The organism is Haladaptatus sp. CMSO5, assembly GCF_036689885.1.
Lineage (GTDB): Archaea > Halobacteriota > Halobacteria > Halobacteriales > Halococcaceae > QDMS2.
Map to the genome: position 1 here is coordinate 664631 of NZ_JBAHVW010000001.1, position 442919 is coordinate 1107549.

At 61.3% G+C, this 442919-nt stretch carries 459 protein-coding genes, 11 tRNA genes and 1 other RNA gene (2 of these 471 running past the window's edge); 222 read left to right on the top strand and 249 right to left on the bottom strand.

Features of this window, described 5'->3' with window-relative positions; all coding sequences use genetic code 11:
• The 6 genes in view from V5N12_RS03540 to V5N12_RS03565 are tightly spaced (at most 55 nt apart) and all read left to right on the top strand, a layout consistent with a single transcriptional unit that may run on beyond the window.
• Nucleotides 1–281 carry the 3' portion of an ABC transporter ATP-binding protein gene (locus tag V5N12_RS03540; RefSeq protein WP_332897774.1) on the top strand. The gene continues 430 nt to the left of window position 1, outside the view, so the window shows 281 of its 711 coding nt (coding positions 431–711); its start codon lies off the left edge, out of view; it ends in the stop codon at nucleotides 279–281.
• 2 nt (nucleotides 282–283) lie between these two features.
• Nucleotides 284–1012 (top strand): ABC transporter ATP-binding protein, encoded by a 729-nt coding sequence (locus V5N12_RS03545; protein ID WP_332897775.1) that lies wholly within the window; start codon nucleotides 284–286, stop codon nucleotides 1010–1012.
• A 2-nt stretch (nucleotides 1013–1014) separates the two neighbouring features.
• Nucleotides 1015–2166 carry an NAD(P)/FAD-dependent oxidoreductase gene (locus V5N12_RS03550; RefSeq protein ID WP_332897776.1) on the top strand — a complete coding sequence of 384 codons (1152 nt, stop codon included), beginning with the start codon at nucleotides 1015–1017 and terminating at the stop codon, nucleotides 2164–2166.
• 2 nt (nucleotides 2167–2168) lie between these two features.
• Nucleotides 2169–4172, top strand: a complete 2004-nt coding sequence (locus V5N12_RS03555; protein WP_332897777.1) for a hydantoinase/oxoprolinase family protein — start codon at nucleotides 2169–2171, stop codon at nucleotides 4170–4172.
• Nucleotides 4165–5913, top strand: coding sequence for a hydantoinase B/oxoprolinase family protein (locus V5N12_RS03560; RefSeq protein ID WP_332897778.1), 1749 nt, complete (start codon nucleotides 4165–4167; stop codon nucleotides 5911–5913). The genes V5N12_RS03555 and V5N12_RS03560 overlap by 8 nt, the downstream gene beginning before the upstream one ends.
• Nucleotides 5914–5968: 55 nt before the next feature.
• Entirely contained in the window at nucleotides 5969–6754 is a 786-nt protein-coding gene (locus V5N12_RS03565; protein ID WP_332897779.1) for an SDR family NAD(P)-dependent oxidoreductase, read from the top strand.
• Nucleotide 6755: 1 nt separating this feature from the next.
• On the opposite strand, the gene V5N12_RS03570 is transcribed toward V5N12_RS03565, so the two are convergent.
• A complete protein-coding gene (locus tag V5N12_RS03570) occupies nucleotides 6756–8102 on the bottom strand; it encodes an ABC transporter substrate-binding protein (protein WP_332897780.1) in 1347 nt (448 codons plus the stop codon).
• 90 nt (nucleotides 8103–8192) lie between these two features.
• Nucleotides 8193–9500: an ArgE/DapE family deacylase gene (locus V5N12_RS03575; protein WP_332897781.1), complete on the bottom strand. Its 1308-nt coding sequence runs from the start codon at nucleotides 9498–9500 to the stop codon at nucleotides 8193–8195.
• A gap of 147 nt (nucleotides 9501–9647) precedes the next feature.
• On the opposite strand from V5N12_RS03575, the gene V5N12_RS03580 reads away from it, so the two are divergent.
• The gene (locus tag V5N12_RS03580) at nucleotides 9648–10481 is read left to right on the top strand and encodes a polysaccharide deacetylase family protein (protein ID WP_332897782.1); all 834 of its coding nucleotides are present in this window, start codon (nucleotides 9648–9650) and stop codon (nucleotides 10479–10481) included.
• 12 nt (nucleotides 10482–10493) lie between these two features.
• Here the strand turns inward: V5N12_RS03580 and V5N12_RS03585 are convergent, their stop codons facing one another.
• From V5N12_RS03585 to V5N12_RS03600, 4 genes are all read right to left on the bottom strand, one after another.
• Entirely contained in the window at nucleotides 10494–11855 is a 1362-nt protein-coding gene (locus tag V5N12_RS03585) for an aspartate aminotransferase family protein (RefSeq protein WP_332897783.1), read from the bottom strand.
• 160 nt (nucleotides 11856–12015) lie between these two features.
• Nucleotides 12016–12480: a universal stress protein gene (locus V5N12_RS03590; RefSeq protein WP_332897784.1), complete on the bottom strand. Its 465-nt coding sequence runs from the start codon at nucleotides 12478–12480 to the stop codon at nucleotides 12016–12018.
• 96 nt (nucleotides 12481–12576) lie between these two features.
• The gene (locus tag V5N12_RS03595) at nucleotides 12577–13812 is read right to left on the bottom strand and encodes an MBL fold metallo-hydrolase (RefSeq protein ID WP_332897785.1); all 1236 of its coding nucleotides are present in this window, start codon (nucleotides 13810–13812) and stop codon (nucleotides 12577–12579) included.
• A 41-nt stretch (nucleotides 13813–13853) separates the two neighbouring features.
• Nucleotides 13854–14138 (bottom strand): hypothetical protein, encoded by a 285-nt coding sequence (locus V5N12_RS03600; RefSeq protein WP_442904950.1) that lies wholly within the window; start codon nucleotides 14136–14138, stop codon nucleotides 13854–13856.
• 236 nt (nucleotides 14139–14374) lie between these two features.
• Here V5N12_RS03600 and V5N12_RS03605 point away from each other — a divergent pair, with 236 nt between their 5' ends.
• Together V5N12_RS03605 and V5N12_RS03610 are read left to right on the top strand one after the other, a co-directional pair.
• Nucleotides 14375–14776: a 30S ribosomal protein S6e gene (locus tag V5N12_RS03605; protein ID WP_332897787.1), complete on the top strand. Its 402-nt coding sequence runs from the start codon at nucleotides 14375–14377 to the stop codon at nucleotides 14774–14776.
• Nucleotides 14777–14881: 105 nt separating this feature from the next.
• Nucleotides 14882–15325 carry a DUF7112 family protein gene (locus tag V5N12_RS03610; RefSeq protein ID WP_332897788.1) on the top strand — a complete coding sequence of 148 codons (444 nt, stop codon included), beginning with the start codon at nucleotides 14882–14884 and terminating at the stop codon, nucleotides 15323–15325.
• On the opposite strand, the gene V5N12_RS03615 is transcribed toward V5N12_RS03610, so the two are convergent.
• From V5N12_RS03615 to V5N12_RS03650, 8 genes are all read right to left on the bottom strand, one after another.
• The gene (locus tag V5N12_RS03615; protein WP_332897789.1) at nucleotides 15322–15795 is read right to left on the bottom strand and encodes a PadR family transcriptional regulator; all 474 of its coding nucleotides are present in this window, start codon (nucleotides 15793–15795) and stop codon (nucleotides 15322–15324) included. The two genes, V5N12_RS03610 and V5N12_RS03615, sit on opposite strands and share 4 nt — an antisense overlap.
• Before the next feature lie 148 nt (nucleotides 15796–15943).
• Nucleotides 15944–16372 (bottom strand): FlaD/FlaE family flagellar protein, encoded by a 429-nt coding sequence (locus V5N12_RS03620; protein ID WP_332897790.1) that lies wholly within the window; start codon nucleotides 16370–16372, stop codon nucleotides 15944–15946.
• A gap of 74 nt (nucleotides 16373–16446) precedes the next feature.
• Entirely contained in the window at nucleotides 16447–18174 is a 1728-nt protein-coding gene (flaJ, locus tag V5N12_RS03625; RefSeq protein WP_332897791.1) for an archaellar assembly protein FlaJ, read from the bottom strand.
• Between the two features lies 1 nt (nucleotide 18175).
• Nucleotides 18176–19837: a type II/IV secretion system ATPase subunit gene (locus V5N12_RS03630; RefSeq protein WP_332897792.1), complete on the bottom strand. Its 1662-nt coding sequence runs from the start codon at nucleotides 19835–19837 to the stop codon at nucleotides 18176–18178.
• On the bottom strand, nucleotides 19837–20577 hold the full coding sequence (locus tag V5N12_RS03635; RefSeq protein ID WP_332897793.1) for an ATPase domain-containing protein: 741 nt from the start codon (nucleotides 20575–20577) through the stop codon (nucleotides 19837–19839). The genes V5N12_RS03630 and V5N12_RS03635 overlap by 1 nt, the downstream gene beginning before the upstream one ends.
• Nucleotides 20574–21026 carry a flagellar protein G gene (locus tag V5N12_RS03640; RefSeq protein WP_332897794.1) on the bottom strand — a complete coding sequence of 151 codons (453 nt, stop codon included), beginning with the start codon at nucleotides 21024–21026 and terminating at the stop codon, nucleotides 20574–20576. The genes V5N12_RS03635 and V5N12_RS03640 overlap by 4 nt, the downstream gene beginning before the upstream one ends.
• A 2-nt stretch (nucleotides 21027–21028) precedes the next feature.
• A complete protein-coding gene (locus tag V5N12_RS03645; protein ID WP_332897795.1) occupies nucleotides 21029–21460 on the bottom strand; it encodes a hypothetical protein in 432 nt (143 codons plus the stop codon).
• Between the two features lie 5 nt (nucleotides 21461–21465).
• Nucleotides 21466–22422 (bottom strand): FlaD/FlaE family flagellar protein, encoded by a 957-nt coding sequence (locus V5N12_RS03650; RefSeq protein WP_332897796.1) that lies wholly within the window; start codon nucleotides 22420–22422, stop codon nucleotides 21466–21468.
• A gap of 353 nt (nucleotides 22423–22775) precedes the next feature.
• On the opposite strand from V5N12_RS03650, the gene V5N12_RS03655 reads away from it, so the two are divergent.
• The 5 genes from V5N12_RS03655 (at nucleotide 22776) to V5N12_RS03675 (ending at nucleotide 26628) form a co-directional block, all read left to right on the top strand.
• On the top strand, nucleotides 22776–23372 hold the full coding sequence (locus V5N12_RS03655; RefSeq protein WP_332897797.1) for an archaellin/type IV pilin N-terminal domain-containing protein: 597 nt from the start codon (nucleotides 22776–22778) through the stop codon (nucleotides 23370–23372).
• 76 nt (nucleotides 23373–23448) lie between these two features.
• Nucleotides 23449–23967, top strand: a complete 519-nt coding sequence (locus V5N12_RS03660) for a hypothetical protein (protein WP_332897798.1) — start codon at nucleotides 23449–23451, stop codon at nucleotides 23965–23967.
• A complete protein-coding gene (locus tag V5N12_RS03665) occupies nucleotides 23964–25799 on the top strand; it encodes a hypothetical protein (protein ID WP_332897799.1) in 1836 nt (611 codons plus the stop codon). Before V5N12_RS03660 ends, V5N12_RS03665 begins: the two co-directional genes overlap by 4 nt.
• Entirely contained in the window at nucleotides 25796–26140 is a 345-nt protein-coding gene (locus V5N12_RS03670) for a hypothetical protein (RefSeq protein WP_332897800.1), read from the top strand. Before V5N12_RS03665 ends, V5N12_RS03670 begins: the two co-directional genes overlap by 4 nt.
• Before the next feature lie 38 nt (nucleotides 26141–26178).
• Nucleotides 26179–26628: a DUF5807 family protein gene (locus V5N12_RS03675; RefSeq protein WP_332897801.1), complete on the top strand. Its 450-nt coding sequence runs from the start codon at nucleotides 26179–26181 to the stop codon at nucleotides 26626–26628.
• 129 nt (nucleotides 26629–26757) lie between these two features.
• Here V5N12_RS03675 and V5N12_RS03680 read toward each other — a convergent pair whose 3' ends face one another.
• Together V5N12_RS03680 and V5N12_RS03685 are read right to left on the bottom strand one after the other, a co-directional pair.
• The gene (locus tag V5N12_RS03680; protein ID WP_332897802.1) at nucleotides 26758–27858 is read right to left on the bottom strand and encodes a DHH family phosphoesterase; all 1101 of its coding nucleotides are present in this window, start codon (nucleotides 27856–27858) and stop codon (nucleotides 26758–26760) included.
• A 59-nt stretch (nucleotides 27859–27917) separates the two neighbouring features.
• Nucleotides 27918–28355: a universal stress protein gene (locus tag V5N12_RS03685; protein WP_332897803.1), complete on the bottom strand. Its 438-nt coding sequence runs from the start codon at nucleotides 28353–28355 to the stop codon at nucleotides 27918–27920.
• Between the two features lie 85 nt (nucleotides 28356–28440).
• On the opposite strand from V5N12_RS03685, the gene V5N12_RS03690 reads away from it, so the two are divergent.
• Nucleotides 28441–28890, top strand: a complete 450-nt coding sequence (locus V5N12_RS03690) for a universal stress protein (RefSeq protein ID WP_332897804.1) — start codon at nucleotides 28441–28443, stop codon at nucleotides 28888–28890.
• Here V5N12_RS03690 and V5N12_RS03695 read toward each other — a convergent pair.
• Both V5N12_RS03695 and V5N12_RS03700 read right to left on the bottom strand, forming a co-directional pair.
• A complete protein-coding gene (locus tag V5N12_RS03695; protein ID WP_332897805.1) occupies nucleotides 28882–29403 on the bottom strand; it encodes a GNAT family N-acetyltransferase in 522 nt (173 codons plus the stop codon). The genes V5N12_RS03690 and V5N12_RS03695 overlap by 9 nt on opposite strands.
• Nucleotides 29400–29768, bottom strand: a complete 369-nt coding sequence (locus tag V5N12_RS03700; protein WP_332897806.1) for a universal stress protein — start codon at nucleotides 29766–29768, stop codon at nucleotides 29400–29402. The genes V5N12_RS03695 and V5N12_RS03700 overlap by 4 nt, the downstream gene beginning before the upstream one ends.
• 80 nt (nucleotides 29769–29848) lie before the next feature.
• On the opposite strand from V5N12_RS03700, the gene V5N12_RS03705 reads away from it, so the two are divergent.
• Nucleotides 29849–30529 carry a DUF5806 family protein gene (locus V5N12_RS03705; protein WP_332897807.1) on the top strand — a complete coding sequence of 227 codons (681 nt, stop codon included), beginning with the start codon at nucleotides 29849–29851 and terminating at the stop codon, nucleotides 30527–30529.
• Between the two features lie 65 nt (nucleotides 30530–30594).
• Here V5N12_RS03705 and V5N12_RS03710 read toward each other — a convergent pair whose 3' ends face one another.
• Nucleotides 30595–31044: a hypothetical protein gene (locus V5N12_RS03710; RefSeq protein WP_332897808.1), complete on the bottom strand. Its 450-nt coding sequence runs from the start codon at nucleotides 31042–31044 to the stop codon at nucleotides 30595–30597.
• Nucleotides 31045–31162: 118 nt separating this feature from the next.
• Entirely contained in the window at nucleotides 31163–31645 is a 483-nt protein-coding gene (locus V5N12_RS03715) for a DUF7529 family protein (protein ID WP_332897809.1), read from the bottom strand.
• 110 nt (nucleotides 31646–31755) lie between these two features.
• Between V5N12_RS03715 and V5N12_RS03720 the strand changes: the two genes are divergently transcribed.
• The 5 genes from V5N12_RS03720 (at nucleotide 31756) to V5N12_RS03740 (ending at nucleotide 38305) form a co-directional block, all read left to right on the top strand.
• A complete protein-coding gene (locus tag V5N12_RS03720) occupies nucleotides 31756–34215 on the top strand; it encodes an ABC transporter ATP-binding protein (RefSeq protein WP_332897810.1) in 2460 nt (819 codons plus the stop codon).
• A 95-nt stretch (nucleotides 34216–34310) separates the two neighbouring features.
• Nucleotides 34311–35993 (top strand): ABC transporter substrate-binding protein, encoded by a 1683-nt coding sequence (locus tag V5N12_RS03725; protein WP_332897811.1) that lies wholly within the window; start codon nucleotides 34311–34313, stop codon nucleotides 35991–35993.
• 40 nt (nucleotides 35994–36033) lie between these two features.
• Entirely contained in the window at nucleotides 36034–37050 is a 1017-nt protein-coding gene (locus V5N12_RS03730; protein ID WP_332897812.1) for an ABC transporter permease, read from the top strand.
• On the top strand, nucleotides 37047–37961 hold the full coding sequence (locus tag V5N12_RS03735) for an ABC transporter permease (protein WP_332897813.1): 915 nt from the start codon (nucleotides 37047–37049) through the stop codon (nucleotides 37959–37961). The genes V5N12_RS03730 and V5N12_RS03735 overlap by 4 nt, the downstream gene beginning before the upstream one ends.
• Nucleotides 37961–38305: a DUF7268 family protein gene (locus V5N12_RS03740; protein WP_332897814.1), complete on the top strand. Its 345-nt coding sequence runs from the start codon at nucleotides 37961–37963 to the stop codon at nucleotides 38303–38305. Before V5N12_RS03735 ends, V5N12_RS03740 begins: the two co-directional genes overlap by 1 nt.
• Here V5N12_RS03740 and V5N12_RS03745 read toward each other — a convergent pair.
• The 3 genes from V5N12_RS03745 to V5N12_RS03755 are packed head-to-tail and all read right to left on the bottom strand — an operon-like array spanning nucleotide 38302 to nucleotide 40723.
• Complete coding sequence (locus V5N12_RS03745; protein ID WP_332897815.1) at nucleotides 38302–38721, bottom strand: PPOX class F420-dependent oxidoreductase; 420 nt, start codon at nucleotides 38719–38721, stop codon at nucleotides 38302–38304. The genes V5N12_RS03740 and V5N12_RS03745 overlap by 4 nt on opposite strands.
• A gap of 36 nt (nucleotides 38722–38757) precedes the next feature.
• Nucleotides 38758–40014 (bottom strand): dihydroorotase, encoded by a 1257-nt coding sequence (locus V5N12_RS03750; RefSeq protein ID WP_332897816.1) that lies wholly within the window; start codon nucleotides 40012–40014, stop codon nucleotides 38758–38760.
• A 25-nt stretch (nucleotides 40015–40039) separates the two neighbouring features.
• Nucleotides 40040–40723, bottom strand: coding sequence for a lipoate--protein ligase family protein (locus tag V5N12_RS03755; RefSeq protein ID WP_332897817.1), 684 nt, complete (start codon nucleotides 40721–40723; stop codon nucleotides 40040–40042).
• 54 nt (nucleotides 40724–40777) lie between these two features.
• Between V5N12_RS03755 and V5N12_RS03760 the strand changes: the two genes are divergently transcribed.
• Nucleotides 40778–41596 carry a hypothetical protein gene (locus V5N12_RS03760; protein WP_332897818.1) on the top strand — a complete coding sequence of 273 codons (819 nt, stop codon included), beginning with the start codon at nucleotides 40778–40780 and terminating at the stop codon, nucleotides 41594–41596.
• On the opposite strand, the gene V5N12_RS03765 is transcribed toward V5N12_RS03760, so the two are convergent.
• A complete protein-coding gene (locus tag V5N12_RS03765; protein ID WP_332897819.1) occupies nucleotides 41577–41999 on the bottom strand; it encodes a hypothetical protein in 423 nt (140 codons plus the stop codon). The genes V5N12_RS03760 and V5N12_RS03765 overlap by 20 nt on opposite strands.
• Before the next feature lie 187 nt (nucleotides 42000–42186).
• On the opposite strand from V5N12_RS03765, the gene V5N12_RS03770 reads away from it, so the two are divergent.
• Nucleotides 42187–42636 (top strand): PaaI family thioesterase, encoded by a 450-nt coding sequence (locus V5N12_RS03770; protein ID WP_332897820.1) that lies wholly within the window; start codon nucleotides 42187–42189, stop codon nucleotides 42634–42636.
• Here the strand turns inward: V5N12_RS03770 and V5N12_RS03775 are convergent.
• Nucleotides 42627–43205: a cysteine hydrolase family protein gene (locus V5N12_RS03775; protein WP_332897821.1), complete on the bottom strand. Its 579-nt coding sequence runs from the start codon at nucleotides 43203–43205 to the stop codon at nucleotides 42627–42629. The two genes, V5N12_RS03770 and V5N12_RS03775, sit on opposite strands and share 10 nt — an antisense overlap.
• An 89-nt stretch (nucleotides 43206–43294) precedes the next feature.
• On the opposite strand from V5N12_RS03775, the gene V5N12_RS03780 reads away from it, so the two are divergent.
• From V5N12_RS03780 to V5N12_RS03790, 3 genes are read left to right on the top strand one after another with little or no spacing between them, the layout of a single operon-like run.
• Entirely contained in the window at nucleotides 43295–44806 is a 1512-nt protein-coding gene (locus V5N12_RS03780; protein WP_332897822.1) for an Hvo_1808 family surface protein, read from the top strand.
• Complete coding sequence (locus V5N12_RS03785; RefSeq protein WP_332897823.1) at nucleotides 44806–46110, top strand: Hvo_1808 family surface protein; 1305 nt, start codon at nucleotides 44806–44808, stop codon at nucleotides 46108–46110. Before V5N12_RS03780 ends, V5N12_RS03785 begins: the two co-directional genes overlap by 1 nt.
• A 31-nt stretch (nucleotides 46111–46141) precedes the next feature.
• The gene (locus V5N12_RS03790) at nucleotides 46142–47287 is read left to right on the top strand and encodes a nicotinate phosphoribosyltransferase (protein WP_332897824.1); all 1146 of its coding nucleotides are present in this window, start codon (nucleotides 46142–46144) and stop codon (nucleotides 47285–47287) included.
• On the opposite strand, the gene V5N12_RS03795 is transcribed toward V5N12_RS03790, so the two are convergent.
• Nucleotides 47284–47892 (bottom strand): TIGR00296 family protein, encoded by a 609-nt coding sequence (locus V5N12_RS03795; protein ID WP_332897825.1) that lies wholly within the window; start codon nucleotides 47890–47892, stop codon nucleotides 47284–47286. The two genes, V5N12_RS03790 and V5N12_RS03795, sit on opposite strands and share 4 nt — an antisense overlap.
• 129 nt (nucleotides 47893–48021) lie before the next feature.
• Here V5N12_RS03795 and rnpB point away from each other — a divergent pair.
• Both rnpB and V5N12_RS03805 read left to right on the top strand, forming a co-directional pair.
• An RNA gene (gene rnpB / locus V5N12_RS03800) (RNase P RNA component) lies at nucleotides 48022–48338 on the top strand.
• Between the two features lie 68 nt (nucleotides 48339–48406).
• A complete protein-coding gene (locus V5N12_RS03805; RefSeq protein ID WP_332897826.1) occupies nucleotides 48407–49483 on the top strand; it encodes a matrixin family metalloprotease in 1077 nt (358 codons plus the stop codon).
• Nucleotides 49484–49501: 18 nt separating this feature from the next.
• Here V5N12_RS03805 and V5N12_RS03810 read toward each other — a convergent pair whose 3' ends face one another.
• From V5N12_RS03810 to V5N12_RS03820, 3 genes are all read right to left on the bottom strand, one after another.
• Nucleotides 49502–50599 (bottom strand): aminopeptidase, encoded by a 1098-nt coding sequence (locus tag V5N12_RS03810; protein WP_332897827.1) that lies wholly within the window; start codon nucleotides 50597–50599, stop codon nucleotides 49502–49504.
• A gap of 69 nt (nucleotides 50600–50668) precedes the next feature.
• Nucleotides 50669–51184: a hypothetical protein gene (locus V5N12_RS03815; protein WP_332897828.1), complete on the bottom strand. Its 516-nt coding sequence runs from the start codon at nucleotides 51182–51184 to the stop codon at nucleotides 50669–50671.
• Between the two features lie 113 nt (nucleotides 51185–51297).
• Nucleotides 51298–53916 carry a valine--tRNA ligase gene (locus tag V5N12_RS03820; protein WP_332897829.1) on the bottom strand — a complete coding sequence of 873 codons (2619 nt, stop codon included), beginning with the start codon at nucleotides 53914–53916 and terminating at the stop codon, nucleotides 51298–51300.
• A 211-nt stretch (nucleotides 53917–54127) separates the two neighbouring features.
• Between V5N12_RS03820 and gnd the strand changes: the two genes are divergently transcribed.
• The 9 genes from gnd to V5N12_RS03865 all read left to right on the top strand — a co-directional run bounded on the left by gnd (nucleotide 54128) and on the right by V5N12_RS03865 (nucleotide 61040).
• Nucleotides 54128–55027: a phosphogluconate dehydrogenase (NAD(+)-dependent, decarboxylating) gene (gene gnd / locus V5N12_RS03825; protein ID WP_332897830.1), complete on the top strand. Its 900-nt coding sequence runs from the start codon at nucleotides 54128–54130 to the stop codon at nucleotides 55025–55027.
• Between the two features lie 224 nt (nucleotides 55028–55251).
• A complete protein-coding gene (locus V5N12_RS03830; protein WP_332897831.1) occupies nucleotides 55252–55440 on the top strand; it encodes a hypothetical protein in 189 nt (62 codons plus the stop codon).
• Between the two features lie 170 nt (nucleotides 55441–55610).
• Complete coding sequence (locus tag V5N12_RS03835; RefSeq protein WP_442904951.1) at nucleotides 55611–56624, top strand: thiamine pyrophosphate-dependent dehydrogenase E1 component subunit alpha; 1014 nt, start codon at nucleotides 55611–55613, stop codon at nucleotides 56622–56624.
• Complete coding sequence (locus V5N12_RS03840) at nucleotides 56624–57637, top strand: alpha-ketoacid dehydrogenase subunit beta (RefSeq protein ID WP_332897833.1); 1014 nt, start codon at nucleotides 56624–56626, stop codon at nucleotides 57635–57637. The genes V5N12_RS03835 and V5N12_RS03840 overlap by 1 nt, the downstream gene beginning before the upstream one ends.
• The gene (locus V5N12_RS03845) at nucleotides 57634–57891 is read left to right on the top strand and encodes a lipoyl domain-containing protein (RefSeq protein WP_332897834.1); all 258 of its coding nucleotides are present in this window, start codon (nucleotides 57634–57636) and stop codon (nucleotides 57889–57891) included. The genes V5N12_RS03840 and V5N12_RS03845 overlap by 4 nt, the downstream gene beginning before the upstream one ends.
• 83 nt (nucleotides 57892–57974) lie before the next feature.
• Nucleotides 57975–58556, top strand: coding sequence for a 2Fe-2S iron-sulfur cluster-binding protein (locus tag V5N12_RS03850; RefSeq protein WP_332897835.1), 582 nt, complete (start codon nucleotides 57975–57977; stop codon nucleotides 58554–58556).
• 101 nt (nucleotides 58557–58657) lie between these two features.
• A complete protein-coding gene (locus V5N12_RS03855) occupies nucleotides 58658–60025 on the top strand; it encodes an MATE family efflux transporter (protein WP_442904952.1) in 1368 nt (455 codons plus the stop codon).
• A 41-nt stretch (nucleotides 60026–60066) separates the two neighbouring features.
• Nucleotides 60067–60139 (top strand) — tRNA-Arg (locus V5N12_RS03860).
• 499 nt (nucleotides 60140–60638) lie between these two features.
• Nucleotides 60639–61040, top strand: coding sequence for a universal stress protein (locus tag V5N12_RS03865; protein ID WP_332897837.1), 402 nt, complete (start codon nucleotides 60639–60641; stop codon nucleotides 61038–61040).
• A 2-nt stretch (nucleotides 61041–61042) separates the two neighbouring features.
• On the opposite strand, the gene V5N12_RS03870 is transcribed toward V5N12_RS03865, so the two are convergent.
• From V5N12_RS03870 to V5N12_RS03945, 16 genes are all read right to left on the bottom strand, one after another.
• Complete coding sequence (locus V5N12_RS03870; protein WP_332897838.1) at nucleotides 61043–61717, bottom strand: thioredoxin family protein; 675 nt, start codon at nucleotides 61715–61717, stop codon at nucleotides 61043–61045.
• A gap of 3 nt (nucleotides 61718–61720) precedes the next feature.
• Nucleotides 61721–62464, bottom strand: a complete 744-nt coding sequence (locus V5N12_RS03875) for an ABC transporter ATP-binding protein (protein ID WP_332897839.1) — start codon at nucleotides 62462–62464, stop codon at nucleotides 61721–61723.
• Complete coding sequence (locus tag V5N12_RS03880; RefSeq protein ID WP_332897840.1) at nucleotides 62461–63219, bottom strand: ABC transporter ATP-binding protein; 759 nt, start codon at nucleotides 63217–63219, stop codon at nucleotides 62461–62463. The genes V5N12_RS03875 and V5N12_RS03880 overlap by 4 nt, the downstream gene beginning before the upstream one ends.
• A complete protein-coding gene (locus V5N12_RS03885; protein WP_332897841.1) occupies nucleotides 63219–64400 on the bottom strand; it encodes a branched-chain amino acid ABC transporter permease in 1182 nt (393 codons plus the stop codon). The genes V5N12_RS03880 and V5N12_RS03885 overlap by 1 nt, the downstream gene beginning before the upstream one ends.
• Nucleotides 64397–65365: a branched-chain amino acid ABC transporter permease gene (locus tag V5N12_RS03890; protein ID WP_332897842.1), complete on the bottom strand. Its 969-nt coding sequence runs from the start codon at nucleotides 65363–65365 to the stop codon at nucleotides 64397–64399. The genes V5N12_RS03885 and V5N12_RS03890 overlap by 4 nt, the downstream gene beginning before the upstream one ends.
• Nucleotides 65366–65493: 128 nt before the next feature.
• Nucleotides 65494–66900 carry an ABC transporter substrate-binding protein gene (locus V5N12_RS03895; protein ID WP_332897843.1) on the bottom strand — a complete coding sequence of 469 codons (1407 nt, stop codon included), beginning with the start codon at nucleotides 66898–66900 and terminating at the stop codon, nucleotides 65494–65496.
• Between the two features lie 255 nt (nucleotides 66901–67155).
• Entirely contained in the window at nucleotides 67156–67767 is a 612-nt protein-coding gene (locus V5N12_RS03900; RefSeq protein ID WP_332897844.1) for a VOC family protein, read from the bottom strand.
• A gap of 23 nt (nucleotides 67768–67790) precedes the next feature.
• Nucleotides 67791–68534, bottom strand: a complete 744-nt coding sequence (locus V5N12_RS03905) for a pirin family protein (RefSeq protein WP_332897845.1) — start codon at nucleotides 68532–68534, stop codon at nucleotides 67791–67793.
• Between the two features lie 80 nt (nucleotides 68535–68614).
• Complete coding sequence (locus tag V5N12_RS03910; RefSeq protein WP_332897846.1) at nucleotides 68615–68950, bottom strand: hypothetical protein; 336 nt, start codon at nucleotides 68948–68950, stop codon at nucleotides 68615–68617.
• A 40-nt stretch (nucleotides 68951–68990) separates the two neighbouring features.
• Nucleotides 68991–69233, bottom strand: coding sequence for a gas vesicle protein GvpM (gvpM, locus tag V5N12_RS03915; protein ID WP_332897847.1), 243 nt, complete (start codon nucleotides 69231–69233; stop codon nucleotides 68991–68993).
• Nucleotides 69230–70009, bottom strand: coding sequence for a gas vesicle protein GvpL (gene gvpL / locus V5N12_RS03920; RefSeq protein ID WP_332897848.1), 780 nt, complete (start codon nucleotides 70007–70009; stop codon nucleotides 69230–69232). Before gvpL ends, gvpM begins: the two co-directional genes overlap by 4 nt.
• A complete protein-coding gene (locus V5N12_RS03925; RefSeq protein WP_332897849.1) occupies nucleotides 70006–70311 on the bottom strand; it encodes a gas vesicle protein K in 306 nt (101 codons plus the stop codon). The genes gvpL and V5N12_RS03925 overlap by 4 nt, the downstream gene beginning before the upstream one ends.
• Nucleotides 70298–70600 (bottom strand): gas vesicle protein GvpJ, encoded by a 303-nt coding sequence (gene gvpJ / locus V5N12_RS03930; protein WP_442904953.1) that lies wholly within the window; start codon nucleotides 70598–70600, stop codon nucleotides 70298–70300. The genes V5N12_RS03925 and gvpJ overlap by 14 nt, the downstream gene beginning before the upstream one ends.
• Nucleotides 70593–71336, bottom strand: coding sequence for a hypothetical protein (locus V5N12_RS03935; RefSeq protein ID WP_332897850.1), 744 nt, complete (start codon nucleotides 71334–71336; stop codon nucleotides 70593–70595). The genes gvpJ and V5N12_RS03935 overlap by 8 nt, the downstream gene beginning before the upstream one ends.
• On the bottom strand, nucleotides 71336–71587 hold the full coding sequence (gene gvpG, locus V5N12_RS03940; RefSeq protein ID WP_332897851.1) for a gas vesicle protein GvpG: 252 nt from the start codon (nucleotides 71585–71587) through the stop codon (nucleotides 71336–71338). Before gvpG ends, V5N12_RS03935 begins: the two co-directional genes overlap by 1 nt.
• Nucleotides 71571–72212: a GvpL/GvpF family gas vesicle protein gene (locus V5N12_RS03945; protein WP_332897852.1), complete on the bottom strand. Its 642-nt coding sequence runs from the start codon at nucleotides 72210–72212 to the stop codon at nucleotides 71571–71573. Before V5N12_RS03945 ends, gvpG begins: the two co-directional genes overlap by 17 nt.
• Before the next feature lie 151 nt (nucleotides 72213–72363).
• On the opposite strand from V5N12_RS03945, the gene gvpA reads away from it, so the two are divergent.
• Together gvpA and gvpO are read left to right on the top strand one after the other, a co-directional pair.
• On the top strand, nucleotides 72364–72618 hold the full coding sequence (gene gvpA / locus V5N12_RS03950) for a gas vesicle protein GvpA (protein WP_332897853.1): 255 nt from the start codon (nucleotides 72364–72366) through the stop codon (nucleotides 72616–72618).
• Complete coding sequence (gene gvpO, locus V5N12_RS03955) at nucleotides 72619–73038, top strand: gas vesicle protein GvpO, halophile-type (RefSeq protein WP_332897854.1); 420 nt, start codon at nucleotides 72619–72621, stop codon at nucleotides 73036–73038.
• A 21-nt stretch (nucleotides 73039–73059) separates the two neighbouring features.
• Here the strand turns inward: gvpO and V5N12_RS03960 are convergent, their stop codons facing one another.
• A complete protein-coding gene (locus tag V5N12_RS03960) occupies nucleotides 73060–74313 on the bottom strand; it encodes a hypothetical protein (RefSeq protein WP_332900069.1) in 1254 nt (417 codons plus the stop codon).
• Nucleotides 74314–74390: 77 nt separating this feature from the next.
• Here V5N12_RS03960 and V5N12_RS03965 point away from each other — a divergent pair, with 77 nt between their 5' ends.
• Entirely contained in the window at nucleotides 74391–74708 is a 318-nt protein-coding gene (locus tag V5N12_RS03965) for a CHY zinc finger protein (RefSeq protein WP_332897855.1), read from the top strand.
• Nucleotides 74709–74759: 51 nt separating this feature from the next.
• A complete protein-coding gene (locus tag V5N12_RS03970; protein ID WP_332897856.1) occupies nucleotides 74760–75728 on the top strand; it encodes an LLM class flavin-dependent oxidoreductase in 969 nt (322 codons plus the stop codon).
• Here the strand turns inward: V5N12_RS03970 and V5N12_RS03975 are convergent.
• Complete coding sequence (locus V5N12_RS03975; protein WP_332897857.1) at nucleotides 75699–77393, bottom strand: winged helix-turn-helix transcriptional regulator; 1695 nt, start codon at nucleotides 77391–77393, stop codon at nucleotides 75699–75701. The two genes, V5N12_RS03970 and V5N12_RS03975, sit on opposite strands and share 30 nt — an antisense overlap.
• 101 nt (nucleotides 77394–77494) lie before the next feature.
• On the bottom strand, nucleotides 77495–79714 hold the full coding sequence (locus tag V5N12_RS03980; protein WP_332897858.1) for a S8 family serine peptidase: 2220 nt from the start codon (nucleotides 79712–79714) through the stop codon (nucleotides 77495–77497).
• 129 nt (nucleotides 79715–79843) lie between these two features.
• On the opposite strand from V5N12_RS03980, the gene V5N12_RS03985 reads away from it, so the two are divergent.
• Nucleotides 79844–80002: a hypothetical protein gene (locus V5N12_RS03985; RefSeq protein WP_332897859.1), complete on the top strand. Its 159-nt coding sequence runs from the start codon at nucleotides 79844–79846 to the stop codon at nucleotides 80000–80002.
• Here V5N12_RS03985 and V5N12_RS03990 read toward each other — a convergent pair whose 3' ends face one another.
• Entirely contained in the window at nucleotides 80003–81436 is a 1434-nt protein-coding gene (locus V5N12_RS03990) for a S8 family peptidase (RefSeq protein ID WP_332897860.1), read from the bottom strand.
• Between the two features lie 80 nt (nucleotides 81437–81516).
• Entirely contained in the window at nucleotides 81517–82017 is a 501-nt protein-coding gene (locus V5N12_RS03995; protein WP_442904924.1) for a deoxyuridine 5'-triphosphate nucleotidohydrolase, read from the bottom strand.
• Nucleotides 82018–82172: 155 nt separating this feature from the next.
• Here V5N12_RS03995 and V5N12_RS04000 point away from each other — a divergent pair, with 155 nt between their 5' ends.
• The 9 genes from V5N12_RS04000 (at nucleotide 82173) to V5N12_RS04040 (ending at nucleotide 88979) form a co-directional block, all read left to right on the top strand.
• Nucleotides 82173–83114: an oxidoreductase gene (locus V5N12_RS04000; RefSeq protein WP_332897862.1), complete on the top strand. Its 942-nt coding sequence runs from the start codon at nucleotides 82173–82175 to the stop codon at nucleotides 83112–83114.
• A gap of 53 nt (nucleotides 83115–83167) precedes the next feature.
• Nucleotides 83168–83788: a TetR/AcrR family transcriptional regulator gene (locus tag V5N12_RS04005; protein ID WP_332897863.1), complete on the top strand. Its 621-nt coding sequence runs from the start codon at nucleotides 83168–83170 to the stop codon at nucleotides 83786–83788.
• 139 nt (nucleotides 83789–83927) lie between these two features.
• Nucleotides 83928–85895 (top strand): aconitate hydratase, encoded by a 1968-nt coding sequence (locus tag V5N12_RS04010; protein ID WP_332897864.1) that lies wholly within the window; start codon nucleotides 83928–83930, stop codon nucleotides 85893–85895.
• A gap of 143 nt (nucleotides 85896–86038) precedes the next feature.
• Complete coding sequence (rimI, locus tag V5N12_RS04015; RefSeq protein WP_332897865.1) at nucleotides 86039–86509, top strand: ribosomal protein S18-alanine N-acetyltransferase; 471 nt, start codon at nucleotides 86039–86041, stop codon at nucleotides 86507–86509.
• 39 nt (nucleotides 86510–86548) lie between these two features.
• Entirely contained in the window at nucleotides 86549–86959 is a 411-nt protein-coding gene (locus tag V5N12_RS04020) for a DUF5810 domain-containing protein (protein WP_332897866.1), read from the top strand.
• A 25-nt stretch (nucleotides 86960–86984) separates the two neighbouring features.
• Nucleotides 86985–87407: a DUF5809 family protein gene (locus V5N12_RS04025; RefSeq protein WP_332897867.1), complete on the top strand. Its 423-nt coding sequence runs from the start codon at nucleotides 86985–86987 to the stop codon at nucleotides 87405–87407.
• Between the two features lie 36 nt (nucleotides 87408–87443).
• Nucleotides 87444–87824: a hypothetical protein gene (locus tag V5N12_RS04030; RefSeq protein WP_332897868.1), complete on the top strand. Its 381-nt coding sequence runs from the start codon at nucleotides 87444–87446 to the stop codon at nucleotides 87822–87824.
• Entirely contained in the window at nucleotides 87821–88363 is a 543-nt protein-coding gene (locus V5N12_RS04035) for an NUDIX hydrolase (RefSeq protein WP_332897869.1), read from the top strand. Before V5N12_RS04030 ends, V5N12_RS04035 begins: the two co-directional genes overlap by 4 nt.
• A 241-nt stretch (nucleotides 88364–88604) precedes the next feature.
• Nucleotides 88605–88979 carry a rhodanese-like domain-containing protein gene (locus tag V5N12_RS04040; protein ID WP_332897870.1) on the top strand — a complete coding sequence of 125 codons (375 nt, stop codon included), beginning with the start codon at nucleotides 88605–88607 and terminating at the stop codon, nucleotides 88977–88979.
• A 73-nt stretch (nucleotides 88980–89052) separates the two neighbouring features.
• Here the strand turns inward: V5N12_RS04040 and yciH are convergent, their stop codons facing one another.
• The 5 genes from yciH to V5N12_RS04065 form a co-directional block, all read right to left on the bottom strand.
• A complete protein-coding gene (gene yciH, locus V5N12_RS04045) occupies nucleotides 89053–89346 on the bottom strand; it encodes a stress response translation initiation inhibitor YciH (RefSeq protein WP_276245642.1) in 294 nt (97 codons plus the stop codon).
• 70 nt (nucleotides 89347–89416) lie between these two features.
• A complete protein-coding gene (locus tag V5N12_RS04050) occupies nucleotides 89417–91639 on the bottom strand; it encodes a transglutaminase TgpA family protein (protein WP_332897871.1) in 2223 nt (740 codons plus the stop codon).
• Complete coding sequence (locus tag V5N12_RS04055; RefSeq protein ID WP_332897872.1) at nucleotides 91636–92643, bottom strand: DUF58 domain-containing protein; 1008 nt, start codon at nucleotides 92641–92643, stop codon at nucleotides 91636–91638. Before V5N12_RS04055 ends, V5N12_RS04050 begins: the two co-directional genes overlap by 4 nt.
• Nucleotides 92640–93617 carry an AAA family ATPase gene (locus V5N12_RS04060; protein WP_332897873.1) on the bottom strand — a complete coding sequence of 326 codons (978 nt, stop codon included), beginning with the start codon at nucleotides 93615–93617 and terminating at the stop codon, nucleotides 92640–92642. The genes V5N12_RS04055 and V5N12_RS04060 overlap by 4 nt, the downstream gene beginning before the upstream one ends.
• A 152-nt stretch (nucleotides 93618–93769) precedes the next feature.
• A complete protein-coding gene (locus tag V5N12_RS04065; RefSeq protein ID WP_332897874.1) occupies nucleotides 93770–93988 on the bottom strand; it encodes a DUF7573 domain-containing protein in 219 nt (72 codons plus the stop codon).
• 84 nt (nucleotides 93989–94072) lie between these two features.
• On the opposite strand from V5N12_RS04065, the gene V5N12_RS04070 reads away from it, so the two are divergent.
• Complete coding sequence (locus V5N12_RS04070) at nucleotides 94073–94291, top strand: hypothetical protein (RefSeq protein WP_332897875.1); 219 nt, start codon at nucleotides 94073–94075, stop codon at nucleotides 94289–94291.
• Here V5N12_RS04070 and V5N12_RS04075 read toward each other — a convergent pair.
• The 3 genes from V5N12_RS04075 to V5N12_RS04085 are packed head-to-tail and all read right to left on the bottom strand — an operon-like array spanning nucleotide 94260 to nucleotide 96513.
• Nucleotides 94260–95225: a 5,10-methylenetetrahydromethanopterin reductase gene (locus tag V5N12_RS04075; protein ID WP_332897876.1), complete on the bottom strand. Its 966-nt coding sequence runs from the start codon at nucleotides 95223–95225 to the stop codon at nucleotides 94260–94262. The two genes, V5N12_RS04070 and V5N12_RS04075, sit on opposite strands and share 32 nt — an antisense overlap.
• Nucleotides 95212–95967 (bottom strand): coenzyme F420-0:L-glutamate ligase, encoded by a 756-nt coding sequence (locus V5N12_RS04080; protein WP_332897877.1) that lies wholly within the window; start codon nucleotides 95965–95967, stop codon nucleotides 95212–95214. The genes V5N12_RS04075 and V5N12_RS04080 overlap by 14 nt, the downstream gene beginning before the upstream one ends.
• A gap of 48 nt (nucleotides 95968–96015) precedes the next feature.
• Nucleotides 96016–96513 carry a metallophosphoesterase family protein gene (locus V5N12_RS04085; RefSeq protein WP_332897878.1) on the bottom strand — a complete coding sequence of 166 codons (498 nt, stop codon included), beginning with the start codon at nucleotides 96511–96513 and terminating at the stop codon, nucleotides 96016–96018.
• A 53-nt stretch (nucleotides 96514–96566) separates the two neighbouring features.
• On the opposite strand from V5N12_RS04085, the gene V5N12_RS04090 reads away from it, so the two are divergent.
• Entirely contained in the window at nucleotides 96567–97409 is an 843-nt protein-coding gene (locus V5N12_RS04090) for a translation initiation factor eIF-2B (protein WP_332897879.1), read from the top strand.
• Between the two features lie 143 nt (nucleotides 97410–97552).
• Here the strand turns inward: V5N12_RS04090 and engB are convergent, their stop codons facing one another.
• Nucleotides 97553–98179, bottom strand: a complete 627-nt coding sequence (engB, locus tag V5N12_RS04095) for a GTP-binding protein EngB (RefSeq protein WP_332897880.1) — start codon at nucleotides 98177–98179, stop codon at nucleotides 97553–97555.
• A 68-nt stretch (nucleotides 98180–98247) separates the two neighbouring features.
• Between engB and V5N12_RS04100 the strand changes: the two genes are divergently transcribed.
• Nucleotides 98248–99540, top strand: a complete 1293-nt coding sequence (locus V5N12_RS04100; RefSeq protein WP_332897881.1) for a TIGR00341 family protein — start codon at nucleotides 98248–98250, stop codon at nucleotides 99538–99540.
• A 37-nt stretch (nucleotides 99541–99577) separates the two neighbouring features.
• Nucleotides 99578–100288, top strand: a complete 711-nt coding sequence (locus tag V5N12_RS04105; RefSeq protein WP_332897882.1) for an SIMPL domain-containing protein — start codon at nucleotides 99578–99580, stop codon at nucleotides 100286–100288.
• Here V5N12_RS04105 and V5N12_RS04110 read toward each other — a convergent pair.
• The 5 genes from V5N12_RS04110 to V5N12_RS04130 form a co-directional block, all read right to left on the bottom strand.
• Entirely contained in the window at nucleotides 100285–101241 is a 957-nt protein-coding gene (locus V5N12_RS04110) for an NOG1 family protein (protein WP_332897883.1), read from the bottom strand. The two genes, V5N12_RS04105 and V5N12_RS04110, sit on opposite strands and share 4 nt — an antisense overlap.
• 189 nt (nucleotides 101242–101430) lie before the next feature.
• Nucleotides 101431–101718, bottom strand: a complete 288-nt coding sequence (gene hisE / locus V5N12_RS04115; RefSeq protein ID WP_332897884.1) for a phosphoribosyl-ATP diphosphatase — start codon at nucleotides 101716–101718, stop codon at nucleotides 101431–101433.
• Complete coding sequence (locus V5N12_RS04120) at nucleotides 101715–102161, bottom strand: bifunctional nuclease family protein (RefSeq protein ID WP_332897885.1); 447 nt, start codon at nucleotides 102159–102161, stop codon at nucleotides 101715–101717. The genes hisE and V5N12_RS04120 overlap by 4 nt, the downstream gene beginning before the upstream one ends.
• Before the next feature lie 34 nt (nucleotides 102162–102195).
• On the bottom strand, nucleotides 102196–102783 hold the full coding sequence (gene pdxT, locus V5N12_RS04125; RefSeq protein ID WP_332897886.1) for a pyridoxal 5'-phosphate synthase glutaminase subunit PdxT: 588 nt from the start codon (nucleotides 102781–102783) through the stop codon (nucleotides 102196–102198).
• Between the two features lie 43 nt (nucleotides 102784–102826).
• Nucleotides 102827–102985, bottom strand: coding sequence for a preprotein translocase subunit Sec61beta (locus V5N12_RS04130; RefSeq protein WP_332897887.1), 159 nt, complete (start codon nucleotides 102983–102985; stop codon nucleotides 102827–102829).
• A 115-nt stretch (nucleotides 102986–103100) separates the two neighbouring features.
• Between V5N12_RS04130 and trxA the strand changes: the two genes are divergently transcribed.
• Nucleotides 103101–103367: a thioredoxin gene (trxA, locus tag V5N12_RS04135; RefSeq protein ID WP_332897888.1), complete on the top strand. Its 267-nt coding sequence runs from the start codon at nucleotides 103101–103103 to the stop codon at nucleotides 103365–103367.
• Between the two features lie 31 nt (nucleotides 103368–103398).
• Here the strand turns inward: trxA and npdG are convergent, their stop codons facing one another.
• From npdG to V5N12_RS04155, 4 genes are read right to left on the bottom strand one after another with little or no spacing between them, the layout of a single operon-like run.
• Nucleotides 103399–104067 (bottom strand): NADPH-dependent F420 reductase, encoded by a 669-nt coding sequence (npdG, locus tag V5N12_RS04140; RefSeq protein ID WP_332897889.1) that lies wholly within the window; start codon nucleotides 104065–104067, stop codon nucleotides 103399–103401.
• 51 nt (nucleotides 104068–104118) lie between these two features.
• A complete protein-coding gene (locus tag V5N12_RS04145; protein ID WP_332897890.1) occupies nucleotides 104119–104316 on the bottom strand; it encodes a DUF7534 family protein in 198 nt (65 codons plus the stop codon).
• A gap of 25 nt (nucleotides 104317–104341) precedes the next feature.
• Nucleotides 104342–105208 carry a TIGR01548 family HAD-type hydrolase gene (locus tag V5N12_RS04150; protein WP_332897891.1) on the bottom strand — a complete coding sequence of 289 codons (867 nt, stop codon included), beginning with the start codon at nucleotides 105206–105208 and terminating at the stop codon, nucleotides 104342–104344.
• Between the two features lie 18 nt (nucleotides 105209–105226).
• The gene (locus V5N12_RS04155; RefSeq protein ID WP_332897892.1) at nucleotides 105227–105634 is read right to left on the bottom strand and encodes a UPF0146 family protein; all 408 of its coding nucleotides are present in this window, start codon (nucleotides 105632–105634) and stop codon (nucleotides 105227–105229) included.
• Nucleotides 105635–105673: 39 nt separating this feature from the next.
• Between V5N12_RS04155 and V5N12_RS04160 the strand changes: the two genes are divergently transcribed.
• Both V5N12_RS04160 and V5N12_RS04165 read left to right on the top strand, forming a co-directional pair.
• On the top strand, nucleotides 105674–106195 hold the full coding sequence (locus V5N12_RS04160; RefSeq protein WP_332897893.1) for an archaemetzincin family Zn-dependent metalloprotease: 522 nt from the start codon (nucleotides 105674–105676) through the stop codon (nucleotides 106193–106195).
• Nucleotides 106196–106250: 55 nt separating this feature from the next.
• Nucleotides 106251–106559, top strand: a complete 309-nt coding sequence (locus V5N12_RS04165) for a hypothetical protein (RefSeq protein ID WP_332897894.1) — start codon at nucleotides 106251–106253, stop codon at nucleotides 106557–106559.
• On the opposite strand, the gene V5N12_RS04170 is transcribed toward V5N12_RS04165, so the two are convergent.
• Both V5N12_RS04170 and V5N12_RS04175 read right to left on the bottom strand, forming a co-directional pair.
• Nucleotides 106547–108361 (bottom strand): ribosome biogenesis/translation initiation ATPase RLI, encoded by a 1815-nt coding sequence (locus V5N12_RS04170; RefSeq protein ID WP_332897895.1) that lies wholly within the window; start codon nucleotides 108359–108361, stop codon nucleotides 106547–106549. The genes V5N12_RS04165 and V5N12_RS04170 overlap by 13 nt on opposite strands.
• A gap of 2 nt (nucleotides 108362–108363) precedes the next feature.
• Nucleotides 108364–108663: an EMC6-like membrane protein gene (locus V5N12_RS04175; RefSeq protein ID WP_332897896.1), complete on the bottom strand. Its 300-nt coding sequence runs from the start codon at nucleotides 108661–108663 to the stop codon at nucleotides 108364–108366.
• A gap of 88 nt (nucleotides 108664–108751) precedes the next feature.
• Here V5N12_RS04175 and V5N12_RS04180 point away from each other — a divergent pair, with 88 nt between their 5' ends.
• Nucleotides 108752–109030 (top strand): MarR family transcriptional regulator, encoded by a 279-nt coding sequence (locus V5N12_RS04180; RefSeq protein WP_332897897.1) that lies wholly within the window; start codon nucleotides 108752–108754, stop codon nucleotides 109028–109030.
• Between the two features lie 105 nt (nucleotides 109031–109135).
• On the opposite strand, the gene V5N12_RS04185 is transcribed toward V5N12_RS04180, so the two are convergent.
• Nucleotides 109136–109570 (bottom strand): ester cyclase, encoded by a 435-nt coding sequence (locus V5N12_RS04185; RefSeq protein ID WP_332897898.1) that lies wholly within the window; start codon nucleotides 109568–109570, stop codon nucleotides 109136–109138.
• Between the two features lie 210 nt (nucleotides 109571–109780).
• The gene (locus tag V5N12_RS04190) at nucleotides 109781–111637 is read right to left on the bottom strand and encodes a PINc/VapC family ATPase (protein WP_332897899.1); all 1857 of its coding nucleotides are present in this window, start codon (nucleotides 111635–111637) and stop codon (nucleotides 109781–109783) included.
• A gap of 105 nt (nucleotides 111638–111742) precedes the next feature.
• Here V5N12_RS04190 and V5N12_RS04195 point away from each other — a divergent pair, with 105 nt between their 5' ends.
• From V5N12_RS04195 to V5N12_RS04210, 5 genes are all read left to right on the top strand, one after another.
• Nucleotides 111743–112810: a M20 family metallopeptidase gene (locus tag V5N12_RS04195; RefSeq protein WP_332897900.1), complete on the top strand. Its 1068-nt coding sequence runs from the start codon at nucleotides 111743–111745 to the stop codon at nucleotides 112808–112810.
• A 48-nt stretch (nucleotides 112811–112858) separates the two neighbouring features.
• Complete coding sequence (locus tag V5N12_RS04200; protein ID WP_332897901.1) at nucleotides 112859–114358, top strand: carboxypeptidase M32; 1500 nt, start codon at nucleotides 112859–112861, stop codon at nucleotides 114356–114358.
• A 125-nt stretch (nucleotides 114359–114483) separates the two neighbouring features.
• Nucleotides 114484–114663, top strand: a complete 180-nt coding sequence (locus V5N12_RS04205; RefSeq protein ID WP_332897902.1) for an HVO_0416 family zinc finger protein — start codon at nucleotides 114484–114486, stop codon at nucleotides 114661–114663.
• 99 nt (nucleotides 114664–114762) lie between these two features.
• Nucleotides 114763–114921 (top strand): DUF7563 family protein, encoded by a 159-nt coding sequence (locus V5N12_RS17130; RefSeq protein WP_442904954.1) that lies wholly within the window; start codon nucleotides 114763–114765, stop codon nucleotides 114919–114921.
• A 73-nt stretch (nucleotides 114922–114994) separates the two neighbouring features.
• Nucleotides 114995–116830 (top strand): ATP-dependent helicase, encoded by a 1836-nt coding sequence (locus tag V5N12_RS04210; protein ID WP_332897903.1) that lies wholly within the window; start codon nucleotides 114995–114997, stop codon nucleotides 116828–116830.
• Here V5N12_RS04210 and V5N12_RS04215 read toward each other — a convergent pair whose 3' ends face one another.
• Nucleotides 116831–117070 carry a DUF7533 family protein gene (locus V5N12_RS04215; protein ID WP_332897904.1) on the bottom strand — a complete coding sequence of 80 codons (240 nt, stop codon included), beginning with the start codon at nucleotides 117068–117070 and terminating at the stop codon, nucleotides 116831–116833.
• An 83-nt stretch (nucleotides 117071–117153) separates the two neighbouring features.
• Here V5N12_RS04215 and V5N12_RS04220 point away from each other — a divergent pair, with 83 nt between their 5' ends.
• Nucleotides 117154–117729: a riboflavin synthase gene (locus V5N12_RS04220; protein ID WP_332897905.1), complete on the top strand. Its 576-nt coding sequence runs from the start codon at nucleotides 117154–117156 to the stop codon at nucleotides 117727–117729.
• On the opposite strand, the gene V5N12_RS04225 is transcribed toward V5N12_RS04220, so the two are convergent.
• On the bottom strand, nucleotides 117726–118760 hold the full coding sequence (locus tag V5N12_RS04225) for a PrsW family intramembrane metalloprotease (RefSeq protein WP_332897906.1): 1035 nt from the start codon (nucleotides 118758–118760) through the stop codon (nucleotides 117726–117728). The two genes, V5N12_RS04220 and V5N12_RS04225, sit on opposite strands and share 4 nt — an antisense overlap.
• Nucleotides 118761–118875: 115 nt before the next feature.
• On the opposite strand from V5N12_RS04225, the gene V5N12_RS04230 reads away from it, so the two are divergent.
• Genes V5N12_RS04230 through V5N12_RS04240 form a run of 3 tightly spaced genes read left to right on the top strand, consistent with a single transcriptional unit; the run spans nucleotide 118876 to nucleotide 120824 of the window.
• Nucleotides 118876–119028: a hypothetical protein gene (locus V5N12_RS04230; protein WP_332897907.1), complete on the top strand. Its 153-nt coding sequence runs from the start codon at nucleotides 118876–118878 to the stop codon at nucleotides 119026–119028.
• 45 nt (nucleotides 119029–119073) lie between these two features.
• A complete protein-coding gene (locus V5N12_RS04235; protein WP_332897908.1) occupies nucleotides 119074–119448 on the top strand; it encodes a DUF7532 family protein in 375 nt (124 codons plus the stop codon).
• Entirely contained in the window at nucleotides 119445–120824 is a 1380-nt protein-coding gene (locus V5N12_RS04240) for a DUF402 domain-containing protein (protein ID WP_332897909.1), read from the top strand. The genes V5N12_RS04235 and V5N12_RS04240 overlap by 4 nt, the downstream gene beginning before the upstream one ends.
• Nucleotides 120825–120829: 5 nt before the next feature.
• Here the strand turns inward: V5N12_RS04240 and V5N12_RS04245 are convergent, their stop codons facing one another.
• The 3 genes from V5N12_RS04245 to V5N12_RS04255 are packed head-to-tail and all read right to left on the bottom strand — an operon-like array spanning nucleotide 120830 to nucleotide 123553.
• The gene (locus tag V5N12_RS04245) at nucleotides 120830–122314 is read right to left on the bottom strand and encodes an LVIVD repeat-containing protein (RefSeq protein WP_332897910.1); all 1485 of its coding nucleotides are present in this window, start codon (nucleotides 122312–122314) and stop codon (nucleotides 120830–120832) included.
• A gap of 53 nt (nucleotides 122315–122367) precedes the next feature.
• Nucleotides 122368–123048: a TIGR00266 family protein gene (locus tag V5N12_RS04250; RefSeq protein WP_332897911.1), complete on the bottom strand. Its 681-nt coding sequence runs from the start codon at nucleotides 123046–123048 to the stop codon at nucleotides 122368–122370.
• A gap of 55 nt (nucleotides 123049–123103) precedes the next feature.
• Nucleotides 123104–123553: a universal stress protein gene (locus V5N12_RS04255; RefSeq protein WP_332897912.1), complete on the bottom strand. Its 450-nt coding sequence runs from the start codon at nucleotides 123551–123553 to the stop codon at nucleotides 123104–123106.
• A gap of 135 nt (nucleotides 123554–123688) precedes the next feature.
• Between V5N12_RS04255 and uvrA the strand changes: the two genes are divergently transcribed.
• From uvrA to V5N12_RS04270, 3 genes are all read left to right on the top strand, one after another.
• Nucleotides 123689–126637 carry an excinuclease ABC subunit UvrA gene (gene uvrA / locus V5N12_RS04260; RefSeq protein WP_332897913.1) on the top strand — a complete coding sequence of 983 codons (2949 nt, stop codon included), beginning with the start codon at nucleotides 123689–123691 and terminating at the stop codon, nucleotides 126635–126637.
• A 42-nt stretch (nucleotides 126638–126679) separates the two neighbouring features.
• On the top strand, nucleotides 126680–127678 hold the full coding sequence (locus V5N12_RS04265; protein ID WP_332897914.1) for a WD40/YVTN/BNR-like repeat-containing protein: 999 nt from the start codon (nucleotides 126680–126682) through the stop codon (nucleotides 127676–127678).
• 169 nt (nucleotides 127679–127847) lie between these two features.
• A complete protein-coding gene (locus V5N12_RS04270) occupies nucleotides 127848–128939 on the top strand; it encodes a geranylgeranyl reductase family protein (protein WP_332897915.1) in 1092 nt (363 codons plus the stop codon).
• Here the strand turns inward: V5N12_RS04270 and ygfZ are convergent, their stop codons facing one another.
• Both ygfZ and V5N12_RS04280 read right to left on the bottom strand, forming a co-directional pair.
• Nucleotides 128940–130016 carry a CAF17-like 4Fe-4S cluster assembly/insertion protein YgfZ gene (gene ygfZ, locus V5N12_RS04275; protein WP_332897916.1) on the bottom strand — a complete coding sequence of 359 codons (1077 nt, stop codon included), beginning with the start codon at nucleotides 130014–130016 and terminating at the stop codon, nucleotides 128940–128942. It abuts the gene before it with no gap.
• A 39-nt stretch (nucleotides 130017–130055) separates the two neighbouring features.
• Nucleotides 130056–130352 carry a DUF6432 family protein gene (locus V5N12_RS04280; RefSeq protein WP_332897917.1) on the bottom strand — a complete coding sequence of 99 codons (297 nt, stop codon included), beginning with the start codon at nucleotides 130350–130352 and terminating at the stop codon, nucleotides 130056–130058.
• 158 nt (nucleotides 130353–130510) lie between these two features.
• Here V5N12_RS04280 and V5N12_RS04285 point away from each other — a divergent pair, with 158 nt between their 5' ends.
• Both V5N12_RS04285 and V5N12_RS04290 read left to right on the top strand, forming a co-directional pair.
• A complete protein-coding gene (locus tag V5N12_RS04285; protein ID WP_332897918.1) occupies nucleotides 130511–131245 on the top strand; it encodes a DUF7093 family protein in 735 nt (244 codons plus the stop codon).
• A 25-nt stretch (nucleotides 131246–131270) separates the two neighbouring features.
• Complete coding sequence (locus V5N12_RS04290) at nucleotides 131271–131654, top strand: DUF5611 family protein (protein ID WP_332897919.1); 384 nt, start codon at nucleotides 131271–131273, stop codon at nucleotides 131652–131654.
• Nucleotides 131655–131858: 204 nt separating this feature from the next.
• On the opposite strand, the gene V5N12_RS04295 is transcribed toward V5N12_RS04290, so the two are convergent.
• Nucleotides 131859–132218, bottom strand: a complete 360-nt coding sequence (locus V5N12_RS04295; protein WP_332897920.1) for a cell division protein SepF — start codon at nucleotides 132216–132218, stop codon at nucleotides 131859–131861.
• A gap of 135 nt (nucleotides 132219–132353) precedes the next feature.
• Here V5N12_RS04295 and V5N12_RS04300 point away from each other — a divergent pair, with 135 nt between their 5' ends.
• Entirely contained in the window at nucleotides 132354–133529 is a 1176-nt protein-coding gene (locus V5N12_RS04300; protein WP_332897921.1) for a S8 family peptidase, read from the top strand.
• 15 nt (nucleotides 133530–133544) lie between these two features.
• On the opposite strand, the gene V5N12_RS04305 is transcribed toward V5N12_RS04300, so the two are convergent.
• Entirely contained in the window at nucleotides 133545–134024 is a 480-nt protein-coding gene (locus V5N12_RS04305; protein ID WP_332897922.1) for an RNA-binding protein, read from the bottom strand.
• 92 nt (nucleotides 134025–134116) lie between these two features.
• On the opposite strand from V5N12_RS04305, the gene V5N12_RS04310 reads away from it, so the two are divergent.
• The 3 genes from V5N12_RS04310 (at nucleotide 134117) to V5N12_RS04320 (ending at nucleotide 137493) form a co-directional block, all read left to right on the top strand.
• Entirely contained in the window at nucleotides 134117–134413 is a 297-nt protein-coding gene (locus tag V5N12_RS04310) for a DUF7562 family protein (RefSeq protein WP_332897923.1), read from the top strand.
• A gap of 57 nt (nucleotides 134414–134470) precedes the next feature.
• Entirely contained in the window at nucleotides 134471–135781 is a 1311-nt protein-coding gene (locus tag V5N12_RS04315; protein ID WP_332897924.1) for a ribonuclease R family protein, read from the top strand.
• A 71-nt stretch (nucleotides 135782–135852) separates the two neighbouring features.
• The gene (locus V5N12_RS04320; protein ID WP_332897925.1) at nucleotides 135853–137493 is read left to right on the top strand and encodes an AMP-binding protein; all 1641 of its coding nucleotides are present in this window, start codon (nucleotides 135853–135855) and stop codon (nucleotides 137491–137493) included.
• Here V5N12_RS04320 and V5N12_RS04325 read toward each other — a convergent pair whose 3' ends face one another.
• From V5N12_RS04325 to V5N12_RS04395, 15 genes are all read right to left on the bottom strand, one after another.
• On the bottom strand, nucleotides 137494–138228 hold the full coding sequence (locus V5N12_RS04325) for an ABC transporter ATP-binding protein (protein WP_332897926.1): 735 nt from the start codon (nucleotides 138226–138228) through the stop codon (nucleotides 137494–137496).
• Nucleotides 138225–138974: an ABC transporter ATP-binding protein gene (locus tag V5N12_RS04330; RefSeq protein WP_332897927.1), complete on the bottom strand. Its 750-nt coding sequence runs from the start codon at nucleotides 138972–138974 to the stop codon at nucleotides 138225–138227. The genes V5N12_RS04325 and V5N12_RS04330 overlap by 4 nt, the downstream gene beginning before the upstream one ends.
• A 1-nt stretch (nucleotide 138975) precedes the next feature.
• Nucleotides 138976–140139, bottom strand: coding sequence for a branched-chain amino acid ABC transporter permease (locus tag V5N12_RS04335; RefSeq protein ID WP_332897928.1), 1164 nt, complete (start codon nucleotides 140137–140139; stop codon nucleotides 138976–138978).
• Nucleotides 140132–141073: a branched-chain amino acid ABC transporter permease gene (locus tag V5N12_RS04340; RefSeq protein WP_332897929.1), complete on the bottom strand. Its 942-nt coding sequence runs from the start codon at nucleotides 141071–141073 to the stop codon at nucleotides 140132–140134. The genes V5N12_RS04335 and V5N12_RS04340 overlap by 8 nt, the downstream gene beginning before the upstream one ends.
• 51 nt (nucleotides 141074–141124) lie before the next feature.
• Nucleotides 141125–142408: an ABC transporter substrate-binding protein gene (locus V5N12_RS04345; protein ID WP_442904955.1), complete on the bottom strand. Its 1284-nt coding sequence runs from the start codon at nucleotides 142406–142408 to the stop codon at nucleotides 141125–141127.
• 179 nt (nucleotides 142409–142587) lie between these two features.
• The gene (locus V5N12_RS04350) at nucleotides 142588–143289 is read right to left on the bottom strand and encodes a helix-turn-helix domain-containing protein (protein WP_332897931.1); all 702 of its coding nucleotides are present in this window, start codon (nucleotides 143287–143289) and stop codon (nucleotides 142588–142590) included.
• A gap of 167 nt (nucleotides 143290–143456) precedes the next feature.
• On the bottom strand, nucleotides 143457–143897 hold the full coding sequence (locus V5N12_RS04355; protein ID WP_332897932.1) for a PTS fructose transporter subunit IIB: 441 nt from the start codon (nucleotides 143895–143897) through the stop codon (nucleotides 143457–143459).
• Nucleotides 143894–145576 (bottom strand): phosphoenolpyruvate--protein phosphotransferase, encoded by a 1683-nt coding sequence (gene ptsP, locus V5N12_RS04360; protein WP_332897933.1) that lies wholly within the window; start codon nucleotides 145574–145576, stop codon nucleotides 143894–143896. Before ptsP ends, V5N12_RS04355 begins: the two co-directional genes overlap by 4 nt.
• Before the next feature lie 4 nt (nucleotides 145577–145580).
• Nucleotides 145581–145847 carry an HPr family phosphocarrier protein gene (locus V5N12_RS04365; RefSeq protein WP_332897934.1) on the bottom strand — a complete coding sequence of 89 codons (267 nt, stop codon included), beginning with the start codon at nucleotides 145845–145847 and terminating at the stop codon, nucleotides 145581–145583.
• Nucleotides 145847–146311 (bottom strand): PTS sugar transporter subunit IIA, encoded by a 465-nt coding sequence (locus tag V5N12_RS04370; RefSeq protein WP_332897935.1) that lies wholly within the window; start codon nucleotides 146309–146311, stop codon nucleotides 145847–145849. The genes V5N12_RS04365 and V5N12_RS04370 overlap by 1 nt, the downstream gene beginning before the upstream one ends.
• Before the next feature lie 34 nt (nucleotides 146312–146345).
• Nucleotides 146346–147470: a PTS fructose transporter subunit IIC gene (locus V5N12_RS04375; RefSeq protein ID WP_332897936.1), complete on the bottom strand. Its 1125-nt coding sequence runs from the start codon at nucleotides 147468–147470 to the stop codon at nucleotides 146346–146348.
• Between the two features lie 137 nt (nucleotides 147471–147607).
• Complete coding sequence (gene pfkB, locus V5N12_RS04380; protein WP_332897937.1) at nucleotides 147608–148519, bottom strand: 1-phosphofructokinase; 912 nt, start codon at nucleotides 148517–148519, stop codon at nucleotides 147608–147610.
• A complete protein-coding gene (gene glpR / locus V5N12_RS04385; protein WP_332897938.1) occupies nucleotides 148516–149277 on the bottom strand; it encodes an HTH-type transcriptional regulator GlpR in 762 nt (253 codons plus the stop codon). Before glpR ends, pfkB begins: the two co-directional genes overlap by 4 nt.
• 103 nt (nucleotides 149278–149380) lie before the next feature.
• On the bottom strand, nucleotides 149381–150214 hold the full coding sequence (locus tag V5N12_RS04390; protein WP_332897939.1) for a hypothetical protein: 834 nt from the start codon (nucleotides 150212–150214) through the stop codon (nucleotides 149381–149383).
• Between the two features lie 96 nt (nucleotides 150215–150310).
• On the bottom strand, nucleotides 150311–151138 hold the full coding sequence (locus V5N12_RS04395) for a hypothetical protein (protein ID WP_332897940.1): 828 nt from the start codon (nucleotides 151136–151138) through the stop codon (nucleotides 150311–150313).
• 193 nt (nucleotides 151139–151331) lie between these two features.
• Here V5N12_RS04395 and V5N12_RS04400 point away from each other — a divergent pair, with 193 nt between their 5' ends.
• Entirely contained in the window at nucleotides 151332–151727 is a 396-nt protein-coding gene (locus V5N12_RS04400) for a hypothetical protein (protein ID WP_332897941.1), read from the top strand.
• 353 nt (nucleotides 151728–152080) lie between these two features.
• On the opposite strand, the gene V5N12_RS04405 is transcribed toward V5N12_RS04400, so the two are convergent.
• The 6 genes from V5N12_RS04405 to V5N12_RS04430 all read right to left on the bottom strand — a co-directional run bounded on the left by V5N12_RS04405 (nucleotide 152081) and on the right by V5N12_RS04430 (nucleotide 157995).
• Nucleotides 152081–152152, bottom strand: a tRNA-Ala gene (locus tag V5N12_RS04405).
• A gap of 138 nt (nucleotides 152153–152290) precedes the next feature.
• The gene (gene rpsJ / locus V5N12_RS04410; protein ID WP_332897942.1) at nucleotides 152291–152599 is read right to left on the bottom strand and encodes a 30S ribosomal protein S10; all 309 of its coding nucleotides are present in this window, start codon (nucleotides 152597–152599) and stop codon (nucleotides 152291–152293) included.
• Nucleotides 152600–152605: 6 nt separating this feature from the next.
• On the bottom strand, nucleotides 152606–153874 hold the full coding sequence (gene tuf / locus V5N12_RS04415) for a translation elongation factor EF-1 subunit alpha (RefSeq protein WP_332897943.1): 1269 nt from the start codon (nucleotides 153872–153874) through the stop codon (nucleotides 152606–152608).
• A gap of 130 nt (nucleotides 153875–154004) precedes the next feature.
• Nucleotides 154005–154952 carry a homoserine dehydrogenase gene (locus V5N12_RS04420; protein WP_332897944.1) on the bottom strand — a complete coding sequence of 316 codons (948 nt, stop codon included), beginning with the start codon at nucleotides 154950–154952 and terminating at the stop codon, nucleotides 154005–154007.
• Nucleotides 154949–155497, bottom strand: coding sequence for an amino acid-binding protein (locus V5N12_RS04425; protein WP_332897945.1), 549 nt, complete (start codon nucleotides 155495–155497; stop codon nucleotides 154949–154951). Before V5N12_RS04425 ends, V5N12_RS04420 begins: the two co-directional genes overlap by 4 nt.
• Before the next feature lie 311 nt (nucleotides 155498–155808).
• Nucleotides 155809–157995, bottom strand: a complete 2187-nt coding sequence (locus V5N12_RS04430) for an elongation factor EF-2 (RefSeq protein WP_332897946.1) — start codon at nucleotides 157993–157995, stop codon at nucleotides 155809–155811.
• A 263-nt stretch (nucleotides 157996–158258) separates the two neighbouring features.
• Between V5N12_RS04430 and V5N12_RS04435 the strand changes: the two genes are divergently transcribed.
• On the top strand, nucleotides 158259–159020 hold the full coding sequence (locus V5N12_RS04435) for a DUF5781 family protein (RefSeq protein WP_332897947.1): 762 nt from the start codon (nucleotides 158259–158261) through the stop codon (nucleotides 159018–159020).
• Between the two features lie 2 nt (nucleotides 159021–159022).
• On the opposite strand, the gene V5N12_RS04440 is transcribed toward V5N12_RS04435, so the two are convergent.
• Genes V5N12_RS04440 through V5N12_RS04450 form a run of 3 tightly spaced genes read right to left on the bottom strand, consistent with a single transcriptional unit; the run spans nucleotide 159023 to nucleotide 161545 of the window.
• The gene (locus V5N12_RS04440) at nucleotides 159023–160486 is read right to left on the bottom strand and encodes a hypothetical protein (RefSeq protein ID WP_332897948.1); all 1464 of its coding nucleotides are present in this window, start codon (nucleotides 160484–160486) and stop codon (nucleotides 159023–159025) included.
• Nucleotides 160479–160916, bottom strand: a complete 438-nt coding sequence (locus V5N12_RS04445; RefSeq protein WP_332897949.1) for a DUF6114 domain-containing protein — start codon at nucleotides 160914–160916, stop codon at nucleotides 160479–160481. The genes V5N12_RS04440 and V5N12_RS04445 overlap by 8 nt, the downstream gene beginning before the upstream one ends.
• 5 nt (nucleotides 160917–160921) lie before the next feature.
• A complete protein-coding gene (locus V5N12_RS04450) occupies nucleotides 160922–161545 on the bottom strand; it encodes a DUF6230 family protein (RefSeq protein ID WP_332897950.1) in 624 nt (207 codons plus the stop codon).
• Between the two features lie 342 nt (nucleotides 161546–161887).
• On the opposite strand from V5N12_RS04450, the gene V5N12_RS04455 reads away from it, so the two are divergent.
• Nucleotides 161888–162415, top strand: coding sequence for a hypothetical protein (locus V5N12_RS04455; protein ID WP_332897951.1), 528 nt, complete (start codon nucleotides 161888–161890; stop codon nucleotides 162413–162415).
• A 6-nt stretch (nucleotides 162416–162421) separates the two neighbouring features.
• Here V5N12_RS04455 and V5N12_RS04460 read toward each other — a convergent pair whose 3' ends face one another.
• From V5N12_RS04460 to V5N12_RS04470, 3 genes are all read right to left on the bottom strand, one after another.
• Nucleotides 162422–162898, bottom strand: coding sequence for a hypothetical protein (locus V5N12_RS04460; protein WP_332897952.1), 477 nt, complete (start codon nucleotides 162896–162898; stop codon nucleotides 162422–162424).
• A gap of 111 nt (nucleotides 162899–163009) precedes the next feature.
• Nucleotides 163010–163624: a 30S ribosomal protein S7 gene (locus tag V5N12_RS04465; RefSeq protein WP_332897953.1), complete on the bottom strand. Its 615-nt coding sequence runs from the start codon at nucleotides 163622–163624 to the stop codon at nucleotides 163010–163012.
• Nucleotides 163621–164049 (bottom strand): 30S ribosomal protein S12, encoded by a 429-nt coding sequence (locus tag V5N12_RS04470; protein ID WP_276245555.1) that lies wholly within the window; start codon nucleotides 164047–164049, stop codon nucleotides 163621–163623. Before V5N12_RS04470 ends, V5N12_RS04465 begins: the two co-directional genes overlap by 4 nt.
• A gap of 143 nt (nucleotides 164050–164192) precedes the next feature.
• Between V5N12_RS04470 and V5N12_RS04475 the strand changes: the two genes are divergently transcribed.
• Nucleotides 164193–164447 carry a hypothetical protein gene (locus tag V5N12_RS04475; protein WP_332897954.1) on the top strand — a complete coding sequence of 85 codons (255 nt, stop codon included), beginning with the start codon at nucleotides 164193–164195 and terminating at the stop codon, nucleotides 164445–164447.
• A gap of 94 nt (nucleotides 164448–164541) precedes the next feature.
• Here the strand turns inward: V5N12_RS04475 and V5N12_RS04480 are convergent, their stop codons facing one another.
• Genes V5N12_RS04480 through V5N12_RS04505 form a run of 6 tightly spaced genes read right to left on the bottom strand, consistent with a single transcriptional unit; the run spans nucleotide 164542 to nucleotide 172691 of the window.
• Nucleotides 164542–164967, bottom strand: a complete 426-nt coding sequence (locus V5N12_RS04480; RefSeq protein ID WP_332897955.1) for a NusA-like transcription termination signal-binding factor — start codon at nucleotides 164965–164967, stop codon at nucleotides 164542–164544.
• Nucleotides 164967–166151, bottom strand: a complete 1185-nt coding sequence (rpoA2, locus tag V5N12_RS04485) for a DNA-directed RNA polymerase subunit A'' (RefSeq protein ID WP_332897956.1) — start codon at nucleotides 166149–166151, stop codon at nucleotides 164967–164969. Before rpoA2 ends, V5N12_RS04480 begins: the two co-directional genes overlap by 1 nt.
• Entirely contained in the window at nucleotides 166144–169080 is a 2937-nt protein-coding gene (locus V5N12_RS04490; protein ID WP_332897957.1) for a DNA-directed RNA polymerase subunit A', read from the bottom strand. The genes rpoA2 and V5N12_RS04490 overlap by 8 nt, the downstream gene beginning before the upstream one ends.
• Nucleotides 169077–170903, bottom strand: coding sequence for a DNA-directed RNA polymerase subunit B (rpoB, locus tag V5N12_RS04495; protein WP_332897958.1), 1827 nt, complete (start codon nucleotides 170901–170903; stop codon nucleotides 169077–169079). The genes V5N12_RS04490 and rpoB overlap by 4 nt, the downstream gene beginning before the upstream one ends.
• A gap of 1 nt (nucleotide 170904) precedes the next feature.
• Nucleotides 170905–172464 carry a DNA-directed RNA polymerase subunit B'' gene (locus V5N12_RS04500; protein WP_332897959.1) on the bottom strand — a complete coding sequence of 520 codons (1560 nt, stop codon included), beginning with the start codon at nucleotides 172462–172464 and terminating at the stop codon, nucleotides 170905–170907.
• The gene (locus V5N12_RS04505; protein WP_332897960.1) at nucleotides 172464–172691 is read right to left on the bottom strand and encodes a DNA-directed RNA polymerase subunit H; all 228 of its coding nucleotides are present in this window, start codon (nucleotides 172689–172691) and stop codon (nucleotides 172464–172466) included. Before V5N12_RS04505 ends, V5N12_RS04500 begins: the two co-directional genes overlap by 1 nt.
• 208 nt (nucleotides 172692–172899) lie before the next feature.
• Here V5N12_RS04505 and V5N12_RS04510 point away from each other — a divergent pair.
• Nucleotides 172900–172972, top strand: a tRNA-Asp gene (locus V5N12_RS04510).
• A gap of 438 nt (nucleotides 172973–173410) precedes the next feature.
• Nucleotides 173411–173483, top strand: a tRNA-Asp gene (locus V5N12_RS04515).
• Nucleotides 173484–173900: 417 nt separating this feature from the next.
• On the opposite strand, the gene V5N12_RS04520 is transcribed toward V5N12_RS04515, so the two are convergent.
• The gene (locus tag V5N12_RS04520) at nucleotides 173901–174929 is read right to left on the bottom strand and encodes an ATP-binding protein (RefSeq protein WP_332897961.1); all 1029 of its coding nucleotides are present in this window, start codon (nucleotides 174927–174929) and stop codon (nucleotides 173901–173903) included.
• 75 nt (nucleotides 174930–175004) lie between these two features.
• On the opposite strand from V5N12_RS04520, the gene V5N12_RS04525 reads away from it, so the two are divergent.
• Nucleotides 175005–175454, top strand: coding sequence for a DUF7382 domain-containing protein (locus V5N12_RS04525; protein ID WP_332897962.1), 450 nt, complete (start codon nucleotides 175005–175007; stop codon nucleotides 175452–175454).
• Nucleotides 175455–175456: 2 nt separating this feature from the next.
• Here V5N12_RS04525 and V5N12_RS04530 read toward each other — a convergent pair whose 3' ends face one another.
• Nucleotides 175457–176188, bottom strand: coding sequence for a protein-L-isoaspartate O-methyltransferase family protein (locus V5N12_RS04530; protein WP_332897963.1), 732 nt, complete (start codon nucleotides 176186–176188; stop codon nucleotides 175457–175459).
• 22 nt (nucleotides 176189–176210) lie between these two features.
• On the bottom strand, nucleotides 176211–177149 hold the full coding sequence (locus V5N12_RS04535) for a class I SAM-dependent methyltransferase (RefSeq protein WP_332897964.1): 939 nt from the start codon (nucleotides 177147–177149) through the stop codon (nucleotides 176211–176213).
• Nucleotides 177150–177465: 316 nt separating this feature from the next.
• Between V5N12_RS04535 and katG the strand changes: the two genes are divergently transcribed.
• On the top strand, nucleotides 177466–179604 hold the full coding sequence (katG, locus tag V5N12_RS04540; RefSeq protein ID WP_332900070.1) for a catalase/peroxidase HPI: 2139 nt from the start codon (nucleotides 177466–177468) through the stop codon (nucleotides 179602–179604).
• 82 nt (nucleotides 179605–179686) lie between these two features.
• Here katG and V5N12_RS04545 read toward each other — a convergent pair whose 3' ends face one another.
• The gene (locus tag V5N12_RS04545) at nucleotides 179687–180340 is read right to left on the bottom strand and encodes an HVO_0476 family zinc finger protein (RefSeq protein WP_332897965.1); all 654 of its coding nucleotides are present in this window, start codon (nucleotides 180338–180340) and stop codon (nucleotides 179687–179689) included.
• 54 nt (nucleotides 180341–180394) lie between these two features.
• On the bottom strand, nucleotides 180395–181369 hold the full coding sequence (locus V5N12_RS04550) for an aminopeptidase (RefSeq protein ID WP_332897966.1): 975 nt from the start codon (nucleotides 181367–181369) through the stop codon (nucleotides 180395–180397).
• Between the two features lie 114 nt (nucleotides 181370–181483).
• On the opposite strand from V5N12_RS04550, the gene V5N12_RS04555 reads away from it, so the two are divergent.
• Both V5N12_RS04555 and V5N12_RS04560 read left to right on the top strand, forming a co-directional pair.
• Complete coding sequence (locus V5N12_RS04555) at nucleotides 181484–182497, top strand: type II glyceraldehyde-3-phosphate dehydrogenase (RefSeq protein WP_332897967.1); 1014 nt, start codon at nucleotides 181484–181486, stop codon at nucleotides 182495–182497.
• 42 nt (nucleotides 182498–182539) lie between these two features.
• On the top strand, nucleotides 182540–182920 hold the full coding sequence (locus tag V5N12_RS04560) for an Hsp20/alpha crystallin family protein (protein WP_332897968.1): 381 nt from the start codon (nucleotides 182540–182542) through the stop codon (nucleotides 182918–182920).
• On the opposite strand, the gene V5N12_RS04565 is transcribed toward V5N12_RS04560, so the two are convergent.
• Together V5N12_RS04565 and V5N12_RS04570 are read right to left on the bottom strand one after the other, a co-directional pair.
• Nucleotides 182917–183777 (bottom strand): ATP-grasp domain-containing protein, encoded by an 861-nt coding sequence (locus tag V5N12_RS04565; protein ID WP_332897969.1) that lies wholly within the window; start codon nucleotides 183775–183777, stop codon nucleotides 182917–182919. The genes V5N12_RS04560 and V5N12_RS04565 overlap by 4 nt on opposite strands.
• Before the next feature lie 44 nt (nucleotides 183778–183821).
• A complete protein-coding gene (locus V5N12_RS04570; protein ID WP_332897970.1) occupies nucleotides 183822–184352 on the bottom strand; it encodes a 50S ribosomal protein L16 in 531 nt (176 codons plus the stop codon).
• A gap of 141 nt (nucleotides 184353–184493) precedes the next feature.
• Between V5N12_RS04570 and V5N12_RS04575 the strand changes: the two genes are divergently transcribed.
• Both V5N12_RS04575 and V5N12_RS04580 read left to right on the top strand, forming a co-directional pair.
• Nucleotides 184494–185480, top strand: a complete 987-nt coding sequence (locus V5N12_RS04575; protein WP_332897971.1) for a glutathione S-transferase family protein — start codon at nucleotides 184494–184496, stop codon at nucleotides 185478–185480.
• Between the two features lie 71 nt (nucleotides 185481–185551).
• Nucleotides 185552–185740 (top strand): hypothetical protein, encoded by a 189-nt coding sequence (locus tag V5N12_RS04580; RefSeq protein ID WP_332897972.1) that lies wholly within the window; start codon nucleotides 185552–185554, stop codon nucleotides 185738–185740.
• A 290-nt stretch (nucleotides 185741–186030) separates the two neighbouring features.
• Here the strand turns inward: V5N12_RS04580 and V5N12_RS04585 are convergent, their stop codons facing one another.
• The gene (locus V5N12_RS04585) at nucleotides 186031–186456 is read right to left on the bottom strand and encodes an Hsp20/alpha crystallin family protein (protein ID WP_332897973.1); all 426 of its coding nucleotides are present in this window, start codon (nucleotides 186454–186456) and stop codon (nucleotides 186031–186033) included.
• A 163-nt stretch (nucleotides 186457–186619) separates the two neighbouring features.
• Here V5N12_RS04585 and V5N12_RS04590 point away from each other — a divergent pair, with 163 nt between their 5' ends.
• Entirely contained in the window at nucleotides 186620–187054 is a 435-nt protein-coding gene (locus V5N12_RS04590; protein ID WP_332897974.1) for a universal stress protein, read from the top strand.
• A gap of 180 nt (nucleotides 187055–187234) precedes the next feature.
• Complete coding sequence (locus tag V5N12_RS04595) at nucleotides 187235–187639, top strand: carboxymuconolactone decarboxylase family protein (protein ID WP_332897975.1); 405 nt, start codon at nucleotides 187235–187237, stop codon at nucleotides 187637–187639.
• 19 nt (nucleotides 187640–187658) lie between these two features.
• On the opposite strand, the gene V5N12_RS04600 is transcribed toward V5N12_RS04595, so the two are convergent.
• The 3 genes from V5N12_RS04600 to V5N12_RS04610 all read right to left on the bottom strand — a co-directional run bounded on the left by V5N12_RS04600 (nucleotide 187659) and on the right by V5N12_RS04610 (nucleotide 188609).
• The gene (locus tag V5N12_RS04600; RefSeq protein WP_332897976.1) at nucleotides 187659–188066 is read right to left on the bottom strand and encodes a nuclear transport factor 2 family protein; all 408 of its coding nucleotides are present in this window, start codon (nucleotides 188064–188066) and stop codon (nucleotides 187659–187661) included.
• Between the two features lie 151 nt (nucleotides 188067–188217).
• Complete coding sequence (locus tag V5N12_RS04605) at nucleotides 188218–188412, bottom strand: cold-shock protein (RefSeq protein WP_332897977.1); 195 nt, start codon at nucleotides 188410–188412, stop codon at nucleotides 188218–188220.
• Between the two features lie 2 nt (nucleotides 188413–188414).
• Nucleotides 188415–188609, bottom strand: coding sequence for a cold-shock protein (locus tag V5N12_RS04610; protein ID WP_332897978.1), 195 nt, complete (start codon nucleotides 188607–188609; stop codon nucleotides 188415–188417).
• 346 nt (nucleotides 188610–188955) lie between these two features.
• Here V5N12_RS04610 and V5N12_RS04615 point away from each other — a divergent pair, with 346 nt between their 5' ends.
• Complete coding sequence (locus V5N12_RS04615) at nucleotides 188956–190476, top strand: aldehyde dehydrogenase family protein (protein WP_332897979.1); 1521 nt, start codon at nucleotides 188956–188958, stop codon at nucleotides 190474–190476.
• A gap of 46 nt (nucleotides 190477–190522) precedes the next feature.
• Here V5N12_RS04615 and V5N12_RS04620 read toward each other — a convergent pair whose 3' ends face one another.
• Nucleotides 190523–190648 (bottom strand): hypothetical protein, encoded by a 126-nt coding sequence (locus V5N12_RS04620; protein ID WP_332897980.1) that lies wholly within the window; start codon nucleotides 190646–190648, stop codon nucleotides 190523–190525.
• Nucleotides 190649–190842: 194 nt separating this feature from the next.
• Here V5N12_RS04620 and V5N12_RS04625 point away from each other — a divergent pair, with 194 nt between their 5' ends.
• Entirely contained in the window at nucleotides 190843–192138 is a 1296-nt protein-coding gene (locus V5N12_RS04625) for a low temperature requirement protein A (protein WP_332897981.1), read from the top strand.
• Between the two features lie 313 nt (nucleotides 192139–192451).
• Here the strand turns inward: V5N12_RS04625 and V5N12_RS04630 are convergent.
• From V5N12_RS04630 to V5N12_RS04645, 4 genes are all read right to left on the bottom strand, one after another.
• Nucleotides 192452–192525: transfer RNA gene (locus V5N12_RS04630), tRNA-Phe, on the bottom strand.
• Between the two features lie 239 nt (nucleotides 192526–192764).
• A complete protein-coding gene (locus V5N12_RS04635; RefSeq protein WP_332897982.1) occupies nucleotides 192765–194936 on the bottom strand; it encodes an outer membrane protein assembly factor BamB family protein in 2172 nt (723 codons plus the stop codon).
• 74 nt (nucleotides 194937–195010) lie between these two features.
• Nucleotides 195011–196279, bottom strand: a complete 1269-nt coding sequence (locus V5N12_RS04640; protein ID WP_332897983.1) for a right-handed parallel beta-helix repeat-containing protein — start codon at nucleotides 196277–196279, stop codon at nucleotides 195011–195013.
• 859 nt (nucleotides 196280–197138) lie between these two features.
• Nucleotides 197139–197212, bottom strand: a tRNA-Val gene (locus tag V5N12_RS04645).
• 84 nt (nucleotides 197213–197296) lie between these two features.
• Here V5N12_RS04645 and V5N12_RS04650 point away from each other — a divergent pair.
• From V5N12_RS04650 to V5N12_RS04660, 3 genes are read left to right on the top strand one after another with little or no spacing between them, the layout of a single operon-like run.
• Nucleotides 197297–197809: a DUF192 domain-containing protein gene (locus V5N12_RS04650; RefSeq protein WP_332897984.1), complete on the top strand. Its 513-nt coding sequence runs from the start codon at nucleotides 197297–197299 to the stop codon at nucleotides 197807–197809.
• A gap of 42 nt (nucleotides 197810–197851) precedes the next feature.
• Nucleotides 197852–199765 (top strand): ABC transporter ATP-binding protein, encoded by a 1914-nt coding sequence (locus V5N12_RS04655; protein WP_332897985.1) that lies wholly within the window; start codon nucleotides 197852–197854, stop codon nucleotides 199763–199765.
• 33 nt (nucleotides 199766–199798) lie between these two features.
• Nucleotides 199799–200524: a creatininase family protein gene (locus tag V5N12_RS04660; protein ID WP_332897986.1), complete on the top strand. Its 726-nt coding sequence runs from the start codon at nucleotides 199799–199801 to the stop codon at nucleotides 200522–200524.
• Here V5N12_RS04660 and V5N12_RS04665 read toward each other — a convergent pair whose 3' ends face one another.
• Together V5N12_RS04665 and V5N12_RS04670 are read right to left on the bottom strand one after the other, a co-directional pair.
• The gene (locus tag V5N12_RS04665; protein ID WP_332897987.1) at nucleotides 200525–200959 is read right to left on the bottom strand and encodes a DUF5790 family protein; all 435 of its coding nucleotides are present in this window, start codon (nucleotides 200957–200959) and stop codon (nucleotides 200525–200527) included.
• A 76-nt stretch (nucleotides 200960–201035) separates the two neighbouring features.
• Nucleotides 201036–201371, bottom strand: a complete 336-nt coding sequence (locus V5N12_RS04670; protein WP_332897988.1) for a dihydroneopterin aldolase family protein — start codon at nucleotides 201369–201371, stop codon at nucleotides 201036–201038.
• A 97-nt stretch (nucleotides 201372–201468) separates the two neighbouring features.
• On the opposite strand from V5N12_RS04670, the gene V5N12_RS04675 reads away from it, so the two are divergent.
• Together V5N12_RS04675 and azf are read left to right on the top strand one after the other, a co-directional pair.
• Nucleotides 201469–202077, top strand: coding sequence for a translation initiation factor IF-2 subunit beta (locus V5N12_RS04675; RefSeq protein WP_332897989.1), 609 nt, complete (start codon nucleotides 201469–201471; stop codon nucleotides 202075–202077).
• A 61-nt stretch (nucleotides 202078–202138) separates the two neighbouring features.
• Nucleotides 202139–202885 carry an NAD-dependent glucose-6-phosphate dehydrogenase Azf gene (gene azf, locus V5N12_RS04680; protein WP_332897990.1) on the top strand — a complete coding sequence of 249 codons (747 nt, stop codon included), beginning with the start codon at nucleotides 202139–202141 and terminating at the stop codon, nucleotides 202883–202885.
• On the opposite strand, the gene V5N12_RS04685 is transcribed toward azf, so the two are convergent.
• Nucleotides 202882–203496, bottom strand: coding sequence for a DUF309 domain-containing protein (locus V5N12_RS04685; protein WP_332897991.1), 615 nt, complete (start codon nucleotides 203494–203496; stop codon nucleotides 202882–202884). The two genes, azf and V5N12_RS04685, sit on opposite strands and share 4 nt — an antisense overlap.
• Nucleotides 203497–203530: 34 nt before the next feature.
• Entirely contained in the window at nucleotides 203531–204013 is a 483-nt protein-coding gene (locus V5N12_RS04690; RefSeq protein ID WP_332897992.1) for an HTH domain-containing protein, read from the bottom strand.
• Between the two features lie 231 nt (nucleotides 204014–204244).
• Here V5N12_RS04690 and V5N12_RS04695 point away from each other — a divergent pair, with 231 nt between their 5' ends.
• The gene (locus V5N12_RS04695) at nucleotides 204245–204634 is read left to right on the top strand and encodes a hypothetical protein (protein ID WP_332897993.1); all 390 of its coding nucleotides are present in this window, start codon (nucleotides 204245–204247) and stop codon (nucleotides 204632–204634) included.
• A 119-nt stretch (nucleotides 204635–204753) separates the two neighbouring features.
• On the opposite strand, the gene V5N12_RS04700 is transcribed toward V5N12_RS04695, so the two are convergent.
• Nucleotides 204754–204826: transfer RNA gene (locus tag V5N12_RS04700), tRNA-Arg, on the bottom strand.
• Nucleotides 204827–204992: 166 nt separating this feature from the next.
• On the opposite strand from V5N12_RS04700, the gene V5N12_RS04705 reads away from it, so the two are divergent.
• From V5N12_RS04705 to V5N12_RS04720, 4 genes are all read left to right on the top strand, one after another.
• The gene (locus V5N12_RS04705) at nucleotides 204993–205484 is read left to right on the top strand and encodes a twin-arginine translocation signal domain-containing protein (RefSeq protein ID WP_332897994.1); all 492 of its coding nucleotides are present in this window, start codon (nucleotides 204993–204995) and stop codon (nucleotides 205482–205484) included.
• A 133-nt stretch (nucleotides 205485–205617) separates the two neighbouring features.
• Nucleotides 205618–207009, top strand: a complete 1392-nt coding sequence (locus V5N12_RS04710; RefSeq protein ID WP_332897995.1) for a single-stranded DNA binding protein — start codon at nucleotides 205618–205620, stop codon at nucleotides 207007–207009.
• Between the two features lie 66 nt (nucleotides 207010–207075).
• Nucleotides 207076–207507 (top strand): histone family protein, encoded by a 432-nt coding sequence (locus V5N12_RS04715; RefSeq protein WP_332897996.1) that lies wholly within the window; start codon nucleotides 207076–207078, stop codon nucleotides 207505–207507.
• Complete coding sequence (locus tag V5N12_RS04720) at nucleotides 207504–208517, top strand: histone deacetylase family protein (protein WP_332897997.1); 1014 nt, start codon at nucleotides 207504–207506, stop codon at nucleotides 208515–208517. Before V5N12_RS04715 ends, V5N12_RS04720 begins: the two co-directional genes overlap by 4 nt.
• On the opposite strand, the gene cca is transcribed toward V5N12_RS04720, so the two are convergent.
• Nucleotides 208496–209857: a CCA tRNA nucleotidyltransferase gene (cca, locus tag V5N12_RS04725; protein ID WP_332897998.1), complete on the bottom strand. Its 1362-nt coding sequence runs from the start codon at nucleotides 209855–209857 to the stop codon at nucleotides 208496–208498. The two genes, V5N12_RS04720 and cca, sit on opposite strands and share 22 nt — an antisense overlap.
• Nucleotides 209858–209956: 99 nt before the next feature.
• On the opposite strand from cca, the gene V5N12_RS04730 reads away from it, so the two are divergent.
• A tRNA-Asn gene (locus V5N12_RS04730) sits at nucleotides 209957–210059 on the top strand.
• Nucleotides 210060–210348: 289 nt separating this feature from the next.
• A tRNA-Ile gene (locus V5N12_RS04735) sits at nucleotides 210349–210423 on the top strand.
• A gap of 289 nt (nucleotides 210424–210712) precedes the next feature.
• Here the strand turns inward: V5N12_RS04735 and V5N12_RS04740 are convergent.
• Together V5N12_RS04740 and V5N12_RS04745 are read right to left on the bottom strand one after the other, a co-directional pair.
• Nucleotides 210713–211666, bottom strand: a complete 954-nt coding sequence (locus V5N12_RS04740) for a 3-hydroxyacyl-CoA dehydrogenase family protein (protein ID WP_332897999.1) — start codon at nucleotides 211664–211666, stop codon at nucleotides 210713–210715.
• Between the two features lie 113 nt (nucleotides 211667–211779).
• Nucleotides 211780–212154: a VOC family protein gene (locus V5N12_RS04745; protein ID WP_332898000.1), complete on the bottom strand. Its 375-nt coding sequence runs from the start codon at nucleotides 212152–212154 to the stop codon at nucleotides 211780–211782.
• A 188-nt stretch (nucleotides 212155–212342) separates the two neighbouring features.
• Between V5N12_RS04745 and V5N12_RS04750 the strand changes: the two genes are divergently transcribed.
• Complete coding sequence (locus V5N12_RS04750) at nucleotides 212343–212819, top strand: dihydrofolate reductase (RefSeq protein WP_332898001.1); 477 nt, start codon at nucleotides 212343–212345, stop codon at nucleotides 212817–212819.
• Nucleotides 212820–212868: 49 nt separating this feature from the next.
• Here the strand turns inward: V5N12_RS04750 and V5N12_RS04755 are convergent, their stop codons facing one another.
• Both V5N12_RS04755 and V5N12_RS04760 read right to left on the bottom strand, forming a co-directional pair.
• Nucleotides 212869–213753, bottom strand: a complete 885-nt coding sequence (locus V5N12_RS04755) for an ABC transporter substrate-binding protein (RefSeq protein WP_332898002.1) — start codon at nucleotides 213751–213753, stop codon at nucleotides 212869–212871.
• A complete protein-coding gene (locus V5N12_RS04760; protein WP_332898003.1) occupies nucleotides 213750–214868 on the bottom strand; it encodes a PGF-CTERM-anchored ABC transporter substrate-binding protein in 1119 nt (372 codons plus the stop codon). The genes V5N12_RS04755 and V5N12_RS04760 overlap by 4 nt, the downstream gene beginning before the upstream one ends.
• Nucleotides 214869–214990: 122 nt before the next feature.
• Between V5N12_RS04760 and V5N12_RS04765 the strand changes: the two genes are divergently transcribed.
• Nucleotides 214991–216328, top strand: a complete 1338-nt coding sequence (locus V5N12_RS04765) for a cobyrinic acid a,c-diamide synthase (protein WP_332898004.1) — start codon at nucleotides 214991–214993, stop codon at nucleotides 216326–216328.
• Here the strand turns inward: V5N12_RS04765 and V5N12_RS04770 are convergent.
• The gene (locus V5N12_RS04770; protein WP_332898005.1) at nucleotides 216313–216966 is read right to left on the bottom strand and encodes a type 1 glutamine amidotransferase; all 654 of its coding nucleotides are present in this window, start codon (nucleotides 216964–216966) and stop codon (nucleotides 216313–216315) included. The genes V5N12_RS04765 and V5N12_RS04770 overlap by 16 nt on opposite strands.
• A 77-nt stretch (nucleotides 216967–217043) precedes the next feature.
• On the opposite strand from V5N12_RS04770, the gene ubaA reads away from it, so the two are divergent.
• Nucleotides 217044–217865: an SAMP-activating enzyme E1 gene (gene ubaA / locus V5N12_RS04775; protein WP_332898006.1), complete on the top strand. Its 822-nt coding sequence runs from the start codon at nucleotides 217044–217046 to the stop codon at nucleotides 217863–217865.
• Here ubaA and V5N12_RS04780 read toward each other — a convergent pair.
• A complete protein-coding gene (locus V5N12_RS04780; protein ID WP_332898007.1) occupies nucleotides 217848–218261 on the bottom strand; it encodes a desampylase in 414 nt (137 codons plus the stop codon). The genes ubaA and V5N12_RS04780 overlap by 18 nt on opposite strands.
• A complete protein-coding gene (locus V5N12_RS04785; protein WP_332898008.1) occupies nucleotides 218258–219178 on the bottom strand; it encodes an ABC transporter substrate-binding protein in 921 nt (306 codons plus the stop codon). The genes V5N12_RS04780 and V5N12_RS04785 overlap by 4 nt, the downstream gene beginning before the upstream one ends.
• 78 nt (nucleotides 219179–219256) lie before the next feature.
• Here V5N12_RS04785 and V5N12_RS04790 point away from each other — a divergent pair, with 78 nt between their 5' ends.
• Nucleotides 219257–219835, top strand: coding sequence for a DUF6663 family protein (locus tag V5N12_RS04790; RefSeq protein WP_332898009.1), 579 nt, complete (start codon nucleotides 219257–219259; stop codon nucleotides 219833–219835).
• 42 nt (nucleotides 219836–219877) lie between these two features.
• The gene (locus V5N12_RS04795; protein ID WP_332898010.1) at nucleotides 219878–220186 is read left to right on the top strand and encodes a hypothetical protein; all 309 of its coding nucleotides are present in this window, start codon (nucleotides 219878–219880) and stop codon (nucleotides 220184–220186) included.
• Between the two features lie 21 nt (nucleotides 220187–220207).
• Here the strand turns inward: V5N12_RS04795 and V5N12_RS04800 are convergent, their stop codons facing one another.
• A complete protein-coding gene (locus V5N12_RS04800) occupies nucleotides 220208–221140 on the bottom strand; it encodes a DMT family transporter (protein ID WP_332898011.1) in 933 nt (310 codons plus the stop codon).
• 187 nt (nucleotides 221141–221327) lie between these two features.
• Here V5N12_RS04800 and V5N12_RS04805 point away from each other — a divergent pair, with 187 nt between their 5' ends.
• The 4 genes from V5N12_RS04805 to V5N12_RS04820 all read left to right on the top strand — a co-directional run bounded on the left by V5N12_RS04805 (nucleotide 221328) and on the right by V5N12_RS04820 (nucleotide 223668).
• The gene (locus V5N12_RS04805; protein WP_332898012.1) at nucleotides 221328–221813 is read left to right on the top strand and encodes an Lrp/AsnC family transcriptional regulator; all 486 of its coding nucleotides are present in this window, start codon (nucleotides 221328–221330) and stop codon (nucleotides 221811–221813) included.
• A gap of 34 nt (nucleotides 221814–221847) precedes the next feature.
• Complete coding sequence (locus tag V5N12_RS04810) at nucleotides 221848–222180, top strand: hypothetical protein (protein WP_332898013.1); 333 nt, start codon at nucleotides 221848–221850, stop codon at nucleotides 222178–222180.
• A 2-nt stretch (nucleotides 222181–222182) separates the two neighbouring features.
• Nucleotides 222183–222596: a hypothetical protein gene (locus tag V5N12_RS04815; protein ID WP_332898014.1), complete on the top strand. Its 414-nt coding sequence runs from the start codon at nucleotides 222183–222185 to the stop codon at nucleotides 222594–222596.
• A gap of 295 nt (nucleotides 222597–222891) precedes the next feature.
• Nucleotides 222892–223668 (top strand): helix-turn-helix transcriptional regulator, encoded by a 777-nt coding sequence (locus V5N12_RS04820; protein WP_332898015.1) that lies wholly within the window; start codon nucleotides 222892–222894, stop codon nucleotides 223666–223668.
• Here V5N12_RS04820 and bcp read toward each other — a convergent pair.
• The 6 genes from bcp to mutL all read right to left on the bottom strand — a co-directional run bounded on the left by bcp (nucleotide 223665) and on the right by mutL (nucleotide 230443).
• Nucleotides 223665–224120, bottom strand: coding sequence for a thioredoxin-dependent thiol peroxidase (gene bcp, locus V5N12_RS04825; RefSeq protein ID WP_332898016.1), 456 nt, complete (start codon nucleotides 224118–224120; stop codon nucleotides 223665–223667). The genes V5N12_RS04820 and bcp overlap by 4 nt on opposite strands.
• 24 nt (nucleotides 224121–224144) lie before the next feature.
• Nucleotides 224145–225413 (bottom strand): MFS transporter, encoded by a 1269-nt coding sequence (locus V5N12_RS04830; protein WP_332898017.1) that lies wholly within the window; start codon nucleotides 225411–225413, stop codon nucleotides 224145–224147.
• 39 nt (nucleotides 225414–225452) lie between these two features.
• Entirely contained in the window at nucleotides 225453–225590 is a 138-nt protein-coding gene (locus V5N12_RS04835) for a hypothetical protein (RefSeq protein WP_332898018.1), read from the bottom strand.
• A gap of 47 nt (nucleotides 225591–225637) precedes the next feature.
• Complete coding sequence (locus V5N12_RS04840) at nucleotides 225638–226846, bottom strand: hypothetical protein (RefSeq protein ID WP_332898019.1); 1209 nt, start codon at nucleotides 226844–226846, stop codon at nucleotides 225638–225640.
• A gap of 156 nt (nucleotides 226847–227002) precedes the next feature.
• Nucleotides 227003–228385 (bottom strand): dihydrolipoyl dehydrogenase family protein, encoded by a 1383-nt coding sequence (locus V5N12_RS04845; protein WP_332898020.1) that lies wholly within the window; start codon nucleotides 228383–228385, stop codon nucleotides 227003–227005.
• A gap of 42 nt (nucleotides 228386–228427) precedes the next feature.
• Nucleotides 228428–230443, bottom strand: a complete 2016-nt coding sequence (mutL, locus tag V5N12_RS04850; RefSeq protein WP_332898021.1) for a DNA mismatch repair endonuclease MutL — start codon at nucleotides 230441–230443, stop codon at nucleotides 228428–228430.
• A gap of 160 nt (nucleotides 230444–230603) precedes the next feature.
• Here mutL and V5N12_RS04855 point away from each other — a divergent pair, with 160 nt between their 5' ends.
• Together V5N12_RS04855 and V5N12_RS04860 are read left to right on the top strand one after the other, a co-directional pair.
• Entirely contained in the window at nucleotides 230604–230825 is a 222-nt protein-coding gene (locus tag V5N12_RS04855) for a hypothetical protein (protein WP_332898022.1), read from the top strand.
• A gap of 44 nt (nucleotides 230826–230869) precedes the next feature.
• The gene (locus V5N12_RS04860) at nucleotides 230870–231475 is read left to right on the top strand and encodes a TetR/AcrR family transcriptional regulator (protein ID WP_332898023.1); all 606 of its coding nucleotides are present in this window, start codon (nucleotides 230870–230872) and stop codon (nucleotides 231473–231475) included.
• Nucleotides 231476–231660: 185 nt separating this feature from the next.
• Here the strand turns inward: V5N12_RS04860 and V5N12_RS04865 are convergent, their stop codons facing one another.
• Entirely contained in the window at nucleotides 231661–233157 is a 1497-nt protein-coding gene (locus tag V5N12_RS04865) for an outer membrane protein assembly factor BamB family protein (RefSeq protein ID WP_332898024.1), read from the bottom strand.
• A gap of 240 nt (nucleotides 233158–233397) precedes the next feature.
• Here V5N12_RS04865 and V5N12_RS04870 point away from each other — a divergent pair, with 240 nt between their 5' ends.
• Nucleotides 233398–234705, top strand: a complete 1308-nt coding sequence (locus V5N12_RS04870; RefSeq protein ID WP_332898025.1) for a sodium-dependent transporter — start codon at nucleotides 233398–233400, stop codon at nucleotides 234703–234705.
• A 3-nt stretch (nucleotides 234706–234708) separates the two neighbouring features.
• Here V5N12_RS04870 and V5N12_RS04875 read toward each other — a convergent pair whose 3' ends face one another.
• The 5 genes from V5N12_RS04875 to glpA all read right to left on the bottom strand — a co-directional run bounded on the left by V5N12_RS04875 (nucleotide 234709) and on the right by glpA (nucleotide 241299).
• Nucleotides 234709–236118, bottom strand: a complete 1410-nt coding sequence (locus tag V5N12_RS04875; protein ID WP_332898026.1) for an FAD-binding oxidoreductase — start codon at nucleotides 236116–236118, stop codon at nucleotides 234709–234711.
• A 106-nt stretch (nucleotides 236119–236224) separates the two neighbouring features.
• Complete coding sequence (locus tag V5N12_RS04880) at nucleotides 236225–237079, bottom strand: hypothetical protein (RefSeq protein ID WP_332898027.1); 855 nt, start codon at nucleotides 237077–237079, stop codon at nucleotides 236225–236227.
• 67 nt (nucleotides 237080–237146) lie between these two features.
• Complete coding sequence (locus V5N12_RS04885) at nucleotides 237147–238415, bottom strand: anaerobic glycerol-3-phosphate dehydrogenase subunit C (RefSeq protein WP_332898028.1); 1269 nt, start codon at nucleotides 238413–238415, stop codon at nucleotides 237147–237149.
• Nucleotides 238412–239653 (bottom strand): glycerol-3-phosphate dehydrogenase subunit GlpB, encoded by a 1242-nt coding sequence (gene glpB, locus V5N12_RS04890; protein WP_332898029.1) that lies wholly within the window; start codon nucleotides 239651–239653, stop codon nucleotides 238412–238414. The genes V5N12_RS04885 and glpB overlap by 4 nt, the downstream gene beginning before the upstream one ends.
• Complete coding sequence (gene glpA / locus V5N12_RS04895; RefSeq protein ID WP_332898030.1) at nucleotides 239650–241299, bottom strand: anaerobic glycerol-3-phosphate dehydrogenase subunit GlpA; 1650 nt, start codon at nucleotides 241297–241299, stop codon at nucleotides 239650–239652. Before glpA ends, glpB begins: the two co-directional genes overlap by 4 nt.
• Nucleotides 241300–241508: 209 nt before the next feature.
• Here glpA and glpK point away from each other — a divergent pair, with 209 nt between their 5' ends.
• Both glpK and V5N12_RS04905 read left to right on the top strand, forming a co-directional pair.
• A complete protein-coding gene (gene glpK, locus V5N12_RS04900) occupies nucleotides 241509–243050 on the top strand; it encodes a glycerol kinase GlpK (protein WP_332898031.1) in 1542 nt (513 codons plus the stop codon).
• Entirely contained in the window at nucleotides 243051–244154 is a 1104-nt protein-coding gene (locus V5N12_RS04905) for a hypothetical protein (RefSeq protein WP_332898032.1), read from the top strand.
• A gap of 16 nt (nucleotides 244155–244170) precedes the next feature.
• Here the strand turns inward: V5N12_RS04905 and V5N12_RS04910 are convergent, their stop codons facing one another.
• Together V5N12_RS04910 and V5N12_RS04915 are read right to left on the bottom strand one after the other, a co-directional pair.
• Complete coding sequence (locus V5N12_RS04910) at nucleotides 244171–245682, bottom strand: class I adenylate-forming enzyme family protein (RefSeq protein WP_332898033.1); 1512 nt, start codon at nucleotides 245680–245682, stop codon at nucleotides 244171–244173.
• Between the two features lie 155 nt (nucleotides 245683–245837).
• Entirely contained in the window at nucleotides 245838–246614 is a 777-nt protein-coding gene (locus tag V5N12_RS04915) for an IclR family transcriptional regulator (RefSeq protein ID WP_332898034.1), read from the bottom strand.
• A gap of 359 nt (nucleotides 246615–246973) precedes the next feature.
• On the opposite strand from V5N12_RS04915, the gene V5N12_RS04920 reads away from it, so the two are divergent.
• Both V5N12_RS04920 and V5N12_RS04925 read left to right on the top strand, forming a co-directional pair.
• On the top strand, nucleotides 246974–248077 hold the full coding sequence (locus V5N12_RS04920) for a hypothetical protein (RefSeq protein WP_332898035.1): 1104 nt from the start codon (nucleotides 246974–246976) through the stop codon (nucleotides 248075–248077).
• On the top strand, nucleotides 248077–249831 hold the full coding sequence (locus V5N12_RS04925; protein WP_332898036.1) for a GMC family oxidoreductase N-terminal domain-containing protein: 1755 nt from the start codon (nucleotides 248077–248079) through the stop codon (nucleotides 249829–249831). Before V5N12_RS04920 ends, V5N12_RS04925 begins: the two co-directional genes overlap by 1 nt.
• An 84-nt stretch (nucleotides 249832–249915) precedes the next feature.
• Here the strand turns inward: V5N12_RS04925 and mutS (V5N12_RS04930) are convergent, their stop codons facing one another.
• Nucleotides 249916–252537: a DNA mismatch repair protein MutS gene (mutS, locus tag V5N12_RS04930; protein WP_332898037.1), complete on the bottom strand. Its 2622-nt coding sequence runs from the start codon at nucleotides 252535–252537 to the stop codon at nucleotides 249916–249918.
• Between the two features lie 356 nt (nucleotides 252538–252893).
• Between mutS (V5N12_RS04930) and V5N12_RS04935 the strand changes: the two genes are divergently transcribed.
• Complete coding sequence (locus V5N12_RS04935; protein WP_332898038.1) at nucleotides 252894–253316, top strand: arsenate-mycothiol transferase ArsC; 423 nt, start codon at nucleotides 252894–252896, stop codon at nucleotides 253314–253316.
• Here the strand turns inward: V5N12_RS04935 and thiD are convergent.
• The 3 genes from thiD to V5N12_RS04950 are packed head-to-tail and all read right to left on the bottom strand — an operon-like array spanning nucleotide 253313 to nucleotide 256755.
• Nucleotides 253313–254671 carry a bifunctional hydroxymethylpyrimidine kinase/phosphomethylpyrimidine kinase gene (gene thiD, locus V5N12_RS04940; RefSeq protein ID WP_332898039.1) on the bottom strand — a complete coding sequence of 453 codons (1359 nt, stop codon included), beginning with the start codon at nucleotides 254669–254671 and terminating at the stop codon, nucleotides 253313–253315. The two genes, V5N12_RS04935 and thiD, sit on opposite strands and share 4 nt — an antisense overlap.
• Complete coding sequence (locus V5N12_RS04945; protein ID WP_332898040.1) at nucleotides 254668–255696, bottom strand: AIR synthase family protein; 1029 nt, start codon at nucleotides 255694–255696, stop codon at nucleotides 254668–254670. Before V5N12_RS04945 ends, thiD begins: the two co-directional genes overlap by 4 nt.
• A gap of 48 nt (nucleotides 255697–255744) precedes the next feature.
• The gene (locus V5N12_RS04950; protein ID WP_332898041.1) at nucleotides 255745–256755 is read right to left on the bottom strand and encodes an AIR synthase family protein; all 1011 of its coding nucleotides are present in this window, start codon (nucleotides 256753–256755) and stop codon (nucleotides 255745–255747) included.
• A 140-nt stretch (nucleotides 256756–256895) separates the two neighbouring features.
• Between V5N12_RS04950 and V5N12_RS04955 the strand changes: the two genes are divergently transcribed.
• From V5N12_RS04955 to mutS (V5N12_RS04985), 7 genes are all read left to right on the top strand, one after another.
• Complete coding sequence (locus tag V5N12_RS04955) at nucleotides 256896–257885, top strand: bile acid:sodium symporter family protein (protein ID WP_332898042.1); 990 nt, start codon at nucleotides 256896–256898, stop codon at nucleotides 257883–257885.
• Between the two features lie 151 nt (nucleotides 257886–258036).
• Nucleotides 258037–258411 carry an SHOCT domain-containing protein gene (locus tag V5N12_RS04960; protein WP_332898043.1) on the top strand — a complete coding sequence of 125 codons (375 nt, stop codon included), beginning with the start codon at nucleotides 258037–258039 and terminating at the stop codon, nucleotides 258409–258411.
• Between the two features lie 106 nt (nucleotides 258412–258517).
• Nucleotides 258518–259843, top strand: a complete 1326-nt coding sequence (locus V5N12_RS04965; protein WP_332898044.1) for a permease — start codon at nucleotides 258518–258520, stop codon at nucleotides 259841–259843.
• A gap of 78 nt (nucleotides 259844–259921) precedes the next feature.
• Complete coding sequence (locus tag V5N12_RS04970) at nucleotides 259922–260548, top strand: DsbA family oxidoreductase (RefSeq protein ID WP_332898045.1); 627 nt, start codon at nucleotides 259922–259924, stop codon at nucleotides 260546–260548.
• Between the two features lie 42 nt (nucleotides 260549–260590).
• Nucleotides 260591–261214 carry an SOUL family heme-binding protein gene (locus V5N12_RS04975; protein ID WP_332898046.1) on the top strand — a complete coding sequence of 208 codons (624 nt, stop codon included), beginning with the start codon at nucleotides 260591–260593 and terminating at the stop codon, nucleotides 261212–261214.
• Between the two features lie 96 nt (nucleotides 261215–261310).
• Nucleotides 261311–262411: a M24 family metallopeptidase gene (locus V5N12_RS04980; protein ID WP_332898047.1), complete on the top strand. Its 1101-nt coding sequence runs from the start codon at nucleotides 261311–261313 to the stop codon at nucleotides 262409–262411.
• A 40-nt stretch (nucleotides 262412–262451) separates the two neighbouring features.
• Complete coding sequence (mutS, locus tag V5N12_RS04985; RefSeq protein ID WP_332898048.1) at nucleotides 262452–264995, top strand: DNA mismatch repair protein MutS; 2544 nt, start codon at nucleotides 262452–262454, stop codon at nucleotides 264993–264995.
• Here the strand turns inward: mutS (V5N12_RS04985) and nucS are convergent, their stop codons facing one another.
• The 5 genes from nucS to V5N12_RS05010 form a co-directional block, all read right to left on the bottom strand.
• The gene (gene nucS, locus V5N12_RS04990; RefSeq protein ID WP_332898049.1) at nucleotides 264996–265733 is read right to left on the bottom strand and encodes an endonuclease NucS; all 738 of its coding nucleotides are present in this window, start codon (nucleotides 265731–265733) and stop codon (nucleotides 264996–264998) included. It lies immediately after the preceding gene.
• A gap of 44 nt (nucleotides 265734–265777) precedes the next feature.
• Nucleotides 265778–266284, bottom strand: a complete 507-nt coding sequence (locus tag V5N12_RS04995; RefSeq protein ID WP_332898050.1) for a DUF6735 family protein — start codon at nucleotides 266282–266284, stop codon at nucleotides 265778–265780.
• Between the two features lie 102 nt (nucleotides 266285–266386).
• Nucleotides 266387–266731, bottom strand: a complete 345-nt coding sequence (locus V5N12_RS05000; protein ID WP_332898051.1) for a thioredoxin family protein — start codon at nucleotides 266729–266731, stop codon at nucleotides 266387–266389.
• Nucleotides 266732–266789: 58 nt separating this feature from the next.
• On the bottom strand, nucleotides 266790–267149 hold the full coding sequence (locus V5N12_RS05005; RefSeq protein WP_332898052.1) for a winged helix-turn-helix transcriptional regulator: 360 nt from the start codon (nucleotides 267147–267149) through the stop codon (nucleotides 266790–266792).
• A 101-nt stretch (nucleotides 267150–267250) separates the two neighbouring features.
• On the bottom strand, nucleotides 267251–268219 hold the full coding sequence (locus tag V5N12_RS05010) for a transcription initiation factor IIB (protein WP_332898053.1): 969 nt from the start codon (nucleotides 268217–268219) through the stop codon (nucleotides 267251–267253).
• 241 nt (nucleotides 268220–268460) lie between these two features.
• On the opposite strand from V5N12_RS05010, the gene V5N12_RS05015 reads away from it, so the two are divergent.
• From V5N12_RS05015 to V5N12_RS05045, 7 genes are all read left to right on the top strand, one after another.
• Complete coding sequence (locus V5N12_RS05015; protein WP_332898054.1) at nucleotides 268461–269180, top strand: helix-turn-helix domain-containing protein; 720 nt, start codon at nucleotides 268461–268463, stop codon at nucleotides 269178–269180.
• A gap of 48 nt (nucleotides 269181–269228) precedes the next feature.
• The gene (locus tag V5N12_RS05020; protein ID WP_332898055.1) at nucleotides 269229–269687 is read left to right on the top strand and encodes a pyridoxamine 5'-phosphate oxidase family protein; all 459 of its coding nucleotides are present in this window, start codon (nucleotides 269229–269231) and stop codon (nucleotides 269685–269687) included.
• 35 nt (nucleotides 269688–269722) lie between these two features.
• Entirely contained in the window at nucleotides 269723–270988 is a 1266-nt protein-coding gene (gene kynU / locus V5N12_RS05025) for a kynureninase (RefSeq protein ID WP_332898056.1), read from the top strand.
• Between the two features lie 104 nt (nucleotides 270989–271092).
• Nucleotides 271093–272400, top strand: a complete 1308-nt coding sequence (locus V5N12_RS05030) for an APC family permease (RefSeq protein WP_332898057.1) — start codon at nucleotides 271093–271095, stop codon at nucleotides 272398–272400.
• 2 nt (nucleotides 272401–272402) lie between these two features.
• A complete protein-coding gene (locus V5N12_RS05035; protein ID WP_332898058.1) occupies nucleotides 272403–273977 on the top strand; it encodes an ABC transporter substrate-binding protein in 1575 nt (524 codons plus the stop codon).
• An 88-nt stretch (nucleotides 273978–274065) separates the two neighbouring features.
• Nucleotides 274066–275040, top strand: coding sequence for a ring-cleaving dioxygenase (locus tag V5N12_RS05040; RefSeq protein ID WP_332898059.1), 975 nt, complete (start codon nucleotides 274066–274068; stop codon nucleotides 275038–275040).
• On the top strand, nucleotides 275037–275687 hold the full coding sequence (locus tag V5N12_RS05045) for an alpha/beta hydrolase (protein ID WP_332898060.1): 651 nt from the start codon (nucleotides 275037–275039) through the stop codon (nucleotides 275685–275687). Before V5N12_RS05040 ends, V5N12_RS05045 begins: the two co-directional genes overlap by 4 nt.
• Here the strand turns inward: V5N12_RS05045 and V5N12_RS05050 are convergent, their stop codons facing one another.
• From V5N12_RS05050 to V5N12_RS05075, 6 genes are all read right to left on the bottom strand, one after another.
• Entirely contained in the window at nucleotides 275688–276548 is an 861-nt protein-coding gene (locus V5N12_RS05050) for an ABC transporter ATP-binding protein (protein WP_332898061.1), read from the bottom strand.
• The gene (locus V5N12_RS05055; protein WP_332898062.1) at nucleotides 276548–277708 is read right to left on the bottom strand and encodes a FecCD family ABC transporter permease; all 1161 of its coding nucleotides are present in this window, start codon (nucleotides 277706–277708) and stop codon (nucleotides 276548–276550) included. Before V5N12_RS05055 ends, V5N12_RS05050 begins: the two co-directional genes overlap by 1 nt.
• 197 nt (nucleotides 277709–277905) lie before the next feature.
• The gene (locus tag V5N12_RS05060) at nucleotides 277906–278454 is read right to left on the bottom strand and encodes a metal-dependent hydrolase (RefSeq protein ID WP_332898063.1); all 549 of its coding nucleotides are present in this window, start codon (nucleotides 278452–278454) and stop codon (nucleotides 277906–277908) included.
• A gap of 60 nt (nucleotides 278455–278514) precedes the next feature.
• Nucleotides 278515–279669, bottom strand: coding sequence for a M20 family metallopeptidase (locus V5N12_RS05065; RefSeq protein ID WP_332898064.1), 1155 nt, complete (start codon nucleotides 279667–279669; stop codon nucleotides 278515–278517).
• Nucleotides 279662–280177 carry an Lrp/AsnC family transcriptional regulator gene (locus tag V5N12_RS05070; protein WP_332898065.1) on the bottom strand — a complete coding sequence of 172 codons (516 nt, stop codon included), beginning with the start codon at nucleotides 280175–280177 and terminating at the stop codon, nucleotides 279662–279664. Before V5N12_RS05070 ends, V5N12_RS05065 begins: the two co-directional genes overlap by 8 nt.
• Entirely contained in the window at nucleotides 280177–281511 is a 1335-nt protein-coding gene (locus tag V5N12_RS05075) for an aminotransferase family protein (protein WP_332898066.1), read from the bottom strand. Before V5N12_RS05075 ends, V5N12_RS05070 begins: the two co-directional genes overlap by 1 nt.
• A 171-nt stretch (nucleotides 281512–281682) precedes the next feature.
• Between V5N12_RS05075 and V5N12_RS05080 the strand changes: the two genes are divergently transcribed.
• Entirely contained in the window at nucleotides 281683–283161 is a 1479-nt protein-coding gene (locus V5N12_RS05080) for a CoA-acylating methylmalonate-semialdehyde dehydrogenase (RefSeq protein ID WP_332898067.1), read from the top strand.
• Between the two features lie 421 nt (nucleotides 283162–283582).
• Here V5N12_RS05080 and V5N12_RS05085 read toward each other — a convergent pair whose 3' ends face one another.
• Nucleotides 283583–284230 (bottom strand): RNA ligase partner protein, encoded by a 648-nt coding sequence (locus V5N12_RS05085; RefSeq protein WP_332900071.1) that lies wholly within the window; start codon nucleotides 284228–284230, stop codon nucleotides 283583–283585.
• A gap of 91 nt (nucleotides 284231–284321) precedes the next feature.
• On the opposite strand from V5N12_RS05085, the gene V5N12_RS05090 reads away from it, so the two are divergent.
• Complete coding sequence (locus tag V5N12_RS05090) at nucleotides 284322–285416, top strand: MBL fold metallo-hydrolase (RefSeq protein WP_332898068.1); 1095 nt, start codon at nucleotides 284322–284324, stop codon at nucleotides 285414–285416.
• Nucleotides 285417–286682, top strand: a complete 1266-nt coding sequence (locus V5N12_RS05095) for an MFS transporter (RefSeq protein ID WP_332898069.1) — start codon at nucleotides 285417–285419, stop codon at nucleotides 286680–286682.
• A 25-nt stretch (nucleotides 286683–286707) separates the two neighbouring features.
• Here V5N12_RS05095 and V5N12_RS05100 read toward each other — a convergent pair whose 3' ends face one another.
• Nucleotides 286708–287295, bottom strand: a complete 588-nt coding sequence (locus V5N12_RS05100; protein ID WP_332898070.1) for a 50S ribosomal protein L15e — start codon at nucleotides 287293–287295, stop codon at nucleotides 286708–286710.
• Nucleotides 287296–287657: 362 nt separating this feature from the next.
• Here V5N12_RS05100 and V5N12_RS05105 point away from each other — a divergent pair, with 362 nt between their 5' ends.
• A complete protein-coding gene (locus tag V5N12_RS05105) occupies nucleotides 287658–287846 on the top strand; it encodes a DUF1328 family protein (RefSeq protein ID WP_332898071.1) in 189 nt (62 codons plus the stop codon).
• A gap of 366 nt (nucleotides 287847–288212) precedes the next feature.
• Here V5N12_RS05105 and V5N12_RS05110 read toward each other — a convergent pair whose 3' ends face one another.
• Nucleotides 288213–289121, bottom strand: a complete 909-nt coding sequence (locus V5N12_RS05110; RefSeq protein WP_332898072.1) for a serine/threonine-protein kinase RIO2 — start codon at nucleotides 289119–289121, stop codon at nucleotides 288213–288215.
• Between the two features lie 313 nt (nucleotides 289122–289434).
• Here V5N12_RS05110 and V5N12_RS05115 point away from each other — a divergent pair, with 313 nt between their 5' ends.
• A complete protein-coding gene (locus tag V5N12_RS05115; RefSeq protein WP_332898073.1) occupies nucleotides 289435–290250 on the top strand; it encodes a lipoate--protein ligase family protein in 816 nt (271 codons plus the stop codon).
• Between the two features lie 23 nt (nucleotides 290251–290273).
• On the opposite strand, the gene V5N12_RS05120 is transcribed toward V5N12_RS05115, so the two are convergent.
• A complete protein-coding gene (locus V5N12_RS05120) occupies nucleotides 290274–290807 on the bottom strand; it encodes a peroxiredoxin (RefSeq protein ID WP_332898074.1) in 534 nt (177 codons plus the stop codon).
• Nucleotides 290808–290893: 86 nt separating this feature from the next.
• Between V5N12_RS05120 and V5N12_RS05125 the strand changes: the two genes are divergently transcribed.
• Both V5N12_RS05125 and V5N12_RS05130 read left to right on the top strand, forming a co-directional pair.
• Complete coding sequence (locus V5N12_RS05125; RefSeq protein WP_442904925.1) at nucleotides 290894–291760, top strand: deoxyribonuclease IV; 867 nt, start codon at nucleotides 290894–290896, stop codon at nucleotides 291758–291760.
• Nucleotides 291761–292546, top strand: a complete 786-nt coding sequence (locus V5N12_RS05130; RefSeq protein WP_332898075.1) for a class I SAM-dependent methyltransferase — start codon at nucleotides 291761–291763, stop codon at nucleotides 292544–292546.
• Nucleotide 292547: 1 nt separating this feature from the next.
• On the opposite strand, the gene V5N12_RS05135 is transcribed toward V5N12_RS05130, so the two are convergent.
• Nucleotides 292548–293162: a plastocyanin/azurin family copper-binding protein gene (locus V5N12_RS05135; RefSeq protein ID WP_332898076.1), complete on the bottom strand. Its 615-nt coding sequence runs from the start codon at nucleotides 293160–293162 to the stop codon at nucleotides 292548–292550.
• Nucleotides 293163–293205: 43 nt separating this feature from the next.
• Entirely contained in the window at nucleotides 293206–293856 is a 651-nt protein-coding gene (locus V5N12_RS05140; protein WP_332898077.1) for a DUF7095 family protein, read from the bottom strand.
• A gap of 83 nt (nucleotides 293857–293939) precedes the next feature.
• On the opposite strand from V5N12_RS05140, the gene V5N12_RS05145 reads away from it, so the two are divergent.
• The 3 genes from V5N12_RS05145 (at nucleotide 293940) to ncsA (ending at nucleotide 299372) form a co-directional block, all read left to right on the top strand.
• A complete protein-coding gene (locus V5N12_RS05145; RefSeq protein WP_332898078.1) occupies nucleotides 293940–296321 on the top strand; it encodes a GAF domain-containing protein in 2382 nt (793 codons plus the stop codon).
• A gap of 108 nt (nucleotides 296322–296429) precedes the next feature.
• Nucleotides 296430–298343 (top strand): ATP-binding protein, encoded by a 1914-nt coding sequence (locus tag V5N12_RS05150; protein WP_332898079.1) that lies wholly within the window; start codon nucleotides 296430–296432, stop codon nucleotides 298341–298343.
• Nucleotides 298344–298394: 51 nt separating this feature from the next.
• Entirely contained in the window at nucleotides 298395–299372 is a 978-nt protein-coding gene (ncsA, locus tag V5N12_RS05155) for a tRNA 2-thiolation protein NcsA (RefSeq protein ID WP_332898080.1), read from the top strand.
• On the opposite strand, the gene V5N12_RS05160 is transcribed toward ncsA, so the two are convergent.
• Nucleotides 299373–300290 carry an NAD-dependent epimerase/dehydratase family protein gene (locus V5N12_RS05160; RefSeq protein ID WP_332898081.1) on the bottom strand — a complete coding sequence of 306 codons (918 nt, stop codon included), beginning with the start codon at nucleotides 300288–300290 and terminating at the stop codon, nucleotides 299373–299375.
• A gap of 207 nt (nucleotides 300291–300497) precedes the next feature.
• On the opposite strand from V5N12_RS05160, the gene V5N12_RS05165 reads away from it, so the two are divergent.
• The 9 genes from V5N12_RS05165 to V5N12_RS05205 all read left to right on the top strand — a co-directional run bounded on the left by V5N12_RS05165 (nucleotide 300498) and on the right by V5N12_RS05205 (nucleotide 313478).
• Complete coding sequence (locus V5N12_RS05165) at nucleotides 300498–301262, top strand: helix-turn-helix transcriptional regulator (protein WP_442904956.1); 765 nt, start codon at nucleotides 300498–300500, stop codon at nucleotides 301260–301262.
• A gap of 286 nt (nucleotides 301263–301548) precedes the next feature.
• The gene (locus V5N12_RS05170) at nucleotides 301549–302349 is read left to right on the top strand and encodes a hypothetical protein (protein WP_332898083.1); all 801 of its coding nucleotides are present in this window, start codon (nucleotides 301549–301551) and stop codon (nucleotides 302347–302349) included.
• A 3-nt stretch (nucleotides 302350–302352) separates the two neighbouring features.
• The gene (locus tag V5N12_RS05175) at nucleotides 302353–303633 is read left to right on the top strand and encodes a hypothetical protein (protein ID WP_332898084.1); all 1281 of its coding nucleotides are present in this window, start codon (nucleotides 302353–302355) and stop codon (nucleotides 303631–303633) included.
• A complete protein-coding gene (locus V5N12_RS05180) occupies nucleotides 303630–305546 on the top strand; it encodes a glycosyltransferase (RefSeq protein WP_332898085.1) in 1917 nt (638 codons plus the stop codon). The genes V5N12_RS05175 and V5N12_RS05180 overlap by 4 nt, the downstream gene beginning before the upstream one ends.
• Nucleotides 305543–305761 carry a hypothetical protein gene (locus V5N12_RS05185; protein ID WP_332898086.1) on the top strand — a complete coding sequence of 73 codons (219 nt, stop codon included), beginning with the start codon at nucleotides 305543–305545 and terminating at the stop codon, nucleotides 305759–305761. The genes V5N12_RS05180 and V5N12_RS05185 overlap by 4 nt, the downstream gene beginning before the upstream one ends.
• Complete coding sequence (locus tag V5N12_RS05190; RefSeq protein WP_332898087.1) at nucleotides 305758–307170, top strand: sulfatase-like hydrolase/transferase; 1413 nt, start codon at nucleotides 305758–305760, stop codon at nucleotides 307168–307170. Before V5N12_RS05185 ends, V5N12_RS05190 begins: the two co-directional genes overlap by 4 nt.
• Nucleotides 307171–307350: 180 nt before the next feature.
• Nucleotides 307351–308847 (top strand): alkaline phosphatase family protein, encoded by a 1497-nt coding sequence (locus tag V5N12_RS05195; protein ID WP_332898088.1) that lies wholly within the window; start codon nucleotides 307351–307353, stop codon nucleotides 308845–308847.
• Nucleotides 308848–311637: a hypothetical protein gene (locus V5N12_RS05200; RefSeq protein WP_332898089.1), complete on the top strand. Its 2790-nt coding sequence runs from the start codon at nucleotides 308848–308850 to the stop codon at nucleotides 311635–311637.
• Complete coding sequence (locus V5N12_RS05205) at nucleotides 311634–313478, top strand: alpha-(1->3)-arabinofuranosyltransferase domain-containing protein (protein WP_332898090.1); 1845 nt, start codon at nucleotides 311634–311636, stop codon at nucleotides 313476–313478. The genes V5N12_RS05200 and V5N12_RS05205 overlap by 4 nt, the downstream gene beginning before the upstream one ends.
• Before the next feature lie 73 nt (nucleotides 313479–313551).
• Here V5N12_RS05205 and ftsZ read toward each other — a convergent pair whose 3' ends face one another.
• The 3 genes from ftsZ to V5N12_RS05220 form a co-directional block, all read right to left on the bottom strand.
• The gene (gene ftsZ / locus V5N12_RS05210; RefSeq protein ID WP_332898091.1) at nucleotides 313552–314724 is read right to left on the bottom strand and encodes a cell division protein FtsZ; all 1173 of its coding nucleotides are present in this window, start codon (nucleotides 314722–314724) and stop codon (nucleotides 313552–313554) included.
• A gap of 2 nt (nucleotides 314725–314726) precedes the next feature.
• The gene (locus V5N12_RS05215) at nucleotides 314727–314906 is read right to left on the bottom strand and encodes a ribbon-helix-helix domain-containing protein (RefSeq protein ID WP_332898092.1); all 180 of its coding nucleotides are present in this window, start codon (nucleotides 314904–314906) and stop codon (nucleotides 314727–314729) included.
• A gap of 206 nt (nucleotides 314907–315112) precedes the next feature.
• The gene (locus V5N12_RS05220) at nucleotides 315113–315634 is read right to left on the bottom strand and encodes a double zinc ribbon domain-containing protein (protein WP_332898093.1); all 522 of its coding nucleotides are present in this window, start codon (nucleotides 315632–315634) and stop codon (nucleotides 315113–315115) included.
• Between the two features lie 139 nt (nucleotides 315635–315773).
• Between V5N12_RS05220 and V5N12_RS05225 the strand changes: the two genes are divergently transcribed.
• Nucleotides 315774–315847 (top strand) — tRNA-Tyr (locus V5N12_RS05225).
• A gap of 260 nt (nucleotides 315848–316107) precedes the next feature.
• On the opposite strand, the gene V5N12_RS05230 is transcribed toward V5N12_RS05225, so the two are convergent.
• The 4 genes from V5N12_RS05230 to V5N12_RS05245 form a co-directional block, all read right to left on the bottom strand.
• Nucleotides 316108–317427 (bottom strand): S8 family peptidase, encoded by a 1320-nt coding sequence (locus tag V5N12_RS05230; protein WP_332898094.1) that lies wholly within the window; start codon nucleotides 317425–317427, stop codon nucleotides 316108–316110.
• A gap of 132 nt (nucleotides 317428–317559) precedes the next feature.
• Entirely contained in the window at nucleotides 317560–317853 is a 294-nt protein-coding gene (locus V5N12_RS05235; RefSeq protein WP_332898095.1) for a PadR family transcriptional regulator, read from the bottom strand.
• Nucleotides 317854–317968: 115 nt separating this feature from the next.
• Entirely contained in the window at nucleotides 317969–319387 is a 1419-nt protein-coding gene (locus V5N12_RS05240; protein WP_332898096.1) for a sensor histidine kinase, read from the bottom strand.
• Entirely contained in the window at nucleotides 319380–320882 is a 1503-nt protein-coding gene (locus V5N12_RS05245) for an ATPase domain-containing protein (RefSeq protein ID WP_332898097.1), read from the bottom strand. Before V5N12_RS05245 ends, V5N12_RS05240 begins: the two co-directional genes overlap by 8 nt.
• A 433-nt stretch (nucleotides 320883–321315) precedes the next feature.
• Between V5N12_RS05245 and V5N12_RS05250 the strand changes: the two genes are divergently transcribed.
• From V5N12_RS05250 to V5N12_RS05275, 6 genes are all read left to right on the top strand, one after another.
• Nucleotides 321316–321777, top strand: coding sequence for a hypothetical protein (locus V5N12_RS05250; RefSeq protein ID WP_332898098.1), 462 nt, complete (start codon nucleotides 321316–321318; stop codon nucleotides 321775–321777).
• 91 nt (nucleotides 321778–321868) lie between these two features.
• Nucleotides 321869–322642, top strand: a complete 774-nt coding sequence (locus V5N12_RS05255) for a nucleotide-binding protein (RefSeq protein ID WP_332898099.1) — start codon at nucleotides 321869–321871, stop codon at nucleotides 322640–322642.
• Entirely contained in the window at nucleotides 322639–323187 is a 549-nt protein-coding gene (locus V5N12_RS05260) for a hypothetical protein (protein ID WP_332898100.1), read from the top strand. Before V5N12_RS05255 ends, V5N12_RS05260 begins: the two co-directional genes overlap by 4 nt.
• 284 nt (nucleotides 323188–323471) lie before the next feature.
• Nucleotides 323472–324476 carry a lipid II:glycine glycyltransferase FemX gene (locus V5N12_RS05265; protein WP_332898101.1) on the top strand — a complete coding sequence of 335 codons (1005 nt, stop codon included), beginning with the start codon at nucleotides 323472–323474 and terminating at the stop codon, nucleotides 324474–324476.
• 65 nt (nucleotides 324477–324541) lie between these two features.
• The gene (locus tag V5N12_RS05270) at nucleotides 324542–325462 is read left to right on the top strand and encodes a DUF7260 family protein (RefSeq protein WP_332898102.1); all 921 of its coding nucleotides are present in this window, start codon (nucleotides 324542–324544) and stop codon (nucleotides 325460–325462) included.
• A gap of 496 nt (nucleotides 325463–325958) precedes the next feature.
• Nucleotides 325959–327287, top strand: coding sequence for a cytochrome P450 (locus tag V5N12_RS05275; RefSeq protein WP_332898103.1), 1329 nt, complete (start codon nucleotides 325959–325961; stop codon nucleotides 327285–327287).
• On the opposite strand, the gene V5N12_RS05280 is transcribed toward V5N12_RS05275, so the two are convergent.
• Nucleotides 327288–327515 carry a helix-turn-helix domain-containing protein gene (locus tag V5N12_RS05280; protein WP_332898104.1) on the bottom strand — a complete coding sequence of 76 codons (228 nt, stop codon included), beginning with the start codon at nucleotides 327513–327515 and terminating at the stop codon, nucleotides 327288–327290.
• Between the two features lie 148 nt (nucleotides 327516–327663).
• On the opposite strand from V5N12_RS05280, the gene V5N12_RS05285 reads away from it, so the two are divergent.
• The 6 genes from V5N12_RS05285 to V5N12_RS05310 all read left to right on the top strand — a co-directional run bounded on the left by V5N12_RS05285 (nucleotide 327664) and on the right by V5N12_RS05310 (nucleotide 330786).
• The gene (locus tag V5N12_RS05285) at nucleotides 327664–328242 is read left to right on the top strand and encodes a DUF7139 domain-containing protein (protein WP_332898105.1); all 579 of its coding nucleotides are present in this window, start codon (nucleotides 327664–327666) and stop codon (nucleotides 328240–328242) included.
• A gap of 54 nt (nucleotides 328243–328296) precedes the next feature.
• Entirely contained in the window at nucleotides 328297–328839 is a 543-nt protein-coding gene (locus tag V5N12_RS05290; RefSeq protein ID WP_332898106.1) for a metal-dependent hydrolase, read from the top strand.
• A 48-nt stretch (nucleotides 328840–328887) separates the two neighbouring features.
• Nucleotides 328888–329490, top strand: coding sequence for a protein sorting system archaetidylserine decarboxylase (locus tag V5N12_RS05295; RefSeq protein ID WP_332898107.1), 603 nt, complete (start codon nucleotides 328888–328890; stop codon nucleotides 329488–329490).
• 19 nt (nucleotides 329491–329509) lie between these two features.
• Nucleotides 329510–329797 (top strand): winged helix-turn-helix domain-containing protein, encoded by a 288-nt coding sequence (locus tag V5N12_RS05300; protein WP_332898108.1) that lies wholly within the window; start codon nucleotides 329510–329512, stop codon nucleotides 329795–329797.
• A gap of 54 nt (nucleotides 329798–329851) precedes the next feature.
• A complete protein-coding gene (locus V5N12_RS05305; RefSeq protein WP_332898109.1) occupies nucleotides 329852–330154 on the top strand; it encodes a hypothetical protein in 303 nt (100 codons plus the stop codon).
• 65 nt (nucleotides 330155–330219) lie between these two features.
• Nucleotides 330220–330786 (top strand): COG4315 family predicted lipoprotein, encoded by a 567-nt coding sequence (locus V5N12_RS05310; RefSeq protein ID WP_332898110.1) that lies wholly within the window; start codon nucleotides 330220–330222, stop codon nucleotides 330784–330786.
• Between the two features lie 28 nt (nucleotides 330787–330814).
• Here the strand turns inward: V5N12_RS05310 and V5N12_RS05315 are convergent, their stop codons facing one another.
• The 5 genes from V5N12_RS05315 to V5N12_RS05335 form a co-directional block, all read right to left on the bottom strand.
• On the bottom strand, nucleotides 330815–330964 hold the full coding sequence (locus V5N12_RS05315) for a hypothetical protein (RefSeq protein ID WP_332898111.1): 150 nt from the start codon (nucleotides 330962–330964) through the stop codon (nucleotides 330815–330817).
• Between the two features lie 35 nt (nucleotides 330965–330999).
• On the bottom strand, nucleotides 331000–331329 hold the full coding sequence (locus V5N12_RS05320; protein WP_332898112.1) for a HalOD1 output domain-containing protein: 330 nt from the start codon (nucleotides 331327–331329) through the stop codon (nucleotides 331000–331002).
• 103 nt (nucleotides 331330–331432) lie between these two features.
• Nucleotides 331433–334666 (bottom strand): PAS domain S-box protein, encoded by a 3234-nt coding sequence (locus tag V5N12_RS05325; protein ID WP_332898113.1) that lies wholly within the window; start codon nucleotides 334664–334666, stop codon nucleotides 331433–331435.
• Nucleotides 334667–334823: 157 nt separating this feature from the next.
• Entirely contained in the window at nucleotides 334824–335546 is a 723-nt protein-coding gene (locus V5N12_RS05330; protein WP_332898114.1) for a hypothetical protein, read from the bottom strand.
• A 200-nt stretch (nucleotides 335547–335746) separates the two neighbouring features.
• A complete protein-coding gene (locus V5N12_RS05335) occupies nucleotides 335747–336040 on the bottom strand; it encodes a hypothetical protein (protein WP_332898115.1) in 294 nt (97 codons plus the stop codon).
• Between the two features lie 397 nt (nucleotides 336041–336437).
• Between V5N12_RS05335 and V5N12_RS05340 the strand changes: the two genes are divergently transcribed.
• A complete protein-coding gene (locus V5N12_RS05340) occupies nucleotides 336438–336980 on the top strand; it encodes a low temperature requirement protein A (RefSeq protein ID WP_332898116.1) in 543 nt (180 codons plus the stop codon).
• Between the two features lie 36 nt (nucleotides 336981–337016).
• Here the strand turns inward: V5N12_RS05340 and V5N12_RS05345 are convergent, their stop codons facing one another.
• Nucleotides 337017–338396 carry a M28 family metallopeptidase gene (locus V5N12_RS05345; protein WP_332898117.1) on the bottom strand — a complete coding sequence of 460 codons (1380 nt, stop codon included), beginning with the start codon at nucleotides 338394–338396 and terminating at the stop codon, nucleotides 337017–337019.
• Between the two features lie 194 nt (nucleotides 338397–338590).
• On the opposite strand from V5N12_RS05345, the gene V5N12_RS05350 reads away from it, so the two are divergent.
• From V5N12_RS05350 to V5N12_RS05375, 6 genes are all read left to right on the top strand, one after another.
• On the top strand, nucleotides 338591–340210 hold the full coding sequence (locus tag V5N12_RS05350) for an ABC transporter substrate-binding protein (protein ID WP_332898118.1): 1620 nt from the start codon (nucleotides 338591–338593) through the stop codon (nucleotides 340208–340210).
• A gap of 52 nt (nucleotides 340211–340262) precedes the next feature.
• Complete coding sequence (locus V5N12_RS05355; RefSeq protein WP_332898119.1) at nucleotides 340263–341240, top strand: ABC transporter permease; 978 nt, start codon at nucleotides 340263–340265, stop codon at nucleotides 341238–341240.
• Between the two features lies 1 nt (nucleotide 341241).
• Nucleotides 341242–342219 carry an ABC transporter permease gene (locus V5N12_RS05360; protein WP_332898120.1) on the top strand — a complete coding sequence of 326 codons (978 nt, stop codon included), beginning with the start codon at nucleotides 341242–341244 and terminating at the stop codon, nucleotides 342217–342219.
• The gene (locus V5N12_RS05365; protein ID WP_332898121.1) at nucleotides 342216–343253 is read left to right on the top strand and encodes an ABC transporter ATP-binding protein; all 1038 of its coding nucleotides are present in this window, start codon (nucleotides 342216–342218) and stop codon (nucleotides 343251–343253) included. The genes V5N12_RS05360 and V5N12_RS05365 overlap by 4 nt, the downstream gene beginning before the upstream one ends.
• Nucleotide 343254: 1 nt before the next feature.
• Nucleotides 343255–344346 (top strand): ABC transporter ATP-binding protein, encoded by a 1092-nt coding sequence (locus tag V5N12_RS05370; protein ID WP_332898122.1) that lies wholly within the window; start codon nucleotides 343255–343257, stop codon nucleotides 344344–344346.
• A gap of 67 nt (nucleotides 344347–344413) precedes the next feature.
• A complete protein-coding gene (locus V5N12_RS05375) occupies nucleotides 344414–344947 on the top strand; it encodes a GNAT family N-acetyltransferase (protein ID WP_332898123.1) in 534 nt (177 codons plus the stop codon).
• A gap of 453 nt (nucleotides 344948–345400) precedes the next feature.
• Here the strand turns inward: V5N12_RS05375 and V5N12_RS05380 are convergent, their stop codons facing one another.
• On the bottom strand, nucleotides 345401–346858 hold the full coding sequence (locus tag V5N12_RS05380; protein WP_332898124.1) for a metallopeptidase TldD-related protein: 1458 nt from the start codon (nucleotides 346856–346858) through the stop codon (nucleotides 345401–345403).
• 47 nt (nucleotides 346859–346905) lie between these two features.
• Complete coding sequence (locus tag V5N12_RS05385; RefSeq protein ID WP_332898125.1) at nucleotides 346906–347148, bottom strand: hypothetical protein; 243 nt, start codon at nucleotides 347146–347148, stop codon at nucleotides 346906–346908.
• A 118-nt stretch (nucleotides 347149–347266) separates the two neighbouring features.
• Between V5N12_RS05385 and V5N12_RS05390 the strand changes: the two genes are divergently transcribed.
• Entirely contained in the window at nucleotides 347267–347836 is a 570-nt protein-coding gene (locus tag V5N12_RS05390) for a hypothetical protein (RefSeq protein WP_332898126.1), read from the top strand.
• Between the two features lie 111 nt (nucleotides 347837–347947).
• Here the strand turns inward: V5N12_RS05390 and V5N12_RS05395 are convergent, their stop codons facing one another.
• The 5 genes from V5N12_RS05395 to V5N12_RS05415 form a co-directional block, all read right to left on the bottom strand.
• Nucleotides 347948–348223, bottom strand: a complete 276-nt coding sequence (locus V5N12_RS05395) for a DUF7410 domain-containing protein (protein ID WP_332898127.1) — start codon at nucleotides 348221–348223, stop codon at nucleotides 347948–347950.
• Nucleotides 348220–349575, bottom strand: coding sequence for a hypothetical protein (locus V5N12_RS05400; RefSeq protein WP_332898128.1), 1356 nt, complete (start codon nucleotides 349573–349575; stop codon nucleotides 348220–348222). Before V5N12_RS05400 ends, V5N12_RS05395 begins: the two co-directional genes overlap by 4 nt.
• Nucleotides 349576–349697: 122 nt before the next feature.
• Complete coding sequence (locus V5N12_RS05405) at nucleotides 349698–350033, bottom strand: hypothetical protein (protein WP_332898129.1); 336 nt, start codon at nucleotides 350031–350033, stop codon at nucleotides 349698–349700.
• A gap of 137 nt (nucleotides 350034–350170) precedes the next feature.
• Nucleotides 350171–352924 (bottom strand): GAF domain-containing protein, encoded by a 2754-nt coding sequence (locus V5N12_RS05410; protein WP_332898130.1) that lies wholly within the window; start codon nucleotides 352922–352924, stop codon nucleotides 350171–350173.
• A 530-nt stretch (nucleotides 352925–353454) separates the two neighbouring features.
• Nucleotides 353455–355119, bottom strand: a complete 1665-nt coding sequence (locus tag V5N12_RS05415) for a multicopper oxidase family protein (protein WP_332898131.1) — start codon at nucleotides 355117–355119, stop codon at nucleotides 353455–353457.
• A gap of 277 nt (nucleotides 355120–355396) precedes the next feature.
• On the opposite strand from V5N12_RS05415, the gene V5N12_RS05420 reads away from it, so the two are divergent.
• From V5N12_RS05420 to V5N12_RS05435, 4 genes are all read left to right on the top strand, one after another.
• A complete protein-coding gene (locus V5N12_RS05420) occupies nucleotides 355397–355669 on the top strand; it encodes a DUF2614 family zinc ribbon-containing protein (RefSeq protein WP_332898132.1) in 273 nt (90 codons plus the stop codon).
• Between the two features lie 682 nt (nucleotides 355670–356351).
• A complete protein-coding gene (locus tag V5N12_RS05425) occupies nucleotides 356352–357908 on the top strand; it encodes a right-handed parallel beta-helix repeat-containing protein (RefSeq protein ID WP_332898133.1) in 1557 nt (518 codons plus the stop codon).
• A gap of 455 nt (nucleotides 357909–358363) precedes the next feature.
• Nucleotides 358364–359212, top strand: coding sequence for a hypothetical protein (locus tag V5N12_RS05430; RefSeq protein WP_332898134.1), 849 nt, complete (start codon nucleotides 358364–358366; stop codon nucleotides 359210–359212).
• Nucleotides 359209–360387: an inorganic phosphate transporter gene (locus V5N12_RS05435; protein ID WP_332898135.1), complete on the top strand. Its 1179-nt coding sequence runs from the start codon at nucleotides 359209–359211 to the stop codon at nucleotides 360385–360387. Before V5N12_RS05430 ends, V5N12_RS05435 begins: the two co-directional genes overlap by 4 nt.
• A gap of 236 nt (nucleotides 360388–360623) precedes the next feature.
• Here the strand turns inward: V5N12_RS05435 and V5N12_RS05440 are convergent, their stop codons facing one another.
• The gene (locus tag V5N12_RS05440) at nucleotides 360624–362090 is read right to left on the bottom strand and encodes a sensor histidine kinase (RefSeq protein ID WP_332898136.1); all 1467 of its coding nucleotides are present in this window, start codon (nucleotides 362088–362090) and stop codon (nucleotides 360624–360626) included.
• Nucleotides 362091–362242: 152 nt separating this feature from the next.
• Here V5N12_RS05440 and V5N12_RS05445 point away from each other — a divergent pair, with 152 nt between their 5' ends.
• The gene (locus V5N12_RS05445) at nucleotides 362243–362800 is read left to right on the top strand and encodes a sensor histidine kinase (RefSeq protein ID WP_332898137.1); all 558 of its coding nucleotides are present in this window, start codon (nucleotides 362243–362245) and stop codon (nucleotides 362798–362800) included.
• 72 nt (nucleotides 362801–362872) lie between these two features.
• Here V5N12_RS05445 and V5N12_RS05450 read toward each other — a convergent pair whose 3' ends face one another.
• From V5N12_RS05450 to V5N12_RS05485, 8 genes are all read right to left on the bottom strand, one after another.
• The gene (locus V5N12_RS05450; protein ID WP_332898138.1) at nucleotides 362873–363379 is read right to left on the bottom strand and encodes a DUF7261 family protein; all 507 of its coding nucleotides are present in this window, start codon (nucleotides 363377–363379) and stop codon (nucleotides 362873–362875) included.
• Nucleotides 363376–363789: a DUF7262 family protein gene (locus tag V5N12_RS05455; protein WP_332898139.1), complete on the bottom strand. Its 414-nt coding sequence runs from the start codon at nucleotides 363787–363789 to the stop codon at nucleotides 363376–363378. Before V5N12_RS05455 ends, V5N12_RS05450 begins: the two co-directional genes overlap by 4 nt.
• Entirely contained in the window at nucleotides 363782–364459 is a 678-nt protein-coding gene (locus V5N12_RS05460) for a DUF7263 family protein (protein WP_332898140.1), read from the bottom strand. The genes V5N12_RS05455 and V5N12_RS05460 overlap by 8 nt, the downstream gene beginning before the upstream one ends.
• The gene (locus V5N12_RS05465; RefSeq protein WP_332898141.1) at nucleotides 364456–364905 is read right to left on the bottom strand and encodes a DUF7266 family protein; all 450 of its coding nucleotides are present in this window, start codon (nucleotides 364903–364905) and stop codon (nucleotides 364456–364458) included. The genes V5N12_RS05460 and V5N12_RS05465 overlap by 4 nt, the downstream gene beginning before the upstream one ends.
• A complete protein-coding gene (locus V5N12_RS05470) occupies nucleotides 364898–365623 on the bottom strand; it encodes a DUF7289 family protein (RefSeq protein WP_332898142.1) in 726 nt (241 codons plus the stop codon). Before V5N12_RS05470 ends, V5N12_RS05465 begins: the two co-directional genes overlap by 8 nt.
• Complete coding sequence (locus V5N12_RS05475) at nucleotides 365620–367536, bottom strand: type II secretion system F family protein (RefSeq protein WP_332898143.1); 1917 nt, start codon at nucleotides 367534–367536, stop codon at nucleotides 365620–365622. The genes V5N12_RS05470 and V5N12_RS05475 overlap by 4 nt, the downstream gene beginning before the upstream one ends.
• A complete protein-coding gene (locus V5N12_RS05480) occupies nucleotides 367520–369742 on the bottom strand; it encodes a type II/IV secretion system ATPase subunit (protein WP_332898144.1) in 2223 nt (740 codons plus the stop codon). The genes V5N12_RS05475 and V5N12_RS05480 overlap by 17 nt, the downstream gene beginning before the upstream one ends.
• A gap of 168 nt (nucleotides 369743–369910) precedes the next feature.
• Nucleotides 369911–371305: an APC family permease gene (locus tag V5N12_RS05485; protein WP_332898145.1), complete on the bottom strand. Its 1395-nt coding sequence runs from the start codon at nucleotides 371303–371305 to the stop codon at nucleotides 369911–369913.
• A 188-nt stretch (nucleotides 371306–371493) separates the two neighbouring features.
• Between V5N12_RS05485 and V5N12_RS05490 the strand changes: the two genes are divergently transcribed.
• From V5N12_RS05490 to V5N12_RS05505, 4 genes are all read left to right on the top strand, one after another.
• Nucleotides 371494–372480: an ornithine cyclodeaminase family protein gene (locus V5N12_RS05490; RefSeq protein WP_332898146.1), complete on the top strand. Its 987-nt coding sequence runs from the start codon at nucleotides 371494–371496 to the stop codon at nucleotides 372478–372480.
• Between the two features lie 122 nt (nucleotides 372481–372602).
• Nucleotides 372603–373169 carry a peroxiredoxin gene (locus V5N12_RS05495; protein WP_332898147.1) on the top strand — a complete coding sequence of 189 codons (567 nt, stop codon included), beginning with the start codon at nucleotides 372603–372605 and terminating at the stop codon, nucleotides 373167–373169.
• A 57-nt stretch (nucleotides 373170–373226) separates the two neighbouring features.
• On the top strand, nucleotides 373227–373706 hold the full coding sequence (locus tag V5N12_RS05500; RefSeq protein ID WP_332898148.1) for an MOSC domain-containing protein: 480 nt from the start codon (nucleotides 373227–373229) through the stop codon (nucleotides 373704–373706).
• Between the two features lie 15 nt (nucleotides 373707–373721).
• Complete coding sequence (locus tag V5N12_RS05505; RefSeq protein ID WP_332898149.1) at nucleotides 373722–374030, top strand: hypothetical protein; 309 nt, start codon at nucleotides 373722–373724, stop codon at nucleotides 374028–374030.
• Nucleotides 374031–374109: 79 nt separating this feature from the next.
• Here the strand turns inward: V5N12_RS05505 and V5N12_RS05510 are convergent, their stop codons facing one another.
• The 5 genes from V5N12_RS05510 to V5N12_RS05530 form a co-directional block, all read right to left on the bottom strand.
• Nucleotides 374110–374541: a hypothetical protein gene (locus V5N12_RS05510; RefSeq protein ID WP_332898150.1), complete on the bottom strand. Its 432-nt coding sequence runs from the start codon at nucleotides 374539–374541 to the stop codon at nucleotides 374110–374112.
• A 5-nt stretch (nucleotides 374542–374546) separates the two neighbouring features.
• Nucleotides 374547–375371: a hypothetical protein gene (locus tag V5N12_RS05515; protein ID WP_332898151.1), complete on the bottom strand. Its 825-nt coding sequence runs from the start codon at nucleotides 375369–375371 to the stop codon at nucleotides 374547–374549.
• 139 nt (nucleotides 375372–375510) lie between these two features.
• Nucleotides 375511–376623, bottom strand: a complete 1113-nt coding sequence (locus V5N12_RS05520; protein ID WP_332898152.1) for a winged helix DNA-binding domain-containing protein — start codon at nucleotides 376621–376623, stop codon at nucleotides 375511–375513.
• 44 nt (nucleotides 376624–376667) lie between these two features.
• Entirely contained in the window at nucleotides 376668–377072 is a 405-nt protein-coding gene (locus V5N12_RS05525) for a hypothetical protein (RefSeq protein ID WP_332898153.1), read from the bottom strand.
• A 64-nt stretch (nucleotides 377073–377136) separates the two neighbouring features.
• The gene (locus V5N12_RS05530) at nucleotides 377137–377709 is read right to left on the bottom strand and encodes a pyridoxamine 5'-phosphate oxidase family protein (RefSeq protein ID WP_332898154.1); all 573 of its coding nucleotides are present in this window, start codon (nucleotides 377707–377709) and stop codon (nucleotides 377137–377139) included.
• A gap of 188 nt (nucleotides 377710–377897) precedes the next feature.
• Between V5N12_RS05530 and V5N12_RS05535 the strand changes: the two genes are divergently transcribed.
• Nucleotides 377898–378197, top strand: a complete 300-nt coding sequence (locus V5N12_RS05535) for an antibiotic biosynthesis monooxygenase (protein WP_332898155.1) — start codon at nucleotides 377898–377900, stop codon at nucleotides 378195–378197.
• Between the two features lie 324 nt (nucleotides 378198–378521).
• On the opposite strand, the gene V5N12_RS05540 is transcribed toward V5N12_RS05535, so the two are convergent.
• Nucleotides 378522–379160, bottom strand: a complete 639-nt coding sequence (locus V5N12_RS05540; RefSeq protein WP_332898156.1) for a cysteine hydrolase family protein — start codon at nucleotides 379158–379160, stop codon at nucleotides 378522–378524.
• 761 nt (nucleotides 379161–379921) lie between these two features.
• On the opposite strand from V5N12_RS05540, the gene V5N12_RS05545 reads away from it, so the two are divergent.
• The 4 genes from V5N12_RS05545 (at nucleotide 379922) to V5N12_RS05560 (ending at nucleotide 383821) form a co-directional block, all read left to right on the top strand.
• On the top strand, nucleotides 379922–380845 hold the full coding sequence (locus V5N12_RS05545; RefSeq protein ID WP_332898157.1) for a glycoside hydrolase: 924 nt from the start codon (nucleotides 379922–379924) through the stop codon (nucleotides 380843–380845).
• Between the two features lie 3 nt (nucleotides 380846–380848).
• On the top strand, nucleotides 380849–381331 hold the full coding sequence (locus tag V5N12_RS05550) for a NosD domain-containing protein (RefSeq protein ID WP_332898158.1): 483 nt from the start codon (nucleotides 380849–380851) through the stop codon (nucleotides 381329–381331).
• Nucleotides 381332–381471: 140 nt separating this feature from the next.
• Nucleotides 381472–382446 (top strand): D-2-hydroxyacid dehydrogenase, encoded by a 975-nt coding sequence (locus V5N12_RS05555; RefSeq protein ID WP_332898159.1) that lies wholly within the window; start codon nucleotides 381472–381474, stop codon nucleotides 382444–382446.
• A 169-nt stretch (nucleotides 382447–382615) separates the two neighbouring features.
• Nucleotides 382616–383821: a glycosyltransferase gene (locus tag V5N12_RS05560; RefSeq protein WP_332898160.1), complete on the top strand. Its 1206-nt coding sequence runs from the start codon at nucleotides 382616–382618 to the stop codon at nucleotides 383819–383821.
• Between the two features lie 43 nt (nucleotides 383822–383864).
• Here V5N12_RS05560 and V5N12_RS05565 read toward each other — a convergent pair whose 3' ends face one another.
• Entirely contained in the window at nucleotides 383865–385016 is a 1152-nt protein-coding gene (locus tag V5N12_RS05565) for a HAMP domain-containing sensor histidine kinase (RefSeq protein WP_332898161.1), read from the bottom strand.
• 132 nt (nucleotides 385017–385148) lie between these two features.
• Between V5N12_RS05565 and yqeC the strand changes: the two genes are divergently transcribed.
• Nucleotides 385149–385877 (top strand): selenium cofactor biosynthesis protein YqeC, encoded by a 729-nt coding sequence (gene yqeC / locus V5N12_RS05570; protein ID WP_332898162.1) that lies wholly within the window; start codon nucleotides 385149–385151, stop codon nucleotides 385875–385877.
• 9 nt (nucleotides 385878–385886) lie between these two features.
• Here the strand turns inward: yqeC and mobA are convergent, their stop codons facing one another.
• From mobA to V5N12_RS05590, 4 genes are all read right to left on the bottom strand, one after another.
• Entirely contained in the window at nucleotides 385887–386498 is a 612-nt protein-coding gene (gene mobA / locus V5N12_RS05575; protein ID WP_332898163.1) for a molybdenum cofactor guanylyltransferase, read from the bottom strand.
• Between the two features lie 3 nt (nucleotides 386499–386501).
• Entirely contained in the window at nucleotides 386502–389714 is a 3213-nt protein-coding gene (gene fdhF, locus V5N12_RS05580; protein WP_332898164.1) for a formate dehydrogenase subunit alpha, read from the bottom strand.
• Between the two features lies 1 nt (nucleotide 389715).
• Nucleotides 389716–391263, bottom strand: a complete 1548-nt coding sequence (locus V5N12_RS05585) for an NADH-ubiquinone oxidoreductase-F iron-sulfur binding region domain-containing protein (protein ID WP_332898165.1) — start codon at nucleotides 391261–391263, stop codon at nucleotides 389716–389718.
• Nucleotides 391264–391337: 74 nt separating this feature from the next.
• Nucleotides 391338–392465 carry a HAMP domain-containing sensor histidine kinase gene (locus V5N12_RS05590; RefSeq protein ID WP_332898166.1) on the bottom strand — a complete coding sequence of 376 codons (1128 nt, stop codon included), beginning with the start codon at nucleotides 392463–392465 and terminating at the stop codon, nucleotides 391338–391340.
• Between the two features lie 258 nt (nucleotides 392466–392723).
• Here V5N12_RS05590 and V5N12_RS05595 point away from each other — a divergent pair, with 258 nt between their 5' ends.
• The 14 genes from V5N12_RS05595 to V5N12_RS05660 all read left to right on the top strand — a co-directional run bounded on the left by V5N12_RS05595 (nucleotide 392724) and on the right by V5N12_RS05660 (nucleotide 404244).
• Nucleotides 392724–393362, top strand: coding sequence for an HAD family hydrolase (locus tag V5N12_RS05595; RefSeq protein WP_332898167.1), 639 nt, complete (start codon nucleotides 392724–392726; stop codon nucleotides 393360–393362).
• Nucleotides 393362–394258 carry an adenosylcobinamide-phosphate synthase CbiB gene (cbiB, locus tag V5N12_RS05600; RefSeq protein WP_332898168.1) on the top strand — a complete coding sequence of 299 codons (897 nt, stop codon included), beginning with the start codon at nucleotides 393362–393364 and terminating at the stop codon, nucleotides 394256–394258. The genes V5N12_RS05595 and cbiB overlap by 1 nt, the downstream gene beginning before the upstream one ends.
• The gene (gene cobS, locus V5N12_RS05605) at nucleotides 394249–394992 is read left to right on the top strand and encodes an adenosylcobinamide-GDP ribazoletransferase (protein ID WP_332898169.1); all 744 of its coding nucleotides are present in this window, start codon (nucleotides 394249–394251) and stop codon (nucleotides 394990–394992) included. The genes cbiB and cobS overlap by 10 nt, the downstream gene beginning before the upstream one ends.
• A complete protein-coding gene (locus tag V5N12_RS05610) occupies nucleotides 394977–395531 on the top strand; it encodes an NTP transferase domain-containing protein (RefSeq protein ID WP_442904926.1) in 555 nt (184 codons plus the stop codon). Before cobS ends, V5N12_RS05610 begins: the two co-directional genes overlap by 16 nt.
• Complete coding sequence (gene cobT / locus V5N12_RS05615) at nucleotides 395528–396526, top strand: nicotinate mononucleotide-dependent phosphoribosyltransferase CobT (RefSeq protein WP_332898170.1); 999 nt, start codon at nucleotides 395528–395530, stop codon at nucleotides 396524–396526. The genes V5N12_RS05610 and cobT overlap by 4 nt, the downstream gene beginning before the upstream one ends.
• On the top strand, nucleotides 396516–397526 hold the full coding sequence (locus V5N12_RS05620; protein WP_332898171.1) for a threonine-phosphate decarboxylase: 1011 nt from the start codon (nucleotides 396516–396518) through the stop codon (nucleotides 397524–397526). Before cobT ends, V5N12_RS05620 begins: the two co-directional genes overlap by 11 nt.
• A complete protein-coding gene (locus tag V5N12_RS05625; RefSeq protein WP_332898172.1) occupies nucleotides 397519–398229 on the top strand; it encodes an adenosylcobinamide amidohydrolase in 711 nt (236 codons plus the stop codon). Before V5N12_RS05620 ends, V5N12_RS05625 begins: the two co-directional genes overlap by 8 nt.
• Nucleotides 398226–398927 carry a cob(I)yrinic acid a,c-diamide adenosyltransferase gene (locus tag V5N12_RS05630; protein WP_332898173.1) on the top strand — a complete coding sequence of 234 codons (702 nt, stop codon included), beginning with the start codon at nucleotides 398226–398228 and terminating at the stop codon, nucleotides 398925–398927. The genes V5N12_RS05625 and V5N12_RS05630 overlap by 4 nt, the downstream gene beginning before the upstream one ends.
• Nucleotides 398924–400420 carry a cobyric acid synthase gene (locus V5N12_RS05635; RefSeq protein WP_332898174.1) on the top strand — a complete coding sequence of 499 codons (1497 nt, stop codon included), beginning with the start codon at nucleotides 398924–398926 and terminating at the stop codon, nucleotides 400418–400420. Before V5N12_RS05630 ends, V5N12_RS05635 begins: the two co-directional genes overlap by 4 nt.
• A 51-nt stretch (nucleotides 400421–400471) precedes the next feature.
• Nucleotides 400472–400879 (top strand): hypothetical protein, encoded by a 408-nt coding sequence (locus V5N12_RS05640; RefSeq protein WP_332898175.1) that lies wholly within the window; start codon nucleotides 400472–400474, stop codon nucleotides 400877–400879.
• Nucleotides 400880–400940: 61 nt separating this feature from the next.
• Nucleotides 400941–401858, top strand: a complete 918-nt coding sequence (locus tag V5N12_RS05645; RefSeq protein ID WP_332898176.1) for a DUF4129 domain-containing protein — start codon at nucleotides 400941–400943, stop codon at nucleotides 401856–401858.
• The gene (locus V5N12_RS05650) at nucleotides 401855–402430 is read left to right on the top strand and encodes a DUF7269 family protein (protein WP_332898177.1); all 576 of its coding nucleotides are present in this window, start codon (nucleotides 401855–401857) and stop codon (nucleotides 402428–402430) included. The genes V5N12_RS05645 and V5N12_RS05650 overlap by 4 nt, the downstream gene beginning before the upstream one ends.
• Complete coding sequence (locus V5N12_RS05655; protein ID WP_332898178.1) at nucleotides 402431–403750, top strand: DUF58 domain-containing protein; 1320 nt, start codon at nucleotides 402431–402433, stop codon at nucleotides 403748–403750.
• A complete protein-coding gene (locus V5N12_RS05660) occupies nucleotides 403747–404244 on the top strand; it encodes a DUF7519 family protein (protein WP_332898179.1) in 498 nt (165 codons plus the stop codon). Before V5N12_RS05655 ends, V5N12_RS05660 begins: the two co-directional genes overlap by 4 nt.
• A 12-nt stretch (nucleotides 404245–404256) precedes the next feature.
• Here V5N12_RS05660 and V5N12_RS05665 read toward each other — a convergent pair whose 3' ends face one another.
• A complete protein-coding gene (locus V5N12_RS05665) occupies nucleotides 404257–405207 on the bottom strand; it encodes an AAA family ATPase (protein ID WP_332898180.1) in 951 nt (316 codons plus the stop codon).
• Nucleotides 405208–405312: 105 nt separating this feature from the next.
• Between V5N12_RS05665 and V5N12_RS05670 the strand changes: the two genes are divergently transcribed.
• Nucleotides 405313–405396, top strand: a tRNA-Ser gene (locus V5N12_RS05670).
• 46 nt (nucleotides 405397–405442) lie between these two features.
• Here V5N12_RS05670 and V5N12_RS05675 read toward each other — a convergent pair.
• Nucleotides 405443–406189, bottom strand: coding sequence for a PHP domain-containing protein (locus V5N12_RS05675; RefSeq protein WP_332898181.1), 747 nt, complete (start codon nucleotides 406187–406189; stop codon nucleotides 405443–405445).
• A 153-nt stretch (nucleotides 406190–406342) separates the two neighbouring features.
• Between V5N12_RS05675 and V5N12_RS05680 the strand changes: the two genes are divergently transcribed.
• Entirely contained in the window at nucleotides 406343–407275 is a 933-nt protein-coding gene (locus V5N12_RS05680; protein ID WP_332898182.1) for a DMT family transporter, read from the top strand.
• A gap of 86 nt (nucleotides 407276–407361) precedes the next feature.
• Complete coding sequence (locus V5N12_RS05685) at nucleotides 407362–407799, top strand: ester cyclase (protein ID WP_332898183.1); 438 nt, start codon at nucleotides 407362–407364, stop codon at nucleotides 407797–407799.
• A gap of 15 nt (nucleotides 407800–407814) precedes the next feature.
• Here the strand turns inward: V5N12_RS05685 and V5N12_RS05690 are convergent, their stop codons facing one another.
• Entirely contained in the window at nucleotides 407815–408024 is a 210-nt protein-coding gene (locus V5N12_RS05690) for a hypothetical protein (protein WP_332898184.1), read from the bottom strand.
• A gap of 152 nt (nucleotides 408025–408176) precedes the next feature.
• Here V5N12_RS05690 and V5N12_RS05695 point away from each other — a divergent pair, with 152 nt between their 5' ends.
• Nucleotides 408177–410519 carry a heavy metal translocating P-type ATPase gene (locus V5N12_RS05695; RefSeq protein WP_332898185.1) on the top strand — a complete coding sequence of 781 codons (2343 nt, stop codon included), beginning with the start codon at nucleotides 408177–408179 and terminating at the stop codon, nucleotides 410517–410519.
• Nucleotides 410520–410533: 14 nt separating this feature from the next.
• Here the strand turns inward: V5N12_RS05695 and V5N12_RS05700 are convergent, their stop codons facing one another.
• Nucleotides 410534–410761 carry a hypothetical protein gene (locus V5N12_RS05700; protein ID WP_332898186.1) on the bottom strand — a complete coding sequence of 76 codons (228 nt, stop codon included), beginning with the start codon at nucleotides 410759–410761 and terminating at the stop codon, nucleotides 410534–410536.
• 115 nt (nucleotides 410762–410876) lie between these two features.
• On the opposite strand from V5N12_RS05700, the gene V5N12_RS05705 reads away from it, so the two are divergent.
• From V5N12_RS05705 to V5N12_RS05720, 4 genes are all read left to right on the top strand, one after another.
• Nucleotides 410877–412319: an amidase gene (locus V5N12_RS05705; RefSeq protein WP_332898187.1), complete on the top strand. Its 1443-nt coding sequence runs from the start codon at nucleotides 410877–410879 to the stop codon at nucleotides 412317–412319.
• Between the two features lie 183 nt (nucleotides 412320–412502).
• Nucleotides 412503–413570 carry a metal ABC transporter substrate-binding protein gene (locus tag V5N12_RS05710; protein ID WP_332898188.1) on the top strand — a complete coding sequence of 356 codons (1068 nt, stop codon included), beginning with the start codon at nucleotides 412503–412505 and terminating at the stop codon, nucleotides 413568–413570.
• Nucleotides 413567–414310 (top strand): metal ABC transporter ATP-binding protein, encoded by a 744-nt coding sequence (locus V5N12_RS05715; RefSeq protein ID WP_332898189.1) that lies wholly within the window; start codon nucleotides 413567–413569, stop codon nucleotides 414308–414310. Before V5N12_RS05710 ends, V5N12_RS05715 begins: the two co-directional genes overlap by 4 nt.
• On the top strand, nucleotides 414307–415326 hold the full coding sequence (locus V5N12_RS05720) for a metal ABC transporter permease (protein ID WP_332898190.1): 1020 nt from the start codon (nucleotides 414307–414309) through the stop codon (nucleotides 415324–415326). The genes V5N12_RS05715 and V5N12_RS05720 overlap by 4 nt, the downstream gene beginning before the upstream one ends.
• 3 nt (nucleotides 415327–415329) lie before the next feature.
• On the opposite strand, the gene V5N12_RS05725 is transcribed toward V5N12_RS05720, so the two are convergent.
• From V5N12_RS05725 to V5N12_RS05755, 7 genes are all read right to left on the bottom strand, one after another.
• Complete coding sequence (locus V5N12_RS05725; RefSeq protein ID WP_332898191.1) at nucleotides 415330–416466, bottom strand: ABC transporter permease; 1137 nt, start codon at nucleotides 416464–416466, stop codon at nucleotides 415330–415332.
• Nucleotides 416459–417160 carry an ABC transporter ATP-binding protein gene (locus tag V5N12_RS05730; RefSeq protein ID WP_332898192.1) on the bottom strand — a complete coding sequence of 234 codons (702 nt, stop codon included), beginning with the start codon at nucleotides 417158–417160 and terminating at the stop codon, nucleotides 416459–416461. The genes V5N12_RS05725 and V5N12_RS05730 overlap by 8 nt, the downstream gene beginning before the upstream one ends.
• Complete coding sequence (locus V5N12_RS05735) at nucleotides 417147–418631, bottom strand: hypothetical protein (protein ID WP_332898193.1); 1485 nt, start codon at nucleotides 418629–418631, stop codon at nucleotides 417147–417149. The genes V5N12_RS05730 and V5N12_RS05735 overlap by 14 nt, the downstream gene beginning before the upstream one ends.
• Nucleotides 418628–419257 carry a Yip1 family protein gene (locus tag V5N12_RS05740; protein ID WP_332898194.1) on the bottom strand — a complete coding sequence of 210 codons (630 nt, stop codon included), beginning with the start codon at nucleotides 419255–419257 and terminating at the stop codon, nucleotides 418628–418630. Before V5N12_RS05740 ends, V5N12_RS05735 begins: the two co-directional genes overlap by 4 nt.
• 94 nt (nucleotides 419258–419351) lie before the next feature.
• Nucleotides 419352–419786, bottom strand: coding sequence for an acyl-CoA thioesterase (locus tag V5N12_RS05745; RefSeq protein ID WP_332898195.1), 435 nt, complete (start codon nucleotides 419784–419786; stop codon nucleotides 419352–419354).
• Nucleotides 419787–419827: 41 nt separating this feature from the next.
• Entirely contained in the window at nucleotides 419828–421366 is a 1539-nt protein-coding gene (locus tag V5N12_RS05750) for a (R)-citramalate synthase (RefSeq protein ID WP_332898196.1), read from the bottom strand.
• A gap of 71 nt (nucleotides 421367–421437) precedes the next feature.
• Nucleotides 421438–421785 carry a DUF192 domain-containing protein gene (locus V5N12_RS05755; protein WP_332898197.1) on the bottom strand — a complete coding sequence of 116 codons (348 nt, stop codon included), beginning with the start codon at nucleotides 421783–421785 and terminating at the stop codon, nucleotides 421438–421440.
• A 74-nt stretch (nucleotides 421786–421859) separates the two neighbouring features.
• On the opposite strand from V5N12_RS05755, the gene V5N12_RS05760 reads away from it, so the two are divergent.
• Entirely contained in the window at nucleotides 421860–422381 is a 522-nt protein-coding gene (locus tag V5N12_RS05760) for a DUF7097 family protein (RefSeq protein ID WP_332898198.1), read from the top strand.
• On the opposite strand, the gene V5N12_RS05765 is transcribed toward V5N12_RS05760, so the two are convergent.
• Nucleotides 422382–423665 carry a hypothetical protein gene (locus tag V5N12_RS05765; protein WP_332898199.1) on the bottom strand — a complete coding sequence of 428 codons (1284 nt, stop codon included), beginning with the start codon at nucleotides 423663–423665 and terminating at the stop codon, nucleotides 422382–422384. It abuts the gene before it with no gap.
• 195 nt (nucleotides 423666–423860) lie between these two features.
• Nucleotides 423861–425066 (bottom strand): outer membrane protein assembly factor BamB family protein, encoded by a 1206-nt coding sequence (locus V5N12_RS05770; protein WP_332898200.1) that lies wholly within the window; start codon nucleotides 425064–425066, stop codon nucleotides 423861–423863.
• Nucleotides 425067–425247: 181 nt separating this feature from the next.
• Here V5N12_RS05770 and V5N12_RS05775 point away from each other — a divergent pair, with 181 nt between their 5' ends.
• Together V5N12_RS05775 and V5N12_RS05780 are read left to right on the top strand one after the other, a co-directional pair.
• The gene (locus V5N12_RS05775) at nucleotides 425248–425796 is read left to right on the top strand and encodes a GMP synthase subunit A (RefSeq protein ID WP_332898201.1); all 549 of its coding nucleotides are present in this window, start codon (nucleotides 425248–425250) and stop codon (nucleotides 425794–425796) included.
• A gap of 35 nt (nucleotides 425797–425831) precedes the next feature.
• The gene (locus V5N12_RS05780) at nucleotides 425832–427688 is read left to right on the top strand and encodes a DUF2070 family protein (RefSeq protein ID WP_332898202.1); all 1857 of its coding nucleotides are present in this window, start codon (nucleotides 425832–425834) and stop codon (nucleotides 427686–427688) included.
• A gap of 2 nt (nucleotides 427689–427690) precedes the next feature.
• Here the strand turns inward: V5N12_RS05780 and V5N12_RS05785 are convergent, their stop codons facing one another.
• On the bottom strand, nucleotides 427691–429766 hold the full coding sequence (locus V5N12_RS05785) for a histidine kinase N-terminal 7TM domain-containing protein (protein ID WP_332898203.1): 2076 nt from the start codon (nucleotides 429764–429766) through the stop codon (nucleotides 427691–427693).
• A gap of 122 nt (nucleotides 429767–429888) precedes the next feature.
• Between V5N12_RS05785 and V5N12_RS05790 the strand changes: the two genes are divergently transcribed.
• Nucleotides 429889–430407 (top strand): response regulator transcription factor, encoded by a 519-nt coding sequence (locus V5N12_RS05790; protein ID WP_332898204.1) that lies wholly within the window; start codon nucleotides 429889–429891, stop codon nucleotides 430405–430407.
• Between the two features lie 56 nt (nucleotides 430408–430463).
• Here V5N12_RS05790 and V5N12_RS05795 read toward each other — a convergent pair whose 3' ends face one another.
• The 5 genes from V5N12_RS05795 to V5N12_RS05815 all read right to left on the bottom strand — a co-directional run bounded on the left by V5N12_RS05795 (nucleotide 430464) and on the right by V5N12_RS05815 (nucleotide 431881).
• Nucleotides 430464–430703, bottom strand: a complete 240-nt coding sequence (locus tag V5N12_RS05795) for a DUF3194 domain-containing protein (protein ID WP_332898205.1) — start codon at nucleotides 430701–430703, stop codon at nucleotides 430464–430466.
• Entirely contained in the window at nucleotides 430704–431081 is a 378-nt protein-coding gene (locus V5N12_RS05800; RefSeq protein WP_332898206.1) for a prefoldin subunit beta, read from the bottom strand.
• Between the two features lie 39 nt (nucleotides 431082–431120).
• The gene (locus V5N12_RS05805; RefSeq protein WP_332898207.1) at nucleotides 431121–431375 is read right to left on the bottom strand and encodes a KEOPS complex subunit Pcc1; all 255 of its coding nucleotides are present in this window, start codon (nucleotides 431373–431375) and stop codon (nucleotides 431121–431123) included.
• Nucleotides 431376–431450: 75 nt separating this feature from the next.
• The gene (locus tag V5N12_RS05810) at nucleotides 431451–431585 is read right to left on the bottom strand and encodes a DNA-directed RNA polymerase subunit P (RefSeq protein ID WP_332898208.1); all 135 of its coding nucleotides are present in this window, start codon (nucleotides 431583–431585) and stop codon (nucleotides 431451–431453) included.
• Between the two features lie 11 nt (nucleotides 431586–431596).
• Nucleotides 431597–431881, bottom strand: a complete 285-nt coding sequence (locus tag V5N12_RS05815) for a 50S ribosomal protein L37ae (RefSeq protein ID WP_332898209.1) — start codon at nucleotides 431879–431881, stop codon at nucleotides 431597–431599.
• A gap of 217 nt (nucleotides 431882–432098) precedes the next feature.
• Here V5N12_RS05815 and V5N12_RS05820 point away from each other — a divergent pair, with 217 nt between their 5' ends.
• Complete coding sequence (locus V5N12_RS05820) at nucleotides 432099–433319, top strand: MFS transporter (RefSeq protein ID WP_332898210.1); 1221 nt, start codon at nucleotides 432099–432101, stop codon at nucleotides 433317–433319.
• Here V5N12_RS05820 and V5N12_RS05825 read toward each other — a convergent pair whose 3' ends face one another.
• From V5N12_RS05825 to pth2, 3 genes are all read right to left on the bottom strand, one after another.
• The gene (locus V5N12_RS05825; RefSeq protein ID WP_332898211.1) at nucleotides 433320–434039 is read right to left on the bottom strand and encodes a DUF2103 domain-containing protein; all 720 of its coding nucleotides are present in this window, start codon (nucleotides 434037–434039) and stop codon (nucleotides 433320–433322) included.
• Nucleotides 434040–434078: 39 nt separating this feature from the next.
• Nucleotides 434079–435398, bottom strand: coding sequence for a tRNA pseudouridine(13) synthase TruD (truD, locus tag V5N12_RS05830; RefSeq protein ID WP_332898212.1), 1320 nt, complete (start codon nucleotides 435396–435398; stop codon nucleotides 434079–434081).
• A 97-nt stretch (nucleotides 435399–435495) separates the two neighbouring features.
• Complete coding sequence (gene pth2 / locus V5N12_RS05835; RefSeq protein ID WP_332898213.1) at nucleotides 435496–435834, bottom strand: peptidyl-tRNA hydrolase Pth2; 339 nt, start codon at nucleotides 435832–435834, stop codon at nucleotides 435496–435498.
• An 85-nt stretch (nucleotides 435835–435919) separates the two neighbouring features.
• On the opposite strand from pth2, the gene V5N12_RS05840 reads away from it, so the two are divergent.
• The 4 genes from V5N12_RS05840 to V5N12_RS05855 all read left to right on the top strand — a co-directional run bounded on the left by V5N12_RS05840 (nucleotide 435920) and on the right by V5N12_RS05855 (nucleotide 438763).
• Nucleotides 435920–436552, top strand: coding sequence for a Yip1 family protein (locus V5N12_RS05840; RefSeq protein ID WP_332898214.1), 633 nt, complete (start codon nucleotides 435920–435922; stop codon nucleotides 436550–436552).
• 62 nt (nucleotides 436553–436614) lie between these two features.
• Nucleotides 436615–437202 (top strand): dCTP deaminase, encoded by a 588-nt coding sequence (gene dcd / locus V5N12_RS05845; protein WP_332898215.1) that lies wholly within the window; start codon nucleotides 436615–436617, stop codon nucleotides 437200–437202.
• Entirely contained in the window at nucleotides 437199–438095 is an 897-nt protein-coding gene (locus V5N12_RS05850; protein ID WP_332898216.1) for a thiamine-phosphate synthase family protein, read from the top strand. The genes dcd and V5N12_RS05850 overlap by 4 nt, the downstream gene beginning before the upstream one ends.
• Complete coding sequence (locus V5N12_RS05855) at nucleotides 438092–438763, top strand: class I SAM-dependent methyltransferase (protein WP_332898217.1); 672 nt, start codon at nucleotides 438092–438094, stop codon at nucleotides 438761–438763. Before V5N12_RS05850 ends, V5N12_RS05855 begins: the two co-directional genes overlap by 4 nt.
• 61 nt (nucleotides 438764–438824) lie before the next feature.
• Here the strand turns inward: V5N12_RS05855 and V5N12_RS17135 are convergent, their stop codons facing one another.
• From V5N12_RS17135 to V5N12_RS05885, 6 genes are all read right to left on the bottom strand, one after another.
• Nucleotides 438825–439046 (bottom strand): glutamate-cysteine ligase family protein, encoded by a 222-nt coding sequence (locus V5N12_RS17135; protein ID WP_442904957.1) that lies wholly within the window; start codon nucleotides 439044–439046, stop codon nucleotides 438825–438827.
• A gap of 31 nt (nucleotides 439047–439077) precedes the next feature.
• Nucleotides 439078–440004: a sulfide-dependent adenosine diphosphate thiazole synthase gene (locus V5N12_RS05865; protein ID WP_332898219.1), complete on the bottom strand. Its 927-nt coding sequence runs from the start codon at nucleotides 440002–440004 to the stop codon at nucleotides 439078–439080.
• A gap of 360 nt (nucleotides 440005–440364) precedes the next feature.
• Nucleotides 440365–441117, bottom strand: coding sequence for a 4-phosphopantoate--beta-alanine ligase (locus V5N12_RS05870; RefSeq protein ID WP_332898220.1), 753 nt, complete (start codon nucleotides 441115–441117; stop codon nucleotides 440365–440367).
• 36 nt (nucleotides 441118–441153) lie between these two features.
• A complete protein-coding gene (locus tag V5N12_RS05875; RefSeq protein WP_332898221.1) occupies nucleotides 441154–441987 on the bottom strand; it encodes a pantoate kinase in 834 nt (277 codons plus the stop codon).
• Between the two features lie 72 nt (nucleotides 441988–442059).
• On the bottom strand, nucleotides 442060–442635 hold the full coding sequence (locus V5N12_RS05880; RefSeq protein WP_332898222.1) for a pyridoxamine 5'-phosphate oxidase family protein: 576 nt from the start codon (nucleotides 442633–442635) through the stop codon (nucleotides 442060–442062).
• Between the two features lie 48 nt (nucleotides 442636–442683).
• Nucleotides 442684–442919, bottom strand: partial view of an MFS transporter gene (locus tag V5N12_RS05885; RefSeq protein WP_332898223.1) — the 3' end only. Its footprint extends 970 nt past the window's final position; 236 of the gene's 1206 nt are visible here — the last part of the coding sequence; the start codon falls outside the window, past its right edge — the gene reads right to left on this strand; its stop codon occupies nucleotides 442684–442686.

Genomic DNA, 442919 nt, shown 5'->3' on the forward strand with positions numbered 1-442919 from the left:
TCGAAATCGCGCGGGTGTTGATGCTCGACCCAGACCTCATCTTGCTCGACGAGCCAAGCGCCGGGGTGAATCCGGCACTCATGGACGACATCTTAGACCACATCGCCAAACTCAACGAGAACGGGCGAACCATCCTCATCATCGAACACGACATGTCCATCGTCGCCGAACTCTGTGACCGCGTCATCGTCATGAACAACGGACAGAACATCGCGAGCGGCACGTTCGAAGAAGTACAGCAAAACGACCTTGTGAGAGAAGCCTACCTCGGAGGACAATAACAATGAGCGAACAGTCTGCACTCATTCTCGACGGCGTCGATGCTGGCTACGGCGAGAATCAGGTGCTTCACGACCTGTCGATGGACGTCAAAGTCGGCCGGGTAAACTGCATCATCGGGCCGAACGGGAGCGGGAAATCGACCTCGCTCAAGGCGATGAACGGGCTCGTCTCCATCTGGGACGGCACCTTAGAAATTCTCGGCGAAGACATGACCGACGCCACGCCGCGAGAAATCGTCGAACGGGGCATCGTCACCGTCCCACAGGGCGGCAACGTGTTCCCGGAGATGACCGTCAAAGAGAACCTTCGGATGGGTGCGTATCTCGAATCCGACAGCGACGTGCTTGCAGAACGGTACGAACACGTCTACGAGACGTTCCCCGTCCTCCGCGAGCGCGCGAGCCAACACGCCGGGTCGATGAGCGGCGGCCAGCAGGCGATGTTGGCACTCGGCCGCGCGCTGATGGCCGACCCGAAATTCCTCTTGCTCGACGAACCGAGTGCTGGGCTTGCGCCGAACCTCATTGACGATGTGTTCGAGCATCTCGCACGCCTCAAGGATGCGGGCATCGACATGATCATCGTCGAACAGAACGTCCGGAAGGTGCTCAACATCGCCGAGTACATCTACATCTTAGACCAGGGTTCGGTGTCCTTCGAGGGCCGGAAAGACGAGCTCACCGACGAAGATGAATTAGTCGAGATGTACCTCGGGCGTCGGTCAACCTGACCATGCCCACCTCAATTTCGTGTGACGTCGTGGTCATCGGTGCCGGCGCGGTGGGGACGAGCGTGGCAAGGGGGGTCGCAGAACGCGGCGGCGACGCGATGCTTCTCGAAGCGGCCTCGATTGGCAACGGGAGCACCGCGAAAGCCGCGGGCATGTTCCGCAGCCAGTTTTCCACCCCAGAGACGGCACACCTCGCCGTCCGAAGCGTGCCGGTTTTCGAAGCCCTCGAACGCGAAATCGGAATTGGCCTCCACCAGCCGGGCTACCTGCTGCTCGGCAGCGACGACTACCGCGAGAAACTCGAACAGGCCGCCGACAACGCCGAGCGATTCGACACGCCCGTCACGCGCTACGAGGGGCAGGAATGCAGAAACCGCCTCCCGACGCTGTGCGACGACGCGGTTTCCTTTGGCACTGAAGTCACGACCGACGGCTACGCAGACCCGTACCTGTTTGCGACCGCGCAGGCGCAGGCTGCTCGTGAGGCGGGTGCGACGATTCACACGAACACGCCGGTAACTGACTTCTTGATTTCCGACGGCAGTATCGAGGCGGTCACGGCGGGCGACCTCTGTATTCGGCCACAGACCGTCGTGAACGCGGCGGGCGTCTGGGCACCGCGAATCTGCTCGTTGGCGGGCGTCTCGCTTCCAATCTCACCGATTCGGACGTTCGCGGTCACGTCGCCGGTTAGCCTCGACGACTCCCCGATGGTACTCTCGCTCGACCACAACGTCTACTACCGCGAGGAGCCGGGCGGCGGGTCGCTCATCGGCGGCCCAATCTCGGGCCAAACTGCAGACCCGGATGCGTACGATGGCAGCGTCAGTCTCGACATTCTTCTCGAACTCGGTGAACGCGTCGCGCGCGTCGATTCGCGCTTTGTGGACATGGAAATCGAACGCTCGTGGGCGGGCCTGAAAGCGGCCACACCCGATGGCATGCCGATTATCGGTGCGCACACGGCGGTTCCAAATCTCATCACGGCGGCCGGGTTCAACGGCCACGGCTTCATGCTCTCTCCGGGCGTCGGCGAGGCAGTCTCTGCGCTCGCACTCGGTGAGTCGCCGTTCGTCTCCCTCTCTCCATTCTCCCCGGCACGGTTTGCAGACCGCGACTCGCAGAACCAGCACACTCGAATCGGACTCTCATAATTATGACCGAAGACACACGAATCGGCGTCGATATCGGTGGCACGTTCACCGACTTCATCAGCATTGACGAACAGAGCGGGACGGTGCGCGTCGTAAAGACGCCCTCTGTCCCAGAAACGCCGGAGAAATCCGTCGGCAACGCGCTCCGCGAGAGCGGAGTCGAATCAGCGAGTCGGCTCTCACACGGCACGACCGTCGTCACGAACGCCATCCTCGAACGGGCTGGCGCGGAGACGGGGCTCGTCACCACCGCACCGTTCGCGGACATTCTGGAACTCGACCGACAAGACCGCGACGACATCTACGACCTGTCGTACGAACGAAAACAGCCGCTCGTCCCCCGGTATCGGTGCTTTGGGGTCGAAGAGCGCATCGGCCCCAACGGCGAGGTCGTCACGGAACTCGACGAGGCTGCCGTACAGGAGATTGCGACGGTGCTCTCAGCGGCGAACATCGAGTCGGTCGCCGTCTCGTTTCTCCACTCCTATGTGAACGACGAACACGAACGGCGCGCAAAGGAACTGCTCGACGCCGAACTCGACGTTCCGGTGACGACCTCCAGTGAAGTACTCCCCGAGTTTCGCGAGTACGAGCGGGCGAACACGACGGTGTTGAACGCCTACGCGCGCCCGGTCGCAGAGACGTACCTCGACCGGTTGACGAGCGAAATCGACGCCCACAGTGACGTCGATGAAATCGTCGTCATGCGCTCTGACGGCGGCGTTGTGCCTACGAGTGAAGCCGCACGGTTACCGGTCTACCTCGGCGTCTCCGGGCCTGCGGCGGGCGTGACTGCGGCTACCGCGCTCGCCCAGCAGGCCGGGTTCTCCGACATCTTCACTTTCGACATGGGCGGGACGAGCGCGGACACCAGCCTCGTCAGAAACGGGACGCCGGAAATCACGAAGGAGGGAACCATCGGCGAGCAGGCCGCCTCGATTCCAATGTACGACATTCGGACCATCGGCGCAGGCGGCGGCAGCATCGCGTGGGTGGACGACGGCGGCCTGCTCAAAGTCGGCCCGCGGTCTGCGGGGGCAGACCCCGGGCCTGCGTGCTACGGCCACGGCGGCACGGAACCGACCGTCACCGACGCGAACGTCGTCCTTGGTCTCATCAACCCGGACGCCAACTTCGGCGGCTCTATCGACCTCTCGAAACAGGCGGCAGAAGACGCCCTCGCCCCGCTCGCGGACGAACTCGACTGCAGCGTGCGTGAGGCGGCACAGGCCGTCTACGATATCGTGAACATGAACATGGTCGAGAGTGCGCGGGTGTTGAGCGTCCAGCAGGGCATCGACCCGCGCGAGTTCTCCTTTGTCGCCTTCGGCGGGGCAGGCCCGCTCCACGCGGCCGCGGTTGCCCGCGAACTCGGGGCAAGCCGGGTTGTCATCCCGCCGCGCCCCGGCATCCTCTCTGCGGTTGGACTGGTGTACTCCGACGTGCGGCGCACCGCCAGCAAGACGAACATCAGCCGACTCGCGGACACGCCCGCGACGACGCTCGAACAGCAGTTCGCCGCCCTCGAAACCGCTGCGCGCAGTGGGATTACCGTCCCCGAATCGGCGACGGTGACGCGCCACACCGACCTGCGCTTTGCGGGCCAAGCCCACGAGATTAGCGTCGAGACGCCAACCGAGTTGACCGACACAGCCCTCGACGCGCTCGCAGACCGCTTCCGGGAACGCCACGACGAACGCTACGGCTTCGTGATGGAGAGCGACATCGAGGTGGTGACTTGCCGCGTCGCGGTGACCGTCCCCGGCGAGAAGCCAACCATCCAGTGGGACATTGACGACGCCGCAGAACCCGAAACCCGCGAAGTGTACCTTGATGGCGACCACCACACGGCGACAGTACTGGAGCGCCAAACCCTCCCGCCGGGGTACGAAACGACCGGCCCGGCAATCGTGGAGATGGAAGTCAGCACGGCCGTTGTCCTCCCCGACCAAACCCTTCGCATCGACGACCACTACAACATGATTCTGGAGGACGCAGATGAGTAACATCGACCCGGCAACCTTAGAAATCGTCAGAAACTCGCTGCACAGCGCGGCCGAGGAGATGGGCGAGACCCTGCTTCGCACCGCCTACTCGTCGGTGATTCGAGAGGCGAGAGACTGCTCAACCGCACTGTTCGGCCCCGATGGCGACCTCATCGCGCAGGCAGAGCACATCCCGATGCACCTGGGGTCGATGCCCTACGCGCTCGCCCAGAACTTCGAGGTGGCAGCGTCGCTCAGCGAAGACGAGATTCTAGTGTTCAACGACCCGTACCACGGCGGCCAGCACATCGTGGATATCATTGCCTTCCACCCGGTGTTCGTTGGCGGCGAGCGCATCGGCTTTGCGGGCAGTATCGCTCACCACATCGACATGGGTGGACAGGGCGCAGCCAGCCTCGGAACGGGCGTTTCGACCACTTACGGCGAGGGCTTCCGGTTCCCACCGCTCGTTCTCGATACGACGAGCCGCGAGTTCGACAACTTCATCCGAACGCTCGCCACGAACGTCCGGGCGAGCGAGTACGTCATCGGTGACTTCAACGCCCAACTCTCGGCGAACCGGCGCGGCGTCGAGCGCCTGTCGGGTATCGCCACGAAGTACGGCGTCGAGACGTACAACGAGGTACTCTCAGAACTCGACAGCTACGCAGAGCGGTTCATGCGAACTCGCATCGCCGCACTCGAAGACCGCACCGCGACGGGAAGCGAGACGGTCGAAATTGAAGCACCCGGTGACGACCCCGTGGACACCACGGTTCGCGTCGAAGTCACCGTCGAGGGCGACGAGCTGACCGTCGATTTCACCGGGACGGCCGACCAGTTCCCCGGCTACATCAACTCGCCCATCGCCTCGACGCACTCTGCTGCGTACTTCGCGGTGTTGGCGTCGCTCGGCGGTGCAGAACTCCCCATCAGCGCCGGCGTGTATCGGCCAATTTCCATCGAAGCGCCGTCGGGGACGTTAGTGAATCCGACCGAACCGGCGGCGACGCGCGCCCGAATGAAGACGTGCTGTCGCATCTACGACGCCGTGCTCCGGGCGCTCGCCGACCTCTCTCCGGAACACGTCCCGGCGAGCGCGTTCAACAGCACAACGCCCATCGTGTTCGCCAAACAGTTCGCAGACCACACCGAGGTGTTCATGGACCTGCCCGGCGGTGGCTGGGGAGCCTACCCCGGAGGCGACGGCGCATCCGCGACGACGAACCCGCTGCAAAACGAGATGAACATCCCCATCGAAGCCATCGAACAGGACCACGAGTGGCTTCGCGTCGCGGACTACAGCCTCGTACCCGACAGCGGCGGCATTGGCGAGTATCGCGGCGGGCTCGGCGTTCGCCGCGCTTTCGAAATCGCCTCCGGTCCCGCGAGCGGCACGGGCTACGCTGGCCGCCTCGAAAACGGCGCGTGGGGAGTAAACGGCGGCGGCACTGGGATGACCGGCGACACGTCTGTCACGCGATCTGACGGCGAGCAATCGCCGCTCGGCACCGTGTGGGATACGCCCCTCGACACCGGCGACGTCGTCTCGGTTACGATGGGTGGCGGTGGTGGCTACGGCCCACACGAAAATCGCGCCGTCGCGCGCGTCGCAGAAGACGTTGCGAGCGGCTTCGTCTCGTTCGAGCAGGCGATTGCCTCCTACGATGTCGAATCCGAGGTACTCACCGACGCACTTGCCGACCTGCTCGGTGACGGGTTCGAGGCGTACGCCGCCTACCACGGCTGGCAGACGGCCTGAACGGGCCGATCGCCGCGTTTCGAATTATTATACTTCTTCAGCCCCATCGTTTCGCATGACAGTCTCGATTCCCTCGCTCGCAGACGGCCTCTCGTTTGCAGACGACCACGTCCTCGTGACCGGCGCGGCCACCGGCCTTGGTCGCCACATCGCGCTCACGTTCGCAGCGGCGGGTGCGACGGTTTCCGTCCTCGACATTACAGAAACCCCCCGCGACGAATCGCAGTCGGTCGTTGCAGAAATAGAAGAACGGGGCGGAACTGCAGCCTTCTTCCAGACAGACCTCACCGACGAAACCGCGGTGCGAGAGAGCATCCATGCGGCACTCGACCGGTTCGGCCCTCTCGACGTTTTGGTGAACAACGCGGGAGTGAACCACCTCGGGAGCGCAGATGAAGTTTCTGTTGATGAGTGGGACGAAGTTCTCGCGGTGAATCTTCGCGGTGCGTTTCTCACCGCTCGCTATGCGCTGCCGTCGCTACTCGAAACCGGGGGGAGCATCGTGAACATCGCCTCTACGGCGGGCTTACACGGCTCGCCGGGCTACGCCGCCTACGGGCCATCAAAAGCGGGGCTGGTGAATCTGACGCGCCAGCTCGCGGTCGATTTCTCGCCCGAGGGCGTGCGCGTGAACGCCGTTGCGCCGGGTATCATCGACGCGGGCATGGCAGCCCAAGAACTCGACGACCCCGAGACGGTTGCCTACAAGAAAGAACAGACGTTGGTACCGCGCTTTGGCACGCCACAGGACGTGTCGAACGCGGTGGTGTTCCTTGCGAGCGATGCCGCGTCGTTCGTGACGGGTGAAACGCTCGTCGTTGACGGTGGGTGGTGCGCCTAGGTTACTCGTACAGCGAGTTGTCGATTTCCGTGTCAGAGAGTTCGAACGGCCAGACGACGTTGTTTTGCTGGTCGACGATTTGCGACGCCAACGCTGGCACCGTATCCTTGCCCCAGAGTGCTTGGTGGAACGGCCCGTCTTCGGTCCAGTCGAACATCCCGGCAGACCCGGTGTGTGGGTCTAAGTCGATGACCGCCTGCTCCCACGTCTCAACCGAGAGCTCTGCTTTGCCGCCGATTTCCGCCATCACCTTCTCGACGATTTTGAGGTTGTCGTACGACAGCGACCCCGAGGAACCGGGCACGGCGGTGCCGTACTCGGACTGCCACGCGTCTGCCAGCCCAATCTCTTTGGTGAGTTTCGGGATTGTGCCGATGTTCGTCATCCAGAGCACGCCGTTTGCGGCGTCCCCGGCGAGGTTGATGGTTTCGGGGTTCGACGGCACGAACGTGTGCATGAAGTGGGTCTGGTCGAAGCCGGTCTGTCTGAACTGCTTGATGAGGTTCGCCCCCGCAGACGGCGCGGTCTGGACTGCCCAGACGATGTCCGGGTCGTTCGAGCGAATCCGGGTCAGCAGCGACGTGAAGTTCGTCTCATCGACTGCCACTTCGTCTTTCGAGACGATGTTCCAGCCACCCTCCTCTAAGTAGGACGCGGTGGCGTCCATCACGGACGTCCCGTAGGAGGTAGTCTCGCCAATCATCGCGATGCGCTTGTTCTCGTACGGGAAGTAACCGTCACCTGCCTCCTGCATCCCGTCTAAGAACTGCTGCCAGCCGAGGCCGTAGGCTTCGGATGGCGGACTCATCTTGAACACGTTGCGCATGTCCTGGCTTTCCATCTTCTCGTTGATGGCCGCGCTCACCGAGTTCGAAATCATCTGCGGGACGCCTTTCGCTGCGGTGACTTCGACCACCGCGAGGCTCACGTCACTGTGGAAGCCACCGGCAATCATATCGACTTCCTCTTCGTCGATGAGGAACTCGACCGCGCTGCGGCCTTTCGCTGGCTCGGACTCAGAGTCACCGAAGTAGAGTTCCATCTGCGTGTCAGAATCGCTCGCGTTAATCTCCTTTGCCGCGAGTTGTGCGCCCTTTTTCAGCGCGTCACCGATGTTCGAGGCTGGCCCGGAGAACGGCCCGTACACACCGATTTTGAGCGCGTCGCCGCTGGAGCCACCGCCGCCACCGCTGGTGGTCGTCTCTTCGCCGCCAGAACCGCTGGTGGTCGTCGTTCCGTCTGCGCCTTCGTTGTCGCCGAGACAGCCAGCAACCATCGACACGGTCGCTGCGCCTCCAAGCGTTTTCAGGAACCGACGACGCTGCGAGGAGTAGTCTTCCTTTGTCATGGTGTTACATAACATGAACAGATGATAAAACAATTCCGATGACTGATTGTCGGATACTGCCCAATAATACGGGACTAATAAAAACGTAATTTAGTTGTCTGTGGTGGTAGTTCCACACCAATCGAGCGCCGTGAGCGCGAGTGCCTGGGCCGTTTCGACGAGCGAGTCGAGTTCCACGTACTCGTCTGCGCCGTGGATGTTCTCACCCGTGGGACCGAGCGTCACGGCCGGGATGTCGTAGTAGAGGTTGTAAAAGCGCTCGTCGAGTCCGGCGTCGCCGCCGATGAACTCGCCGGTGCGTCCGGTGACGCTCTCTGCGTTCTGTTTTGCGAATTTGACGATTTCCTCGTCCGTCGACGTTTCGTGTGGGTCTGCGCTCCAGCCGAACCACTCGATGGTGGGTTCGTGTGCAGACAGCCAGTCGTCGCCCGCGACGGCAGCTTCGACTGCCGCTTCGACCTGTGCGCGAACCTCCTCGCGGGTTTCGCCCGGCGGCCACCCGATGCGACACTCGATGACGGCTTCGCCGGGCACCGTCGAGGGCCAATCGCCGGCTTCGATGACGCCGACGTTGAGGTTGGTGACGTTCCCGGCGGCGTCCGGGTCGCGGTTGGTAATGGGCGCGTATTCGATTCTGGCTTTGCGCTCTTTGTCGAGGTCATCGAGCGCTTGGTAGATTTTACACGCCTTCCCGATGGCGTTTACGCCCTTGTAGCCGCGCGCGGCGTGTGCCGACTTCCCGGGTACCGTGACGCGGAAGTACATCACGCCCGCGCTGGCGATGCCGACGTTCGGAATCATCCATGGCTCCGGGATGATGGCCGCATCCGGCTGATAGCCCCGCTCTAACGCAGAGAGCAGGCCGCCAACGCCGCCGTCTTCTTCTTCGATGGTCGTCTGGAGGATGAGGTCGCCCGCGAGGTCGATGTCGAGTTCCGAAAGCGCCTGATACGCGAAGATGAAGGATGCGACGCCACCTTTCATGTCAGCGGTTCCGCGCCCGTACATACGCCCGTCTTCGATTTCTGCGCCCCACGGCTCGTAGCTCCACGCCGAGGTCGGATTTGGCGACACCACGTCGACGTGCCCGCTGAACGCGAGCGACGGCCCATCGCCCGAGCCTTCGACGACGGCGGCGACGTTCGGTCGGCCATCGTACCCGTACTTTGCGAACGATGTCGTTTCGAAGAAGCCCGGATGTCCGCGGAGTTCTTCTACATCTGGCTCCCACACGTCAGGCGAAAGCCCGAGTGATTCGAACTTCTCGATGACGACCTCTTGGACGGGGCCTTCGTTCCCAGTGACCGACTCCTGTTGGACGAGATCCGAAAGCAGGGCGAACAGTTGGTCGCTGTTTTCCTCGATATACTCACACACTTGTGTTCTAGTTGTTGTCATGCCACACTGGCCTCGTGTTCCCATTTTCACAGAGTACCCTAACTGTATGCCTCCCTGTGGTATTGGCCGAAATTCTTGACGACTCAACGCCGCATCGATGGCTGGCACCCATTAATATTTTACCACGCTCGCTGAATCTTCTTGTGAATGTCTATCACGGACGCGAACTGGGGGGAGAATCGAGCAGCGGCGATGTTCAGTTTCGACCTTGACGCAGAAGAGCTCTGGCGGACGAAAATCGAAGCCGACCCCGCGTACGACAAACCACCGATAAAGACCCGCGGCGAGTTCGGTCCGAACGTCGCGGTGCCGCGCATCCTCGAACTGTTCGAGCGCTACGACCGCACATGTACCTTCTTCGTCCCCGGGAAAGTCGTCGAATCGTACCCCGAAACCATCCAAGCGATTCACGAAGCGGGCCACGAGCTGGGCCACCACGGCTACACCCACACGAACCCCGCGAACATGACCCCAGACGAGGAAGAAGAAGAACTGAAACGCGGCCTCGATGCGTTCGATGACGTCATCGGTGAGACGCCCGTCGGCTACCGAAGCCCCGCCGCAGACCTGAGCAACAACTCGCTTTCGCTGCTCGCAGACAACGGCTTCACCTACGAAAGTAGTCTCATCGACACCGATATTCCCTACTTCCACGACTTAGACGGCGAGCGCGAACTCATCGAAATCCCGTTCGAGTGGAGCTTAGATGACTGGCCGTTTTTCGGGTTCAACATGTATCCGCCGCTTCCCTACCAGAGCGGTATCTCACCCACGCAACCCGTCTTCGACACCTGGCAACGCGAGTTCGACGGCCTCCACAAACGCGGGCGCTGTTTCGTCCTGACGATGCACCCCCAAATCATCGGCCGCGCGGGGCGCATCGACATGCTCGAAGAACTCCTCCAGCACACCATCGCCACGGGCGATACGTGGGTGACCAGTGGCGAAACCATCGCAGCCCACTGGCGGGAAACCCACTGATAACCCTTCGAGTTAGCAGGTTTCAGCGATTGCTTCGACGACGACGTCCATCCCGACTTCGACCTGCTCAGGCGTCACGACGAGCGGTGGGATGAGCCGCAACACGCTGCCGTAGCGACCGGCGCTCCAGACGAGCACGCCGCGCTCGTAGCAGTATTGCTGGATTTCTTTGACCACGTCTTTGTCCGGTTTGCCGTCGCTGTCGACGAACTCAACGCCGGTGAACAGCCCGCGGCCGCGCACCTCGATGATGTTGTCCGTCTCGTCTGCGGCCGCTTGCAGGCGCTCGCGCATGTAGCCACCCATCTCTCGGGCGTGCGCGAGAAGGTCGTGCTCTTCGATGTAGTCGATGGCGCGAATGCCGCCGACCATCGCAGGCACGTTGCCACGGTAGGTGCCGACGTGGCCGCCCGGCCCCCACGTATCGAGGTCTTCGTGGTACATCGTCGCGGAGAGTGGCAGGCCAATGCCGCCTATCGCCTTCGCCATTGGCATGATGTCCGGCGTGAGGTCCTCCCAGTCGCTTGCGAACCACTCGCCGGTTCGCCCGAATCCGGTCTGGATTTCGTCAACGATGAGCGGCACGTCGTTGGCCGCGGCGAGTTCCTTTAGGCGGGGGAGAAAGCCCGCCGGTGGCGTCACGACGCCGCCTTCGCCCTGAATCGGTTCGACCCAAATGCCGGCCGGGTTCGCCAGCCCGCTGTAGGGGTCTTCGAGGAGTTCGCGGACGTTTGCCAACGCCGCCTCTGCGGCTTCTTCCGGCGACTGCTCTTGTCGCGTGGCGTAGGGGTAGGGGACGTGGGTCACGTCACCGAGCAGTGGGGTGTAGTCCTCTTTGTACTTCTTGCCCGCCGTGAGGCTCAGCGCACCCGCACTCCCGCCGTGATACGAGCCACGGAAGGCGATGAGTCCGGAACCGCCCGTGTTGTGCTTTGCGAGTTTGATGGTCGCCTCGATGGCGTCACTGCCCGTTGGCCCACCGAACACCACACGGTTGTTGTCGGGGAGCGCGCCGGGCGCGATGTCGTTCAGTCGCTCGATGAGTTCGAGGCGTGCCTCGGTCGGGAAGTCGACCGTGTGGACGACTTTCTCCAGCTGTTCTTGGACGCCTTCGAGGACGTACGGATTCGAGTGGCCGACGTTCAACACGCCAATTCCGGCGAAGAAGTCGAGAAACGTGTTGCCGTCTGCATCTCGCACCGTCGCGCCCTTCGCCTCCTCGATGGCGATGGGGACGCGCTTTGGATACGCGACGGCGTTGCTGTCGATTTTCGACTGCTTCTCGATGAGTCGCTTCGACGCTGGGCCGGGGACGTTCGTGGTGACGTCCGGTGCGTCGTCGAAGTGGATGTCGTGAATTCCTGGGCTGGCCATGCGCTGCATTCCTCAACTGCGGACAAAAAGTTTACCAAATAATCGAAAAACGCGCGAACCTTCGAACCTTGTCCAATAAAACTGAGTGTCGAAGAACGGTGCTGTGGGTGTGTGAACCCGAATTTCTCCCGTCATAAAATACGTGTTCGGTGTCCTGTGGTCACTCGTCGTTGTTCGAAGGGTCGACGATGACCACGGGGCGCGTCGTGTTTCTGAGGATGGTCTGGACGACGCTCCCGAACAGGACGCTCTCGACCGCGCTGCGCTTTCTGCCCGACAGCACGATGGCGTCTGCGTTAATCTTGTCTGCAAGCGCGAGAATCCCGTCCCGCGGTGGATACGGATGGTCCACGTCTCTGATTTCGGCTTCGATGTTGTGCTCGGTGAGCCACTCGTGGGCGGCCTGTACCGCGCCGACGCGCTGGGCGCTCTGGAGTTGCCTCGACGCTTCGAGTTCTGTCCCGTGTAACACGTGGGTGAGCGTCACCATCACCGCCTCCGTTGCGTTCGGGAGCGAGTTCACGTAGTGTGCCTGTGAGAGCGCACTCTGTTCGTCTGTGTCAATCGACAGGAGGACCCGATACTTCGAGTCCCCAAAGATGGGTGAATCGACTTCTGTTGCCACTGTTGTTCCCCAACCCTCTATAGATGCGAGACGAGCGCATAATCGTTGGTAGCGCTTGGCATGATTTTCCAGTTTGCCAGTGCGTCCGGGAGTTGGTCACTCGACGTGAACCGTCTCGTCAAGCGCAGGCGCACTCGCGTCGAATCCCTCTCCCTCTAGCTCCGCTGCAAACGCCTCACACCGGTCGCCGTGATTGAGCAAGACGGGCGTGTCTGTGTAGCTGGCGAGGAACTCTTTGAGCCCCTCTCGGTCGGCGTGGGCGGAGAAGTCGTACGCCTCCACTTGGGCGCTCACGGGCATCACCTGTCGGTTGATTTCTGCCCGCCCGTACTCCAGCAGTTCACGACCGGGCGTCCCCTCGACCTGATAGCCCGTAAAGGTGAGTTTGTTCACCGGATTCGTCCGAATTTCGGGGACGTAGGTCATCGCCGGGCCGCCGGTGAGCATTCCGCTCGTGGTCACGATGACCGTGTTCTTCCGGGCGATGCGCTTTCGCTGGCCGTTTTTCCCGGTCACGAATCGGGCGTTCGATTTCGCCCGCTTGAGTGCGTCTTCATCCCGGACGTACGTGGGATAGTTGCGCAGCATCTGCGTGATGTACTTGCCCATCCCATCGACGTAGCAGTCGATGCCGTGGGCCGCACAGACGTGGAGGAGTTCCTGGGTGCGGCCAATCGCAAAGGCGGGAACGATGACGGTGCCGCCCTCTCTGACCGTGGTTTGCACGCTCTCTGCGAAGCGGCGTTCGACCTCCTCGCGCGGGTCGTGGTCAACGTCCGAGTAGGTCGATTCACAGAGCACCACGTCAGCCTCGGGCCGGTCAGTTGTCCCCGAGAGCAGACGGGTGTCGTCGGTGTGAAAGTCGCCGGTGTAGAGCAGTTTAGTCTCGCCGTCATCTACGAGGACGTGGGCGCTGCCGGGGATGTGTCCGGCGTTGTAGAACGTGATTTCGTGCCCGGCGGCCTCGAACGTCTCGCCGTAGCCGTGTTCTTTCGAGACTTGCGTCATCCGGCCGACTTCGACTTCGGTGAACGGACAGTCGTAGGTTCCGCCGTGGAGTTTGAGCGTGTCTCGACAGAGCGTCAGGGCGAGTTCGCGGGTCGGCGGCGTCCAGTGAATCGGCGGTCGTTCGGTACCCGACAGCAGCGTCGGCAACGCACCGATGTGGTCTAAGTGACCGTGTGAGACGACGACGGCTTCGGGCGAAACGTCGGAGACGGGGTAGGCTGGCGGGTTGCCGGGGGCCATCCCGTAGTCTAAGAGGAGGCGGTCGTTTACGAGGATGGCACTCCGGCCAACCTCTCGCGCCCCACCAAGAAAGCGTAGCTTCATCTGGCAGACGTTACTGGCGCTGTTCGTTTGCCTCCATCGGTTCAGATGTCGCCAAACAGCGTCGGGAGAATCCGGAACTCAGCGTACCCGCCATAGGCCGTCTCAAGTGCGCCAAGCCACCAGTTCCAGCGCTGGGAGAGCGAACTGTGTTTCGGGGCGTCGCGCAGGTTCGCAACGATGTCCTCGACCGTCAGTTCGTGGCCGCGGTCGCGGGCGATCTTCCCCGAATCGGCTAGGTCACACGCCTGACGGACGACGACGCGCAGCTCGTCTGCATTCGGGTCAAACTCCGCCGTGAGTGCCCGTTCGAGCCGCTTTGAGTCCATGATGGCTGTGTGTTCGTTCCGGACGCACTTGACGCTTCGGTGATTCATACTGACAATTCGGCTGTTTTCGACCGGCTCCGGTCTTCTCCCGGTGTTCTGTCGATATGCGCTCGGGCATATCGGGTGACGTTGACAGGGGGCACAATCTCAGAACACGTACCCGGCTGGTCGCCCCACCAACCGGGGGAAAACGAGGTTTCGATGTGCTTTTCAAGCGCGACCATATTTACACACGCATGGCAGACTTTCAGGTCGTCGTCGCTGACCCCGAGTCCGGCGAGACCTTTCAGCGCGACATCGAGGGACAGGATGCGAACCGATTCATGGGCAAGTCCATCGGCGACGAGGTAGACGGCAACGCCGTTGGCCTCTCCGGTTACACGCTCGCAATCACCGGCGGCTCCGACAACACCGGCCGCGCGATGCGCCCAGACGTCTCCGGCCCGAACGTCAAGGCCGTCCTCCTCACCGGTGGCACGGGCTACAAACCGGAGCGCGACGGCGAGCGCCGCCGCATCACGGTCCGCGGCCGCGAAATCAGCGACGAAACGCGCCAAATCAACGCCAAAATCACCGCCCGCGGTGACGAGTCAATCGAAGACCTCCTCGGTGAGGGCGACGGCGAAGACGAAGAATAACGCTGATTTTTGGCGGTTTAGTTTTCCGCACCTCGCTTCGAGAGTGACACGGCTTTTCGCTCACAAAGCGCAGTACCTTTCCGGTCCGCGTTCGTGGTCTCACCAATGGCTGACAAGATTTCGAGTGACAACCCTTCGGTGACGGAGGTTCGCGCTCGCCTCACTCGCCGCGGTCGAACCGACCGTCCGTCGATTTCCATCCCCGAAGCGTACCACGACGCCTTCCCCGTCGGCGAGGTCGTCCGGCTCGTCCTCGACGGCACGCAGTATCACGCACGAATCGAATCACCCCTTGGCAGCGACGGTCCGGAGATCCACGGCGCGTTCGACAACGCTCGCCTCGCACGCGCCGCCGGTGAGGGAGAGAACCACCTCGACGCGTGGGTCAAATCCTCCGGGCGCTCGTTCGACAGCTCTGTCCTCGTCGATATCGTCGAAGAGGGATTCCTCTACGGTATCAGAAAACCAGGCGAACGAGCCGTGTACACGGCGGTTGAGTCCCCGAACTCGAGCCTCACCGATATTGCGCGGTCGCTCGACGAAACTTAGATGTGCTGGAGCGAGCCGTAGAGAAAGAGCCCAACCGCGAGGTGCTGGCGCATGGCGTCTTCGATGCGCTCGCGGGCCACGCCATCGTTTTCGATGGTGTACTCTTTTGTCCGCACGAGTTTGTGCATCTCAAGGACGTTCTCGGCTTCGAGCTCGTGCAACGCCGGATACACCGTCCCCGGGCTGAGGTGGGCGTTGAACAGCTTCGAGAGGTCGCCCATGAGTTCTTTGCCGTGGGTTGCCCCCCGGAAGCCAATGAGCAAGAGCAAAATCTCTGCTAAGTTGTCCTTGACAATCGATTCCTCGAACACGAACTCGTTTGTAGCGAGTTCGGCCGCGATTGTCGACAGAACTGACGTGTCAGTATCGAATAATAGCTCGACAGACGGAGTCTCTTCGGGACTCTCTCTTGAGAGTGATAGTTCTTCTACGAGTAAATTCAGGGGGTTTGCGTTCTTTGACGTGCGCATTTGTGGGCTCCTACACAATAAGACAAATTTCGGGTTATTCTAAACAGCCTGAATTGCCTATACACTGATAACACTACGATATATGATAAACATTTTGTAATTATACTAATATAATAATTCGAAACGAGGAGGTTCTGCGTGTGCCGGTTCAGCTGTCGATTGCGATGTTGGTCGCGGTCTGTTCGTAGTCGTAGGCGCGTTCGACGCGCCGTTCTGCGAGCCGGGCAAGCATCAGGTGTTCTTCTAAATCCGCCCCGTTGATGTCTGCGATGTACTGCAGTGACTGGGCGTGTGCGCCAAACGGCGTCCCGCTCAGGCCGTCGAGCGGCGGGTCGAGCGTCGCGGGTTCGTCGTACTTCTTCGAGTGAATCTCGGTGAGCGAGAGACCTTTCAGGTACTCGACCATGCGCACGCGCACGGCCGACGAAATCCAGCCGATCTCCTCGTAGTAGCGAAGCGAGTTGAGCGCGCCGCCCGTGCCGAACGTCTCACCGAGGTAGCGGGCCCACGAGAGCGTCGTTGCGACCTGCTCAGGTGCGATTCCCAACGTTGTCAGGTATGGTTTTGGTGCTCTCATGGCGACCTCTGTCTAGTCGTCTGTTCGCGTACGTTCCATATTAAAGCGGAGTTCATATCGAGTTCTGAGTCGTCTCAAATGGTGATGAGTGCGCCCACCGCCTCGCGCGTGAGCACGCCCGTGACGGCGGCGACCCACGACAGCATCACGAAGTGGACGTAGGAGTTCATGAGGTGCCCGCGGTCGATGACCCGAATCATGACCGCAGACAACAGGCAGTTCAGCAACAACACGAGCAACAAGAGGTACTCGATGAGTGGGAGGTTGTACACCTCTGAGTTGAGCAGGAAGCTCATCATGGAGCTGTCTAAGTTCATCGACTCGCTGATTTGGATGAGCAGTTCAACGACTTCGATGCCGACGAAGAAGGCAAACGCACTCGACGCGGTGAGTCCGTAGACGACGCCGATGAACGTCGAGGTTGCCTGTCCGCGTTTGTCACGCAGCTTCGCCACCTCGCTCAGATTCCGGCTGATGACCTGCCCGAGCTGGTTCGGGTCGCCACCCATCGACCGCCCGAGAACGTACATGTCACCGAACTTCTGGATGAGGTAGGAGCCGTTTTCTGCGGCGAACAGCCGCCACGACCGCGTGTCGTCGATGCGCATCGAGAGTCGCTTGTAGAGCGCGTCGATGCTCGCGGTGAGCGAGCCGAAGTCCTTCTTCCGGAGCGTCGCGAGCACGTTCGCCGTCGAGGTCTGCTTCACGCTTTCGACAGCCCCGAGCGCGCGAATAAAGCGCGGAAACTCCTCGTCACGCTCTTTGATGCGGTTTTCTTCGGCGCGAATCGCGAGCCCCGGAATCAACAGCGGGGTAAACGGCAGCGCCATGAAAATCGGGAGTGGCAACACGTCCGGGGCGTACGGCGTCCGCCCGGTGAGGATGGCGTAGGTGACGCCAATCGCCACCAGACTGCCAATCGCGCCGACGGCAAGGGCGATACGGAACCGCATATCGAGCGGGTGGCCCTCGCTGTCCGAACGGAACCAGATGGGGTCGTACGGCGACACGGTGTGAAGCGTGAAGACGAAGCCCGTCTGGACGACGACGAACAGCGCCGCGACCCCTCCCACCGCGAACGCTGGGTTGATGCCGATGAGTAGCGGGATGACGATGGCGAACACGAGGATGAACGTTGACGAGAGCATGAGCGAGAGGTACAGCTCTTTGAGCACGTCGATTTTCGTGAGGTCGCTCTCATAGCGCGTGACGAACTGCTGGATGATGCTGTCCTGTTCGTTGATGAGGAACTCGTCCATCGCCTGCCCCGCGCCGACGGTGTAGGCCAGCCGCTCGAAGAAGTTCGAAAGCAACGGACTCGCCACCTTCTTCGCGCGAATCCGACAGGCGTCTTCCAAACTCTGGTTGAACGTGTCGACGAGCGCGACGAGGTGCCCCATCTCGACGGCGAGCGACTTGTACTCGTCTTCGTCCGCGAGCGTGCGGAAAATCTCGACGCGGTCGATGTTCGTCATCGACAGCACGGTGATGTGCGTGACGAACAGGTGATAGCGCTCTCTGACCTCCTTTTTCTGGCGGTCTTGGACGACCTTCGGGTAGGCCACGGCGATGGTGAACGAAAACACTCCAAGGCCAGCAATCGGCAACCCGATTTCGAGCGGCACCGGCAGGTAAGCCAGCCCAACGACGCTCCCGACGGCGAACACGAACGTCGGCAACAACACACCCCACGCATACTGGGCGAGGCCAATGCCCATCCCGCGGTAGGCGTCGAGCATCGAGGTGACGAAGTTTCGAACGTGTTCGGTCGAAATCCGAGCGCCACCGCTTTCTGTCGACATTTCAGGTCAACCCCGCGATGTCGATGGAGAGGCCTTCGACGCCGTCGCGCTGGAAGGACTCGATTGCTTCGTTGCCCGCGTGGTATTCGAGGATGCCGTCTGCGATGAGTCGGCGTATCACCTCCGCGCGCCGGTCGAGTTCGTCGTAGATGTCCCGCGAGTCGCGGTAGCCAAGCAGCGGCGCAATCTGTTCTTCTAAGACGTAGGAGTTGTTGCGCCCTTGGAACGAGATTTCGTCTTCGATGGGGTCCCAGTTGAACGCCTCGCGGGTGACGACGCCGCCTTCGTACTCGGAGTAGCCTTCGATTTCTTGGACGCTCGTCACCCGGCGCAGGATTTTATCGCCCGACTTCACCCGATTTTGGAACAGCGCCACGTCACAGTTGTCCATGAACGTCTCCGGGATGTTGATGGGGTTCGACGTAAAGCGCTGAATCATCGAGACGATGTCCGAGGCATGGAACGTGAGAATCACGGGGTGGCCCGTCTGAGCCGCCTGAAACGCCATCTGCGCCTCTTTCCCGCGCACCTCCCCGACGATGATGTAGTCGGGGCGAGAACGCAGCGCGGCCGCCACGAGGTCGAACAGGTCAACGCCCGTCCCGCCGCCGTGGTCGTCACGCGTGAGCAGTTGCTGCCACGTCATGTGCGGCGGCATCACTTCTGCGGTGTCCTCTGCTGAGTATATCTTCGAGTCTCGGGGGATGAACGAGAGCATCGCGTTCAGCGTCGTCGTCTTCCCCGACGCCGTCTCCCCGACGACGAACACGCTCTTTTCGTTTTCCATACAGAGCCAGAGGTATGCGCCGAGTTCGGGCGTGAGCGTCCCCCAGTCGATGAGTTGGAAGATAGAGAGGGGCACTTCCTTCCCCTGCCGGATGGTGAGCGACGGCCCCTTGATGGACACGTCGTCTGAGTAGATGATGTTGATACGCGACCCGTCCGGCAGCGTCGAGTCGATGATGGGATGGGCGTCGCTGATGGGGTTGTTCATCCGCTCGCCCATGTTGCGAATCCAGTTTTCGAACTGGTCTGGCGACCCGAAATCGACGGAGGTTTCGAGCATCCCGTAGAGGCCGTGGTCGACGTAACAGCCGTGGGGACCGATGACGTGGATGTCCTCGTTCGCTGGGTCTTGCATGACCGGGTTGAGCGGCCCGAGACCGACGATGTCGCGCTGGAGGATATAGCGCAGGCGGCGGTATTCGGCTGCACTCACGGTAAACGAGCCGAACAAACTCCCGCGCAGGCGGTCTGCTGGCCCCTGAGTCTCGGTCACGCGAACCGCCTCATCGAGCAGTGAGTCGAGGTGGTCTCTGAAGGCGTCAGTCCCCGCGGGGGCGGGTCTCGTCGCACTCAGGTCGAGGACGCGCTGGCGAACGCTCTCGTAGAGCGGCCACTCGTGGTCGTGAAGCGTTGGTTCGACGACGTAGTATTTCGTGTCGATGCCCACGTCGCCGTAGATGTGACAGAACAGGTCGTCGGTGAGTTGATAGCAGATGTTTGGCCGCCGCGACTTGTATTCCTTGGTCGGCTCTGCAACCAGCGAGGGGTACTCGTTGGTGCGCTCTTTGAACAGCGAGAGGTGGGAGTCGAGATGTGGGTTTTTCGCGGCAAGTTGCTTCAACTCAGCCGACAGCCGCGAGGTGCCGAAATCCGCCATCAGGCCACCGTCCTGCTTTCGATGACGATGCCTCTGCCCTGTTGGACGGCGAAGCCAATCGCGTCATCAACCGGGAGGTCCATCTCAGAAAATCGTCGGACGACGACCTGCCGGCGGATGTTCGGGCCGACGACTTTGAGTTCGATTTGGAAGAACACGTCTGCGGCGTCACGAAGCGGTCGGAGCGCCCGCTCGGTCACGACCTCGTGGTTCACCGCAACGATGATGGTCTTGCCCCGGGCGGTCTGCTCTCTGAAAAACGAGACAACCTTCTGCATCAGGTGGTCTTCGTCCGCGGCCTCGGTCACCGACCCGAACGTCGGGTCGTTGCGCAAGAAGGCGTCGAAGCCGTCGATGACGGCCACGTCACCCTTCCAGATGACGTTTGGCGAACACAGCCGCGAGAGGAGTTCGCGTCGCCCGCGAATCTCGCCTGCTTCTTCGACGTGCGTATCGATGTCTGCGTGTAAGTACAGGAGCTGCTCTCTGAGCAGCAGGTCTGAAACGTTGTATGAAAGTGAGTGCATCTGCGCGAGAAAGGACTTCACCGTGAGTTCGGTCGAGACGAGCGACACGCTCGCGCCTTCGCTCGCCATCCCGTAGGCGAACCGCTGGCTGAGGATGCTCTTGCCTGCGCCATCGACGCCTTCGATGAGGACGATGCTCCCCTCGGTGAAGCCGCCGCCGAACGAGCCGTTGACGCGGTCGCGCCGTTCTAAGCCGAGCGAGTGGCGGGTCACGTGTAGAACTCCATCGTCTCGCGGTCGCCGTCTACGATGACGACGACGCGGTGTTCGCCCGACCCGAGCGTCCGGTCGATTTCGAGTTCGACGACTCGTCCACGCCGCCATTCGGTGTCGTCGAGGACGGTGAGGGTGAGGTCTGCGTTCGAGACGTACTGGCCGTCTACGAGCACGTCGATGTCTTTCGGCGCTGCAGACAGTGTCCGCTCGCCCGTGTTTTTGACGAGCACCGACACGGTGTCCGTGCCGCTGTCGTAGATGGCGTTACTGCCCGGGTCTGAGATGATGTCCACTTCGGTGTCGATTCGGTCTGCGACGTTCGCGCCGTGTGCGTCGATGGACTCTGCAATCCCCGAGACGTTCGTCACGAGGGTGCCCGACACGCCAACCGCGACGGTCACGGCGGCGATGAACAAGATGAGGTTGGAGACGGAGACGCTCGCCATGCTCAGACCTCCTCGACGGCGGCGACGCCGTACTCGGTAACGACCTTCACCCGCGACGGCTGGGGCACGACGCCGGTCACCGTGATGGTGAGCGTCTCACCCGATACCCAGACCGTCCGGTTCGCGTCACCGCCGACGCTCGTGGTTCTGGAAGCCTGATACGCTCCGTCTACGAGGAGGTCGGTCTGGGTGACTGAAAGCGTCGTACTCCCCGTGTTTTCGACGGTGACGGTGAGTTCGTTCAGTGTTGCGTTGTAGGTTGTTTGGGTCACGGTGATGGCTGTGTTGCGCTGGTCGAGTGCGCGGTCGTCGTGTGCGTCTCGTGCGTCGAACACGCGTTCGTCTGCGTGTTCCATCGCCGGATAGAGGGTTCCCACCGCGACGAGCAGACCGATGAAAATGACGGCCGTCGCGCCGCTCGTGGCGAACCCCATCCGACTTATTCCTCCGTGTGAAGCGGGCCGTCCATCTCGCTCAGTGCGTTGAGTTTAAGGATGTAGGTGTAGCTGTCAGCGTGGTCGCTCGCCGTGAGGTCGCCCGGCCGGTTCGGGTCGATGTGCACGTCTAAGTCTGGCCCGCCGAGGACGGTTTCGAGATAGTCGCCCACTTCCGGGGAAATCCAGTCAACGGCCTCGTAGTACGAGAGCGCTTTGAGCGCACCCGCCGGACCGGCGGCGTTGACGAGTTCGGAGAGCCACTCGAAGATGAGCAAGTCTGCGGCGTAGCTCTCTGCAATCGAGGTGAGACACACCGTCTGTGTCTGCTTGTCGTTCTGATTCGCGTGCCCGCGAGCGGCCGTCCCATTGGATTTGGTTTTCGCGGCGTTTCGCTCTGCCGGATGAATCGAGGAGAGGTTCTCGGCCGGGTCGGGTTCGGGCGCAGCCTCTTCTACCGGGTCGACAACGAGATCATCGGCAGGCTCTTCGTCCGCTGCTGACTCGTCGGCGTATGCCGCTTCGAGGTCGGAAAACGACACGACATCGTTGTCTGCGGGCTGTGCGGTGGGGTCAGGGGACGGTTCTGGGTTTTCGTCGGCCGCTGCAGGCTGGTCGATGACGCCGAATTTGAAGCCCGCCCCGTCCGAGTCGGTAAAGGGGTTCACGTCTGCGGTCAGTTGGTCGTAGACGCCCAGTAGTCGCCGGACGGTGTCGTTCATCTCGGCGACCTCGTCTCTGACGTCGTTTTGGGCACTTTCAATGCCGCGAATCGAGGAGTTCGTCCGCTCGATGTCGCCTTCGAGCTCGTCGATACGGTGTTCTAAATCGGTGACGGTGAGTTGGTCTTCTTCGAAAACCGGCTCCTCGGGTTCGACGGGTCCTGTCTCCTCGCTCACAGGCTCACCGTCCTCCTGCTCGCGCCCGCCGAAAATACTGTCAATGAAATCTTGAATCGCCATAGTAGTCTTCCTTGGGTGGCGTCGGCAACGTCGGAGCCGCCGGAGTGCCACCGCCGACCAGTTGCCGTGGTCACGCATGTACTGACTCAATCTTGTATAAAAGACCTGTACACCACCTCAGCGCCCGTATCGAATCTCGATACGCGCCTCGAAACCGTGCCGACTTTATTAGGGATATGCCGCATTCTTGCTCTCGTGGGAGTGACCCACGAAACAATGTCACTCGGCGATTCGTTCCGTCGGCCGCCACCTCTCCGCTGATGTCAGTGAGGGATGGTACCTACCGCTGTGGGCCGGTCTCTGGCTACGCAGGGGCTGCGGGTGAGTCGCGATGCACAAGGAGAAATCAAATCATGCAACTGTTCAATAAATCCGATGATAACGACCGCGGCCAGGTCGGTATCGGGACACTCATCATCTTCATCGCGATGGTACTCGTCGCAGCCGTCGCCGCTGGTGTGCTCATCAACACCGCCGGCCTGCTTCAGAGCCGCGCAGAAGACACGGGTGCAGACGCACAAGCACAAGTTTCCAACCAAATCAACGTCATCAGCGCGACCGGGGTCGTTGACACCACCGACGCTGAGGTTGACACCGTCACGCTCCTCGTGAAGAAATCACCCGGCTCTGACCCAGTTGACCTCAGTGCTGCAACGATTCAGTACGTGAGTGATACGAGCGACGCGACGCTCACGTTCGAGACCGGTACCGCTGCTGGCGCCGATAACTTCGAAATACTCTACGCGAACGATACTGACGCGTCCGTCACCGTCCTCGACGCAAGCAGCGACCGTCTCAAAATCGTTCTTGACACCACCGCAATCGAAGGTAGCGGCCTCGGTGAGGGCGAACACGCAACGCTCCGCATCGTCGACCAGTCTGGCGCAACCACCACCTACGGTGTGAACGTGCCTGACACTCTCGGCTCGAAGAACTACGTCCTGGTCTAATCCGGACTGTTCTTTCTTTTCACTTTCATACACGCGTCCACCCAGTCAACACTCACTTCACACAAACACACTACACATGGTCTCTGCACGCGCATTTCAATGGCTTTCAATCGGGACGATTCTCATCGTCCTCCTCGCGTCAGGGCCGTTCGTTCCTGCTGTGTCGCTCACCCAACCCAGTGACACACCAACCGACTTCTACGGCGTGTTTATCGGTGGTGGTGTCTCGGCCGAACGCCAATTGTTCGTCCACGTCACCGCGCTCAACGCCTCCGAGCTGTCGCTCACGGAAACGGACGACGGCTACGAAGTGACGGTTCCCGAGGCCGCCGTCGTCGTTGACCCGGTTGGCAAGCAGGCGAACCTCACCTACCACCTCTCGATTCCTGCCCTCAATCACACGTCATCCGTGAACCAGACGGTTCAATCGGGTGACCAGCAGTTGGTGACCTTTTCAGCGCGAATCGAGTCAGGTGACACAGCCCTCGACGCTGGAACCTACGACGCTACCGTCTGGGTCGAAGTCACCCACCGCGGCCAGACGTTTACGGCGAGAGAAGAGACGGTGACGCTCCGCGTGGATGATTCTGCATGAACGTCCGCGAACTCGGACGGCGTGTCTTCGCAGACCGGCTCGGGTTTACACTGTTTCTCGCCTCATTGGCCCTCTACGGGCTCATCTGGCGGGTGGACATCTTCATCGTCGATACGTTCACCATCGTGAACACGCTCGCGGCCGTGGTGGATGGCCAGCTCCACATCTCGAACCCCGCGTTCGGCCCGGCGCTCGCGGACACGCCGGGCATGGTCATCGTCGATGGCTATCTGTACGGCCGAAACTACGGCCAGGTCATCCTCTCGCTGCCCGCCTACGGACTGCTCACCGCCCTCTCCCTCGTCACCGACCTCCGGGTGGCGGTCGTCGGTGGCTGGTCGTTGCTGGTGCTCGCGGTGTTCCAGCAAGTTGGTCACCTCACCGACCGCCGTCGGCAGTTCGTGCTTGCCGGGTCGGTCGTCGCCGTCGTGCTGTTTTTCGTGAACCTCATCGGTGCGACCAAACTGCCCACGGAACTCATCCCGCTATTGGCGCTGCAGGTGACGTCGATGGTGGCCGCGGCGCTCGTGCCCGTGGTCTGCTACCGGTTTGCATCGCTGTTCACCACCCCACGCACCGCGAGCACCGTTGGCGTCGCCGCCATCGTGCTCGTCCCGATTGCGTTCTGGGCACCGATTCCAAAGCGCCACGCGTTCACCGCGCTGTTGGCACTCACGACGCTCTGGCTGTTCGCAGCAAGCCGCATGGCGAGTAATTCACTCCACGCGCGCCACCTTCGGGCGCTGTCGTACGTCCCGGTCGGACTGACGGCGTGGATTCACGCGCCCGAGGCGCTCGTCCTCTGTGTGATTCTCGTCCCCTTTGACTTCCTCACCGCCCGCTCGAACACGCGCGAGGACGTGCTGGTCGTCGCTTGCGCATTCGCTCTGTCGCTCGTGCCGTTTTTCCTCACGAACCTCGCCATCTCGGGCAATCCCGTCGCCCCGCCGCGACTGTTGCCGGGCTACACCGAAGGCGACACTGTCGTCTCGTTCACGCAGAATGCGTCGAACGGCGGCCAGCACGCCGCAGGCGGAGCACCCGACAGCGCTCCCGCTGCCGGCGGGCTTCTCGTGAAACTTCTTCACCCAGCAGTGGTGTTCTTGAACCTCGTCGTCCGCGGGGTGACCACGGTGTTCGACCCAACGCGGCTCTATCACGTGTTCATTCGGAGCGGGACCATCCCAACCGTGGACTACTCACAGACCGGGCAAGAGACGGTCGAGATGACGATTCTCGAAGCCGCACCGATTCTCGCGGCGCTGGCTGGCGCGCCAGTTGCGCTTGCTCGGTCAAACCGCTCGTTGGCTCGCTTGCGAGAGCCATTCGTCCAGACGGCACTGTTCGGCTGTGCCTACATCGGCCTGTTTACGATGCTCTACCTGCCACGCCTCCCGCTACATTCGACGATTACGGTTCGGTACCTCGCGCCAATCGTGCCGGTGTTGTTCATCTTCGTCGCGGCCGTTCCCGCGGTGAGGCGGGTGCTCGCCGCACACCGCGTCGAGGTTCTCGCCGTCGCAGCCGGATTCGCACTCGCAACGTGCGTGTTCGTCGTGTTCGCCTTCGCCGGTGGTGTCTCACCGGGAACGGCGGTCCAGACCCATGCCCTCTTGAACCTCGGTGTCGCGTTCCTCCTCGGCGGCTGGTCGGTTCTCGCAACCGCACGCGGCGGCTACGAGCGAACCGGTGTGGTGGTGCTCGGGCTCGCGATCGGCGCGATGGCCGCCCTGCTCGTGCTCTCCGGGCTCGACTTCTTCGGCGTTGAACGCCACTTTGCCCTCCCGCTTTCCCAGACGCTCTCTGACCTGCTCCCAACCACGAAACCATGACGAACGACGACGATACCACAGACCCGCTCGACCCAGACGACCTCAAACTCCCCGAGTCACACGCGAAATCGCTCGGTGACAATCGGTACGTCATCACGGCTGATAGCGACACGCCGATTTCAGTCGAGGAGGTCTCGGTGCCCGACGAACCGAGCAAGGCCTACGAGTTCGCTCTCTCGCTCACCGTTTGCGGCGAGCGCTCAGAGGCGACGATTTCGACCAACAATCTGGGCGAAGCCTTCGAGGAACTCTTGTTCACCGTGACCGACGCGGTCGCGCCCGACCTCCCGCCGGACGAGGCGCTTCGCATTCTCCTCGCGGCGACGAACTTCGAGCGCTAAGCCACACCGTTTTTATTTACTGCGCCGATAGCACGGCCATGAGCGAAACTGCGCGTGCGGAGTTCCTTGCTGGTGAGCGTACCGACGACGTGTTGATTTTCTTCGCCGCCCACGCCCTCTCGAATCCGGAGGCGCTTGCAGACCACGGCGAACTGCGAGACGAAGGCGTCGTGATGGTGCTCCCCGGCGAACAAGGCCGAGCGATGTACGAGAAAGCGACCGGCGTTGACCCAATGACGTTTGCCCAGCGGGCGATGGGCACCGAAGGTGACATCGGCGGCGACCTGCTCTCTGCGACCTGCCCGCGAAAGTGGGACGACGAGTCGGACGATGACCACCAGATTCGCAACATCTTCGCGTTCGCAGAGGAGCAAAACGAGGAGGTCGGCGGCCTGTACGCGGAAGGGAACGTCATTCACGCCTACGCCCACTGTACCTGCGGGGCGGCCTACTCAGACCGCTGGGTCGTTGGCGACCGCGACGCCTGAAACGCCGTCGCTCGCGGCGACGTAAGGGGGGTGGGGGTAGGGGCACAGAGAACAAATCGACAAGTGGCCCCTGTGGCTGTTATTGCAGTATTATGATATAAACGTTCGCCCTCTTTCGAGGCGTGAGTGCTATTCGTCGTCGCTGTCTGTGTCGTCTTCCGCAGACTCCTCGACTGCGAGTCGCTCGAACGCAGAGAGGATGGCCTGTTTAGTCACCGCACCTTGGGTCGTCCAGTGGTGTGCGTAATCGAGCATATCGTTGTAGATGTCAGGTTTACAGCCTGCGGCTTTCGGGTGGCCGCCGCCGTTTACCTGTTCGGCAACTTCGTGACACCGCTTGAACGTCTCAGTGCCACGAATCGACGCACTGCCTGCGGGTTTGACGATGACGGCGGCGTCAGACCCCTGTTCGCGGAGGGCCTCTGCGACCTCGTTTTGCGAACACCGGCCGTAGGTGACGCCGACCGTCCACTCACCGATTTCGTGGAAGTTGGCACGCGAAATCGCCTGTTCGATGAGTGCCTCTTTTTCGACACGCATCTCGGCTAAGAACTCCGCTGCTTCTTCCGGAAGGTCTGCACCGTGTTCTTGGATGAGTTCAGCGTACTCCGCTGGTTCGCTCCAGTAGGCGAGGTCTGCGAGGTCATCGCTGCGTGGGTCTTCGCGCAGCCAGAGGTCGTGGTCGCGCGTGACCGCGGCGAGGTCGACTAAGTAGTCGGGGAACTCGAAGTCGATAGAGCGAAGCGCCACGTCCGCGGTACACTCCTCTTCTGAGTTGCCAATAACGAGTTCGACGCCCGTCTCGCGGACTGCCTCGGCCACTTCATCGTTCCACTGGTGGTGGTCGTACCACGTCACGTCTGCGTGGTCTACGAGCAGGTGCAGCTCTTCGTCAACGTACTTGAACTTGTCCGGACAGAGGTCACAGATGAAGACGCTCGCACCGGGTTCTGCGTACGCTGCGACGCGCTCCATAGCGTCCTCTAAGTCGTAGGGGCTAGCGCCGACGAGCGCGGCCTCGCCGAAGGCGGCGCGGATGAGCGCCACACACGCGAGTCCGTCTGCGTCCGGGTCTGCGATGACGACGGTCGAGGCACCGTCTACGGCTTCCGCGACTTCCTGGTCTTCGAGTTCGTCTTCGAACGAATCGGGGGTGAAAAAGCCCGTCCCCGGGAGTACGGATTTTCGAGACAACGAGAGGTGTTCGTCGTCGATGAGATAATCGTCCATACGCACCCGTTGGGCTGGCAAGAAAAGAACGCCTCGGTTGGCGAGACGAGGGATTTCGGTTACTGGCTGGCTTCGCCTTCGAGCTGTCGAACCGTGAGAACGGGCACCGAACACCGGCGAACCACCGTCTCCGCGACGCTTCCCAAGAGGAAGCGGTGCTCGCCGTGACGGCCGCGGGTGCCGGTTGCGACGACGTCGATGTCGTTGTCGCGGGCGTACTCGCAGATGACGTTCGCCGGGCGGCCGGTTTCGATGGCGGTGACGACCTCGCCAGCAGCGCCCGCTTTCACCGCCGCAAGCGCCTCGTCTGCGGCGTCTTCGAGCGCGTCGCGGAACTCCGCACGGATGCTGTCGGGGGCGGTATCAATCTCGCTGTCATCGATGACGTAGAGAGCGTGGACCGTGGCATCGAAGCGGTTTGCGAGGTCGAGCGCAACCGTCACGGCTCGCTCGACGCTAGCTGAACCATCGGTTGCGATGACCACGGAGTCAATCATACGCTCTCGTTTTGCGCGATGATGTATAAATTCTGCCTGTCGCGCCCTCGGAGCCTTTTTTAGGTGGGGCGACCCAGGTTGGCACATGGCTGCGCCCGTTTCAGTTGACACGGTGCTCGCTCCCGTCGACGGCAGCGAAGCCTCGATGCAGGCTGCCGAATACGCGCTTGCGATTGCCGAACGTTACGGCGCATCGGTTCACCTCCTCAGTATCGTGAGCGAAGACTCCGTCCGTGCGATGGCGACCGGCGAACTCGAACCTGACACCGTCGCAGACCGCATGGAGACATTCGTCAAATCACTCGAATCCATCCGCCCGGAATCCGTCTCGGTTGGGCACTCTGCGGCCGCTGGCTTCTCGCTGCACCGCAAAACCCAGCACCCCGGAAGCGTCATCTTGGACGTGGCAGACGACGTGGACGCAGACTTCCTCGTCATCCCCCGCGAACCGCTTACGGGGCGACCTGACGAAGTGCTCTCGAAAGCCGCAGAATACGTGTTGCTCTACGCGAGCCAGCCCGTGCTCTCAGTTTAGTCGAATCGCCATTTCGAGTTCGAAGCTCTCGGTGCCGCTCGTCTCGAAGCCGACTTTGTGATACAGACCAATCGCAGCGGCGTTCCATCGCTCGACGGTGAGCCACACCTTTTTGACGCCTCGTGTGGCACCAAGCCCGAGCAGTGCGGTCAGCAGCTTCGAGCCAATCCCTGCGCCCTGATACGCGTGGAGGACGAAGATGGCGAGTTCGTACGACTCGCCGTCGTCGGGGACGAGCGTGGCGTGCCCGATGACATCGCCGTCGTGGCGGACGACCACGTTGTGCCCTTTCGGGACGATGTTTTCGAGCCACTTGCGGACGCTCTGTTCGCCAACCGGCGGGATGCCCTGTGCGCGGTCTGCGGGGTCAAACTCGACGTACATCGCCACGAGTTCTTCTATCGCACCGTCGTACGCTTCGACGACAAGTTCGCGGCCTTCCGTATCGGTGAACGAAAGCGGCGGTTCCTCGAAGGGGCCTGTCACCTCGTCGGGGTAGACGTCGTGGCTCATCGGATGAGCGTCACCGACGTTCGGGAGTTGAGCAGGACGAACTCAGAGACGCTCCCCAAGTTGATTTTCCCCATCGGACTGCGCTGGCCGCCGCCCAAGACGACACGGTCGAACTCACCGCTGTCTGCCAGTTCGACCAGCTTACTTCCGGGGTGTCCAGAGAGGTGTTCGATGCTCGCTTCGACGCCGTTTGCTTCGAGAACCTCGCGCACGCGTCGCTCGATGGCGTCTTTGGTGCGGTCTGATTCGGGGTTATCGAGGATGGCGATGGTGAGCGTATCACCCGTCGCTTTCGTCCGCTCGACGACTTCTGAGAGCGCGTAAAGTGAGTCGTCGGTTCCGCCGATACCCAACAGCACGTTCATAAGCGGGCAAACGAGTGCTGGTGGCAAAGTCGTTATCCCTCCGTCGATACGGTTTTGGGGCCGGCGAAACAGGGTGGCATATGGCAGGTGACCCGCCCGCTCCGGACAACGCTGTGGAGCAGGCAGACGAGGACACGGACAGCGACTCCCCCGAGACACACGCCGCTTCGGACGCCACGGAATCCGAACCGGCACCTCCGGAATCGAACACCCCACCCGAGTCAGAACCCGACCGCGACATCCCCGAGGACGTGCGCGAGTACGCCCGCTTCTCGAAGATGGACGGGGCGGCCTACGACCGCGTCAACCAGTTCCTGCGCGACCGCACGTACGTGACCGCCCGCGAGTGGGCCATCGCGCGCCTCTGCTCTGACTTCCGAACCGAAACCGGCGTCGAGATGACGAAAATCGGGCGCAACCTCCCCGAACTCGTCCCCTTCATGACCGACACCTACTCGCCACAGGCGGTCAACCAGGCGCGTTCGAGTTTCGAGAGCAAGGTGCGAAAAGCGGGTGCGACCTTCCTCTACGGCGCGATGTGTGATTTCTTCACCGCAGAGGAACTCGACGACGTGATGTACGAGGCGACGGAAATCGCCAAATTCCTCCTCGAAGTCGAGGGCGTCGATTTGACCGTGGACGAAGAACTCGCCGCAGAAGAGCGCATCTCGACGGTGATGCGCGAGGTGCGACAGGCGAGTCAAGAGTTACGCTACGAAGAAGTCGAGTGCCCCGAGTGCGGGTGCATTCACGAACCCTGAAATTGTTGGCTCTGAGCTGATTTTTCGCTTCACAGCACTTGGTCGTGTGGCTGAATACGAGACAACTACCGCTCACCAACCGACGGACCGTGCACTCTGCGTTCGAGCCGATGCCCACCGACCCCAATCAGGAACCCAAGTCCACCAAGGGCGACGGCAAATCCGAGCGGCAACACAGCAAGAACGTACGTCATTGAGTCCCCACTATCCATGAATCCGGTACGGACAAATCCACTCAATACCAGTCCTAACAGCAGTATGTATGAGATGGCGATGCTCGTAATGAAGCCATCATTTCGGTAGGCGTGGGTCGCGCTCACACCGATACCGACGAGCACGATGAGTCCTTGACGATACTGGAAGGAGAGCAATTGGTCGAATTGATTTCCCGTGAGGGACTGTGAGAGGCCCAATAGTCCAAGGAAGGCGAGGCCAGCAGCGAACACGAAGCGGTCGGCAGTCTGGCGATTTCGACCGAAGAGTATCGCCCACGTCCCGAACCGGTCTTGTCCCATACTCGTTCTTGTCACGCTATCAACAAAACCGTTTGCGTCAGTAGGCACGCAGTGCTCCAATTTCAGCTTCTACGTACTCTCTCGTCAGAAATGAATGAATCGTCAGAACCCGGCCGTTCTATTCTCGCTGTGGCAACAGCATCCCCGCCTGCTCGTGGGTGAAGGTGATGATGCGGTCGGTCGAAAGTCGGCGGACGTGGGTGTAGACGACGCCCTCCTCGCGGGCGCGCGAAATCATGTCTCCACCCGTTCGCACGTCGTAGTACGACGGGATGCAGATGGCGCGTTTTGCGGCTTCGTCGCGAATCACTAACAAGAGGTAGATGATGTCGTCGTTGCCTGCGCGAAACACCTCGTAGGACTCGAACGCGGCGGCCTCGTTGTCCATCCACGCAGCAATCGCTTCGAACTCAGAGGAGGGAACGATGAGGTCGATACCGTAGCGCACGTCGTCTGCGATGGCGACGCTGTCGCCCGGATGTACCTCTATGACTTCCCAGCCATTCTCGCGGTACTCCTCTGCGGTCGCCTCCATGTCCGCGAGCACGGCGTCCCACTGGCCGGTGACGCGGCCGAGCGGATTGTGGGCTTCCTCAGACATACCCGTACAAGTCCCTCCACGGGTCAAAAGAGTTCGGCTGTGCGGGTGCGTTGCGTGGGTGGCATTTGCATTCGGTACTGGTTTATATTGAGATTTCAAAATTTGCCTCAATGACCGACCTGCTCTCCATATCGGGGCTCCGCACGCAGTTCAACACGGAGCGAGGTGCGGTGAAAGCAGTCGACGGAATCGACCTGACCGTCCGCGAAGGCGAGACAGTTGGCCTCGTGGGCGAATCGGGTTCGGGAAAAAGTGTGACCGCGCTTTCGACCATGAACCTGGTCGACGACCCCGGCCACATCGCCGGTGGCTCGGTGGAGTTCCACGCCCCGGAGGTCGCAGCCGACCTCGCAGAGAAATACGACAACGCTCACGAGTTCGTCGACGTAGACGAGGGCGTCATCGACCTCACCAACACGCCGGAGTCCGCAATGCGCGAGATTCGCGGTGGGGCGATGAGCATGATTTTCCAAGACCCGATGACGTCGCTGAACCCGGCGCTCACCGTGGGCGAGCAGGTCGCAGAGAGTCTGCGCCTCCACCAGTACGGCGGCCGAAAGAAAGACTCGTGGCTGAACGCCGTCCGCGAAGTCCTCCCAAAACTCGGTGCTGACATGAGCGAGGAACTGTTGCAGGACACCATCGACATCCTCTCTGCGGTCGGGATTCCAGAGCCGGAAGCCCGCATCGATAGCTATCCTCACGAGTTCTCCGGCGGGATGCGCCAGCGAGTCCTCATCGCCATCGCTCTCGCCTGCCAGCCACAGTTGCTCATTGCAGACGAGCCAACGACGGCACTCGACGTGACGATTCAAGCCCAGATTTTAGACCTCATCAACGACCTCCAAGACGACCTCGGGATGTCCGTCCTGTTCATCACCCACGACCTCGGTGTGGTTGCAGAGACGTGTGACCGCGTCGCGGTGATGTACGCCGGGGAAATCGTCGAAGAAGGGCCCGTCGAGGAGATTTTCGACAACCCAAGTCATCCGTACACCTACGCGTTGCTCGAATCCATCCCGCGCGAGGACGCAGACCGCCTCACCCCAATTGAAGGGAACGTGCCGGGTCTCATCGACATGCCCGAGGGCTGCCACTTCGCAGACCGCTGTCCGTGGGTGACAGAAGACTGTACTGCAGGCGAGATTCCGTACCTCCAACACGGTCCCGATGACGTAGACCACCGCGCGAAGTGTATCTTCGAGTCGTTCGACAAAGACGAGTACGGCGCAGACAGCGAGGGCGTTTCGGCCACCGAGAGTTCGGTGGACTACGACGGCGAGCGCATCCTCGAAGTCCGTGACCTGAAAAAGCATTTCTCGAAGGCAGACGGCATGCTCGACGAACTGCTCACGCGCGAATCGGCGAGCGTGAAAGCCGTCGATGGCGTCGACTTAGACATCTACGAGGGCGAAACCCTTGGCCTCGTCGGGGAATCGGGCTGTGGGAAATCGACCACTGGTCGCACCATCCTCCGCCTGCTCGACCCGACCGAGGGCACCGTCGTGTTCCAAGGCGAGGACATAAACGACCTCTCGAAGACGGAGTTGCGCGAGATGCGCCGCGACATGCAGATGATTTTCCAAGACCCGATGTCGAGTCTCGACCCGCGCATGAGCGTCGGGCAAATCATCAAAGAGCCACTCGCTATCCACGACTTAGCGAATGGCCACCGCCGCGAGCGCGTCGAGGAACTGATGGAGGCCGTCGGCTTAGACCCGGCCCAGTACGACCGCTACCCCCACGAGATTTCCGGCGGGCAGCGCCAGCGTGTCGGCATCGCCCGTGCGCTGGCGGTTGACCCAGATTTCATCGTCTGTGACGAGCCGGTCTCCGCGCTCGACGTGTCCGTCCAAGCGCAGATTCTGAACCTCTTAGAAGACCTCCAAGAGGAGTTCGGCCTGACGTTCCTGTTCATCGCCCACGACCTCTCGGTGGTGCGCCACCTCTGTGACCGCGTCGCGGTGATGTATCTCGGTGAAGTCGTCGAAATCGCGGAGACGAGCGCGCTGTTCGACGAACCGCGCCACCCCTACACCCAAGCGTTACTGTCTGCGATTCCGGAACCTGACCCACACGCAGAGACCGACCGCATCCTGCTCGAAGGCGACGTGCCAAGCCCAATCAACCCGCCCTCTGGCTGTCACTTCCGGACGCGCTGTCCACAGGTCATCCCGCCAGAGGGCCTCGACATCGAACAGGCCGCCTACCGCGAAGTGATGGACTACCGCGAGCGCGTCGAGAACGAAAACCTCGCGCTCGATGCCATCTGGGAGCGTGCAGAATCGCGTCCCGAGACGGGCGCAGTCGCCACTGACGGCGGCTACCCGGCCCCGCTCTCTGCGTTCATCACCGCGCTCTACGACCGCGAGTTCGACCACGACCTTGCGGGCGAGCCACGCGAGGTCGTAGAAGAGTCGATGCGCCACCTCGCAGACGGCAACTGGGAGCAAGCAGCAGCCGACCTTCGGGACACGTTCGCAAGTCCGTGTGAACAGTCTCGTCCATTGTTGCAGGATACTGCACATCCAGCCGCCTGTCATTTATACGACCAGCCGTCTGAAAAGTAGCGTCTCGACCGCGTTGTGTGGCGTTTTCTCGACGTTATTGTTCTCACGAAATGTATCCGATACTATTATCAATGATGTATGTTGGACTATGACTCATGTCTTCTGAAGACAACCTGAAGCGTCGGAGCTTTCTCAAAGCAGCTGGTGGTGCAGCAGTCGCTGCATCCATGGCTGGTTGTATCGCAGGCAACGATGAGGGCGACGGCGACGGAGACGGCGACGGTGACGGCTCGGGCAGTGGCTCGGGCGGCACGCTGCTGTACTCCCGTGGTTCCCACTCTGGGACGCTCGACCCACAGAACACGACCTCCGGTGAGGACGTGAAGGTCACGAACCAGATGTACGACCAGCTCGTGATGTTCGAGCCCGGCAAAACCACTCTCATGGCTGGTCTTGCGACCGAATGGGATCTCTCTGGCACGACGGCCACGCTCACCCTCCGCGAGGGCGTCAAGTTCCACAACGGCGAGGAGTTCACCGCCTCCGACTTCAAGGCGACCTACCGCCGCTTCGTTGACGAGGAGTACGAACACTTCCCCGGCGCTGACTACGCTTCCGCCTACGGGCCGTTCACGCTCGGCAACTGGATTGACAGCGTCAACGCAGAGGAAGACTACAAACTCGTCATCGAACTCAAAGAGGAGTACGCACCGTTCCTGCGCAACCTCGCGATGTTCGCCTCCTCCGTCCACTCGGAAAAAGCCATCAAAGAGAAGGGCACCGACCTCTCCTCTGACCCTGTCGGCACGGGGCCGTTCGAACTCGACGCGCTCGAAGACAGCACGGAGTCCGTCCGTCTCACAGCCTTCGAGGACTACTGGGGCGAGGGACCGAAGGTTGACGAAGCGGTCTTCCTCACGACCGGCCAGAACACCGCTCGCGCGCAGTCGCTCGACGCAGGCGAGACGCACATCGTAGATGGCCTCGGCAGCGAGGCCGCGAAGGTCGTCGAAGACTCCTCCAATGCCAAACTCGAACAGTTCGAGGGCATCAACGTCGGCTACATGGCGTTCAACATGGCAAAGCGCGAGGAGTTCCGCAACAAACAGGTTCGCCAAGCTATCTCCTACGCCATCGACACGAAGGCCATCGTGGACAACATCTACGAAGGCTTCGCAAAGCAGGCGAGCCAGCCTATCCCATCGAACGTCCTCGGCTACAACGAAGACCTTGACCCGTATCCGTACGACAAGGAGAAAGCACAGTCGCTGCTCTCCGAAGCCGGCTACGGCGACGGCTTCAGCTTCGAACTCGCGACGTTCAAGAACCCACGCGGGTACAACCCATCGCCAATCCAGACTGCAGAGAAGGTTCGCTCTGACCTCGGTGCCATCGGCATCGACGTCACTATCAACCAGCAGTCGTTCGACCCGTTCCTCGACTACACAGCAGAGGGCAAACACGACGCGTGTTTCCTCGGCTGGTACACCGACAACGGCGACCCGGACAACTTCTTCTACGCTCTGCTCCACCCCGGCGTCGAATCGCCAGACGGCCAGGACTACGTCGCCTTCGACACCGAGGGCTTCAACACCCTGAACGTCGCAGGCTGGGCGAACAGCGAGTACATGACGCTCGTCGAAGAGGCACAGGCCACCTACGACGAGGGCACGCGCACTGAGAAGTACAACCAGGCCGCCCAGATTGCCCACGACGAGGCTCCATGGGTGTTCTTAGACCACGCACAAGAACTCCGTGGCGTCGCCAACAACGTCTCCGGGTACGTCCCATCCGCCATCGGTGGGCCACACCTGAAGGACGTTACCCTCTCCCAATAGAATCGGGCAATTTTTGATTAGACTCTGTTTTTTGTGAAGTATGGTCTCAAAGCGGTTCATTGCAAAGCGCTTGCTGTTGCTGATTCCGGTGCTGTTTGGAGTCGCAACGCTCGTCTTTGCAATCCTCCAACTCGCCCCGGGTAACCCAGCCCGCGTTATCGCGGGCCAACGGGCCACAGAGGAAGCAGTCAGGCAGATTGAGAATCAACTCGGTTTAAATGACCCCATCTACATCCAGTACGGGCGTTTCCTCGTCGATGCAGCCCAGTTCCAGTTCGGCAACTCCTTCGTTATCGACAAAGACGCGACCGTCCAGCAGCTCCTCCAGACGCGTATTCCGGTCACGCTCGAACTCGCCCTGTACGGCCAGCTCATCGGCATCTTCCTTGGGATTCCCCTTGGCGTGCTTTCGGCGGTCAAACAGGACTCGCTGACCGACCACCTGACGCGCATCGGCGCGCTCACGGGCATTAGCGTCCCCATCTTCTGGAGTGGGCCGCTGCTCATCTTGCTGCTCGCCCAGATATTCGATATCTTCCCGACCGGGCGGCGCATCGCGCCGATTTACTCGACGCCAGACCCCATCACGGGCCTGCTCACGGTGGACACGCTGTTGTACGGCCAGTACGATGCATTCTTCTCTGCGGTGCACCACCTCATCCTCCCGGCGTGTGTCATCGGCATTTACTCGATGGCGCTGCTCTCGCGGATGATGCGCTCGTCGATGCTCGAAGTCGTCCGTCAGGACTACATCCGCACCGCCCGCGCGAAGGGGCAGGGAATTAAAATCACGCTGATGAAACACGGCTTCAAGAACGCCCTCATCCCAGTCATCACGGTCATCGGGATTCAGTTCGGGACGCTGCTCGGCGGCGCGGTGCTCACCGAGACGGTGTTCTCGCTGAACGGCATCGGCACGTTGCTCGTCGATGCCATCGAGGTGGGTGACTACCCCGTCGTCCAGGGGACGGTGCTCACCTTCGCGTTCCTGTTCACGCTCGTGAACCTCGGCGTTGACGTCACCTACTCCTACCTCGACCCACGGATCGAACAATGAGCACGGAAACCAAAACCACCAAGCGGAACGACCGCGGCTTCCTCGACCGACTGCAAGCCTCGCCGTTCCTCTCTGAACTCTTGTCGAATCGCCTCGCCGTCGCCGGGCTCGTAATCATCTTCTCGCTGTTGGTGATCGCGGTGTACGCGCGGCTGTTCATCGACATCGGGCAAATCGTCCCCTCCCAACTCGGGACGAACCCGAACCGCGCTCCACCGTCGAGCGAGTTCTGGTTCGGCACGGACGGCCAAGCCCGCGACATCTTCACGCGCACGCTGTACGGCGCATGGCTGGCGATGAAGTACGGGACGATTACGGTCGGCCTCTCGACGATTTCGGGCATCACGCTCGGCATCATGGCCGCCTACTACTCGGACATGACCGACAACGTCATCATGCGGACGATGGACGTGCTGCTCGCGTTCCCGTCGCTCCTGCTCGCGCTCGCGCTTGTCGCCATCTTCGGTGCAGGCCTCTGGAAGGTCGTCATCGCGCTCACGCTCGTCTATACGCCGCGGTTCGCTCGCGTCGTCCGTGGGGCGGCCCTCAAGGTGCTCGAAGACGAGTACGTGGACGCCACCGTCGCGCTTGGGGCGCGCGACCCACGCGTGCTGTTCCGCCACATCCTGCCGAACACGCTCGCGCCCATCACCGTCCAGAGTACGCTCAACTTCGGCCTCGCCATCATCGACATCGCGGCGCTGTCGTTCCTCGGCTTCGGGGCCGCGCCCGGGACGCCGTCGTGGGGGCTGATGCTCTCGAACGGTGTCACCAACGGCCTTCTTTCAGGTATTTGGTGGTGGTCGTTCTTCCCCGGGCTGTTCCTCGCCATCACCGTCCTCGGGTTCAACCTCCTCGGTGACGGCATGCGCGACGCACTCGACCCACGGATGCGCGACGCCATCGACTAATGGACGTTGGCGCGTGGCTCCGCCCACGCATTCGACTTCTCGGCGGCGCGGGCGTCGTTGGCCTCGTCGTCGGCGTTGTCGCCACCGTCGCCTACGCGCTGTATCAGGGTGACGCCACCTTTGCGACCAGTCAGGTGTTCGCACTCGGCGCGCTCGCCCTTGGCTTTGCGACGCTCGGCTGGACTGGCTCGGTGTTCATGGGGCAAGCCATCGAGACGATGCAGACGTACCTCAGCGATGAAAGCGACTGGACAGAACAAGACTCCCGGCGCGCGATGGCGCGCATCGCCGGGTTCGGAGCGGGCATGATGGTGGGTTCGGTGCTCGCCTCGTTCGCGCTCTAACGGCGCTGGCGCGTCGGCGAGGCGCGCCCCACCACGGCGTCGGGGCGAATCTTCAGCACCGTCCGCGACGCCTCCGACGCACCTTCGCGCGGCGACTTTTTCTTTCCCGTGTAACGCTCTGCGAGTCGGTTGAGCTGTTCTTGCCCGACGTCTTCGGTCATCTCGACCACCTCGCCGCGGATGTGGAGGTACCGATACGGATTCTCGGGGTCGCTGATGGCGAGTGAGACGTGTGGGTCGCGTTCGACGTTGCGGTGCTTTCGGTTACCTGTCACCGTGTTCACGTAGAGAAAACCGTCGGCGTATTCGACCCACATCGGGACGACGTGGGGGCTGCCGTCGGGGAGGACGGAGGCGAACTGCGCGAAGGCACGGCCCTCGAACAGGTCGTGGAACTCTGGGGGAATCTCGGCCATTCCCCTAGCTACGAGCCGGGAAACCAAAACTCTCGCTCAGCGAACGTTCTGCCCGACTGTCTCACCGAACGCACCATCCTCGAACACCATTTCGCCGCGAACCATCGTCCACTCGGGGAACACGCCGCGCATGCCCTCGAACGGCGTCCAGTCGCACTTCGAGTGCAGGTCTTCACCGCGAATTGTGCGGCTGCTGTCCGGGTCTACGAGCACTACGTCGGCGTCCATGCCGACGGCAACGCGACCTTTTTTCGGCAGGTCGAACACGGCAGCGGGGTTCGACGCCGTAAGCTGGCGGACGCGCTCGTAGGTTAGGTTGCCTTTGCGCGCCTCTTCGAGCAGTAGCGGGAGGGCCGTTTCGACGCCGGGGACGCCGCTCGGGGCGTCCCAGATGCTCGCGTCTTTCTCTTCGCGCGTGTGTGGCGCGTGGTCGGTCGCAATCATGTCCACTGTCCCGTCGGCAACGCGCTTGTAGACGGCCGCACGGCGCTGTTCGCTGCGCAGTGGCGGGTTCATCCGCCCGAACGTGCCGAGTTCTTCTGAGTCGGCCCGCGAGAGCAGCAGGTGGTGGGGCGACACCTCGCAGGTCATGCCGTAATCTGCGGCGATGTCGATGCCCTCGGGCGTGCTCGTGTGGGCGATGTGGAGCTGTGCGCCCACTTCCTCGCCCACCCGGCAGGCGAGTTCGACGGCTTCCGCTTCGGCCTCTGCGGTGCGGAAGGCGCTCCACGCGTCGGCGTCGTCGCGGTCTTTCGCGGATTCGTCGAACAGCGTCGCGTCCTCTGCGTGGACGGTGACGGCGACGCCCTTCTTGGTGGCGGCTTTCACGGCGTCCTCGAACAACCCAGGGGCGATGCCCATGTTCCCGGTCGAGTCTGCGAGGAACACCTCACCGAGCGCGAACAGCGGCCGCGAGAGGAGGCTCTTTCGGCTCCAGTTTTCGGTCACGCCGCCGTTGATTCCCCAGTCTACGTACGACTCCTCTGCGAAGGTGACCTTCTCGTCGAACGCTTCACCGGAAACGGTCGGCGGCGAGGTATTCGGCTGGTCAACGACGGTGGTCACGCCGCCCGCTGCGGCTGACTGACTCCCCGTCTCCCACGTCTCTTTGTGGTCGTAGCCCGGCTGGCGAAAGTGGACGTGGGCGTCGATCATCCCCGGTAACAGAAGTTTGCCGCTCGCGTCTACGTCTGCATCGCCCGCGAGGGTGCGGCCGAGTTCAGTGATGGTCCCGTCTGCGATGCGCACGTCGCGGCGGCGGCCGTCCGCGAGCGTCGCGTTAGTAATGAGCATGGAAGCACCTGCGCCACGGAGTACCCTAAACGTCCCGAACCGAGACGACTTCGTGGTCGCCCGACCCGGCGAGCGCGCCTTCGAGCGCGTCGATGACTTTTTGGGAATCCGCCGGGCCGCCCGCCTTCTCGACGCTTCCCACCGAATGTGGGTCAAAGGGCACTCCGAGGGCGTCGTAGACGGGGTCGAGGACGGCCGCAATCTCCGCGTGGTCGGTGACGATGCAGATGCCCGCGACGAGCGCCGCGCCGCGACGGACGCGCTGGGCGATGCCGACGAGTTTCCCGTCGGCTTGCAGCGAGTGTGCGCCCGGGCAGAATGAGTTCGGTGGTTCGCCAGTTGTGGCATGGACCGAGAGGCGCGCGAGCGCCGTCTGTACGTCCGCCGTGAGGGTGTCGTAGCGGTCGCTGAGGCCGCTTCGCATATCTGAAATGGGCACAGCCCGCCCGAAGGCGACCGTCGTCCCGGTGTAGGCGACCGCGCGGCCGCCGACGTTGCGTTCGATTGGCGGGAAGCCGTGGGCGTTCGCCGCCTGTTTCGCTTGCTCGTAGCCCGGCGAACCCGCATCGCGTCGCCCGAAGGCGACCTGTCGGTGGGGCGTCCAGACGCGGACGGCTGGCTCTCCGGTGTCGGCTACCCAGTCGAGCAGCCGGCGACTGGCCTCCCGGTCTGTGGCCACGGTGGCTGCCCGGCCACGAATGACGCGCATGTAAAAATAGAGTTCCCGACGGGACTAAACACCCTCCCTTGCTACTGGCAGGCGATGGTCACGCTCGACTCGTCGGTGCTCGCTCGATACCCACGCTTTTCGCTCTACAACTCGCCGTACACGGCCCACGACCACGGCTGTGCCATCGACCTCTACCCCGAGACGAACGACGCGCCTTCACCGGTCGCAGGCGAAGTGCTCGACACGCGTGCCGTGCGCGCCCCACCAAAGCCCTACGCGCCGGAACACGACTACCTCATCCTCGTGGACACTGGCGAGTACGTCGCCCGATTGTTGCACGTCGAACCCGCCGTCGAAGCGGGAGACGTGGTCGATGTCGGTGACTCCTTGGGCGAAATGGTGCGCGCCGGATTCTTCGCACCGTGGGTGTCGAACCACATCCACCTCGGCTTTCGCCCACATGAGGCGAACCACTCCCGCGCGGCCGGGTCTGTCGAACTCACCCTCGGCTGTGAGGTGCGCCCCCTTTCGTGGGACGGGACGGGCACGGTGGTCGAAACCGGCGAAACGTGGCTTCGCCTCGATGAACCCGCACACCCGGCTCCGGGCGAGTGGTTCGCAGGCATCGAGGGCGCACCGGGTGTCGTGCTCGACGGCGGACTCCCCCACTACGACGGCGGGGGCGCACTCGGCAATCGCGGCGAGCAAGGAGTCACACTTGCGGGCGAACGCGTCGGCGTCGCCACCGACCGCGACGTGACGTGGGACGACATTGAACTCCGCGCAAACAACGTTCCGCTCACGGGGCTGTCACTGTACTGTTCACAGGACACCTTCGGCGCAAAACTCGTCTTACCGGGTCACGACTTTTCGGTTGGCGACGACGTGACGCTCAGTGTTGTTCGACAGTGACGGACTCTTCGAGCGTCAGGACGGCTACCCCATGGTTGGTGTTTACGTAGTAGCCGTCGCGTTCGTCTTCTTCGTCACCTTCGGTGTACGGAAGAAGCGAGAAGACGTGTTTGACGGCCTGAATCGACTCCTGTTTGGTGAGTACAAGCTTCGGCGTTTGCTTCGAGAGAAACGCCTCTTTGAGGATGTACTGAATTGGGTGACAGTCCTTAATTGGGTCTGCCCAAGCATTGCTGACAATCGCGTCTGGTGGCACGCGCGTCACCACGTTGGCAACGAGACACGGGCCGTCTGGTACGTGTTCTTCCATAGATTCGGTCTCTTGGTCTCTCAGATGGACGATGCCTGCCATCGAGCGAATGGCGTCCTCGAACACCGCCAATGCGATGACTAGCAGCGTCACGACAATTTCCCCGCCGACCCCCCACTCGAATATTCCTATCAACCCCAATCCCCCACACTGGCCCCAGCAGTGTATCTACAAACATCTTCGCGCGCTGAGCATATAAATATTCAAGATAGTTCGAAATTACTGATTGTCGGCACGACAAGCCAGTGCATAGAAGGCCGTTGCCCGTTAGCACCTGCATATGAGCGACCAGCAAATCCCCGACGGGACGGCCAAGACGATTCAACACGTCATCGACGAACAACACGGCTACCTCGCGTGGCTCGGCATGCGCGTCGACGCCGTCTCCTACGGGGAGATTTCGCTCACCATCCCCTTCGACGACAAGTTCACGAACCCAACGGAGCCACCCACAATTCACGGCGGCGTCGCGGCCTCGCTCATCGACACCGCGGGCGGCCTCGCCCTGCGAACGACGCTCGCAAATCCGCTCGAAGACACGCTTGCGACGGTCAACCTGAACGTGAACTATCTCCGTCGCGCCTCCGCCGACCTCACCGCGCACGCGGAAGTCGTCCGCACTGGCTCCTCGGTTGGCTGGGCGGACATCACGGTCGAAAGCGAGACGCCCGAGGGAGAGACCAAAGAAGTGGCGACCGGGCAGGCGGCGTTCCGGCTGTTTCAGTCCTGAGCGAAGGCCACGTCGGCCCGTGAAAGGACGTCACCGAACAGCCACGCCGCGTGGTCGAGGGCGTACTGTTTGTGCCCTTCCTCGATTGCGCCCACCGCCTCACGGATGATGATCGGGCGGAAATCACGCAGTGCCGCGCTCGACGCGGTGTGAAGGACGCACACGTTCGCAAGCGTCCCACAGATGAGCAGGTCGGTGATGCCATGGGCCGAGAGAAAGCCCTCCAATTCGGTCTGGTAGAAGGCGTCGTAAGTGTGTTTTTCGACGATGTGGTCCTCTTCGCGCACGTCGAGGCTATCGACGAGTTCCGTCTCCCACGTCCCCTCAACGACGTGTTCGCCCCACCGCTCGAACTCGTCGTAGTAGTGCGCATCCTCGAACTGTGCTGGCGGATGGACGTCCCGTGTGTAGACGATGGTCGCACCCGCTGTCCGCGCCCGTGCGACGAGGGCGGTCACGTCGTCTACGACGGCCTCACTGCCGGGGGCGTAGAGGCTCCCCTCGGGATGACAGAAGCCGTTTTGCATGTCCACGACGACGACCGCCGTGGTGGCTGGGTCGAGTTCCATGCTAGACATCTCCCGCCGCCGGGCAAAAATCCTGCTCGCAGCGTGAACTCGCCGGGTGCTTTTTCACTGCCACCCGCTATTGTAGAGGTATGCGAGCACTCGCCACCGTCCTGGTCGCACTCCTCCTCGTCCTCTCTGGGTGTAGCGGCGTGCTCTCCGGAGAGACCACCGATGCGACGACAACGACGCCAGCGGACACGCAAACTGCGTCGCCGAGTCCGACGACAACGACGCAGGCAGCGACACAGACGCCGACCACGACGCCCCGCCCCGACCCCGAGAGTGACGTACTCGGCTGGGAGAACGGCTACTGGCACGACGACGTGCTCTCGGTGACGACCGACGACGGCCTGAACGAGACGGAACTCGACGCCATCGTCGCCCGCGCGATGGCGCGGGTCGAAAACGTGCGCGAACTCGAATTCAACGAGACCGTCCCCGTCGAAATCATCACGCGCGCCGAGTACCAGAACCAGAGCCAAGAGGAGTACTCAGACGACTTTCGCGCCTTCGACAACGCGAAGTTCGAAGCGATGTTCTTCGTCGGCGAAGACAGAGACGCCTTAGACGTCCAGAACACGAATCGCGGCTCGAACGTCCTCGGCTACTACAGCCCGAAAGAGGACGCCATCGTCATCGTCGCCAACTCAGATACGCCGTCGCTCGATGCAGAAGGCACGCTCTCACACGAACTCGTCCACGCCCTCCAAGACCAACACTACAACATCTCCTCTATCTCGCGGCCAACCCGCGAACTCTACAACGCGCGAAACGGCCTTATCGAAGGGGAAGCAAACTACGTCCAGCGGCTCTATCTCGAACGCTGTGGCGGCGAGTGGGAGTGTCTCGAAGCGCCCGAATCGAGCGGCGGTGGCGGCGTCCCTGACGACTTCCACTGGGGTATCTACTTCCTCAACTTCTTCCCGTACAGCGACGGTCCCGGCTTTGTCGGCCAGATGTACCGCACGCAGGGGTGGGACGGCGTGAACGACCTCTACGCGAACCTGCCCAACAGCGCAGAACAGGTCATCTACCCGCAGAAATACGGCGAAGACGAGCCGACCGATGTGACCCTCGAAGACACGAACGCCGGTGACTGGGAGCGCGTCATCCCCGAGTCGCCAAACCCAGACCAAGAGCGCCCGGCCTACGCGAGCCTCGGGCAGTCTGCACTCTCTTCGATGTTCGCCTACACGTTCACCGATTCGTACAACCAGTCGCGCGTGGTGCAGCCCCAAGAGTTCATCAACTACGAGGACAACGGGCGGGTCAACAGCTCTGACCCGTTCAACTACGACCTGCGCTACACCCGCGGCTGGGACGGCGACCGGATGCACGTGTACAAAAACGCTGACGGCGAGACGGCCTACGTCTGGAAACTCGTCTGGGACTCCCCTGAAGACGCAGCGCAGTTCGTCACGGGCTACGAGCGGCTCCTCCAACACTGGGGTGCACACCGCGTGAGCGAGAACGTCTGGGTCGTCCCCGAGGGAGAACCGTTCGCAGACGCCTTCTACGTCTCCGTCGAGGGCGACACGGTGACCATCGTGAACGCGCCGACGACCGACGACCTCCCCGACGTGTCTGAGACCGCCGCCTGATGGCGCGTACTCGCTCGCTCGTTGCCCTCGCCTTTCTCGTCGTGCTTTCTGGCTGTGTCGGCGGCCTTCTCGGCCCGCAAGACGACCCCGACGACGACACGCTTGGCTGGGAAAACGGCTATTGGCACGACGACCCGCTTTCTATCGACGAGAGCGACGGCCTGAACGAAACCGAGCGCGAGGCCGTCATCGCCCGAACGATGGCTCGCGTCGAGGTCATCCGTGGGCTGGAGTTCAAAGAGTCTGTCTCGGTGACGCTCATCAGCCGCGAGGAGTACCGCGCTCGGCGCGGGAACGACGACGGCGAACCAACCGACTACGACCGCTGGAACGAACAGGTCTGGGAGGGGCTGTTTCTTGTCTCCGAAGACGCCACCGTTTCGGACGCCTTTGGCGGCGTCTACGGCAGCGCGGTACAGGGCTACTACAGCGGGGGCGGCGAAATCACGCTTGTGAGCGACTCTGCGACGCCGATGGTCGACCGGACGACGCTCTCACACGAACTCGTCCACGCCCTCCAAGACCAGCACTTTGGCTTTCCCGGCGGGCGGACCACCCAAGACGGCGAACTCGCCGCAGACGGCCTCACCGAAGGCGACGCGAACTACGTCGAACAGCTCTACGAATCGCGCTGTCAGGCCGAGTGGGACTGCATAGCCCGCCCCGACCGGGGCACGAGCAGTGCGCCAGACGACTTCAATCGCGGCGTCTTCTCGGTCATCTACCAGCCGTATGCAGAAGGGCCGACGTTCGTCGAGTCGCTGCGCGACCGCGGCGGCTGGGAGGCCGTAAACGCCGCCTACGACGACGTTCCCGAGAGCACAGAACAGGTCATCCACCCCGAAGACTACCCGGACGACCGCCCGGTCGAACTTGACGTGCCAGACCGGTCGTCGGGCGGCTGGGAGCGGTTTTCCCTCGACACCAACGCGGACACGGTTGGCGAAGCATCCATCTACGCCATGCTCTGGGCGAACGGCGTGGTCACCGACCAGTCGCCGTACGCCTACGCCTTCCCTGCCTCGACCGGGTGGGCGGGTGACAGCCTCGTTCCGTACCACAACGGCGACACGTACGGCTACGTCTGGGTGACCGAGTGGGAGTCCGAGGAAGACGCCCGCGAGTTCTACGATGCCTACCGGCAGGTGCTCGAACGAAACGGCGCGGACCCTCGTGGCGATGGCGTCTATCGCATCCCCGAGGGCGAACCGTTCGCAGACGCCTTCCGGGTGACCCGGTCGGGGACGCGCGTCAAAATCGTGAACGCGCCCACCGTCCGAGAACTCGCCAACATAGACGGGTAGCTTTTTCGCGCTTGGCCGGGAAACGCCGACTATGTCCGATGCGTTCGATATCGTGTCCACCGAAGCCATCCGTGCCGGGCGCGCCACGGATGTCTACTTCGAGCGGACCGAAACCACTCTCGACCACGCGGGGAAGAACCCGACGGTCGTCGCGGAAGTAACGGCCAATCAATTTCCCACGGGCGAGTTCAAGCTCTTTGCCGGCGTCAAAGACGCCGCCCACCTCTTAGAAGGCCTTCCCGTTGATGTCGATGCCCTCTCTGAGGGCAACCTGTTCGATGCGGGGCCGGTGCTCCAGATCACGGGCAAGTACCGCGACTTCGCGCGCTACGAGACGGCGTTGCTCGGCTTTCTCTCACACGCGACAGGGATTGCGACGAAGGCGCTCTCCGCCCGCCACGCCGCCCCCGACACGACCATGCTCAGCTTCGGCGCGCGCCACGTCCACCCCTCGATGGCCGCGGTCGTCGAACGCTCTGCGCTCCTCGCGGGCTTCGACGGCTTCTCGCACGCTGCCGCAGGCGACCTGCTCGGGCGTGAAGCCGGCGGCACGATGCCCCACGCCCTGCTCATCTGCTACGGCCGGGGCGAACAGGAAGCCGCGTGGCGCGCCTTCTACGAGGCGACTGGACAGGGCGTCGCGCTCTGTGATACCTACGGCGACGAGGTCGAGGAGGCGCTTCGCGCCGCCGCGGAACTCGGAGAGGACTTAGAGAGCATCCGCATCGACACGACGCGCTCGCGGCGCGGCGACTTCGCACACATCATCAAAGAGGTGCGCTGGGAACTCGACGTGCGCGGCTACGACCACATCGATATCTTCGTCTCCGGCGGCCTCCAGCCCGCAGACCTCTACGACCTGAAAGACCTCGTCGATGGTTTTGGTGTCGGCGGCTACGTCTCGAACGCAGACCCGCTCGACTTCGCGCTCGACATTGTCGAAGTCGAAGGCGAACCCGCCTCAAAACGCGGGAAGCTCTCGGGGAAAAAGCAGGTGTATCGCACCCGCGACGGTGGCCACGACGTCGGCCTTGCGAGTCGCCCCGGCCCCACCGACGGGAGACCGTTGCTCGAACCGCTCATCCGCGAGGGTGAACTCGTCCGTGAGTTTGACTTGACTGACGCGGCAAAACGCGCCGCGACGGACGCGACGAAGGTTGGCTTCGGCGAGAATTAGAAGGTCAGTTCTTTTATCGACCCGTTCGGGGTTCGCTCCTCGAACACCTGACTGTGAAACAGCAACACGTCCACATCGTCTTTCTCCCACGCCGTCGGCGAGAGCCCGGCTTTTCGGCACGTCCGGTCTAAGTACTCGAATTCGCTCCAGCCGTTTTCAACCGGGACGGTCGGGTAGAGCCAGCCCGATTGGCGGCCCTTTTGGACGGCGAGGCCGTGGGTGCCGACTTCTAAGTCTGCGGCAGGGTCGTCGGTCGGAATCACGTCGGTGACGATGCAGACCGAAAACGCGGTGCTCGAAAGCTCTGCGGCTTCGAGTTCGGAGCCACACGAGTCGGTGCTCGCCGCCTGAATCGCAGCTTCGATGATGGTGTGGCCCACGCGCTCTGTGCTCTGGACGGTTCCAGCACAGCCGCGGAGTCGCCCCCGTCCCTGCGTCGCTTGCAGGCGGATGAAAACTCCGGCTCGGTTGTAGAAGGCATCGCGCATACTCCCGGGCTGTTTTCGCTGGCCGTTGTTGACGAACAGGTCTACCGCCTCGCGTGCGAGGTCGACAGCCCCGCGGCCGTCGTCGTATGAAAAGAGCGCAGTTTGAGCCTCGGACATACCACCTGTAACGAGAACAATAGTAATCAACGCTTTCATTCAGACAATCTGGAACCCGAACTATCCCATCGCCTCCTGTCTCCCCGCCAATCGAACGCCTTAATTGTGGTACGCGGCCTACCATCTGCCGGCAGAGGGAGCCCGGTTCCCGTGGCGCAAGCCAACGAGGAAAGTCCCCCCACTGTCTGGGCAGGTGACCAGGCGCAAGTCTGGAGCGGGAGACCGCTGGCTCTGGAACAGAAACGAGACCCCTCCACCGGACCGATGAGGTGCGCGACCCCAACCGCAAGGACGGGAAGCTAACCCACCGAGGGTCGATGGTGGAGAACGGATGGAACGGCGAAACCTCACCGGTGCAAGTCCCATCGGCTAAGGTAGCCCGGACGACGATGTGGACGCTCAGCCGAATACCGGGTTGAACAGAAGGGGGCTTACTCCCCTCAGCCACTTTCATCACAGCGAGCGACTGCTCCCACCACAAGCATGATAGGTGGGGCGAGCCGATATGTGCGTAATGAACGGGCGCGTCCTCCTGCTTTCGTTCCTCATCGTCCTCGCGGGCTGTGCGGCCCCCATAGACCCGGGTTTTGCTGACACCGCCACTCCGACCACGCAGTCTACCGGCCAGACCACCGCCGCACAGGCCACCCAAACCCAGACACCGACGCCGCAAGCCACGCCGACGGCCGTTGTCGCACAGGACAATCCGTGGCAAGAACAGACGTTGACCGTTGCCCTTTCGATTCCCGAAGGCGACTCGCGCGACTACGAACCGCTCGTCGAAGCGGCGCTTGCCTACTGGGAGGTAAACAGCGAGCGCTACGCGGGCTATCCACTCTCGTTCGACCTCGAACCGAACGCCGAAAACCCGGACATCATCATCGAGTTCGTCCCGCACGTAGAAACCTGCGGCGACAAACGCGAGGTCGCGGGCTGTGCACCGTACATCACCGACGCCCGGCAGGTGCGCCGCCCCGAAACGATTCAGGTGCTCTCTGGGCTCTCTGACAAATCCACAACCCACGTCCTCAAACACGAGTTCGGCCACGCGATGGGCCTCGACCACTCAGACGAACCCCAGTCGATTATGGACGGGCAGGCGAGTCTGACGACGCTGCCACAGACGAACGCCACCGAACGCCCGCTCCCGTGGGACCACGCAGAACTCTCGGTGTACGTTGACTACGGCGTGGTTCCGGAGGGCGAACGCGCCGAAGCCCGCGCTCAGGTTCAACACGCCCTCGATTACTACGCAGGCGGGGCGGACAACTACGTTCCCGAGAACGTCTCGTTTGTCACGGTGGATTCGGCGTCCGAAGCCGACATCGTGATTCGCTTTACCGACCGTTCGCCGTGTGGTGTTGACCCCGGTTCGTGTGGCGCAGTCCGCGGCCAAGACCCGGACGGTGACGGCGCACTTGAAACCTACACGCACCTCGAAATCACGCTCACGCACATCGACCGCGACGCCACCGGCTGGCACGTTGGCTGGTGGCTCGGCTACGGCTTCGGGTTCGAAGAAGAATCTGAGTACCCAGACCCCTTCCGCGGAGCGTCGTATTCAGACCGTCGCGGCGAGTGGTGGGAATAACCGTCTTCACGCATTGACTTACCCTTCGAACCCGTCTTCCCACCTGAACACGCCGTTTCGCTGGACAACTTCGCCGTCAACTTCGATGCGCGAGTCCTCGCTCATGTCCGTAATCATGTCCACGTGGACGGCGCTTTTGTTGCCTTCTTCGCCCTCGGGGATGTTCGAGTCGTAGGCCCGACCCACGGCGAGGTGGACGGTGTCGCCCATCTTCTCGTCGAACAGAATCGAGTCGGTGAAGCGGTCGATGCCGCGGTTCATCCCAATTCCCAACTCGCCGAGTCGGCGTGCGCCCTCGTCCGTATTCAGAATTTCTTCTAAGACTTCTTCGTTCTGTCCGGCGCTGAACTCCACCACTTCGCCGTCCTCGAAGGTGAGGTGCACGTCGCGGACGCGCTTGCCGTTCAGCGTCATCGGCACGTCGAAGTAGACGGTTCCTTCGGTGTCGTAGGGTGCGGTGAACACCTCACCGGAGGGCAGGTTGTGCGAGTCGTAGGCGACTGAGGCCCCGGAGTTGACGGCGATGCGACCCTCGATAGACATGGTGAGGTCGGTGTCCGCTTTGACGAGTCGGACTTCGCTTCCCGCATCGAGAAGCTCCTTCATTTGCGCCATCTCGTCTGCGAGCGATTCCCAGTCGCGGAGCACGGCGTTATAGACGAAATCTTGGTACTCTGCGTAGGACATCCCGGCTTGCTGGGCGAGCGACCGGGTCGGGTGCACGGTCGATACCCAGTCGGTGTCCATCCGGGCTTCACGGGCGGCGTTGGTCGCCCGGTTGTACGCCTGTCGCACGTCGCTATCTACGTCCGCGAGTTCGGTGGTGTTGAACCCGCCGCCGAGAAAGAGGACGCTGTCTGCGTTCTCGTAGGCGGCGAGTTCCGGTCCGCGCACCTCCTCGAAGTCGCCGTCATGGTTTTTGAGGTAGCCACGGAGCATCTCGCCAGAACCGTAGGTGACGAACATGGTCGCGCCGACGTTCCCCAGTTCCTCTGCGACGGCGACGCCGAGGTCGTGGGCGTCTTCGCCGACGTTGACAACGACGGTGTCGCCGCGTTCGATTCGTGCACTCCAGTTTACGAGGGTTCGGGCGTGTTCGCGCACTCGCTCGTCCATGGAGGCGCTACACGAGGTGTGGCAAAAACAGGTGCGGTTGGGCGATATTTCTCTGGCGGCCAAAGACTGCTACGCCACGTACTCCTGAAACTCGATGTGGTCGGCTCCGATGGTGACTTCTAATCCGCGACTGTCACCACCATCCCCTCTCCAGCTATACGCGTCAGACGGGCCATCCTCGACCGAGAGGGAGACGCGAACCGCGTTATCGAATGCCGCAAGGTTCTCATAGGTTCGTCCGCCGTTACGCTCCAGTTCGAATGTGTCGGTGAACACCGGCTCTTCATCCGGCCCCGGGGTTCTCGTTTCCGTGAGCGTCTCGTAGGGGTCTTCTTTTTCCACAAATGGGCGTTCCCACAGTTCGATTGTCACCGTAATCTGCGACCCCGTCTGATTTGAAATCTGGAGGTCTGTCACGTCCCACTGGCCTGTTGTCGTTTGCTCCGGCGTTTCGTCCGTCGTGGATGCCGTCGTTGGCGTCTGCGTGCTGTCATCAGTATCCGTGGGAGTTGAAGCGCTACAACCCGCGAACCCAACCAGTGAGACGGAGAGCAAAGTAAGAACCTGTCTGCGAGAACGAGTCATGTGACTGCCATTTCAGGGTGGGATGATGAGCTTTCTGGTGAGAGGGGGAACAAATGGGATGAAATCGTTCGACAGCTTCTGCGACTGGTTCGACAAAAATAGCTGAGAATCAGCTAGGGGAACAGCAAGAGCGTCGCGCCCTCGATTTCGAGGACTTCGACCTCTTCGCCCGTCGCAGCCTGCTGTTCTTCTTTGATGTCGAAGGCGTCTGCGTCGAGGGTGATGGTTTCGCCATCGACCTCTAACTCGACTTCGCCCGTGCGCTTTTCTTTCTTCAACGCGGCGGGGTCTGCGGCTTCGAGGGCGGCAATGACCGCGCCTGCCTTGCCGCGGAACTTCGGCCCGATGACGCTGTGGTCTGGGTCAACGCCGACCGGGACGAGGTCGACGTTCGGCACGCCCTGTTCGATGTAGACCGGGGCGTTGACGGTGCCGGACAGGTCGTAGGTGTCAATCGAGAGGTCGTCCTCGGGGTAGAGTTCGATACGGTCGAGTTCGGCGTTGAGCGCCATGCCTTCCTCGGATTTCCACGCGCGGATGGTGGAGGCGGCGTTTGCGACGAGGTCGCCGCGCGCCTCTGCTTCCTCGTCTTCGAACGAGAGGACGGGCCACGCGGCTTTGTGAACCGTGTCCTCGCCACCGGGGAGGTGGCTGTAGGCCTCTGCGGCGAAGAACGGCGCGAACGGTGCGAGCATCACGAGCGAGGCACTGAGCGCCGTATAGAGGGCGTGGCGGGCGGCGTTTCGCTCGCCGGGACGACCCTCGTAGAGGCGGCCCTTGATGAGTTCCAGATAGTCGTCTGCGAGGTCGTGCCAGATGAACTCGCGCACTTTGCGGAGTGCGGCGTCGAAGCGGTAGGCGTCCATGTCTTCGCCCACTTCTGTGGCCGTGCGCGCGAGTTTCGAGAGAATCCATTTGTCCGCGTCGCGGTAGGCCGGGTCTTGAATCTCGGGCGTCTCCTCGTCCAAGTGCTGGAGTGCAAAGCGCGTGATGTTCCACACCTTCGTCTGGAAGCGCGTCGCGCTCGTGACCTCCTTCCACTGGAACTGGATGTCAGAGCCGGGCTGGCCGCCGAGGGCGATGGCTTGGCGGAAGGCGTCCGCGGAGTGTTCTTCTACAACCTCCTCTGGCTGGACGAAGTTGTTGCGCGATTTGGACATTTTGTGACCATCTTCACCGAACACCATGCCGTTGATGAGTGCCTCTTCCCACGGAATCTCGTCGGTGAGCGCCGCAGTGCGGAGGATGGTGTAAAAGGCCCACGTCCGGATGATGTCGTGGCCCTGCTCGCGCAGTTGGACAGGCGAGAACTCATTCTCTGGCCAGCCTGCGACGTGCATCGCGGAGATGGACGAGTCCATCCACGTGTCCATCACGTCGGTCTCGCCGCGCCAGTTGTCGCTGCCACACTCTGGACAGTCCCCGATAGACGGGCCGGCGTCGGTCGGGTCGACCGGCAGGTCGTCGGTGGTTGCGACGTGGACGTGGTCGCAGTCGTCACAGAACCAGACCGGAATCGGCGTGGCGAACACGCGCTGGCGGGAGATAACCCAGTCCCACTCCATGCCCTCCGCCCAGTCTTCGAGGCGGGTGTACATGTGCTCTGGAATCCACTCGATCTCCTGGGCTTTTTCCATGATTTCGTCCGTGTCGACGCGGATGAACCACTGCTCTTTGCTCAGGATTTCGATTGGCGTATCACAGCGCCAGCACGCGCCGACCGACTGCTCGGTCGGCTGGGTGTCGTTGAGGTACCCCTCCTCGTCCAATTTCTCGGCGACGGCTTCTTTCGCCTCTGCAATCGTGAGGCCGGCAAACTCGCCTGCGAGGTCGTTCAGGTGGCCGTCTTCGGTGAACACCGCACGCAGGTCTAAGCCGTGTTCTGCCCACCAGCGAACGTCCTGTTTGTCCCCGAACGTACAGATCATGACCGCGCCGGTTCCGAAGTCGCCGTCCACGTCGTCGTCTGCGAGGAGTTCGACTTCCTGGCCGAACAGCGGCACCTCGAAGGTGTCGCCGATGCGGTCTGCGTAGCGTTCGTCGTCTGGGTTCACGGCCATGCCGACACACGCCGCGAGCAGTTCCGGGCGCGTGGTGGCGATTTCGATGTCGTCGTTTTCGACGCCGGGGAAGGTGATGTAGTAGAGATTCCCTTGGCGGTCGATGTTCTCGACTTCGGCGTCTGCGATGGCCGTCTCACAGCGCGGACACCAGTTGACGGGGTGTTCGTCGCGGTAGACGAGGTCTTTTTCGGCCATTTCGACGAACGAGCGCTGGGTCTTCCCCCAGTAGGAGGGGTCCATGGTGCGGAACTCGTGGTTCCAGTCCTGGCTGAATCCGAGGGTCTGCATCGTCTCGTACATCGCGTCGATTTGCGCCTCGGTGTGTTCGATACACATCTGGCGGAACTCGTCGCGGGGCACGTCCGTCCGGTGGATGTTGTTATTCTCCTCGACTTTGACTTCCGTCGGGAGACCGTGGCAGTCCCAGCCCTGTGGGAACAGCACGTCGTCGCCTTTGAGGCGGTGGTACCGGGCGGCGAAGTCCATGTAACACCAGCCGAGGGCGTTGCCGATGTGGAAGTCACCGGTCGGGTACGGCGGGGGCGTGTCGATGATGTAGTCGGGGCGCTCTTCGTCGCCCTCGTAGGCGTACACGTCGGAGCCTTCCCACGCGTCGCGCCATTTTCGCTCTATCGTGTCGGGGTCGTAGGTCTCTTGCATATCTGTCATGGTTTGAAAGCAGCGAGTCTGAGCAGGGGCAAACCCGATACTGACGGGTCGCCGTCGGCTAAGGAATCGTGCGCGAGCATTCGCGCTAGTAGCGTACTACCGACGACATCACGCTCATACCCCGAGAGATTGCCCGTATTTTGATAAAGGTTCCCGTATCTCCCCCACGGCGAACCACAACCCCTTACTTTGCGTCCACGGAGGGTGCAATATGCAACTCGGCGTCATCGGACTCGGCAGAATGGGGCAAATCGTCGTCTCTCGCGTGCTCGCAGCGGGCCACGACGTGGTCGCCTTCGACCTTGACGAAGAGGCCGTCGCCACGGCCGCGGAAGCCGGCGCACAGCCTGCGGCCACGCTCGACGACTTCCTCGCACAACTCGGCGACCAAAAGCGCATCTGGCTCATGGTGCCCGCGGGCGACGCGGTGGACGCCACGCTCGCAGAACTCAACCCGTCGCTCACCGACGACGACATCGTCGTAGACGGCGGGAACTCCTTTTTCAAGGAATCGACGCGCCGCGCCGAGGAGTGTCCTGCTGCGTACCTCGACTGTGGCACCTCCGGTGGCCCCGCGGGCGCAGAACTCGGCTTCTCGCTCATGATTGGCGGCCCCGAGTGGGCCTACGACGAACTGACGCCGGTGTTTGACGCCGTCGCAACCGGCCCCGCAGGCCACGACCGTATGGGGCCTGCAGGCTCCGGCCACTACGTGAAGATGGTGCACAACGGCGTCGAGTACGTGCTCATGCAGGCCTACGGCGAGGGCTTCGACCTGCTCGCAAACGGCCGCTACGACCTCGATTTAGAGGCTGTCGCCCGGACGTGGAACAATGGCGCGGTCATCCGGTCGTGGCTCCTTGAACTCTGTGAGGAAGCCTTCGCAGAGGAGGGCAACGACTTGGGCGACGTCGCAGACTACGTCGCGGGTGGTTCGACGGGGACGTGGACGGTACAGGAAGCCTTAGAACAGGAAGTTCCCGTCCCGCTCATCTACCAGTCGCTCGCAGAGCGCTTCGAGAGCCGCACCGAGGAGCGTTTCGCGCGGCGGCTGGCCAACCGGCTTCGCTACGGCTTTGGTCGTCACGAGGTCGCGCGCAAGAACGACTAAAATCCGGCGGCTTTCGTGACAGATTCTAGAGTGAAATCTGGAAAAATGCCCACAAATTCTCTCGCGATTTTCTGAACGTCCGCATTGCTAGCGTTTCGATTTTCGAACAACGCGACGTGTTTCATGACATGGGTAGACATACCATCAATATCTGGGAATATAATCATTTTTTGCGTTATTCGCCGGTTTCGCTACGTTAAGTACCCCCTACTGCTGAACAGCAAATGATGCAGGCCAACCAAGACGGGATCCCCCGTGCGGTGGACCTGGAGTACGAGAACAGCACGCTAGACGTCGCATACCGCGGCGAGTACGTAGAACTGACCGTAGACAAACTCCGGGTGCTCGGAAACACAGAGTGGATTCGAATCGACCGCGACCACTTCGTAGAAGACCTCCGGTCTATGTGCTAATCCCCACCGTACACACGCAACTCCCCTACCCCAATCCCCCCGTACCCCCAATTTTCTGGACGTTCACACCCCTGAGTCAGTACTGTCTACAGACGTGAACGTTTAATTTCCCTCTCGGCAAATGTTGTGTGTGAGGGGAACTCATGCCAAACGTTACCGAATTACAGCAAATGTACGACAACATGGTAACTGCGCGTTACTATGAAGAGCGCCTTCAGAAGGAGTATCTGGAGGGGAAACAACCGGCGTTCGACATCTCCGCCGGGCCGATTCCAGGGGAGTTGCATCTCGCGGCCGGTCACGAGGCCTCGGGTGCGGGGGTCTGTCAACACCTGCGCGATGACGACACGGTAACCGGCCCACACCGGCCCCACCACATCGCCATCGCCAAAGGCGTCGACTTAAAGAAGATGACGGCGGAGATTTTTGGCCGCGAAACCGGCCTCTGTCGGGGTAAAGGCGGGCACATGCACCTGTTCGACCCGAGCGTCAACTTCGCCTGCAGTGGCATTATTGCGCAAGGCTGTCCGACCGCCGTCGGCGCGGCGATGGCCGCGAAAAAGCGCGGGCTCGATTCCGTGGCCGTCGCGTTCCTCGGTGAGGGAGCCATCGACCAAGGCGGCTTCTTCGAATCGCTGAATCTCGCGCAGGTCCAGCAACTCCCGGTCGTCTTCGTCATCGAGGACAACGACTGGGCCATCAGCATGCCCAAAGACCGCGTTACGGACGTCAAAGACGGTTCGATGCGCGCGAAGGGCCACGGCATGCCCGGCGAGCGCGTTGACTCGAACGACGCGATTGCGGTGTACGAAGCCGCGAAAAAGGCCGTCAGCCGCGCCCGCAACGGAAACGGCCCAACCTTGCTTGAGGTACAGGTACACCGCCACATGGGTCACTTCATGGGCGACGCCGAAGCCTACCGGCCCGACGACGAATTGGAGCGCATCAAGAAACTCGACCCGATTCCGCGCCTCGAACAAGACCTGTTGAACGAGGGCGTCGACCAATCGGAACTCGACGAGATTCGCACGAAGGCCCACGAGCGCGTCGACGAGGCAATCGCGTGGGCGAAAGAACAACCGGAACCGGAGCCACACGAGGCGCTCGAAGACGTGTTCCACAACCCACCGGAGGAGTGGGTCGAGGCGGCGAACATGGCCGCCGCACAGGAGGGTGATGACTAATGACCCAACAAGTCGCAGAACGCGAACTGACGATGAGCCGCGCGATGGTCGAGGCCATCAAACAGGAGATGGAGGCCAACGAAGAAGTGTTCGTCATGGGCGAAGACATCGCCGACTACGGTGGTATCTTCAGCTCCACGACGGGCCTGCTCGATGAGTTCGGCCGTGACCGCGTGATGGACGTACCCATCAGCGAAACGGCGTTCATCGGCGCGGCCGTCGGCGCGGCCCAAGCCGGGATGCGCCCGATTGCCGAACTCATGTTCGTCGATTTCTTCGGCGTCGCGATGGACCAAATCTACAACCAGATGGCGAAGAACACGTACATGAGCGGCGGCGCGGTGAGCGTCCCGATGGTGCTCATGACCGCCGTTGGCGGGACGTACTCTGACGCTGGCCAGCACTCTCAGACGCTGTACGGCACCTTCGCCCACCTGCCGGGCATGAAGGTCGTCGTGCCCTCGAATGCGTACGACGCGAAGGGGCTGATGCACAGCGCGATTCGGGACGACGACCCGGTCGTATTCATGTTCCACAAGCGGCTCATGGGCCTCGGCTGGATGCCGTCGCCCGAGGGGCCGAAGAACAACGTCCCAGAAGAGCCGTACACGATTCCGTTCGGGCAAGCCGACATCAAGCGCGAGGGAGCAGACGCGACCGTCGTCACCCTCGGACTCCACGTCCACCGCGCGTGTGAGGCCGCCCGCGAACTCGCAGACGAGGGTATCGAGACGGAGATTATTGACCTCCGGACGCTCGTGCCGTTCGACACCAAGACGGTGGTGGACTCGGTGCGCAAGACGGGACGGCTCATCGTCGTGGACGAAGATTACCGCTCCTTTGGCCTCACCGGCGAAGTCGTCGCCCGGGTCGCAGAACACGCCTTAGACGACTTAGAGGAGGTTCGCAGACTCGCCATCCCGGACGTGCCAATTCCGTACGCCCGGCCGCTCGAAACCGCTCTCAACCCGAGCGCGAAGCAAATCGCAGACGCCATCCGCGACACCCAATGAGCGACGCTGCGGTCCTCGTCGATTCGGCGGCGGTGTGGCCAGCGGACGCGATGGACGTAGACGAAGGCGTCGTCTCGAACTGGTTCGTCCGTGAGGGCGCGACCGTCGAAGCGGGTGACACCATCTGCGAGATTCAAATCGAGAAGGTGAGCGTCGACGTACCCGCGCCCCAGTCGGGAACCCTCGCAGAGCGCCTCGTCGGTGAGAACGAGGAGTTCCGCCGGGGGGATTCGCTCGCGCGCATCGAACCGTAATCGACCTCCGAATTCCAATTTTTGCCCCCGAATCGTCCGCCCTAATCAAAATGCTGTTAAACTAGGCTTCCGTACCGCCGACCATGGTTGAAGTACTGGGTGTCGCGCTCGGGGTGCTGTTAACGCTCGTCGCGGTGGCCTTGCACTATTCGACGGGAACGGCCAAGTCGCTTCCAGAGGACATCACCGACCAAGTCCTCGAACGGCGCGCCGCGTCCGTCGCAGAAACGGATTTCCCCGAACCGATGAACCGCTCGATTGGTGGCGGCGGCGCCGTCGGCGCAGTCGCTGGGGGCGAAGCGGGCGGCGAACTCGAAGAAGGCGGCGAGGCCGCTGGCTCGTCGAGCCCGGCCGACATCCCTGAAGACGAAGTCGAGTACTTCGAAATCGAGTTCGCAAAAGAAGGGAAAACGATTGAAGTCGCAAACAACGAGACAATCCTCGACGCGGGCGAAGACGAAGGCTGGGACCTCCCCTACGCCTGCCGTCAGGGCCAGTGTATCTCCTGTGCGGGCAAGGTCGCCTCCGGCGAGAACGCAGAGGACTTCGTTGTCCACGACAACCAGCAGATGCTGGGCGAAGAGGAACTCGGCAAGGGCTACATGCTGACCTGTGTTGCCTACCCGAAGAAGCCGTTCACGCTCGAAACCGGCGAGACGCCATAGCGGCCGAACCAGAGCGCTGATATCTTTCCTTCAATTGGATAACAATAGTGAGTAGTGGCCAAACCCAGAGTTCGATAACTGAGGGGGGACTGGCCCGACCGATGTTTCGCTTGGCGTTGCCAATCGTCATCACGCAGCTCCTCCAGGTCGCCTACAACATCGCCGACACCATCTGGCTCGGCCGCCTTTCGGCCGCCGCCGTCGGCGCAATGAGCCTCGCGTTTCCGCTCATCTTCCTCCTGCTTTCGGTCGGTGGCGGGTTCACCGTCGCCGGGAGCACGCTCGTCGCCCAGTACACCGGCGCAAAGAGCGAAGGCTCTGCAGGGAAAGTCGCGGGCCAGACGATGTCGTTCGTCACCCTGCTCGCCATCGTCCTTGGCGCGCTCGGCTTTTTCGCCACCAAGCCGATGCTCGGCCTCCTCCCGAGCGACCCTGAGACGGCTCTCGAAGTCGTCCCGCTCGCCGCAGCCTATATGCGCGTGTTCTTCCTCGGAACGCCGTTTCTGTTCGGCTTTTTCGTCTTCTCCGCGCTGATGCGCGGCTACGGCAACACCCGCACGCCCATGCGCATCATGGCCATCAGCGTCGCGCTCAACGTCGTGTTAGACCCCATCTTCATCTTCGGCTGGATTGGCTTCCCCGCCCTCGGAATCGAAGGCGCGGCCCTCGCCACGCTCGTCTCCAGAGCCATCGCCACCGGCCTCGGCTTCTACGTGCTGTTCATGACGACTTCGGGCCCGGACGTGCGTCTTTCTGACCTCAACCCTGACCTCGACATCATCCGCAAAATCGTCTCCATCGGCGTCCCGAGCGCGCTCGAACAGTCCGCGAGCGCACTGGCGATGATTACGCTCACCGCCATGGTCGTGACGTTCGCCCCGCCCGTCGTCGCCGCCTACGGCCTCGGCAACCGTCTCATCTCGCTCGTGTTCCTCCCCGCAATGGGTCTCGGACGGGCGACCAACACGATGGTCGGCCAGAACCTCGGCGCAAAGCAAACCGCCCGCGCAGAGCGCGCCGTCAAACTCGCCGTCGTCGTCGGTGCAGGCGTCATGCTCGGCGTTGCCGTCATCGCCGCACTGTTCCCCGAACCCATCGTCGGCGTGTTCCTCGACACCGGTACGGCCGACGCCGCAGCAACCATCCGTCTCGGCAGCGAGTACCTCCGGATTCGCTCGGTGGAGTTCGCCTTCATCGGCGTCCTCCAAGTCCTCCTCGGAGCCTACCGCGGCGCGGGCAACACGAAGACGGCGCTCGTCTTTTCCATGCTCGCCCTCTGGATTGGCCGCGTCCCGACGGTGTACTACCTCGCCTTTGTCGAAGGCATGGGCCCGACCGGCATCTGGTGGGGGATGGCCCTCGGCAACATCGTCGGCGCAATCGCCGCCGCCGCATGGTTCACCCGCGGGACGTGGAAACAGTCGGTCATCGACCAGCCCGGCCCGGCCATGGCCGACGGCGAAGACTGACTCACAACGGTTTTACCTTCTTGTACGGAACTCAACTGTGTGGGCCCGTAGCTCAGTGGACAGAGTCCTTGGTTCCGGACCAAGATGTCGCGGGTTCAAATCCCGTCGGGTCCGTTCGACTTCACTTCGTGAAGTCTCACTTCCCCGACGACCGTCGCAAAACCTACGGTTTTGCTCGGTCCCGTCGGGTCCGTTTTTGTGACGAACCTCCCTGCGAGCACCGCGTAGCGTGTGCTCGCAACTCCGTGAGGAACAAAGCGGTCAAGAGGGATTTGAAGTAGGGAGTGAAGCGAACGAAGTGAGCGGAATGACCGGGGTTCAAATCTCGATTCGCCGCCGGCGAATCGAAGTGTGCAACCGCTGCGCGGTTGCAAACTCCCATCGGGTCCGCTCGATTTTGCGGAGCAAAATCTCGCTCCCACGACGTACCTTGCAAAACCTCCTGTTTTGCTCGGTCCCGTCAGGTCCGTTTTTGAATCTTATACGACGCGCGGAGTGATGCGGCCGAATCCAAACACGTCAAAAAGGAAGCTGCATTCCCCGATTGCCCGCGTGTACAGACGATGTGCTCGTGTGGCACAACTACTAAGCCCCATCACGAATTCGTGTTAGTATGTACCATGTGGTAATTGGTGTCGATGACGATGCCGCACACGCGCTCGCATGTGTCGAAGAAGTCGGGAAGTTGCCAGGCAAGGCTGCAGAGAAGGAAGTCACCCTTGTCCACAGTTTCGTTGACAACCCGAGCGGAGCGTCAGCGACGCAGCTGCATTCGATTCGAGAGGCGGGAGAGTGGCTCGAAGCGCAGGATATCGAATACACTGTCAACGAAGCGTCGGGCGACCCGGCCACCGTTATCATCGAGTTCGCAAACGACGAGGACGCAGACCTCATCCTCATCGGCGGGCGCAAACGCTCTCCGGCGGGGAAGGCGCTGTTCGGGAGCGTCACGCAGTCGGTCATTTTGAATGCTGGACGACCGGTCATGGTGACGGGTGTTCCGAAAAACGAGTAACGCTAGTAGATGCGGTCGAGGAGGTGTCCGATTTCGGCGGCCGACTGTCGTCCAGACGTGTTTTCGACCAGTTCCCCAGCAGCGAAACAGAGCACCGTCGGTGCCGAATCGACAGCAAACGTCCGACAGAAACTGTCGGTGGCCTCGCCGTCAACACCCGCGACGGCGACGCCATCGGGAATGCGCTCGAGGATATCGTCTAGGTCTGCTTTCATCGCATCACACGGGTCACAGAACCGTCGCCAGACGGTAATCACCGCGTCGGGGTTCGTTTCGAGGAACGACTCATACGAGCTATCATCGAGTTCCGTGAGTTCGTCTGGAACCGGCGATGACGGCGTGATTTCGACGAGTAGCTCGGCCATGACCGCGAGCAGTTGCTGACCTACCGGCACCTCAAGAAACGACTGGGCAGCGAGGTAAGCGACCACGTCAGCGCGGGTGATGTCGAGGTCGTCGATTCGTTGCTCAACGACGTCCTCGTCGATACCGAACAGCTCTGCGACGGTGGTGTGGAACTCCTCGGTGGAGACCGCTCCGTACACGTCGTGGTACAGCGCCAACACCTTCTCGAACGGTTCGGTCGTGGTTAGCGTGCCGTCCGGCGCTTCGTCCACTGCACCGGCAGCGATGAGCGTGTCGAGCGCCGTTTCGAGGTCCGGCTGGGTTGCCGCCATCGGTCACACCCCGAGGTAGCGTTCGCGTGTCTCGGTGTCGTCGCGCAGTTCGTCGGCCGTGCCGTCGAACACGATGCCTCCCTGGTCGATAACGTAGGCGCGGTCTGCCAGCTTGATGGCCGCGGCAGCGTTTTGCTCGACGAGGAGGATGGTTGTCCCCTCGTCACTGATGCGTTTGACCGCGTTCTCTACGTCCTCTATAATCTTCGGCGCGAGCCCCTCGTAGGGTTCGTCGAGGAGCATCAAATCGGTGTTCTGTTTCAGCGCACGAGCAATCGCGAGCATCTGCTGTTCGCCGCCCGAGAGCGTTCCAGCCCGCTGGCTTTTGCGCTCGTCCAATCGGGGGAACTGGGCGTACACCTCCTCTGTGCTCATTCCCGTATGACCGAACGACATCGACCGGCCGAAGGTGTTCGACCTGTTGTTGACGACCTCTGCAAGGTGAAGATTCTCCGCGACCGTGAGGTTCGGGAAGATGCGGCGCTCTTCGGGGACGAGCGAGATACCTTGCACCGAGACGTCTTCCGTGGCAGTGCCGGTGATGTCGTTTCCTTTGAAGCGGATATGGCCCGCACGGACCGCAGGCGGTGTCGCTCCGGCGATACACCGAAGCGTCGTCGTTTTTCCAGCACCGTTGCGGCCGAGCAGGGTACAGATTTCGCCTTCCTCTACGTTCATCGAGAGGTCACGGATAATGTGGCTCTCTCCGTAGTACGCGTTTATCGACTCAAGTTCTAAGAGACTCATAGCTCGACTCCTCCGAGGTAGGCTTCTTGGACGTCTTCGTTGCCCCGAATCTCGTCGGGTGTTCCTTCTGCGATGATTCCCCCGCGACTGAGCACGACGATGCGGTCTGAGATGCTAAAGACGATCTCCATGTCGTGTTCGACGAGGACGAACGTGAGGCCGTGGTCGCGTTTGACCTGTTCGATGAGTTCGACCGTCGCTTTCGTCTCCTCGGGGGACATCCCCGCGGTGGGTTCGTCCATCAAGAGCAGGTCTGGCCCACTCGCGAGTGCGATACCAATCTCCAGTCGCCGTTTGTCACCGTACGGCAGGTCGGCTGCAATGGTCTGTGAGCGCTCCCGTAACCCGACTGATTCGAGGGTGTCGTGGGCGAGGTCGCGGACGTCGGTGAGGCTGTCGCGGTGGGTCAGGAACCCGAAGCCAAACGCGCCGCGCTCTGCGGCCAGTGCCGCAATCTCCGCGTTCTCTTGGACCGTGAGGTCGGGGAAGATAGCGGCGGTCTGGAACGACTTCGAGACGCCCCGCTGGACCACCTCGTGAGGCTTGAGGCCGAGGATGGACTCTCCTTTGAAACGGATGTCGCCACTCGTCGGCTCAAGACGTCGCGTGATGAGATTGATAAGCGTCGACTTCCCGGCCCCGTTTGGGCCGATGATGGAGACGCGCTCGTCTTGTTCGACGGTCAGGTTCACGTCGTCGGTGGCGACGAGTCCGCCGAACTCCTTGACGAGGTTCTCGGTCTCTAACAGCGCCATCAGTTCGCACCTCCGAGCCGCTCGGTGACGAACACGACGAGCCGTCTCAGTTGCTGGGCGATGAATCGACGGATGGACCCGAGGATTCCCCAGAGACCGTCAGGGGCGAGCCAGACGACCACGACGAACACGGTTCCGAGCAAGAGGTGCCAGTAGAATCCGAAATCCTCGATGAGCACGATGCTCGTTCCCGGGAGCGTCAGTGCCTGGAGCGTGCTGACGATGTTCTCGATGTAGAGATATACACCGACACCGAGAATAGGGCCGAACATCGACCCTGCACCGCCAAGGACGGTCATGATGACGATTTCACCCGACTGCGTCCAGAACAGCGATTCGAGCGGGACGTACGCCCCGTGAATCGCGAACAGACTCCCCGCGACGCCAGCGAACGCTCCAGAGATGATGAACGCCATCAGTTTGTATCGCCAGACGTTGAGGCCAACGAACTCGGCGCGCGATTCGTTCTCACGAATCGCCCGAAACACCATCCCATATGGCGAGTTCAGGATGCGGAATGCGATGGCGACGGCGGCGACGAAGAACACGCCAACGAAGGCGTAGAATCCCGTTCCCAAGAGCGTTCCCGCGATGGATGGCAGGTCGGCTTCGAGATTGACCACTCCGAGGAGGCTGTCGACGTGAACGCCGGTCAGTCCGTTCTCACCGTTGGTCAGGAATGCCAGCGGGGAGGCGGCCATGTAGTAGAACATCTGTGCGAACGCGAGCGTCAGAATCGAGAAGTAAATTCCACCGCGCCGAAGCGAGAGGAAGCCAAGCACCCACGCGAGGACGACCGCGAAGGCAGTCCCGGTGAGCACCATCACGAGTGGATCTGCGATGACGTTCTTGGCGATGATGCCAGCGGCGTACGCTGCCCCACCCCAGAAGGCCGCGTGGCCAAACGAGAGCAGGCCGGTGTAGCCAAGCAGGAGGTCAAAGCCGATGGCGAAGATGCCCCAGATGAGGATGAGTGTCGCGAGGTCCTGATAGCCTTGCAGGAAGTCTGCGACGACCGGTGCACGGGCGAACAGCCACGGGAATAAGGCCACGAAGATGGCAGTCAGTGCGACTACGGTTCCCTCCTGTCCGCGAAGGTGTTCCCAGCGGGCGATAACGCTACTTCCGAAGACGGTTCCGCCGTCACTGCTTGCGCTCCGGTTTGTTTCTTTTTGGCTCACGGAGCCACCTCCTCGTCACCGAGGATTCCCTGTGGGCGAACGAGCAGGACGATGGCCGCGATTGCATACAGTCCGACCTGCGACCACGCCGGTGCCAGCGACACCAGTGCGGCCGTGGTGAGGCCGAAGACGATGCCACCAACGACGGCACCGGCGATGCTCCCAACGCCGCCGATGACGACGGTGAGAAACGCCGGCACCAAAATGTTCGTCCCGATGGTTGGGTTGACGACGTTCAGGGGGCCGCCAACGACACCCGCGACGCCGGCGAGTGCGGCACCGATGCCGAACACGACGATGTAGGGTCGCGTAATCTTGATGCCGAGGAGTCGGACCATCTCCGCGTCGCGCGTCCCGGCGCGGACGACGAGGCCGAAGTCAGTGTACTCGACCATGAGGTAGACAAGTGCCACGAGAATGGCGGTGATTCCGATGACCCACAGCCGCCACTGTGGGAAGTTACCCACGATAGGCAGGGCGACTGGGCCAGAGACGGGAATCCCGGCGAAGGAACCGAACTCGAGGATTCGCTCTGGTTGGGTAAACGGGAGGCTGTTACTGCCAAAGAGGGTTCGGAACAGTTCTTGGACGACGATTGCGAGCCCAAATGTGACGAGAATCTGGTCCGTGTCAGGGCGGTCGTAGAACGACCGCGCGAGGTAGCGCTCCATCGCCAACCCGACGACGAAGACGACGAGTGGGACCAGTAACAGCGCGGCTAAGAATCCCCAACCCAGTCCAAACGTAGAAAATCCCCACTCCTGTAGTTTGCCGCTCGAAAGGGGGACACTGAGGGCGACAAAGAGTCCTGCGTACGTCCCGACGAGATAGAGGGCACCGTGGGCGAAGTTGACAAACTTGAGCGTCCCTAGGATGATGGAAAGACCAACGGCGAGAAGGACGTAGATGGCTCCCTGCTGAAGCCCGTTGAGGAGGATGACGATGATGTCTGACAGGACACTCATACCCTCGGACTCCGATTTCTGTTGTTCGAATCGAATTCTTTCATGTGTGTGGTAAATGTACTCATGCACTCGGCGGTGGACATCTGGAATTTTACTTTCATTAAGATAACGGTAGTTGCAGGACGGCCTTATTCGTACGAACCGAGCTCACACTCGGCGGCCGGACCTGCATCACAGGCATACCCGAGGTCGTCACGACTCGTGATGTTGACAATTTCGAAGTATTTGCCTGACTGCTGGTCTGCGGCTGGAAGCCCTTTCACGACTGGGACGTCACGCTGGGACTGGTGGTCGCACCCACGCATGGTCTCTGCTCCCATCCCGATGTTGTCGTATTCGTAATCCTCCAATTGCTTGATGACCTCTGGCGGGTAGAAGGTGCCTGCCCGCTCGACGGCCGCAGCGTACTGGAGCGTCTGGGCGTACGCAAGCTGTGCGGGCCCGGACGGCGTCCGGTCGTACTCTGCGTTGAACGCTTCGGTGAACTCCTTCGATGGGGTATTGTCGATTTGTGAGTCCCACGCGACTGTTCCGTAGACGCCTTCGATTGCGCCACCTGCTGCCTCGGCCATCGGGCGGTTGTACAGCGGAACGAGAATCTCCATATTCTCGTCAATACCCGCGTCGATAGCCTGCTGGACGGAGTTTGCGCCATCAAGCCCGTAGTGGTTGAGGATGAGGACGTCCGCACCGGAGTTCTGTGCTTCTGAGAGGTACGTCGAGTAGTCTGTGGTACCCAGTGGCGTCGCAACCGATTCGGTCTGTTCCCAGCCTGCGATTTCGGTCATGAACTTGTTCATCGAGGCTTGCTGGGTCTGCCCCCAACTATAGTCGGCGTATAGCTGATAGAAGGAGAGGTCGCTTCCGTATGCCTCCTTTACCACGGGTGCCAGTGCCTGCCCGGTCATGTACGCGTTGAACATCTCACGGAATGAGTAGCGCACACAATCTTTTCCGGTGGTGTCGTTCGAGTGGGTCAGACACGCCATGAACATGACCTTCTCGTTCTGACATAGCCCTTGGACGGCGATTGCCACCGCGGAGGACGACCCGCCCGAGATCATGACCGCGTTGTCACGCTGAATCATCCCGGACGCGGACTGTCGTGCTTGGTCTGCGTCGGTAGCCGTATCACCGTCTACGTGGTCGATGGTGTACCCGAGAACGCCGTCGCCCGAGAGGTCGTCGAACTGGGAATCGACCCATCCACCTCCCTCGTTCAGGTGCTTTACCGCGAGTTTGTACGCTCGCAGTTCGTCTTCACCCTCAGAGGCGTACGGCCCGGACTGTGGGACGTTGAACCCGAAAATTGCCGTGTCTCCTTCGATGGGGAAGTTCCCGAGTGGGGGGTAGTCTCCGCCATCGCCGCCACTGCCACCGTCTCCACCACTGCCGCCATCGCCGCCATCACCGCCGTCTCCACCATCACTACCGCCGCCCGTACAACCAGCGAGCCCAACTAATCCCGCAGTGCCAACTGCACCGGTCGCCTTCAACAAATCTCGTCGATTGAGTGGTTTGTTATCTCGTGCCATATTGTACCCGTGGAGACATCATTAATAATCGTTTTGTATCTCCCATCTTATTTGATGTTAACACCTATAATATGTGTGTGGTATCCTTAATATGATAATATTTACCAATAGTTATATTCTATTGGAATATAATGGTATAATATCATTCTTGGGTGTGTCGCGACAAAATATGGCGTTTCTCTCCCACCCGACTGAACGTTGCTATCCTTTGTCGTCTGCCACCGACCTCCAGTAACACGACGGATCTTTTCGCGACTAGACCCCTGTCCCAGTCGGCGCATCGGGCAACTCGTGCGCCGTCGCGTCCAGCCCCAACTCCTCTAACGCCGCCTTCATGTGCCTATCCTCTGCAAAGTCAGAGCCGTCAGCCTCCCGAAGCGCCTGCGTTTTTGCCAGCACCTCCCCGCGGCGGTCGTCGGGGATGTCGTACTTGTCGGTCGAGAGTTCGATGACGAGGCCGTTGTTGTCGTGGGTGTAGAGCGAGAAGAAGATGCCGCGGTCGAAGATGTTGTAGCTACGGCCGTCGTCATCGATGGCCTCGATCATCTCCTCGAAGCGGTCGGGTGCGATGCGGAAACAGAGGTGGTGCACCGAGCCAACGGCCCCGCGCTGGCCGTACGGGTTCGACTCGCGGTCGTCGCTCACGAAGAACGTGATGATGCGGCCGTCGCCCGTGTCGAAAAACAGGTGTGTTTGGGAGGGGTCGTCAAGATTCGGCTGGCGGAGCACGAGTGGCATGCCAAGCAGGTCGCGGTAGAACGCGACCGTATCCTCCTCGTTGCTCCCCCAGATGGTCATGTGGTCGGTACCGGTGGTGTGAATTGGGCTGTCTGGCAGGTCGTCGGTGACGGGTATCTCGTTGCTCATGGTGTTGGTTGTATCGGGTACTCTCAATCGACGAACGGGCCGCGTTGGCGGATGGATTCGCCGTGTGGCTTTCCTGAAATGGCCGCGACGCGGAGGTCGCCATCGCTCGAAAGCGTCGTCGTGCCACCGTCTCGACGCACGTACTCGCCCGCGGCGAAGTCGTGGCCGTCTACGCGTCCGGCTCCGGAGATGGCGTAGCACACGCCGCACCAGCCGTCGGGGACGCGCCAATTCCACTCCGCTGAAATCGTCACGTCGCGGTACTGGACGTCGGTTTCGAGGGTAATCGGTGACCCCGCGCCGACGACGGTCGTGACAGTTGCGCCCTCCAGTTCCTCAACTGGCAACTCGGCGGCCGTCGCGTCCTGATACGACGGGTCGAGTCCCTTCTTCTCGCGCGGGAGGTTCACCCAGAGTTGCAGGCCGTTGCACGCCGCACCGTCTGCGGGCAGCTCCGAGTGCTGGATGCCACTCCCGGTCGTAATTCGAATCACGTCGCCTTCGCGGGCGGTGTGTGACTCGCCAAGGGAATCGTCGTGACGCATCCCGCCCGCGAGCATGTAAGAGACGATTTCGAACCCGCGGTGTGGGTGGGTCGAAAATCCCTGCGTTGGCTCGATGTAAAACCGCTCGAACACGACGAACGGGTCTGCGTGCTGGAGCCGGGCCGTTGGCATGACGCGGTTGCCGCGCATGCCGCCCGGATGCGTAATGTCCGTCGCCGGGTGGGGCGCCGTCTGCGGCGCGAGTGGGTCGTTCGAGGTCATGGCCTATCCTCGTGTCGTGATGACACGATTCGCCTATTCCTACACGAGACAGGCTCTTAAGGCCGGTAGTAACACCGAAGTCAGTAGGTGTCGTCGCCGTCAGCCCCGACGCAAATGGGGTCGTCACCCGCGTGTTCGAGGACGACGTCGTGGCGGGTGTGGCGGACGTGCGTCTCTGCCCATCGACGCGCCGGACTTTCAGACAAGAAGTGCTCGCCGTCTGGACACTGCTGGCAATCGGCTATCCACGGCGTCACTTCGTCGGGGAAGTGGCCGGTGTGGCGCATGTGGTCTAAGGCGAACTGCTCGAACGACTGGTTGCCCACCCCGAGGTCGTCGAGTTCGTACGAAAGGCTCCACTCGCGGTCACACCGCGAGCAGGTAATCGTCGGCGTGTCGTCTACGTGCTCGGTCACGACGCGAGATACGGGGCGCGACCACTTCTAAGTGAACTTCTCACTCAATGGCGCGTTCTGCATCGACTGTGTCCCCACCAACGCGAATCCGCTCGTCCCAGTCCTCAAACATGCCGTAGTCAGTCATCGCTTTCATCCCCGCGAGCGCCGCAGAGAGTTTGATGCCGACGAGCGGCACGTCAGCCACCGAGAGCACGACATCTGCCTGCACGACGGCTCCTTCGCGGAGAATCACGTCGACAAAATCCACGAGCGCGTCTTCTTCGCCTTTGCTCGGCTTCATTCGAGAACGCCCTCTGCGACGTGGGTGTACGGCGGCCACGGCCCAGTGTATCTGACTTCAACGCCCTCCTCTGTGGCCACCTCGTCCAGTTCGTCGCCTATCCCTTCCGCACCCGACTCGGTGGCGAGCGCGGAGATTCGCGCGACGACTTCGCCGTCCTCTCTCCCTCCGCCCAGTTGCACCGACTGCTCACCGAGCGCTTTGACGGCTTTCGCGTGTGGCTCCACCCGCGATTCGAGCGCGTCCTGCTCGGCCGCCTTTCGTTCGCGGGCGAGTTCGGACACGCGTTGTTCGTACTGCTTTTCGACGAGAAATCGCTTTCCGGGCGGGGCATCTTCGAGGATTGCTTCGAGTTCGTTGAGGCGGTAGTCGGTCTCGTCTTCGGCCGGGCGGTCGTCGGCCCAGATGACTTCGACGCGATACTCCCAGTGACCGGCGAGGCGGTCGAGTTGGGTCGCAAGTTCGTCGCGCGACTCACGAAGCCACGCTCGCACTGCATCGTCACCACCCTCGAACACGGTGTTGAAGCGAAACGGCAGCGGCGTCCCGAACGCCTCGCCAATCTCGTCTACGATGGCGAGGTGGTCGACGAGCAACCGCTGAACATCAGCCTTCTCGGTCGATTCGAACGCCGTGTCTTGTGGCTGGACGAGCGCGCCGAGGTCACCGTCACAGACGAGGTACGCGTCGGTTCCGTCGAGGCCGACCGTCCGGTAGCTCTCGGGGCCGTCTGCGAGCGAGACCACACAGAACACATAGCGGCGCTCGTCACTCATCTCGTTCCACCCAGTCCGACGGCGTCGTCTGGCAGTTCGAGGGCGTGCTCGATGAGGCCGTTCAGGTCACCGCGCAACCGGGTCACGTCGTCCTCGATTCCTTCGTCGCGTTTGAACCGCTCCAACTCGGCTTCGAGCGTGGCAAGCCGTCTCCCGAGGCGTTCGATTTCCTCATCTGAGAGCGTTTCAGACTCCATCCGGCGGATAGCTTCGCGCTCCATCACTTCGAGCAACACGTCCGCGACGGCGGCGACGAGCGTGACGAGGCCGTTGTCCGAACCGTCCACCTCAATCGTCGTCATCCGCACCTCCTTCGGCGGTCATTTCCGTCGCGTCGATGGGTTCTGAGTCGAGTGGGGCTCGCCCGGAGGCTTCCGCTACCCGTTCCATGTCCGTGCCGCTCGGGAATTCGAGGCCGTACTGGGCGGCCGTCTCGAAGGAGGCGATGGCTGCGCGGATGCGAATGTCGAGTAGTTCCGTGTCGCCGACTGACACCGCGATGTCGGCGTTGATGACGACACCCTTGTCGAGCAGCAGTTCGACCATGTCCGCGAGGTCGCCTTGCTGGCGTGAGGGCCGGGCGCTATCCATCATCTTCCTCCTCGAAGCGACTCCCGTAGATGCGCGGACGGTTCGGCGCGGTGGAGTACTTCGTTTCTTCGGGAACCGTCGAGCCGCGAAGCCCCGGCACCGACTCGGAGTTCCGAGACGGCACCGTCGATACGGCAGTTGGACTCCGCGATGACGGCTGGCGCGAATCCGGCGTCGTCCGCTCTTTGTTCGTGTCGTGAAGTTCTTTCAGCCGCGCTCTCGCTTTCAATAACTCGTCGCGGAACTCGTCGACGGCCTCGCTCGCCTTCTTCTGGACCGCAAGTTGGCTGAACTGGTCTAAATCTTCGGGCTCGTCTACGGCTTCGTCGCTCACATCGGGCGTCTCCACGTCCCGTTCGTCGTCGCCTTTGAGCGCCGCGACCATTCGGCGGGCGTGTCGCCACGCACCGCGCATGTCCATCGCGTTTTTCGCCGCCTCGGCATCGACGGCCTCCGGCACGTCGTCTATGTCGAGCACGTCCGCCACGTCGCGTTCGGTAATCACGTCGTTCAGGTCGGCATCGTCGAGGGCGTCCGGTACCTCGGAGATGGTGATGGCCTGTGCCAATTGGGTCACGTTGATTTCATCAACCATCGAGGTTGCTTCGTCTCCTGCTTCTTGGAGGCGTTCTACCTCCTCGGGTGCGTGGTCTGAAACCGTGTCTGTGACCGTCTCTGCGACGTCTTCTGCGGTCTCTTTTGCCGTGTCGAGTGTGTCACCAAGGTCTGTGTCCATTATCGTTTCACCTCCACCCGCCCGCCGAGGCGTTCGTGGGCGCGTTTTGCCCGCTCCAGTTCGGCTTCGAGTTCTGCTTTTCTCGCTTCGTACGCCGCTTGCGAGAGGTCGCCGAGTTCGTAGAGCAACCGCGCTTCTTTGAGCTGGTCGCGGATGGCGTCGGTGTCGTACAGCTCGGTGAGCGCGACGGTGTGGATGGCGTTGAGGATGGAGACCAGCGGACGAACCAGGAGGTCATCGACCAGTAACATTGCTCCGTTCCCCGCTGATTTCGATGTCTACGAAGTTGTACGGTGCCCACGGCCCCGTGTACTGCACCCGCAGGTTGGTGTACTCGGCTTCGAGTTCCTCAACCACGGCGTCGAAGGCGTCGCGGTTCTCGCGGGCGACGAGATACGATTTGTTCAACACGAGGAGGTCGCTGAAGTGGTCGCCGTCTGCGGCCTGTTCTGCCACGGCGGCAAGCCGCGGGGCCACGTCATCGTGGACGGCCTCGGTGTCCACGTCTGCGTCCTGTTTTGCCACGAGTTTCACTCCGAGTTCCACCTTCCCCTCGGTGTCGCGCAGCGCCTTGGTGAAGGCTCTGCGCCCGCCACGCAGGATGTTCTTCACCCCGCGTGCGGAGTCGAACACCATTCCAAACCGCATCGGAACGACCGTCGTGCCGTCTAGCTGCATTACGGCCTGCAACACGTCGTCGTGTGCCCGAGCGTTCTCGTCGGTTTCGTCCGGCTCTTCGGTGTCGATGTCGGAGACGACCGCTGAGAACGGTGGATAGTCGACCGTGTAGATATCGGTCGCCCCCTCTACCCCGGCAACGGCCACGTCTACCGTCGTCTTTTCGACGACGCCGTAGACGTAGTAATTGCTCGTCATCGTCTCTGTGCCCGCCGCTGGTCGGTATGACGGTTCATTGTTCTCATAGCCATTTGCCACACCGCCTTCTAATTGTGACGGCCAAACAGTCTGGAAATTTTACCCGTCGGCCTCAACGAATAAAGGGGTCCACGAGAGACGGACACAGGCAATGGCAGGTTCCCAACCAGACACCTCCAGTCTCGCAGACGTACTCGACCGCATCCTCGACAAGGGCGTCGTCATCGACGTGTTCGCCCGCCTCTCGGTCGTCGGGATCGAACTGCTCACCGTCGAAGCACGCGTCGTTGCCGCCTCCGTGGACACGTTCCTCAAGTACGCAGCCGAGATGAGCAGGCTAGAGCAAGTAACCCAATCCGGTGACCTGGAGGACATCCAGGAGTTCGAACTCACGGCAACGAACTAAATGAGCACCGACGTAGACCAATGTCGCGCGCTCACCGAAGACGGCGCGCGTTGTGACCGGGAGGCGACCGACGGGTCGTTTTGCTACCAGCACGACGAAGACGACCCGACCATCGACGAGGACGCCGACGCACCCGCAGACTCATCGCTCGATGGCGACCTGTCCATCCTCGACGTTCGCACGCGCGTCGCGGAGACGGCAACCGACCTCATTGGTCACGACTTAGACGGCGTCTCTGAGGTCATGGCCACTGGCGACGACGGGTGGCGAGCGGTCGTCGAAGTCGTCGAACGCCACTCGGTTCCGGACACCCAGGACATCCTCGGCCAGTACGAGGTGCTCCTCAGCGAGCGCGGCGAGATAGAAGGCTACAGCCGCCTCGGGCGGTTCCGGCGGTCTGACACTGCCGTCCAGAGCTGAAACACCCTCGCCGTATTTCGCTCACACCGGCGTTCTGAGCGCCCAGCTATCAGTTTCCGGGTCGAGGCGATTTGGTTCTTTTCCCCGTTCTGCGAGCAGGCCAACGTGATAGAGCATCGCCTTCAACTGGAACACGGTTGGCGAGTGATACACGTTGCCGTCCGTGAGTGCCTCCCTCACTAACTCACCGTCCTCGTTGAGCACGGCAGACCGAGCCGAAGCCGTTCCCCGAATGAACAACTCAACTGTGAACGTTGGGTGTTGTTCGTAGAGCGTCGTCACGAGGTCGATGAGCGTTGGCTCGGGCGTGTTCCATTCGTGGAGCTGCTGGAGTTCCGTCACAAGCAGTTGGGTCGCCGGGTAGGCAAACACGACGCGCCGGGCGAGTTGCCCCCAGCGCGGGGCGTCGGTGTAAAAGCGCGACTGGGTTCCTTTCCAGTGTTCGAACCGTTCGAGGGCCGCTTCCACGCTGCCGCAGGTCTCCTGTGCAAATCGCACCACTTCGTGACCGAGTGGTGTCAGGGTCTCTCGACCGAGGTCGTCGTCTACAAGGCCAAGAAATAGGGCTCCCCGTCGGGCACTGTTCGTCTCACGGACGACGTACCGCGAGAGCGTTTGCTCGACCTCGTTTTGGTTCTCCCCGAGCGCAAACGCAAGCGCATAGCCGAGGTAGTTTTTCGGGTGATTCAACCCGAAGGACTTGTCGTCGACGCCCTGTGAGCTTGCCTGAAATCGGATTGCGTCCGTCGCTTCAGAGCCACGATGACCCACGAGTCGTGGGACGACAGTTGGCTCGACTGCGCCGTCCAGGGAGACGCTGAGGATGCCGACGTTCAACTCGCGTGCGAGCGTCGCATCAGTTTGCGTGATGGCGTCTGCCGGTGCGGCCAGATACGCCGCGTTCGCCTCCCCGAGGCGGTTGTACGCCTGCACGATGCCGCGCTCTGTGTCCACTAGTCCGTTGCTTGTGTGGCCTTTTGCCTCGATGGCGACGAGCGGCGGGTCGTCACCGAAGCGCTCGACAGCGAGCAGTTCGGGTTCGAGCGTTCTGACGCCGACTAAGTCCGGGTAGCCACTGCCAATCTTGACGTGGTTGAACGGCGCGAGTTCTTCGACGATGTCTGCTCGAATGCGCTCGTCTGTGAGCCACGTTCCCGTCGAAAACTGTGTGTCCGTGACCACATACACTTGCGAATCCTCAGACTTTGGAAACAGCCGTCGCTTCGTGTGTGCGAGCACGTAGGGTTCAGAGAGCGACCCCGAAGCGCTAGCGATACCCTCACTTCACCGACCACTGATAAGAACCTTGAGCTGGCAGAACGTTCAACCCGATACCACCCCAACCCCCGCCAATGCCCGAGGTTCGAGGCGTCGGCGTCGACTCAGAGACGCGTTGTGCCCACTACGACACAGCCCGCGACGTGGTCGCGCTCAAATTCGCCTGCTGTGAGACCTACTATCCGTGTTTCCAGTGTCACGAAGCTGTCGCCAACCACGACGCCGTCGTCTGGCCGCACGACCGATTCGACGAGCCTGCGGTGCTGTGTGGCGTGTGTGATACAGAACTCTCGGTTACGGCGTATCTCGACGCCGACGACGCGTGTCCCGCATGTGGAGCCGAGTTCAATCCGGGATGCCGGTCGCACTACGACCGATATTTCGAGCAGTGACCTCGCCAATGGCGGGGGTAGCTACTTGTTCGCACACTCACTTGTGAAGGCATGAAACTCGGGAGTATGCTGCCAACCCACTGCACCGGCGAGTATCGCGTCCCGGCGGAGACGATTCGCTGGTGGGCGCGCGAAGCGACCGGCGCGGGCTTTCACGGGCTCTGGGTGCTCGACCACGTCGTCAAACCAGACACCTACCACACGAGCCTGCTCGACCCACTGATTGCGCTGTCACACGCCGCCGCAGTCGCGCCGGAAATCAATCTCGGCACGTCCATCCTCATCGCACCGCTTCGGCACACCGCGAACATCGCCTCACAGGCCCTCTCGATTCAGCACCTCACGGAGGGGCAGGTCACGCTCGGGCTTGGAGCCGGATACGTGCCAAAGGAGTTCGAAGTGACGGGGGTTCCGCGCACCGAACGCGGCCCGCGCGTGAGCGAAGCCGTGTCCGTGTTGAACCGGCTGTTCGAGGGCGAAGCCTCCTTCTCCGGGCGCTTTCACGAGTTCGAGAATGTGCGCATCGACCCAGTGCTCGACACCCCGCCAAAGCTCCTCGCTGGTGGCTCGTCGATTGTTGACGAAGACGGCAACCGTCGCATTCCACGCCCCATTCTCGACCGGATTCTCGACTGCGGCGGCTGGCTCGCCCGGCCAACGCAGCCTGAGAAACTCGAAGCCGAGTGGGAGATCATCTCCGAGTACGCCCGCGAACAGGATGTCGACCCCGACTCCCTGCGCCGGGTGATGCTCCAGTACATCCACGTCGTGGACACCGACGACCGCGAAGAAGCCCACCGCGAACAGAAACCCGCGTTCGAAGACTATCTCGCGGGCGACCGGGATTTCGACTACGCAAAACGCTACTGCCTGACTGGCACGCCCGCGGACATCCACGCCGACCTCGATGCGGTCGAAGCCATGGGCTTTGACGAAGTCATTCTCGGACAGGTCGTCCACACGCCAGCCGACCTCGAACAGCAGTTCGACTTACTGGTCGAGACCTTCCTCGACGCCTGAGCCGTCGGCCATGATGCGCGCGGAGGGTGCTGGCTCTGGTTCGGGGTGCAGGGCGGCGTACGCCTCGGGCGAGAGCCGGGTGACGACCGCTCGGCCCTCGCGTTCGCGCACCACGATGTCGTCGGCTTCGAGCCGCTGGAGGTGGTGGGTCACCGTACTCGGGTCGCGGCCAAGGTCGGCGGCGAGCGCGGACACCGAAGACGGGCCGAGCCGCGAGAGCGCGTCTAAGACGGCCGCCGTCGCCTCGTCGTTGAGCGCCGCGGCGAGTTCGTGACTCTCAGTGTGGGCGGCATAGAACCGGCGCTTGCCCCGAATTTTCACCCCCGAAATCAGCTTCTCGTCTTCGAGCACCCGGAGGTGGTGGCGGGCCGTCGAAAGCGGCACGTCGGCGCGGTCGGCAACCGCAGAGAGGTAGATGCCGGGCGACTCGCTGATGGCCGAATAGACGGCGTCGCGCCCCTCATGTTCGAGCGGGTCTGAGTCGTCAAAGCGGCTGTAGCGAAACGGCGCGATGATGCGCGTTATGCGTTCGATGCCCGCAGACAGCCTGCTGGTGATGGCAGAGGGTGACGCCTGCGTTGCAACGTGGCTGAAACTCGACCAGTCGATGGCGGGACCGTAGCGCACCGCGCCCGCGGTGACGAGCGCGCCAACGCCGAGCGCGATGCCGGGTTCCTCAGGTACCGGCTCCGGCAGCGAACCCGTCGAAAACGGCGGGAGGAGCGCCGTGGCGTTGTCGTCCGAGGGGGTCTCCGCCGCACTCTGTTTGCTTTGCCGCTCGCTGTCGGCTGTGGAACCGGCCACCGCCTCGGCGTTGGCATCCCCGCTCGAATCTGCCTTCTGGGTTGCCGTGGTGTTGCTCGTCTGGGCTTCGTCTGCGTCTGTTTCCTGCGTCTCGCTCACGGTCTGCTCTGTCGTGGTTTCGACCACCCCGTCGGTCGTCTCCGCCGTCTCCGCAACAACCGCCTCGGTCGTCGTGGTCGTATCGGTGGCGAGCGTTTCGGTGACCGTGTTCGTCGGGTTACTTGCGACGGTGTCCGTCGTGACCGCCGTTTCCGTGACCGTCGTTTCAGTGGTCGCGGTCAGGTCGGTGGTCGCTGTCGTCTCCACCGAGACGGTTGCGGTGGTGGTCGACTCGACGGTTTCCACAACCGTGTCGGCTGCGTCAGTCGAACCGTCGGTGAGGGTGTCTGTGGTCGCGGATAACTCGCTCGTCGCGTCTCCCGTGTCAACGCTCTCGGTGGTCGTTCCGTCGCTCACGTCTTCGACGACATTGGTCGCCGTGTCCTCGACGGTCGATTCGACGCCATCGACGGTTTCGGTCGGTGTGGGCGTCGGAGCCGACACCTCGTCGGTTACCGTGTCCGTCGAAGTGGTCGAGGAAGTCGTCGTCTCGGTGGTCGAATCAGTCGAATCGAGCGTCGTCGAAAGCGTTGCTGTCGAGGTCAGCGTTTCCGTGTTTGCATCAAGCGTCGTGGTCGGTGTGTCAGTCAGCGTCTCCGTGCTGGTGTCGAGCGTCGTATTGGTGGTGTCGGTCGTGTTCGTTGTCCCGGAAAGTGGGTCGTCGGGGAGCGCGGTGACGGCCATCGGTGAGAGAACGAGCGCGACCGCTACCACAATCGTTCCAAGCACCCACACGCGTACACGGTCGTCAGTCACTGTCATGCCGAGGCATACCTTCCCACTCCGTCGATACGCTGGATTTCAGATACATTCGCATATAGGTTTTGGCCCGGTTCGCTGCGAGAAAAAGAATCGCGGACTGCTCAGTTCGTATCGACGCCGCCGACGGTGTTGCTGTCCGTGCCGGTCAGCGTCACCGTGCGCACCTCGTCGAACGTCGCGGTGGCCGCTGCGGGGCCGAACTCGTAGCTGCCCGTCGAGTCAGGGGCTTCGAGGAAGTACGTCCGAGTGACTGGGTCGTCGCCGTCTTCGACCGTGCCCACGGGTTCGGTGAACTCGACGTAGCGCGTGCCGTCTTCGGTGTACACCTCGGCGTCGTCGCCGCCGACGAGCGTCCAGTCGAACGGAATCGTATCCCGGACGAACGCAGATCCGGTCGAGCTCTCGACGGTAATCGTCACCTGATTCGTCTGCCCGGCGGTGAACACGGAGCCGTCGTCGGCCCTCGAGCCAGTTGCCTCAAACACCGTGTCAGTGGCCGTGCCGTCGAGGCTGGTGAGGTCTACGTCGTTGAACTTCGCCGGGTGTGGCTTGTTCTCCTCTGCGAGCGTGACCGCGCCGACGGCATCCACGAACCCGGCACCGATGTTCGCCGGATTGTAGCCACCGCGCACGTCCTTCGCGCTGGCTTCCATGATGAGCAACACGTCGAGGGGGTCTGGGTACGCACCGTGGGTCTGGTTGTAGGCGTCCACGACGAGCGTGGCGACCCCGGCGGTGACGGGACAGGACATACTCGTTCCCGAGATTTTTCCGTACCAGATTTCTGCGTCCTGTTCGTTCGGGTCGCTCGTGCTCGCGTAGGCTTGGAGTGGGTCGTCCGGTGACAGCGTGCTCATGACGAGGTTGCCGTTCGCGCCGACGCCGTTGCGGTAGATGCCGAACGGGCCTTCCGGCTGTTGGCCCGCAGGCGGGGCTTCGCGCGCGGTGAGGTCGATGGTCCACGAGGCAGTGAGGTTCGCGTACGGGACGATTTCGAAGTAGTACGTCTCGCCGCCGGTCACGGCTCCCGCGACGTGTTCGGGGTTGTCGAGGCTCGCACCACTTGCGACGACGGGGCCGTCTTTTGCGCCTTGGTGGAGGTAGATGTCTAAATCTTGGCCCGGCGGCGTCCACGACACGTCGGCTTCGACGTAGCCCGCCTTCTCGGGGGCCGTCCACTCCTGATACGCCGAGTCACCGACGCCCGCGTCGCTCGAACCGGGGCCGACGGTTCCGGTAAAGGAGGTCTCTGAGAGCACCGGCTGGTCTGCGAGGTTCGCGTCGAAGTAGTCGGTCAGATTCGACAGCGCGAGTTCGCGGTCGTACTGTGCGCCCTCGCCGCCGCCGTCGTAGTCGGCGAATCGGCCGCGGGAGGAGAAGTCGGTGACCGTCTTGTCGTCGAACGTCGCGGCCACGCTGAGGACGTGTGGGGCTTTCGAATAGTTATTGAGCGTGTCCTCGCCGGGGCCGTCGTTGCCCGCAGAGAAAATGGGGAGGATGCCGCGCTGGAACGCTTCCCACGTCGCGACGTTGAGTGCGTCGCTCGGCACGAAGTCGTCGGGACTCGAAGTACCATACGAGTTCGAGACGATTTGCACGTCGGTTTTCCCTTGTTCCACCCGCGAGAGCAGGTGGTCGTAGGCTCCTACGGCTTGGACGATGAGGAGGGTCGCCCCCGCCGAGTAGACGGTGAGTTTCGCGTCGGGTGCCATCCCGCGGTACTTGCCGTCGCTCGCAGTGCCGTCGCCAGCCACAGAGCCGCTGGTGTGGGTGCCGTGGCCGTTGTCGTCGGTGTCTGCGGGACCGGCATCGACCCACATCGTGCCCGCATCGAGCGGGTCGGTGTAGCGCCAGTTGTGCTGGAGGTTCGTTTGGTGGTCGGGGTGGTCGCCGTCGATGCCCGAGTCGATGACCACCGAATGGGCGGTTTCGCCCGTGTAAAACAGGTTCTCTTGGACGATGTCCGCGCCCGTCGCCTCCCGCGAATCGTCGTTGTGGTAGTCGAGTTGTGTGTTCGCTTGGATGTATTTCACGGCGGGAATCTCCGCGAGCGTCGCAATCTGGTCGCCCGTGAGCTTCGTATAGGCAATCGGCAACACTTCGAAGGCGTAGTGGCCCGCTGGGAGGTCGAACTGGGTGATGAGGTCGACGTTCGCGGGGTCGTCGAACACGACCAGCACTTCCTGTAATTCGGTGCTGTCGGTGTCGAGACTGGTGTCGATGGTTGGAGTCTGTGCAAAGCCGCTCCCCGTGAACGGGACGAGAGTGGCTGCGCCCGCCGCGCCTGTTGCTTTTAGGAGTGTGCGTCTGCTGAAGCGCATGGCACTAGGCAACAATTGTCTATAAAATACTCTTCTGGCCAAATCGTCCAAACGTTTGAAGTTCGGGCGTTCAGACCTGTTTGCTAACAATTAACACACTACTTTCTCCTCAGCGCGCGTATCTCTCGTATGGCCTACGAGTACAGTTGCCCGGAGCCAGACTGTGGCTTCCGCGTCCGGGCCGGAAGCGAGTACGAGACGTTCGAACACGCAGAACTGCACGCAGAGGAAAAGCACCTCGTGTGGCACTCCGGAGGCGTCCTCCGAGAGACCACGAAACTCATCTAATTATTCGCTCACGATGCTGACCTCGCTGAAAGTAGCGAAGTCGCCGTTTGCCGCCCGCGAGACGGCGGCTTCCGCATCGACAAAGCCTGCGCCGATGTTCGCCGGGGTGTACGTTTCTCGGGCTTCCGTGGCGGTTGCCTCAATGGTGTTCAACACGCCGAGTGGTTCCGGGTACGACCCCGTCGCGTCGTAGTAGGCGTCTACCATGAGCGTGGCAATCCCGGCGGTGACGGGACACGACATGCTCGTCCCGCTGAGCGGGCCGTAGTAGAGGTCGTTCCCGTCACCTGTCGCGTTGAGTGGGTCGAGGGGCGAAAGCGTGCTCACGACGGCGTTGCCGGGTGCGCCGACGCCGTTGCGATAGAGGCCGACCGGGCCGCTCACGGACTCGCCTGCGTGATACGCACTCAAGTTCTCGAAGGCGGTCTGGCGGTCGTAGTTCGTCTCGCCTGAGTACGAGGAGGCGCGACCGCGCGAGGAGAAGTCGGTGACCGCCTTCTGGTCGTCGGTGGCGGCGACGCTGAGGACGTGGGGGGCTTTCGCGTAGTCGTTGAGCGTGTTGGTCGCCGGGCCGGAGTTCCCCGCTGAAAAGACGGGGAGAATTCCGGCTTGGAACGCTTCCCACGTCGCCACGTTGAGCGCGGCATCGGGGTCGTAGTCGTCTGCGCTCGCGCTCCCATACGAGTTCGAGACGATTTGGGCGTCGGTGTTCCCGGCGAGGCGCTCAGAGATGAGGTGGTCCAGCGCGGACACAGCGTGAATGATGAGGAGCGTGAGGCCCGCCGAATAGACGGTGAGGTCGGCGTTCGGGGCCATCCCCCGGTTCTCGGCGGTGTTCGTCCCGTCGCCCGCAATCGACCCGCTGGTGTGGGTGCCGTGGCCGTTGTCATCGGTGTCGATGTTGCCAACGTCCGTCCAGAAGGTGGTCTCGCTCGACCCGAGCGGGTTGAGGTAGCGATAGTTGTGCTGGAGGTTCACTTGGTGGTCAGGATGCAGCCCCGAAATTCCCGAGTCGATGACGGCGGTGTGGACTTTTTCACCGGTGTAGCCGAGGTCAGACTGAACGGTCGAAACGCCGGTCACCTCGCGGGCGTCTGCGTTGTGGTAATCGAGTTCTTTGTTGGCTTCGACCCGCCGGACGGCGTCCCACGACGCGACTTCCTCAATTTGCGACCCGGTCAGGCGGGTGTAGCCGATTGGGAGGACGTTCAGGCCCACGAAGCCGTCTACGAGGTTGAGTCCGGAGAGCAACGAGATGTCGTCGGTGGAGTCGAAGACGATGAGCACTTCCTGTGGGTCTTCGCTTGTGAGATTGAGAACGTCGTCAACGAGTGGCAACGACGCACCTGCGCTTCCACTTGCGAGCGCCGTGCCGACGCTTGCCGCGCCGATGCCTTTGAGAAACGTCCGTCGTGGCGTGTTCTGACGTGCCATAGCAACTGCACGAGAATACCACATTAAAATCTATTGCTGACTGCATTAAATTATCAAAATATCGAGTGACAATACCTCGGTTAGTCGAGGTTTTCGCCCTGATACGACCCCTCGTAAACGCCCTCGTGATCGGCTTCTGCGAGCACCAGTTGGGCGATGCGCGCGCCGTGTTCGATTTCGATGTCGTGGTGGACTTGGAGCAGGCCTTCGCCTTTGCCTTCGTAGCCCGCGTCCCAGACCGCGGTGTTCAGCATACACGAGTTGCGAAGCAGCGACGAGCGCGGGTAGATGAACCCGACGTGTTCTTCGGGGATGGAGACGATTTCGGCATAGCGGACGATGTAACCGCCGGGTGGCAGGTAGTACGCCCCGTTCGGGTCGGGCTCTTCGGGTGGCACTTCGACCACTTGTTCGCCCGCCATGCGCTGGCGGTCGCCAACTTCCTTGCCGTCCGTGCCGATTCGGCCGGGTTCGCGCTGTTCGAACACGGCTTCGAGGGTGAGGTCGATGCCGTTCGGTTGGATTTGTTCGTCGGTGACCGGGGTAACGTTGTCTGCAACGAACTGCCCGCTTCGGAACATACCTATGGGAGTTTGGCCCGAGAGCAAAGGTCTGCCGAAGCACGAACCTCCCATACAGCCATCATTTTACCGATATGCTTATCTCCTCGAACCCCATCCCAGTATTTGATTGAACGTTCAAACAACTCTGTTGGGCGCTCACTTGGAAACACACAATGGCAACTACAAACTGGACGGCGGCAGACATCCCCGACTGCACCGGCAAGACAGTCATCGTGACCGGCGCGAACAGCGGCATTGGCTACGGGGCGACGAAACAACTCGCGGAAAAGGGCGCACACGTCGTGATGGCGTGTCGGAGCGCAGACCGTGCCGACGCCGCCCGACGCAAACTCGAATCCGAGGTGGAGAACGCCTCGCTCGACACGATGGAACTTGACCTCGCAAGCCTCGACTCGGTCGCACAGTTCGCCGCCGCGTTCACCGACCGCTACAGCGACCTTGACGTGCTCGTGAACAACGCGGGCGTGATGGTGCCGCCATTCTCGAAGACCGAGGAAGGCTTCGAACTCCAGTTCGGCGTGAACTTCATCGGCCACTTCGCGCTCACCGGGCAGTTGCTCCCGATGCTCCTCTCTACACCCGATTCGCGGGTCGTGACGCTGTCGAGCCTCGCCCACCGCCGAGCCAGCATCGACTTCGACAACTTCCGCGGCGAGAAGTCCTACAGCCAGTGGCGCGAATACGGTCAAAGCAAGCTTGCAGACCTCATGTTCGCCCTCGAACTCCAGCGCCAACTCGACGCACACGACGCGGACACTATCTCGCTCGCCGCCCACCCCGGCTTTACGCGAACGAACCTCCAGCGCCACAGCTCGCTCACGGACTTCGGCATCGGCTTTTTCAGCATGGACCAAGACCAAGGCGCGCTGCCAACCCTCTACGCGGCGACCGCGCCCGATGCACAGGCGGGCGGCTACTACGGCCCCGACGGCTGGTTCGAAATCCGTGGCTCCCCGGAACCCGCGAAAATCTCCACAGCCGCCCGTGACGAACAGGTCGCAAAACGGCTCTGGGAATACGCAGCGGAGGCGACTGGCGTCACGTTCTTCGAGGAAGGCGACAGCGAACACGACGAAGAAACCGTCGAGGCCTGACCCATTCTCGAAGTATTGAGGGTCACGCGCGTCGAAGTTCCGGTGAGAACTCTATGACCCATCCCGGCGTGCGAGCGGACTCAGGCTCCACGAAACACCGAATCATCGCGGCGGCGTTCGACGCGCTCGCCACCCACGGCTACGCCGACCTCTCGATAAAGGCCATTGGCGACGAACTCGGCCAGAGCCCCTCGCTCATCTACTACCACTTCGACGACAAAGACGACCTCCTGTTGGCGTTGCTCGATTTCCACCTCGCTCAGTTCACCGCAGAGTACATAGACGGTGCTGGCGCAGACCCCGAGACGAACCTCCGTGCGTTCGTCGATAAACTCCTCCCGGAGACGGTCTCAGCGGACAAACGAACCTTCCTGCGCGTGTACGCAGAGCTTCGCGCACAGGCGGCTCAAAGCGAGGCCTACCGCGAGAAGTTCACGGAACTCGACTCGCTGCTCGTCGCAACGGTTTCAGACTTCATCGAGGCCGGTATCGAGGCGGGCCAGTTCGCAGACGTAGACGTGCCCGTCGCCGCAGAACACCTCGTGGGCCTGCTGCTCTATGCGATGCAGACGCGCGCGACGACCACGCGCACGGCGACTATCTCCTCGATTCGTGCCGCGCTCGATTCGGTTCTCGACGACCTCCGCAGCGAGGCTGTGCGACCGCCTAGTTGATATGTCACCAAGTGTCTATCAGTTCGCGTGAAAATGGCAATTCTTTCGAGAAAATTGCCGGCGGAAGCGGTGTTTATGATGGTTTTCCATGGCTAATTTCACGGGATTTATAACACTGTAGCCTGCATTTTTAGCTGATATGGGACAGACGCTTACGGAAAAAATTCTTGCTGACCACCTTGTCGAAGGGGAACTTGCGACAGGTGAAGAGATTGGTATCGAAATCGACCAAGTGCTCACACAGGACACGACGGGGACCCTCGTCTGGCTCCAGTTCGAAGCGCTCGAAATCGACGAAGTCCAGACGGAACTCGCCGCCCAGTACTGTGACCACCAGACCTACCAGTTCGACTTTAAGAACTCTGACGACCACCGCTTCCTCCGGTCTGCAGCAGGCACGTTCGGGGCCTACTTCTCCCGTCCCGGCAACGGCATCTGCCACAACGTCCACAAGGAGAACTTCGCCGCACCCGGCAAGACGCTCCTCGGATCTGACTCCCACACGCCAACGCCCGGTGGCCTCGGCCAGCTCGCCATCGGTGCCGGTGGCCTCGACATCGCCGTCGCCATGGGTGGCGGCCCCTACTACGTCGAGATGCCGGAAGTCGTGAACGTTCGTCTCGAAGGCGAACTCCCAGAATGGTCGACCGCAAAAGACGTCATCCTCGAGATGCTCCGTCGGCTCTCCGTCAAAGGCGGCGTCGGCAAAATCTTCGAGTACACCGGCCCCGGTGTCGAGACGCTCACCGTCCCCGAGCGCACGACCATCACCAACATGGGTACGGAACTCGGCGCGACGTCCTCCATCTTCCCAACCGACGAGGCGACGAAGGACTTCCTCTCTCGGGTCGGCCGCGAAGACGACTACGTCGACCTCCAGCCCGACGAGGATGCGGAGTACGACGACGAAATCGTCATCGACCTCTCCGACCTCGAACCGCTCATCGCGTGCCCATCCATGCCTGACAAGGTCGTTCCCGTCCGCGAAGTCGCCGGCACGCAGGTCGACCAGGTCATGGTTGGCTCCTGTACAAACGGTGGCTACACGGACATCCTCCCGGCCGCGAAGATGGTCGAAGGCCGCGAAGTCAACAAGAAAACGGAGTTCATCGTCGCACCCGGCTCCAAGCAGTCTGCAGAACTCCTCGCCCGTGAGGGCTGGGTCGCAGAGATGATGGCCGCCGGTGTCAACTTCTCCGAGGCAACCTGTGGTGCGTGTATCGGTATCGGTCACGTCCCAGCCTCCAACTCCGTCTCCCTGCGGACGTTCAACCGCAACTTCGAGGGTCGCTCCGGTATCGAAGACGACAACGTCTACCTCTGCTCGCCAGAGGTCGCCGCCGCCGCCGGTATCACAGGCGAAATCGTCGACCCACGCGACCTCGCAGAGGAACTTGGCGACCTCGACGCACCGGGTGCCGTGATGCCAGACAAATACAACGGCTCGAAAGCGGACATCATCACGCCGGACGAACCCGTCGACGACAGCCTCATCAAGGGGCCAAACATCGGCGACGTGCCGCTGAAAGACCCACTCGACGCCCATCTCGAAGGCTCCGCGCTCCTCAAGATGGAGGACAACATCACGACCGACCACATCATTCCAGCGACGCAGGACATCCTGATGTACCGGTCGAACATCCCAAAGCTCTCTGAGTTCACGCTCTCGCGCGTCGACCAGAGCTTCGCCCAGCGCTCGCTCGACTCCGACGGCGGCTTCCTCGTCGCCGGCGAGAACTACGGGCAGGGCTCCTCCCGCGAACACGCCGCGCTGTGTCCGATGTTCCTCGGCATCCAGGGCGTCTTCGCCCAGTCGTTCGCCCGCATCCACAAAGCGAACCTGTTCAACTTCGGTCTCATCCCACTCGTCATCGACGAGGAGACCTACGACAAGCTCGAACAGGGCGACGACATGGAAATCGTCGACGACGTCGCAGAAGGCGTCCGCAACGGCAAGGAGACGTTCACGGTTCGCGTCAACGACGACTGGGAGTTCACCGCAGAACTCGAAGCGTCCGAGCGCGAGCGTGAAATCCTCGCAGACGGTGGCAAACTGCCACACACGAAGATGCAGACCGAAGGCGGCGCAGCACCCGCAGACGACTAATCTCTCTTCCCTTCTCTTTCGTTTTCACCGGCCCCGAGCGACGACTCTCGGTCACTGACTCGCCCCACGCCAGCGGGAGGGAGCCACCGGCAGAAAATGTTCGCCCAAATGTGATATATAGCGTTCCGTGCGTATTTCTCTCTGTGACAACGACGGCCGACGATGTCGGGCAGGCAGTCGAAATTCGGGAAGCAACGCGCACAGATTTGCTCTCAATTTTCCGCATCGAACGCCAGTCGTTCCCCCAGCCGTGGCCGTATCAGGCGTTCGAGTTTTTCGTTGGCGAACCGGGCTTTCTCGTCGCCGAAACCGACGACATCGTGGGCTACGTCGTGGCCGACGCGGTGGCGAACCATGGGCGGCCGATTGGCCACATCAAGGACTTTGCCGTCTCGCCCGCCCACCGCGGTGAGGGGATTGGCAGTTTATTGCTCGAACGCGCGCTGTTCGTCCTCGCCACCCACGGCGTGCGCTCGGTGAAACTCGAAGTCAGGGACTCGAACGCGGGCGCACAGGCGCTCTACAAACGCTTTGGCTTCGCCCCACACCACCGCGTTCCCGGCTACTACGAAGACGGCGAGGATGCGCTCATCTTCCTCAAAACAGACGAGTGAGGCGATTGCCTTTTTTCGACGGCTCACATTCCCCCCATCATGGGATATGTCTGCCCGGTCTGTGAGGCACCGCAGATGGACGGCAAGCATCTTGCGAACCACCTCGCCTTCACCGCCATCCTCGGCAACGCCGAGCACGAAGCGTGGTTGGACGAACACGCCCCCGGCTGGTCTGCGGAGGGGCAGAAAGAACTCGCCGCGCGCGTCACCGAGTTCGCAGAAGAACGCGAGTACCCGCAGGTGTTCGAGGATACGACGGGTCACGACCACGAACACGACCACGACGACGTGCGCCCGGGCGACCTCTTCGATGACGAGCCAAACCATGCACACCACACGGAAGCGCCCGACCAGTCGCCCGAGTTAGACGCGAAAACGCAGGCGGCGATGGAGGAGGCAAAGCGGATGGCAGAAGAACATCGCGCGAAAGACGAAGACGAAAACGCGTAACTGCGTCCCGCCACATACACAGACCATGCACGAAGACGGCCTTTTCTCGCCCGAGACTATAGAGGACGCCCGCGAGCAGTTCGAACAGGTCGGCCCCGCCGCCCAACTCACGGTCAAAGAGACGGCGAAAGCGATGGCGTTCGACCGCGAGGAGTACCACGAACGCGTCACCGACGACGTGGTCACGACCGCACGAAACGCGCTGTTCTCCTCACTGCTCAAAGTCACCGTCGGCACCCGCGAAGAGTTCGACGACTGGTGTGCTGCCCACGACGAGTACGACGTCGTCGAAGCCGGAAGCGACAGCGTAGACCACGTCGTCTGGCACGTCGCCCCGTTTGCGAACACGGTCGTGGCCGCCACCTTCCAGAACGAGGAGGCGGCCGCCGTGGCAACCCTGCGTCGCCAAGCGTTCGGCCGCATCTACCGCGAGACGCTCTCACTCTAGCGAGGCGCTTTTTCCCGTTCGCTCCCAACCCTCGGTATGCGCCCGGTCACCCGCAACGCGCTCCTCGCCATCGGTGTGTTTCTCATCCTCTTGCTCGCGCTCGGTGCGGTGCCGAGTCTGCTCAATAGCGGCGACCCCTACTACCTGACCGCGACGCCCACAGACGGCGACCACGAGGCGGTAAACGGGTCGTTCCTGCCGAGTAATCGCTATCCCTACACCACTGTGGCGCTCGCATCCGGGCAGTCTGAACCCTACTGGAAGGGGCCGATTGGCCTGAAAGAGGCGTTTACCCACTCACCTTTTGACGAACGGTCGGCGCTTGGCCAGCGCAACCCCGCCGCCGTGGACGGCGACGCAGTGTACGTCTCTCACAACGGCACACTTTATCGGATAACGGTTGTACAGGACGTATGACCGAGTCGCGCGACCACGACTGGCCCGTTCTCGAATCGAAAGCCGAGTACGAAACCGGCTGGTACACCGGCGGCTACGACCTCGTCACCCAACCGGACGGCTCCGAGAAGAAGTACTACTGGGCGGAACTACCCGACGCCGTCGTCGTGGTGGCCGTCGCAGACGACGAGATTATTCTCGTAGACCAGTACCGGCCCGCCATTGGCGAGCAGTGTCTCGAACTCCCCGCAGGCATCGTCGAGCAAGGCGAATCCTACACCCAAGCCGGGGCGCGCGAACTGCAAGAAGAAACGGGCTTCGCCGCAGACAGCCTCGCCCTCATAGAAGAGTTCTGGTGCTCAACTGGCGTGTTGCGCCACCGCCGCGGAATCGTGTTCGCAGAGGGCCTCCGCCCCGTCGAGCGCAAACTCGACGGCAACGAGTTCATCACCGTCACGTCGGTTCCCGTTGATGAGGCGTTGGAACTTGCTCGAAAAGAACCCGCAAACGACGCCACGATTGAAGGCATTCTACTGGCGAAAGAAGAAGGCCTCATCTAAGTCCAACTACGTGTTTCGCTGACTCAGACGACCAATCACTACGGGTGGGACTGAAAGGGGCTGCGCTCTGACCGAGCGAGACGATGTAAGCACCGCAGCGAAGAGAGGAGCGCAGCGAGTCGCAGCCGGTCAGAGCGCAGGGGCTTTCGAGGTCATGGCACTGCCATCCTCGACACGCGAAACGTTCTAATCCCTATTCTAACCCAGATGCTTATCCTCACCCACCCAATAACACAGCTATATGACCGACCGCAGGGACGACGAAATCGCGCCGGACGAGGTCAAAGCGCTGCTCGATGAGGGCGCAGACGTGCGTATCATCGACATTCGTTCGCCCGGGGCGTTCGCCCGGGGCCACATCCCCGGCAGCGAGAACATCCCGTTTCACAGCCTCGTAACCAAGATTCCGACGCTCACAGACGCAGACCACATCGTGACCGTCTGCCCGCACGGCGTCTCCAGTTTACAGGCGGTGCGGCTCATCTCGTCGTACGAAGGCACGTCTCACGCCCGCGTCGAGAGCCTCGCTGGCGGGCTGGATGCGTGGGAGTACGACTTTGCAACCGGCGGGCTCGAAGCAGAGCAGTCCAACGAAGGCCCGGGCGCACCGTTTTAGCACCGCTGGCGCTCTGTTTTCGTAGAAAGTAAGTGTGTGGCCCGAAGGCCGAAGGTGACGATTCAGTTGAAGGTCAGGCGACGTTGAAGCCCTTATCGCGCAGGAAGTCCTCTACGCGGCCCGTGTGGTTCCCCTGGAGTTCGATGGAGCCGTCTTCGACGGTGCCACCGCAGGCGAACTTCGATTTCAGGTCAGACGAGAGACTATCCATGTCCACGTCCTTTGGATCGAGACCTTCAATGATCGTTACCTCCTTCCCATAGCGACGCTCGTCGATGCGGATGTTAATCTGCTGTGATTCCCGAGCTACGTCCTCACAGACGCAGAGTTCCTCGGGCAATCCACACGTCGAGCACACTTCCGACATTACGACCCGAGATACGAAAGGGACCTACTAAACGCTGTCGGGTGTTGTGTTTTTAGAAATTCGTGAGACGCTACCGACCCAGCCGCCGCACCAACGGGGTTGCGTCCCGGACTTTATCGGTCACGAGCGAGAGCGCTTCGTCTGCCTCCTCGCGGGTCACGCGACCGGCGTACGTCGCTCGCTCGTAGATTGCGCCGACTCGCCGCGCATCGCCGTCTGCGTCCACTCTCGCCAGATACTGCCGGGGCGTCTCGCCCGGTCGACGCGGTCCGTGATGACGCGAGAGCAGGTATTCGAGGCGGGCGAACGCGCGTGTGGCATCCTCTTTTGGCGTGCCAGACTGTGGCCAGCGCAGCCAGAGGGCGCGATAGGCGCGCTTCGACGCTCCCGTGCGGTGGGCACCCGCGGCCATCCCGACGAGCGCGACCAGCCCAACGGCGGTCTGTTCGCGGCTCGGAATCGGGATGCCACCACCCCCATCTTCAGGCGCGGCTCCATCGGGACCGGGTGGTGGCGTACTCGTGTTCGAGGTGCCCTGTGAGCCGGGGTCGCCGCCGAGAATCTCGGAGAGGCGGTCGTCGTCGGGGCCGGAGACGGTGTTGTTCGAACTCGTGTTCGTGCTCGTGTCCGGCGTCTCGGTGGTGGTCGTCGCGTCGGTTTCGTTCGTATCGACGTTCTCCTCACCGGCCGCTCGCGCTTGGGTCAGGCGTTGGGTTTCTACGTTTTCGCGCGGGCCTGCGGGCGTCGGGTCGAACTGCACCCAGCCGGTCTCGGGGAAGTACACTTCCACCCACGCGTGGGCGTCTAAGCCGCGGACGACCCACTTGTCGTCTGCGACCTGTTCGCCGGGCGTGTAACCAACCGCGAGGCGCGCCGGGATGCCTTGGGTGCGGAGCATCGTCACCATCGTCGTCGCGTAGTAGGTGCAGTAGCCGCGGTCCATCTCGAAGAGGAACGAGTCTGCGATGTCGCCATCCGGCCGTTCGACGTCTAAGGAGTACGCTTTGTTCGATTCGAGATATACCTCAATGACGCGCGCGGTGTCGTAGGGGTTCTCGGCGTTGGCCGTGATTTGCGAGGTGAACTCACCCACGCGGTCGGGCGTCGATTCGGGGAGTTGGAGATAGCGGTCTTCGATGTATTCTGGGTAGTCCGCCCCTGCCGAACGCAGTTGGTCGGGGTGGGTCTGGGGCACCCGGCTCAACACGGTGTAGCGGTCGCCTTCGCGGAGTGAGCCAAGCGGCTGGATACCCTCGTGTTGGGTCACCCGCGTCCGGTCTGATTGCGTCCCGCGGACGCTCACCGGTTTCCACGCCGAGGGCATCGTGTCCATCCGACTGGTCTCTATCTCGAACGTCTGGACGAGTCGCCGCGAATCACCCTCCGGCGCGGCGAGCGAACTCGTATACAGCGTGCTTTCGCCGGTTCGCACCCAGCCGCCGCCGGTGTAGCGGTCGTAGCTCCCAACTTTCCAGTACTGTGAGCGGTCTGCGGTCACGCTAAAGCGCACCTCCGGTGAGAGGCTGATGCTCCCGAGGACGGCGACCTCCTCGTCTGCGGTGAGCAGGTTCGATTCGATGGTGTCGCCGCCTGAGTGGCCCGGGAACAGCGGGTTCGACGCGCCGCCGGGCACGACGCTGATGGTGAGCGAGAGCACGACCATCGTCGCGAGCACGACGGTCAACAGGTCTGCCTGTCCGAGCCTCGCGCCAAAGCGTTCGAGTTCGCCAAACCCGACGAGTGCGGCGGCGGCGGTCACGCCCATCGCGGTGAGCAGCATGTCGGCGTCGCCCGTGAGGACGAACAAGCCGAGGGGAATCGCGCCGACGAGCGCACCGAGGGCGTAGCGTCGCTGCATGACGAAATACCACGAGAGGAACACCGGCCCGGGTGCAATCGCCATCGCCCAGACGCTGGCTTTCGTCACCCGAAGAATCGACAGGCCGGTCATGAGCGCGGTCACGTCGCTCAGGACGCGCTCGGTCTGGAGGAGCAGGGCAAAGCCGTCGGGAATCGACTGGAGGTAGACCCACATGCCGCCGCCGAGCATGATGGCGGCGAGCAGGAGGGCAACCCACGAGGAGAGATAGCGCGCGAGTAGCGTGCTCACGAGGAGCGTCCCGGCGACGAGTACGAGGAGGTCGGTAGAGCCACCGACGATGGTCGTCACCTCGTACAGCACGTTCACGTAGGAGATGGTCAGGATGGCGGCGGCGACGAGCGAGAGGACGCGAAGCGGGTCGCGCAGGCCGAAGTCGGTGCGGTCGACAAAGGAGGGGGTTTCAGTACTCATGACTCAGGGCTCCCGCCGTCTGCGGCCACCGCAGCCCGGCGAGTCAGGTCGCTAAAGGTCAGTTCACGGTCGCGCAGTGAGAGGGTCGTCGGGCCGTCGCCCGTCGCAGAAACGAGCACATCAGCAGCCTCACGGCGGGCGGTTGCGACCCCGCCGGCGGGCGTCTGGGCGAACAGCGTGAGGACACGGTTTCGTTGGCTATCACCGCGGGCGCGGGTGACGTGGCCACCGGGAGCGGTCACGTCGCAGGAAAGTCCCGAATCGAGGACGTAGGCCGCGACGCTCGCGGCGGCACAGGCCATCTCGTCTGCGCGCCCGGCGTCGCCCTCTGCGACGATGGAGAGGCCGTCTTCTTCTGCCTCACCGATGAACTCCGCGACGAGCAGGTCGCCATCGCGTTTCGCGCTCGTCTTCCAGTGGATGTCGCGCAGCGGGTCGCCGGGGACGTACTCGCGCAGGCTGTCGAACTCTTGGCGCGAGATGACGGCTGCCTCGTCAAAGAGCAGATTCAGCGTGTGGCGTGCGTCGTCTGAGAGGTCTTCGAGTCGCGGATAGACGAGCGTCCGCGTGATGAGCGGGTACGAGAAGGTGCGCTCGAACAGGCCGAACATGTCTCGCACCGAAACGGTGACCGGGCCGAGTTCGTGTTCGCCCCGCCGGTCGTACTCGATGTCGTAGGTGATGGTGCCGGGGACGGAAGCCTCGAAGTGTGTCTTCGTCGCAGACAGCCCGTCGCCAACGGCGTCGGTGATGCTCGCGCTCGCGGTGTTCGTGCCTTCGACGGTGAGCGAGACCGTTCGTGTCTCGCCCGGGAAGCCGGGCGCTGGCTGGCTTCGTTTCACGTCCGGCTTCGAGAGGCGCGTACTCTGGATGGCTCCCGCGACGAGCGCGATGGCAGCGGGAACGACGATGGCGTTCAGCGCTCGCCCGCCGAACTGATACGACATGGCGAGTGCGAGTGCAATGGCGACCACCACCACGATGCCCCGGCGGGTGATGCTCATGGAACCGAAACGGCTTCGAGCGCGTCCTCGATGAGTTCGCGCTTGGTCACGCCAGCCGTGTCCGCGCCGAGTTGGATGCGGTGGGCGAGCACCGACACGGCCTCCTGTTGGACGTCGTCGGGGATGACGTAGTCGCGGCCGTCGATGACCGCACGGGCTTGGGCGGCGCGCAGCAGCGAGATGGAGCCGCGCGGACTCACGCCGAGGACGGCGTTTTCGCGGGTGTAGCCCGCAATCTGGGTGACGTAGCGGCGAATCGGCTCCTCAATGGACACCTGTGAGACAGTTTCGCGGGCCGATTGGAGGGCTGCTGCGCTCGCAACCGGCTGGAGTTCCTCGATTGGGTGATGGCCAACCACGCGCAGGAGCATCTCGCTCTCTGCGTCCTCGTCGGGGTAGCCGAGGTGGAGTTTCTTCATGAAGCGGTCGACTTCGGCCATCGGGAGTTCGTAGGTGCGATTTCGCTCGACGGAGTTCTGGGTCGCGATGATGGTGAAGGGCAGCGGGACACGGTGGGTGTCGCCATCGACCGTCACCTGTTCTTCTTCCATCGCCTCTAACAGCGAACTCTGGGTTTTCGGCGGTGCACGGTTGATTTCGTCGCCGAGGACGAAGTTTGCAAAAATCGGGCCGGGGCGAAACTCGAACTCCCGGGTTTGCTGGTTGAAGACGTTGACGCCGGTTACGTCAGAGGGGAGCAAATCGGGAGTGAACTGGACGCGCTTAAACGAGCAATCGACCGAGCGGGCAACGGCGCGCGAGAGCATCGTCTTCCCGACGCCGGGAACGTCCTCTAAGAGGATGTGCCCGCGTGCTAAGATGGCGGTGACGATTTGCTCGACGGTGCCGTGATTTCCGACGATTACCTGTTCTACGTTCTCGATAATGTCCTCTGCGAGTGCGCCCGCGTCGTCGATGGACAACGCAGTAGTTGCCGCACTCGGTTCGGCGCTAGTGATGTCGGCGTCTGTCATGGGAGGGGTAGTCACGCTCTACAATGAGGTTGTCTGACACTCCGGAGGCTGGTTACAAATGCTTTCTGTCATATACCCAACGAGAGTGTGCACCTCTTCGCCCGTTATAGAGCCCCAGAATATCTAACGTTACTGGGCACTCAACCCGTCAACTACCACGATTTACACGATTCACAGACTAACTCGTCGCCGTCGCGCCACCGGCGCTCGACGACTTCTCCGCACGCCTCGCAGGCGGCACCAGCCGGCGACCACGCGTAGGTCGAAGTGGCGGGCGCAATCTCGTTCGCACTCGGTTCCGGGGCCGCGTCCGCCTCTTCTTCTGCCGCCTCGCCCCCGGCGAACGCATCGAGCGTCGAATCCTCGCTCATACCTACTCTCTCGGCGCGACGGACTTATACCGTCTGCCGTGTCGGACAGTAGCAATCAAATACCCGCAGTACAATCCCACGACTATGGCAAACATCGCTTTGGAACTCCTGAACAACGCCGTCGAACTCACGATGCGCTTTACTGACGTCGCCCTGAGCGACCCACTCTCTGCGCTCTTGCTCACGATGGGCGCGCTCCTTACGGGCGTCTCGATGCTCGCTCTGCTCTACCTCGGCCTCGGTGCGGTGGGCGACGCGATGGTCGGTGACGTCACTCAAGGACCGCCCCAGCAAGGGCAATAGCCGTCTCGATATCTGGGCCAAGCGGCGACCCCATCACGATGCTATCGACGTGCGCGAGGACGCCGTCCACCTTTTCCGCCACTTCGTCGGGCGTCCCCGCGATACAGAAGGCGTCTATCATGTCGTCGGTGACCGCACCGAACGCCGCGGTGAATTTGCCGGCGCCAATCTGTTCACCAATCTGTGCCGCTGCGTCGGGGTCGATGCCGTGGCGTTCCAACACCGGCGGTGCGGCCCCGCCCGCGATGAACGCGACCGGCGGTCGGGCAGCCTCGCGCGCCGTCTCTCCGTCTTCTGCGATGCTCACGCTCGCGTAGGCCGCAGCATCGAACGCGCCACGGTCGGCCGGGCGCATTGCCAATCCGTCCTCAATCTTCCCGGCAGCCCACTCGACATCGGCCGGGTGTGAGGCGTTTATCAGCACACCGTCTGCGTGTTTCGCGCTCATTTTGAGCATGTGTGGCCCCTGTGCGCCAATGTAAACGGGAATCTCGCCCGCGTCGTAGTTGAGGCCCGCATCGGTCGCCGTAAACGTCCCATCGTGGGTGACGCGCTCGCCCGCCCACAGCCGTTGGGCGACTTTCATCGTTTCGAGCACCCGCCGGAGGGGCCGGTCGCGGTCGTAGCCCAAATTCGTGAGCGTCGAGCGATCGCCCGCGCCCAGCCCGAACACCGCGCGGCCGTCCGTCGATTCGTCGAGCGTCGCCATCCGCGAGGCGAGCGCGACGGGGTGGGTTTCGTAGGGATTGACGACGCCAGGGCCGACGCGCAGGTCGGTCGTCGCCTGTCCGATGCGGTCGAGTGCGATGAACGGGTCGCGGTTGTTGTAGTGGGCGGAGACGAATCCGGTGTCGAACCCAGCCGCTTCCGCCAACGTTCCGTACTCCGCAAGCTCCGAAACGGGGTGTTCCGGGGTTAGCTCAATTCCGTTCATACGACCACCCTCTGAGTGCTTGGCGGACGAAATCCGTCTCGACAGACCGATACAGGTTCTCGCTGCCGCCGTGGTCACCGAACTCCCAGTCGCGGACGATGGTCACGGGCGTTCCACCGTCGCCTTCGCCCGAGACGAGGTTCGCCGCGCCCGCCAGTTCGTCGACGACACACTGGACGGTGACGCCGAGTTCGCGGCCGTCTCTGTCGCTCTCGCCGCGCCAGTCGCGGCTTGCGGGCATGCCCGCCCACCCAATCGCCACCGCGCGTTGGCCGTGGCGAAACGGTCGCCCGCAGGTGTCGGTCACGACGACGGGGACGCCGAGTTTGTCGTGAATCCGCTCGGCGCTCTCGCTCGGGCGTTTCGGCAGGAGAAGCAGCTCTGCGTCGGGGACGTTTGAGCGGTCGATACCCGCGTTCACGCCGACGTGGCCAAAGCGGGTTTCCGTAAGTAAGAAGGGCGCGTCCATCACGATGTCCGTCGATTCTTCGAGCACGGCTTGGGCGAAGCGCGGGTCTTTTTCCTCGCCGGTAATCGCTTCGAGAGTCGCCGCAATTTCGCGGGCACGGGGACCGGCCGGGAACTCAGCAAGATTGGCCTGTCTGCCCTCCGCCTTCGAAATGATGGTGCTCGCAATCACCACGACGTCGTCGGGGTCGAGCGAGACGCGTTCTGCGATGAGCGCGGCGATGTCGTCGCCCGGACGCACCTCGGGGAGGTCGGGCACCGAGAACAGTTCCATAGGTGTTGGTCGCTGTCGTCACCTAAAAAGCGACCCGATAGGTGCAAGCTACCCGTCGATGCGCGAGACGGAGATGGCGTCGCCGTCGACATCCACAACGAGCATGGTCGTGGTGAGCGCGGGGGCTGCGCCAGTTGCACTGCCCGGATTCAACAGACGTACGCCGTCTACCACTTCGTCGAGCACCTGATGGGTGTGCCCGGAGACGCCGATTGTCGTCCCCGCCGCGTGGTCAGCGACAATACCAGCCACTCGCTCTTTGTAGGTGTCGAGGTCGCCGGTGCCGTGGGTGACGACGAAGCGAACCTCGCCCACGTCGAGGGTGGCAACCTCCGGCAAGTCGAGGTCGTCTGCGTCCATGTTTCCGAGACACGCCGTGAACGATTCGCCGGCAATCTCTTTGACGCGCTCGAAGGCGTCAACCGAGTCGAAATCGCCCGCGTGAATGGTGTACTCGGCTGATTTGATTTCGGCTACCACCCACTCGGGGATGGTCTCTTTTCGGGAGGGAATGTGCGTGTCTGCGATGAGTGCCACGCGTGGCATACGCGGAGATTCACCGCCCGCCCTTCTAAATGTTCGCCGGACGAAGGAGGTGTATGGACCGAGACCTGTCGGTCGAAACCATCCGCGACGACCGCGATCACGGCTCGGCACAGCTCTCGCTGTGGGCACTCGACGTCCTCCACGAGGGCGCGAAAGCGGCTGACGACTGGGAGGAAGTGGCCGCCCTCGCCCGCGACCTCGTCGCCGCCCGGCCGAGCATGGTGGTCATCGAAAACCGCATCAACCGCGTGCTGCACGCCGCCGCCCACACGTCAGAGGCGGTGGCCGCCGAGGCTCGCGCCGTTCGAACGCGCGCAGAACACGCAGACAATGCGGCAGCAACCGAACTTGACTGCCTTTCTGGGAAAACCGTGTTCACGCTATCGCGCTCCGGGACGGTGCTCACCGCCCTCAACCACGCGACGCCTGCCCACGTCATCGTCGCCGTCTCGAACCCCGGCGGCGAAGGCGTCCGGGTCGCAGAGAGGCTTGCCTCGGCGACCAAAACGACGCTCGTCTCGGATGCGGGTATCGCCCAAGCACTCGCGGACTTCGACGTGGCGTGTGTCGTCGTCGGCGCGGACACGATTCTCGCAGATGGCAGCGTCGTGAACAAGGTCGGAACGCGCGTCGCGGCGAGCGCCGCCAACACGCTCGGAATCCCCTTCTACGCCGTCTGCTCGCTCGACAAGGTGAGTCCGCGAGACGGCTACGACCCCGAGCCACGAGACGCGGACGAACTGTACGACGGCGACGCAACCCTCGGCGTGTCAAATCCTACCTTCGACCGCACGCCACCCGACCTCGTGACGGGGATTGCGACCGAGGCGGGACTGTTCGACACGGGTGACGTGGCGACCGTGTCTACGGAACTGCGCGGACTCGCTGATTGGTAAGCGTCAAATCCCTCCATCCGATACGTCTCACTGGGCGGCGGTGACGACAGTTACCCCCTCTGAGCCCCTTGTGACGACGCTCACATTCTGAGCCGCCCACTCTCAACCGTTGTGAGCGGCGCGTACCCACAGGCGCGTCGAACTTACGACGTAAAGAATTTGAGTAGGTCGTCGCGCTTGTTCGCGTGGGCGTGCTCTCGAAGCGCCTCGTTCAACGTGTCGATGTTGCCGCGTTTGGCGGTAATCGGGCAGATAACGTCTTGCCACTGCTTCCACGGCGGGGCGAGGCCGAGCCGGTCTGCGAGGTCGTTCAGGCGCTCGTCTTTGTCGTCCACCTTGTCCATCTTGTTGACGGCGACGACGACGGGAATCCCGAGTTCTCTGAGGAAGTAGAACATCTCCACGTCGTGGGGAATCGTCTCGTCTGTGGTGTGGCGGTCGATGATGTCGATGACACTCTTTCCGTCCACGACGAGGACGCCGAGCATGATGTTGTCCGCGTTTTCCTCGATATAGTGAACGATGTTGGTCTTGATCTCCTCGCGGTGGTCTTCATCCACGCCGGACATGAATCCGAAGCCGGGGAGGTCGGTTATCATGAAACTCTCCGGTGCCCAGTCGAAGTGGTTCGGTTGCCGGGTCACGCCCGGTTTCTTGCCCGTATTGAACTTCTTGTGGCCGGTGAGTAGGCGCATAAGCGTCGATTTCCCGACGTTTGACCGCCCGACGAGGACGATTTCGGTGTCGCGGTCGGGGCGATTTTGGAACATACGTGCTCTTTTCGCTCAGGCTTGAAAACCACCGCGGGTTATTTTTCACCCGCCCCCGTCGATTCGGTGTGCGACTCGTACAGGTCACCATCCCGGCGGGCAAACGTGAGGCGATTCTCGATACCTTGGACGACGAAGGTATCGACTACGTCCTCACCGACGAGACGAGCGGCCGGGAGTTCACCGGTGTTGTGTCGTTTCCCCTCCCAACGAACGCAGTTGAACACGTCCTCTCTCGCCTCCGTGAAGTCGGCGTTGAAGAGCACGCCTACACCGTCGTCATTGACGCAGAAACCGTCATCTCACGGCGTTTTGAGGCGCTCAAAGAAAAGTACGACGAGAGCGAGGCGGGCAACGAACGAATCGCCCGCGAAGAGTTGGTCGCAACCGCGACAGACCTCGCGCCCTCGATGGTCATCTACGTCACCATGACGGTGGTGAGCGCGGTCATCGCCACCGCCGGACTCTTGCTCGACTCACCAGCGGTCGTGGTCGGGTCGATGGTCATTGCACCACTCATCGGTCCGGCGATGGCTTCGAGTGTGGGGACGGTTATCGACGACAGCGACCTGTTCCTTCGCGGCGTGAAGTTGCAGTTCATCGGCTTTGCGTTCGCCATCTCATCGGCGGCGGTGTTTGCCTTTCTCATCAAGACGATTCACCTGATTCCACCGGGTATCGACCCGACCGAAATCGGGCAGGTCAGCGAACGCCTGTCGCCCGATTTCCTCTCGCTCGTCGTCGCCCTCGGTGCCGGTATCGCGGGCGCGTTCAGCCTCTCGTCTGGCGTCTCCGCCTCGCTCGTCGGGGTGATGATTGCCGTGGCACTCGTCCCGCCCGCCGCCACTGTCGGCATCGGCATCGCGTGGGGGCTTCCGATGGTCGTTCTCGGCTCTGGTATCCTCGCGCTCGTCAACGCACTCTCGATCAATCTCGCCGCAATCTCCACGCTCTGGTACACCGGCTATCGCCCAGACCGCTGGTTCAAACTCGATGCGGCCCGCACCACGACCATAAAGCGAATTGGCGTCCTTTTCGGTGCGATTCTCATCCTCTCTGTGTTCCTTGGCGGCGTGACCTACGCGTCGTACACGAGCGCAACTGCAGAAGAGGACATCCAGAACCAAATCGAACAGACGCTTTCAGCACCCGGCTACGAGCAGGTGACGCTGCTCGACGTGCAGGTGGAGTTCACGGATAACATCATCACACAGCGCCCATCTGATATCATCGTGTCTGTCGGTGTCCCGCCGGATACCGAAAAGCCACCGCTCGCCACGACGTTGCACGCAGCAATCGCGGAGAATCTTGGTTACGACGTTACCGTACAGGTGCAGTTCGTCGAACTCCAAGCCAGCTGAGCGCTCGCTATTTTTCCTTGTCTGACGTAGGAGGTGTATGGGGTACCGATTCATTACGCGCACCCTCGCACTCGCTGCGTTTGTGGTGCTCGCAGGGTGTTTGGGGACGATTGATTCACCGGGCGCTGATTCTGCCACCGGACAGCGAACGATTCAGATTTCGGCTGTGGGCGAAGCCACTGGCGAACCAGACCAGGCAGTCGTAACGCTCGGCGTCAGCGCGGTCGCTGCATCCGCAGACGACGCTCGAACGCAGGTTGCTGCGAACGTCTCTACGATGCGAACCGCGCTCCGCGACGCGGGCGTAGCTGACGACCAACTCCAGACAGCCTCGTTTTTTATCGGTGAAGAACGGCTAACCGACGAAACCGACTCGCGGATGTTCCGCGCCACGCACCTGTTCCGGCTCACGCTCACGGACACCGAGTCGGTTGGCGCAATTATCGACACGGCCATCGAGAACGGGGCGACGAACGTCCAAAGTGTCCAGTTTACGCTCTCGACCGACCGGTCGCGCGAACTGCGAGCTGTGGCGCTCGAAGACGCTATGGCGAATGCACGTAACCAGGCGGACACGCTCGCCGCGGCCGCGTCACTCTCGATTAGCGGGGTTCAGTCGGTAGAAACGGGGGAACTTTCGGTCGGGCCGGTGTTCCGAGATGTCGCCGCAAGCGCGGAGACGACCATCGAACCCGGGCCAGTGACCGTCACGGCGCAGGTAACGGTGGTGTACAACGCGACTGCCTAGCGGATGGTGAACTCGTGTTCGTAGCCGATGGCTTCGACAGCCGCGTCGAGCGTTTCCTCGACGCCTTCGTTTTCGGTGACGCTCATGTAGCAGTCGGCTTCGACCTCGTCTGAGCGGTCGATTTTGTTGGCGACGGTGAGCACCGGCTGTTGGTCGAACTGCGCAACGAGCGCATCGCGCAGGGCGAGTTGGTCTGCGAGCGGGTAGCCACACGAGGCGCTCGCGTCAACGAAGACGAGCACCACGTCGGCGAGGTGCTCGAGCGCGCTCACGGCTTGGGCCTCGATGTCGTTGCGTTCGTCTGCGGGGCGGTCGAGCAGACCGGGGGTGTCCACAATCTGATAGCGGATGCGGTCGCGCTCGATGTGCCCGACGTGGACTTGCGTCGTCGTGAACGGGTAGGTGGCCGTTGCGTTGCGAGCGTTGGTCACGGCGTTTACGAACGACGATTTGCCGACGTTTGGGTAGCCTGCGACGACGATTGTCGGCTCCTCGGGACGGATGTCCGGCAGTTTGCGGAGGATGTCGCGGGCTTCGTTGAGCCGTTTTAAGTCGTCGTCAACCTCTTCGGTCACGTCTGCGAGACGGGCGAACGCCTGTTTTCTCACCTTGCGCGCGGTGTCAACATCGCCGCTCACGCGGCGCTGGTACTCCTTTCTGATGTCGCCGCACTTGCGTCCGGCCCACATCACTTCGGAGAGGCTCTTTCTGAGTTCGTCTACGTCTACGAGCGCGTCTGCAAGCTCGTAGTAGAAGGGGTCGACGTCATTGAAGTCGGGCCACGACGTGCCGACGTTCTGGAGATTGTCAGAGAGAATGTTGGCGGCCGTCATCAGCATCGACTGCTGGGCGTCGAGGCCCTTCTTGGCACGACCCGCTCGCGCTGCCCGCGAGAAGGCCTTATCGATGAGTTCGTCCGACCGCGGCGTGGTCGGGAGGTCCTCGAAAATCATGTGCCTCGCTATGCGAGCCGAACATAAAAGCCCGTTCGTTGGCGTTTCCGAGCGTGTCTCCGTGTCATGGCGAACAGCCAGCCAGTGGTTTACGCGACGAGCGTGGCCGGACTCCCGCAGTTCTCGTCGCGGTTTACAGTCAGGACATACGGGCGGTGGCCGCGGCTTTGCTGATAAAAGTTCGCTCGCTCAGCGTCGGTCGGCTAGTTCCGCACGCAGGTCTTCGAGGTCCATGTCCTTCATCGAGAGGAGCACCAGCATGTGGTAGACGATATCCGCTGCTTCGTGGGCCAGTTCGTCGTGGTCGTCGTCTTTCGCCGCGAGGATGAGTTCGGTGACCTCCTCGCCCAGTTTTTCGAGGACGGCGTTTTCGCCCTTTTCGTGGGTGAACAGTGACGTGGTGTACGACCCTTCGGGAAGCTCTTCTTTGCGCGATTCGATGAGGTCGAACAGCTCGTCGATAACGTCGTCGCTCATAGTTGGCCAACCTCACGAATGTCTCTCAGTTCGTCGAAGTCTGCGAGCGGGCGGCGGCCGTCTTCGAACACGGCGTCTGAGATGTGGATGGGTGCGTTCGTGCGAGAGACGAGCGCGAGGGTGTCGCTCGGGCGGGCGTCGATGACGGCGGTGTCGCGCGGGGTGTTGAGATAGAGGTCTGCGATGTACGTCTCGTCTTCGAGTGTGCTGATTTCGACGTGGTCGATGTGGCCGCCGAGTTCCTGGACGAGGTCTAACATGAGGTCGTGGGTGAGCGGGCGGCCGATGTCGATTGCGTCCATCCCGCGGGCGATGCTCGCCGCTTCCTCGAAGCCGATGAAGATGGGGAGGATGTCGGTTTCGTCCTCCACGGCGAGTAAGACCACGGGCACGGGGCCGTCGGGCGTGTTGGCGACGCGGACGGCCTCGATACTGGCGTTCATACCCACACCCAAGCGGGGGCGAGTAAAAAGGGTGTCACTGCCGGTCGAAAAAGGCGAGTCCGTGAATGCGCGCGTCGGCGGTCAGTTCGGGGTGGAACGAAGTGGCGATGACGTTGCCGTCGCGGATGGCGACGGGGCGACCGTCCCACGCGGCGAGTATCTCGACCCCGTCGCCCACCTCGCTGATGAGCGGCGCGCGGATGAACACGGCCGGGAACGGTTCTTCGAGGCCGGTTACGTCGAGGGGCGCCTCGAAGCTGTCTTTCTGGCGGCCAAAGGCGTTGCGCTCGACGGTCACGTCGATGATATCGAGCGTTTTCACGCGCTCGTCGTGGGCATCTTTTGAGGCGACGATAAGCCCGGCGCAGGTGGCGAGAATCGGCTTTCCGGCCTCGTCGTGGGCCTTGATTTCCTCGTCGATGCCCTCTTTTTTGAGCAGCCGCGAGATGGCGGTCGACTCCCCGCCCGGGAGGAGTAGCAGATCACAGTTGGGGACGATGCCCGCTTTGCGGATTTCGACGGCGGTGACGCGCTCACCGAGCGACTGGGCGGCCTTTTCGATGGCCGCTGCATGTTCGCTGACGTCGCCCTGCACGGCGATGACGCCGGCTTTCAGACTCATAGCTCACGGTAGGAAAGACGCGGCGAAAAAGACCCGGTTTCGTTTACAGTGCGTTCAGCACCTGAATCATGATGCCGAAGAAGATGCCGAAGGCAACGACCGTCTTCGGGTCGATGCGGATGGCGTTGCGGTCTTCTGCGTCGAAATAGCGCACGAGACCGGCGCTTGACATGAGACCGCCGGAGTTCTGGCCTTTGCTCATACTCACCACAAAACGAGCGAGTGCCCTAAACGTTTCGACAGGCGGTTGTGAGCGGGGTTTGGCGATAGTGGAAACCCTTATGCGCGAGGCTGAGTAACCTCGGATAGACCTACCTATGACCGTCACGCTCAAGGATTTCTACGCAGACTGGTGTGGCCCGTGCAAGACCCAAGACCCAATCCTCGACGAGCTTGAAGAGGACTGGGGCGACGTTTCCTTCGAGAAGGTGAACGTAGACGAAGAACAGGACATCGCAAACGAGTATCAGGTTCGCTCGCTCCCGACGCTCATCATCGAAAACGACGGCGGCGTTGTCGAACGCTTCGTCGGTGTCACCCAGCGCGAAGACATCGAACAAGCCCTCGAAAAGGCGAGCGCATAAACGCCGACTTCTCTCCGACTTCACCGACTGTTTAGCGGAACGTAACGCCGAGGTCGTGCATCCCGTCGTTGTTCATGGCGACGTTGATGAGCAACGGCGTGATGGCTTCGACTTCCGACGCGTTTGCGAGGCCGCCCGCATCGACCGGCCGGAGTCCCTCGATCCCGTCTGAGAGCATCCGAACCGTCTCTTTTGCGTCCGGGTCGTCACCCACGAGCAGCGTGTCGATATCCAATTCAGCATCCAGATTGGCGAGCCGTGCGGCGGGCAGGTTGTGGAACGCGCCGACGACCGGCGTGCCCTCGGGGGCCGCACCGGCGGCCAACTGGGTCACGCTGCCAGCGCTCGGTGCGTTGTAGTGGAAGCCGTCGTCGTCGCGCTTCATCCCGACGGCGGGACTCACGAGGACGGTATTCTCGTCTAAGCCGTCTGCGACCGACTCGATGGTGTCGACGAGGTGGTACGCCGGAACCGCAAGCACGACCACGTCGGCGCGGTCTGCGGCCATCTGGTTGGTGAAGCCGGTGACCTTCACGTCGCGGCCGCGGCTGTCGAGTTCGGTCATGTACTCTTCTGCCTTCCCACGGGCGCGTTCGGGGTCGCGCGACCCGATGACGACCTCGTGGTTCGTGTCGTACGCCCAGCGCAGGGCGAGGCCTTCACCGATATCGCCGGTTCCGCCAAGGAGTGCAATTCGCATAGCTGACCCTCGGGTGTTGGGCGATTAAACGTTTGGAGAGCGGAGGGTGTTTCAGGAAAACTTCGCGCGAACCGTTGCAAAGCCGTCGCGGTAGACGAGCCAGTAGGCCGCAACAAGTGGAAGGCCAAACGCAAATGGCAGGAAGGGGAGTTGCGTGAGCGGGTCTGGCGGGAGGAGGAGTGCCATTGGCCCAACCGTGAAAAACGAGAGCACCCACGCGGTGAGAAAGAATTTGACGAAGCGATTCATGCTCTCACTTCGTGTTAGCCAAACATCAATTTTTGCGGAGTAGGTTCGGTAGCTCGTTGACCGATTCGAGCACGGCGCTTGCGCCCACGTCAGCGAATTTCTTGCGACCTGCGTCCCCGGTAAGCCCGCCCGTGAGGACGCCAATCCCGTAGTAGACGCGCGCGCCGTCGCCGCGGTCTGCATTCAGGGCGGTCTTCACGTCGTCTAAGGTGTCGCCGACGAATGCGACGTGGGCCGCCCGGGTTCGGTCGGCCAGTCGGATGAGGGCGCGTGGGTCTGGCTTGCCTGCTTCCCAGTCGTCCATCGTCCAGCGCAGGTTGTCGGGGATGTCAAGACCGACGCGCTCTAAGGCGATTTTCGCCTCGCCTTCGGGCCGGCCGGTGAGCACGGCCACGTCGAAGCGCTCGGTCAGGGCTTCGATGGTTTCGGGTTCGAGAAGCACCGGTTCGTCGTTGATGAACCCGCGCGTCTCCATCGTCGGCTCTGCGCCTTCGAGTTCTCGATAGCGGTCGCTTCCGAGATAGAGCTGTTGGAACACGTCGCGCAGACGCTCTGGCTCCCACTCGTCGAAGACGGCGTCGGGTTCATCGAGGATGACTCGCACGGCGTGTTTTGCCGCGCCGAGACCCCCACCTTCGCGGGCGATTGCGTCGGTGTATTCTTCGAGCGTCAAGTCGAGGCCTTCGTGGCGGGCGAGGATGTAGAGTGCCGCCGCGTAGGTGAGTTGCCAGTCGTTGTTGAACCCGCCTGCGTCCTTGAACAGTTGAATGCCTGCTTTCTCGATAGTGTCGCCGTACACCGTCTCGATGCTCTCTACGATGGCCCGTCGGTAGGAGTCGGCCACGTCAACGAGCACGCCGTCGATGTCGAGGACGACCGTGTCTACGCGCATATAACACACTTTGCCCGGTCAGTCATAACGGGTTCGTCCGCGTTCGAGCGCGCGAAAAAGGGTGTCCCCAGGAAGCATTTCAGGTTTCGCAGGGATGACTGCGGGGTCGGTGCCGAGGGTCGTGAAATAAAAGTCAGCGCCGACGCGCTTTGCGACCTCCGCGACCGCCCCTTGGAGGTCGGGTGGGCAGTTGAGCGCGTAGATGCACTCTGCGGTATCGTACACGCCGAGGCCGGGGTTGGTAATATCATCTCGTACGAACGTCACGCCGTCCGGCACTGGCACGTCATCGATATCTACCGCCGTCACATCCTTGCCGGAGGCGACGAGGCCCGCCGCAACGTCGGTGCGGCGGCCGATTCCCACCTCGACCAACCGGTCGTAGCGGGATAATCGGGAGACGAGTGCCTCGGTCGAGTTGTCCACGTCGGTGTGTTTATCATTGACGCAGACAAATGTGTTGCCATGCACGTCGACATCGTGCCGGTCGGCGAGGTGCCGGCGCTGGTCAAGCGTGAAGCCTCAGCCGGGCTCCGGTCTGTCTATGGCTGTGACGTCACGCTCCACGACGCTCTCGACATCCCCGAGAGCGCCTTCGACTCGAGCCGAAACCAGTACCGGGCCGAGGACTTTATCGAACTCGCCAGCCGCGTGGGGTCGGGGAACAAGAACATCGCCATCACCGCCCAAGACCTCTACTATCGTCGGCGTAACTACGTCTTTGGCCTCGCCTATCTCTCTGGCAACGGCAGCGTCATCTCGACGTACCGCCTCCAAACCTCCTCCGACGGCGGCTTCTCGAATCGCTCCTCAGAAGACGTGTTCGCAGACCGCGTCCGCAAGGAAGTCGTCCACGAAATCGGCCACACCCTCGGTCTCGAACACTGCGACAACAGCCGATGCGTCATGAACTTCTCGCCCACGGTGCGCGAGGTCGACGTGAAAGAACAGAACCTGTGTGGCACCTGCCAGCGGCAAGTTCTGTAGAACGAGATACATTTTCGAAACCACTATCACCCACTTCGGAGTGCCATCAGTCGCAATGGTTACACACAGTCCCCGCTCACGCGCACGGTGGGCCATCCGCGAGGGGGCCGTCATCGGCGGCATCCTCGGCTTCTGGTTCGTGATTTATCTCGTCTTGAACATCGTTACGTGGATAGTCGAACCCCTTGCGCTGACGCTCAACTTCGAACCACTGTTCAGACTCGCTCGTGAGTCACAACAGTTCTTCCTCCCACTCGTCCTCCAGGCCGCAACCGCGAACGTGGCGCTCTACACGCTGGTCAGGGGAGGCATCGTGGTAATCGACCACTGGCGAAAAACGAGTCTGCAGGTTCAGGGCGCGTAGTAGTACTCGCCCGCTTTCTTCTGTTCGCGGTCGAGTTGGCTGTCGAGTTTGTTGATGCGCGGACGACCCATGCGCTCGTCGCGCCGGAACGTGATATTGAGATTCGAGAGGAACTCGTTCATCCCCTCGCGCATTTCGAGTGGCGGCGCGGCGTGGCCGTGCATCGCCGGTTCACCGTCGAACACCATCAGGCGGTCTGCGAGCAGATCGATCATGTAGATGTCGTGGTCGATGACCATGACCGTCGCGTCGTGGTTCTCGGCGTAGCGACGAATCGCCGTCGTCGCGCGAACCCGCTGTTCGACGTCGAGGTGGGCGGACGGTTCGTCGAGCAGGTAGAGGTCTGCGTCCTCAGAGAGGCACGCGGCGATGGCGACGCGCTGGCGTTCCCCGCCCGAGAGGTCCGTAAGGTTCTGCTCCATGATGCGGTCGAGTTGGAGCGGTCCCGCAATTTCCGTCTGCCAGTACGACGAGCCGAAGTCGTCGGTGATAGAGGAGAGGAACACGTCGACGCGCATCGGCTGGTCGATTTCGATGTACTGCGGTTTGTATGAGATGTCCATCCGCCAGTCGAGTTCGCCCTCGTCTGGCTGGAGGTCGCCGGTTAGCAGCTGTGCGAGCGTGGATTTCCCAATCCCGTTTGGCCCGACGATGCCGAGCACTTCGCTCTTGTAGATGTTCCCGCCTTCGACTTCTAAGCTGAACTCGCCGTCGCCGTAGGATTTCTTCAGGTCGGGGTACGAGACGAGCAGGTCGCCTTTCGCCGTTTCCCGTGGCGCGTGTTCTTCGAACTTGATGGCGTTCGGGCGAATCCGCATGTTCTCGTTGTTGAGATACCCCTGCAGGTACTCGTTGATGCCGTTTCGCACGGATTTGTTGCTCGTGATGACACCGAACGCCCCGGGTTCACCGTAGGCGATGTGGAGGGTGTCTGCGAGCATGTCGAGAATCGCAAGGTCGTGTTCGACCACGAGCATCGAGCGGTTCTCTTCCTCGGCGAGTTCGCGGATGAGGCGCGCGGCGGTCATGCGCTGGCCGATGTCCAGATACGGCGTAATCTCGTCTAAGAAGTAGAAGTCGGCGTCGCGGGCAAGCGTCGCCGCAAGCGCGACGCGCTGGAGTTCTCCCCCAGAAATGGAGTCGATGTCCTGATCCATCACCGGGCGAATCGAGAGGCGGTCTACGAGTTCATCAAGGACGCCTCGTTCGTCGGTACGTTCGAGCAGTTCGCGCGTGTTCCCGTCGAACGTCTTTGGAATCTGGTCTACGTACTGCGGTTTGCGGGCAACCGTGAGGTCGCCTTCGCGCAGGTCTTCTAAGAAATCCTGTAGCTCGGTGCCGCGATACTCGTCGATGACGGCGTCCCAGCCGGGCGCATTGCCGAACTGGCCGAGGTTCGGTTCGAGTTCGCCGGAGAGAATCTTGACGGCGGTCGATTTACCAATCCCGTTCGGTCCGAGAATCCCGGTGACGCGGCCCTCTTCTGGAACCGGCAGGCCGTAGAGCGAGAAGGCGTTCTCGCCGTAGCGGTGGGTCGGTTCCTGGTTGAGCTCTTGGGGGAGGTTGATAATCTCGATTGCGTCAAACGGACACTTCGAGACGCAGATACCGCAGGTCTCACCGAGACATATCTCCTCTGAGATACGAATCTGGTCCGGTTTGCCCTGCAGCGTGTCCTCGCCGCGTTGGGTGATGCATTCTTTGCCCGTTCGATTTGGCGGGCAGTAGTTTGCACACTCGTAGTTACAGCGGTCGGGTGAACACCGGTCTAAGTCCACGACCGCGATGCTGTCATCCGCCATGTTTAGAAGACGTGGCCTTGCAACAGGAGCGTCCAAGAAACGAACCACAGCGAGAAGGTCATGAAGCCCACGTACAGGTAGTCCTTCGTCGAGAAGTCCTGTACGTCGATGCCGAGCAGGCGCAACAGCGGCAGCTGCACCAAGATTGCACCAACGAGGGCGAACACTGCCGTCGTGTCCTGTGGTCCGGTCGCGACCATCGCGGAAATGATAGCACCGGCCACCCCCGCGAGTGCCGAGACCGACGTGACCGTAACCCCACGCATATGGGCTTTACGGCGGTCGAGCGTTTCGGTTGCCATACAGCAGTGTTCGGCTATGGAGCGTAAAAAGGCGTTCGTTCGTGCGCCCTCAATCTTTATGCTTCCAGCGCCACAGTCATTTATAGTAATGGCTGAAACTACTGGGGAGGGGCTCTCTGACCTTCCACCGAGCGCGAAGCTGGTGTTTAAAGTGCTCGAATACAACGGGCCGCTGACGCAGAAAGGAATTGTCCAAGAGTCGATGCTCTCTGCGCGCACCGTCCGATACGCCCTCGAACGGCTCGAAGAAATCGGCGCAGTGAGCGAAGATGTGTATTTCGCAGACGCACGACAGAACCTCTACGAAATTCCGTCAGAACTTATCGCGGCAGATGGCGGTGCGGACCCGGCTGTCTGCGACGACTAACTCCACACCTACTTTCTTTGTGCTTCTGAACACTGAGCCGCGGCTGTATCTTGTGTTAGGAAAAAGGAACACTGTAACGGTGGTGTTTGAGCGCTTACAATCCGGTCATTCGGTCGGAAGGTCGACCACACCGAGTTGCTGCATCATGCCGAGTGTATCCGGCTGCACCCACCGTTCTGCAATTTTCCCGTCTTTGATACGGGTAAACACCATGTTCTGAACCTCGAACCGCTTGCCCGTCGGCTCGAGCCCCATGAACGCCCCTTCGTGGGTTCCACGGAGCGTCACGCGCATCGCCACCATGTCTCCTTCGGCGATGACTTCCTCGACCGTCGCCGAGAAATCAGCCCATGCAGTGCGCAATTCTTCGATTTGTTTCTTTACCGCATCGCGCCCTTCTACGTCTCCGAATGGGCTGTGATCGATAATGTCGGCTGCACAGTACTCGTCGATTAGTGCTACGTTTCCTTCCGTGGCGATCTCTTCGGGGAAGCGCCGCGCAATCTGTTTGTTCTTCTCAAGTCCAGCTATTGTTGCCATGACCAACCTCTCTGTGAGCTCGATTCGGCCGATATTTGCAGCCAGTTGTCTCGAGCTCACGTAGTATATTGGTCGCAAATCGTGTTAACCATTCGCTCGTTCGATCCGGTTCGCTAGCCGTCTTCAACCACCGAACCAACCGCTCTCGCGCGGCTCGAAACCACGCTTTCAAATTGAGCTCACCGCGAAAAAGGTTCTGCCGATAACAGGTTACGACGAGATGACCGAAATCTGTTGGCCGTGGTCGATGGCGCGCTCTAACTCTTCTGCGATTGCGCTGCCGCGCGACACCTGAATGTCGCCGCCTCTGGAGACGGTTGCAGTGAACAGGTACTCGCCGTCTGCTTGGACTTCGATGGTCTCTCCGGCCCGGTCCTTCCCGATGGGGATGACGACGTGGCGCGAGGAGATCTCAGGCGTGACAACGTCGCTGGTCTCTTTCGGGGTGCCTGCCTGGGTTCCCTTTCCGGACTCGTTGTGTTCTTCTGGGCGTTCGTCTAGCGTCCGCACGTCGATGCTCATGCCGAGGCGGTCTTCGACGTCTTGGATGCGACCGCCGCCTTTGCCGATGACGTAGGAGATGTCGCGGTCTTCGACGTACACGACGGCACTCGATTGGCTCTTAATTTCCACGTCAACGTGGCCGCGGGCGATGGAGCGAATCTCGCGTTCGATTTCCTTCTTTGCGAGTTTGTTAACGCCCTTGTCGCGGCTGCCACCCGCGCCGACGGGAACGGTGACGACCTGCCGGTTGAAGGTGTATATTTCGTACTCGGGCTGGCCCGTCTCGTAGTCACGAATCATGATGACGGGCCGGGCGAGGTCTTCTTCCATGAGGCCTTCCGGCACCTTGACTTCCGTCGTCACGTCGTACACTTTCGCCACCTGTCCGGCCTCGATGTAGATGACCGTGTCTGCAACCTGTGGGATGAGGCCGAGTTCGACGCGGCCAATTAGGCGTTGGAGGGCGTCGATGGCGCGGGTCGCGTGGACCACACCAATCATCCCAACCCCGGCGAGGCGCATGTCCGCGAATACCGAGAAGTCGCTCGTTTTGCGCACTTCGTCGTAGATGGTGTAGTCGGGGCGCACCATCAGCAAGGAGTCCGCAGTCTTCTCCATCGACCCGGCGAGTTCGGTGTACTGTGTGATTTCGGGGCCGACTTGCAGGTCACGCGGTTTCTCCATCGTTTTGACGGCGAAGCCGGTGTCGTTTAAGAACTCGGCGACGGCTTGGCCGAAGGTGGACTTCCCCGCCCCGGGAGCCCCGGCGATGAGCACGCCGCGCTGGTGTTCGAGCAGGCGCTCTTTGATGGTGTCTGCGGCGTCGTAGTCGTCCATCGTCGTCTTGACGATTGGCCGGACCGCCGTGATTTCGAGTGCGTCGGAAAACGGCGGGGACGCAATCGCAATCCGATAGTCGCGGAATTGGACGATGGTCATGCCCGGCTCTGAGAGTTCGACGAAGCCTTCTTCGTCGTCCTCTGCGCCGTGTTCGATTTCCGCCGCCATGTCACGGAGTTCGCCTTGCGTGAGCACATCGTCGCGGATTTTCTCGAAAGACATCTCGCCGACAGAGCCGCGTTTTGCCATCGGACGGACGCCCACTTTGAGGTGGACGGACATCGTCTGGTCGTCGAAGTACTCCTCGATTTCGAGGGTGCCGACCTGCCGGATGGTCGGCTCTAAGTAGATGACTTCGAGGCCTTTCGCCTTCGCAACCTTGCTCTGGACGACGTCGCTCGTGACGAACGTGGCGTCGTACTCGGCCGCGAGGTCACGAATCAGCGCGTCGATTTCACCCTGTTTGGCACGGCTTCGCTCGCCGGTACTCGGTCGTCGTCCGACGTACTTCATGGTCACCTCACCGGCGTCGGCTAACTCTGCAAGTTTTTGGAGTTCGCTGAGGCCTGCCCAGCCACTCTCGTGGCCGTCGTTGGCCCGCGACTCAAGTTCTGCAACGACAGCTTCCGGGACGTAGACGGTCGCGCCAGCGAACTCGCCGCTTTCGACTCGTTCGGACACGCGGTGGTCGATGACCACGCTCGTATCCGGTACGACATTCATACCAGAGGTACGCCCGCGAACCCTGATAAGACTGTTCAACAGGCGGTCTCGCGTGGACGCGCACAACCCCTGAGAGGTAAGGCCCTCGCCCGCAACTCTTTGCTCATGACCGTCGCAGCCCTTACCCGCGACCTCGTCTCGATTCCGAGCCACGACGACGAAACCGCCGCCGGAGATTTCATCGAAAACTGGCTCCGCGAAGAAACAGACGCCGCCGTCACGCGAGACGACACAGGCAACGTCATCGCCCGAAAAGGGTCGGGCGACCGCTCGCTCGCGCTCGTTGGTCACCACGACGTGGTCGCCCCCGACGCCTCCCAACTCAACGGCGACGAGTACGTTGTCGAAGAACGCGACGGCCGGCTCTACGGCCGAGGCACAGCAGACATGAAAGGAGCCGTCGCCGCCGCCATGGTGGCGTTCCGTGACGCCGACCCCTCCTGTGAACTCGTGTTCGCCTCGTTCGTTGGCGAAGAAGTCGGCGGCACCGGCGCACGCGCCGCCATCGACGACGGATTCGCCCCCGACTTTGCCATCGTCGGCGAAGGCTCAACCGGGTACTCTGCCGCGGGCGTCACGGACGTGGCGGTCGCCCACAAAGGCCGCCGTGGGAGTACGATTACAGCGGCGGGAAAAGCCGCCCACGCGAGCGAAGTGGAGTCGGGTGAGAACGCCATCTACCGCGCCTGCGACGCCGTGAACATCGTGCGCGACCTCGATTTCCCGACCGCGACCGTGCTCGGCCACGACATGACGGGGAGCGTCGCCGTCACCGAAATCGAGGGCGGCAGCGGCTGGAACGTCATCCCCGCGTCCTGTTCGGTGACCGTAGACGAGCGCACGGTTCCCGGCGGCTACGCGCCGCTCGAACAGGTCGAGGACGTGGAAGGCGTCTCGTGGGCCGTAGACCAGGACTTACCGCCGATGGCCTGCGACGACGCCGACTTCGCCGCTCTGGTGCTCCGGGCGGCCGAGGACACACAGAACGTCGGCCCAGAACAGGTCACGAAACCCCACGCTACCGACGCGGGCTGGCTCGCACAGGCCGGGACGACCTGCGTCATCTGTGGGGCGGCAGAACAGGGCGAGGCCCACACCAAAGACGAGAGCGTCTCCATCGCGACGCTCGAAACGTGTGAAGCAATCTACCGCGAGGTAGCCGAATCGGTCTGAGCCACCTCGTGTGAGAGGATTGATAGGCGGCGGCTTCCTTGTTCCAGTATGGCACCGGACACACCCGATGCGTACGACGCCCTTCTCTCGAAGTACCGCCGAATCTCCGGCCTGCAGGACGCGGGCCAACTGCTCTCGTGGGACCAGCAGGTCATGATGCCGCCGGGCGGCACCGGTGCGCGGTCGCGCCAACTCTCGGCGCTCTCTGCAACCAGCCACGAACTGCTCACCGCAGACGAGATTGGCGACCTGCTCGGTTCGGTCGAGGGGAACGTCTCAGGCGAGCAAGCCTCCGCAGTCCGCGAGATTCGCCGCCAGTACGACCGGGCGACACGCGTCCCGACCGAGTTGGTCGAACAGATTTCGATTGCCACCTCAGAGGCGCTGCCCGTCTGGGAGGAGGCAAAGGCCAACGACGACTTCGACGCCTTCGCGCCGACGCTCGAAAAGATGGTGGAGCTAAAGCGCGAGTACGCAGCCCACATCGACCCGGACGAAGATCCGTACGCCGTCCTCTTTGCTGACTATGAACCGTACCTCGAACTCGACACCGCAGACCGCGTCCTTTCGCGGCTCCGTGACAACCTCGTCCCGCTCATCGAAGCCGTCGGGGAAAGCGACGTAGAGCCACCGCGTCCGTTCGCCGGAACGTTCGACACGAGCACCCAAAACGAACTCTCCCGGGACGCGCTCTCGTTGCTTGGGTACGACTGGAATCGTGGCCGCCTCGACTCCTCCAGTCATCCGTTCTCGACGGGGACGCAGTTCGACTCGCGCATCACGACGCGCTTCAAAGAAGCCGACCCAATCGACGCGCTCACCGCGACCATCCACGAGTTCGGCCACGCAACCTACACGCTTGGCTTGCCACAGGACAAGTACGGCTCCCCACTTGGGGAGTCCCGCGACCTCACCGTCCACGAGTCCCAGTCGCGCCTCTGGGAGAACCACATCGGTCGCTCGCGGGCGTTCTGGGAGCGCTTCCTGCCGTCGTTCAAAGACCGCTTCCCGCAGGTTGGCGACGCGAGCGCGGACGACGCCTACCGCGCCGTCAACCGGGTTTACGATGACAACTACATCCGCGTCGAGGCGGATGAACTCACCTACCACATGCATATCGTACTCCGATACGAAATCGAGCAAGCGCTCATCCACGGCGACATCGAGGTCTCAGAGGTGCCACAGGTCTGGAACGACAAGATGGAAGAGTACCTCGGCATCCGCCCCGAGACGGACGCAGAAGGCTGTCTGCAGGACATCCACTGGAGTCACGGCAGCTTCGGCTACTTCCCGACCTACTCACTGGGTTCGGTGCTCTCCGCCCAACTCTTTGCGAGCGTCGAAGACGCCATCCCGGACGTGTACGACAAGGTGCGCGAGGGCTCGTTCGACGACCTTCACTCGTGGCTCACCACGAACGTCCACGCCCACGGCAAGCGCTACACCACGCCCGACCTCGTGGAGGAAGCGACTGGCGAGGAGTACACGGCCGACTACTTTATCGACTACGCCACCGAAAAGTACAGCGACCTGTACGACCTCGACTGAGCCACAAACTATTCGTTTTCCCGTTTTTCGCCCACAATAGTTACATCTGTCTGGTTATTCGGCTGCCATCTTCACACTGTCAAAGCCAGAAACACTAAGTACTGTCGTGGTATAGCATACCATGTATGGCCTCAGCACCGAACGACACTGTATTCGACGAGTTTCTCTCGCAACGTGGCCACGAAACTGCTGTTGTTGGATGGCAGCAGAACTATAACAAACTCCAGTGCCCAGAGTGTATGGGCCTCCACGATACAGGAGCAACGGAGTGTTCGGTATGCGGTTGGTCCCCGCGAACCGCGTAGACCTCGTCGCTGATTCATTTTTTGCACAGATGCGCCGTTGATACCGGCTATCAGGGATACTGATTTATTGTATTATTTCCATAACGATAAATGAGAAATATGCCTGAATGCCAGAACTGCGGCTCTTTCGTGACCGACGCCTACGTCCGCGTTTTTTCACCAACTGGAATCAGCGACCCTCGCGTCTGCCCGCGATGTACCGACAAAATCAGAGAGGGCGCGTCCGTTCGGGACGCCCGTTCGCCCCGAAATCCGTAGTCTGTGGGCTTCTACGCGGGCTTTTGGAGGCTAACCCAGAGGTTTATCCATCACCGTCTCTACCACATGGACAATGACTGACGCCGAACCCACGGTCACTCGTCTCTTTGGGGGGCCGGGGAGCGGGAAGACGACGGCACTTCTCGACGAAGTTGAGGACATCCTCGCACAGGAGGGTGTCGAAATCAACGACGTGCTCGTTGTCTCCTACACCCGCGCTGCAGCAGCAGAGATTCGAGAACGCCTCGCAGAGCGCCTCGATGTCACCCCGCGGTCGCTCCAGGGTAACGTCTCGACCATGCACGCAAAGGCCTACGAACTGCTCGACCTCTCGCGCAAGGACGTGGTGGGCGAGAAGGAAAAAAAGGAGTTCTGTGAGGAGTACGGCCTCGAATTCGAAGACGAATATTCGAGTTCCCGCCGCCGTACCGCCCGCTCGACCACGATTGGGAACAAAATCATCGCCACGAGCCAGTGGCTCCAGCGCACCCGCCGCGAGGTGGCAGACTGGTACGACGTTCCCTTCCAGTGGAACGTAGAGAAAGTCCGCCTCCCACCGGATATCGACCCGAACGCCCAAGAGGGGAACAAGTACACCCCGACGTGGCCGTCTGACGACAAGCGCATCGACATCCCCGAGGCCATCCGCGCGTGGCAGTCCTACAAGGGCAAGCACAACAAGGTCGGCTTCGCCGACATGCTCGAACGCGTCCACCAGCGGTCGCTGCTTCCGAGCGTTGACTACCTTGTCATCGACGAGTTCCAGGACATCACGACGCTCCAGTACGCGGTGTACGAGGAGTGGAAACAGCACATGAAACACGTCCTCATCGCGGGTGACGACGACCAGGTCGTCTACGCGTGGCAGGGCGCAGACCCGAAACTCTTGCTCGAAGAGGAGGGCGAAGACGTGATTCTCCCGAACTCCTACCGGCTGCCGTCGAAGATTCTGAACGTCGTCCAACACGAGATTCGCCACATCGAAGAGCGCCAGGAGAAGAAGCTTCGGCCGCGGAAGGAAGGCGGCATCGTCGAAGCGATGAGTTCGCCCTCCATGCTCGACCTCGTGCGCGAACTCCGGCGCACCATCGAAAAAGAGGAGGGTACCATCATGGTGCTGTTCCGGGCGCGCTATCAGATGTTCCAGTTCATGGACGAGTTCATTGACGAGGGGATTCCGTTTCGCGTTCTCACCGACCAGCGCATGTGGACCGACCGCCTCTATCAGTACGTCACCGCGGTCGAAGCCATCGACGCGGGCGAGAACGTAGATGGGTTGCAAGCGCGCCGACTCGCCAACATGCTCGCGGATTCGGCGTTCGGCACGAACGACCGCGATTCGCTGTTCGAGGCCATCGAGGACGCAAAAGAGGAACACGACGAAGACGACCTCACGAATCTCGAATTCGAGCCGGATTTCATCCGCGAATTCGCGCCGTTCGTTCCCGCGCCCGTGTCCGCCGCAGACATGCTCCGGAAAGTGACGTCCTTCCAGAAGCGCTCGCTCAAAGCCTACTTCGCGGGTGATTACCAGCACTTAGACCGCGAGAACGTTCGTGTGGGCACTATCCACTCCGCGAAAGGTCGTGAGGCAGACCACGTGTTCGTCGCCACCGACCTCACCGAGAAGGTCGTCGAACAGATGGCCGCGCTCCTCGAACAAGAGGGGCGCATCCCCGAGGGCATCGAGTTCACAAAGCGCACGAGTCCAATTCCGATTATGACCGACAACGAACGCCGTGTGTTCTACGTCGGGATGAGCCGTGCGCGCGAACGCCTCGTCATGATGGAAAATCTCGTAGACGGCGCGCCGACGCTCCCGATTGACGTGTTGCTCCACAACCGTCCGGTCGAAAAGCCGCTCGCAGAACTGCTCGAAGAAGCCACAGACCCGCTGTCTGCCGACTGATTACTCGTCGTCTTTCTCTTTGACCACTGCGCCTGCGACCTTCTCTGCGGCCATCCCCGGCAGGTCGCCAGGAGTCGTGATGTACTCCTCGATTGCAATCATCAGAATCGCGAGGCCGATGAAGCCGCCGCCAATGAGATGCTCTCCTCGCGTGAGCATATCGAGGCCGAGCAAGCCCACGGGGATGGCGAAGGCGAGTGCGATAGCCAACTGGATGGTTCCGAGGATGCCCTTTCCCATTGGAAGAGTGTTTCGCTCGCGCGTGCAAAAACGCCTCGGCTGAAGGCGGGGGATTCTTTCGCTTCCCCTCCCTATCTGCCCCTATGTTCACCGGAATCGTCGAAACGACGGGTGACGTACTCGCCGTCACCGACACCGACGGCGGCCGACGGCTGAAACTCGGCGCGCCCTTTACTGACCTCCACCACGGCCAATCCATTAGCGTCAACGGAGCCTGTCTCACCGTCGAAGAATTTGGCGACGGCTGGTTCTCCGTGTTCCTCCTCACAGAAACCGTCTCGCGCACCGCGTTTGATGCCATCGAAGAAGGCGACGTGGTCAACTTAGAGCGCGCCATGCCCGCAGACGGGCGCTTTGACGGCCACATCGTCCAAGGGCACGTCGATGGCACCGCCGAGATTCGCCGCATCGACCAGCTCGGCGACGACTGGGAGTTCGAAATTTCGCTGCCCGAAGACTCGGCCAAATACGTCGTCGAGAAGGGGTCGATTACCGTCGATGGCATCTCGCTCACGGTCGCCTCGCGTGAGGACGACTCGTTTACGGTTGCCATCATCCCGACGACCTACGACCTCACGAACCTCTCAGAGAAACAGGTCGGTGACCGCGTCCATCTCGAAGTGGACGTCATCGCGAAGTACGTAGAACAGTTGCTTTAGGCGTCGTATTCTGTTTTCTCGACTTTCATCTCGCCTGCGTCGGGCGTGTCGTGTAGGTCGCGGTAGGTGTGGCTGTACCGGCGGAGTTTTCGCAGGAGGATGTAGCCAAAGAACCCATCGTAGACGATGACGAAGCCGAGGAACACGACGAACGGCGAGACGCTCGGGATGAGCACGCTGATGAGGTCGGGGACGATGGTGACGAGCGTGTTGTAGGTTGCGTGGATGAGCGCGGCGATGAGCAGGCCTTTCACGACGATTGGCCCGCGATTTTCGGGGTTGAACTTGGCGAGGCCAAGGTAGTAGCCCGCGAATGCAGAGTAGATGACGTGGCCCGGCCCGGCGAGCGCGCGCACGGCGGTGATGTCGGAGCCTGCGCCCACGATGTTCCCGCTCGCGAGGAAGGCGGCGTTCAGATTCTGGGTGATGTACAGGGCGTTTTCGATGGTAGCGAAGCCGAGTCCGGCTATCGCGCCGTACACCGCGCCGTCAATGACCGCGTCGAAGCGCTCTGAGCGATAGGCATACAGTCGGATGGCGAGCCACTTTACAGTCTCTTCGACGGGGCCAACGACGAGGTAGAACATGAACACGAGGCCGAGCACGGGGATGGTGCCAAAGCCGGAGCCGATGGCTTGGACGCCGTTGCCGACGTAGGTGTTCAATATGCCCGCAAAGCCCGCGAACAACACGGCGAGGACGAACGTCGCAACCATGAGTTCGAGTGGCTCTTCGCTCGTCGCATCTTCGCGTCGCACGTACCATGCAAGCCCAAGGGCGGGGAGTGCAGAGAGCACGACGAGTGCGCCAACGGCTGGCTCGGTAATCGCACCAACACCACCGAGGGCGAACTGGGCGACGAAGATGATCAGTGCCATCAGAAAGACGATGGCACGAAGGGAGAACTTGAGCCCGCGGAAAATGGAGACTGCAACGCGGTCGAGCCGAGACCGCACCTCCCACGTCGCAACATCGTAGAGATCTTGTGACCCGTCGGCGCGCGCCTGAATCGGGTCGCGTCTATCCGTCATGCACCGATGTATGCCATCCCCGACCCTAATTGTTCTGCCTACTAGCCCTCCTTCAAACACCTAATACAGGTGTTAGGGGTAGTTTTATCACTGCCTTCGTGCCGAGTGTTGGGTCATGACACGGTACAGCACGAGCAGAGGCCTGCTCTACACGGCCCCACCGAAAACCGACCGACGGACCACAGCCGAAGAACACGCACCGACGACGGCCGAAGAGCGCCCGACCGTCACCGACGACACCCCGACGGCCGCCCCCGCAGACGACTGAGCACAGACCGCGCTATTTTCAATCCCGCCCACCCAACCGTGGAGCATGCACTTCGACCAGCGAACGCAGGCGGCGCTTCGTGACGCTGGCCTCTCGCTCGACGACCTGAAAGCGGTCTCTCGCAATATCGTCGAGACGACGCAGGCTGACGCAGATCGCCTCCGCGCCTTCTTCGAGGAACACGACACCGTCTACTCGGACATGGATCTCGCCCACAGCCGCGACGACTTTCCAGAACACACCGTGTCCTACTGCGACCTGTTCACCCACGGCGCGGACATCCGCGGCTACCTCCGCTTTGACTCGTGGGGCGTCCCCGTCGAAGGCGGGCGCATCCTTGGCGACGACGTGGTCGAACTGAATCTCGGCGCGACGGTGCACGACCGCGTCCGCTTTGCCACCTCGCGCGACGCGCTATGAACGTCCGCGTCCGCGGCATCTACACGACCGCCATCACCCACCTGCTCCACGAGGCGGGCCACGACGTGGTGCTCGCCTCAGAACCCATCCAGAACCGGTTTGACGAATCGTTCTCCCACGCCGAATACGACGCAACCGTCGAGACCACCGCCGACCGCCAAGGCGTTTCGGTAATCGGTACCGAGGACGCCGTTTTCGCCCTCACAGACCTGCTTTCGGTGGCTATCGACACGTTCTCGTGGGCAGACCCAGCCCCGAGGGGGGCCATCTGCAACGCCGTCGTGATGGAGACAAAAAAGAGCGGCGCAATCGTGGATGTGGGCGACCGTGACGCCTTTCTCCCGTACTCGAAGGTTGACGACCGCGTCGAAGAAGGCGACGCGCTCCGCGTACAGGTGCGCGACCCCGCCGCCCCGTGGAGCGACGACCGGCCGGTCGTTGACACCCGCATCAGAGTGATGGGCGGCCTCGTCACTCTCGTCCGAGGCAGCAAACCGTCCGGAACCCGCCCGATGGCCCTTGGCGACCTGCTCCCGACCGACCCACCCGAGGGCTGGTACGTAAGCTGGGGACGGGACGCAGACGACGCCAGCCTCGACGCCCTCGACGACGCGCTTTCGGGAGCGGTCGAGCAGGCAACGGCCATCGAGCAGGTGCTGTCGTCGGCACCCGCACCCGACGACGACGCTCCGCACCTGCACTACGCGGGCGACGCAACGCGCTGGGCTTGGTTCGGCCGCGACTCCCGGTTCGCGCTCGACGACCACCGCCGCGCCGTGACGACGACGATGCCCGGCCACCACCGGACGAAGGCCGCAGACCGTCGCGCGAGCGCCGCCGTGGACTTCGCAGAGGCAATCTGCGACCCGAGCGGGGGCTTTCCCTTCGCCGCCGTCACTCGGCAGTTCGGCCCGCTGACGGGCGACCGACTGGCGATTGGTCACGGCAAACCGGAGGGACGCCTCATCACGCTTGGGTCAGGAACAGTCACCGACCGAGACGTAGACAAACAGCGCATCACTCTGACCCGCGAAATGTCGCCCGGTGGCTCCTACGACGCCTTAGACGTGCCCCGGCGCGCCGGAGACGTGGCGGTCACGAAGTTCACCGAAGGCAAGTGGTGGTATCCCACGGTGTACAAGAGTCAGGACGGCGAGCGCCGGGGCACCTACGTCAACATCTGCACGCCGGTCGAACTGTTCCCCGACAGCGTTCGCTACGTGGACTTACACGTCGATGTCATCAAACACGCAGACGGAACGGTCGAGCGCGTCGATGACGACGAACTCGACGACGCCGTTTCCGCCGGACACATTTCACCCGAACTCGCAGAAAAAGCGCGACGCGTCGCGAGCGCCATCGAAAACGCGCTCTAATCAGACTACTCTTCTCGCCGCAGATAGCGCCACGCGCCCAGACCAACTCCGGTAATCGCTGCGGGCACGCCAAAGCCCGGACCGGAGGTGTCGGTTGTCGTCTCTTCTGTTGTGGTGGTCGATTGCGTCGTCGTGGTGGTCTGGGTCGTGGTTTGGGTGGTCGTCGTCTGCGTCGCAGTTTGCGTCGCCGTCGGGGTTTCCGTTTCCGTCAACGACGGCGGATTTGCTTGCTCGCCCGCCCGGTCGGGGAAGGTGTACAGGGCCGCGCCGTTGGCTGGGTTGGCCCCGCTTGCGCTCGGATTTTCGTGGCTGGTTGCGACGAAGAACTCACCAGAAACGGCGAGTTGTGCCGTCCAGAAACTCGTCTCGTCGGGTTCGCGCCACCACGCGAGTTCCTCGGGACTGGCCGGGTCTGCGATGTCGTGAATCTTCACGCCGCCTTGGTACCACGAGGTGTAGAGGCGGTCGCCCGTGATGTCGAAGTTGTGCGAGGTGGTCCACGTCCCTTGGAAGGTGGCGTCTGCGGATTCTGGCGGTTCTATCATGGCGAGCGACTCCGGCGCGGTTTTATCGGAAATGTCGAACAGTTCGATGCCACTCGGCCCGCCCGTATCGTCAGCGGCGTCTACGTCCCATGACTCGCCGCCGACGCCCATCACCGTCGCGTCGTCGTTGACCGTGACGTAGTGGTCGTTGCCCGGCGGCTCGAACACCATCTGTCTGAACTGGTCGTCGGTGAGTTGGGCGAGTTCGTCCGGGTCTGGCGTCCGCACGTTGCCGAGATACTCGGGGTTCGCCGGGTCAGAACAATCGACAATCCACGTCCCGGCATCCCAGAAGACGAGATACGCAATTGATTCTTTGACGTAGAGGTCGTGGAGCGTCCAGACGCTCGTGTTGATGTCGGCCCACCGCTCGTCGTGGTCTGCAATCGACCAGCGGCCGACTTCTTCCGGTTCGCCGCTCACGTCAACGATGACGAGTTCGTTTCTTCTCGTATCGATGTCTGCGTGTTCGTTGTCGCCGAGGTAGGCGGTGTCGCCTTCGAGGTAGACGTTGTGGTGGAAGAAGTTCGTCTCGTACACAGCGCGCTGGGTCGGATTTTCGGGGTCTGAGACGTCGTAGATGACGAGTGCGTTGATGTTCTGACTCGCCGTGGGGTTCGCCGGCCCGGCGACGAGGAGTGTGTCGCCGTCTATTTTCACGTCGTAGATACCACGAAGTGGCCCACCCTCAACGTCGCTCAGTAACCCCAGTTCTTCTGCGAGCACCGTGGGGTTTGCGGGGCTACTCACGTCCACGATGGCGAAGCCGTTGGTCAGGGCCACATAGGCGGTTTCGCCGTCGGCGCTCACGACGACTTCCTTTGCACGAGGGAGGTCGAGGCGCGCAATCGGTGCATAGCCGGATTCCTGTGCAGTGCCGATATTACTGAAAAGAGGGAGGGCGGCGCCTGCGGCTGCAGCCTGGAGGACCTGTCTGCGGCGCATGCCCCATGTAAACTCGTTACATATATGATGGTTTTGGTCAGGTTACTCGTGGCTCAGTTGCTGTTGTTGTTGGTGGGCAACTGCGGAATGAGCCACGAGAGGAACGCGTCTTCGCTCCGGGTCTGCATCCAGATGCGTCCGGGACCGGTGAACGTCACGACGAGGCCTTCGCCGCTCAGCAGCGTCGACTTGAGGCCGCCTACTTTGTTCACCGTGAAGTTCGCCGTCTCCTCGAAGGCGACGACGTGGCCGGTGTCAACGATGTATTTCTCGCCTGCGTCCAACTCGACTTCCTGAATCGCACCGTAGCTCGATAGGAACGTGTCACCCGTCCCGGTGAGCTTGAGCAAGAACAGGCCTTCACCGCCGAAGAACGTCCGCCCGCCGCCGAACTTCGTGTCTATGTCGATGCTCGGGTCTGCGGCGAGAAACGACCCCGACTGGACGTAGAGCGTTTCGTCTTCGATGTCGTGGTTCACCACGTCGCCGGGAAGCGGTGGAGCGAGCGTGACGTGCCCGGCGGTGTTCGCGGTAAACGTGTTCATGAAGAAACTCTCGCCGCCGAGGACCGAACGCTTCAGCGACCCGAGAATCCCCCCGTTCGCCGCGGTCTTGATTTCGACGCCGTCTGTGTAACTGACCATCGAACCCGCTTCGGTGACGATTGCCTCGCCTGCATTGAGGTGAACGGTCACGAGGGCGAACGACGGGCGGTGGTCGATTTCGTGGTGCATTACACCTACGTGTTAGTTCGCCTCCACTAAGGAGATTTGCCCCGTTTGGGTCGCGTCAGTCTCGCCGGACGTACGTCACTGGGCACGGGGCGGCAAAGAGCACTTCCTGTGCCGTAGAGCCGAACACGGCCTTGCCCGTCGGGGAACGCTTTCGCCCGCCGATGACGACGCGGTCTGCATTGACGTTCTCTGCGAGGGTGACGATTGCGTCACCATGGGTTCCGACTGTGCCTTCGATTTCGTACGATACCCCCGCATCATCAAAGTGTGCCGCGAGGTCTCGAATCGTCGTGTGCCGTCGGGCGACTTCACCGGGCTCTGCACGGGTTTGCGGGGTGTAGTCGAGTTGATCTAACACCGATTCGAACTCGTCTTCGGTGAACACGTGGCCGAGTACCACGGTCGCGCTGGTTGGCTTCGCCACCTCGATAACGGTCTGTGCAAGTTTGTTCACGCTGTTTGCGTCGCGGGGGCCAACCGCGAGTAACATGGTGTCAAGTGCCATGCTCGGCTGGTTGTTTCGTGACCGGCTAAAAGGTGCGGCCATCAATGAGCGACTGCTTTTCTACCCCGCTCGCGTGCCACCGTCTCACACCCTAACCGACAGCGTTTCACGCCTCCCGTCCATACGCAGGCGTAGATGAGCAAGGACTACATCGAGGTTCGGGGGGCCAACGAACACAACCTGAAAGACCTCGACGTTCGCGTGCCACGCGAGACGTTCACCGTCGTCACCGGACTGTCGGGGTCAGGCAAGTCGTCGCTCGCCTTCGACACCATTTACGCCGAGGGTCAACGGCGCTACATCGAGAGTCTGAGCGCCTACGCCCGCAACTTCCTCGGGCAGATGGACAAGCCGCAAGTCGAGAGCGTCGAAGGGCTGTCACCGGCCATCTCCATCGACCAAAAAAACGGGGCGAACAACCCCCGCTCGACGGTCGGAACGGTGACCGAACTCCACGACTACCTGCGCCTGCTGTACGCCCGCGTCGGGATTCCTCACTGTCCCGAGTGTGGCCGTGAGGTGGGTGAACAGAGCGCCCAGAACATGGTACGCCGGATTCTCGAACTGCCCGACGGAACGAAAGCGAAAATCGCCGCGCCGGTCGTCCGCGACCAGAAAGGCGCGTTCGCAGACCTGTTTTCGGACCTCGTGAGCGAAGGCTACTCGCGCGTCGAAGTCGACGGTGAGGAGTACGACCTCACCACAGAGAAGCCAACGCTCGACGAGAACTTTCGCCACACCGTAGACGTCATCGTAGACCGCGTAAAAATCGCAGAGAAGGCGCGCTCGCGCATCACCGACAGCGTCGAAACCGCCCTCCGCGAAGCCGACGGCATCATCAAAGTCATCCTACCGAACCCACCAGAGGGCGTCCGCCTCGGCTCCGAGACGCGTTCGACCGGGTCGCTCGGCGCGGATGCGGAGAAAGACGGTCGCCTCGTCGTCGAGTTCTCAGAAGACCTCGCGTGCACCCACTGCGGCATCGACCTGAGCGAAGTCGAAACGCGGAGTTTCTCCTTCAACAGCCCGTACGGGGCGTGTCCGGAGTGTTCCGGGCTTGGGGAGACGAAAGAAATCGACGAAGCGCTCGTGATTCAAGACGCGAGCCAGCCGTTGAAACACGTCTTCGAGCCGTGGAGCTACAACCGGAACTACTACCGCCGCCAGCTCGACTCGATGGGCGAGCACTACGACGTTTCGCTTGACACGCCATTTGAAGACCTCGATGAGGAAGTCCAGCAGGGCTTTCTCTACGGCACTCGCGAGGACGTGCTGTTCGAGTGGAAGACGAAAAATGGAATTCGCCGCAAGGAACAGCCGTTCGAGGGCGTCATCCCGAATCTCGAACGTCGTCACGTCGAAACCGACAGCAAGCGCGCTCGTGAGCACATCGAGAAGTTCATGTCCGTCACGACGTGCCCGGCGTGTAACGGCTCGCGCCTGAAACCCGAATCGCGCGCGGTGCTCGTCTCCGGTACGTCGCTGCCCGAGGTGAACCGGATGAGCATCGGTGATGCACTCTCCTACTTCGAAGGCCTCGAAGACACGTTCACCGACCGCGAGCGAACCATCGCCACGGAGATTCTCAAAGAGATTCGCGCCCGGCTCGGGTTCATGTGCGAAGTCGGCCTCGAATACCTCACGCTTGACCGCGAGGCGGCGACCCTCTCGGGCGGGGAGAGCCAGCGGATTCGTCTCGCCACGCAAATCGGCTCCGGCCTCGTCGGCGTGCTCTACGTGCTCGACGAACCGTCGATTGGCCTCCACCAGCGCGACAACGACCGCCTGCTCAACACGCTCTGTGAACTCCGCGACATCGGGAACACGCTCATAGTCGTCGAACACGACGAGGAGACGATGCGCCGGGCGGACAACATCATCGACATGGGGCCGGGTCCCGGAAAACGCGGCGGCGAAGTCGTTTTCCAAGGCACCTACGGCGAAATCCTCGACGCCGACACCATCACCGCGGAGTATCTCTCCGGCCGGAAAGCGATTCCAGTCCCAACAGAGCGACGCGAAGCGGCCGACTCTATTACCATTCGCGGCGCGCGCCAGCACAACCTCAAGAACCTCGACGTGGACATTCCGCTCGGCTGTTTCACCGCCGTCACGGGCGTCTCTGGCTCCGGGAAATCGACGCTGATGCACGAAATTCTCTACAAGAGCCTCGCGCGGACGATGAACAACAACACGAGCGTCGACCCCGGCGAGCACGACTCCATCGAGGGCCTCGACCAAATCGAGACGGTGCGCCTCATCGACCAGAGTCCGATTGGCCGCACCCCGCGGTCGAATCCGGCGACCTACACCGGGGTGTTCGACTACATCCGCGAACTGTTCGCAAAGACGAAACTCGCCCGCCAGCGCGGCTATGAGAAGGGCCGATTCTCGTTCAACGTGAAAGGTGGCCGGTGTGAGGAGTGTGGCGGACAGGGCACCGTCAAAATCGAGATGAACTTCCTCTCAGACGTGTACGTCCCGTGTGAGGAGTGTGAAGGCGACCGCTACAACGACGAGACCCTCGACGTGACCTACAAGGGCAAGACCATCGCCGACGTGCTCGATATGAGCATCGAGGAAGCACTCGAATTCTTCGAGGCGGACACGCGCATCAAGCGCCGTCTGCAACTGCTCTCCGACGTTGGCCTCGACTACATGCGCCTTGGCCAGCCCTCGACCACGCTCTCGGGCGGCGAAGCCCAGCGCGTCAAACTCGCCGAGGAACTCGGCAAGAAACAGACCGGCGAGACGCTCTATTTGTTGGACGAGCCAACGACTGGCCTCCACTCGGAAGACGAGCGCAAACTCATCGAGGTGCTCCAGCGACTCGTGGACAACGGGAACAGCGTGGTCGTCGTCGAACACGAACTCGACCTCGTCAAAAACGCAGACCACATCATTGACCTCGGGCCGGAAGGCGGCGAGAAAGGCGGCCAAATCGTCGCCCGGGGCACGCCAGAAGACGTCGCCCGCAACGACGACTCCCACACCGGTCGCTACCTCCGTGACCTGCTTCCGGACATCGAACTCGACGGCCCACGCGCAGACCGCGTGGCTCCGGCGATGACGACCGACGACTGACGGCGCTACATCTCTTTCTGCCGAGAGCGCGTATCTCTGAGTATGACCGCCATTTACGCACCACTCCGTGAGGTACTCGTCGTCGCCACCGGACAAGGAGAAGATTGGCAGACAACCGAACGACTCGACGGCCATTCGATCGAATGCGTGGCCGTCTCGCAGGCCGCACCCGACCGTGTGTTCGTCGGAACCTTCGACGCCGGAGTGCAGCGCAGTCTCGACGCTGGCGACACGTGGGAACAGGTTGGTGAGGACGTCATCGAGGGTGCCGTGATGTCGGCGCGGGTGAGTCCGCACGACCCTGACACGGTCTACGCCGGCACTGAACCAAGCGCCGTCTATCGTTCAACTGATGGGGGCGATTCGTGGACGGCGCTCTCGCCGCTCACCGACCTTCCCTCAGCAGACGAGTGGTACTTCCCACCGCGTCCAGACACCCACCACGTTCGGTGGATTGAGGTCGACCCGGCGGACCCAGATCGTCTCTACGTTGGTATCGAAGCGGGGGCGTTCGTCTACTCCGAAGACGGCGGCGAGTCGTGGCACGAACGACCCTCCGGCTCGCGCTATGACAACCACTCGCTGGCCGTCCACCCAGATGCGCCGGGCCGTGTCTATGCGGCGGCTGGCGACGGCTACGCCGAGTCACGAGACGGCGGGAAATCGTGGAACCACCTGCAGGACGGGTTGCGCCACCGCTACTGCTGGAGCGTTGCGCCCGACCCGGGCGACCCGGACACGGTGGTTCTCACCGCGGCGAGCGGGCCGTACTCGGCACATAATCCGTCGTCTGCTGAGTCTTTCATCTACCGACGCGAAGGAGATGGTGCGTGGGAGCGCTGCGGGGCAGACCTCGGAGAAGGAGACGGACTGGTTCGCGCCGAGCTGGCGACGGTGGGAAAGCCTGGCGTCGTCTATGCGTTCTCGAACCTCGGCATCTCGCGCTCGTCGGATGCCGGGAAGTCGTGGGACTCGCTCTCAGTTCCGTGGAGCGACCGCTACACCGGACTGACGCCACGCGGCTTTGCGGTCATCGAATAGGGGCACACAGCCAGCACAGCACGCTCACGAAGCCGACTGCTGGACACCCGCGGCGGCTTCGTGGCAGTTCTCACATGGCCCGTGCTGGCCGCGTGCTCATTGATAAATGCTCGCACGGGACGCCGAGAGGCCGGGAAGTATATACTGGCGGAAAAGTTAGGCGAAGGCAATGTACGAATTCGTCGTCGTCGGTGCTGGCCCTGCCGGGTCGCGGTTTGCCCGTCGTACCGCCGAGGCCGGACACGACGTGCTCGTCCTCGAACGCGGTGAGGTGGGTAAACCCCTCGCCTGTTCTGGCCACGTCAGCACCGACCTCTGGGAGTTTACGCCGCCGGGTGCGCGCGAGCAACTCCTGCAGAACGAAATCTCGGGCGCGCGATTCCACACGGGCGGTCCCGGAAGCGACGCCCACCTTTTCTACAAACACGAGGTCATCTCGAACGTCATCGACCGCGTCGGCCTTGACAAGATTCTCGCAGACACGGCCCGCAAGGCAGGTGCCGACCTGCGCGAGAATCACAGCGTCACGTCCGTCACCGAACGCCGCGACCGCGTTTCGGTTGTGGCACAAACGCCAGACGGTACGGAAACCTTCGAGGGAAAAATCGTCGTCGGGTGTGACGGTCCCGTCTCGCGGGTGCGCCGCGAGTGTAACCTCCCCGAACCCAAGGAGAAACTGCAGGGCGTCCTCGCTTTCTCCGAAGAAGATGACCCCGGCGAGTACGTTGACGTGCACTTGACTGCGCCGACCTTCTTTGCGTGGCGCATCCCCCGTGGTGAGGCGGGTGTCGAGTACGGACTCGCCGCGCCGCCCGGCTCGGAGCCGACCGCACGCGAACTGTTCGACGAGTTTGTCTCCGGCTACGACGTCGAAACCTCGCATTTCTGTGCGGGCATGATTCCCATTGGCCCCCCAAAGCGCGTGACCGGCCGCCGGAGTTTGCTGATTGGCGATGCGGCCGCCCAGACAAAACCGTTCACCGGTGGCGGAATTGTGTACGGGATGACCGCCGCAGACCACGCCACGGCGACGGTTGACCCCGACGACCCGAGCACGCTTGGCGACTACGAGCGGGCATGGCGCGATGATTTACGTACCGAAATTCGTCTCGGTGCGTGGATTCGCAAGGCGTACTCGCTGCCGAAACCCGTGCAGAATGCCGGACTCGGGACGCTCGCAGGCGAGATTGGCGTCCACATGGACAAACCCACCACGATTGCCTCGCGCGAGCAGTTGAAGGCGCTCCTGTCGAGAAAGTAGTTAGTCGAGATACGTCGGCAGTCGCCCGGATTTCTGGCTCCCTTCCACAAACGGAAGTTGTTCGATGGTTCCAGTCGTCTTTCCGACTTTGAGGTCGGATTCTGTCAGCCCGTATTCGACGTAGGCGAGCGCGAGCGGTTCGTCGCGCGAGGGGCTTTCGACGGCGCGAGTCACGGTTCCAACTTCTTCGCCATCGACGGAGACGGTAGCTCCCGCTTCGGGAAGTTCTTCACAGACAATGCCGACGAGTCGGCGGCTTGGCTGGCCGCGATTTTCGACCCGAGAGACGACCTCTTGGCCGACGAAACAGCCCTTCTCGAAGTTGAGCGCGTTTCTGATGCCGGCGACGTTCGGAATTTGCCCTTCCAATTCGGTTTCGAACAGCGGCGTCCCGGCTTCGAGGGTGAGCGAGTCCCACGTCTCGTAGCCAAAGGGACTGGCTGCCATGCCGAAGTACAAGAGCGCGTCGAGCACTTCTTCGGCTTGGTCTGCGGTGCAAACGACTTCGTAGCCCTCCTCCCCAGTCGGGGCGTCGGTTGCGATGACGGTGACGCCCGCCTCGCCCATCGACCCACGGTCGAACGAGAGTGGGCCTTCGGGCGCGCCGGGACCAGTCAGGACGCTTGCGATTTTTTCGGTGGCTTTCGGGCCGTGGACGCCGAACACTGCGAAGTCGTCGGTGGCGACGCTGATGTCCACGTCTTGGATGAACGTTTTGCCTTGCCAGTCGTCTGCGAGTGCTTGTGCGTGGTCAGGCGGCGTGAACAGCAAGAGGCGCTCGCCCGCGTTGTAGACGTACATGTCCAGCTCGACGCGGCCTTGCGGGTCGAGAAGCAGTGAATAGACGCCCTGTCCGTCGTCGGTCGGGACGGAGTTCGAGATGGCGTTGTCCACGAACTCGACGCGGTCGTCGCCTTCGACGAGGACGACGCCATAGCCCATCTCGATGACGCCAACGACGTTCCGGACGGCCTTGTGCGCCTGTGCGGGTCGCCCGTAGTGGCGGACGACGCGACGGCCGCCGCGCTCTGTGAACGTTGCGCCGTGGTCTTCGTGGAATCCCTCGACGACAGTCATGGCTGGTGGTATTTGCTGGCCGGGAATAAACCTCGCCCTCTACGGCGAGAACTTCCCGAGAATCCGGTCTATCAATGACGGTTCGTCTTCTGCCTCTCCCGGCTCTGGAACGACCTTGTCGTCTGGGAGGATGACGGTTCGTGCCCCTTCGTCGGTTACCTCGATGAGCCCGGCGTCTTTCAGGCTCGCCAGTGCGTCTTCGAGTTCGTCGATGGAAATGTCTGCGTGCGCCCGCAGTTCGAACACGGTCAGCCCCTCGCCCTTTCTATCGACCAAGGCGTCGAGCACCGCAACCTCCGTCGCGTCGCGGTTCCGATACTCACGCTTTGCCCTCATACGCCACTGTATGTCGGGATACATCTTACCCTTGTCCCCCACCTGTCAGCTTGCTTGTTGTTTCACCCCCCGAAACGGGGGGTCATTTCGCTCCCACGTGGCCGTCTGGAGTACAGGAAACAGTACTCTTATACTCGCACGTTGGGATGCAATTGCCAATGAGTCTCAAGTGTTCGCTCCTCGGCCACCGGTACGGCGAACTGGAAGTCGAACGGGAGCGAGAGGAGCGCGGGAGCGAAGTCGTGGTGACGGTGCGTGAAATCGAGGTGTGCGAGCGCTGTGGGGGCACGCAGGTGCGCTCTGAAGCCAAAGAGGTCACGACGATGGAGACGGCGCAACGAGCGCCAGAACCCGTCGAGGACGAACCTGTCTCCGATGATGCAGCCGCTGTCACAGAACACGACGAGGAACCCGCCGACTTCGAATCGACCGACGAGGCAGCCGACAAGGAGGCCGTCCCGTCAGACCCCGCAGACGAAGATGTCGAAATCATCGATGAGCACGAAGCCGCAGACGTGGGGCACGATTCGGCCCCGAACTTAGCGGAAGTCGAGCAGTACGAGGAACTGGACGACTTAGACCCCGAACAGGACGACGGCATCATCCTCACCGACGAGGAAGACGAGGTGGCACAGCGCAAACCCGGCGAGTGGCCAGACGAACCAGAGCACGTCGACCCGACGGACACGAGCTGGGTGCGAAACGGCGACGGCGACGATGCTGCAGCGGAGCTTGACGAGCCTGCTCCGGCCGCGCGGCCGGGCGATGGCCACTTCCACTGTCCGAAGTGCGACTTCGAGACCGAGGTGCGCGAATCGCCGCTTCGCGAAGGTGACATCTGTCCGTCGTGCAAGCAAGGGTATCTCGACCGGGTTGCGACGCGAAAAGAGTAAAACCTGGCTACGCAAACACCTGTTCATGAAGGAGTATAAGATGCGCCGTGGCGAGACGCTCGAAGAGCGAATCCCCGACATGAAAGCAACCGTCGAAGACTACTTTGGGACAATCACGGGGACAGAAGATTTCAAAGGAAGTGACCTCTTCGTCGTTGGCGAACCCAAGAACCCAGTGTTCACGCGCATCATTGCCGGTGCGGTCAAATACAGCGGCAAAAAGGACAAACTCGCCGTCCACTTCGAAGAGCGAGACGCAAAAGAGATTCTCGATAAAGGCCTGGCAGACCACGCCGCAGACGCCGTGAGCGCCAAAAACGACTTCCTCCTCGAAGCCACGGGTCGCGACGCAAAGAGCCGCCGAAAGTCGATGAAGCGCGAAGTCGAAGACGACTCGCCGGACTTCTAACCTCGCTTCGACGTCGGTTCAGATTTTTCGGACAGTCCGCAAATAATACCTAGATTTATCGTCGTATGGTACGTAGTAACATACTGGCCTTCCGTGAGTGCTACTATGGTGGGAGTCAATAGCACGGAGTGAGGCCGCACTGTCTGTCATGGTCTTTCATACTCTCGGGCCCTTTTTGCCCGCAGAGAGAAAAGTCGAGCGCGCTTAGCGGCCGCCGAGTTTCTGGCGGCTGATAGAGACGCCCGTTGGCGTGAGGATAAGCTGGTCGTCGTCTTTCTGGACGATGTCGCCACCGACTTCCTGGGCGACCTGCTGGAGTTCGTCGCTGATGCGTTGCATCGTTCGGTCCTCGGTCGCGTGGCGCGTGATGTCCGCGATGACGAGGTCGCCGTCATAGATGGCGTCTTTGATGGCGATAACGTCCTGTTGATTGCCGATCTTGGCGATGTGGACGCGCATCTTCGCATCGCCAGCTGCGGCCTCGAAGTCATCTATGTTGAGCTCTAGGTAGTCGTCGGTCTTTCGAGACCCACGCTCACCCAGCAGCTTGTTCATAAATCCCATAGAACACACACCGGTTGCTTCGAGTATAGGTGTTACGTCAGACGTGGTCTGCTTGACACCATGCGCTCGGTCACTGTACCATGTCAACAGGGGTCAAGACTTAAATACTGTGGCCGGGTCGTAAATATTGCATACATGAGTGATGTAAATTTAACGCGACGCACATTGCTGAAAACCTCTGCTGTTGGAGCAGTTGGCACACTTTTCGTTGGGAGTGCGGCCGCTGAAAAGCCGCCCCGCCGCATCGTCGGGACGAGCTCCCCCGGCGCAAGCGCAGAAGCGCGCGGGCAAGCCCACACCGTCCACCGCACGCTCGACTTTGGCGCACATGGGCAGGCAGTTGCCGGGCGCTTTTCAGACCAAGCCGTTGCGCAACTGCAAAAACACAGCGAGGTCCGCTACGTCGAAGACGACATTACGATGTACGCCATCGGCAAACCGGGCGACGGTGTCACCACACAGTCCCAGACCCAGCCGTGGGGCATCGACCGCGTAGACGCAGACGTCGCCCACGCAAACGGCTACACCGGTAGCGGCGCAGACCTCGCCATCATCGACACAGGCATCGACTCAGACCACCCCGACCTCGCCGCGAATATCGGGGCTGGCCAAGCGTTCACGAAGGCAAAAGGCAACTACGCCTACGACTGGGACGACGACAACGACCACGGCACCCACTGTGCCGGTATCGCCGCCGGTATCGACAACGCAGAAGGTGTCGTCGGCGTCGCCCCCGAGGCAACCCTCCACGCCGTGAAAGTCCTCGACAAGCGCGGCAGCGGCTACCTCTCTGACGTCGCCGCAGGCATCGAGTGGGTCGCAGACCAAGGCTACGACGTTGGCTCGATGAGCCTCGGCGCGAGCAGTGGCGCACAGACGCTCAAAGACGCCTGCCAGTACGCCGTCGATAACGGCGTCTTCCTCGTCGGCGCGGCCGGAAACAGCGGGCCGTGTACCAACTGCGTTGGCTACCCCGGCGCCTACTCGACAGTCATGGCCGTCTCCTCCACTGACTCCGCTGACAACCTCTCCGGGTTCTCCTCACAGGGGCCAGAAGTCGATATTGCCGCACCCGGGACGGACATCTACTCCTCGGTCGTCGGCGGGTACGACACCTTCTCCGGCACGTCGATGGCGACGCCGCACGTCGCGGGCGCGGCCGCCCAACTCATGGCGGGCGGGAGTTCGAACACGCAGACGCGCTCGTCGCTTGCGAGTGCGGCAGAAGATATTGGACTCGGTTCGAACGAGTCCGGCGCAGGCCTGCTCGACGTGGCCACAGCGCTCGGCCTCGACTCGTCGGATAACTAAAACGCAACTCCTCTTTTATGCGGTAAAGTTGTACAACTCGTCGCCGACGAAGTGGATGGATTTGACGACTTTGCCGGAGTCACCGACCATGTCCGAACCCGCGGTGAGCGCCGTCCCGATGGCGAGCACTTTGCCGTGGGTTTCCTCTGCGATGGCGACGACGTCGCCCTCTTCGATGGAGTCGTCGGCTTCGACGATGCCCGGGCGCATCACGTCTGCGCCGTCTGAGACGAACGAGACGGCTCCGGCATCGACCGTCACGACGTTTCGCTCTGGCGGGTAGTCGTTTGCGCCTCGAACCGTGAGAAACGGTGTGCCATCGAGGCGGCCAACCGTTGCCGCGCCGTCTACGAGGATGAGTTCGAAGTCCGAGTCTTTGAACTCGACGAGCTCGAAACTGTCCGCGTCGAGGTCAACACCGAGCCCGTCTGCGAGGGCTTCTGTCACGGCTTTTACCTCGTCACTGCGGAGGTGATGGCGAGATTTGACTTCCATATCGGAGACTGTCACTGCCGGACATTAAATCGTCCGTCCGCAGATTTGCGCCCGCAACAACAGCTAAATATTCCCGCGTCTAAGCCCCGCTCATGTGGGGTTCCCGGAAGTCCCGGGCCAGCACGGTTGTCACCTGTACCGCGTGTGGCAAGACTGTCCTTCGCAACGAAGCGCGTGAATACGACAAGTACGGCAACCGCTGGGATCGCGATGGCAAACAGTTCGAACACCTCTGTAAGAAATGCGACACAGACCTCTGTCACCAGCCACGCGGCGGCCTCGAAACTTTGCTCACGGAGTGTGGCGCGGGCGAAGTCTCACAAGATGAGTTCCTCGCGCGCTACACCCGGACCGTCAGAGACCGGTACGACTCGCTCGGTGAGCGCTGACCGCCGCCCTCTTTTCGGGTCGATACGTCTTTCTGTCCGACTTCCGTAGCCCCGGGTATGACTGACGACGCCCAGGCCTACGCCGGGACGGCCGAGGGACAAGGTCCCGTCGAAATCGACGAAGACCTCGCCCGACACCTCGCGAACAAACGCGAGGAACTCTTCGAGAAGTTCGAGATTCGCGATGCCTTCCCGCCGGAAGTCATGGCCGAAGCAGAAGAACGCACCACCGACGTCCAGGAGGAAATCCACGCCGAGGTGGACAACCGCGCAGACCTCCGGGACATGCCGACGTGGACCATCGACCCGGTGGACGCCCAGGACTTCGACGACGCCATCAGCATCGAAGAGGGAGAAGAGGAGTACACGCTGTGGGTACACATCGCGGACGTGACCCACTACGTCCACCCCGAGTCGAAGATGTGGGACGAGGCGGTCAAACGCGGGAATACGGTGTACCTGCCCGCCTACACCATCCACATGCTCCCGCCGATGCTCGCGGAGACGGTCTGTTCGCTCGTGCCCAACGAGGAGCGCCTCGCGCACACCGTCGAGATGCACATCAGCAAGGAGACACTCTCCTACGAGTCTATCGACATCTACAAATCCGTCATCGAATCCGACGAACGCCTGACCTACTCGCAGGCAGAAAAGCGCCTAGACGACGAAGACGCAGACCTCCACGACGAGATTTCGCTCGTCTTCGAACTCGCGAACCAACTCCACGAACAGCGCAAAGAAGACGGCTCACTCGTGCTCAACCCGAGCCGTGACCGCGCTCACACCATCATCGAGGAGTGCATGCTGAAGGCGAACAAGGCCGTCACTCACGAACTCATGTGGGGCCGTGGAGTCGAGGCGATGTACCGCGTCCACCCCCAGCCAACGCCCGACGAGTGGGACAAAGCCCTCCAAGAAATCCAAGACCTTGATGGCGTGAAAATCCCCGGCAGCACGTGGGACGACCCGCGCAAGGCCGTGAACGCGACCATCGAAAATGCCCCCGGCCGCCAGCTCAACAAGATTCAGTGGGCCGTGATGAAGGTGATGCCCCGGGCGAAGTACATGAACGACCCGTTCGGCGGCCACCACGCGCTCAACTTCGAGATTTACGGCCACTTCACGAGCCCCATCCGACGGCTCTCAGATCTCATCAACCACTGGATTGTCTACCAGAACGACGTCCCCGAAAATCTCATCGAACTCTGCGACCGCGCTTCCGACCGCCAGAAGGCCGCAGAAACCTGCGAACGCCAATACAAGCAGTTCCTCGAAGAAGTCGGCCTCGACCCCTACGCGGTCAACAGCCGCGGCCTCGTGGTCATCGAGGACGATGACGACGAAGCCGACGAGTCAATAGACGAGTAACCCAACCCGCTTTCTCGCGCTTTCATATGTGAACCTCCGGTTAGTAGGCGCTGCCAGCCGTAGTCTGCGCCATGGCTTGGCACGTCACGGTTCCAACGGAGAGCTACGACACCGCGCGCGACCAGTTCGAGTGGAATCTCCCCGACGACTACAATCTCGCTCACGACCTCGTGAGAAAACACGAAGATAGAGGCGCCCCAGCACTGTATCAGGCGTATCCTGACGGACGCCGTGAGACCTACTCGTTTGCCGACCTCGACCGGCTGTCGAACCAACTCGCCAACGGCCTCGAAGCCCGCGGCATCGAACGCGGTGACCGCGTCGCCGTCCTCGTCCCACAGAAACCGGAAAACCTGCTCACACACCTCGCCTGCTGGAAACTCGGCGCAGTTTCGCTTCCGCTCTCGAAACTGTTCGGCCCGGACGCCGTCGGCTACCGCCTTCGCGACAGCGAGGCGAAAGCCATCGTCGTAGACGAAAGCGTGCGCGATGTGGTCACAGAGATTGGTGACGACTGCCCCGACCTTGAACACGTCATCGAAGTCGATAGAGCAGCGGACAGCCCCGAAACCCCGTTTGAGGACGTGCTCGCTGGACAACCAGACACCTTCGAAATCGTCGAAACCGACGCCGAAACGCCCGCCATCATTATCTACACGAGCGGTTCGACCGGCCCGCCGAAGGGCGCACTCCACGGCCACGGCGTCTGGGTAGGCCACTGCCCGGCGTTCCAGATGTACTTCGAACTCGACTTAGACGACGCCGTCTGCTGGACGCCCGCCGACTGGGCGTGGATTGGCGCGCTCGGTGACCTCGTCTTTCCCGCGTGGCACTACGGCCGTCCCGTCGTTGGCTATCCGATGGGGAAGTTCGATGCAAAGACCGCGTTCTCGCTCATGGCGGAGTTCGGCGTCACCGATTCGTTCCTCCCGCCGACCGCCATCCGCATGCTGATGGATGTTGACTCGCCTGCAGAACAGTACGACCTCTCGCTTGCCGCCATCTGTTCGGGTGGCGAACCGCTCACGCCAGAAATTTTAGACTGGGCCGACGCGGAACTCGACGGCGTCGCGGTGAACGAACTCTACGGCCAAACTGAAGCAAATCTGCTCGTCACGAACTGCCGAAAGTGGTTCGACGCGCTCCCCGGAAGCATGGGTAAACCCGTCCCCGGCCACGACGTGGCCATCGTCGACCCCGACACGGGCGCAGAGTGTGCCACGGGCGACATCGGTGAAATAGCGGTGCGTCGAGAGGACGACCCGGTCGTGTTCAAAGAGTACTGGAACAACCCCGAGAAAACCGCGAAGGCACGCGTCGGCCCGTGGCACCTCACTGGCGACCTCGGCAAGCGCGACGACGCGGGCTACATCTGGTTCAAATCGCGAGACGATGACCTTATCATGACGAGTGGCTACCGCGTCGGGCCGGGCGAAGTCGAGAGCGCCATCTTGGAACATCCAGCCGTCGCACAGGTCGGTGTCGTCGGCGTCCCGGACGACCGCCGAGGCGAACTCATCAAAGCGTTCGTGCAGGTGACCGACGGGACTGAACCGAGCGACGCGCTCAAAACGGAGATTCAAACGCTCGTTAAACAGAATTTGGCGAAATACGAGTATCCACGCGAACTTGAGTTCGTTACCGAACTTCCGCAGACGACGACGGGGAAAATTCAGCGAAAAACGCTCCGTGAATCGGAGCTTCCGAACTGATTATTCCTGTCCGCTTCCCTGCATCAGTTCTTGAATCGCCGGTTTCTTTTTGAGTTCGTGTGGGTCGCCCGAACCGACCACCTCACCGCGTTCGATGACGACGATGCGGTCTACGATGTCGGGGACGTGCGTCACGTTTGACTCCGCGATGAGCACGGCAATGCCCTGTTCGTTGATGGCTTTGATGTGGGTTTTCAGGTTCTCGACCACAACTGGAGCAAGCCCTTCGAGCGGTTCGTCTAAGATGAGCAAGTCGGGCTTGAGCGCGAGGGCGCGACCAATCGCAGCCATCTTCGCCTGTCCACCAGAGAGGTTCTCGACGTTCGCGTTCGAGCGTTCTTCGAGTTCGGGCAGCACGTCGTACACTTCCTCGATGACGGCGTCTTCGTCGTCGATGCCCCGCGCTTTTCCGGCCGTCCAGATGGGGAGTCGAAGGTTCTCCTCTACGGTCATCCCGGTGAACAGTTTGCGGTCTTCTGGCTGGTAGCCAATCCCGCGTTTCGGGATGAGTTCGGCGCGAAGGTCGGTAAGCTCCTCGCCTGCAAACCGCACCGACCCGCTCTGGAGGTTGGTGAGGCCCATAATTCCCCGGAAGGTGGAGGTCTTGCCCGCACCGTTGCGGCCAACGAGGCCGACTGCCTCGCCTTTGTTCACCTCGAAGGAGACGTCGTGGGTCACCTGAAAGCCCTCGACTTCGGCGTTTACGTTTTTCACCGACAGCAGAGAGTCGCTCATTTCTCTACCCCCAACAACAGGCGGCGAAGTTCGTCGTCGGTTTCGAGAATCGACGGGTCGCCCTGTCCGTGGATGGCTCCCTGATGGAGTGCCACGACGCGGTCTGCATACCCCTTCACGATGTCCATGTCGTGTTCGATTGTCACCGTCGTCACGCCCGCTTCTTTGCTCACGCTGGCGATGGTCTCGATGACGTACTCCTTCTCGCTGGTCGAAACCCCGGCGGTGGGTTCGTCAAGCAGGAGGTAATCGGGTTCGAGGCCGAAGGACATGCACACGTCGAGCAGTTTTCGCGTGCCGTGGGGCAACTCTGCGGCAACGTGGGCTGCGTGCTCGTCTAAGCCGAACTTGGTGAGCAGGTCGTCGACTTTCCGTTCGACTTCGGCGTGTTCGTCGCGGAGGCTGAACATGCTCATCAACTTCTTCTCTTTCGAGAGCACCGCCGTCCGGACGTTTTCGCGGACGGTCATCTCGTCGAACACCTGCACGACCTGGAAACTGCGGACGAGTCCGGCGTGGACCCGGTCTTCGGGAGCCATCCCGGTGATGTCTTTCCCGTCCATGACGACGCTCCCTGAATCGGGCGAGAGCAGGCCAGTCAGGAGGTTCACGAGCGTGGTTTTCCCCGCGCCGTTCGGCCCGACGATGAACACGATTTCGCCGTCGTGCCGGCCGAATTCGACGGACACGTCGTTGGTCGCTACGAGACTGCCGAACTGCTTTCTCAAGGTTTTGGCTTCTAGCATCTCACTTCACCCCGAAGACGAGGACTTTGACGTTCTGCACCGACCGGCTTGCGGCGGTGACGAGCGATTCTGTGAACGACGAGAGCCACGACCCGATGACAGCCGGGTCGTCTTTGAAACTGCTCGCGGCGTTTCTGACGCGCCCGCCTTTCTTGAGCGACCCCACGATACCCTGTGGGAACCCGAAGACGAGCGCCAGCAACACGAGGCCGGTCAACGCGTCGAAGTAGTTGGTCAGGTCACGACCCATGTCCTGCAATAGCACGAGGACGATACCGCCGACGAGCGGCCCGAGCAGGGTTTGATACCCGCCGAGGATGGCCATGAACAGGATGTCCCCCGACCGGAGGAAGTAGAGCACCGGGCCGGGCCTGACGTGCTGTTGCACCATCGCGTAGAGCGCGCCGGCCATCCCGCCGTACACCGCGGAGACGACGAACGCGAGCCAGACGTACCGGCGGACGGGGATGCCGATGAACTGTGCGCGGGTGCGGTCTTGGCCAATCGCGTCGAGCGCTGCGCCGAACGGCGAGTTGATGAGTCGCCACATCACGAGCAGCGACACGACGACGAGGATGACGGTGAGGTAGTACACCAGCACCTCGTAGGCGTCCGGCGGGAGCGCCAACCCGAAGATGTCGGGACGCATGTTCGGCCCCGGGCGAACCGGAATACCGTCGCTCGATCCGAAGAACGCTTGCCCCTGAACGAGCGCGTAGAGCAACTGCCCAAAGGCGAGCGTTAGCAGCGAGAAGTACAGTCCCGTGTGGCGAAGCGAGAGGTAGCCAATCAGCATCGCCATCAGCGTTGCGAGCAACATACTCGCGATGAGCAGGAGGGCGAACTCGGTCACGTTCCACTTCGCGGCGAGTAGCGCCGTCGTGTAGGCTCCCGTCCCGAAGAAGGCGGCGTGCCCGAACGAGACGAGTTGGGTGTGGCGAACGAGCAGGTTGAGGCCAACCGCCGCAAGCCCGAACACGACCCCTTGATGCAACACGCTGAGTTGAATCGCGGGCGAGAGCCGCGCGATGTCCGGGAGTGCGAAGAGAAAGAGCAGGCCAACGAGTGCAAGCGCCGTCTGGCGCAACGTGAGTTCAAGCCCGCGCATCACTCTGACCTTGCGCTCGCCGTCGCGCGAGACGAGGCCGGGCAGTCGATTACGCATCCATCTCACCCCACGTGCCAAAGAGGCCGTCCGGCTTCACGAGCAGGATGATGGCCATGATGGCGAACGGCGCGGCGAGTTCGGCTGGCGGGTACTGCCACGTCGCCCACTTGCTCAGAATGCCGACGACGAGTGCGGCGACGAACGCCCCGCGCAGACTCCCGAGGCCGCCAATCACGATAACGACGAAGGAGAGGACGAGTGGGTTTGCGCCCATCTCCAGACTCGCGTTCGTCGGCGGAAGCGCCATCGCGCCAGCGAAGCCAGCGAAGAATGCACCGACGGCGAACACGAGCGTGAAGGTGCGGTCGGTGCTCACGCCAATTGCCGTCGCCATCTCGCGGTCGATGGCCGTCGCGCGGATGATGCGGCCGGTTTTCGTCCGGTTGAAGAAGTAAAACAGCCCGACGACGACGACAGCGCCCACCGCGATGATGACCAGATTGTACGTCGGGTAGTTGAGGCCGATGAGCGACGCGGCGGGAATGCCGTTGATGCCGCTGTAGACGCTCTGCAGCCGGACAGGGGTTGGTCCCCAGCCGAACTTGATGGCGTCTTTGATGATGAGCAACAGTGCGAACGTCAATACGAGTTGGTACACCTCGTTGCGGTCGTAAATCGGTCTCAAGAGAACTGACTCAATGGCTGCGCCAACGGGCACGAGGACGGCGGCAGTGAGCACCGCACCCCCGAGGACGACGGCGACGAACACGGCCTGTGACGCCGCGTCGGTCGGTGGCGGCACCAGCCCGACGACGTAGCCGAGGACGCTCGATGCGACGTAGGCTCCAAGCGCGTACAGTTCGCCGTGGGCGAGGTTCAACACGTCGAGGATGCCGAGGATGATGGTCAGTCCCGACGCGATGAGAAACAGGATGAACCCGTACTGGACGCCGTGGAGCGTGTGTGTGATGAAGTTTGTGAGGACACTCATAGGTCGCTGTTCGTGGTTTGCTGAATTTTCGTCATGAAAGCGGTACTCGGGTTACCAGCTCTCGATCCAGTCGATGGACTTCGTGCCCGGCGGTGGCGACACGTCCGGTGGACTGTACGAGTTGATGTCGTTCAAGACGGGTGCGTCAATGTCGCTCGACCAGCCCATCTCGCCGAAGTACGTCGTCGAGAGGCCCTGGTGGCGCTCGCTCATGACGTGATAGCCGGCGGGCGTGAAGAAGCCGTGGCCTTCGAGGGACATGGCAATCTGCTCTTGGCTTGGCCAGCCGCCGAGGAGGTTGACTGCTTTTTCGGTGGCCGTCGCCCACGACGCAACCGCGCCGTAGCCGCTCATGAAGTGGCCACTCGGGATGATGTCCCACTTGCTGCGGGCATCGTCGAGCATCTTCTGGCCGGGACTCCAGCGGGAGGGTTCTGGCTCGCCCCAGTAGTAGTTGCGCGACCCAGAGAACGCCTGTGCCTGCTCGACGATGTCCTGACTCAGGTCATTGACAGCGCTGTAGAGTACCGTCCCGACGAGTTGGGTGTTGTCGAACATGTTGTTCGCGGCGGCCTGATTCATCATGGTCACCACGTCGCCGCCCCACTGACTGGAGAACGTCACGTCCGGCTGCTGATTGTTGATTTCAGTGATGTGCGTGGACATGTCGTCTGCGAGCAGGTCGGGGAACCCTTCGTAGACGATTTCCACGTCGGTGAGCTTCTGCAGCGCCGTCGTGTACACTTTCCACTCATCTTTCCCGAAGGCGTAGTTCGGGTTGATGCCCGCGACGGTGTTCACGTTCTCTGCGCCGAGACGATTGACCGTCTCGCGGGCCGCAGATACGCACTCCATCACGTCGTAGTTCTGGAATCTGAACGAATAGGTGGGGTCTGGAACCGTTTCCTCGTACAGCGTCGTGACCGTTCCGTCGGTCGAGACGTTCACCACGCCTTGGGCTTCGACCTCCGGCGCAAGGGCGGCGTGCCCGCCCGAGGAAACCGGCCCGAAGGTGACTTCCTTGCCCTCGGAGACGAACTGCGTGTAGTTCTCGACGTAGGCGTCTGCTTCGTGTTTCACATCAAGTTGGATTTCCCGACCGGCAATCCCGCCCGCGGCGTTGATGCGTTCGACGGCGAGTTCCGCGCCGTACTGCGACTGGAGGCCAAGCACGGCCGCTGGCCCTTCGGTGAACGTCTGGAGTCCCGCCTGAATCGGCTCGTCTGGCACGTCGCTTACCTCACCCGAGGTGTCTTGATTTGTGCCTGCACCGATGAGCGAACTACACCCGGCGAGCGCCGCCGCGAGTGCCGTTCCGCCGACGGCCTTGAGCATGGCCCGTCGGTCCATTCCGTCGTCTGGAGAAGTTTTGTGAGTCATAGCTGTATCATAGTCGTGCGCCTGCAGGGAGGGGGTCTCGAACCACGTCACGGCCTCCCGTGCTGGCCACTGTCACGGACTACTGTTCCTCATAAACCGAAAAATAGCACCGGGTTAATATGTGAACGTGCGCCTCATTCGAGGTCGGCCATTGCCGTGATAACGTTTTCGAGTAGTTTCTGTTGACTCCGTCTGAGATTCTTCGAGACGGCGGTTTTCGAGATGTCGAACTCCGCGGCGAGAGTCGAGAGATTCGCGTCGCGCGGGCTGTTGAAGTAGCCTGCTTCAACCGCCGTCGAAAGCGTCTCACGTTCGACCGTCGAGAGATTGCGACAGCCTTCGAGCAACGAGATTGCCGGGCCAGCGTTTCTGAGCAGGTCGAACAGTTCACCGAGTTCGTAGGAGCGTCGTGAGTCGATGCCAAACTCGTTGTGGCGTTCGAGTTCCGCGAGAAAATCGTCCGCAAGACCGCCGTCATCGACGCCGACGTGCCACGTCTCAGAGCCGTCTTCGATGTGGAACGGGCCGGTGATGTAGGCGTCGTACTCGCGCACCGTCGCCATCGCTTGTGTCTCGCCAATCGTCGTTTTTACCTGCGCGCGGTCGCCTCGCTTCGAGAGCAGTTCGAGGGTGTGCATGTGGTCGTGGTCTGCGAGGGCGTGGAGACCGTCATCGAGCGTTGACCGGTCTGGTGCTTCGACCAACATTCGGGTTTCTAACTCCTGAGAGCGGTTGTCGAAATCCCACTGCATGGCGGTAAACGAGACTGGGTGGTCGTCGGTGGTGTCGATGAACGGGCAGTCGTACTGCGTCATATCGAGAGTGAGGTCAATCATGGCCCAAGCCTGTCTGTGCCTACTCACATGGTCATTCGGTATAAATTCCTGTCACAGATTCTGGACAGGTAATTGTCTTGATTGATTCCGCAAAAAACGGGTCGAATGCGCCCCTGGGTGGTGTCTCACTGGCCCACGAAAAATGCACGCAGCGCGGTAGCTTCGAGTTATGAGAACCGCTTTTTCACTTTGCCGAACAGACCGCCGTCGTCATCGTCGGTGTCGTCGGTCGTGTCGTCGACCGTGGACGCTTCCTCGGTCGGTGGCTCGGAATCGGTGTCCACCGTCTCCGCTGCGGACGCGTCACCGGCAATCGAGACGGCCTCCTCAATCATCGCACCCGCGTCGTTCACGGCGTCTTTGACCGTGCCGTTCACGAGCGGTTTCCCCTCGAACCGGTCGGTCTGGACCTTGGTGTCCGCGGCGACGATAACCGCGTCAGCCCCGGCGATGTCGTCTGCGGTGAGTTCGTTTTCCGTGCCCATGGCCCCGTTGACCTCGACTTTGATTTCGTGGCCCAGCTCGGGGGCGCTTTGTTCTAAGTTCTCGGCGGCCATCTGGCTGTGTGCGATTCCCGTCGGACAGGCGGTTACGGCGACGAATTTCATTGGTTGAGCAGTTGTGTGATGTCGGAGATAGTCGTTGCGGCCAGCGCGTCGCTGGCGAGTGTGGCGGCGTCTGCCTGCGAGGTCGCGGCGACGCCCGCTTTCACATCCGGGATGGTGATGGCGCTCATCGACAGCTCGTCTAAGCCGAGGCCGACGAGCAGTTTGAGCAGCGATGGGTCACCGGCCATCTCGCCGCACATCCCGACCCAGCAGTCGTGTTCGTGGCCCACCTGTACGATGCGGTGGATGGCGCGAAGCACGGCCGGGTGGCGTGGGTCGTGGAGGTAGGAAATGCGGTCGTTCTCGCGGGAGGTCGCCATCACGTACTGCGTGAGGTCGTTCGTCCCGATGCTGAAGAAGTCCACGCGCGTGGCGAGTTCTTCTGCCATGAACACCGCACTTGGCGTCTCTATCATGACGCCGAACTCGGGGCGCGCCCACTCGACGTCCGCTTCCTCAAGGTCGGCTGCAACCTCGTCTACGGCTTCGAGCGCCCGGTCGAGTTCGTCCACGGTCGAGACGAGCGGGAACATGACCGAGAGGCCGTCGCCATGTTCGCTCGCCGCCGCACGCATGAGCGCACGCAGTTGCGTGCGAAACAGGTCGGCATCAGAGTCGAGTGACCGCCGGATGCCACGCTCACCGAGGAACGGATTTTCTTCGGGCGCTTGATCGAGATACGGAATCGGTTTGTCCCCACCGATGTCGAGCGTCCGGACGACGACGCGGCCGTCGGGGAACGCAGACAGCGTCTCCGCGATTGCCTCGTACTGCTCGTCTTCGCTTGGGGGCGACCCGCGGTTGAGAAACAGGAACTCGGTGCGAAACAGGCCAATCCCGTCTGCGCCGTGTTCAACCGCGCTCTCGATTTCTGCAGGGGTCCCGACGTTTGCGGCGACTTCGATGGACACGCCGTCGGTGGTCTCGACGGCGTCCGTATGGATCTCAACGTCGCGGCCACTCGCGGCGTCGGCTCTCACGGCCTCGTCAGGGTCAACGATGACCTCGCCTGCGTTGCCGTCGATGACGACTTCCGTTCCTTCCTGAATATCTTCGATGCCCGCGCCCGCGCCGACGACCGCGGGAATGCCAAGCGAGCGAGCGAAGATGGCGGCGTGTGAGGTGCGCCCGCCTTCGACGGTGGCGAAGCCCGAGACCCGCGAGGGGTCGAGCTGGGCCGTGTCGCTCGGCGTGAGGCGCTCTGCGAGGAGAATCGTTCCCGCGGGGAGCGCAGAGAGGTCGATGCGCTCGCTCCCGGTGAGGATGCGCACCAGCCGGTTGCGAACGTCGCGCAGGTCGTCTGCGCGCTCTGCCATCATCCCGTCCATCGACTCGAATTGCGTGATGGGGTCTGCGAACGCTTCGCGGACGGCGGCGGTCGCAGCGAGGCCGTCGTCGATACCGTCCTCGACGCTGGCTTCGATTTGCGGGTCTGCGAGGAACTGGAGGTGGGCGTCGAACACGCCTGCTTCGTCCTCGCCGACCAGGTCGCGGGTTCGTTCGCGCTCTGCTTCGATTTCTTCACGAGCGGTCTCCTTTGCGTCCTCGAAGTTAGCACGCTCCTCTTCGGGCGTCCCGGCGTCGGTCGTCTCGGGGAGGCTCTCGTCTGGGCGATACCAGCGGACAGTTCCGACATCGGAAAGCGGCGTCGCGCCGGTTCCAGTGACGGTTCGAGACATCTGTTCAGGCACTGTCTTCGGGGGTTGTAAGGATTGCTTCGAGCGCGTCGAGGGCGGCTTCTGCGTCCGCGCCCTCGGCGGTGAGCACCACGTCGTCGCCGGAGGCAACGCCGAGGCTCGTCACCGCGAGCATGCTCTGGGCGTTGACCGCATCGCCGTCTGCGGGGGCAATCGTAATCTCCGAGTCGTACTCTCCCGCGGCCTCGACGAAGTTCGCGGCGGGGCGGGCGTGGAGGCCGTCTTCGGGGACGACGGTGACGGTGCGCTCCATTACGCCACCGCCTCCTTGAGCGTCTCGCGGACGGTCGCCTCTGTCTCTGCGTCATACAGCGACTGGCGAACGTCCTCGTGCATGAGCGCCCGGGAGAGCGAACTCAGAATCTGGAGGTGGTCGTCGCTGCCCTCGGCCGGGACGAGAATCATGAAGATGAGGTGGGCCGGTTCGTCGTCCATCGCGCCGAAGTCGATGCCCGCCTCAGAGCGGGTAAAGGCGACGAGAGGCTCGTCTACGGCGTCGGTTTTCGCGTGGGGGATGCCGATGCCCATGCCGACGCCGGTCGTCGTCTGTTCTTCGCGTTCGAGGAGGGCTGTGAGGGCTGCATCGCGGTCGGTTACGCGGCCGCCGGAGACCGCGAGGTCGAGGAGGTATTCGATGCATGCGCGCTTCTCTGTCGGGGCTCCGGAAAGCGAGATGTGCGTCTCCGGAAGCAGGGTGTCAATGGTTTCTGAGTGCATTGTTGATGAAAAGGTAGACGCGTTCTGTGTGTGCTCAATCGGACGACTGTGATGTAGTTCCTGTGGCAGACTCGCCAACAGTTGCCTTGAGGCCGGTTGCCATGCCCGCGGTCACGAGCGAGCCAAGCAGGACACAGCCGATGAACAGCAGGGGTTGGTTCGAGAGCGGGACGACGAAGATGCCGCCGTGTGGGGCGGGCATCGTCACGCCGAGGGACATCGAGGCACCACCGGCGACGGCGCTCCCGGCGACGAGGGCGGGAATCACCCGAAGTGGGTCTGCGGCAGCGTAGGGAATCGCGCCTTCGGTGATGAACGACAGGCCCATCAGGACGCCGTTTTTCGCGTTCTCTTTCATCTCGGTGGCGTACCTCTGTGGGGCGATGAAGTTCGAAATCGCCATGCCGAGCGGCGGCGTCATGCCAGCGATCATGACGGCGGCCATCGGGGCGTACACGCCCTCACTGATGAGACCGACCGAGAACAGGTAGGCCACCTTGTTGACGGGCCCACCCATGTCGAAGGCCATCATCCCGCCGAGGATGAGACCGATGAGGAGCGCTTGCCCGCCCTGTAAGCTCTTGAGGAACGCGGTGAGCGACTGGTTTGCGATGGCGACGGGTGCACCGATGCCGAAGAGGACGACCGGGGCGAGTACCGCCGTCGTGAGGACGGGGATGATGAGCACCGGCATCATCGGAGCAATCTCTTTCGGGACGTTCAGGTTCTTGAAGAAGCGTGCCACATAGCCGGTGAGCAGTCCGGCCACGAGCGCGCCGAGGTAGCCAGCACCGAGGCCACCGGCGTCTAAGCCGATGAACTTGCCTGCCTCGGTGACGACCGTGCCCTGCTGGAGCAGATATGAGAGCACAAACCCGGGGGCGAGTGCGGGGCGGTCTGCGATTGCGTACGCGATGTAGGCACCGAGCACCGGAACCATCAGGGTCAGCCCGGCCACGCCAATCTGGGCGAGGAACCAACCGAGTGAACCCGTGTTGTCGAACACAGTCTGTGTGTCGCCAACGGCGAACCCGAGGGCGAGGAAAATACCACCAATCGTGACGAACGGAATCATGAACGAGACCCCGGTCATCAGGTCTTCCTTCACAGAAGTGAGGTGTGTTCGGAGCGCCGTTTCTACTGAATCGCTAGATGACATGGTCTGCTCGAACGCTAGAGACTGTGTTCAAAAGATGTTTCGAATATGATTATTTATGTACATTCGATAATGGAATTTATTGACTGGTTCTCCCTTTTGATAAAATAATGCACGGAAGAAAGCCGCTTACTCGGCTCTTACTGTCGTGCAGAAACAGTCACGCGGCCTGCGTTGCGTTGCACGTTTGACAACACTGGAACCTGCGTGCCGGGGGTAGTGACCACTTCTGACGCGATGGCGACTCCCTCTTTGAGCGCTGCTTCGTCTCCCACCCCGCGCGCGAACGCCGACAGCATGCCCGCGAGGAACGCATCGCCCGCGCCGACGGTGTCTACGACGTCCACGTCAAGTGCGGCCGCGTGGAACACGCGTTCTGGGGTGACGAGCAGCGCGCCGTCGTCACCGAGCGATGCCGCCACGCGCTCGTAGCCCTGTTCGCGCAGGGCTTTCGCCGCCGCGACGCAGTCTTCGAGCGACTCCGTCTCCACCCCAGTCGCCGCAGTGAGTTCTTCTCGGTTCGGTTTACAGAGCGCGTACTCCGCAGACAGCTCGGTGAGCAGGTCCCCGCCGACGTCCACGACGGTCTCCCACGCGCCCGCTTGCGCGATGCGATCTATCGCGCTCGCATCGAGTCCCTGCGGCAGGCTGCCCGCGATAACGACCGTTTCAGGGTCGTGTTGCTGTGCGGTGTCGATGATTTGCTCTATGGCAGCCACACCGACGTGCGGGCCGTCTTGGTTCACCTTGAACTCGCCGTCTGGCGCGTGCAGGGTCGTATTCAGCCGTGTGAGTCCCGCAATCTCGACGAAGTCTGTTGAGACGCCGGTCTCTTCGAGTCGCGTCTCGATGAACTGGCCGAGAAAGCCGCCGACGAGACCGGTCGCACAGGTCTTGACGCCGCATTCGCCGAGGTATTTCGAGACGTTGATGCCCTTGCCACCGGCGTCGTACTGGGCGTCGTTTGTTCGCGCCACTTCGCCGTGGCGGAGGGGTTGGTCGAGCGTGAGCGTGTGGTCAACTGCGGGATTCAGGGTGACGGTCAGTATCATTGTGTCTGAAGAACGTCTACGTTTGCCGCGTCGAACGCTTCTTGGTGTACTGCACTGAGCGACTGGTTGGTGATGAACACGTCAATGTCCGCGAGCGTGGCGAACTCGATGAAACTGCGCTTGCCGAGTTTCGACCCGTCTGCGACGAGCACGACGCGCTCTGCGCGCGCTATCATGACCTCTTTGACGAGCGCTTCGTCCTCGTTTGGCGTGCTCAGGCCGCCCGATTTGTCGATAGCGTTCGTCCCGAGAAACAGCAGGTCGAAGTTCATGCGTTCCATGAAGCCCGTCGCACTCGGGCCGACAAGCGCGCGGGTTCGCCGCCGGAGCGTCCCGCCGGTGAGTTTCACCTCGTTTTCGTCGCTCATGAGTTCCATGGCGAGCAACGGCGAGTTCGTCACCGCGAGAAACGAGCCATCTTTCGGCGCGCGCTTTGCGACCTGCATCGTCGTCGTCCCGGCGTCGAAAAACACGACCTGTCCGGGGTGAATCTGACCCGTCGCAACCTCCGCGATGGCCGCCTTTTCCTCTAACCGCTGGACGTCGCGCTGGCCGTAGCTCTGTTCGCGCCCGACGGCGGTCACCGGAACCGCACCGCCGTGTGACCGCTCGATGAGTCCCTCCTCCTCGAGCTCGCGGAGGTCACGCCGAATCGTTGCCTTCGAAAACTCAAGGTTCGTTGCGAGTTCGTCGACGGCACAGCCATCGTGCGCGGTGACCAGTTCGACGATTTTTCGCTTTCGCTCGGCGGGTAACATGCGTGTATCGTTCGACTAGCCATTAACGGGCATACTTGTTAATTGCTTGTGTTGTATCTCTGCGCGTTTGTGCGTGTAAAAAAGACGGAACTATGTACAGCGTTCAGGCTGGCTTCCCGGGCATCAGGTCGTCGCGCTCGCGCAGTTCGCGGCTGAAGTACGGCGAGGCGTCTTCGCGGGCGCTCAGTTCAGTCGCCACGACGAAGGCGATGGCCCAGACAACGGCCAGCGCACCCCAGAGTGTCCCCGCGCTTGACGCGAGCGTCGGAAGGACGATCGAAGCGAAACCTATGTACGCGGCGAACAGCCCCGCCAGCCAGGCGAGCAGGCGGAAGCCAATCGACTCGAACGCGACGAGCAGGCCTGCTGCGATTATGGCGAGCGCGATGGCTACCATTGGCATGTAGTGGCCGAACAAGGCGTGTTCGTCACCAGTGGCTTGGAGTTGGAACTGGTTTCCAGCGTAGGCCAACAGCGGAACAGCCGCTGCGACGGTGAGCACGAGTAGCGCAGGGCTGTATCGTTCACCGACGGTGAATAGTCTGCGACCTGCCGGGTGCAGGAGTCCAATCAGTACGATTGGGATGAAAAACACCACAACGCCAAGGTCGCCCATCATGACCTGAAGGACAGTCAGGGACGCCATCGCGAGGAACGTTGCTTGGTATGCGGCGACTCTCGTTTCGGGCTTGTAGAGCTGGACGAGGACGCCGAGCGTAATGAACGCAACGAGGCTTGCGAGCGCGATGAGGTGGAACTGGTGGATGCCGAGTTCCGCACCCATCGTGAAACCAAGGACGAGGAACACCAACAACTCACCGACGGTTAATACGAATATGCCAATCGTTGCGATAACGACGAGGTAGAACGCCACGCGCTTCGCACGCTGCATCGTGGTTGTGGTGGATTGGTCGACTGCCGATTCTGTAACTGTCATTATTATCGCTCAGTAGGCGTACGGACGGCCGGTGAGGGGATAATAATGGTTCGATTGTCTGGAAAAAGATGCTATTTTTTGAACAAACGGCTGGTTTTATCCGGCCGGCTTCCCGGGCATCAGGTCGTCGCGCTCGCGCAGTTCGCGGCTGAAGTACGACGAGGCGTTTTCGCGGGCGCTCATCTCCGCAACGGCGACGAACACGATTGCCCAGACGATGGTGAGCCCACCCCAGAGGACGCCAACGTTCGACGCCTGAATCGGGAGCACCACCGAGAGGAGGCCGAAGTATGCTGTCAGCACCCCGAGGAGCCAGGCGAGCAGGCGGAAGCCAATCGACTCGAACGCAACGAGGAGGCCGGCGATGACGATGGTGAGCGACAGCGTCGCCATCATGGCGTAGTGGCCCATGAGCGCGTGCTCGTCACCCGCTCCAGTTTGGAGTCCGAGCTGATTGATAACGAACGCGAGCAGCGGGATGGCCGCCACGATTGTCAACCCGAGTAGTGCTGGGCTGTACTTCTTCCCGACCGTGAGGAGCTTCCTGCCCGCGGGGTGGAGCAGCCCGACCACGACGAACGCGACGAAGAACGGGAGTACCTCACTCAGCGAGGCGTTGCCCGTGAGCGCGAGGATGAGCGTAGCGATACCGATCATCACTGCACCCGCTTGGAACGCCGCGACGCGCGTCACTGGCTTGTACAACTGAACGAGCATCGTCAGTGCCCCGAAGAACACGACGATAGCAATGCCCATGACGTGGAGTTGGTGGATACCGAGTTCCTGGCCGAGGCCGAAGCCAAGCCCGAGGAGCATGAACAGCTCGCCCGTAAACAGCACGAACATGCCCAGTGTGATGAGTACCGCGAGGTAGAACGCGCCCAGCTTGATTCTGCTCATCGTCATCCCGCCCGTTTCACGCATCGAAGTTTCTGAAGTTGCCACTGTAATTCACCTACTCATGCTGATTCGCCCGATGAGGAGATAATAATTCATGAATTATCACGTTTAACTGGTTATTTCTGTGATAGCTCGTCGTTGACGGGTTGTTACACCGATCTACGCCCAAATCACGCCCTCCGTAACCACTTTATCTCAGTTCATTGAACGAACACTAATGACTCGGTTCGTGTGTGCGTCGTGCGGTTCGAGACTTACAACCGCCGTCGAAACTCTCACTGACACCGCTCGTCTCTTCGACCGTGATACCGCTTCGTTTGACGAAACCGCTGGCACAGCATACCTCCCCGAAGGCGTCTATTTCGTCGCCACCGAGACAACGAATCCTCGCGAGTACGACGTTGGTAATTTCATCGTCAACATCCAGAGTGCGCCGGGAACAGTCATGTCCAACAACCACAGCCGAACTGCTGGCTGTTGTGGACTTGACGGCCTCGACGGCCCGAACGTCGTCTGCGAAAACGGCCACGAAGTTGGCACTCAACGCTCCGATTGCTGGACGTTGCACTACGTCGCGTTCCACCCTGAGTTAGTTGAGATGGTTGAGGGATGACGTGCGTTTGTCTCAACCCATCGACTCGCTTCGCTTGCCGTGTTGCGTCGTCAAAATGTATGGACTTGCCGGGAGTGAGCAAACGCGAAGCGTTTGCGAGGTACGGCAAGTCCACGACTGAACGAAACGTAGTGAAGTGAAGAAGTGGACTTGCCGGGAGTGAACACCTCCTTCGGAGGTATGAACTTCGAAGCGACTCTGTCGCTTCGAGATTTGAACCCGAAGGAAGACGGTCATCCTCACTACGTTCGGATGCTGCGTCTTCCAGGGCTTCAAATCCCGGCTGCGTCATGTAGTACTTACGCGACGCCAGCGACTCGCTGCGCTCGTCGATTTGGCGTCGCGAAGAAATATGGACTTGCCGGGATTTGAACCCGGGGCCTCTTCCTTGCGAAGGAAGCGATCTGCCGCTGATCTACAAGCCCGAACGCGATTTGAGGTAGCCGGTGTCGTTATTTGAAGCTTCGTTTTCTCGTCCGTGCGAGTGACACGCTCACAACCCCGGAGGGGGTCGGGATTCTGGTTCCCCTGTGCGTGTTCGAAAAAGGCGCGGATGCGCCGGGTCAGTCTTCGAGGACGATCTCGATGCTGACGTCGTTGGGAACCTGAATGCGCATCAGCTGACGGAGTGCACGCTCGTCGGCGTCCAGGTCGATCAGCCGCTTGTGGACGCGCATTTCCCAGTGCTCCCACGTTGCCGTCCCTTCGCCGTCAGGGGACTTGCGGGTGGGGATTTCCAGCGTTTTCGTTGGGAGCGGCACCGGACCGCTCAGGTTGACACCGGTCTTCTCCGCGATTTCGCGGACGTCGCTGCAGATTTTGTCGAGGTCCACGGGGCTGGTGCCCGCGAGCCGGACGCGTGCTTGTTGCATTGTGGTTTACCGTTCGTTGACGGAGAGGACCTTGCCGGCCGCGATGGTCTGACCCATGTCGCGGACTGCGAAGGAACCGAGCTCCGGAATCTCGGAGGACGGCTCGATGCTGAGTGGCTTCTGTGGGCGAACGGTGACGACTGCTGCGTCGCCGTTCTTGATGAAGTCCGGGTTCTCCTCTGCGACCTCACCACTGGCTGGGTCGAGTTTCTGGTCGATGGACTCGATGGTACACGCGACCTGTGCCGTGTGGGCGTGGAAGACTGGCGTGTAACCGGCGGTGATGACGGATGGGTGCTGCATCACGACAATCTGAGCCTGGAAGGTCTCTGCGACCTTTGGTGGGTCCTCTGCTGGACCACAGACGTCACCGCGGCGGATGTCGTCTTTGCCAATGCCACGGACGTTGAACCCGACGTTGTCGCCTGGTTCTGCCTGTGGGACTTCCTGGTGGTGCATCTCGATCGTTTTGACCTCACCGGAAACGTCGGACGGCTGGAACGAAACGTTCGCGCCGACGTCGAGGGTGCCGGTCTCGACACGGCCGACTGGGACCGTACCGATGCCGGAGATGGTGTACACGTCCTGGATTGGGAGACGCAGTGGTGCGTCCGTCGGTGGCTGTGGTGCTGGAAGCGAGTTGAGTGCTTCGAGCAGGGTTTCACCGTCGTACCATGGCGTGTTGTCGGATTCTTCGGAGATGTTGTCACCCTCGAATGCGGAAATCGGGATGAAACTCGCGTCTTCCGTGTTGAAGCGAACCTGCTTGAGGAGGTTCTTGACTTCTTTGACAACTGCCTTGTACTCGTCTTCGTCGTAGTTGACGACGTCCATCTTGTTGATGGCGACGATGAGCTCGTTGATGCCGAGCGTACGGGCGAGGAACACGTGCTCACGGGTCTGTGGCGCAACACCGTCGTCTGCGGCGACGACGAGGACGGCGTTGTCTGCCTGGGACGCGCCCGTGATCATGTTCTTCACGAAGTCGCGGTGACCAGGACAGTCGACGATGGTGAAGTAGAATTCATCCGTGTCGAACTCCTGGTGGGCGATGTCGATGGTGACACCGCGTTCGCGTTCTTCTGCGAGGTTGTCCATGACATAGGCGAACTCGAAGCCACCTTTGCCTTTGGACTCTGCCTCTTCGCGGTGCTGTTCGATGACGTGCTCGGGTACACTCCCTGTCTCGTAGAGGAGTCGCCCGACCAGCGTACTCTTTCCGTGGTCAACGTGGCCGATGACGGCCAAGTTCTGGTGCGGTTTGTCTTCGCTCATTGGTATCTCACGCACAGAGGCGCTATATCGGGTTCTTTTGGGAGTTGCGGTTAAAACAATTTCGGAACGCTGCTCGCGTCACACCGCCGCCGTCGGGCGTTTTGACAACCCATGGCACGGTTGTGCCACCCTATCGCAGTCGGCCGATGTCGGCCAGTACGGCGGTGGCCGTCTCCGGGCCACCTGCCCCGCGACCGCTGATGTTGAGTCGCCCCGCGTGCTTCGTCTCCAGTTGGACGATGTTCCGCGTGCCACTCACTGCGAGCGCACCGTGTTCGGGCACGAGTCGTGGCCCGACGCGCACCGAACCGTCCGACACCTCGCCGATGAGCCGAATCGTCTCACCGTCTTCTGCGGCGAGGTCGAGCGCGCTTGGCGGAATCGAGGAGATGCCCCGCACCTCCGCGTCAGCCAGCGTGTACTCGCGCGCACCCTCCGCGAGGACGTTCGCGAGGATGACGCACTTGAGCGCGGCGTCGGTTCCCTCCACGTCGAAGGTCGGGTCTGCTTCGGCCACGCCGAGGTCTTGGGCCTCTGCGAGGACGTGTTCGTACCCGAGGCCTTCCGCGGCCATGCGCGTGAGGATGAAGTTCGCCGTCCCGTTCAACACGCCGCGAACGGCGGTGATGTTGCGCGACCCCATGTCCGCAATAGTAGAGAGGGCGGGAATGGCTCCGGCCACAGTTGCTTCGAATAGCACCTCACCTTCGCTTTCGCGTTCGAGCGCGCGCACGTCGGCGTAGCGCTCTGCAACCGGCCCTTTGTTTGCGAGGACGACGTCGCAGTCTGCTTCGAGGGCGGCCCTGACGTGGCTGAACCCCGGCTCTGCGTCGCCGAGCGTCGTCGGCGTCGCCTCGACGAGCACGTCGTAGTCGCTAGAGAGGACGGTTTCCGGGCTCTCAGCACCGACTGCTTTCCCGCGCTCTTTGCGGTCGAGTGCGTGGGCAACGTCAATGCCAGACGCGTCGATGGCCGCGCTCTGTGAGTCCGCGAGCGCCGTGACGGTGTGGCCGTACTCGCCGGCCAACTCCGCGACCGAGCGGCCAACAGCACCGGCTCCAAGGATGGCGAGTTTCATTGGTCGCCTCCGTCGAGAAGCGGTTCAACGACCTCTAAGCCCTTTTCTGCTGCAATCCCCCGCACGGTTTCGAGCACGCGCTCTGCCTTCCCGCGTTGGGTGGCAAGCCGCATCCGGGCACACGACACCTCGTCAGTGCCGTTTGGCGCGGTTAGCGACACATCTGCGACCGAGGCACTCGTACACTCTTCGAGCCGCGTGAGCGTATCAGAGAGGTCCGTCTCGACCAAGTGGCCGATGAGCACGATGTTCATCTCCTCGCCGTAGCGCTCGGGGCCAGCTTTGGTGACGTTCACACCATTTTCTCTGAGCGCGCCCACGATGGTCTCGAAGCGCTCTGGGGTCGCCTCGAAATCGACTTCGACGGGGATGCGCCCGCGTGGGGTAATCGACCCGCGCTCGTGGAAGATAGAGAGAAGGTTCCCCCCGTTGTTTGCGATTGGTTCGAGCGCGGCCAACAGTTCACCGGGCTCATCGGTGAGTTCGAGTCGGACGATGTAGGCCCGTGTGTACTGCCCGCCGTCGGTCGTTGCTTGCTCACTCATCTGACCACCCGACGACGCGCGTCGGCGAGGCGCAAGCCGCCGTAGGGCGGGCCACCGAACGATGTTCGATGCAAAAGGCCTGAATCATGCGTTCCACTCACTCGTGCGACGATAAAAGCCTGATGTAACATGCAACCGTTGGTAAAATTCGCCGCACTGTCACATGGTGAGCTGACTGCGTTGCTCTCGGTCTGCTGAAAAAAAGATAGAGCCGCACCCGAACGCGCCTTCCGGCGCGTTCGGCCTTTTTCGGGCGCGTTTTTCAAGGAGGGGTTCGCCGCAGACGAACCCGACGATGAAAAAGGTGCGCTTTAGAAGTAGTTGATCGACTCGGGCAGTTCGAGTTTCATGCCCTTGCGCTCGCGGATTTCGCGGATGGTCTCTGGCTGGAGGTTGTCAGCCATGTCCTGGAAGCCTGCGTTCTCCGTGTTCCAGGAGGCGCGGCCTTCCGTCGCGGAGCGGAGGTCGGAGGCGAAACCAATCATCTCCTGCACTGGGGCAACGCCTTCGACAACCATGACGTCGCCGTCCTGGTACATGTCGTCGACGCGGCCACGGCGACCCTGAATCTCGCCGGAGGCGGCACCCATGTGCTCGGTCGGCACGTCGATGCGGACGTTCTGGATTGGTTCGAGCAGGGAGATCTCACCAGCGATGAGCGAGCGGTGGATGGCGTCGCGGGTTGCCGGGATGACCTGTGCTGGACCACGGTGGATGGCGTCCTCGTGGAGCTTTGCGTCTTCGAGGCGGAACAGTGCGCCTGCGACTGGCTCCTTTGCGAGTGGGCCGTCGTCGAGGGCCTCTTCGAGACCTTCGATGACGAGCTCCATCGTCTCGTTCAGGTGCTGGATACCCTTCGTGTCGTCGATGAGGATGTTCGTCCCGTAGATGTGTTCGACGTTCTGGGCCGTGTCCTTGTCCATGCCAGCTTCCATGAGCGCCTCGCGGCGTTCGAGTTCTGGCATGTCCATCGTCGCCTCACCGAGCTTCAGCAGCTCCACGATCTCTTCCGAGAGTGGCTCTACGCGGACGTAGAAGCGGTTGTGGCGGTTTGGCGAGATGCCTTCGACCGTCTGGGAGGCCTTGCGCGGCTTCTCGCGGTAGACAACGATAGGCTCACCAGTCGTGACAGGGATTCCCTGGTTGCGCTCGATACGCTGGGTGATGACTTCGAGGTGAAGTTCACCCTGCCCACTGATGAGGTGCTCGCCGGTGTCCTCGTTGATCGTAATCTGGATGGTGGGGTCTTCTTTGGAGACCTGGCGAAGCGTCGCGATGAGCTTTGGCAGGTCGTCCATGCTCTTTGCCTCGACGGACTTCGTGATGACGGGTTCGCTGATGTGCTCGATGGACTCGAACGGCGTCATCTCCACGGAGGAGACGGTGGAGCCAGCGATGGCGTCGCGAAGGCCGGTCACGGCTGCGATGTTACCCGCAGGGACGCGCTCGACTTCCTCGCGCTCGCCACCCATGTAGAGGCCGACAGACTGGATGCGGTTTTTGCCCGCAGTCCCGGAGACGTAGAGTTCCTGACCGCGCTCGATGGTCCCGGAGAACAGGCGACCGGATGCGACTTCGCCTGCGTGTGGGTCCATGGCGATGTCCGTGACCATGAAGACGACTTCGCCGTCGTCGTCGACGTCACGCATCTGGATCGCGATTTCGCTCTCTGGGTCTCCACGCCAGACGGTCGGGATACGACGTGGCTGCGCTTCGATTGGGTTCGGGAAGTGCTCTGCGACCATGTCCAGCACGACGTCCGAGAGCGGGGAGAGCTCTTTGAGCTCTTCCGTGTTGTCGTTCTGGTTGTAGTCGATGATGTCCCCGAAGTCGATGCCGGTTTCCTGCATGGATGGGAGGCTGACTGCCCAGTTGTAGAGGGCAGAACCGAAGGCGACAGTCCCGTTCTCGACGGAGACCTTCCAGCCGTCTTCCTCGTATTTCTCCTCTGCCATGCCGCGGATGAGTTCGTTGACCTCGCGGATGACCTTCTGGAGACGCTGTTGCATCTCCTGTGGGCCTTCCTGCAGCTCGTTGATGAGGCGGTCGACCTTGTTGATGAACAGTGCTGGCTTGACACCCTCACGGAGTGCCTGGCGGACAACCGTCTCAGTCTGGGGCATCGTGCCTTCGACTGCGTCAACCACGATGAGCGCACCGTCGACTGCGCGCATCGCACGCGTCACGTCGCCACCGAAGTCGACGTGGCCGGGCGTGTCGATGAGGTTGATGAGGTGGTTTTTACCGTCCCATTCGTGGGTCATCGACACGTTTGCCGCGTCGATGGTGATGCCACGTTCCTGCTCGTCTTCCTCGGTGTCCATCGCAAGCTGGTGGCCTGCAAGGTCCTTGGAGATCATACCTGCCCCCGCGAGCAGGTTGTCGGTCAGGGTTGTTTTACCGTGGTCGATGTGCGCCGCGATGGCCATGTTCCGGATGTGCTCCGGCTTGTCCATCAGGCGTTCACATTCCTGGACAATCTTCTTTCGTCGGCCCATATGGGCTAACCTTCCGGCAGGAGGTTCAAAAGGATAGTGTTTCGTGCGAGCCAGCGCTGACACGTCAATTCCGCCGAATATCCCCGCCAAACCCGCTCAGGGGGCGTTTTGTCTCTAAACCACACCTCTGCCTTTATTCAGCTCCCAAACCGAGAAAACGAGGCGTACGTCGCTCGAAATCGCCGCAAACCGTCTCTGCCACTCTGTATGTCAACAATCCCCACAAAATACTTCTCTCACCCTGTCGTTTGGTATGTATACACATGGATGTCCGTGTGCCAGCAGGCGTGTCCCAAGACCCGTTTCTCGGGGCACAGTACCTCTTTGAGACCGAATACGACCTCGACTGGCCAGTCATCGTCACGGTTCGCGACAACCCCGACGAGCGCACGTGGACGGCACACTACGTCGAACACCACTTGCTCAACATTTCGAGACAGGCCGCATCGAGCGCGATGGCCCGCGAGCTCGTGCTCCACGAGTACGCGCACATGTACCGCTACGAGCAGGGCCACCCCTCCCACCTCCAATCGACCGCAGAAGCGCTCGTCCTCGCGTTTACCGGGCGACAGGTCGAGCAGCGAAAGCTCACCCACTGCTATCAGATTGCGAATCACATGAAGGACATCTACGCCGACGATATCACCCTCGACGTGTACCCGGCGACGAAACTCCTCGCGTTCTTAGAAGCCAGCCTCGCAACCGCCGTCGCAAACCGGCCTATCGACCGGCCCGGAGCCGTCCGCCACACCCCGGCCGCAGACCCGGATATCACCGCCGTAAACGCCGCGTTCGCCCTCGGCCTCGCAGAGCGCCACGACCTCATCGAACCAGACCACCGCCTCTACGAACTCGCCGCCATCGCGGCCGCAGACGCACCGAACGTCAATTTAGATTCGTTCAAGCGCCGATTCCGCACGCTCGCGCGCGACACGAATACGAGCGAGTATCGCAAGGCGCTCGTGGATATCACGAGAAAATACGCCATGCACACCGGCGGTGCGGGCGACGCGGCAGCCGACTGAGCCTACGCCAGCCCGACGGTCTGCAAGGCGACGTCGAGTAACGTCCCATCAGACCCATCGCTGTCGGTGGTGTTCGTCGTATTGTCGTCGAGAGCCGTCCCCGTGGTATCGGTGGTGTTCTCGACGAGGTCTGTCGTTTCGGTGGTCGTCTCATCGACCGTTTCGACGGTATCGTCAACCGTTTCCTCGGTGGTGTTTGTCGTCTCATCGACCGTCGTACTCGTTTCTTCGGTTGGACTCTCGACTGTTTCAGCGGTGTCGTCAACGGTCTCCTCGGTAGTGTTGGTGGTGTTTTCGACTGTTTCTGTCGTCTCTTCGGTGGTGTCTTCAACCGTCCCTGACGTGTCAGTGACCGTTTCGTCAACCGTGTCAGTGGTCTCGTCGGTCGTGTCGTCCACCGTGTCGGTGGTCTCGTTCACCGTCTCATCCACCGTCTCAGTCGTGTCGCCCACCGTCTCATCAACGGTTTCTGAGGTATCGTTCGTCGCCCCGCCGGTGGTGTCGTCAACGAGGTCTGTTGTGTCGTCTACCGTCTCATCGACGGTATCCGTCGTGTCGTCGGTGGTGTTGTCTACTGTGTCCGTCGCGTCTCCGACGGTGTCGGTCGTGTTGTCCACCGTCTCCGTCGAATCATTGACTGTATCGTCTATCGTGCCAGTCGTGTTGTCCACACCCTCCTCTATCGTCTCGGTTGGATTCTCGATGACGTCGTCCACGGTATCGGTGGTGTCGTCCACGGTGTCTGTGACGTTGTCGGTGGTCTCATCGACCGTATCAACCGGGTTGTCGAGCGTTTCGTTTACCGTGTCGGTGGTGTTGTTCACCACGTCTGGCACGTCCTCCGTCGTGTCGTCCACCGTCTCGGTGGCGTCATCCGTCGTCTCGTCCACCACGTCGGTCGTCTCGTTCAGGTCGGGCGTGGGGCTTTCCGAGTTCGAGGAGTTGTTGAGGAGGTCTGGTGGCAGCTCCAAGCCGCCGGGTTCGGGGGCGTCTGCTGCCGCATCGGGGCCGGCTATCAGCTCCATGTTCTGTGAGTTGAGCGAGTCAGCAGACAGGTAGTACGCCTCGACGACTGTCGGGGAGTCTTGGTCAAGCGGGATGCACGCGTGCAGCGTGGCGAGCGTGTTCACCAGTTGGTTCTCGCCGTTGGTGTACATGACGAGCGACTGGTCTACCCGACTCTCTTCCATCTCGATTCGCTTCTGGATGGAACCGGCGTTCATGTAGATGGTCACGTCCTTCATCGTCGCCTTCGTCACCGTGACCTTGTTCACGTCAGGTGCTTGTTTCTCTGCGCAGATGAGACCGCCATTTTCGTCTAAGTCGATGGCACCGGTTTCGACGGTGAACGATTCGCGGTCCTCGACTTCTTCGGGGGCCGCGCTCGCCACGTCGGTCGCGAGGAAGCCGACGCCAACGCTCGCAACGACGAGCGACGCGGCGACGACTGCCAGAACGCTACGCACTGGCCTCACCGGCGCTCGCGTCGTCGCCTGTTTTGCGCTCACGTTTCCACGCAACACAGAGATTCCCGCCGATGATGCCGATGAGCATGCCGATGAGGAGGCCACCGAGCGCGCCCATGAGTGAGAGAATCGAGAGCACCACGCCCGCCACGCCGAAGATGGTCGCGTGTTCCGGCATGGCGAGTGCGCCCACGCCCGTAAGGAAAACGAACGTGGCGAACACTAGCCCGATGATGGTGAACGTCCCGCCGATGAAGATGAGTTCGCCCGCGAACTGAAGCGGGACGTAGCCGATGATGAGGCCGGCGAGGAGGAGCAACACGCCACCGAGGAACGGTCGCTTCACTCGCCACGCGGCAAACTGGTTGTGTCGCCGTCTGAGAGGAGCTATTCCCGGAATCATGGTGGTGTTGGTCTGCTCAGACGCCATGGGTCTCATTCTCCGTTGCCGCTGGTTTCGTCGTACTGTCCGTCGCCGTCCGCGTCGTACTGGATGTCGAGTTCCAGCCCGGGCAGGCTGATGGTGTTGGTCGCCAGATAGTGGGTGTTAATCTTGGCGTTTTTCAGGACTTGGGCAGGCCCGTCGCTGTCGATGCTGACCGTCCGCCCTTCTATGTCCTCGGTCGCAGAGCCGGACTTGATGTCGAACTTTCTGGTCGGATCGTCGGAGTCGTGTTCGTCGATAAGCTGGTGGTTGAACGTCGCCTGCTCGGCTTGGATGTTGCTCACCTTGATGATTTGCTGATCTGCTTCGACCGTCTCACTGGAAGTCATCACGATGCGCGCGTTCCCGCTGAGGCCGGGTATCGAATCGACGTTGAGTTCTTTGATGAGTTTCATCCCGTCGATTTCGACCCCTTTCTGCTCGACGACCGCCATGGGGTAGGCCCCTTGCTCGCTTGTGTCGTCGGAGCCGGGGTAGATAACGGCTGAATCGGCTCGAATCTCGTCTGCTTGAATCGTAAACCCGCCGATGCCTGCGAGCGGCGCGGCGTAGGCCGTTCCCGTGGACATTACGAGAACGCCCACGAGCAGGAGGGTTCCGAACGATGCGCTCATTCCTTTCGCCAGGAGTGCTTTTCTGTACATGGGTATCACTGAGGATGACGACGGGTGTGGCGGGGCACGCATCGAGTGATTATCCCGTAGTGTTGGGAACCCGAGCGTGACCCGTCGTCACATACCACGTGCAAGGCCAGAAATCCACCTCACAGTTTCCCCGGGATAACCCGGGCTTTTATGATAAATTGTGTGGAATAGAAACTTTACACTTCTACTATTAATTGAAAAACTAGTATTTTACTCGACCTGTCCGGTTTTCATGCATGTACCCTTGGTGCCTATAAACACCCGGTTGCAGACTGCACGACGTTTTTCACACGGTCGGTCGAACTGCGTGCCATGACAGAGACTCGCACGTTCGCCGTCGATATCACCGGCGAACAGGTAGAAGCTGCCGTTGCCGGTGGCCTCTTCGGCGCGTTTCAAGGGGGACTGCTTCTCCAACTCTGGAATCCGGATGCCATCCGCGAGATTGGCGCGACCGTGGGGATGGCGTCACTGAACGGTGGCTGGCTGGCGCTGTTTGGCTACGGCGTTTTATTCGGTGTTCCCTTCAGCGCGGTCGTCTCCGGGTCGGCTGACACCCTCGTCACCACCTTCACCGCACTCTCGCGTCGCAACGCGGTCCTCGAAAAACTCCTCGACCCACTGTTGAGCCGTTCACCGCTCGGCGCGACGCTGTTCGCGCTCGGGCAGGGCTACGGCATCCTCGTTGGTCTTCTGTTCTGGAGTCTTTTCGTACCCGGCTGGCTCGCCGTCCTCGGGCACTCCACTGCAACCCCCGTTTTCGACCCCGTTGCGCTCTTCAGCTGGGCGACCTACGGCGGCATGATGGGGCTGGTGTACGGACTCATCCGCGACCACTAACGGGCGTTACCGACCGAGAACCCGGTCTACCGCCCGCCGCACCGCGGCGCCGACGAACGCACCACCCACCGATTCGAGGGCGATGAACACCAGTATCGTCAGCAAGATGAGCAGGTGTCCAGTCCCACCCATGTGGTCGTACCACGGACTCACCGGGCCAACGGCGTTCAGCAACACCGATGGAGGCTCGCTGTAGAGGCCAATTAGGCTCCCAATCAGTATGACGACGAGCCCGCCCGCAAAGCCCGTGATGGCTCCGACGACAAGCCCGTGTGCAAGGCCGCGAACCCCACCACCCGCCGCGTAGGCTGCGACGAACCCGGCGAGCACCCCGCCGCCAACGATACCGAGAATGGGGATGATGAGGGCGTTCAGATTGACGAGTACCCCGACCGTTGACGCGCCGACGAGCACCGGTATCGAGAACTCAACGTCGGGAAGCCCATCTCTGGAGACTGGAACGCGAGTGTCTGTCTCTGTCATTCACCTAGGCGACTCTGTAGCTCTCAAAAAGGCTGCTGGCGGGAACACACGGGTGTTTATACGGGCGAACGCAGTCGCTCGCGACGTGTGAAATGTGAGAGAAGGGAACGGTTACCGAGCGGCGGCGGCGACGCGCTCTTTCTCTTCTTTCTGCCCGATCGGGTACGACTGGACGTCGTAGTCTGCTGCGCCCATCAGCTGGGATGCAAGCGCCTCTGCGGCGCTGGTTGGCTTCTTGTACGAGCCACTGTACGCACCCTGTGCGATGAACTTCAGTGCTTGGTCGACACGGCGCTGTGGCGCAACGTCGACGGCCTGTGGAACCGAGATGCCACCGTACTTGAGACGGACGGTCTCTTCACGGGGCGAGGAGTTCTCGACGGCGCGGACGAGAATCTGGACGGGGTTCTCGTCGGTGCGCTCTGCGATGATGTCGAACGCGTCGCGGACGATGGAACTCGCCTGCTGTTTTTTGCCCGTGTTCTCCTCGGTCTGCATCAGACGGTTGATGAGCCGTTCGACGATGCTGACTTCGCTCTTCTGGAACTGCTTGTTCGCGTGGCGTCCCATCGTGTGGGCGATGGGCGTCACGGTGATGTAGCGTTTGGTGCTCGGGTCCGTGTATTCGATTTCCGACACGTCCCACTTGCCAAACAGCTCAGCGACGGTGCTTGCCTCTTCTGCGTCGACTGGCTGGTCTGGCTCTGGAGATTCCTCGTCGCTCATCGGACTGGCTTCTCCTTGTTGCCACGGACGAGTTCGATCATGGACACGCCATTGACCTTCTCGACCTTGTAGTTGACACCCGAAAGGTCACCCATTGCGCGACCCTTCGCGCCGCCGATGCCGGCGATGGTGACTTCGTCGTGTTCGTCAATGAACGAGATTGCGCCGTCACCAGGACAGAAGGCGGTGACTTGCTTCCCGTTCTTGATGAGTTGAACACGGACACATTTTCGGATTGCAGAGTTGGGCTGTTTTGCCTCAATGCCCACTTTCTCCAGGACGATACCTCGGGCCTGCGGTGCGCCCTCGAGAGGGTCAGACTTGACGCCGAGCCCTCGGGCGCGCCGCGCGTACTCAGAGTCGGACCATCGGTGTGACTGACGGTCCTTTTTGAGCTTCCGCGCGGCGTACTTGCCGTTCGCCATAGTACGCTTTCGTACCTGATGGAGCTACTTAAGCCTCCCTTTTCGCACCCGCAGACGGGCGCTCTGTGGCGAATGTGGCTCGTGGTATCACGCGCCCGGGGTCGATAAAAAGATTATTACGGTTTTCGCGTCTACATTTGCCTATGTCCACCCCTCCGAACACCGAACCTTCCTCGGGCCAGGAGTTCTTAGAAACTCTGTTTCGGTATTCGTTCGTGTTGAAGCTCATCGGCATCGTCGTTGGCCTGTTTGTCTTTGGCTATCTCATCGATACCTTCGGCGCACCGAACTCCTTTACCGGCATCGTCGTTGGCATGTCTTGGAGCCTCTCTGTCCTCCTTGCGCTCACCATCGTCGTCATCGGCGGCCTCTCGCTGATTCGCCAGGCACTCCAGTAAGTCGCTTTTTTCAGGTATCTCACGGTTCACAGACGCACAGCGCGACCGCTGTCGGTCGTCGGTCGCCACAAAAAATCCGCCTCGTGCGTGCGAGTCAGGTTAACTGGATGTCGTCGATGTCGTGGTGGCGCTTTGCAAACAGGCGCGCCGCGTGGATGTTGCGCCCGCCTTTGCCAATCGCCACGCCCACATCTTCCTGTGCCACCTCGGCGTAAGCCACCATGTCGTCGTTCCGACTGATGGTGACGTGATACACCGCGGCGGGTGCGAGCGCGTTCGCGACGAACGCCTCGGGTGTGTCCGCGTTTTCGATAAGTTCGATGTCGCGGCCAAGTTTGTCTTCGACCTCTCGGACGTGCGTCCCGCCGGGGCCTATCGCTTGGCCCATCTCACCCGCACCGACGAGGATGAGTACGCGGTCGTTTTCCTCATCGACCACGCAGTCGCGGGCGCTCGCGCCGGTCACGTCCTCGAAGAGGGCGATGAACTGGCGCGCTTGGTCCGAGAGGGTGACTTTCATCAGTCTGCCTGCTCCGCACCCCGGTTTATCGACCCCATTCTGAGGTCGACGTCGCCGGTACCGAGTCGAATTGGCTTCCCAACGATGACGTTCTCGGTGACACCGTTCAGGTCGTCAATTTCGCCGTGGATGGCCGCGTCGAGCAGGTGGTTCACCGTCACCTCGAACGCTGCACGGGCGAGCACGGACTCCTTGCTGCCGGAGATGCCGTGACGACCGATGGACTCGATCTCGCCGCGGTTGGTCATGATGTCTGCAACGAGCATCATGTGGCGGATGTTCACGTCGCCAAGCCCCTGTTCTTCGAGCGTGTTCATCGTCTCCTCGATGATTGCCTCGCGCGCCGCTTCGATGCCGAGCGTGTGGTGAATCTCGTGGATGTTGTTACACGTCGTCCGCGAGGCGTCCACACCTTCGATGGTGAGCGCCTCACCGAAGGCCGACCCTTCGGTGTAGAGGACGAACTGGTCTTCGCCGTCTAAGTCTTCCTTGCGGATGACGACACGGCGCACGTCTTCGATACCCTTGAAGACGATTTCGCGCAGCTCTTCTACGAGCTGCAGGAGGTCGCGGTAGCTTGGTTTCTCTGGACCGAACTCGATGGACGTGCCGTTCTGGACGGTTTTCACGCCGAGTTTGTCCTCGATGATGCCCGCGACGTCCTCTGCGGTCAGGCCCCGCTCTGAGAGCGTGTCCTGGTTCAGGTTCACCTGCACGAGCATGTCCGCGACGTTCGTGCTGATATCACCGAGCGCGAGGATGCGCGTCGCTTCGACGTTCCAGACGACCTGGTGGGCGAGTTCCTTGTCGGTGGCGTACTCGTCTTCTAAGTAGACCGTCATCATCGGCGTGTCCGGCGTCTTGCGGGCGTCCACCAGCTCGATGAGCCGGGGCAGTCCCTGGGTCACGTCGATTTCTGCCACACCCGCGTAGTGGAACGTGTTCATCGTCATCTGCGTCCCCGGCTCACCAATCGACTGGGCACTCACGGTGCCAACGGGGTCGAGTGGGTCAACGCGGGTTTCGATGTAGCGGTTTTCGACCGCCATGACGATTTCTTTGGCCTGCTCGTCGGTGACGTTGCGCTCTTCTAACGTCTGGTAGAGTTTCGTCTTGAGGCGCTTTGGGAGTTCGGTCGCTTCGACCTGCTCCTGGATGGCCTTGGGTACGTCGTAATCAGTCATCGGATTCTACCCCCGTATCGTTGTACGCTGCTTCACGTGAGTCTGCGTACTCAGAGAGGTTCGTTGGCGGCCGCTTGAGGCCGAGATACTCCTCTTTGCGTCGTTCGGACTCGAACTCTGCATCGAGGACGCGGTCTGCAATCTGGTCGACGTCGATGTCGTAGTCCTGGAACGAGGAGACCTTCACCGGACTCGTGCCGTCCTCACCGAACTCGAACTGGACGATGGTGTCGCTCGTGTCGCGCACCGTGCCGTCGTACTGCGTTTCGAGTTCCGAAAGGGCGTTGATGAGCCGACGCTGGAGGTACCCGGACTTCGAGGTGCGGACTGCCGTGTCCACAAGCCCCTCGCGGCCACCCATCGCGTGGAAGAAGAACTCACGCGGGCTGAGGCCCTTCCGGTAGGAACTCTCGACGAAGCCGTGGGCGTCCGCCGAAAGGTCGTCCTTCTGGTAGTGGCTGAGGGTGCGGTCTTCGTAGCCGCGGTTGATGCGCTCGCCGCGCACTGCCTGCTGGCCAACACACGCGGCCATCTGCGTCAGGTTGAGCAGCGAGCCACGCGCCCCGGACTCGGCCATGATGACCGCCGGGTTGTCGTCTGCGAAGTGCTCCTCTGCAATGTCACCAGCAGAGTCACGGGCTTTGCCGAGCGTCTGCATGATTTTCATCTCGAGGGTCTCGTCAACCGTCCGGCCCGGCAGGGACTCTAAGTCACCGTTCTCGTAGGTTTGGATGAGTTCCTGGACGCGCTCGTAGGCGTTGTCGATTGCCTCGTCGATCTGCTCTTCGGCTTCCTTCTCGATGGACTCGTCGTCGATACCGAGCGAGAACCCGAAGTGCATGATGGCACGCATCGCAAGCGAGGAAATTTCGTTGATGAAGATGCGCGCACGGGTTGCGCCGTACACCTTCATGATGGTGTCCACGACTTTGCCACCGAACGCACCGACTGCGTCCTCGTCGATGGTGCCTTCGAGCAGCTGGCCGTTCTCGATGATGACGGTGTCGCCGGTCGAGGACGTGAACTCGAGGCTCAGGTCGCCCGGCAGGAGTTCCGAGAAGATGGTGTGACCCGTCCAGTACGGGATGCCCTCGTCGTCCTCGCCGTCCGGCGCTGGCAGCTCGTCTACGCGCGTCGCACGGAGCAAGTCGAGTGCCTGCGTCTCGTTGAATTTCGGATTCTCGTGGGTGAGCAGGTACGTACCCGAAATGTGGTCCTGGATTGCGCCGATGATGTTCTCACCGAAGCGTGGCGAGAGAATCTGCTCCTGGACACGCATCAGCACGCGTGCCTCGGCACGCGCCTCCTCGTTCTGGAGGGCGTGCATGTTCATCTCGTCGCCGTCGAAGTCGGCGTTGTACGGCGGACAGACAACCGTGTTCAGGCGGAACGTCTTGTACGGCATCACGACCACTTCGTGGGCCATGATGGACATCCGGTGGAGCGATGGCTGCCGGTTGAAGATGACGATGTCACCGTCGACGAGGTGGCGGTTGACCTCCCAGCCAACCTCGACTTTCTCTGCGAGCTCCTCGCAGTTTTTGTGCGTGACCTTCAGGCGTCGGCCGTCAGGGCGGCGCACGTAGTTCGCGCCGGGATGTCCGTCCGGACCGTTTCGAACGTACGTTCGCGCTTCCTCTAAGGTGCGCTCGGTGACGTTCATCGTCTGGGTCATCTCTTTTGCGACGCGGTCTGGGACACCGACTTCGTTGAGCGAGAGGGTTGGGTCCGGACTGATGACCGTCCGCGCAGAGAAGTTGACACGCTTTCCTGAAAGCGAGCCACGGAAGCGCCCTTCCTTGCCCTTGAGACGCTGACTGAGCGTCTTGAGCGGGCGACCCGAGCGGTGGCGGGCCGGTGGCGTTCCCGAAATCTCGTTGTCCATGAACGTCGTGACGTGGTACTGAAGCAGTTCCCACAAGTCCTCGATAATCAGCTGTGGGGCACCAGCCTCACGATTCTCCATGAATCGCTGGTTGATGCGGATGATGTCCACGAGCTTGTGCGTGAGGTCGTCCTCACTGCGCTGACCGTTGTCGAGCGTAATCGAGGGGCGTGCGGTGACCGGCGGAACCGGCAGCACGGTGAGAATCATCCACTCTGGGCGCGAGCGCTCTGAGTCGATGCCGAGTACATCGAGGTCTTCGTCTGGGATGTCCTCGAACCAGTCGCGGATGTCAGAGGGCATCAGCTTGTTCATGTCCTCGACCGTGAGGTCGATTTTGAGCGCCTTCTCTAAGGCGCGGCGGTCCATCTCACGCGGGCGGAACTCGCCCGAGAGGATTTCGTTGATGCGTGAGAGGTCGATTTCCGTCTTGTCGGCGAGTTCCTGTGGGGAGGTACCGGGGCGGTCTTCTTCCTCGTTTGGCTGCATCGCGGCGGCGATCTGCTCTGCGTAGTCAGAGGCCAGCACGTCCTGGACTTCGTAGTACGTCGTTGGCTTCTCGTGCTGGATGTCGTACTGCGTCTCGCCACAGAACGGACAGGCATCGGCCTTGCGGGCCTGTCGGATGGCGGCTTTCGTCACGTCGTTCAGGTCGTTGCCGAGTTCGCGGGCGACTTTCTGTTGCTCGCGGAACTCGTCGCGCTCTTCTTCGGTGAGACAGAGCCGCGAGCAGTCGCGACACGTCCCGCGCAGGAGGCGGCGGATGAGTTTCGTAAAGCCGACGTGGATGACGGGCGCGGCGAGTTCGATGTGGCCGAAGTGGCCGTTACACGACCCGGAGTGTTTCCCACAGGTCTTACACTGGAGGCCGGGGTCGATGACACCGAGACGCGGGTCCATGAGGCCCATGTCGATGGGGAACCCGTCGTCGTCGTAGGTGTCTGCGGTGATGATTTTCGTCGCGCTCATCTCTCGGTACTCCTCGGGGCTCATCAGGCCGAAGCTGATAGAGCCAATCTCTTTGGGTGTGTTGTTGGAACTCATACTGCGTCCTCCAGTTCGAGGCGTGGAGCGATGCCGAGCGCCTTCATCTCGTCAAGCAGGAGCTTGAACGCGTAGCTCATCTCGATTTTGTGGATGTCCGTCTCCTCGCCACAGTTTGGACAGTAGACGCGGTGCTGGTCGACGTTCTCGACCGCACTCATGCCACAGTGCCCACAGACGTAGATGAACTCTCGGTCGGACTCGTCGAGCAGCCGCTCTTTGAGCGCCATGGCCGCGCCGTGCCCGATGAGCACGTCGCGCTCCATTTCCCCGACACGAAGCCCACCTTCACGCGCACGCCCTTCGGTCGGCTGGCGCGTGAGCACCTGCACCGGACCGCGCGAGCGCGCGTGAATCTTGTTCGAGACCATGTGGTAGAGCTTCTGGTAGAAAATCACGCCGACGAAAATCTCGGCGTCAATCTTCTCACCGGACACGCCGGAGTACATGACCTCTTTGCCCGCAGAGTTGTACCCCTGGTCGAGCAGTGCTTGGCGAATCTTCTCTTCGTTCTCGCCGGTGAAGGCCGTCCCGTCAACGCGGCGGCCCTCAAGGGAGCCGACCTTTCCGCCGAGCATTTCGAGAACGTGGCCCACCGTCATGCGCGACGGCAGGGCGTGTGGATTCAACACGAGGTCGGGCACGACGCCCTCTGCCGTGAACGGCATGTCTTCTTGCGGTGCCATGTGGCCCACGACACCCTTCTGCCCGTGACGGGAGGCGAACTTGTCTCCGAGTTCGGGAATCCGCTCGTCGCGGACCTTGACTTTCGAGAGTTTCGAGCCGTCTTCACCCTCCATCAGCGTGACGGTGTCAACGACACCGTTTTCGCCAGAGCGCATCGTGACGGAGGTTTCACGGCGCTTCTGTGGCGAGAGCCCGCCCATGTCGTCCGGTTCTTCGAGGAAGCGTGGTGGACTCGTCTTGCCGAGCAACACGTCGTTTTCGGAGACGACGGTTTCAGGGTTGACGAGGCCGTCTTCGTCTAAGTGCGTGTACGCTTCTTCGCCGCGTGCGCCGCGCACTTCGTCGTCCGGAATCTCGAAGCGGTCTTCCTGACCACCGGGATACCGGCGCTCTTCGCCCTCGTAGGTGCGGAAGAAGTGCGAGCGGCCGAGCGCGCGCTCGACCGAGTTCTTGTTCATGACGAGCGCGTCCTCGATGTTGAACCCTTCGTAGCTCATGACCGCGACGACGAAGTTCTGTGCCGCCGGGCGGTCGTCGAAGCCAATCTGTTCGGTGGTCTGCGTCTTGACCATCGAGAGCTGTGGGTAGTGCAGGAGGTGCTGGCGCGTGTCGGGACGGATGCGGTAGTTCGCCGCTGGCATCCCCAGCGACTGTTTGACCATCCCCGACCCCATCGTAATCCGCGGTGAGGCGTTGTGTTCCGGGTACGGAATCATGCCTGCACCGATACCGAAGATGAGCTGTGGGTCGATTTCCAGATGCGTGTGGTCGTCGGTAATCTCCTCTGGGTCGACCGCGACGTAGATGTCCTCCTCTTCCTCTGCGTCAATGTACTCGACGTAGCCGCGGTCGACGAGGTCGTCGAATTCGAGTTCACCGGCCGAGACTTTCTCGACTTCCTCGTCTGAGACGAGCAGTTCGCCGTTCTCGACGATGAGGAGCGGACGGCGGGCGCGGCCCGCGTCTGCGTTGATGATGACTTCGCGGGTGCGACCTTTCACCGAGACGTTCACCATCTCGCTGACGTCGCCGCGTCGTCGGGCCTCTCGGACCTGGTTTGCAAGCTGTTCGGGGTCGGGGTGCGTCCCAACCAAACTGCCGTTGACGTAGACTTTTGCTTCTCTTCCCTGGCTCATATTAGTCCGCCATTGGTTCGACGCCTTCGAGACCCGGGATACCCTCGACTCCCATCGACGCCAGTTCGCGTTTGAGTTCCTGTTCGTCCTGAATGTTCTGTGACAGCTCCATCGCCTGTGCGAAGTTCTTCACGAGTCCACAGTTCGGCCCCTCTGGCGTTTCAGAAGGACAGATGCGACCCCACTGGGTCGCGTGCAGGTCGCGGGCTTCGAAGTGCGGCTGGCTGCGCGACAGCGGCGAGCGCAGTCGGCGCAGGTGAGAGAGCACACCCATGTAGTCGGTGCGGTCGACGAGCTGGGACACCCCAGAGCGACCGCCGACCCAGTTGCCCGTCGCAATCGGGTGCTCTAAGCGCTCGGTGAGCACGTCGGAGCGAACCACGGTGTTCACCGAGAGTTTCCGGTTGCGCATGTTCGCCCGTTCGAGCTGGTACTTCACGTCGCGTGCGAGCTTGTTGAGCGCCGTCCGGAACAGGTCTTTCATCAGGTCGCCGCTGACCTTGAGGCGCTTGTTTGCGTAGTGGTCTTTGTCGTCAGAGTCGCGGCGGTGGAGCGCGAGTTCGAAACACGCCTCGGCCATCCGACAGAGGTAGTACGCCTTGTTGATGCGGACTTCTTCTTCGTCGACGCCTTCCTCGTGGAGGTGCGGGAGGAGGTAGCGGTCGATGACGTAGTTGGCCCGCTTCAGCTGGTAGTTTTTGCCCTGGCCGCTGGCGACGCGCTTGCCGAGCGTCTCGATGGCTTCCTCGGTCGTCTGGACCTCGGCGGCTTCGAGATTTTCGAGCATGAACTTCACGACCTCCGGGTCCTCGGAGACACGGTGGACGATCTCCTCGTCGGATTCGAGTCCGAGCGCACGGACGAGCGTGACGAAACTCACGCTGCCGGAAACGGACGGGAAGGAGACTTCGAGGAGGCCTTCACGATTCCGCTCACAGAGCACGAGCGCGCGGTAGCCGCGGCGCTGGCTGAACGTTTTTGCCACCTGAATCTCGTCGCCGTACTTCGTGTCGTACTCGGCGAGAATCTTGTTCGGCGCGAGGTCTTCGCTCGTCATGAGCACGCGCTCAGACCCGTTGACGATGAAGTAGCCGCCGGGGTCTGCGGGGTCTTCACCGATTTCGACGAGTTCGTCGTGGTTGAAGCCGTTTAAGTTGCACTTGGAGGAGCCAACCATGATTGGCATGCGACCGACTTTCGTCTCAGCCTGGTCGACGACTCGCTCTTCTTCTTCCTCGCCGCCTTTGATGATGGACATTTCCATGAACACCGGGGCGGCGTAGGTGATGTTGCGCAGACGGGCCTCCTGTGGGTACAGGAGTTCCTCACTACCGTCGGCTTCGCGTACACGCGGGGTGACCACGCGGACGTTGCCGAGTTCGACGTACACCGGCTCTTCGCCCTCTTTGTCGCCGATGTCCGTCTCGATGGTCGCCTTTTCGTCGACGACTTCCTGCATCCCGCGTTCTAAGAACGCGTTGAACGAGCGGAAGTGGTGTTCTGCGAGTCGTTCCCTCGAAAAGTACTGTCTTGAGATTGCGCGTCTATCGTCCGTATTCATTATTCCACCACAAGGCGGTATACGACCGCCGTTTCAGTTGTTCGGGAGTTTCGCACGATTTTGATGACGTCACCCACTTCCGCCTCGTCCGGGAGTGCGGGGTCGGTGCGTTTGATTTTTGGAAGGTCGGTGCGTTTGATGTCGTATTCTTCCAGAACCTCCTCGACTGACTCGTCGTCGAGCACGAGATGGTCCGGGACAAGTTTGTGTTGGCTTACGTCTACCATGTTTGCCTCTGGCCAGTGGGAGAAGCGGCTCTCACGAGATACTACAGGCCAGTACTGGCGCGTTCCATTTAAGGGTTGTTAACCTCGTCTACGGGCGTGCACGCGTGGCACGCCCGCGAGAGGGCGAGACACACGCTACCACCCGCCGTCGTCCACCGATTTGAAAAGCCTTAAGCCTAACACCCCGTTACGATTAGTTGCGTCACCCGCCCGGGTGGTGTAGTGGCCTATCATACAACCCTGTCACGGTTGTGACCCGGGTTCAAATCCCGGCTCGGGCGTTTTCTACAGAACCCAACCATCGAGCAGCGCGGCTTGTCGCGCTGCAAAAAGCTGGGTTCTGGTGTAACGACTACAAAGGGATTTGAATCAGGAAGCGAGAGGTGAGCGAAGCGAACACCCTCAGACCGTAAAGCGGTCTGACGAGCCACGAAAATCGCACAGCGATTTTCGGACGGGAGCGACCGTGGTTCAAACTCCGATGCGACAAGGTCGCATCGAGGCTCGCAAATGCACCGCGTTTGCTCACTTCCGAAGCAATCACAGATTGCTTCGATGTTCGCGAAACCAACGGTTTCGCTCACTCCCGGCTCGGGCGTTTTTCCAACGAACTACCCCACGAGCACCGCGTAGCGTGTGTTCACCACCTCTCGATTCGCGCTCATCCCAAGCTAGTAAGCCTTAAGACCCACACCCCGTTACGGGTAAGTGCGTCACCCGCCCGGGTGGTGTAGTGGCCTATCATACAACCCTGTCACGGTTGTGACCCGGGTTCAAATCCCGGCTCGGGCGTTTTTCCAACGAACTACCCCACGAGCACCGCGTAGCGTGTGCTCGTGCTCTCGTGAGTCTCGACGGTAACTCTCACAACAAGTTGTCAGTTCATTCAATTTCGTGTCATACCAATCCCGTGAGTTCGCAGCTCGTAACCGCCGGAACGAAATGGTGTGATTTGCACTCGCCGGAGCGCATCGCACTCTCTCACGAATCGCCACGGATTCTCCGAATATTATCTAATTCCACTCTCGTGTTCGATTAGTTTCATTTAGTCTCACGCCTTAGTAAACGGCTTGGATATTCATGCCAAGGGGATATGCCCGTTCGCAAGAATCCATGATATGGTGCGGTCGAGCCATGCCCGGACTCGATACGTGCCTCTGACAATTTCGACCAGCCACACCTGCCCGGTTGTGGCTGGCCATCTCTCTTTCAGCAGCCGTTCACACGAGGAGTTTCACCGCCGTGGGGTGTTTTCCGGGGTCGAACTTTCACCGCGTGCGTGCGCTCTGTGACATCGTCCACGACGAGCGCCTCGCCCGGCGCGGTCGGCATCCGACTGGCAAACGAGCCGTCGAGATACGTCGGGCGCGCTGCTTCGAGGGCCGACCGGTCTGCTTCGTTCGTCACTCGATGAACAACGAGGAGGTCTGCCTGCGAGTGCGCAACCGACGGGAGCGCACCGGGGCGCTGGGTCGCCGCGACGAGGCTGACGCCGGGTTGTCGTCCGCGGGTGAGCAGCGTGCGAAGTGAAGGGCCAGCCACACCGTCGAAAAAGACGTGTGCTTCGTCTACGAGCAACCACGGCAGCCGCGAGGTTGTCCCGTCGATTCGCGCGCGATAGAGTGCCTCTGCAACCGCCCGACACACCGCGTTCATCGGCGGGTCGGCCAGTCCCGAACAGTCGAGGATGGTCACGTCGGGAGAACAAAGCTGCGACGTGGTGAGGCCGTCGTCACCGAAGACGTCCCACTCGCGTGCAAGCGCGAGGTGATTTCGGGCTGCTCGGCGCGTCGCGTCGTCCACCGTGGCTTTTTCGAGGAACGTTTCCATCACGTCGAGACTCGCTGTCGCGCTTGCGGCCTGCCAGAGCAGACTCCCAACAGCACCAGCCGGGTCGAGATTGAACAAACCACACCACGACCGCGCCGAGAGCGTATCCGCACAAATCGTCGGGTCGGACTCGACTGTCGCTTCGATTCCAGTGTCTGCGTTTGCAAGCGTCGTGAACGCGCCCATTGGGTCGATGATGACGGGTGCAATTCCGGGACAGCGCGCCAACTCCTCTGCGAGAACGCCAAGTGTGTAGGACTTTCCTGACCCGCGCTTGCCCACGACGAGCGCGGCGTGCGGTCGGTTCAGGTCGAGGCCAACTGCCCCACCGCGGCTCCCGTCGCGTGCTCGAAAATGCCCCAGACTCGCAACCGGCCCTCTGCCATCTCGCCGTCCGAGTACGTCCATGCGCCCTCTCGCCGTGGCTTCTCACTTCAACTCTCGGCCGAGCGTTTATCAACGAAGCCGGAACCAGCGCGGGGTATGTCCGCACTCAAGCGACTGTTCGCAGACGACCGCGCCATCGAGGGCCTTCCGATTCGTCTCGTCATCGCCCTCGTCGTGGGCGTGGCGAGCCTCAGCGTGATGATGAACATGCTCTCTGGCGTGCAGGGACTCGCCGTCTCGGAGCTCGACGTGCGTCCCCAGCCAGAGGTCGTCAGCCCTGGCTCCCAAGACGTGACCCTCAACGTAGTCGATGCAGACGGCACCACCGTCTCGAACGCGACCGTGGTGGTGAGAAGTGGAACCGCCTCCATCGACGGCGTCAAAACGGTGCGCACAGACGCCTCGGGACAGGCAACCATCTCACTCAATCCGCGATTGGGCGCGAACCGAGACACGGGCACACTCACACTCTCGGTCAAGCCACCGGCTGGCAGTTCGTTCGTCGACCGCAGGGAGAATACGGCGATTCTGGTGGTGCGAGAGTAAGGTTAGTCCCAGTCAATCCACTCGTGTTCCCAGCCGTGGCGGGACTCTGACTCGCGCACCATGTGCTCGAAGTCTTCGCGCGCGGTGCGATTGCGTTCGATCGTGCCCGCCTGTTCGCCATCGACCAACAGCGGCCGGAACAGCACGGAGCCATAGCGGTCGACCATGTCGCCGTCTTCGAAGGCAACGAGCGTTTGCTTACCCACACCGAGTGGCATTACCAGCCGTCCGTCGGGAGCGAGTTGGTCAAGCAGTGCCCGCGGCGGTCGCACGGCAGCGGCTTCGACCAGAATCTTGTCGTAGGGTGCGTACGCCGGGAGGCCGCGTGCGCCGTCGCCCTGGTCTACGTAGACGGTTTCGTAGCCCGCTTCCGCGAGGCACCTGCGCGCGTCGTAGACGAGTTGGCGCGAGATGTCCACCGCCTGGACGTTTTCAGGGCCGACGATGGCTGCGAGTACGGCGGCCGTGTAGCCGATTCCGGCACCGACGACGAGCACCGACTCGCCTTCTGCTGGGCAGAGCGCTTCGACGAGTCGGCCAACCGTGCTCGGGGCGAGAATGGTGGTTCCGCGGTGGTCGAACGCCTGGTCTGTGTACGCCCCGCGCGCGTCATCGATGAAACAGTGACGGGGAACGGTGCGCATCGCGATGCTAACTGCCTCGCTAGACACACACTGCTTACTCTCGTGTTCGAGGCTCGCGACCATATCGTCGCGGAGCACCGCGAGATCCATATTGCAGAACAGTGCGCCACAACTAATCAATGGCGCGCCTGCCGCCGACCAATTGCAAATCCGTTCCGGGGATGGATTCGACGCGAGCCTGCTTGAAGCTAGCCGCGGACAGCCACGTTCTGAACTGCTGTTCGGTGTACGTGTCACCGCGTTCGCTCTGGGCGAGCATATGCGCGCCGACGAGGGCGGCGTTCTGCGCGTGGTCACGCACGAACTCTGAGAGCACGAGCGAACCCCCTGCATCGAGTGCATCGTGTGCATGTTCAATGAACGATCGTACAGTCTCGGGGCCGTGCCAGTGGGCAACGCCCCCGGCGAAAACGAGGTCGTACGTCTCCGAAATCGGCGCTCCAAACTGGCCTTCGACCAACGATACGGCTTCGTGGCGCAACTGTGCGCGGTCGCGTTCGATGACTGCAGGCGTATCACAGAGCGTCACGTCGTAGCCTCGGCGGGCGAATTCGAGCGCGTATGTTCCCGCGCCACCGCCCACGTCGAGGACGCGCGTGCCACCGTCGTGGTAGTGGACGGCGGCGGTCACGACCGCCCGCACGGTCGCCTCGTCCATCGCGGCGTGCGCGCCGAGTTTGTTCACCGTCCACTCTGGGGGTTCGGGTGTCTGCTCACCGGTTCGCATCGCCTCAGGAAGCGCCACCCAGCGGTCGAGCGCGTCGAGTTCGTGTGAGAGCCGCCCGATTGAGTTCAGGTCGGTTTTTGCGAAGAACCCAAGCGCACGGTTCGTTGGCTCGTAGCCCTCACCTACCTGTTTGAGAAAGCCGCGCTCGGCGAGCGCCTCGATGGTGATGCGCGCGGCGCGCTCGGTCACGTTTGCTTCGCGGGCGACGGTCTCCGGGGTTCCGGCTTTCGTCATCACCGCATCGAGAATTCCTGCCTTACGAGCCGCCCAGAGGACGAGCAGCTCGCGGAACTCGTGGGCTCGCGTGGCGTCTCGGGTCGGCATCAGCGTCCCTCCGTCATGTGCGGCAGGTGGGGATGGGTCGTAAAAAAGCCGCGTGTCCACCGTGTGTTGATTTCGACGCAGGCAAACTGCGTGGGGTAGTGCCGGTTTCGTGACTGTCTCACCTGCCGTCTCCGCTACCTTTTTTCGCGACTGGCACGAACCCTTCGAACGTACTTTGATTACCTATGTCCGATGAGATGCCCAAACGTGGGATGGGGGACACAGACCATTCCCAGACGACCGTAGACCGACCCACACACACAACCAACTCCGGCGGGCAGGTGCCGGACATACTCACGGAGGTGCGCACCTAATGATGCAACGAAAAGAGCACGACTGGTGGCCAAACCAGTTAGACCTGAACATTCTCGACCAGAATGCTCGCTCTGTCGGCCCAATGGGCGAGGAGTTCGACTACGGCGAAGAGTTCCTCTCGCTCGACTTAGACGAGGTAAAGGCGGACATAGAGGAGGTCATGACGACCTCACAGGACTGGTGGCCAGCAGACTACGGCCACTACGGACCGCTGTTCATCCGGATGGCGTGGCACAGCGCCGGCACCTATCGCACCAGCGACGGCCGCGGCGGTGCAGGCGGTGGCGCACAACGCTTTGCCCCGCTTAACAGTTGGCCGGACAACGCGAACCTCGACAAGGCCCGTCGCCTGCTCTGGCCGGTCAAGCAGAAATACGGCCAAAAACTCTCGTGGGCAGACCTGCTGATTCTGACCGGAAACGTCGCCTTGGAGTCGATGGGCTTCGAGACGTTCGGCTTCGCGGGCGGCCGCGAAGACATGTTCGAGCCTGACGAGTCCGTCTGGTGGGGACCAGAAAACGAGATGGAAGCCTCAGACCGCTTCAGCGACGACGGCGAACTCTTGAAACCACTCGGGGCGACCGTCATGGGCCTCATTTACGTGAATCCGGAAGGTCCGGACGGACAACCTGACCCGATTGCGTCAGCGAAGAACATCCGCGAGTCGTTCGACCGCATGGCGATGAACGACGAGGAGACGCTCGCGCTCATCGCCGGTGGGCACACGTTCGGGAAAGTCCACGGTGCGGCCTCCGGCGACCACCTCGGTGCAGAGCCAGAAGCCGCCCCAATCGAGAAGCAGGGCCTCGGCTGGGAGAACAGCTACGGCGAAGGCAAAGGCCCAGACACCATCACGAGCGGCATCGAAGGCCCGTGGACGTCCTCGCCAATCCAGTGGGACATGGGCTACCTCGATAACCTGCTCAACTACGAGTGGGAACCGCACAAAGGCCCCGGCGGCGCGTGGCAGTGGAAGCCAACAGACGAGTCCCAAGTCGCCGCTGCGCCGGATGCTCACGACCCGTCAAAAGAGCAAACGCCGATGATGCTTACGACGGACATCGCGCTCATCCGTGACCCCGACTACCGGGAGATTGCAGAGCGGTTCCACGAGAACCCAGACCAGCTCAAAGACGCCTTCATGAAGGCGTGGTACAAGCTGACCCACCGCGACATGGGGCCACCATCCCGATTCCTCGGCCCGGAGGTTCCAGACGAGGAGATGCTGTGGCAAGACCCGCTCCCCGAAGCCGACTACGACCTCATCGACGAGGACGACATCGCCGCGCTCAAAGCGGAGCTTCTCGACTCAGGGCTGTCGGTCTCGCAACTGGTTTCGACGGCGTGGGCGTCGGCCTCGACGTTCCGCGGCAGCGACAAACGCGGGGGCGCAAACGGCGCGCGCATCCGCCTCGCACCGCAGAAGAACTGGGAAGTGAACGAACCGGAGCAGCTGGCGACGGTGCTCGAAACGCTGGAGGGTATCCAAGAGGACTTCAACAGCGCTCAGTCCGACGGGACGCAGGTCTCGCTCGCTGACCTCATCGTGCTCGGTGGCTGTGCGGCCGTCGAACAGGCAGCACAGGATGCGGGCTACGACGTGACCGTCCCGTTCGAACCGGGGCGCGTCGATGCCTCCCAAGAGCAGACCGACGTGGACTCGTTCGCCGTGCTTGAACCGGACGCAGACGGCTTCCGGAACTACGAGAAAGACGGCCACGACCGCCCAGCAGAGGAGGCACTCGTGGACAAAGCGGACCTGCTGAACCTGACCGCACCCGAGATGACGGTGCTCGTCGGCGGGATGCGGGCGCTCGACGCTAACTACGAGGGGTCTGACCTCGGCGTGTTCACCGACCAGCCGGAGACGCTGACCAACGACTTCTTCCTCAACCTGCTCGGCATGGAGACGGAGTGGGAACCGGTCACCGACGCAGAGAACGTGTTCGAAGGCCACGACCGTGAAACGGGTGAACGCAAGTGGAAAGGCACGCGTGCCGACCTCATCTTCGGGTCGCACTCCCGGCTTCGCGCCCTCGCGGAAGTGTACGCAACCGACGACGCAGAGGAGAAGTTCGTCCACGACTTCGTCGAGACGTGGAACAAGGTCATGAATCTCGACCGGTTCGACCTCGACTAAACGCGCCGCTCACTGGTTTTCTTTTTTTTGGCTTCGTTCTGCTGTCGAACGCGCAGCGCGTCGCGTCTAGAAAACTGAGTCGCTACCAAGCCGACCAGGCGGTCGAACTCTCGTCGCGCACGTAGAGCCGTTTGATGTCCTTTGCGGTCGCCGTGTCGCCGCCGAAGTCGAACTGCTCGCGGTCGTAGCCCTCTGCGTCGTCACGAATCATGATGCCTTCGACGGTGAACTCCTCGCCGTCTAACTCCTCTTTGCGGCCCACGGTGAACTCGTAGTCGCCGGGAACCTGCAATTTGAGGCTTTTCGTTTCGTCGCGCCGCCCGTCTTTCGGGTGCATCGTGACGTTCACGCTGATGTTGTCCACCGCGCGCGTCCAGAACGTCTTGATGTCCTTGATTTCTGCTTCCTCGACTCGCTGGCCGCCGTTGAGTTCGATGCTCGTGATGCGGACGGTGAGGATGGCCTCGTCGGTTTCGACGATGAACTCCTCGCCCACTGCGCTCTTCTCGGTTGGCGGGGCGCTGACGGTTGCCTTGAACGAGTCGCCGTCCTGTGAAACGACCACCATCTTCTCGACGGTGGACTCGGTTTCGATGGTCGTCTTGTGGACGTGGTCGCACTCTGTACAGCGGACGGTGACCTGTCCGCTTCCGGGCTTCAGAACCTCGTGGACGGTTTCGAGTTTCGGTGAACACGAGGGGCAGACCACGGCGACGCGGTCTGAATGAGTACTCATGGCCACCTCTAACCGGTCGAGCCTAAAAGTGCGTGGCGATTCTCGTCAGTCCGCTCAGGCCTGTTTTGGCTGTGGCAGCTCGATTTCGATGCCGTCTGCGTACACGGTCGGCTCGCGCAGGATGCCATCTAAGTGGAGCGGGGCGGACACGTCGCCGCCGATGCCCGCGTCGTCACCGATGGCGATGTGAACCGTCCCGGCAGCCTTCTCGTCTAAGAGGACGGAGCCGACGAGGTCTGCGACCGCGACGTTCGTCCCGATGCCGAGTTCCGCGAGGTTGTAGGCGTCCTGTCCGACTTCTTCTGCGGCGGTCTCGATTTGCCCGCGGATGTCATCGTCACTGACCTCGGTCACGTAGCCGTCTTCGACCGTAAAGGAGAGTTCCTGCCCTTTGTCGAGCAGCCCGTAGGGCATCATCGTCCCGTCTACGACGAATTCCCCAGTCGCGGTGACAGGGCTGATGAACACCTCGCCTGCGGGCAGGTTCGAGAAGTGGCCCGGCTTGTGGACGATGCCGGTGTCTGCGAGCCATTTGCGGTCGCCGAACGCGAAGGTGATGTCCGTCCCTTGGGGGGAGGTGACGCGCACTTCGTCTGCGTCTTCGACCTTCGCAATCGTCTCGTAGGAGGTCTGCTTGATGTTCTCGTAGTCGGCGTCGAGACCGGTCGTGAACACCTCCTCGGTGATGCCCGGCAGGGTCGCCCCACGCGCCCCGGCTTCGTTCGCGTTCCCGCGGGCGCGGGTGTGGCTCAGGCTCTTGGTGGTCGGCGCGAGGAACACGTCGGCTTCGCGCAGGGCAGCGGCGACGGGGGCAGATGGCTCTTCGCCGTGTTGGCTGAGCGGCGGGTAGCGCATGATGGTCGCGTCTGCGGTCACGTCGCGGGCGGCGGCGTAGAGCGCCTCGCCGATGCGCTCGCGTTTGTCGTCGGTGACGATGAGACAGCTTTCGTCAGCTTGGAGGTTGAGACACTGGCCGATGGCGGTTTCTGCGGCGGCGGCGAGTTCCGCGTCGGTCGCGCGAGTTGTCATGAATCAGGTGTGGTGGCCGGGGCCATTAGCAGTTCTCATCCGCGCTCTGTCGCGCGTTGACCACACACACGGTTGCCCGAAACGATTATGCAGACAGCAAAACCACCGCCACATATGATACAAGTCGGGATTAACGGCTACGGTACAATTGGCAAGCGCGTGGCAGATGCGGTTCGCGCCCAAGACGACATGGAAGTCATCGGCGTCGCAAAGACGCGACCGAACTTCGAGGCCGAAACTGCAGTCAAAAAGGGCTATCCACTTTATGCAGCCATCGAAGAGCGCGCCCCGCTGTTCGAGGAATCCGGGCTCGAACTCGCCGGGATGGTCGAAGAGCTCATCGACGCCGCAGACATCATCGTCGACGCGACGCCCTCCGGTATCGGCGCACAGAACAAGGAACTCTACGACGAGTACGAAACCCCGGCACTCTATCAGGGTGGCGAGGATGCAGACCTCGTTGACGTGAGTTTCAACGCCCGCGGCAACTTTTCCGAAGTCGAAGGCGCAGACCACGTCCGCGTCGTCTCGTGTAACACGACCGGCCTCTCCCGACTGGCCGCCCCGCTCGAAGAGGAATTTGGCATCGAAAAGATGCGCGTCACGCTCGTCCGCCGCGGCGGCGACCCCGGCCAGACCTCCCGTGGCCCCATCAACGACATCCTCCCGAATCCAATTACGCTCCCGTCTCACCACGGTCCAGACGTGAAGACCATCTTCCCCGACCTCTCGATTGACACGCTCGGTATGAAGGTTCCCGCGACGCTCATGCACACCCACAGCGTGAACGTCTCGCTCGAATCCGAGCCAACCGCGGACGAAGTGCGCGACCTCTTAGAACAGGAGTCACGCCTGTTCCTCATCCGCGAGAACATGAACATCGACGGTGCGGGCAAACTCAAGGAGCTCGCCCACGACATCGGCCGCCCGCGCGGCGACCTCTGGGAGAACTGCATCTGGCGTGAGTCCATTAGCATGGAAGGCAACGACCTCTACCTGTTCCAGGCCATCCACCAGGAATCGGACGTCGTCCCCGAGAACGTAGACGCCATTCGCGCCGTCCTCGGCACCGCAGACGCCGCAGAGAGCGTCGCAAAGACCAACGAAGCGATGGGCATGGGTATCTAACTGACCCAAGTCTTTTGCCCTCAACACACCTACTCAATTCCAATGAAACGACGAGATGACCGCGACCCGTTCGACGACCTGTTCCGGGAAATCGAGCGGATGATGAATGACGTGATTGGGGATGACGTGGACGTTAACGTCGAACGCGACGAAGCGGGCAACGCCCACGTCTCCGTGTACGAGGAGGACGATGTCGTTCGCGTCATCGCTGACCTCCCCGGCGTCGACAAAGACCAAATCGACTTGAAATGCGACGGCAAAACGCTAACCATCGCCGCGGAGAGCGAGACCCGTGAGTACGACGAACACGTCTCGCTTCCCGTGCGCGTAGACGAGCACTCCGCAACGGCCACCTACAACAACGGCGTCCTTGAAGTGACCCTGGAGCGCGCAGAGGACTCCGCTGACATCAGCGTCAACTAATCTCTGTTCTCTTCTGCGGTTTCTCGAATCACACCGGCGAGCCGGTCGTAGAATCCGGATTCGTACTTCTTCGGGTCGTCAATCGTGGGCCGCGCGTTCGTCTCGTTTACCACCGCGCGGTCGTCGGTGACGAGCAGGTCAACCCCTAAAAGCGGAATGTCGAGCACCGCAGCAGTCTGCTCTGCAAGCTCCTTGAGATGGTCGGGCAGGTCGATGCCCGTCGCTTTTGCGCCTCGGTGGACGTTGTGCTTCCAGTGGTCGCTGTCTTCGGGTAAGCGGCGTTCGACCGCACCGACGTACTCGCCGTCTAACACCATCACGCGGTAGTCTCGTGCATCTGGAAGGTACTCTTGGACGAGAAATGACTTGTCGCCGGTCGCGCGGTAGTCGTGAATGAGCGAGAGATAGTCAGAGACACCGAGAAACGAGTCTGCATCGTGGACTTTGACGACGCCCGTGCCGCGTGTCGTGGAGTTCGGCTTGACGACGACGGGCCGCTCGAACGCCACGAAGACGGCTTCGAGGTCGCTGCGGTCGGTGGGATTCGAGACCATCGTCGTTTCCGGGACGGGGAGTCCCTCACGGGCGAGGGCGGCGATGACCCCGGCCTTGTTTCGAGAGGTGAGAATCGCTTCCCGGTCGTTTAACCACGGAACGTTGAGAAGGGCGTCTGCGACGCCGCCTTCCATGATACGCGTGGGGTAGACAAAGCCCACGTCGAAGCCGTGCCAGGGTTCGGTGAGCGAGAGCGTCCGCTCTCTCGTTTCGACGTATTCTGCGAGAATCCCCCGCGCTTCGAGCGGCGCTTGCATCCGGTCGTAGGTTTCCTTGTTCGTCGCAACCGCGAGACGGAGCATACGCTCACTGAGCGCGGGCAGCAGTAAAAATGGTCCGTGGCCGATTAGGCGACGAGCAGTTCTTCACCGCGCTCGACGACGATGCGGCATGGTGGGGAGACCTTGTTGTAGGCACGGCGAAGGGCGTCCTTCACAATCGGTGCCTGGTCTACGCTACACCACGCGGTGAACAGGCGCTCACCTTTCGGGATGCGTGCGGCGGTGCCGACTGGCTTCCCGAAGGCGAGGCGCATCCCGTCAGAAACACGGTCTGCACCCGCGCCGGTTGCCTGTTTGTTCTCGCGGAGCACTTGGTGTGGGAACTTGCGAAGAATCATCTTGTAGTTGCCTTCACCGAGCTGCTTGATGAGCGCGCGGTTCGCGCTCAGGCGTGCTGCTTCGAGCGAGCCGTGACGAATCTGGCAGGCTTCCTCTAAGACGAGGGAGATCTGGACTGGATAGTCGTCAGGGTCTGCGTCCACGGCACCCATTTTGTACTGTGCGACTTTGGAACCGGGGATTCCGGTGATGTACTCGCGTCGGGTGTACGACGGCTTGTCGATGTCCCGGTACATCGAGGCAGGTTTGTCGGCCATGGTTACTACTGGAGGCTGACGCCTACCGCGTCAATAAACCCTTCGAACCGACGGCAACAGATGGGCCTCACGCGGCCGATTTCGTGCGAATCGCTCACACGATTGCGTGCGGTTATACGCATTCACTCCCATGCACCGCCCATGAAGATGTTCAACGATGGCGAGTGGGGCCATCATTACGAGTCGACGAACGAGGACGGCGAGTTCGAGCGCCAGTCCACGATGTTCCGCGACTGGGTGGAAGCCGACCCCGACGCCGACTACCCCGCCGAGGCCGGGCGCTATCACCTCTACATCTCGTGGGCGTGCCCGTGGGCCCACCGCACCGCACTCATCCGAAGCCTTCGCGGCCTCGAGGATGTCATCTCGATGGACGTCGTCGACCCCTACCGCGACGAAGGTGGCTGGCAGTTCACGCCGGAAAAGGCAGGCTGTACCGAAGACTCCATCAACGGCTTCGACTACCTGCGCGAGACCTACCGCGCGGCCGATCCGAACGTTACCGGGCGCGTGACCGTTCCAGTTCTCTGGGACACGCAAACGGAAACCATCGTCAACAACGAATCCGAAGAAATCCTCCGGATGCTCGACACCGCTTTCGCTGACTTTGGGAACGACGTGACGCTCTACCCCGAAGGCTACCGTGAGGAAATAGACGATGCCATCGACGCCATCTACGCGCCCATCAACAACGGCGTCTATCGCGCCGGTTTCGCAGACTCACAACAGGCCTACGAGGACGCCGTCACCGACCTCTTTGCCGCGCTCGACCACTGGGAGGATGTGCTCGCAGACCAGCGCTACCTCGCGGGCGACAAACTGACCGAGGCAGACATCTGTCTGTTCACGACACTCGTGCGTTTCGACCCGGTGTACGTCAACCACTTCCGATGTAACCTCCGGCGTATCGTTGACTACCCGAATCTCTGGAACTACCTCAAAGACCTCTACCAGACCCCCGGTGTCGCGGAGACGGTGAACCTCGCACACATCAAAGAACACTACTTTACGACCCACGAGAGCCTGAATCCGAAGGGTATCATCCCGGAGGGACCAGTGCTCGACTTCGAGGCACCCCACGACCGCGCCCGGCTCGCGGGTGGCCCACCGGGCGCGCTCATTCAGTAAACCCTACACGTCGATCGTTTTTTGCCCGGCAACGCAGATTCAAGTACTTTGGTAACGTATAGCATTCGTCTATGCCAGATGCAAAACGTGGCCGAGAGAAGAAGGGGCTTCGCAAGGAGAAACAACTGCTCGCGGCTGAGGCTGAACGGGAACTGGCAGTGGTCGACGAAGACCAACAACTCGAAGACTTCGAAGAAGACGTAGAAGACGTCTCCCTCGAAGATATCTTGCTTGATGACGGAGAGTCCATCGACGCATAACTCCACACTTTTTAGTGTTGCTGCAGGCGCTAGCTCCCGCTGTGTGTCTGTAAAAATCGAAAAACTGCAAGGGGACACTCTCGCAACGACGCTTGAATCGCGTTCGGTGCCCGTGGTCCCTCTCTACCAACGGTTCTCAGTTCTGGCAACACGGTTGCCAACCTTCGCGAAACCTAACGGTTTCGCTCAGTTCTGGAGAGAAACACCTCTCCAACCCTCGGAACGCGCTCTGCGCGTTCCTCAGTTCTGGCAACATGGTTGCCAACCTTCGCGAAACCTAACGGTTTCGCTCAGTCACTAATCTCGATGCGGTGGCTGCTGTCGTCCATCGTTTCCTCGGTTGGAAGGTGGATCTCGAGGACGCCGTTGCGGTACGATGCGGTGATGTCGGCTTCCCGAATCTCACCGGGAATCGTCATCTGCTCGTGGACCTGGCGGCGCTGGGAGGTGTAGTCGTCTTCTGCCTCGTGGGTGCCCGTAATCGTGAGCACGCTGTTGTCGAAGCGAACGTCGAGTTCTTCCTTCTCGAAGCCCGGCATGTCCGCGAGAACAACGTAACCCTCCTCGTCTGTTTCGAGGGTCATGTTGCTCCCCGCGTGGCGGAACTCGGGGGTGAAGTCGCTCCATTCCATCCCACCAAAGGGCGAGCGCATCATTCGCTCGCGCATCTGTTCCATCAGGCGGTCCATTTCGTCAAAGCGGTCGTTGATTCGCATGGTAGGTTACCGACATGCTTATAAGCGCTTTGAGATATTAAACGTAGCGTCACCCGTGATAGCAAGCGGAAAATCGCCTGAAAGGAGTTCCTTTACCTGAAGTGAATCTTATTTCGCTGGAATCGGGGCGTACTACTATTATCCCACCGGTTGTAACTCCTGTATGTACCAAAACATTTTACTCCCCACTGACGGGAGTGCTGGGACGCAAAAAGCCATCGAGCAGGCGCTCGACCTCGCTGCGACCTACGACGCGACGCTCCACGCCCTTTACGTCATCGACACCGCAGCGTTCGCCCCGGAAGTGGACGTGGGCCTCATCATCGACACCCTCAAAGAAAACGGCAAGAACGCCCTCGCGGAGATAAACGACCAAGCAGTCGAAGCGGGCATCGTCACCGAAACGACCATCGAGAGTGGGTCGCCCCACCGCGAAATCTTACGCTACATCGACGACAACGACATCGATCTCGTCGTGATGGGAACCCACGGACGGAAAGGACTCGGCCGCTATCTCCTCGGGAGTGTTACCGAAAAAGTCGTCCGCAGTTCGTTGGTTCCCTGTCTCACCGTCCGCATGACCGAGACGGACGACTGAGCCACACCACTTCGTGAATATCCGTTTTTCCAGTGGGTAGGGGTACAACTTTCCCCCTATCGAACGTACGTTTCTATGGTGATCGTCTGAACAGACCGGATCACCGTGGGGTGGATTGTCCTGTGTGTGACTCTCTCCGACAATTGGGTCCCACACTGTATCGACAACTGAGGAAAACACATGGCAACAACAGGCAAACAGGGGCCATCGTACGACGAAACACTCGCTGACATCGAAGCGACGCTCGGCATCGTACCGGGGTGGTTCAAAGCTCTGCCAGAAGACGATGTTATCGCAGAATGGCCTACTTTCAAGCGATATGCCGTCGAGGAGACGGAGATCCCAGCAAAGTATCGTGAACTGATCGGTCTTGCAGTCGCAGCCAACATTAAATGTCCGTACTGTCAGGCGTTCCACAAGGGTGCCGCGGAGATGAATGGTGCGACCGAAGCCGAAATGGCTGAACTCTTCACGCTTGCGAGCTACACGGCCCGCTACAGCGCCATATTGCACGCACAGCACTACGACATGGATACGTTCATGCAAGAGTTCGAGCAAATCGGTGAACACCTTTCGGGAAGCTAGTCCCGCGAGTATTTTTTGGTTAGAGCGACCCACTAGCCAGCGGCACGACGGTCGCCGCAGACAGCTTCCACTCGCCGTCGACGCGCTCGAACTCGTCTTCGTAGCGCCCCTGCATCCATCGTTGTTCGCCCTCGCTATCGGTGTACATGAGCAACACGTACCAGCGACCGGTCGCCTCGTCGCCCGCCACGTTGATGACGGGATTCATCAGCAGGTGGGCGGTCTGCTCGTACATTTCGTCGAAAATCTGGTTTGCGAAGTACTGGAGCCCCTCTACGCCTTCTGCACGGTCGTCACCGGCGCGCCCAAAGGAGCCGTCTTCGGTGTACAACGAGACCCACGCGTCGTACTCGTGGTCGTCGATGAGATAGCAGTATTCGTGTTTGAGCTGACTGATTTCGAGGTAGTCTTCGACAGCTGATGCCATGGTTCACCCTCGAAGGAGTGAGGGAAGTAAGTTTGTGTGGCGGTCACTCGCCGGGCATACTGTGGATGCGTCTCTCTATTTCTGCACGCGGCGCTCTTGACCGTAAAATACTCTGAGAAAGTTTAGTTAGTTGCTGAACGAGAAACCCGACTTACAGGCGGGTGACGTTCTTCGCGCGAGGGCCTTTGTCGGCCTGCTCGATGTCGAACTCGACTTCGGTTCCTTCTTCGAGGTCAGGACCGCCGACGTCTTCCATGTGGAAGAATACGTCGTCGTCTGCGTCGTCCGTCTTGATGAAACCGTAGCCGCCGGTGTCGTTGAAGAAGTCGACTTTACCTTTCGCCATGATTACAGACGCTCCAGGTTCGTTGCGCGGGGACCCTTGTCGGCCTGCTCGATGTCGAACTCCACTTCCTGCCCTTCTTCGAGGTCTGGGCCGCCGATGTCTTCCATGTGGAAGAACACGTCGTCGTCTGCGTCGTCCGTCTTGATGAAACCGTAACCGCCTGTGTCGTTGAAGAAATCAACGTTACCTTTCGCCATTACCTTTGGTTCGAGGGACTTGCCACTGTTAAGTCTTCTGAATGTAGTTTCAAGATTTGAAAATCTATGAGAAATATACCGACTATCGGACGACAAATGACTACTTATTGCCCGTACTTGCGCAATTTTACAAAATATTGTGCGTATTCGTCAGTTCGCCACGCTACTCTGTTGGTCTTGGCAGTTTCATCGAGGTGTGGCGCTCGCGACGTGGTTACGCGACACACGATGTAACCATTTTCTATCTATTCTAGGCCGTACCCGACGAAGTGTAACCACAATTGGTTTCTCTCCGCCCATGTGCGGATTCACACTTAAGCCGGGTGACCGACCATATCCAGCTACGATGACCACTGAGTCTGGAGACGTACCAGAGGACAGACAGACAATTAGCGACCGCCACGCCGACACGGCCGCGGAGGTCGTCCCAGACCAACTTGGCCTCTACATCGGCGGCGAGTGGGTCGAAAGCGCCTCCGGCGAGACGTTCGAGACGCGCGACCCGACCACCGGCGAGGTGCTCGCAGATATCCAAGCCGGAAACGCAGCCGACGTAGACCGCGCCGTGAGCGCCGCCCAGACTGCCTTCGACGAAGAGTGGAAACAGACCGGTCCCGCCAAACGCCAGAAACTGCTCGAAACCATCGCAGACCGCATCTCGGCCAACCGCGAGGCGTTCGCACAACTCGAAACGCTCGACAACGGCAAACCCATCAACGAAGCCCGTGCAGACGTCTACCTCGCCGCAGAACACTTTCGCTACTTTGCGGGCGTGACGCGCTCGCTCGAAGGCGAAACCGTCCCGTCCGACGGCCCGCGTCAGATTCAGACCGTCCACGAGCCCTTTGGCGTCGTCGGCCAAATCATTCCGTGGAACTTCCCACTCCTGATGGCGTCGTGGAAACTCGCTCCCGCGCTCGCCGCGGGCAACACCATCGTCCTCAAGCCAGCAGAGGAGACGCCGCTCACCGCGCTCAAGCTGATGGCCGAAATCGACGACGTGCTCCCCGACGGCGTCGTGAACGTCGTCACCGGATTCGGCCCCGACGCGGGCGAACCGCTCACCACGCACCCGGACGTGCGCAAACTCGCCTTCACCGGTTCGACCGAAATCGGCAAGCAGGTCATGAAAAACGCCGCAGACCGCGTCGCAGACGTCACGCTCGAACTCGGCGGCAAGAGCCCGCTCGTCATCTTCCCCGACGCCAACCTGAAAAAGGCGGTTGCGATTACGAACATCGCCATCTTCTACAACACCGGCGAGTGCTGTACGGCAGGCTCGCGCCTGTTCGTCCACAAAGATATCGCAGAGGAGTTCTTGGAGAAACTCACCGAAATCGCAGAAGGCCTCGCCCTTGGCGACCCACTGCTTGACGACACGCGCATGGGGCCGAAGGTCTCGAAAGAGCAAGCAGAACGCACGCTTTCGTACGTCGAGAAGGCCCGCGAGGCGGGTGCGACCATCCTCACGGGCGGCGCTGCACCGGACGACGACGCGCTCGCCGCGGGCAGCTTCGTCTCGCCGACGCTCATCACGAATCTCGACCACGACCACGAGGCCGTCCAAGAGGAAATCTTCGGCCCCGTCCTCGAAGTGTTCGAGTGGGACGACTACGACGAGATGATGGCGCTCGCAAACGACGTGGACTACGGCCTCGCCGCCGGGGTCGTGACCGACGACCTCACGAACGCAAACAAAGCTGCCCGCGACCTGCAGGCAGGCACGGTCTGGGTCAACCAGTACAACGACTTCCCAGACGGGATGCCGTTTGGCGGCTATAAACAGTCCGGCATCGGCCGCGAGCGCGCTCGAGAGACCGTCTACCACTACATGCAGACCAAAAGCATCGACATCTCGCTTCGCTGATTCCCACCCTAATTTTCGGTATCTCCCGCCTCGCTTTTCACCCGTGTTAGTTTCCAAGCCACCGAACGAGTAGGCCAACGAGCAACACCAGTGCGCCGCCGATGAACGTCCCCGGAATCGGCAGCACGAACAATCCCACGCCAAACGCCAAGATGAGTGTCGAGGTTTGCATGCCTGTGGATTCTTGCGTGCGACGGTTACCGCTTGTGGCCAGTCGAAATCTCTGGAGCCAGTCTCGTTCGACAACGACTGCATCTCGGCCGGGTCGTCGCACCCCTCGCCCGCGCTAGCGGCTTTATTCTGCACCCCAGCGTAGTTCTAGAGCGACGCATTCGGTGTTCGGCGTCGAAACGCGGGAGGGAACTGGTGGTTGAGAGAACGGCAACAGACGGCGTGGGGGAGGCACGCGGAGAGCCACCAGTCCGCGGACGCGACAGCATGGGGGTTGTCCACCACTCGACGCGTTTCCTGCGGGCAGCCAGACGTCCGCCGACGCTCTACACCCGAGAAGGTGACCGCCATGCGACGTGGTTAGAACTGTTTTTCGACCTCGTGTACGTCGTCGCCGTCGCAGAACTCGGCGGCCTGCTCCACGAAGACCATTCGCTCACGGGTTTTCTCGGCTTTGCTGGCCTCTTCGTCATCGTCTGGTGGACGTGGCTCGGATTCTCAACCTACGCAGATCAGTTCGATACCGACGACATCGTCCACCGGGTCGGGATGGTCGCCGTCATGTTCGGCGTCATCGTCCTCACGGGGACGATTCCCAGCGCGCTTCACGGCGGGTCGTTCGCCTTCGCCCTCGCCTACCTGCTCTTGCGCACCCTCTACATCGGGATGTACTTTCGCGTGTGGCTCAACGTCCCCGAGTATCGGCAGTTCTCCGCGTTCGTCATTGGCTCGACCACACTCAGCGCAAGCGTCTGGGCGGTCTCGCTGTTCTTCCCTGAACCCACTCGCTTTGCAATTTGGGGTCTCTCGTTCGTCGTGAGCATCGTCGTGACCGTCCGAGGCTACGTCGGCCTCGAAACCATCCCCCGACCCACCTCGCACTTCTCAGAACGGCTTGGCCTGTTTACCATCCTCGTGCTCGGTGAAACCGTCCTCGCCGTCGCGGTTGGCACCTCTGGCACCGACTGGGCCGTCGGCTCTGCGCTCACTGCAATCGCTGGCTTTCTCATCGCCGTCTCGTTCTGGTGGACCTACTTCCGCCACGTAGACGAGTGGTTCGTAGACCGGATGTACCGGACGAACTCGGGCGCGTGGTCGCGCGAGCGCGAAGTGTCGTTCGCCCACGTCATCGGCCACATCGTCGTGTTCATTGGCATCATCACCACCGGCGTCGGCATCGCACTCGCCATCGAAGCCGCAATCGAGAGCCACACACTCGAACCGAGCGCCACCGCCGCCGTCGCCGGTGGTGTCGCCATCTTCCTCCTCGGCACCAGCCTCGTCCACCGAACCACACCCGAACCACCCCACGACCACGTACTCGCCGTGCGATTGACTGCAACCGCTCTATTGGTACTCATGGCGTTTCTCGCGCCTGAAATCGTCCCGCTCACGCTTGTCGGGCTAGTCGCCGTGCTGTTGGTTGGGTTGAACGCCTTTGAGGGCTTTCGGGCGTATCTTCAAGAACAGGCGGTTGCGATGGAAACGTGAGGCGGCGGGGTGGACTTTCGGGGCTGTGGTGCCGCCTCCCGGATTGTGAACCTCGGTCGCTCGCACTGCTCGCTCCCTGCTTCAAATCGGCTCGGATAGAATGTTCATGGCCGACAGCTCGCTCGCTTCGCTCGTTCGTGTTGTCGGCCGTAGAAAATGCCGCCTCCCGGATTGTGAACCATGTCGAGATGGTCGCCTCGTTTCACTCGCCGCTGCGACTCGTCTGGCTCAAATCCGCTCGGTTCGCAGTTACAGATTTCAACCGAGTTGCTCGGCGACGAGACGCCTCGCTGGAGGTGTTGAAATCAGAAAATGCCGCCTCCCGGATTTGAACCGGGGACAGCCCGATCTTCAGTCGAGTGCTCTCCCAGGCTGAGCTAAGGCGGCGCACGTCGCTTGTGTGCAATCGGACGGAGGGTGACGGCACAAAAAAGGATTTCGAAAGGCGGCGGCAGAGTCAGGGCAAAAACAGGTCGGCCACATCAAAGGTTGTTCCACACTCTACGCACTCATAGTCAGTCCCGCCCGCGGATTTGACGTAGCCGCTGCACTTCGGACACGATTTTGCCATTGCACAGAATGGGGTGTGGTGGCACATATCGCTTCCGGCGGTGTCACCTGCCGGTTTACTCAGTTCGCTCGAATTTGTAGATGTATCCGGCTTCGGTCGCGACGTAGAGCGCGGTGTCGGTCAGCGCCGGGGTGACCGAAATCTCGGCTTGTGCGTCGTACTGGCGGCGCTCGGTGCCGTCCTCTGGGTTGAGTGCGCGAATCGTATTTCCAGCGCCGACGTAGACTGTGGCGTCAGTGGCGAGTGGTTCGGTGAGAATTTCTTCGACAGGGGTGTACGCCCACAGCCGTTCGCCGGTTGCGGCGTCGAAGGCGGCGAGTTGTGTCACCTGTTCAGCCGGGGCAATCGTCGCGAAGACGTGCGTTTCGGTCGCGGCGAGTCCGGAGACGGTGCCGGCGACCATCGTCTCCCACACGGATTCACCAGCGTCGTCGAAGGATGTGAGCATCCCGTCACCGGCGGTGAAGGCGTGCGTGGCGTTCGAAGCGAGTTGCGAAACGGTCGTGTTTGCGACCCACGCGACGCCTCCCTCGGCGCGGTCGAGCGCCCAGAGCGCGTCGCTCGTCCCGGCGAGCACCGTCTCTCCGAGGAAGACGGGGTCGGCTTCGACCGTCGCCATCCCGGGACAACTCTTTCCGGTGAACTCCCATTGCTGTTCGCCCGTGGTTGCATCAACCGCGTAGAGCGAGGCAGCTTGATCTTTGAACTCCGACCCGGCGTACACCATCGAGCCGTCAGAGAGCGGTGCCGTCGTGAGATTTTTCTCGAAGAGTTGTTGCCAGCGCTGGTTGTCTTGCCGGCCGAAGAGGCCGTCGTCAGTGATGAAGTCGAGGGCGGTTAGCCCCCTCCCGAGTGCAGTGTAGTACGCACCGTCGTCCACTTCGAGCTTCCCGCCCTTTCCTTCCCAGTGTGGGCCGCCTTTCTCTGCTTCGACGGCGATTCCTTGCGAGGTGTACACGCCGTATTCGCTTGCGACGAGCGGTTCGCTGACGGTGAACAGATAGGGGTCCGGATTCCCATAGTCGTGTTCGCCGAGGAAAAATCGCCAGTCGAGCGAGCGTGGCCCTTCGACGAGTTCGTACAGATAGTTGTAATGTGAGAGGAAGTACGGCGTTCCATCGTCGATGAACAGCCCGTACGGATTGTACACCTCCATATCGGTCACGTAGTACCGCCATCGCTCCTCACCAGTCTCCGTATCAATGGCGACGAGTTGCTGATAGAGGTCTGCTCCGGATGGGACGTAGAGCGTGTCTCCGGCCCCGGTCATCGGCACACGGTAATCTTCGAGGAGTTCGATGCTCCATCTGAGTGACCCATCAGCCGCGTCGTAGCCGTCGACAGCACCACTCTGTCGGCGGACGAACACACCTCCGTCAGAGACGACAGGCGGCACACTGACATCGTCATCGACGGTCACTCGCCAGCGTTCTTCTCCCGTGGTTGCATCGACTGAAACGAGTTCTTCGTCCGCGGCGAGAAAGAGTGCACCATCTGAGGCAACCGGCGCGACGAAACTCACTGCCTTGTTCCACTGCATCTCGCCGGTTTCTGCGTCTAAGGCGAACACGCCGAGCGTCGTGGCGATGAACACGAGTCCCGCCTCGACGCTCGGGATACCGTAGGAACTGTCGGTGCCAATGCTGCCACCGGTCTCGTAGGACCACACTCGTGAGCCGTCTTCGAGTGCCAGCGCGTAACACCAGCCTGTGTCGGTCGTGAAGTAGACGGTTCCATCGACGACCGTCGTCGAGGAGGTGTCTTCTTCGCCGGTGTCGAACTGCCACAGAACACTACCGTCCTGCGTCGAGAGCGCAGAGACGACGCCGCCACCGCTCAGGATGAGCGTGTCGTCGGAAACGGTCGGTGATTTGTCCGAACCGATTTGGTGGGTGGCGCTGTCGTACGACTGTTCCCAGAGGAGTTCGCCAGTTTCGAGGTCCGTTGCTTGAATGTCGAAGCCAGCAACGTACGCGACGCCGTCAACGATTGCGGGGCGTTCGTCGTTTTTCGGGTCGATTTCGACCGTCGAATTGGCTATTGGATAGTTGAGGTCAAGAGAATCGGGAACGAAGCCAGTGTTCCCTGCGTCGTACTGAAACGTGCTCCACCCCGTCGATGCGTGTTCGTCTGCGCGAGTCAAGAGGGCATTTGCGCTGCCGATTCCGGCGACACCTGCGGTGAGGCCAAGTGCTTTCAGAATCGTGCGCCGTGTACTTCGTGGCATAGGTAGCCACACAAACAACTCTGGACACGGCACCTTATTATCTGGTTACTAAATTGACAGACGAAGTGACCGATTTACGCCTCAGCGGTGGCGTCGAAAACCGGCGATTCGAGCCAGCCGTCGAACTGCACACTGGCGGTGTTCGTCCCACGGCGCGCGGAGACGGCGTCACCGGAGCCGTCTGCTTCCGTGCCGCTCACGGGGTCGACGACCGTTCCTGCGGCACTTTCGTGCGAGGAGACGCCGTCAGACGACCCCCAGTAGTTGTTCGTCGCATCGACCACGTCGCTGTCGTGGTTCACGACACCGTAGGCGTGGCTATTGACGAGATCGTTCTCGTGAATCTCGACGAGTTCTGCGCCCTCGCCGCCCGCGCCACAGAGTGCCGTCTCGTGGATTTCGATGCCGATGTTGTTACTGGCAAATCGGTTGCGCTCGATGGTCATCGAATCACTGACCGAACGCACTTCGATACCGTGGACGTTGTCGGTGAGGATGTTCCGCTTTACGACGTGGTCGCCGCCGTTGAGCTGGATGCCGCCGCCCGCCATGTCGATGCCCTCGCCGCTTCCGACCAGCGTGTTCTCTTCTATGGTCTGGCCGGTTGCACTCGCGGTGATGGCAAACTCGGTCGCGCCGATGATGTGGTTGTCGTGGACGTAGTTGTTCGAACCAGTGACGGCAATCCCGGTTTCGACGTTCTTGATGCTGTTGTCTGCAACTACGTTGTTATCGCTCCGGATGAGAAACGCCGTGCTCTGGTAGATTCTGCCGTCCGTCCGGAAGGTGTTCCCGACGATGGCGTTCCCGGGGGCATCGGGCCGCACGTCGACCGTTCCCTCCACGAACACGTTGTTCTTGATGTCGTTGTTGGACGAATCGTCAACGACGAGCGTCTCCTGAGCGAGGTGGTTCTCGCTGAAGTCGTTTCCGACCACCGTGTTCTCGTCTGCGTTGTTGAGCACGATGCCGAACATGCTGTGGGAGATGTCGTTGTTCCCAACCGTCACGTCCGTCGTGTTATCGAGGTAGATTGCTCCGGTCACGTCACCGTGTTTGAGTGTGAGGTCCTGCACGGCCCCGCCATCGACGCCGTGGAGCTGGATGCCACCACTGCGCCGTTGGACCGAGAGGTTCTCAATGGTCACGTCGGTGAGCGTCCCCTCGCCCTCGACGAGGATTGCCGCACCCTGTGCCGGGCCGTCAATCGTGTACCCTGCCCCGTCGATGGACACGTCGCTCGCGGTCACCTGCAGACACGCCTCGCGGCCCTCGTTCGAGATGTTTTGTCCAAGTCGGTACTCCCCACCGGCAGAAATCGTCTGACATTCGTCGATTGTCACGACCTCAGCCTGCGCGCCCCCGATCACGGTCCCACCCGCTGTTGTAGAAAGGAGGACGAGTAAAGTTCCAAACACTGCAGCCTGTGTTGACATAGCGGTGTAGACACAACTCAGTGGCTGAGTGTGTTTATTATGAACGCGCTAAGGCGATAAAACAACAGAAATTGGGCAAAAACGTCACTCAATCAACGTGTGAAACAACAGCAAATCCACCGCCACACCGTTTGAGCGTAGCGATTTCTCTCTTGAGTAGTAAACAGATGGGGGACCGCTGATGCAAGTGGGGGAGCATCAGCGACCCTGGGGGAAAGTGGACTCATTCGCTTACAAATGACTCCACACTGGATTTTGGGGGCCCTCCAGTTAGGCCACTTTACCATTACCTCTCTGACAACATAATCTTTTACCTTGTCTATCACGAAAGTAAGAGTTAATTGTTAACACACAGGTTTGGGACAGATGTGCAGAACTTGTTTTTTGAGTGGGATCGGGCTGGTGTGTGTCGAATCGGGCGGATTCGGACCACACGAACTTCACTCGCTTCGCTCACTCGTTCTCTACTCCGAATCGCCCTCGCGTTACACAACCGGCGCTGCTGAAAGTAGCAGCGCCAGAATTGAGTGGGCTCGGGCGGATTCGAACCACGCCCAGACGTACTCGCTTACGCTCCGTGCGTCTGGTCTGATTGAATCGCCCTCGCTTCAGAGTTCTGTCGCTCGCGGGTTTGCTCGCGACAAGAAAGATGGGCTCGGGCGGATTCGAACCAAAGCAAGACTCACTCCGTTCGCCTTGCAGGGTTCAAGAATCCGCCGACCGTCATGAATACGCGTCGCTCGAAAGTGAGCGACGCAGAAATTAATGGGCTCGGGCGGATTCGAACCACCGACCTCGGCCTTGTAAAGGCCACGTCATAACCAACTAGACCACGAGCCCGCACCCCAACCAAACCACTGCCCAAGAATAACAGTTACTTTCTCGTCCGGAACCCTTACCGGGTGGCCGCGCCTCCTCACAGCCATGGACCTCTCGGCTCGAACCCTCCTCAAAGGCCCAATCCCGTTTCTCATCATCGGGGTTGTCGCCCTTCTCGCGTTCAATTTCGGGCTCATCGGCCCACCCGCCCCGCCCGCAGACAGCGACTACAACTGGACGGAGGTGACGGTCACCGACGAAAGCGGCCAGCAGCTCGGCGTCGTCACCGCCCGCATCGCAGATACGCCAGCCAAACGCTACACCGGACTCTCGAACACCACCTCGATGCCCGCAGATGAGGGAATGTTGTTCACCTACGACTCGGAGGGGGAACACACCTTCGTCATGCGGGATATGGACTTCCCGCTCGACATCATTTTCGTCGATGCGAACGGGACGATTACCAAAATCTACCACGCGCCCGTCCCACCCGAGGGAACCAACAACAGCGACCTCACGCGCTATCCCGGCACGGGGCAGTACATCCTCGAAGTGAACCGGGGCTGGACGACCGACCACGGCGTTTCGGTCGGTGATACGGTCACTGTCAGTGAGTGACTGGGAATATCCTTTTCCGTCTCCCTCCCATGATTCAGGGCAATGGACGTCCCCGCAGACGAGGACGACCCCTTCGAAGCCCAGCGCGAACGCGTCGAGAACCCGATGTTGCGTCTGTTCACGCAGTACGGTAGTTCTAACAAACGCTCGTTTGCCGTCGGCCTTTTCGGAAGTGTTGTCGCTCGTGTTTTAGACCTCTTGCCCCCACTCATCCTCGCCGTCGCCATCGACGCCATCTTCTTCCAGACGGCATCGTTTAACCTCTGGCTCGTCCCCGATGCGTGGCTGCCGACCACCCGTACTGGCCAGTTGTGGTTTTCGGCTGGGATCATCGGCGTCTCCTTCTTCGGCGGCGCTGGCTTCCACTGGCTCCGCAACTGGGGATGGAACGACTTCGCCCAGAACATCCAACACGCCATCCGCACCGACACCTACGACAAGATGCAGCGGCTGAACATGGACTTCTTCGCCGACAAACAGACCGGCGAGATGATGTCCATCCTCTCGAACGACGTCAACCGCTTAGAGCGATTCTTGAACGACGGGATGAACTCCGCGTTCCGCCTCTCGGTGATGGTCGTCGGCATCGCAATCATCCTGTTTGCGATGAACTGGCAACTCGCCGTCATCGCGCTCGTTCCGGTGCCCGCAATCGCGTTTTTCACCTACAAGTTCGTCAACATCATCCAGCCGAAATACGCAGACGTGCGCTCGTCGGTCGGGAAAGTGAACTCACGGCTCGAAAACAATCTCGGCGGCATCCAAGTCATCAAGGCGAGCAACACCGAACCCTACGAATCCGACCGCGTCGATGACGTGTCGATGGACTACTTCGACGCCAACTGGGACGCCATCACGACGCGAATCAAGTTCTTCCCTGCCCTCCGCGTCCTCGCCGGCATCGGCTTCGTCATCACGTTCACTGTTGGCGGCCTCTGGGTGCTCAACGGGCCGCCCGGCCCGCTCTCTGGCACACTGAGCGCCGGGCAGTTCGTCGCGTTCATCATCTACACCCAGCGGTTCATCTGGCCGATGGCCCAGTTCGGGCAGATCATCAACATGTACCAGCGCGCCCGCGCCTCCAGCGCCCGCATCTTCGGGCTGATGGACGAACCCGCGCGCATCGAGCAGGCACCCGACGCCATCGACCTCGACATCGAAGACGGCAGCGTCGCCTACGACCACGTCACCTTCGGCTACGGCGAGGACACCATCCTCGAAGACGTGTCCGTGGACGTGGCGGGCGGCGAAACCCTCGCGCTCGTCGGCCCAACCGGTGCAGGCAAATCGACCTTCCTCAAACTCCTCCTCCGGATGTACGACGTAGACGAGGGAGCCATCACGGTGGACGACACCGACATCCGCGACGTGACCCTCTCCAGTCTCCGCAACTCGATTGGCTACGTCAGTCAGGACACGTTCCTGTTCTACGGGACGGTCATGGAGAACATCGCCTACGGCACCTTCGACGCGACTGACGAGGAAATAATCGAAGCCGCGAAAGCCGCAGAAGCCCACGATTTCATCCAGAACCTTCCGGAGGGCTACGACACGATGGTCGGCGAACGTGGCGTGAAACTCTCTGGAGGGCAACGCCAGCGCATCGCCATCGCCCGTGCCATCCTCCGCGACCCGGACATCCTCATCTTAGACGAGGCAACGAGCGACGTGGACACCGAGACGGAGATGCTCATCCAGCGCAGCCTCGACAAACTCACCGCAGACCGGACGACGTTCGCCATCGCCCACCGCCTCTCGACCATCAAGGACGCAGACCAAATCGTGGTGCTCGAAGCCGGGAAAATCGTCGAACGCGGCTCCCACGACGACCTGCTCGCCGCAGACGGCCTCTACGCCCACCTCTGGGGCGTCCAAGCCGGTGAAATCGACTCCCTCCCCGAGGAGTTCATCGAGCGCGCCGCCCGCAGACAGGCGCGAACCGAATCCACAGACTGACACATTAAGGTCAGGCAGGCACATGGGTCAGCCATGTACCTCGCCGAGGAAACGTGGACGGACGCAGACGCCCTCGACACAACTCTCGCATTGCTGCCCGTCGGCAGCACCGAACAGCACGGGCCACACGCCCCACTCGGAACCGACATCCTCACCGCAGAGGCCGTCGCCGCCGCCGGCGAAGAGGCCTACGACGATGAGGTGGTCGTCGCCCCGACCATCCCCGTCGGTATCGCCGAAGAACACCGCCAGTTCACGGGCACGCTCTGGGTCTCAGACGACACCTTCCGCCAGTACGTGCGTGAAACCGTCCAGAGCCTCGCCTCTCACGGGTGGGATCGCGTTGTCATTGTGAACGGCCACGGCGGCAACATCAACGCGCTCGCAGAAATCTGCCAGACCATCACCCGCCACGACGACGCGTTCGCCGTCCCCTTCACGTGGTTCACCGGAAACAGCGAGATGGGCCACGGCGGGCCGCTCGAAACCGCCCTGCTCCGCCACACCAACCCTGACCTCGTCCACGAAGACCGCATTGAGGAAGCCCGCGAAGGCGCAGCAGAACGGTGGGGCGACTGGACGAGTCGCGTAAACCTCGCGGTGGATTCGGCTGAATTCACAGAAAACGGCGTGGTCGGTGACCCGAGTGCAGGCGACGCAAAGCGTGGCGAGGCGCTGCTCGCGGACGCCGGAGCGGCGCTTGCAAAGCTGTTAGAGGCAGTCAGCGAGCGAGACGTGTCGCGGCCCGCCCACCGATAGTTATTCTTCCTCTTCGTCTTCTTCCTCGTCGTCCGCCTCGGCTTCCTCGCCCATCGCTTCGAGCGATTTGCGGAGCTTTGGAATCGTCGAGGTGAGGCCGCCGACCTTCTCGTGGGCGTCTTCGATGTCCTCGATGAGTTCGGTGAGTTCCTCGATTTGCTCTTCTAAGTCGTCTGCGTCCTCGAAGGCGTCCGCACGCACGCCCATCGTGTACCACTTCTTGGCGTTACGCAGGTGTTCTTCTGCGTCGCCGGGGTTCAGCGCAGAGCGCAGGGAGTTGAGCACGCCGAGGGTGTTCTCGGCTTCCACGTCCCACACGTCGTCTGCGGCGGGGAGCGACTCGTATGCTTGCTGGAGATGCGACTCGACGTCGGCCCGCATTTCGCTTGCCGCTTCGCCGAACAGTTCGTCATCGTTGAGCGTCGCTTGACTCATAGCACGGTATTCGTTGGCATTCCTTTTATACTATTGCCCGAAACTGAAAGTGAAAATCGCGTGCAGGAGGGGGGTTTCACTCGACATCGACGACGCGCATCATCGGATAGCCGTCTTCCATCGCCATACGCGTGCGCACGGTGACACCCTCGTAGGCGATGCGCATCTCCACATCCATGAACTTGCCCGTGAGTTCGGTGTAGCCGTGGTCGATGGCTGCCGCGAGGTCGGCTTTGCGGATGTCAACCGTCACGTCCTCGCAGTGAGGCTGGTTCAAGATAGCTTCCTCCATCGCGCGTGCGAGGCTGTCTGCGCTCTCGGGGCTAACCGGTGTGCCCGCGAACTGGTGGTACAGCGTGCCGAACTTGATGCCCGCCTCGAAACAGGCCGTCTCTGCGTCGGTCGGTTCCATGGCTGTGTCTCGGTGTGCGAGCAGTTTACCTCTTCGTGTGCCACCGCGCGATAACCAATCACGCAACTCCTTTACGCCCCCAACTCCTTTTCCGACCATGGACTACGAAGCCAGCTTAGATCGGGCCATGGAGTCTGTGCCCGACTTCCGGGGCAGCGAAGACCGACTTCGCGTGCCAGACGCGCAGGCGCAAAAAGACGGGGCCTTCACCCGCCTGACAAACCTGAATGCGATTGCGGACGCCCTCTCGCGCAAGCCAGAACACCTCCACAGCGCCATCCAGCGCGAGTTCGGTACCAACGGCCAAATCGACGAGAACTGGGCGCGTTACAACGGGTCGTTTTCGGCCTCTGACTTCGAGGCAGCCATCGAGAGCTACATGGAAGAGTTCGTCATCTGCTCTGAGTGTGGCCTCCCCGACACCCGCCTCACGATGGAAGGGCGCACCCAGATGCTCCGCTGTGAGGCGTGTGGTGCCTTCCGTCCGGTTGCAAAGCGCACGAAGACCACCACGACGCAGAATCGTGCCGTCTTAGAAGAGGGCAAAACGTACGAAGTCAAAATCACCGACACCGGCCGCAAGGGCGACGGCGTCGCTGAGAAAGGCAAATACACCATCTTCGTCCCCGGCGCACAGGAGGGCGACGTGGTGAACATCTACATCGAAAACATCTCTGGCACGCTGGCGTTCGCGCGGCTCGCCTAATCTGCAGACGGCTTTTCTGAATCGCACGTTACTTACTGTCCCCGCCCGGAGATGCATCTGAATGGACGACCCGGTCTTACTCACGGGCGCTGCGGGCCGCGTCGGCACGGCCATCCTGGGCGGCATTGCCGACAAGTACGAGTGGCGACTCCTCGACCGCGAACCCCCTACCGGCGAGGTCGACCACGAGTACGTCGTCGCCGACATCACGGATGAAGAGGCTATCCGAGAGGCAGTCGACGGCGTCGGCGCAATCATCCATCTCGCGGGCGACCCCCGCCCCGAGGCTCCTTGGGACAGCGTCTTACAGAACAACATCGACGGCACACAGACAATCCTCGAAGCGGCCGTGGACGCGGGCGTAGAGAAGTTCGCCTTCGCCTCCTCGAACCACGCGGTCGGCGCATTCGAGACCGACGAGCGAAAACCCGACATCTACCGCACCCACGACGAGTTCCGCCTCGACGGGACGGAACTCCCCCGCCCGAGCAACCTCTACGGCGTCAGCAAGGCCTCTGGTGAGGTGCTTGGCCGGTACTACCACGACCACTACGACATCGACGTGGTGTGCGTGCGCATCGGCAATCTCACCAAAGACCACCCGCCAATCGACTACGAGCGTGGGCAGGCGATGTGGCTCTCGTACCGTGACTGTGCGCACCTGTTCGACCGGTGTGTCGAGGCCGACTACGACTACGAAATCGTCTACGGTATCTCCGACAACGACCGAAAATACTACTCCATTGAGCGCGCGAAAGAGGTGCTCGGCTACGAGCCACAGGACAACTCCGCGCACTTCGACGACTAATCGAACAGGCCTTCAACGTCGCGTACTTTTGCGTTCCGCTGGGCGACGTGCTGGCTGAGCCGCTCGAACACGAGAGGCCGGTTCGTCTCGTTTGCAGCGAAGTCCATGACGAGCGTGATGAACTGATTCGTCTCGTTTTTCTCGATTGCTTCGCTCGCGTAGGCGACGGCCTGTGCGACGATGTCGTCATCGTACCCCAACTCGTCGGCCAGGATACGCGCGGCGATGGCGGCGGCGGGGAAGTCGAGGTGGTGGAGCTGACACGGCTCCCCGTCGTAGGTCACCACCAACGGTGCATCGAGGTCGATGCTTCTCGGTGACGTCTCTAATTTCGCTAGGTAGGCTCGAACCTCCTCGACGTTCACGCGGCGGTAGTCTGCAGGGAGGGCCGTGAGATACTCGCGTGCGCTTGCGACCAGCCCCGCCATTCCCTCCCAGTTCTCGCGTGTGGCGTGGTGAACGGCGGCGGTGAACTGAATCAGCCCGTGGAGCAGGCGCTCGTCGTCGCTGCCGGGTTCGAGTTCGAGCCATTCGTCTTCCCAGGCGTCGTGGGCGGCGTGGAACTCGCCTGCGTTGTAGATGGCGATGCCTGCTCTGAGGCTGTCATCCATACGCAAAAGACGCGAGCGAGACGGAAAAGTGTCGCTACTGACCCGCGTGCCCGGCTGCGATTAAGGGACGGTCGGTTTGCTCATCGAGCGTCGCCAGAATTTCGTCTATCGTCACGGGTGCACCTTCGTAGGCACACGGTGCAACCCCTACGAGGTCGTCGTCGTGATACTCTGCAAGCACCATGAGTGGGAGGACGATGCTCGTGTACTGGTCGCCCGTGATGGTCGAATCGATTTCTTGGACTTCGAACACCGACGACAGCGACCGGTCGTTTTGCGCTGCCCACTGCTCGAACTCCGCGATTTTTTCGAGCACCTGCTTGCCCGTGTCGGTGCGGGCGGCTTCAGTGGTGGCACACACTTCCTTGCCCCAGACTTCGATGGTGTAGTCGTCGATGGCGGCGGCGTCTTTGAGGTTCTTTAGCTGCGCGATAACGCGGTCTTGTTGCTCGCGCGCGACACCGGGTGCGAGCGAGCGGACGTATAATTCGAGTCGCGTCTCTGATTGGTTGGTCATATCCCCTTCCCCGTGGCCGGGAGTAGGCACTTCCGTTACAAATAGTTGTGTGGCCTCTGCCCAGACATTCAGACTTTGCAACATTGGCGTGATACTCCTTCCAATCGGGCGCGCTGCAGGCGATTTGCCGGGTCATCGTCACGCTGAGTGGGCAGCCAGAGTCGCCCGGTCGTTCGCGATTAACGCTACTATAGCAATGTGCTGGGCGAGAGAATCTACTCCAGACACCGCATGGCAACCCAACCATCCCGTACCCTCTCACAGGAGGGCTTTGGCTTCCGCATGGACTCGCTCACCTGGCTTCACTGGGCCACCGCCGCCCTCGCCGCGATAACCGGTCTCGTCCACGTCTACGTCTACACGCTTAACGGAACGCTGCCGTTCCTGTTCGCGGGAATCATCTTCTTCGCCGCGATTCTCGCCATGTTCTTGAACATCTATCGCCGCCTCGTCTACGCAATCGGCATCCCCTTCGTCGCCGGACAAATCGCCATCTGGCTACTTGCTGGAATGCCGTACTTTACCATTGGCGTATTCGACAAGGCCGTCCAAGTGGTCCTCCTCGTCGTGCTTGGGTACTTGTTGTACACTGGTGATTCGCCCGTTTCGAGTGAGCAATAACCAATGAAAATCAACAATTGCGTCGCTCCTCGCTATTGTGCTCGACAGAAACGTCCTGACGGAGTCTTACGCGAGCAAACGCGAGCGTAAGGCAAGTCAGGGCGCTGAATGAAATGAAGCGTCCTGACGGAGATTTGAACTCCGGTCCCTGGCTCCGCAAGCCAGGAGGATAGTCCACTACCCTATCAGGACTCATCTACACGTACCCCCGGCGGAGTTAAAGGGGTTACGATTCTCGCCCTTCTCCCGTCCGTCGATTTCGCGGGTGTGACTCACTCGCGCGCCCGGTTGTCCGATAGGTGAAAGAGCCGTTTGAACCTACCAAACGACCTTTATTACATGCGGATTACGTGCTGGTATGAACCGGCGAACATTCCTCACGTCCGTCGCGGTTGGCGGCGTTGCAGGGGTTGCAGGTTGTGTAAGTTCGACGAATCCCGGAACTGGTGGCGAGACGACGACCGACGACTCACCGACCGAACAATCACCCACGCTCACGAACAAGTCGTTCACGGTGGTGTCTGAAGACTGTGGCAACGAGGTGAGCAAGGCAAATGTTTCGTTTCAGCCAGACCAGTCACAGGTGCAGGTCTCGGGCACCATCTTCGGCCCGAGCGCGTGTTATACCGGGAAACTTGATTCCGCGACCTACGACGGCGAGTCCGATACTCTGAACATCCACGTCGTTACCGAGCAACCAGACGAGGACGCGATGTGCGCCCAGTGCATTCAGGAGATTCAGTACCAAGCGTCGATTGGCTTCGAAAATGGGTTGCCGGAAACCGTGGTCGTGACCCACACTACGGGCGGCGAAGACCACGAAGTCGCCCGCGCATCGCAGTCGGCATAGGTTCAAGACAGAAGGCGGCACAAGTGTGCGTCATGCACCCGAATTGTGACCCAACGAAATCGGCAGACGAGAGGCGTCTACTCGGCCAACGACAACGCTTAAGCGCGGCCATAACTTGGTGAATTGTACGATTATGGGCGATATTGAGGACATCTATGGGGACCTTGAGGCCGACGTCTCAGAGGAGGAGTTTCGAGAAGCAGTGGCTGCAAAGGTCGAGCAGATGGGCGGGCTTGCAGACGAGGAAACGGCAGCCATGCTCATCGCGCACGAACTCGCGGACGGCGAGGTCGAGGGCATCGCGGACATCAAGCCCGGCCAAGACGAGGTCAAGTTCCTCGCGAAGGTCATGAAAATCGGGGACCTGCGCACCTTCGAGCGCGACGGCGAGGACGAAGACGGCCGCGTCATCAACGTCGAAGTCGCAGACGAAACCGGGAGCATCCGCATCAGTTTCTGGGACGAGCAGGCAGAGGCCATCGCGAGCGACCAGCTCGAAGTCGGCACCGTGTTGCGCATCAAAGGCCGTCCGAAAGAGGGCTTCAACGGCGTCGAAGTCAGCGTCGACCAAGCAGAACCCGACGACGAGGTCGATATCGACGTCGAGGTGCTCGACACCCATACCATCGAGAAACTCTCACTCGGTCTCTCCGACGTGAACCTGCAGGGTAAAGTGCTCGACACCGGCACCGTCCGCACGTTCTCGCGTGACGACGGCTCCGAGGGACGCGTCTCGAACCTCACGCTTGGCGACCCGACCGGCCGCATCCGAATCACGCTCTGGGACGAGCAGGCTAATCGCGCCGAAGAACTCAGCGCTGGCGTGTCGGTCGAAATCGTCGATGGCTACGTTCGCGAGCGCGACGGCAGCTTAGAACTCCACGTCGGCAGCCGCGGCAAGGTCGAAGAAATCGACGAAGACATCGAGTACGTCCCCGAGTCCACGCCAATCGCTGACCTCGAAATCGGCATGAACGCGGACATCGGCGGCGTCGTCCGGTCTGCGGACCCAAAGCGCACGTTCGACCGCGACGACGGCTCCGAGGGGCAGGTTCGGAACATCCGCGTCCAAGACGCCACGGGCGACATCCGCGTCGCACTCTGGGGCGACAAAGCCGATTACGAGATTGGCCCCGGCGACGAGGTTCACCTCGCGGACGTGGAAATCAAAGACGGTTGGCAAGAGGACATGGAGGCCTCGGCTGGCTGGCGGACGACCATCTCAGTCACACAAGACACCGACCGCGAGGTCGAAACCAGTTCTTCAGACGACGCCAAAGACACGGGACTCTCTGCGTTCGCAAACGGTAACAAACCCGATACTGACGACGGCGAGTCTGACGACACAGACGGCGAAACGGTCGAGTTCACCGGGACAGTCGTCCAAGCCGGGAACCCGGTCGTCCTCGACGATGGCAAAGAGACCATGAGCGTCGAAACCTCCCAGACCGTCCAGCTCGGCCAAGAGATTACAGTTCGTGGTCAATTGCAAGACGGCCGTCTCAACGCCACAGACATCTTCTAAGCGACGCAACGCCCTGTAGCGTGACCGACGGAAACTCTTATGGGGCACTCAAACCCCTTCTGTGGTATGAGTGTAGAGCTACCGTTCGCCCCGGTAGACACCATCATACGCCGCAATGCTGGCTCCCTTCGCGTGAGCGCTGACGCCGCAGAAGAGCTTGCGCGCCGGATTCAAGGACACGGTGCGATGCTCGCGATTGACGCGGCAGAGCACGCGACGGCGGATGGTCGAAAAACCCTGATGGCACAGGATTTCGGTGTCGAACAGGCCATCGACAAGGATTCGCTGACCCTGCCGATTGCACCCGTAGACCGCATTGCACGCCTCCGCATCGACAACAAATATCGCGTGGCGATGGACGCGCGCATCGCGCTTGCCGACATCCTTGAAGACTACGCAGAGAACATCGCGCTCGCCGCCGCGACGCTCGCCCGCCACGCAAACCGCCGCACCATCAAGGCAGAAGACATCCAGACCTATTTCGAACTCTTTGAATGAAATTTGGCTACAGCGAGGTCTGTCTGGACCACGACACGGGGGTTCGCCATCCCGAGAGTCCAGACCGTCTCCGCGCGATTCGCCGCGGGCTCGCAAAACAACACGGCGTCTCGTACATCGAGGCTGACCCCGCCTCAGAAGCCGCCGTCCGCGCCGTCCACGACGACGACTACATAGACCGCGTCAAGCAGTTTTGTGCCGATGGCGGCGGCGAGTGGGACCCCGACACCATCGCCGTCGAAGCGACGTGGGACGCCGCCCTCGAGAGCGCCGGCCTCGCAGAATGGGCCGCGCGTGCCGCCCTCGACGGCGAAGACGGCCGGAATACGCCGTTCTCGATTGGCCGCCCACCGGGTCACCACGCCGTCTACGACAACGCGATGGGCTTTTGTTTCATCAACAACGCCGCCGTCGCCGCCCAGGCAGCACTCGACAGCGGTGACGCCTCCCGGGTGGCTATCTTCGACTGGGACGTCCACCACGGCAACGGCACCCAGGACATCTTCTACGACCGCGGCGATGTCCACTACTCGTCGTTTCACGAAGCCGGATTGTACCCCGGCACTGGAGAAGTCGAAGAAGTCGGTGAAGGCGACGGCAAGGGCACGACCCTCAACGCTCCGCTTCCGTCTGGAAGCGGCGATGCAGAGTACGCCGGTGCATTCGAGCAGTTGCTCGTCCCCGCCCTCACCGAGTTCAAACCAGACCTACTGCTCGTGAGTGCGGGATTCGACGCCCACGAACACGACCCCATCTCCCGAATGCGCGTCTCGACGGAAGGCTACGGCGTGCTCACCGACCGGGTTCGAACGCTTGCCTCTGACTTGGATGCCGCACTCGGTTTCGTCCTCGAAGGTGGCTACGGGCTCGACACGCTCGCAGAAAGCATCACGATGGTACACGAGGTGTTCGACGGGCGCGAACCGGTCGAACCCGAGGGCGACGCGTCAGCGCGCGCCAAACTCATCATCGACCAGGCCGTGAAGGCTCACGGTCTTGGCGAGAAGTAGCGCGCGAGCGCTTCGCCAAACTCGGCGGCGAGCGTGGCCACCTCGTCGCCAACGAGCACGTCGTACTCCTGTTCTATGTGTCGTTGGACGGTTGCCCCGAGCGCGACGTCGAAGAGCGCGTCACTCTCTAGAAACGCTTTCGCCGTCGTAAACTCCCGGTCGCGTTCGACGACGTAGCGGTCGCCGTCTACGAACGGCCCGAACACGGCAGGGTCGTCTGCGTACTTCTCGAAGAAGCCCGCTGCGTGTGCTTTGACGTGGACGGGTGGGCCTTCGTGGCGTTCGACAGCGGGTCGAGTGGCGACTTCGAGTTCAGCGAACAGCACCGCCGTGTCGGCTGCGAACGTGGCCGACCGGAGGACGTCGAATCCGCGGCGGTTCAACTCGCTTGCCATGCCATTGATAGATTTGCGCAACTGCGGGTAGAGCTGGTCTTCGACGATGTCCGGCGTCTCGAAGCGGACGGCGACCGGGACGGTTTCACGACGCTCGATGGTCGTTCGAACCTGGTCTTCTGTGAACGGGTCGGGGGCGGTGGCGACGAACAATTCTTCGCTCGGGTCAGCAAGGAACGCCCGAGCATAGTGTTGGAGGCGGGCGACGTTGTCGGGGGAGACGGCCGCCGCGACGTTGCGAAGTGGGTCGGTCGGGTCGATGACGACGAGCGGGTCGGTGAAGCTGCGTTGGCCGTGGCTCTCGGGGTCGAATTTCACCGGCGGTTTCCAGTCGGCGGCCGCTTCGAGCAACGCGAGTAGACTCCCGTATTCGAGAATCAAGAGCTCGGTGAGATACCCGGAGAAGCCCTCCGTCCGCAAATCGCTGCCGTAGACGCCGATGCCCTTCAGAAACTGTTTTGCAAGGCGCACGTCGCCCTCGAGTTCTGGCGTCAGGTGGTCGTAGAGATACGCGGTGTGAAACGGCGTTCGGTCAACGGCCGACTTGATATCAGACGCCGTCGGCACGTCGTAACACGGAACGAGGTCGACGCTGAAGCCGTCGAACTCACCTTTCGTGTAGGGATGTTCTGCGTACTCCTCGTGGCCGCCCGGGAGCACCTCCGAGCCAATCTGAAGCCCCAGTCGTTCGAGCTTCTCGCGGGGGAGGTCGGCAGGGAAACGGACGAACACGTCGATGTCTCGGTCGCCGCTAATCCACGTCCCGCGGGCGGTGCTACCGACGAGGACGGTGTCGGCCTCGACGGCGAGGTTGTCGATGGCGTCCTGCGTGCGGTCGAGGAGTGCGTCGGCTGCAGCCCGAAGCCGGGCCTGTTCGTCTGCGTCGGGTTCGACCCACTCCCGGACGCCCTTGAACACCCGCTCGTATTCGTCTCGCTCGGTCATTGAAATGGATTGACGGCGGGGTAGTGAAAGCGTGTCGATGCGAGGGAAAAAACGAAAGCCATATCATGCAACTCCCACTACCAGAAAACGCAGTCGTAAGCCGTCGTAGCTCAGATGGTAGAGCACCTCGCTGTTAAGGTTCGCAGTTCTTCTGTGGGCCGCAGACACGAGGTGGTCCCAGGTTCGAGCCCTGGCGACGGCGCTTTTCCCACTCTCAACCCGACGCGGAGTTTTATCTCCGCGTTATTCCTGAGAGTGGTGACCACGAAACTCGACAGGCTCGAATAACGAGCGAGCATCTCGAGCGAGTGGATTCGAGCCCTGGCGACGGCGCTTCTTTAACTCTCAACCCGTGAGGAACTCCTGTTCCGAACACTACAGAGAGTTGCTTTTGAAAAATTCGACACGGGGTTTCAACTCTCGTGGTTACAACCAATCCTGCCATCGCAAGCGATAGTCTAAATACGCAGACGAGAAAATTGGCCAACAGAGGGCCCTTAGCTTAGTCTGGTTAAAGCGCCCGGCTCATAACCGGGTGAGCGCTGGTTCAAATCCTGCAGGGCCCATTTGAGTGCCCGAACTATTGTGAGGGTCGAAAATGATGTACTGCAGATTTGTATCCTGCAAGATGAGTGGAGCGAATCTTGCTCTGGTTCAAATCCTGTAGGGCCCATGATTCTTCCGCGAACACTGTGAGCGGAGAATCATCTATCCCGAAGGATTTGCAGTAAGGAGCGAACGCAGTGAGCGACTGGGGTTCAAATCCTGCAGAGCCCATCAATTTTGCAACGACGGTGAGGCGCACATCGTTCCTAACTATCAACCCAACTCCTTCAGTACACACTCATTCGTCACTTAATCTTCACGTCCGCTGGTTTCGTTGCGTGCACGCTGAATGGCTGCAACGCGTTCGTCACGGCGCTGGATTGCTTCGGCGAGTGACTCTTCGTAGGTGTGGAAGCCTGCGCCAGAAGCGACGCCGGTATCGCCCGTTGCAATGCGGTCTTCGAACACGGGCCCGGCTTCAGTGGCAGTGGATAGCTCTGGGTACAGGTTATTGGCAATATCGCGGAACAGGTCTACTCCAGAGAGGTCTGCGGTCTCGAACGGGCCAACGGCGGCGGTTCTGAGGGCGTAGCCATCTCGTACCGCACGCTCTACGTCGTCGAGCGAGGCGACCCCTTCTGCGACCAGATGGGTGCACTCTCGGAGAACCGCGAACTGGATTCGGTTCCAGACGAAGCCGGGAACGTCCCGCTCGACGACGATTGGGTCGCGTCCGACTGCCTCAACGTAGTCCACTGTTCGAGCGACGGTTTCAGCGGCTGTCTGCTCGCCTCGAACAACCTCGACGAGCGGGAGCAAGTAGGGTGGGTTCCACCAGTGGCAGCCGACAAGTCGCTCGGGATTGGGAACGAACTCGCCGAGTTCGGTAATCGGAATCCCCGACGTGTTGGACGCGAGAATTGCATCGTCGGGGGCGGCTGAGGCGACGGTTTCAAGCACCTCCCGCTTGACCTCGCGACTTTCGGATACCGTCTCCAACACGAGGTTTGCGTCGGCAACGCCAGTGGCTGTCTCAAGTGTGTAGTCAATCAATTCACGGATGGTCGCGTGGTCTCCTGCCAACAAGCCCTCTCTCTGCAGAAAGGTGAGTGCATCCGTGACCGACTCGCGGGCCGTGTCGAGATTCGATTGCCGGTGGTCGATGAGCGTTGTCGACGTCCCGTGACGTGCAAATTGAACCGAGAGCCCAGCGCCCATATTGCCCGCACCAATGATTGCCACGTGTGACGGTGGATTTGCCATGTCAGTGACTGTCGCAGACGGACGATAAAGCTGCGGGTGAAACGCCCTACTGCGAGTGGATGTTCATGAGAGTATGGCTTGGTATGAGCCACCGGAGACCCCGATTTACCCGATCAGCTCATGTCTTCGACGAGTTCGACAACATAGCCGTCGGGGCCTTCTATGAATGAGACGCGGGCGTCTGCCACGTCCACGGTCAGTGGGCCGTCGATGACCGCACAGCCGGTCTCATCTACCATTCGCGCAGTTTCGGCGTCAACGTCGTCGACGGCAACTGCGATATGGTCGATGGTCTTGCGATCTGTGGAAGGCGTGGCGTGGTCAGGGGCATAGCGGAATTGGATTTCCCCATGTTCGCCTCCGATATAGACGTTCTCGATGCCGTCGAGTGTGAACGACCAGTTCTCTTCGAGCCCGAGTGCGTCTACGAAGAAGGCTCGGGTTGCTTCGAGGTCAGAAACCCAGATTGCTGTGTGGATAACGTCCATTTCCTTCGATTACCAGTGGCGGGCTTAAAACTCAGTATACCAGTAGGAACTGCCTCGCTGGGATGTCTATCTGGTATCTAAGTATGGATGCGACCGGTCTATATGAATAACATTCCTCCATTCGTCCGGTGAGAGACGGTCGGCGGGCTTCGCATACGCTTTTTTGCCATGCTGCTCCACTCACCGCTATGGAACTCGTTTCGGTCGCTGCCCTCGCAGAGAACCGCGTCATCGGCAAAGACGGGGAGATTCCGTGGGAGAGCATCCCCGAGGACAAACAGCAGTACCGCGCCCGCATCGCAGCCCATCCCATCATCCTCGGTCGCAAGACGTTCGACTCGATGCGCGAGGACTTGCCAGGCACGGCCCAAATCGTGTTGAGTCGAAGCGAGCGCGAGTTCGACGTTGAGACGGCACACCTTGCACACACGGTCGATGAGGCTCTCAATATTGCAGAATCGCTCGGTGACGAGACGGTGTACGTCATCGGCGGCGGGAAAATCTACGAGCTGTTTCAACCCCATCTCGACCGGATGGTGCTGAGCCGCGTACCCGGCGAGTACGAGGGTGATGCGTACTATCCCGAGTGGGACGAAGACGAGTGGACGCTCGAATCTGAGACGACGTACGATGACTTCACGCTCCAAGAGTGGGTTCGAGTGTAGTCGCGTCCCGTCCGCGCAGTCACCTGCACTCAAGTGGGCGGCCACTCGGTCAGTTCGACGGTGGATGCAGGCGTGCTTGAAGCTCCTCGGTGAGCGAAACGAGCCGCGGCGTCCAGCGGTTGAGTACCGTGCCGTCCATGACGTGAACTCGGTCTTTCTGGACGGCAGAGAGCGACTCCCAGCCGGGTCGGTTCGTCAGTTCACCCAACCGTGAGCGGGTTTCGGCTGGCTCGAAGCTACAGGGTGCGACGATGAGCACGTCCGGGTCGTACTCGCGTATCTCCGCCCAGTCTACGGTGACGCTTCGGTCGCCGGGGGCTGCGAGTCCATATTCACCGCCAGCAGCCGTGACGATTTCTGGCACCCAGTTCGCCGCGACGTGGAGCGGTTCCATCCACTCGATGACGACGACCCGCGGTCGGTTATCGGGCGCTGACGCTGCAATCTCTGCAAGCCGCCGCTGGCACTGGCCGACGACCTCGATTGCTCTCGCTTCGGTTCCCGTCTCTCTGCCGACCTGTGCCACACACTCGAACACGTCGGAGAGGGTGCTCGCGCTGAGGCCGAGGACGGTGGCTGCAGACTCACCGAGCGTGTCGCGGACGACCGTTTCGTCGACGGCACAGACACCGCATACCGACTGACTGAGGATGAGGTCTGGCGCACAGGCTTCGAGCAGTTGCTCGTCTAGCTCGTACACGCCGCCGTCGCGCCGTGCCGCGACGACCGAGTCGTGCCGGTCGGCGCTCGATTCGCCCGTCACCCGCGAACGGTCGATGACCGGCACGGATGCGACTCGCTTGGGAAAATCGCAGGCGTGGGAGACGGCGACCGGCTCGATTCCGAGCGCGTAGCAAATCTCGGTTCCAGAGGGCGACGTCGAGACGACGCGCGGGGTTTGGGTCGGCTCGTCCGGAAAGAGCGCGTCGCTCATCTCCACCCTCGACGGAACAGTGCGCCAACTGAGAGCACTGCGAGCGCGGCGAACACGCTCACGAACCCAAAGCCGGGGCCGGAGGTTTCGGTCGTTTCCGTGGCCGTCGTTGTGGCCTGCGTTGTGTTCGATTGCTCAGTGGCCGCCGTGGTCGTGTTCACCGCCGACTCGGCGCTCGCGTTCGCCTTGGCTTCGGCGTAGGTGTCTGGATGGAGCGTTTCAGCAAGCGTCGACACCGCTTTGACGGTGCGTGGAGCCGGGCGATTCAGATATTCGAGTTGAATCACCACGACGTTGCCTTCTTTCACCGCGGTCGTCTGGTTGTAGGCGTCGGTTTTCGGGACGTCTGGCGTGTCCGTGTTCCGAATAATCCAGTCGGGGTTCGCGCCGACGATGAACTCCGGATTCACCACCTGATAGCCTTCGATTCCGGCTTCTGCAGCCACGTTTCTGCCGCCTGCGCGCTCGATTATCGTGTTGATGAAGGTGTCTTTCCCGGCGGTGTAGCCGTAGAAACTGTAGAGCACTTTTGGCCGGTCTTCGCCTTCGGTCGCCGCGTCAACAATCGAGAGGTTCTGTTGCATCGTCGCCACCGTGTCCGCGGCACCGTCACAGGCTCCGACGAACCGACCCACGTTCGTCACCTTCTGTTCGATGTCAGCGAGCGTTTCTGCACGGTGGATGTGGTACACCGTCACGTCGGCGGCGCGCAGGGCGCGAATCGTGTCCTTCGAGGTCGCGTTCGGGGCGAGCACGAGGTCGGGTTCGAGGCCAACGACCGTCTCGATGTTGACGATGCTCTCGCTGGTCGAGACGTTCGTGCGGGTTTCTGCACCGTCGAGGTTCGCCGCGTACTTGGTGAGGCCAACGACTTTCTCGCGCTCGCCAATCTCCCACATCGTCTGGGCGGCACTCGGGCTGAGCGTGACGACGCGCTCCGGTTCTGCAGAGAGCGTCACGTCCGTCCCGGTTGCATCGGTGACTGTCACCGGGAAGCTACATTCGTCGGCGGTCATCGCGCCCGAACTCGTGGTTTGCCCCGTCACACCGGCTGGAACCAGCGTCACGGTCACGAGAAGCGCGAGGGCAACGGTTGTCGCAAAGCGTTCGTTCACGAGTACGCCGTCGTTCGTAATACAATAAAACTTTATCTAATGAAATTAAATTTGTTTACGATGAGCTCCAGCTGTGTCGGTTGCCACCAGAGACGACGGTCGAACGAGCCGAGAGGTCGCTGATGCGCGGGGTCGTTCTCGCCGGGACGGCGTCGAGCGTCGGGAAGACGGTCGCGACCCTCGCGGTGTGCCGGGCGCTTTCGCAGGCGGGCTACGCCGTCCAACCGGCGAAAGCCGGGCCGGACTACATCGACCCGTCACACCACGCCACGATCGGCGTCCCCTCGCTGACGCTCGATTCTTGGTTACAAGGTCGTTCAGGAATGCGCCGAAACTACGTACGCGGGACGGGCGACATCTGCGTCGTCGAAGGCATGATGGGCCTCTACGACGGCGACACCTCGACCGCGCGGGTCGCAGCCGACCTCGACCTGCCCGTCGTGCTCGTGGTGGACGCGAGCGCTGGGATGCAGAGCGTCGCCGCCACCGCTCTCGGGTTCAAGGAGTACGCCGAACAGGCGGGCACACCAATTGACGTGGTCGGCATCCTCGCAACCCGTGCCCATCCCGGCCGCCACGTCGAGGGCATCCGCGAGGCGCTTCCCGACTCCCTCGCGTTTTTCGGTTTCATCCCGCCACGCGACGACCTCACCATCCCTGAGCGCCACCTCGGGCTGTATCTGGGCGAGGAAGCGCCGCTTTCTGCAGACGCACTTTCGGCCGCCGCAGCCGGTATTCGCGCCGAACAGGTGGCGGAGATTGCCCGCGAACCGACGTGGTACGAAGCAGAACGCACGGCATACGACCAAGAGCCAGCGCCCTCCACCCCTTCCGACGCGCCAACCGTCGCAGTCGCCCGCGACCGGTCGTTCTGTTTCATCTATCCGGCGACGCCCGAACGCCTCCGCCAGCGGGCGACCGTCGTCACGTTCTCTCCCACCGACGGCGACCCGCTGCCGTCGTGTGATGGCGTCTATCTGCCCGGGGGCTATCCGGAGCGCCACGCCGATGCACTCTCAGAAAGTGACACGCTTGCTGCGCTCGCCGCGCAGGCCACAGAAGGGCTTCCGATTTTCGGTGAGTGTGGCGGCTTCATGGCACTCACCGAGTCGCTCACGACCACCGACGGGACCACCCACGAGATGGCGGGCATCCTCCCTGCAGCAGTGACCATGCACGAGCGCTATCAGGCCCTTGACCACGTCGAGTTACGGGCGACCGGAGACACACTGACGGCGAATCGAGGGGACACGCTCCGCGGCCACGAGTTCCACTACTCGGCTGCCACGCCCGCCGTGGACGCTCGATTTGCCTTCGACGTCGAACGCGGTACCGGCATCGACGGCAACGAGGGCCTGACGGAGTACCGGACGCTCGGGATGTACGCCCACGTTCACGCAGAAAGCGGCGCATTCGACCGATTTCTCGATGCCGTGGACGCGCGTCAGTTTCGTACCTGATGGCTCGTGGCCAGCGCGAGAAAATTGCCGAGCGTTTTGACCGCGTTCACGTCTGCAAACGACCGGTCGTTCTCGTCCCAGCCGAAGTCTCGCTCGATGGGTGCGCGCAACTCCTCGGTGAACTCGGGGTGGAACTGCACCGTCCACACAGGCGCGTCGCGGTGGCGGGTACCGAAATACTCGTAGTAGTCTGCGGTGGCAAGCCCCACCATCCCCTCGCCGGGTTCGACGACGTAGTCGCCGTGTACCGCCGGAATCACGTCGTTTACGCCCTCGAACAGCGGGTCGTCTGCGAGGGCTATCCGTTCGAGCTCCTTGTGCGTGGTGTGGTGTTCGACGCACCCGCCGAGGGCTTCGTTGATTATCTGGTGACCAAAGCAGATGCCGAGCGTCGGGACGTTTTCTGCGACGAGGTCGCGGACAAATGCCTTCTCGTCGTCCATCCACGGGTGGTCGTCGGCCTCGTACACGCCGGCCGTGCTGCCGCCTATGATGACCGCCTCCACGCCGTCAAGCGGGGGTGTTCCGCCGCGTGCGGGGTAGTCATACACTTCGACACCGTCGGGAAGGTGAGAGACGAGCGCCTCCCCGAAGTAGCGATAGGCCGGGTCAACCTCGTTTTCGAGGACGAGAATCATTGTCGGCAGTTTGCACCACCGGAAAATAAGCGTGTACCACCCGGGCGTTTATTCGTCACCCACGCCAACCGACAGCCATGGGATTGGACCTCGACGCCACGCAACTCGACCGCTACTCCAGACACATCATCATGGACGAAGTCGGGCCAGAGGGTCAACAGCGCCTGCTCGACTCGCGCGTCCTCGTTATCGGCGCGGGCGGCCTTGGCGCACCGATTATTCAGTATCTCGCCGCCGCGGGCGTCGGCACGCTCGGCATCGCAGACGACGACGTGGTCGAACGGAGCAACCTCCAGCGCCAGGTCATCCACGCCGATGCAGACATAGGCACACCAAAAGCAGAAAGCGCAGCCGAGTTCGTCGCCCGTCTGAATCCCGACGTGACGGTCGAAACCCACCAACTTCGCGTCTCGCCGGAAAACGTGGAAGAACTCATCGCAGACTACGATTTCGTCGTCGATGGCTCCGACAACTTCCAGACGCGCTATCTCGTGAACGACGCCTGCACGCTCGCGGGCAAACCGTTCTCCCACGGCGCAATCTACCGGTTCGAAGGGCAGGTGACGACCTTCTCCAGTGAGGACGACGCGCCGTGCTATCGGTGTATCTTCCCCGAAGCACCACCCGCCGGGACGGTTCCCGACTGCGCGACGACCGGCGTTCTCGGAGTCCTTCCCGGAACCGTGGGCTGCATCCAAGCCACCGAGACGGTCAAACACCTGATGGGCAAGGGCAAGACGCTCTCCGGGCGACTCCTCTTTTACGACGCGATGGACATGACCTTCGAGGAAGTCACCATCCAGAAAAATCCCGGCTGCCCCGTCTGCGGCGACGACCCGGCCATCGAGTCCATCCACGACGTGGAGTACGCAGAAACCTGTTCAATCTCGGCCGACTGAGACGAGTTCTTGCTCGAATTTTTCACCAGTCCACTCCCACGACCCCACGAAAGGACGGCCGGAAAGTGAGACGATGACGTACGAATAGCCCGCCCACGTCGCCTGCGCTTCGTCGGTCGCACTCGGCTGTGCTGGGCCTGCGGGATGTGAGTGATAGAAGCCAACGACGTCAGTCCCCTTTCCTTCGATTGCCTCCATCACCGCGAGCTGTGTCTCCGGGTCGAGCGTGTATCGGGTCTCGCGGTGGGTGGCGACGTTTTCTATCGGGTGTATCGCTGTTACTTGCGCCGTTCCACCCTCCCGAGTTCCTTCGAGGAGGCCACAGATTTCTTCTGGTACGCCCCTCTCAGCGTGGTCTACGAGCGCGTCGTAGCTCTCGGGGGTGAACTGTATCATTGGGTCGGCGTCGGGTGCGAAAGGTTTGCGACGAAAGCACGGTCTGGCTCCCCAAACTCCTTGGGATGAAGCACGCACGCGAGGTGTTCGAGCGTGTCCACGAGGCGCGGGCCGGGACGGTTCACGAGGTGGTGGCCGTCCATGGCGTAAGCGCGATTTGTGGCGACGGCGGTGAGGTCGCTCCACCCCGGCTTTTCCGCAAGAAGCTGTGCATCCTCTCGTGCCTGTGCCAAGCCGAATCCACATGGTGCGGCGGCGAGTACGTCCGGGTCGCAGGCGCGAATCTCCTGCCATTCGCAGGGTGTGGACTGGTCGCGGGGGGCTGCAAGTGGGTACGTCCCGCCGGCGAGGTCGATGAGTTCTGGCATCCAGTGGCCCGCGACCATCACCGGTGAGAGCCAGTCGAGAACGGCGACCGAGGGGGTTTCCGCGCACTCACTGGCTCGCCGTTCGACCTCGGAGACACGGGCTTTGAGGTCTGCAACGACTCGCGCTGCCGTCTGTGCTTTGCCGATTGCGTCTCCCACTTTTTGCAGGTCGCCGTACAAATCCGCGAGCGAGTGCACGTCCGTCGTGATGAGTTCGGCGTCCAGTTCGAGGTCACGGATAGTGTCTGCGACGAGTTCGGTATCCACCGCGCACACGTCACAGACGCCCTGCGTGAGGATGTAGTCCGGATCGAGCTCTCGGAGTTTCTCGCGGTCGAGTTCGTAGACGCTCCCGTGGGTTTCGAGGGCGGTCTGTACCTGTGCGTCGATGGTTTCGCTGTCGGCATCGGGGTCAACCTGAGAGCGAACGACGCTCGGCTGTTCGCGCGCGGCGGGCGGAAAGTCACACTCGTGGCTGACGCCGACGGGTTCGACGCCGAGGGCGTAACAGCATTCGGTGGCCGCGGGGAGCAACGAGACGATGCGCATGGGGGTGGTTTAGCGTGCGCACTTGTAAACCATCCCCGAGACGGGCGGTTCAAGAGGCTCCCCGGTCTACCGCCGGACATGCAGGTGACGACGAACGGCACGTTTCGCGTCCTCGAAAGTACGCGCGCTGAGGGAGAACTGCTCCTCCTCGACGTGGACTCCTATGACCCGACCTACGTGACCGCTGACGCGACCGTCGAAACCCTCGAACCGGGCTACACCATAGAGGCGACGGTCGAGTGGGACGACGGCACACCGCGGGTGACGGACGTGTCCGTACTCACAGAAACGCTGTTCGAGTTCGTAGACGGCGCGACCAACATTTTCGAGGCCGCACAGGACACGTGGCAGGAGGGTGAATCCATGGGCGAGGGGATGAACTCGACCGTCACCTACAGCACCGACAACGAGCCAAACGGCGTCGTCTACACCTTCGCCAAACAGGCGGGCGAACGCGACATATTCTCCGAGTTCAGAGACGGCATTACGCCGCTTGAACCGCTCGTCGAACGCTTAGAACAGCAGACGTCGCCGCCCTACGAGGTGTTCGTCCTCAATCCAGAAGCCGAGCCGTTCGTCGTGGTCTACCTCTGTCTCGACAAGGGTGGGATGCTCGCGAACACGGTGCGGGACACCTACGACTGCCCGCGACGGTAGCGGATTTTATACCACCGGACGCCTTACCACTCGCCAACACCCATGCAAGATTCATCCGACCGCAAGGCGCTCGAAAATCTCAGACTCCGCTTGCGCATTCTCTCGGGGGCGCACAAACTCGAAACCATCGAGCACGCAGACGAATGGACGCCGGAAGAAGAGGGCGAAGCTCTCGGAAAATCCATCGCCTACGGCAAAGCCGCCGATTTCGTCGCAGAAATCCTCTCTGGAGACTACGAATCACAGGACGTGACCGACCTCATCGAAGACCTCCCCGAGGAGTGGAGCCTGAACCTGCTTCGCTACGCCGCCTATTCAGAACACGGCGAAGAAGAAGCGTCACTCGAGTAGTTTCACACTAATTTTTACGGCTTAGAACCGCTGGGCCGTCTGTCTCGCCCGCGTCGATGCAACCGTGAGCACCGCGTGCAGGGCGTCGCGTTTGATGAGCGCGAAGCCGATGAAGATAGCGACGAAGCCCGTGAGGGTCGTCGTCCCGATGACGTGGCCGAGGAGGACGAAGCTCATCACCGTGGCGACGACGGGTTCTGCGTAGCCAATCAGGTTGATTTCGATTGGCCCGAGGATGTCGAGCAGTTCGAAGTAGAGCAAGAACGCGACGACCCCTGAGATGAGCGTCAAGTACGCGAGCGACGTGACGGCGGGAAGCGTCCACTCGATGGCGGCGAACGACTCTCCGCGCGCGAAGCTGACGACGTGGAGGATGCCAGAGCCAACGAGCATCGCCCACCCCTCAAGAGTGGCGAGCGGGAGCGACGTTTTGAACGGGCGGGTAAGCACCGAACCGAGGGCAAAACTCGCCCCACCGAGGAAGATGAGGACGATGCCGAGCATGCTCGAAGACAGCAGGTTGTTCGGGTTCGGATTTGCGATGATGACGACGCCGACGAGTCCGGCGAGCAGGCCAGCCACCCCAAGCGGGCGCAGGCGCTCGTTCGGGAGCAGCGCGCTTGCGAAGACGGCGGTCAGGATAGGTGAGAGGCTGATGATGGCTGCGGCAATCGCGCCGGGGACGTGTTGTTCACCGAGGTAGAGCAGGCCGTGGTAGGCAGCGATGATGAACGCGCCCGTGATGACGACGAGCAGCCACTCGGTTTTCGCCCGCGGGAGCCACCGGTCTGTGGTCCAGAGTGCGTAACCGAGGATAATCAGCCCAGCGACGTCATAGCGCAGGGCGGCGAACAGCAGTGGTGGAAACGCGTGGAGCCCCACTTCGATGGCGACGAAGGAGGTGCCCCAGAACGTCGCCAAGAGAGCGAACATTGCGAGGATGCGTTTGTTCATGTTAACTCAATCAAAAAGCCCGACGTTCTTAAACTCTTCTACAAACAATGGGGGTTGAGTTAGAGAAAACTTTGATAGAATTTGGAAAAGTTGTTTTTCACGGGTGATTAATCCTGACAATTTGGGTGTGAGGACGGTCGGTTGGGATGGGGTAGATTCAACCCGCTCGCTCACCTCGGTGAGCGCAATGGATGAGCGCGATATTACGCTCTTGAAGGCAATCGCAGACTTAGAAACCGGGAGTCCAGAGAAATTACACGCGGAGACGGACATCCCTGTCTCGACGATTCACTACCGACTGAACAAGTTAAAGGAAAACGGGGTCATCACGAACGACCTCTACGACCTCGATTTGGAGGCACTCGGCCTCGGCGTCACCGTGCTCGCGGAAGTGCTCACCGACTACCACGGCCCCCATCAGGACGTAGAAGAGAAAATTCTCGCCATCGAGGGCGTGACGAAGGCGTACTTCACGATGGGTGAGACGGACTTCATCGTCATCGCCCAGCTCTCTGATTCGGATAAGGTCGAACGGCTCATCACGGACTTCGAATCCTTAGCAGAAGTCGAGCGCACGAACTCGACGTTCGTCATCTCGACGCTCCGCGACAGCAAGCGCGCCCTTGAGAGCTACACCTTAGAAACCCTCATCGAAGAACTCGCAGAAGAGTAGGGAAATTATGTGTCTGCCCGCCCTCCATCCGGCCATGAGCGAGGCCCTCGCAGACGCCCTCGAAACCCACCTGATGAGCTTTGGCGTGTACGTCACCGACGCCACAGTCACCACAGACACCCTCACTCTCGAATACGAGACGGTCGCCCCAGGAACCGGCGTCCCCCAACAGAGCGTCGGGCAGGTCATCACCGTCTACCGCGAACACAGCGAGCGTCCACGCCGTATCGAGGCGCGCGTCACGGACACCGACGGCGACCTCCGCGGGACGTGGCACGTGGAAAAAGGCTGGCTCGAAGCGTTAGACGCAGAAGACATCACGGAAGTCGGCTTCTCTACGTACGTCCTGAACACCGTAGAGGACTGACGATGGATACGGCAGCGGTTCGACGCTTCCTGCTCGACACCCACGGCGACACCATCGCGGAGACGCTCCGGTGTGCGGACGCCGTGCGTGCGGCGTGGGACGGCGAGACGGTGACCGACCGCGCGCAGGTGGTGAAACCGTTTCGCGCGCTCTTGGGAAAGCGCGGCCTCCTCGACCAGTATCCCACATTGCTCGCCGGAGCCGTCGAAGCCGGTGGTGAGCGCCTGCAAGCTCCCCCTGTCGCTGCACCACCCTACGTTATCGTGACCAGTACGGGACCAGTGTTGCGTGCGACTCTCCCGGAGGGCCGACTCGTCATCCGCATCGAGGCATTCCGCGTCGCTGGCCGGTCGCCTCCTTCCTACTCTCGAACAAAAACGTCGTCAGACGATGCGCTCTCCGTTGATTATAGATAAATATTGCGACTGTTCATTTCGCCTGATTTTCCTGTATAGTGACCTCATAATTATAGTGGTATGCCTGTAATAGCTGAATAACGGTCAGGGGAGATTATCAGTGTTTAATCGAGTAAAAACCGTGTTTACCGTCAACGACGATCCGGTCGTCTACGAGTGCCGAGAGTGTGGAACAACCGTGGAGTCTGCGTTCAGTGAGTGTCCCTATTGTGGCCAAGCCGAAATCGCCCGGCTGGAAGTCGAGTAACAGGTATCCGAACGCTTTATTCATCTGACGAGAGTTGACTGACTTGGAATGGGCCAGCCAACTCCACGTGAAGCGATAACTGCCATCGAGAAGCGGCGTGGGATTGTTACCTGCCTCAAAGACGACCCACACGATACGCGCGACCTCGTGGATGCACTCGGTGCCTCTCGCTCGACCATCTACCGGGGGACGCGCGAGCTTGAGGCGCTCAGTCTCATCAAACAGGTGGGTGGGTCGTACGTGTTGACGACGTTTGGGCGGGCCGTCGCTGAGTCCTATTTTTCGTTTTACGACGACCTCGAAAGGCTCTGTGACCTCCAGCCGTCGCTTTCTGCCCTCTCGCGCGACGTCGACATTCCGACGCACGTTCTCACGGGTGCAACCGTTGTCCATGCCACCGAACACGACCCAGACCGCCCCGTCGCGGCTTTCGAACGCACTGTCCACGACGCAGACCACCTCCTCGGATTTTCACCCATCTCGCGATCGCGCTACATCGACCTCTTTTCTGACGAACTGCTCGCGGGGAACCTCACCGCAGACCTCCTCACTACCGACGAGGTCGTTGAGTACATGCTCAGCGAATACGATGCGTTGCTCACGGACGTGTTCGCCGTCGAAGAGTTCCGCTTTTTTGCGACCACCGACCCACTCCCGTTCGAACTCATGGTCGTCGAAGCGCCGCGTGAGTTCCTCACCGTGAGTCTCTACGACGAACAAAATCACATGCGAGCATTCCTCACGAACGACGACCCCGAGGCTATCGCGTGGGGGCGCGCGCAGTTCGACCGCTACCGAGAAAACGCGACCCTCGTAAACGCCTAGGTGAGCGCGGCGAGGAGTTCGTCTGCGTGTCCCTCCGGCGACACCTTTTCGTACGCCTCGACGATGGTTCCCTCCGGCCCGACGATGTACGTGTTGCGAAACACCCCATCGAACGTCTTGCCGAACATGTTCTTCTCGCCGTAGGAGTCGTAGGCCGTCGCCACCGAACCGTCCTCGTCGCTCAGCAGTTCGATGGGGAGGTCGTACTTCTCTTCGAACTTCTTCAGGTCAGCGACCGGGTCGTCGCTGATGGCGAGCACCGCCACGTCGTGTTCCTCGTAGGCGTCCCACGCATCGCGGAACCCACACGCTTCGGTGGTACAGCCCGGGGTGTCCGCCCGCGGGTAGAAGTAGACGACGACGTGCTTGCCAGCGTAGTCTGCGAGCGAAACGTCGTCGCCGTCCTGGTTTTTGAGCGTGAAGTCTGGAGCGTCGTCACCGATTTCGAGCATACCGTCGCTTCGGGTGCCACGACATTATGCTGTCGGCTCCACGCCAAAGACGAGGAAGTAGCCCGTTCCGAGGAGGCCAACCACGGTCGCACTCGTGAACGCGAGCGTTGGCGACTGGCTGTAGAGGAGCCCGCCAACCGCCGCACCGGGCACGGTGAGAGCATTTCTGAGTAAGTAGTAGGCGCCGGTCACTCGCCCGCCTGCGCCCGCTTTCGCGGGACCAACGATGAGCGCCTTGTGCGCGGGCAGTCCGGCAAAGCGCAGCCCCGAAAAGGCGAACACAAGCGCGACGAGCGCGGCGTCTGCGGGCACCGAAATCAGGAGTATCGGGGTGAGCGCGTACACCGAAAACCCGGTGGCGACGACCGGTTTCAGCCCGCGACGGTCTGCCACCCACGCGCTCGGGAGCATCACGAGCAGGGCAACCGCCATCTCGACGGCGAGCAGGACGCCGAAGAAGGCTTCCGGGCGCAAGAATCCGATGACGGGGAGCCTCACGCTCACCTGCAACTGGTCGACGACGACGAGGACGAAAAACACGTGGACCATGCCGTTTGCGAACCGGACGAGCGTATCCCCGACGAGCAGCGGCCGGAGTGGTTTCGGGAGCGCCGCGAGGTCTTCACGGACCGAGGCAAGCCCGCCCCACGCCTTGCCAATCGTGTCGCCAGTCGGGTCGTAGAGGACACGCTGGGCAACCGTCGCAAGGACGGCGAAGCCGATGGCGACGACCAACACCGCCTGAAAGCCGTCGAGGAGACCGACCGTGGCCGCGAAAATGGCCGTTGCAATGAGCGGGCCAAGCAGGAAGCCGACGCGGCGCACCACTTCGGTGGCCGCAAAACCGCGAGCGAGGTGGGCCGCATCGACGCTCTGTTTGACGAGCGCGAACGTCGCGCCGAGGCCGAGTGAGTTCCACGCTTGGACGAGCACGAGGCCGACGAACAGCCACGCCCATGCCGGAAGCGGGCCGCCGAGGCCGGGTGCGAAAAACCAGAGTACGAAGCCACCAACTGAGAGCACGCCGAACAGCGTGAGCGCGCGGCGCGTCCCGATGCGGTCGGAAATCGCCCCGCCGGGGTAGGGATAGACGGCCTCAATGAACTGCTTGAAACTCCCGAACACGCCGATGACGCCCGCACCCGCGCCGAGCGCCTGCAAGTAGGCGGCGATGTAGCGGTCGGTCATCTGGTATGAAAGGCTGAACGCGAGCATCGCAACCGACAACACGAGCACGTCGCGTTCGAGTCCTGCAACCTCACGGAGCGTCTCACGGACGCCGTCACCTGCCATACGACAGGTCAGGCCGCAAGCACGATAGCGGTTTTCACGCTACTGGCGTCTCGTCTCTTCGTCGTCCGCTTCGAGCCAGATGCGGTCGAACCACGCTGCCCGCCACCGCCAGCGAAGCCACTGGTGGACGGCGAGAATGGCGAAAAACGCCCCCACGACCAGTAGGCTCAGGTCCATGGGAGAAAGACGAGCCGGGACGTCCTAAAGCTAGCTTCTGAGACAGGTCAGACGCGCCGGCGGAGCAGGAACGACACCACGAGCACCGAGAGCACGGCCGTGAGCACCGTGAATCCCGGTAGGCCGACGTTCGTGGTCGTCTGTTCTGTGGTCTCGGTCGTCATCTGTTCGGTCGTCGTCTGCGCCGTCGTCGTCGTCTGCTCACTGGCTTCGATACCTTCGACGGTGATTGGCTCCGATTCGAGGCCGTCGGTCGTCGCCACCAGTTCGTGGTCGCCCGCACTTTCGATGGCCGTCACGAGCACGCCTTGGTCGTTCGTCTCTCCGACGGCTTCGCCATCGAGGGTGATGGTGGCCCCTGAGACGAGGTCGCCGTACTCGTCGGTGACTTCAAGGCGCACGTTTTCACCGACGACGATGCGGCTCTGTGCGGCTTCGACGTGGAGCGACGGTTCGCGGTTGATGTTCACGTCGTACGTCCGCGAGCGCTCGGGGATGGTCACATCGACCGTGCGCTCTGTGTAGCCGTCCTTGGTCACGGTTGCGCTGATGGCCGTGTTCACGGGAATCTGGAGAGTGGCCTCGCCGTTTCCAAGCGTCGTGACCGTCGAGCCGCCGACCGTCACGCGCGCATCCTCGATGGGGCGCGCCGGGTCGAAGTGGTCGTCTGCCACGACGAACTGGACGGTCACCGAACCGCGTTCGAGTTCGTACTCGCGGTTGATGTCGCCGGTCACCGAAAGCGGCCCACCGCCGGTGTAGTAGCCCGCTTTGAACACGCTGATGCGGTACTCGCCGCGTTCGATGGTGTCCGTGTCGACCAGCCCGTCGCTGTCGGTGTTCGCACGGACGACCTCACGGCCGTTTTGCGACAGGATGACGCGCGCGCCCTCTACGGGGCCGTTTTCGTCTATGACGCTGATGTCAGCAGACCCTTTTTTCGCCACGTTGATGGTGACTTCCTGTTCGCTCACGTCTTCGATGACGAACGGACGATTACGGATAAAATCGGGGTGCGACACGGTGACGGTGACGGTCTCGTCTTCGGGAACGTCGAGGAACGCTTTGCCGTTCCCAGCGGTGGTTCGTGTGGTCTCTCCCCCGTCCCACGACGCGGTGAGTTCCGCCCCGCCGACGGCGTTGCCCGAGTCATCCACGACGCTTACGGTGAGTGTCACGGTTTCTTGTGCGGCGACTGGCCCTGCGACAATTGAGAAAAGCATGACGAGGGCGACGATTAACGCACGAATTCTCATAGGGTACCCTTCATGTCCGAAGACTATAAATCTCTGTTATACTGTCGAATCCGTGTCCGATACGGGTGCAGTCGGCTGAATCTTTGCGTAAACGGGGGCTGTTGAAAATCCCGTTTTCCGGCCACCTGTTTGACCGCAAAGAGGTGTCTGACGCCGCTATAGGTCGTCTTTTGCCGCGCGAAACAGCCCATCGAGAATCTCCGGCGTTGTCGGGTGGTACGCCCGGTCGGGAAGCGTGCGTACGTCTATCTCGTTCGCCACGGCGACTTGCATCGTCTTCGCCATCACATCCGCGTGGTAGTGCAGTCCCTGATACCCGAGGACGGTGCCATCGCGCGCGCAAACGAGTGAGGCGGTTCCTTCCGGGTGATTTTTTGTCTTGAACACGCCGTCGCTCGATGCCTCGCGGGTGACGGTGATGGGGTCGAAGCCCGCCTCGCGCGCCGATTTTTCGGTGTGGCCCACCCGAGCGTAGGGATACACGCCGAGTCCCGAGAACACGACGAGGTGGCGGTAGTTTTCGTACGCTTCGACCGGCTCGCCCGCGCGGTCTGCGAGGATGTTTTCTGCGGCTTTGAACCCCTGTTCTTTGGCGACGTGCAACAGCGGCTCTTTGTCGTTCGCGTCACCCACGACGTAGGTTCGCTCGTCTTCAACAGCTTGCATCGTCTCGCGCACCCACCCGCGTTCGACCGTGAGACTGGTGTTTTCGAGCCCGAGACCATCCACGTTCGGACGCCGTCCCGTGAACACGAACAGGTCGTCGGCCTCGATAATTTCCTCCTCACCGTCGCGTTCGACGGTCAGCCGAACGCCCTCGGCCGTCTGTTCGACCGACTGCTCGTGGGTGTGCGTCAGAATCTCGATGTCGAACTGGTCGCGGTAGAGGTCGAGAATCCAGTCGCCATACTCGGCTGGCGCGTCGTCGAGCGGGCGGGCGTCGTGTTCGATGACCGTAACCGAGACGCCACACTCGCTCAGATACGGCGCGAGTTCGAGGCCGATGACGCCAAAGCCCATCACGATTCCCGAGTCGGGGAGCGAGGGTGCATCGAGTACGTCGTCGCTCGTCCAGAACTCCACTTCGTCTATCCCCTCGATATCCGGCACGTTGACGGTCGAACCGGTTGCGATGACAAGGTAGTCCGGTTCGATGGTTCTGTCACCGACTTCGACCACGCGGTCTCCGAGGAGGGTTGCGGTGTCGTGGATGAACTCGACGTTCTCTCGTTTCGCAAGCCGGTGGACGGCCTCTCGACGGTGTTTGGCGAAGTTCGAGATGTGCTCGTCTTTGGTTTCGACCACTCGGTCGAGGTTCACCTCGGGCACGCCGGAAAGCCGGTCGTCATGGCGAGCCTGAAAGCGGTGGGCAGCCGCAGACAGCACTTCCTTCGAGGGCATACAGCCACGGAGAATACAGAGGCCGCCGCCCGGCTCGCCGTCGTCTACGAGCGTGAGGTCCACAGCATCGTCTGCGAGCGACTGGGCGACGGCGACCCCGGCGCTCCCGTACGCGCCGATGATTGCGACGTGCGTCATGTCCTACCCGAGGCAAGCGACTCGGTTAGTCGTTTGGCCCGTTCACTCGGCGCGCCGACCCGCGTGCCCCGGGTAGTCGCGCTCGAAGCGCGATTCGATTTCCTCGCGCGAAAACTCGATGATGACCGGACGGCCGTGAGGGCAGGCGTAGGGATTCTCACATGCATCGAGCGCGGCTAGCAGGTCAACCACTGACCCTTCGGTGAGCGACGTGTTGCCGGTAATCGAAGGATAGCACGCCAAATCTCCGAGCAGATGGTCGCGGACGGCATCGACCGTCTCCGCGGGGCGCTCAGCGGAGACGAACTCCGAGAGCACATCCCGGAGCAACGCCGGGTCTGCAGCCCCCGCCACCACCGCCGGAACCGTGGTCAGTTCGACCACGCGCTCTGCTTCGAGCGTCGCCTCGAACCCGAGTTCTGCAAGTGCTTCACGGTACGCTGAGAACAACTCAGCCTCGCGAGCGGTGAGTTCGAGCGCGACGGGCGTAGCGAGTTCTTGGGCGGGCACGTCGCCCAAAAACTGCTGTTTGAGACGTTCGTAGTTCACGCGCTCGTCGGCTGCGTGCTGGTCTACGAGCACCATCCCGCCCGGCGTCTCCGCGACGATGTAGGTGTCAGAGAGCTGGCCAAGCACCCGCAACGACGGTAACCGGTCGTACCCGGTTTCCTCGCTGGTCGGCTCGCCAGTCAACGTCTGCTGTTCGGGTTGGGCGCGGAACTTTCGGCGTGGTTCCGGGTCGTTGTGTTGTGTTTTTTCCTGCGCTGTTTCCGGCGTGGCCTGTGGCTGATTCGCGGCTTCCTCACTTTCGGATGGCTGCTCGGCCGACGGTCGTGACGCCGCCGCAGGCCGCGACCGTCGCCGTCGCTCAGGACGCGAGTCAGATTGCCGCCGGGTGCGTCTGCGGGTTGCGGGATGCGAAATCGACGTGCTCGGGTCCTCGGCTGCGTCGGTCCCAGCCTCGTCGGCTGTTTTCTCACGCGCTGTCTCGGGCACGATTTCGGTCTGTTCGGGCGCAGATCGACCGCGTGGGGCAGCGGTTCTGACTAACCCTTCGCGCATGAGCGCGCCGCAGACGGCATGTTTCACTTGGTCGTGAACGGCTGCGTCGTCACCGAACCGCACCTCCATTTTTCGTGGGTGGACGTTCACATCCACAGTCTCTGCAGGAACGTCGAGAAACAGTACCGCGAACGGGTAGCGGTCGGGGGCAATTTGCGAGCCGTAGGCTTCGACCACCGCGTCGCGGACGGGTTTCGAGGTAACGTATCGGCCGTTGACGTAGGTCGAGACGTACTCAGAACTACTCCGGGTGGTTTCGGGGTGGCTTACGACGCCTGAGAGGTCTGCGAGTGGGCCGGGTGGCACCTGTTCGACTGCCATCATCGACGTCGCCACCTCGCGGCCGTACACCGAGAGAATCGTGGCTTCGAGCGACCCTTGCCCGGTGGTCGAAAACACCTCCCGGTCGTTGTGGGTGAGCGTCACCGCGATGTCGGGGTTGGCGAGGGCGTACTGGGTGACGACGGTGTTCACGTGGGCGAACTCCGTCCCGTCCTGCTTGAGATACTTCTTTCGAGCGGGCGTGTTGAAAAAGAGGTCTTCGACTTCGATGGTCGTCCCGGCCGGACACCCGGCGGGCTTTACGTGCTCGACGCTCCCGCCTTCGTAGCGCAGTTCCGTGCCGGTGTCGCCACCGCGCGGTTTCGTGCGGATGGAAAGCCGCGAGACCGCGCCGATGACGTGGAGCGCCTCGCCGCGAAAGCCGAGCGTGCCGATGCCAGCTTCGAGGTCAGAAATGTCCCGAATCTTGCTCGTGGTGTGTTTTTGAATCGCCAGTTCCACATCGTCGCGGCTCATTCCCACACCGTCGTCGGTGATTTTGATGCCGTCTTTGCCGCCGCGTTCGACGGCGACGGTGATGCGCGTGGCGTCTGCGTCGATGCTGTTTTCGACCAGTTCTTTCACCACCGATGCGGGGCGTTCGACCACCTCACCCGCCGCGATTCGCTCGATAGTGGTCGCGTCGAGCTGGCGGATGGCGGGCCGGTCGCTCATCGTCCCTCCGGTTGTGTGGTGACTGTTCGAGATGGTGTGTTGAGACAGTCGGTCATTGTCCACACCGACGCGATACCACCCTATCAATCCGGTGTTGGTCACGCCGCCTCTGACTGAACATTCAATCAGCTTTATTAGGTGGTGTGTCTACTCTCTTTGAATGGGGCAAACTCCCTCGGTGGATGAGACCACGACCGTCCTGGTCGGCAAGAGTGGCGGCCGACTCCACCTCACGGCCGATAGCGGCCCACGCTGTGCGATGTCCGGCGACTTTTCGGAAAAGCCGCTTTCGGTCTACCCGCCTGCCCACCGCGAGTGGTGTCAGACCTGTCTCTCACTCTGGCGCCAGTCAGGTGCGTTCGCCCATGGCGATGCCGACTGACGCCACGAAGAAAGAATCACTATCTACCATCGATTTCAGTAACTATGACCCACACGCCACCGTTCGCTATCGACCCGGCGGACACCCGGGAGGCGATCATGCTCGCGACCTACCGCGCACTCTGTACCCACGGGTACGCAGACCTCACCATCCAGCGCATCGGTGACGAGTTCTCGAAGAGCAAGTCGCTGCTCTATCACCACTACGACAGCAAAGACGAGCTGTTGCTCGACTTCCTCTCGTTCATGCTCGACAGTCTCGACGAACAGCTTCCCGTCCACGAGAACGGCGGGGCGGGCGACCACATCCAGGCGATTGTCGAGCGCATGTTCGCACCAACTGGTGAGGACGGAGAAGGGGCGTTCTCGCGGGCGATGGTCGAACTGCGAGCGCAGGCCGCCCACGACGACGCCTACCGCGAGCACTTCACCCGAAGCGACCAGTTTTTCAGAAAACACATCGCCCACACCATTCGCTCCGGTATCGAACAAGGCGTGTTTCAAGACGTCGATGCGAACGAGACGGCCGCACTCCTCCAGACGATGTTCATCGGCACGATGACCCAACGCGTCACCGGGGACGAAGAGGCGTTAGATGCCACGATGGCTGCGTTGAACGAGTACATCGACAGCCACCTCCTTCGAGACTAACCGGGCTGTTCTCACCTTTCTGCGTCAGTTGGCGGTTGCGAGTGAACTCGGCTTGCCTTCAGTTGCTTTCAGCGCTGCAGATGGCGCGTGGCCAGCCCCAGTATTGAATGACTGTTCATTCAGAATTGTTGTTTTTGTTGTTTCTTCGTCCCCGTCACGCTAGAAAAATCATCAGTGACGATGGATTACTTGGTGGAGATACGAATAGTCTTCGTGAACGAATCGCCGTCGTTGTCGGTGGTACGGACGGTCACGTCTTGGTAGCCACAGTAGGAGAGGTCCATCTCGATTTTCGGCCCGCTTCTATTGAACTCGCCGTCGCCGGTCGTGTCCCACTCGAATTTCACAATTTCGCCGTTCGGGTCGACCGACCCGGAGGCGTCGAGCGTGACTGAATCGCCTTCGTCGAAGTCCGTCGAATCGAGGTCGGGCGTGCTGTCGATTTCGATAGCATGCATGTTCTTCGCCGCGGGACCTTCGAGCACGTAGAGGTCTTTTCCACCGCGAACTGACCAGCCGATGTGGTGTTCACCGAAGTAGACGCGGTCATCGACGGGGATTGCACTGGTGGCGAACGCCTCTCGGTTCCCGACCGGCGTTTTCGAGTAGACGGTTCCGGTGGTCGCTTCGAGGACTAAGAGCAGGAGATTGTCGGGGCCACCGTTTGGATACAAACCGGTGAGATAGACGGCTCCGTTCGCAACCGTCGGTTCACCGCCCTCATTGCGAGAAATCCCCTCGAACGCCCATACCTCCTCACCGGTTTCCGCATCGTAGGCAGTGATGTCTGCCTCGCGGTTTCCGAAAACGAGTCCTTCGCCGATGGCTTCGAAGTATTCGCCCGGGAGCGTCCAGCGTTCTTCGCGGCTGGCTTCGTCAAGGGCGACGAGTCCGTCGTCCGAGTTGAGAAATAGGCTTCCCTCATACACTGCGGCTGTATCGACAGCACCGTACTGGTCGATGAGGGTCTGTTCGTCTCCGGTCGCCGCATCGTGCACACGCAGGCCGTCCTCCCACGGGACGTAGAGGGTGTCATTCGAAACGACCAGCGTTGTGTTGGGTTGGTATTCGGTTTCGATTTCCCACTGCACGTCACCACTGCGTCGGTCGTAGGCGCGCAAAACGTTCGTCTCCATCTCAGTGTCGTACCCATCTACGTACAGCGTTTCGCCGTCGAGAATCGGGTCGTTGCCGAGGTAGACTGGCGCTTCCCACCTGACGCTCCCATCGGCTTTATCGAGCGCGGCGAGCGTGTCGGTTTGATGATACACGAGGTCGCCCGCGACGGCTGGCGGGCCGCGGCTGAACGTCGATTCGTAGCTCCACCGTTCCGTACCGTCGTCGGCATCGAGCGCGCGCAACTGCGTCACGCCGCTGTCCATATCATCGATGACTTCGACGACGTACACCGTGTCGTCGTCAACAATCGGTGGCGCTTCGAGACCCTGCTCATCGCCGTTCCACGTCCAAACGGTTTCTAACTCCGTGACCGGGCTGACTGCATCGTCGTTGAATCTCGTTCCCTGTGCGTTGTTTCGAGCCATCGGCCAAGTTCCGGATGTGCCGGCTTCCGCGGCTCTGACGGTTCCATTTTCAACGGTCGAAAGTCCATATCCAGAAAGCCCGATTCCGGTTGCGATTCCCGCGGCTTTGAGTACGTCGCGACGGCTGTGATTCGACATTGGAGGGTTCCTCGAAAATGAATTCAGAATAGCCGGGTAACAGTCTTGTGGCCTCGCTAACACTATGCGTGCTGGTAGTTCTTCGCGGTCGAACTGCGAAAATCGTGTGAACTAATACCAACTTCGCCCGTCGTATCGTCGGTATCGACTGTGTTCTGTGCTACTGTGTGACATTCACCATGATTGTCAATCCCTTGGCCAAAATTGCTATAAGCAATATTTGCCGAGTAGCAGGCAGCAATGGCAGAACGAGAGCAATGGAAGTCACGACTCGGATTCATTCTCGCGGCCGTCGGCAGCGCGGTCGGGCTTGGGAACATCTGGCGATTCCCCTACGAGGCGGCCGCAAACGGCGGCGCGGCCTTCCTCCTTGTAGACATCATCGCCATCCTCGCTATCGGCCTTCCGGCGATGCTAGTCGAGTTCTCTATCGGTCGCCGGGCGCGCAAGAACGTGGTCGACGCCTACGGCTTGGACGGCCACAAGGCGTGGAAACTCGCGGGCGCACTCGCCCTGTTCACCGGTTTCTGGATTTTATCGTACTACTCGGTCGTCGGCGGCTGGGTGATTCGCTATCTGTTCGGAAGCCTGACCGGTGCGTACTTCGCAGACCCCTCTGGCTACTTCGGTGTTGTGGCGTCAGGCTACGACGCACTCGCCTTCGCCGGAATCTTTCTTGCAATCGTCATCGGCATCGTCGCGCTCGGCGTCGAACGCGGCATCGAACTCGGGAATCGCGTCATGGTTCCATCCGTCGTGTTGATGATGGTCGGGCTTGCAATTTGGGCGGCCACCCTCCCCGGCGCGGGTGCGGGCTACGAATTCTTCCTCCAGCCCGACTTTGGCCACCTCGCGGCGAACTGGCAGTCTATCGTTCCTGCGGCGGTCGGTGAAGTGCTGTTCACCCTCTCGCTCGGGATGGGTGCGATGATCACCTACTCGTCATACATCGACGGCGACGAGAGCCTCGTCACCGACGGCCTCGCCATCGTCACGGTGAACACCTTCATCGGCGTCCTCGCCGGGCTCGTCGTGTTCCCGCTTCTGTTCGCGCAGGGCATCGACCCCGGCGACCCCGGTCCCGGCGCGATTTTCATCAGCGTCGCCACCGCGTTCGAATCGCTGCCTGCAGGCAACCTGCTCGGCGCACTGTTCTACGCCGTCGTGCTCATCGCGGCCATCTCTTCTGCCATCAGCTTGCTCGAAGTCGTCGTCTCCTACTTCGTGGATAACTACGACATAGACCGACGGGTGTTGTCTGCGGGACTCGGGTTTGCGAGCTTCCTCATTGGCATCCCAACGGCGCTCAACACGGGCACGCTCGGCACCTACGACAGCATCGCCAGCTCCGTGCTCCTCCCACTCGGCGTGTTCCTCGCCACCCTCTACGTTGGTTGGGTGTACGGCCGCGAGGCCATCGTCGAACTCAGCCGCGGCACGAAAGAGCGCCTTCCCGTCCTCTGGCTCTGGCACGTCAGAATCAGCCTGCTCGCCGCCGTCCTCATGACGCTCGTGTTGAGTTTCACCGAGTTCTTCGGCAGCCTGTAGCCGTCACGTTCGAGGCGGGATATTCTGATTCAGGTGGAACACGTTGTCTGGGTCCCACGTTGTCTTCACGTCGACCAGTCGGTCGTAGGTGTCTGCGCCGTAGGCGGCGCGCACCTGCGTTTCGTCATCGCGTTCGCTGATGAAGTTGACGTAGACGCCGCCGGTCGCGTGAGGTTCGAGGGCAAGAGAGAGCGACTGCGCCCAGTCCATCTGCGCCTCGTCCGTTTCGGGGTCGTTCCACCGCGACTGGATGTTCACCACCCACGTCGCCTCGCGGTGTGGATACGGCGTCGCATCGGTGGGCACGTCCGCCACGGCACCGCCGAGCGTGAGGAGCCCGATGGTGCTCTCGGGAGTCGAAATGCGCGCTGCGTGCGCACAGATGCTGTCGATGGCTTCCTCTGTGAGTTCCTCGAAGTAGTGTGACTGCCAGTAGTTTCGCACGCCCGGCAGGCCAGCGGCGTCGAACAGCGACTGGAACACGGTGTACGGTCGCGGCGCAACCGCGTCGACGATTGGGTCGCCAATCGCCCGCAACGGGGCGAGTGCGGCTTCCCCCGTATCGGGATCGCCCACATAAATCGGCGTGACGGCCAACACCGGCTTGCCGTGCCACGCAAGCGGCAAGAAGGGTGCCGGTGGCGCGTTTCGCAGGCCGACCAGACACGACACCTCGTCGGGGGCGTCCGCCATGAACGCCACCACGTCGCGCACCACTGCAGGGGCGTCTTTCAGGTCGTACATTATCGGCCCACAGAGCACCGGCCCGGCGAGTTTGTGGAGGCTGAACTCGAACGAGGTCACGACGCCGAAGTTGCCCCCACCCCCGCGAATCGCCCAGAACAGAGCTGGGTTCTCGGTTTCGCTCGCGTGGACGAGTTCGCCAGTGGCCGTCACGAGGTCAACCGACCGCAGATTGTCTACGGTGAGCCCCCACTTTCGCGAGAGGTAGCCAAAACCGCCCCCGAGCGTGAGTCCAGCGACACCCGTAGTCGAGATGAACCCGAGCGGGGTCACCAGCCCGTGGGCCTGCGCTTCGACGTCGAAGTCGTGGAGCACCGCGCCGGGTTCGACGCGTGCAGTTTTCGCCACGGGGTCGATTCTGACCGACTGCATCTCAGCGCAGTCGAGTACCAGTCCCCCGTCGCACACCGCACTCCCCGAGACGTTGTGTCCGCCGCCTTTGACGGCGATTTCGAGGTCGTACTCGCGCGCGAAGCGAACCCCCTGCATCACGTCGTTTGCGCCGTGTGCTCTGAGAATAATCGCTGGATAGCAGTCTATTAGCCCGTTCCATATCCGGCGGGCATCGTCGTACCCGGTCTCCCCGGGCAGGAGAACACCTCCCCTGACGAGTCCTCGTAACTCATCTACGGCCTCCAGTGGAAACGGCTGTCGCTCTGTAAGTGCCATGCTATCACCCCTACTGACTACGCGAGGGAAGAGAATGAAACAGTATGCAAACTGATAGTTTGGCGGACTGTCCGCCGTCGCTGAATAGTCGAGGCGCGATTCCGGCTCAGTTCGGATTCGTGCCTGCCGATTTCGAACGCGCTCCGGCGTCAGCAGCGTCCCACGAGCCATACGAGGGAGAGTTTGGGTCGATGTCTGCGATGAGGTGCATGGTGGCGAAATTCAGCCCCAGTCCCACGGGTGAGAGGATGAGGACGCCGAAGATGATGCCGACGAGTCCGAGGTTGACGACGAACGCTGAAACGAACGCGGAGGCGAGGAGCGACAACGCGACGAACCCCAGCGTGTACCGCCAGAATGCGCCGCCGTCGAGCGCGAGTCCGTACGCTCCTTTTGCGGCAGAAATGATGTCCGTCTCCCGGAGCACGACGAGGTAGGGCGTCGCGTAGAAGAGGTAGGTGAGGGCGAAAAAGATGGGGATGAAGAGCACAAAGAAGAGTGTGAGCGACGAACTGAGCGGTTGCCCATCGAATACGAGGAGCGGCGCGATGAGAACCATTGGAAGCAGTGTGTAGACGAGAAATTGGACGAAGTACCGCCGGACGTTTGCGAAAAAGTCGTACGCTCCTGTTTCGAGCGCGTCTGCGAGACTACCGAAGTATCCGGCTGTCAAGGCGGCTTGTATCACGATGTACGCAGGCAACACGAAGGCCATGGGGCCAACCGTCGGCGCTATCGAATCGACGGTAAGTCCTTGAGTGGGGCCTTCGACGAACGTCCAGAGTGTGATGACGCCCGAGGGGAAACTGAGCCGGAAACTGACGTGCATGCCGTGATGCGCGACGATTTGCTGAATCTTCTCGACTTCCATCAGCGCCATGATGAGCGGGACGACCGCCAGTAACAGGTGTTCCTGTGAACGTCCCAAGCCAGCCATAACGCGGGTTCCAAAGGAGGGCATCGCTCCTGCTGTTCCCGCCGACACTTGTTAAATATTTGTCTTTAAATTGCACGCTGACCGCGCTCGCCTACTCCACGAGCGCCGATTCGACGACTTCGAGCGGATGGCGAATCTCGTAGCCAGAGCCGTGGCCCATCTGCATCGCGCAGGTCGGACACTCGGTGAGGCCGGTTTCCCCCGGCGCGTCGTCCATGTGCTCGAACATCTCCTCGCCGATCTTCATCGATGTGTCGTAGTTCTCCTCCTTCCAGCCGTAGGTTCCGGAGATGCCGGAACACGAATCGCCAACGTCCGTGACGGAGACGCCGTCTAAGTCTGCAAACAGGTTCACCGCCTGCCCGTCTAAGCCCTGATTGCGGGCGTGACACGGCGCGTGATAGGCGAGGTCGGGAAAGTCCGGTTTCGACCCCTTCAGGTCACCTTCCACGTCTTCGTAGATGCGGAGATATTCGAGCGCCTCGTAGGTGTGGGCGGCGACTTCAGCGGTTCCCTCGAAGCTGAACAACTCGGGATACTCTTGGCGCAGCGCCATCGAACACGACGTACACGAACAGACGATGTCGTAGCCCGCAGACACGAGGTCGTGGAAGGTTTCGACGTTGAACTTCGCCGCCCGCCGGGCGTCGTCGAGCATCCCGTTTGCAAACATCGGCGTGCCCGAACACCGCTGGTCGGGGACGGCGACTTCGTAGCCGTAGTGTTCGAACACGCGGACGAGCGCCTTCGCCACCTCCGGGGTGTTGTAGTTCGCGTAATCGCCGTGGAAGTAGGCGACGCGCTTTTCGTCTGACTGAATCTTTGCACCTCCTCGCGCCTCAAACCAGTCCACGAACGTCTCGGTCGCAAATTCGGGAAACTCGCGTTCTGCGGTGATGCCGAGGACTTTCTCGTTTAGCTGTTGAACCACTGAGTTACCCATGACGAAGTTGGTGAGTCGCGGGACTTTCGAGCCAACGCGAGCGAGCGTCCCGTAGTTTGCGAGGATGCGATTGCGCCAGTATTCGCGGCTGAGCATCGACATCTCCTCTGTGACGTACTCGCCGCGAGCGGTGTTGTGCATCTGTGAGAGGGGCACTCCGGAGGGACACGCCCCGTCACAGCGCATACAGTTCGAGCACTTCATCACCGATTCGTCGACGCTCACGTCCTCCTTTCGTTTGAGTCGCCACTGTTCTGGCCCCTGAAATTTCGGGCCGGGGAAGTCGTCGTCAACTTCTGCGACCGGACACGAGGTGTCGCAGGTCGAGCACTTATAGCAACTGTCCGCCCCGGGCCGGAGGTCCATCTCCTCCGCCTCGGGAAACACGTCGATGGGGAACTTTTCTGAATCACTCATAGGTCTGCTCCTGCGCCGCGTCCGGCAGCCCAACCGGTCGCAAGCGAGCTGCCGCTGCCTGATTTCTCCACTGCAAAGTCCGCACCGCCGAGGATGCCCCCGGCCGCACGGAGATTCTCGTATGCCACCGCACCCGTCTCGTCGCAGGGCTGCAGTTCCGTATCCACGTCCACGCCAAACCGGGCGAAGGCGTGGTCGCCAAACGCTTCGTCTTCGAACCAATCGTAGCGGTTTTCGGGCTGGGAGATGGGTACCGAAAACACCGGTTCGCGCACGCCTGCACGCGAGGAAGTGAGTCCCTTCCCGACGAGGCCGCCCGTCGCCAGCACGAACTCCTCAGCGTAGTAGGGAATGTGCTGGTGGGTGCGCTCGACTTCGACGTGGTCGATGTGCCCCCCGGCTGCTTCGAACCCAACTACGGGGTTACCCGTTTCGACGGCGACGCCCGCCTCACGGAGGGCGTCGAACAGTGTGGCTTCGAGGCGCATGCCGGGCAACGAGGGCGGGCCACCCGGCACCTCGAACACGTCCGCGCCGAGTTCATCTGCGAGTTCCTCGCGCACGCGCTGGGGATGGTCGTGGCCGAGCACCGCCGGGAAGCCAACTCGTTCTGCGTCGCCGACGTGGGGTTCGATGGCCTTGACAAGTTGGCCGCGAATGCCGGTCTCGTCGGTGTCGAGCACTTTCGCGTAGCGCGTCACCTTCGCGTCGGCTCGAAGCATCGGGAAGCGGGCGGTGATGCCCCGAACCGAGAAGGGGACGCCCGCGTTTTCGAGGTGGGCGGCGGCGAGTGGCGCGTCGAAATCGGTGAGCGTCTCGAAGCCGACGAGGAGCGTCTCGCGGGCGTCGCTTGCAAGCCCCGGGGACACGCTGTTCGGGTATCGTGCGGTCGGTTTCACCGTTCCGCCGGTGGTCGGGACGAGCGCATTTTTCTCGGTGTGGTCGCCCGCGTAGCGGTCGCCCGTCACCTCGTCGAACAGCGCCAGCCCCTTTCTGAGTGCCCTCTCGCCAACGCGCTCGTAGGGGTGGCCCTCTGGCAAGTCATCGAGCGCGGCAAAGGGGTCTGCGAGCAGGTCGCCGTCGTGATAGCCAAGTATGTCAATAAGGCCCGACGCGTGCCGGAGCGTCGATTCTTTGTGCGAGACGAGGCGCACCGATGCGCCCTCGCGGGCGGCGGCCAGCGCGGCGGTCGCTCCGGCGAGGCCGCCGCCGATAACGAGGACGTCGCTGTCTATCACGGCTTGCCCCCGTCGAAGGCGTCCCAGTCTGGTGTCCCCGTTTTCGCCGGGTCGCCGTCGCGGTTCAGCGTCGCCGCGTGGAGCGCGTGGTTCAGCGCGGATTGTGAGAGCTGTTCGCCCCAGAGCGCGTGACGCTCACCCTTCCAGCGCTCTTGATACAGCTCATCGAGTGCGCCGCGGGAGACTTCCTCGTCGTGGTCAGGGTACAGTTCGCTCGCCAGTCGGTGACAGCAAAACCCGCCCTGACAGTTGCCCATCGACGCCCGCGTGCGGATGCGGACGGCGTTCAGGTCAGTGCCCACCGCAGACAGTGCGTCTTGCACCTCGGCTCGGGTGACGGCCTCACACTCACAGAGCACGGGATTCGGCGCGTCGGTTGTGAGCACGTCGTCGGCTCGCGACCCGAGACGTTGGACTGACCGGCGGCCAACCGGCGAGCGAAGCCCGAACTCATCCATGTAGTCGCGGAGCACGGCGAAATCCTCGCTTCCGGGGAGGGGCACGTCAGCCGTTTCACAGGCGGCGCGGACGCCGAGTTTCTCACAGACGTGGTCGGTGATGGACTCGGCCATCATCCGGTAGGTCGTGAACTTCCCGCCGACGATGCTCGTCATGCCGGGCAGGCCGTCGCGCTCTGCGTGGTCTAAGAGGAAGAAATCGCGCGTGATGTCGGTCGGGTCGTCGCTCCCGACCTCTGGCGGTTCGTACAGCGGGCGCACGCCCCAAAACGAACGAATCGTGCGCGCTTCTGCGAGAATCGGGACGAGTTTCGTGAGTTCGTCGATGACCAAATCGACTTCCCACTGTTCTTCCGGGTAGGCTTCGGGGTCGCTCACTTCTTCGTCCGTGGTGCCGAGAATGCACGTCGTCTCGTGGGGCACGACGATGTCCGCGTCGCCCTTTGGCCGACAGCGATTGACGACGGTGTCCACTTGCCGGACGTTCATGATGGTCATGACGCCCTTCGAGGGGCGGACTTCGATATCCACGCCCGCCATGTCGCCAAGCCGACCGGCCCACGCGCCCGTGGCGTTCACGACGTGGTCTGCGTAGATGGTCTCGGTTTTTTTCGTTGAGCTACGTTCGTGGTGGATTTTCGCGCCGACGACTTCACCGGCTTCGACCAGCAGGTCGGTGACCGGGGTGTGGGTGAGGACGCGCCCGCCGTGTTGTTCTGCGCTCGCGGCGTTTGCGACGCACAGTCGGAAGGGGTCAACCGCCCCATCCGGAACCCAAATCGCCTTCTCGATGTCGGGCGCGAGATACGGTTCGACCTCGCGGGCTTCCTCGGCCGTGAGCACCTCTGCGGGGATGTCACAGGCGCGACACCCGGCGAGCTTCTCTTGGAAATACTCCTCCGTATCTTCGGGCCGTTTCACGAACAGCCCACCCGTCTCCTCGACACAGTGGGCGGCGATGTCGCGGAGGATGCGGTTCTCCTCGATACACTCGCGGGCGGATTTCTGATCTGAGACGGCGTAGCGCCCGCCGCTGTGGAGCAAGCCGTGCATCCGGCCGGTCGTGCCGTGGGTCAAGTTGCCCTGTTCTACGAGGGTGACATCGACCCCGCGCATGGTGAGGTCGCGCGCGATGCCACAGCCCGTCGAACCACCGCCGATAACGAGAACCGCAGTTTGTGACTCCATCCAATGGTACACCTGTCGAGTGAGATGACTTCAGGTTTTTCGCCGTTCTGGTGGGATGTGCGCTGATTCGTATCGACCGGCTGTCACTCGCCCCGAAGATTTATCGCCAGTTCGTGACCAGCCTATGACAATAGGCTGGCCAATAGGTCACTATTGTTCAGTCACAATCGACGGCGAAATTCCTCAACTCGTCGTCTCCCCCTCTACCAATGACAACACACACCTACGTCGGTGCAATCGACCAAGGAACGACCGGCACGCGATTCATGGTCTTCGACCACGCCGGACAGGTCGTCTCGAACGCCTACGAGACCCACGAACAGCACTACCCGAATCCCGGCTGGGTCGAACACGACCCGGTCGAAATCTGGGAGAACACCAAACTCGTCGTCTCACGAGCGCTCCGTGAGGCCGACATCGAACCCACCCAACTCGCCGCCCTCGGCATCACGAACCAGCGCGAAACGACGGTCATCTGGGACGCAGAAACCGGCACGCCGGTACACAACGCGCTGGTCTGGCAAGACCGCCGGACGACCGACCGCGTCGAACGTCTCGAAGCCGACGAGAAAGTCGAGTGGATTCGTGAGAAAACCGGCCTCGAAGCCGACGCCTATTTCTCTGCGACGAAAGCCGAGTGGCTGCTCGACAACGCAGACCCCATCAAGATTCAGCGCACCCGCCCCGAGGACGTGCGCGACCGCGCCGAAGCGGGCGAACTCCGCATGGGCACGATGGATACGTGGCTCATCTACAAACTCACCGGCCAGCACGTCACCGACGTGACAAACGCCTCGCGGACGATGCTCTACAACATCCGGGATTTGACGTGGGACGCAGAACTCCTCGCGGAGTTCGACATCCCGCGCAGTCTCCTCCCCGACGTGCGCCCCTCCAGCGACGACGAGTACTATGGGTACACCGATGCGGAGGGCTTCCTCGGCGCGGAAATCCCGGTCGCGGGTGCGCTTGGCGACCAACAAGCCGCCCTGTTCGGCCAGACGTGTTTCGATGAAGGCGACGCGAAGAACACCTACGGAACGGGGTCGTTCTTCCTCATGAACACCGGCGAGGAGGCCGTCAAAAGCGACCACGGTTTGCTCACGACGATTGGCTTTCAGCGTGCGGGCGAACCCGTCCAGTACGCCCTCGAGGGCTCAATCTTCATCACCGGCGCGGCAATCGAGTGGCTAGAAGACGTCGAACTCATCGCAGACCCCGCCCAAACCGCAGAACTCGCCCGGTCGGTCGATTCCACCGACGACGTGTACGTCGTCCCTGCGTTCACCGGCCTCGGTGCGCCCCACTGGGACGGTCGTGCGCGGGGAACCATCGTCGGCATCACCCGCGGGACGAAGCGCGAACACCTCGTGCGCGCGACGCTCGAATCCATCGCCTACCAGACCCGCGACGTGGCCGAAGCGATGGAGAGCGATTCGGGCATCGAGATGAACTATCTCCGCGTCGATGGCGGCGCGGTGAAGAACAACTTCCTCTGCCAACTCCAGTCCGACATCATCCAGACGGACATCGTTCGTCCCGAGGTTGACGAAACCACCGCACTTGGGGCGGCCTACGCCGCCGGACTCGCCGTTGGCTACTGGGAGACGGTCGACGAACTCAGGGACAACTGGCACGTAGACCGCGAGTTCACCCCGGAGATGGCAACGGCGGACGCCGACAAGAAATACGACCGCTGGCACGACGCCGTCGAACGCTCGCTTGACTGGGCGCGGGACGGAGGTAGCTAGATGGCGGTCGAACTGCTCGGCAACTCACTCGAAGCGTGGCTCGTCCTCGCCATCGCCGCGTTCGCGGGCGGCGCGTTCGGGGCGGCGCTCGGTGCGCTCCCGGCATTCATCTTCACCGGCTTCATGGTCATGGTCGGCGAGGCCGCGAACATTCTCAAGGCCGAACTCGGCGCGGCGGGCGTCGCCTCGGCCGATGCCATCAACGTGGGCATCACTGGGTCGATTGCCTTCGGCCCGGTGTTCGGTCCACACATCTCGTTTGCGGGCGGGGCAGCAGCCGCCGCCTACGCTGCGCGGAAAGGCTACATGGACACCGGGTTCGACTACTTCGAGGCGAAAAACATCGCCCACGCGCTCGGGACGAAACCCGACGTGCTCCTCGTCGGTGGCGCGTTCGGCATCTTGGGAATGGTCATCCGCCAGCTCTCGGGTGGCCTCGGCCTCCCGTGGGACCCTATCGCCATGGGCGTCGTCCTTTCGGCGATTTTCCACCGCCTCGTCCTTGGCTTCCCAGTCATCGGAGACGCCCGCGGCAGGGGGCTCCTCGACATGTCGCCGTTCGAGCGCGAAGAGATGCGCCAGACCGCAGAGGGCGGCAAAGTCGTCGCTGACGGCGGCCAGCCAGTCGCAGACGGCGGCGCGACGAGACGCTTTAAAGTCGAACCATGGCTCCCTCACCAGTACGAGTGGACGAACGTGGCGATGATTGGCCTCGTCGTCGGCATTCTCGCTGCCTACACCGCGGTCAAAACGGGGAGTTTCTTCCTCGCCTTTGGCATCAGCGCGGCGTCGCTCGTCTTCCTCGCCCTCGGTATCGAACAGATTCCCGTGACTCACCACATCGCGCTTCCGGCGAGTACGGCCGCGCTGGTCATCGTCCCCGAGACTGCTGCGACGGTGCCAATCCTGCCTGCGCTCGCGATTGGCGCGCTGTTCGGCGTAAGCGGCGCGCTCACAGGTGAAGTCATCCAGCGTGTCTTCTACGCGCACGCAGACACGCACTTCGACCCACCCGCGGCCGCCATCGTCGTCAACTCGTTTGCCATCGCAGTGCTCGCCTTTGTGGGTGTGTTCCCGCAGTTCGGGTGGATTCCCCATCCGTAGCGACGAGACACCGGTTCTAGTTGCGCGACTCAGTCCCGAACGTTTCCCGCAGTGACACTCGATTGATTTTACCCGTCACCGTTTTCGGAATCTCGTCGACGAACTCGATTCGCTGGGGCACTTCGTGTTCTTCGAGATTCGACAGGCAGGTTTCTCTCACATCTTCACGGGTCACGTCGTCGCTCGACCGGGTGATAATGGCGGTCACGACGGCCCCTCGAAGGTCGTCTCGGGCGTCGATGATGGCCGCTCCCGACACGCCCTTGATGTCGTAGAGGACGTCTTCGATCTCGCGCGGGTAGATGTTCGCACACCCCGTCGTGAACATGTCTTCGCGTCGGTCCACGATGAACAGGTGGCCGTCGTCGTCGAGCCAGCCGATGTCTCCAGAGCGCAGCCACCGCGTGCCGTCGCGTTCGACGAAGGATTTCCGGTCGTTTTGCGGGCGCTCGTAGCCCGGTGTCACGGTGTCGCCTGCCCATAGCAACTCGCCGCGCTCTCCCTGCGCGACGCGCTCGCCGGTGTCCAAATCCTCGATGCGTAGCGAAACGACTTCACGCGTCGGCGGACCGACGCTTCCGGCCTTTCGCTCGTGGGGGTCTGGTCGGTTGAACGCGGCCAGTGGCGTCGTTTCGGTCATGCCGTAGCCTTCGAGGACGGCGCAGTCGAGCACCGACTCGGCCTCGTTGAATCGGCCTCTCGGGAGGGGTGCCCCGCCGACGCCGACGAGTTCGAGCGACGAGCTGTCGTAGTGGTCGAGGCGCGGGTCGTCGATGAGGTCGATGAGCATGCTCGGGGTCAGGAAGGTGTAGGTCACTCGGGCGTTTTCGATGGTGGCGAGGACGCGTTCTGTGTCGAATTCAGATAGAAGGTGGTTCGTCGCCTCAGCGAGGAGGAGTGGCGTCGTCGTGACGTTGAGGCCGGTCACATGGAAGCACTGACACACGGTGAGGCCGACGGTCTGGCGCGTCAAGCCGAGTGCGTTGGTGATGCCGTGGGCGTTTGCGAGGATGTTCCCGTGGGTGTGGTGGACGCCTTTTGGTTGGCCGGTCGTCCCCGAGGTGTAGAACACCTCCGCGAGTTCGTCGTTTCGCCGTGGATGAACCGCGTATTCGGTATCCGCCGCTTCGAGCAGGTCGGGAAACGCGTGTCCAACGCTTCCATCGACGGAAATCGGCGTGGCCACGGATGTTGCGACTTCTGTGAACGATTCGTCGGTAACGAACACCGATACATCGCTCACGTCGAGGATGTGGCGAATCTTCGAGGGAGGAAACCGAGTGTTGATGGGGACGGGAATCGCGCCGCGCTTCATCGCGCCGAGATGCGCGGTCAGCAGCTCAAGGCTGTTTTGCAGGCAGATGGCAACGCGCTCACCGGGGGAGACGCCGAGCGTTTCGAAGGCGTTCGCAGCCGCGCCCGTCCGTTCTGCCAGCGTCGCGTAGGTGAGGAGCGACTCCGTATCGCTCACCGCCGGTTTGACCGGGGCGTTCCCAGCGGCGCGGTCAACGACGTTTGCGAAGTTCATGCGCGACGATTCGTTTCGTTGCCCATCTGTGTTTCCCACAATTGTTTGGTATCAACAACGAGACACAACGGGGTCGCCGCGGTGGCTGACTGCTGAACCGGTCGCCTCGCCGACGCTCGCCATCACGAACTGTCCCATAATGTGGGACACGAGGGTCAGTCAGAGAGCGTAGCAAAGACGATGTCCTCGCGGATGCTCTCCGCTTTCTCACGGACGATGGTTGCGAGGTCGCCGTCCAGTTCAGACCGCAGGTCGCTCGCGGGGCCGTAGGCGGCGATTGCGCCGTACACCTGTTCGTCGGTGGCGACGGGAGCCGCGACGCCGACGATGCCCTGAATCATCTCGCCGGTATCGACCGCATAGCCTCTCTCACGGATGGTCGTCAACTCCGCTGTGAGGGTGTCTTCAGTCGTGAGCGTCCGGTCTGTGCGTGCTGGCAGTCCGTGGTGGGCTACGATTTCGTGCACTCTCTTTGCTGTGAATTGGGCGAGAATCGCTTTCCCCGGGGCATTCGTGTGGAGGTGTTCGTGCGTCGGATAGACGTGTCGAGACGAGGGTGGGAGCTTCTCGTAGTCCCAGCGAGTTGCGAGCAATATAGCTCCCCGACCGTTTTCCTCGATGACGAGTTGACTGTAGGTGTTCGTCTGGTCTGCGAGCGATTTTGCCGCCTGGCGCCCGTGTAAGAACAGGTCGTTGCTGTTGCGCGACTCCCGGCCGAGACGGAGAAACTGCGTACTAAGCTGGTAGCTACCGCCGCGTTTTACGAGGTAGCCAAGTGCTTCTAACGTCCGAAGGTGGTTGTGGACGGTGCTTTTCGGGAGCGAGAGTGCGTTGGATAGTTCAGTTGTCCCGGCGATTTCTCGCTCTCGAATCTCATCGACGATTGCGTACGAGCGCTTCACCGAGTTGATGGGTACGGCCGGGTCATCCATGTCACTGTGTCTCAGTGTGTGCACTTAGTTCTGTTCGATAATGTGGGACAAACGTGGTTCGACAGACCCGCGGAACACCCTCAAAAATGCGTTCTTACCAGAAAATACGCATTTATTTCTGCGAGATAATCTCACCATCACTTGTTGGCTAATTTGCCAATAATTGGTGTTTGAATGGCTACTTGGCCACATTACTCTATGAGGCGAACCCACCTACTAACTCAAATTTATAATTTATCAATCAATACCAAGATTTATTTAACCACCCCAATATTGGCTGATACGGGATACGCCAGCAGTTGGCAGCCGGTTGTTGGTATTGCCCTCGTACAGTGACAACCATGACCAGAAAACGCTCTATGACGCGCAGAGGCGTCATGAAAGGCATCGGCGGTATCGCCGCACTTTCGATGTCGAACGCGACACTTGCAGATGCACAGGCCGCACTGACCGACCCACTTCCCAGTGACCCCCACACGGCAGACACCTATCGGTCAATCGTGGACGCAATCATTCCCCGAACCCCCGAGCTCGAAGCCGAACTCGGCCCGGAACACGTCCCGGGCGGGCTGGACGCAGAGTTGGAGAAGTTCCTCATCTGGGATTTCAACCACTTCCAGGAAATTCGCTCTGAGATGGTCACCGAAAACCTCGACGGTTCCGGCGTCGGGATGCCCCGCGCCATGTTCGAATTCAGCCTCGACACCGGTGGCCTCGGCTCGGATTTAGACGCACTCCTCGACCTCGCAGACCTCTCGTTGCTCGACTTACTCGACCTCGGCCTCGACGCCGACGCCCTCGAAGACTACCTTACCTTCGGCGCGCTCGATAGCATTGACGTATCGTTTGCCGACCTCGATACGACGAGAGAGGGCGTCGCTGCGTTCGACCTGACCGTCGAATCTGACGGGGAAGTGTTCCACCAAGTGCTCCAGAACTACCCCTACGCGCCGGTGTTCACCCTCGCGTTCGACCTCGTTGCGGCGGAGTTCCTCGCAACCGGAAAGAATCACGAACCGGCTGCACCCAACGACAAATTCCCCGCTGGCGGGACGTTCACGCAACTCGCGCCGAAAGACCGACTGCGCTGTCTGTGGACCATCGTCGATGGCGGCGTCCTCGACGCGCTCGACGACCTCCTTTCGCCCATGATCCCAGACGTTGGCATCCTGAAGTTCGTCGTGATGGCGGTGAACGGCCTCCATGGGTTTGGCTACTACACCGAGTGGTCTGGCTATGGCAGCACGAAAAAGGCCACACCGAACGACCGTGAGATGGAGGTGCCCGCAGGCGAGGTACAGAGCAGACAACAGACCGATTACCCCGGCCCCGCACCCGGCTACGCCGCAAACTGGCGACACGCGGTTCCCGGCGGGTTCAAAGACCCGAAAGCGAAGAATCTGAACTTACCCGACGACCTCGCTGGCGATGACGTCATCGACGGTCTCGGAGGTGGAAACTAATGAACGACCCAGACGTTATCGTCATCGGCGCAGGAGCCGACGGCCCGGCAGCGGCGTGGAAACTCGCAACCGACCACGGCTTAGACGTGCTCATCCTCGAAGCCGGCGCGTGGCACGGCAACAAAAACTGGCCACAGCCACACGCCGACGCGGGCGGGACCGTGAGCACCGACCCCGCTGACTTAGACGGGAAACTCTTAGACGAGCAGTTCACCCACCGCGAAGCCGACGCGAACGACCCGACGTGGGGATATCTCAGAGTTGGCCCCGCAGACCACTCCCGGGCCCCGTGGTTCCGCAACCTCCACCAGAACGCGTTCATCTGGCAGATTAGCGCCGTTGGTGGCACGTCGCTGCACTACTTCGCAAACCACCCGCGGGCCTACCCCTACGCCATCGACACCCAAGACCACTGGCCCATCTCCTACGAGGAACTCGTCCCCTACTACCAGCTTAACGAGGAGATGACGAGCACTCAGCAGGCACCCATGACGGGCAAAGAAGAGGTCTTCATCGAAGGCGCAACCAACGCGGGCTACCCGCTCATCGACACGAAAAACGTCACCGAAACCGGGTGGCGGCCACAGGCGAACGCCGTCGAAGTGCCGGGTCGCGAAACCTCGAACGGCCAACCGCTCGACGCCGACTACGAAGGGTCGTTCAGTTACGACGACGGCTTCCGCGGCGACACGCTCGTTGGCGACCACTTCCAAGGCTCCTCGACGCCGGTTGACGCGCCCGTCCGCGACAAGGCCCGCAAATCGAGCAACGTGAGCTACGTGCCTCCTGCACTGGACACGAACAACGACCCCACGATGGGGAACGTCGCCATCCGGCCAAACGCCTACGTCACCAACATTGAGACGACGGGTGGGCCGGGCAGCATCGAAGCAAACGGCGTCACCTTCCGCGATAGCTGGTCGGGCCAGACACAGACCGTGGAAGCCGATACCGTCGTCCTCGCGGGCGGTTGTATCGAGTCGCCACGCCTTTACCTCAACTCCGGGCTGCCGGACGACGGCTGGGTTGGCAAGGGCCTCACCACCCACTGGTTCGACTGGGTCGTCGGCGTCTACGACGACGAAACTGTCGCGGAGATCAACCCCGAGGGCGAGCACATGGACCCGTACATCGGCCAGAACTCCGCCGTCCGCTTCGACAAGCCGGGCGTCGGTGGGATGGAAGACATCGGGATGTCCCCCGGTCTCGTCTCCTACGCCGACTATCTGTTCAGCCAGGCCGGCTACAGCTTCGACACGCCCGTGGACCCCGACGAACCGTGGGACACCCGCGGCTACGTCGTCGGCGAGGAACTGAAACGTCGGATGTCGGATTACCGCAAGACGAAGGCGCTGCTCATCCTCACCGACGACCTGCCGCGCCAGGACAATGGCGTTTCGCTCGACAACACCTTCTCGGACGAACACGGGGCCGTGCCGAAGGTCAAGTGGTCGCCTCACCCTGACGACGACGCCAAACGCGACGAACTCTGTCGCATCGCCGCGCGCATCCACAAGGAAGCCGGCGCAGAGCACGTCCACCGGTGTGACTGGCCGCCGTTGCTCCTCCACATGCAGTCGTCGATGCGGATGGGTGAGGTGCTCGACTCGAACGCCGAGGCAAAGAACGTAGACCGCCTGTTCGTCGCAGACCACTCCGCGCTCGCAAACGGCCTCGGCGGTCCGAACCCGACGAACACGGGGCAGGCGCTCGCCCTGCGGACGGCCGACAAAATCGCCAGCCTCTATTTCTAAGTTCCACCCTCACTCCCTTTTCCCAACCCCCTCCCTTCCCCACACCCTCACTCCTCTTCCCGGCCTCCCACACTTCTTCCCACCCTATTCGCTTAACCGCGACTGCCACCGCTCGACCAACCCCATCAATTCGACCGGCGAAATCTCGTTGACGTTCGTTTCGCGCAACTCTTCGAGCACCGCCTCGGTCGTCGGGTCGCGCGGCGCTGACTCGGTTTCAGGCGCTTGTTCTGGCTCGTCGCGCAACTGTCCCGACCCCAAATCAAACACGACTTGTTTCGTCCCGCCTATGCCGCCGCGCACGTCGATTGCCTTGTCCTTTCGCAACCGGTCGAGCACGTCGTCTGCGCGGGTCACGACGGGGCGGGGAACGCCCGCCAACTCCGCGACGTGAACCCCATACGAGCGGTCTGCCGGCCCGTCTCGAATCGTCCGAAGGAAGGTCACGTCGCCGTCGCGTTCGTCTGCGCCCATGTGGACGTTGTGCACCGTCGGCAGGCGACCGGCGAGGCTCGTGAGTTCGTGATAGTGCGTGGCGAACAGCGTTTTCGCCCGTATCTCGTTCACGAGATACTCCGTCGCCGCCCACGCAATCGAGATGCCGTCGTAGGTTGCGGTGCCCCGGCCCACCTCGTCTAAGATGACGAGCGAATCCTCGGAGGCGGAGTGGAGAATGTTCGCCAACTCCTGCATCTCGACCATGAACGTCGACCGTCCCTGTGCCAACTCGTCAAGTGCGCCGACCCGGGTGAAGATACCATCGACGAGGCCGATTCGCGCCGCCTTCGCCGGGACGAAACTGCCCACTTGTGCGAGCAAGACGATGAGCGCGACTTGGCGCATGTAGGTGGATTTCCCGCTCATATTCGGCCCGGTCACGATGAGGAACGCACGGTCGTCGTCAAGGCGCGCGTCGTTCGGGACGAACTCGGTGGTCTGTTCGACCACGGGGTGACGGCCTGCCTCGATTTCGACTGCCCCACTCTCGGCTAACTCCGGGCGCACCCATCGGTACTTCGCGGCGTGGGCGGCGAAACTGGCGAGCACGTCGAGTTTCGCGAGCGCACGCCCCACGTCCTGCAACAGCGGCGCTTCGGCGGCGACTTCGGCGCGAAGTTCCTGAAACAGTTCGTACTCCAACTCGCCGCGCTGTTCTTCGACCTGCAAAATGTCGCGTTCTTTCTCCTCAAGCTCGGGAATCGTGTAGCGTTTCGAGTTCTTGAGCGTCTTTATCTCGCGGTACTCCTCGGGAACCTTCTCGACCTGTGACTTGCCGACCTGGATGTAGTAGCCGTCCGTCCGATTGCGGTCTACCTGCAGGTGTGAGATACCGTACTTCGACTTCTCGCGGCTTGCTACGCTCTCTATCCAGTCGAGGGCGTCGTCGTGTCGGGTGATGAGTTCGTCTAACTCCTCGTCGTAGCCGTAACGAAACAGGCCGCCTTGGGTCACCGTCGCGGGCGGGTCGTCTGCGAGCGCGTCTTCGAGGCGGTCGTGGAGTCGCGCGGCGGCCGCTCGGTCTGGTTCGCCGACGATGTGTGAGAGCGGCGCGTCGCTGAGAATCGGGTCGGCTGAAATCGCGCTGTCAACGTCGGGGAGCAACGCGAGTGTGTCTCGAATCTGGAGTAGCTGATTCGCGCCAGCACTGCCGGAGGCCGCGCGACTCGCCAACCGTTCGACGTCGTATGCGTCACCAAGAATTTCTCTAAGTTCTTCGCGCGCGAGGGCGGCATCTGCGAGCGCGGCGATACACTGCTGGCGGGTTTCGAGAACCTGTGTCGAGCGTCGGGGACGCTGGAGCCACGCCTTGAGCAGGCGGCCGCCGGGACTCGTTACCGTGTGGTCAACCGTCTCGAACAGCGACTGGCCGCCGAGGCCCATCGCCTCTGCGAGTTCGAGGTTTCGCTGGGTCGTCGCGTCGAGTTCGACGTGGTCGTCCGCGTAATACGGGTGCAAGCGCGTCATCGATTGGAGGACACCCACGCCGGACTCTTCGACGTAAGAAAGGACTGCCCCGGCGGCCTGAATCGCGGCTGTTGCCTCTGCGAGACCGACGCTTGCGAGTGCTTCGTCGCCGAACTGCTCTGTGACGGTGTGGCGGGCACGACCCGGTGCGAAGGCGTCTGCGGCGTGCAGCGAGAGCGAGGCGTCGGTTCGAGAGCGGAGCGAATCGAGGAACGATTCGTTGCCGCGAATCGTCGGACCGGGCAGGATTTCTGCGGGCGCAAAGCGGTAGAGTTCAGTGAGAGCGGCGGCTTCATCCTTGACTTCCGTGGCGTGGAACTGGCCCGTCGTCACGTCCGCGAACGCGAGGCCGAACCTCTCGTCACCTTGGACGACGGCGGCGAGGTACTGGGCGTCTGCGGAGGTGGTTTCGAGGAGCGTGCCGGGGGTGACGACGCGGACGATTTCGCGGGCGAGTCCACCGTCTGCGGTGTCGTACTGGTCTGCGACGGCGACGCGGTAGCCGCGTTCGACGAGCGCCTTGAGGTACGGGGTGAGTTCTTTGAGCGGGACGCCTGCCATCGGATACGACGACCCGTGGCTCGATTTCTGCGAGACTTTCAAGTCGAGTTCGTCGCCGACGAGTTCGGCGTCGTCTGCGAAAAACTCGTAGAAATCGCCACACTGCATCGCCAGAATATCGGCATCCGTAGACTCCTTGAGCGAGAGAAATTCGCCAACGATGCCCGTCGCCTCAGTCATACCTTGCACTCTCTGCGAAACAGGGTAAAACGCTGTGGGTTCGTCCGGACACCACGTTTCGGGGAGTCGTCTCCCTGCCACAATAGCTCTCTGTAGGGTTCATAGCGAGTTATTTGCCCCCGATGACACAATGTGCAGATGGCGTACGACACAGACAGGCATCAGCAACACAGCCCACACGAACCAGTCAATCCAGGTGGCAGTTACTGTCAACCGCCGGTTGCAGCCATACCGTTCGAAGACCGTGTCGAACCGTTCGATACCGTAAAACCGGCCGTCCAAATCATCCATCCAACCGCACCGCGGGCTGCGTACGCCATCTTTCTCTCCTTTCGATACCACAACCACACCAACACATGCGTTCTACAAACTCCACAAAAATCGCCTTCGTCTGCGTCCAGAATGCAGGCCGCAGCCAGATGGCGTTTGCCTTCGCAGAACGCGAACGCACCCGCCGAAACGCAGACCACATCACCCTGCTCACCGGCGGGACGAACCCCGCCGCCCACGTCCACGAGACCGTGGCGCAGGTCATGGCCGAAGTCGGTCTCGATATCGCAAACCGCGAGCCGCGTGAAGTCACACCTGACGACCTCGCTGAGTACGACTACGTCATCACGATGGGCTGTTCTGCCGACGACGTGTGTCCATTCGGCTGGGGCGGTGAGAGCCGCGACTGGGCGTTGGACGACCCGCACGGAAAATCAACAGACGAAGTCCGCGAGATTCGAGACGAAATCGAGCGGCGAGTTGGCGAGTTGTTTGACGAACTCGCCTAATCGAGCGCCGCGAGCAGGTCAAGCGCCCGCGCCGCGAGCGTGTCTGCATCCTTCGCGACGAGTTTCACGATTGGCTCCTTACCGATTTCTCCCCTATCAATGACCGCGACGGGCGTCTCGCCATCCCCACTAAAGGCACGGCGTGCACCCCAGCCCATCGTGTTGCCTTCTTCTGCTTTCACGTCGTCTGGCTCCTCGCCGCGGTCGAACTCTGCGAGCGACCAGCCCAATTCGTTCAGCGCGGCTTCCACGTCGTCATCGAAGCGGCAGTTCACCGCGAATCGAAGTTGTGGGACGGCTTCGCGGGCGCCGAGCAGGAAGCGCGCGACGTGGCTCGACGCGCCGAAGCGAACGCCGCGATTCGGTTTGACACCTGAAAGCGTGCGGGTGATGCGCCCTTCGACGGCCGCTGTTTCAGACACTGCTTCGGCGTACGGTGTCGCGCCCACGACGTTCATGCCGATTTCGGGGACGAGCGCACGCGCGTCTGCTTCGACGAACTGCTGGACGATACCCTCGACCGCCTCCGCGGTCTCATCGCGGGCGGCTTTGTTTCTGAGGCCGACGAGGTGGTGTACCGCGCCCGGTCCCTTACCCACATCCAGCGGATAGCGAACCGCGCGGGTCATGAATGAAATGCCCGCGCCGACGGCGTCGGTGAGCGCGTCGCCGTGCGCGAGCCGGGCGGCAATCGCACTCGACAAGGTGCAGCCGGAGCCGTGAGTCGCGTCGGTTTCAACGCGCTGGTGGGTGAAACGCGCCACCTCGTCGGTCACAAGCACGTCCACGACTTTCTTGCCGGAGACGTGCCCGCCTTTGACGAGCGCGGCGTCCGCGCCCATTTCGACCAACTGTTCACCAGCGGCGATGGCGTCTTCGGTCGTCTCAATCTCAATGCCGGTCAGAACGGTCGCTTCATCCGCGTTCGGCGTGACGAGCGTGGCCTTCGCAATCAATTCCTCGTAGGCGGCTTCGCCTTCTCGCTCGAACAGGCGGTCACCCGAGGTAGCGACCATCACGGGATCAACCACGAGTGGTGCGTCGAGGTCGGCCACGCGCTCGGTGATGGCCGCGACGACATCAGCGCTGGCGAGCATGCCGGTTTTCACCGCGCGCACGTCGAAATCCGAGACGACAGCGTCGTACTGCGACTCGATTTCCGCGACGGGCAGGGTGAACGCGCCGGTCACGCCTTGGGTGTTCTGGGAGGTCACGCTCGTCACGACGCTCGTGGCGAACGCGCCGTGGGCCTCCATCGTCTTGATATCGGCCTGAATGCCCGCGCCACCGCCCGAATCGCTCCCGGCGATGGTCAGGCACACGGGCGGCGCAACGGGGGCTGGCGTTCGGGTCATTGCAGGTCTGCAAGCTTGCCCATGTTCTCCTCGAACGCTCCCCAGAATGGGTCGATGCCGGGGTGGTCGGTCGGCTCGCCATCAACGACGAGGCCGGAGCCAGAGACCACTTCCCCGACCTCTGCGGCCGGAATGCCTTCTGCGTCGAGCGCGGCGAGCACGTCATCGACACCCTCCGGCGAGACGGTGGCCAGAAGCGTCCCTTCGCTGATGGCGTGCCACATCTCGATGTCGAAGAAGTTGCAGGTCTCCCGGACGCCCGGCAGGACGGGCACGGCGTCGGTTTCGAGTTCGATGCCGACGCCAGCGGAGCGCGCGACTTCGTAGAGCCCGCCGTAGATGCCACATTCGGTGGCGTCGTGCATCGCGGTGACCGGTCCTGCGGCCGCCGCGACGAGCGCGTCCTGTACCGGACTCATGTCGTAGAAGCGGTCTTTTGCGGCAGAAAGCGCCTCGGCGTCCATTTCACCCTCCATCAGCGGTTCGAACTGAATCGAGAGCAGGCCCGTCGCCTCGACTGCGGGTCCTTTCGTGATGATGACTTTGTCACCCACTTGCGCGCCGTTCGGTTTCACGAGGTCGTCGAACTCGCCGACGGCGATGGCCGTCGCGCCGCCGACCATCGGGTAGTTACAGCCAGCATAGCGGGCAGTGTGACCCGTCACGACGCTCACGCCGAGTTCCTTCGCCTCGGCGTCGAACGTTTCCCAGATGGTGGCGAACTCCTCGTCGGTGATTTCCGGTGGGAGATTGAAGTCAATCGAGAGGTGCGTCGGCGTCATGCCCGAGACAGCCACGTCGCTCATCAGGATGTGAAACGCGAACCACGCCGCGCGCTCGAAGCCGAGCGAGGGCATGATGAACACGGGGTCGGTCGCAAGCGCCACCGCCTTCCCACCCACGTCAATGACGCCGAAGTCGACGCCGTGTTGCGGTGAGAGTATCTCATCTTCCCGGTCTGCACCCAAGTTCGGGTAGATGTACTCGTCGAAAAAGTCGCCGTCAATTTTCCCCAAGTCTGCCATAGTGGGGATTACAACTAATTACTATTAGTCAGTAATGGTCTGGTGGAATTACGTCTTCTCTGCGTACTCGGCGTACACCGCCCACGACGGGTCAACTTCGGGGTGTTCGATGCGCTCGCCCGCCGCGAACACGCCCTCGCCCTCACTTATTTCGCCCACGTCGGCGACGAGGATACCTTCGGCTTCGAGGGCGGCGATGACTGCATTTGCGGCTGACGGCTTGGCGGTCAACAGCAACGTCCCACAGCTGGTCGAAGCCCACGGGTTCATGCCGAGGTAGTCGCAGACGGCTTCCACGCCGGGGAGCATCGGCACGGCGTCGGGGTGGAAGTCGATGCGGACGCCCGCCCCGCGCGCGAGTTCGACCAATCCGCCGTGGACACCGCCCTCGGTGGCGTCGTGCATCGCTGTGACGCCGCCCGTGGCTCCGGCGATGAGCGCATCTTTGACGACGCTCGTATCCGCCATGCGTGACCGGGCCTGTTCGAGCACGTCTTCGGGGAGGGTCAGCTGGTCGCCAAACAGCGTCGTGAGCAGCCCCACCGCCTCTGCGGCCGGGCCTTTCGTGATGAGCAGGCGGTCGCCGGGGCGTGCGCCGTCGGGTCGGATTACGTCTGCGGGGTCACCGACGCCGAGCACCGTCGCCGCGCCGACCCACGGAAACTCGATACCCGCATAGCGGGCGGTATGGCCGGTGACGACGCTCACGCCGAGCTCTTTGGCTTCTGCGTCGATGGTTTCCCAAATGGTCGCAAACTGTTCGTCGGTAATCTCCGGCGGGAGGGAAAACGAGATGGCGAGATGTGTGGGTGGAATTCCAGACACTGCAACGTCTGCGAGGACGATGTGGAGGGCGAAACGAGCGGCCTGCTCGAAGCCGAGCTGCGGGAGAATTGAGACGGGGTCGGTGGCGATGACGACGGCTTTCTCGCCCACGGAGAGGACGCCGAAGTCGATACCGTGTTTCGGGCCGAGCACCACGTCCTCGCGCGCCGCGCCCAGATGTGGGTAGATGTGGGCGTCGAAAAACGCGCGGTCTACCTTGCCGAGGTCGGTCATATGCGCACTTGGAGGCTGGGTGAGTAAAAGGCGTCCTCCTGTGGTCGCGTCGGAAAATCGATACACCTAATTCGTTCACCGGGTGGATACATGTATATGTCACGACATACCATGTCTCGACTCGGTCTGGTGGTTTACAGATGAGCGCTCTCGGTGCAATCCGTCGAATCAGTGGCCTCGCAAGCGACTACTTCGTCCTCTGGGTGCTCCTCTTTTCGGGTATCGCGCTCGCAGAACCGTCGCTGTTTACGTGGATTGCGAGTCGTGGCCTCATCGCCCCCGGACTTGGCCTCATCATGCTCGGCATGGGCCTCACCTTGCGTCCGGTTGACTTCCGCAGACTCGCCGAAGAGCCGCGCGACGTTGCCATCGGCGCGCTCGCCCAGTGGATTGTGATGCCGCTTGCGGCCTACGCGCTGACCATCGTCCTCTCACTGCCTCCAGAGCTTGCCATCGGCGTCATCCTCGTCGGCGCGGCCCCCGGTGGCACGGCGTCGAACGTGATGGCCTATCTCGGAAAAGGCGACGTTGCCCTTTCGGTCGCCATCACGACGGTGACGACACTCGCCGCGCCGCTCATCATGCCCGCGTGGGTCGTCCTCCTCGCGGGCGAATCGCTCGACGTGACGTTCATGAGCCTGTTTACGAGCATCGTCCAAATCGTCTTCATCCCCGTTGTCCTCGGGTTCGCGCTGCGCTACATTTTGGATGAGAAAGCTCCCGAGGTCGCAGAAGCCGGACTCGACATCTTCCCGCTCGTGAGCGTCGCCACCATCGTCGCCATCGTCGCGGCCGTCGTCGGCCTGAACGTCGAGAACATTCTGACTGCTGGCGCGGCCGTCCTCGTCGCCGTCGTCGCCCACAACGCCATCGGCCTCGGCGCGGGCTACGGCGTTGGCCGCCTCGCGGGCATGGACGAAGACCGGGTGCGCACCTGTACGTTCGAAGTCGGCCTCCAGAACAGCGGGTTGGCCGTCGCGCTCGCCACGGCGTTTTTCAGCCCGACCGCCGCGCTCGTCCCAGCGCTGTTCAGCGTCTGGCACAACGTCACCGGCCCAGCGCTCGCAAGCTACTTCTCGCGCGGGGAGTCGGACGTTGAGGCATCTCGAACGCACGCCATGAGCGAGTAACCTCCCCACTCTCTCACGGCATGGGCTGATTTTTACGCACTGCAGTTTCGAATCCGAGATTTGCAGGCACCAATCCCGTTGAATCGAAGGGGTAAGTCTATTGAGATATCCGCGCGTATCTTCTCTTGTAGACCATACACTGGTGATTCCCATGACCACAGCATCTTCACAACGACAATTGCTCTGGGTGGCGCTCGTCATTCTCGCCGCGTTTCTCATCCTTCCGGCCCTCCTCATGGGCTTTGGACTGATGGGCTATGGCCCCATGATGGGCGGCGTCTGGGGTGGCGGCTTTGGCATGAACAGCGGAACGGTTCCCGGTTGGATGGTGGCCGCTGGCTTCCTGATGCAGCTCCTGTTCTTCGTCGCCATCCTCGCCGGCGGCTACCTGCTCGTGCGGGCGGTGACCGGGACGCAGGGAAGCGACCGTGCCCTCGATGAACTCAGACTTGCCTACGCACGGGGCGACCTGACCGACGAGGAGTACGACGAGCGAAAACGGCGGCTCGAAACAGATCGCCCCTAAGCCAACTCACGGGTTTAGAACCTAGCATACATCGCCCCTTCTAATTTATTTTCGAAGCCACAACCGCATTAGGGTAGTCTCCCCAACATATGGATACACCGCTACCATGGACCGCTGGGAATACGCCCTCTTGACCGCAATCGCACTGGCCGTGGTGGGAATCGGTGTCGTCACCACGAACCAACCCTTGGACACGTTCTTCATAGAAAGCGCGACCACAGCCGCGACGACGACGGTGGCCATGGCGTGGATTACGTGGTGGGCGCTCGTCATCGGCTTCGCCATCGCAGGCGGCGTCGAGGCGTGGGTCAACTCTGACGACATCGCAGACCTACTCGCCGGACACGGTGCCCGCGAAATCGGCGCTGGTGCCTTTTTCGGCTTCGTCTCCTCGTCGTGCTCCTACAGCGCCATTGCGACCGCGAAAAACCTGTTTAAGAACGGCGCTTCTGCGGCCGCCGCGCTCGGGGCGTTCATGTTCGCCTCCACCAATCTCGTCATCGAAATCGGTGCCGTCATCTGGATTCTCCTCGGCTGGGAGTTTCTGGTCGCAGACTTCCTCGGCGGCTTCCTCCTCATCGGCCTCATGGCGGCCGCGTTCGTCTATTTCGTCCCAGACGAGGTCATCGAAACGGCGCGCGAGAACGCACAGCAAGACGGCGAGCCGACAGCCGAAGACCCAGTCTGTGGCATGGAGGTCAACCCTGAAGAGACGGAGTTCAGCGTAACCCACGACGGGACGACCTACTACTTCTGCTCGCAGTCGTGTAAGGAGAGCTTCGACCCCGAAGAAGCGAACACGACCATTCGAGAGCAAGCCACGTCGCTCGCGGGGTGGAAAGCCCTCGCCGACAAGCAGTGGAAAGAGTGGGGCATGCTCTGGGACGAGATTGCGATTGGCTTCATCTTCGCCGGCCTCATCGCCGGATTCATCCCCCAGAGCGTCTGGACGAGCATCTTCTCCGGCGGCGCAAACGGCGCACCCGTATTCATCGTCTGGACGGCCGCACTCGGAGCCATCGTCGGCGTCGCAACGTTCGTCTGCTCGGTCGGGAACGTCCCCTTCGGCACCGTCCTCTGGACGAACGGCCTGCCGTTCGGGTCGGTGCTCTCGTACATCTACGCAGACCTCATCGTCCCGCCCATCATGGACGCCTACCGCGAGTACTACGGCACCAAATTCGCCGCGATTCTCTCGGGGCTCATCTTCCTCACCTCGGTGGTCGTGGGTGTCGTCATCCACTTCCTGTTCCTCGGACTCGGCATCATCCCCGACCCACAGAGTGCGCAGGTCGCAGAGGTGAAAATCGAGATGAACTACAAGCTGGTGTTGAACGTGCTCGCCACGGCGTTCTTCATCGTATTGTACTGGCTGCACAGCCGCGACTCGGTTGGGAGCGACAGCCAAGAGATGGCCCACACCGCTGATTAACCCTGCACAACTCATTCCACTGAGCCAGCGCACAGCCGGGCAAGCCTCTTTGGCGTGCCTCCCTAGACCACGAACACGATGAGCCACGAAGGAGAATCCATCACCGTCTTTTCGGACTACGTCTGTCCGTTCTGTTATCTCGGCCGCCACTCGCTCAACCAGTATCAAGACTCGCGTGAGGAACCGCTTGACATCGACTGGCATCCGTTCGACTTGCGCAGCCAAAAGCGCAATCCGGACGGCACCATCGACTTCTCGGTCGATGACGGCAAGGACGAGGACTACTACGCACAGGCGAAAGAGAACGTCCGCCGACTCCAGGAAAAATACGACGTCGAGATGACGCTCGACCTCGCAACGGATATCGACTCGCTGCCCGCGCAGCTAGCCTCGTTCTACGTCAAACAGGAGTATCCAGACCTGTGGCTCGACTTCGACGAAGCCATCTTCACCGCACTCTGGCAGGAGGGCAAGGACATTGGCGACCGCGACGTGCTCCTGTCGCTCGCAGCAGACGCGGGAATCGACCCGGAGGAACTCGAACTCGCCCTTGACGACGAGACGCTGCGCGAGCAGGTGTTTGCGAAATTCTCAGAAGCCCACGAATACGGCGTCACGGGCGTGCCAACGTTCGCTTACGACGGCTACGCCGCCCGCGGTGCGGTGCCCCCAGAGCAGTTAGACCGCCTCGTCGAAGGCGTCTGAATCGGCATCTGCACTTATCGCCTCCCCACGCCTACAGCAGTCGTGAACCGAACGGCGAAACTCGCGGCGGCGTCTGCAGCCTGCGCACTCACGCTCTGGGCAGCGTGGGGCATCTATAGCAAGCGGTCGGCTGACCGCGTCACGTATACCGTACAGCGAACCGTCGATGGCGTCGAACTTCGCTCCTATCCCGAAGTCATCCTCGCAGAGACCAGAGCACCGAACGAAACCATCGCGTTTCGTCGGCTGTTCGAATACATCTCCGGCGAGAATCAGGGCGCGGCAAAGCTCTCGATGACCACGCCGGTCAGAACCCACACCAGCGCCCTCTCGATGACCACGCCACCGCGTGCCACAACGGACGAGGAGTTAGTGACGATGGGGTTCTATCTGCCCCGAGAATACACGCCTGCGGCCGTGCCAAAGCCAACGAATCCGACCGTTTCGTTGGTGGTCGAAGTGCCGCGAAGCCTTGCAGTCCGCTCGTTTTCGTGGTACGCGACCGAGAAACGGACGGCCCGCGAAAAGCGCGCACTGCTCGAAACGCTCGCCGCCCACGAAGTCGAGGTTCGCGGCGAACCGTTCTTGCTCCAGTACAACGACCCGTGGACGCCGCCGTTCATGCGGACGAACGAGGTTGCCGTCGAAATCGCGCCGCAAGATTAGCTCGGCTTTTTTTCTCTCTCACCTCTCGCCGGGCACCGACGTGTGTCGGTCGTGCATAGTCCGTACGACTTTGCCCCCTCGCCGCAAACTCCGCGTATGAACGCTTTCGAGCGACGCACACGCGTCTGTCAGGATGCACTCACTGCCGCGGACGCGGACGCCCTCATCTGTTTTCCCGGCGAGAACATGTACTACCTCTCCGGATTTCACGACGAACCGATGGAGCGCCACCTCTTTTTCATTCTCGCGCGCGAGGGTGACCCCATCTTCATCGCCCCGGAGCTGTACGAAGGCCAGATTCGAGCTGCCTCGTGGGTCGAAGACGTGCGGACGTGGGCGGACGGCGACGACCCGCGAAAGCTCGTCGAAAACGTCCTCATCGACCTCGACATCGTCGCCGGAGATCTCCTCGTTGACGACCAGATGTGGGCACGCTTCACCCAAGACCTCCGCAGGGCGGCTCCCGGTGCGACGTTCGGCCTCGCAAGCACGGTTCTCGCACCGCTCAGAATGCGAAAAGACGCGGCAGAACTCGACGCGATGCGCCACGCCGGGCAAATCGCTGATACGGTAAGCGAACAGGTTCGGGAGATGGGCGACGACGCCCTCGGCATGACCGAAGCCGAACTCGCCCGCCACATCGAGAATCTGTGTATCGAGGCCGGTGGCGACGCGCTCTCGTTCGACGTTATCGTCGGATCGGGACCGAACGGCGCGAAGCCACACCACCGCCACGGCGACCGCGAAATACAGGCAGGCGACCCCGTCGTCCTCGACTTTGGCGTGTTCGCAGCCCACTATCCGAGCGACCAGACGCGAACCGTCGTGTTCGCAGGCGAGCCACCCGAAGGCTTCGAAGCCGCCTTTTCCGCGGTCAAAGCCGCCCAAGAAGCCGCCGTCGAAGCGGTCGAACCCGGTGTCACCGCGGCGTCAATCGACCGCGTTGCCCGCGACATCATCACCGAGGCTGGCTACGGCGAGCAGTTCATCCACCGGACGGGCCATGGGGTCGGCCTCAACGTCCACGAAGACCCGTACATCGTCTCCGGAAACGAGACGAAACTGGAACCGGGCATGGTGTTCAGCGTCGAACCGGGCGTGTATTTCGACGGCGAGTTCGGCATCCGCATCGAAGACCTCGTGGTCGTCACCGAAGACGGCCACGAACGGTTGAACCACTCTCCACGCGAGTTCTAAGCCGAGAGCCTTTTTGACACACGGGCCGACTCGTTCGTATATGGATGGGGCGCTTGGGCCACCCGAACAGATGGCCGCAAACGAAGACGAGCTGACGCCGATGATGGCCCAGTATTTCGAGCTAACGGGTCAGTACGACGACTGTCTGCTCCTGTTCCAAGTCGGCGACTTCTACGAGGCGTTCTGTGACGCCGCGGAGACCATCTCACGGCTGCTCGATATCACCCTCACCGCCCGTGAAGACAGCACCGGCCGGTATCCGATGGCCGGCGTGCCAATCGACAACGCGGCCTCCTACGTCGTAAAACTGCTCGACGCGGGCTTTCGCGTCGCCATCGCAGACCAGGTCCAAGACCCCGCAGAAACCTCCGGCATCGTTGACCGCGCGGTCACACGCATCATCACGCCGGGGACCCTCACCGAAGACGAATTGTTGCGAACCGACGACAACAACTACGTCGCCTGTCTGACGGCGGGCTACGGGCTCGCCCTGCTCGACGTTTCGACCGGCGAGTTCCTCGCCACGAGCGCGCGGTCGCTCGACGCCATCCGCGACGAACTCGGCCGCTTTTCGCCCGCAGAGGCCATCGTCGGCCCCGGCGTCGACGAAGACCTGTTCGACGCAAACTGCATGGTGACGCCGGTTTCTGACGATATTTTCGAGACCGACGCCGCCCGCGAACGAGTCGCCGAATACTTCGGCCCGCCAGACGCCCTGCTCGCCGGAAGCGCCGAGATTCAGGCGTGTGGCGCGTTGCTCGCCTACGCCGAGTACACCCGCGGCGGCGAAGACGGCCACCTCGATTACCTCAACCACCTCACGCGCTACGACCCGCGCGAGTACCTCCTGCTCGACCCCGTTGCCCTGCGCAGCCTCGAACTGTTCGAACCGCGCGCCGTCCACGCCGCGCGCGACGCGACCCTCGTCGGCATCTTAGACGAGACTGCCTCCGCGCTCGGCAGTCGCAAGCTGAAGGCGTGGCTCCGTCGCCCGTTGGTTGACGAAGAACGCATCGAAGCCAGGTTGGACGCGGTGGCTGAATTGACGACGGCGCTCCAGACGCGAGAAGCCGCCCACGACCACCTCCGCGACGTGTACGACATCGAACGGCTCATCGGAAGAATTGCCCGTGGTCGCGCGAACGCCCGCGACCTTCGCTCGCTCAAACAGACCCTCGACGTGGTTCCCCACCTGCGCGACCTCTTGCGTGACTGCGAGGCAGACAAACTCGGGTCGCTCAGAGACGGCCTCGATGACCTGCCCGAGATTCGCAATCTCATTGAGCGGGCCATCCGCGAAGACCCGCCAGTCGAGATCACCGAAGGCCGCGTCATCAAACCCGGCTATGACGACGATTTAGACGACCTCAGAGACACCGAACACTCGGGCAAAGAGTGGATACGCGCTCTCGAAGCGAAAGAGCGCGAACGCACCGGCATTGGCTCGCTCAAAGTCGGCTTCAATCAGGTACACGGCTACTACATTGAGGTGACGAATCCGAACATCGAAAAGGTGCCAGAGAACTACCAGCGTCGTCAGACGCTCAAAAACTCAGAGCGTTTCTACACGCCCGACCTGAAAGCACGCGAAGACGAGATTCTCCGCGCCGAACAGCACGCAGACGAACTCGAACACGAGTTGTTCCGCGAGATTCGCACCGACATTGCCACCGAATCGGCGCGGATTCAGGCGGTTGCGGACACGCTTGCCACTCTCGACGTGCTCGTCTCGCTCGCGGACGTGGCGGCGAAACACGGTTACACGCGCCCCGACCTCGGGAGTGATGGGATTCACATCGAGGGCGGTCGCCACCCGGTTGTCGAGCGAACCAAGCCATCGTTCGTCCCGAACGATACGCACCTCGATAGCGAGAACCGATTCGCCATCCTCACCGGCCCGAACATGAGCGGGAAATCGACGTATATGCGCCAGGTCGCGCTCATCACCATCCTCACGCAAATAGGGAGTTTCGTCCCCGCCGCGGGTGCTGAAATCGAACTCACAGACCGCATCTTCACGCGCGTCGGGGCGTCTGACGACATCGCGGGCGGACGTTCGACGTTCATGGTCGAGATGACCGAAGTCGCAGATATTCTCCGCGAAGCGACCGACTCCTCGCTCGTCCTCCTAGACGAGGTGGGCCGCGGGACGAGCACGACCGACGGCCTCGCCATCGCGCAGGCGGTAACGGAGCATCTCCACGACGAACTCGGCGCACGAACGCTGTTCGCCACCCACCATCACGACCTGACGGCGCTCGCTGCGGACTTTTCGGGCGTGCACAACCTCCACTTCGAGGCCACCCAAACGGACGGCGACGTCGAGTTCCAGCACAATCTTTCGCCGGGGGCGGCGACCGCCTCGTATGGCGTCGAGGTAGCAACCGCGGCGGGGCTACCCGACTCGGTTGTCGAACGCTCACGAGAACTCCTCGATGCTGCGTCAGCGCACGCGCACCCGGAGTCATCTGTAGCCGACGCAGACGACCGCCTCGAAGCCCTGCTCAGAGACGTTGACCTCGCAAACACGACGCCGCTTGAGGCGATGACCGTCCTCCACAATCTCAAAAACGAGCTCGACTGACTACTCGGGTTCGAGGGCAACGAATTCGAGTCCGTTCTCGTCGAGTAAGTCGCGCGCCCGGTCGGTCACCGACGGGGCGACGAGAATCCCGCGAATCGTTGCGTCTGTATGTAGGTCGCGTCTGAGCGCATCGACATAGCGCGCCAACTGGCCAACCGCATCCGGGCCGACGCGCCGCCGCTTTAGCTCTACCACAACGGTCGTGCCGTCTGCTGCTCTCCCAAAAATGTCCACCGCGCCTGCTGGCGTCTCTCGTTCGGTTGCGAGCGGTTGGAAGCCCGGTTCGATGAGCGACGGGTCATCGAGGATGCGCTGTTTCAAGTCGGCTTCCGTGCCCGAAACATCGAGGTCGCTTTCGTCGCTGAGGCTGAACGCGGACAGTTGCTCGACGGCTTCGAAGGTGACACTGAGTTCTTCTGCGGGCGTCGTGCGGAGGCTTCGAATCTGGAGTGAGTCGTCACAGACGCTCGGTTCGTGCGTACAGCCCGGCGGCTGCCAGTTGACCGGCTTTTGGCCTGTTGCGGTGTGAACGAGCAACGAGCCGTCGGGTTTGAGCATGACGTGGCGGTCGCCGGGACCGAGATAGCTCGACGCGCGACCGTCGTACTCGACCGTACACCGACCGAAGACGGTCACCAACTCGCCGCGCTCGATGGCGGCGCGGAGGAAATCGCGGGCCGCGGTCGCGGTCGGGGCAGTGAGCGTGCGGGGGGTGGTATCCTCGTCTGTCGTCGTCACTGCGGGTGATTTGCGCGGCGTGGCATAAAAACCGCCTGCTGCGGTCACGCTCGTTTCTGTGGAACGATACAGTTCTCGCCGAACCACTCGAGGAGCGCAGCCTCGAAGAAGGTCTGGCTGGTTTCTGCGGTGAACCCACACTCCTCACGGTGGGCGCGCAGACAGGCTTTCGCGCCGTCGACCCAGCCTTCGACGTAGCCCACGTCAACGGGTTCGCCGTCTCGAAAGACGACGGGGATGAGCGCGCCGTTTCCGACCACTTCATCGCTGGTTTCGAGGCCGAACCAGACGGGAAGGTAGGCGGTCACCTCGAAATCGGGGCTGACGAGGTAGCACGCTTCGTGCGCGAGGAAATCGAGGTGCTCTGTGAGGATGTCTGCGAGCGAGAGCCCCGTTTCGCGCGGGGCGGGTTCGACCGCCTCTTGGGGGCCAAAGGGCGTCGCTTCTGTAATCGCTTCGACCAGTCGAAAGCCGAGGGCACCCCATTGGGAGTAGTGGAGGGTGTGGGTGCCATCTGGCTGTTCGTAGGCGACGAGGGCGCGGTGTCCCACGGCTCACCGCCTCGCGTTGCGGGGTGGGTTTTGGACGGTACGTGCGGGGGGCTGGACGGAGACCATTGCATGGCCTGCTGGTCTCGGGTTCCGATAAAAAATTTAGGCTGCGTCGATGAACTCGAGTATCTGTTCTGCGCCCTGAAACCCCTCTGCGAGACGGCCCACCACTTCGCCGTCTTTGAATAGCAGGAGGGTTGGCACGCTTCTCACGTTGTACTGTTCGACCAGTTGGATGTCGGTGATTGGATTGATGAGCGCGACGACGGCATCGCCCGCGCGGTGGACGGTACCGAGCACCGGCTCGATGCTCTGACAGAGCGTACAGCCCTTGGTGTAGAAATCCACGAGCACGAGGTCGTGTGCGGCGACGAGCGCGTCGAGGTCTGCTGCGCGTTCAAGGTGGACGGGACGGGGTGGTTTCTCGGTGGGAACGTCTGTCGTCACTGGCGGGATTTCGGGCTGGCGCTATTTAGGGAATCTGGTGGGTCGAACTGTGGCACCATCAGTCGTCGGCCGGTTCGATAATCGAGGTGTCGAGCCACTCGTTTGCCCAGCGTTCGATTTCCTCAAACACGGGAAACAGCGATGCGCCCTTCTCGGTCAGGCTGTAGTAGGTCGCCACAGGCGCGTCCTCTTCGAGTCGGCGGTTTACGAAGCCGGTCTCTTGGAGGTCATCTAAGACACGAGAGAGGGTGCGCGAACTCGCATCGGTCGAGCGTTTGAGTTCGTTGAACCGCTTTTCGCCCTCTTGGAGGTCGTGGAGCACGATGAGTCGCCACTGGGAGCCAATCTGTTGGAGGGAGTCGATGACGACACACGCGTCCTCCGAATACTTCTCTTCGTCTGTGTCGTGACTTTGCATGTCGGTCTCTACGCTGTTCTGTGCACCCAGCCACTATAGAGGTTCGGATTAGAACCAGGTTGCAAAATGAAACTGAATGTGTTCGGCTGGTTGCGCCGCGATTAGGCTGTCGCGGCGTCCTGGTCTATTTTCAGAAGTTCGCGGTAGCGGTTGCGGATGGTGACTTCGCTGATGTCTGCGACCTCGCTCACTTCTGCCTGCGTAATCTCGGCGTTCGTGAGCAGGCCAGCGGCGTAGATCGACGCCGCAGCGAGGCCGACCGGCGACTTACCGCTCAGAATCCCCTCGTGCTTTGCGGTTTCGAGCAGTTGGCGGGCGCGCCGTTCGGTTTCGTCGCTCACGTCTAAGCCGGAGGCAAAGCGGCCGACGTAGCTGACGGGATCTGGCGGCGCAATCTGCAAGTCGAGTTCGCGGACGATGTAGCGGTAGGCGCGCTGGAACTCCATCTCATCGACGCGCGTGACGGCGGCCACTTCGTCTACGGTTCGTGGATTGCCCGCCTGTCGGGCGGCGGCGTGGAGCGACCCGGTCGCCATGCCTTCGATGGACCGGCCGGGGAGCAGGTCTTCTTCGAGGGCGCGTCGATAGATGACCGACGCCGTCTCGCGGATGGCTTTCGGGAGGCCAAGCGCACTCGCCATGCGGTCGATTTCGCCGAGGGCTTGCCGGAGGTTGCGGTCGCGGGCATTGCGGGTTTTCGTCCGGCGGTCCCACATCCGCAGGCGGCCGAGTTGCTTTCGCTTTCGTGCGCTCAGCGTGTTCCCGCGGGCGTCGCGGTCTTGCCAATCGATGGTGGTCGAAAGCCCCTTGTCGTGCATCATCTTCGTCATCGGCGCACCGACGCGGGACTTCTGGTTGCGCTCTGCCGAGTCGAACGCGCGCCACTCCGGGCCGCGGTCGAGTTCCGCTTCCTCGACGACGAGACCACACGACTCACAGTGGCGTTCGCCGTGTTCGTGGTCAGTCTTGAGCAGACTTCCACACTCGGGACAGGTCACCTCTGTTTCCGTACTGCGAGGTGGCGTGCGCTTCGTCTGTTCTGACTGATTGTATGAGGTTACTTGTTGCACGGGAATGAGGGATTGGAGGTTGGTGGGCGTGTCAATACATGCATTGCTCAGGACTGTTTCGGGTTATATCCTCGCTTGGTATACACCAAATAACATCGATGTCACCTGCTTACTGTGACGTGACCGTTGTTTCAAATTCTGCGTTTCTACGGCAATTACAGCCGAAATTCGCGTGAAATGCGAACGTACGATGATTCCGGCACCGATACGCTCTTAGGTTGGTGTGTACCAAAGATAGTCGATGAGAGAGTTCGTCTTCAGCCTCACCTACGAACCGGGGGTCGACCCCGTCGCTGACGTGTTTATGGAGTATCCGGCCGCCCTCGCAAAATCCCTCGACTGTGCGGTTGCCGGCAACAACATGTGGCGACTCGACCGCATCACCGGGCCGGAAGCGGCGGTGTCGAAACTCACCGACTTGCTCACCGACGCCTCTCGGTGCAACGAGTGTCTGAACGACCCGACGTGTGATTCCTACCGCGAACACGAACTGCTCGCCGCCGACACGACGAGCGCCACCATCTACACCTACCGCCAAGGGATAGAAGAGTGTCGCACCCTGCCGACGCTCGCCCACGAACACCTCGGCCCGGGCCTGCTCTACGAAACTCAACGCCGCGGCGACTCCTACGAGTGGCGCATCCTCATGCGCTCTGACGGGAGTGTCGGCGAACTGTACGACGCCGTGCAAGCCGAACTATCTGCTGGCGTCAACGTGAATCTCTCACACCTCTCGAATCCGACTCACTGGACCGACGAGGCCATCACCGCCTGTGAACTCCCGTTCGAACAACGCCAAGTGCTCGAACTCGCCGTCGCAAACGGCTATTACGAAACCCCTCGCAAGACGACGCTCTCAGAACTCGCAGACGAAATCGACGTGCCCCAATCGACCCTGCAGTATCGCCTCCAGCGCGCCGAGTCGTGGCTGGCGACCGGCTTCGTAAACGAGTGTCTCTAACTGGGCGACGGTTATCGTTGCTCGCCGCCTACGTCATTGTGACAAATCATGAGCGATGCACTTCCCGACGTTGGCCAGGGGCTTCACATGACCCGCCCGGAGATCGTCGAGTTCCTCTACGCCCAGGGCGTCGGGACCCTCTCGTTTGCCACTGGCGGGCGTGCCTACGCCATTCCCGTCTCATTCGCGTTCGACGGCACCGACCGCCTGTTTTTCGAACTCATCCAGTTCGGTGACGCGAGCAAGAAACTCACCTTCGCAGACGCCACCGAGGAGGCGTGTTTCGTCACCTTCGCCATTGACTCACCAGAGCGGTGGCAAAGCGTCATCGCAACCGGGCCTCTCGACCACGTCGAAGACGGCGAGTACGGCGACATGGACGCGCTCATGGACGACAACGCGTGGTACCCCAGTCTGTTTCCGGAGAGCGACGAGGTGACGACGATTCGTCGGGCCGTGCTCAGAATCGCGGACGTGACTGGACGGAGAGGCCCCGACGCTGGGTAATCAAACGCTTTCTCACAGCAGGCCGTGGGTCGCGTATGGACACCTCGCTTTCTGCCGCCCACGAACGCGATGCGGCCGACGACCTCGCCCACCTGCGCGAGCGGTTTCACACGCGCGAAGACGAGTGGTACATGGACGGCAACTCGCTCGGCCTCGCCTCCACTGACGCAGAACGCACCCTTTCTATGGCAGTCGATGAGTGGCGTGACCTTGCCATCCGCGGCTGGACGGACGCAGACCCAGACTGGTTTCACTACGGCGAGCAGTTGGGCGCACGCCTCGCCCCGCTCGTCGGCGCATCGCCCGACGAAGTCGTCGTCGCCAATTCCACAACGGTCAACATCCATACGCTCATCGGCACCTTTCTTGCAGACAATCAGGGTACGGTCGTCGTAAACGACCTCGACTTCCCGACCGACCACTACGCCATCCAGTCACAACTCCGCGCGCACGGACTCGACCCTGACGACCAGCTCAGGGTGGTCGAAAGCCGCGACGGGCGCACCATCAACGAAGCCGACATCGAGGCGGCCATCGACGACGACACGGCCATCGTGTTCATGCCCTCGGTTCTGTATCGCAGCGGCCAGTTGCTCGACGTAGAACGCATCACGCAGGCGGCCCACGACCACGACGCGCTCGCCGGATTCGACCTCGCCCACTCGGTCGGCGCGCTCCCCCACGACCTCTCGGGGTGGGACGTGGACTTCGCTGTCTGGTGTTCCTACAAGTACCTGAACGCCGGACCGGGGGCTATCGCGGGCCTCTACGTCAACGCTCGGTACTTCGGCACGACGCCCGCGCTCGCCGGCTGGTGGGGCCACGACAAGGCAACGCAGTTCGAGATGCGCCACGAGTTTACGCCCGCAGCCTCGGCGGGTGCGTGGCAAATCGGCACCATCCCGATTCTTTCTGCTGCCCCGCTCTCTGGTGCGCTCGACATTTTCGAGGAAACCACAATCGAGGCGGTCAGAGAAAAGTCGCTCGCACTCACTGACTCCCTCGTCGCACTCGCAGACGCGAAACTGGTGTCGCGTGGATTTACGGTCGGCACGCCCCGCGACCACGCCCGCCGCGGCGGGCACATCGCGCTCGAACACGACGAGGCCTACCGTATTTCGCTCGCGCTCAAAGCGCGCGGCGTCATCGTCGACTTCAGGCCGCCGAACGTTGTCAGGGTGTGTCCGGCCCCGCTCTATTCGACGTTCGAAGACGTGTGGCACGTCGTGGACGTGCTCGCGGAAATCGTAGACGACGTTGCATATGCAAGGTTCAAACCGCGACAGGGCGGCGTCACCTGACGGGTTGGCCATAGCCATTAATGTAGTCCCAATCTTCCTGCCCGACACACGGACGGTGGGGAATCGGTTGACGACCGATGAGCGGTTGCAGACGAACACAGAATATGGGACAGCTTTCACTCAAAGAAGCGGTCGCGATGGCGCTCGGCGGGATGATCGGCGGCGGAATCTACTCAGCGTTCGGTATCGTCGTCGCCATCTCCGGAGACGTGGCGTGGCTCGCGTGGCTCACCGCGGGTATCGTCGCCATGTGCGCAGGGTACAGCTACGTCAAACTGAACGGCCTCGTGGACGACCACGGGGGCGCACCGACCTACATCGAGGAGCTGGTGGGCAACTCAACGCTCGCCGGCATGACCGGGTGGACCCTCCTGTTCGGGTACGTCGGGTCGATGGCGCTCTACGCCTACGCCTTCTCCTCGTTTTTCTCGGAACTTATCGGCCGACTCCACCTGTCTGGGATTCCCGTGGCGAACGCCGTCTCGGTGCTCCTCATCGGGGTGTTCGTCGGCCTCAACCTCATCGGCGCGTCCGAGACGGGGAAAGCAGAGGACGTTCTCACCTTCATCAAGGTGGTCGTCATCGGCATCTTCGGCCTCTGGGGGGTGTACCACGCCTTTCACGTCCAGAAACTCACCTTCGGTCTCTCCTCGATGTCGATTCGAGACCCCATCCTCGGCGCAGCGATGTCGTTCGTCGCGTTCCAAGGGTGGCAACTCCTCCTGTACGACCAGGACAAGTTCGAGAAGCCAAAAGCGAACATCAAGAAGGCCATCTACATCTCGATTCCCGTGGCGACGGCGCTCTACATCCTCGTCGCGCTGACGACGGTGAGCCTACTCAATATTTCGACCATCGCCGTCTCGCCCGAGGTGTCGCTGCTGTACGCCGGTCTCCAGTTCATGGGGACCGTCGGCGCGCTCATCATCGGCATCTCCGCGCTGTTCTCGACGGCGAGTGCGGTCAACGCTACCCTGTTTTCGAGCGCGCTGTTCTCCCGGAACCTCATCGACCGGGGACTCCTGCCCGAGAAGATAGGCGGGAGTGGCGACGGCGAAATTCCAAAGCGCATCGTGGTCATCCTCGGCGTGCTGTCTGCCGGGTTCGCCGTGATGGGAAGTCTCAAAAGCATCACCTCCTTCGCCTCGTTGGCCTTCATCGCGGTGTTCGGCGGGATGAGTTACCTCGCATTCGCCAAGCGCGACCAGTTAGACCTCCTCACGCCGATACCCATGGTTGGTCTCGTGGGCACGGCGGCGTTCTTCCCGCTGTTGCTCTACGACCTCTATCTCAACAGTCCGGGGATGTTCGTCACCGTCCTCCTCATCGGGGTGGCGGTCATCGGCGTCGAACTGCTGTACTTCGAGCGAGAACCAATCGAAGACGTGCTGCCGTGGCTGTCGGGTGAGTAATCATGTCTGAAAACAGCGATCTCAGCAGACGCACCGTTCTCAAAGGAGTCGGCAGCCTCGCGGGCGTGTCCGCGCTGGCTGGCTGTTCGAGCGTGCTCGGAACTGACGCAAACGCGTCCATCCGGTATGCACAGGCGCTCGCACCGAAGTCGCTCGACCCGGTTCGGATTGCAGACCCGTGGTCTGCGTCCGTGGCGACCAACGTGTTCGAGGGCCTGTATCGCTACGACCACGACATGAACCTCGTCCCGGAACTCGCGGCGGGGACACCAACGGTGGAAAACGACGGGAAGACACACATCGTGAAACTCACAGACGGGGCGACATTCCAGGACGGAACTGCGGTCACCGCCGAGGACGTGGCCTACTCGTATCGCGCCGTCCGCGAGGAGGAGCGCCCCGATATGTGGCAGGTGCGGCCCATCGACCACATCGAGGTCCGCGACGAGCAGACGGTGGCGTTCCACCTCAAGAACCCCTACCCGGCGATGGACCACGCTCTGACTCGTGGAATCGTGCCCAAGGCGGTGCGCGAGTCGAACCCCGAAATGTTCGCGCACGAGAAACCGGTTGGTTCCGGCCCCTACGAGGTGGAGACGGCCAAACCCGGCGAGCACGTCTCGCTCACCCATTGGACGGAGTACTGGGGCGAGACAAACCCGTCACTTGAACACGCGCGATTCGTCCAGAACCACTCGGACCTCGCTCGGACAACGAGTCTGAAGACGGGGCAAAACGACATCGTAGAGCGCGTCAATCCGGGGCTCTGGAGCGTGACGCAGGACCTCTCGAACGCGGACACGGCTCTACAGGAGGGCTACCTCGCCCACTACATCGGCTTCAACTGCAACGAGGGGCCGACGGCCGACCCGAAGGTTCGCAAGGCAATTGACTCCCTCGTGGACCTCGACACGGTGACCGAGACGTTCGTCGGCCCAATTGGCCGTCGCCAGTACGGTCTCCTCCCGCCACAACTGGCCGCCGAGTGGGACCTGCCGGTCGAGGAGTGGCAGTCCATTCCGCGCGCGAAGAACAAGGAGAAGGCAAAACAGCTGTTGAAAGAGGCAGACGTGGGCAACTGGGCACCGACGATTGCCGTGCCGAAACACGACTTGTTGCGGGAGAAAATCGCCGAAGAACTCGCCCACGGCCTCGCAGAAATCGGCTTCTACCGCGCTCGCACCGAGAAGTACCCGTGGAAGGAGTTCCGCGAGAAAATCGTCTCGGGGAGTCCCAGTGAGTACAACATCTTCGTGGACGCGTGGGCGGGTGGGCCGGACCCGGACACCTACCTGTACCCGCTGTTCCACGAGAACGCAGAGGGGCGAACCAACGGGGCGTTCTACCAGAACGAGGACGTGATGAACGCCCTGCGCGACGCCCGCCGCACGACGGACGACGCAACGCGCCGCGACCTGTACGAGTCGGCCACGCGCACCCTCCTCACCGAGCGGGTGGCGTTGCCGGCGTTCACGCTCGACAACTCCTTTGGAGTCGCGTCGGGAATCGAGGGCTTCGGCCCGCACCCACTCCCCGGGGAGAATCCTCGGCTCGAAACCATCGAATCGACCGAGTGAGCGTGCGTGGGCGAGTGACGTTGGGGTCACCGAGTGGCTCCGCCGTCTGCGAAGGTATTTTCGTACCCATTTCGTAGATGGTAGCAACGTGACCTCAGATTTCGAACCGACGGGAGGCATTCACCACGTCACGGCTCTCGCGAGCGACCCGCAGCGAAACGTCGACTTCTATACCGAGACGCTTGGGCTGCGTCTCGTAAAGCAGAGTGTGAATCAAGACGAAGTTCACACCTATCACCTGTTCTACGGTGATGGCATCGGCTCTACTGGTACCTCAATGACCTTCTTCCCTATCGAACACGCCCGACAGGGACGCGTTGGTAGTGGCCAAGTGCAGACGGTGGCGTTCCTCATCGACCCCGACGCAGTCGAGTTCTGGGTCGAGCGCTTTTCGGCCCTCGGCGTCGATTATGCAGCCCCCGAAACACGCGGCGACGAGACGGTCATTCCGTTTCGCGACCCCGACGGCCTGCACCTCGAACTCGTCGCCCACCCCGACGCGCCAGCGGGCAACCCGTGGGAACACAGCCCGGTTCCCGACGCCCACCAGATTCGCGGCTTTTTCGGCGTGACGCTCGCGCTCCACACCGCCGGGCCGACGGCCGACTTACTCGAAGCGATGGGCTATGCGCGCGTTGGCGACATCGACGCAGCGCGCACGCGATTCCGGGCAGACGGCGACCTCGGTTTCGTCGTTGACATCATCGCAAATGAAGAACGCGGCCGTGGCGTCCCCGGCGCGGGGACCGTCCACCACGTCGCCTTTCGCGTCCCTGACGACGACACCCACGAACAGTGGCGACAGGCACTCATCGCGCGCAATCTCAACGTCACGGACGTTATCGACCGCAAGTGGTTCCACTCGATTTACTTCCGCGAACCCGGCGGCGTCCTGTTCGAGATTGCGACCGAAAACCCCGGCTACACCGTAGACGAAGAACTTGCGGCCCTCGGAACAAACCTCGTCCTCCCCGAGTGGCTCGAAGGCCGCCGCAGCGAAATCGAGTCGAAACTCACCCCACTCGACATCTCCCGTCCGGCAACGATGGAGGCAGACCAATGAGCGAAACTGACACCCACCCACACCAAGGCCAGCCAGTATCGACTGCAGGAACACCACTCGAAGAGGCAGACGCCGCCGTCGTCTTACTCCACGGCCGCGGAGCCATGGCGACGGGCATCCTCGAACTCGGCGGCCAACTCGCCATCGACAACGTGGCCTATCTCGCGCCACAGGCCGCGAACAACACATGGTATCCCTATTCGTTCATGAACCACATCTCGACCAACGAGCCACACCTCACCTCTGCGCTCCAACTCGTCGATGAGTTGCTCACAGAGATTGCAGACGCTGGCATCCCACTGGAGAACACGATGCTCATTGGCTTCTCACAGGGTGGGTGTCTCGCCTGTGAATACATGGCTCGCAACCCCAAACGCTACGGCGGACTGGCTGGCCTGAGCGCGGGCCTCATCGGGCCACGCGGCACGCCGTGGGACTACGAAGGTGACCTCGAAGGCACGCCGGTGTTCCTCGGGTGCAGCGACTCAGACCCACACATCCCACTCGACCGCGTCGAAGAGACGACGAAAATCCTCACCGACCTCGGCGCAGAGGTAGACGAACGCATCTACAGAAGCATGGGTCACACCGTAAACGAAGACGAAATCGACGCCGTCCGCGACCTCGTTGCGAACCTCGTCGCGTAACTACTTTTCGAGCGCCCGATGGGGCGCGATGTGCGGGCCGGTTTCGCTCGCCGCATCGACGTCCGCATCGACGTGAAACACGTCTGCGAGCAGTTCGTTGGTAACGACTTCGCGGGGCGGTCCCCAGTCGTAGAGCGCGCCGTCTTTCATCGCAATCAGGTTGTCCGCAAAGCGCGCGGCCATCCCGATGTCGTGGAGTACGACGGCGATGGTCACGTCGCGTTCGGCTTTGAGCGTCCGGATGACCTCCATCACGCGCAACTGGTGGTGTAAGTCGAGGTACGTCGTCGGCTCGTCTAACAACAATACGTCCGTGTCTTGGGCGAGCACCATGGCAATCCACGCGAGCTGTTTTTGCCCGCCGCTCAGACTCCCTAACTCCTCGTCTCGAATCTCCGTGACGCCCGCGAGGTCGATGGCGCGTTCGACCGCCTCGTGATCGGTTTCGGTGACGGTCTCAAAGAAGCCCCGATGCGGATACCGGCCGTGATACACGAGGTCTTCGACGGTCAGGCTGCCGGGCGATTCGTGTTCCTGCGAGAGCAACCCGAGCTTTTTGGCTAGCTCCTTCGAGCCGAGTGAGTGAACGTCCGCGCCGTCTATGAGGATGTGGCCGCGGTCGAGCGAGAGCTGTTTTGCCATTCCCTTCAACAGCGTGCTCTTTCCGGAGCCGTTCGGGCCGACGAGTGCCGTCACCTCGCCTGCGGGGATGACGACCTTCTCGCACTCGACAATCGGGTGTTTCGTCGTCGGGTAGCCAATGGCGAGGGCTTCGCCCACGAGGTCGCTCGCGGGCGTCGTTGCATCCTCGCGTTCTTCGTACACCACGCCACCGTCTGTGTTCGCGTGTTCGTTCGCCATCAGATTTCACCCAGTTGTTGCTTTTTGCGCATCAGGTAGAGGAAGTACGGCCCGCCGACGAGGCCGGTGACGATGCCGACCGGAATCTGCACGGGATTGAGCGCGAGGCGCGCGCCGATGTCGGCGCTCACCATCAGCGCCGGGCCGATGAAGATGCAGCCGACGATGAGCCGTTTGTAGTCGCTCCCGACGAGGTTGCGCACCATGTGCGGGACGATGAGGCCGACGAAGCCGACGATTCCAGCCGCCGCGATGCTCGCAGACGCCGCGAGAATTGCAATCCCCGAGAGGGCAAAGCGAACCTTCTCGACGGACATGCCGAGTGACTTTGCGGTTTTCTCGCCGAGCAACAGCACGTTCAACTGCCGGGAGGCGATGAACGCAAGGCCCATCGAGACAATCGTCCACGGGAGTATCATTCGGACTTGCTCCCAGTCAACGCCCGTGAGCGACCCCGTCGTCCACGCGATGGCCGTCTGGACGACGCCGATGTCGTCTGCGAAGAAAAAGAGCGCCGTCTGGAGCGAGCCGAAAATCGTCGAGACGATGACGCCCGCGAGCACGAGGCGTACCGGACTCGTTCCGTTTTTCCACGCAATCGCGTAGACGATGAAGAACGCCACTGCGCCACCCACGGAGGCGATGAGCGGCAAGAACGCAGACAGCCCCGAGAACACGACGAGCGTCAGCAGAATCGAGAGGCCTGCCCCGGAACTCACGCCGAGGATGAACGGACTCGCCAGTTCGTTTCGCGTCACGGCCTGGAAGATGGCTCCAGAGACAGCGAGGTTCATCCCGACGAAAGCGGCGACGAGCACGCGCGGGAGGCGGATGTTCCAGACGATAATCGTCTCGTTCGAGAGGTCGATTGGCGCGGTCGACATTCCGAGCGTACCGAGGACGGTTTTCATCAGGTTTTCACCAAGAAGGAACTGGAGGAGCACCTGCGGGTTCGTCCAGACGAGCGGGTCGAAAAACGCCTCCCACGTCTGGGTGACGGTCATCGAGTACGACCCGAAGCTCATCTGAATCAGCCCGGCGGCGACGACGATGGCCGTACTCCCGAGCATGACGATGAGCAGTTCGCTCGTGACCCACCCGACGCGGCTCTCTCGGTTGCTACTTGCCCGGTTCGGTCGTGTCGAATTCTCGCTTTTCATGAGTCGGAATGTAGGATGGCGGGGCTGGCGGCATCTGGGGCGGCTGGCGACACCTTCTAGGTCGAACCTCGAGTTCGACCGCAACTACCGTCCCCCGCGTTCGGTGAGGCGTGACCGCCACGGCTGGGACCACGCCGGTCGTCCATGAAGTTTAGGCGTGCCTAAATGAGTAAAAACGTTCCTATTTTTCGGCTGCCCTAAACTCCGTTCGCACGGACGGTTCTGCCCGCATACCAGAAGATGGTCCCGTGGATGAGCAACATCACCCCGAGCAGGCCGAAGTTCCAGATGACGGCGTCGTAGTAGATGGCATCGACGATGACTGGCGTGTCGGTGAACGGGAGAAACGGTTTCACCGGCGGGGCGATGTCCGGCGCAGAGAAGATGTCCGCGACGAGGTGGCTCGACGCCCCGGTGAAGAACGCGAGCGCCGAGAAGGTAAACACCTGTCCGGTCGATGGTTGCCCGCCAAGGTAGCGGTCGATGCGTGTCCGCAGGCGGGGAGCGACGACGGTCGCCGCTAGCGCGCCCAACACCAGCGCGAGCGTCGCGGCGAACGCGACGGTGTGGGTGATGCCGTGGTGTTCGACCGGAAACACGGCTCTGAGAAAGAGGTCAGCGTCGGGGAGCAACGCGGTCGGAGCCGCGAGCGCGAGAAAGAGCAGACTCTCTTTTCGACCGAATTTGAGCCAGACGGGCACGGAGAGCGCAAGCGCAAAGCCGACGTGTCCGGCAAGGTCTACCATGCCCCGCCAGATGGCCCACGGTTAGTTAACGGTGCGGGCCGGCTCAACCCACCCGCGGATCTATGATTCGCTCGTGAGCAACTCGCGCACCGCGCGGTCTAACACGTCGTAGCCCGCCTCGATTTCTGCGAGTTCGATGTACTCGTTGAACGAGTGGGCCCGTGAGAGGTCGCCCGGCCCCCACGTAATCGCCTCCATTTCGGCGTCGTTGACGAAGTTTCGCACGTCGGTCGAAGCCTGAATCCCCCACGGTTCGGGGGCGACGCCGCCCACGTCTTGAGAGTGCTTGCGGAACACCTCTGCGAGTGGGCTGTCCACGTCGATTTCCGCGGCCTCGTAGGTACGAATCCGTTCCCACGACACATCGAGGTCGTACTCTTTGGCGAACGCGGTCACAATGTCGTCTACTTCTGCGTCCACGCCTTCGACCGCTTCGCCCGGCAGGATGCGGCGGTCGATTGTGATGACGGCGCGCTCGGGGACGACGTTCTCTTTGGTTCCAGCTTCGAACTTCGTCACCGTCGCGTAGGCCTTTTCGACGAGCGGGTCGGTTCGGGTGCGGAGTTCTGCGTCGTACGCCTCGATGGCGTCGAGCAGGGGGCGTGCGTGCATTATCGCGTTCGAGCCTTGGTCCGGGCGACTGGCGTGTGAGGGTGCGCCTTCGACGGCAATCTCGTACCACGCGAGGCCCTTCTCGCTCGTCGCGGTGCGCATCTTCGTGGGTTCGAGGACGACGCCGTAGTCGCCGTCGTAGCCTGCTTCGAGCAGGGATTTCGTGCCGGGTTCGCCCGTCTCCTCGCCAATCGCGGCGTGGACGACGACCGACCCGGAGAGATCGCCGGATTCGAACTCGGGGGCGAGGTCGCGTGCGAGCAGCATGCCGATGGCGACCTGCGCTTTCATGTCCACGCTGCCGCGGCCGTAGAGGTTCCCGTCGTCGATTTCAGCGCCGTAGGCGTCGTAGTCCCACTGGGCTGGGTCGCCTGCAGGCACCACGTCGATGTGCCCGTTCAAGACGATGGTTGGGTCGCCGTTCCCGACGCGGGCGGCCACCTGCGGGCGGTCTGGGTACGGCTCTTCGACCAGCCACGAGTCGATGCCCTGCTCCGAGAACCAGTCGTGGATGTACTCGGCGGCGGCGGCTTCGTTTCCGGGTGGATTCTCGGTTTCGATGCGAACGAGGTCTTGGATGAGTTCGGTGAGTTCGTCAGTCATTGTCTACGGAGAGCAACGCGTCTGCCTGCGCCTCAGAGAGGTTGAGCAGGCGACTGCCTGTGACGGGGAGTTCTTTCATCACGTAGTGTGAGGATGTCTCATCGACGCCGTCTACGGCGACGATGTCGTCTACGAGGTCGTTCATCTGCTCGCGCGAAGCGACGCGGGCGATGACGATGAAATCTACGTCGCCCATGGTGTAGTAGACGTGCTGGACGCCGCCAATCTCGGTGAGCCGTGAGCCAATCTCGTCTGCGTAGCCGCGCTCGTGGGTCACCGACACCTCGGTGATCATCACCGTCGAAAGCCCGAGCGCGTGGGGGTCGATGTCCGCGGTGACACCCGAAATCACGCCCTTTTCTTTGAGCTTCGAGAGCCGGTAGTGGACGGCGGATTTCGACAGGCCGAGTTCGTCTGCGAGCGTCTCTAAGCTCACGTCGAAGTCGCGCTCGACCGCAGAGAGCAACGCGAAGTCGGTCTCGTCGAGCGTCACGGCGACGCCTTCCATCACTCCTCCATCGCCGCGTCCGAGACTTCGAGGGCAGTGTCGAGGGCGGCGACCGCCTCGTCGATTTCGTCCTCGGTGATGGTGAGCGGCGGCGCGATGATGAGCGTGTTAATCATGTTCGCGACGTAGACGCCCTGTTCGCTCGCGGCCCCAGAGACTTCGTCAACGACCGTCTTCCCTGTCGAAATCTTGTCGACACGCTGGCCAAACGGCACGCGACCTTCCGTACTCTTAGTGAGTTCGAGGCCACGGAACAGGCCCACGCCGCGCGATTCGCCCACGCTCGGGTGTTTCTCAGCGAGTTCGTCGAGTTTCGCGCCGAGGTACTCACCGCGTTCTTTGGCCTGCTCGATGAGGCCGTCGCGCTGGTAGGTTTCGACGGCGGCGAGGCCTGCGGCCACGGCGACTGGGTGGCCCGAGTAGGTGTGGCCGTGGCAGAACATGTTGTCTTCGAAGTGGGCGGCGATTTCGTCGGTGACGATGGTCGCCCCGAGCGGTGCGTACGCGCCAGTCAGCCCTTTCGCCATCGTCATGATGTCCGGCGTCACGTCGAACAGGTCACAGCCGAACCACTCGCCGGTGCGGCCAAACCCGGCCATCACTTCGTCCACGATGAGCAGCGCGCCGTGGTCGTGGGCGATCTCTTTCAGGCGCGGCAGATACTCGTCTGGCGGGACGAGAATCCCGTTCGAGCCAACGATTGGTTCGACCAGAATCGCGGCGACGGTGTCGCCTTCGAGCATCAGCATCTCGTCGATGTATTCGAGGCTCTCCATCGGTTCGAGCGTCGAGCCATAGGCGTAGGGGTCGGGCGCTTTGATGGTGCCGGGGATGCCGGGTTCTGCCATCAGCCGCCGGGGGTCGCCCGTGACGCTAATCGAGCCGTAGGTCGAGCCGTGGTACGACCGGTAACGCGAGACGATTTTCTGCTTGCCCGTGACGAAGCGGGCGATTTTGATGGCCGCTTCGATGGCTTCGGTGCCGCTCGTAGAGAAGAACGTCTTAGAGAGGTTCCCAGGGGTGACCTCCGCTAACTTCTCCCCGAGTTTCGCGCGGGCTTCGGTGGTGTAGCCCGGTGCGACGTACGCCGCGGTCTTCGCCTGCTCTGCCATTGCCTCTGCAACGGCGTCCGCCGAGTGGCCGAGGTTCGAGCACATGAGTTGGCCAGAAAGGTCGAGGTACGACTTCCCGTCCGCCGTCTCGATGCGGTTGCCAGACGCGCCGACGACCTGCGTCGGCTTGACTTCTGACTGATACGACCACGTGCCGAAGACGTGTTTTTTGTCCAGTTGTTCGAGTTCGTTCATCCCGGTTTCAGCCTCGTCGCTCGTCATGTGGCTTGACATCTACTCTCATGTGTGGTTAATCTTTTGCTCAACAGTCGAATCAGACAACTGTTTCGTGTAGTTTGCCAAAACAATTGAACAACGTTCGAAGAAATCGAAATCCAACTAGACATTTGACCGACCAAGATTTATGGTTATGGCTGAGAACCGTTCACGCACATGGTTTCACTTGACGCCCTCTCGCAGACAGGAGAGGTACGCAACTACGTCGGTGGGAACTGGACCGCAGTCGAGAGCGATGACGGGCAGGCCGTCATCAACCCCGCGACGGGAGAAGAACTCGCCTACGTGCCGTTTACCGGAACCGACCAACTAGACGAAGCAATCGCCACCGGACAGGAAGCGTTCGAGACGTGGCGAAACACCCCGGTTGTCGAGCGGATTCAGCCCCTCTTTCGGCTGAAGGCGCTGCTCGACGAACACCAAGAAGAACTCGCAGAGATTCTCGTCCAGGAACACGGCAAGACGTTCAACGAAGCGATGGGCGAACTGCGCCGCGGCATCGAGAACGTCGAAGTCTCCTGTGGCATCCCGACGATGATGCAGGCGGGCTTCCTCGAAAACGCGGCCCCCGGCATCGACGAAGCCGCCGTCCGCCAGCCACTCGGCGTCTTCACCGCCATCACGCCGTTTAACTTCCCCGGCATGATTCCGCTCTGGTTCCTGCCGTACGCGGTCGCGACGGGCAACTCGTTCATCCTCAAGCCGTCTGAACAGGACCCACTCGTCGCCCAGCGCATCTTCGAACTGATCGACGAAGCGGGCTTCCCCGACGGCGTCGTCCAGCTCGTGAACGGTGGGAAAGACACCGTGAACGCGCTCATCCAGCACGAGGGCATCGCGGGCGTCTCCTTCGTCGGCAGCACGCCGGTCGCACGCCACGTATACAAAGAGTCGGCCGCCACGGGCAAGCGCGTCCAGGCACAGGGCGGGGCGAAAAACCACATCATCGTCGCCGAATCCGCAGACCTCCGCCACGCCGCAGAGCAGACTGTCTCCTCTGCGTGTGCGTGTGCAGGCGAGCGATGTCTCGCAAACGACGTGGTGCTCGTCCACGAGTCGGTGTACGACGAGTTCGCAGACCTCGTCGTCGAACTCGCAGACCAGCAGGTCGTCGGCTACGGGCTGGACGAAGGCACGGACATTGGTGCGATGATTTCTGCACCCCACGCAGAGCGCGTCCGCGGCCACATCCAAAGCGGCGTCGACGAAGGTGCGACGCTCCTGCGCGACGGCCGCGACGTCGAAGTCGAGGGCTACGACGGCGAGTTCATCGGCCCGACCATCTTCGGTGACGTGACCCCCGACATGACCATCGCGCGCGAGGAGATTTTCGGCCCCGTGTTCGGGCTCGTCCGCGTGAGCGACATGACCGAAGCCATCGACATTCTCAACCAGAGCGAGTTCGGGAACGCCGCGAGCCTGTTCACCCGCGAGGGCGCAGATGCCCGGCGCTTCCGCAACGAAGCGCAAGCGGGTAACCTTGGCGTGAACGTCGGGACGAGCGCGCCGATGGCCTTCTTCCACTTCGGTGGCCGCAAGGCCTCCGCCTTTGGCGACCTCCACGCACAGGGCGAAGACATGATTCAGTTCTACACGGACAAGACCATCTTCATCGAGCGCTGGCCGGACGCCTAACTCTCGTCTAAAACTCTCACTGTCTTTTTCTGCTGATCAAACGTGTCTGAGCAAACGCACGCAGCTTTATGGTATGATGTGGCGTACCATATGTTGTATCGGGAACCGCAAGGATACACCGAACGATCTGTTCCAGAAAATCTGATTTCAGAAAGTACGGAAGAGGTTAGGGGCAACAACTGAGTCTCTGTGAAAGGAGAACGAAGTCAACGCTCCGAAGGAGAACCGAAATAACCCACAAACGTTGCCTTCCGGAAGGCGCGTTGTGAAGGCCATGTAACGGATGGGGCGTAAGCATCATTCGTGAAACTGGGAAACCAGAAGAGCCGTAGAGGGGTATGGAAAACGTTTCCCGTTCGGGTCCTAATTGCGGCTCTCGGTTGTTATCTCTCCCCTTGAGTTTTATCTCTGGAATCCACACTCACGTTTCGCTCGCTGCTAAATACTCGGTCAGCAACGACGGAAAATCCCGCCCTTTCAGATACCTGAGTCCAAACCCTTCTGCCCAGTGGATGATGCCCGTATCTTCGGTTACGACACCTGCTTCGAGTTCTCGGGCGAGGATGAGCAAGTCGAAGTCCTCGCGCGAATCGAGGATGCCCCGGCGCAGCGTCGAGCGGTACTCTGAACGAAGGTCTGAGATGACTTTGTCGACTTCACTGAGCTGATCTCCAGTGTCAGAATCCCGCGACTCCTCGGCTTTTCGCACGGCTTTTTCAGAGACGCGCAGCCCTCTGTCTACGCGATTGCTCATCTCTTCGATGAACTCGTAGACGATTTCTGCGGGAATCATCACCGTATACCGGTCGGGATTTTTCTTGATGAGCCACGTGTTGAGCTTCGAGAGCACCTCCTCTGAGACGCCTCTGTCTTTGAGCATCCGCGAGAGTTCCTCATAGACAGACGGTGGGATGTAACACGAGATGTGGAGTTTGAGCTTCGCTTCGGCGATGAGGTCTAACAGGCGGTCGACCGCCTGCGCCAAATCTTCGTCGTCGTCGCGTATCTCCTCGGTGATGAACGTAGACGTGTCGAGCACGAAGCGTTGTTTCAACGGATAGTCCGCCATCACCACCAGTTTGTCTCGCATGGCAATAGATACCAGTGCTCTGGGGCCACCCAACACGTTATTGGGCGTCGGCAGAGTAGTTGTGTATAACATGTCCAATATTACGCCCTCGGAAGTCAGCGCACGACTCCGCGACGGGGACGGCAACCTCCACGTCCTCGACATTCGAAACCGTGACGAGTACGAAGAGTGGCACATCGAAGGGAGCCACAACATCCCCGTGTACAACTCGCTGAGCGCCGGGCAAACCCAAGCACTGCGAAGCCGCCTCAGTGAGATACCCGACGACGCAGAAATCGCAACCGTCTGTATCGCGGGTATCGTCTCCCAGAAGGCTGCCGCAGTCTTGCGCGATGAAGGTTACGACGCGAAGTCGATGGAAGGCGGCATGCGTGGCTGGGGCACCGTGTACGAACCCTACGACACCGGCGTTGCCGGACTCACCCAAATCGTCCGCCCGGGGACGGGTTGTCTCTCCTACGTGTTTGCGGACGACGGCGAGGCGCTCGTGGTAGACCCCGCGCTCCACGCCGAGATTTACCAGCAGTTCGCAGACAACAACGACCTCGACATCGTCGGCGTCCTCGACACCCACGCCCACGCAGACCACATCAGCAGTGGCCCCCGTTTCAGCGAGTATCTCGACGTACCCTACTACCTCTCTGCGACGGACGCCCACGACCTCTCGGGATACACCCCCGTCGAAGGAGGCGACACCATCGCCGTTGGCAGTACCGACCTCGAAGTTTGGGAGACGCCGGGCCACACCCGTGGCAGCGTCGTGCTCCGCCTTGACGGGGCCATCCTCGCAGGCGACACCCTCTTCGTCCGGAGCGTTGGCCGCCCCGACTTAGAAGGCGGCACAGCCGAGGCAACAGAAGGGGCGAACCTCCTGTTCGACAGCCTCGACCGACTCGACTCGCTCCCCGACGACACGATGGTGTATCCGGGGCACTTCAGCAACGAGACCATCCGCCCCGTCGCAGACACCATCGCCGCGATTCGCGCGCGAAACGATCTGTTCGGTGTCGCGGACAAATCCGACTTCGTCGAGACCATCCTCGAAGATCTGCCCGACACGCCGAACAACTACAACCAGATTAAGGCCATCAACACGGGCAAAGAGCCGCTCACCCAGCAAGCCGCAGACTTAGAACTCGGCCCGAACAACTGCGCGTCGAACTAAATGGCGCTCGTCCACGGAATCCGAGAAAATCGAGGACAGTTCGCCCTCCAGTTGCTGACGGTGTTCGCCGTTGGCCTTACGATTGGCGCAGAACGGAACGTCGTTCCCCTCATCGGTCGTGACGTGTTCGGGGTCGAATCGCTCGCCATCATCGGCTCGTTCGTCGTCAGCTTCGGCTTCGTCAAAGCACTCCTCAACCTCTACGGTGGGAAGTGGTCTGAGACCTACGGCCGTCGCCCGATTCTCATCGCCGGATGGGTGGTCGCCCTCCCCATTCCGTTCATCCTCATCTACGCACCGAGCTGGTGGTGGATTACGCTCGGAAACGTCCTCCTCGGCGTCAACCAGGGGCTCGCGTGGAGTATGAGCGTGAACGCAAAAATCGACCTCGCGGGCGCGCAAGCCCGCGGCACCGCCGTTGGCTTAGACGAGGCGTTTGGCTACACCGGCGTTGCGCTTGGCGCGTGGATTACTGGCGTCATCGCCGCCGAGTACGGCCTGCAACCCGCGCCGTTTTACTTTCTCGCGGGTGTCATCGTTCTCGCGCTCATCGTGTCGATTCTCTTCGTCGAGGAGACCCTACCGTACGCCCACGCAGAAGCCGACGCGAGCGACGCGGGCGAACAGCTTCCGTTCAGAGCGGTGTTAAAACGCGCGACGTGGGGCGACCGGACGCTCTTTGCGGCCGCCCAAGCCGGGAGCGTCGAGAAGTTCGTAGATGCTCTTGTCTGGATTGCGTATCCCCTGTATCTCACCGCCAACGGCCTCACCGTCGCACAGGTGGGCGTCGTCGTCGGGGTCTACGGCGGTGTCTGGGGCGTTCTCCAACTGTACACTGGCAAACTCGCAGACGACATCGGTCGGCGTCCGCCGGTCATCGTCGGCATGTTCGTCGCGGGGGCTGGCGTCCTCGCCACGGTGTTCGTCTCGGGGTACGGGCCGTGGATTGCCACCGCAGGCGTGACCGGGGTTGGGATGGCGCTGCTCTACCCTACCCTCATCACCGTCGCTGGCGACGCCGCCCATCCGACGTGGCGCGCCACGGGACTCGGCGTCTACCGTATGTGGCGCGACGCGGGCTACGGCTTCGGTGCCATCCTCATTGGCGTCACCGCAGACGCGTTCAGCTTGCAGGCGGCGTTCGTGATGGTTGCCGGTGCGATGTTCCTCTCCGGTGGTGTGGCCCTCTTTTGGATGCGCGAGACGCACCCCGAGTTCGGCAGAGATGCGTCCCATTCGACGGTCTCGCCAGTTATCGAAGAGTGAAAAATCGAAAAGTCGTTGCGTTTGGTTACTCGCGCTTCTGACCGGCGCGAATGGACGGACGCGTGTGTTCCGTCCCTTTGCCGCGCTTGCCGAGACCACGGTTGGATTTGCCTGCGCCGGTGAGCCCGCGGTAGGCACGTCCTTTGTGGGTCTCGTCGCAGATCCAGTTGAGATCGTCGTCGTTCTGGATGGCTGGGTGTGCCGGGTCAACGAGGATTGCTTCGAACCATTTCTGGCGGCCGTCTTCCCCGACCCAGTAGGAGTTGAGCACGCGCATGTTGCGGTACTTCGTGGATGCGCGCTCCTCTGCGATGCGCTGGATGGACTTCTTGCGCGTGATGCGGTTTACGCCCTGGCGCTTCGAGCGGCGACCCGCTTTGTGGCGCTGTTTGCGAGCGCTGCCCTTGCGGACGCTGATGCGCACGACGACAATGCCCTGCTTTGCCTTGTAGCCGAGGTTGCGGGCCTTGTCGAGGCGGGTTGGGCGTTCGACGCGCTCGATTGCGCCCTGTTTGCGCCAGTCTTGCTTTCGTTCCCACTGGAGGTCGGCGAGTTTGCCGTCCCCAGGGGTCTTCCATGCGTCTCGGATGTGAGAGTAGAAGCTTTTTGCCATGGTTATCACCACGGGCGTTGGGTGGTTCAGCCATCTCGACGGCGCGACGCCGTGCGAATCGAGACTGTGCGTCTCGGCGGCCACATTCCGACCTGTGTTCACAGGTGCCCGCTGGTGCCCGTGTCGTCCAGCGAGTTCGTTTGCGAGTTCGGCTCTTATGGCGTTTAAGGCCTTCGACTTGGCCGTTCGTTGCAGACCATTTCACGCCTTACGTCGTACGTAAGGTCAGTTTTTTGGGGTGCTTTGCTCCCGCTTAACAAAGGCCATCGCCAGCAGAGATGGTGATGCCATGGTGCCAGAACTACTCGGCGCAGATGGCGACTTGCCCGCACACCAACTCGGTCACGCTGAGGTGAACTAACATGTTGGAGTTATTCACGCCGTTGCAGGCGTTCTCCGGCCAATTCCTCCAGTATGCCCTGTTGTTCTTCGTGTTGGCGATCATCGCGTCCGTCGTAGGTGCACGCGGTATCGCGGGGATAACGATGGAAATCGCAAAAATCTTCATTGCGATTTTCATCATTCTCGCCATCATCGCGCTCATCCTGTGACGGCCGTTTTGATTTTTCGACGCTCCTTGCCGAGCCGTGCTGCTCAGAAAATAGTGGGTCACCTCGATGTCACTCGTCGACTGATATCCTGAAAACGGCGAGAGGAACGTACCCCTTCGTTTCGTGCCCCTCTCAAAGTGCACTGACCCGTCTTGCCAGACAAGTGCGTCGCCTGCTGTGGGACCCGCTCCCCATCCCCGCTTCGCTGTTTCGAGGCGAGTTAAACGAGGCTTCTGCCTGCACTTGCAAGCCCTCGTAGATTTCCTATCGTAGAATATGGTTTATCCGTTTGGTGGTGGCTACGACAATTCGCGGCGCTCACCGGCTGTGGGGCAACAATTCGGGTCTTTCGAAAAATTTCCGCGCTCAGGCTGCCGCTTCGATTGTCTCGAACTCACCGGCGACCACTGCATCGACAATCGCCTGGACGTCCAGCTCGCGGCCCACTTGCTGGGGATACTTCTGCTGGAAGTGCTGGACGATGTTCTTCAGGTCGCGTGCGAGCAGTTCGGGGGCGTTTTCGTGGTCGGTTGCCACCGCCTGTGGCCAGTCGAAAATCGTGACCCCGTCTTTACCGACGAACACGTTGTACGCGCTCATGTCCGAGTGGACGTACCCCCGGGCGTAGGCGCTTTGCATCTCTCCGACGATGAGGTCGAGGACGGGAACCACTTGGTCTGGTTCGAGGGCGGCCCGCGAGAGTTCGACCCCGTCGATTTTGTCCATGATGATGGCGTGGCGGTTGTGGTCGATGGGCTGAGGAACGCGCACGTCTGGATACAGGGTTTCGAGCACCTCGTACTCACGTTCTGCGGCCTTCCGCGCGGTGTACTGCCACGAGACGTGCTGGTTGTCGGCGGTGTAGTCGCGCTCTTTTTGCACCTCGCGGAAGTTCGTAAACCCCTCGCGGTGATACTTGAGCGCGAGTGGCTTGTACGACTGCACCTCGTAGACGTCGCTTTCCTTCCCAACCCCGAGGGGTGCGCCAAAGCCACGGATGGTGTCGCGCTCTGAGAAGGTGCGAAGCGCGAGCGCGTCGTAGCCTTCGAACGTCAGACGGTAGCCCTCGTACTGCTGGGTCTTTCGCTCTATGAGTTCGCGGTCGTGACACCGGTCGATTCGGTAGTCCACCTCCTTTTCGGTGAGGTTCGCAAACTCGGGGAGCTTCTCCCGGTTGACCCACTTGCTAAAACGCATTCCGTGTTCGATCCCCGAGAGGAGATAGAAGTCCTCGGGTTCGAGGTTCGCCATCTCTGGCGCGACGTTTCTGACCATTAACGGGTGCTAGCGGGTCGGTGGCTAAAAGTTCGGCGAGTGACCGAAACGAGCTGATAAATCATATATTGAGATATGAAATCGAAGGTGGCGGGCCACACTCGCAGCCATCGCTCGGGACTCCGTGGTAAATACACCCTGAACATTCATGCAGCAGTTGTTACTCGGTGACACACATGGGTTGGCTACGGGCCGCCTGCGACGGTGGGTTTTTCGGGCCCGAATGAAAGCCGCCGCCACACGGCTTTCAGCCATTACCTTCTCCGTTCGCGAGCGACGCAACGCCTTTCTCTTCGGCCTTCCCATTTCGACTATGACTGACCTCGCAGACCGGGAGTGGCGGCTCATCCGGGAAGAAGCGTGGGACGGCCCGATGAACATGGCACTCGACGAAATCGCCGCAGAAACGGCAGCCGCAGGCGGGCCGCGAACGGTACGCGTCTATCAGTGGAAACCAAGTACGCTCTCGCTTGGCTACCGCCAGGAACCAGACTCGGTCGACTGGGAGTTCTGTGCTGACCACGGCATCTCCGTCACTCGACGCCCAACCGGCGGCGGCGGCATCTATCACGGCGAGCACACCGACATCTCCTATTCGATTACCGCTCCGGCCGCAGAACTCCCGGGCGACCTGATGGAGACCTACGAACTGCTCTGTACGCCAGTGTTCTCCGCCTTCGAAGAGATGGGCGTCCCCGCACACTTCGCCGACGAACCCCAGCCCTCGCTCTACAAACCCTCGTGTTACCTGCGCGACTTACACCCCGCCCACGACGTGGTGGCAGCGGGACGAAAGATTAGTGGGAACGCACAGTACCGTCGCCGCGACGCCATCATCCAACACGGCTCGCTCAAGTACGACCTTGACGCAGACACACACCTCGCGGTGTTTACAGACCCCGATTTGACCACTGACGACGTGGAAAACCGCATCACGTCGATTCACGAACTAACTGGAATCTCGCGTGCGGACGCCGTCACCGCACTCGAAGATGCCCTCGGCGCGTGGACAACGGCTGACGAAGGGACGTGGACACAAGATGAAATCAACCGCGCACGCGAGCGCGCAGACGAGAAGTTCGCCTCGGAGGCGTGGAACAGAAATCGCACGAACCCCCTTTCGAATTAGAAACCGAGCGTCTCGCTTTCGAATTAGAAGCCAAACGTCTCGCTTTTGAGTTCGCCAACATGTTCTGCGACCGCTTCGTGGAGTTCTGCGAGCGGTGGTGTGTCGAGCGTCGGGTCGATTGCGTTCTCCGCAATCCACCGATAGCGGATGATACCGTCTTGGTCTACGAGGAAACACGACCGGTGGGCGCGTGGAATCACCTTGAACGTGCGGTATTTCACGTCGTAGGCGTCTGCAATCGAGAGGTCTGCATCGGAGTACAGCGGAAACGACAGCCCGAGTTTGTCGATGAACCGTCGGTGGGTCGCTGGTCGCGATTTGCTCACGCCGACGACCTGTACTTGCTCGCCGCTTGCGAACCAGTCGTAGTCGCGGAAGGCACACCACTCACTGATGCAGTCGGGCGTGAAGTCGTTGGTGTAAAACGCGAGTAAGACAGGACGGTCTTCGAGCAGTGAGGAGAGCGCCGTTGGCTCGACTGACCCTCCTGCCGTGACCAGCGGTGCGGTGAAATCCGGTGCCTGAGTTCCCACAGAAAGCCCTCGTTCTCCAGTCATGAATTCTGATAGGTCTGTGTGTATGTATATACTTGGGTCGTCACAGGGTTCGAAGCCCCTTTGCTCCTCTACGAGAAACGACGGGTATGCGAGTCGGAGCACACGTTTCTATGTCGAGTTCGAAAGTGTCGAGTGACCCGGAAAAACCGCCACACGACAACATTGCGAACGCTGTTTTCAGACAGGTCGCCTTCGGCGGCAACTGCGGACAGATTTTCACCCACTCTCCACAGGTCTGGCAGAGCCCGGAAATAAGCGACGAGGAGGCCGACCTGTTCAAATCGAAGACCGAATCCGAGCTGGCTGACCCGTGGGTCATCCACTCGTCGTACCTCGTGAACCTCTGTACGCCAAAAGACGGGCTTCGCCAGAAATCCGTAGACAGCATGCAAGAGGAAGTCGATGCGGCCGCGCAACTCGACATCGAGTACGTGAACGTCCACCTCGGCGCGCACACCGGCGCGGGCGTCGAAGGCGGCCTCGAAAACGCCGTCTCCGCGCTCTCGGAGCTCGACATTCCAGAGAGCGTCACCGTCCTCTTAGAGAGCGACGCGGGCAGCGGGACGAAACTCGGCGGCGACTTCGAACACCTCGCCTACGTCCTCGAACACTCAGACCAGAACCTCGATATCTGCCTCGACACGGCCCACGCCTTCGCGGCAGGGTACGACCTCTCGACCGAACATGGCGTTTACGAAACCATCGCCGAACTCGACGAGGTTGTGGGCTTAGAGCACCTGCAGTGCGTCCACCTGAACGACTCGAAGCACGCTTGCGGGACGAACAAGGACGAACACGCCCTCATCGGTGAGGGCCTGATTGGCGAAGAAGGGATGCGCGCGTTCATCAACCACCCCGACCTCGAAGACGTGCCACTCGTCCTCGAAACCCCGACCGAAGACGGCAAAGGCTTCGCGTGGAACATAGCGCGCGTCAAAGAACTCCGCAACTAGATGCGTCGTTTCGGGGCTGAGTACCTGCGCGAGACGCGACGGGGAATGTGGGAGGACACGACGGCGCTTGCGGGACTCGACCTCCCGAACCGCAGACACGTCTTGGACGTGGGCTGTGGCACGGGCGAGTTGACGAGCGTCCTCGACGCAGCATCACCCGCCGAAGTCGTCGGCGTAGACCGCGACCCCGACCTCCTCGCCCACCTCACTGGCCCGGCCGTCCGCGGCGATGCGCTGGCCCTGCCGTTTGCAGACGCCACGTTCGACCTCGTGGTCTGTCAGGCGCTGCTCATCAATCTCCCCGACCCGACCGCGGCTGTCCACGAGTTCGGTCGGGTGTCGAGCGACCTCGTCGCCGCCATCGAACCGGACAACGGGGCGGTGACCATCGAGTCAACCGTCGACTCGGAGACGCGACTGGCCACGACCGCGCGTAAACACTATCTGACGGGCGTAAACACGGACGTCACGCTCGGCGCGGCCGCGGCCGACCTGTTTCGCGAGGCTGGTTTCTCCGACGTTTCGACGGTGCGCTACGACCACGTCCGGACGGTGTCCCCACCCTACGACCCCCACGAGTTAGAGGATGCAAAGCGCAAGGCCCTCGGCTCGGGGCTCTCGAAAAATCGCGAGGAAATGCTTGCAGGTGGTCTCACACCCGACGCGTTCGAAGCCCTGCGTGAGGCGTGGCGCGAGATGGGTCGCGACGCAATAACACAGATGCAGGACGAAACCTACGAAAAGAGCGAGACGGTGCCGTTTTACGTCACCGTGGGTCGCGTCTGACTCAGCCTTCGAGAATCGCTTTGGTACGCTTGTTCAGTTCTTGTATCTTCTCGATTGCCGCCTCGGGGAGCATGTCCTGTGGCGGTTCGAGCGCGGGTTGGCCCTCGGGCGACGGGTTGCCAACGATGACGGTTCCGAGCATGCCCACCTTCTCGTGGGGCGTACAGAAATAGTCGTAGACACCCTCAACGTCGAAGGTGTGTTCGAACTCCATGCCTTCGTCTACGAGCACTTCGCTGTCCCATGGCTCTGCCTCGTCGGGGATGCGGGTTGGCTGGTCGTACTCTAAGTGGTAGGCAGTCGTCGAGTGGACGCCGCTCACCTGTTTCCACGTCACGGTTGCACCTTTCTCGACCCAAACGATATCCGGCCGGAAGCCGGTCGAGTCGCCTTTGGTCCACATCTCGACGGTCGCACTCGACTGTGGCTCGGTCGGGTCTTTCGGCGTTGGCTCGCTGGTCGTGGTTTTTTCCGTGGTCGTCTCCCCACCGGATTGCGTGGTCGTGCTCGTGGTCGTCTCGTCGTCTCCGTTTCCGCCGGACGTACAGCCCGCAAGTGAGAGGGCAAGGCCAGCTCCCGTGAGCTGTACCAATCTGCGACGAGTCAAGTCAGTCATTGTGAAAGAACACGGGAGACGAACCTAAAACGTGTTGCGGCCGTCAGACCACGTCACCGCGTACCGATGCACCGTCTTGGCTCGCGCGATATTCCCGCATGACGTCTGCGGCGGTCGCTGCCTCTTCGTCGTCCATGCCGAGCATTTCGAGCGCGCCAGCGAGCGTGGGGAAGACGTACTCGCCGTTTCGCAGTTTGTCGAAAGCATCGGCCGACCGGGTGCCGTCAATCCACAGCGCCGCGCCGCGTGGGTCTAAAATCTGTTCGTACGCCTCGCGGGCCATCGCCCCGCGCAGGCGCTGGGTGACGTTGTTCTCGAACCCGGCGTTGCACACTTCGAGGTGTATCGGCTCGTCTGGGGAGACGAGGTGGGAAGCGAGGCACTTTTCGGGGGCGACGTGGCCGTTATCGTTCGCACGGATGTGTTCTGGGTACTGCTCTGCCCAGTCGAGGCGCACGGTTTGGCCAACGCCTTTGACGCCGTATTCGCGTCGGAACTCGGCTTCGCGGCTGCCGTCGCCGTGAAACAGGAGGTCTTTTCTCAGATAGATGTCGAGGCGGGAGACGGGGTCGAGCCCGAGTGCGAGGTCGCCGTACACCCAGATTTCGCGCACGGGAACCGGCATCGTCTCCGATTCGACCGTTTCGACGAGGCGTTCGACCCGGTCGACCGCCGTCGCGCGGTCTAATTCCATGCTCTCGTCTTGCAGGCGGGCGTGGAAAACGATTGCCTCTGTTCGAGGTATAGTTTCTTACCAATACTTACCAATATGTGAGTATGATTGCGTCTAGCGTTCAACGAGGGGTCAAACAGTGGGCCGTTTCACTTGTTGGACTGCTGTTCGTCCTCCTGTCGGTCGGTCTACTGGCGTTTGGGGACACGAATGCACGACCTGTTGAATTCTTACTCCCGCTGCTTCTCGCCTTTTCGCTCGTCGGCTTTGGCGGGTGGCTCGCTCGCTTCCGCTTGGCCCCGTCAAGAGCTTCGTGGGTCGCAGCTTGGACAGTCGCAGGAACCGGACTACTCGCGTTGGTGAGTGTCTGGACGACGTACCACAGTGTCACCGACGGCATCCCACTCACCGAAGCACTGGAACAGGGACTTGTCCACCTCACACTCGGAGGTATCTCTGGTGCAGCGGTCGGGTTTTTCGACGTGCGCAGAGAGGAACAACGCGAACTGGCCGCTCGCGTCCAACAGGCCGTTGATGCAACCATGGACGGGGTTGCGGTGTTCGATAGCGACGGCCGCTTCATATCGGTCAACAACGCGTTTCTTGACCTCTTTGGCTTTGACGATAAAGCGGAATTGCTCGGCGAAGAGTGGCAATCTATGGGACTCACAGCGGGCGATGCGCTGTACGATAACCACGTTCACGAGATAATCCTCAATAGAGGCACGTGGCACGGTGAGCTCGAAGTGAAACGGAGAGACGGTACGGTGTTTCCGGTGGAAGTGACTTTCAACCAGGCGGATACGGGAGACACGGCTGTAGTCGTGCGAGAAATTACAGACCGGAAGGACGCAGAATCCCGGGTGAAGTTGCTTCAGGAAGCGACACTCTCGTTCGGGACAGAACACGATATGGACGTCATCATTGAGTCGGCGATGGACGTTAGCCAGTCGATTATCGACTATCCGATGGCAATCTTTTGGTCGTACGACGAGGACGCAGACAAGCTGGTTCCAACGCACGCCTCTGATTCCACGCTCGAAATGCTCGACGAAAGCGGACTCTCCCTCGACGATGCCGTCGTCTGCGCGGGGATGGAACAGCTCAGGGTGTTCAAAAGCGGCGAGACCAAACTCCTCGAAAACTACCAGTCAGTGCCCGCAGCGCAACGCTTCCCACTCCCGCTTGGAAGCGTCCTGTACGCCCCAATTGGCAACTACGGACTTATGGCGATTGCGTCGAGAGAGCAGAAGCAGCTCTCACAGACGAACCAGTATCTTGTCGATATTCTCACGCGGAGCCTTCGAACGGCGTTCGACCGACTTTCGCGCGAACAGGCAATCGAAGACCTCCAGACTGAGATGCGAACGATGGTGGAGGCCACAGACGAACAGCGAATCGCTGAGGTGGCGATGATGACGGCGAGAGACGTCCTTGGATTCCCTATCTCCGGAATTTGGCTCATAGACGAGACTGGAACGAAATTAGAGCCGGTCGCGTGTACCACCGAGGCAGACAACGTGTTCTCTGACTATCCGACGTATACGCAAGGCGAGAGCCTCTCGTGGCAGGCGTTTGCGACCGGCACCTCGTATACGTTCGACGACGTGAGTTCCGTCGACGGTCGGTTCAATCCAGACACCAAAATGCGCAGCGAACTCATCATTCCGCTTGGTGAGTACGGCGTCGTCAATATCGGTTCGGTCGAGCCAAACGCCTTCGACGAGACCGACGTGTCGCTCGCCCACATCCTCGCGGCGAACACCGAAACTGCTCTTGGCCGGGCCAAACATGAAGCCGACCTCGAACGCCAAAACGACCGCCTCGAATTCCTGAACAGCCTGCTGCGCCACGACATCTTAAACGGGATGGTCGTGATTCAATCGCGTGCCCAACTGCTCGCAGACCAGCTTTCGGGTGACGAACAACGGCACGCAGAGACCATCGACCGCTGGTGTGTCACCATCATCGACCTCGTCCGGCACGTCCGAGCGATGCTCGACGTGTTCGCGGGGTCTACCCCCGTCGAGTTGCACCCAATCAATCTCTCGCGGGTGTTGCTGAACGAAGTAGACCGCGTTCAGTCTACGTATCCCGATATCGAGTTTTCTGTCTCCGTCCCAGACGACGTTACCGTCAGGGCAAACGACCTGCTTTCGGAAGTCCTCGGGAACGTCGTCTCGAACGCCGTCGAACACAACAGTAGCGACGACCCGTCTATCGACATCTCAGTCACCACAGACGACGAGACGGCGACGGTTCGCGTGGCCGACAACGGCCCGGGCGTTCCACAGGCACAGAAAGAAGCCATCTTCCGGCGCGACGAAACGGGCCACGCAAAGACCTCTGGCACGGGCTTTGGCCTGTTTTTCGTCGATGCCATGGTCTCGCAGTACGGCGGTTCCATCCACGTCGAAGACAACGACCCGACCGGTGCCGTGTTCCACCTCACGTTCCCGCTCGCCACCGTCTCCTCGACCGCCTAACTCCTTCGCTCACCACCGTTTCCGTCGTCAGCGCAGGTCAGCCACCCAGACATATCAACGACAAAAAGTTAATCACACTTCCGCCCCGATATGCTTCCCTCTAGTCGAATGTCTGTTCCCGTCTCCCGTCGCCACTGGCAGCCGATACTCATTATCCTCAGTGGCTGTTTCTTTGCCACTCTCACACTTTCTAGTATCTACACACCGCTCGGGCCGACCGTCTCAGACATCTCGTCGTACGTGATGCCGCTTTTGCTGTCGGGCGGATTGATACTCTTTGGGGGGTGGCTCACCCAAAGCAACCTCGAATCGCGCTATCAGACCACCATCGTGCTGTGGTGTGTCGGGTCGATGAGTTTTCTTGGCCTGCTCGGACTGTGGGCGTACTATCTCGTCATCACAGCTGGCCTCGACGCCAACAGCGCGGCCTTTCTGTTGGTCGCAAGCGCGTCGTTCGGTGGCTTTGGTGGGTGCATCGCAGGCTACTACAACGTTATCGGTCGCGCCAGACGCGAAGAGGCCGAACTCGCAGCACGCATCATCGACTCCACGATGGACGGCATCTCAGTGCTCGACGAAGACGGTGACTACCTTTTCGTGAACCCGTCGTACACCGACATCCTCGGCTATGAAGAAGCCGAACTCATCTCCGAGCACTGGACGATGCTCTACGACGACGAGACAGAACAGTACATCTACGACGAAGTCTTGCCGACGGTCGAACAGTCGGGGACGTGGTTCGGGACGGTGTCCGCACAGCGAGCAGACGGGACGGAGTTCCCACAGGAAGTCGCACTTAACCGGCTCGCTGATGGCAAATTCATCGCCGCCATCCGCGACGTCTCAGACCACCTTCGCTACGAACACATCGTCGAAGAACTCCACGAAGTCACCCGCGAGATGGTGAAAGCAGAGACGACCGAGGAGGTTTGTAAAATGGCAGTCGATGCAGCACACAACGTACTCTCGATGCCACTCGCCGCGGTTTGGCTGTACAACGAGTCAACAGAGAGTCTCGAACCCGTCGAAAAAACCGACGTTTCAGGGCTTCTCTTCCGCGACGTCCCCACCTACAGCGCGGACGAGCCGAGCCTTTCGTGGGATGCGTTCAAGCGCCAAGAGCTTCGTGTCATCGACAATCTTGCGACAGAGGATTCGCGTGCCAATCCGGACACTCGGATTCAAAGCGAGATGATTGTCCCGCTTGGAACCTACGGCGTGCTCAACATCGGTTCGATGGGCACGCACGCGTTCGATGAGATAGACGAGAGCGTTGCACGCTTGCTCGCCGCGAACACCGAAGTCGCCCTCGAACGCGCAGACCGTGAACACGCACTCACCATCAAAAACGACCAACTCGAGTTCTTGAACAGCCTGTTGCGCCACGATATCTTAAACGGGATGATGGTCATCAACAGTCGCGCTGAAACGCTCGCAGCGGAGCTTGCTGGTGACCACCAACGCTACGCCAAGACGATTGTGCAGTGGTGTACCGACATCACCGACCTCGTAATCCACGTTCGAGGCGTGTTGAACGCCCTGACCGGCGACGGTCTCGAAACCCGCACGGACGTGAATCTTTCTGCGGTGCTTGAAGCCGAACTCGACCGCATCCGCATGACGTATTCCGACGTGACGTTCTCGGTCGACATCCCGGCTGGTGTGACCGTCGAAGCGAACCAATTTCTCTCAGAAGTGTTCGGCAATGTCATCACGAACGCCATCGAGCACAACGCCAACGACACCCCGCTCGTCGAGGTGTTCGTGGAGCCAGACCCGGCAAATGACGAGGTAACCGTCCACATCGGCGACAACGGTTCTGGCGTGCCGGATGCACAAAAAGAGACGATCTTCCGGCGTGGTGTGACGGGCCACGCAAAGACCTCTGGCACGGGCTTTGGCCTGTTTTTCATCGATACCATGGTCTCCCAGTACGGCGGTTCAGTCGTCGTCAAAGATCGCGAACCGACGGGCGCACTGTTCTGTATCACGCTCCCTCTCGGGGCGACTGTGGAGGCCTGAAGCCCGTTCGAGACGAAACGGTGATACGCGCCGCTCCGTAATCCTCGCCCAATGGAATGCGACAAGTGCGACCGTGATGCCGTCATGCACGCGGCGTACTCCGGCGGCCACCTCTGTGAAGACCACTTCTGCCAGTCGGTCGAAAAGCGGGTGCGCCGTCGGATTCGCGAGGACTCGCTCGTCCCGCGCTCGGCCACGCCAGAGGACCCAGAGACGTGGGTGATTGGTCTCTCCGGTGGGAAAGACAGCGTCGTGCTCACCTCGATTCTCGACGAGACGTTCAAAAACGATCCGCGCATCGAGATGATTGCGCTCACGATTCACGAGGGCATCGAGGGCTACCGCGACGCCAGCCTCGACGCCTGTGTGGAACTCGCAGAAGACCTCGACTTGCGCCACGAAGTCGTCACCTACGAAGACGAGTTCGACCTCAAGATGGACGACGTGGTGAAAAAAGACCCCGAGAACATGGCCGCGTGTGCCTACTGTGGGGTGTTCCGCCGCGACCTTCTCTCTAAGTACGCAGACGAATACGGCGCGACCAAACTCCTGACCGGGCACAATCTGGACGACGAAGCCCAGACGGCGCTGATGAACATCTTAGAAGGCGACGTGCGACAGGTTGCAAAACACTTCGACGCGAGTCTTGGCAGTTTCGACGAACGTGGCGACTCCGAGCACTTCATCCCGCGAGCCAAGCCGCTGCGCGACATCCCCGAAAAGGAAGTCGCCCTCTACGCCCACGTAAAAAATCTCCCCGCCCACATCACCGAGTGCCCGCACTCCTCTGAGGCCTTCCGCGGTGAGATTCAACAACTCCTCCTCAACTTAGAGTCGAACCATCCCGGCACGCGCCATTCGATTATGGCGGGCTACGAAGAACTCGCCGCCATCGCCGCAAAGGAGTATCGCGGAGACGGCGACGGGGACGAGCAGACGTCGCTGGTCGAGTGCGAACGTTGTGGCGCGGCGACGACCCGAAAGGTGTGTCGCAAGTGCAAACTCGTCGAAGCCGTAAACGCGGTCTAATTACTGGTACTGCGCGCAGACGAGTTCTAAGCCTTCCTCAAAGGAGATCTCGGGTTCCCAGCCGGTCGCCTCGCGCATTTTCGCGCTGTCGGCCATCGTGTCATGGACGTACACGTCCGCAGGGATGGGGTTCTCGATGTACTCTGGTTCAACGCTCGTACCTAGTGCTTCATTTAGTTTTTCGACGAGCGTGTTGGTGGTGTAGCTCTCGCCCGTGCCAAGGTTGTAGATGCCGTCGAGTTCGTGGTCTGCGGCCAACTCAAGCCCGCGAACGATGTCAGAAACATGGGTGAAATCCCGGGTTTGGGTGCCGTCGCCGTAGATGACCGGCGCGTCGCCGTGAGCGAGGTCGTCTGCGAACTGCGCGATGAGATTCGCGTACTCGCCCTTGTGTGCTTCTGCGCCGCCGTAGCCCTGGTACACCGAGAAAAACCGCATACCAGCCATGTGCATGTCGTAGTGGTGGGAGAAGTACTCGCCGTAGCGTTCCCGAGCGAGTTTCGAGGCCTCATAGCCTGTGCGGGCAGCCACACTCATTGACTCGGGTGAGGGTTCGGTTCGGTTGCCGTAAATCGAAGAGGTCGAAGCGTACACAATCGTGTCACACCCGTCGAGACGCGCCTGATCCACCGTATTCACGAACCCCTCAACATTGACGCGAGCACCAGCCACAGGGTCGTCTTCGTGCATGGTGTACGACGACAACGCGGCGAGGTGGAACACGACGTCCACGTCGGTTGGGAGGTCGTCGTCGAGAACGCTTGTTTCGATAAACGTTACCTCTGCATCGAGGTTTTCTGGCGTCCCAAGATAACAGTCATCAACGGCGATGACGTCATTGTCAGTTGCAAGATAGTTTGCGAGGTTCGACCCGATGAACCCCGCCCCGCCCGTCACGAGCACACGCTTGTTTTCCATACTCATACTCTCGAAAATTATAGCTGTATAGCTGTTTGGGTACCAGTAAGGAACGCACCGTCACACGCACGTCTGACAAACCTCACAAATATGTTATCTCTACCGATATTATGAAAGGCTTTGAACTGTTCTCGAAATTTATTATAACAAATCAATTATTTCCGGTAACTACTTTGGGTGATATGAATATCAGATACTATGACTAAAATGAAGGAGTTGTTGCGCCTTCTTCTTCGGCGGGACGATGTGGTCGCACAAATACGGGCCGGGCCAGTCGATATTCGGACGCTGACGGATGCCGTTTCAGTTTCCCGTCCGACCGTCCATCGCTGTTTGAAGCAACTGATTGAGCACGAAGTTGTCACAGAGACTCCACGTGGGTACGTGCTTACGAGCTATGGGAGTCTTTTTTTCGACCAGTACCAGTCGTACATCGCAGAAACGGAGACCATTCACGAAAATCGTGACCTGATTCTCGCCCTCGACGACCCGTCTCACCTCTCTGGACGTGTGTTTCAGGACGCGAAGTTTACGAGGGCAGTGCCGTTCGCGCCGGAAAAACCAATCGCCGAAATCGAATCTATCGTCGAGGACGCGACCAAAATCCGCGGATTCTCTCCCGTCGTCGTCGGCCGGTACGTCTCGCTCTTTCACGAGAAGGTGACCGAAGAGACGTTGGATGCAGAACTCATCATCTCACCTGACGTTTTCGACTACCTCGCCGAAACGTGGCCTGAGCAACTCAAAGAGGCGCTCTCGATGGGTCTGACCGTGTTTGTGACCGACGAAACGCTTCCGTACGGCCTTATCCTCATCGACGAGCCGACCGCCCAACTTTGTCTCGTCTTTTACGAAGACGGTTCGCTTCGCGGCGTCGTACAGAACGACCAGCCAGACGTCATCGAGTGGGGGACTGACCTCTACGAAGCGTATCGGCGACGGGCACACGAACCCTCGATTTCCTCTGAATAATTCCTGCGTTCTGCGTCTCGCGTTCAGTTTGTGAACAGCTGTTCTTTTCGTGAATATCCGTACATTCTATGCATCACTATTCATTTAATTTAAAAATTTTCTCTAGATAATAATATGAATGTCTACACTTATGCTATCACAACTTACATGCTATGAAATCAAATCCAGCCGCGCCACCCATCCCGACTTTTTCGGTCGCACCGTCCGCAAACTTCCAGCGCACACGCACATTTCACCACTACGCCAAGCCGATTCGCCAGTGGAGACGGCGCAATGAGGGCCCTGTATGTCGCGCATAGCCTTCCTCTCGCGGGTATTGTCCGCGAACAGACGCGAAGTGCTGGCGCTCGTCATCACCGCGGGCTTGCTCGGCTCGCTCGTGGTAGCGGCCACGCCAGCAGGAGCTCTCAACACGGTTCTGCACGGCCCAGATGAGATTGATACCAACGAACGGCTCACCGTCACGGCGGAAGTCGATATCCGCCCGAGCGACCAGTTCTCACCGACCGAATTCACCTACACGATTTGGCCGACGGCGAATCCAGAGAAAACGGTCATGGTGACGTTCGCTCCAGACGGTACCGTCCTCGACATCTCCCCAGAACGCGGGACGGTTGACAACCGCATCCACGTCCGACGGATTGCAAGCACAATCGAAATCACGCCCATCAAGCGCCCCAACCCGGACTTTGGCTACGGGTACGGCTATGGATACGGCTATGGGTACGGCTATGGCTACGACAATGAGCCAGCGTATGAGTACACGATTTCCATCGACGCAAACGCCTTCAAGCACGGTTCTTACGAGAGTCAACTCGCCGTTTCCGCCGACGGCGGACAAGCCGACGAGTCGAACGTATTCGACTTCGACGTAACGATTCCGAGTGAGGAAGACGACGCCGTTGGCGCGGGTGACGGAGACAAGGAGAAAGACGGCAACAAGGGCAAGGATAAAGACAAAGACAAGGGCCGAGACAGCGACGACCAGCCGCTGGGTGGCGTTGGCTCGTGGGTGGCCGTAATTGGGGACTTCTTCCGGGGGCTGATTGCGAATCTCTTCGGTTCGTTCGGAGTGGTTCTCCCGTAGCTCATGGCCCCAGACAACAGTTTTACAGCTCGACAGTTCGCCACCGAGCCGGTCGCCACCCTCAGACAGTACGTCCTCAGCGACGACTTACTCCACCACGGTAGCGTGATGGCCGTCGCAACCGCCGCGAGTGGGGCGCTCAACTACGCCTATCAGGTGTTTATGGGGCGGGCACTCGGCCCCGAACAGTACGGCGTGTTCGGCGCGCTGTTCGCGCTGTTCTATCTCGTGAACGTCCTCGGACGGGGGATTCGCTTCAGCGCGACGCGCTTTAGCGCCGAACTCTCAGAAGACACAGCCGCACTCAGCGCATTCCATCGCGGTTTTCTCCGCAAATCGCTGGTGTTCAGCTGCGTCGTTTTCGTGGTGCTCGCTCTGAGCACACCGCTCCTCGGTGACTTCCTCGGCGTCTCGACGCCGCTGTTGCTCATCGCCATCGCGGGAACCGCGCCGTTCGGGCTCGCGCTCACGGCGAACTTCGGAACCTTCCAAGGGCTCCAGTGGTTCCCGACGCTCGGCGGCTACAAGGTGCTGCTCGCCGGGGTCAAACTCGCCTTCGGCGTCGGCCTCGTCACCCTCGGCTACGGCGTGTCCGGCGCGTTCGGCGCGCTCGTCATCTCCTCTGTGCTCCTGTTCGGGCTCTCTACGGCGCACGTTTTCAGAAACCTCGGCAACGAGCGAACCTCGTTCGAGTTCGAGTACAGTCGGGCCTACACATACACCCTCCCGGCCGTGCTCGCCGGATTCTGTCTGACCGTGCCGACGACGGTCGACGTCATTCTCGTCAAACACTTCTTCCCGAGCCATACCGCGGGACTGTACGCCGCAGCCTCGGTGCTCGGGAAAATCCTCATCTTCCTCCCGATGGGCATCAGCACGGCGCTGTTTCCCAAAGTGTCGGGCCACCGGACGACAGACGAGCGCCGAAGCCTGCTCACCCGGGCGCTGTTCTACACGGCCGTCATCGCGGGGGCTGGAGCCGCGTTGTTCGCGCTGTTCCCCCACTTCGTGCTGACTGCGTTCTACGGGATGCCCTACGCCGATGCGGCCGCCGTGCTCCCGTGGTATGGGATTGCGGTCTTTGCGTTTGCGCTGTCGAGTGTGACGCTGAACTTCCAACTCGCACTCGACCAGAACCGGTTTGTCTACCTGTTTACGGCTGGCTCGCTCCTGGAAATCGCCCTGATGTGGGCGTTCCACGGCTCGCTGCTCCAGTTCGTCCAAATTCTCTTTGTCGTGAATGTGGGCCTGTTCGCACTCGGCCTGTTTGAGGTGTACTCATGAGTAAAACTGATTCCACTCCTGTTCAGCCAGCATCGTCCGCAAACCAAACTCGCTCGGTCGTCGTGCCCGTGTACGGCGAACAGCCGGATACGGTATCCGCGCTCGTCTCTGACCTGTACGACGCAGGGTGGGACGAGGTCGTCGTCTGTGCAGACGACTCGACACCCGACCTCGAAGCGCGACTCTCGACGCTCGCAGAGGATGGTCGAACGACCGTCTCGCTGAGCGACACCCGACGCGGAAAGGGTGGCGCGCTCAGCGACGGCCTCGACGCCGCGGCGGGCGATATTCTCGGCTACGTGGACGCAGACCGGGCGATTCCCGTCGCAGAACTTGACCGACTCTACTCGGTGGTTGAATCCCATTCCGCCGCGGTGACGGTCGGGTCGCGCGACCTCGAAGGCAGCTGTCGGCTCTCACAGACGCCGGCCCGACAGTGGCTCGCAAAGGGCTACCGTTCGCTCGCCCGCCGCATGACGCGGGTACAAATCGAAGACCTCCAGTGTGGCGCGAAGGCGTTCCGTGCAGAGGTGTGGGAACAGGTTTCGCCGTGGATGAGCGAAGAGGGGTTCGCCTTCGACACGGAGTTCGTCGCCCGCGTCCACCGCCACGGCTACGAGGTGAGCGAGGTCGCAATCGAGTGGGACGACCCCGGCGACAGCAGCGTCTCGCCCACCCGCGACGCCCCCGACATGCTCCGGTCACTGTTCCGGATTCGCCGATCGCTTCGCGGGCCGATTCCCATCCACGACCGCGACGACAAGCTGTCTGTCGCGCTCATCACGTCGCACCCGCCAAACCGCGGGCACCTCGCGGAGTACGGCGAGGAGTTGGCCCGAGCCTACGGCCAGCGCGACGACCTCGACGTGACGGTGCTCGCTCGGCGGACGGACACCGCACCGCCCGTCGAGTTCCGCCGTGGCTACGAAGTTCGTCGCGTTTGGGACCGCGACTCGTTCGACGGCGCGAGCGCGTTGCTCGAAGAACTCGTCGCAGGCGACTACGACGTGGTTCACTTCAACATCCACATGACCTACTTCGGCAACGAGAACGTCCACCGGTTCATCGGCCTCGTGTTGCCGCCGTTGCTCAGCCGCGTCTACGGCATGAACGTCATCACGACGATGCACGACCTACTCGAAGTCGTCGAAGAAGAGATGATAGACGAGAACATCGGCCTCATCGAACAGGTCGGTGCGCGAGCGGCGACCCAACTGCTCTTGCTCGGGGACGCCTCGACCGTCACCTCAGAAGAGTACCTCGACATCCTCACCGACCGCTACTACTCGAAGGACGTCTTTCACGTCCCACACGGGACGTTCGCGTGCGCGGACGGTGGGGTCCAACAGATACCCGACCCGTTCCGCATCATGGTGTTTGGCCACCTCAGCCCGACGAAGGACATCGAGACAGTGGTCGAGGCGTTCTCTGAGGTTCGTGCAGCCATCCCGGACGCAGAACTCTACATCGCGGGTGACTCACATCCCGGCTTCCCGACCCACCGCCAAGACCTCGAAAAAGCGTACGGCGACCGGCCGGGCGTTCACTTCCACGGCTACGTCGAGGACGACGAGATGGACGACGTCTGGCAACACACTTCGGTCGTCATCATGCCGTACCGGACGTGTACGGGCGTAAGCGGTGTGTTCCAACTCGCCAAAACCTACGGCACGCCAGTCGTGAGCTACGACGTTGGCGGGATGCGCACCTCAACCGTTGAAACCGGCGGGGCCGCAGCGTTCGTCCCACCCGGAGACGCCTCGGCGCTGGCGGCGAAGCTCTGTTCGCTGTGGGACGACCCTGACCGACTCCACGAGATGGCCCAGCAAAACGCCGAGGCCGCAAACGCATACACCATCGGTGATACCGCAGACCGGATGGTCGAAATCATCGAGGAGCGTGTGCTGCCATGACCGAACTCACCGTTGACCAGACGATGGTGGACGCCCAGTCGGTCGAAACAACCCACCTCGAACAGACCGACGTCCTCACCGAACTCGAAGCGGAACCGTGTCCAGAGCCAACGTGTGACGGGTCGCTCGACCAGTCGACGTACAAGGGGTACGACGCCGTCGTCTGTGGCGACTGCGCCACCCCCGCGGTGTGCATCTGGGGAGACGGAAAATGACCGACGACGACGCGCATCTCGTTTCGAGTGGCGTGGATGTGGCCAAACGGAAACTCATGGAGTCGATGCCCGATGCCCTCAAGCGGCGACTCGTCGGCCCGTACAACCGCGTGCTGACGGCGAAGGGAAATCGGGCGTACAGGAATCGCCACCAGTCGCTTCCCAAACGCACGCCCAGCGCGGACGCGCCAGACCACGTTGTCTGCGTCGTAGTTGATGCGCTTCGGGCAGATGTCGTGACTGCAGAAGACAGCCCATTTCTTGCAGACCGCTTGTGGGGCGACCTCGTCACGCCCGCACCGTGGACGTTTCCCGCCGTCACCTCGCTCGTGACCGGCGAATACCCCCACGAACACGGGTCGATTCGCCAGTCCGACGAGTCCGACACCGGTGCGACCGACCTCGTCATCCCGCCGAAACTTCCTGACGACCGCGAAACGCTGCCAGACGTGTTCGGGAGTGCGGGCTACGAAACCTACGGCGGCTTTGCGTTTCACATGCCGTTTTTTGCTCTTGGCGGCCGATTTGCCACCCACGCACTCTACGACGACGCCCCGGCAGACACGCTCGTAGACGACTACTTGGACTGGGCGGACGCACAGTCCGGGAAGACGTTTTCGTACCTCCATCTCGCAGACCTTCACGAGCCAGTTGACCCGCCCGCACCCTACTGGGGACGGTACGAAGTCGATGCGTCGATCCCCAACCTCAAGACGTGGGACTACACCGAGACGGCCGAGGCTGGCCCCGACGGACGGCGCTACAGAACGAATCGAAAACAGCTCTACCGCGCGGCACTCGCCTTCGTCGATGACGAACTCGGCCGACTTTTCTACAACCTGAAAGAACGCCTCGACGGCGACGTGGCGCTCGTCGTCACTGGCGATCACGGCGAGGCGTTCTGGGAGCACACGGCGTTCGACGCCGCCCACTTCGCTGACTCGCGGCCTGCCTACTGCGTCGACCACGGCGGAACGCCCTACGAATCGCTGACGCGCGTCCCGCTCGCGGTCGATGGCTTCGATTTCGCACCCCCTGACGGCGGAACGCCCTCGCTTATCGACCTCACACCGTCTTTGCTCGACGGTGCTGGGTTAGACGAGGCACTCGAAACGACTGGCACGTCGCTCGTCTCGGACGTCCCGACAGACCGCGTCACGCTCGTCGAGAGTGCGCGATACGGCCACGAAAAGAAAGCTGCCTACTTCGATGGCTGGAAACTCATCGTCTCGAAAGGCGACGACCAGTCGGTCGGCTTCGACCTGCCCGCAGAGGAACCGACGACCCTCCCCGAAGCCGTAGAACGGCGGCTTACCGGGGCGCTCCCAGCGTGGCCAAACGGCGAACACGCAGACGTTCGCGTCTCGGGGATGGCCCAACAGCGGTTGGAGGACCTCGGCTATGTGTAACACAAAACACCGAGAAACCGCACCTGTGTCATTCCACACGCAACCCTCCCTCTCTTCGTCCGCGCAGGCAGCAGTTGCTGTCTCTTTCCCTCCATTGCAGTTGATTCCAATGAACCCCATCTCCATTACCACCAACCCAGCATCGCAAGAAAGCGCAGTCACCATCGCCGAGGTAACGCCATGAAGGTCTGCGTCATCGGGCTTGACGGCGCGACGTGGGACCTCCTCGACCCGTGGCTCGACGACCTGCCGACCATCAAGTCGTTCGCAGACGAACGCCGGACGGAACTCGACAGCTGTATCCCGCCGCTGTCGATGCCCGCGTGGAAGGTGTACTCGACGGGAATGAATCCGGGCGACCTCGGCGTGTTCACGTTCGTCGAACCCGACTTCGAAGACCAGCAGTTCAAGACGGTCACGAACGAGTCGTTCACCACGCGCGAAATCTGGGATTACCTCGGCGAGCACGGCCACCAAAGTGCTGTCATCAACATGCCGACGACGTACCCGCCGCGGGACATTGACGGCTGGATGATAAGCGGCCCCTTTTCGGGGAAACAGGAAGACTACACCTGGCCCGCCACCCTCGAACGCACGCTGAATCGCAACGAGTACACGATTCTTCCCGAATACTACCTCTCGCGTGACCCTGACGACATCGACGGGGCGGTTGCGTCGGTTGAGAAAAAACTCCAGACCGCACTCGGCTTCACCGAAAAAACTGATTTCATCCACATGACGCTGTACCTGACCGACACGGTGCAACACACCGAGTGGGACTCGCCCGTCGCAAAGGCGTTCTGGGAGGAAGTGGACGCGAAACTCGCGTGGTTCCTCGACCAACTCGACGAGGAGTGGAATGTGGTGCTCATGTCGGACCACGGGTTTGGCTACACGAAGGGGCGTTTTTACCTCAACACGTGGCTCGAAGAACAGGGCTACATTCACATCGACGACTCGGGGTTCGACCTCGGCGACCTCTTTGGCGTGGTCGGACTCGATTACGACCGCGCGCTCGCGCTCATGCAGAAGCTTCGCCTCTCCGGGTTCGTCCTCGATGTGCTCCCCGAAAGCTTCCTGCGGAAAGTCGCCCGGCAGATGCCCGGCAACCGCAAGTTAGAGGGCTTACAGGACAAAATCGACTGGGAGGCAGACGCCGTCGCCCTCGCACCGCTCATCTACACGCGCAACAAACAGATTGCGGACGAAATCCGCAGTAAGCTGCTCGAAGTCACCGACAGAGACGGCAAGCGCGTCATCGAGGAGGTGTACTACGGCGAGAACATCTACCCCGACGCGGACGTGCGCGTGCCAGACCTCGTCATCAAGCACACCGACTACGGCATCAGCGACATCGTGAAACCCGGCGTGCTGTTCGAGTACGACGGCAACTGGCGGCATCACAAAACGGCCCATCACCGCCGGAACGGTATCCTCACCGCGCGCGGGCCGGACGTTGAAGACGTGTCGTTTGACTCGCCCCGACTCTACGACATCGCCCCGACGATTCTCGACGGCTTCGGCATCGATATTCCGACGGAAATGCGTGGAGAAAGCACTGGTTTGCTTGGGAACAACGCCCAACGGAGAGACGTTCCTGTCGACCGCAACGTCGAACGGGTGGTCGAACACGACGCCCACGTAGAGCAGAAACTCAAAGACCTCGGATACCTGTAGATGTCGCTCGATAGCCCGATTTCACTCCCACGAAGCCTCGATGACAGCCGACTGCGCCACGGCCTGTGCTTTCTCGGCTTCCTCGCCATCTACGGTGTGCTCCTCCGTGGCATCACCCTCGGGAACCTGTACACGTTCGGGGATTTCGCCCCATTCTTTGGTATGGACGGACTCAGGAAGTTCACCACCGTCTGGGTCAATCAGGGGCTTGGCTACTCGTACATCTACCACGTCCTGCCCGCATATCTCGGGGCGATAACTGCCGTCGGTGGCGTCCTCGCACAGAACCTGCTGTTTTTCGCGTTCATCCCGGTGGGTTATCTCACCTTCCTCGTCTTTGGCCGACGGTTCGTCGAATCGATTCCGGCGCTCCACCTCGCCGCGTTCGTCTACGCAATCAACCCACTCACCATCGGCGAGTTCGTAAACGGCGGGGTCGCCGCGCTCATCGGCTTCGCGTTTCTCCCGTTGCTGTTGCACTACCTGTACGCCATCGTGGACGGCGATTCGTGGGAAGCGACGCTCAAAGCGGGCGCGGTGTTCGGCGCGACGACGGTCAGCCCGTGGCTCGGCTTCTGGATGGTCGCGCCGTTTGCGACGTACCTCGTCTACCGCGCACGATGGTCGCCACGCACCATCCTCAAACTCTGCGTGTCCGGTGTGCTTGGCGTGATTCTCTCACTGCCGAGCGTCCACCACATGCTCCAGCGCGCGCTCGGGTTCGACTCCGGCCAAAGCGTCCTCGAAAGCACGTTCATGTGGAACTACACGGAGGCGAGCGTCCTCGCTGTCGTCCGCCTCGCGGGGAATCACGGCGTGATGGCGATGAACCAACTCGGCTACAACGACGACCCCGCAATGTTGATTGGCTTGGTCATCCCCGGCATCGCGCTGCTCGCCATCCGCCAGCGCCGACTGACGGTGTATTACGCCATCGCGTCGCTCATCGTTTCGTTCATGGTGCTCACGAAGTACGGCTTCACGACGCCGCTGTTCGAGATGTTCCCGCCGATGTGGTCGCTCAGAAACCCGGTGAAACTCCAGTACCCACTCACCATCTGCATGAGCCTCCTGTTCGGCGCTGGCTTGGACACGGTGCTCGTCGGCCCGCGCGCGGAGCCACACCCGCTCGCTCAACCGTCTCGAACGACGCGGCCCGTGCTCACCGACGGTGGGACGCCTTCGCGGGCGAACGCCGTCGTCCTCGGCGTCGTCTTGCTCTCGCTGGTCGCCTACGCCGCACCCGCTGCGGGCGCACTCGGCCTTCAGGACGTTCGCGGCGATGATTACTACGTGCCCGACGAGCAGGCCGAACTCGCAGCCCAACTCGACGGAACCGTGATGTGGGTGCCCTACGGCTACACCTCACAGCTCCGCCTGCGCCACACCTACCCCGACCACGTCGGCCTCAAAAGCGGCGGCATCGCACAGGGGATTCAGAACGCGGGGTACGTCACGACGCTGTTCGAAAAGTTCGCCCGCGACCCCGAAGCGGTTCGACCACAACTCGCCAAACAGGGCGTGAAGTACGTCGTTGTCGAGTCCGACCCGCCCGGCGATATCGACCGCGGCCAGCCGCGCGTCGTCGAACGCTGGGGTGCGCCGTGGCTCTGGGGAAGTAGCGAGAACTACGACGAGCGACTCGCCGAAAGCGATGGCTACGACATAGCCTTCGAGACGGCCGACTACACCGTCTACCGCGTCGACGGCGCACGCGACGTGTCGCGCTTCGAAGAGTACGACGGCCTCCACCGCCTCTACTACCCAACATCGCGTGGCACCGTCGAAACGTACGGCGAAAACCGCATTGCGAACGGTGACTTTGATGACGACCTCGACGGCTGGTGGGTGTGGTCTGGGGAGAACGGCACCCAGTCGCGCATCATCGAGACTGACGACGGCGACCACGCAGTTGAGATGGTGACCGAGTCGGGCGACCCATACCCACTCGCCCAATCAACCACAGTCGAAGCCGACCAGCCCTATGAGTTGACGGTCGAAGGGGCCGGGAACGCGACCGTGTTCCTCTACTGGTACGACGGGAGTAAGTCCCAGGACAACCTCGTCGCCCGCGAGAGCCACCTGCTCAACGAATCGGCGACGACGGTTCTCGCACAGGGTGACACGCTCTCGGTGCGCATTCGACCTGACTCCCCACAAGTCACCGTCGAATCTGTCTCGCTCGAACGCGCGAGTTACCCGCGACAAACCGGGTTTACGACGAACGGCGGCGACATTCCCGGCGTCGTCGTTGACGGCTACGACGACAATCAGACGCTCGGCACAGCCGTCGCCGTTAATCTCAACAACTCGGAAGCCGACGCCGTCGGTGCGGATGTGGTCATCCGAGACGCAGAGACGGTTCTCGATGAGCAACTCGTTTACAACGAATCGTATCGTCAAGGCGCGGGTGTTCTTCTCGCAGAGGAGGACCTCGAAACCGTTGTTCCAGATGGCGCAACGGCTGTCACGTACAACCATCCCGATGGCGTCGTCCTCGACTACTGGCGGTTTGGCGCGTTCGACAACCGCTCGGTCACGGTGTTGGCCACCTCGTATGACGACCGGTGGGTCGGCCCCGCGGACGCAGAGCACTTCCACGCCTACGGCTGGGCGAACGGCTACGTGAACGCCGAACCCGACGAGATTCGGTGGACGGGTGGAGAACTCAGAACGTGGGTCGTTCGCATCTGGGCGGGCGCGTGGCTCGTTGTGTTGTCCGTGCTCGTCTCGAACGCGCTCAGAAAGCGGTGGCGCTCGCGCAAACAACCAGACCGATTAGGGTTATGAACGAGACACCCACTCGACGCGTCCGTGTCCGACTCGCGGTTCTCGTGTCCCACGACGCCTTCGCAGTGGGCTACTTTCTCCTGTTGAGCCTGCTCTTGTTCTACCCGCTGTTGGACTCCGGCTATCTCCTCACGCTGGATATGATTTTCGCGCCCACGGCTGACTACCTCCAGTTCGGGCTAACCACGAAGGGGCCGCTGTATTACGGCCGATTGCCGTTTCTCGCGGTGCTCGACGCCGCGGCGCTGGTCGCCCCCGACTGGCTCATCCAGAAGGTGATTCTCGTCTGCCTCCCAGTGTGTTGTGGCTGGAGCATGGTTCGCGCGTGTCGCGACCAGCCCCGTGTGGCCGCGCTGTTCGCGGGGACGCTCTACGCGTTCAATCCGTTCGTGTACGTCAGACTGCTCGCGGGCCACTGGTACTTCCTGATCGGCTATGCATTCGTCCCACTCGCCGTCGTCTCGCTCTCCCAGTATCTCGATGGCGGCAGACGGCGGACGCTCCTCGGTGCCGTCGGGTGGACGACGCTCGTGAGCGTGTTCGACCCGCACGCAACCGTTCTGGTTGCCGTGGCTGGCGGCTGTCTGTTCGTCACGCACGTAGTGAGCGTTCTCCGACATCACCAACACAGACCACTGCTCGTCCGTCGAATTGCGACGTTTGCTGCGGGTGCACTCCTCGTAAACGCCTACTGGCTCTTTCCTGCGCTCGCCGCGGGGGTGACTGGTGGAACCCGCCTCACAACCATCTCGGAGGTCGACCTCACCGTTTTCAGCGCAGGGGGGACGATCGTCGGAAACGTTCCCCTCTCCGTGTCGATGCTGTATGGCTTCTGGCGCGGCGGCTATCTGACGGCGTTTTCACTGCTGCCGTCGTGGGTGGTTTTCGGCCTATTCTGTGGGCTGCTGTATCTCGCCGTTCGTGGTGCGGTCACGGACAGCGATGACCCACTCGTGGGCGGGGTCGCCCTCTGTGGCGTCGTCGCCTTCGTGTTGAGTCTCGGCGTGAGCACGTCACTGTCTGACCCTCTGTTTCGCACGCTCGCGGACGTGCTTCCGCTGTTTCGCGGCATGCGCGATTCGCAAAAATTTGTCGGGCTGCTCTGTTTCGCCTACGCGTTCCTCGGGGGTCGCGGGGTCTCACACCTCCTCTCGCAGGGTGGGAAGCGAAGCGACACAGTCTCCTATCAACGTCGGACGCTCCCATCTCGGCACCGCGTTCTTCGTGCGGTGTGCATCTGTTTGGTGCTCGTCGCGCCACTCGCGTACGCCGCACCGATGTTCGGGGGCTTTTCGGGGCAAGTCGAGACTACGACGTACCCCGAGTCGTGGCACATCACCAACGACTACCTCGTCGGCGCGTCCGACGATTCGCGGACGCTCTTTCTCCCGTGGCACCAGTACATGGACTTCTCGTGGACTGGCCGTCGTATCGCGAATCCCGCACCCCTGTTTTTCGAAACACCGGTGGTTGCCTCTGAGAATCTCGAAGTCGGTGACGTTCGCTCGCGGGCGACCGACCCAACACACCGGGAGGTGGCGGCCATCCTTGAACACCCCGCGGACGAGGACGTTGGCGAACGCCTCGCGGCGGTCGGTGTCGAGTACGTTATTCTTGCCCACGAGGTGGACTATCGACGGTACGACGCACTCACAGACCACGAGGATTTCTCCGTTGCGGTCGCTTCATCGGGGCTTACGCTGTACAGAAATGACGCATACGTCCCCGGAGAGGCACCTCGTGCTGGCCCGCCGATTCCGCTCTGGCCGCTCGTGGTCGGAAGCGTCGTGTCCGTCGTCACCGCAATGCTGTTCGTGGTGACGCGACGAGAGCACTCCTAACGGAGTCACATTGCGGGTCGCTCGTCGTTCGAAAAAAATGAAAACCGGTGTTCTTGGAATGGGGTCCGACGTCTTACCGGATGACGTCGAGGCCGTTGTTGTTCTCGACTTCGTTCTGGCCGCCGTCTGACTGCGCACCGAACGTCTTGATGCCGTTGCCGTCATTGTCGTCGCCACCTTCGTTGAGTTTGGCGCGCGAGCGGTTGGCCTGTTTCTGCGTCGATGGGCCGAGGATTTGGGCGCTCTGGACGCCGGTCATGATTGCCATGACGCGAACCTTGCCCTTGTACTCCTCTTGGATGCGCGCGCCCCAGATGACGTTCGCTGAGGCGTCGAGCCGTTCAGTGATGTTCTGGGCGATGCCCTCTGCCTCTTTGAGTGTGAGGTCTGGGCCGCCAGTGATGTGGACGAGTCCACCCGATGCGCCGCGGTAGTCCACGTCGAGCAGCGGGTGGTTCATCGCGTCGCGCACCACTTCTTCAGTCTTGTTCTTGTCTTGGGTCTCACCAACGAGCATCACGGCGACGCCGCCTTGGTTCATGATGGCGGTCATGTCGGCGTAGTCAAGGTTGATGAGCGACGGCTGGGTAATCGTCTCCGAGATGCCCTTTACGGTTTCGGCGATAATCTGGTCCATGACCGAGAACGCCTTGCCGATTGGGAGGTTCGGGACGTAGTCGAGCAGGCGGTTGTTGTCGAGGACGATGATGGAGTCCGCGGCGTTGCGGAGCTTTTCAAGGCCCTCTTCTGCTTTCACCGTGCGGGCACGCTCGACGTTGAACGGTGTCGAGACCATGCCGACGACGATTGCGCCTTGCTCTTTTGCGATTTTGGCGACGACGGGTGCCGCACCGGTCCCCGTCCCGCCACCCATCCCTGCCGTGACGAACACGAGGTCTGCCTCGCCGAGCACTTCCTTGATGGTCCCCTGGGCCATCTCGGTTGCGCGTTCGCCCATCGATGGGTCGCCACCGGCACCAAGCCCCTGGGTCAGCGACTTGCCGACGAGAATCTTGGTGTCCGCCTCAATCATCTTGAGGTGTTGTTTGTCGGTGTTGATGGCGATTGTGTCTGCGCCCTCGACACCGATGTTGTACAGACGGTTGATGGTGTTGTTACCGGCACCACCCGCGCCGACGATGACGATTCGTGGGTCGCCAAACTCGTCACCAGTGGACGAGGCGTCGGACATCTTTCGCTGTTCTGCTTCCGAGTTTTCAAGCGCTGATTGAACGATGTCTTGCATTGTTAGACCCTCGCCCAGTTGCGCTTTTTGCTCGTGGGCTCGCGGCCCTCTGTCTGTTCGTTGAGCATCTCGCGGACTGCCGACCGAATGGCCTCACTGCGATTCGGGAACTCTCCCGTTTCGACCATTCGCTCAACTTCCTCGATCTGCTGCTTTGGAATCCGTAGTGTCACACGCTCCATGGTATATCCCCTTTGTAAGATGTACGTATGCAGGTCACCCGCATACTTGTCTTACACACCAAAACCGAGAGAGGTCGCACCGTTCCACCCCTACTTTGGCGGTCTGTAAGACAACCGTCTTACGCAGAAGTATGCACTAATTGAAGGGTTATAAATGTTGTGGCGATTGTAAGACACTCGCCCAAAAATTTGCTTTCGTCCGGCGTTTACGGTCGGTCAAGTACGTCCGCTGCCGGTGTCCGACGGCCACAGCTCGGGCAGAACGCCCAGTCTGAACGCACCTCATCGCCGCACTCACAGAACACGCGATGGGTCGCTTTTTCACCGCAGTTTGGACAGTACACGTGGTCGCCGTTGAGCGATTCACCACATTGGACACACGCGTTCTCCGGCTGTTCGCGGGGCGCTGACTCCGATGTCTTACGTACCGTCTCGCGAGCGCGTACCCCGTCGCCTTCGAGCGAGATGGTGACGTTTACGTCCTGTGCACGCTGACCGTGCGCGCCAAGGCGGGCGTCAATGAGCGTGTCGAGTCGTTCTGAGATGAGCGCGTCCACGCGCTCTGCGACGAGGGCGTCAAGGCTGTCGGCAGACGCCTCGGGTTCGGGCGTCGGACTCGCGTCGAGGTACTGCCTGAGCGCCTCGCGCATGACCTCGCTCTTCGAGGAGTCGAACTCCTCTAAGCGTCGAACGAGGTCATCGTCTGCCCGAAACGTGATTTTGCTCATCTCTGCAATCGTCTTACGGGTTGTCTCCCACGCATATTAACTTTCCTACCAGTCTGACGACTGTCGTCTGCCCGGCATCCGCACGCCGGGTGCGAATAATAATTCTTAAGTCGCACAATCGTCCTACGTTGTATTGTATCCGCTCTTAGCTCAGCCTGGTAGAGCAGTCGACTGTAGATCGACTGGTCCCCCGTTCAAATCGGGGAGAGCGGACTGAACTTCAACACCCGTGAGCGCAGCGAACCGGTGTTGAATGTGAGGGACTTCTCGACCCGATTTGTGCCTGTGAGTCGCAGCTCGTGAGCGAAGCGAACGAGACCGTCTCACTTCGTTCAAATCGGGGAGCGCGAATTCCTGTTCTCGCCACCTCTCAGCAGACACTCCGCGCTCGGGTCGAGAGTGACGACGAACAGACCAACATCGTTGAGAGACACACCCAACGGACGGTCAAAAACGCAGTTAGTAGTTCTTGTTCAGTCCAACACCGCAGCGAGCGGGTCGACGAACCCTGCGCCGTAGTACTCCTTGCCGTAGCCCTCTGGAACGCTTGCGGTGCGTTCGAGGACGTTGCGAACCTGACCGGCAGAGTAGTCTGGATTCACGCTTTTGACGAGTGCGGCGGCGGCAGCGACCTGCGGGGCGGCCATGCTCGTCCCGGCGAGCCACGAGTAGGTGTTTTGGATGCTAAAGGAGTCCGTGGCTTCGTCGTAGATCGGGAGGGCGTAGGTGTTGTACACGAGGTCGTAGAACCACGGGACGCCGGTGTCGATGGCGTCTACGTCCGCGTCGCCGCCGGGTGCGGCGAGGTCGACCGCGTTCGTACCGTAGTTGGTGTAGAACGCAGGCGAATCGAACGCCTCTCGCAGGCCGTCGTCACCCCACAGGTAGCCAACGGGGCCGGTCGCGCTGATGCTCATGACGTTTGCCGCCTCGTTTGGCAGGCTGATGGCGTTGCTGTCGTGTTGGAGGTCTGCGCCGTCGTTGCCCGACGACGCCACGATGAGCGTGCCGAGTTGGTTGCTCACGTAGGCGGTGGTTCGGTTGAGCACTTTCCCGTAGAACTGGCCGTTTGCGCTTCGAGAAACTGGGTACGCGCCGAGGCTCATGTTCGCCGCGTCACAGCCAATCTGTCCCGCGTACACGAGCGCGGCGAGGATGTCGCCGAAACTCGCGGAGGGGCCGGTCGAGAACACGCGACAGTCGATGATTTCGGTGGCCGGGGCGCTGCCGGTCACGCCTTCATCGTTCTGGTCGTTCGCGGCGATGATGCCCGCGACGTGCGTGCCGTGACCGCCACCGATGGCGCGACCTGCGCCGTAGCCGTCGCCGGTGAAGTTCCGCGAGAGGTCGGTGTTGACCGCATGTTGGAGGTCAGGGTGGTCTGCAGAGACGCCGGAGTCGATGACCGCAACGCGCGTGCCCTCACCGCGCGTCACGTCGTGGACGGCGGGGATGTTCTGTTCTTGCTTGTCCCACTGAATTGCGTAGCCGGGTTCGTCTACGGTTTCGGTCGCGCTCGCGGGAATGTCGAGTTCGTAAACGAGGTCGGGTGCAAAGGAGATACCGAGGGCAGCGACCGCCGACTTCGTTCCCGAGACAACGGCGTAGTCAAGGTCGCCTAGGTCGTGGACGACGCTTACAGCCGACGCGGCGAGCTGCTGGTCGCGCAGGTGTTTTGTTTCGACGATAAACCGGTTGGTTGACTCCGTAGCGGAAACGGTTGGACTGGCGGCAATCCCACCCACGAGAAGGCCACTCGCTTTGAGAAAACGACGACGAGAGTTGTTTACCATACACCTTACTGTCCTCACACGTTAATATATACCATTCTATAATTTAGATTGTTTAATCAAGTCTGAGACACAACGGAAAAAGACGTGTCTCAGTGGTACTGTTGGCTGAAAAGCGGGAGGAAGGTGGTGGTGTTACGCCGTCGCCTTGAGGACGTCGTCTAAGTACTGCTTTTCCCACTCTTTGCGCGCTTCGATTTCGCGGCGGCCGCGACGCGTGAGCGTGTAGAAGTTCGTCCGACGGTCGAGTTCGCCCTTTTCGACGAGGCCCTTGTCGACGAGGGTGTCGAGGTTCGGGTAGAGCCGCCCGTGGTGAATCTCCTTTTCGTAGTAAGATTCGAGTTCTTCTTTGATGGCGAGGCCATGCGGTTCGTCTTTGCCTGCAATCACGTACAACAGGTCACGCTGGAAACCAGTCAGGTCGTGCATTACTACACAGTATCACGTAGCCCTTCTTATCCCTAATGGCCGAATACGTGTTTCATTGACACATCTTCCCCCAATTATCTGTCTCAATCGATGCTGTGAGAACCAGCCGATGAAATTACGCAGACTGAATCCCCGAAATTTCGAATCGTGCCCCCCCAGACGCCCCCTCTCGAATCGAAATATCCCAGTCGTGCCCCTCAACGATTTGCTGTACGATTGACAACCCGAGTCCGGTTCCGTCAGCGGCGTCGGTGTACCCGGCTTCGAACACTTCGTCTCTGCGATTTAGGGGGATTCCCGGTCCGTCGTCTTCGACGTAAAACCCGGCCTCGTCTACGAGTGAGCCGACGCGAACTGCCACCGTCTCACCGCCGTGTTCGATGGCGTTTCGAAAGAGGTTCTCGAACAGTTCGTACAGCCGACCCTCATCAGCCAACAGCGTCGTGAAGTGGTCTACGTCCACGGTCAGCGTCGCCTCGTGTGACTCGACGTGCGACCACGCCGTTTCGACCGCCCGTCGAAGCGCGACTTCGTCCGGGTCGAGCACGGTCCGTCCCTGTTTTGCAAGCGTGAGCAACTCGTCTATCAACTGCTTCATTCGCTCGTGGGCACTCTCGACCGAATCGAGATGCTCCTCGCCGCCGACCTCCCGGGCGAGCGAGAGCTGTCCTATGGCGATGGCGAGTGGGTTTCGCAGGTCGTGGGCAATCGTATTGGCGAACGCTTCGAGCCGTTCGTTCTGGCGTTCGAGGTTCTCTTGTTTCTCGATTCGTTCCGTGATATCTCTGAAGATACCAATCCGCTCTGTTTCCATCCCGAGGTCGGTGATGCTGTCGGTGCGCACCTCCGTCACGAGTCGCGCGCCGCTTTCGGGTTCCCACTCGACCGTCATCGTGTCTGACTCCTCGCCAGTCATCTGTCGGTGGAATCGTTCCACAGACGCGGGAGGCGAGAGGTGGAGCGCCGAGATTGGCGCGCCCCTGACTGCCGACGCCTCGACGTCGAAGGTGGTGGTGAACGCGTTGTTCACCTCCGTCACGATTCCATCGGCCGTCCCGACGATAATGGGGTCTGGTGAGGCGTGGAACAACGTTTTGAACCGCTGTTCGCTCTGTTTTTTCTGCCGCGTGAGTTCGAGCGAAAGCGCGCGCCGGTCGAGGAGATTCTCGACACGAGCGGTGAGTGCGGTTTTGCTCACTGGACGCTGTATCACCTCGTCTACAACGTCTGTGACTGCAGGGGAGAGGTCGTCTGGCGAGTGCGTACCGGTGAGCAGCAAGTACGGCAGAAAGGTCGGTTCAGTCGCTTCCTTGTGTGCTTCGAGCTGCTCGCGATACCGTCGAAACGACCGCAGATCTACCAGACAGAGATCAAACGCCGGGTCGGAAAACGGGTCGTCTGCGTGCGTTTGGATGGCAACGTCAGAAAACTGGTTTGCGAGGAGCTCTCGATTCCGGTCGCTCTCTACGAGCAACAACAGCGTCGGCGTCGAGATGACGTCGCTGGCTATAGACGCCACTCGTTGTTCAGTCATTGCTCCGGTGCTCCGGTCTGACGTCCCATTCCGGAGAACCGCTGAGGATGCCGCGCAAGTCTGTGAGCGGGTCTCCAACGGTGATACCGTACTTCGTAATCTCGAATTCGCGAAGCGTTCGCTCGAAGTTACTGGTGCGCATCTTCAACACGCCGATGACCTTCCGCATCTCCCCTTCGAACTCGAGGTGTCGGAAGAAGACGATGTTATCTGCGAGATAGCTGATGCCGACGTTCGTCGCCTGGAACTCTCCGGTCACGCTCGCCACCTCATCGATGAGGATGACGGTCACGCCCATGTTTTTCAGGTACTTGTTGAGCGAATGCAGGTGCGTGATGAGTTCGTCTTCCTCGCCCTGAAGGCTGAGTTTGTAGCCAGCCACCCCATCTATCATGACAATGTCCGTGCCCTCGACTTCGACCTCGTGACGAACTCGTTCTGCGAACTCCTGTGGCGAGACTTTGAGCGGCTCTATCTCTTCGACTTTGAGCGACCCCCGCTCACACATCTTCGTGACGGGTGTGTTGATGGCTTCAGAGCGCTGTTTGAACGTCGCTTCTGATTCTTCAAAGAGGTAGATGACCGACCGTTCGCCCCGGCCTGCGGCCTCTTTCATAAACTGCGTGCCCGTCGTTGTTTTCCCGACGCCCGTCGGGCCGCTAATCACGGTGACTGTGCCGCGATTCAACCCGCCGTAGAGCAGTTCGTCCACTTCGGGAATCCCCGCCGAAATCTTCTCATCGACGAACGACTTGTCGTGGCTCTCCGGGTTAATTTCGGGGTAGACGGTGAGTCCGTCTGAATCCAGTCGCACCGAGTGATTCCCATTTCTGACGGACGACCCGCGAAACTTCGGGACGCTAATTCGGCGTCCAGTCGAGGTGTAACCGAGTTCGATGGTTCCATCGCTCATGAACTGGAGGTCTTCATCGGGTGCATTCTCCGTCGCTTGTGTCGTAAACAGGACGGTTGCACCGTACTCACTGAGAAGGCGCATGAACGACAGTGCCTGTTTCCGGAACTGGTACTCGTCGGTCGAGAGGTAGCGAAGCTGGGTAATCGGGTCGACGAACACACGGTCTGGTTCGAGTTCTTCGACGCGGTCTGTTATCGCCTCGACCATCGGGTCACGCTCGACTTCGCTCGACTCGAAAATATCGTAGCCTTGGTCGTCTGCGAAGAACTTTGAGTTCGGACTTAAATCGAGAAAGTTGATGCCCTCTACATCGAAGCCAAGCCCGGCTGCGTTCTGGGCGATGTCTTCGGTCGTCTCCTCAAGATTGATGAACAGGGTGGTTTCATCGTTTTCGACGCCCTGTGTGAGGAAGTGAAGGCCAAGGATTGTTTTTCCCGTTCCCGGGTCACCGCGAACGAGATAGCTTCGCTCCGTGATGAGCCCGCCGTTGAGGATGTGGTCGAGGCGATCTATGCCGGTCGAAATGCGTGTTGCGTGCGTGCGGTTCTTCTGTGGGCCAGGGTCTGAATCATGCGTCATGGTTGGCAGAGGCGGGTGTTGGTTGCGAATGGGGGCGGTTTCAAATACCCATTTCGGCCGTCGAGCGGCCGGTAGCACGTTTTCTGGCGCGGGCTGCCAGCGTTCGCGTCACGGGCGAAACCCGTCGGTGGTCTGTCACCTCAGAAAAGTTCTATAACTAATACAGATAGTATGGCTGTAAAAATGTTCTGGTCAGCTGTCCTAACCGACGTTTCCGCGTGCCACGCGAAGATCACAGTGTATTTGCTATCGTACTATGTGGTTTACCCGTCAGCAAGGCGCACCACTTTTTCGAGCTTTGTGGAGGTTCTTTCACCACGTGTCTCTCTCGAAAATCGCCTCGCCGTTAGCTTATCTCAGTAATATGACTGCGTTGTTGTAACTCGAATATCATTCCCAAAACATCTATGATACTTCAGAGAGTGGTAGTGTTGTGAACGTGGTCATTCTTGCTGAAGCTTCGGTCAGTAATGCCGTAGCCGAGGCACTCGCTGACCACACCGTCCACCGCATTTCGTCGGTCGATGCAGCCAGCAACGTGGCCGCCCCGGACGTGTTTTTCGCCTCGCTTTCGATTCCGGGTGTCACGGCGTTTGCGTCCACAGTGGACATCCCACTCATTGCAATTGCCAACGACGACACCCCACGCGATGAGTTCAGTGCCGTCCTTTCACAGCCACACGACCCCGAGGCCGTGCGCGCTGCTTTCGCTTGTGCCGAACGCGTCATTGACTATCAACGCGCCGTAGACGAACTCTACACGCTGTGTCGGGCGCGCGCAAAGGGTGACGCGGTGTCTTCGCGCGAACTCTGCGAAGCACGCTCGTCTGCGCGCGAACGCCTCCAAGCGGTCAACCGAAGCGGAATCCCGCCGCTCAAACAGTTGCTTCGGTGAGCCACGCGAACTCGCCACGCCAGTCGAACGCTGTCTTGACCTGTCCGCAAACTGCGAACTTTTATTCACCATACCGTCACAAGTAGGGCTAATGGTCGAGGCGTTTGCCGTCGCAAGCGGAAAAGGCGGGACGGGAAAGACGACGAGTACGTTGGCCCTCGGGATGGCGCTTGCCACCGAGTACGACGTCACGGTTGTTGACGCAGACACGGGGATGGCGAATCTCTTGTTCCACGCCGGACTCGCGGATGTCGACACCACGCTTCACGACGTGTTGTTGAGCGACGACCCCGCGCCCGTCTCTGCTGCCGTCTACGAACAGTTCGGGATGAAAGTCGTCCCCTGTGGCACGAGCCTCACTGATTTCAAGGCCGCAGACCCCGCCCGCCTCAGACACGCCGTCGCGGAACTCGCCGCTGACACGGACGTGCTCTTGCTCGACTCACCTGCCGCCCTCGACAGCAAGAGCGCTGTCCTGCCAATCGTGCTCGCAGACCGCATCATCGTCGTACTCGAACCGACGATTCCGGCGCTCTCTGACGCCCTCAAGGTCCAAGAGTACGCTCGGTCGTACAACACGGGCACGGCAGGCGTCCTGTTCAACAAGGTGCGCGACGAAGCGGGCATCGACCGCATCACCGAGCAGGCAGAACGCTACTTCGACGGGCCGACGCTCGCCACCGTCCCCGCGAGCGAACACGCCCGCGCCGCGCGACGCGCCGGAAAGCCACTGCTCGCCCACGCGCCGGAGTCGACGGCGGCCGACGCCTACCGCACCGCCGCAGCAACCATCGACGTGCGGGCGGGCGAGTCGGGCACGGTGGCAGACCGCTTTCGCAGTGCGGTGATTCCAAAATCGCCATGAAACTGCCCCGAGGCACGCTCGAAAAATCGCGCGTCGTCCCGAGCCCCGGAGCCACGTTCGAGACGGCGCTCTCCCGCGAACTCACCGGCTACGCCGTCCTCGTCCCACAGGACTCGCTGTTGCTCGACGAGGACGGCCGCGGTGTGGTGACCTTCGAGGCAGGCATTCCAATGCTTGCCTACCACACAGGGACAGACCGCGGCGGCCCGGCTGCGCTTGCCGATCTCGCCGTCCCGGGCCCCTACAGCGTCTCGCTGTTTTCGCTCAGCAGCGAGACGCTTGCAGCCGTCCACGAAAACGAGGCGCTGACCGTCCCACCGGGGATGCCCGCAGAGCGTCTCGCAGGCGACGCAGATCTCGCGGCGAGAACGAGAGTCGCTGCGCCGCAGGCCCGTCTCACTGCGTCGTCGGAGGAAGCAGACGAACCGGGTGCCGTGGAGGCGTTTCTCGCAGACGAGGCGAAAATCGAGGCTATCCAGCAACAGGCACGTGCAGAGGCCACCGCTCGCGCAGAAGAGTGGGGATTAACTGACCACACAGAATAATCGACAGCCACCCTCCCGCATCACCCACTTCGTACCGAGAATCCGCGCGAACCAACTTGGCGCATGAATTGCGTCTAACGCTCAGTTAATTTCTGGAGTCTCATAGCAGCGTCCGAATATTGTGCAATCAGGACGGGTTCCCAACTACTAATAAAATTTATCGTAATAACTGACTGTATAGGGTATCTGTCCTCCTAACAATGTAACTGATATGAGACTGACTCTAGCATGGGCTCGCAACCTGTGCAGTTGACCTCTCGCTCCCGTCGGGCTGGAGGGCCGCCATGACTGTCACCATCTCACTCGCGGATGTGGCAGATCAACAGCGTTGGAACAACTACGTCGCCGCGTCTCCACAAGGAACGTTCTTCCACCAACTCGAAGTTCTGGACGTACTTGCGACCCACTCCCAGACAGACCTTACACTGCTCATCGGAAAGAAGGGAAACGAGGTAGTTGGATTGCTCCCGATGTTTGTCACGTCGAAATTTGGCATCAACGTTGCTTTCTCGCCACCTCCGCGACTCAAAGTTCCGTATCTTGGTTCGCTGTTACTCAACAGCGATGACCTGCGCCAACGAACCTTCGAGGACCGCCACGAGGAGTTTGTCGAAGGCTGTTTCGACTACTTACACGACACCGTTCGGCCTCGGTACTTCAATATTCGAAGCACTGTTGGGTACCCAGACGTTCGGCCGTACCTCTGGCAGGATTTTGAGATACTGCCCCGATATACGTATCAGGTTGACCTCACGCCCGGAATCGAAGAATTGTTCGCACAGTTCAGTAGTGACGCACGATACAACATCCGCAAAGCCACGAACCAGGGAATCTCAGTCGAGATTGGTGGCGTGGAAGCCATCAAACGTATCATCGCGCAGGTGAGCGAGCGCCACCACGCCCAAGGCAAATCCTTTCCTGTCAACGCTTCCCTCGTCACCGACCTTTACAACCGGTTGCCTGCGGGCAGCGTTCTCCCATACGAAGCCTATCTAAATGGTACGTATGTGGGTGGAAACATTGTCGTTTCCTTTGGCAATACCGTCTGTGCGTGGTTCGGCGGCGTGGCTCCTGAAGTCGATGTACCGGTAAACGAGTGCCTCGATTGGCGAATTATCACGGACGCGACGAACGATGGGATGGAGTTGTATGATTTTCTCGGAGCAAATGTCCGACGAATCAACCGATACAAAGCGAAATTCAATCCCGAATTGCGGCCGTATTTTAACATTGAGCGAGCAAGCCCCGAGATGGCAGTGGTTGCTGGCGTGTACAAACTCCTCTCGTGACCCTCTCAAAAACCATTTTCGCGGACATAATCATTATGCACTCGTAGACCGTGACATACATCAACATGGTTTCGATGGGGGCGACCGCAAGCGCGGTCTACACACGCAGTCCGCAGATGGAGGGGGCAGATTGGTGCCAGGCATTCGAGTGTGCTGGCGCGGCGCAGTTGAGCGAGTTGTATCTCTACGTCGGCGTTGGACTGTTCACACTCGCGCTCGTCGCCACCGTCCTCTATCTCGGGCAAGCACGGAGTATCTGCACCACCGAGGTGTCGCGTACCCGCGCAGAACGCGATGCCTACGCGCGATTCCTTCGGCGCATAACGGGCATCAGCGCCTCGCAGGTGATGACGCAGGTGCAAACCGGCGGGATGACGGTCGCAAACGTGCAGACTGCAGACCAGTCGATAAAGGAGGTGCGAGAGGCGTTCGAACAGACGGTGATGGCGGTTCCACACTTCGCAGAGGAGTACGACGAGCCACTCGAAGTCCACATGGCACTCGAGTTCGGCGACGAACTCGCCCGGGCGGTGAGCCACGGCACACAGCTCACCCCACAGCTCAAACAGGCGCTCATCCAGCAAGCCGAGTTCGCGTGCACCCAGCGCGACGCGATGCTTGGGACGCTCGATACGGAACTCGAAGACCTCGAAGCAGCGACCACCTTGCTCGCCAACGTAGAAACCGAACTCGATGACGTGACCGCAGAGCCACTCTACAGGCGGTCGTACGCAGACCTCCACGCGGCGTGGGAACGCCTTGGCGACCTCGAGCGGAACATCAAATCGTTGCTCACCGAGCGCCAAAAGGAGATGCAGTCGGGGATTCAATTCGGGATTCGCCGCACCGACAGCGGCAAGTTCCACGACTATCTCTACCAGTCGTTAGACGTGTCCTATCCCGTGCTCGCAGACGGGGCGAACACGGTAGACCGCCTTCGGGATATCCGCCACGACATCCTCGATATGCTGACGCGGCGGGTCTAAGAAGTGGACTGTGTTCTGTTTTCTCGGCGGAATCAGATTTCATTGAACAGAACGAATTCAGATACGACTACAATTGACAGACTGGATTTTTGGCGGCTGTAACGCTCAATTCGCACGGATTCGCAGACTCCAGAGAACGCCAAAAACGCCGATAGAGACACTGAACAACGACCCATAGTGCACCACGTCTGTGAAGGAATCCTCGCACTCAACAACTTGAGAGGGGTCATCGTCATAGGTGTCGTGACACGTCTGGATGTTCTGCTGGTTCCCCGCTCCGACGATAAGCCCACCACCGAGTAGCAGGAGGGACAGAACTATCCAGATGGCACGACGATTCATATCAACAATCGAACTACTATTACACCCACCTTGGAAAATGCTTTGTGGTAACTATTCTACATATCGCGTCGATTCCCCTGAGTTTCCTCACTCAGCGTAACTGTCGCCGACTCACCCGAGAAAGAGTGATGCGGTTTCTTCGCCTATCTGAGCCATGTCTCTCGTCGAAACGCCCACGAGACGGCCGCCCGGGCCGACTGGCTTTCCGATGGTTGGAAACGGCCTCCAGTTCGGCCACGACCCACTCGGCTACATGACGCACGCAGCACGTTCCTACGGCGATATCGTCTATCTGGAGTTCGGCAGACGCCCCTTCTACCAGTTGAACCACCCCGACTACATCAAGTACGTCCTCGTCGAGAACAACCAGAATTACCTCAAAGGCGACTTGTTCCAGTACCAACTCCGACTGCTCGGGCAGGGTTTGCTGAACAGCGAAGGCGCGACTTGGCGCGAACAGCGCCACCGTCTCGAACCGGCGTTCCATCCGACGCGAATCGCGGCGTTCGCGGAGACGATGACCGCCTACACCGCCCGCCTCACCGACGAGTGGCGAGACGGCGAGGTGCGCGACATCCACGACGACATGATGCGCCTCACCTTGGAAATCGTCGCGGACGCCCTGTTCTCGGTGGATATTCGCAAGGAGTCAGTCGAAATCGGTGCGGCACTCGAAACCGTGATGGAACAGTTCCGTCGCTCCTCGAGACTCCCGGTTGAAGTTCCCGACTGGGTTCCGACGCCCGGCAACATCGAGTTTCACCGCGCGGCGAAGGCGCTCGACGCCGTCGTGGCAAACATCATCCGCGAGCGACAGGCAGGTGAGCGAGACGGCGCAGACGACGTGGTGTCGCGCCTCCTCGACGCCGGGGTTCCCGCAGACAACCTCCGCGACGAGGTGTTGACGCTCGTACTCGCTGGCCACGAGACGACGGCGCTCGCGCTCTCGTATTCGTTCGACCTTCTCACCCGCAATCCTGCCGTGCTCGCTGCTCTCCACGCCGAACTCGACGAACTGGAGGGCCAGCCCCCGACGATGGCGGACATTCCCCACATGAAACTCACCGACCGGGTGTTGAAAGAGTCGATGCGCCTCTATCCGCCGGTGTACGGCCTGCTGCGCGAACCCATCGCGGCCGACGAAATCGGCGGCTACCCCATCCCGCCGGGTGCGACCATCGGGATGCACCAGTGGGTGCTCCACCGCGACCCGCGCTTTTTCCCCGACCCGCGAAGCTTCCGGCCCGACCGATGGACGACGGCCTTCGAACAGCAGCTTCCGGCGTTCGCCTACTTCCCCTTCGGGGGTGGCCCGCGCCGGTGTATCGGTGACCGCTTTGCCATGCTCGAAGCGAAGTTCGTGCTGGCGACGATTCTCCAGCGCTTCGACGTGGAAGCCGTGTCGGACCGCCCGCTGAAACTCGACCCGGCGATTACACTGCGGCCAAAAAATGGCGTTTCGGTGCGGGTGACGCGGCGGTAATCAGGCGAGGAATCGGTAGTCACCACCCTCGTGTTCGACGTAGCCCCGCCGAATGAGTTTTCGGAGAATCGGGTAGAGTGCGATTTTGGCCATGTCGAGTGCCTCGTGGAGGTCGTCGATGGTAGCCTCCCGTTCGGTTCGCAAGTAGAGGTAGATGAGCTTTGCGCGTGGCGAGGCGAGGTCTGGCGGGAGTATTTCTGTCGTGGCTGTCGCGTGCTTCGAATGCATTGTCACCACTGACAGTTCGACAATAATAAAGACTCTCTACAACAATCGTCGAAATATTGTGCTGGGAACCGTCGGTGGCTGTGCTCACGGCGGCCGTCATACGTCCGTCTGACGTGTCATTATTGTCGTTCCGCCGGTAGGGAATGGCATGGAGAGTATCGCAGACGCCTACAGCAAGCGAGAACGTCCCGAGCGCGACCCGCGCCGGGTGCTCGCTGGTGGGCTGTTTCTCGTCCTTGGGACCGCCGGACTCATCTCCGCGATTGCCATGGCGACGACGGGCCTCTTCGAGACCCTTGGGCTGAGCGTGTTCGGCGCGCGAAAACTCGCCGGGGTGCTCGCTGGCGTCGCTATCCCAGCCATTTTACTCGGTATCGTGATTGCGCTCCCAACCGAGAAAGCCGCTCTGCGTGGTGTTCTTGGCGGGAGTTTGCTCGCGCTTATTGGCGTCGCCATTTTCCAGTTCGCCTATCCCTACTGGTGGAGCGGCGCGACGACGGGGAATCCAGACCTCACCTTGCTCGTCGTCGGGACGTACTTCCTCGGGACAATCGTCGCCTTCGCCTACGTGTTCGTCGCCGTCGCCACGTTCAAAACCCGCAACACGCCCGGTGATAAAGTGACCGTCGAAATCACGACCGAAGGCGAGACCCGCACGATTGAAGTCCACCGCTCTGAGGTCGCGGAGACGATTTCTGCCACCAACCGCTCGCACTCGAACAACTGACCGGACGAACGGCTTTCTTTCTCGCTCCCGTACCCGGAGTAGACTCCGTCGATGATGACGACAACGCACATCGCAGTCGGCATGACCCTCGCCTACGGACTCGTGGCGCTGTTCCCCGAGTTTACACCCGTCGTCCTCGGCGTCGCCATTGTCGCGAGCATCTTCCCCGACCTCGACGTGCTGTTCGAGCACCGAAAGACGCTCCATTTCCCCGTCTACTACGCGCTCGTCGCCCTCCCCGCCGCCGTGGTCGCCGCCGTTTGGCCCTCAACGCTCTCGGTTGGCGTGTTCACCTTCCTGTTGTTCGCGTGGGTCCACTCGGTGTCAGACATCTTCGGCGGTGGCGCAGAGGCCCGCCCGTGGGAAGTCGAGTCGCGACGTGCGGTGTACGTCCACTTCACGAAGCGCTGGCTTCCACCCGACAGAGGCGTCAGATACGACGGCTCGCCCGAAGACCTCGCGCTCGTGGTGGCGTTTTCGGTGCCCGCCTTCGTTCTCTCCGACGGCCCGCTGTTCTACCTGCTCTGCGTAAACCTCGCGCTGTCGGTCGTCTACACGGTGTTCAGAAAGCAGGTTCCCGATTTCGACCTCTCGTGAGCATCACGGATGCGAGGCTTTGATACGACGCCCGAACAAGCGAGAGTTATGTCCACCGGACTCGCTCCAGACGGCCTCAAATTCGCGGTAATCGCGTTCTTGGCTGGCCTCGCGGCGACGATTTTCTCCCCGATTGGCGCGCTGTTTGGCTTTCTCCTCTCCGGGTCTGTGTTGCTGTTCTACCGCGACCCCGACCGCGAGATAACCACTGAGGGTGTCGCCGCCCCCGCAGACGGCAAGGTGTCGGTCATCCGCCGCGAGGGCGACCAACTCCGCGTTGGCACCTACATGAGCGCCCGCGACGTCCACGTAAACCGCGCCCCGCTCGCGGGCACGGTGCAGAACGTCACGCACAAACCCGGCGGCTACAAGCTCGCCTTCTCGAAAGAGTCGGACAACAACGAACAGCTTCACATCGAATTCGAAGAGTTCACCGTCGTGCTCATCGCCGGCTGGTTCGCCCGGCGCATCCATCCCTACGTCGAAGCCGGTGATGAGGTCGAAAAAGGCGACCGTATCGGCCACATCTCCTTCGGAAGTCGCGCCGACGTGCTTCTCCCACCCGACATCACCGAAGACATGCTGGCGGTCGAAGAAGGCGACCGCGTGTACGCGGGCACCTCGATGCTCGCCCACGGGTTTAAGGAGTAATCAGCAGAACACACCGTAGATGGAGGGCGTTCTCTGGTACGTGCTTGCGAGTTCACGAGGCGGCCCGACGCGGGTTCGCATCCTCAAAGCACTCAAGCAGCGTCCACAGAACGCAAACCAACTTGCAACGGCGCTTGAGTTAGACTACACGACGATTCGACACCACCTCGACGTGCTGATGAAGAACAACGTCGTTCGTCGCACGGACGACGACTACGCGGCCGTCTACCTGTTCACCGACCAGCTCAAATCGAACTGGGACGTCGTAGAAGAGGTGCTCGCGGTCGTTGACCGGGAGGACCCATGAGTTCGGACGAATTTTGGACAGCACATATAGCGACGACACACCAACGAGGAACTGATGAGTAGCCTGCTCGACGCAGCACGCGTTGTCGCCGCCGTAAACGTGCTCTTGCTCGTAGCGCTTGGCTCGGTCTGGCTGCGCAACTTCCGCGCCCACGGGGCACGGCACACGAAAGGCCTGCTCGTGTTCGCCGCCTTCTTGCTCGTCGAGAACCTCCTGTGGCTCTACTTCTACGTGTTCCACCCCGCCTTTATCGGCTGGTTCGAGAACGCCGGCACCGACGTGCAAGTCGGTATGACACTGCTCTGTGGGCTGGAACTCGTCGCGCTTGCCTACCTCACACGCATCACCGTCGAGTGAAGCTTGGACGAATTTTGGATGAAGTTCGGACAACGCTCATAGCGCGGTCGCTCGCCGTTCTAGATATGGCCATTTCACGACGCCTGTTTCTCGCCGTGACCGCCTCTGCAAGCCTCGCGGGCTGCCTTGGCGGCTCTGGCGGCGAGACAACCGAGACGACAACGACGGCGTCCACGACCGAGGCGACGACCACGGACGCAGAAATGACAACCACCGAAGGCGGGATGGACGGGGCCACCGTGCAGGTCACGTCCCACCCCGACCTCGGCGACATTCTCGTTGGCCCGGACGGACGCACCCTCTACATGTTCGACCGGGACACCGAAGGCGACCCGATGAGCACCTGCAGTGGGGGCTGTGCGTCGACGTGGCCGCCGCTTACTGTCACCGACTCGCCCACGAAAACGGACGACGTGTCCGCAGCACTCACCACCTTCGAGCGAGACGACGGCTCGATGCAGGTGGCTGCGGGTGGCTGGCCGCTCTACTACTTCGCCCCTGATGAGAACCCCGGTGACGCGAAAGGGCAGGGTGTAAACGACATCTGGTGGGTGCTCAGACCCGATGGGACGCCGGTCAGAGAGATGGAGACCGCGACCACGGAAAATGGCCAGAGCTACTACGCGTTCTGACCATCCGACTGCAAAACTGCTTGGTTCGTTACTGCTCGAGCGGGACGTATTTGGTCGAAAGCAGCCATGCGTCCGTCATCGACGGGTCTTCGATGACCGCGACGGAGCGGAATTCGTCTTCGTATTCGGTGTAGATGAGGTCGGAGTCGTCAGTTTTCTGCGGTTGTTTGTAGTCCATGATGGGTGGTGTGTTGTGGGGTGGTCAAGTGGCGATTAGTCGCTAAGGCCAGTGTACGAAGAGACGCCGCTGGCTGGGTCTGCCTGCTTTGGTTCGAGAGAAATATCGACCGCGTCTGTGGCCGTGACTTCGATTGTGGCGACGACCTCTTCGAGTGGAACGGTCACCGTTCCTTCTCGTCGGCCGCCGACGCGCGTCGTTCGAAAGAGCGAATCGAGTGCTTCGGGGTCAACGTAGTCGAACACGCACACGTGCAATTCGTGTGGCTCGACTGCGTGCCAGTCTGCGAGCGCTTCGACGAGTAACTCGCTCACTGGCCGCGTAAATGCCCCCTCGTTCCCGTTCATCCGAAGCGTTTCGTACATCTTCGAACATTCATGGGTTTTAGACTTCCTAAGAAGTTGACCGTTGGTATGTTACACGCGAACCGAGGAAAATTTAGCATAGTAAATCGGCCGTCTGAGGTCCCTACTCTTGCGTCTGACGCTCGTCTCTGTCAAAGAGTAACTTGAATAAGGTCCGCTCACCGGCGCGAATATGTCGGTTGACGGTCGGTTGTGTCACGCCGAGTATCTCTGCGACTTCCTGACCATTACTCCGGCGTGGCCATTCGAAAAAGCCGCTGAAATACGCCGTTTTGATGACCTCTTCTTGGCGTTTTGTGAGCCGGTTTCGCACCTCGTTTTCGAACTCTTGTTGGGTCATCACGGGAGTGTCGAACTCTCGACGCGCATTGAGCGTGACGTGCCCAAACGTCGATTCGAGGTGGGCGACGAACTGGCGGACGTCCGTGCTCTGTGGCACTCTGACTTTCAACTCCGCCGCCCGATCTTCGACCGAGAGCCGGTCGAGACTCGCCCCCCGTTCGATGAGCGTCGAGATGAACGTCGAACTCTCGATGGTACACTCACAGAGACACTCGCCGTCCGACTCTGCGATGAGCGTGAACTGACTGACTGCAGCCGATTGCTCTGCGTGCGTCCGAATTACGTCGGGGGCAATTCCCCGCACGTTGAAAAACAGGTGCATGTTTCCGTCGAGTCGTCGCACGGCGTTTTTCAGCGTGAACTGGCCCTGCGAGCCGTCGATGAAGCCGAGGATTGGCGTTTCGAGGTTTGCGATGGTGAAGTCGAGTTCGACCGAACTCTCGCTTACGAGCGCGCGCTTTCGTTCGAGGGCGTTCATCGCATAGCCAATCGACTGGCCGAGTTCTCCGAGTACGGACAGCTCCATCTCCTCGAACACGAGTGGTTTCGTTGAATACAGGTTCAACACGCCGTACACTGTGTCTCTGTAGACAATGGGGACGGCTGCACTCGCCCGGAAGCCACGCGAAAGCGCCTCTTCGCGCCACGGCTCTGCGACCGCGTCGGTCAAGATATTGTTCTGGACCTGTGGCTCTCTGGTTTCGATGGCCCGCCTTGCAGGCCCGCGACTCGTCTCCGTGCCGTCGGTCGTGATGGTGATGTGGTCGAGATAGTCGTCGCCAGCGCCCGCAGAGCTAACCGGCGTAACCGCCTCCGTCGTCGGATTCGTGTGGCCAATCCAGACGAACGCAAACGGGTCTATGTCCGCCAACTTCTCACAGACGAGGGCTTCGATTTCCTCTTGGGTGTCCGCTTGAATCAGCACCTTCGTGATGTCGCGGATGGCTCGATTGATGCGGTTTACCCGGTTGAGTCGCTTGTTTTTCTGTTCGAGGCGGTCGCGCTGGTTGCGCAGGTCTGCTTCCCGGGCGGCGCGATTGAGCGACGAGCGCGCGTTCGAACAGAGCATCCCGGTGAGCAACAGGTCTGTCTCGCGAAACGCCTCCTTCTCGGGCGAGCACGTCACGAACACGCCGAACTCGCCAAGCGGGAAGATGCCCACACACTGGACGCTCGCGTTCTCCTCGGTGGGGGCGGAGAACTCGGATAAGACGGTCGCTTCGTCGCGGATGAACACCTCCCACACCGGGCTGTCGCCAACCTCCCCGAGCAACGGCGAGTCGACGAGCGCGGCCGCCCCGTTTGTCTGGGCGGCGAGTGTGAGGTCGCCTTCTGCTTCGTCGTACTCTAAGATGTAGGTGTAGGGGAGGTCGAGGACGTCTGTGGCCGCTTCGACCACGATTGAACAGACCTCGGAGGCGGTCTTCGCTTCGGGGAGCCGTTGGGCTTTTTCGTTCAACGCTTCGAAGCGCGTCTCGCGCTGTTTCGTCTCGGTGATATCTTCGAACGTGAAGATACCGCGCATCGCATCGCCGTCTTCAACGCGCGTCCGCGAGCCGTTTATCGACAGCCACACCCAACTGCCGTCGGGCCGGGTGACGCCCAACTCGAAGTCGTAGACGGTGGCTCCCGATTCGAGCACTTTCGTGAACGGGAGTTCGTCGATAGCAAGCGGTTCGCCGTTGCCGTCGGTAAACGCAAAGTCGGGTGGGGAGTTTCGCAACTTGTCGCGCGAGACGCCTGCAATCTCCACCGCGCGGTCGTTTATGTGTTCGATTTCCCCCGCTTCGTCGAGAATCATGATGCCGACCGGCGCGGTGTCGATGACCTGTTGGTTGAGGTTGCGCTGGGTGCGCAACTCGTCTTGGAGGCGTCGTTCTTCGCTGATGTCGAGTCCCTCTGCGACGATGCCGGTCACGGTATCGCCAACGAACACCGGCCGCGCTTGGAAATCGACGGCGACGGTGGTGCCATCAGACCGTTTGTACGTGACTTCGAACTTGCTGTACTCGCCGTCTGCAACGCGCTCGAGTTCGCCTTTTAGCTGCGCTTGGAGTTCCGCAGAGTGAGACCACCACGGGCAGTCCCAGAACTGCTTGCCAACCACGTCCTCTAAGGCAACGCTCGCCACGTCGAGGGCGGGCTGGTTTGCGTTGTACACCGTCCCATCCGGCCCGAGCAGGGCGAAAAACGTAAACGGGTCGTTGAACACCGCCTCGAACTGGCGTTTTCGCTTTCGCCGCAACTGCTCTGCCTGTTTTCGGTCTGCGATGTCGCGGATAACGCCCGTGAAATACCGGGTTCCATCCTGCGTAAACTCGGAAAACGAGACGCCAAACGGCACGTCGCTGCCGTCTTTGTGCACGCCGGGGAGTTCTGCGTAACTCCAGTCGAAATGGCGTTCGTTCGTCTCGAGATAGCGGGCGACCGCGTCGTGGTGTTGGGCGGCGAGGCTGTCGCTCATCAGTACCGCGAGCGATTCGCCGATGAGTTCTGCTGGTTTGTAGCCAAACAGCGCTTCGACCGCCGGATTCACGAACTGGATGATGCTGTCGGTGTCGATGGTGATGATGCAGTCTGCAGTGGATTCGACGATTGCTGCGAGGTGGGCGTCGTCGCGCGTCTTGAGGCGTGGTTCGCGTGGCTCGGTAGCGCAGACTTGCCGGAGTGTTTCGATGAGAATTTGCTCACTCTGTGGCGTTTGCTGGATGACCGCCGTCGCGCCCGCCCCATAGGCGTCAGCGATGGCGTCCGGAGATGGTGGGTCGTCGTAAACGAGAACTGGCACGTTTGCGGCGAATTCACAGAGCGCGTCACAGGTGTCGAAATCCGCGATAATAGCGTGGACGGTGTCTGTCGCAAGTCGAGTGCGACACTGTTCGAGACTGTCAAGATACTCAATACAAATGTCAACGGCGTTCGCCGCGAGCGAGCGGCGTGCCTCTGGCGACGGCGAACACCCTGTAACATACAGAATCTGTGACTGTGTTGACATTGTGGTTGAGTGCGTTACTAATTTCTCACCCTACCACTGTAAAAAACCGATGTGCTATTTCAGTCAGTCCCCTAGAATGTTCGGCCACGAAGTACGACAGTCGTCTTCTTCGTGCTCCATCCAGAAGCGTGATCCTCGTCTGCCACGGCGTCGGGCGTTACTTGAGCGACACTGTCGATTGCGACGTTTCTCCGTTCGTATCGAGTAGCGACATCCGCCGTTTCCGGAGCGTGTTTCTGAACATCTCCTTTGCTTCGATACGGTCTGCTTCCCACGCTCTAATGCGCTCATCGGGGATGTACTGACAGTGGTGAAAGCGTAGTTCGACACGACTCAATGCGTTGATGAAACTGTCGAGAAACTCGGCGACAACCGCGTAATCGGGATCGTGTTCGAGCAACGCTTTGACCGTTCGATGCCATTGCAAGAACAGTTTGTATAACTCGGGATAGTCATCTGCTGGGTAGGTGGCTTCCAAGCGGTCGAGCGCCGTTTCAACGACGCGACGGGTCGATTTGAGCCCCGGCTCGAAATCACCGAGGGTGGATTGTTGGTTGTAATCCGTCCGGTCGAGCCAGCGTCTGAGCGCATCAAGCGTTCGAATGAATTCGTTTGGTGCGAGGTGGTCGAACTGAAACTGCGTGATTTCGTCGGTGTTTTTCTGCCCTAACTGTTCGACCGTCCAGTCGATTGCGTCGTCGATTGCCGCTTTGGTGGACGCAGATGCGGCGAACTCCCACTCGCTGAGTCCGTTCACGGGAATGTACTCTTGGCCGTTCCAGTATTTCGCTGCGGGTGCGTGGTAGAAATCGCCGTTGAGCGCGTGTTCGTCGAGTGCTTCGCCGTAGATGTACCAATAGCGCGGCAACTCAATCTCCACACCGAGGGTATTTTGGAGATAATGGTCTGTGATACAACTCAACTTGAGGAATTTTGACCGAGAGATACTGGTCGTATTCACTTCTTCCAGTGCCACCAGCAGGTGGTAACACAGGTATTCGCGTGACCCTAATTGTGGTTGTCCGGTCGTCATGGAGCCTGGTGTCTTCGCTCGGTCAAGGCTTTGGTTCGCATTGGATATCACACTCGGTCGACCGTGTTCGATTCTGTGCCCGGGTCTGTTAGGGTGAGGTCACTCGCGTCAAGCCGTCCAGAGAGATAGTCTGCCCCGAGTTCGGTCAGTGCGTACGCGGCATCGAAGCCGTCGTATTCGAGTAGTCCCGCTCGCCAGAGCAGTTCCAATCGCTGTTCGAGATAGTCGAGCGGATAGTTCAAATCACCGCCCGTCTCTGCCAGTTCGGTTCGAAGCGTTCGGGCGCGGTGTGCGCCACTCGCTTCGAGAAATTCTAGGATTCGGTCGTCAGGTTGCGCCATCCATTGGGCATGTCTTCGCATGAATTTTTCAGTCTTGCATCTCCCACTCTGTTTCTTGTCGCCGGTGCATCTCATTCGATTGTTTCTCCGCGTTCGTCTTTTCCTCCTCATGTGGCCCGTCCGCCGAGCGTATGCTGTGTGTCTGACTAATGTGTGATTGACTACCGTAATATCTGTTTCCCATTTTGATATATCAATGACAGCAACTGTATGGATATGTATGTAGTAATATTGGTTTTGGCTTCGACATCCACCGTTCCGGTCGTCATCATTACGTAGTCGGGGCAACGTGGGCTCTCAAACCAATATCAATATTTTTACTGGTGTCCGGCCGTGCAGAGGATTGGTCGGGGATGGGAGAGTCTCAATTAACCACACGACGTGTAGGTAGGTACCGATGGACACTCACGAAGCGCCCACTCCATTGTCCGAGTCAGCAGACGCGTTCGACCAAGAACACGCTGTCACCCCCCTCGAACTGTTTTTCGACCTCGTGTTCGTCTTCTCGTTTACGCAGGTGACGAGCTTTCTCGCACATCACCTCACGTGGCCCGGACTGGTCCGTGGTGCGGCATTACTCGCCGTCCTCTGGTGGGCATGGGTCGGCTATTCGTGGCTCACGGGCGTCGTCGCCGCAGAGGACGAGTTGCCCGCCAGACTCGTGATTCTCACGGCGATGGCCGCGATGCTCATCGTCTCGCTCACTGTTCACACCGCGTTCGAGGAGGGCGCACTCGTGTTCGCCGTTGCCTACGTCGTCGTCTGGGTATTGCACGTCGTGCTCTACGCCGTCGCCTCACCGCCCGAAACGCGAGACGCCGTCCTCCGAGTTTCTCCGGGATTTCTCGGCAGCCCGGCGTTGCTCGTCCTCGCCGCCTACGAAACGCTGTGGTCGGAACACCGTCGATACCTCCGGACTGGTGGGCACAGCGTGCGTTAACCCAAGGAAACGTGTCCGTCGCCGTTGCCTATTCGTTCATAGTTGGTCTTTCCACGGCCAGTCTCGCTGCTCGCCCCACGGCCATGTGTAGGTCGCTTTCATCCCGGCATCGAACCGCTGTTCGATGGAGTCCTGTTTTATCTCCGTCGCAGAGACGTGTGGAGTTTCAATCGAGGATTCTGCGAGCCGTGCGACACCCGCCGCACACAGAATCGAGAGGTCGCGGAGGTCTCGCACGTCGAGTTTGTCGAGCGTATCGCCGTGGGTGTGACCCCAGCCGCGCCCGCTCTCTTTCGCTGACGACCGACCTTGGACGCCCGCGACGCCCTGTTGGACGAACGGCCAGTGGTCGCTGTGCGGTCTCAGGCCCTCCTCGATTTTAATGGGGATGTCGTACTCTGCTTCGACGGCTTCGAACGTTTCACCAATCGTCTCGAACCCGTGGGTGTGGATTTCGAGATTGCGCGAATAGCCCGCGCCGTCCATGTTGACGATACACTTAACGGAGTCGAGGTCGTGGGTGTGCGTCCAGTAGTACGACCCGTATAGGCCCGTCTCCTCTGCGCCGAACACGATGAGTCTGACCCGCGTTTCGAGGTCGTCTTCGAGTTGCGCGAGGATGCGACCGACTTCGACGACCAACGCCGTCCCGAAACCGTTGTCGTTCGCGGCCGTGCCGACGTCGTGTCCGTCTACGTGCGCGGTGTACAGCACTTCTTCGTCGGTCTCCGGGCCAACAACCGCCTCGATATTTCGAGAGGTTGTCCGTCCGTTTTCACACGCAACGTCGAGCGAGACTTCGACCGAGCCGTTCTTGCAGTAGCGTTTGAGTCGCGCACCGACTTCCCTGCTCACGCCAACGGCGGGAATCGGACCGGGACCGTTCGTCACTCCTATGCTCCCGGTTGGCGGGAGCGCACCCTCGATATGGTTGCAGAACACGAATCCGACCGCCCCGTTCTCTGCGGCGTAGTGGTACTTCTCAGACCGGTGTACCCACCGTCCGTACTCATCTGGTGTGAGGCTGGACGCCATCACGACGCACCCGCTGAGGTCTACGTCTTCGAAGTCTTCGGGCAGCCCGTAGCCCATATCGACGAGCTCTCCAGACACGTCACCCGAGGGCGTACCGGGGAGTTCAACGAGTTCGTGCGACCGGCGAAACGTCGTTTTCCGGTCGCCGTGTTCGACGGCCAATGCCGCTTCGCCTCGCCACCAGCCCGGAATGGGGAACTCGGTGAAGGTGACATCGTTGAGTCCGACTTCCTCGAACGCCTCGGCAACGAGGGTTGCTGCATTGTGCTCGCCGTCCTGTCCGGGCATTCGGTTGTTGATATCTTCGAGTTCTGCAAGCAGCTCCCAGCCTACGCTACTTCGGTACGTTTCACCGACGACGGTATCAGAAAGCCTCGTCATTCGTATGCAGTGTGAGACACGGTGACAATAGTGTTGTGGTCGGATAAAAAACAAATAATAATTATCTAAAAATATAGTTATTTTCTACTTTTTGCTTCATGTAAAGAGCTATATCCGGTTACCTAGTGATAACCTAACGTATGTCATCTAATAACGGGCCTCTCAATCGGCGTAGTTTTATTAAAGCGACGTCGATGGGCGGGCTTGTCGGATTAACCGCACTCGCGGGCTGTACCGGAGGAGGCGAGGAAGAGACGGACGAAGGAGAAAACAACGCAGGGCCAGGCTCGGGGCTTGAAACGTACACCTACGTCAATAACTCCCAGAGTTACAACCCACCACGCCACGACGCGATTAATCTCATCGCCCGACAGTTCAACGACCTTGGGCTTGATGTCGAAGTCGATGTGCTTGAATGGGGGACGCTGTACAATCGGGTGTCTGTCGAGTACGACTACAGTTTCTCGACGTGGCACACGTTCTTCACCGTCGATCCGGTGCTTGAACTGAGTAACACGATGCACTCGTCGAACACCGAGTCTGGGATGGGTAACTACGCGGGCTATGAGAACCCAGACATCGACTCGTTGCTCGACGACTACATGAGCCAACCCGACTCGGACGCACGCATTGAGACGGCTCACGAGGTTCAGAAGACGCTCATGGAAGACGTTCCCCAGATGCCGATTACGCACATGCCAGCCGCGGCCGTCTACAACCAAAACCAGACGGGCAACTGGCAGCCAGACCTCGCACAGGGGTTCAACTCCTACTGGACGATGATTAACCTGGAGATGAAAAACGGCGAGACGACCCTGAAGGGCTACTGGCCGGAAACGCTCTCTACGATGAACGTCCTCGGGCACAACGACGAGAACAAACACACCTATCAGTTTACGGTGATGTACGACACGCTGTTGCGCCTCGACAACGAGGGCAATCTCAATTCGGATGTCAGTCTCGCCACCGACTGGAATCGGGTGGATGAGACTACGATGGAGTACACCATCCGTACCGACCACTCGTGGCATGACGGCGAATCGCTCACCGCAGAAGACGTTGCCTTTACGTACAACTACCTCGCAGAGAAGGAGATTCCCGTGTACTCCGTCCAAGCAGAGTACATCAAGGGCGCAGAAGTCGTCGATGAGAGCACGGTTCGCATCAACATGGCGAAACCACTCGGCCCGTTCAACACGCTCGTCGGGACGCAGATACCAATCATCCCACAGCACAAGTGGGAGAGCAGAGACAACCCAAGCCAGGCGAACGTGGAACAACCGGTCGGCAGTGGCCCGCTCAAGTTCGATTACTGGAACAAAGGCAGCGAGTTCGGTCTCGCAAAGAACGAAGATCACTTCGCCCCGGTTGCCTTCGAAAAGCGCTTCTGGCGCGTCATCCCCGAGGCCTCGACGGTCTGGGAACTACTCAAGAGCGGCGAACTCAACTACGAACCGTTCGGCCGCATCGACCGGTCGCTCAACGAGAACCAAGACCACGAAGCGATTGGCACCAAATTCCAGCCCGCAACGTCGTTCTGGCACTTCACGCCAAACGAGCGAAAGAAGGGCCTCGACGACCCCGTCCTCCGCCAGGCGCTGGTCAACACCATCCCCCGGACGGCCATCGTTGACCAGATTCTGTTTGGCTTCCCGAACAAGGGAGAGAACATCGTTTCGACCGCATTCGGTCCGCTCCACACTGACGACGTTGCAACCTACGAAGAAAGCAAAGACAAAGCAAAGAGTCGCCTGAAAGAGGCTGGCTACAGCTGGAACGACAAGGGAATGATCGTCGCACCGGACGGGAGCTAACCCCGAAGCGAGTCGCATCGACTTCTCACCACTAATCACAACGCTATACATTATGGGAAAGGCCAGTTTCATACTCAGACGTTCGTTACAACTCCTCGTCACGTTCTGGGCAGTGGGGACCGTGTTGTTCTTCCTGTTCAGACTGATGCCGGGCAATCCGACTTCGTTCGTTATCTCACCGCAGATGACGCCCGAAGCGAGACAGCAAGTCATCGCCAGCTATGGCTTAGACCAGCCGATGCACATCCAGTATATCAAGTTCTTACAGAACGCGCTGACGCTCGATTTCGGGCAGTCGTTCCACTCGAACGCGCCCGTTCAAGACGTTATCTGGACGTATCTGCCGAACACGCTCGTGTTGATGCTCACGGCGTTCGTCATCGCCTACACCTTCGGTATCACCCTCGGCGTGCTCGCCGGCTGGTATCGCGGCTCCGTCTTCGAGCGGAGCACCGTTATCACCGCACTGCTCGCACGCAGCGTCCCGAGCTTCTGGGTGGGCCTCATCGTCCTCTGGATTTTCGGCGCGCACTTCAACCTCATCCCAATGGAGGGGATGACCACCGCAGGAACCAATTACGATGGCTTCCTCGACATGGTCACGTCGGTTGATTTCCTCACTCACCTCGCGGCTCCGGCGCTCGTCCTTGCCTACTACTTCATGGGCTATCCGCTGCTCATCATGCGCTCGTCGATGCTCGAAGTCCTCTCAGAGGACTTCATCGACGTGTGTCGCGCAAAGGGCCTGAAAGAACGCACCATCATGTTCAAACACGCCGCACGCAACGCCCTCTTGCCAATCGTCACGGCCGCGGCGATTGCGCTTGGCTACGCCGTTGGCGGGAGCGTGCTCATCGAGACCGTGTTCGCGTGGCCCGGCATCGGCCGAGAGATGGTGCGCGCGGTCTTGCGCCGTGATTTCCCCGTCGCACAGGGGACGTTCATGGTGCTCGCGGCAACCATCATCATCCTGAACTTCGTCGCTGACCTTGCCTACGGCTACCTCGACCCACGGGTGACTTACGACTAACATGACCGAAGACACTAGCTCGAAGTCGATTTTCGATGACCTCGGCGACGACAATTCGCACACCGAGTTCAACAAGTGGGAACGCACGACGCGCCTTTGGAAAGAGACGTTGCGCGAGCACTGGTCACTGCTGACCAAAGACCTCTTGGTGCGCCTCTCGATGCTGATGGTGGGGCTGTTCATCCTCATCGCAATTCTCGCACCGGTGATTGCGCCGTACCCACCGCTCGAACGGCAGTATCAAACCTCGGATGATATCCTCATCCAGAAGTGGGCAGAACCCTCGTTCCTGGGCGGCGACGGCGGCTACCTCCTCGGCACGACCGCAGAGGGGTTCGACATCTTTAGCCAACTCATCTACGGAACCCGGGCTGCACTCCTGGTCGGCCTTGTCGCAGCAGTGTTCACCGCTGGTATCGGCACACTCGTTGGCTTGGTCGCGGGTTACTACGGCGGCGCGATCGATGACGCGTTAATGCGCCTCGTGGACTTTCTCTACGGGATGCCGCTGTTGCCGACGGTAATCATCCTTGTCGCCCTGCTCGGCCCGAGCCTCTGGAACATCATCCTCGCGGTGATTATCCTCCAGTGGCGGGCAACGGCCCGCGTCATCCGGTCGCAGGCGCTCTCGTTGCGTGAACGACCGTTCGTGAAAGCCGCGCGTGTTGCGGGGGCGAGCGACTGGCACATCATCAGCCGCCACCTCGCACCGAACGTGTTGCCGATGTCGTTTCTCTACGGGTCGTTCGCCATCGCGTGGGCGATTCTCACCGAAGCAGGAGTCTCCTTTATCGGTCTTGGTGACCCCAACTCGGTGTCGTGGGGGACGATGTTGCAAGCCTCACGCGCCTACTCCGCACTCTCGTTTGGTGCGTGGTGGTGGTTCGTCCCACCAGGCATCTGTATCGGACTGCTCGTCATTAGCGGCTTCCTGATTGGCCGTGGCTACGAAGAAATCACTAACCCCAAACTACAATGAGTCTACTCGAAGTCGACGGATTAGAAGTGTATTACGAAACGGAAGACGGCCCGGCAAAGGCCGTAGACGATGTCTCGTTCACCTTAGAAGAAGGTGAGAATCTCGGCATTGTCGGCGAGTCCGGGTGTGGCAAGACGACGCTCGCAAAGGCGATTATCGGCATCCTCCCCGACGCCGGCTACGTAAATGGCGGGAGCATCGAATTCAAGGGCGATGACCTGACTACGATGACCGGCGAACAGCGTCGTCGTCTCAAGTGGGAAGAAATCTCGATGATTGCCCAGTCTGCGATGAACTCGCTGAACCCAGTGTACACCATCCGCGAGCAAATCGTGGAAGCCATCGAAACCCACCGTCCGGGGACGGGTCGCGTTGAGTCCACCGAAATCGTCACCGAAATGTTCGAACTTGTGGGCCTAGACCCAGACCGCGCAGACGACTATCCTCACCAGTTTTCGGGCGGGATGCGTCAGCGAGCAATGATTGCGATGGCGCTCGCGCTTGAACCGTCGCTGATTCTGGCAGACGAGCCAACGACGGCGTTGGACGTCATCATGCAAGACCAGATCTTAAAACGCATCAGCCAGATTCAAGACGAGGTCAACTCCTCGATGCTCGTCATCACCCACGACGTGAGCGTGGTCGCAGAGACGTGTGACCGCGTCCTCGTCATGTACGCCGGAAAAGTCGCAGAGATAGGCCCTGTAGACGAGATATTCAATCAACCGTACCACCCCTACACCATCGGCCTCAAGCGTGCGTTTCCAAACATCCGGAAGACCGACCAAGACCTGCTCTCCATCAAGGGCTATCCGCCTGAACTCGTTGACCCACCCGAAGGCTGTCGATTCGCAGAGCGGTGTCCGCTCGCCACTGAGAAGTGTCGCCACGAAGAACCGGAGGCACACTTCAACAATGGCCTCCGGTCGTATTGCCACTACGCAGACGACATCGACACGGAACTCAGGCCGGTCGCAGACAGTCCCATGACGTGGGAACAGACGGCCGCTGCCCAGCAAACGGGAGGTGACTGAGATGGCGAGTTCCACCGACGATCCGCTGTTGCGCGTCGAAAATCTGGAAAAGCACTTCAAGGTCGATAGTGGCTGGATTGCGAGTATCATCCAGTCGGTGTCCGGCGGCGACCCAGACTTCGTCCACGCAGTCGATGGCGTGACGTTCGACCTCAAACGGGGCGAAACGCTCGGTCTCGCTGGGGAATCTGGCTGTGGGAAGACGACCACGGGGATGTCACTCGTGAAACTTCACGAGCCAACGGGTGGCGACATCACCTACAACGGGCAGGCGCTCTCTGAAGCGGACGACACGGAACTCAAGAAGTTCCGGCAGAACGCCCAGATGATTTTCCAAGACCCGTTCGAGAGTCTGAATCCACGGATGACGGTGTACGACACCGTCGCAGAGCCACTCCGCATTCACGACATCGGGAACGAGACGGCACGGGTCGCGCGCGCCCTTGAGTTCGCAGAACTTCTGCCACCGGAGCAGTACTTCGACCAGTACCCCCACGAACTCTCAGGCGGCCAGCGCCAGCGCGTTGCGATTGCGCGGGCACTCGTCCTCGACCCCGATTTCATCGTGGCCGATGAACCCGTGTCGATGCTCGACGTGAGTCTTCGCGCGGGCGTTCTCTCGCTGCTCGAACGCATGACCGACGAGTACGGCCTCTCAGTCGTCTACATCAGCCACGACCTCTCGTTACTGCGCCACATGTGCGACCGCCTCGCCATCATGTACATGGGGAAAATCGTCGAGAAAGGGCCGACAGACGAAATCATCGAGAACCCACAGCACCCCTACACGCAGGCACTCATCAACGCGGTTCCCGTCCCCGAACCGAACGTGGGTCGCGAGCGCGTCGAACTGCAGGGTGAAGTCGGCGACGTTATCGACGTTCCGAGCGGGTGTCGGTTCAAATCGCGCTGCCCCGACTACATCGGCGGCGTCTGTGACAAGGTTACCCCACCGCTCGAACAGAAAGTCGACATCGATAGCGAGGTTGGCGTTGCCTGCCATCTCTACGAGAGCGCAACGGACTACGACCCGTACGATACTATTGAGGAAACACGCGAGCAAGAACAGTCCCAGTCTGACCCGTCGAGCTAGCGATTTTCTCCCGCGAGGTCGTGGCTGAGACACAAAGCGTATACCACCACCTCTTCTCGCCTGAACCATGCCAGGTGCACGCGTCACAAGCGGCGAGCGGGTCACACTTCGGACGGCCGAAGCCGAAGACATCCCCTTTCTCCAGCGCGCAGGTGCCGACCCGGAACTTCGGTATTCGCTTGGTCACAAGGTGAAAAACCAGGGCCAGTACGAAATCTCGGCCAATCGAAACGGCCCGGATACGCTCATTGTTTGTCTCGAAAATGAGGAGCACGCGGACGGCATCACTCGAATCGGACAAGTCGCGGTCATGGATGGCCACTACAAACGCCCGGAACTCGGCTACTGGCTCGTCCCCGAGGTACACGGTGAGGGCTACGGCAAAGAGTCCGTCTCGCTCGTCATCGACTACGTCTTTCGCTCGTACAACACCCCGGCGATTGGCGCGCAAGCGTTCGACTTCAACGAGGCGTCGCGCGGCCTCTTAGCATCGCTTGGCTTCACCGAAGAAGGGCGAAAACGCCAGTTCATGTTCGTCGATGGTGCCCACCGCGATATGGTCCAGTACGGACTGCTCCGCGAGGAGTGGGAAGACGCATAACCCGGGTCGATTTCTCGTTTCAAATGCAATCTTTCGTCACCATCTCCCGACCTCGAGTGGCATATGCTGTCACGCAGACACAAACGTAACAGAAATGCGAGTATTTTACGCCGTGTGTATGAGTGATTCTGCTTTCGAAACCTGTTAGATACAAGAAAATTCATCCAGAACGTCTCGTAGAAACTCGGGTAGAGTGCTGTCATAACGCTCAAAATCCCGTCTCAGCCAAAACCGTGCCCGTTATGTACTGGTGGTTCTGAACGGAGGTGTGAATACTTCCGAATCTCCACCCAAACAAACCCAAAAACTGACAAGTCGCGGATTTCGAATCACCGTCGATGAGGGTCGAGAGTCGTTTTTTGCCATCTGTATCGAGGAAGCAGACAGTGAGACGGCATGGATAATGTCGGACACTGTGACCTCCCTCGAAGAGATGCAATAACTCGCTTACGCTTATCGCTTTTCGAGCGTGACATGCACCCGAAGGCCCGGTGCTGTCACCGCCCACGGAAGTCGAGATTTGTGCTTTACTGCGACACCCGTTGTCGTCGCTCTGACGCTCCCAAGCGCGTCAATCTGCGTGAGCGTTTCCGGATCAAAGTTGAGCGTGACGTTCTCGATGCGACCTGCATGTTCGCCCTCGACCAGCCGATATCCTTCTGCAATCGGAAGCCTTGCCAGCCCTCGCTTCGGTCGGTCGGTGGTTTTTCGGTCGATGTCTTTCGCATAGGAAACGCTCGGGGGCATGACACCGGGGCGTTGGACGCATTCGAGTTCGTCGCATAACAATGGGTCGCCAAAGCACTCGACGAGCACGTCAGCCTCCACGCGAAGCGCGGCTGTTTCCGTTACTCCGGGCGTGACGTCGAGGTGTCGAGCGTGAATCCGTGGTGGGTGTTCAAATCCGAGACTCGGAACAGCATTTCCAGCCGGGAACGTTTCGGCCTCTGCGGCGCTCGTCGTGTTGTGGAGGGCTCGAACGAGGCGACCGTTTTCGACGAGTTGAACGGGCGATTGAGGTCTGCCTTCGAAGTCGTAGCTCCGGGCGGCCCATGACCCGGCGTGAACCGTATCTTCGATTTCGAGGGCTTCTGGGCCAATCGTGTCACCGACTGCGTAGGGGCTGAGCCCCATGAGTCCCATGTCGGCTTCGAAATACCGCGAGACGAAGTGGAACAGTTGGCCTGCGGCGCGCGGAGTCAGTGCCACGGTCGTTTCTCCAAGTGGCGTGGAGGCCTCCGTCGCCGCTTCCAGCGTGCGGGCGTCGGCTGCGAGTGAAGTGAATGTCTCTTCTAAGTCATCCAAAAACGGTGCGCCACGGGTCGAACCAGCGTGGCGTTTTACCTTCGAACCATCGCGGAGCGTGAGAATGACGGTCAGTTGGGCACGGTCGAGCGTTGTCTGGAGAGTACTCCCTGTCGTTGTTGCGAGCGTTGTCTCGATATGAGCGTCGGCATAGTTGACCCACTTGTGCGAACAGTCGATATTGGCCGTCTCATTGAGTCCAGCTTCGATTGCAGCGACCTTTTTCGACACGTCAACGTCGTCGATTCGTTCCGTGGCCCAGCCGCCATGGACGCCTTGGTGTGTGGTGTACGCGTCGAACCGCCCTGGGTCGCGTTGGGCGAGCACCTCTCCGCTTCGAATCGCCCGGTCTGCAACGTCAGCGAGGCTGTCCTCATCGAGTGCCGTCGTGTACCGATAGTCTGCCGCACCGTCTGCGAACACGCGAAAGCAGACGCCAGTTTCTGTAAACGGCGTCGCGTTCCGCGGGCCGTCTTCGGTCACGACGATGTCGGTTTTTGCTTGCGCGATTGCGCTGACCTCCGCGTACGCCACGGCCTCGTCGGATTCGAAGCGGTCGAGCAACCACTCCATCGCCTCCATGAGGTTGTCCCGTTCTACATCCATACGCTGTGCTACAGAATCACTACGCATGAACTTCCCGACCGACGGCGCTACTGTCGAGACTCCTGTTTGTTCGCTTCGGACTTCGCTTCGTACGTGTCTGCAATAATTTCATCTTGCACTTTGCGGCGAAACTCCCACACGCCCGCGCCGAGAACGAGGACGCCGAGTGCAACCCCTTCGACCATGGCTCCGTTGAGCGCGAGATAGCCAAATGCGCCGACTGCGAACACGATTGACAATCCGAGTCCGACCGTGGCAAGCCCGTGTCGTTTCAGCCGACGTTTTCGCATACGGATTCGATGCGAGCGGAAACGTATCAAAGTTCGGTGCTGCGAGCTGTCTCCTGTTAGGTCTCAGTTCGCAGGATTTGACGCCCAATTGATGGAGTCAGGGCACGTCTCTTTCGACATGAACTCGTACGCCGAATCCAGGTCACGGGCTGCTCGACGGAAGGGGGTTTCCGCTCCAGCGTACGGGCCGATAGACGCCGCACTCGGCTTTGCGCTGTTCTATTACCTCGTAGCCCGCGGGGGGCCGACCATCGAAGCGGTCGTGACTGAGCTGTTTGCGACCGTTTCGCCGGCAACCGTTGGCTTTGGACTGGCGGGCTTCCTTTGGTTCGTCTTTGTGGTGACTACCATCGACCAAGTCCGTCGGCAACTCGCCGCCCTCGGCGTTGGCTCAGAACGCGACGTTTCTCGGCAGGCTCGGTCGCGTGGCCCACCCTCCTCGGCGCGGCTGGCTGCCTACCTTGGCCTCATCTTGGTCGGCGGTGGCCTCGCACTTGCGACGTTCGCCAGTGCCATCGACACCGCCATCGCGCTGCTTCCCGCGCTCGCGGCGCTCGACGTCGGCGCATTCGTGTCCGTCGAATTCGTTGTGATGGTCGTCTTCTTCGTCTCCTATAGCGTGGCGACCCATTCGCTCGACCGGTTGCTCATCGGCGGGCTCAGAGCACTCCTGTCCACTCCCGTCTAATTGCCTATCGCGAAGAAAAACGCATCCACCGCGAAAATACATCGAATTTTTTCACAAGTCATCGCGTACGGCACGGCCGTCCGGCTGAAGTAATCGGTCTGCGCTCCTCACTCAGCCGAGGACAATCATGTAGACGACCACGACGATGGCGTACGTCACCGCGAGGCCGACGACGACTTTCATGTGGTACACCCAGAGTTCGTCGTCCTCTGCAGCGAGCGCCTCGTCGTAGGCCGTCTGGTCGGCGGTCGTCCACACGTCTGCGTGGTGTTCTCCGACGTGGAGTGCACGGGTTTGTGCCGAATCGAACGGCTGGTCGCAGTAGCGACAGTACGTTGCGGGTGGGTCTGTGTCCGAGACAACTGTTTCTGGAATGAGTTCGGTCATACGTATGGTGGCGTGGTAAACGGTTGGGTGAGTATCCACAGGCTCGTCATCGTGTAGAAAATCATGACGACAACGAACGGGTACTGACTCCGGATGGGTTTGAGCTTCCCGGGAAAGAGGTCGAACGCGAGGGCGTGGGCGGTCCAGACGGCGAGCAGGTGACCGAACAGCACGAAGCCGAGTTGCACGAGCGAGAACCACGCAGGGAGAATCAACACCAGTACGTCAGCCGGTTGGCTGAACGGTTGGAGTGCGACCGTCTGGAGCGCGGGCGAGAGCGTGATGTAAAAGCCAAGAAAATGGGCGAGGTGGTAGCCCGCTGCAATCGGCAACAGCGCCGGCGCGAACCAGCCCTCGATGAATCGTGGGGTGATGTAGGTTCGCCCCGAGCGCCGTGACCGCCGGGCGGCGAGGCGAAACACCGACAGAAAGAGTGTGAACCCGGCGACGATGGTTCCGAAGTAGACCGCAAGCGGTGGCACACCCACGGCGACGAGTGGGCGGAGGAGGGTCCCCCACAGCGGCGTCGAGATGAAGCCGTCGTAGGTGGTCACCCACAGCAACGCGATGATGAACGCGGTGTCGTCGGCTTCGAGGTTGTCTCCGCGCGCGGCGAGCGCGGCGGTCGGGAGTTTGAACGCCACGCCCGTCTCGGTTCGTTGCAGCGGGGCGATCCGTCCGTAACACCGAAACACTCGCGCGATTGGGTCGACCTGCTCGAACCACGCATCCGGCCCGAACACCACCGCCCCGGTGAGGGTGACCACCGAATAGCCGATGATGACGGCTGCGAGCAGTTGCGGGTCGCTTGCGACTGGACTGATGACTTCGAGCCAGACGAGGCCGAGCAGTGCGACGACACTCGGCCACCCGCCCAGTCGCTCGGGGTAGCTTCGATACCCATTTCGGGGAACAGGCGCCACGAGTGCGCGCCACGGGTTGCACCACTCCCACGTGTTTCCGAAGAGGTAGACGCTCATCGTGTAGCCCGCCCACCAGCCCGCCCACACGAAGAGAATCGCAAAGTTCGACGTTGGTGTCTGCGGGCCGATGAGTCCGGCTGTGACGACCACCACCAAGACGCCGACGCTAAGCCCCTGTACTGTGATGCGAAGCGCCTGCCGAACCGAGGTGGGCGGTGAGAGCAACAGCCGCCAGCCGTTTATCGCGCGAATCGCGGCGTGGTCGGTGAGCAGACTCGTGAACATGAACGACACGCCGACGATGATGCCGCCGGTGAGAATCGTGAGCCACGTCGGCACCGCCACCGGTGTCATCAACCCGCCGAGGCTGCCGACGTGGGCCGCCGCGGGTTGGGCGAGCAGCGTGGCTCCGACTAGCGTGAGTCCCACTCGCAGAAATCGTCGGTTCGCCTGCATTCGTATAAGTCGTATGACTATTCGACGGACGGGGTAATAATCACCGCGGCGTGTGGCTGTTCACCTGCGTGGCGTAGTGAGACGCACGCTCCACCCTATTCAACGGTGTTTGATTCGCGGGTGCCTTGTTCCGCGAGGCGGGCACTGGCTTGCTCGTACGCTTCATCGGTCATCGTCTTCGTGGTGAACGACAGGTCGATAGCCTCGCTCTTGTATCGGTAGGTGCCTTGGCGTTGAATCTCGGCCGCACCGCCGTTGGTGGTCGTCACCTGATGGGTGCCGTGAAACGACGGCGTCTCGACGTGGACTGCCGTGTCGGTGACCTCGACACTGTTTACTGGCTCGTTTCGGAGCACCGCTTTCGCAAGCTCTCTGGCTTGCTCTCGCTCGCCTCGTTCGAATAGGTCCCCAAAACGCTCGGCGAAGTTCATAGACCTCTAGAAGACAGCGTCACGTAAGCCCCTTCCGAACGTGATAGCCTACTGAACTCTGTTTGTAGGCCGTCGTGAAACGGTCGTAACCGAGACGGCGAGTGTGATTGGGTGGTGGTTCCCCTCTCGCGGTGCCCTCACTGTTCGTGGTCTAGCATTGGTCGTTCCGTAGCAGGTATCGGAAGTTCGATGACGAACACGGCACCCTGGGGTGTGTTGTCTTCAATCCAGACGCTGCCACCGTACGACTCGACCATTGAATCGACGAAGTAGAGGCCAAAACCGGAGTTCGTTTCTGTGGTGTGCCCTGACGTTCCGCGTCGGAATACCGCATCTTTCTGTTCGTCAGGAATGCCACAACCGTTGTCAGCGATGCGAATCGAGGCTTGTTGTGCCTGTTTCTCCGCTGTCACCGTGATATGGAGTCCGTCCGTCTCGTTGTGAGCGACGGCATTCGTGATGATGTTCCCGAACACATCACCGAGCAATTCGTTTGCTTGCACCGTGAGGTCTGCTGGAACGTCCGTTTCGAACTGCACCGCTGGATAGGTGTTCCCGACGCGCTCGATTTCCTTTTGGAGCGTCGTAGAGAGGTTAACCGCTTCGAAGGCTGCGCCTTTGTCGCCGGTGAGCGTATTCAACACCGTCCGAACCCGCTGGACGATGTCGATGATGTCGTCGCTCCAGCCCACAATCGTCTTTGCGAACCGTAACTGCTCTTCGGTGAGTTGCTCTGTGAGGAACTCGCCTCGACTTCGAATCACCATCATCCCGTTTAACACGTCGTGGCGCAGAATCGAGTTGAAAAACTCCATCTGCTCTTTTTGTTGTTGCAGTGTCCGTTCGCGGTCTGCTCGTTCGAGCGCGGCGAGGGTGTTGGCGACGAGGAGTTTCGACAGCGTGATATCCGTCTCATCGAACGCGCCGTCGTCGAGCGAGCCGATGTTCATCACGCCGTACTCGCCGAGTGGCAAGTTGAGCTCACTGCGCACCTTCGTTTCTGGATTGAACCGCTTCGTCGCCTCGCTCACGTCGTCGAAATGTATGAGTTCGCCGTCCTCATACGCTTGCCACACAATGCTGTTACCCGGTTCGCACACGGGTAGCTCGTCGAACATCGATTCGGCTTCCTTGCTATATGCAACTGGTTCGAGACGCGGTCGGTCGTCTGTCTTGAACCAGATACCCGACACTGGCAACCCTAGTGCGTTCTGTGCGGTTTCGACTGCTATCTGACAGATTTTGACAGGGTCCGTCTCCAGCATCATGTCGCGGGTCGATTCGTGCAGCAGTCGGATTCCGCGTTCGCGCTTTTCGCGTTCGGTCACGTCCATGGCGACGCCGAGGACGCTCGTGACCTCTCCATCTTCGCTGTCCCAGAGCGGCTGATACCAGACCTGATAGGTCTGTCCCCAGAGGTCGAGTGTGCAATCAACGAACTCGCCATTGAGGCTCTGTTCTGCTGCTTGTAGAACCGCTGGTGAGTTGCTGACAGCCTCTTCGAGCTGCAGTCCCACCATCTGATTCTGTTCCACCCCAACGTGTTCGAGCGCGCTTCCCACTTGGAGGGTGATTGTTCGCTCTTTATCGAAGGCGAACAGGATGACTGGCATGTTTTCTAAGATCGTACTGAGTCGCTGCTCGCGGCTCACGAGCTTTTGCTCTCGGTCGAGTTTTTCGATTGCCGTTTGTGCACTTGACCCGAGAATCTCCGCGAGAAGGCGGTCGGATGCAGAAATGCCATCCGATTTTTGCGTTCTGATGCTGAACATGCCGTACTCACCGAGTGGAACCATCAACACAGCCCCAAGGGGAATGTCCTCGTTTTGTCGGTTTTCGAGTGATTCGTACTGTGGCACGTAGGCCGACGTTCCTCGTTTGAACTGTTCTACTTCAGCCGACCCCGATTCGAGGGTGGGGAATTCGTCCACCCCTTTTTGTTGCATGAAGGCATGCGCGCCGTCGCTCACGGTATGTGGAACGAGTCGGTCGTTTGCGGCGTCGTACGTCCACACGACTGCGAGTGGGTAGCCGAGAATGTCGTTCGCCGTTGTAACCATCTGCTTTGCAATCGATTCGACCGATTCTGCCGTGAGGAACGCATGGGTAACGTTGTGCAGTGCTTCGAGTTTGGTTTCGTGTTCGACGCGGTCTGAGATATCTCGAACGATGCAGACGAGGCCGCCATCTGACCGCACTGAGAGCGTGATATCCTGTGGGAACTCACTGCCATCCTTTCGTACCCCGACGAGTTCTCCGCGCCACGACCCCTCTGTGGCGAGTTCCGGCATAACGTCCCGTTCGATACGGTTCGCTTCGGCTTCTGTGTAGCACATATGCCACGTCTCGCCGATGAACGTCTCGGGGTCGTCGTAGCCGTACACCTCCGCATGTGCGTGATTCATCGTCTCGTACTCGCCGTCTTGGTTGAGCACCGCGATTCCGTCTCTCGCGGCAGCAATCGCTTGCTGTGAGCGTGTCGCCTCCTGCAGTCGTTCGTTCCCCCGCCCATCGTACAGTCCGATGACAGAGCCGACGATTGCGCCGACTGTCGCGCTTCTCGAAGCTTCGTTGAGTGTTTGGCCAACGGTTTCAGTTCTGAGGATGTGAATAGCCATCTCCCACACCCCGAGTGCGCCGATGAGAATCATGCCAGCAACGCTCCATTTAACGATTGGTTGCATCCGGGTTGGAGAGAGGGGGCGGCGACCCAGCCTGATACCGTACGCGGTGAGTCCAACGGCGAGCACGAGTGGCACAATTGACTCAAGGGTAACCGTGAGTGAGGAACTCGAACTGGCCCAATAGGCGACGATGTTGAACAAAACGAGAAGACCGCCAAGAACTGCAACCGTCCAGTCACGCCAGAAACCAAGAGTGCCCGTAGTCATGTTCGATATTGTGAATGCAAACGATAACAATCTTTCTCACCAATTCCACTGGAATTTTCGACCGAATGGAGTTTCTCTTGGCCATTCGAACTCCGCTCACCTCACTGACGACACGTACGCACATTCAACCTACTGACAATTGTGGTGCTCGGTACAGTTGTGGAGTAACTCCCGCTGATAACTACTAGAAAAGTGAAACTCGACGCTGGTATGTTCAGTCCGCCGGATGCCCGGATACGTGCCCACACCCCCACGAGGTGTCGTCTAACACGATTTCTCCGTCACAATCTGGACAGTGGTACGTTTCGACATTCGACTGTTGTGTAGTTGCCATAAGTGAACGCAACCAATCGGGACGTTATAGTTCTTGTCGTGATAATGATGGTATTGTAATAGGGTGATATTCACACGTATTATTATACTCTGTCGCGTGTGGAAACTAAATTCCTGCATCTACGGGCTACCATATCGCAACGAGCAAATCGTGGGCGGACGCCCGAAAATGTCCGTTCCGTGAAATCAACTTTGGCTCACTCAGATTTTCGCACGACCTCAAAGGGGCGCATCATCTCGTGGTCTTCGTGTTCGAGGACGTGACAGTGCCACGGATATTGGCCGACGAAATCCCCGAATTTCACGAGGATTCGAACCGTCTCACCGGGATTCACTCGAACGACGTCTTTGCCAACTCGTTCGTTCGGCGCAGGTTCGTCCGTTCCGTCAGGCCCGCGTCCGAGAACATCGAAGTGAACCAGGTGGAGATGGAGCGGGTGGGTGTGCATGGTCTTGTTTTCGACGTTCCAGATCTCGGTCGTCCCAAGGTGTGGTTTGATAGTGGTTTCGTCGTTGAATCGTCGGTTGTTCAGCAAGTGAAGCGGACGACCAAACTCGTCTTGGGTCATGGTCATCGTCATGTGGCGCGTTTTTCGCGCAGCCTTCTCGTTTGGTCGCGGAACCGTTGGCAGGTCGAGTGTGGTCGGGTCTGCACTCTCGTCTGCCACCTTGCCGTTTGACTCTGCGACTCGAATCTGCATCAACTCGGGAAGGGGCGTTCCCGATTCCATGTGGCCATCGTGGTCACCGTGTTCGTCGAGGCCAGTAAACGGGAATGGGGCGTCGTTCCTGAGTGTGATCGTCTCGCCTGCGTGTGCTGAGAAATCAACGATAACGTCGCCGCGCTCGAAGGGAGCGAGCAACAGCGAGTGCAGGTCACCGTCCGGCCCGATGGGGACGACCCGGTCGAGGAAGCCGTGACCGGCGGCAAACTGGTGCATCGTCGGGACGTCCGCGCCGTCGTCGTTTTCGAGGTGGAGGTTGTACGTCCGGCCGTTCGAGGTGTTCACGAATCGGAGGCGATAGCGACGCGGTTCGACTTCCATATACGGCCACACTGCACCGTTGATTACGGCCGTATCGCCAGCGACGTTCGGTTCGAACGAGTCCGGATAGGAGAGTGATCCGTCTTCGTTGAACGTCCGATCGTGGAGCATGAGCGGAACGTCGTACTCGCCACTCGGCAGGTTGAGGCGCTCTTCTGCCTGACTGGTGATGAAGTAGAAGCCGACCAAGCCGGCATAGTTGTTCAACCGACTAATGCCTCGCGTGTGGTCGTGATACGACGTCGTCATCCTCGATTGCCGATTCGGAAACTCGTGGACGTGCTTGGCGAATCGAGGTCCGGTACTTCCATCGGGCGAGGTCCACATGTCCGCCTGACCGTCGCTCTCCGGTTCGACGTTGAGGCCGTGTACGTGCGTTACCGTTCGCACCTCTGGAACGAGACCGTCGAAGCCGGGATAATCCTCGGGCTTCGTTCCCGCAATTCGCTCGTCGACAGACAGGAGGTGGGCTTCCGGGAGCGAACTATTGTCGAACCGAATGTTGAGCCGCTCGTTTCGCCGTGCGTTGATAATCGGCCCGGGGTATTGCCCGTCAAATCCCCACAGCGTCGTTTTCGGGAGGTCGGGGTGCAGCCGCTCCGTAAACTCCACGATCGGGATCTCGTAGTATTTCGCTCCATTTCGTCGTCCATCGGGCGTTCGTTCAGTCGGAATCGGTAGCGGTTGGACGTACTTTTCGAGTTCTGGTGACGTGCCTGCGGTGGTAGCTGCGCTCGTTCCAGCGAACAGCGCGGGGAGTGTGAGGGCACTTCCTGCCGCCTTCAACACGGTTCGTCGAGTGGGGTCGGAGGACATCCTTCAGGGTCGGGCTTCGATTGTTGCCTTATTACTGTTTCTGGCCCAACTCTAGAATCACACGATTTGAGCTTCGCCGCCCTCCACTGGAAGTGTTGACGTAGTACCGAACCCTGCGTCAACGTTGGTTCATGACCATTTCAGAGACCGGGTTTACCCCGGTCTATCTGGGCTCTTACCTCTACAAACGGTAGCTCAGCCTTGGAATGCTTTGACCGTCGAATAGACACACGACCAAACCACCCCCTTTTTGTAATAACTTCAATTAAGTAACACAATGACAAGCACAACTGAATACGCGATTTTTGCAGCACTCGGTGTCGTGTTGCTCGTCTTCCTCGGATTCCTCATTCTCATTGGCCCACTGGGGTGGCTCACTGCTGCGTTCCTCCTTTTCGGCGTGTACGTCCTCGCAAAGTGGAGTGGGTTGCTGGAACGGCACCACCGCTCCCCACCATCGACGAAGGTGAACTGTCCCGGCTGTGGCGCTCGAACCACCCATACTGTGGATACGTGTTCGTACTGCGGCGACCCCCTCGCACAAGCCTAGGCGACTGTTCTCCCACAACCGAGACTCGCGGTTACCCTCACTACCGTCACGTCAAACGTCTCGAACTGGCGAGTGGGCTGCGTCCATCCGCGCGAATTGTCCCAGCACAAAATGGTATTGAATTGATAAATGGTGGCACGCTGGTCTTGCTAACCCCCGATTTCGCTACCCAACTCTCCAAGTGCAGGCCGAATCAGAGATGCGTGGAACTCGTGGCTCGACGTAGTTTGCAGGGCAACGTCCGCTGGAAGTGACACATGTGAATCAGTCAACAGTTTCGCCAGCCAAACTGCTTCGCTGAGGAGAGATGCTGGCAACCCTCCGAATCGAGTGAAATGACCAGAACCCCCATCATACAACGGGATTTCACTCGAACGAGGCACCTCTACTAGAATTATCATATATTTTTACCACCTCACAAACTACATTTTTCCTTACTATTTCGCTTAGGGGTCGAATTATCAGAAAAGCCGCCAGTTGAAGCGTCCATATTTGGCGAAAAATCCACTCCATAAGTGCTTTGTGGTGTCGGGGGTTGTGTCTGTGTGGTCGGTATCTCACACGGAACCTACTATCAGAAAAGTTGTATTGTGCTGTTGGCTGATGTTACGGGGCCAATGGCTGTCCATCATCTCCGCAGACTCGCAGTTCGAAAGCAGCGACCCTACGGGCTAAGATAACAATGCGCGACACGACTCCCTCGACAGACTCGAACCACAACTCAAACACCTCCTCCAAACTCGGACGACGGTCTTTTCTGGGTGCACTTGGGGCAACCGCGGCGGGCGCGTCGCTCCTCACGTCAGGCACAGCGGCTGCATCGCACGTCGAAGACCGGTACGACCGCATCATCGACATCGTCGACGACGCCGGTGCGGACAACTCCGGCGACGAGTCCATCACGCCGATTTTAGAGCAGTATGCAGCAGACGACACGCTACTCAAGTTCCCACCGGGCCGGTACTTCATGGACTCACAGTTCCGGTTTACGGGCTTCGAAAACTTTGGGATGGTTGGCGACGACGCCACGCTCGTCCCCGCAAACTACCACAACTTCGACGGGCCACAGTATCGGCTCTTCAGACTCGGTGTTGACTACGACCCCGGCGTCGACCTGCGCGTCCAAGGGTTCGCGGTCGACCTTCGGGCCGACGATACGGGCATCCGCGTCATCGAAGCAGAAGTCACGGATGGACTGTTTGTCGATGACATCACGGTCGTCGGCCGCCACGACAGTGGAACGTTCGGCCCAGGACTATTCAATATCCTCTCAGCAGACGGAAAAGGGATGGTCAAGCGTTTTCGCGCGAACGACGGTGGCGCGTTCTCCGAGAACGCACCGGGCGACATCTGGCGCGGCCCATCTGGGCTGATGACCTCGAAAAGTCACGTAGGACAACTTGAGTTCAAGGATTGCGAACTCACCGATTGGCCGGACAACGGGCTCTACACGCCTTCAGAAGGCCGCGTCATCGTAAACGGCGGCCGCTTCGCAAACAGTGAGGCTGCGAGCATTCGAATGAGTGGTCACGACTGTCTCATCACCGGTGCAGAGGTCGTCGTTGACCAGCAACACGACGAAAACCAGAACCAGCGCGGCATCCGCCTCGATGGAGGGTCTGACCTACGGGTGGACGACACCACGATTCGACTGGAGAAGCCGAACGGCCACGCGCTCACCGTCATGGACGACGTCGAGAGCGCATGGTTGAGCCGTCTTGACGTGCACGTTGGTGACGAAGTCAATCACGGCATCGTTGTCCAATCCAATGCTGGTTCGACGAAAATCACCCGCTCTGATATCGAGATTCAGCGCGGCGGCAACGCCATCCAAATCAACGGTTCGGACGCAGGCGCGGTCATCTGCAAGCACCTGGATATCACTGGCGACGCAGAAGGGTACGTGTGGCCGACTGCGATTCGCAGTACCCGAAACAACTGTGTATTCCATAACGTCAACTACAATCAGACGGGCGATCGCGGCCGGAAGGCGATGTGGCTGGACGGCGTTGGCTCGCGCGTCTCTGGTGGTCAGCAGACGACCGCTGCCTACCCGTTCGTCGTGAAGGGGTCCGACCTCCTCATTGAGAACCTGAACGCCCAGTCGGTAGATGGCTATGAGGCAATCCAACTGAGCGATCAGAGTTCGGACGTGACGATTCGAAACAGCGACATCGAACGCGGTGTCGAAGACAATGGCTGTGCGGGCCTTGAGATGTACGGCAACGATACGAGCTAACGTCGAAGGCGACGGCCCGAGCTGTGTTTCGCTCTCAGGTGGCTACGCCTCTCCTGGCTGTAGCTTCGACGGTGACCGTGTGAGCAGCGCGCACTCAGCTCCCCACTCACCGCAAAACTCAATTGTCAGCCCTTTCTCCGGGATTCGCACCCGATTGTGAAACTAACTGGACTGAGACGGCTCTGTTCGCTCACCCCTGCGATTTCCCGCTTCGGTTATCTCGGCTATTCGTCACCATACAACAGATGGAGGACGCTCCCGGACGCTTGCTTCGAGGCAGGGACATTGTAGTTCCGAGTGCTGGTATGTCTCGCCGGTTCTGACGCCCTGTTGGCCAACGGTAGTTTTGCCAAGCTACTTGGGCGAGCGGAGTCGTTAATCTATATGTGTTTTTTCACAGCTATTGAGCCCCGGTTCGTTCTTCCGGGGCAGGTGACCGTCGGAGAGGGTTGGTCGTGAACCCGAGCCGCGTCGACTCCATCGTCGACTTGACCTACGGGCTGTTAATCGCGGTTTCGGTTGGGTTGATCGTCGTCGCCGGAACTTCCATCGGGCTCGCGTTCGGGTTCGGGGTGCTGGTCTCTTATGTCCTCCACGTGGTCTGGAAGATGGCTCGTTTCGACCCGAACTGGATGACGACGGCCGTAAAGGAGACCGTCGAGAAAACGGTCAACGAGACAGTGGAGAAGACGGTTGACGAAAAGGTGGGCGAGACGGTCGAAAAGACCGTTGGCGAGACCGTAGAGAAGACCGTTGGCGAGACCGTAGAGAAGACCGTTGGCGAGACCGTCGAGAAGACGGTTGACGAGAAGGTTGGCGAAACGGTTGAAAAGACCGTTGGGGAAACCGTCGAGAAGGCAGTCGGTGAGACCGTAGAGAAAACGGTTGGAGAAACCGTTGAGAAGACGGTTGACGAGAAGGTCGGCGAAACAGTGGAGAAAACGGTTGGCGAGACCGTCGAGAAGACGGTCGACGAGAAGGTCGGCGAAACAGTGGAGAAAACGGTTGCAGAGACGGTGGAGAAGACGGTTGACGAGAAGGTTGGTGAGACGGTCGAAAAGACGGTTGGGGAAACCGTCGAGAAGGCAGTCGGTGAGACAGTGGAGAAGACCGTTGGAGAAACCGTCGAGAAAACGGTTGGGGAAACCGTTGAGAAGACGGTCGACGAGAAGGTCGACGAGAAGGTCGACGAGAAGGTCGACGAGAAGGTCGGCGAAACAGTGGAGAAAACCTTGGAAGAACAACTGGCGGCCAAGAAGGCAGAGGACGAGACAACCGAGGACGACGAGACAGAGGACCGATGATTAGCGTCCTCCTCGTCACTGGTGTTCTTGTCTCGATGTTCGTCGCCTACAACATCGGTGGGTCGACCACGGGCCCGGCGTTCGGGCCAGCGGTCGGTGCCGATGCCATCTCGAAGCCCGCTGCCGCGGGGCTGATGGGCGTGTTCTTCTTCATTGGTGCGTGGACGCTCGGCCGGAACGTCGTGGCGAAACTCGGCACTGAACTGGTCGTCGATACCGGTATCTTCACGCCCGAATCCTCCATCATGGTTCTCTTTTTCATCGGGATTGCACTGTTGGTCGGGAACGTCTTCGGCGTGCCAGCATCGACCTCGATGACTGCGGTGGGTGCAATCGCCGGCCTCGGACTGGCCGGTGGCGTGTTGAATCTTGCCGTGATGGGCCAGATCGTCATCTGGTGGGTCGTCTCCCCTATCATCGGGTTTTGGGTCTCGTTGATCATCGGTCGGTACTTCTACGCCCGGCTGAACGGGATGGTCGCAATGGAGCGCAGCACGGGGCCCCTGTTCGACATCGACCGGTCGGGCCGTATCCCCATCCCGCGGGTCCACCGGACGACCAACCGCCGAGAGCTGGGCGGGACGTTCACCGTCGTCGCAATCGGCTGTCTGATGGCCTTCTCCTCGGGAACCTCGAACATCGCCAACGCCGTCGCACCGCTGGTCGGCAGTGGCGAACTGGCGATGAACCCGGCCATCATCTTCGGTGGTATCGCCGTCACCATCGGGGCGTTCACCATCGCTCGACGAACCTTAGAGACGATGGGCAGTGACATCACGGAACTCCCCCTTACTGCGGCCATCGTTGTCGCGTCGGTTTCCTCAACGCTGGTCGTCTTCCTCTCGGCGCTCGGCATCCCCGCGAGCTTCGTCATCATCGCAACGATGTCTATCGTTGGGTTGGGCTGGGGGCGGGCAACCCGACCGATGACCGCCTCTGAGATAGTCGTCAGCGACGGCGGGCCACCTGTCACGGTCGACGCGCTGGCTGCCGACGAGGAGGGCGAAACGCTTCCCCCCATCGGCGCGGAGAGCCCCGAGGACATCCCCCGCCCAGGGGCGCTGTTCAACCCGGTGACGACAGCTCGAGTCGTCCTGATGCAGAACGTTGTGCCGGCCATCGCGACGGTTGGTTCCTATCTCATGTTCCGCTTTGTCCCGATATTCGGGTTCTGAGCCGCCCAAACCCTACCCGAGCTATCAAGCGAGAACCGCAGTGCGGGGGCAACGCCAGCCAAAGCAACGGCTCAGACGCAAACGCGGCCATCTCTATGCATCAAAACCAGAGTCTGGCCGTGACGATTGGAACCAGCGCTATCGCACGCGGTATCGAAGGCACCGAGCCGACCTGAAGATAGCGGGCAACGATACGGGCCACCCTCGAACACACTCAAAAGTGGTGTGCTGACGGGCTACTCACCGGCTGCAGCTGGCAGCGTGAGCTTCACGATAGATCCAGTCGGGTCGTTCGCGTTGATTGAGACACTGCCACCCAGCTTGGTCACCAGCCAATTGACCATCCACAGCCCCAGTCCTTGCCCGTGCAACAACGGTTCTTCGACGCCTCGTCTGAGCACTTCTCGCTCCATCATCGGAATTCCGGGGCCATCGTCTGCGATGCAGATACAAATTCGGTTGTCCTGGGCCTCCGAGATACGAACCTCGACCCGTGACGTCTCATCAGTCGTATGCACGAGCGCGTTCTCGAGCAGTTCTCTGAGCGCCATCTCGAGTGCTCGTTCGTTACCGCGCACTCCATCTGCCGTGGCCTCGACGGTAATCGACGCCGCTGGATACTGCTTTCTGTACGTCGCGACGAGGTCGTTCACGATTGGAGTCACCTTCACGTAGTCCGTTGATGAGCCACGTTGCAGGGTACGACTCACTCGACGGGCGTCCTCCGACATTTCGAGCAGCTGTTCTGCATGCGTGTGTATCTCTGCGAGCGATTCTTGTGCGTCTTCGAGTGAGAACGATGCCGTCTCTGTGAGCTGTTTCTCGAGTGGTTCCAGCGCGTTGAGGTCGTCTTTTAGCATCTCTGCATAGCCCATCATGACACCGAGTGAATTTCTGATATTGTGCCTGAGAACGCGGTTCAGCACCATGAGGCGTTGATTTTTGATTTTTTGGTCGGTGATATCCCGAATCACACCCCGCACTACTTCGTTCCCCCCACGAGGTCTCATCTCCCCTTTGGTATGCACCCAGCGCTCACGACCTGTTTCAGTGATCAACCGCACTTCAATACTGTACGGTTCACCATCCTCTAGACACCGCTGTACCGATTTTTCAAGGAGTTCTCTATCTTCTGGATGGTAGAACTCGATAGCCTCCTCGAGCACCGGTTCGTACTCGGGCTCGACCTCGTGTATCCGTTTGGTTCCCGCCGTCCATCGAAGGTCGTCCGTCTCGGGCTCCAGCTCCCACCCACCGATATCGAAGATAATCTCTGTCTCACCGATGTAATCGCCGAGGCGTTCGAATTCCTCGTATCGACGCTTTCGTTCTGAAACGTCTTGGCCAACCCCAGCCAACCGCTGTGGCTCATTCTTCGAATCGAATTCGACGATTCCCTGAGCCGCAATCCAGCGCTCCGCGTCACGGGCTAAGCGAAACTCCGTGCTGTACGCGCCCGTCCCTTGGATCGCCTGCTCGAAATCCTGTACAACCGCTTGCTGGTCTGCTGGATGTACTTGACGCATGAAGTCTTCGACCTCCGTAACCGGTGAAAAGATGTCCTGTGACGGTGGATAGACCTCAATTTCATCCTCAGGGATGTTCCAGTCCCACACGACGGTTTCCGTGGCGTTGAGTGCGTATTCAACGACCGAGCCTCCCTCGATTTGGTTATTCGATTGCTCGGTCGACTCACGAGTCATAGTTCATGATTGTCATTGAAACTGTATTAATTTGGCCGCCTAATTGAATTGGTTCGGGGAAGAGATTCTCTACTCATCTCGGGTTCCGAAGCAGTCACTCGACAGGAATTCTCGGAAGCAGCACAGTCACCCTCTCTGTTGCAAAAGGGCGAGTGGAGATACTCTTAGAGGAGGAAGAGGATAACCCGCATCTCCAAGCGACCGCACGTGCGCACAACCGCATTGAAGCGATCATCTCCGATGTTCTCGTCCTTGCACGACTGGGGGAAGTCGTTCACGACTCATCGATGATCTCGCTCGATGTCGCGGTTCGTGATTCGTGGCAGATGGTTTCCCACGAGAGGGCTGAACTGGTTCTCGATGGGGCACTCGGCAACCTTCTTGCCGATTTCGAACGGCTCTGTGCGCTCTTAGAAAACCTGTTCAGGAACGCGATTGAACACGGCGGCGAGGAAACAGTGGTCACCGTTGGCCTGCTCGATGGGGGACGAGGGTTTTACGTTGCAGACGATGGCCACGGCATTGCTGCAGAGGAGCGAGCGCAAATTTTTGAGTACGGGTACACTACAGCCACAACCGGTACTGGATTCGGTCTTCCCATCGTGAAATTGATCGCTGAAGCGCATGGCTGGCAGGTTCGCGTCACGGACTCCGAGACCGGCGGTGCTCGATTCGAAATTCTCACCTCCCCAGCCATAGACGGAGCGTAGGTGAAGCTCACTTCTCCCTCGTTCAATTTCCGAATCCAAGGTGGCGACACTGGACTCCTCTCTATTCAGTTGCTACACCACAATCGTCACGTCGGTCACCCCACGCGCCGTCGTCACCGTCACGTCGAAGGCGACGGCCACAAGGTGCGTCTCGCCCGCACGCTCTTGGACGACCACGCCACGAGTCGCTTCACACGAGCCGAACTGGCGATTCGGACCGCCCGGGCAGTTCGTCGCTGCCCACGACGCTGCGACCGTTTGATTCGTCGAAATTTCGTAGGCGGTGCCTTTTTCTATCCGCGAAGTTTCGAGCGTGTCGATGGTAGGACTGAGTCGGCCGTGGATGGTTTCGACCGCGGCTTCCCGCGAATCCCAGTCGTAGCGTTGGGGAATGTCCTCGCTTGCGGTCGCAACCGCTCGCGAAAGGACGTGTTCTGCGTTTTCGGTCGGGGCGTCGTAGTCGTTGCTCGCCGCCACATCGGGATGATACCCGAGCTGGAGATAGGCGAACACGACGGGGACAAGTGCGACGGCGAGGAGTGCCGCCGCGGCGAGCACCATCTGCCCGCGTCGCCTCATGCGTACCACACCCACATCGTAACGTCGCCGTTTGCCGTCGCCACGGTCGCTTCCCCGACGGCCACGCCTGCCGGTTTCCGATATCCGACCGCACCGTATGGCGTATCCACTCGATACATCAAGTTGTCAGGAAGGATGCGGTCGACACGCCGTTCAAGCGCGTTGCGCTCGCGGTCGAACGACTGGGCCGAGGCCACGATTTCTGCGAGTCGAGTGGTGCCCTGATGGCGGGGGGATTCGCTCGCGAGTACGGTCGTTGCATCTTCTGCGTAGAGGTCAAGTTGTGTCTCACGCGCCGCTGGCTGGGGCAAGTTGAGCGCAAAGCCCATCGTGACGGCGAGGACGAGCACCACACCGATACCGGCTTCGACCGCCGACAGGGACAACTGTCCGCGGGCGGGCTCACGCATCGACGGTCACCACCAATTGTGCCTTCGTGGTTTGGGTTGGATACGAGGTCACGGTAACGCTCCCCGGCGGGAGCTGACGGGTTGCTTCAAACTGGAGTGTCGTCGTCTCGAACCGAGAGGTGGCGACGGTCATCGTCCCAGTCAACCCAGTCTCATTTGCGAGTACGACCCGGTCGTTGACCCGGACTGCAGTGACGTTCGCCGCAGGCGGTGGCGTCACTTGGAGGGTTACCTCGTCAGTTCGACGCGGGAGCGTCACCTGATTCGACTGGGATAACGCTGGTGTGACGGTCACCGACTGAGTTTGCTCTACAAGCACAATCCGTCGAATCGTCGTTCCACCAGTCGGATCGCCCCGTTCGACTATCGTCTCGCCATCCAGTTTGATTCGTATATTGTGGCCCTGTGCCACGGGGAATGCCTCGTGTAGCAACTCGGGTGTCAGTGCGTCGCTGCTCGTTCGATTCACCACGTTCTCGCGGGTCGTGAGCATCGAGTCATCGTCTATGAGGCGCTCCGAGAGCGAGACGGCGAGCCGTCGTTCGGTGGCGTCACGGTCTGCACTGGCAAACGCGCCGTCTGCGAGCGTGAAACTGAGTCCGGCAGTCGCGGTCAGCGCGACGAGTGCAACGGCGAGTGCGGGCAGATTCGCCTGCCCTCTCCGAGTCATGGCTCTCCCTCCGTCAATCGAACACGAAGGCCGCCGGACGCGTCTTCGGCGACGATGGCCGTCTCGTCCGTGCTTCGCCACGTACCGGAGACCGACACGACGCGGTCAGGCAGTGCGAGCCGGGCGCGTCCGCCGATTGCGTCGTTCGGATGTACCAAGACGAGTGACTCGTTTTCGGCTCGAATCTCGTACTGTTCGCCGCGAATCGTCTGTGGAATCGAGACGGTCTGGCGATGATGCACGGTTGTTGCAGCCGGTGGAATCGACTGCTCTACGCGCTGGGTCGTGCTTGCGAGGACGCGCTCGCCCACCTCTTGTCCGGCCGCGGTTCGATAGTCGGGCACGGCGCCAGCATAGAGCGTGGTCGTAAGCAAGCCAATGTAGAGCGCCACCAATCCGACTTCGAACACCTTGCCCACGACGGGCGTCACCGCTCGGTTATCCATCGTCCACCTCAAGGCGCATATCGTGGACGATGAGATAGGCGGTTCTTCGACCCGGGAACGTTGCGACGACGCTCTCCGTACCATCGCCGTCGAAATCGGTTCGTGACACAGTTGCGTTCTGTTCGGTGAAATACCGCTCCCATGCGCCAGGCGTGGCCGTCTCAATTGCGACGCGGTAGGTTCCGTTTCCGAGCGCGGTTCGATTGTGTGAAACGGTCGTTTCGACGGTGACACGCGCCCCACCGCTCGCACCAATCGAGCGGGCAGACCCGTTCAATGTCGGCGCGCCCACAACGAGCACACCCCCGTTTTCAGACGCCGTGAGTGGCGGCGGCCGGTAGAGATTCGCGTTCCCCGGATTGCCTTGAACGATGGCTCCAGCGAGGAACGTGACCTGCTTTTCCTCCGTTTCGAAGACGAGCGCATCGACGGGAACCTGCGCGATGACGCCCGATTCGTTCAGTACGCGCAACTCTCTGGCCGCTGGCCCGAGCGTCCCGTCGCTGAACGACAGGTGGCCACGATGTGCCCCAGTGGTCTCTATCGGCCGAAGCGAATCATCCATCTCGGCTGCGACGCGGGTTGCGTCGGCGTGTGCGGCGTTGCCGTCGATGACCGCACCGATGCTCGCCGTGAGGATTCCGAGTGAGACGACGGTGATGCCGAGTAAGAGCGCAACGCCGACGACGGCCGATTGTCCGCGATCGTCGCGGCTCATATCATCTGCGCTCCTGCGAACACGAAATAACATATTGCGACGAGTGCGCCCGACTGCAACAGCGCATCGTAGAAATCTCGGTTGGCGGTGCCCGCGAACCAGCCGGAGGCGAGCATCGTCGCCTGCGTCACGATGTAAAAGCGACGGCGGTCGCGCGCCGGTTGCACCGCGTTCGGGTCGAGTGCGATACCATGAGTTCCGGAAACAGAGGACAACTGGGCGAAGCCATCGAGGACGTAGCCGTTCACCGCGACCATGATACCGATGACGAGGAGCGCCGTCGTCCAGCCAACTGCGACATAAACCATGAGTGCTGAGCGGAGCGCGAGTTTCTCACTGTAGAGTCGACCAATCTCTGTCTGCAACGTCTCGAAGACGTCTTCGGTGTCGCTGCCAACGCCGAGCGCGCCCGCGACGAGGCCGATAGTCTGGTCTGCAAGCGGCGTGCCCACTCGCTCAACGAATCGGTCGAGGGCCGCTCGTTGCAGGTCGCCTTCCTGTGATTCTTCTGCCGCACTCATTCCACGGGTAGTGAGGTTGATGTTGAACGCGAGGTCTTCTACGTCGGCTTGCAGTGCGCCGAGGTCTAAGTCTCTGCTCACGCGGTCGATTGCTTTTGGAAACGGTCTGCCAAGCCCGACGTGACCGGATACGGCGTGGATGAAGTCCTTAATCTCTCGGTCTTTGGCGTCGTCCAGCCGGGCTCTTCGAAACGCCACACCACCGACCGGGAGGCTGTAGGCGACGTATCCGAGGAGGACGACGTTTTCTGGCGCGTAGCCGAGCGACCAGAGGCCACCGGTGACCGCGAGTGCGACAGGCAGCCAGACGAGCGCCGCACTTGTCGGATTGCTCGTCGCTGTTTTGAAAAGGGAAAGAACGGTTGTGGGGCGGTCGTACGTCGTCGATTGGCCGGGTGGACGGATGCTGTCCACTAACACGGCGGCCCCTGCGCCCACGACGAGGACGAAGGCCGCACTTCCGTAGATGAACAACGCACGCGGTGACACCGGCCCGAGTGGTGTGTTCATTGGCTGTGAGAATCCTGGTGCAAGCACGCTCATCACGGTGAGGATGATGACGAACAGCGCAGGGATGACGAGCAGAACGATGAACATCTCTGCGAGGAGTTCGAGAAAGCCACTCGCACGCTCACGCGCCCGCGCCTGTCGGTGTGAGAGCATCCGACTCTCCAAGCGAAGATAGCCTTGGAGGGCATCCGTCCCCTGTGCTGCGTGTTCGCGGAATTTGACCAAGAACGGCGAGAGCAGGTCACGCGAGGGCGTGTCTCGCGCAACCATCGCCAGTCCCTCGTCGAGACTGCCGGTGAGCGACGCCTTGTTCAGCGCCTTCCGGAACGCGACCGAGGTTTCGCCGTAGGCGTCTTGATTGGCCACTTTGTGGAGCATCATCCGTCCGCCATCGCTTCCCGAGGAGAGGGCGCGCAGATATCTGACCGCGCCCGGAAGCGTCTGTTCGATGTTCGTCCTGCGAGCACTCGCTGCCCAGTGGAGGTAGAGCCCGCCAAGAACCACAGTCGACCGTTTCCCAAGTCCACCAACGAGCAGCCCAACGCCGAGGGCGATGTACTGGCGCGGAATCGCTGGCACAGTAACGCGATTGAGTACCGGAAGGCCCTGGTGGACGAAGCTCCCGATACTGGTGAGCAGCGAGTCAGGAACCGTGAGCAACACGACGCTTGCCCAGAGTACGAGCGCGCCAAACACGACCCACGACAGGCCGTACACACGGGCGAGGTACACGTCGAAGCTCGTCCGGAGGTCGGTTCCGCGGTAGCGTTTTCGGTCGCGCTCGTGTCGGGCGTGGTCTGCGTGTCGGGAAAACAGGGCGTACAGCCCGCGGTCGAACACCGAGAGCGACCGTCCACGCGGTTCATCAGTCGCGACCGCCATCGATGTGCACCTCCTGTGGTTGTTGGCGACGGACGACCCGTTCTACGGTCGCGGCCTCGTTCGTCCGAAGGTTTGCGAGGAACGAGAACAACTCGTCCATGTCGGTCAGGTTCTCTTGGACGAGATACTTGACGTAGCGGTGTTTACGGTGGAACTCGTCTTCGACCGCACGCACGGGACGGTCGGTGCGTTCGGCAAGGGAAGCGAACGCATCCAGTGCAATGTCGCGCGTGTCGTCACCCAACTGTGGGTGGGTGTAGTTAAACCCAAACTCGCCGTTGTGGTCGCGCCACGCGACGGTGTTCCAGTAGATGGTCGTGCCATCCTTTTCGATTGTGCCACACCGGTCGTGGTCGAGCGTAGCGTACGTTTCCACATCGACAAACTCGATGACCGACGAGACGTAGCGCTCCCCGTCAACGTTTCGCGGGAACACGACGAGGTCGATTTCTTGGAGCAAGTACGCCGGAATTCCGCGTTCAATGATGCGGTTTACGAGCTTGTGGACGTCCTCTGCGTGGAGCGTCCCGAGCAGGCCGTGGCCGGTGTTCATCGACTCGGCGAAGGTTTTGAAACTCGCGGGTGTGTTGATTTCTGCGATGACCTCTACGTCCGGGTTCAAGTAGTTGCACTCGGTCATGAGGTCGGCCATCGTCACGCGCTTGAACTCGTTTTCGTGGTCGCGCGTGGTGAGCGAGACGCCCGTTTCGTGGGGCAGATGCACCTCACGTGACCCTTCGTCGATGCTGATTGGGCGGTCGCGGTACGGGATGAACGGCATGTGCGCGTTCATCAGCGTCGTCTTCCCCACCCCGGTTGGCCCCGAAAAGAGTACGACGCCGCGATGTTCGTACAGCATCCAGAGGAGGGTGACGAGTTCGGTCGAGAGGCTGTTGCCGGAGACGAGATCAACGGGCGTGAGCGTGTCTGGTGCCTGTTTTCGAATCGAGATGTGTGGACCGTCCTCGGAGATGGTCGGGAGTGCGACTGCACAGCGAATCGTCTCGTCGTCAAGGCCCGCTGGCTGTAGGTTCACCTTCGCACTCGGCGTGCTGGCGTTGAGTTCGGTTCCGTCTGCTGCAGCTAATTGTGTAACTACGTTCACGAAACTCCGTTCTGAGGTGAACGTGAGATTTGCAGGCATTCGCCCGGTGTGGTCGCCAAGCCCGCGGGGAACCACCTTGATGCGCTCGCCAACGCGATTGGCTTCGATGTCTTCGAGCATCGGGTCGCGGATGGGGATGGTTAGTTTTCCGTAGCCGACGTAATCGCGCATAACGTAGTAGACGAGGTCAGAGAGCCGGTCTGCGGCGTAGCGCTCATCGACGGGTGGCACCGCAAACCCATACTCTGCAAGCGCAGACTGCATCCGATAGCGCGTCGCATCGAGCCACGCACGGGTGTTTCGCGCTGTCAGCCGACGCGAGAGAAAGGTTCGCGCCCGGTCGGAAACGAATCCGACGCGATCTTCGACCACACCATCGACGTTCGCTTCCCAGATGCGCTCTTTACACTCGTCGATGAGTTGCTCATCACCCGGGAGCAGGTCGGGTTCGATTACCGCGTACTTCGTGGTAAAGGGGTCGTTCCCGAGGACGTGCTCTTTGTAAATGACGACGGGCACCTCGAAGTCGTGAAATGTGACAGTGTGCTGGCCAAGGCGCTCGCTCGCAAACCGCGAGAGGTAGTCGGGATTCGGTGGCAGGTCGGTCGTCGCCGGTGCGAAATCTGTCGTGTGAACGAGCAGCCCGTCGTCAGCCGCATCCGCGACTTCGATGTGTTCGTCGAGTGCGAAGGCGGTGAGATCAGAAAGACACCGCACCTGACACAGCGCGTGGTAGCTCACCCGACGCCGACCCGCAGGAGAGAGGTCGGTCAGCCGGTCGATGGCTCGCTCGTACTTCGGCTCGAATCCCGCCGCAAGCCGTTCGCGCGCCCCTTCTCGGGTGAGTGGTCGTTTGAGACGTGCCCCCTCGAAGTAGTCCTGAATCGTCTCGAACGCAATCAGCTCAGTTGCTGACAAAACCGGCTCTCGAATCGAGTAGTGAAATCCGTCCCGTTGCTCCGTAATTGTCGCAACAACATCGTCAGAAAGGGTGTACTGTGCTCTGGTTTTAGGCGCATACCATGCATCGGAATCGTCCGGCGGACACGGCGGTGGCACTGAAAAGAGATCCGCAGGCGAACATTCTGCGTCTACAGACATGTTCTGAAATAGAATATGTTTGTAACTTAAATTTTCGCAAATTTAGATAAATAAATTGGCGGGTCTGAGTGGGTGACGAGACGGAGGTAACGCCCTTGCTCACGGAAAGTTGGCTTGTTCGTAGTCAGATGCACAGAAAAGAGGACGGCCCGAGACAGTGGCCGCCGTTCAGTTGTTCAGCCTCTGCTGGCGAAGATGCGACCGTGCTTCGCTTTTGCTCGGGAAGCCACCGGCCAGCCCAAGCAATACGGCACCGAGGACACACCACGCGAGGATGATTGCCCACTCGTAGACACCAAGTTCAGATGGCGACCCAGGCATGTAGAGGCCGATGAAGAAGACGGTCAACGCGAGGGCGAGTGCGCCGATTGCGTAGCCGCCGGGGAGCTTGAACGGCCGTTCCATCGCGGGGTCGCGGTAGCGCAGGACGAGGAACGAGATGACGACGAGGAACCACGCGGTGACCAGTCCGAGGCCGCCCGCATTGACAATCCAAATGAGCATCTGCTCGCCGAACAGCGGGGCGAGTGCGGCCAGCCCGCCGACGAGGACGATTGCGGTCGAGGGCGTGTTGTGTTTCGGGTGGAGCGTGGCGAGTGAGTCGGGGAGCATCTCGGAGTTTGCGAGAGCGTAAATCGCGCGGCTCGCGCCGAGGACGAATCCGTTCCAACTCGTGAGGATGCCAGCGAGTCCGGCGAGCGCCATGATGCGGCCGATGGTCTGGCTGTTGAACGCGATTTCCATCGCCTTGGCTGCGGGAAGGGCGCTGTCTACGAGCACCGCACCGGAGGCGACGTGTCCGGCGGCCCAGATGACGGCGATGTAGAACGTGGCGGCACAGACGACCGAGATGCCGATGAGGCTCCCGAGGAGCTTTGGCGAGATGTTCGCTTCGCCTGCCGCCTGGGGAATCACGTCGAAGCCGACGAACATGAACGGCGTCATGATGGCGACGGTGAACACGCCGCCGATGCCCGCGCCAGCAAACGGTGGGTCTGCGGGCGAGGTGCCGTTAAAGAGCGCGCCTGCGAGGAGCGTCGCGCCGGCGAGCGTGATGACGAGCGCGAGGATGGCCTGGAACTGCGCGGCGGGGCGAACGCCACGGTAGTTCAGGTAGGTGATGACGACAGAACCGATGACGCCGGTGGCGACCCACGAGGCGTAGACGGGATTTCCGGCGACGGTCCACAGCTCAAAGACGTTGAAGCCGGGGACGATGTAGGCGAGTGCGCTCGGGAGCGCGATTGCTTCGAAGGCGACGACGCTCACGTAGCCGAAGATGAGCGCCCACGTACACACGAACGAGCCAATCGGCCCGAGCGCCTTGAGGCTGTAGCTGTGTTCGCCGCCGACAAACGGCATCGCGGAGGCGAGTTCGCCGTAGATGAGCGAGACGACGCTCACCATGAACCCGCCGAGGATGAACGCCGCGATTGCGCCGGAGACCCCACTCTGGTCGATGAAGTAGCCGGTCTGTACGATCCAACCCCACCCAATCATTGCGCCAAACGCGAGCACGAAAATGTCGCGCTTCGAAAGGACGCGGGAGAGTTCCCCTGCCATGGTACTGTGTCTCGAAGATAAGTTGAATCGCCCTATTTATGTTTTTCTATCCATTTTGAATGCGTGAAAATAAATGAGGATTTCACTGCCATTTCACGACTGGAGTGCCGTGTATTTCCCCGCTGTGTAGTGAGCGACCTGCGCCGAAGACGGAAAGAATTACACGACATCTCCGTCATTGAGTGTTAATGACTCGCATTCTCTCGGGTGCAGACGTTCGAGGCCTTCTTGATATTGAAGACGTCCTCGCCGTCGTCGAAGACGCCTTACGCAAACAGGGTCGTGGCGAGGTCGAACGGCCGGAGCGCCCGCACTTTCCAGTTGGGCAAAAACTTGATGCAAGCCACCCAGACGAACCGCTCGGAACGGGACTCGTCATGCCTGCGTACATCCACGGCAGCGAGTATTTCGCCACGAAACTCGTGAGCGTCCACCCCGAGAACAAGCGTCGTGGGTTGCCGACGATACACGCCCAAATCGCGGTCAATGCGGCGGAAACCGGGCTTCCGGTCGCGTATATGGATGGCTCAGTCATCACGGCCGCGCGGACGAGTTGCATCGGCGGACTGGCCGCACGGGAGCTCTGTGAAGAACCGATTTCGCTTGCCGTCATCGGCGCTGGAACGCAGTCGCGCTGGCAGATTCGCGCGGTGACGACCGCAACAGCGGTCGAATCTGTGACGCTGTACGACCACAACGAGACGATGCTTGCGGAGGCGGTTCGAGAACTCACGGCGGAACTCAACGTGCCTATCGAGACGGCCGAATCGCCCGAAGATGCCGTCTCGGATGCGACGCTGGTTATCACCGCGACGACGAGTAAAGAGCCGGTGTTCTCGGGTGCCCACCTCGCACCGGGAACGACCGTCGTCGGAATCGGCGCGTACACCGCCGAGATGCAGGAAATCGACGCGAAAACAATCGAAGGGGCGAGCACGGTGTTTGCGGACGTCCCAGAAGAGGTGGCCGAGATTGGCGACATTCTAGAGAGCGCTCTCACTGAAGACGACCTCATTCCCTTCTCGGACCTGCTCACTGGCGAGGCGAAGCGAGCGTCGCCCGAGGACGTCATCGTCGTCGAAAGCGTCGGGTCTGCGGTGATGGACGCGGCGGTGGCCGGGCATATCTACGACCGAGCAGTGGACGAAAACGTCGGCAGCGAACTGTCGCTGTGATACAGCCGCCGACGCTCACCTAAAAATTGCACACAATTTCTAAAACCATCTATTTTTTGACCACTGTCCAACTATTGGGCAGATAGTAGGGGTTTAATTTTGTGTGGGTGGTTCACTGGTGTATGTCAGAGGACTTCCCATTGCCGGACAACCTCCCAGTACCGGAAGACGATGGTGCGGCCGTCCATCTCCGCGGGATGGAGCTGCCTGAGCTGTCACTCCCAGCAACCGACGGCACCACCGTTTCTCTCCACGACCTCCCACCGCGAACGGTCATCTATGTCTATCCACTCACGGGGCGACCGGACACGGACGTGATTCCAACGGGCTGGGAAGCTGTGCCGGGTGCCCGTGGCTGTACGCCCGAGTCGCTCGGCTTTCGCAGTCAGTACGAGGCCCTCCGAGAGGGTGGGGTCGGTGAGGTGTACGGACTGTCTACACAGACGAGTGAGTACCAACGCGAGGCCCGCGACCGGCTTGACCTTCCCTTTGAGCTGCTCAGCGATGCCGAGTGGGAAGTGGCGACGGCACTCGAGTTACCGACGTTCACCATCGAGGGGGCCGACTATCTGAAGCGGTTGACGCTGGTCGTCTCAGACGGGAGAATCGAACACGTCTTTTATCCAATTTTCCCTCCCGACGAGCACGCAGGCAACGTTCTGGCCTGGGTGAGCAACGACTCCCAGTAACGACCTAGTCAGACCGTGGGCTCTAGATTAATGGTGGCGTGGCATGTCACCACATACATGAGCGAAAACGGCGTGGTCGTTCGCATCTTCACCGCCCCCGATACGGGCGACGAGATGGTCGAACACGAGTCGGTGAACGCGGTCGAAGACCGTGGCATCGAGGGTGACCGCTATTTCAAGGGCAAGGGAATCTGGAACGAGTGGGAAGACAATCCGAACAACGAGGCGAGCGACATCACCTTCATTGAACTGGAGGCCATCGAAGCCGTCCGCGAGGATTACGACATCGACCTCGCCCTCGGGGATGCGCGCCGGAACGTCGTGACGCGCGACGTGGCGCTCAACCATCTCGTCGGCAAACGGTTTCAGGTCGGTGACGCCGTCTGCGAGGGGCTGAATCTCTGTGAGCCCTGTGGGTACATGCAGGGGCTCGTTGGAAAGGGAAAAGTTGCAGATGCGCTGAAACATCGCGGCGGCCTCGATGCACGAGTCATCGAGTCTGGACGAATCGAACGTGACGACGCGATTATTCTCTAATTCCACCAGCTACCGATGACTGATTCAACTCATCCACTCGAAGTCGCCCTCGGTGACTCACTGACGCTCCGTGTCCGCACTGGTCCCGACCATCCAGATGGCGGCAATCACCTCTGCTACGTCGACATTCTCGATGACGACGAACAGATAGCGAGCATCAACTCGCCGTCGAAGCCGTGGGAGAACTTTACGCGTGCGATGGTGAGCCAAATCGTCGCCAAACGGGTCGATGGATACGACTCTGCCGATGCAGTGAGCGACCGCATGTACGAGGCGTTCGAAGCCCGCAAAGCCGAATTTGACGCGATTTACGGCTGGGACTAACCCGAGCCGGCGGTGAATCGCGCTTCTTGAATGAAGGTGAGACGGGTAATGAGAGAAAACTCCTAAGACCTCACTCCGGTTACGGTGCCTCGCCTCGATACGGACATTCGCTGCCCGACCGCCAATGACCACACTCCTCGATGCGCTCGTCAGTACATACAGCGCACCGCTCTGGCGGCGGACAGCGGTCGAAAAATTCCACTATCAATGTCGTTTCGATGGTGGCACACACCCAGTCGTACTCGTCGGGGTCGAAGTCCAACGTGCCGTGTTCAGCCAATCCGATGAGCGTGATTGCTTCGGAGACGATGTGTTCGACGTGCGTTATCGTACTCAACGGATCGTTTTCCGTGAAGTCGAACGTCGTGTCGCAGCACACGTCACACCGGTCTTTTTGAACGAGCTTACGGGCGACACCGACGGCGCGTTCGTCTGCCCCTGCGATGATGGCATCGACGAGGCGCTCTGTTATCTCGTCTGAAAACCCACCCTCTGGAATTTCGATGCGCATGGTGCTCACCGCCGCGTTCCAAACAGACTCGATTCGGATGAACTGTCTTCTTGGACCGACTGCCACGCACGTTTGTGTTGCTTGGCACTCGGTTTGGAATCCGTGCGTGTCGGTGGGTTCAACTCTCGAAAGATGATGTCGTATTCGTCGGGGAACTGGGCGCAGACGAGCCACGGTTTGTAGTGTGGAACCGCGCTGCTAGCGATACGTGTGGGCTCGCGCGTCCACGTCTCGATGTAGACCAGTTTGTTCACGTACTGCCGGTATTCAAAATCGTCGAACGACCCGCGTCGAATCTCCGCGACGATGAAGTCTGACTGGATGTCGTCGTAGTGGACCTTCGGAAACCGAAACGGGGCAAATCCGGGTCGGACGCTGAGTTGCACACGGTCTGCGGTTCCCTGCCTAATCTTCGCATTTTCGTCGCACACGCGATTCCACTCCCATCGATGACGTGTCGCCCAAATTCGCCGTGCGCTTGGGTCTTCTTCCCCGTTCCAGTTCCACTTGCTGAAGTCTTCTTGATTGAACGCTTCCTCGCGCGTGGTGGCTCCAAATTCTCGTCGGATGGCGTCGAACACCTCCGGGTATTTCAGCGCAAGTCGCCACACAGTGGCGCGGATTCCGTTGGCCGAGGTTGCTCTGAGCGTCGGTGCGATTCCGATTCTCGTGTACCACTCGACGTAGACGAGGTCGTTTACGTACCGCCGATGAGCGGTGTCTTCAAACTCACCTCGTCGAATAGCTTCTTGGATGTGAGTTGAGCGAACCTCGTCGTACGGTATCTTGGGGAATTTGCCGGATTCTACGTCTCTGCCATCGATAGGCATGGCTCTGCATACAACCGAAGGTAATATTACTCTATCGAATTATTATCATAATGCATATTTGGGTGGTGTAGTGGGCAGTCTCAACATCGAGGAGCCGATTTCGACAAAGAACGTGAGTAAACCCAGCGCGCATTCGGCGTCAGCTCCCTTCGATTCGATAGCCCACATCTTCATCAAGGAATCGTCCGATATCCTCCACTTCCGCGTCTAACGTCGCGTGGCAATCGGCGAGACACTCGTCGAACGGCACGACAACCACTTCGGTCTGGCGCTTCGAGCGGTCAAGTTTCCACGTTGCGATCGCGCGACCATCGTGGATAACGGTGGGTTGAATCATACCGCCACCCGGCCAGATGTTGCTTTCCTTTGCTGGCGAAACAGCGAATTCCCGACTTGCGTACCCGAGGAGATAGGTGTCGAAACGGGGGAGCAATCGGAGCGACGATTCCTGAATCTCATCTTGATTGGGAACGTCTCCGGCCAACATCTCGATTCTATCTGCACCGTCGTTGACGACGGCTCGGTCGTCCTCGATTGCCGCCCACGCGGCTCGAACGTCAGCCATCGGCAATTTCGACCACGAGGCGAAGTCCGCGAGCGAGGCGGGCTGATACGCAGAAAGGTAGCGCCGCGCGAGGGTTCGCAAGCTGGCTTGTCTTTCCGGGAACTCTTGTATCCCCACCCACTCGCTGAGCAGTCCGTACGCCTCAGCCCCGTCTACCGGTGCGACCTTGCAGATGAGTCCTTGCAACGCCGCACGGAGGATGAGGTGAAACGGGGCCTGACCACGAGCGTCGAACGCAAACCCTGCTCGCTGGAGCGACTCCACAATCTCCGCTCGGGTGAGCGGTCCATGGTCGTCGATTGCGTCGTGAATCGTCTCGACTGCGTTCGCGCTTGCATCGTCGTCGAACCCAAGGTCGCTGAGTCGTCTCCGCCCCCGGGCGACGAACACGGGGCCGAACACCGACAGCAACCATGGGACGTCTTCGGTGGCGACGAGATGAAGGGTGCCTCGCATGCACCAGGTTCGAATGACGCTCCGGTTCTCGAACAAGGCCGCTTCAACATCCGCGGCGGTCACGCCCGAACTCCGTGTTCTGATACCGAGCGTCGCTGCGCCCGCATCCTGCGCTTGGAGGCCACAGACACGGGAGAGTACGTCCGGAACGTTTGTGGCAGTCCCTGTGTCGAGTAGCTGAGAACGCAGACGAAGTCGCCTCACCTCGTCATCGGAGAACGTCCGTACCATACGAATTTTACGGTGAAAGGCAAGAAAGCACTGTCTGCAAGAGTTCACTCACCGTTGCGCGCGAACAGCTGGTGTTTTGCCCACGAATAGCCGCCCGCGTACACCACACCGTAGGCGACTGCGAGCGACATAATCCACAGTGCGCCGATGACGAGTGGCGAGCCGTCGCCTTGTGGGGCATAGATGCCATTCGACACCACCGCGTTTACCGCGACGAAGAAGACGATCATGACTGCGTTGAACCCCCAGAGTTGCCTCGATTGTATGTTCGGATACCGACGGAGCAAGAGATACGCCAACAGGAGGCTACTTCCTGCCGTGACCAGCATGATGACTGGGACAATCGACTGTTGTGAATCAATGACTGCGCGGGAAATGCTGAGCAAACCAACCCAGACCGTGAGTATGAGGTCGGTCCAGAGGGAGATGAGCCGTCGAGCAGAAACCATCTACCATATGCTTCTAATGGAAATCCTATAGTTCTATTGTCAGAAATGACTTCTCGCCGGGACCTTACCTCGATTCTCGCTCCTCGTCTAAATCGTATGCACCCGGATGGTCGGAATCCTTCCAGCCCTCTTTCCCGCTCCACGATTCGACGGCGAATCGATACACTGCCGTCCGGTCGATGGACTCCTCGCTCATGAGCTCGTAATCCTCGCCGGGGACGAGTTGTGGCGCGTATTTGTCCATGAACAGTTCGAGCACGCGGCGTTTTTCGGCTTCCGCAGAGACGAACGAGATAGTTCCGTAGGCGACCACGCTCGAATACTCGACGGTGAAGTTCACGGGTTCGTCTGCGGGGATGAACCGTCCCATCTCGTGGGTCGTAAAAGACGCCCGCGGTTCGTCGCCCGCTGCCACGAGGTCGTGGGCGCGCCCGCCCTGTGCGCCGTGGAGGTATATCGCGCCCTCATCCTCGTCGTAGACGAACAGTTGTGTCACGAGGTGCGGCGTGTCGTCGTCAATCAGCCCGATGACGCCCGATTTTTGGGTGGCGAGGAACGCGGGGATCCACTCCGGGTCGGAGACCGCTTTGCCCTGATAGCGGATGGTGTCGGTGATGTTCTCGATGTCGTCGCTCATAGCAAAAGGAGCGCGGGGAGAGAACATAGATTCGGAGGTTTCGGTACGTGTCCGGTGCTCATGAACTGGAGGTCTTCGTCGGGCGCTGCGATGACGCCACCATTGAATAAGCCATCAGCTATCAATGCTATTCTATAACATGGCATATTTATACCTCCTCGAGACCTACATGATTGATGGTGATATAAATGGCATTCTTAGTTGCAAAGGCTACGGTAGCGGACTTCGAGGCATGGAAATCTTCGTTCGACAGTAACGATTCCTTCCGCACTGAACACGGACAACTGGGGTATCAGACCTTCCAGAGTGTGGACGATCCGAACGAGGTCGTCGTCCTGTTTGACTGGGATGATGCAGAAGATCCTCGTGCGTTCTTTGGGTCAGAAGAGATGCGTGAGCGGTTGGCGGCTGCAGGCGTGAAGGGGATGCCAGAACTGTCGGTCGTAAAGATGGTCGATCAGAAATCGGTTATCGAACCGTCTGCATAACCTGCACTCCTGCTGTCGACTCCACTTTCTACCGTTCCACTACATCGGTACGCAGCCTGCGCTTCGAGTCAATTGGACGCAGGGCTTTTTCCAGTTCACAAGTGTTGCTCATCCCAATGAGTCACCCGTCGGTCGATGACGCGAACGAGGAAGCCGACCAACTCTCGCCCTCGCCGTCGCACTCGGGATGTCCCTCGGCGCAGGACTCGGCGTTGTCTTCGATAATATCGCGCTGGGTATTGTAATCGGAACTTCAATTGGCCTTACGATTGGCCTCGTTATTGGTGGACAATTCGAAAAAGGCTGAAAGTCGACTGTTCGGGGTTAATCGTCAGCTGGAGCCATCTCTCTTTGCGCGAGTCGAGGAACTATCTCCTCGGTCGTGGTGGTTTCGTGTGCGATGAAGCCGTAGTTCGTGTAGGCGGCATCGAGCGCGGCTTTGCCAGCAGCGGCGGTTGCATCAGTAACGACAATGACCTCGAATCCAGCTTCAACGGCGTCGCGCAGGTGTGATTCGACGCACAGATTCGCACTCATTCCTGCGAGTACAATTGTGCTAATGTCACGTTGGCGGAGTTGGGTGTTGATATCGTTGCTCCAGAACCCACTGAGCTGCTTGTGCGGCGCGCACACGAAGGTGTTATCGTCGGGTTCGAGTTCGGGAATAAAGTCGCTCCCTGAGCCAGCGCGGTCGAACATCCGGGTCTCGAACATCATCCCATCGATAGTATTCAGGTGTCGCCAGCTTTCGTACTCGTCTTGCTCGTAGTAGTGTGGCGAATAGAACACCTTGATACCGCCTTCACGGGCAGCGTCTCTCAGTTGAACCAGATTTTCGACGACATTGTTCTCCTCGACTGTTTCACCGACGTGATCCCAGACGACGCTTTCAGGCTTGAGGAAATCAACCTGTGGGTCGGTAATCAGCAGTACAGTTCGTTCTGGTACGAGTGTGATGGACATGGCTCATCATTAATAATGATGTTAACCGGTTGGATATAGATAGCGGTGTCCCTGAGGTTACCCCAAATACCACCACACATGCCACCACAGGAGAGTTCAGTGGTGGCTGTCTTTCGGGTTTATCGTCCTGCTTCACGCGATCCACTCGATGCAGCAGTCTGTAGACGGTGGAATCGCTCCGTTTTCAGCCCGTTATGGTTGAATTCGAGAATGTGGCCAGAACCACTTTTTAACCCTCCCGGAAACTCACACTAAGACGAGCCATCCGTGGGAGGGCAGTGGTGGCGAACGCCTGCAGAAAAATGCTCAGCCAACTATGTTTCGAAGGAATCCAGGACACGACACAGCGTTGTTCGACCGAGCAGTCTTCGCAGAAGGGCACGCTGTGAGAGGTGAGAGAAGGGCAGTTTGCCATCCGGGTTCGAGTACGTACTCACCCAACTCGGTGGGAACGTTCATAGAACGCAACTCCTTACATGCTCTCTCAAAAATCGCGCCCAAGTGCAATGGGAAGCGTGGAGGCAACCATGACGAATGACCTGACACGGCGGCAACTGCTTTTGTTGGGTACGGCTGGGAGCGTTGGAGGTGCTGCGTGGTATGTGATTGGTCATACGATTCCTGAGCATGTAGCCTATGATTCGGAGCCATCTACGCCGGTCACCCCGAATGAATCGGCTATTCCAGACCGCTCTACGTATGACGATATTGACGTGCGTGGAGCGGTGTACATCCCCTCGCGAGCTTTCAACCTCTATCAGATGTGGCAGCAGTACGACCCGGCCGTCGTCGAACGAGACCTTTCGTATGCGAGGCAGGTAAACCTGAACGCAGTTCGGACGTGGCTGTGTTACGAAGCGTGGCTGGAAGACCCGGAGGCCCACGAAGCTGCTCTCGACCACTTCCTCCAGGCTGCAGACGACCGCGGCATTTCGGTTCTCATCGGCCTGTTCGATGCCATCGGAATCGAACCGACGCCAAGTCGACTTACGGATACCGACCCGAAGACCGCGATTGGGCTCAGCTCGCCATCGAGCATCGTGTTGTTCAATCGGGAGAAGTGGGACGAGCCGAGAGGGTTCGTCGATTGGTTCATGGAACGGTATCGCGATGATGATCGACTGCTCGGCATCGAAGTCATGAACGAACCGGGGTGGGAATCCTCGAAGTATGAGTTCGCAGCGGAGATGTTCGAACGGGTCGCCGCAAAACGAGGGAGCGTTCCGCTAACTGTCGGGGCGACGAGTCTGGTAAATAACGCAGACTACATCGACTGGGGGAGCGACATCCTCCAATTTCACTATAATTTCGCCTCGAATCCAGGGATGTTTCGGACGATGTTAGAGCGCGTGTCGTACATGCACGATGCGGTGGAATCCCCCATCTGGCTCACCGAGTGGCAGCGTGCACGCGCGTCGCCAAAGAAGCCGAGCGAACAGACTCCGAAGTATGCGAGTCTGGCGCCGCTCATCCACGAGTTTGGCTATGGGAACTTCTTCTGGTCGTTGATGGTAAAGCCAGCGTGGGTCGAACCACAGCGGAGTTACGGCGTTGTCAACGGCCTGTTTCACGAGGATGGGGCGGTCTGGAGTATGGAAGACGCTCACTCGATACAGGCGATGTCGGGTACGGCAGACTTCGAGGGCGAAGAGCGCAAGCGCATTCCTGAGTGGGGGCAGGTGTAGTCGATGTCAGTGACACGAATCGATGGACGGACGACGATTTCTGAACCGGGAACGTACGAGTTGGCGACGGATATCGAACACGGTGGCGGTACACACCTCTCTGAAGCGTGTATCCGAATCGAATCCGATGACGTCGTTTTCGACGGCGCAGGGTACACGATCGATGGCTTTGGCGTGAGCGATACCTCCGGTATCTTCGTCACCGAGTGTAGTAACGTGGTGATTCGAAACGTCACGCTCACCGAGTGGGATTACGGCATTTGGTTAGAGCACGTGACAGAGGGACGGGTTCTGAACTCACGCTTTGACAGAAATGGATACGGGCTATCGTTCGAAGAGACGAATCGAGTTTCTGTTACGGAGAACACCTTCACTGGAAACATCATCGGTATCGCCTTCGACTCGATGAGTAACGACTTCCTTCGAGACAACGTGTTCGAGTCGAACGTTGGCAGAGACGTCTATCGAAACGAACGTCGTGACTGACGTCCTCCTTACTTACCGTTAACTTTTGCGGGCGAACTCCCGACGAACGCTGATTCAGCGAGAACTCTGTGCTCGAGGAGCCCACCTCACGGGATGAAGACTAAGGTGAGCGTCCGCGTTTGGACACACCACTCGTTTCCATGACTTCCACGCCAGACATCGTCGTTCTCCGCGAGGGAACAGAAGGGCTCTCGATGGAACCGTACGCTGAGGAACTCCGCACGCGGCTTTCCGACCGAACCGTCGAGCTCGCACGCACACCCACAGAGGAACGCGAACTGGTCTCTCACGCCCGAATCGTTACGGGCATCACTCTCGATGAATCGCTCCTCTCACGGGCGTCGAACCTCGAACTGTTCGCCTGTACGTTCGCAGGGACTGACCACGTTCCGGTTGACGAACTCGCCGCCCGTGGGGTTGCCGTCACCAATGCGGGCGGCATTCACGCGCCGGGCATCGCAGAGCAAGCGCTCGGCAACATGCTGGTGTTCACCCGGCGGCTCCACGAGGGTTGGCGACGCAAACAACGCGCCGAGTGGCGACACTTCCAGTCGGGCGAACTCACCGGCTGTACGGTCACGATTATCGGTCTCGGGTCGATTGGACAGGCGCTCGTCCAGCGTCTCCAGGGCTTCGAGGTGGACACCATCGGCATCCGCTACACGCCAGAAAAGGGGGGTCCGACCGACGAGGTGTGTGGTTTCGACGAAGCCGCCATCCACGACGCGCTCTCGCGGAGTGATTTCGTCGTCGTCGCCTGCCCGCTCACCGACGAGACGCGCGGTCTCATCGGGGCGGCTGAACTGGCTACGATGCCACCGCACGCCGTGCTCATCAACACCGCCCGCGGGCCGATTGTCGATACCGACGCGCTCGTCTCTGCCCTCAGAGCGAATGCAATCGGCGGCGCTGCCCTCGACGTGACTGACCCCGAACCGCTCCCCGAAACCCATCCGCTCTGGACGCTCGAAAACTGCCTCATCACGCCGCACACGGGCGGCCACACGCCAAAACACTGGGAACGACTCGCGGATATTGTGGCTGAAAACGTCGGCCGTCTCGATGCGGGTGAGGAGTTGAGAAATCAAATCGTCGCTCCATCGAAGCCCCGATAGGGTCGGTGGAATCGGAGAGAACCCTCACAATTCTGAATGATTCTTCATATGTGCAGAACACGTAGAAGCGCGGTTTTCACCCTGCTTAAGCCGTTTTGAACGGTCTGAACGATACGGAGGATGCAGAACGATATTTCGGACTTTTGTAGTATTCGACGTACCTCCGGGTATGGTACAATTCGAACGCATCGCCACCGCCCTCATCGGAGGTGTGTTGGTCGTGGGGCTTGCCCTGCTCGCGCTCCCGGGGCGGCTCGCCGGGCTACCGATTCCGTACGAACACCTGCTGGAATTCGTCCTCTGGGGCACGACGGGGCTGTTTTTCGCCTCCGCACTGCTCTGGGTCGCCTTGAGCTACGTCCTCGGCGCGGGGTATGAACCTCCGGCATCCGAGTACGGCGGCGACGACATTCAGGTTCGCATCCTGACCATCGATGCTGCGGAAGTCGTGCAATCGACGGTCGATTCGCTGCCCGACGAACTCACGGACAGACACGTCATCGCCGAAGAAGCCATCGAGATAGACGGCGCGGAGGTACACGTCGTCCCCGACGAGTTCGAGTGTACGGCCGTCCAGAAGGGTCGTGCCATCGAGTGGGCACGCCGGACGCTTTCGTGTGACCGCGAGTTCGTTCTCTACCTCGACGAGGACAGCATCGTCGAGCACTTCGACGGCCTCCCAGATGCAGACGTCGTGCAACTGCGCGAGCGGCCGCGTCGAACCGGTTCCGTGCTCTCGTATCTCGCAGACGTGTATCGGATGGGCGTCCAAATCGAACAGCGCGCGTTTGCCCGCCTCCAAATCCCGCTGTTCGCGTGGGGTGGCGGTATCGCGGTGCGAACCGAACTCGAAAACGAGGTCACGTGGGACCGCGAGACGCTCGTCGAGGACACGGCCTTCGTCTGGGCTGCCGCCCAACAGTTCGACATCGACTTCGCGCTTTCCACGAGCACGTGCTCGAACGAAGCCCCACCGTCGCTCGGTGAAATCCTCCAGCAACGACGGCGCTGGGCGGCAGGCAATATCGAAGCGACCGCACTCCTGCCGCGGCCGTATCGTGCCTTGACGCGCATCCGTAACTTCGCGTGGGCGCTCTCGCCGATTGTCACCGTCGTCGCGTTGCCCCTCGCGCTGGTCGGCGTGAGCGTGGTCTACGCTGGGCTGTTCCTGCTTGCGTCGATGTCACTCGCCGTCTTCACCGCGTTCTGGTTCGTCCGTGGCCTCCTCTACTACGGTGTGTCCGAGTTCAAGTGGGTGTTCGCGCTCCCGCTCGTGCCGCTCATCAGCGTCGTCCACTCGATGGGGACGGTCGTCGGGATTCTCCACCCACCGTCGTCGTTCCGCGTGACAGAAAAAGTTGGAACCGGAAAGTAACAGCTTAGCCTCGTGGCGTACGTTCGGTTAGTGCTGTCGTCACTTAGGAGGCTCTGGGGAGGTCAATAACGAACTCCGCGCCGTGTGGCTGACTATCGACGACGTGGACGGTACCGCCGTAGGCCGTAACCATCGAGTCAACGAAAAACAGGCCAAAGCCATTCTCGCTTTTGTTCGCGTGGCTGGATTCACCCCGTCTGAAGACGGTCTCTTTTTCCCCATCTGGAATCCCTCTCCCGGTGTCGGTGATGCGAACGGTGGCGCTTTTCGGGCCGACGGTAACCGTTGTCGTGACGGTGAGGTCTGTTGGGTCGTTGTGTTCGACCGCGTTCGTGAGGATGTTGCCGAACACTTCGTTCAGCAGGTCGTCTGCCTCGACTGTCACATCGGGTGGCACTTTCGCGTCGAACGTAACGGTCGGATAGGTTGCGCTCACCCGTTCTAACTCGGTTTCGAGCATCGAAGAGAGGTTTACGGTGTGACGTTCGTACTCCGCCCCTTCGGTGAGCGTTTCGAGGATGCGCCGGACGCGCTGGATGACTTGGACGATGTCGTCGCTCCACCGGAGGATGGTCTCTGCGTGACTCAGCTGCAGTTCGTCTTCTTCGGTCTCGGTGAGGAGTTCTGCTCGCCCTCTGATGACGGTCATCCCGTTTAGCACATCGTGGCGGAGAATCGAATTGAAAAATTCGAGTTGGTCTGACTGCTGTTCGAGTTCGGCTGCGCGAATCGTCGCCCGCTGGGCGGTGAGTTCGCGGTCGATAGCCCGGGCTTCGATGATGCCGATGAACAGCCCACTTGCCGCGCCCGTAGCGATGGCAAACCGAAGCCAGCCGACCAACAGCGACGTCTGTTGGTCTGCGGGCAGAAACTCGATGAACAGCACGACGATGATGACGACGTTGATGGCGAGAAAGAGGAACAGACAGCCGAGACACCACTTCGCAATTCGCGTGTACCGCTGCGTGCTGAGGTCGCTTTTTCGCAGCCAGTATCCACCGAGCACGATGCCCACGGTGAGCGGAAATGTACTGACGAGGTTTGCGAGTAAGCCGGGTGACAACACTGGGCTGAAGGAGGTCGGTTCGACCACCCACTCCCAGAAATGCGAGAAAAACAACACGACACCGAGTACGACGATTCCGTGCGGTATGTCGTTGGCATCCGGCCACTGCACCCGTCTCACCGTCGTCATTGTCTGAACATACCCTCGCGCTTTCATGAGATGTATCTTTCGACAATTATGACTTTCCAAAAATACGATGTTACGTCGGCAGCACTCGCGTGCGCGGGTCGTTTTTCTCGCCGCGGGCCGTACCGCGAGCCAATGGACATCATCGAAGCACTCGCTGCGGACGCCGGACTCACCTGTGTGGTCGGCGCGGGCGGGAAGAAAACGACACTCTATACGCTTGCAAACCGGCTGGGGAGAGCCGTCGTCACGGCCACCGTTCGCATCCCGATTTTCGACCCCGAGGTCGGTGAAGTCATCGTCACCGACGAGCCAGTCGCCGCACTCGAAACGGTTCACGACTGGCCGCTCGGCCTCGTCGCCGCACGCGAACGCGAAGATCGGTATCAGGGCTACGACCCCGCCGTCGTCGACCTGCTTGCCAACGCAGCAGACGTACCCGTACTCGTCAAAGCAGACGGCGCGCGCACCCGCCTGCTCAAAGCGCCGAACGACCGCGAACCACAACTGCCGAAAACCGCGGACACGGTCGTCCCCATCGCCAGCGCGCGGGTCGTCGGCAAGCCACTCACAGAGACGCACGTTCACCGCCCCGAGCGCGTCGCGGGCGTGACGGGCACCGCGCTCGGTGAGGAACTCAGTGTTGAAGCCGTTGCAACCGTCCTCGCAAGCGACCACGCCGGGATGAAAGCCATCCCCGAGGGCGCGACGGTCATTCCACTCATCAATATGGTGGATGACGCAGCCCTCGAAACCGTCGGCCGCGAGATTGCAGCTGAGGTGCTCGCGCGTACCACCGTCCCGCGCGTCGTGCTCGCCCAGATGACCAGCGACTCGCCGCTCGTCGCCACCGTCGAACGCTGAGACACTCATCTACAAGCGTTCGGCGGCCGCCTCGAACTCCTCGCGGGTGTTGCAATTCTTGAAACTCTCTGTCGAACCGTGTGCGCGAATCGCCTCGTCTCCGACGACGACATAGTCCAGTTCGAACAGCGGCGCGATAATCTTGTGTTCCCCCGCCGTGAGCGCCGCCTCACAGGCGTCTGCCATCGCCCGTGCACGATACACCGCGTGGGTCGTCTGATACCAGCCGTCGTCCAATTTCGGAACCGCGGCGTCGTGACTCACCGCGCGCTCGAACAGATACGAGACGAGGCCCGCATCCACGAACGGCATGTCGCAGGCGACGACGATGGTGTACTCGGCTTCGACCGCCCGCAAGCCGGTTTTGATGCCCGCCATCGGCCCCTCATCTGGCTCCTCGTCTTCCGCGAACGTCACGGGGTGCGGATAGCCTGCCATCGCCTCGCGGATGGCCGCGGTCTGGTCACTGCGGCAGTTCACGACGAGTTCAGAAATTTCAGCGACCAATCGGTCTGCGACCCGTCGGATCATGGGCACGCCCGCGAGGGGGGCGACGGCTTTGTCCGCCTCGCCAAAGCGCGTCGAGCGCCCACCCGCGAGGATGACGGCGGCGCGCGCCACGGGTTAGTCCTCCACTGGGTCGGCCGGGCTGACGCGCACGCTCGCCACCTTGTACTCGGGAATACCGCTCACCTCGTCAAACGCCTCGTTGGTGAGGCGGTTCACCGCCCCCGCCGCGAAGTGCATCGGGATGAACACGACGCCCTTGCCGGGGCGGTCGGTGACGACGGCTTTCACGGTAATCTCGCCGCGCTTCGATTCGACGGTTACGTAGTCGCCATCTGCAATGCCGAGCGCCGCTGCGGTCTCGGGGTGAATCTCCACGAAACTCTCACCGATGTGGGACATGATGCCTTCGACGCGCCGGGTGAGCGTTCCCGTGTGGAAGTGATAGAGGACGCGCCCCGTCGTCATCGTGAGCGGGTACTCCTCGCCGGGCAACTCGCCGGGCTGTCCCATGTCGGCGGGGACGAATCGCGCCTTGCCGTCCTCGAAGTTGAAGCCGTCCTCGTAGAGGAAGGGCGTGCCCGGATGGGATTTGTCCCAGCACGGCCACTGGAGGCCGCCTTCGGTGGCGAGGCGGTCGTGGTCGATGCCGCCGTAGATGGGTGTCACCTCGGCAATCTCGTCCATGATGTCCGCGGGATGGTCGTACTCCCAGTCGAAGCCCATCCGGTTTGCGAGCGCTTGCAAAATCTCGTAGTCCTGTCTCGCCTCGCCGGGTGGGTTCATCGCCTTGCCGACGAGCTGGACGCGGCGTTCGGTGTTCGTGAAGGTGCCGTCTTTTTCGGGGAACGCGGCCGCAGGCAGAATCACGTCTGCGTACTGGGTCGTTTCGGTCGGGAAGATGTCTTGGACGACGAGGAAGCCGAGGTCAGCGAGGGCTTTCTCGGCGTGGCTGATGTCCGGCTCTGAAAGCGCCGGATTCTCACCCATGATGTACATGCCGCGAACGTTGCCCTCGTGGACTTCGTCGAACGCTTCCGGGACTTTCAGGCCCACCTCGTTCGGCGGGCGGACGCCCCACGCCTCCTCGAATTTGTCCAACACCGATTCGTCGGTCACGTCCTGATATCCTGGCAGAGAGTTCGGGAGCGTGCCCATGTCGCCGCCCCCACCTTGGACGTTGTTGTGGCCACGGAACGGCGAGAGCCCGGCTTTCTCCTTGCCGACCTGCCCGAGCGTGAGCGCGAGATTGGCGAGCGCGAGAACGTTCTGGGTGCCGTGGGAGTGTTGGGTCATGCCCATCGCCCAGCCGAAGACGACGTTTTCTGCGGCCGCGAGCGTCTCTGCGGCCTGTTCGAGTTCGGCGGGCGGAACGTCCGTGAGCCGCTCGACTTCCTCGGGCGTGAACGGTTCGACCTTTTCAACTAACTCGTCAAAGTGCTTCGTATGCTCCTCGATGAACGCCTCGTCGTGGAGGTCGTGGTCGATGATGTAGCGCGTCAGACCGCTAATCCACGCCACGTCGTAGCCGGGTTTCACGCGCGTGAACTGGGTTGCATGCTCGCCAATGCCGACTTTGCGCGGGTCGAACACGACCAAGTCCGCGCCCGCGTCTACGTTCTGTTTGATGCGCGTCGCAAGCACAGGATGACTCTCGGTGGTGTTCGACCCGGTGATGAGGTAGGCGTCGGTCTTCCCGATGTCCTCGTTGATGCGGTTGGTCATCGCGCCAAAGCCCACCGTCTGTTTGAGCGCGGCGACGGTCGAGGAGTGACACAGTCGGGCGCAGTTGTCGATATTCTTGGTTCCCAGCACTTGCCGGGCGAACTTCTGCATCAGATAGTCCTCTTCGTTGGTACACTTAGAGGAGGCAAAGCAGACGAGCGAATCGGGGCCGGATTCGTCTCGAATCTCGGTGAAGCCTTCGACCACCCGGTCTAGCGCCTCGTCCCACGACGCTTCGTGGAACGCGCCGTCCGCACCGCGAATCAGCGGCTTCGTCAGGCGGTCGTCCGCGTCCACGAACTCGTAGCCGAATTTCCCCTTCACGCAGGTCGAAAAGTCGTTTACGGGGGCCACGTCGGGGTCGGTTGGCTGAACCCCGAGGAAGTCGTCGTGTTTGGTGTACACGTCGAATCTGCATCCGACAGAGCAGTAGCCACACGTCGTTTCGGTCTTCTCGACGCTCCGCAGGCGCACGTCGCTCACGGCGTTCGCCACCGAGAACAGATAGCCTTCGGGGAGAGTTCGCGCCGCGAGGTCTTCTGCGGTGTGTTCGACCGTTTTCATCGCCTTCTCGCCCAGCCCATCAGCCGTCTTTCGGGCACGCTGTTTCGCCCGCGCCATCATCCGCGCGACGCCGGATTTTTCGGCGACTTCCGTCTCGCTCATCCCGCCGATGCCGCGATTCGGGGCGTCGTTTTGTACCGCAGTCTCCGCCTTCTCGTGTTCGATGACGTTCCCAATCGAGTTGCGCTGGTTGAAGCCGGGAATCGGCAGCGTCGCCAGATTGGCCATCCCCTTCGCCGTGAGCGACCCAGTTGGACAGACGGTTTCACAATGACCGCACGAGACGCACTCAGAGTCGGCCATCGCCTCCGCACCGTTCTGGAAGGCAATCCGGGTATCCGAGCCCGACCCTTCGATGCGGAGGATACCCTCCATCTGTACGTCGTTGCAGGCATCGACGCACCGCGTACACAGGATGCATTTGTTGCGGTCGACCTGGATGAACGGATGTGAATTGTCGAGCGGTTCGTACTCGTCGCGGTCGTCGAACACGCCGTAACGCGGATGCATCACGTCGTTTTCGATGCTCGCGTCCTGGAGTTCACACCGACCGTTCTGGTTGCACGTCGTACACCGGAGGTTGTGATTCGAGAGCACGAGGTCGAGATTCACGTCGCGGGCTTCAGTCGCTCCGCTCGCGTCCGTCGTGACCGAAAGCCCGTCTTCGGCCGGGAAACTGCACGCCGGAACCAGTCCGTGCGCGTCGGTTTCGACCATGCAGGTGCGACACTCGCTTCGCGGGCCAATGCCGTCTGCGGCGTCGGTTCGACACGACTCACCCGCCTCGTGGCGGTCGTAATAACAGAGAGCGGGGACGGTCGCGGCCGTGTCAACGCTCCCGAGTGCGTCGATGATGGTCGATCCGGGCGGGAGCGCGACGGGGGTTCCATCGACAGTGACGGTCGTCATCTCCTCGCCCGTCGTGCCCACCTCGGGGTCGCTGGCTGTCCCCGGATTGAACGTCTCGGTGAGGGGGGTGCTCGTTCGGGGGTCGTCGATGCGCGGCACGCCGGGGAGTGGGTCTTGCTTGTCGGTACTCATCTCACACCTCCTCGCACACGCCGGTCGGACAGCGCCCGGCGGCGTGTTCGATAAACTCGCGCTCGAAGGCGGCCATCGCCGACGTCACCGGCCGCGAGGCCATCTGGCCGAAGTCGCACGTACTCGTCTCGCGCATGACGCGAGCCAATTCACGGATTTTTCCGTCGTCATAGTCGCCATCGTAGACGCTCCTGAGCAGGGTCACCAACTGCGTCGCCCCCTCTCGACACGGCACGCACCGCCCGCAGTTTTCCTCTGCAGCGAAGCGCGAGCGCGTCCCTGCGAGCGCGACCGGGCAGGTGTCTGCGCCGAACAGTTCGACGACTCCATCGGTGCCGAGATTTGCGTCCAAAAGTGCGGGTGCATTCGCAGCAACGTCGAGCGTTCGTGTGAGACCCCCGAACTGCCCGCCGACGCAGGCGAGTTTGAGCGACTCGGAGAAGGACACTGCATCCTGAACCGCAGAGAGCGAGTCGTCGGGAGCGAGTTCGACGGTTGCGCTCGCTTCGCCACCCGTCACGGTCACGAGGCGTGTGCCGGGGTCTGTGCTGTCTGCGTCAAAGTGGTCGGGTGACAGGAGTGCCTCGCGCACCTGTGCGAGCGTCCGCGGCGTGTGAATGACGGTGGGACGGCCGTACAACCCGTACGCGGCGGGCGATGGCGGCCGAAGTCGCGCTTCGAGGCGGTCGTTGCCCTCCATCGCTTCGAGCGCCATCGTCATCTCACCGGCGATAAAGCGGTCGGGGCCACAGACGACTTCGGGCGTCGTTGGCAGGTCGAACGCGGCTTCGAGGGCGGCGACCGCATCTCGCACCCGCCGTTGGGCGAGTTCGTCCGTTTCGTTTAGGTAGAACACCACATCTGCAGCTTCGTCTTCGCCCACCACCTGCGCGACGGCGAGCGCGGCGTCGAGGATGTCGATGGGCGCACCACAGAGCAGGGTTCGGTCGGTCTGGTTTCGCGGGTCGCTCTCGTTTGCATTCACGACCACGACCGGGTCGCCCGCGGTCTCTCGGGCGGTGTCCCACGCCTCGGTGATGGGTTGGTCGGTGCGGCCGTCGCCGCGTCCGCGCCCGAGTACGCCGAGCGTTCGAAGTCGCGTGGTTGCCTCCTCACCCACCTCTTGCGCGTGTCTGAACGCAAAGGCGTCGTAATCTGCGGGTGCATCCGGGATGACCCAGCCACAGCGGCCAAGGGTGCGTCGCACCCCGACCGAGGGCGGTCCTGACTCGGGGACGGGGAACGTCCACTGCGTCGCCTCGTGGGTCACGGAGAAATCTGCGTGGTCGTCTGCGAGCGTTCCGTCTTCGAATTCGGAAATCGCGTCAGAAAGCGTGTCATCGTCGGGTTGTGTGTAGAACTCGGTCGCGCCGTCGCGGGTGAGCGCGACGAGCGGTTCGATGCCGGACAGGCCGGTCGAACCCACGGCAACGACTGGTGTGTCTGTCGCCGTCTGCGCGGCCACGGCCCTGAGCCGGTCGCTAGCCTCGCCATCGCCACAGACCCGAAGTATCGAGGAGCGCCCCACCGCACCCTGTGTGTCTGCCATTACTAGCGGTGCGGATGCAACAGAGGAAAGGCTTGTGGCACGGCGTACCACAGCGACTCGCTTGCAGGCGGATTTCACTGTCTAATCGAGAGCGGGTCGGAGGCGCTGACCGCCGAGAGCGCGACGGTAAACACCGTTCCTTCGTCGCCCGTCGAGGTGAGCGAGATGGTTCCGTCGTACTTCTCTACGAGGGTTTTCACGAGGTAGAGGCCGAGGCCGTGGTCTGTGTGTTCTTGCTGTTCAAACAGGGTGTCCATGACGTACGCAGGGAGGCCGGGGCCGTTGTCTTCGACGCGAACCGACACGGTGTCGTCGGCTTTCGTCACGGTGAGCGAAACGTGCGGTGCGTCGCTGTCGTTGTGGATGATGCCGTTTCTGACGAGGTTCATGAATATCGACCCGACCAGCGCATCTGCGTGGACGTAGACGTCCTCCGGTATCGTGAGGTCGATTGTCGCAGCCGGATACGCTTCGTTGAGCGCTGCTATTTCGACCGTAAGAATTTCCGTGAGGTCGACTGCTTCGAGTTCGTATTCGTCGGTCGGTAGCTGGGCGAGGACCCGCACGTTCTGGATGAGTTCGGTGACGAGGTCGCTCTGGCGGCGAATCCGTTCGAGGCGGTCGCGGGCGGTTTCGTCGGGATTCGATTCGAGCAACACGTCTGCCATCGCTTGAATCACCATCACCGAGTTCAGGATGTCGTGGCGCAACAGGTCGTTTAGGTGTTTGAGGCGGACCCGCTCTGCCTCTGCGAACTCGGCTGACAGCTCTGCCCGGGCGCTTGCGTCTGCGTGCTGTATCGCACGGGCTTCGTTCGTGCCGATAATGAAGCCCGCATTTGCCCCGATACCTGCGGCAACCGGCAGCATGAAACTCGCTTTCTCACTGAGAAGGGGGATTTCAATCGCGTACAGGACGAGCAAAGCCAAGGCCCCCACAGAGAGCATGCTGCCAAACACCCATCCAGCAATCCGACGACGGACAGTTTCCCGAAACGATTTCTTCGAGAGCCAGCTCACTCCTAGGAGCAGCGACGTTGGGAACAACGTGAGCAACCCCAACTCCACGATATGGTGGGGGTCGAACAGGTGCTCGATTTCGTCTACGAATGTTAAATGTAGAATAAAAAAGGTGAATAGTGCCACTCCGAGACCGGCGATGCTAACGATGGATGCGGCGAAAGGAAGCGTGCGAGTTGACACGTCTGGCTCTATCGTCTCATTCAGCGTGCTTAATTATTGTGCTAATGATGCACATATTACCCATCTGACGGACGCGACCACGCATACATCAAAAATTCGCCAAATATGCCTGTGTCAGCTCCAAGCTGCTGTCGTCACGTACAAGACAAACCTACTTGTCTTAGATACATTTTTATTGGTTTGTGTAGAGGTCACACCAACTGTGTTTCAGCGCATGCTCCCCAACCTACCGCAGCATTCGTCAAGTCGGAGGCAGCGATGAGCGTCTCGTTCGACCTGTTCGGGACGCTCGTTGAGGCTGAGTATCCGGAGAATCCGGCCGCCGCCGTCGGCGCGGAACTGGCCGCGAGAAACGTCGCCGTTCCCGACGATTGGGAGGACGCCTACCACGAGGTACACATCGACGCCCCCGACGGCGCGGAAGTGCCGCTTCCGGCCCACGTCAACGCCGCACTCCGCAGCCGTGACGTGGATTTCAGAACCGGTGGCGACGGCCACGGCAACGTGGTTCGCCGGGCGCTCGTCGCCGCGTTCGACCCGGAGGTGACCACCCGCGAGGGAGCCGTCGAAGCCGTCAAAGCCGCCGCAGACCGCGGCCCGGTCGCCATCCTCTCGAACTGCAGCGTCCCCGACCTCGCAAACCGGACGCTCATTCGCTCTGACCTCTACCCACCGATGTTCGACTGTATCATGACGAGCCTCGGCTGTGGCTGGCGCAAACCCGACGCCCGCGCGTTCGAGTCGGTGGCCCGAATGCTCGACACACCTATCGAGGACTTGATTCACGTCGGCGACGACCCCGCGACCGACGGCGGTGCGACAGCTGCGGGCGCAACCGCCGTCCTGCTAGACGACGTCCCCCTCACTGAGTTCCCCGACTGGTTGGAGGCGCACTGATGGGATTGTCGGCCGTCCTCGCCGTGGGACTCGCGTTCGCGCTCGATGCGCGCTTTGCGGAGCCACCCGCACGCGTTCACCCCGTGGCGATGTTCGGCCGACTCATCGCGCCGCTCGACCGCGATTGGCGCACGCCAACACTCGTCGGCGCGGCGATCGCACTCTTTTTTCCACTCGCGGCGGGGTTCGTCGCCGCAAGCACGATTTTCGTCATCTCTACGCCCCTGCTCGCCGCGCTCATTGCCGGACTCTGGCTGTTTTCGACCACGAGTCGGTCGATGCTCGTCTCGCTCGCCCGTGACGTGCTCGCGGCCATCGATGCGGATGATCCGACCGTACGCAGCCATATCCGCGGTCTCGTCGGTCGAGACACCACCAATCTCTCGCCGGGCGAACTCCGTAGCGGCGCGGTCGAGAGCGCGGCCGAAAATCTCGCAGACGGCCTCGTCGCACCTCTGCTCGCGTTCGCCCTCGGCGTGCAGGTCTCGCTCGCCGCCGGCGTCGCTGGTGCGGTGTGGGTGAAAGCTGTGAACACGCTCGATTCGATGCTCGGCTATCCAGACAAACCCCACGGCACCGCGAGCGCCCGCCTCGACGACGCGGTGATGTGGCTTCCCGCCCGCGCGAGTGCCCTCTTGCTCGCGCTCGCCGCCGGGAATCTGCGCGCGCTCTCCGTGGCTCGACGGTGGGCACACGCACCGCCGTCACCCAATTCTGGCTGGCCGATGGCGACGCTCGCCGCGGCGACGAACGCCCAACTGCGAAAACCCGACACCTACACGCTGAATCCCGAGGCATCGCTGCCGAGTTCTGAGAGGGCAACCCGCGGCGTCCGCATCGTGAACGTCGCGTGCGTCCTCGCCTTTTTCCTCGCCGGGGTGATTGCGTGGTTCTGACTGCCCTCAAGGGCGCGCTCGGCTTCCTTTCGCAGGTTCCCGTCGGACAGACCGGAACGGCGTGGGAGGCCTTTCTGCGAACGCCGGCCGCGTTCCCGCTCGCGGGGTACGTCATCGGTGGGCTCCTCGCTGTGCCTTTGCTCCTCCCACTTCCACCAGCGACGGCAGCCATCGTGTTCGTCTGCTGGCTGCTCGTCGTCACCGGCATCAACCACGCAGACGGCGTGGCAGACCTCGGTGACGCGCTCGCGGTCCACGGCGGCCCAGAACGCAGACGCGAAGTCATGCGCGATACGACCGTCGGGGTCGGAGCCGTTCTCGCCGTTTGTATCGTGTTTCTCGGCGTCGCAACCGCCGGATTCTCGCTTGTGAGCCTTCCACTCGCGGCGCTCTCTGTTGTCGTCGCCGCCGAGGTCAGCGCCAAACTCGGGATGGTGCTGGTCGCGTGCTTCGGGACGGCCGCCCACGAGGGGCTCGGCTCCGCACTCACCGAACCGCTTGGCCCGCGCTCGTTTGCCCTCCCGCTGTTCGTCTCACTTCCCGTCGTGGCGCTTTCGTGGCCGACACCAACGGCGGCCGTCGCGCTCGTCGCCGGACTCGCAACCGCACTCGTCGTGTTCTGGTGGGCGAACCGCACCCTCGGCGGCGTGAGCGGCGACGTACTCGGCGCAACCAACGAACTCGCGCGCGTCGTCGCGCTCCACGCGGGGGTGGTCGCATGGATGCGCTGGTGATGTGCGGTGGCCGGGGCACCCGCCTCACCGCCGACGTGGAAAAACCGCTCTACGAAATCGCCGGTGTACCGATGGTCGATGCCGTCATCACTGCGCTCGAAGAGAGCAATATCGAGCGCACCGTCGCTGTCGTCTCACCGCACACCCCCGAAACCGCCCGCCACCTCGACTCGCTCCCGCACATCGAGACGCCCGGCGAGGGCTACGTCGAAGACCTAGGGTACGCCCTCTCTCGCGTCTCGAAACCCGTCCTCACCGTCGCCGCCGACCTGCCGTTGCTCACGGGTGAGGTTCTCAACGCCATCCTCGACGCCTACGACGGCGACTCGCTCACCGTCTGTGTCCCCGCCGCGCTCAAATCCCGACTCGGCGTGAGCGCCGACCTGACCTTCGACCACGAGGGGCAAGCCGTCGCGCCGACGGGCGTGAACATCGTTGCCCCCTCCGACTCTGAAACCATGTATCTTGCAGCTGACCCACGACTGGCAGTGAACGTGAATCGACCAACAGACGCCCAGATTGCGGAGGCGTGGCGATGAGGTTCGTCCTCGCCTGCGCCGCGACCGAAACCGCCCAAATCGAGGGTATCAGTGCCGCTGGCGCGACCCGGACGCTGATGGCGCACACGCCCCCCGCAGACGCCGAACTCATCGAGTACGGCGAACCCACGCTCGCACCGGTCGTGCCCGTCAGCCCGGACGGCTGTCCTACCCCCGCAATCGTCACGCGCGCGGTACGCGAATGCACGGACTTTCCACTGCTGGTCGTGGACGCGGGACTCGCCGCACAGACGGGCGCACCAACCGTCGACCTCGGCGACCGACCGGGCGGCGACATTCGAAATCGAGACCCCGTCCCGAACGCTCAGGCCATCTACGACCGCGGCGTCGAACTCGGCGAATCGCTCCCCGACGACCACCTCGTCATCGGAGAGACCATTCCGGGCGGGACGACGACGGCGCTCGGCGTGCTCACCGCACTCGGCGAACCTCACGCAACCTCCTCGTCGCTCCCCGAGAATCCCCAATCGCTGAAAGAACGCGTCGTGGAGGAGGGCCTCACTGCGAGTAACCTTGCGCCCGGCGACTGCGCAGAACGCCCCCTCGAAGCAGTGCGGCAGATGGGCGACCCGATGCTCGCGGCGGTGTCCGGCATCGCCGTCGGCGCGCTGTCTCGGGGCGCGCGCGTCACGCTCGCCGGCGGCACCCAACAGATTGCGGCCGCCGCGCTCGTCCGACACGGAGGAATCGAAGCCCCGCTCGAACTCGCCACCACGTCGTTCGTCGCAGCCGACCCGTCGTCCGATGTCGAAGGGGCTGCGGCCGACCTCGGCCTCACCTTCACCGTCACCGACCCCGGATTCGATTACCAAGAACACGTCGCCATGGAGCACTACTGCGCGGGCGTTGCAAAGGAGGGCGCGGGCATGGGCGGGGCGCTCGCCGTCGCCGTAGAACGCGGGGTTTCGATGGCAGCCATTCGAGAACAACTCGTCGAGTGCTACGACCGGCTGGTGGGAGCGAATGGAGCCTGAGGCGATTCGCGCGACGGGTCGGGTTCCCCACGGCAGCAGCGACGACCCAACCGTCCTTGATTTCAGCGCGAACACGAACCCACTCGTGCCACGGGGCGTCCGCGAGGTGTACGAAACCGCCTTCGAGCAGGCGCGAACCTACCCGCAAGAACCGCCCGCGGCCTACCGGGAGGCGGCGGCAGAATACGTCGGTTGTGACTCAACTCAAACTATCCCGACGCCGGGCGGCCTCGCCGCGATTCGCCTCGCCATCGAGTGCACCGTCTCACCCGGCGACTCCGTGCTCGTCCCGTACCCGAGCTTTGGCGAGTACGCCCGGGAAGTACAGCTACAGGGAGCACAGCCCGAGTTCGTGCCACATGACGAACTGCTCGAAACCGACCCGGAGGGACATGCGCTCGCCATCGTGTGCAACCCGAACAATCCGACGGGAGACGCGTACGACCCGGACTCGCTCCGCGAATTTGCCCGTGCCTGCCACGAAGCCAGCACGCCACTGCTGGTAGACGAGGCGTTTCTCGGGTTCACCGACCACCCCTCGCTCGCGGGCGAACCGGGCGTCATCGTGGCGCGCTCGCTCACCAAACTGTTTGGCCTGCCGGGCATCCGCGCTGGTTTTGCGGTGGCTGATGGCGGGCTGCGAGACGCGCTGCTCACCGCCCGTCGGTCGTGGAACATGAGCACGCCCGCGCTCGCCGTCGGCGCGTTCTGTATGCGCGAAACCGAGTTCATCGCAGCGACCAGAACTCGCGTGACGAACGAGCGCGAGCGCATGACGGCGGCGCTCGCAGAACAGTTCGAGGTACACCCCTCGGACGCACCGTACCTCTTGCTTGACGTTGGCGACAGGGACGTGGCGAACCTCCTCGACCACACATTGGCCCACGATATTGCCATCCGCGACGCGACGACGTTCCGCAGCCTCGACTCGCACGTTCGGGTCGCGGTTCGCTTACCTGAGGAAAACGACGAACTGCTGGCGGTGCTCCGCGATGTTTGAGCCAACCGTCTGCGAGGAGGTACTTTGCGTCTCTCAGCCCGGTGGCCGCTGGCTTTCGACCGGGTGGAACGGTGGATTCGCCGACGCCGACGCCGCGTTCAACGTGAGCGTTCCGGAGGGGTGGGAACACACCGACCTCAGCGCGTACGCCAGAGAGCGCAGAGCGCAGGCTGGCTTCACCGGCTCGGGGCCGACGCTGTTCACGGGCGTCGATATGGAACACCTCCGGGGTGCGCGGCTGGACGGCGTCGTCGCCTTTGCCACTGCGGGCGTCTCGAATCCGGCGGCGCTTCCGATGGAACCGTCGGGTGAACCATCGTCGCCTGTCGAAGGGCCGGAGGCGGGAACCGTGAACGTCATTCTCTGCACCGACCGCGCGCTCGCGGACGACGCGATGGCGACGCTCCTCGGCGTTGCTGTCGAGGCGAAGACCGCGACCTTGCACGCGAAAACTGGGTTCACCGGCACGACGACTGACGCGGTCATCGTCGGCGCTGACCCCGCAGGCGAGGACGCCACGTTCACCGGAAGTTCGACGCCCGTCGGAACCGCCGCACGGGCCTGCGTGCGCGAAGCGGTGAGTGCCTCGCTCGCCGCCCGCTACGCGGGGAACCCCGACAAGCCGATGCCAACGAGCGTTGCAGACGCCAAATACGGCGTCACCACAACTGACCGCGCAACCACTTTTAACCCATACCGATGACCGATTCAAACTCAGACGAAACACGACGCGACGCACAGCTCAAAAACACGCCCGGAAAGGGCCGCACGCCGACTGCTCGCGCCATCGAACCGAACTCTCCAGAGGAGTTCGGGCTGGTGTCTGTGTGGTGGGGCAACGGGAAAGGAAAAACGACCGCCGCACTCGGCATGGGCTTTCGCGCCGCGGGCCACGGCTATCGCGTCCACTTTCTGCAGTTCATGAAAGGCGGCGCGTCGAGCGTCGAGGACGTGCGCGGCGAGTACAACGCCATCGACGCCTTCCCTGGATTCACCTACGAAACCTCGGGGAGTTACGGCTGGCACGGCTTTTTAGACGAAAGCGACGACGACGAACACGAAGCCCGCGCAAAAGCCGGGCTCGACCGCGCACGCGAGTTGCTCTGGGGGGCGTCGGGTGTGTCGCTCGACGAACCACTCGCGCTCGACGGTGAACCCGAGGAGGGCGTCCACATGCTCATCTTAGACGAGATTCTCTACGCCGCGAATCGCGGGCTGGTCGAACCAGAGGCCGTGGTCGCACTCGTAGAAAACAAACCGCCGAACCTCGAACTCGTGTTGACCGGCGGGCACGAACCACCCGAGTACGTTTTCGAGGGCGCAGACCTCGTGACCGAGGTGAAAAAGCACAAACACCCCTTCGACGCTGGCCAACGCGCCAGGAGAGGGACGGAGTATTGACGCGAACGATTCTGGTCGCGGGCACCGCGAGCCACGTCGGCAAGAGCACGGTCGCCGCAGGCCTGTGTCGCGCCCTCGCTGACGCGGGTGTGTCGGTCGCCCCGTTCAAAGCCCAGAACATGAGCAACAACGCCAGGGTAGCCCTGTCGCCCGACGGTGACTGGGGCGAAATCGGCGTCTCGCAGTTCGTCCAAGCGCGGGCGGCGCGGGTTCCGGCGACGACGGACATGAATCCCGTCCTGCTCAAACCGCGCGGCGACGGTCAGTCCCAACTCGTGATTCAGGGCAAAGCGGTCGGCAACTTCGAGGCAGGAGCCTACTACGAAGACGGGTGGGAACAGGCGAAATCCGCGGCCGAAGAATCCTTCGAGCGACTCGCCGCTGAGTACGACGTTATCGTCGCAGAGGGAGCGGGGAGCATCGCGGAAATCAACCTCGCAGACCACGACCTCGCCAACCGAGAAACCGCGCGGTTCTCGGACGCGGACATCCTCCTTTTGGGGGATATCGAACGCGGTGGCGTGTTCGCGAGTCTCTACGGGACGCTCGAATTGATGCCAGCGGAACTCAGAGAACGTGTGATTGGAACCGTCATCACCAAGTTCCGCGGCGACCCGAGCCTGCTTGATTCCGGCCTTGCGGATCTGGAAGCGAGAACCGGCGTCCCGTGTCTCGGCGTGCTTCCCTACGACGACCCCGGCTTGCCCGAAGAGGACAGCGTTTCGTTACCTACTGAAACGGAACTCGCGGTGTGGGGCGCTGACGACGGCGTTTCCGAACCGGATGCAATCACGATTGCCGTGCCTCGGCTACCCCACATCTCGAATTTCACCGACCTCGAACCGCTCGCCGCACAACCGGGCGTACGCGTCGCGTTCGTCCCCCTCGATGACTCACTCGACACGGCTGACGCCGTCGTGTTGCCGGGCACGAAGAACACCGTCGATGACCTGCTCGCCCTCCGCGACGCCGGATTCGGAGAGCGCATCTGCGCCTTTGATGGGCCGGTCGTGGGCATCTGTGGCGGCTTTCAACTGCTCGGCGACCGCCTCACGAACGTCGAAGTCGAGAGCACGCGCGAACGCGGCGCGATTCGGGGATTCGGCCTGCTTCCAGTTACGACCGAGTTCCTGCCCGAAAAGCGCGTGACGCGGACGACCTGCGAGGTGGCTGGCAGTGGCTTACTCGCGGGTCTCACGGGAACCATCACTGGGTACGAAATCCACATGGGCCGGACGAGTGCCTCAGAATCGGTGGCCCGGCCGCTTGGCCCAGAAAGCGCGGCGACCGGGAGCATACTCGGCACGTACCTACACGGCCTGTTCGAGAACGAGTCGCTTCGTCGTGTGTTCGTAGAAGCGGTGTTTTCGGCTGCTGGCAAGCAGGTTCCCAATGCGCTTGGAACGACTGACGACCCTGCAGACCGGGCGGCGCGATTGGTCATGGAAAATCTCGATTCAGATGTTATTGCGGGATGTTTCGATAGTCAGTAGCGACTGACCCGAGACCACAACGCAATTACCTGCCCAGACGGAGACCGGAACATGCTCAACGATTACAACCCCCTCTACATCGGCGACCAGCCCGAAGAAAAGGCCGTCTGTGGCACCCACGGCCAGATGGAAGAGCGCCTCGCTGCCATCGATTTCGAGGAAGAAATCTTCGCTACGGCCGACGGTTACGAGATTCACCAGTGTCCGACCTGCAGCGTGAAAATCGTCGAGTCGCAGGGTCGCTACGGCATCTCTGAGGAGGACGCGATGTTCGCCATGCTCAGTCACATTATCGCAGAGCAGTGGGACGACGGCCTCAGCCAGCACTTCGAGAGCCTCGGGCCGGGTCACATCACGGCGCGCGGTGACGTGTACACCATCCACCTCGAAAACTTCGATGACGTGGAGGTGCCAGCCCACATCCGCGAGGACGTGAACGTCTGGGTGCAGAAAGCGTAGGTCGGCGAACCTGTTGGCGCAATGGGAAAAACCTAAACTCTGCCCGCGGCCTACGTTTCGTGTGAACCGGCAGCACGTTGCGCTCGCCGCCATCGCCCTCCTCTCGGTACTCGCTCTCTCGGTCGCGGCTGCGAATCTCGACGCCACCGCAGCGTCGTCGCCGGGTGCTGGCGTCGGGGGAAGCGATATCGGCGTCGGCCCTGACGAGGAGTTCTCCTTTGGCGGCCCCGCCCCACCCGAACCAGTCGAGGAAGCGGCCTCGCCGTTCTATCGCCTCCTCTCGAAACTCCTTGGAATCCTCATCGTTATCGGCGCGCTCGTCGGCACCGTCGTCCTCTACAAAGACTATGGCGTCAAAGGCCCCGTCCTCGTATTCGGCGTCGGCATCTTCCTCGCCGTGTTCATGTACTACCTGCTCCGTGCGGGCGGCTTTTCGTTCGAAAGCGGGTCCGGTGGGTTTGGCTCTGGTGACCGCATTGCCTTGCCTGGGGGCGGCACGCTCGGTGAGGTGACGAACTCGGTGGTTTCCCCCCAACCCGCCGTCTCGACGCCGGTCGCCATCCTCCTCGGTCTCGTCCTCGTGCTCGGTATTCTCGCGTACACGAAGTCCGTACGGGGCGACGACGAGGAAGCGACGGTTCCCGGCGCGCCATCAGCCGAAGTCGCAGAACTCGGCGCGGTCGCCGGTCGCGCGGCTCGTCGCATCGAACAGTTCGGCGGCGAACCCGAAAACGAGGTGTACCGCGCGTGGAAGGCGATGACCGACCACCTCGACCTCCCGAATCCACAGTCGAGTACGCCCACAGAGTTCGCAGACGCGGCCGTCGCTGCCGGAATGGAACGTGAGGACGTTGCCGAACTCACGCGGCTGTTCGAGGACGTGCGCTACGGCGGCCAGTCGGCCACCGAAGAACACGAACGTCGCGCGGTGAGCGCGCTCAAACGCATCGAACGAACCTTCGGAGCGGACGCGACATGAACGTGAGTCGCGTGCTGTTCTCCCTTCTCGGGGCGAGTGCGGTTCTCGGCGGTATCGCCGTCGCGTTCGTTCCCGGCCTTCTCGATGGGGTCAGCCAGACCCAACTTCTCGTCACCATCCTCGGCGTCGTGGCGCTCGTCCAGGCCGTGAGTGCGGCCACAGACCGCCTCAATTCGACCGACGAGGCGGCCACGACACACCCGGTCGAGTACCGTGACCCCGTCACGATTCCCGGTACCGAGTTCGACGAAGGGTTCGGGGTCCTCGGGGCGATGGGGCGCATGCGCGGTGCTCGGCGTCGAGATGCCGTCAGAGACCGGCTCGAACGGGCGACCATCGACGTACTCACGCGCTATGGCGGCCTTTCGGAAGCGGAGGCCAACGCCCAACTCCGCGAGGGGACGTGGACGGACGACGTTCACGCCGCGGCGTTTTTCGCCGCGGAGGTAGACGACGCTGGCTTCTTCGGTGGCTTTCTCAAGACCTCGCTCATGAGCGAGTCGCTTTTTCAACAGCGCGCCCGGCACGTCATCGACGCGCTCAACCGACGGCTCATCACGGAGGAGCGCTGAATGCGCGAGCACCTGCGCCCCGACCCGGACGCCCTCCCAGCCCTCGGAACGAACATCGACCGACAGACTGGCCGGTGGACGGGCATCAGCGTCGTCGCCTTCATCGCGGGCGCGCTCGGCGTTCTCACGAATCGGCCCGCCGTGTTGCTCGCGGGCGTCCTCGGCGTTGGCTTCGCCGCCTACGCCCAGCTTCGAACCCCACCTGCGGTCTCGCTGCAGGTGTCACGAACCGTCTCGACGGAGAGGCCCGACCCCGGCGAGGAAGTCGAGGTTACGACGACCGTGACGAACGACGGCGATGGCAGGCTCACCGACCTCAGACTCACCGACGGCGTTCCGCCGGGTGTGGACGTGGTCGGTGGCTCACCGCGGTGTGCAACCGCGCTCAAGTCGGGCGAATCTGTGACCCTTTCATATACCATCGAAGCGGTGCGCGGCGGTCACCAGTTCCAGCCACTGCTCGCCCTCGCGCGGAACCTGCCCGGGACGGTCGAGCGAGCGGTTCAAATCGAGTGCGACTCGTCCATCGCCTGCGTCGCGCCGTTGCCCCCGGTCGGCACGTTTCCGCTTCGCACCCAGACCTCACAGTACGCCGGGCAGGTCGAAACCGACACGGGCGGGTCGGGTATCGAGTTTTTCGCCACGCGAGAGTACCGTCCCGGCGACCCGCTCGGACGCATCGACTGGAATCGCAAAGCCCGGACGGGGCGACTCTCGACGCTCGAATTCCGTGAAGAGCGCGCCGCAACCGTCGTGTTGCTCATCGATGCTCGCGACGCCGCATACGTCGCCCCCGACGAGGACTCGCAACCGGCGGTCGTGCGCAGCGTCGATGCCGCGGCCCACGCCTTCGTGTCGTTGCTCGCACAGGGCGACCAAGTGGGCGTGGCAACGCTCTCACCGACACCGCTCTGGCTTGGCCCGCGCTCTGACAGCGAACACCGCGCCCGGGTGAGAGAAGCGCTTTCGACTCACGAATCGCTCGCAGCGACGCCGCCGACCGGCCCGTTCTACCCGTCAGTCCGAGTCAACCAGCTTCGAAAACAACTGCCGAGCCACGCCCAGCTCGTCCTTATCTCCCCGATGTGCGACGACTACATCGCGTCACTCGCCCGCCGCTTCGACGCCTACGGCCACCTCGTGACCGTTCTCAGCCCCGACCCGACGGCGACGGCCACGCCGGGCCAGCGACTCGCCCGCATCGAGCGCCAGACGCGGCTGTCGAATCTGCGCGCAGTTGGGATTCGCGTCATCGATTGGCCCGCTGTTGAATCGCTCCCCGAGACGCTCGCAAAGGCCACGCGGAGGCTCGCCCAATGACCGATATCGACCGAACGCCACCCGATTTTGGCCGGGTGCTCACGATGGGCGTTGCGCTGGTTGCCGTGTTCGTCGCCGCCTACGCAGGCCCGTCTACGGTGTTGCTCGCGCTCGCGGGCGTTCTCAGCATCTCCATTGGCATCCTCCGCGGGCGGCGCGTCGCGGTAACACTCGGCGCAGGCGTGCTGTTCGTCGCACTCCTTTTCGCCGGGGTATCGGGGCTTTCTATCCCGCTCACGTTGTTCGGCATCGGCGCGACTGTGCTCGCATGGGATGTCGGTGAGAACGCAATCGGTCTCGGGGAGCAACTGGGGAGAAACGCACCGACGAAACGCGCACAACTCGTTCACGCAGGCGGCAGTGTCGCCGTCGTCGCGCTCGTTGGGATGCTTGGCTACGTCGTCTATCTCATGGCGATGACGACCAACTCGCTCACCGCGCTCGTGCTGTTGCTCATCGGCGCGCTGGTGCTCACGTCCGTGCTTCGCGGATAAGTTAGCTGTCGGTCAGTCGATGGTTGGGACCGGGACCTCGTCGAGTACGTCTTTGATGACGGTCGCTTTCGTGATGTCGCTGATTTTCGCATCCGGTGTGAGGACGACGCGATGGGCGAGCACCGCGGGAGCGATTCGTTTCACATCATCAGGGGTTACGTACTCGCGGCCGACGATGACCGCGCGGGCGCGTGCGGCCTCGAACAACCGCTGGGTTCCACGCGGCGACACGCCGATTCTGACCCGCGGGTCGGCGCGCGTCTCGCGTGAGATGGCGACCATGTACCGCAGCACGTCGTCTTCGACGTGAATACTTTCAGGGGCCTGCTGGAGCGCACGCACGCGCTCGGTCGTGAGAACGCGCTCGACCGACGGACTCTGGACGCGACGGGCCGCCCGACGCTTGAGCAGGTCGAACTCGCCGTCTTCGTTCGGGTAGCCAATCGCCGTCTTGACGGCAAAGCGGTCTACCTGCGCCTCGGGGAGCGCGAACGTTCCCTCCTGCTCGACGGGGTTCTGCGTCGCCATCACGAAAAACGGATCGGGAAGCTGGTGAGTGTCGCCATCGACCGTCACCTGTTTTTCCTCCATCGCTTCGAGCAGCGCGGCCTGGGTCTTCGGCGGCGCTCTGTTTATCTCATCTGCGAGCACGACGTTTGCGAAGATGGGCCCTTCGGTGAACTCGAAGGTGCGGTCGCCTTCGTTGAAGACGTGGGTGCCGGTCACGTCGGAGGGAAGTAGGTCGGGCGTGAACTGGATGCGCGAAAACGAGAGGCCGAGGGCTTTGGCAAAGCTCCGGGCGGTGAGCGTCTTGCCCGTCCCGGGCACGTCTTCGATGAGGACGTGGCCCTGTCCGACGATACCCATGAGGACGCTTTCGAGAAAGTCGCGCTCTGCGATGACGGCGGTGCTCACACCGTCTAAGACGGCCGCACACTCCGCACTCGCCTCCGTGACATTCATGCACATATCGCGGTCCGGCGGGCGTTTATGTCTACCGGATTTCATGCTTTCGGGCCAGCAAAAATCGAAACGGATAAACGCAACACGCCGGAAGTCTCTGATGGAGCCGAGATAGCCTAGCCCGGCCAAGGCGGTTGCCTCGAAAGCAACTGTCCCTCGGACTCGTGAGTTCAAATCTCACTCTCGGCGTACCACATTTCTACAACCCGTGAGCGACAGTGTTGTCGCAACCGCCTCACTCCATTGACGCCGGGAAGGTCGGGAGAAACGACAACTGCGAGGTCAGCAGATACAGCGATTTTCGGCTCGCACCAATCGAATACTGGCGGGCGCTCTTGTGAATCGGTGTCCGCTTCCCGTGAAACGTGGTGTCGCCGTCACGAATCGCGTCGATGAGCAGGTCGCCGGTCAGCGTCTCCTTGGTGAAGGACACGTCGGCTTCGTCGACGTGGATTTTCGTGTACGCGCGGCCGATGTTCGGGAGGTAGTGAGCGTCGCTCGCGCCGATTTTGGGGTAGTCGTGGCGCGTTGCGAACTTGTCCGCGCGGCGATTTCGATACCCGGTGAACAGCATGGAGTTGTACACCTCGATGCCGTCGCAGTCGGTGAGATTGCGCTTGCGGACGCCGTGGCGGGTGCGCTGGAACGGATGGGGCGCGATTGCGATACCGCCGAGATCGCGGACGCGGGACACGGTGTCTGCGAAGGTCTCACCTCGGGGTGGGCGTTGGTCGACGCCGAGTGCGAGCAGGTGACCGGCCTTGGTCGAAACTTCGACGCCGGGGATACCGATGAGGCCGTAGTCGGGGGCTAATTCGGCGGCTTTCCGGGACTCTTCGATGGTGTCGTGGTCGGTGATGACCACGCCGTCCAGTCCGATGTCGCTCGCGTGGTCGAGAATTAACTCGACAGGCTCCCGGCCGTCGTACGACCCCTCGGAGTGGACGTGGGGGTCGATACGAACGGAGATTGTGCCGGCCATTTTTCTCGTGTCAGAGGCAACTGCAAAGAGCGTGTTAAGCGTTCTGCCCGACTGACTGATTCCAGATTGGAGTTCTCTTCAACACCGTTCGCAATGGCGATATTCGCTTGCCAGAGAAGCCAGCTTTTTCGTCGCCCACCCAAAGTATCTGGTGTGAGCCGAAAGCAGACCGCTGCGCTGTTCGCCCTTCTTGGCCTGCTCTGGGGTGGGTCGTTCGTGGCCATCGAGATTGGGCTCGACTTTTTCCCGCCCATCCTCTTTGCCGCGCTTCGCTACTACCTCGCGGGGGCGCTCATGCTCGGCTACGCGGCGCTAACGACCGACCGCTGGCTGCCACGCCGTCGGACGGAGTGGCTCATCGTGGGCATCTCGGGGACGTTTCTCATCGCGGGCCACCACGCCTTTTTGTACCTCGGCCAGCGCCACGTTCCGGGAGCGATTGCAGCGGTCATCATCAGCCTCAGCCCGGTGTTGACGACGGCGTTTGCGAGCGTGTTGCTCCCCGACGAACGCCTCCGTCCACTCGGGCTGGTGGGGCTTGCCTGCGGACTGCTCGGCGTCGCTATCATCGCCAATCCCGACCCACAGAACCTCTTTACGGCGAACGTCCTCGGCATCGCTACGGTGTTCGTGGCGTCGGTGAGTTTCGCCCTCGGTGCAGTGCTCACGCGCCCGATTCGGACGGACTTTCCCGTCCAATCGGTGCAGTCGTGGGCGATGGTGTTCGGGGCGGCACTGCTCCACGTCGTCTCGCTTGCGCGCGGGGAGTCGTTCGTGGCCATCGCGTGGACGCAGACGGCGTTCCTCTCGCTTGCCTACCTCGCGGTCGGTTCTGGAGCGGTTGCCTTTTTCATCTACTTCGACCTGTTAGACCGCCTTGGCCCGATTCAAATCAACCTGATTGGCTACCTCGAACCCGTGTGGGCGACGCTGCTCAGCTTCGTCCTGTTCGGGACGCTCATCGGCGCGCGAAGCGTGCTCGGTTTTCTCGCCATCTTCTGTGGGTTCGCACTCGTCAAACGAGCGGCGTTGCTCGATAGCGTCGGCGCGGTCGTCTCGCGGCTGCGAACGCACGCGGATTCTTGATGCAAAAACGCCTGACAGTCCCCGTTTTCTGGAAGTTGGTCAATGGCTATCGCCTCGCCTATCGTCTGTATGACTGGTGGAAAGCCATGGCTGATACACAAACCATCGAGCAGAACAAAGACGTTGCCCGAAAATCGCTGGAGGCGCTCTGGGGGCAGGATTACGACACAATTGACGAGCTTTGTGCACCTGAGTACGTCGGCCACGATGTGACCGTTGACGGTGACATCATGGGTCCGGAAGGCGTAAAAGAGTACTTCAGAGCCATTCACGCCGGACTGTCTGAGACGTCGTACACCATCGACGACATCATCGCAGAGGGCGACCGCGTCGTCACCCGCGGGACGAGTCAGGGAACGCACACGGGCGAATTAAACGGCATTCCGGCGACGAACAAGCGTGTTACCGTCACCGACGCAGTCGAATTCCGTATCGAAAACGGGAAAGTCGTCGAAACGTGGGCGATTCCAGACGGCCTCTCGCTGATGCAACAGGTCGGCATGCTCCCCGAACAGGGCAGCTAATCACCGCTTTTTGTACTACCCGGGGCGCTGGGCGTCATCGACGTCCTTCCCGATGAAGCCGCTTTTGAACCCGACCCAGGCGAGGACGCTCATGAACAGAATGGGTGGGAGAATCATGAACCCCCAGAGCGGGTCGAGCCCCCAAAAGAGCAGTAAGACGATGTCTGCGATGCCCAACAAGAGGAAGGGTAACACCGCGACCACGGCCTCAGTCGTCCGTTCCATATCCTGCCTTCTATCTACGAACGCAAAAGTCGCGCGTTTGCGCTGGCTCGCCTCGATTTATTAACTCGGACCGAAGAAAATAGCGAATTTTATTAAATCCCGCCCCACAAATGGCAGCTTGATTAATAACCCGTGACCACGAAAAACAGCCAATGATTGCGGACTCGCCTGCGGCTTCTGGCCATGGACGCGGCCATGGCGGGAACAACCGGCAACAACTCTCCCTTTCTGTTCCCGAGATGGACTGTGCGTCGTGCGCCGGGAAGATTAGCAACGCCCTCGACGACGTGACGGGCGTCGTGGAGTACGACCTCCACCCGACGACCGGAAAGGCAGAGGTCGTCTACGATGCAGAACAGACCACGAGCGACGCCGTTCTCGCGGCGTTCGACCGTGCGGGCTACGAGGTGACGAATTTAGCCGAAGCCACCCAGTCTGCGAACGACGACACAACCTCGGTCTGGCACTCGACCCGCGCGAAACAGACGGCCGTGAGCGGCGTCCTCCTCGCGGCTGCCCTCCTCTTTGAGTTCCTCCTCGCGGGCGTGAACGTCACGGTCGCAACCGTCCTCACTCGGCCCTTCGTCGTCTCCGACGTGCTGTTTCTCGCGGCCATCGTCGTCGGTGGACAGGTCATCGTCCGCAACGGCTACTACTCGGCGCGGAATCTGAATCTCGACATCGACTTCCTGATGAGCGTCGCCATCCTCGCCGCGACGGGCGTCACGCTCGCCATTCCGTCGGTGGAGTTGTTCGTCGAAGCCGGGTCGCTCGCCGTCCTGTTCAACGTCGCTGAGCTGCTCGAACGACGCTCCATCGAGCGCGCTCGCACCTCGCTCGCAGAACTGTTCTCGCTCGCCCCCGAGACGGCCACCGTCAAACACGACGGCCACACCCACGAACGGTCGGTCGATGACCTCGAAATTGGCGACCTCGTCGTCGTCGAACCGGGGGAGAAGATTCCGACCGACGGCACGGTTGTAGAGGGCGAAAGTGCGGTCAACCAAGCGCCCATCACCGGCGAAAGCGTGCCCGTCGATAAGGCACGGGGCGACGAGGTGTACGCCGGGACGCTCAACGAGGCGGGCTATCTCGAAGTCGAAGTGACGGCCACCGCCGCCGACAACACCCTCTCGCGCATCATCGACCTCGTCGAAAGCGCACAGGAAAAACAGACCAAACGCGAGCAGTTCGTCGAGCGCTTTGCGGGCTACTACACGCCGGTCGTGGTGACCGCAGCCATCCTCACGGCGGCCGTGCCGCCGCTTCTGTTCGGTGCGGTGTGGGTCGAGTGGTTCGTCCGTGGGATTGCCTTGCTCGTCATCGCGTGTCCGTGTGCGTTCGTCATCTCGACGCCCGTGACGGTCGTGTCGGGCGTGACGAGCGCCGCCAAAAACGGCGTGCTCATCAAAGGCGGCAGTCACCTCGAAGCGATGGGTGAGGTCGAAACCGTCGCCTTCGACAAAACGGGGACGCTCACGACGGGCAAACTGTCGGTCACCGACGTGATTCCGCTCAACGGTAATTCAGAAAGCGACGTGCTCGAATGCGCACAGGGCGTCGAATCGCGCAGCGAACACCCCATCGCCTCGGCCATTACCGCCCACGCGGACGCAGAGTACACCGCGGACATAGACGAGTTCGAAAGTCTGACCGGGAAGGGCGTGCGGGCAGACCTCGGCGGCGAAACCCACTACGCTGGAAAGCCCGCACTGTTCGAGGACTTGGGCTTTGATTTGGCGCACGTCCACTTCACGACGAGCGCGGGCGACCTTCCCACAGAGACGAAGACGCTCTGTGAGCGCGACGGCTGTCTTGACCTCGTTTCCGACACCATTCCGCGCCTCCAAGCACAGGGGAAGACCGTCATCCTCGTCGGCACCGAAGACGATATCGAGGGCCTCATCGCCGTAGCCGATACCGTCCGCCCCGAGGCCAAAGCCGTCGTCTCGGCCCTCAAAGAACGCGGGGTCCACACGGTGATGCTCACCGGCGACAACGAAGGCACGGCCCGGGCTGTCGCAGAACAGGTCGGCGTAGACGACTACCGCGCGAGCCTCCTTCCCGAGGAAAAAGTCGATGCCGTCGAAGGACTGCTCGCGGAGTACGACTCGGTTGCCATGGTCGGCGATGGCATCAACGACGCACCCGCACTCGCCACCGCGACGGTTGGCATCGCAATGGGTGCGGCAGGCTCCGCGACGGCCATCGAAACCGCAGACATCGCGCTCATGGCCGACGACCTCTCGCGGTTGCCCTACCTCTACGACCTCTCCCACGAGGCAAACGGCGTCATCCGCCAGAACATCTGGGGAAGTCTCGCCGTCAAAGCGATACTCGCCGTTGGCATCCCCCTCGGGTTCGTCTCCGTCGTCGTCGCGGTGCTCGCCGGTGACGTGGGCATGACGACGGTGGTCACCGGTAACGCGATGCGACTCTCGAGAATCGAACCGGATGACGACGCGTTTGGCGACGCGGTTGGCGACAGCGTTTGAGAACGTCGGTTGCGCTACTTCAGCCGCTTCTCGTCGGTGAGCGCGTGTACGAACACTGGCCGGACGGCGTAGAGTACCGCCACGCCCACGACGACCGCGGCGACGGTGAGCACGACGTTGCCCGCGTTGAACACGAGTTTGAGCGCGACAAGCGACCCGACCCACACGAACAGCGCTGCCCAGAGCAGGAGGAATTTCCCGGTATGGCCGTATGGTTGTCTGTTTGGCCAGTCTCGCCACATTCGTGACGCGTCTACGCCGTGTGCGAAGTCAGTTCGCCTTTCAGGAGCAAGCCCGAATCACCCCTCGCTGCCGTCAAACCTACACTTTTCACACCGTGTGAGAAACCCACATAGCATGACTGACCTGTGTTTCGAATCTGCGGCGTCGCTGACTCGGCAAATACGCGCTGGCGACCTTTCGCCGGTCGAGGTGGTAGACGCCTATCTCGCCCGTATCGAGGAGCGAAACGAGCGCACGAACGCCTACGTTCACCTCGTCGAAGCCGACGCCCGCGAGGCGGCCCGCGAAGCCGAAGATGCTCTCACACGCGGCGACGACCCGGGCGCGCTTTGTGGGCTTCCGGTCGCCATCAAAGACCTGTTCGAGACGGCGGGCATCCAGACGACCTTCGGGTCGAAGCCGCTCGGTGCGTACGTCCCTGATGAGGATGCCCTCGAAGTTGCCCGGGTGAAAGCCGCGGGCGGTATCGTCCTCGGCAAGACGAACACCTCCGAATTCGGGCACGTCGCCATCACCGACAACGAACTGTTTGGCACCTCGGGGACGCCCTACGCGCCCGAGTACACCGCAGGCGGCTCGTCGGGCGGGAGCGCCGCCGCCGTTGCAGACGGAATGGCTCCGCTCGCGCTCGGTTCTGATGCGGGTGGCTCGATTCGTATTCCGGCGTCGTGCTGTGGCATCTTCGGCCTCAAACCCTCGTTCGGGCGCGTGCCACATCGCAGTCGGCCGGACGGCTTCATCGACGCGTGGCCGTTCGTCCACTCCGGACCGCTCACGCGCACCGTCGAGGACGCGGCGTTGGCGATGGACGTGCTCGCTGGTCCCGAAGCACACGACCCCTTCTCGATTCCAGCACCTGAGGGAAGCTATCTATCCGCGCTCGACCAGCCCGTCTCCGACCTCACAGTCGCCTACTCGCCGGACATGGAGGCGTTCACCGTCGCAGACAGCGTGCGTGCGATTGCTGACGAGACGGCCGAAAAATTCGAAGAAGCGGGGATGACGGTCGAACGCGCAGACCCGGCGTTCTCAGAGTTCTGGGACGAGGTCGAAGACGCCGCGCGCACCCTGTTTCAGGCGCGGGTTTCGTGGACGGTCGAACATTCAGAGGAAGCCTTTGGCGTTGACCTCGCCGAACACGGAGACGACCTGAGTCCGGCGTTCGGCGCGATGGCACACCTCGGGAAGAAGCAATCGATGATGGCGCTCAGCGAGGCGAACGCCGTCCGGACGAAGGTGGTCGATGCCCTTGCAGACTTCTTTGCCGAGTATGATCTCCTCCTCACGCCGACGATGGGCACGCCGCCGTTCGAGCGCGGTATCTACGGCCCCGAAGAAATCGACGGCGAGGAAATCGACCCGTACACGGGCTGGTATCTCACGCTCCCGTTCAATCTGACGGGCCACCCCGCGGCGTCGGTTCCGGCGGGAGCCGTAGACGCCCGACCGGTCGGGATGCAAGTCGTTGGCCGTCGTCACGCAGACGACGTGGTGCTCGCGGCGTGTCGAGCGTTCGAAAAAGTCGCGTCGTGGCACGCTCACCGTCCGCCGAACTAACTGAAAACCAAACTACATTTCCTGGTCGGCCCGACTCGTAGCTGTCGCTACAGGATACTATCGCAGTTCCTCTCCACTCGCTTGTGATGTTGGAAATTAATCATTAACCACAAATTAGACTCGTCTAAACTTCTAGTTAGACCAATAGTATTAAATATCCTCCTCAATCTAACTCCGATAACTATGACTGATTCGCAACAACGGGCGACTGGACTGTTGACGCGCCGACAGGCGCTTGCTTCCGGGGCGGGACTACTGACGGCAGGACTCGCTGGCTGTACCGGTGGCGGGGCGACTGCGGGTGGTGGCGCTGAGAACACCGGCGACGACCCGGTCGTCGCAGCATCGTTCTTCAGCTTTTTCGACTTCGCGCGGAAAATCGCCGAAGACACGCCCGTACAGGTGAAGAATTTGGTTCCGACCGGCCTGCACGGCCACGGTTGGGAACCGAACGCGAGCGTTACGAAGGACATCATCGAGGCAGACGCGTTTCTCCACGTTGGCGAGAGCTTCCAACCGTGGGCTGACCGCGCGATTCAGACGCTCAAAGACGACAACGTCGATACGGCGCTCATCAACGCCCGCGAAGGCGTCGAACTCGTCGACCTCGCCGCGAGCTTAGACCCGGAAGAAGAGGGTGTTGGCGACGGCCGCGGGCAAGACCCGCACTTCTGGCTCGATCCACAGCGAGCGAAAACGTCGGTCGATAACATCCGCGCCGGTCTCATCGAGAACTTCCCCGACTACGAAGACACCTTCGCTGAGAACGCAGCAACGTACAAAACCGATGTGTTAGACCGCATCGACGCCGACTACCAAGCCGTCTTCGACGCCGCAGAGCGCAAGGTCGTCCAACTCGCGGCGCACAACGCGTTCCAGTACATCGGCGTGCGCTACGGCGTCGAGATGCGCCCGCTCGTCGTGAACCTCGCGGCGAGTGGCGACGTGAAACCGAGCGACATCACGGAAGCGAAGGACGTTATCGACGAACACGACATCAAGTACATCGGCGCAGGCGTCTTCGAGACGCGAAAGCCCGCAAAGCAACTGCTCGCAGAGACGCCGGTCGAAGCGTACTACCCAGTCACGCCGTATGCGGGCGTCCGCGAGGACTGGGTTGCAGAGAACTGGGGCTACGAGGAAATCGCCTACAACATCAACATGCCCACCTTCGAGGTCGTTCTCGGGAACAAAACGCCCGCAGAGGTCGGTCTCGACGGGTGGGACAGCGAGTGGAGAAACTTCGAATGAGCGCGCCGAGCCCCGTCATCGACCTCTCTGCTGTGTCGTTTGGCTACACCGCAACGCCGGTGGTCGAAGATATCTCGCTCCACATCGAGGCAGGCGAGTACGTCGCCGTCGTCGGACCGAACGGTTCGGGGAAATCGACGCTGATGAAACTCATGCTCGGATTGCTCCAGCCCGACGAGGGCACCGCGCAGCTGTTCGGCGAACCGTCGCAGGCATTCGACGACGGCGCGCGAATCGGCTACGTCGCCCAGCACGCGAGTGCCTCAAAGGAGATGCCGATCACGGTGCGCGAAGTCGTGAAGATGGGCCGGTTCCCTCACGTCGGGGTCGGTCGTCTCTCGCAGGAAGACTGGGCGATTGTTGACCGGGCGCTCGACACCGTCGGGATGACCGCGTTCGCAAATCGCCGGGTAACCCAGCTTTCGGGCGGGCAGCGCCAGCGGGCATTCATCGCGCGTGCCCTCGCTGGGGAAGCCGACCTACTCGTCTTAGACGAACCGACCGTCGGGGTTGACGCAGAGTCGGTCGAGGCGTTTTACGACCTCCTCTCTGCGCTGAACGAACAGGGAATCACCATCCTGCTCATCGAACACGACCTCGGCGCAGTGACCGAACACGCTGCGCGCGTCGTCTGCCTCAATCGGGGCATCTACTTCGACGGCCCGACCGACGAGTTCATAGAGAGCAACGCCCTCGGGCGGGCGTTCGGCACTGCCACCGCCATCGGAGGAGTTCAATGATTCCCTTCGACGTACTCCTACAGGCAAGCCCGCTTGACCCCGTGCTGACGCCGCTCTACGTGCTGCTCGACCTCTGGTACTGGCTTCTCACCCAACTGTACCACCTGACCGGCCTTGAACTCATCAGCCCCGAGTACAAGTTCATGCACCGAGCCATCCTCGTCGGCCTCTGTATCGGCGTGATGGCCCCGCTTATCGGGACGTTCCTCGTCCATCGCCAACTCGCGTTGATTGGGGACGCGCTTGCTCACACCGCCTTCGCGGGCGTTGCGATTGGGCTGTTCTTGAACGCCGTGCTCAACCTCGGCGTCTCGCCGTATCTCACGGCCGTCGTCGTCGCCATCCTCGCCGCGTTGCTCATCGAACTCATCTCCGAGGCGACTGACGCCTACAACGACGTGTCGATGGCAATCGTTCTCTCGACCGGGTTCGCCCTCGGGTCGGTGCTCATCAGCATCAACGCGGGCGGTCTCGCCGTTGGCGTCAATCAGTTTCTGTTTGGCAACCTCGCAACCGTCTCGGCCGAGAACGCCGCCATCTTGCTCGTGTTGTTCGTCATCATCGTCGGCACGGTTGCGCTGTTTCGCAACCAACTGCTGTACGTCACCTTCGACGAGACGGCCGCGGCCGTCTCCGGCCTGTCGGTCACGTGGTTCAACCGCGTGATGGTCATGCTCACCGCGATGGTCGTCGTCGGCGCGATGCAGATTATGGGCGTCATTCTCGTCGCCGCGATGCTCGTCGTCCCGGTTGCCGGGGCAACGCAAGTCTCGCGGAGTTTCTCAGAGTCGCTCGTTGTCTCGGTCGTCCTCGCCGAACTCGCCGTCTTGCTCGGCATCGCCGTTTCCTACTACGGCGGGGCGACCGCAGGCGGCGTCATCGTGCTCGTCGCCGTCGCACTCTACATCGGAGCCGTCGCACTTGGCAAACTCCAGACGCGCGTTACGGACGATACCGTGCCGGAACTCGGCAGCATCACCACGAAAAAGAAAACCGCAGAATCGGATTCGGACTGATTTTCACCCGCGAAGCGCGTCCACGGGATTCAGATTCGCCGCGCGCCACGCCGGATAGAGTCCAGAGAGCAGGCTTGCGCCGAGTGCGAAGCCGTAGGCCTGGGCGATGAACACGAAGTTCGTCACGGTGAACACTCCCCACGGGTCGCCAAGGATGAACTGGCTCACTGCCATGCCCGCGACAACCGACAGCAGGATGCCAACGACGCCGCCGAGAATCCCGAGCAGCAGTGCCTCGACGAGGATGATGCCGAGAATCTCGACTTTCTGGACGCCAACGGCGCGCAACACGCCGATTTCGGTGCGTCGTTCGATGGTGCTCATGAGCATCACGTTCAGGATGCTCACACCCGCGACGACGAGCGAGATTGCGCCAATCGCAATCAGGAACGAGCCGATGGCGTCGAACGCTTGGGTGATCTGCTCTGAGATGTCTGCGAGCTCGAACACCTCATAGCGGGTGTCGCGGTCGTTCAACTTGCGGATGGCGTCTGCGGTGGCGTTGGCTTCGAGGCCCGTCCCCGCATCGACCACGATTTGGTCGTACTCGCGGGCGGGGAACTCATCGATTGGCAGGACAACAGCATTGCTCGCGGAGGTCGGTGAGAACGCCTGACTCGCCGCGAGAATCGCGGTCACGCGGTAACTTTTCCCATCGACCATGATGCTGTTGCCGACGCGCACGCCGAGATTCTCCGCGAGGTTCGTCCCGATGAGCGCGCCGCTTCGCAGCGTTGGCGGGAGCGTGCCGGATTCTGCTTCATAGAGGTCGCCCGGTCGGGAGACGCCAAACAGTTGCACCACCTGTCGTTCGTTGCTGAACTCAACCACCCCCTGTCCTTGGGCAACCGGCGTGACGCTCGCGCCGGGGGCGGCCCGTTCTATGTTCTGGACGTCGCGGTCGTTTAAGAAACTCACACCCTCGTCGAACGCGGGTGAGACGATGATCTCACTCCCGATGTCGCCAAGCGACTCGGTGACGCTCACTTGGAGCGTGTTGCCGAAGATACCGAGTGAGGCAATGGCGAGGACGCCGATGACGATGCCGAGCATGGCGAGCGCAGAGCGAACCTTGTTGCGCGTCAGGTTGCGCCGCGCCATCATCACCGACGGGAATCGTCGGTAGAGTGGCTCAAGCATCGTGGTCCTCCCGCGCAAGCGCATCGTCGCCGTCGATGACGCCGTCTACGATGTTGACCCGGCGGTCTGCGTAGGCGGCCACGTTCGGGTCGTGGGTAACCGCGATGATGCCAACGCCAGAATCGCAAATCTCCCGGAGGCGGTCTAAAATCTCCTTGCCGGTTTTCTGGTCTAAGTTCCCCGTTGGCTCGTCTGCGAGCAGGACTTGGGGTTCGTTTACGAGCGACCGCGCGATGGCGACGCGCTGTTGTTGACCACCAGAAAGTTCCTTCGGGAGGTGGTCTAAGCGGTCGCCGAGGCCGAAGTCCGTGAGCAACTCGATGGCTTTCTCACGCCCCTTCTTGTTTCCGGCACCGCCGAACAGCGTCGGGAGTTCGACGTTCTCGGTCGCGGTGAGCGACGGGATGAGGTAGAAGTCTTGGAAGATGAAGCCAATCGCTCCCTGTCGGGCTTTGGTGCGCTCGCGGTCTGAAAGCGTGGTCACGTCCTCACCGCGCAGAAGGACGGTGCCTTCGCTTGGCTCGTCGAGCAGGCCAATCATGTTGAGCATGGTCGATTTGCCGGAGCCACTCGGCCCCATCACCGCGACGAACTCGCCGGCTTCGATGGTGAAATCCACGCCCTTGAGGACGGTGAGCGTCTCGCCGCCGAGTTCGTAGCGCTTGACCACGTCGCGCAGTTCAACGAGTGCCATTGCGTGAGTTGCGCCAAGCGTAGCCGATGACGCCGACCACGAGCAAGACGATGAACAGTCCCCCGATGATGAGTGGGAGGCTGAAGCCACCATCGTCTTGTGGGGCAGTCGCTGGCTGTGAGTCTTCGATGCGAACCTGCACCGTCTCCGAGCGCTCTTCGCCGCCTGCGAGGTAGGTGACGCTCACGGGGACGGCGGTCGCGTTGTCGCTGACCACGGCGTAGAGATCGAACACGACGAAATCACTCTGTGGCACCGTGCCAACGAAGTACTCTTTGAACGGCTGGGCAGGCGTCACGCCGTCTGCGGGGACGACCCGGACGACGACGCTCTCTGCGGTGCCTTGGCCGACGTTACTCGCACTTCCGGTGATGTGGAGTTTGCCGTCTTCGAACTCGGTGTTGATGCCGGTGAGCGAGACGACACCCACGCGCGGGGTGTAGCGGAGCGAGGTTTGGCTCGACCCTTCGACGGTTCCCATGTCGTAGCTGGCCGTGATGACGAGGTCGGCCGGGTCGGTCACCCCGGAAAGGTTGAGGCGGGCAACACTGGTGCTGTCTGCGTCAATCTCCGAGATGAGGGTGCGTGCGACCGGCACGCCGTCAACCGTGGCCGTGACGACGACGCTTTCGATGGCGGCGTTCCCCAAGTTGAGCACTTCGACGGAGACCGGCGGTGTGGCGGTGGTGTCCGTCTCTGGCAGGCTTACGACGCTCGCTTCGACCACGACGTTCTCATTGAGCGGTTCGATTGTTACGTCGCGTGTCGTCGTGACAGAGCGCCGTGCGCTCGCGGTCGCGTAGTCGAGTCGCGCGTCGATGGCCGTCCTGCCGGGATCTTGGCTCTCGACGGTGAAGTTGAACGTTGTGAGCGTGCCGGGTTCGAGCCGCGGCAGCACTCGCGCGTTGTCTTCGACGGTAATCTCCCGACCCGACAGCGTGAGGTCGAGGTCCCGTAGCGTGGCTTCCCCGCCGTTCGAAACGCGAACCGTCACGACGCTCTCGGTGTTCGAGACGAGCGTCTCAGAGAGAATTTGGACGCGCGGCACCGTTCCGGCGGCTTCCTGTGAGCGTACGTCGATGGTGACGGGGTAGCGAACCGTTTCGCTCGACCCGTTCACACTCCGCCCGCGCACTTCGAGTTCGAGGCGTTTGACGCCCGCCTCATCGAACGTCGTCGTGAGCGGGACGCTCAGGCTTTCACCCGGCGAAATCGTGCCGATGTTGTCCACTTGGTCGTACTCCGTATTTCCGGTGCGAGCGACCAGTTCGACCGACCGAACCTCGAACGCTTGCTGGCTTCCGGCCGAGTTGCGGATGGTCGCCGTCACCGTCACGAGGTCGCCAACTGCGGGCGATTCCGGTGTGGTGGTCGCGCCCGTGACCGAGATGAACGCATCTTCTTGGGCGACGACGGCCATCGGCGTGAGCAGCGAGCAGACGATGAGCGCCGCGACGAGGGGCGCTTTCATAGCGTGAACACCTGGCCGAACACCGCGAGTGCGATGTTGATGCCGACGGGAATCGCAACGGTGTACAGGCCCTGTCTGAAGGTGAGGTTTCGCGCGTGTTTCACGGCAAACGCCCAGAGGAACGCACTCCAGAGCGTGAACACGATGCCCACGAGCGACGCGAGTCGGAGCGTCGAACTCTGGGTGACGGCGAGTGAATACGCTTGGATTGCCTCCGGTGACGTTGGCGCGGGAATGCCTTGGAGTGCGAGGTACATCGCCCCGATGCCGAGTATTCCACCGAAAATGGAGGGGAAAAAGCCCCACCCGGTCAATGCGAGCGTTTTCGTGAATTTGCCCTCGCCATCGAAGACGATGGAGATGACGTGAAACAGGATGGCGAATACGAGCCAGATGACGAACTGTGCGACGAGTGCGCCACCTATTCCAAATGCGAATACGAGAAGCGATACTGCTCCGCCACCTTCGGCCGGGAGTACGGAAACGATGCGAGAGAGTAAGAGGTACGACGCGATAGCACCCAGACCCCCCGCGATGAACACGATTCCAGCGGCTCCCCAAAGCCGTGGTGACTCGGCCTCTTCCCGGAAGAACGCGTCCGGGTTGGTGATAAGGTCGAGAATCATCACTTCACGTTAGTTTCGAGGGGAGTTAACTGTATCAGGGGTACGGTATATCACACAACTCGTCATGTGTTTATTTGAGTTTCTCACCTGCGAGCTACGTCGTTGTCGGTGGCGTTTCTTGAAACTCGACCAGCGCCTCCCGGAAATCATCGGGAACGGCAATCGCCTCGCCGGTCGCTGCATCCACCGCGACGTAGGTGACGTGGCCTGCGGCGAGGAGCGTCTCGTCGGCCTTTCTGCGCACCCGGTAGGCGAATGTCAGGCTTTTCGTCCCAATCGTCTCTGCGCGCATCGCGTTTACGAGCACGTCGTCGAACTCCGCAGACGCGTGATAATCCATATCCACGTGGACGACGTGCACGTCCCATCCCTTCTCCGCGAGGGTGTCGTAGCCGTAGTCGATTTCGCGCAGGAAGGCGTTGAATGTCTCGTCTTGAAAGGTGATGTAGTTGCCGTAGAACACGATTCCCTGCATATCCGTCTCCGCAAAGCGCACTCGGTTTTCGAACACGTCGTAGTACTCAGCCATGGCTCACGTGGGGTGGCGCGCACAAAGAAGGTATGTCGGGGTTAGTCGTCCGCGAGGACGTGGTTCGAGTCGGCCGCAAGCAGACGGTCTAACGCATCGACCATCGCGTTCACGCTCGCGCGCGTGATGTCTGCCTCGCTTGAGGCGACCGTGACGTGGCGGCCATCGCGCGACATTTCGACTTCGACGGTCACGACGGCGTCGGTGCCGCCCGTGATTGCATCGACGTGATAGCTGTCGAGCTGGGCGTCTGCGGCCGGGCCGAGCGCCGAGCGCACCGCAGAGACGGCGGCATCGACCGGGCCACTGCCCGTGCCGGAGGCCACACGTTCTTCACCATCGACGAGCAGGCGGACGCTCGCGGTGGGCGTGCCGCCGCCCGAGGCAGCTGTCAGCCCGAGCAACTCGACGCGGCGGTCGCGTTCGCGCTGTTGGACTTCTTCTGCAATCGTGAGTAGGTCCGCGTCGGTGACGCGCTTGCCGCGGTCACCGAGCTCTTTCACGCGGGAGACGACCGTTCCCAGTTCTTCTGGGGAGACCGAAACGTCGTGTTCGTCGAGCGCGGCTTTGACGCCCGCGCGCCCGGCGTGCTTGCCGAGGACGAGCCGACGCTCCCTGCCAACCTTTTCCGGCGGGTAGGGTTCGTACATCGCGTCGTCTTTGAGCGTGCCGTCGGTGTGGATGCCGCTCTCGTGGCTGAAGGCGTTCTCGCCGACGACGGCCTTGTTCGGCGCGAGCGGGATGCCCGTCGCCGTCGCCACGGTCTGGGCGAGTTTGAACAGCCGCGTCGTATCGACGGTCTCGATGCCGTAGCCGTGGTCGAGGGCGATGGCGACCTCTTCGAGTGCGACGTTGCCCGCGCGCTCACCGATGCCGTTTACGGTGGCGTGGATGACGTCTGCACCGGCGCGCACGCTTGCGAGGGCGTTCGAGACGGCGAGGCCCAAGTCGTCGTGGGTGTGGGTGCTCGTTGGCCCGAGTGCAGCCAGCCGCGAGACGGCCTCGTAGGTGTGTTCGGGCGTCGCGTGCCCGACCGTATCGCAGTAACAGACGCGGTCTGCGCCCGCATCAAGGGCCGCACCAAGCAGCCGTTCGAGGTAGTCTAAGTCGGCGCGCGAGCCGTCTTCGCCGAGGACTTCGACCCAGAGGCCGTGGTCGCGGGCGTACTCGACGAGCGAGGTGGTCTTTTCGACCACGCCGTCGCGGGTCGTCCCGACTTTTGTTTCGATGTGACGGTCGCTCGACGGCACGACGAGGTGGACGCCATCGACGCCACAGTCGAGCGCGAGGTCGATGTCGCCTTGGACGCCGCGGGCGAAACTCGTCACCTTCGCGTCGAGGCCGAGCGAGGCGACTCGCGAGATGGTCTCGCGCTCGCCCGCGCCGGTGCAGGCGCTGCCTGCTTCGATGACCGAGACCCGCGCCCGGTCGAGTTCACGGGCAATCTGGGCCTTCTGGTCTGGGGTGAGCGAGACACCTGGCGCTTGCTCACCGTCGCGGAGCGTTGTATCTACGAACTGTACAGAAACGGGGTCAGAGGTGGGGTGTGATTCGGGAAGGGACCCGAATAAAACAGTCACTGGTCATGATAGCCATTCTCAGGGAACGCCTCTATGAACTTAAAGTGGGCCTATGTGGCAGATGTTGCTGCTCACTCGACAAGGGCGATGCGGTCACCGACTTCGACGCCTGCTGCGTTCCCCGCGGGAAGTTCAACGAGCAGGTCAGCAGCGGCCGCGCCGTAGCCACGCCACGGGCGGAGCGTTTTCACCTTCACCACCTCACCGTCTCGCGCCCATATCACGTCGATGGGAAAGAACACACAGAGCATGTGGATGTCGCGGCGTTTTGCCTTCCCGAAGCGAAAGACGAGCGCGTAGTCGTCGGGAATCGAGCGCCTGAACATGAGGCCAAGGCCTTGCTGGAGGATGGTGTCGGCCGTGTCTACCTGCGTGGCGAGGGGGTGTTGCCCACCGTTGCTGTCGTGAACGAGACGCACACCCACACCTCTCCCGGCGAGTGGAAAAGTGGTTCGGGAGGTACCTTGAAATTCGAGGACGAACGAGAGTGGGTATGGAAAAGACGCCGCAGGGTACGTCGGTCGGGGTGGACGACCCCTACGCCCACGTTTCGCGGTGTGACCACCTCACCGACGACGGCCGGTGTCGCTACGCCTTCCACTACGCCGGCAACGACCCCGAGTTCGCCGCAGCGCGCCGCGCAGACGAGTTTCACTGTCCGGCGGCGAATCCCGACCACGAGTGGACGTGGCGCGACTGCCCGCACTTTCGCTCGACCGAACACAACCGCGAGTGCGCCCGCTGTGGCTTGCCAGAGCGCCTGAACACCCACTCCGGCGAGCGACCGCTACTCGAAGAACACCACCTCTCGTACGCAAACCGCGAGGCCGGAACCCACGAAATCACGGTGTTTCTCTGTCGGTGGTGTCACGCGAAAATCCACACCTCGTTTGCTCGTATCGACGACGACGCCAGCCCCGACCCGGAGGCGCTTGCCGAGGCCGAAACGCGCCGTGGTCAAGAGATGGACGAACTCGGCTTTGAAACCGCAAGCAAACGGCGAGACAAGGAGTGATTAGCTGATGTTCGACGGGTTGTTCGACCAGTAGGCTCCGATGCTGCCAATCGGGTCTTCGTCCTCCCAGCCCACGGTCACGTCGGCCGCGTCGAACGACTGCTCGACTTCGTACGTAATGGTCTCCGTCCTCGTCTCGTTCCCGGCGAGTTCTCCATAAAACACGGGTGGTTGGTTGCCGTAATCGACGTAACGGTACGACCCGTTCGAGTAGAGCCACAGGAAGCCCATGTCCGGAATCGGTGCGGCCTCGTCCGTCTGATTCTCGCACGTAATCTCGACGTGGGTGACCGGATTCGAGGGGTCTGGGACGTGCTCGAAGGCGTTGACGGAAAAGCGAACGTCGTGTCCGGTGACGAACGCCTCGCCAAACGCCATCACTGGCCGCGTCGTCCGCACGTCCCTCGACTGGTTGAACGCTGAGAGCGAAATCGAGAACGGCGCTTCCCACCAGAGTTTGAGCGGGTCGCTTTCGAAGGTTCTGCTCTCGCCGGCGTCGAGCGTCGCCGTCCACGTCACCGGCGACGACGGATAGACGTACCACTCGGCGACGGAAGTGGCAATCTCGGTTTCGACCGTGCCCGTCTCGCCGCCCGTGTTCTCGACGGTGAATGAATAGATGAACGCGGCTCCAAGTTCCACCTCTTCAGGTGCTTCGAAGGCGGTAAGTTCGAATCGTGCGCCTTCGAGAGCTTCCTCGGCCGCACACGCGCACAACTCGCCGTTGTTGTAGGCGTCTAAGGTGTCGTAGAGACACTCGCCGTTCGCGTGTTTCGTGACCCATTCGCCCGTACACTCGTCGGGGAGGGTGATGTCCGTGTACCAACTGTCCATCGGCTCGTACGCAGGCGTTCCGAACTTCGCGAAGCCTGCGGCGTAGAGCCAGCGCACGGCCACGCCGGGCACGCCGTAGTGACAGATGCCGCCACCGATACAGTCGTCTGCGGTGCCGCGATACCGGATGCACGCATCTTCCGCTCCGGCGTACTGGTTGAGTTTGGCCGCGACGAGCGCCTTTGCGAGGATGCGGTTTTTGTCGCCGTCGGTTGCTCGGTTGAGCAAGTACGAAATCCAGAACTCCTTTGGTGCGCGTTTGTTGGAAATCTGGAGTTCGTCAACCGGCCACGCGTCCGGGTGACTCCCCCAGTAGCCCGGTGACCGTGCACAGACCGCGTTCTGTTCTTCTTGTGCCCCGACCGTGCCGGGAATGCCGAGCGATGCCGCCCCCGCGATGAGCGCCCCACGCTTCAACAGCGTGCGGCGTGACGTCGGTGTATCTGTCATGACTGTCTACCCAGCCAGACCATCATCGCTTACTGACTTTGTTACCAATTCGCTACTTCATGTTGTGTGTACCTACTGGATAGAATAATATGCGTGTTATCTGGAAATATCATCTTGTGTGTTCCGAAAATAAGGAGGTGCAGTCTGGTGAATGGCGCTCCTAAACGGTGTCACACTCGGCTCGCAACAGTGAGTTCAGGCTTCTTCGAGACAGTAGAGCGTCGTCTCGTTCTCATCCGTGCCATTTCGAGCCGCAAAGAGCGCGCTATCTGCGACGGCAAGGCCAGAAAAGTATCCCTTGTCAAGGGAGAATTTCCAGCGTTCTGCGTTGAGTCTCACACTCCGAATCCCAATCCCGCCTGTGAGTTTGAACGCGTGAACTGCATTGGTGCTCGCGGCGTACACCCGGTCGCCAGCGGCAATTGGACCTGTGGAGTCGAAGCGAGATTTGATTCGCCAAGAATGGTCGTCCTCGTAGCTTCGCCATGTCGAGAGCCCGTCTATCCCCGTGGTGTAGAATCGTGAGTTGACCAGCACGGGTGGCGTACTTGCCCAGTCGGCATCCACCATCTTACGTTGGTTTGAGCCCAGCTCTCTGTGGTGAAAGAGCTTTGCGGAATCACCGACAGTTGTCACGAACACACCATCTGAACTCGGGGTGATGGACAGAATCTTTGACCCTGCCGTCTGTCGGTTCATCTCTCGTGGCACGTCGCCAGCCGCGTCATACGTGTACACCTCCCCACTGTTGGTTCCGACATACAGCATACGGAAATAGTAACTAAGGGCAGTGACTGGTCCGAAGAGGTCTGTTTGCCATGTCGTGTCTCCCGTTTTTGGGTCGAGGCGAAACACTGCCCCGTCCCGCCCTCCGAGATAGAGCGCAGGCGTTCTAACGTCCTCGCCAGCGACGAGATGAAGCACCGAACTAATCTCTCCAAAATCATCTCGTGACCAGATGGTGTCTCCCGATGTTGCGTCAAATGCGTACAGTTGATTTTCGACCGAGTTTGTAAGATACACAATCCCGTCGAAATACATCGGATTCTCTATCCATGGATTTTCAGGCGGTTCGTACCGCCAGCGCTCTTCGCCAGTTTGTGAATCGAGCGCGTAAAGGCCAGTGACGGTTGGAAAGAAAACGGTTCCATTCGCAACTAGCGGCTCATCAGTTCCTCTCCATCCCATGTCTGCTGTCCATCGTACTTGCACGCTTTCGCGTGGTGCGACCGCATCCGGACTATAGGCCGAATTGCTGGTATCATAGCGAGGGAGTGGCCACTCTGCGTTCGGATTTCCCCCCGGCGTGAACGTCTCTGCGCTGTCATTGTTGGCCGCATACCCAAGCCCCACACCACCAACCCCCGCAAGACCCGCGAGAACGTGTCGTCGAGAAACCATTACGTAACGAACAAATGTTTTCACAATAAGCCTTCGGGAAATAAGATGGCGAACACGACGCCTGAACGCGCGTCAAGCCGGTGTGTTTCGAGGTAGACTGCAGAAGAAATCCGGACCAAACCACGCCCGCTTTCGCCCCGTTTCAGGAGGTTTATACGACGATACTCGTTACTCACCGCTAATGACCCGCATCGTCGTGATTAACAATCACGGGCAGTTCACCCACTTAGAGCACCGGGCGCTTCGTGACCTCGGCATCGACACCGACCTCATCGACAACGACACGCCACCCGAGGAGATTGACGCAGACGGCATCGTTCTCTCGGGCGGCCCGAGCATGGACGACATCGGCCGCTGTGAGGAGTATCTTGAACTGGACATCCCCGTCCTCGGCATCTGTCTCGGGATGCAGATTCTCGCTGAGAAACTCGGCGGGCGCGTCGGCGGTGGCGAGTACGGCGGCTACGCCGACGTGACGGTCGAAGTGCTCGACGAGGACGACCCACTCATCGGGTCGCTCGCCCCCGAGACGCGCGTCTGGGCGAGCCACGCAGACGAGGTCAAGGAACTCCCCGACGGCTTCACCCACACCGGCACGAGCGACGTGTGCGGTATCGAAGCCATGAGCGATACAGACCGCGACCTCTACGGCGTCCAGTGGCATCCGGAAGTCGCCCACACCGACGAGGGTGAAGAAGTGTTCGAGAACTTCCGCGCCATCTGCGAGTAACGGGATTTTTGTCCTCTGGCTAGAATTATTGGGTAATGACCGCCACGCAGGGTGACCTTGCGGCACTTTCTCGCTACATCTTCCGCGCACCGCGGTGGTATTCGAGCCTCGGGTTCGCCCTCCTCATCGCGGCCGTCGCGGGCGTCGCTGCCTTCGATTTTCGGTTCGTCCTCGAAGATGCTTGGCAGGGCATCTTTTTCATTGGCTTGCCAACCCTCATCGCGAGCGCGCTGACCCCGTGGATAGACGGGAAACTCGGTGGCCAACTCACGCGCAATCGCGCCTCATTGCTCGCGCTCGCGGGCGAACTCGTCGTGGTCGCCTTTCTCGTCCTCGCGGGCATCATCGCAGTGCTCACGCCGCTTGGCCAGGGGTTCGTCTTCGATACGCTGCTCGCCGCGCTGGCGAGCGTGTTCGCGCTTCGCCTGCTCGTCGTGATGGCCGTCTCCAGAAAGTCGCTGCTCATCGCGTCGATTCCGGCGAGCATCCACACCGTCGCGTCTGCGGTGCTCTTGTTCATCTACTCGGGGACGATGCGCTACTTCGAGATTGGCGGCCCGCTCGCTCGGTCGTTTCTCTCACGCCCTGAACGCGCCCCGCCGGAACTGCTCGTTGTCGTCCCCCAAGACTTCCTCGTTCTCGGCGTGATCTGCGTGCTCTATGCCGGGGCCGTCTGGGCGTTTCTCACCGTCATCGACCGCCCGTGGCGACGGAGCATGGACGTCTCTGTCCTCGATTTTATCCGCGGGTTCATTGGCCACATCGCTGAGGGGTCGCGCGAACTCGAAACGTTCTTCGAGGACATCGGTGAGGAGGCAATCGTTCCCGTCACCGTCCTCTCATTTCGGACGCCCGGTGGCAGGGAGAAAGCCCGCTTTACGCTCCCGATGATACACCCCGGCCCGATGGGAGAAATCGGCGGTGGCAACCTGCCAGAGCGCGTCGCAGCGTGGTCTGAGGGCATGGCGTTCCCGCCTCACGCAACCGCTGGCCACGACTTCAACCTCGTCACCGAGCGCGAGGTCGATTCGATTCTGGATGCCGCAAGCGAGGCCGTTTCGGCCATCTCCTACGACGGCGTGGCGTCTCAAAGCGTCAGAAAGCGCGTCGGTGATGCGTCGCTCATCGGGCAAGCGTTCGGCAACAATGCGTTGCTCGTCTCGACATTCTCGCCGCAGTTTGCAGACGACGTGGAGTTCTCGATTGGGATGACCGCCGGGGCAGAAGCTCGCGTCCACGGCCTCAAAGACGTAATGCTCGTCGACGCTCACAACTCGAACAACGGTCTCTCTGGTCCCGACCTCGGCCACGTCGTCCCCGGGAGCAAACGCTCCTACGACATGATTCAGGCGGCCGGAGCGGTGGCAGAAGGACTCATCGACGCGCCACGCGGCCCGATACAACTCGGCGTCGCGTGGGACCGAACGCCGTGGAGCGCACCTGAAGGCATCGGCCCCCTCGGCGTTCGCGTGGCGGTGGTCGAAGTCGAAGGCCAACTCACCGCGTACGTCCTCGTAGACGGCAACAACATGGAACCCGGACTTCGTGACCGCATCGTCGAGGCGATTCCTGACGTCGACGCCGCTGAAATAATGACCACGGACACCCACGTCGTCAACACGGTCAAGTCCGCAAATCAGGTCGGCGGTGCGATTCCACACGACGAACTCGTCTCGCTCATCTGCTCGCTCACAGAAACCGCCCGCGCCGATTTAGAGCCCGTCGAAGCGGGGATGGCGTCCTCGCGCGCCTCCGTCATCGTCTTCGGCAACGACCGCACTGAGACGCTCGCCAGTCACGCAAACGCGCTCATCTCGATGGGTGGCGCGCTCGCAGCCGCGTTCATCATCGTCGTGTTCGGTGTGAGCGTGCTCATCTTCCTGCTCGCGTAGGCTCAGTCCTGGGTGAGTTCGACCTGTTCGGCCGAACTCGGTGCGGCCTCGTGGAAGCGAAGCGTTACAACCGTGCCGCGTGGCTCGGTTTCCGTGATGGTCAACTCACCGTTTGCGGCCGTGACAATCCAGTGGACCAGCCACAGGCCAATACCGCTCGAGTGCTTAAGTTGGGATTCCACTCCGCGTTCGAGCACTTCGCGCTCCATCGTGGGGATGCCGGGGCCGTTGTCCGCTACGTGTATCTCGACGTACTCTGTGTCTTCGGTCGTGACCGAAATCGTCACCGCTGGTATCTCTTGATTACTGTGCTCGATGGCGTTTGCGAGAAGTTCTTCGAGTCCAACTTCGACGAGGGGTAAGGCGTTCGCCCACGCCGCGTCAGGCGTGTCACACGCGATGGTTGCCGTTGGAAACGTGCGCTTGGTAGCTGAAACCGCCTGTTCGACCTGTTTGACGATATCGACCGAGCGAACCTCCGATTTGCGGTCTAATCGCGTGTCGATGCGACGCGACTTTTGGCTCAGTTCGAGGAGTTCTTGCCCCGCGAGGTGGGCTTTCTCCATCCATGTTCGGACGTGTTCATTGTCGGTCTCCTCTCGTACCATCGAAATCGCCCCTTGCACGACGGACATCTTGTTGCCAACGTCGTGGCGCAACACGCGATTGAGCACTTGGAGGCGCTGTTCGTACTGTCTGCGCTCGGTCACGTCGTGTGCGGTCAACAGAATCGCACCGATGGCTGGGTTTTCGAGTAAGTTCTCGCCTTTTGCCTCCATGACGCGCCACGACCCGTCTGCGTGCTGGACGCGGAGTTCAACCCAGTCGCTCGTCCCGCCTTCTTGGATGGTCATGAACGTCTCGAAGATGTGCTCGACATCGTCCGGGTGGATGTACTCAATGAACGGGTCGCCAAGGATGTCCGCAGATGCGTAGCCAAGCGTTCGTTCGACCGACGGCGTGACGTATTCGAACTCGCCTGCTTCGTTCACGAGCACGGTAATCGTCGATGCTTGTTCGACAATCGTTTGATAGCGTCGCTCGACTTTGCGCCGCGTGGTGATGTCGTGGAGGCTCAGGATGTAGCCCGCCTCGGTCTGTGTCTCGAACTGCGTGCACGTGACGTCGTAGTAGCGTGGCATCTCGTCGTTTGTTGTGACGAGTTCGCTACACGGCCCCTCATCAGAGAGACACGAAACCAACACGGGATACGCAGAGAGTGCCGTCTGCGCTCGCTCGCCAACGAAGTCTGTGTCGGTATCGAAAAGGTGCGTTACCGTTGGATTGTAATCGACGATGCGGTAGTTCTCATCGAGAATGATGACGCCGTCTTCCATCTCGTCGATGAGTTTGCGCTGGGCGACCGGAATCACGTCTAAAAACTGGTAGTGAAACAGCGTGTAGGCGACAAGCGGGGTGGTCAGCCCGAAGGTAATCGGCGTCAAGTCTAGGTGGGGCAACGGGAGGGCTTCTGTGACGCTTGCCCAGCTTGCGAGCAGCGGAATCACTCCCGCACAGATCAGCAAGAGGCTCTGGCGTCTTCGAAATCCCTCCGTGCTGTACGCGTCGTGGGCGAGCAACCCGATGACGAATACGTCGAGGACGTACGTGTACAAGAGAAAGCCCAAGAACACGGGGCCGGGACTGATTTCGAGAAACATGCCCTGTGGATGGGTGTGAATGGCTTCTGGCGTGAACACCAGTTGTCGAAACGTGTGGCTCCAGACCAGTATCACAGCCGCAGCCGGAAGCACACTGATGCCAAGCAGCGAAGGGGGCGTGAGCAGGCGGTGTCGGCCCGTGTACGCAAAGATAAAAACAGGCCACGCAACCGACATGAGCGCCACGCCAATCCACACAAACCGAGTCCAGTACACCTTGCCTGCGAGCGTCGTTATCGAAAGTTGAAACCAATACGCAGTACACCAGATTGTGACGCCCATCGTGACGGCGAGAAACGCGGTCATCCGCTGTTGTTTGAACGTCTTTCTGTAGCTCAGCACGTACGCTGTTAACAGCAGCGCAACCGTGCTCGCAAGGAGGAGGGGAAATGTATAGGGCGTCGCTTGCCACGCCATGGCACTATTCTATTATCAGCTAATATACAAGCTTCGGTGACTTTCACACTGGAATACGTAATCGGTGAGTCCGCGGACTTCGTTGCAGAACATTATTGTCTGTCTGTTTCCATGTAGGTGTAATGGGCCTGTCAAACTCTCCCGTCGTGTTGATTGTCGAAGACGAGCCCGACATCGCGGAAATGTACGATATCTGGCTCGGATCTGACTACGACACCCGACTTGCCGCAAACGGTGAGCAGGCCCTCTCCCGCCTCGACGAGACGGTCGATGTCGTGCTACTCGACCGACGGATGCCGGGGATGTCGGGCGACGAAGTGCTCGCAGAGATTCGCGCCCGCGAGGTGGACTGTCGCGTGGCGATGGTCAGTGCCGTCGACCCCGACGTTGACATCGTCGAAATGGGACTCGATGAATACGTCGTGAAACCACCGACCAAAGAAGGGCTCCGAGATACCATTGCATCGCTCCTCGAACGCTCATCGCTCGATGCACCTGTCCAAGAATACTACTCTCTCGCCGCGCGTCGAAACGCCCTCGAAGCCACCAACTCGCCCGACGAACTCGCCACGCTTGAAGAGTATCAGGCCCTGCTTTCGCAACTCGAACGCGCCCGCGAGCGCGTCGCGCACAAACTCTAACGGCCCGATTCCGGCGCTGTCGCTCGTCTTTGTTGTTCCTGAAAGAAGTGACGACGTTAGGCCGACTGCGCCTCGTCGAACAGCTCGTCAACGGCGTCTTGTGCGGCGCGTGCCGCTTCGTCGGCCACGGCTTCCGCGTCGCCGGGGGCGTTTAGGTACACGTCGACTTCGAGGACGCCCTCCTCGAAGTGGACGGTGATGTCGAGGTCGGTGACCTCAGAGCGCTTATACCGTGCGAAGATGAGTCCTTCAGCCGCCTCGGCAGCCGTCTGAACGACGTCTTCGTCGGTTGGCATTTACTGTGCTGCGCCGCCAGCGCCGCCCATTGCGCCGCCGCCAAGCATCTGCTGGAGTTCCTGCTGGAGTTCCTCGAACTGACCTTCGACGCGCTCTTCTTGCTTCGTGAGCGTCTCGACGCGGATTTCGAGCGTGTCGACCTTGTCGGAGAGGTTCTCTTTTGCGTCCTCGTAGGTGGTCTGGACGAACAGCTCGCCGACCTCGCGGTACATCGTCGCGTCCTCGTCGATGTTTTCGAGTTCGTCGAGTGCCGTTTTGGCCTCCTGAAGGGAGGACTCTGCGGTCTGTTTCTGGGTTGCGACCTGCTGGGCTGTCTGCTGGAGACCCTGCAGTTCTTCGAGCTTTTCTTGTGCTTCCGGTGGGAGACTACCTTGCATATCACCACCGTGGCGATGCTAACTGAAAAACCCTGTCTCTTACTCGTGCGCGGTAAATCCAACGTCCGCGAGCGATTCCGCCGTTTTGACCAGGGTGAGCCACGTATTACACCCCGCACGGAGAGCAACGAGGTCATCTGCTGATACTTCGATGGTGACCGTGGCCCCCTCACGGGCGAGTGTGGCGCTCGTGCGGTCGCCTGCAATCTCATCCAGTTCCTGGCGGACGCTCCGTGCCACTATCCGGGCGTAGGCGGCGTCGTCGTACTCGAACGTTAGAATCGCGGTATGCAAGAGGAGTCCTCGGCAGGTACAGTTCGGTCACCACACGTCGCATCGGGGCGAACCCGACGGAAACGAGGGCACCGCTCAGTTGACGTCGACTTCTTTGACCACGCGACTGCGCTCTTTGAGGAGCACGCGGTGGCCACAGTACGGACAGCGAACGCCGCCATACTCGTCGAGTTCAACGTCTCGCTTGCAGCGCGAACACTTGTAGCTCATAGGTGAGAGAGTTATTCGTCGTCGCTCGAAAGCGCGGCGCGGATGGAGCGTTTGACCGCCGTTCCACCAGGCGTGGCTGGGCGGTACGTGCCGCCTGCGAACTTGTAGTCACAGCGGGCGCACTGCCAGATACCAGTACCCTTGCGGGAGACCTTGTGGTCGCCACACTCTGGGCAGGCGTGCTTTTTGTTCGTATCCGCTTCAATCTCGGCTACACGGCGTCGCGCAACGCGACCGTAGCGTGCGCCGAACCGACCGGCTGAACCGGTTCGTCGTCCCTTCTTTTGCTCGGCCATAATACGTGTCCATAACCAAAGGGGACAGATAAAGCCTTTGAGTTGCGGAGGCGCTCTGTGTGGGTTTGTCAGGGGGCATCGGCGGCGTGTGCGGGGCGTGCTCGACTCGCGTGGAAGCCGGAGGAGACACCCGCAAACGACAGGGATAACCCGCCGGTCGAACCACCTAGCGACACGCAATGAGTTCAGTGCTGTCGCACCGTGGGAGCCGGCGTCGATGAGCCGTCCGCGCACCATCATCGCCGCCGTCATCGTGAGCACCTTCTTCGTCGGCTTCGGCGGCGGCGTCGTGTTCCCCATCCTCCCGAACCTCGGGGCACTGCTCGGCATCTCGCCGTTCGTCGTCGGCCTCATTTTGAGCGCGAATCGGTTCACGCGCGTCGTCGCCAACACGCCCGCCGGCTCGCTCATCGACCGTATCGGGACGCGAAAGCCGTTCATCGCGGGACTGTTCGTCGAAGGGCTTGCCACCCTCGGCTACGTCGTCGCGCTGAACGCTGAATTCCCCGAGGCGTGGTTCCTCCTCGCGCGCATTCTCTGGGGACTCGGGAGCGCGCTCGTGTTCGCCACGGCCTACACCATCGCCGCGGACGTGAGCACCGGCGAATCGCGCGGGACGAACATGGGCGTTGTCCGCGGCGGCATCACGCTTGGCTTCCCAGCTGGATTGGTCATGGGCGGCGTCGTGAGCGACCTCTATTCGGTCACGGTCGCGTTCGTCCTCGCGGCGGCGTTTGCCCTGCTTGCGAGCGCCATCGCGTATTTCGCCATCCCAGAAACGCACGTCTCCGGCCCGCAAACGCGGGTGAAACCGTGGGACGTTGACGTGAGCGCACCCGCACTCACCATTGGCGCCGTGAACTTCGGGCTCTACTTCGCCTATCTCGGCGCGCTGTTCTCGACGCTCGTCCTCTTTCTCGACTTCCACAATTTTAGCATCTGGGGCTACGGTCCACAGGGAATGTCGGGGCTATTGATGGCGCTCACCGTCGTCTCGGCGGCCGTGTTTACCTTCGGCGGCGGCAAACTGAGCGACGATTACGGCGCGCGCATCCCCGTCTTGCTCGGCTTTCTCGCCATCTCGTTTGCGGGATTCGCCCTGCTTGCGGTCGCAGAGACAATACCCCTGCTCGCGGTCGCCTGCCTCCTCATCGGCACGGGACAGGGGGGCACGAGCGGCCCGCTCATCGCGCTGCTTGCTGATTTCACGCCCACCGAACGCATGGGTCGGGCAACCGCGACGAACAACGTCCTCGGGGATTTGGGCGGCGCGCTCGGGCCAATGGTTGCCCTGCCGCTTATCGACACTCTCGGCTACCCACCCGTCTACGCCGCCTGTGCCATAATCCCGCTCGTGGCGGGCGTCCTCCTCGTAGGCAGTATCTACTCACAGACGGGCGAAGTGAATCCGACGACGCTGAGCCTTTCTGACGACTAGCTACTGATATCCTTCCGAAGCGAGCGCGTCGTTCAAATCGTCGCGGACGCGCTCGCCCATCTCGCGGTCGCCCGCGGTCGTCACGACGCGATTTTCCTGTACACTGGAACCGTCACGAAGCAGGAGTCTGACGTTGCCGTGTTCGTCCGCGCGGGTGGCTTTCGCCCGGACGCCGGTTCGAGACCCCGACCCACCCGCGTCGATTGGACCGGGGATGACTTTCTTTACGTTCGGATGCTCCGCGACGAGCATGATGACTTTCATGCCGTCGCGCTCGCCGATGAGCGTGGTGTGTGAGCCGCCGAGTTTCTCTTTTGGTTTCAGGTCGACCACGTCGAGCGCTGGCTCGCCAAGCCGCGAGAGCACCGCCTCGACGGGGTCGTCGCCAGCCACTCGATAGAAATCGTAGTGCGCCTGTGCCCGAACCGCCTGAATCACCTCGCGGTCGCCGGTTGCGTACACTTCGTCGGGGCGTTTGCGCTGGAGGTCATCTGCGATGCGCCCGGCGAAGTTGCGGAGTTCGACCACGGTCAACTCGTCGTTTGGCTCGGGCGTGGTGCGCACGTCTGAGCGGCCGACGACCTCCTCCTCGAACAGGAAGGTGAGGGTGGCGTGGTCGCGTTCGATGTCGAGGACGACGGTGTCGCAGTTGCGCGTCCCACAGACAAGGCAGTAGTCACCCGGGCGCGTGAGCGACGAGGCGCACTGCCGACAGTTCATAGGAAAGGCCAACTCACAATTACAGTTAAGTAGCGTGTTTCACATCGCGTTCGGGTCGGACTTCAGATACTCGCGCAAGAGCACCGTCGCGTACGACCCTTTCGGCAGCGAGAAGGTGAACGTCGTGTCCGTCACGTCGAGGCCGGTTTGAAGCAGAATCGCCCGCCGTGTGCCCTTCGAATGGAACTCCCCGGGCAGGTCGAAGTCCTCGCGGGTGAGGTTCTCGGCGTCGAGCACTTCGCGGGCGATGTCGCCGGGTTCGCCGTCGGCGAACTCAGTTTCCGTCCCAATCAACGGCGCGGTCACGAACGCTCGCCCGCGCTCGCAGTGGCGGTTGATGGTGTCTACGCGCTTCTTGGTCACGGCCTGCTCGCGGTCGGTGTCGGGCAACACGAGGTCGCCGGGGGCGTTCGTGTCCGCAAAGCAGACCACGTCGCCCGCGACGGCGGTGTCGAACGGAATCCCCCGAGCAAGTCGTTCAGAGAGAATCTTGTTGAACAGATACGACTGCGCCGCGTTCACCATCAGGCGCTGGAGATTGGTGGGGAGCGTTTCGAGCGCCTCGCGGAAGTGCTCGGGCGTCTCCCCGCCGTTCTCTGTGAGTTTGTGGAGCATCGCCCGCTCGTAGCCGAGGTAGCCCGGATAGTCGTCTAACGCGGCTTTCCAGTCGCGCGTTTCCTCGACGAACTGGCGTGCCTCACGGGTCTGGTCGCGCTCTCTGTCTGCGGGATTCCCCACATAGGCCATCACCGCGTCCTCCCAGTCACCGCGGACGACGGCGAGACCGACCTCGTGGCTGACCGGGCGCTGGCTTCCGAATCGCTGGTGGCCGAAGAAGTTCGGCACACCAACCACGCCCTCGCGCCCGCCAAAGTTCGCAAGCGATTCTGTGATTTCGGGGACGTTCTCCGGGTGTTCTGCATCACGGACGCGAATCGAGAACTCGTTGCCCGCGAGGTCGCCAAACTGCAGGCCGCGCCCCGCCCGGCCGAGTACCTCGATATCCGCATCCGGAATCTCTGGCAACTCCTCAGGTGTCGCGTCGTAGATGCTGAACAGCTGGGTGGTGACGGCGTGTTTGTCCTTCGTCCCGGCCCACGAGAGGCGCTCGCGGCTGATACCCATACGTGAGGCGACTTCCTTCGTAAACTGGTTCGTGTCCCACGATTTGAGCGTCGCCCGGAAGACGAGATAGGCGTAAGAACCGGGGTCTGCGTCCACGGGTTCGACCGAGAAGCGTTCGAGTTCGTGCACCCGAAAGTCCTCGGGTGCGACACGAAGGCGGCCGCCGATGCCGTCTGCATCGCTCACATAGTAGTCGATGCCGACCACCTGTTCGACGGGCTGGGCCGGACGCATCAGGCACGGCCTCCGGACGAAGAGAGATTCATATCGTGAACTTCTCGTGGACTACCTTAAGGGCACCAACCTTACGCCAAGAGACGTCGGTGGAGAATTAGAACAGCGAGAGGTCGCCCGTCACCTTGTCCACGAGGTTGTCCTGTGCGGGGCCAACAGCGAGCGTCGTGACCGTCCCCGGCTCAAGCTGGGTGTGTCCGGCGTCGCGGATGATGGCGTAGGGGAGGCCTTCGGCGCGGGCTTTGTCCGCGAGTTCGAACAGTTCGGCTTCGCTGCTGGCTTTGAGGACGACCTTCTTCTGCCCCTCGCCTTTCCACTTCGAGCGAGCGCGAGAGTTCGCGTCTTCGTAGGCAGAAAGCGAGGCGTGGGCGACCTGTGCGGCGAGTTTCCCCGTCCCCATGCCGATGTCCGTGCGGGCGACGATGGCTTGTTTCATACACGAGGCGAGTCGGCGGTAAACTATAGGTGTGGCTACTCGCCTGTGGGATAAATACTTAAATTATTGACGTGAATGCCGGATTGTGTTTCGAACCCTCCTCTTCGACCCTAATGCGTTTTTCGCGGACAACCCGTGGGCGGACGACTTCATGGCCGCGGTCGGGGCGGTCGCTGTGGTGGCGGTGTCTGCGGTCGTCAACCTCCTCCTGATGGGCGTAGTCCTCGCCTGGAAAATCGATGCGACCACGACGCAGAACGGTCGAACTGTCTCGTTCGACTCGATACTCTGGGACGTGCTGGTCGGCCAGCTTTTTCTCGTGTTCTTCTCGATGTTTATCGGGTGGGTTATCGTCGCGGGCATGGTGCACATCGGAAGCAAACTCGCAGACGGTGACGGCAATTTCACCGATTCGCTCACCGTCACCGCGTGGGGCATGGTGCCGACGGTTTTCACCGCATTTCTCGCAACCGCGTCGGTCTTTATCGCGCTCCAAGGCGAACCCACGGTGACGTCAATCGGACAACTCACCGCGCTCGTCTCCCGTCTCGAAGGCGGAGCAGGAATCTTTGGAATCGTCGTCCCGCTCATCAGCGCCGTCTGGCAGGGCTACATCTGGTCGTTTGGCATCAAACACGTTCACAGCCTGAAACTCGACACTGCCATGGGCGTGGCTGGGATTATTGCTGTCATCTTTTTCATCTTCTCGGTGATTTGAGACCTCTCGTGGATTCGCGCCAACCAGCGCCTTTTACGACCCCCGGTGTGCGATAGTGTGATATGATACTTTCAGACGCGGACATCCGCGATCGACTCACGGACGGTGACCTTGTCGTCGGCCCCTTGGACGACCCGGAACTCCAGATTCAACCGGCGAGCATTGACCTCCGACTCGGCCCCGAATTCCTCGAATTTCAGCGCGCGAACATTCCCTGTATCCACCCGAACCGCGACGACGAAGTGGGAAAATACGTCAAAGAAACCGTCGTCGAAGATGGGGAGGAATTCATTCTCCATCCCGGTGACTTCGTCCTCGGGACGACCATCGAGCGCGTCGAAATTCCGGCTGACTTGCTCGCGCACGTCGAAGGTCGCTCCTCACTTGGCCGTCTCGCCATCGTCGTCCACGCCACGGCGGGGGTCGTAGACCCTGGCTACCGCGGCCAAATCACGCTCGAACTCTCGAATCTCGGCACGGCTCCGGTCGCGCTCACCCCAGGAATGCGCATCTCTCAGCTCATCTTCACGGAACTCAAAACCCGCGCAGAGCGCCCCTATGGTTCCGGACGCGGCTCGAAGTACCAGGACCAGGTCGGCCCACAGGCGTCGCGGATTGGGGGTGACCGGGAGTTCGGTGGCGACCAGTGAGATTCATCGAAGAAATCGTCGTAGACGAGTTCTTGCCGACGTTTCGGTCGATGCTCGCAGAGGCGCTGCGCGAGCGCGGTTTGACTCAGAGTGAGGTCGCGGACGTGCTCGGCATCAGCCAGAGTGCGGTCTCGAAATACGCCCACGGCGAGGTGACGCAAAACGAGCAGATTCTCGCAGACGCGCGCGTCGAACAGCTCGTCACGCGACTCGCAGACGGGCTTGCAGCGGGCGATATGAGTCCGGTCCAAGGTCTCGTGGAAACTGAGGTGCTCATCCGCAAACTCGAACGCGGCGACCTGCTCGCGCAACTCCACGAGGCCCAGGTGCCGGAGCTTGCGCGCTTCGACGGCTCGCTCTCGATTCACGACCCAGAAAGCGGCCTCAGAGCCTCAGAACGCGCGCTGTCGTCGGTTCGCCGCGGCGTGCGGACGCTTCAGAACACGAGCGGCTTTGCGATGCTCATTCCAAATGTGGGGTCGAATCTCGTCGAATGCCTGCCGGATGCGACGACCATCGACGACGTGGTGGGCGTCCCCGGGCGCATCTTCGACGTGAAAGGACAGGCGACCGTTCCTGGTGACCCCGAATTCGGCGTGAGCGAGCACCTCGCGAGCGTCCTGCTCGCCGCCCGCAGAAACGGCAATCCGGCGCGCGCGGTGCTCAACATTCGCTACGACGAGGACATCGTCGCCGCGCTCGAAGCGACCGACGCGAACGCCGTCTCCTTCGACGCGCAACTCCCGCTCGACGAAGCCATCGACGCCGCACTTGCGGATGCGCCCGACGCGGACGTGCTCTACCAGCCCGGCAGCTTCGGTATCGAACCCATCACCTACCTCCTCGGGCGCGACGCCCAAGCCGTCGCAGAGCGTATCCGACACATAGTATGAGCGGCGTGTCCGACGCACAGGCGTTCTACGGGCGGTGGGCGCGACTCTACGACGTGATTGCGACACACACGCCGGGTGTTGGCTCGGTGCGTGACGCCGCCGTCTCGACGCTCGCGCTGGAACCCGGCGATACGGTGGTGGACATGGGCTGTGGCACGGGAGCGAACTTCCCCTTTATCCGCGAGCAAATCGGCCCGGACGGGACGCTCGTTGGCGTCGATTACACCGCGGCGATGCTCGACCACGCCCGCGACCGCATCGACCGCGAGGGCTGGGAGAACGTCCACGTCGTCCGTGGCGATGCGAGCAGACCACCCATCTCCGGCCCCGTGGACGCCGTGTTTTCCTCGTTCGTCGTGGGCATGCTCACAGACCCGGCGCGCGTCGTTGACGACTGGATTGCGCTAATTCGGCCGGGCGGTCACATCACGCTGCTCGATGCGGCCCAGAGTTCACAGCTTGTGGGCGAGCCGTTCAACCTGCTCTTTCAGTTGTTCGTCCTCGCGTCGTCGCCGCCCGGCACCAGCCAACGCCACGTGGCTCCGCCGTGGGAGGTGCTCGACGAGCGCGTGGCCGCCGCCCGGCGGACACTCTCACATCGTACGACAGGCCGCCATCATGCGGAGCACGCCCTCGGTTTCGTGCAGGTAACCGGCGGCACGGTCTGATAGGTCGAAAAAACAGTAACGTTTGATATGCTTGGGAGCGAACTCTCTATCATGGTGGGTGCTAACAAACGACACGACCCCGCGGCGGGCGACGATGTTGCCACCTGTCCGCACGTCGGCGCGGTCGCACACCATGCATTTGGGCTGCTCGGGTTAGCGATTGTACTGGTCTTCTTTGCGAGCGGGTACTCGGTATTTTACCTGTTCGCACAGGGATTTGGCGTACTCGCCTCGACCGCCATCGTGTTCGCCGTCCTCCTGTTGTGGGTGAGCTTTTGGCTATCGATGGAGGTCGCGTGGACGCGACGGACGGCTTAGTCGTCTGCGGGCGCGGGTTCCGCGCGGAGGGTGACCGGCTCTGCGTCCACGCCTAACTCGTCCAGCGCGGCTTGCGCGGCCTTCTTCCCCGAGAGCAACATCGCGCCGAAAGTCGGCCCCATCCGCGGCAGACCGTAGGTCGTCGCGGTGGCCATCCCCGTGACGATGACGCCGGGGTGGGTGAGGCCCGTGTTTTCGACGACTGCGTCTTCTGATTTTCCGACCCACATCGAGTCGTGACCGGGCGAGTCGTGACCGGGTGCGCCGTACTCACCGGAGCCGGTTTTGTCCATGCCGGTGTTGTGCTCTGCGGCGTGGTCGAGGCCGGGTGCCGAAAACACACCACGCTCTCTGAGTTTACTGATGACGAGCGCGTCGTGGCCCGTGCCGTCGATGACGAGGTCACTTTCTACGGCAACCGGGTCGACACAGGTGAGTTCTCGGGGCAAGGCGTGGACGGGCGTCCAGTTCATCACGATGCCGCCGACGCGGTGGTCGTCGCGCACCACGATATCCGTGAACTCGGTCATGTTCTGTATCTTCGCACCGGCGGCACACGCCGCCGCGATGAGCGCGGAGGCCGCGTGGGGACCGTCTGCGAGGTAGAGGCCCTCAGTATCCGTCTCTTCGTACGGAACGCCGAGTTCGTCGAGCACGCGATGGGCCGGGCTGCGGACGGTGATTTTGTTCATCAGGAATCCGCCGAGCCAGAACCCACCACCGAGATAGTTGTTCTTCTCTACGACCATCGTTTTCACGCCGCGACTGGACAGCTCTTTGGCTGCGACGAGGCCAGAAGGGCCACCGCCGACGATAATAACGTCAGACTCGACGTGTTCTAAAAACTCCTCGCTCCACGACTGGGCGATTGCGCTCGTTACTGCTGCCTCACTCGCTGCACTGAATGGTTCGAACTGGCTCATACCACCTAGTGATATTACTAAGTGATATTAATGCCTTCTGGTCAGTGCGACTTGTGGTCTGCGGGGCGCAACTCGTCTGCTCCCCGTCCCTTCTGTCGGTACAGGCTGGGTCGAATTACTGCAGGGATACTCAGCGACGTATGGCGAGCGAGGCCACTCAGGAGCACGAAAGTGACTAGGACGACAGTACAGACCAGGCTCAGGGTAACGCTCAACTGTTCTGTGTACGTCGCGGCGGCCACGCCCAGAAGAAGGGAGCCAACGACGAGGCGGAGAATGCGGTCTGTCCCGGCGTCTGTCTGCATTGCATCCGTACAGAGGCGTGCGAGCGGCCTAATCTCGAAGCCTCACTGGTTCGGGTTACTCGCGGTCGATGCCGGTTCGAATCGCCTGCTCTGCGGCGTCGAGGGCGGCTTCGCGGTCGAACGCGGCGACGATGGCTTCGAGTTCGTCGCGCGAGGCATCCTGCAGGTCGCGGGCGTGGCGCGTGATGTTCGGAATCGCCCGCATCACGTTGTCGATGACGGGAACCGCGGCCATCTGCGGGGAGCGGGACTTCGGATTCAAGTCCACGACGATTTCGGTTTTTCCCATCGCGCCAAGCGCCTCCGCGCGGTCGCCGTCTTCGAGCGGCACGAGCACCACGTCGGCGTCGTAGATACCGTCTGCATCTACTTTGCCGCGCTCGTGGCCCAGGCCCGGAATCCGCGCGTCTGCGGTCAGTCCTTTCACCTCGGCTGCGCCGTGTTCTGTGAGGTGGTCTGCGATGGCCTGCATGCGCTCTGGCGTGCGGTTGAACAGGTTCACCTCGATGTCCGCACCCGTCGCTTCTGCGAGTTCGACGATTTCGCCGGGCACCAGTGCTGCGACGTTGCCGTTCACCGAGAGCACGGCGTGGTCTGCGAGCAGGAGGTGGGCGGCCGCGGCGCGTGCGGCGGCGTCAGCGCTCGGCAGCGTTTGTTCTCCGAGGAGGTAGTCGTAGGCCTCGCCGCGCCCTTCGGCAATGAGTCCCTGGAGGCTCGTAATCCCCTTTTTCACCCCTTGTTCGATACGGTGTCGCGTGAGCAGCGACGCGTATCGGGGGTGGTCTTCTGGAACCTCGATTTCGCTCATAGCACTGCTTTATCCGTCCACCTGAAAAATCGCGCGTTACTCAGCGAGGGTGGCTCCCGGCGGATGAATACGACACGAAGCCGCGTCGTAACCCGCATCAGAGAGGCCGGTACCGAGCGCGAACACCGTCTGGCCGAGCATCGCCATCGCCGCCTGCCCACCATCTGCTCGCACGGCCTCGATTGCTTCCTCGACTTCCGGCGTCAGCAAGTCCGCCTCGCGGGCGAACTTCCGTGAGGCAATCATGAACCGCGTGAGCGTCGGTTCCTCCATCAGGTAGGCGAGCGCGCGCTCGCCTGCTTTCGTGAGCTGTGCGGTGTCGCCGGTGATGATGTCGGCGGTCGAAAGCGACCCGAACGTGATGTACTCGACGCGCGCTCTGGCGGGAATGCCGTCCAACAGGCCGTAGCCGGGCGCGCCGGGTTCGAGCCGGACAGGAACGCCGCCGCGAGCCTGTGCAACCACGTCTCCAAGGCCGGTTCCGGCGGTCACTTCGCCTGCGTGAGCGAGGCCGACGAGCGCGTTCTCAGAGCGATGGCAGTCGGAGACGGCGTTCGCAGCGAGTGCCGCACCGAGGGCGGTTGCGCCGGAGACGCCAAAGCCCGCGCTGATGGGGAGGTCGGTCGTCGCCGTCACCGTACACGTCACGCCGAGTTCGGTGAGGACGTGGTTTACCGCGGCCATCTCTGCCTGCTGGTCATTGAGCGTGACCGTTGTCTCGTCGGCCGGTTCGACGGTGACGTGAACGCAATCTGAGAGGGTGAGGCCGGCCCCGCGCGACCCTGCACGGAGCGGGTTGTCATGGTGATGGGCGCTGAAAAATCCGGTGACGTGGCCAGGGACGAACGCTTCTGCACGCTCGCGGCTCATCACGCGTCTGCCTCCCGTGCCCAGTCGCCCAGCATTTTCTACTCGCGTCTCGGTTATGCGCTTGTAAAACGCTTACAGTTTGTCGTCGCTGAAGAAACCGGTGCGCTTTACGTCCTCGTCGTCGGTGCCCCACGGTGGGCTGAACTCCTCTATTGAGAGTTGGGGGAGGTGTTTTGCGCAGTGAATGTACGCCTCCTCGACTTCGACTTCGACCCACACCTTCTTTCGGTCGGTGTTCGCGGGGTCGGTGACTCCCGCTATCTCCTCACGGAGTCGGGCGGGGCCGTTTACGTGCAGGCCAACCGTCGTATCCCACCAGTCGACGAACGTGAGGCTAGCGTAGGGGTTTTCCTTGATGTTCCCGAGCGAGGCGTGGACGCCGTTGCCGCGATACTCGGGATAGGCGAGCGTCGTCTCGTCTACAACGGTGACGAACCCGCGGGGGCCAAGGCGGGGCGAGCAATCGGTGTGCCCCTTGCTGTCGGCGGTGGCGAGAAAGAACATGATGCGCTCTGCGATGAATCGCTGCATCACATCGTTTAGCTCCGCGTGCATGCTGTCCTCGTAGAAGCGCAACGCCTGTTCTTTGGTTTCAAACCGCTCCTGCAGGGTGTGCTCGCCGTCGCTGCCCGGCAGCTCGTCGCTCATTGTGAGCGCTTGGGAAGTCGGGACTATGGGCGTGTCGGTTTCCCGAGTTCAGTCGCTCTCGCCGCCTACAACCAGCGATTCGCCCCCCGTGAGCGGGACGTTCCCAACGACGACATACAGGCCACCAGCGAGCAAGATGCCGCCGAGCGCGACGACCGCCATCGCCGGAGACGTGGCATCGGCCAGCGCGCCGCTCCCGAGTTTGAGCGGGACGCTGGCCACCGAGACGGCCATCGACATCGCGGAGAGGACGGTCGCCCGACCGACCGAGGGCATCCGGTCGT

What these genes read in the sequence shown, in the direction of transcription:
- V5N12_RS03545 (WP_332897775.1), top strand. Translation starts at nt 284, where the DNA reads ATGAGCGAACAGTCTGCACTCATTCTCGACGGCGTCGATGCTGGCTAC.
- V5N12_RS03550 (WP_332897776.1), top strand. Translation starts at nt 1,015, where the DNA reads ATGCCCACCTCAATTTCGTGTGACGTCGTGGTCATCGGTGCCGGCGCG.
- V5N12_RS03555 (WP_332897777.1), top strand. Translation starts at nt 2,169, where the DNA reads ATGACCGAAGACACACGAATCGGCGTCGATATCGGTGGCACGTTCACC.
- V5N12_RS03560 (WP_332897778.1), top strand. Translation starts at nt 4,165, where the DNA reads ATGAGTAACATCGACCCGGCAACCTTAGAAATCGTCAGAAACTCGCTG.
- V5N12_RS03565 (WP_332897779.1), top strand. Translation starts at nt 5,969, where the DNA reads ATGACAGTCTCGATTCCCTCGCTCGCAGACGGCCTCTCGTTTGCAGAC.
- V5N12_RS03570 (WP_332897780.1), bottom strand. Translation starts at nt 8,102, where the DNA reads ATGACAAAGGAAGACTACTCCTCGCAGCGTCGTCGGTTCCTGAAAACG.
- V5N12_RS03575 (WP_332897781.1), bottom strand. Translation starts at nt 9,500, where the DNA reads ATGACAACAACTAGAACACAAGTGTGTGAGTATATCGAGGAAAACAGC.
- V5N12_RS03580 (WP_332897782.1), top strand. Translation starts at nt 9,648, where the DNA reads ATGTCTATCACGGACGCGAACTGGGGGGAGAATCGAGCAGCGGCGATG.
- V5N12_RS03585 (WP_332897783.1), bottom strand. Translation starts at nt 11,855, where the DNA reads ATGGCCAGCCCAGGAATTCACGACATCCACTTCGACGACGCACCGGAC.
- V5N12_RS03595 (WP_332897785.1), bottom strand. Translation starts at nt 13,812, where the DNA reads ATGAAGCTACGCTTTCTTGGTGGGGCGCGAGAGGTTGGCCGGAGTGCC.
- V5N12_RS03600 (WP_442904950.1), bottom strand. Translation starts at nt 14,138, where the DNA reads ATGGACTCAAAGCGGCTCGAACGGGCACTCACGGCGGAGTTTGACCCG.
- V5N12_RS03605 (WP_332897787.1), top strand. Translation starts at nt 14,375, where the DNA reads ATGGCAGACTTTCAGGTCGTCGTCGCTGACCCCGAGTCCGGCGAGACC.
- V5N12_RS03610 (WP_332897788.1), top strand. Translation starts at nt 14,882, where the DNA reads ATGGCTGACAAGATTTCGAGTGACAACCCTTCGGTGACGGAGGTTCGC.
- V5N12_RS03615 (WP_332897789.1), bottom strand. Translation starts at nt 15,795, where the DNA reads ATGCGCACGTCAAAGAACGCAAACCCCCTGAATTTACTCGTAGAAGAA.
- V5N12_RS03620 (WP_332897790.1), bottom strand. Translation starts at nt 16,372, where the DNA reads ATGAGAGCACCAAAACCATACCTGACAACGTTGGGAATCGCACCTGAG.
- flaJ (WP_332897791.1), bottom strand. Translation starts at nt 18,174, where the DNA reads ATGTCGACAGAAAGCGGTGGCGCTCGGATTTCGACCGAACACGTTCGA.
- V5N12_RS03630 (WP_332897792.1), bottom strand. Translation starts at nt 19,837, where the DNA reads ATGGCGGATTTCGGCACCTCGCGGCTGTCGGCTGAGTTGAAGCAACTT.
- V5N12_RS03640 (WP_332897794.1), bottom strand. Translation starts at nt 21,026, where the DNA reads ATGGCGAGCGTCTCCGTCTCCAACCTCATCTTGTTCATCGCCGCCGTG.
- V5N12_RS03645 (WP_332897795.1), bottom strand. Translation starts at nt 21,460, where the DNA reads ATGGGGTTCGCCACGAGCGGCGCGACGGCCGTCATTTTCATCGGTCTG.
- V5N12_RS03650 (WP_332897796.1), bottom strand. Translation starts at nt 22,422, where the DNA reads ATGGCGATTCAAGATTTCATTGACAGTATTTTCGGCGGGCGCGAGCAG.
- V5N12_RS03655 (WP_332897797.1), top strand. Translation starts at nt 22,776, where the DNA reads ATGCAACTGTTCAATAAATCCGATGATAACGACCGCGGCCAGGTCGGT.
- V5N12_RS03660 (WP_332897798.1), top strand. Translation starts at nt 23,449, where the DNA reads ATGGTCTCTGCACGCGCATTTCAATGGCTTTCAATCGGGACGATTCTC.
- V5N12_RS03665 (WP_332897799.1), top strand. Translation starts at nt 23,964, where the DNA reads ATGAACGTCCGCGAACTCGGACGGCGTGTCTTCGCAGACCGGCTCGGG.
- V5N12_RS03670 (WP_332897800.1), top strand. Translation starts at nt 25,796, where the DNA reads ATGACGAACGACGACGATACCACAGACCCGCTCGACCCAGACGACCTC.
- V5N12_RS03675 (WP_332897801.1), top strand. Translation starts at nt 26,179, where the DNA reads ATGAGCGAAACTGCGCGTGCGGAGTTCCTTGCTGGTGAGCGTACCGAC.
- V5N12_RS03680 (WP_332897802.1), bottom strand. Translation starts at nt 27,858, where the DNA reads ATGGACGATTATCTCATCGACGACGAACACCTCTCGTTGTCTCGAAAA.
- V5N12_RS03685 (WP_332897803.1), bottom strand. Translation starts at nt 28,355, where the DNA reads ATGATTGACTCCGTGGTCATCGCAACCGATGGTTCAGCTAGCGTCGAG.
- V5N12_RS03690 (WP_332897804.1), top strand. Translation starts at nt 28,441, where the DNA reads ATGGCTGCGCCCGTTTCAGTTGACACGGTGCTCGCTCCCGTCGACGGC.
- V5N12_RS03695 (WP_332897805.1), bottom strand. Translation starts at nt 29,403, where the DNA reads ATGAGCCACGACGTCTACCCCGACGAGGTGACAGGCCCCTTCGAGGAA.
- V5N12_RS03700 (WP_332897806.1), bottom strand. Translation starts at nt 29,768, where the DNA reads ATGAACGTGCTGTTGGGTATCGGCGGAACCGACGACTCACTTTACGCG.
- V5N12_RS03705 (WP_332897807.1), top strand. Translation starts at nt 29,849, where the DNA reads ATGGCAGGTGACCCGCCCGCTCCGGACAACGCTGTGGAGCAGGCAGAC.
- V5N12_RS03710 (WP_332897808.1), bottom strand. Translation starts at nt 31,044, where the DNA reads ATGGGACAAGACCGGTTCGGGACGTGGGCGATACTCTTCGGTCGAAAT.
- V5N12_RS03715 (WP_332897809.1), bottom strand. Translation starts at nt 31,645, where the DNA reads ATGTCTGAGGAAGCCCACAATCCGCTCGGCCGCGTCACCGGCCAGTGG.
- V5N12_RS03720 (WP_332897810.1), top strand. Translation starts at nt 31,756, where the DNA reads ATGACCGACCTGCTCTCCATATCGGGGCTCCGCACGCAGTTCAACACG.
- V5N12_RS03725 (WP_332897811.1), top strand. Translation starts at nt 34,311, where the DNA reads ATGTCTTCTGAAGACAACCTGAAGCGTCGGAGCTTTCTCAAAGCAGCT.
- V5N12_RS03730 (WP_332897812.1), top strand. Translation starts at nt 36,034, where the DNA reads ATGGTCTCAAAGCGGTTCATTGCAAAGCGCTTGCTGTTGCTGATTCCG.
- V5N12_RS03735 (WP_332897813.1), top strand. Translation starts at nt 37,047, where the DNA reads ATGAGCACGGAAACCAAAACCACCAAGCGGAACGACCGCGGCTTCCTC.
- V5N12_RS03740 (WP_332897814.1), top strand. Translation starts at nt 37,961, where the DNA reads ATGGACGTTGGCGCGTGGCTCCGCCCACGCATTCGACTTCTCGGCGGC.
- V5N12_RS03745 (WP_332897815.1), bottom strand. Translation starts at nt 38,721, where the DNA reads ATGGCCGAGATTCCCCCAGAGTTCCACGACCTGTTCGAGGGCCGTGCC.
- V5N12_RS03750 (WP_332897816.1), bottom strand. Translation starts at nt 40,014, where the DNA reads ATGCTCATTACTAACGCGACGCTCGCGGACGGCCGCCGCCGCGACGTG.
- V5N12_RS03755 (WP_332897817.1), bottom strand. Translation starts at nt 40,723, where the DNA reads ATGCGCGTCATTCGTGGCCGGGCAGCCACCGTGGCCACAGACCGGGAG.
- V5N12_RS03760 (WP_332897818.1), top strand. Translation starts at nt 40,778, where the DNA reads ATGGTCACGCTCGACTCGTCGGTGCTCGCTCGATACCCACGCTTTTCG.
- V5N12_RS03770 (WP_332897820.1), top strand. Translation starts at nt 42,187, where the DNA reads ATGAGCGACCAGCAAATCCCCGACGGGACGGCCAAGACGATTCAACAC.
- V5N12_RS03775 (WP_332897821.1), bottom strand. Translation starts at nt 43,205, where the DNA reads ATGGAACTCGACCCAGCCACCACGGCGGTCGTCGTCGTGGACATGCAA.
- V5N12_RS03780 (WP_332897822.1), top strand. Translation starts at nt 43,295, where the DNA reads ATGCGAGCACTCGCCACCGTCCTGGTCGCACTCCTCCTCGTCCTCTCT.
- V5N12_RS03785 (WP_332897823.1), top strand. Translation starts at nt 44,806, where the DNA reads ATGGCGCGTACTCGCTCGCTCGTTGCCCTCGCCTTTCTCGTCGTGCTT.
- V5N12_RS03790 (WP_332897824.1), top strand. Translation starts at nt 46,142, where the DNA reads ATGTCCGATGCGTTCGATATCGTGTCCACCGAAGCCATCCGTGCCGGG.
- V5N12_RS03795 (WP_332897825.1), bottom strand. Translation starts at nt 47,892, where the DNA reads ATGTCCGAGGCTCAAACTGCGCTCTTTTCATACGACGACGGCCGCGGG.
- V5N12_RS03805 (WP_332897826.1), top strand. Translation starts at nt 48,407, where the DNA reads ATGAACGGGCGCGTCCTCCTGCTTTCGTTCCTCATCGTCCTCGCGGGC.
- V5N12_RS03810 (WP_332897827.1), bottom strand. Translation starts at nt 50,599, where the DNA reads ATGGACGAGCGAGTGCGCGAACACGCCCGAACCCTCGTAAACTGGAGT.
- V5N12_RS03815 (WP_332897828.1), bottom strand. Translation starts at nt 51,184, where the DNA reads ATGACTCGTTCTCGCAGACAGGTTCTTACTTTGCTCTCCGTCTCACTG.
- V5N12_RS03820 (WP_332897829.1), bottom strand. Translation starts at nt 53,916, where the DNA reads ATGACAGATATGCAAGAGACCTACGACCCCGACACGATAGAGCGAAAA.
- gnd (WP_332897830.1), top strand. Translation starts at nt 54,128, where the DNA reads ATGCAACTCGGCGTCATCGGACTCGGCAGAATGGGGCAAATCGTCGTC.
- V5N12_RS03830 (WP_332897831.1), top strand. Translation starts at nt 55,252, where the DNA reads ATGATGCAGGCCAACCAAGACGGGATCCCCCGTGCGGTGGACCTGGAG.
- V5N12_RS03835 (WP_442904951.1), top strand. Translation starts at nt 55,611, where the DNA reads ATGTACGACAACATGGTAACTGCGCGTTACTATGAAGAGCGCCTTCAG.
- V5N12_RS03840 (WP_332897833.1), top strand. Translation starts at nt 56,624, where the DNA reads ATGACCCAACAAGTCGCAGAACGCGAACTGACGATGAGCCGCGCGATG.
- V5N12_RS03845 (WP_332897834.1), top strand. Translation starts at nt 57,634, where the DNA reads ATGAGCGACGCTGCGGTCCTCGTCGATTCGGCGGCGGTGTGGCCAGCG.
- V5N12_RS03850 (WP_332897835.1), top strand. Translation starts at nt 57,975, where the DNA reads ATGGTTGAAGTACTGGGTGTCGCGCTCGGGGTGCTGTTAACGCTCGTC.
- V5N12_RS03855 (WP_442904952.1), top strand. Translation starts at nt 58,658, where the DNA reads ATGTTTCGCTTGGCGTTGCCAATCGTCATCACGCAGCTCCTCCAGGTC.
- V5N12_RS03865 (WP_332897837.1), top strand. Translation starts at nt 60,639, where the DNA reads ATGTACCATGTGGTAATTGGTGTCGATGACGATGCCGCACACGCGCTC.
- V5N12_RS03870 (WP_332897838.1), bottom strand. Translation starts at nt 61,717, where the DNA reads ATGGCGGCAACCCAGCCGGACCTCGAAACGGCGCTCGACACGCTCATC.
- V5N12_RS03875 (WP_332897839.1), bottom strand. Translation starts at nt 62,464, where the DNA reads ATGAGTCTCTTAGAACTTGAGTCGATAAACGCGTACTACGGAGAGAGC.
- V5N12_RS03880 (WP_332897840.1), bottom strand. Translation starts at nt 63,219, where the DNA reads ATGGCGCTGTTAGAGACCGAGAACCTCGTCAAGGAGTTCGGCGGACTC.
- V5N12_RS03890 (WP_332897842.1), bottom strand. Translation starts at nt 65,365, where the DNA reads ATGAGTGTCCTGTCAGACATCATCGTCATCCTCCTCAACGGGCTTCAG.
- V5N12_RS03895 (WP_332897843.1), bottom strand. Translation starts at nt 66,900, where the DNA reads ATGGCACGAGATAACAAACCACTCAATCGACGAGATTTGTTGAAGGCG.
- V5N12_RS03900 (WP_332897844.1), bottom strand. Translation starts at nt 67,767, where the DNA reads ATGAGCAACGAGATACCCGTCACCGACGACCTGCCAGACAGCCCAATT.
- V5N12_RS03905 (WP_332897845.1), bottom strand. Translation starts at nt 68,534, where the DNA reads ATGACCTCGAACGACCCACTCGCGCCGCAGACGGCGCCCCACCCGGCG.
- gvpM (WP_332897847.1), bottom strand. Translation starts at nt 69,233, where the DNA reads ATGAAGCCGAGCAAAGGCGAAGAAGACGCGCTCGTGGATTTTGTCGAC.
- gvpL (WP_332897848.1), bottom strand. Translation starts at nt 70,009, where the DNA reads ATGAGTGACGAGCGCCGCTATGTGTTCTGTGTGGTCTCGCTCGCAGAC.
- V5N12_RS03925 (WP_332897849.1), bottom strand. Translation starts at nt 70,311, where the DNA reads ATGACGACGATTGAGGTGGACGGTTCGGACAACGGCCTCGTCACGCTC.
- gvpJ (WP_442904953.1), bottom strand. Translation starts at nt 70,600, where the DNA reads ATGGATAGCGCCCGGCCCTCACGCCAGCAAGGCGACCTCGCGGACATG.
- V5N12_RS03935 (WP_332897850.1), bottom strand. Translation starts at nt 71,336, where the DNA reads ATGGACACAGACCTTGGTGACACACTCGACACGGCAAAAGAGACCGCA.
- gvpG (WP_332897851.1), bottom strand. Translation starts at nt 71,587, where the DNA reads ATGTTACTGGTCGATGACCTCCTGGTTCGTCCGCTGGTCTCCATCCTC.
- V5N12_RS03945 (WP_332897852.1), bottom strand. Translation starts at nt 72,212, where the DNA reads ATGACGAGCAATTACTACGTCTACGGCGTCGTCGAAAAGACGACGGTA.
- gvpA (WP_332897853.1), top strand. Translation starts at nt 72,364, where the DNA reads ATGGCAGGTTCCCAACCAGACACCTCCAGTCTCGCAGACGTACTCGAC.
- gvpO (WP_332897854.1), top strand. Translation starts at nt 72,619, where the DNA reads ATGAGCACCGACGTAGACCAATGTCGCGCGCTCACCGAAGACGGCGCG.
- V5N12_RS03965 (WP_332897855.1), top strand. Translation starts at nt 74,391, where the DNA reads ATGCCCGAGGTTCGAGGCGTCGGCGTCGACTCAGAGACGCGTTGTGCC.
- V5N12_RS03970 (WP_332897856.1), top strand. Translation starts at nt 74,760, where the DNA reads ATGAAACTCGGGAGTATGCTGCCAACCCACTGCACCGGCGAGTATCGC.
- V5N12_RS03975 (WP_332897857.1), bottom strand. Translation starts at nt 77,393, where the DNA reads ATGACAGTGACTGACGACCGTGTACGCGTGTGGGTGCTTGGAACGATT.
- V5N12_RS03980 (WP_332897858.1), bottom strand. Translation starts at nt 79,714, where the DNA reads ATGCGCTTCAGCAGACGCACACTCCTAAAAGCAACAGGCGCGGCGGGC.
- V5N12_RS03985 (WP_332897859.1), top strand. Translation starts at nt 79,844, where the DNA reads ATGGCCTACGAGTACAGTTGCCCGGAGCCAGACTGTGGCTTCCGCGTC.
- V5N12_RS03990 (WP_332897860.1), bottom strand. Translation starts at nt 81,436, where the DNA reads ATGGCACGTCAGAACACGCCACGACGGACGTTTCTCAAAGGCATCGGC.
- V5N12_RS03995 (WP_442904924.1), bottom strand. Translation starts at nt 82,017, where the DNA reads ATGTTCCGAAGCGGGCAGTTCGTTGCAGACAACGTTACCCCGGTCACC.
- V5N12_RS04000 (WP_332897862.1), top strand. Translation starts at nt 82,173, where the DNA reads ATGGCAACTACAAACTGGACGGCGGCAGACATCCCCGACTGCACCGGC.
- V5N12_RS04005 (WP_332897863.1), top strand. Translation starts at nt 83,168, where the DNA reads ATGACCCATCCCGGCGTGCGAGCGGACTCAGGCTCCACGAAACACCGA.
- V5N12_RS04010 (WP_332897864.1), top strand. Translation starts at nt 83,928, where the DNA reads ATGGGACAGACGCTTACGGAAAAAATTCTTGCTGACCACCTTGTCGAA.
- V5N12_RS04020 (WP_332897866.1), top strand. Translation starts at nt 86,549, where the DNA reads ATGGGATATGTCTGCCCGGTCTGTGAGGCACCGCAGATGGACGGCAAG.
- V5N12_RS04025 (WP_332897867.1), top strand. Translation starts at nt 86,985, where the DNA reads ATGCACGAAGACGGCCTTTTCTCGCCCGAGACTATAGAGGACGCCCGC.
- V5N12_RS04030 (WP_332897868.1), top strand. Translation starts at nt 87,444, where the DNA reads ATGCGCCCGGTCACCCGCAACGCGCTCCTCGCCATCGGTGTGTTTCTC.
- V5N12_RS04035 (WP_332897869.1), top strand. Translation starts at nt 87,821, where the DNA reads ATGACCGAGTCGCGCGACCACGACTGGCCCGTTCTCGAATCGAAAGCC.
- V5N12_RS04040 (WP_332897870.1), top strand. Translation starts at nt 88,605, where the DNA reads ATGACCGACCGCAGGGACGACGAAATCGCGCCGGACGAGGTCAAAGCG.
- yciH (WP_276245642.1), bottom strand. Translation starts at nt 89,346, where the DNA reads ATGTCGGAAGTGTGCTCGACGTGTGGATTGCCCGAGGAACTCTGCGTC.
- V5N12_RS04050 (WP_332897871.1), bottom strand. Translation starts at nt 91,639, where the DNA reads ATGAGTACTGAAACCCCCTCCTTTGTCGACCGCACCGACTTCGGCCTG.
- V5N12_RS04055 (WP_332897872.1), bottom strand. Translation starts at nt 92,643, where the DNA reads ATGAGCATCACCCGCCGGGGCATCGTGGTGGTGGTCGCCATTGCACTC.
- V5N12_RS04060 (WP_332897873.1), bottom strand. Translation starts at nt 93,617, where the DNA reads ATGACAGACGCCGACATCACTAGCGCCGAACCGAGTGCGGCAACTACT.
- V5N12_RS04065 (WP_332897874.1), bottom strand. Translation starts at nt 93,988, where the DNA reads ATGAGCGAGGATTCGACGCTCGATGCGTTCGCCGGGGGCGAGGCGGCA.
- V5N12_RS04070 (WP_332897875.1), top strand. Translation starts at nt 94,073, where the DNA reads ATGGCAAACATCGCTTTGGAACTCCTGAACAACGCCGTCGAACTCACG.
- V5N12_RS04075 (WP_332897876.1), bottom strand. Translation starts at nt 95,225, where the DNA reads ATGAACGGAATTGAGCTAACCCCGGAACACCCCGTTTCGGAGCTTGCG.
- V5N12_RS04080 (WP_332897877.1), bottom strand. Translation starts at nt 95,967, where the DNA reads ATGGAACTGTTCTCGGTGCCCGACCTCCCCGAGGTGCGTCCGGGCGAC.
- V5N12_RS04085 (WP_332897878.1), bottom strand. Translation starts at nt 96,513, where the DNA reads ATGCCACGCGTGGCACTCATCGCAGACACGCACATTCCCTCCCGAAAA.
- V5N12_RS04090 (WP_332897879.1), top strand. Translation starts at nt 96,567, where the DNA reads ATGGACCGAGACCTGTCGGTCGAAACCATCCGCGACGACCGCGATCAC.
- engB (WP_332897880.1), bottom strand. Translation starts at nt 98,179, where the DNA reads ATGTTCCAAAATCGCCCCGACCGCGACACCGAAATCGTCCTCGTCGGG.
- V5N12_RS04105 (WP_332897882.1), top strand. Translation starts at nt 99,578, where the DNA reads ATGGGGTACCGATTCATTACGCGCACCCTCGCACTCGCTGCGTTTGTG.
- V5N12_RS04110 (WP_332897883.1), bottom strand. Translation starts at nt 101,241, where the DNA reads ATGATTTTCGAGGACCTCCCGACCACGCCGCGGTCGGACGAACTCATC.
- hisE (WP_332897884.1), bottom strand. Translation starts at nt 101,718, where the DNA reads ATGAGCGACGACGTTATCGACGAGCTGTTCGACCTCATCGAATCGCGC.
- V5N12_RS04120 (WP_332897885.1), bottom strand. Translation starts at nt 102,161, where the DNA reads ATGAACGCCAGTATCGAGGCCGTCCGCGTCGCCAACACGCCCGACGGC.
- pdxT (WP_332897886.1), bottom strand. Translation starts at nt 102,783, where the DNA reads ATGAGTCTGAAAGCCGGCGTCATCGCCGTGCAGGGCGACGTCAGCGAA.
- V5N12_RS04130 (WP_332897887.1), bottom strand. Translation starts at nt 102,985, where the DNA reads ATGAGCAAAGGCCAGAACTCCGGCGGTCTCATGTCAAGCGCCGGTCTC.
- trxA (WP_332897888.1), top strand. Translation starts at nt 103,101, where the DNA reads ATGACCGTCACGCTCAAGGATTTCTACGCAGACTGGTGTGGCCCGTGC.
- npdG (WP_332897889.1), bottom strand. Translation starts at nt 104,067, where the DNA reads ATGCGAATTGCACTCCTTGGCGGAACCGGCGATATCGGTGAAGGCCTC.
- V5N12_RS04145 (WP_332897890.1), bottom strand. Translation starts at nt 104,316, where the DNA reads ATGAATCGCTTCGTCAAATTCTTTCTCACCGCGTGGGTGCTCTCGTTT.
- V5N12_RS04150 (WP_332897891.1), bottom strand. Translation starts at nt 105,208, where the DNA reads ATGCGCGTAGACACGGTCGTCCTCGACATCGACGGCGTGCTCGTTGAC.
- V5N12_RS04160 (WP_332897893.1), top strand. Translation starts at nt 105,674, where the DNA reads ATGCACGTCGACATCGTGCCGGTCGGCGAGGTGCCGGCGCTGGTCAAG.
- V5N12_RS04165 (WP_332897894.1), top strand. Translation starts at nt 106,251, where the DNA reads ATGGTTACACACAGTCCCCGCTCACGCGCACGGTGGGCCATCCGCGAG.
- V5N12_RS04170 (WP_332897895.1), bottom strand. Translation starts at nt 108,361, where the DNA reads ATGGCGGATGACAGCATCGCGGTCGTGGACTTAGACCGGTGTTCACCC.
- V5N12_RS04175 (WP_332897896.1), bottom strand. Translation starts at nt 108,663, where the DNA reads ATGGCAACCGAAACGCTCGACCGCCGTAAAGCCCATATGCGTGGGGTT.
- V5N12_RS04180 (WP_332897897.1), top strand. Translation starts at nt 108,752, where the DNA reads ATGGCTGAAACTACTGGGGAGGGGCTCTCTGACCTTCCACCGAGCGCG.
- V5N12_RS04185 (WP_332897898.1), bottom strand. Translation starts at nt 109,570, where the DNA reads ATGGCAACAATAGCTGGACTTGAGAAGAACAAACAGATTGCGCGGCGC.
- V5N12_RS04190 (WP_332897899.1), bottom strand. Translation starts at nt 111,637, where the DNA reads ATGAATGTCGTACCGGATACGAGCGTGGTCATCGACCACCGCGTGTCC.
- V5N12_RS04195 (WP_332897900.1), top strand. Translation starts at nt 111,743, where the DNA reads ATGACCGTCGCAGCCCTTACCCGCGACCTCGTCTCGATTCCGAGCCAC.
- V5N12_RS04200 (WP_332897901.1), top strand. Translation starts at nt 112,859, where the DNA reads ATGGCACCGGACACACCCGATGCGTACGACGCCCTTCTCTCGAAGTAC.
- V5N12_RS04205 (WP_332897902.1), top strand. Translation starts at nt 114,484, where the DNA reads ATGGCCTCAGCACCGAACGACACTGTATTCGACGAGTTTCTCTCGCAA.
- V5N12_RS17130 (WP_442904954.1), top strand. Translation starts at nt 114,763, where the DNA reads ATGCCTGAATGCCAGAACTGCGGCTCTTTCGTGACCGACGCCTACGTC.
- V5N12_RS04210 (WP_332897903.1), top strand. Translation starts at nt 114,995, where the DNA reads ATGACTGACGCCGAACCCACGGTCACTCGTCTCTTTGGGGGGCCGGGG.
- V5N12_RS04215 (WP_332897904.1), bottom strand. Translation starts at nt 117,070, where the DNA reads ATGGGAAAGGGCATCCTCGGAACCATCCAGTTGGCTATCGCACTCGCC.
- V5N12_RS04220 (WP_332897905.1), top strand. Translation starts at nt 117,154, where the DNA reads ATGTTCACCGGAATCGTCGAAACGACGGGTGACGTACTCGCCGTCACC.
- V5N12_RS04225 (WP_332897906.1), bottom strand. Translation starts at nt 118,760, where the DNA reads ATGACGGATAGACGCGACCCGATTCAGGCGCGCGCCGACGGGTCACAA.
- V5N12_RS04230 (WP_332897907.1), top strand. Translation starts at nt 118,876, where the DNA reads ATGACACGGTACAGCACGAGCAGAGGCCTGCTCTACACGGCCCCACCG.
- V5N12_RS04235 (WP_332897908.1), top strand. Translation starts at nt 119,074, where the DNA reads ATGCACTTCGACCAGCGAACGCAGGCGGCGCTTCGTGACGCTGGCCTC.
- V5N12_RS04240 (WP_332897909.1), top strand. Translation starts at nt 119,445, where the DNA reads ATGAACGTCCGCGTCCGCGGCATCTACACGACCGCCATCACCCACCTG.
- V5N12_RS04245 (WP_332897910.1), bottom strand. Translation starts at nt 122,314, where the DNA reads ATGCGCCGCAGACAGGTCCTCCAGGCTGCAGCCGCAGGCGCCGCCCTC.
- V5N12_RS04250 (WP_332897911.1), bottom strand. Translation starts at nt 123,048, where the DNA reads ATGCACCACGAAATCGACCACCGCCCGTCGTTCGCCCTCGTGACCGTT.
- V5N12_RS04255 (WP_332897912.1), bottom strand. Translation starts at nt 123,553, where the DNA reads ATGGCACTTGACACCATGTTACTCGCGGTTGGCCCCCGCGACGCAAAC.
- uvrA (WP_332897913.1), top strand. Translation starts at nt 123,689, where the DNA reads ATGAGCAAGGACTACATCGAGGTTCGGGGGGCCAACGAACACAACCTG.
- V5N12_RS04265 (WP_332897914.1), top strand. Translation starts at nt 126,680, where the DNA reads ATGACCGCCATTTACGCACCACTCCGTGAGGTACTCGTCGTCGCCACC.
- V5N12_RS04270 (WP_332897915.1), top strand. Translation starts at nt 127,848, where the DNA reads ATGTACGAATTCGTCGTCGTCGGTGCTGGCCCTGCCGGGTCGCGGTTT.
- ygfZ (WP_332897916.1), bottom strand. Translation starts at nt 130,016, where the DNA reads ATGACTGTCGTCGAGGGATTCCACGAAGACCACGGCGCAACGTTCACA.
- V5N12_RS04280 (WP_332897917.1), bottom strand. Translation starts at nt 130,352, where the DNA reads ATGAGGGCAAAGCGTGAGTATCGGAACCGCGACGCGACGGAGGTTGCG.
- V5N12_RS04285 (WP_332897918.1), top strand. Translation starts at nt 130,511, where the DNA reads ATGAGTCTCAAGTGTTCGCTCCTCGGCCACCGGTACGGCGAACTGGAA.
- V5N12_RS04290 (WP_332897919.1), top strand. Translation starts at nt 131,271, where the DNA reads ATGAAGGAGTATAAGATGCGCCGTGGCGAGACGCTCGAAGAGCGAATC.
- V5N12_RS04295 (WP_332897920.1), bottom strand. Translation starts at nt 132,218, where the DNA reads ATGGGATTTATGAACAAGCTGCTGGGTGAGCGTGGGTCTCGAAAGACC.
- V5N12_RS04300 (WP_332897921.1), top strand. Translation starts at nt 132,354, where the DNA reads ATGAGTGATGTAAATTTAACGCGACGCACATTGCTGAAAACCTCTGCT.
- V5N12_RS04305 (WP_332897922.1), bottom strand. Translation starts at nt 134,024, where the DNA reads ATGGAAGTCAAATCTCGCCATCACCTCCGCAGTGACGAGGTAAAAGCC.
- V5N12_RS04310 (WP_332897923.1), top strand. Translation starts at nt 134,117, where the DNA reads ATGTGGGGTTCCCGGAAGTCCCGGGCCAGCACGGTTGTCACCTGTACC.
- V5N12_RS04315 (WP_332897924.1), top strand. Translation starts at nt 134,471, where the DNA reads ATGACTGACGACGCCCAGGCCTACGCCGGGACGGCCGAGGGACAAGGT.
- V5N12_RS04320 (WP_332897925.1), top strand. Translation starts at nt 135,853, where the DNA reads ATGGCTTGGCACGTCACGGTTCCAACGGAGAGCTACGACACCGCGCGC.
- V5N12_RS04325 (WP_332897926.1), bottom strand. Translation starts at nt 138,228, where the DNA reads ATGAGCGACTCTCTGCTGTCGGTGAAAAACGTAAACGCCGAAGTCGAG.
- V5N12_RS04330 (WP_332897927.1), bottom strand. Translation starts at nt 138,974, where the DNA reads ATGCTAGAAGCCAAAACCTTGAGAAAGCAGTTCGGCAGTCTCGTAGCG.
- V5N12_RS04335 (WP_332897928.1), bottom strand. Translation starts at nt 140,139, where the DNA reads ATGCGTAATCGACTGCCCGGCCTCGTCTCGCGCGACGGCGAGCGCAAG.
- V5N12_RS04340 (WP_332897929.1), bottom strand. Translation starts at nt 141,073, where the DNA reads ATGAGTGTCCTCACAAACTTCATCACACACACGCTCCACGGCGTCCAG.
- V5N12_RS04345 (WP_442904955.1), bottom strand. Translation starts at nt 142,408, where the DNA reads ATGCTCAAGGCCGTCGGCGGAACGGCACTCGCGGCGGCGCTCGCCGGG.
- V5N12_RS04350 (WP_332897931.1), bottom strand. Translation starts at nt 143,289, where the DNA reads ATGATTGACCTCACTCTCGATATGACGCAGTACGACTGCCCGTTCATC.
- V5N12_RS04355 (WP_332897932.1), bottom strand. Translation starts at nt 143,897, where the DNA reads ATGAAATTCGTCGCCGTAACCGCCTGTCCGACGGGAATCGCACACAGC.
- ptsP (WP_332897933.1), bottom strand. Translation starts at nt 145,576, where the DNA reads ATGTCTCGAACCGTCACTGGAACCGGCGCGACGCCGCTTTCCGATGTC.
- V5N12_RS04365 (WP_332897934.1), bottom strand. Translation starts at nt 145,847, where the DNA reads ATGGAGCGCACCGTCACCGTCGTCCCCGAAGACGGCCTCCACGCCCGC.
- V5N12_RS04370 (WP_332897935.1), bottom strand. Translation starts at nt 146,311, where the DNA reads ATGCACTCAGAAACCATTGACACCCTGCTTCCGGAGACGCACATCTCG.
- V5N12_RS04375 (WP_332897936.1), bottom strand. Translation starts at nt 147,470, where the DNA reads ATGTCATCTAGCGATTCAGTAGAAACGGCGCTCCGAACACACCTCACT.
- pfkB (WP_332897937.1), bottom strand. Translation starts at nt 148,519, where the DNA reads ATGATACTGACCGTCACCCTGAATCCCGCAGTTGACCACACGCTCACG.
- glpR (WP_332897938.1), bottom strand. Translation starts at nt 149,277, where the DNA reads ATGTTACCCGCCGAGCGAAAGCGAAAAATCGTCGAACTGGTCACCGCG.
- V5N12_RS04390 (WP_332897939.1), bottom strand. Translation starts at nt 150,214, where the DNA reads ATGACAGTTACAGAATCGGCAGTCGACCAATCCACCACAACCACGATG.
- V5N12_RS04395 (WP_332897940.1), bottom strand. Translation starts at nt 151,138, where the DNA reads ATGCGTGAAACGGGCGGGATGACGATGAGCAGAATCAAGCTGGGCGCG.
- V5N12_RS04400 (WP_332897941.1), top strand. Translation starts at nt 151,332, where the DNA reads ATGACTCGGTTCGTGTGTGCGTCGTGCGGTTCGAGACTTACAACCGCC.
- rpsJ (WP_332897942.1), bottom strand. Translation starts at nt 152,599, where the DNA reads ATGCAACAAGCACGCGTCCGGCTCGCGGGCACCAGCCCCGTGGACCTC.
- tuf (WP_332897943.1), bottom strand. Translation starts at nt 153,874, where the DNA reads ATGAGCGAAGACAAACCGCACCAGAACTTGGCCGTCATCGGCCACGTT.
- V5N12_RS04420 (WP_332897944.1), bottom strand. Translation starts at nt 154,952, where the DNA reads ATGAAACTCGCCATCCTTGGAGCCGGTGCTGTTGGCCGCTCGGTCGCG.
- V5N12_RS04425 (WP_332897945.1), bottom strand. Translation starts at nt 155,497, where the DNA reads ATGAGTGAGCAAGCAACGACCGACGGCGGGCAGTACACACGGGCCTAC.
- V5N12_RS04430 (WP_332897946.1), bottom strand. Translation starts at nt 157,995, where the DNA reads ATGGGCCGACGAAAGAAGATTGTCCAGGAATGTGAACGCCTGATGGAC.
- V5N12_RS04435 (WP_332897947.1), top strand. Translation starts at nt 158,259, where the DNA reads ATGGATGTCCGTGTGCCAGCAGGCGTGTCCCAAGACCCGTTTCTCGGG.
- V5N12_RS04445 (WP_332897949.1), bottom strand. Translation starts at nt 160,916, where the DNA reads ATGGCGTCTGAGCAGACCAACACCACCATGATTCCGGGAATAGCTCCT.
- V5N12_RS04450 (WP_332897950.1), bottom strand. Translation starts at nt 161,545, where the DNA reads ATGAGCGCATCGTTCGGAACCCTCCTGCTCGTGGGCGTTCTCGTAATG.
- V5N12_RS04455 (WP_332897951.1), top strand. Translation starts at nt 161,888, where the DNA reads ATGACAGAGACTCGCACGTTCGCCGTCGATATCACCGGCGAACAGGTA.
- V5N12_RS04460 (WP_332897952.1), bottom strand. Translation starts at nt 162,898, where the DNA reads ATGACAGAGACAGACACTCGCGTTCCAGTCTCCAGAGATGGGCTTCCC.
- V5N12_RS04465 (WP_332897953.1), bottom strand. Translation starts at nt 163,624, where the DNA reads ATGAGCGACGAGGAATCTCCAGAGCCAGACCAGCCAGTCGACGCAGAA.
- V5N12_RS04470 (WP_276245555.1), bottom strand. Translation starts at nt 164,049, where the DNA reads ATGGCGAACGGCAAGTACGCCGCGCGGAAGCTCAAAAAGGACCGTCAG.
- V5N12_RS04475 (WP_332897954.1), top strand. Translation starts at nt 164,193, where the DNA reads ATGTCCACCCCTCCGAACACCGAACCTTCCTCGGGCCAGGAGTTCTTA.
- V5N12_RS04480 (WP_332897955.1), bottom strand. Translation starts at nt 164,967, where the DNA reads ATGAAAGTCACCCTCTCGGACCAAGCGCGCCAGTTCATCGCCCTCTTC.
- rpoA2 (WP_332897956.1), bottom strand. Translation starts at nt 166,151, where the DNA reads ATGACTGATTACGACGTACCCAAGGCCATCCAGGAGCAGGTCGAAGCG.
- V5N12_RS04490 (WP_332897957.1), bottom strand. Translation starts at nt 169,080, where the DNA reads ATGAGTTCCAACAACACACCCAAAGAGATTGGCTCTATCAGCTTCGGC.
- rpoB (WP_332897958.1), bottom strand. Translation starts at nt 170,903, where the DNA reads ATGAGCCAGGGAAGAGAAGCAAAAGTCTACGTCAACGGCAGTTTGGTT.
- V5N12_RS04500 (WP_332897959.1), bottom strand. Translation starts at nt 172,464, where the DNA reads ATGAATACGGACGATAGACGCGCAATCTCAAGACAGTACTTTTCGAGG.
- V5N12_RS04505 (WP_332897960.1), bottom strand. Translation starts at nt 172,691, where the DNA reads ATGGTAGACGTAAGCCAACACAAACTTGTCCCGGACCATCTCGTGCTC.
- V5N12_RS04520 (WP_332897961.1), bottom strand. Translation starts at nt 174,929, where the DNA reads ATGGACGTACTCGGACGGCGAGATGGCAGAGGGCCGGTTGCGAGTCTG.
- V5N12_RS04525 (WP_332897962.1), top strand. Translation starts at nt 175,005, where the DNA reads ATGTCCGCACTCAAGCGACTGTTCGCAGACGACCGCGCCATCGAGGGC.
- V5N12_RS04530 (WP_332897963.1), bottom strand. Translation starts at nt 176,188, where the DNA reads ATGGATCTCGCGGTGCTCCGCGACGATATGGTCGCGAGCCTCGAACAC.
- V5N12_RS04535 (WP_332897964.1), bottom strand. Translation starts at nt 177,149, where the DNA reads ATGCCGACCCGAGACGCCACGCGAGCCCACGAGTTCCGCGAGCTGCTC.
- katG (WP_332900070.1), top strand. Translation starts at nt 177,466, where the DNA reads ATGCAACGAAAAGAGCACGACTGGTGGCCAAACCAGTTAGACCTGAAC.
- V5N12_RS04545 (WP_332897965.1), bottom strand. Translation starts at nt 180,340, where the DNA reads ATGAGTACTCATTCAGACCGCGTCGCCGTGGTCTGCCCCTCGTGTTCA.
- V5N12_RS04550 (WP_332897966.1), bottom strand. Translation starts at nt 181,369, where the DNA reads ATGACAACTCGCGCGACCGACGCGGAACTCGCCGCCGCCGCAGAAACC.
- V5N12_RS04555 (WP_332897967.1), top strand. Translation starts at nt 181,484, where the DNA reads ATGATACAAGTCGGGATTAACGGCTACGGTACAATTGGCAAGCGCGTG.
- V5N12_RS04560 (WP_332897968.1), top strand. Translation starts at nt 182,540, where the DNA reads ATGAAACGACGAGATGACCGCGACCCGTTCGACGACCTGTTCCGGGAA.
- V5N12_RS04565 (WP_332897969.1), bottom strand. Translation starts at nt 183,777, where the DNA reads ATGCTCCGTCTCGCGGTTGCGACGAACAAGGAAACCTACGACCGGATG.
- V5N12_RS04570 (WP_332897970.1), bottom strand. Translation starts at nt 184,352, where the DNA reads ATGGCCGACAAACCTGCCTCGATGTACCGGGACATCGACAAGCCGTCG.
- V5N12_RS04575 (WP_332897971.1), top strand. Translation starts at nt 184,494, where the DNA reads ATGAAGATGTTCAACGATGGCGAGTGGGGCCATCATTACGAGTCGACG.
- V5N12_RS04580 (WP_332897972.1), top strand. Translation starts at nt 185,552, where the DNA reads ATGCCAGATGCAAAACGTGGCCGAGAGAAGAAGGGGCTTCGCAAGGAG.
- V5N12_RS04585 (WP_332897973.1), bottom strand. Translation starts at nt 186,456, where the DNA reads ATGCGAATCAACGACCGCTTTGACGAAATGGACCGCCTGATGGAACAG.
- V5N12_RS04590 (WP_332897974.1), top strand. Translation starts at nt 186,620, where the DNA reads ATGTACCAAAACATTTTACTCCCCACTGACGGGAGTGCTGGGACGCAA.
- V5N12_RS04595 (WP_332897975.1), top strand. Translation starts at nt 187,235, where the DNA reads ATGGCAACAACAGGCAAACAGGGGCCATCGTACGACGAAACACTCGCT.
- V5N12_RS04600 (WP_332897976.1), bottom strand. Translation starts at nt 188,066, where the DNA reads ATGGCATCAGCTGTCGAAGACTACCTCGAAATCAGTCAGCTCAAACAC.
- V5N12_RS04605 (WP_332897977.1), bottom strand. Translation starts at nt 188,412, where the DNA reads ATGGCGAAAGGTAAAGTCGACTTCTTCAACGACACCGGCGGCTACGGT.
- V5N12_RS04610 (WP_332897978.1), bottom strand. Translation starts at nt 188,609, where the DNA reads ATGGCGAAAGGTAACGTTGATTTCTTCAACGACACAGGCGGTTACGGT.
- V5N12_RS04615 (WP_332897979.1), top strand. Translation starts at nt 188,956, where the DNA reads ATGACCACTGAGTCTGGAGACGTACCAGAGGACAGACAGACAATTAGC.
- V5N12_RS04620 (WP_332897980.1), bottom strand. Translation starts at nt 190,648, where the DNA reads ATGCAAACCTCGACACTCATCTTGGCGTTTGGCGTGGGATTGTTCGTG.
- V5N12_RS04635 (WP_332897982.1), bottom strand. Translation starts at nt 194,936, where the DNA reads ATGCCACGAAGTACACGGCGCACGATTCTGAAAGCACTTGGCCTCACC.
- V5N12_RS04650 (WP_332897984.1), top strand. Translation starts at nt 197,297, where the DNA reads ATGGACCTCTCGGCTCGAACCCTCCTCAAAGGCCCAATCCCGTTTCTC.
- V5N12_RS04655 (WP_332897985.1), top strand. Translation starts at nt 197,852, where the DNA reads ATGGACGTCCCCGCAGACGAGGACGACCCCTTCGAAGCCCAGCGCGAA.
- V5N12_RS04660 (WP_332897986.1), top strand. Translation starts at nt 199,799, where the DNA reads ATGTACCTCGCCGAGGAAACGTGGACGGACGCAGACGCCCTCGACACA.
- V5N12_RS04665 (WP_332897987.1), bottom strand. Translation starts at nt 200,959, where the DNA reads ATGAGTCAAGCGACGCTCAACGATGACGAACTGTTCGGCGAAGCGGCA.
- V5N12_RS04670 (WP_332897988.1), bottom strand. Translation starts at nt 201,371, where the DNA reads ATGGAACCGACCGACGCAGAGACGGCCTGTTTCGAGGCGGGCATCAAG.
- V5N12_RS04675 (WP_332897989.1), top strand. Translation starts at nt 201,469, where the DNA reads ATGGACTACGAAGCCAGCTTAGATCGGGCCATGGAGTCTGTGCCCGAC.
- azf (WP_332897990.1), top strand. Translation starts at nt 202,139, where the DNA reads ATGGACGACCCGGTCTTACTCACGGGCGCTGCGGGCCGCGTCGGCACG.
- V5N12_RS04685 (WP_332897991.1), bottom strand. Translation starts at nt 203,496, where the DNA reads ATGGATGACAGCCTCAGAGCAGGCATCGCCATCTACAACGCAGGCGAG.
- V5N12_RS04690 (WP_332897992.1), bottom strand. Translation starts at nt 204,013, where the DNA reads ATGACCAACCAATCAGAGACGCGACTCGAATTATACGTCCGCTCGCTC.
- V5N12_RS04695 (WP_332897993.1), top strand. Translation starts at nt 204,245, where the DNA reads ATGGCAACCCAACCATCCCGTACCCTCTCACAGGAGGGCTTTGGCTTC.
- V5N12_RS04705 (WP_332897994.1), top strand. Translation starts at nt 204,993, where the DNA reads ATGAACCGGCGAACATTCCTCACGTCCGTCGCGGTTGGCGGCGTTGCA.
- V5N12_RS04710 (WP_332897995.1), top strand. Translation starts at nt 205,618, where the DNA reads ATGGGCGATATTGAGGACATCTATGGGGACCTTGAGGCCGACGTCTCA.
- V5N12_RS04715 (WP_332897996.1), top strand. Translation starts at nt 207,076, where the DNA reads ATGAGTGTAGAGCTACCGTTCGCCCCGGTAGACACCATCATACGCCGC.
- V5N12_RS04720 (WP_332897997.1), top strand. Translation starts at nt 207,504, where the DNA reads ATGAAATTTGGCTACAGCGAGGTCTGTCTGGACCACGACACGGGGGTT.
- cca (WP_332897998.1), bottom strand. Translation starts at nt 209,857, where the DNA reads ATGACCGAGCGAGACGAATACGAGCGGGTGTTCAAGGGCGTCCGGGAG.
- V5N12_RS04740 (WP_332897999.1), bottom strand. Translation starts at nt 211,666, where the DNA reads ATGGCAAATCCACCGTCACACGTGGCAATCATTGGTGCGGGCAATATG.
- V5N12_RS04745 (WP_332898000.1), bottom strand. Translation starts at nt 212,154, where the DNA reads ATGGACGTTATCCACACAGCAATCTGGGTTTCTGACCTCGAAGCAACC.
- V5N12_RS04750 (WP_332898001.1), top strand. Translation starts at nt 212,343, where the DNA reads ATGGAACTCGTTTCGGTCGCTGCCCTCGCAGAGAACCGCGTCATCGGC.
- V5N12_RS04755 (WP_332898002.1), bottom strand. Translation starts at nt 213,753, where the DNA reads ATGAGCGACGCGCTCTTTCCGGACGAGCCGACCCAAACCCCGCGCGTC.
- V5N12_RS04765 (WP_332898004.1), top strand. Translation starts at nt 214,991, where the DNA reads ATGCGCGGGGTCGTTCTCGCCGGGACGGCGTCGAGCGTCGGGAAGACG.
- V5N12_RS04770 (WP_332898005.1), bottom strand. Translation starts at nt 216,966, where the DNA reads ATGATTCTCGTCCTCGAAAACGAGGTTGACCCGGCCTATCGCTACTTC.
- ubaA (WP_332898006.1), top strand. Translation starts at nt 217,044, where the DNA reads ATGGGATTGGACCTCGACGCCACGCAACTCGACCGCTACTCCAGACAC.
- V5N12_RS04780 (WP_332898007.1), bottom strand. Translation starts at nt 218,261, where the DNA reads ATGATACAGTTCACCCCCGAGAGCTACGACGCGCTCGTAGACCACGCT.
- V5N12_RS04785 (WP_332898008.1), bottom strand. Translation starts at nt 219,178, where the DNA reads ATGCGCATCGTCTCGTTGCTCCCCGCGGCCACCGAATGCTGTTACGCC.
- V5N12_RS04790 (WP_332898009.1), top strand. Translation starts at nt 219,257, where the DNA reads ATGCAGGTGACGACGAACGGCACGTTTCGCGTCCTCGAAAGTACGCGC.
- V5N12_RS04795 (WP_332898010.1), top strand. Translation starts at nt 219,878, where the DNA reads ATGCAAGATTCATCCGACCGCAAGGCGCTCGAAAATCTCAGACTCCGC.
- V5N12_RS04800 (WP_332898011.1), bottom strand. Translation starts at nt 221,140, where the DNA reads ATGAACAAACGCATCCTCGCAATGTTCGCTCTCTTGGCGACGTTCTGG.
- V5N12_RS04805 (WP_332898012.1), top strand. Translation starts at nt 221,328, where the DNA reads ATGGATGAGCGCGATATTACGCTCTTGAAGGCAATCGCAGACTTAGAA.
- V5N12_RS04810 (WP_332898013.1), top strand. Translation starts at nt 221,848, where the DNA reads ATGAGCGAGGCCCTCGCAGACGCCCTCGAAACCCACCTGATGAGCTTT.
- V5N12_RS04815 (WP_332898014.1), top strand. Translation starts at nt 222,183, where the DNA reads ATGGATACGGCAGCGGTTCGACGCTTCCTGCTCGACACCCACGGCGAC.
- V5N12_RS04820 (WP_332898015.1), top strand. Translation starts at nt 222,892, where the DNA reads ATGGGCCAGCCAACTCCACGTGAAGCGATAACTGCCATCGAGAAGCGG.
- bcp (WP_332898016.1), bottom strand. Translation starts at nt 224,120, where the DNA reads ATGCTCGAAATCGGTGACGACGCTCCAGACTTCACGCTCAAAAACCAG.
- V5N12_RS04830 (WP_332898017.1), bottom strand. Translation starts at nt 225,413, where the DNA reads ATGGCAGGTGACGGCGTCCGTGAGACGCTCCGTGAGGTTGCAGGACTC.
- V5N12_RS04835 (WP_332898018.1), bottom strand. Translation starts at nt 225,590, where the DNA reads ATGGACCTGAGCCTACTGGTCGTGGGGGCGTTTTTCGCCATTCTCGCC.
- V5N12_RS04840 (WP_332898019.1), bottom strand. Translation starts at nt 226,846, where the DNA reads ATGAGAATTCGTGCGTTAATCGTCGCCCTCGTCATGCTTTTCTCAATT.
- V5N12_RS04845 (WP_332898020.1), bottom strand. Translation starts at nt 228,385, where the DNA reads ATGACGCACGTCGCAATCATCGGCGCGTACGGGAGCGCCGGGGTCGCC.
- mutL (WP_332898021.1), bottom strand. Translation starts at nt 230,443, where the DNA reads ATGAGCGACCGGCCCGCCATCCGCCAGCTCGACGCGACCACTATCGAG.
- V5N12_RS04855 (WP_332898022.1), top strand. Translation starts at nt 230,604, where the DNA reads ATGGGGCAAACTCCCTCGGTGGATGAGACCACGACCGTCCTGGTCGGC.
- V5N12_RS04860 (WP_332898023.1), top strand. Translation starts at nt 230,870, where the DNA reads ATGACCCACACGCCACCGTTCGCTATCGACCCGGCGGACACCCGGGAG.
- V5N12_RS04865 (WP_332898024.1), bottom strand. Translation starts at nt 233,157, where the DNA reads ATGTCGAATCACAGCCGTCGCGACGTACTCAAAGCCGCGGGAATCGCA.
- V5N12_RS04870 (WP_332898025.1), top strand. Translation starts at nt 233,398, where the DNA reads ATGGCAGAACGAGAGCAATGGAAGTCACGACTCGGATTCATTCTCGCG.
- V5N12_RS04875 (WP_332898026.1), bottom strand. Translation starts at nt 236,118, where the DNA reads ATGGCACTTACAGAGCGACAGCCGTTTCCACTGGAGGCCGTAGATGAG.
- V5N12_RS04880 (WP_332898027.1), bottom strand. Translation starts at nt 237,079, where the DNA reads ATGCCCTCCTTTGGAACCCGCGTTATGGCTGGCTTGGGACGTTCACAG.
- V5N12_RS04885 (WP_332898028.1), bottom strand. Translation starts at nt 238,415, where the DNA reads ATGAGTGATTCAGAAAAGTTCCCCATCGACGTGTTTCCCGAGGCGGAG.
- glpA (WP_332898030.1), bottom strand. Translation starts at nt 241,299, where the DNA reads ATGGAGTCACAAACTGCGGTTCTCGTTATCGGCGGTGGTTCGACGGGC.
- glpK (WP_332898031.1), top strand. Translation starts at nt 241,509, where the DNA reads ATGACAACACACACCTACGTCGGTGCAATCGACCAAGGAACGACCGGC.
- V5N12_RS04905 (WP_332898032.1), top strand. Translation starts at nt 243,051, where the DNA reads ATGGCGGTCGAACTGCTCGGCAACTCACTCGAAGCGTGGCTCGTCCTC.
- V5N12_RS04910 (WP_332898033.1), bottom strand. Translation starts at nt 245,682, where the DNA reads ATGAACTTCGCAAACGTCGTTGACCGCGCCGCTGGGAACGCCCCGGTC.
- V5N12_RS04915 (WP_332898034.1), bottom strand. Translation starts at nt 246,614, where the DNA reads ATGGATGACCCGGCCGTACCCATCAACTCGGTGAAGCGCTCGTACGCA.
- V5N12_RS04920 (WP_332898035.1), top strand. Translation starts at nt 246,974, where the DNA reads ATGACGCGCAGAGGCGTCATGAAAGGCATCGGCGGTATCGCCGCACTT.
- V5N12_RS04925 (WP_332898036.1), top strand. Translation starts at nt 248,077, where the DNA reads ATGAACGACCCAGACGTTATCGTCATCGGCGCAGGAGCCGACGGCCCG.
- mutS (WP_332898037.1), bottom strand. Translation starts at nt 252,537, where the DNA reads ATGACTGAGGCGACGGGCATCGTTGGCGAATTTCTCTCGCTCAAGGAG.
- V5N12_RS04935 (WP_332898038.1), top strand. Translation starts at nt 252,894, where the DNA reads ATGCGTTCTACAAACTCCACAAAAATCGCCTTCGTCTGCGTCCAGAAT.
- thiD (WP_332898039.1), bottom strand. Translation starts at nt 254,671, where the DNA reads ATGACCCGAACGCCAGCCCCCGTTGCGCCGCCCGTGTGCCTGACCATC.
- V5N12_RS04945 (WP_332898040.1), bottom strand. Translation starts at nt 255,696, where the DNA reads ATGGCAGACTTGGGGAAAATTGACGGCGACTTTTTCGACGAGTACATC.
- V5N12_RS04950 (WP_332898041.1), bottom strand. Translation starts at nt 256,755, where the DNA reads ATGACCGACCTCGGCAAGGTAGACCGCGCGTTTTTCGACGCCCACATC.
- V5N12_RS04955 (WP_332898042.1), top strand. Translation starts at nt 256,896, where the DNA reads ATGAGCGCTCTCGGTGCAATCCGTCGAATCAGTGGCCTCGCAAGCGAC.
- V5N12_RS04960 (WP_332898043.1), top strand. Translation starts at nt 258,037, where the DNA reads ATGACCACAGCATCTTCACAACGACAATTGCTCTGGGTGGCGCTCGTC.
- V5N12_RS04965 (WP_332898044.1), top strand. Translation starts at nt 258,518, where the DNA reads ATGGACCGCTGGGAATACGCCCTCTTGACCGCAATCGCACTGGCCGTG.
- V5N12_RS04970 (WP_332898045.1), top strand. Translation starts at nt 259,922, where the DNA reads ATGAGCCACGAAGGAGAATCCATCACCGTCTTTTCGGACTACGTCTGT.
- V5N12_RS04980 (WP_332898047.1), top strand. Translation starts at nt 261,311, where the DNA reads ATGAACGCTTTCGAGCGACGCACACGCGTCTGTCAGGATGCACTCACT.
- mutS (WP_332898048.1), top strand. Translation starts at nt 262,452, where the DNA reads ATGGATGGGGCGCTTGGGCCACCCGAACAGATGGCCGCAAACGAAGAC.
- V5N12_RS05005 (WP_332898052.1), bottom strand. Translation starts at nt 267,149, where the DNA reads ATGCAAAGTCACGACACAGACGAAGAGAAGTATTCGGAGGACGCGTGT.
- V5N12_RS05015 (WP_332898054.1), top strand. Translation starts at nt 268,461, where the DNA reads ATGAGAGAGTTCGTCTTCAGCCTCACCTACGAACCGGGGGTCGACCCC.
- V5N12_RS05020 (WP_332898055.1), top strand. Translation starts at nt 269,229, where the DNA reads ATGAGCGATGCACTTCCCGACGTTGGCCAGGGGCTTCACATGACCCGC.
- kynU (WP_332898056.1), top strand. Translation starts at nt 269,723, where the DNA reads ATGGACACCTCGCTTTCTGCCGCCCACGAACGCGATGCGGCCGACGAC.
- V5N12_RS05030 (WP_332898057.1), top strand. Translation starts at nt 271,093, where the DNA reads ATGGGACAGCTTTCACTCAAAGAAGCGGTCGCGATGGCGCTCGGCGGG.
- V5N12_RS05035 (WP_332898058.1), top strand. Translation starts at nt 272,403, where the DNA reads ATGTCTGAAAACAGCGATCTCAGCAGACGCACCGTTCTCAAAGGAGTC.
- V5N12_RS05045 (WP_332898060.1), top strand. Translation starts at nt 275,037, where the DNA reads ATGAGCGAAACTGACACCCACCCACACCAAGGCCAGCCAGTATCGACT.
- V5N12_RS05050 (WP_332898061.1), bottom strand. Translation starts at nt 276,548, where the DNA reads ATGGCGAACGAACACGCGAACACAGACGGTGGCGTGGTGTACGAAGAA.
- V5N12_RS05055 (WP_332898062.1), bottom strand. Translation starts at nt 277,708, where the DNA reads ATGAAAAGCGAGAATTCGACACGACCGAACCGGGCAAGTAGCAACCGA.
- V5N12_RS05060 (WP_332898063.1), bottom strand. Translation starts at nt 278,454, where the DNA reads ATGGTAGACCTTGCCGGACACGTCGGCTTTGCGCTTGCGCTCTCCGTG.
- V5N12_RS05065 (WP_332898064.1), bottom strand. Translation starts at nt 279,669, where the DNA reads ATGACTGACGAACTCACCGAACTCATCCAAGACCTCGTTCGCATCGAA.
- V5N12_RS05070 (WP_332898065.1), bottom strand. Translation starts at nt 280,177, where the DNA reads ATGGAAGGCGTCGCCGTGACGCTCGACGAGACCGACTTCGCGTTGCTC.
- V5N12_RS05075 (WP_332898066.1), bottom strand. Translation starts at nt 281,511, where the DNA reads ATGACGAGCGACGAGGCTGAAACCGGGATGAACGAACTCGAACAACTG.
- V5N12_RS05080 (WP_332898067.1), top strand. Translation starts at nt 281,683, where the DNA reads ATGGTTTCACTTGACGCCCTCTCGCAGACAGGAGAGGTACGCAACTAC.
- V5N12_RS05085 (WP_332900071.1), bottom strand. Translation starts at nt 284,230, where the DNA reads ATGGCGGACTATCCGTTGAAACAACGCTTCGTGCTCGACACGTCTACG.
- V5N12_RS05090 (WP_332898068.1), top strand. Translation starts at nt 284,322, where the DNA reads ATGTCCAATATTACGCCCTCGGAAGTCAGCGCACGACTCCGCGACGGG.
- V5N12_RS05095 (WP_332898069.1), top strand. Translation starts at nt 285,417, where the DNA reads ATGGCGCTCGTCCACGGAATCCGAGAAAATCGAGGACAGTTCGCCCTC.
- V5N12_RS05100 (WP_332898070.1), bottom strand. Translation starts at nt 287,295, where the DNA reads ATGGCAAAAAGCTTCTACTCTCACATCCGAGACGCATGGAAGACCCCT.
- V5N12_RS05105 (WP_332898071.1), top strand. Translation starts at nt 287,658, where the DNA reads ATGTTGGAGTTATTCACGCCGTTGCAGGCGTTCTCCGGCCAATTCCTC.
- V5N12_RS05110 (WP_332898072.1), bottom strand. Translation starts at nt 289,121, where the DNA reads ATGGTCAGAAACGTCGCGCCAGAGATGGCGAACCTCGAACCCGAGGAC.
- V5N12_RS05115 (WP_332898073.1), top strand. Translation starts at nt 289,435, where the DNA reads ATGACTGACCTCGCAGACCGGGAGTGGCGGCTCATCCGGGAAGAAGCG.
- V5N12_RS05120 (WP_332898074.1), bottom strand. Translation starts at nt 290,807, where the DNA reads ATGACTGGAGAACGAGGGCTTTCTGTGGGAACTCAGGCACCGGATTTC.
- V5N12_RS05125 (WP_442904925.1), top strand. Translation starts at nt 290,894, where the DNA reads ATGCGAGTCGGAGCACACGTTTCTATGTCGAGTTCGAAAGTGTCGAGT.
- V5N12_RS05130 (WP_332898075.1), top strand. Translation starts at nt 291,761, where the DNA reads ATGCGTCGTTTCGGGGCTGAGTACCTGCGCGAGACGCGACGGGGAATG.
- V5N12_RS05135 (WP_332898076.1), bottom strand. Translation starts at nt 293,162, where the DNA reads ATGACTGACTTGACTCGTCGCAGATTGGTACAGCTCACGGGAGCTGGC.
- V5N12_RS05140 (WP_332898077.1), bottom strand. Translation starts at nt 293,856, where the DNA reads ATGGAATTAGACCGCGCGACGGCGGTCGACCGGGTCGAACGCCTCGTC.
- V5N12_RS05145 (WP_332898078.1), top strand. Translation starts at nt 293,940, where the DNA reads ATGATTGCGTCTAGCGTTCAACGAGGGGTCAAACAGTGGGCCGTTTCA.
- V5N12_RS05150 (WP_332898079.1), top strand. Translation starts at nt 296,430, where the DNA reads ATGTCTGTTCCCGTCTCCCGTCGCCACTGGCAGCCGATACTCATTATC.
- ncsA (WP_332898080.1), top strand. Translation starts at nt 298,395, where the DNA reads ATGGAATGCGACAAGTGCGACCGTGATGCCGTCATGCACGCGGCGTAC.
- V5N12_RS05160 (WP_332898081.1), bottom strand. Translation starts at nt 300,290, where the DNA reads ATGGAAAACAAGCGTGTGCTCGTGACGGGCGGGGCGGGGTTCATCGGG.
- V5N12_RS05165 (WP_442904956.1), top strand. Translation starts at nt 300,498, where the DNA reads ATGAAGGAGTTGTTGCGCCTTCTTCTTCGGCGGGACGATGTGGTCGCA.
- V5N12_RS05170 (WP_332898083.1), top strand. Translation starts at nt 301,549, where the DNA reads ATGTCGCGCATAGCCTTCCTCTCGCGGGTATTGTCCGCGAACAGACGC.
- V5N12_RS05175 (WP_332898084.1), top strand. Translation starts at nt 302,353, where the DNA reads ATGGCCCCAGACAACAGTTTTACAGCTCGACAGTTCGCCACCGAGCCG.
- V5N12_RS05180 (WP_332898085.1), top strand. Translation starts at nt 303,630, where the DNA reads ATGAGTAAAACTGATTCCACTCCTGTTCAGCCAGCATCGTCCGCAAAC.
- V5N12_RS05185 (WP_332898086.1), top strand. Translation starts at nt 305,543, where the DNA reads ATGACCGAACTCACCGTTGACCAGACGATGGTGGACGCCCAGTCGGTC.
- V5N12_RS05190 (WP_332898087.1), top strand. Translation starts at nt 305,758, where the DNA reads ATGACCGACGACGACGCGCATCTCGTTTCGAGTGGCGTGGATGTGGCC.
- V5N12_RS05195 (WP_332898088.1), top strand. Translation starts at nt 307,351, where the DNA reads ATGAAGGTCTGCGTCATCGGGCTTGACGGCGCGACGTGGGACCTCCTC.
- V5N12_RS05200 (WP_332898089.1), top strand. Translation starts at nt 308,848, where the DNA reads ATGTCGCTCGATAGCCCGATTTCACTCCCACGAAGCCTCGATGACAGC.
- V5N12_RS05205 (WP_332898090.1), top strand. Translation starts at nt 311,634, where the DNA reads ATGAACGAGACACCCACTCGACGCGTCCGTGTCCGACTCGCGGTTCTC.
- ftsZ (WP_332898091.1), bottom strand. Translation starts at nt 314,724, where the DNA reads ATGCAAGACATCGTTCAATCAGCGCTTGAAAACTCGGAAGCAGAACAG.
- V5N12_RS05215 (WP_332898092.1), bottom strand. Translation starts at nt 314,906, where the DNA reads ATGGAGCGTGTGACACTACGGATTCCAAAGCAGCAGATCGAGGAAGTT.
- V5N12_RS05220 (WP_332898093.1), bottom strand. Translation starts at nt 315,634, where the DNA reads ATGAGCAAAATCACGTTTCGGGCAGACGATGACCTCGTTCGACGCTTA.
- V5N12_RS05230 (WP_332898094.1), bottom strand. Translation starts at nt 317,427, where the DNA reads ATGGTAAACAACTCTCGTCGTCGTTTTCTCAAAGCGAGTGGCCTTCTC.
- V5N12_RS05235 (WP_332898095.1), bottom strand. Translation starts at nt 317,853, where the DNA reads ATGCACGACCTGACTGGTTTCCAGCGTGACCTGTTGTACGTGATTGCA.
- V5N12_RS05240 (WP_332898096.1), bottom strand. Translation starts at nt 319,387, where the DNA reads ATGACTGAACAACGAGTGGCGTCTATAGCCAGCGACGTCATCTCGACG.
- V5N12_RS05245 (WP_332898097.1), bottom strand. Translation starts at nt 320,882, where the DNA reads ATGACGCATGATTCAGACCCTGGCCCACAGAAGAACCGCACGCACGCA.
- V5N12_RS05255 (WP_332898099.1), top strand. Translation starts at nt 321,869, where the DNA reads ATGGTCGAGGCGTTTGCCGTCGCAAGCGGAAAAGGCGGGACGGGAAAG.
- V5N12_RS05260 (WP_332898100.1), top strand. Translation starts at nt 322,639, where the DNA reads ATGAAACTGCCCCGAGGCACGCTCGAAAAATCGCGCGTCGTCCCGAGC.
- V5N12_RS05265 (WP_332898101.1), top strand. Translation starts at nt 323,472, where the DNA reads ATGACTGTCACCATCTCACTCGCGGATGTGGCAGATCAACAGCGTTGG.
- V5N12_RS05270 (WP_332898102.1), top strand. Translation starts at nt 324,542, where the DNA reads ATGGTTTCGATGGGGGCGACCGCAAGCGCGGTCTACACACGCAGTCCG.
- V5N12_RS05275 (WP_332898103.1), top strand. Translation starts at nt 325,959, where the DNA reads ATGTCTCTCGTCGAAACGCCCACGAGACGGCCGCCCGGGCCGACTGGC.
- V5N12_RS05280 (WP_332898104.1), bottom strand. Translation starts at nt 327,515, where the DNA reads ATGCATTCGAAGCACGCGACAGCCACGACAGAAATACTCCCGCCAGAC.
- V5N12_RS05285 (WP_332898105.1), top strand. Translation starts at nt 327,664, where the DNA reads ATGGAGAGTATCGCAGACGCCTACAGCAAGCGAGAACGTCCCGAGCGC.
- V5N12_RS05290 (WP_332898106.1), top strand. Translation starts at nt 328,297, where the DNA reads ATGACGACAACGCACATCGCAGTCGGCATGACCCTCGCCTACGGACTC.
- V5N12_RS05295 (WP_332898107.1), top strand. Translation starts at nt 328,888, where the DNA reads ATGTCCACCGGACTCGCTCCAGACGGCCTCAAATTCGCGGTAATCGCG.
- V5N12_RS05300 (WP_332898108.1), top strand. Translation starts at nt 329,510, where the DNA reads ATGGAGGGCGTTCTCTGGTACGTGCTTGCGAGTTCACGAGGCGGCCCG.
- V5N12_RS05305 (WP_332898109.1), top strand. Translation starts at nt 329,852, where the DNA reads ATGAGTAGCCTGCTCGACGCAGCACGCGTTGTCGCCGCCGTAAACGTG.
- V5N12_RS05310 (WP_332898110.1), top strand. Translation starts at nt 330,220, where the DNA reads ATGGCCATTTCACGACGCCTGTTTCTCGCCGTGACCGCCTCTGCAAGC.
- V5N12_RS05315 (WP_332898111.1), bottom strand. Translation starts at nt 330,964, where the DNA reads ATGGACTACAAACAACCGCAGAAAACTGACGACTCCGACCTCATCTAC.
- V5N12_RS05320 (WP_332898112.1), bottom strand. Translation starts at nt 331,329, where the DNA reads ATGTACGAAACGCTTCGGATGAACGGGAACGAGGGGGCATTTACGCGG.
- V5N12_RS05325 (WP_332898113.1), bottom strand. Translation starts at nt 334,666, where the DNA reads ATGTCAACACAGTCACAGATTCTGTATGTTACAGGGTGTTCGCCGTCG.
- V5N12_RS05335 (WP_332898115.1), bottom strand. Translation starts at nt 336,040, where the DNA reads ATGGCGCAACCTGACGACCGAATCCTAGAATTTCTCGAAGCGAGTGGC.
- V5N12_RS05340 (WP_332898116.1), top strand. Translation starts at nt 336,438, where the DNA reads ATGGACACTCACGAAGCGCCCACTCCATTGTCCGAGTCAGCAGACGCG.
- V5N12_RS05345 (WP_332898117.1), bottom strand. Translation starts at nt 338,396, where the DNA reads ATGACGAGGCTTTCTGATACCGTCGTCGGTGAAACGTACCGAAGTAGC.
- V5N12_RS05350 (WP_332898118.1), top strand. Translation starts at nt 338,591, where the DNA reads ATGGGCGGGCTTGTCGGATTAACCGCACTCGCGGGCTGTACCGGAGGA.
- V5N12_RS05355 (WP_332898119.1), top strand. Translation starts at nt 340,263, where the DNA reads ATGGGAAAGGCCAGTTTCATACTCAGACGTTCGTTACAACTCCTCGTC.
- V5N12_RS05360 (WP_332898120.1), top strand. Translation starts at nt 341,242, where the DNA reads ATGACCGAAGACACTAGCTCGAAGTCGATTTTCGATGACCTCGGCGAC.
- V5N12_RS05365 (WP_332898121.1), top strand. Translation starts at nt 342,216, where the DNA reads ATGAGTCTACTCGAAGTCGACGGATTAGAAGTGTATTACGAAACGGAA.
- V5N12_RS05370 (WP_332898122.1), top strand. Translation starts at nt 343,255, where the DNA reads ATGGCGAGTTCCACCGACGATCCGCTGTTGCGCGTCGAAAATCTGGAA.
- V5N12_RS05375 (WP_332898123.1), top strand. Translation starts at nt 344,414, where the DNA reads ATGCCAGGTGCACGCGTCACAAGCGGCGAGCGGGTCACACTTCGGACG.
- V5N12_RS05380 (WP_332898124.1), bottom strand. Translation starts at nt 346,858, where the DNA reads ATGGATGTAGAACGGGACAACCTCATGGAGGCGATGGAGTGGTTGCTC.
- V5N12_RS05385 (WP_332898125.1), bottom strand. Translation starts at nt 347,148, where the DNA reads ATGCGAAAACGTCGGCTGAAACGACACGGGCTTGCCACGGTCGGACTC.
- V5N12_RS05390 (WP_332898126.1), top strand. Translation starts at nt 347,267, where the DNA reads ATGAACTCGTACGCCGAATCCAGGTCACGGGCTGCTCGACGGAAGGGG.
- V5N12_RS05395 (WP_332898127.1), bottom strand. Translation starts at nt 348,223, where the DNA reads ATGACCGAACTCATTCCAGAAACAGTTGTCTCGGACACAGACCCACCC.
- V5N12_RS05405 (WP_332898129.1), bottom strand. Translation starts at nt 350,033, where the DNA reads ATGAACTTCGCCGAGCGTTTTGGGGACCTATTCGAACGAGGCGAGCGA.
- V5N12_RS05410 (WP_332898130.1), bottom strand. Translation starts at nt 352,924, where the DNA reads ATGACTACGGGCACTCTTGGTTTCTGGCGTGACTGGACGGTTGCAGTT.
- V5N12_RS05415 (WP_332898131.1), bottom strand. Translation starts at nt 355,119, where the DNA reads ATGTCCTCCGACCCCACTCGACGAACCGTGTTGAAGGCGGCAGGAAGT.
- V5N12_RS05420 (WP_332898132.1), top strand. Translation starts at nt 355,397, where the DNA reads ATGACAAGCACAACTGAATACGCGATTTTTGCAGCACTCGGTGTCGTG.
- V5N12_RS05425 (WP_332898133.1), top strand. Translation starts at nt 356,352, where the DNA reads ATGCGCGACACGACTCCCTCGACAGACTCGAACCACAACTCAAACACC.
- V5N12_RS05435 (WP_332898135.1), top strand. Translation starts at nt 359,209, where the DNA reads ATGATTAGCGTCCTCCTCGTCACTGGTGTTCTTGTCTCGATGTTCGTC.
- V5N12_RS05440 (WP_332898136.1), bottom strand. Translation starts at nt 362,090, where the DNA reads ATGACTCGTGAGTCGACCGAGCAATCGAATAACCAAATCGAGGGAGGC.
- V5N12_RS05450 (WP_332898138.1), bottom strand. Translation starts at nt 363,379, where the DNA reads ATGAGGCGACGCGGGCAGATGGTGCTCGCCGCGGCGGCACTCCTCGCC.
- V5N12_RS05455 (WP_332898139.1), bottom strand. Translation starts at nt 363,789, where the DNA reads ATGCGTGAGCCCGCCCGCGGACAGTTGTCCCTGTCGGCGGTCGAAGCC.
- V5N12_RS05460 (WP_332898140.1), bottom strand. Translation starts at nt 364,459, where the DNA reads ATGACTCGGAGAGGGCAGGCGAATCTGCCCGCACTCGCCGTTGCACTC.
- V5N12_RS05465 (WP_332898141.1), bottom strand. Translation starts at nt 364,905, where the DNA reads ATGGATAACCGAGCGGTGACGCCCGTCGTGGGCAAGGTGTTCGAAGTC.
- V5N12_RS05470 (WP_332898142.1), bottom strand. Translation starts at nt 365,623, where the DNA reads ATGAGCCGCGACGATCGCGGACAATCGGCCGTCGTCGGCGTTGCGCTC.
- V5N12_RS05475 (WP_332898143.1), bottom strand. Translation starts at nt 367,536, where the DNA reads ATGGCGGTCGCGACTGATGAACCGCGTGGACGGTCGCTCTCGGTGTTC.
- V5N12_RS05480 (WP_332898144.1), bottom strand. Translation starts at nt 369,742, where the DNA reads ATGTCTGTAGACGCAGAATGTTCGCCTGCGGATCTCTTTTCAGTGCCA.
- V5N12_RS05485 (WP_332898145.1), bottom strand. Translation starts at nt 371,305, where the DNA reads ATGGCAGGGGAACTCTCCCGCGTCCTTTCGAAGCGCGACATTTTCGTG.
- V5N12_RS05490 (WP_332898146.1), top strand. Translation starts at nt 371,494, where the DNA reads ATGACTCGCATTCTCTCGGGTGCAGACGTTCGAGGCCTTCTTGATATT.
- V5N12_RS05495 (WP_332898147.1), top strand. Translation starts at nt 372,603, where the DNA reads ATGTCAGAGGACTTCCCATTGCCGGACAACCTCCCAGTACCGGAAGAC.
- V5N12_RS05500 (WP_332898148.1), top strand. Translation starts at nt 373,227, where the DNA reads ATGAGCGAAAACGGCGTGGTCGTTCGCATCTTCACCGCCCCCGATACG.
- V5N12_RS05505 (WP_332898149.1), top strand. Translation starts at nt 373,722, where the DNA reads ATGACTGATTCAACTCATCCACTCGAAGTCGCCCTCGGTGACTCACTG.
- V5N12_RS05510 (WP_332898150.1), bottom strand. Translation starts at nt 374,541, where the DNA reads ATGCGCATCGAAATTCCAGAGGGTGGGTTTTCAGACGAGATAACAGAG.
- V5N12_RS05515 (WP_332898151.1), bottom strand. Translation starts at nt 375,371, where the DNA reads ATGCCTATCGATGGCAGAGACGTAGAATCCGGCAAATTCCCCAAGATA.
- V5N12_RS05520 (WP_332898152.1), bottom strand. Translation starts at nt 376,623, where the DNA reads ATGGTACGGACGTTCTCCGATGACGAGGTGAGGCGACTTCGTCTGCGT.
- V5N12_RS05525 (WP_332898153.1), bottom strand. Translation starts at nt 377,072, where the DNA reads ATGGTTTCTGCTCGACGGCTCATCTCCCTCTGGACCGACCTCATACTC.
- V5N12_RS05530 (WP_332898154.1), bottom strand. Translation starts at nt 377,709, where the DNA reads ATGAGCGACGACATCGAGAACATCACCGACACCATCCGCTATCAGGGC.
- V5N12_RS05535 (WP_332898155.1), top strand. Translation starts at nt 377,898, where the DNA reads ATGGCATTCTTAGTTGCAAAGGCTACGGTAGCGGACTTCGAGGCATGG.
- V5N12_RS05540 (WP_332898156.1), bottom strand. Translation starts at nt 379,160, where the DNA reads ATGTCCATCACACTCGTACCAGAACGAACTGTACTGCTGATTACCGAC.
- V5N12_RS05545 (WP_332898157.1), top strand. Translation starts at nt 379,922, where the DNA reads ATGTGGCAGCAGTACGACCCGGCCGTCGTCGAACGAGACCTTTCGTAT.
- V5N12_RS05550 (WP_332898158.1), top strand. Translation starts at nt 380,849, where the DNA reads ATGTCAGTGACACGAATCGATGGACGGACGACGATTTCTGAACCGGGA.
- V5N12_RS05555 (WP_332898159.1), top strand. Translation starts at nt 381,472, where the DNA reads ATGACTTCCACGCCAGACATCGTCGTTCTCCGCGAGGGAACAGAAGGG.
- V5N12_RS05560 (WP_332898160.1), top strand. Translation starts at nt 382,616, where the DNA reads ATGGTACAATTCGAACGCATCGCCACCGCCCTCATCGGAGGTGTGTTG.
- V5N12_RS05565 (WP_332898161.1), bottom strand. Translation starts at nt 385,016, where the DNA reads ATGACGACGGTGAGACGGGTGCAGTGGCCGGATGCCAACGACATACCG.
- yqeC (WP_332898162.1), top strand. Translation starts at nt 385,149, where the DNA reads ATGGACATCATCGAAGCACTCGCTGCGGACGCCGGACTCACCTGTGTG.
- fdhF (WP_332898164.1), bottom strand. Translation starts at nt 389,714, where the DNA reads ATGAGTACCGACAAGCAAGACCCACTCCCCGGCGTGCCGCGCATCGAC.
- V5N12_RS05585 (WP_332898165.1), bottom strand. Translation starts at nt 391,263, where the DNA reads ATGGCAGACACACAGGGTGCGGTGGGGCGCTCCTCGATACTTCGGGTC.
- V5N12_RS05595 (WP_332898167.1), top strand. Translation starts at nt 392,724, where the DNA reads ATGAGCGTCTCGTTCGACCTGTTCGGGACGCTCGTTGAGGCTGAGTAT.
- cbiB (WP_332898168.1), top strand. Translation starts at nt 393,362, where the DNA reads ATGGGATTGTCGGCCGTCCTCGCCGTGGGACTCGCGTTCGCGCTCGAT.
- V5N12_RS05610 (WP_442904926.1), top strand. Translation starts at nt 394,977, where the DNA reads ATGGATGCGCTGGTGATGTGCGGTGGCCGGGGCACCCGCCTCACCGCC.
- cobT (WP_332898170.1), top strand. Translation starts at nt 395,528, where the DNA reads ATGAGGTTCGTCCTCGCCTGCGCCGCGACCGAAACCGCCCAAATCGAG.
- V5N12_RS05620 (WP_332898171.1), top strand. Translation starts at nt 396,516, where the DNA reads ATGGAGCCTGAGGCGATTCGCGCGACGGGTCGGGTTCCCCACGGCAGC.
- V5N12_RS05625 (WP_332898172.1), top strand. Translation starts at nt 397,519, where the DNA reads ATGTTTGAGCCAACCGTCTGCGAGGAGGTACTTTGCGTCTCTCAGCCC.
- V5N12_RS05630 (WP_332898173.1), top strand. Translation starts at nt 398,226, where the DNA reads ATGACCGATTCAAACTCAGACGAAACACGACGCGACGCACAGCTCAAA.
- V5N12_RS05640 (WP_332898175.1), top strand. Translation starts at nt 400,472, where the DNA reads ATGCTCAACGATTACAACCCCCTCTACATCGGCGACCAGCCCGAAGAA.
- V5N12_RS05650 (WP_332898177.1), top strand. Translation starts at nt 401,855, where the DNA reads ATGAACGTGAGTCGCGTGCTGTTCTCCCTTCTCGGGGCGAGTGCGGTT.
- V5N12_RS05655 (WP_332898178.1), top strand. Translation starts at nt 402,431, where the DNA reads ATGCGCGAGCACCTGCGCCCCGACCCGGACGCCCTCCCAGCCCTCGGA.
- V5N12_RS05660 (WP_332898179.1), top strand. Translation starts at nt 403,747, where the DNA reads ATGACCGATATCGACCGAACGCCACCCGATTTTGGCCGGGTGCTCACG.
- V5N12_RS05665 (WP_332898180.1), bottom strand. Translation starts at nt 405,207, where the DNA reads ATGAATGTCACGGAGGCGAGTGCGGAGTGTGCGGCCGTCTTAGACGGT.
- V5N12_RS05675 (WP_332898181.1), bottom strand. Translation starts at nt 406,189, where the DNA reads ATGGCCGGCACAATCTCCGTTCGTATCGACCCCCACGTCCACTCCGAG.
- V5N12_RS05685 (WP_332898183.1), top strand. Translation starts at nt 407,362, where the DNA reads ATGGCTGATACACAAACCATCGAGCAGAACAAAGACGTTGCCCGAAAA.
- V5N12_RS05690 (WP_332898184.1), bottom strand. Translation starts at nt 408,024, where the DNA reads ATGGAACGGACGACTGAGGCCGTGGTCGCGGTGTTACCCTTCCTCTTG.
- V5N12_RS05695 (WP_332898185.1), top strand. Translation starts at nt 408,177, where the DNA reads ATGATTGCGGACTCGCCTGCGGCTTCTGGCCATGGACGCGGCCATGGC.
- V5N12_RS05700 (WP_332898186.1), bottom strand. Translation starts at nt 410,761, where the DNA reads ATGTGGCGAGACTGGCCAAACAGACAACCATACGGCCATACCGGGAAA.
- V5N12_RS05705 (WP_332898187.1), top strand. Translation starts at nt 410,877, where the DNA reads ATGACTGACCTGTGTTTCGAATCTGCGGCGTCGCTGACTCGGCAAATA.
- V5N12_RS05710 (WP_332898188.1), top strand. Translation starts at nt 412,503, where the DNA reads ATGACTGATTCGCAACAACGGGCGACTGGACTGTTGACGCGCCGACAG.
- V5N12_RS05715 (WP_332898189.1), top strand. Translation starts at nt 413,567, where the DNA reads ATGAGCGCGCCGAGCCCCGTCATCGACCTCTCTGCTGTGTCGTTTGGC.
- V5N12_RS05720 (WP_332898190.1), top strand. Translation starts at nt 414,307, where the DNA reads ATGATTCCCTTCGACGTACTCCTACAGGCAAGCCCGCTTGACCCCGTG.
- V5N12_RS05725 (WP_332898191.1), bottom strand. Translation starts at nt 416,466, where the DNA reads ATGCTTGAGCCACTCTACCGACGATTCCCGTCGGTGATGATGGCGCGG.
- V5N12_RS05730 (WP_332898192.1), bottom strand. Translation starts at nt 417,160, where the DNA reads ATGGCACTCGTTGAACTGCGCGACGTGGTCAAGCGCTACGAACTCGGC.
- V5N12_RS05735 (WP_332898193.1), bottom strand. Translation starts at nt 418,631, where the DNA reads ATGAAAGCGCCCCTCGTCGCGGCGCTCATCGTCTGCTCGCTGCTCACG.
- V5N12_RS05740 (WP_332898194.1), bottom strand. Translation starts at nt 419,257, where the DNA reads ATGATTCTCGACCTTATCACCAACCCGGACGCGTTCTTCCGGGAAGAG.
- V5N12_RS05745 (WP_332898195.1), bottom strand. Translation starts at nt 419,786, where the DNA reads ATGGCTGAGTACTACGACGTGTTCGAAAACCGAGTGCGCTTTGCGGAG.
- V5N12_RS05760 (WP_332898198.1), top strand. Translation starts at nt 421,860, where the DNA reads ATGGAAAAGACGCCGCAGGGTACGTCGGTCGGGGTGGACGACCCCTAC.
- V5N12_RS05765 (WP_332898199.1), bottom strand. Translation starts at nt 423,665, where the DNA reads ATGACAGATACACCGACGTCACGCCGCACGCTGTTGAAGCGTGGGGCG.
- V5N12_RS05770 (WP_332898200.1), bottom strand. Translation starts at nt 425,066, where the DNA reads ATGGTTTCTCGACGACACGTTCTCGCGGGTCTTGCGGGGGTTGGTGGT.
- V5N12_RS05775 (WP_332898201.1), top strand. Translation starts at nt 425,248, where the DNA reads ATGACCCGCATCGTCGTGATTAACAATCACGGGCAGTTCACCCACTTA.
- V5N12_RS05780 (WP_332898202.1), top strand. Translation starts at nt 425,832, where the DNA reads ATGACCGCCACGCAGGGTGACCTTGCGGCACTTTCTCGCTACATCTTC.
- V5N12_RS05785 (WP_332898203.1), bottom strand. Translation starts at nt 429,766, where the DNA reads ATGGCGTGGCAAGCGACGCCCTATACATTTCCCCTCCTCCTTGCGAGC.
- V5N12_RS05790 (WP_332898204.1), top strand. Translation starts at nt 429,889, where the DNA reads ATGGGCCTGTCAAACTCTCCCGTCGTGTTGATTGTCGAAGACGAGCCC.
- V5N12_RS05795 (WP_332898205.1), bottom strand. Translation starts at nt 430,703, where the DNA reads ATGCCAACCGACGAAGACGTCGTTCAGACGGCTGCCGAGGCGGCTGAA.
- V5N12_RS05800 (WP_332898206.1), bottom strand. Translation starts at nt 431,081, where the DNA reads ATGCAAGGTAGTCTCCCACCGGAAGCACAAGAAAAGCTCGAAGAACTG.
- V5N12_RS05810 (WP_332898208.1), bottom strand. Translation starts at nt 431,585, where the DNA reads ATGAGCTACAAGTGTTCGCGCTGCAAGCGAGACGTTGAACTCGACGAG.
- V5N12_RS05815 (WP_332898209.1), bottom strand. Translation starts at nt 431,881, where the DNA reads ATGGCCGAGCAAAAGAAGGGACGACGAACCGGTTCAGCCGGTCGGTTC.
- V5N12_RS05820 (WP_332898210.1), top strand. Translation starts at nt 432,099, where the DNA reads ATGAGCCGTCCGCGCACCATCATCGCCGCCGTCATCGTGAGCACCTTC.
- V5N12_RS05825 (WP_332898211.1), bottom strand. Translation starts at nt 434,039, where the DNA reads ATGAACTGTCGGCAGTGCGCCTCGTCGCTCACGCGCCCGGGTGACTAC.
- truD (WP_332898212.1), bottom strand. Translation starts at nt 435,398, where the DNA reads ATGCGTCCGGCCCAGCCCGTCGAACAGGTGGTCGGCATCGACTACTAT.
- pth2 (WP_332898213.1), bottom strand. Translation starts at nt 435,834, where the DNA reads ATGAAACAAGCCATCGTCGCCCGCACGGACATCGGCATGGGGACGGGG.
- dcd (WP_332898215.1), top strand. Translation starts at nt 436,615, where the DNA reads ATGATACTTTCAGACGCGGACATCCGCGATCGACTCACGGACGGTGAC.
- V5N12_RS05855 (WP_332898217.1), top strand. Translation starts at nt 438,092, where the DNA reads ATGAGCGGCGTGTCCGACGCACAGGCGTTCTACGGGCGGTGGGCGCGA.
- V5N12_RS05865 (WP_332898219.1), bottom strand. Translation starts at nt 440,004, where the DNA reads ATGAGCCAGTTCGAACCATTCAGTGCAGCGAGTGAGGCAGCAGTAACG.
- V5N12_RS05870 (WP_332898220.1), bottom strand. Translation starts at nt 441,117, where the DNA reads ATGAGCGAAATCGAGGTTCCAGAAGACCACCCCCGATACGCGTCGCTG.
- V5N12_RS05875 (WP_332898221.1), bottom strand. Translation starts at nt 441,987, where the DNA reads ATGAGCCGCGAGCGTGCAGAAGCGTTCGTCCCTGGCCACGTCACCGGA.
- V5N12_RS05880 (WP_332898222.1), bottom strand. Translation starts at nt 442,635, where the DNA reads ATGAGCGACGAGCTGCCGGGCAGCGACGGCGAGCACACCCTGCAGGAG.